Raw genomic sequence first — 461,373 nt, 5'->3', positions numbered from 1 at the left:
CCGTTAAAGCGGCCTGCGACCGGCTCCACGCCGTCCACTTCCAGACCCGCCATGGTGATCTGATCGGAGAGCGCGTCGCTGTCGATCGCCGGATTAACCCATTCGCGTAACCACAGTTCACTGAATTTCATTATGTTGTCCTGCCTTATTTAAACTGTTTGAGGAAACGCAGATCGTTTTCGAAGAATGCACGTAAATCGGTTACGCCATAGCGCAGCATGGTCAGACGCTCCATACCCATGCCGAACGCGAAGCCGGAATAGACTTCCGGATCGATGCCGACGTTGCGCAGCACGTTCGGATGCACCATGCCGCAGCCCAGCACTTCCAGCCATTTGCCGTTTTTACCCATCACATCCACTTCCGCGGACGGTTCGGTGAACGGGAAATAGGACGGACGGAAGCGGATCTGCAGATCTTCTTCAAAGAAGTTACGCAGGAAGTCGTGCAGCGTCCCTTTCAGGTTGGTGAAGCTGATGTTGGTATCAACGATCAGGCCTTCCATCTGATGGAACATTGGGGTGTGCGTCTGGTCGTAATCGTTACGGTAAACGCGACCTGGCGCGATAATACGGATCGGCGGCTGCTGGTTCGCCATGGTGCGGATCTGTACGCCAGAGGTCTGCGTACGCAGCAGGCGGGTGGCATCGAACCAGAAGGTGTCGTGATCGGCGCGCGCCGGATGATGACCCGGAATATTCAGGGCATCAAAGTTATGGTAATCGTCTTCGATTTCCGGGCCGGTGGCCACGGTAAAGCCAAGCTCGCCGAAAAAGCTTTCGATACGATCGATGGTACGGGTTACCGGATGCAGACCACCGTTTTCAGTGCGGCGTCCCGGCAGGGATACATCGATGGTTTCCGCGGCCAGACGGGCGTTCAGCGCGGCGTTTTCCAGATCGGCTTTGCGGGCGTTCAGCGCCTGCTGCACCTGCTCTTTGGCTTCGTTGATCACCGCACCGGCTGCCGGACGTTCTTCAGCTGGCAACTCACGCAGGGTGGTCATCTGAAGGGTCAGTTGCCCTTTTTTACCCAGATATTCAACGCGCACATTATCTAATGCGGCAATATCTGAAGCCTCGTTAATGGCTGCCCTGGCGCTGGCAACCAGCTCTGCGAGATGTGACATGGTTTTCCTCATTATGTCGGTGCAGACACCGTTATGGTGGTCTCTTATTTTTAAAAATCAGGCATAAAAAAAGCCTCCATCAGGAGGCTTTCTGGCGCTGTTTTTCGTTTCTTCTTTCACGCGCTAGCCTCCCGGTTTCAGGTGCTAAAGTAAAAAAAGAAGCGGAAAATAGCAGCATTCATGCTTGCGTTACCTTGTGTGGAAAAACCGATACTGCCTATTGAAAAGGCCGGACGACGAATTGTCAACAAAATGACGGTATTACAAATAAAAAAGAGGGAGCTAAGCCCCCTCTCTTCACTGGCTTATGCCAGAGCTGCTTTCGCTTTTTCGACCAGGGCAGAGAATGCCACTTTGTCGAATACAGCGATGTCAGCCAGAATCTTACGGTCGATTTCAACAGAGGCTTTTTTCAGGCCGTTGATGAATTTGCTGTAAGAAATACCGTTCTGACGTGCTGCTGCGTTAATACGCGCAATCCACAGTTGACGGAACTGACGCTTTTTCTGACGACGGTCACGATAAGCGTACTGACCTGCTTTGATAACAGCCTGGAAGGCAACGCGGTATACGCGTGAACGCGCACCGTAGTAACCTTTAGCTTGTTTCAAAATTTTCTTGTGACGTGCACGTGCAACTACACCACGTTTTACGCGAGCCATGTGTGCTCTCCTGTATCTATTCTTAAAAAGTTAAAAGGTTAACGACTTATGCGTACGGAAGGCACGCGATTACCAGACCCAGATCGCCTTTAGAAACCATGGCTTTCGGGCGCAGGTGACGTTTACGCTTAGTAGCTTTTTTGGTCAGAATATGACGCAGGTTAGCGTGCTTGTGCTTAAAACCACCTTTACCGGTTTTTTTGAAGCGCTTAGCAGCACCGCGTACGGTCTTAATTTTTGGCATTTTAATAACTTCCACTTCGCATTGTTAATAAACGAAACAAAGGCGAATCAGTCCCGTGAGCGTGGCCCACAGGAATGATTACTTGATGGCCTTACTGTTTCTTCTTAGGAGCAAGCACCATGATCATCTGGCGGCCTTCGATCTTCGTAGGGAAGGATTCGACCACTGCCAGTTCACCCAGATCTTCTTTCACGCGATTAAGCACTTCCATACCGATCTGTTGGTGGGCCATCTCACGACCGCGGAAACGCAGTGTGATCTTGGCCTTGTCACCCTCTTCGAGAAAGCGAATCAGGCTGCGGAGTTTTACCTGATAGTCACCTTCATCTGTACCAGGTCGGAATTTGATTTCCTTAACCTGGATAACTTTTTGCTTCTTCTTCTGTTCCTTAGAAGATTTGCTTTTTTCATAGAGGAACTTGCCGTAATCCATTATACGACAAACGGGCGGCTCGGCGTTAGGGCTAATTTCTACTAAATCGACCCCGGCTTCTTCAGCTTTTTCCAGAGCTTCTCTCAAATTCACAATACCAAGCTGCTCGCCTTCCAGACCTGTTAAGCGAACTTCTGTGGCGCGAATCTCGCCATTGATGCGATTCGGTCGCGCCGTTTGAACTCGTTTTCCGCCTTTAATACCTTATTCCTCCAGTTGTTGAAGACTGCGGCTGCGAATCTCTTGTTGCAGCTTCTCGATAACGTCATTTACGTCCAGGCTACCCAGGTCTTTACCACGACGGGTACGCACGGCGACTTTGCCGGCTTCAACCTCTTTATCGCCACAAACCAGCATATAAGGGACACGACGTAAAGTGTGCTCGCGGATTTTAAAGCCAATCTTCTCGTTTCTCAAGTCTGCTTTAACGCGAATGCCGGCATTTTGCAGTTTGCGGGTCAATTCGTTGACATATTCCGCCTGAGAATCAGTAATATTCATCACCACTACCTGCACTGGCGCAAGCCAGGTCGGGAAGAAGCCCGCAAATTCTTCGGTCAGGATGCCGATAAAGCGCTCCAGTGAACCGAGGATCGCGCGGTGAATCATTACCGGAACTTGTCGCTCGTTGTTTTCGCCCACATAAGAGGCGCTCAGACGAGACGGCAAGGAGAAGTCCAGCTGTACCGTACCGCACTGCCATGCACGATCGAGGCAGTCATACAGGGTAAATTCAATTTTCGGACCGTAGAACGCGCCTTCACCCAGCTGATATTCAAACGGGATGTTGTTTTCTTCCAGCGCGACTGCCAGATCCGCCTCAGCACGATCCCACATTTCATCGCTACCGATACGTTTTTCGGGGCGAGTGGAAAGTTTGACGACGATCTTCTCGAAGCCAAAGGTGCTGTACATATCGTAGACCAAACGAATACAGGCGTTCACTTCATCACGCACCTGCTCTTCTGTACAGAAGATATGGGCGTCATCCTGAGTGAAACCACGTACACGCATCAGTCCATGTAACGCGCCTGACGGCTCATTACGGTGACAACTACCAAACTCTGCCATACGCAGCGGCAGGTCACGGTAGGATTTTAGACCCTGATTGAAGATCTGCACGTGACCCGGGCAGTTCATCGGCTTGATGCAGTATTCACGGTTCTCCGAGGAGGTGGTGAACATCGCATCTTTATAGTTGTCCCAGTGGCCGGTTTTTTCCCACAGCACACGGTCCATCATGAACGGGCCTTTCACTTCCTGATACTGGTACTCTTTCAGTTTAGAACGTACAAAAGTTTCCAGTTCACGGAAAATAGTCCAGCCATCGTTATGCCAGAATACCATACCCGGCGCTTCTTCCTGCATATGATACAGGTCGAGCTGTTTACCGATTTTACGGTGATCGCGTTTAGCGGCTTCTTCAAGACGCTGTAAATAGGCGTTCAGCGCTTTTTTATCTGCCCATGCGGTGCCGTAGATACGCTGCAACATTTTATTATTGCTGTCGCCACGCCAGTACGCGCCCGCGGTTTTCATCAGTTTAAAGTGATGGCAGAAACGCATATTCGGCACGTGCGGACCACGGCACATGTCGACGTATTCCTGATGATGATACAAGCCAGGCTTATCATCGTGGGCAATGTTTTCATCAAGGATAGAGACTTTATAGCTCTCGCCGCGGGACGCGAAGGTTTCACGCGCTTCGTGCCAGCTGACTTTTTTCTTGACGACATCGTAATTGGTTTCGGCGAGCTCGTGCATACGTTTTTCGAGCGCGTCGAGATCTTCCTGCGTCAGGGTATGGTCAAGGTCAATATCATAATAGAAGCCATTATCGATAACCGGACCGATAGCCATTTTGGTATTCGGCCACAGTTGCTTAATGGCATGACCCAACAGGTGCGCACAGGAGTGACGAATAATTTCCAGACCATCTTCATCTTTTGCGGTGATGATAGCCAGCTGCGCATCGTTTTCTATTAGATCGGTTGCATCGACCAGCTCGCCATTAACACGTCCGGCGATACACGCTTTCGCGAGACCAGGACCGATATCCAGTGCGACATCTAATGGGCTTACGGCTTTATCGAAGTGACGTTGACTGCCGTCAGGAAGGGTAATAACTGGCATTTTATATCCTTATTTGCAGTGGTGACCCACACGAAAGATCACATACAAAACTATTTTCTAATAATTATCAGCAGTTTAGATAAGGCTTTCCGCTTCACTCTGCGGAATCTGTGCAGGGTTTAACAACCGCACCCTTACCCTCTGCGGATAAGCTCACCCCTGATACTACACGTCTATGCCGTTGGTTTAAAGACTCATCAGGGGAAATACGGGTCAGGCCGTGTTCGATAACGCTTTAATAACCGCCTCCATGGCGACTTTAGTTAATTCAGACCGGACGATACGCTGGTTAGCAAGCGAGGTACGTAATACGCCAGCAATAACGATATGCTTCGGCTCCTGGCCCAGATCGCGCATCTCCAGCACCACTTTACCCACTACGCGGCACATCTCCTGGTATAACTCGTCGTCTTTCGCCTGATTTCCCACATTTACCCCTTTAATTAATCGTGCTGGTCGGCTGTAGCTCAACGAAAAATAGCGATGGCGTCAAGCAAAGCCTTTATATTGCGTGAAGCTACGGGCGACTCATTCACAGCGCTTATGTAAATTCCGGCTTTACATAAAATTCGCTGGCTTCGGCTAAGTGTCTGGTATGTCGAAATTTTAGACTTATTCTTGCCCGGATACCTGTGAAGAACGCCAGCAATACTGAAGATTTGCATTAAAGTCATGGCGTATTTTGCCGATGACCAGGTTATCCGGGGCCAAGAGAATCGTTAAGAAACGCACATGCAAGCTATTAATCATAATGCGATCGCCGGGCTGAATCTGGTTGCGAGGCAAAGCACCACATCGCTCCTTTCGCAAACCATTGCCAGGCTGTCGTCAGGATTACGCATCAATTCAGCCATGGATGACGCGGCCGGGCTTGCTATTACCAACAGAATGCGCTCGAACATTAATGCCGACACGGTGATTTCCCGTGGGCTGGATGACGCGACCAGTCTTGCACAAACCGCAGACGGAAGCCTCGGGTCGGTGGCAAATCTTTTGATCCGCGCTAAAAGTCTTGCCATTCAGTCCGTTAATGACACACTGTCTGAAAGCGACCGGAGCAGCATCCAGAATGAATATGAAAGTATTCTGGCCGGGATCAACGATCTTTCCGAACAAACGGAAATTTTTGGTAAATACCCGCTGGCTACGGCGAACCCGGAACTGCCCCCTGCCCTGATTGGCGACGTGGCGCCGATCAGCAGTAAATTTCCCGTTGCCGGTAGCAATTATACCTTTAGCTCAGGGGTGGTACCGCTGGCTTATTTACCCGCGGGTTCGACCAATATCAATCTGACCATCGACTCCCTCGGTCTGGACGATGACATTCAGCTGTTTACCCGTGATGGCAAGCATCTGGCGGGCACGCCCTTTACCGGGCCGGATCCGGATTATACCTGGGTCAGCCGCGGCATCACCGATGCGGCGAAAGCCGACAGTAAATTGCTGACCGCGGCCAACGGTTTTCAGAGCGGCGCAACGTATGACGACAGCCAGCTTATCGAAGGCGGCGCGGCCTGGAACCTCAACGGCAGCGCGACGCTGAATTATAACGGCATGACCATCACCTACAGTGGCGATGGCGATCGTTATGAAGACCGGGGCATGGGCGCGTACAACGACGGCTCGAATGGCACCAACCGCCTTGAGCGCCTGACCATCGATAACGTCAGTGAAGACCTGATCGTGGTGATCGTTGGCAGCGGTTCCTTTACCAGCAACCTGACCTGGGGAAATCTGCCTGCGCCGACCATCACCCCTGCCACACCGCCGAAAAAGAGTGGTCCGATGGAGGTGATCACCAGCGCCAATTTTGGCGATGATATTCAGGCAATGACCATGACCGCCACGCCAGCCGACACCAAAACGCTGGGCATTCGCGACACCAGCCTGAGTTCGGCGCAGTCAGCCAGTAGCGCCATGGGCGCGCTTGATAACGCGCTGGCAAAGGTAAGCGGCTATCGCGCGCAGTACGGGGCCTGGATGAACCGCTTTGATTCAGCCAAATCGGTATTGTCACAACAGACGCTCTCCACCCAAACGGCTCAGAGTCGTATTATGGATGCAGACTACGCGCTGGAAACCAGTAAGCAAATTAAAGCGCAGATTTTGCAGGAGAGTCAGAACGCGGTGTTGAAGATTGCGAATCAGCTGCCGGAGAATTTGCTGACCTTATTACGTACATAAAAAAACCGGTACGTCGTAATCCGGTTTTTTAATCGTAATAAGCGAAGTTAATAACGAAAGCGGGAAGCGGATTAATACCACTCTCCGGCCACCAGCGTTTTAACATTAAAAGCATCATCGGCGGAACGGCCGGTAGACGGTGCGCCTGGCTGAATGTTAGAACCGGCTTCGATATCTTTCGCCTGGAAAGTAGTCGAGGGTTTGGTGGTGTCACTGGCAGGTGTATACGCGCTGTCAGCAGCGAAAACGCCAAAGGACAGGGCTGAAAGCACCGCTGCTGCTGCGATAGTTTTAAATGTTTTCATAATGATTCTTCTCTTTTTAACTTAATACCGTACGTCTGGTTGGGCATTATTGACCCATGACAGTAAGTTTAGAGCTGGATCACACTTTTGAACAGTCGAATAATTTATCAAATCTTGTCAAATAAATTGAATGTGTGTCCGAAGAGATAAATGAGGAGAAATTATGGAGAAACATAATTTTTAATAAGCTAAAACCGCATATTGATATTTTAAGCGCGTCATTAATTAATCTGAAATATATAAAGCGGGCCGAAAATTTCGGCCCAAAATCAATTACATCTTATAACCTAACGACACGACCGTACGACGATCGGTGTGCTCCGGCGCGGAGGCCGGTGGCTCAGAGTTCCAGGTAACGTTATATGCCACCTTCAGGCCAAAGTGTTCGTTAATAGCCACATTCAGCGCGGTTTCAGAGTTCAGCGTCGTATCATCAGCGCCAAATACCGAAACACCCTGCGTGAACTTAGTGTTATCTGTCATCTGCCAGGCATAAGTTCCTGAGGCATAACCCAGCGGCTGTGTTTTGTTGTCGCCGTCGGTGTACTCGTCATAACGTACGCCCGGACCGAATTCAAAACGCAGGCTGTGCACCGGACCATTCAGGAACTGGCGACCATAACCAGCGGTGAGGATATCACGCTGACGATAACCGTTGTAACGGTCGGTCAACCAGCTGGCCTGGCCAAACAGGTAATCCGCATCGGTCACGTTGAAGCGCGAGCGTCCGCCCACCGCATATTTCTCAGACGAGCGCTCGTCATTCGAAGAGGTGTTGCTGGCGTTGCCCCACAGGGACCAGGCGGTGGTATTGCCGTACCAGGTCAGGGTGGAGTCAGCGGTCAGCGAGGAACTCTTGGTGTTACCTGACTGGGCCAGGTAGCCTGCGTTCAGATTACCTTCAAAGGGTTTCTGTGCAGTGGAGGGGTCATCCATGACAGTAAAAACGGTATCATCTGCGGCAGCATTCAGTGACGCAAGCACGCCTCCCGCAAGCATAACAACTGCGGGTACTGTCTTTAAAAGCTTCATTTATAAAGAGTCCGTACAACAAAAAAAGAGACCATCACGGTCCCGGAAACTTACATCAGGATCAACGCGTAACCGTCCTGAGAAAGGTAACAAATTATAAAAAGGCTCAATTAACATAGCAATGAATTCTTATTTCATTTTTTGAATAAGAGAGCTCTCAAACCGGCATTAAGTGTATATCAACCTGACGCAAATTAAATTCAACTTCACAAGATAAATCATACGTTTATTTACGTTGCTATCTGCCGGAACGGTGCCAGGCTTAAAAGATTCACGCTAAAAGGAGGTAAAGATGACCCGCATCTATACATTAACGCTTGCCCCGTCGCTGGACAGCGCGACCTTAACGCCGCAAATTTATCCCGAAGGTAAACTCCGTTGTACTGCACCGGTATTTGAGCCGGGCGGCGGCGGAATTAACGTTGCCCGCGCCATTACCCATCTGGGCGGCAAAGCCACGGCCATTTTCCCGGCCGGCGGCGCGACCGGCGAACATCTTACCGCTCTGCTGGCAGATGAAAACGTCCCGACACAGAGCGTTGAAACCCAGGACTGGACCCGTCAGAACCTGCATGTGCATGTTGAGGCCAGTGGCGAGCAGTACCGATTTGTGATGCCGGGCGCTGCGCTCAGCGCCGATGAATTCCGCAAACTGGAAGAAAAAGTGCTGGCTATTGAGAGCGGCGCGCTGCTGGTTTTAAGCGGCAGCCTGCCCCCCGGCGTGCAACTGGAGGCCTGGGTGCAGTTGATTAAAGCCGCCCAGCAGCAGGGTATCCGCTGCATTATCGACAGCTCCGGCGATGCCCTGACCGCCGCGCTGGAGATTGGCAACATTGAACTGGTGAAGCCTAACCAGAAAGAGCTGAGCGCGCTGGTAAATCGCCCGCTCACCCAGCCGGATGACGTGCGCAAAGCGGCGCAGGAGCTGGTGAACAGCGGCAAAGTCCGTCGCGTGGTGGTTTCGCTGGGGCCTCAGGGCGCGCTGGGCGTTGATGGCAGCGAGTGCGTGCATGTGGTGCCGCCGCCGATGAAAAGCCAAAGCACCGTGGGCGCCGGTGACAGCATGGTCGGCGCCATGACCCTGAAGCTGGCGGAAGGCGCTTCTTTAACGGAAATGGTGCGTTTTGGCGTGGCGGCAGGCAGCGCGGCGACCATTAATCAGGGTACGCGTCTGTGCGGCCATGAGGACACGCAAAAAATCTACGATTATCTGGTTCGTCATTAATACCCCTTTCCCCTGCCGCCTGGCGGGGGAAATCATCCATTCCTGTGGTCGCCAAATTCCTCACGTCGACTATGCTAAAAAAACTTTCAGGATAACAACGAGGTGAACGATGAGCAGTGGTGACATTACGCGCTATGTGGTTACGATCAAATTTCACGAAGACAATCTGAGTGAAATTAACGAACTGAACAACCATTTCACGCGCGCCGGATTTTTACTGACGCTGACCGACGATGATGGCAAGGTACATGAACTCGGCACCAACACTTTTGGTCTGATCACCGCCATGAGTGAAGAGGAAGTCAAAGCGCAGTCCGCTGCTCTGGCGGAAAGCGCGCTGGATAAACAGCCGGAAATTACCGTTTCCCGCTGGGAAACGTGGCAAACAGAGCAGCAAAAAGCACAATAAGTGCCATTGCACACAGCAGGCGGCTCAGGTGTGCGTTAGTTCTTATTTTGTTCCGCATCAGTGCGCTAACCTTATGATCTGACAGATAACATGGGGAGAGACATCATGTGGCAAGCGATAAGTCGTCTGTTGAGTGAATCCTTTGGCGAGGGTGAAATCGAATTCCGGCACGAACTGCCGGGCGGTGAGATCCACGCCGCCTGGCATATGCGCTACGCAGGACGCGATTTTTTTGTTAAATGCGACAGCCGCGAACTGTTACCCATCTTTACGGCAGAAGCCGATCAGCTTGAACTGCTCTCCCGCAGCCAGACCGTCAGCGTTCCCCCTGTCCGGGCCGTTGGCGCGGATCGCGATTACTGTTTTCTGGTGATGGATTATCTCCCCGCCCGCCCGCTGGATGCGCATAACGCGTTTTTGCTGGGACAACAGCTTGCCCGTCTGCATCAGTGGAGCGATCAGCCGCAGTTCGGTCTGGACTTTGATAATGACCTTTCCACCACGCCGCAGCCCAACGCCTGGCAGCGACGCTGGTCAACGTTTTTTGCCGAACAGCGTATCGGCTGGCAGCTGGAGCTGGCCGCGGAAAAAGGGCTGGAGTTCGGCAATATCGACGCCATCGTTGAGCATGTAAAACAGCGTCTGGCGTCGCACCAGCCGCAGGCCGCGCTGCTGCATGGCGATCTGTGGTCCGGCAACTGCGCGCTTGGTCCGGACGGCCCCTTTATTTACGATCCCGCCTGTTACTGGGGCGATCGTGAGTGCGATCTGGCGATGCTGCCCCTGCATCCGGATCAACCGCCGCAGATCTACGACGGTTATCAGTCCGTATCGCCCCTGCCCGCCGGATTCCTCGACCGCCAGCCGCTCTATCAGCTCTATACGCTGTTTAACCGCGCGATATTATTTGGCGGACCGCATCTGGCGACGGCGCAGAAAGCGCTGGATCGTGTCCTTGCGGCGTAAAAGTGAGTGCCATCGCCGGGTGGCGCTGCGCTTACCCGGCCTATATGACGGCGTAGTTTACGTAGGCCGGGTAAGCGATAGCGCCACCCGGCAATACCCGCAAGCGTCAAAGAAAACCCAGCAGCGAAAAGAACAGATAGCCGAGCACGATAATAATTACCGGCAAAATATAGAGGGTGAAAATCTGGCGGAATATTGAATGATTCGGCACCACGATCCGCGCTTCGATCTGCTCGCGGTACAGACCGTCTGCGCCTTTGGCGTTTTCCAGAATCGTCATATCTTCTACGTTCTCACGCAGAAAACGTGCCTGACGGCTCATGCGCGCGCCTGAGGCCTGTAACGCCAGGCCGATAAAAATCAGCGCATAAATGATCCAGAAGCCAATATTCAGCTGCTGGTGAAAATCCGGCAGCGGCGAGTTGTACCAGAAGAAATTCAGGAACGGCGTGTTAAAACGCATCATCTCGATCATCACATGGGCGAAATCCTGCATCACCGCGCTGATGCCGGGCTGCTTTTCGCTGTGCTCGTACATAAACTTCAGTACGGAGATCAGAGTAGAAATAAAGGCCGGGATGAAAATTACCCATCCCATCACGCGTTTGAGCACGGCAATGCGTCCAGCTTGTTGATACGTCATGTATTCCCCTTGTTAAAGACGTTCCATTTGCGCCTAAGTTTACCCGCTCATATTCATTTTCGCCTGTTCTTTAGAGGCGTTATCATAGGGAGTAGGCCATAATGGCCTGATACCCGCCCCAATAAGGAGAGGTTTTAATGTCTACGCCGCGTCAAATTCTTGCTGCTATTTTCGATATGGACGGATTACTCATCGACTCAGAACCCCTGTGGGATCGTGCTGAACTGGAGGTCATGGCAAGCCTGGGCGTGGATATCACCCGCCGTAATGAACTGCCCGATACGCTCGGTCTGCGCATCGATATGGTGGTGGATCTGTGGTATGCCCAGCAGCCGTGGAACGGCCCGGATCGCGGGGAAGTGACTGAACGGATCATCGCCCGCTCGCTGTCGCTGGTGGAAGAAAAGCGTCCGCTGCTGCCAGGCGTGCGTGAAGCACTGACGCTGTGTAAGGCGCAGGGGTTGAAAATAGGCCTGGCTTCGGCTTCACCGCTGCACATGCTGGAAAAAGTGCTCGCCATGTTTGAGCTGACTGATTACTTCGATGCCCTCGCCTCCGCCGGGACGCTGCCGTACAGTAAACCGCACCCGCAGGTTTATCTTGATTGCGCCGCGAAGCTGGGGGTGGATCCCCTGACCTGTGTGGCGCTGGAAGATTCGGTTAACGGTATGATCGCCTCGAAAGCCGCGCGTATGCGTTCTGTCGTGGTGCCGGAAGAAGCCAACCAGAACGATCCCCGTTACGCCCTTGCCGATGTGAAGCTTCACTCCCTGGCGGAACTGACCGTTTCGCATCTGCGCGGATAAGCTTTTTGCGGGTAACAGGCCCCCTTTTGTTACCCGCGTCAATTAAACTGAAACATCATTTCACTTTAATTTGTTTTTCAAATCCCTTCCTTCTATGCTCAACACCATCAGGCGCGCCTGCCTGCACACATCAGAGCAATCGGGGTGAGTATGATACTGGATGCCTTCAATTTAAGCGGTAAAGTTGCCATCGTCACCGGCTGTGACACGGGGCTGGGACAAGGGATGAGCCTGGGGCTGGCGGAAGCGGGCTGTGACATTGTCGGCATTAACCGCAAATATCCGCATGAAACAGAACAGAAAGTGACCGCGCTGGGACGTCGTTTTACGGCGATCCAGGCCGATCTGAGCCAGCAGGCGTCTTATGATGCGCTGGTGCAGGAAGTGGTAAGCCGGATGGGGCGCCTCGATATTCTGGTCAATAATGCCGGCACGATCCGCCGGGCGGATGCGCTGAACTTCAGCGAGCAGGACTGGGATGACGTCATTAACCTTAACCTGAAAGCCACCTTTTTTCTCTGTCAGGCGGTGGCGCGACAATTTATTGCCCAGGGCGGCGGCGGAAAAATCATTAACATCGCCTCGATGCTCTCTTTCCAGGGCGGTATCCGCGTGCCCTCTTATACCGCCTCGAAAAGCGGCGTGCTCGGCCTGACGCGCCTGCTGGCGAACGAATGGGCGACGCACAACATTAACGTTAATGCCATTGCGCCAGGCTACATGGCGACCAACAATACGCAGCAATTACGGGACGATGCCCGGCGCAGCGAAGAGATCATCAACCGTATTCCTGCCGCGCGCTGGGGCACGCCTGAAGATCTGAAAGGCCCGGCGGTATTTCTGGCATCACGCGCCTCGGATTACATTAATGGCTATACGCTGGCAGTGGACGGCGGCTGGCTGGCGCGTTAGTCATCCACTGAGATAAACAGTTACACCGTCACCTCTTCCGCCTACTGTATAAAAACCCTATACTGTATACTTCGACAGTTTAGCGAGTGCAATCATGACGGCGGAAGGTCACCTCCTTTTTTCGATAGCCTGCGCGGTGTTTGCCAAAAACGCCGAGCTGACCCCTGTGCTCGCGCAGGGGGACTGGTGGCATATTGTTCCGTCAGCTATTCTCACCTGTCTGCTGCCGGATATCGATCACCCGAAATCTTTTTTAGGCCAGCGGCTGAAATGGATCTCAAAACCCATAGCCCGCGCCTTCGGTCACCGGGGCTTTACGCACAGTCTGCTGGCGGTATTTATCGCCCTGACGCTATTTATGCTGAAAGTGCCCGACAGCTGGCTGGTGCCCGCCGATGCCTTACAGGGGCTGGTGCTGGGTTATCTGAGCCATATCCTTGCCGATATGCTGACGCCTGCGGGTGTGCCGCTGTTGTGGCCGTGCCGCTGGCGGTTCCGCGTGCCGATCCTGATGCCCCAGAAAGGCAATCAACTTGAGCGCGTGCTCTGTATGGCGCTGTTCACCTGGGCGGTGTTTATGCCGCAGACGATGACCGAAAACAGTGCAGTGCGCTGGTCATCGCAGATGATCAATACCCTGCAAATGCAGTACAACCGCTTTATTCATGAGCAGATTGGTCAATAAACCCACGAATTTATGCGTTTGAATATAACCCATTCCATTTGGATATAAGCGCCACATCACACTTCTGCTACTCTTCCGCCAACAAGACAGGTGTACTGACGCCTGAAATAAAAACACATCAGGAGATTGGGGATGAATTTTCCATTAATCGCGAACATCGTGGTGTTCGTGGCTTTGCTGTTCCTGCTGGCGCAAACCCGCCACAAACAGTGGAGCCTGGCTAAAAAAGTGCTGGTCGGTCTGGTGATCGGCGTGGTCTTTGGTTTTGCCTTACAGGCCATCTATGGCGCTGATAATCCGGTGCTGAAAGATTCTATTCAGTGGTTCAACATCGTCGGTAATGGCTATGTCCAGTTGCTGCAAATGATCGTGATGCCGCTGGTGTTCGCCTCTATCCTGAGCGCCGTGGCGCGTCTGCATAACGCCTCGCAACTGGGTAAAATCAGCTTCCTGACTATCGGCACCCTGCTGTTTACCACGCTGATTTCAGCGCTGGTGGGCGTGCTGGTGACCAACCTGTTTGGTCTGACGGCTGAAGGCCTGGTGCAGGGCACCGCGGAAAGCGCGCGTCTTGCGGCAATTCAGACAAATTATGCCGGAAAAGTGGCGGATCTGACCGTGCCGCAGCTTCTGCTGTCGTTCGTGCCGAAAAACCCGTTTGCCGATCTGACCGGCGCAAGTCCGACCTCCATCATCAGCGTGGTGATCTTCGCGGCCTTCCTCGGTGTGGCGGCGCTGAAGCTGCTGAAAGATGATGCCCCGAAAGGCCAGCGTGTGCTGACCGCCATCGACACGCTGCAAAGCTGGGTGATGAAGCTGGTACGTCTGGTGATGCAGCTGACCCCGTACGGTGTACTGGCGCTGATGACCAAAGTGGTGGCAGGTTCAAACCTGCAGGACATCATCAAACTGGGCAGCTTTGTGGTGGCGTCCTATCTTGGTCTGGCGATCATGTTTGTGGTGCATGGTATTCTGCTGGGTGCGAACGGCATCAGCCCGATGAAATACTTCCGTAAAGTCTGGCCCGTACTGACCTTCGCCTTCACCAGCCGCTCCAGCGCCGCGTCCATTCCGCTGAACGTGGAAGCGCAGACCCGTCGTCTGGGCGTGCCGGAATCTATCGCCAGCTTTGCCGCCTCTTTTGGCGCGACTATCGGTCAGAACGGCTGTGCAGGTTTGTACCCGGCGATGCTGGCGGTGATGGTTGCGCCGACGGTAGGCATTAACCCGCTGGATCCGGTGTGGATCGCCACCCTGGTCGGTATTGTCACCCTCAGCTCTGCGGGCGTGGCCGGTGTGGGTGGTGGCGCGACTTTCGCCGCGCTGATCGTGCTGCCGGCCATGGGCCTGCCAGTCACGCTGGTGGCGCTGCTGATCTCCGTCGAGCCACTGATCGATATGGGTCGTACGGCACTGAACGTCAGCGGTTCAATGACCGCCGGTACGCTCACCAGCCAGTGGCTGAAGCAGACCGACAAAACCATTCTGAACAGCGAAGAAAACGCCGAACTGGCGCATCGTTAAGCTTTAACCGCCCGGCGACGCAGTCTGCCGGGCGGTATTTTCCCGCCCGACGTATCAATCCTGATCCACTTCCCCTTCCTGCCGCATCTGTTCGGCCCAGCGCTGGGCGGCTTCCGGCCCGCTGAAGACCGGCGAACGACGAAAACGCTCGGCGATTAAAACGAAGGCGACATATTTCCCGCGTAACAGCCACACATCGCGAAAACCTTCGACCTTAGAGGCATGGTCAGGCGGGGCAGGCTCGACACGTGGCACATAGCTGATAATCCGACGGTTTTGTTGACGCAATGATTTCATAAGCCAGGATTCACTAAAAACATATTCCACAAACAGGCAACTCCCATCATAGCTGAAACTCCCCCTCCTCGTCGCGCCCTGCCTGTTTTTCCCCTGCCCCTGCGGGGTTTTTATCTGCGAAGCACCAGGGTAAAAAATCGTGTGCTGTTCTATAGTTAGAAAGAATTTGACGTAAAAACGGCCAGTTTCAATGCCAACACCCCGCAGCAAAAACAGGAGACCTGTTCCATGTCGCATTCTGATAGTCATCCCAAAAATCATCATGCCCCGGTCCACGATGACCGTGCCGCCCGTCCCGGTCTGGACTCACTCGCCCCGGAAGACAACTCCCATCAGGCCGATCCGTTACCGACTCCGCCCGGGGCGCAGCCTACTGCCCCCGGCAGCCTGAAAGCGCCGGATACCTCCAATGAAAAACTCAAGGCGCTGGAAAGCTTCCGTAAGGGCGGCGAAAATTTTCCGCTGACCACCAATCAGGGTGTGCGCATTGCCAATGACCAGAATTCACTGCGCGCGGGTCAGCGCGGGCCAACGCTGCTGGAAGATTTTATTCTGCGGGAAAAGATCACCCATTTTGACCATGAGCGTATTCCCGAGCGCATCGTGCACGCCCGCGGCTCGGCGGCGCATGGCTATTTCCAGCCCTACCGCTCGTTAAGCGACATTACTAAAGCCAGCTTCCTCGCCGACCCGGATAAAATCACGCCGGTGTTTGTGCGTTTTTCCACGGTACAGGGTGGCGCAGGATCGGCTGACACCGTGCGGGATATTCGCGGTTTCGCCACTAAGTTTTATACCGACGAAGGGATTTTCGATCTGGTGGGCAACAACACGCCGGTGTTCTTTATTCAGGATGCGCATAAATTCCCGGACTTTGTGCATGCGGTAAAACCGGAGCCGCACTGGGCGATCCCGCAGGGGCAAAGCGCCCATGATACCTTCTGGGATTATGTCTCGCTGCAACCGGAAACCCTGCATAACGTGATGTGGGCGATGTCCGATCGCGGTATTCCGCGTAGCTATCGCACCATGGAAGGCTTCGGCATTCATACCTTCCGCCTGATTAACGCCGACGGCAAAGCCACCTTTGTCCGTTTCCACTGGAAACCGCTGGCAGGTAAAGCGTCTATGGTATGGGACGAAGCGCAAAAGCTGACCGGCCGCGATCCGGATTTCCATCGCCGTGAGCTGTGGGAAGCCATTGAAGCCGGAGATTTCCCTGAATACGAGCTGGGGCTACAGCTGATTGCCGAAGAGGACGAGTTCAAATTTGATTTCGACCTGCTCGATCCCACCAAACTGATCCCCGAAGAGCTGGTGCCGGTGCAGCGCGTCGGCAAAATGGTGCTTAACCGTAACCCGGACAATTTCTTCAGCGAAAACGAACAGGTAGCTTTCCATCCGGGGCACATCGTGCCGGGGCTGGATTTCACCAACGATCCGCTGTTGCAGGGACGGCTGTTCTCCTATACCGACACGCAGATTAGCCGTCTCGGTGGACCAAACTTCCACGAAATCCCCATCAACCGCCCCACCTGCCCGTATCATAATTTCCAGCGCGACGGCATGCACCGCATGGATATCGACACTAATCCGGCAAACTATGAGCCTAACTCGATTAACGATAACTGGCCGCGGGAAACGCCGCCTGCACCGCAGCGCGGGGGATTTGAGTCATATCAGGAGCGTATCGAAGGTCATAAGATCCGCGAGCGCAGCCCTTCGTTTGGCGAGTATTATGCCCACCCGCGGCTGTTCTGGCAGAGCCAGACGCCTCATGAGCAGCAGCATATTATCGAGGCTTTCAGCTTCGAGCTGGGCAAAGTGGCGCGGGCCTATATCCGCGAGCGGGTGGTGGATCAGCTGGCGCATATCGACATTACCCTGGCGCAGGCGGTGGCGCACAACCTGGGGATCACCCTGACCGACGATCAGCGCAACATCGCGCCGCCGCAGGATGTCAGCGGCCTGAAAAAGGATCCATCGCTGAGTCTGTATGCCATTCCTGACGGCACGCTGAAGGGCCGCGTGGTGGCGGTACTGCTGAATGACACCGTCTCCGCCAGCCAGTTGTATACCCTGTTGCAGGGCTTACAGGCAAAAGGCGTGCACGCTAAACTGCTTTATTCGCGTATGGGCGAAGTGACGGCGGATGATGGCTCGCAGGTGCCGATCGCCGCGACCTTTGCGGGTTCACCGTCGCTGACCGTCGATGGCGTGCTGGTGCCAGGCGGGAATCCTGCCAGCCTGCTGGACAATGGCGACGCTAACTATTATCTGCTGGAAGCCTATAAGCACCTGAAGCCGATCGCGCTGGCCGGCGATGCGCGCGCCTTTAAAGCGGTGCTGAGGGTGGATGCGCAGGGCGAAGAAGGCATCACCGAAGGTGACAGTGTCACGCAGGAGTGGATGGATGATTTCCTGATGCAGCTGGCGGGACACCGCGTCTGGTCGCGGGCGGGCAAAATCAGCAAGATCCCGGCGTAGCGGAAAGAATGTGCCGGGTGGCGCTGACGCTTACCCGGCCTACAGTTCTGGGATACAAAAATGCCGGGTGGCGCTGGCGCTTACCCGGCCTACTTACTGTACCGTAGGCCCGGCAAGCTTTGCGCCGCCGGGCATGAACCTGTTAAGGCAAATCCCGCCAGGATCCCAGCCGATACCCCCTCTCCGCTATCGCATATTTCAGCGATGGCGAGGTCAGCACCTCCAGCTCTTTCAGACGTGGCCAGCAATAGCTGCTGGCGCGCAGCGTGTCGTCGACAAAGGCCGGATGGCTCATTATCTCCAGCGACTGCTCGCCCCGCGCGCCGGAGGCATCCAGCACCTCAAGAAACAGCGCCTCCGATATCGCCTCGCCGTAAAAGCCGCTGGAATAGCCTTCGCTGCTGCACGCCGCGTTCACTGGCAGACCGTGAAGCGCCGCCACCTCGCGGTCAATACGCAGCCCGACGCCTTTATCCGCGGCAAAGGCGGCCACCAGCGGGAAGATCGGCGGCAGCATATGCACATGATGATGGCTGTCGATATGCGTCGGTTTGCGGCCAAAGCAGTCAATAAAGCGCTGATACTGGCACGCCAGCTCACGCTCAATCTCCGCCAGCGGCAGCTCGTCCTGCTCCGCCATCTCCCAGATCCATTTGCCCAGCACGCCGTCCCGCGTCAGCCCCGGCATCGGGCTTAACGATTTGCCGAGGGTCAGCACAAAATGCATGCCGACCGCCAGCTGCGGAAGCGCGCGGCTGAGCGCCGCCGCATGTTCCACCGCCTCTGCATTCATCATCGCCGTGGTCGACGTAACCACGCCGTGCGAGCAGGCCTCCACAATGCCGTAGTTCTGCCCTTTGCACAGACCAAAGTCATCGGCATTGACGATCAGTAACCTTTCCACAGGCTGGCTCCTTAGCGTTTAAAGCCTTCAATGGTTTTTGCAAAGCGCGGCAGCCATTTCTGATGCGCCAGCAGCAGTTCACGCGCGAGGATTTCCGCGTCCTTATCGGAGTGGATCAACGGGCTTAAATTTAACGCCAGCAGCACATCGTTAAACTCACCGCTTAACGCGGCCTGGCTGGCGGCGATTTCAAAGCCTTTGATGGTATGGATCAGCCCCTTCACCTTGTCGTCAAAATGCGTCACGCGCGGGTGCGGCTTCGCGCCATCCCGGCCGAGGATGCAGGTCATCTCCACGGCCCAGTCCGCCGGGATATTATCAATATGCCCGTGGTGCGGCACGTTAACGTAGTGCTCCGCCTGCTTGTCGTTATAAATAGCGTTGATCACCTCGCAGGCCGCGTCGGAATAGTAGGCGCCGCCGCGCTGCTCCAGCTCTTTCGGTTTCACTGCCAGCGCCGGATCCTTGTACAGGTCAAACAGCTGTTTCTCGACTTTCTGCACCACCTGCGCCCGTACGCCGCCTTTGTAGAATTCGCCCATCTCAATGGCCAGCATCTCTTTCTGCTTGAAGTAGTACAGCAGATAAGAGCACGGCAACAGGTTAAGCGAGCGGATCAGTCCTTCGCTGAACGGCAGATCAAAGATGTTTTTCACCGAATTCGCCGTTAATCTGCCGGAGGCCACGCCGTCCAGCAGTTCCGCAAAGCGCGATTCGCCGTTGACCAGCACATCCTTGATAAACACCATGTGGTTGAGGCCGAACAGATCGATACCCAGTTCGTCTTCGTCAGTCAGGCTCAGCACATCGCGGATAAACATCTTCATACCGATGGGAATATTGCACACGCCGATAAAGCGCTTAAAGCCGGTATGACGATAGACCGCTTCCGTCACCATGCCCGCCGGGTTGGTAAAGTTGATCACCCACGCGTCCGGGCAGATCTCTTCCACATCGCGGATGATGTCAAAAATCACCGGAATGGTACGCAGCCCTTTGAACAGACCGCCCGCGCCGTTGGTCTCCTGCCCCAGATAGCCATGGCTTAACGGAATACGTTCATCCAGCTCGCGCGCCTGTAGCTGACCGACGCGCAGCTGGGTGGTGACAAAACTGGCGTCCTGCAATGCCGCACGGCGATCCAGCGTTTTGTGCAGCGTCATCGGCACGCCCGCTTTCTGGATCATGCGCTGGCACAGGTCATAAATAATATTCAGCTTTTCCTGGCCGTCTTCCACGTCCACCAGCCATAATTCGTCTATCGGCAGTTCGTGATAACGTTTAATAAATCCGTCGACCAGTTCAGGGGTGTAGCTGCTTCCGCCACCGATGGTGACGACTTTCAGTTTTTTATTCATAACATCTCTCTTACGCACTGACCGTAAAATAAAGGCGTGCCTTAATCAGTTAATAACGGTGAGGTGTTTCCGGTAACTGCCTGGCGTAAAGGACGTCACTTTCTTGAACGTCTTGATAAATAAACCGGGACTGCTGTAACCGGACTCATAAGCAATATCAGTGACTGAGTAATTGGTGATTTCCAGCTGTTTCTTGGCAAAATTAATGCGGATCTCATTGATGATCTGCATCGGGGTTTTACTGTAATAGCGCTGGGTGGCGCGGGTTAAATACTCCTGCGTCTTACCGGATAATTTCACCATATTTTCCAGCGCGTTTTCGCCAAACTGCATTTTGTCGTGCATCTCTTCCACGGTGGTTTTAAGCCACTGCGGAATGTCGCCCTGCACCACCTCTTCCCGGTGGTGACGAAGCCGGTTGACGATATAAAAAGTCACCACTTCGATAAATTCATTGAACTCGTTATCGCGGAAATTCAGCGAGGCGATCACCGATTCAATCCATGTCAGAAATGCGCTTTTTACGTGATACACCTGCGACGCCACAAAGCAGAACGGCAGCAGATGCAGATAGTGTTGTTCAAAAAACTGTCTGCTGACGCCGACGTTAAGAATGCGCGTGGCGCCAAATTCATAGAAGCTCTGATGATGCGATCCCATCGGGATAAACACAAAATCGCCCCGCTCAAGCAGCACGCGTTTGCCGTTGATCTCCTGATAGTAGCGCCCCGTCAGCACGATGGTGAATTCGTAATAATCGTGCTGGTGCAGCCCGCTTATGCTCTCCACTTTATTGTAGATGAAGACGTGAAAGTTCCGGCCATTGAACAACTGCTGTTCCCGTGCGGTTTTGATTTCCATCGCGTTCACTTGTGGCTGCATCATGCGTTGGCTCCTGTATTAGCGCACTTTTTCGTGCAGCTCAATCAATTCGGCAATCAACTCGCGGGCCAGCATCGAGGTCATCAGATGATCCTGCGCATGCACCAGCACCAGGCTGACCTTCATCCGGCCCTCGCCCTGATCGCCTTCAATGAGCTGCGTCTGCACGCGATGCGCTTCGTTAAGGGCGGTACGGGACTGCGCCATGGTTTCCTTCGCTGCCGCGAAATCGCCCGCTTTCGCCTGCTTCAGGGCAGTATAAGCGAGACTGCGCGCCTGCCCGGAGTTAATGATAAGCCCCATCACCACTTCTTCCAGTTCATCGGTGGCAAGCTCGGTTTCCACAACATCATCCAGATTAAACATCTTATCTTCCTCATGTCAGTCCGGCGCAGGCTAACGGCAGCCTGCGCCGTCAGGCTTAAAATTTCAGGGCGTTGGCAATATCTTCTTCGCTCTCTTCTTCCTCAATGGCCGCCTGCGCTTTATTGGCCACCATTACGAACGGCAGGTAAATCAGCGTTGCGACACCGAGGTTGAACAGCGCCAGCAACAGGGCCGCCACGCTGCCGTTAGTGTTAAAGAAAGCGCCGAGGCCGGTCGGCATTGTCCAGGGTGCGATGTTCGTCACCGGCGGAATAATACCCGTGTAGTAGGCCGCCAGCATGATGCCGGTCAGCACCGGTTGCACCAGCACGAAGGGAATGAACATCACCGGGTTCATGATGATCGGCAGGCCGAACAGGATAGGTTCGTTGATCTGGAAGATGCCGGACGGCAGCGCCAGCTTACCTACCTGACGGTAATCCGCGCGGCGGGAACCGATAAAGATGGCGATGATCAGCCCCAGGGTGGCACCCGAACCGCCCAGCATCACGTAAGAATCGAGCATCGGCTTGGCCCAGACGTGGAAGGTTTTACCCGCCGCCAGCGCCGCGTCAACGGAGCCGTACTGCTGATAAATCGCCATGTTTTCCAGCGCCCAGGGGGTCATGATGCCGCTGTCCAGCGCCGTCAGCGCCAGCGAACCGTGGACGCCGAAGAACCATAACAGCGAGTTGAAAATCACATAGGCCCAACCGACCACGCCGCCCATCGCGGAAAGCGGTTTTGAGACGGAATCGAGAATGACCTGGTGGAAGTTGGTGCCCCAGGCGGTGAGCGCCCAGCCGATAATGCCCATTACCGAGAGGATCAGAAAGCCTGGGATCAGCGCGGAGAATGAGCGGGACACCGACGCCGGGACGCTGTCCGGCAGACGGATCATCCAGTTGCGGCGGATGACAAAGGTAAACATCTCCGCCACCACCAGCCCGATAATAATACCGGAAATGATATTGGCCCCGCCCAGCCAGTTTGCGCCCACGGCATAGGCTTCGCCGACGCTGTAAGGCGTAACCGTCATAAAGGCGGCGACAGCTAATAACCCGGCGGCCAGCGGATCGACTTTTCGCTCCTCGGCCAGCGCCATACCAATAAAAAATGGTGCCATCAGCGACATGATGCCTAAAGTGCCGTTATAAACATTACCGCCGATGGCCTTAAAACCATTCAGCGTTTCAATGGTTGAGGCATCCAGACGAATACCTAAAGAGTAAAAAAACGATCCTTCGCCAAAACTTAAGAATACGTTGTTAATTAATACAAACATCGCCCCTGCAAGGGTTAACGGCATTAAGCGGATAAAGCCGTTTTTAATTGCATTGACGTGGGGTTGTTTTCCTATTCTTACGGCAAAAGGGATCAGCATTTGCTCCAGCGAATCAATTGCTTTGCTCATAGAAAAGTCCTTAAAAGCCGCAATAAACTATTGCGGCGAAAGTAAGTGAAATAACTCTTTGACGGGGAAAAGAAATAAAATTAATTTGCTGCTTTTTTAATGGCGGCGACAGCAGTTTTCAGTACAGCCAGACCATCCACTTTGCCGTAATGGATGGAATCAATCACTTCGACAGGTTTATTGGGTAACAGACGTTGAATTTCAGGCAACATATAGGCGATTTGCGGGCCTAACAGTACGACATCGGCCTCGGGTCCTTTTTCACCGGCCAGGGTTTCAGGAAATGCATCAATGATCACCGGCACCTCATACTTCTCTGCCTGCGCGCGCATTTTGGACACCAGCAGCGAGGTGGACATGCCCGCCGAGCAGAACAGATAGATGTATTTCTTTTCCATCACAACCTTCCTTACGTTTCAACCGCAACAGGTGTGCCTGCATGGGGACCTGTGTGGGTGGCTGGGATAACTCGTGAACCCTTGAGTTACTTTTGTTTCTGGTTGAAGAAAATATACAGCATCCCGCCTGGGGGCGATAATCCGTCGCTAACCCGAATTGTCTCTCATTGACCTGGCAGGATGATAGCCTTCACAATTCGGCAAATAATTCGCGTCAAGAAATAAGATTTTGAGACAAAAAGAAACCGGCGCGGTGGCCGGTTTGTTTATTTGCTCAGGCTTAAAGGGATCAGGACTTCGGTGCCTGCGGATCGGTATCATATTCCGCACAGGTCTGATAACCGGAGTTCATCACGTGGCCGGTTTCGTCCAGGGCAACAAAGTAAGTTTCTGTTTTGCCATTGCGTTGACCCAGAATGTAGGTCTGGCAGGTACCACGAGCGTGGATCATGGTCACTTCGGAAGAAGGCTTACCGGCAACCTGCATTACCTGCGCACGGCTCATGCCTTTTTTAACGTCTTTCACCACCGGCGTGGTCACCTGATCTTTAGTACGATCGTAAGCAGTACAACCTGCCAGCATGGTCATTACGGCCGCGGTACCCAAAATTCCTGCGAGTTTCTTGTTCATATTGATCCTTCCTCTTGTTATCCGCTTGTGTATCAGCGCGTTATCTAAGCCTGGAATATAAAATAACTTTTTTCAACCTCCTGACGACATTGACTTAACTTTAAGAAAAATCTAATAAAACAAAGAGAGACAGACAAAAGGTGGTTATTTGCGCTCCCTGCGCCGTCGCGCCTTGTCGTTTTAGCCACAACGGGTTAATTTGAAAAGATTGCTACTTAACATCTGCCCTCAAGGGCGACAGACGGAGAGTGTTGTCATGACGCTGCAACAAGACATTATTCAGGCGCTGGGCGTTAAGCCGCGCATCGATGCAGAAGAAGAAATTCGCCGTAGCGTGGATTTTTTGAAATCCTATCTTAAAGCGCATCCCTTTCTGAAGTCACTGGTGCTGGGCATCAGCGGCGGTCAGGATTCGACGCTCGCCGGTAAGCTCAGCCAGATGGCTATCAGCGAGCTGCGCCAGGAAACCGGCGACGAAAGCTACGCCTTTATCGCGGTACGCTTGCCCCACGGCGTACAGGCGGATGAAAAGGATTGTCAGGATGCGATCAACTTCATCGGGCCGGATCGCGTGCTGGTGGTGAATATTAAAGCGGCAGTGCTGGCGAGCGAGCAGGCGCTGCGCGACGCGGGCATCGAATTAAGCGATTTCATTCGCGGCAACGAAAAAGCCCGTGAGCGTATGAAAGCGCAGTACAGCATCGCCGGAATGACCAAAGGCGTGGTCGTGGGAACAGACCATGCGGCGGAAGCCGTGACCGGCTTTTACACCAAATATGGCGATGGCGGCACCGATATCAACCCGCTGTTCCGCCTGAACAAACGTCAGGGAAAACAGCTGCTGGCGCAGCTGAACTGCCCGGAGCACCTGTATAAAAAGGCTCCGACCGCCGATCTGGAAGACGATCGCCCTGCCCTGCCGGATGAGGTCGCCCTTGGCGTCACCTATGAGATGATCGACGATTATCTGGAAGGCAAAACCATTGATGAAACCCATGCGCGTACCATCGAAGGCTGGTATCTGAAAACCGAACATAAACGCCGCCTGCCGGTGACGGTTTTTGACGATTTCTGGAAAAAATAGCAACTCCTTGATTTGTAGGCCGGGTAAGCGCAGCGCCACCCGGCAAAAGCTCACAATCAGGGTTTAATCTCACCAGGCGGCTCAAGCCGCCTCTTTTTTCGCCACGATTTGCCTGCTACACTGGATAAGTAAACAGTATCAGGAGTCTATGTGTGGTAAGGCGTCAATCAGCCCCGCGCCTGCATTTTGAAGCGGCGGCCATTTATGAATATCCCGAACATCTGCGCCCGTGGCTGGAGGCATTGCCTAAGCATCCCGGCGTCTATTTCTTTCATGGCGACAGCGACACCATGCCGCTGTATATCGGCAAGAGCATCAATATTCGCAGCCGCGTATTGTCGCATTTGCGCACCCCGGACGAAGCGTCCATGCTGCGCCAGTCGCGGCGTATCACCTGGATCCTTACTGCCGGGGAGATAGGCGCGTTATTGCTGGAGGCCAGGCTGATTAAAGAACAGCAGCCGTTGTTTAATAAACGCCTGCGCCGCAACCGTCAGCTCTGTTCCCTGCGCTTTGACAGCGACAAGCCAGAAGTGATCTACGCCAAAGAGGTGGATTTTTCTTCGCAGCAGGGGCTGTACGGGCTGTTTGCCAATCGACACGCTGCGCTGCAAACCCTGCAATCTATCGCCGATGAGCACAAACTCTGCTACGGCCTGCTCGGGCTGGAATCCCTCAGTCGCGGTCGCGCCTGTTTCCGTTCAGCGCTGAATCGCTGCGCGGGCGCCTGTTGCGGGAAAGAGAGCGTCGAGGCGCACCATCAGCGTCTGCGTGACGCCATGACCCGCATGCAGCTGGTGTGCTGGCCGTGGCGCGGCCCGGTGGCGCTGCGGGAAAGCAGCGGTGAAATGACCCAGTATCATATTATTCACAACTGGTTCTGGTTGGGCTCGGTCAATTCCCTGGACGAGGCGTCGTCACTGCTGAAAACGCCTGCCGGTTTCGATCAGGATGGCTATAAAATTCTCTGCAAGCCGCTGATGGCGGGGATCATGGATATTCACGAGCTGCCCTTTACCGCCCCCTGAACCGGCAGGCGTCTGCCGGTACGCAGGTTTAATGCCCCGGCAGCCAGGTGATTTCGCTGAACAGCAGCTGCCCTTCCGCTTTCAGTAAGCGCAGGGTATGGCTACCTTCCTGCCAGCTGGCCCCCTGATCCGCGGTCAGCAGCTTATCCCCCAGTTGCCACGCGCCGCTGAGTACGAAGACCACCCCGCCGCGCGAGCCGAAGGTGGTGAAGGTGCGATCGGCGATGCGCACTTTCGCCTGGCAGCGATCGCGGCGGGTCATGATATTGAAATCCATCGACATCTGCCCGTCGTTCAGCTGTACCTTGATCGGCTGCTCACCTGAAAAAGAGAAAGGTTGCAGCCGTTTCAGGGTATGGCAAAAGGCATTTCCCCCGTCGAGGGTCACTTCCCCGCCTTCTATCAGCGTGATAACGCGATCCACCCCCTGAAACTGCGGAAACTCGCCGTTAGCGGCAAGAGACGCAATGCTGGCGCGCCAGTGGAAATCCCGCGTGGCTTCCGGAAAACAACAAATCTCCCGTGTTTCGCCCGCCCCGTTGCGCCACAGATTCACCGCCATTTTGCGGATATCAAAATATTCCATCACCACTCCTGAAGGGCGCATCACGCGCGCCTGCGCAGCCGGAAAGCCGCACCACATTGTTATAATCTGTTTACCTTGCCACCAGGTTATCGGCAGCGGACAGGTAATGCCTTAGCAATGACGCTGCATCCTGGAAGAATTTTTTTAACAGCCTGATAAAAAGGTAGTTTCGCGTAATAAGGTATCAGAGCATACCCTGTCGCAGGCGGGGGTCAAAGAGGGAAGAAAAGAAAAAACCGCCGGGCTTGCCCACAGCCTGAAGGCGTTTATGGACAAGTCCGGCGGTCTTAATAAGGGGCGCTGTGTTATTCAGCGGATTCAGGCATTTTACCTTCCGGCGCCGGACGTTCTGTCAGACGCTTCTCAAAATTGGCATTAAACTGCTTTTTCTGTTCCGGGGTTAAGATGTTGTAAATCTTATTCTGGGTTTCCATGTGCGCCAGCATACGGGCTTTGTGCTGCTCTTCCATCTTCGCAATCTGCGCTTCGGCTTTGGCTTTATCGAAGGTATCGCTGGCGATGATGTCGTGCGTGGCGCGGCGTTCTTCCACGGTCGGACGCTTCATCTGGTCGCGCTGACTTTTCATGATGTCACGCACCTGCTGTTTCTGCGCGTCGGTCAGGTTCAGATCTTTAAACATCATGTCATGATGCATACCCGGCTTGCCTTTATGGTGCATCATCGGCTTGCTGTCTGCCGGCGCAGCGGTGGTATCAGCGGCGTGGGCCAGGTTAGCAGCACCCATCGCCAGGGTAGAGGCAACAAACAGAGCGGTCAATTTACGCATAATGTATTCCTTCTTTCAGTTATTCTTGCGGCGTATTGCCGTGTTGACGAGATTCACTTTACGGTCTTTTTCGTCAAATAATCAGAGCAACAGTAAAGCATTGAAAGCGTAAAAAACAAATTATCGCCAATTATGAAGAAAATAAGGATAAAGCGTGGAGAGTTGCAACAGGAATTATACAGGATGATGATTTTAAAGAGATTATGAAGAATGATACCTGAGCGGCGTATAATAATAAAGCAATGATGTCAGATAATTCCGTATCGCCTGACATCATCGGTTTTTATATTTTCCAGAAAAGCGTTAATCGCGATAAAAATAATCGCCAGCGCATCAGGGCAGCCGCTCCAGCATCAGCCCGGCGCGTAGTCCCAGGGCTACCTGTGGATTGGGAAACAGCACGTATTCCGTCGCGGCCTGCGCCAGATAACGCGTTTCGCCGTCTTCCGCCAGCAGCGTTCCGGCGGCAAAAGGCGTGAAGTTAAGCGTCTCGCCGGACATATGCAGCCGGAAAGCAGCGCTGTGGCGGGTGAGTTGCTGAACGACCCGATAGCGCAGCGGCGCGACATCACTGCCCGCGGCCGGTTTATCCGCTGACAACGCTGCGATGGCGTCAAGCGTGACGGCGAACTGCCGCAGATCGTTTTCGCCAAAGGGCAGCGCCTTGCCCAGTTCCAGCGTACAGGCCAGTGCGCCAAAGCGTTCGCAGCTGTAATGGGTAAAGGTGCCGCCCGGCGACTGGTGAAACACCAACGCTTCCAGCCCGGCCTGACCCAGCCAGCGCAGAAAGTCCTCTTCCCAGGGCGTGTCGCGCTGCGGCAGTACGCCAAAGCGCAGATGGTGCGAGCCGCGAATAGCCGTGTGCAGATCCAGATGCCAGCGCAGGTCGCCGGGCTGCGCGGCATAAAAGCGGCTGATTGCCTGCTCCAGCTGTAGCGCCCGTACGGTTTCCACACTGTGGGCAAACTGCTGCCAGCGCCCGCCGAACATGCGATTCAGATCGCTGTGCAGATAGCGTTTTCCGGCCCGCAGCGCGGGCGGGTTGCCGAGGATCACCAGCATCCGCCAGCGCAGCGGCGTGGCGCCCTGTATCAGCCCTGTCAGCAGCTTGTCCAGCATCTCCACCGGCGCGGTTTCGTTGCCGTGAATGCCCGCCGACAGCACCAGCGATTTATCCGTGGGCTGATGCGGGATCAGCTCAAGGATCCCCTCTGCCCGCCAGTGCCAGCGGAGCTGGTCGTTTTGCCCCCACGGGTTTTCGGGCGCACGGCCGCTCAGGGTCAGGGCAAGAAAATTCTCCATCGTCGATCCTTATTGCTGGAAGGGATAGACCGATCCCAGATCCAGTAACTGTGTCAGCCTGTCCAGCGCCTCGCGGCCTTCGCGCAGCAGCTGCGGATCAGCAAGATCGGCCTGGGTGAGACGGTCACGATAGTAGCGATCCACCCAGTCGTTCAGCGCGGCAAACAGCCGGTCATTCATCATAACCGCCGGATTTACCGCCTGCTGTTCGGCCTCATTTAATACCACCCGCAGACGCAGACAGGCCGGACCGCCGCCGTTGGACATGCTTTCGCGCAGATCGAATACCCGCAGCTCGTTCACCGGATTATCCTGCGCCAGCATGTCATTCAGATAACGCCAGACGTTCGCCTGCTCGCGACACTCCTGCGGCACCACCAGCAACATACTGCCGTCGTCGCGGCTCAGTAACTGGCTGTTAAACAGATAACTGCTGACCGCCTCTTTGACCGACACCTGCGCCTGCGGCACTTCGATAACCTGAAAGCCCGGCACCTGTTCCGCCAGGCGGGTCATCAGCCCGCGCTGCTGCACAAAGGCGCGCTCATGGCAGAACAGCAGCGTACCGTTCGACACGGCGATGACATCATTATGGAATACCCCTTCATCGATCACCGTCGGGTTTTGCTGGGCGAAGATGACGCGCGCCGGATCCACCTGATTGAGACGCGCCACCGCCTGGCTGGCTTCCAGCGTTTGCCGCGCCGGATAACGCTCAGGCGCGGCGTGGCCGTTTTCTTCCCGGCCATAAACAAAAAGCTGCACGCCCGGCTCGCCGTACGCCTGGCTGAAGCGGTTATGGTTCGCCGCCCCTTCGTCGCCAAAACGCGCCACCTGCGGCAGTGCGCCATGCACCATGAAACGCCCTTCATCCCGGAAGATGGCGCGCAGCAGCGCTTCGGTGGTGGGCGCTTCGGTACTGCGGTGGAATTTATTGTTCAGGTTCGCCACCGTCAGATGCACTTTGCCATCAAGGGCATCTGACGACGGGCAGACGGTGGCGGCGTTGGCCACCCACATTGGCGACGAGGAACTGGCCGCCGACAGCAGCTCCGGGGTTTGCGCGGCGGCTCTGGCGATCACCTGCTCGTCGCTGCCGGTAAACCCCAGCTGGCGTAACACCGGTATATTCGGGCGTTCGTGGGGCGGGATCACCGCCTGCGGAAAGCCCAGATCCGCCAGCGCTTTCATCTTCAGCAGTCCCTGCTTCGCCGCCAGTTTCGGGTCAGAAGTGCGGAAACGGTGTGCAGTGGAGGCTTCGTTACCAAAGGATAAACCGGCGTAATGGTGCGTCAGCCCCACCAGGCCGTCAAAATTGACTTCGCGCGCTTTCATCGCGTCTCCTCCCGACCAAAATCCAGCCCCGGGCTGAGGCTCTCCGGCAGCGACAGCGCCGGAGATTCAAGGCTGGCCATCGGCCAGGCGCAGTAGTCTGCCGCATACCAGGCGCTCGGGCGATGGTTGCCGGACGCGCCCACACCACCGAAAGGCGCGGTGCTGGCGGCACCGGTCAGCGGTTTATTCCAGTTGACGATCCCGGCGCGCGCCTCCAGCAACAGCCGGTCGAATTTCTCCCGTGACGGGGTGACCAGCCCGCAGGCCAGCCCGTAACGGGTGGCATTAGCAAGCTGAATGGCCTCGTCAAACTCGTCATAGCGCCACACGCCCAGCAGCGGACCGAAGACCTCTTCATCCGGCACGTCAGCCACGCCGGTCAGCTCGATAATGCCCGGCGTCAACAGTGAGGTGCCGGGTTTGATCAGCCGCGGCGCCAGCAGCGTTTTGCCGCCCCGCGCTTCCTGCGCCTGCCAGGCGGTATACACGCCCTCTGCCGCCTGCGGGGAAATCAGCCCGCCGATAAAGGGCTGCGGATCCGCGTCCCAGGCGCCGGGCATAATGCGTCCGGCAACCTCCACCAGCCGGGCGAGAAAGGCATCGCCCTGCGCGCCGCGTTTCACCAGCAGACGGCGCGCGCAGGTGCAGCGCTGCCCGGCGGTAATAAAGGCCGACTGAATGGTGAGGTGCACCGCGGCGTCAACATCATCAATATCTTCCACTATCAGCGGATTATTGCCGCCCATCTCCAGCGCAAGGATCTTCTCCGGCTGACCGCCAAGCTGACGATGCAGATGAAAACCGGTGCTGGCGCTGCCGGTAAACAGCAGACCGTCGAGATCGGCAAGCTGGCTCAGCGCCTGGCCAGTGTCGCGCCCGCCCTGCACCAGATTCAGCACGCCCGGCGGCAGCCCCGCCTCCTGCCACAGTTTCACCACCGCTTCGCCGCTCCAGGGCGTCAGCTCGCTGGGTTTGAAGATCACCGTATTCCCGGCCAGCAACACCGGAACGATATGCCCGTTCGGCAGATGGCCGGGGAAGTTGTAGGGGCCGAATACTGCCAGCACGCCGTGAGGACGGTGGCGCAGCGTGGCGGCGCCGTCCGGCATGGCGGTGTGCTGCTCGCCAGTGCGGGTGTGATACGCCTTCACCGAGATGCCGATTTTATTGATCATGGCGGTAATTTCGGTGGCGGCTTCCCAGCGCGGTTTGCCGGTTTCCCGGGCGATCACCGTCGTCAGGCTGGCTTTGTTCGCATCCAGCAGCGCGGCGAATTTCTCGACAATCTCCTGTCGTGCGCTGAAGGACTGACGCGCCCACGCCGGAAACGCGGCGCGTGCGGCGCGCCCGGCCTCGGCCACCTGCGCGGCGTCGGCATCACGCCCCTGCCAGAGTGTCTCACGGGTGAGCGGATCGGTTTTTTCCCGTTGTTCGCCCTGACCGCTGATCCAGTCGCCATTTATCCAAAGATTCATTGTGTTTTCTCCTCTGCGCACAGGCGGACCAGGCGAACCTTTTCCCCGGCGCGACATTTCAGGGCGTCCATCTGGGCGGCGCTCAGCAGCAGACGTTCGGTATCGGGATCGGCATTCACCAGCATGGCGCGGAATTGCTGGTACTTTTCGTTAGCCACCAGACAGGCGGGCAACTCGCCCGGCGCGGGCTGCCCTTCGGCCACCTCCACCAGACGGCTTTTACGGATTGCCCGCACCCGATCGATGTCGCATTCCAGCGTCGGGCCGCCGTCAAAGATGTCGATATAGTGACGGTAGCGGAAGCCCTCTTTTTCCAGTACCGCGCGGGCGGGGGCGGTGTGAGGATGCACTTCGCCGATCACCGCCTGGGCTTCTTCAGACAGGAAATGGGTATAGATAGGATGCTTGGGCATCAGCTCGGCGATAAAGGCTTTCTGTCCGGTGCCGCACAGGTGATCGGCGCGGCTGAATGGCATGGAGAAAAAGCGTTTGCCGAGGCTTTCCCAGAACGGCGAGTAGCCCGTTTCGTCGATCACCCCGCGCATCTCCGCCACCACTTTTTCGTTAAAGCGATCGCGGAAAGCGGCCATAAACAGAAAGCGCGATTTCGACAGCAGATAGCCGTTGCCCTCTTTACGCCAGTCGGCGTCGAGGAACAGCGTGCAGAGTTCGCTGCTGCCGGTGTGATCGTTACTGAGAAACAGCGTCGGCAACGCGTTGTAGACGTTCAGCTCTTTGGAGGCGTGCACCTGGGTGCCGACGCGGTAGTTGTACCAGGGATCGTTTAGCCCCACTGCCACTTCAATGGCGCAGATCCCGGCGACAGTGCCGCTCTGGATATCTTCCAGCACGAACACGTAACCCTGTTCACCCGGCGGCAGTTCGTCCTGCCAGGTTTTGCGCGCGCGCTCAATGCGCGCGGAGAGCGTGGCTTCGTCCGCCGGCAGCGACGTCAGCCCGCCGCCGGTTTTACCGGCCAGCTGCATCAGGGCCGGGAGATCGCTGCGCTCAATCGGGCGGATCACCATCATAGGCTTTCTCCTGCCAGATAACGTTCACAGGCGCGCGCCAGCCGTTCCAGGCCGTGACGCACTTCCTCTTCGCTGATGTTCAGCGCAGGTGCAAAACGCAGCACGTTAGCACCGGCAATCAGTACCATCACGCCTTCTGCCGCCGCCAGTTGAGAGATGAGTTTGGCTTTCCCGGCATGTTCCGCCGCCAGCTCGCAGCCAATCAGCAGGCCGAGGCCGCGGATCTCCCGAAACAGCGCATGGCGGGTGTTGATCGCCTGCAACTGTTCGACAAACCATTGATGACGCTGTTTCACGCCGTCCAGCGTCGCCGGGGTGTTCACTATATCCAGCACCTCACCTGCCACCGCCGTCGCCAGCGGGTTGCCGCCATAAGTGGTGCCGTGGGTGCCGACCACCATCACAGCCGCAAAAGCGTCGCGGGTCAGCATCGCGCCGATGGGGAAGCCGCCGCCCAGCGCTTTGGCGGTGGTGAGCACGTCCGGCTCCACGCCGTAATGCATATAGGCATACAGCTCGCCGGTACGTCCGACGCCGGTCTGCACTTCATCAAAAATCAGCAGCGCCTGGTGACGATCGCACAACTCGCGCAGGCCTTTCAGGAAGGCTGCATCCGCAGGCACCACGCCGCCCTCGCCCTGCATCGGCTCGACGATCACCGCGCAGGTATCGTCATTAATCAATTCGCGGGCCGATTCCAGATTGTTAAACTCCGCATGGCGGATCTCCGGCGGCAGCGGCGCAAAATCTTTTGAATAGGCTGGCTGCCCGCCTGCGCTGACGGTAAAGAGCGTGCGGCCATGGAAGGCGTTTTTGAACGCCACGATGCCGCTTTTCTGTGGGCCTGCATGGTCGTGAGCATATTTACGCGCCAGCTTCAGCGCCGCTTCGTTGGCTTCCGCGCCGGAGTTACAGAAGAACACGCGGTCAGCAAAGGTGGCGTCGATAAGACGCTTTGCCAGCCGCAGCGCCGGTTCGTTAGTGTAGCCATTGCCGGTGTGCCAGAACTTCGCCGCCTGTTCGCTGAGCGCACGGTACAGCGCCGGGTTCGCATGACCAAGGGCATTCACCGCAATACCCCCGGCAAAGTCGATATACTCTTTCCCTTCCTGATCCCACAGCCGGGAACCCTCGCCGCGAACCGGAATAAAAGACGCCGGGGCGTAAACCGGCAGCATCCAGTGATCAAAGTTTTCACGCGTAATAGAGTGGGACATAGCGACCTCATCCGGTAAATGAAAGGTTGTTGATATGTTAATAATTATGAGTGTTTGCGCTGCTAATGTAGATTGCACGCTTCGTGCCAGCCAGCGATAAAAGTGCATAACGCCGGAGAGGATTTTAAATATCAGTAACTTACAATCTGTCACTATTCACTTTTATTGCATAAAAAGTGAATAATTTTTGCGCTATTAGCGAAGCCGGGCGGATCGGCAGGAAATTTTATGCATTGCTAAAATATAATTCTGGAATTGTGATCTTACGCGGAAGGTGATCGCGCCCCGCGCCCCTTTTCAGGGCGGGATGCACCGCAGCGGGGCATGGTAAGCACCATTGGCGACGCCTGTTGCAGCCATGCGCAGAAAAGCGCAGCGCCGGGGCGTAACGCCGGCCATTTTCTGCTACCATCGCTGCACTCTTTATTGCTAAGTGGCAGCGACTATGAAATTTGTCTCTTTTAATATCAACGGCCTGCGCGCCCGTCCTCATCAACTGCAAGCGATCATTGATAAGCATCAGCCTGACGTGATTGGCTTACAGGAGACAAAGGTCCATGACGATATGTTCCCTCTCGAAGATGTGGCGAAACTGGGCTACAACGTGTTTTATCACGGTCAGAAAGGTCACTACGGGGTGGCGCTGTTAACCCGCGATACACCGGTGTCCGTGCGCCGCGGTTTTCCGGGCGATGACGAAGAAGCGCAGCGTCGCATTATCATGGCGGAATTAGCGTCTCCCCTCGGCAATATTACGGTGATCAACGGCTATTTCCCGCAGGGGGAAAGCCGCGACCATCCGACCAAATTCCCGGCGAAAGCGAAGTTTTATCAGGATCTGCAGGATTATCTGGAAAACGAAATCAGCAAAGACAGCCCGGTGCTGGTGATGGGTGATGTCAACATCAGCCCGACGGATCTGGACATCGGTATCGGCGAAGACAGCCGCAAACGCTGGCTGCGCGCGGGTAAATGCTCGTTCCTGCCGGAAGAGCGCGAGTGGATGGCCCGTTTGCAGGGCTGGGGGCTGGTGGATACCTTCCGCGCCGCCAATCCGGACGCACAGGATCGTTTTTCCTGGTTTGATTACCGTTCAAAAGGTTTTGACGATAACCGCGGGCTGCGTATCGACCTGGTGCTGGCAAGCAGTGCGCTGGCAACCCGCTGCACCGACACCGGGATCGATTACGAGATCCGCGGTATGGAAAAACCGTCCGATCATGCGCCTGTGTGGGCAAGCTTCGATCTGTAAGCCTCAGGGCTTCACACGACGCCATACCAGCGGATTGGTGCTCAGCGTGCGTTCGTCACGCTGGCACTGCAATAAAATGCCGTCAGCTTTGACCACCGCCCCTTCCGAGTAGTTTTCATCCTGATAAACGCAGCACTGATTACAGGGCTGCGGACGTTGCCCGCCGGAGGAGAAGACTTCCGGCGGCACGTTCACATCAACGCCGCCGGTACTGTACCGCACCTCTGCCTGTGCCGTCGCGGTCAGCAGCGCCAGCAGGCTGGCGGTTAATAAAGCGTGTCGGATCATCGTTTTTTTTCCTGATTAGGTGGTGGTAATAACTATAACGGTAAAAGATCGCCGAACCTTTAACGTGCACGGTCATCGTTTTTAATTATGACCTCCTGCCTATTATTAATTTCCCTGCATATTTCTTAATCGCTTGCCTGATGCCGCTTTTCCGGTGTTATAGTCGAAAACGCAAACAATGCGGTAACAACCAACAATAAAATTCAGACCCACTGTCATAAGAGGATGTTATATCGATGGATCAGTCTTGCTCTCTGGAAACCTTCCTTACCCGTATTCAACAACGCGATCCCCATCAGACAGAATTCGCCCAGGCGGTTCGCGAAGTCATGACCACGCTGTGGCCCTTTATTGAAGAGAACCCGCGTTACCGGCAGATGTCGTTACTGGAACGTCTGGTTGAGCCGGAACGCGTGATCCAGTTCCGCGTGGTATGGGTCGACGATCGTAATCAGGTGCAGGTCAACCGCGCATGGCGCGTGCAGTTTAACTCCGCCATCGGCCCTTATAAGGGCGGGATGCGTTTTCACCCGTCGGTGAACTTATCGATCCTGAAATTCCTCGGCTTTGAGCAGTCGTTCAAAAATGCCCTTACCACCCTGCCGATGGGCGGCGGTAAAGGCGGCAGCGATTTCGATCCGAAAGGCAAAAGCGAAGGCGAAGTGATGCGTTTTTGCCAGTCGCTGATGACCGAACTGTACCGCCACCTGGGGCCGGATACCGATGTGCCTGCCGGTGATATTGGCGTCGGCGGTCGTGAAGTGGGCTTTATGGCCGGTATGATGAAAAAGCTCTCCAATAACAGCGCCTGCGTATTTACCGGCAAAGGGCTGTCGTTCGGCGGCAGTTTGATCCGCCCGGAAGCCACCGGCTACGGACTGGTCTATTTCACTGAGGCGATGCTTAAACGTCACGGTCTGGCCTTCGAAGGGCAGCGCGTGGCGGTCTCCGGCTCCGGCAACGTGGCGCAGTACACCATTGAAAAAGTCATGGAACTGGGCGGGCGGGTGATCACCGCCTCTGATTCCGGCGGCACGGTCGTGGACGAAGCGGGCTTTAACGCAGAAAAACTGGCGCGCCTGTGTGAAATCAAAGCCAGCCGCGACGGCCGCGTGGCGGATTATGCCCGCGAGTTCGGGCTGGTATATCTGGAAGGCAAACAGCCATGGTCAGTGCCGGCGGATATTGCCCTGCCGTGCGCCACCCAGAATGAGCTGGATGCCGACGCCGCCCGCACGCTTATCGCCAACGGCGTAAAAGCGGTGGCGGAAGGTGCGAATATGCCGACCACCATCGAAGCCACCGATCTGTTCCTCGAAGCGGGGGTGCTGTTCGCGCCGGGTAAAGCGGCGAATGCGGGCGGTGTGGCGACGTCCGGGCTGGAGATGGCGCAGAACGCCGCGCGCCTGAGCTGGAAGGCGGAAAAAGTGGATGCGCGTCTGCGCCATATTATGCTGGATATTCATCACGCCTGCGTGGAGTACGGCGGAGATGGCAAGCAGACCAACTACGTGCGCGGCGCGAATATCGCCGGATTTGTGAAGATCGCCGACGCCATGCTGGCGCAGGGCGTGGTCTGATTTGCGGTTGTGATGCCCGGCGGCGCTGCGCTTGCCGGGCTTACATGCTGACTGAATCCGGATGCCCGGCGGCGCTGCGCTTGCCGGGCCTGGGGTTACCTTGTAGGCCGGGTAAGGCGCAGCCGCCACCCGGCACATTTCAACCTACCCGGCGACCTGCGCTACGCCGCCGGAGCCGGACTCGCGGGCGGCTTTTTCTTACCCCGCCCTTTAAAACTTTTCTTCTTATCCCCGCCTGGCGCCGCTAACCCTCTGAACTGACGCACCGGCGTGCTGCGGGCCTGGTCAATCAGCTGATACAGCGTCCCCACCAGCGGCTGCATAAAATCCTGATAGCGGCACTGCTTTTCGCTGATTTGCGTCAACACCGATTCCCAGTGGGCGGTCATATCCGGCCGCGCCGCCATTTCCGGCAGCGAGTGGATCAGCGCCCGCCCGGCGTCGCTGGAGTGGATATAACGCCCTTTTTTCACCAGGAAACCGCGCTTGAACAGCAGCTCGATGATCCCCGCGCGGGTGGCTTCGGTGCCCAGCCCGTCAGTGGCGCGCAGGATCTTCTTCAGATCTTTATCCTGCACAAAGCGCGCAATACCGGTCATCGCCGACAGCAGCGTGGCGTCGGTGAAATGCCGTGGCGGCTGAGTCTGCCGCTCGACCACTTCGCCCTTCTCGCACAGCAGTTCATCGTCTTTAGCGACCACCGGCAACGGGGTGCCGTCGTTCTCTTCGTCGCGCTCTTTATTGCCCAGCAAGGCGCGCCAGCCCGCTTCCGCCAGAAAACGCGCTTTGGCGATAAATTTACCGTTGGCGATGTCGAGTTCAATCGTGCATTTGCGGAAGACCGCGTCCGGGCAGAACTGCATCAGGTACTGACGCGCCACCAGGCTGTAGATCTTCTCTTCGTTATCCGTGAGGTTCACCTTACTGCTGCGCGCCGTCGGGATAATGGCGTGATGTGCATCGACTTTTTTATCATCCCAGCAGCGGTTACGGATATCGGTATTGACCGCCGGTTGCGGCAGCAGCGACGGGCTGTGTACGCTGATGGCGTTGATCACCGCCTGACGCCCAGCAAAATGCTCTTCCGGCAGGTAGCGGCTGTCAGAGCGCGGATAGGTGATCAGCTTATGGGTTTCATACAGCTTCTGGCAGATATCCAGCACGTTCTGCGCGCTGAGGCCAAAGCGCTTCGCCGCTTCAATCTGCAGGGTGGAGAGCGAGAACGGCAGCGGCGCAGGCTCGGACTCCCGTTTGTCGTTATAGCTGGTGACCAGCGCGGGCTGGCCGGTAATACGTTTTACGACATGATCGGCCAGGCTGCGGTGCAGCAGCCGCCCTTCTTCATCCTGGTACGGCTCGCAGGCTTCGCTTGGCTGCCAGGTAGCGGTAAAACGCTCTTCCTTAGGCGTGACGATATGCGCCTTCACCTCGAAAAAGTCTTTCGCCACGAAGTTTTCGATCTCTTCGTCACGGCGCACCACCAGCCCGAGCACCGGCGTCTGTACACGTCCCACCGACAGCACGCCCTGATAACCGGCGCTCTGCCCCAGCAGCGTATAGGCGCGGGTCATGTTGATGCCATACAGCCAGTCGGCGCGGGAGCGGGCCAGCGCCGACGAGCTTAAGGGGATAAATTCGCTGTTGGCGCGCAGACGGTTAATGGCCCGTTCCACCGCCTGGGGGTTAAGATCGTTGATCAGGCAGCGCTGCACGTTGCGGCGCTTTTCCGCAGGCAGATCCAGGTAGTTCAGCACCTCATCCACCAGCAGTTGCCCTTCACGATCCGGGTCACCGGCGTGGATCACTTCGCTGGCCTGTGCCAGCAACCGCTTGATGACATTGATTTGTTTTGTCACCGAGGCGCGTGGTTGCAGCTGCCACTTTTCCGGCACTATCGGCAAGTCAGAGAGATTCCAGCGGGCATAACGGCTGTCATAGGCATCCGGCTGCGCCTGCTCCAGCAGGTGACCGATACACCAGGTCACCACCTGACCATTTCCGCACTCAATGTAGCCGTCGCCCTTGCGGTGCGGCTTTGGCAGCACATCCGCAATGGCGCGGCCCAGACTGGGTTTTTCGGCAATAAACAACCGCATTGACTTAACGGATCTCAATCATAGGACGGCCCGCGCGGGCTTCAACCAGCTCGCCGATGGCGGTCAGGGTGATGCCGTATTCGGCGGCGGTCGCCTGTACCTGGCTTTCAGCGTCCGGGGTGACCGCCAGCAGCAAACCGCCGGAGGTTTGCGGATCGCACAGCAGATCGCGCCAGGCCTGCGGCATGTCGCCCATCAGATGCCCGTAGCTGGCGAAATTACGCCCGGTACCGCCCGGCACCGCGCCCTGGGCAATATACTCTTCCACACCCGGCAGCTTCGGCACATCCTGATAGCGGATCTGCGCCTGCACGCCTGCGCCCTGGCACATTTCGCTCAGGTGGCCGAGCAGCCCGAAGCCGGTGACATCGGTCATGGCTTTGACGCCGTCAATGCTGGCAAATCCGGCACCGGCGAGGTTCATGCGGCACATCACTTCCGTCGCCAGCCCGACATGCTCCGGTTTAAGCAGGGATTTTTTCTCGGCGGTGGTCAGCACGCCAATGCCCAGCGGCTTGGTGAGATAGAGTTTGCAGCCCGCCTTCGCGGTGCTGTTTTTCTTCACCCGCTCCGTTGGTACCACGCCGGTGACGGCGAGGCCGAAAATCGGCTCCGGCGCGTCGATGGAGTGACCGCCCGCCAGGGCAATGCCCGCCTGCTGGCAGGCAAAACGCCCGCCCTCAATTACATCACGGGCGATCTCCGGGGCCAGGGTGTTGATCGGCCAGCCTAAAATGGCGATGGCCATAATCGGCTTGCCGCCCATGGCGAAAATGTCGCTGATGGCGTTGGTCGCGGCGATGCGTCCAAAGTCGAACGGGTTGTCGACAATCGGCATAAAGAAGTCGGTAGTGCTGATCACGCTGGTGCCGTTGCCCAGATCGTAAACCGCGGCGTCATCACGGGTTTCGTTGCCGACCAGCAGGTTCGGATCGATAAACTTCGCCCGATCGCTGTGCAGGATGGTTTCCAGCACCTTCGGGGAAATCTTACAGCCGCATCCCGCGCCGTGACTGTACTGCGTTAAACGAATAGCTTGCTCGCTCATGGACATCTCCTGTCATTGCAATGCGGCTATGGTAGCGCTCAATCGGGCAAGCCGCTACTGTGCATCCGCCTTCTGTTATGACATAAACACCGGCACCCTGCGTCAGACTGTCATTCCGGCGGCCAGCACACTTATTTTTAAGACTATTCATGGTCTTATCGCAGGCACTTTTTCACATCCGCTGTCAAATCCCTCGTGACAACTGCTGGCGAACCAGTAGGATGCCCGCGCGGGATCTTTTTTCACAATGCCGCTTTCCCCTTGCGCAAAAAGCATGCCCGTCCAGTATTCGGCGTAGCCGGTACGGGACAATGCCGAACTGCGTTTTAACCAGTACGCTGCCGTTGCATGATCTTCTTTAACGCATATTCCGCCCGCATAAAGTAAACCCAGCCACATTTGCGCATCCACCGCCGCGTCATCGTGCATATTGCCGGCAGCCTGCTCCAGCAGACTCAGCGCCCGCGCGCACGCTTTTTGCTCCGCAGAACGGTGAAGTAAAATCCGCGCAAGGATCACTTTTCCCGCTTCACTGCCCGCGAGGGCGGCTTTTTCGGCGTATCGTTTCGCCTGTAAAAGCGCCTTACCGGAATGCTGTAAGCTGATGTTTGCCAGCAGCGCCCAGGCATCCGGCAGCCCGGCGGCGGCGGCTTTTTCCGCCCAGCGCTGCGCCTGCTTCATATCCCCTGCGCTAAACCAGGTATCCGCAAGAAAATACTGCGCGTATTTATCGCCTTTCTCCGCCATGTCGCGGTATTGACTGCCCGGGGGAATGGGATCCAGCGCGGCGAATACCGCGGGGGTGCTCAAGATCATCAGGCAGGTTAAAAGCATGGCAGAGCGATTCATATTTTCTCCTTTAGCAAAGGAGGCGGAGTATACTGAGCGCCTTTTTAGTTTTGTGCAATTGCGCTGCCACTTAATGAATATCCTTCAATTCGATCTCAATCTTCTTAAAATTCTGCATGTCATGCTGATGACAGGCTCCACCAGCCTGACGGCGCAAAAGCTGGGGATCAGCGCGTCTGCGGTCAGCCATGCCCTCACCAGGCTGCGGGAAGCGCTACAGGATCCGCTGTTTCGCCGTGAAGGCAATCAGCAGGTTCCCACGCCCTTTGCCAGAAATATTCAGGACAGGCTCGCGCCGCTTTTCGTTTCGTTAAATGAAGAACTGTTCGGCAGTGAAACCGGTGAAGATCGTCGGTTTCGCCTGGTGTTGCCGCCAGCGTTAAATGTGTTGCTTACCTCGGAGCTTGCGCACCGGGGGCATCAGGCGAAAGCCGTCATTGAGTGTCATGCGTTTGAGCGCCGTGAGTGGCGTGAGGAGTTAATTGCGAAGAAAATCGATTTACTGATTGCCGTGGGCGATCATCAAAAAGGCTCCAGTGCCCTGCATTACGAACGGATCGGCAGCGCACGGCTGGTGGTCGCCTATGGCGCGCCGCTGCGGCAACAGTTCAGGGATAAAACCAGCGTTGAGTTCAGCGAGCTGGATCAGTTTGAGCACTTCTACTGCCACCCCTGGCCGCAGGCAGCCAATGAGCTGGACAGACAGCTTGCCCGGGCAGGTTTATCCCGTCACCTGTCATTTGTCTGTCAGGATTACAGCCAGCTTGCCCCTGCGTTACGCCGTGCGCCTTTGCTGGCCGTGGTGCCCGCCCCCTGGGTTGCCGCCCTGGTCGACCGTGAAGGCATTTATACCCTGCCGCTCAACGGGTTTCAGGCGGAAGGAAACGTGTTTTTTCAGTACCGCACGTCAACGACGCCCTGGAAGCGACAAATTATTAACGCCTTAAAAAAGGCGTTAGGCGGGTACTATTCTCTCTAGCCAGGCGCTTCTGCGAAGATCAGAAGCGCCCGGGCGAGGTTCAGAAATAACGCACGAAAGGCGTGGTATCAGGCAGGCTGATGGTGGTGGAGGCCTTCAGTTGCGGCGTGCCGAGGTAGAGAAAACCGACGATATGATCCTGTTCACGGCACTCCAGCGCTTCACGCACCACCGGGCTGTCAGTCATCGGGCCGCTGCGCCAGATACCGTTAAAGCCCTGCGCCAGCGCCGCCATCTGCATCGCCATCACCGCACAGCCAGCGGAAACCAGTTGTTCCCAGTGGGGCACTTTAGGATGATCTTCGCATTTGGCGACCACGGCAATAATCATCGGCGCGCGGAACGGCCCGGAGCGGGCTTTTTCAATGCCCTTTTCATCCAGCCCCGCGGCAATGGCGCCTTTCTCCAGCAACTGGCTGAAGCGCTCGCGCCCTTCTCCCTCAATGACAAAGAAGCGCCACGGCTGCAGCGTGCCATGATCCGGGGCGCGCATACCTGCCTGTAAAATACTTTTCAGCTGATCGCCCGCCGGGGCCGGTTCGGTGAGGCGGGAGGCGCTACGACGGTTAACGAGCAGTTCAAGTGCATCCATTAGTTAACTCCTGTCATCAAATTTATGCATAAAATTAACACGACAGGAGATTTTGTTACAGCGACGGCGGCGGATCTTGCTGACAAGTTGCCGCCGGGTAATTAGGATAACCGCACATTCCGCTCAGGGTAGCGGGGGTTGTTAATCAGGACAGGAAGAATACATGCGAACCCTTTGGCGTTTCATTGCTGGTTTTTTTAAATGGACATGGCGATTGCTCAATTTCGTCCGTGAACTGGTGCTCAACCTTTTCTTTATCTTTTTAATCGTGGTGTGCGTCGGCATCTGGATGCAGGTGAAGAGCAGCAATGCCGAGCACAGCAACCGTGGCGCGCTGTTGCTGGATATCGCCGGTGTGGTGGTGGATAAGCCTTCCAGCAGCAGCAAGCTGGGCGTGCTGGGCCGTCAGCTGTTTGGCGCCAGCTCCGATCGCTTACAGGAAAACTCGCTGTTTGATATTGTCGAGACCATTCGCCAGGCGAAAGAGGATCGCAATATCACCGGTATCGTGATGGATCTGAAAAACTTCGCCGGTGCCGATCAGCCGTCGATGCAGTATATCGGTAAAGCGCTGCGCGAATTCCGCGACAGTGGCAAACCGGTCTATGCGGTAGGCGATAACTTCAGCCAGGGTCAGTATTACCTTGCCAGCTTCGCCAATAAAATTTTCCTCTCGCCGCAGGGCGTGGTGGATCTGCATGGCTTTGCCACTAACGGGCTGTACTACAAATCGCTGCTGGAAAAGCTAAAAGTCTCCACGCACGTTTTCCGCGTCGGCACCTATAAATCCGCCGTCGAGCCGTTTATCCGCGACGATATGTCCCCGGCCGCGCGCGAGGCTGACAGCCGCTGGGTCGGCGAGCTGTGGCAGAACTACCTGAACACCATCGCCGCCAACCGTCAGGTACCGGCGCAGCAGATTTTCCCTGGCGCCCAGGCGATGCTGGAAGGGCTGACCAAAGTGGGTGGCGATACGGCGAAGTACGCGCTGGATAACAAACTGGTGGATCAGCTGGCGTCCAGCGCGGAAGTTGAAAAAGCGCTCAGCAAACAGTTTGGCTGGAGCGACGCTGATAAAAACTACAGCGCCATCAGCTACTACGACTACGCCCTGAAAAAACCGAGCGAAAACGGCGACAGCGTGGCGGTGATCTTCGCTAACGGTGCGATCATGGACGGGGAAGAAACCCCGGGTAACGTCGGCGGCGACACCACCGCCTCGCAGATCCGCGATGCGCGTCTCGATCCGAAAGTGAAAGCTATCGTGCTGCGTGTGAACAGCCCTGGCGGCAGCGTCAGCGCCTCCGAGGTGATCCGTGCTGAACTTGCCGCCGCGAAAGCCGCCGGTAAGCCGGTGGTGGTCTCCATGGGCGGCATGGCGGCGTCCGGCGGTTACTGGATCTCAACGCCAGCTAACTACATTGTGGCGAACCCGAGCACCCTCACCGGCTCGATTGGCATCTTCGGGGTGATCAACACCTTTGAAAACAGCCTCGATTACGTGGGCGTGCACACCGATGGCGTGGCGACCTCGCCGCTGGCGGACGTGGCGGCGACCAAAGCCCTGCCGCCGGAAGTGCAGCAGATGATCCAGTTGAGCATTGAGAGCGGCTATAAGCGCTTCCTGTCGATTGTTTCTCAGTCGCGTAACAAGACGCCGGAGCAGATCGACCAGATTGCTCAGGGCCACGTCTGGACCGGTCAGGACGCGAAAGCAAACGGGCTGGTGGACGCGCTGGGCGATTTCGATGATGCGGTGGCGAAAGCGGCTGAACTGGCGAAGCTCAAGCAGTGGCACATTGATTATTATCAGGATGAGCCGACCTTCTTTGATCAGGTGATCACCAGCATGTCCGCCAGCGTCCGCGCGGCGATGCCGTCGGCGTTACAGGCTTATCTGCCCGCGCCGCTGGCTCCGGTCGCCGGTGCAGTGAAAGCGGAAAGCGATAAGCTGGCGGCCTTTAACGATCCGCAAAACCGCTATGCGTTTTGCCTGACCTGCGCTAACGTTCGCTGATAATCCATCCCCTCAGCCATGAGGGGATTTTTTTATGGCTATGAAACAGAACACCATGCAAAAGAAATCGATTTACGTCGCCTATACCGGCGGTACTATCGGCATGCAGCGCTCCGAGCAGGGCTACATTCCGGTTTCCGGGCACCTGCAACGCCAGCTGGCGCTGATGCCGGAGTTTCACCGCCAGGAGATGCCCGACTTCACCATTCATGAATACCATCCGTTGATGGACTCTTCCGACATGACGCCGCAGGACTGGCAGCATATCGCGGAAGATATTAAATCGAATTACGATCGCTACGATGGTTTTGTCATTCTGCACGGCACCGACACCATGGCGTTCACCGCCTCGGCGCTGTCGTTTATGCTGGAAAACCTCGGCAAGCCGGTGATTGTGACAGGGTCACAAATTCCGCTGGCGGAGCTGCGCTCGGACGGGCAGATCAACCTGCTCAATTCCCTGTACATTGCGGCGAACTACCCGATTAACGAGGTGACGCTGTTCTTCAACAATCGTCTGTTCCGCGGCAACCGCACCACCAAGGCGCATGCTGATGGCTTTGATGCCTTCGCCTCCCCTAATCTGCAACCGTTGCTGGAAGCCGGGATCCATATTCGCCGTCTCGGCACGCCCCCTGCGCCCCATGGCGATGGGGAGCTGATTGTGCATCCCATCACCCCACAGCCGATCGGCGTGGTCACTATCTATCCGGGCATTTCTGCCGACGTGGTGCGTAACTTCCTGCGCCAGCCGGTGAAGGCCTTGATCCTGCGCTCTTATGGCGTCGGTAACGCGCCGCAAAACGGCGAGTTTCTGAAAGAGCTACAGGCAGCCAGCGAGCGCGGCATTGTGGTGATCAACCTGACCCAGTGCATGTCCGGCAAAGTGAATATGGGCGGTTACGCTACGGGTAACGCGCTGGCGCACGCGGGCGTGATTGGCGGCGCAGATATGACGGTGGAAGCAACGCTGACTAAACTGCATTATCTGTTAAGTCAGGATCTGGATGTGCAGGCCATCCGCGAGGCGATGGCCGTCAATTTGCGCGGCGAACTGACGCCGGACGAATAAGGAGCAGACTATGGCCCGGGCATTACTGTTAGTGGATATTCAGAACGATTTTTGCGCCGGTGGCGCGCTGGCGGTCGCCGAAGGCGACAGTACGGTAGATATTGCTAACGCCATGATCGACTGGTGCAAAACGCGCGGCGACGCGGTGGTGGCAAGCCAGGACTGGCACCCTGCGGATCATGGCAGTTTTGCAAGCCAGCAGCATGTCGAGCCTTATTCTGAAGGATTACTGGACGGGCTGCCCCAGACCTTCTGGCCGGATCACTGCGTCCAGAACACCGAAGGGGCGGCGCTGCATCCGCTGTTAAACGCAAAGGCCATTGATGCGCTGTTTCATAAAGGCGAAAACCCGGCGATTGACAGCTACAGCGCTTTTTTTGACAACGGCCACCGGCAAAAAACGCAGCTTGATGAATGGCTGCGACATCATGACGTTAACGAGCTGATCGTGCTGGGTCTTGCAACGGATTACTGCGTGAAGTTTACCGTGCTGGACGCGCTGACGCTGGGCTACAGCGTGGATGTCATTACCGATGGCTGCCGTGGCGTGAATCTCCATGCTCAGGACAGCGCGCATGCGTTTATGGAGATGGCGGCAGCGGGCGCGACGCTCTATACGCTGGCGGACTGGGTAGAAACACACGCTTAACGTTCTACACGGGTATTGATCATCAATGCCCGTTCTTTTTGTTCCCCTTCAACGACATAAAGTGAAGTTCTTCGCAGTATCAGCGCAACGACTATGCCAGGCTATGCGGGTTGTTTTTTCGCCAAGCTTTTGCCTGGCTTTATTTTTTTGTCAAAGAGGAACTACCATGAAACTTTTGCCTTTGCTGGCAGCGTTACCCCTGCTCTGCGCCCCGCTCGCCTCAGCCAGTTCTCTGATGTCTGTCGGTTATTTTAACGGCGGTGGAGATGTTACCGCCGGGCCTGGCGGAGATATAAACACCCTGGATGTTCGTCAGATTACTCACCTGAATTACTCATTTGGCCTGATCTATAACGACGAAAAAGGCGAAACTAACGACGCGTTAAAAGATCCCTCTAAGCGGCATCAGATTTGGCTTTCCCCAAAAGTCGCCGCCGATCTGGCGTTGATTCCCACCCTGCGCAAACAAAATCCTGAGCTGAAAGTGCTGCTATCCGTGGGCGGCTGGGGCGCGCGTGGATTTTCCGCTGTCGCCGCGACACCGGAAGCGCGCGCGGTGTTCATCCGTTCGGCTCAGGATATTGTCACCCGCTATGGGCTGGATGGTATCGATCTGGACTGGGAGTACCCGGTAAACGGCGCATGGGGACTGGTCGACAGCCAGCCTGCCGATCGGGATAACTTCACCACCTTACTCAAAGAACTGCGGGAGGCCTTTGGCGATAAAAAGCTGGTGACTATCGCCGTCGGCGCGAACGCCGAAAGTCCGAAAAGCTGGGTGGATATGAAAGCCGTTGCGCCATTGCTGGATTACATCAATCTGATGACCTACGACATGGCCTACGGCACCCAGTATTTCAATGCCAATCTGTATGACTCCACGGCCTGGCCGACCGTTGCCGCCGCGGATAAATACAGCGTTGATTTTGTGGTCAATAACTATCTGGCGGCAGGCGTGAAGGCGCGGCAAATGAATCTGGGCATTGGATTTTATGGACGCGTGCCGAAGCGCGCCGTTGAGCCTGGCATCGACTGGAGCAAACCTGACGCGCAGAAAAATCCCGTTACACAGCCTTACTTTGGCGAACGGGAAGTGGCGCTTTTCAACGCCCTGGGATTCGATCTTAAAAAAGATACCTACGTAAAATACAACGATATTGTAAAAATGCTGCTCAACGATCCGCAGAAGCGTTTTACGGAACACTGGGATGAGGAGGCGAAAGTGCCCTGGCTGTCGGTGAAATCTGCCGATGGAAAAGCGCTCTTTGCGCTGAGTTACGAAAACCCGCGCTCAGTGGCAATCAAGGCGGATTACATCAAGAAAAAAGGACTGGCCGGGGCGATGTTCTGGGAGTATGGCGCGGATGATAATAACCAGTTAGCGAAACAGCTGGCTGAATCGCTGGTCAGTAAACCATAAAACATTGAAAGGCCGGGTAAGCGCGCTTCCCGGCCTGTTACAAAGAGTTGTTAATTCACTTTCAGCGTGGCAATGGATTTTGGCGTAATGCCAAACTCTTCTTTCAGCTGCTGCTTACTTTTCATCACCATCTGACCATTGGTATCGATGGTCATATGCTGGGCGTCGGTGTTATGGCGCGCCTGCCAGAGCATCACCAGTTGCAGGCTGTTCTCTTTTTGCTCCGGGGTCAGCGCCACGCCGTCGGGCCATTTGCCCAGCTCAACCGCCGTGACCAGACGCTGGTACACTTCCGGCGTTAAACTGTTAACAAGCTCATCCACATTCACGATTTCTTGTCTCCGCATGGAATAATTTGCTGAATCGATTCTTTAACCCTTGATTTGCTCGCCGCTGTCGTCATCGGTGAAGCTCAGTGAGGCTGAATTCACGCAAAAACGCTCGCCGGTCGGCTGCGGACCGTCCGGGAAAACATGCCCCAGATGCGCATCGCAATTGCCACAGCGGATCTCGGTGCGCTGCATCCCATGAGAGTAGTCATTCAGGTATTTGATGGCCTCATCGCTGACCGGTTCATAAAAGCTCGGCCAGCCGCAGCCAGAATCGTATTTGCTCTGGGCGTTAAATAGCGGCGCATCGCAGATTAAACAGTGGTATACGCCATCGCGTTTGTTGTGCAGCAGACGACCGGTGAAAGGCGGTTCTGTGCCATGGTTTTGCGTGACATAGAACTGCATTTCAGTGAGGTTTTTTTTCAGGTCGTCCTGAGAGGGATCATTAGCCATATGCTTACTTCTCGCGTTGAGTACATTCACATCTTTTCTTTGATTCTAACAAAACATTAACAGGCAGGCGTCGACTTTTGTTCTAAACTTAGACGTTGCGAAATCGCAGCCAGGTAATTGTGATCTGATTCACATATTTATCTTGCATGGCCTTTAAAATTCCAGCCGGCGGCCCCATGTGGGTAGCAGCCCATTGGAAAAGTGAGGCGACTCAGTCGCGCAAAGGTTGTGCACAGGATTGATTTGTCGCAATGATTGACACGATTCCGCTTGACGCTGCGTAAGGTTTTTGTAATTTTACAGCCAACCTTTTATTCACTAACAAATAGCTGGTGGAATATATGACTATCAAAGTAGGTATCAACGGTTTTGGCCGTATCGGTCGCATTGTTTTCCGTGCTGCGCAGGAACGTTCTGACATCGAAATCGTTGGCATCAACGATCTCCTGGACGCTGAGTACATGGCGTACATGCTGAAATATGACTCAACACACGGTCGTTTCAACGGCACCGTTGAAGTCAAAGACGGCCACCTGGTTGTTAACGGCAAAACCATCCGTGTTACCGCTGAAAAAGACCCGGCTAACCTGAAATGGGGCGAAATCGGCGTTGACGTTGTTGCTGAAGCTACCGGTATCTTCCTGACCGACGAAACTGCTCGTAAGCACATCACCGCTGGCGCGAAAAAAGTGGTTCTGACTGGTCCTTCCAAAGACAACACCCCGATGTTCGTTCGTGGTGCTAACTTTGACAAATACGAAGGCCAGGACATCGTTTCTAACGCATCCTGCACCACCAACTGCCTGGCTCCGCTGGCAAAAGTTATCAACGACAACTTCGGTATCGTTGAAGGTCTGATGACCACCGTTCACGCGACCACCGCTACTCAGAAAACCGTTGACGGCCCGTCTCACAAAGACTGGCGCGGCGGCCGCGGCGCAGCACAGAACATCATCCCGTCCTCTACCGGTGCAGCTAAAGCTGTAGGTAAAGTACTGCCGGAACTGAACGGCAAACTGACTGGTATGGCGTTCCGCGTTCCGACTCCGAACGTATCTGTTGTTGACCTGACCGTTCGTCTGGAAAAAGCAGCCTCTTACGAAGAAATCAAGAAAGCCATCAAAGCCGCTTCTGAAGGCGAAATGAAAGGCGTTCTGGGTTACACCGAAGACGACGTTGTTTCTACCGACTTCAACGGCGAAGTGTGCACTTCCGTGTTCGATGCTAAAGCAGGTATCGCACTGAACGACAACTTCGTGAAACTGGTTTCCTGGTACGACAACGAAACTGGCTACTCCAACAAAGTTCTGGACCTGATCGCTCACATCTCCAAATAAGTTGAGATGAGAATCTGATCCAAAAGAGCGACTTCGGTCGCTCTTTTTTTTGCATTGAAGACAGAGGATTGAGGAATATCATGATGATTACTAAAATTTTTGCTCTTCCGGTCGTTGACCAGTTCACCACCGCCCTTTCCCGCCGCGTGCTGGACGATCTGGACCTCATTGTTGTCGATCACCCGCAGGTGAAAGCCTCCTTTGCCCTGCAGGGCGCGCATCTGCTCTCCTGGAAACCCGCTGGCGCTGAAGAAGTACTGTGGCTGAGCGATACTACGCCGTTCAAAAATGGCGTGGCGCTGCGCGGCGGCGTACCCATCTGCTGGCCGTGGTTTGGCCCGGCGGCGAAGGAAGGCCTGCCGGCACACGGTTTCGCCCGTAACCTGCCGTGGACGCTGAAAGCCCATAACGAAGACGATAACGGCGTGGTGCTGACTTTTGAACTGCAAAGCAGCGATGCCACCCGTCAGTACTGGCCGCATGACTTCACCCTCTATGCCCGCTTTAAGCTCGGCAAAACCTGTGAAATCGAGCTGGAAGCCCATGGCGAATTCGAAACCTTCTCTGCCCTGCACACCTATTTCAACGTTGGCGATATCAGCGCGGTGAAAGTTAGCGGCCTCGGCGATCGCTTTATTGATAAAGTGAACGGCGCGAAAGAAGACGTGCTGACTGACGGCGTGCAAACCTTCCCGGACCGTACCGATCGCGTCTACCTGAATCCGGAAGCGTGCAGCATCATCAACGACGGCGCGCTGAACCGCACCATTGAAGTGATCCACCATCATCACTGTAACGTGGTTGGCTGGAACCCTGGCCCGGCGCTCTCCGCCAGCATGGGCGATATGCCGGACGACGGCTATAAGACTTTTGTATGCGTGGAAACTGCCTGCGCCACTAAAGCCCAGAAAGCCACGGAAGAAAAACCGTCCCGCCTGGCGCAGACCATTCGCGTGGTTAAACGCTAAGACATCTCCCCTCTCCCTGCGAGAGGGGAAAAATTACACCACGTCAAGCGGCGTTTTGCGCCCCGGTGCCGGAAACGCCTTGTCCAGCAGGGCAATGGCTTCGGCGGATAAGTTCAGCGCCAGCGCAGCGGCATTCTCTTTCACATGGTCTGCGCTTGAGGCTTTCGGTATGGCCATCAACCCCTGCTCGCGGATCGCCCACGCCAGTAAAACCTGGGCGGGCGTGGCCTGATACGCATGGGCCACCTCCTGTACGGCGCGACTGTTGAACAGGTCATCACGCAGCCGCCCGGCCTGGGCCAGCGGACAATAGGCCATCACCGGCATCTGCTGTTGCCGACACCAGGGCAGCAGATCAAATTCAATGCCGCGCGATCCCAGGTGATAGAGCACCTGATTAGTGGCGCAGGCCTGACCGCCCGTCACGCTCCACAGTTCCTGCATATCGTCATAATCGAGATTTGAAACGCCCCAGCGACGAATTTTGCCCTCGCGGATCAGCCTTTCCATCGCCTCGACCGTTTCCACAAAGGAATAATTGCCGCGCCAGTGCAGCAGATAGAGATCGAGATAATCGGTTTGCAGACGGCGCAGGCTGGCTTCGCAGGCGGCAATGGCTTTTTGCCCTCCGGCGTTCCATGGATAGACTTTCGAGACCAGAAATACCTGCTCCCGCAAGCCCTGAAGCGCCTCGCCGACCACCTCCTCCGCGCCGCCATCGGCATACATTTCGGCGGTGTCGATAAGCGTCAGGCCAGCGTCAATGCCTGCACGCAATGCGGCGATCTCTTTTTGCCGCTGGCTGGCGTCCTCCCCCATATACCAGGTGCCCTGCCCGATGGCGGGCAGGGCCAGTTCGCGCTCAAACATCACGGTTTTATCGCTCATGCTCGTCTCCTGTGAGTGTTGTTCCACTCCAATGCAAACAGGGCGCAAAAGCGCCCTGTTATTCACTGAATGCACAATGTCATTGCACAATCAGAAGCTGTAGGTAACCCCTGCGGACAATGCGCCCGCCCAGGATTTATCCACCATCGGGCTGTCTTTGACTTCGCTGGACAGATGCGTGTAGCGGCCAACGCCGTAAACGCTCCAGGCATCAGTCAGTTTATAGCTCGCGCTCAGCTCCAGATACGGGCTCCAGTCGCTGTCCGGATCGTAGCGATCGAGACCACTGCGGCGGGATTCCTTACCGGAAACGCCGTAGTAGTATTCGTTCATGTTTTCGCTGCTCCACTCAAGACCGATACCCGGCGTTAACGTCAGGCCGCCGTTGGTATAGCGATAAAGCCAGGCCAGATCCCAGGAGATACCGTTGCTGTTATCCAGAGTATCGCCCGCCAGACTGGTGCGCAGGAAGCCGTACTGGGTGTTGTGCACGTAGGACAAGCCTGCCATCAGCGTCGCTTTACGTTTATCAAGGCGACGCAGCTGCCAGTTGTCGCTGTCTTTAGGTTTGAATTCAAACGGAGAGTAATAGGCGGTGATGGAGAGTTTGTCGCTCTCATCGTTCCACAGGTAATAGCCGCCGCCCAGACCGCGGAACCAGAAGTCATCCCCTTCATAGGTGATAACCGGTACCGGAACCACATCGCGATCGTAGTCCTTATACGGCGTTTCAAGGACACCAACACCGGCACCTACCGAGAAATTATTGTCAGCCAGAGCTGAAGTGGCTGTGATGGCGGTCAGAACGCCCAGCGCCAGAACTTTGAATTTGGTCACAATCCTTTCTTTCCTATCGTCAAATAATGGGGCCAGTGAAGTGTAACTGTCCGCGCCGTGCTTCCCAAATTTTTTTACCCGAATATTACAAAACTCAACACATCATCTTGCGGTCTGATAATGACAGCGCGTTTGCAATGATATGACGCTGCGATGAAGCGCTGGCGCGGCCTATATCACGAAACAGAAAAACATCAGATGAGTTATTGATATGTCATTGAAATTGGTTTGCGGTGGCATGCAAGTTTTGCAAATGCCATCTACGCTTAATTTTAAGAAGGTGTATCGCGAGCACGCGAGCGCCGGGCGTCCTGTCACCTGGCACGCGGGTTGTTGGTACTCATCAGCAACGTTCAACCTACCTCTTCCGGGAGCCTCCACAATTCATATGAACGGCTCTTAACCTGTGCTAAAAAACGAAAGGACGGCATGCCATGAATATATTCGATCACTATCGCCAGCGCTATGAAGCTGCCAAGGACGAAGAGTTCACACTGCAGGAGTTTCTTTCCATATGTCGGCAGGATCGCAGTGCTTATGCCAATGCGGCAGAACGCCTGTTGATGGCCATTGGTGAGCCAGTGATGGTGGATACTGCTCTGGAGCCACGGCTTTCCCGTCTGTTTTCGAACAGGGTAATTGGACGCTACCCCGCTTTTGAAGAGTTCTATGGCATGGAAGAAGCCATTGAACAAATCGTTTCTTATCTCAAACACGCCGCGCAAGGGCTGGAAGAGAAGAAACAGATCCTCTATTTGCTCGGCCCGGTAGGTGGCGGTAAATCGTCGCTGGCCGAGCGCCTGAAATCCTTAATGCAGCGCGTCCCCATTTACGTGCTGAGCGCTAACGGCGAGCGCAGCCCGGTCAACGACCACCCGCTGTGCCTGTTCAATCCGCAGGAAGATGCGCAAATTCTGGAAAAAGAGTACAACGTACCGCGGCGTTATCTCGGCACCATTATGTCGCCATGGGCGGCGAAGCGGCTGCACGAGTTTGGCGGCGACATCACTAAATTCCGCGTCGTGAAAGTCTGGCCGTCGATTCTGGAGCAGATCGCCATTGCCAAAACCGAGCCCGGGGATGAAAACAACCAGGATATTTCGGCGCTGGTCGGCAAGGTGGATATTCGTAAACTGGAAAACCACGCGCAGAACGATCCGGACGCCTACGGCTATTCCGGCGCGCTGTGCCGCGCCAACCAGGGCGTAATGGAATTCGTCGAGATGTTTAAAGCGCCCATCAAGGTGCTGCATCCCCTGCTGACGGCGACACAGGAAGGTAACTATAACGGTACTGAGGGGATTTCCGCCCTGCCGTTTAACGGCATTATTCTTGCGCACTCCAACGAATCCGAATGGGTGACGTTCCGTAACAACAAGAATAACGAAGCTTTCCTTGATCGTGTCTATATCGTCAAGGTGCCGTACTGCCTGCGCATCTCGGAAGAGATGAAGATCTACGAGAAACTGCTCAATCACAGTGAGCTGGCCCATGCGCCCTGCGCACCCGGGACGCTGGAAACACTGTCCCGCTTCTCGATCCTCTCGCGCCTGAAAGAGCCGGAAAACTCCAGCATCTATTCCAAAATGCGCGTCTATGATGGCGAAAGCCTGAAAGATACCGATCCGAAGGCGAAATCTTATCAGGAGTATCGCGATTACGCGGGCGTGGACGAAGGCATGAACGGTCTGTCGACCCGATTTGCGTTCAAAATTTTGTCCCGCGTCTTTAACTTCGATCATACCGAAGTGGCGGCTAACCCGGTGCACCTGTTCTACGTGCTGGAGCAGCAGATCGAGCGCGAGCAGTTCCCGCAGGAACAGGCGGAGCGTTATCTGGAGTTCCTCAAAGGCTATCTGATCCCGAAATATGCCGAATTTATCGGCAAGGAGATCCAGACCGCGTATCTGGAATCCTATTCGGAATACGGACAGAACATTTTTGACCGTTATGTCACCTACGCCGATTTCTGGATCCAGGATCAGGAGTACCGCGATCCGGATACCGGCCAGCTGTTCGATCGTGAATCGTTGAACGCCGAACTGGAGAAAATCGAGAAGCCCGCCGGGATCAGCAACCCGAAAGACTTCCGTAACGAAATCGTCAATTTTGTGCTGCGCGCCAGGGCGAACTTCAGCGGTCGCAACCCGAACTGGACGAGCTATGAAAAACTGCGCACGGTAATCGAGAAGAAAATGTTCTCCAATACCGAAGAGCTGTTACCGGTGATCTCCTTTAACGCCAAAACCTCAACCGACGAGCAGAAGAAACACGACGATTTTGTTGATCGCATGATGGAAAAAGGCTATACCCGCAAGCAGGTTCGTCTGCTGTGCGAATGGTATCTGCGCGTGCGTAAATCGTCCTGACAGCCGCCCGGCGCACGCCGGGCCAACAATAATACTCCGTAGGCCGGGGTTGCCTCCGCGTAGCCCGGCACCTACAGATCCTGCGAACAGTTGGCAGTACGGAGGGCGTATGACCTGGTTTATAGACCGGCGTCTTAACGGCAAAAACAAGAGCACGGTGAACCGCCAGCGCTTCTTGCGCCGTTATAAATCGCAAATCAAGCAGTCGATTTCCGGGGCCATCAACAAGCGCTCGGTCACCGACGTGGACAGCGGCGAGTCCGTTTCCATCCCGTCTGAAGATATTAACGAACCTATGTTTCATCAGGGACGCGGCGGCCTGCGTAACCGCGTTCATCCCGGCAACGATCACTTTGTGCAGAACGACCGCATTGAACGTCCGCAGGGGGGCGGCGGTGGCGGCGGCAGCGGTCAGGGTCAGGCCAGCCAGGACGGTGAAGGCCAGGACGAATTCGTCTTTCAGATCTCCAAAGATGAATACCTCGATCTGCTGTTTGAAGATCTGGCATTGCCGAACCTGAAAAAGAATCAGCATCGCCAGCTTAACGAATACAAAACCCATCGTGCGGGCTATACCGCGAACGGTGTACCGGCAAATATCAGCGTGGTGCGTTCACTGCAAAATTCGCTGGCGCGCCGTACGGCGATGACCGCGGGCAAGCGCCGTCAGCTGCGCGAGCTGGAAGAAAACCTGGAACAGGTGGCGAACAGCGAACCGGCGCAATTACTGGAAGAGGAACAGCTGCGCCGGGAGATCGCCGAACTGCGGGCGAAAATCGAACGTGTACCTTTTATCGACACCTTTGATTTAAGGTACAGGAACTATGAGAAGCGCCCGGAGCCGTCCAGCCAGGCGGTGATGTTCTGTCTGATGGACGTGTCAGGCTCGATGGATCAGGCCACCAAAGACATGGCGAAGCGTTTTTATATCCTGCTTTATCTGTTCCTTTCCAGAACGTATAAGAACGTGGAAGTGGTGTATATTCGCCATCACACCCAGGCCAAAGAAGTGGATGAGCATGAATTCTTCTACTCGCAGGAAACCGGCGGCACCATCGTTTCCAGCGCCCTGAAGCTGATGGATGAGGTGGTGAAGGAGCGTTACGATCCGGCGCAGTGGAACATTTACGCGGCGCAGGCCTCCGACGGCGATAACTGGGCCGATGACTCACCGCTGTGTCATGAGATCCTGGCGAAGAAGATCCTGCCGGTGGTGCGTTACTACAGTTATATCGAGATCACCCGCCGCGCCCATCAGACGCTGTGGCGTGAATATGAGCATTTACAGGCAAGCTTCGATAACTTCGCTATCCAGCATATTCGCGATCAGGATGATATTTACCCGGTGTTCCGCGAGCTGTTCCACAAACAGGCCAGCGACGCCCATAATTGATGTTTTTTGCAAAAAAGCCGGTGAACTTCAGTCCACCGGCTTTTTCATTTCCGCTATCCGCCTAAATGCCCGGCAAAATGCCAGCTATTTCCCGCCTTGTACCCGCGCCTTCTGTGGCAAATTTAACGTCAGGTAAATACCACCAACTCACTACACGAAGGAAACCGCCCTGATGCTCGAAATTTCAGACCTGAAATTATTTTTAGAAGATCCTGAATTACAACGGGTCATTGATGACGTCTGGGATTCGGTTGGCGCAGCCATGGTTGAAGCGCAGGCCGCGCTGCCGCCGGAACTGGCGATGCCGCGCAAAGAGCTTTCTTTCCACACGCATGTGAAATTCCTCGGCTATCTGTGCTGGCTGCTGGAAAATTCTAAAGCCGAAGGCGACATCATTGAGATTGGCGTGTGGAAGGGTAAATCCAGCGCTTTCATGAACGAAATGTGTAAACGTAAACGCAAAATCATCAGCGTCGATCCGATGGAGTTGCCGAATCAGGCTAATGAACTGGGCTTCTATCACGAGCGCCTGTTCCCGGAAGTGAATCTGGTACGCGGTTATTCAGAGCACAGCATTGAGCGCGTTCTGGCATTCAACCCGAAAACCTTGCTGCTGCATATCGACGGCGGTCACCTGGGACGCCATGTGCTGATGGATTTCCTGCTCTATTCGCCAACGGTGATCAGCGGCGGCTACATTGTGTTTGATGACTATCGCGATCATCAGTATTCGCCGGAAGTGGGTCCTGCGGTGGATCTGCTGCGTGCCGGAGGTTACTTCCGGGGCTTTGACGTCATTGGCGTCGTACCGGGTTACGAAAACAGCTACTTATTACAGAAACAATAACTAAGAAACACGTTACCTTTTTGCCGCCCCCGTGGCGGCTTTTTCTTTTCCCGCCCGGCAGCTTCAGCCGGAACGCTCCAGAATCAGTACTGATGCCACCAGCACCATGATAATGGCTAAAAAAGTGGAGGTGATAATCAGCGTTTCCATTAGCATGGGATCGTTCATTGTCACACCTGTCGCTTTTACGGACGATGCGCCATTATCAGCCAGCGCGCATGACAAATTTATGTCGTTTTTCCTGTATTAATATGAATATTATTCCGCTGAAACGATTCCTGCGCTGCGTTATTTCCTGCTTTTAGGATATGGACTAAAAGCACTTAAAATATGGAAATTACCGCCATTATTGTTACCGGTATCACGAAAATGCGTTTCCATAACCCCATTAGTAAATCTCGCAATTGTTAAGCCTGACAACATGCATCAACAATAGTCTCTGAACTATCGACAAAATACCCTTACAGAGACAGGTGAATAAGATGCAGGAAAAGATCACCCGTAAAGAAAAAATAAGTTATGGTCTGGGCGATATGGCCAGCCATGTCGGGCTGGATAATGTCATTATATTTCTCACCTTTTATTACACCGATGTGGTTGGCTTACCGGCGGCCTTTGTCGGCACGATGTTTTTGCTGGCGCGTACCGCCGATGCGATTATCGATCCGGCGATGGGTTATCTTGCGGACCGCACCCGAACCCGCTGGGGCAAGTTCCGCCCGTGGATGCTGTGGCTGGCCCTGCCCTTTGGCGCGAGCTGTCTGCTGACCTACGCGGTGCCGGAATCCCTCACCCTGACGGGGAAAATGATCTTTGCCTCCGTGACCTATACCTTCATGATGCTGATGTACACCGCCATTAATATTCCCTACTGTTCGATGGGCGCGGTGATCACCCCCAATAACGAAGAGCGTATTTCACTCCAGTCTTACCGTTTCTTTTTAGCCACCCTCGGCGGCGCGATGTCGACCTTCTTTATGATGCCGCTGGCAGAATATATTGGCGGCGATGACAAATTACTCGGCTACCGTGCGGCAATGGCGATTATGGCCGCGGCGGCGGTGATCATGTTCTGGATCTGTTTTACCAATACCCGTGAACGTATCAATGCTCCCGCCACGCATAATAATTATCTCGCGGAATTACGCGATTTATTAAAAAACGATCAGTGGCGCATTGTCGCCGTGCTGGTGCTGACCAATATTGGATTTGGGGTGGTACGTCTTGGCGCGATGATGTATTTCGTCACTTATTATCTTGGCAGCGCCAGCTATTTTATGTGGATGCTGGGGGCGCATATTCTCGGCAAAGCGGCGGGCAGCGCGCTGGCGAAACGTCTGACGCGTAATTTCAGCAAAGTGCAGATGTTTGGTTACTGTGCGGTGCTGGCGGGCGTACTGAGTATTGCGCTGTTCTTCGCACCTAAATCCGTACTGGTGCTGGTGCCGCTGACCTTTATCGTCTCCACTCTCTACCAGGCCACCACCACCCTGATGTGGGTGATGATGGCGGACGTCGCTGACTACGGCGAATGGTTGCAGGGCAAACGCATGGATGGCGTGATCTTCTCCACCTTCCTCGCGGTACTGAAACTTGGCATGGCGATCAGCGGCGCTATCGTTGGCTGGACGCTGGGCTTCAGCGGTTATGTCGCTAATGCCCCGACGCAGAACAGCACCGCCATGTACTGCATTGTCGCGCTCTTTACCGTGGTGCCGGGCGTTCTCTCCCTGTGCGCCTTCGCCATGCTGCGCTGGTACAAGCTCGACGACAACACCATGAAATCCATCCATTTAGCTAAGCAAACGGCTGCATAAAAGGACGCATTATTTATGAGCGAACTGATCCAACATCCTGACAGCATCGAATGGCGCTTTGAGCGACAAATCCTGCGCGTGGAACCCTGGGGTGAACACAGCCTGCGCGTGCGCGCCACCTGCGCCCCGGCGTTCACCGATAATCTGCATGCCCTGCTGCCACGAAACGACGCCGGTGCAAGTGAGATCACCGCCAGCGCGGAAACCCTGACGCTGCGCAACGGTAATATCACCGCGGTGCTGAACCTGAAGGGTCAGCTGGCCTTTTACAACCAGCGCGGCGAGCTGCTGCTGGAAGAGATGTGGCGGCAGCGCTCCACCGTCGGCATTGGGGCCAGCGAGAAAAGCCAGGATAAATACGTCAGCGCCCTGAAGCTGGACGGTCGGGAATTCAAACCGCTGCCCGGCGGCAAATATCAGCTCACCGTGCGCTTTGAATCGCGCAATGACGAAAAAATCTACGGCATGGGCCAGTACCAACAGCCGTGGCTGGATCTGAAAGGCTGTGTGCTGGAGCTGGCCCAGCGTAACTCCCAGGCCAGCGTGCCGTTCATGCAGTCGAGCCTCGGCTACGGCCTGCTGTGGAATAATCCGGCCATCGGCGAGGCGAGCTTTGCGAAAAACCACACCGAATGGCAGGCGCGGGTTACTCAGGAGATGGATTACTGGATCACCGCCGGCGACAACATCGTACAACTGACCCGCCAGTACGCGAAAGCCACCGGCACCCCGCCGTCCGCCCCGGCATTCACCAGCGGCCTGTGGCAGTGCAAACTGCGCTACCGCACCCAGCAGGAAGTGCTGGAGGTGGCCCGTGAATATCGTCGTCGCCATCTGCCGCTGTCGGTGATGGTCATCGACTTCTTCCACTGGCCAAATCAGGGCACCTGGTGCTTCGATCCTGTGGACTGGCCCGATCCGGCGGCGATGGTCGCGGAACTGAAATCGCTGGGCATCGAACTGATGGTGTCGGTCTGGCCGACGGTGGAAGCGCGCAGCCCCCTGTTCCCGGTGATGAAAGCCAAAGGCTGGCTGGTGACCAGCGATCGCGGTGTACAGGTGAATCTCGATTTTATGGGCAACACCACCTTCTTTGATGCCACCCACCCACAGGCGCGGGAATTTGTCTGGGAGACGGTGAAGAAAAATTACTACGATCTGGGCATTAAGCTGTTCTGGCTGGACGAAGCCGAGCCGGAATACCGCGCCTATGACTTCGATAACTACCGCTACCACGCCGGGCCGGTACTGGAAGTCGGCAACCAGTATCCGCGCGATTTTGCGCAGGGCTTTTATGATGGGCTGGTAGCTAACGGCGAAACGGAGATTGTGAATCTGGTGCGCTGTTCCTGGGCGGGCAGCCAGCGCTTTGGCGTGCTGGCCTGGTCCGGTGATGTGCACTCGTCCTTCCACGCCTTCCGCAATCAGCTGGCCGCCGGGCTGAATATGGGGCTGGCGGGTATTCCCTGGTGGACCACCGATATCGGCGGTTTCCAGGGCGGCAACGTGAACGATCCGGCGTTCCATGAACTGCTGATCCGCTGGTTCCAATGGGCAGTCTTCTGTCCGGTACTGCGTATGCACGGCTATCGCGAGCCGCAGATCCAGCCGCCGGAAAGCTACCGCAACGGCATTCCGCAGTGTAACAGCGGTTCGCCGAACGAGCTGTGGAGCTATGGCGAGGAGAATTTCGCCATTATGCAGCACTGGCTTTCGGTGCGTGAATCGCTGCGTCCGTATGTCGATGCGCTGTTTGACAACGCCCACCAGCATGGCGATCCGCTGATGCGGCCGCTGTTCTGGCATTATCCTGACGAACCGCAAAGCTGGCAGGTGGAAGATCAGTATCTGTTTGGCGAGGATCTGCTGGTGGCGCCGGTGATGCATGCCGGTCAGCGCCAGCGTGACGTCTGGCTGCCGGGCGTCCACGGCTGGGTGGCGCTTAACGGCGAGCGTTATCAGGGGCAGCAGCAAATCACCGTTGATGCGTCCCTTGAAACCATTCCGGTATTCGTACGGGAAAACAGCCCGCTGGTGGATTTGCTGGTACAAAGTTGAAAATCATCTGAACTAAAAAACGCCTGTTTCTTCACGCGGATGCGCGTAAAGTAAGCAGGCTAACTTTTCTGGTCAGGATGCCGCCATGTTCGATACCACGCTGTTTATTTTACTCGCCCTCGCCGCGCTGGGTTTTGCCAGCCACAACACCACCGTGGCGATCTCCATTCTGGTGCTGATTATCGTGCGGGTGACGCCGCTCAACGCCTTTTTTCCGTGGATCGAAAAACAGGGGCTGACCATCGGCATCATCATCCTGACCATCGGCGTGATGGCCCCCATTGCCAGCGGCAGCCTGCCGCCTTCCACCCTGTTGCACTCCTTCGCCAACTGGAAATCCCTGATCGCTATTGCGGTTGGCGTTTTTGTCTCCTGGCTTGGCGGGCGTGGCGTCACGCTGATGAGCTCGCAGCCGTCGCTGGTGGCCGGATTACTGGTCGGTACGGTGCTCGGCGTGGCGCTGTTCCGTGGGGTGCCCGTCGGCCCGCTGATCGCCGCAGGCCTGGTGTCGCTGTTAATTGGACGGCAGTAAACGTCGCCGCTGCCAGCGTTTCACCGACTGCTCCAGCAGGCTGCACATCAGGTAATAAACCAGGCCGGTAAAGATAAACAGCGCCGCCGGATAGACCTGTACGCGGCTGTTTACCTGGCCTGCGACGGTGGTCAGTTCCGGCACATTGACGATAAACGCCAGCGAGGTATCTTTCAGCAGGGCGATGAGCAGGCCGACATAAGACGGCAGCGCATTGCGCAGCGCCTGCGGCAGCAGCACCCAGCGCAACAGTTGCAGACTGCTGAATCCCCCGGCGACAGCCGCCTCATATTGCCCTTTCGGCAGCGCTCCCAGGGCGGCGAGGGTCGAATACATCACCGAGGCCGAGGTGAACCATGCCAGCGCCAGCGTGACGGTCACCGCCCCCGGCAGATCAGCACCGGTCAACGCGGGCAGTAAAAACCACAGCCAGAAAATGACGAAGATTAGCGGAATGCCGCGGATCAGCTCCGCCCAGAAAAAGAGCGCCCTGCGCGGCCAGCCTTTGAAACGCCAGGCGCAACAGGCAAGCAGTATGCCGCCGGGAAAGGCCAGCGCCGCCGCCCCCAGCGTCATCAGCACCGACAGCAGCACGCCGCCCGGCTCGCCCTGCGCGGTACGTCCGAGCAGCAGATAATCCAGATTGTCGGTAATGACCGTAATACTGGCGATCATTGTGTTTTCTCCTTACGCGCCCGCCACCAGACAGGGGCATTGAGCAGCAGACTCATCACCAGGCCGAGCAGCAAATAGAGCGCGCTGCCGATGGCGAACGCCTCCAGCGCATGGGCGTTGTAGCTTTCAATCTGCCGTGTCTGGTAGGTCAGTTCCGCAAAGCCAATACCGGTCGCCAGCGAGGAGAGTTTCATCAGATTGAGATACTGGCCGACCACCGGCTGCCAGGCATTTTTCAGCCCCTGCGGCAGTAAGATCCAGCGGAACAGCGCCAGCGGACTAAAACCCTGGGCGGTGGCCGCTTCCACCTGGCCGCGCGGCACGGCATGCAGCCCGGACTGGATCTCCTCCACCAGAAAGGCGGCGGTAAACAGCCCCAGCGCCCAGGCTGAGCTGAGAAACTCCGGCGTAAACCACCATACGTCCCCCGGCAGCACCGAGAAGACGTGCTCGTCATTCACATACTGACGAAATGCCAGTGGCAGCAGATTCCAGGCAGCGAAATACCAGAACAGCAGTTGCACCAGCAGCGGCGTATTGCGGAACAGTGACACCCACACCGCCACCACGTCCCGCCCCACGCGCCCGCCGGTCAGACGCAACGCCAGCAACAGCACGGTCAATAAGGTCGCGAGTAGCATACCCGCCAGCGTTACCCACACCGTGGTCAAAAAACCGGAGAGGATCCACTGCGCCGGCTGGCCGGTCAGCACGCCGGCCCAGTCAGGATGAAAGTTCATCAGCCGTCCCTGCTTTCTGCATGTAGCGGGTTAAGCACCTTTTGCAGAAACCGCTGCGCGCGGGGATGCTGCGGCGCGGTGAAAAACTGCGCCGGGGCCGCCTGCTCAAGGATTTCACCGTCATCAATAAAGATCACCCGGTCGGCGATTTCGCGGGCAAACTGCATTTCATGGGTGACGACGATCAGCGTGATGCCGCTGTGCGCCAGCGATTTCATTACCTGTAATACTTCGCCGATCATCTCCGGATCCAGCGCCGAGGTGGGCTCATCAAACAAAATAATATGCGGGCTGGCCGCCAGCGTGCGGGCGATCGCCACCCGCTGTTGCTGCCCGCCGGAGAGCTGCGCCGGGAAATGATGGGCTTTATCCAGCAGACCGACGCGCTCCAGCAGGCTGAGGGCGATCTGCTGCGCATCCACTGCCGATTTACCATGCACGCGGGTCAGCGCCAGGGTGATGTTATCCAGCGCGCTGAGATGGGCGTAAAGATTGAATTGCTGGAACACGAATCCCACCTGGCGGCGGATCTGCCGCAGGGCGCGGCCTTTCAGCCCGCTGGTGGGGTTGCCGTCGATAAGGATCTCGCCGCTGGTCAGAGTTTCCAGCTGGTTGATCAGGCGAATGAGCGTTGATTTTCCCGATCCGGATGGCCCGCAGACGGCAAGCACTTCCCCGGCGCGCACCTGCAAATCAATATTCTTAAGCACCTGATGATCGCCGTAACGCTTGCTCACCTGACGGAATTCGACCGTACCTTTTTGCACGGCAAACGCCTCCGTGGCCGACGCCACGGAGGTGGAAAATAAACCTGCAAACATAATTACTTCGCTTCTATTTTAAAGCTGCGCGGCTGCGGGGTTTTGGTTTGCGGGCCAAACCAGGCGTCGTAGATTTTCGCGGCATCGCCGCTCTGCTCAAGCTTCACCAGTTCGTCATTCACCGCCTTCAGCAGCGCGGTTTCGCCTTTGCTGACGCCAACGCCGATTTCTTCTTTCGACAGTAGATCCGGCAGGATTTTAAACTTCGCTTTGTCCGGCGCTTCCGCCAGCAGACCGGCAAGAATGGTGCTATCCTGGGTGATCGCCTGCACATTGCCGTTACGCAGTGCGGTCAGCGCCAGCGGGATATCGTCATAGGCCAGCACGCGGGATTGCGGGAAACGCTGGTGCAGCGCCTGCTCGCCGGTGGTGCCTTTCACCGCGCCGATACGGGCTTTGCTGTAGGCATCCAGCGAATCTTTGCCGTCAGCGGGGACGAGGAATTGCTGTCCGGTCACAAAATAGGGCGTGGAGAAATCGATCACCTGCGCGCGCTCCGGCGTGATGGTGATGTCAGCGACAATCAGATCCACTTTCCCGGACTGCAACAGCGGAATACGGTTGGCGGGGTTTGTCGCCACCAGCTCCAGCTTCACGCCGAGGCTTTTAGCAAGCGCTTTGGCGAAATCCACGTCGTAGCCCACGATGTCGTGGGTTTTTGCATCGATGGCGCCAAACGGCGGGTTGGCATCAAAAGTGGCGACTTTAACAACGCCCGCGGCTTTGATGTCGGCCAGTTTATCGGCATGCGCCGCAAAGGAGAGCGTGGTCAGCAGCGCCAGCGCAGTCAGCGCGACGGTTTTTTTGGTCTGTGCGAAAGTTGCCATGCTAATGGTGATCCGTTGTTATTGAAATTGCTGCTAAATTCACACAGCTCTCCCCGCACAGACAAATATCAAAAAGTGCATTACATATCGAAAAAAGTTATGAAAAACGCCTGCACGAAAGGATCCTCTTATAATTTCCTTTCCGGCAGCATAAACCCGGAATAACCACACCTTAAGAATGGTCTGACAAGCAGAAAATCATCGGCATGATGCGCTGCCAGATTTGGCGGGTGGACGTTCTGGGATTAGACTGACGCGGCTCAATAAGCCAGAAAACAGAGAATATAATGACTACCGCTATTTCACTTCGCACAAGGCAGGGATTGCTGCTGTTTACCGGGATCCTGTTGATTGCCACCACGTTACGCGTCACTTTCACCGGCGCGGCCCCGTTGCTGGGGGCTATTCGTGACGACTACGGCCTCACCACCGCGCAGACCGGCCTGCTCACGACGCTGCCGCTGCTGGCCTTTGCGCTGGTGTCCCCGCTGGCGGCGGGCATCGCGCGCCGTCTGGGCATGGAGCGCAGTCTGCTGGTGGCGATGGTATTGATTTGCGCCGGTATCGCCGTGCGCTCCCTGCCCTCGGCGGCGCTGCTGTTTACCGGCACGGCGGTGATCGGCTGCGGCATTGCGCTGGGTAACGTGCTGCTGCCGGGGATCATCAAACGTGATTTCGCCGGTCAGGTGGCGAAAATGACCGGCGCCTATTCCCTGACCATGGGCGCGGCGGCGGCGCTCGGCTCGGCGCTGGTGGTGCCCATTGCACTGCACGGTTTCGGCTGGCGCGGCGCACTGCTGGCACTGATGGCGTTTCCGCTGCTCGCCCTTGCCCTGTGGTTGCCGCAGTTGCGCGCCAGCGCGCCTGCCGCACTCAGCAGCACGCCCGGCCTGCACGATCGCGGTATCTGGCGCTCGCGCCTTGCCTGGCAGGTCACGCTGTTCCTCGGCATTAACTCGCTGATTTATTATGTGATTATCGGCTGGCTGCCTGCGATTTTGATCAGCCACGGCTACAGCGAGGCGCAGGCGGGATCGCTGCATGGTCTGTTGCAACTGGCGACCGCCGCGCCGGGTATTCTGATCCCGCTGGTGCTGCATCGTCTGCGCGATCAACGCGGCATCGCCGCTATCGTCTCGCTGCTGTGCGCCTTCAGCGCCGTCGGGCTGTGGCTGTTCCCGGCGCAGGCGGTGCTGTGGACGGTGATCTTTGGGTTCGGATCCGGCGCAACCATGATCCTCGGCCTGACGTTTATCGGCCTTCGCGCCAGTTCAGCGCACCAGGCGGCGGCTTTATCCGGTATGGCGCAATCGGTAGGTTATCTGCTGGCCGCCTGCGGGCCGCCGCTGATGGGGAAAATTCATGATGCCAGCGGCGACTGGCATATTCCGCTGCTCGCCTGTGCGCTGTTAGCGGTGGCGATGGCGGTATTCGGCGCTTTTGCCGGACAGGATCGCGAGATCAACGCTGGCTGACCCCGCGACTATCAGGAAAGTTAGTTGCTGGCCGCGCGCAGCATGGCGTGCACCAGCGGCACCGGGCGTCCGGCCAGCGCGCCGCGTTCATGCTGGAACAGGGTGGCGACGAAGAACGGATGGCTGATCAGCTCCACCGCGCGGATCTCGCCCTCTTCGTCCCAGCCGGTGACGCGAAAATCGCTGCTGCTGAGGGCATCGGCAAATTCGGGTGAGATCCCGAAGCGGCAGTGATAGCCCTCTTCAATACTGTCGCGGCCATAGGCCTTGCCGATCAGCGTGTTCGGGCGCAGTTCAATCACCCCTGTTTCTTCCACCAGTGAACACTGTAAGGCGGATATCACCATCCGGCCTTCGGTGTCGGTTTCCGCGTGCGCGGTATCTCCCCAGCCCAGCACATTACGCGCGTACTCGATCATCGCATGCTGAAAACCGCCGCAGGTGCCGAGGAACGGGATGCTGTTTTCACGGGCGTAGCGAATGGCGATAAATGCGCCTTCAGGATTTTTATAAGGGCTGGCGGGCACCACCCAGATGGCATCGTAGCCAACCAAGTCCTCGGCGCTGGTGATGTCGGTCGTGGCCAGCCAGTCATAATCAGCAGTGATGTTTTGTACGGCGGCGGCATCATCAATCGCCAGCGGAATAGCCCGGTGGGCAATAACGTCCTGATTGTAATCACCGACGAGAGCGATACGCAGGGTTTCTTTGACAGGCAGGTGGTCCATGGGGGTTCCCTATGTTGTGCAATTTATGGGTAACATAAGGAACATCAGAATAATGATCTTTTATCGCTATCACAACACCTTAAAAGTGAGAGGTGCTATGTGCTTAATACATAATCCGGGCGTCGGCTTCCTGAGGCATGGCATCCGGCAGCAGCGGCATCAGGTGTTCGGCGCGCACAAAGGCGAAACCATGCTGGCCGTCAAAGGTAAAGACATCGCCGATCACCAGCCACAGCGCGCGCGGCGCGTTATCTGGCATCTGCGTCATCACCCCATTCACGGGGTTGAGAAAACGCTCACCCGGCTGGCAGAGGCCGAACAGCTCTACCGATTTACCAATATTACGACGACCGACAGGGGTCTGCGCGCCAATGATTAAGGCCTGGCTGCCCGGTTTTAACAAGTACATGCTGCTCTCGTGCTTCGTTAAAGATGTTTAAGATAAATCCGAAAACGAAGTTTACCCTGGCGAAGGCCGTTCTGTCACCCTCCCCTCAGGATGCCACCGGGCCGGGTTTTTCACGCTGGCAATGAAAGTCTCATTTAACGCGGCGCAGTAATCCGTTATCGTATAAGAAAATACTGATTGCCATTATGTACATTGTCCGGCCAGCAGCGCCTTTCGGGAGACTTACGTGAGAAAAACCACCATTATTATGCTGATTATTGCTATCGCCGCCGTTGCCGGATCCCAGTTCGGCTGGTGGTGATCCCCGCCATACGCTAAAAATAACTCTTCCCTGCAAAAATTCTTCCCCAGACTCAGCACCGTTCTGAGCAGGAGCGCCTTATGTTCACCGGCCTGAATAAAAATGAAACCAAACGACTGGCGGCCCTGGCGTTACTTAAGGAACAGGACAGCGCCCGTGATGCTGCGCTGGGCGAATTTGCCTGTCTCGCCAGTGAAATCATGGGCGTTGATGGCTGTTTTGTTACTATTTTTGATGATCAGCATCAGTACATTAAATTTGTGAAAAACAATCCGGCTATTCCGCTGAAAATGCCGATTGTAGATTCGATGTGCCAGCATTCAGTAAAAAGCTGCAATGCCATTATCTGTAACGATACGCGCCTTGACGATCGCTTTCGCGATCATGAACTGTCGCTGAACGGTCACGTTATTTTTTATGCCGCTGCGCCATTACAGACCAAAGAGGGGTTCGTGCTTGGCACGCTGTGCGTCAGCCATCCGACGCCGCTTGAACCTGATGCACAGCAAACGGAAAATTTCCTGCGTATCGCTTCGCTGGCCTGCACCTATCTGGAAGCCTGGTACTCTTTAGGGCGGGTGGATGCGTTAACCGGCCTGCCCAACCGGCAGTTTTTACTGAAAGAGATGGAGCGCATAGGGCTGGAGACCGCTCATCGTCCCTCTACGCTTATCCTGTTTGACTGCATTGATATGCCACAGGCCTACGAGCTTTCACGCTATCTTGGGCTGAGCGCCGTGGAGAAAATGCTGCGCGGCTTCGGGCCACTTTTACGCCTGCGGTTAAAATTACCGGCCACCACGCCGTTATATGCTTTCGCACCGGGACGCTTTGCGCTGTTAATTGACAGCGAATACGCAAAAACATTGATCAAAAAAGCGGAAAACCTGCCGGACATTGAGGCGAAAATTCGCGGCGACATCGACATTCGCCTGAAAATCTTTACCGGCTACGTGAATTTCCGGCCCGGTATTGAGGATCCGAAAGAGATATTACGCCAGGGGATCAGCGCACTGCATGAAGCGATTCGCCAGCATATTCCTGTCCTGCCCTTCGACCGCGCGTTCGATGAGAAGCGCAACAGCGATTTTAAATTGCTTTACGATTTGAGCGAGGCCATCAAAGCGCCGGATCAGTTTTATCTGGTCTATCAGCCGAAAATATCCCTGCACACCGGTTTCACCGAAGGATGCGAGGCGCTGCTGCGCTGGCAGCATCCTGTGCTGGGCAATATTTCCCCCGCCACCATTGTGGCGCTGGCGGAGAAAACCACGTTGATGAACGACATTACCCACTGGGTGATCCGCACCGTGATCGCTCAGCTCAGGCGCTGGAGGGCGGCGGGCATTCTGCTGCCGGTATCCATCAACGTGACGGTCAGCGATTTTTCCTGCCCCGGTTTTGCCGATATGCTGGAGCAGCAGATCCTTGAGGCAGGCCTGGTGGCGCAGGATATTCGCATTGAATGCCTGGAAACAGAAAAAGTGCTGGAGAGCGAGCAGGCGCTCTGTGAACTGGATCGGCTGAAAATGAAGGGCTTTAAGATCCTGCTCGACGACTTTGGCGCGGGTTACAGTAATATCAGCTACTTACGCCGTATTCCCATTGATATTATCAAGCTCGACCGTTCGCTGATTAGCCAGCTGACCACCGATCCCGGCAGCCGCATTATCGCCCGTCACGTGATTATGATGCTCAAGGATCTGAATTATCTGGTGCTGGCTGAGGGTGTGGAAGATAAAGAGACCGCCATGCTGTTGCAGTCCTATGGCTGCGACGAAGCGCAGGGCTACTTTTTCTCGCGCCCGGTGCCGCCAGAGGCAATCCCCGCATGGCTCACCGAAGCCAGTCCTCTTGACGTGGCGTCGCTGCGCAATTTCCTGTAGCGGGTTAAACAGGCGGCTTTTGGCTATTTTGCCGCCTGTCATAAATATGTCATAAAATTATATAGTTATTGCATATCAACCGATTAACGCCACTTTGCTGCTTTTTACCGCACTCCCGCCATTAAAGCCCGTCGCCGCCGGGTCGATACCTGTGTGCTCGTCATTCCGATGGCACCCTTGACCTCAGGAACTACAGATACAATGAAACTTAACCACCTTACTATCGGGCAGCGGCTCGGTTTACTGGCTGCGGTACTGCTGCTGGCGACGCTGTTTATCGGCAGCAGAGGATTAGTGATTAACGCCGACGGGCTGACGCAGAATCAGCACATTATGGCGACGGAAAAACGTGTGACGCAAAGTATCGATACGGCGCGAAATGCACAGGTACAGTTCAAAATTCAGGTGCAGGAGTGGAAAAATACGCTGCTGCGCGGCGGTCAGGGACAGGACAGCTTCGATAAATATAAAAATGCATTTGTCGCCCAGAGCCAGAAAACCCAGGCGCTGCTGACGGAACTTGCTACCCTGCTGCCGCAAATCGGGCTGGATACCGGGCTGGTGGAACGAACCCGCCAGCTGCATAGCGAGCTTGAGGCGCATTATCTCGCTGCGCTGACCCAGTACGATATCCAGGATCCTTCCAGCGCGCAGCGGGTGGATAAGCTGGTGTCCGGCATTGATCGGGAACCGACGCGCATGATCGACGAGACGGTAGCCGCCACGCTCAAACAGGCAGATCGCATCCGCCAGCAGACGCACGATCGCAACATGGCGCTGTATCAGCAAACTAAATATCTGTTGTTGCTGGCGATGGCCCTGACGCTGATAGCCGGTCTGATGATCACCTGGTGGCTGGTACGCAGCATTACTCGTCCGCTGGCGCAGGCCGTATCCGTGGCGCGCCGCGTGGCCGCCGGCGATTTGCAAACCACTATCGCCGTCAGCGGACGCGATGAAACCGCCCTGCTGATGCGCGCCCTGCGGGAGATGAACGATAACCTGACCGGTATCGTCAACGGCGTGCGCAATGGCACCGAGACTATCGCCAGCGCCTCGAAGCAGATCGCCACCGGTAGCCTGGAGCTGTCGGCCCGCAATGAAGCGCAGGCCAGCGCGCTGGAGCAGACCGTGGCGTCGATGGAACAGCTGACTTCGGTGGTGAAAAACAACACCGAGAACTCGCGCATCGCCAGCACCCTGACCCGCGAAGCCTGCGCCACCGCAGGCCAGGGTGGTAACGTGGTGGAGAAAGTGGTGGATACCATGCGCGATATTAACCTGCTCGCCAGCGAGATCAGCAGCATTATCGGCGTGATTGACAGCATCGCCTTCCAGACGAACATTCTGGCGCTCAATGCGGCAGTGGAAGCGGCGCGGGCTGGCAATCAGGGGCGGGGTTTTGCGGTGGTGGCGAGCGAAGTGCGCGCCCTGGCGCAGCGCTCTGCTACTGCCGCCAGAGAGATCGGTGAGCTAATCGAACGCTCGGTAAATCGGATCAGCGACGGCAATAAACTGGTGAATAACGCCGGTAGCGCAATGCAGGAGATCGTGCGCAGCGTCGAGCGCGTGAGCCAACTGGTGGACACCATTTCAATTGCCAGCAATGAGCAGAGCGTGGGGATCGACCAGGTGCATATCGCAATGACGCATATGGACACCGCCACGCAGCAGAACGCCACGCTGTCGCAGGAGTCTTCTGCCGCGGCGCACGCCATGCAGGATCAGGCGCACAGGCTGCTGGAGATGGTGCAGGTGTTTAAGCTGCGTGATAGCGCAGCATAATGTCAGGAACGGGCGCATCGCGCGCCCGTTTTTGCTTAGCGCTTACTCAGCGCCAGCTTAGTGGCAAACAGAATAAACAGCGTGCCTGTGCTGCGATCCATCCAGCGGGAAACCTTTTCGCGCTTCAGGAAGCTCGCCAGCGGACGCGTTGCCAGGATCAGCGTTGTTGACCAGCTCATACCGATCATTACATGGATCGCCACCAGCCCGAAGGTCCAGGCAATGAGCGGCTGTCCGTGGGGAATAAACTGCGGCAGGAACGAGACATAAAACACACCCATCTTCGGATTCAGCACATTCCCCAGCATACCTTTCAGAAACCAGTTATGCGTGGTTTTGCCACTTTCGCTGACGGGTAAACCGCTACCCGGACGCAGCAACATAGAGATCCCCAGCCAGCAAAGATAGGCTGCGCCGCAATACTTAAGGATGTTGTACGCCAGTTCCGACACCGCAATCAGGGCGCCGAGGCCAAAGGCCACCATCGCTCCCCAGATAAAACAACCTACGTTAATACCCATAGCCGCGTTAAACGCCGCTCTTTTTCCCTCGACGGAGGCCGTGCGCAGAATTAGCGCCGTATCCAGACCGGGGGTCAGCGTCAGTAACGTGGCGGCAAGACTGTACGCCAGCAGGGTGTCAAAAATGGTCACGTCTGTTCTCCGTTTTATGTAATTTCAGGCGCCGGTGATGATAACAGATAAGACGAATCTGACGCCTCTGAAGATTGATAGTCATCAAACTTGTCCGAAAATTCTTTTCCGACAAAAAATAAGACTATTTGACGAGGCAAAATCGTCAGTCCTCACTACACTCAGGGAAGTTGTTTTGGCCTTACTGTATTACCAACATCCACGTTGTCACGTGAAGGATGCGAAGATGAATATTTCCAGCAGAACTGCCGTTCTTCTTAATTTGCTTGCCGCTGCCGCACTGGTTATGACGCTATCGTCCAAATACCACTGGTTCTGAGGCGCACACTGATATTTAAAAATAAACGCCCCGGCCCTGAGCCGGGGTGTTTGTTTTGTATTTAATCAGGCCCGGCAAGCCAGCGCCGCCGGGCACGTTGTTATCACCGGAGAAGTTTATGTGCGGAAGATTTGCCCAGGCACAGAGCCGGGAAGAGTACCTCGCCTTTCTGGTGGAGGAAACGGAGCGCGACATTGCCTTCGATCCACAACCTATAGGTCGTTATAACGTCGCGCCGGGAACAAAGGTTTTACTGATGAGCGAGCGCGACGAAAAGCTCTATCTCGATCCTGTGCTGTGGTCGTACGCGCCCGGCTGGTGGAGCAAAGCGCCGCTTATTAATGCCCGTGTCGAAACCGCAGCCACCAGCAGAATGTTTAAACCGCTCTGGCTGCATGGCCGGGCGATCTGCTTTGCGGACGGCTGGTTTGAATGGAAAAAAGAAGGCGATAGAAAACAGCCTTATTTTATTCATCGTGCTAATGGTCAGCCAATCTTTATGGCCGCCATCGGCAGCACGCCCTTTGAGCGCGGCGATGAAGCGGAAGGCTTTTTGATTGTCACCGCAGCGGCGGATAAAGGGCTGGTGGATATTCATGACCGTCGACCGCTGGTGTTAACGCCAGACGCGGCCAGGGAGTGGATGCGCCAGGAGATTAGCGGCAGCGAAGCCAGTGATATTGCCGCTGATGGTGCGATACCGGCGGAAGAATTTATCTGGCATCCGGTTACCCGTGCGGTGGGCAATATCAGAAACCAGGGGACGGAATTAATTGAGCCGGTTAAATAATAAACGGGAACGGTATGTTCCCGTTATTACGGCAATTCCTGTGGCGTCGTTGGCTGCAGCTCACAGCAGCTTTATTTTAACGTCATAACCTTCGAGTCCGGTCATCGTCTCGCGGGGAACAAATTCTATCTCAGAAACCTCTTTCTCGGTTTTCTTCCTGATCTCAGCGATTTTTTTAGCTATCAGCGCGGAAATCTCTTCTTCAGCTTTACGTGTCAGTTCTTCTTGTTTCATCGCTTGCTACTCCTTTAATACTGTTCCGCACACATCAGATGCCAGAACTCTCATCTAACTAAGATTAACCTGTTATAAAGCTTAGGTTATCTTCCCTGATGGCGTCCAGAAATCAGAAAATGACGGGTTTTAAAGCCATTAAAGCGGCGAAAAAAAGGCCCGCATTAGCGGGCCAACGTAAAAACAAGGCTAACAATTACGCTTTGTGTTCGAGCACTTTTTGATTGTTTCCGATGGCGATTTTTTTCGGTTTTTCACTCTCAGGGATTTCCTGATGAATATCTAACGTCAGCACCCCGTCCGCCAGGCTGGCGTTACTGACTTTGGCATGTTCCGGCAGAGAGAAACTCAGCTGGAAATCCTGCCGATAGATGCCGCGATGGATCCAGCTCTCCTGTTCGCTGGAGGACTCTTCTTCACGTTTACCGGAAATTGTCAGGTTTCCACTGACCGTTTCAATTTCCAGTTCGCTCTCCTTCCAGCCGGGCACGCTTACCGAAATAATATAGTGGTTGGCATCCCGTTTTTTCACGTCGTAGGACGGGGCTGCCGCCACCGGCGTATCACCGGTAAGCTGGCTGAACAGCCTGTCGATACGGTTAAAGCGATCGGAAAAGAGGGAATCAGCTAATGTTGGAAATGCTGACAAAGTTCTGAGTGCCATGATTAATCTCCCGAATTCCTGTTCAAAAGTTTAATGTTCAGGCAAGCATTGCTTGTCCGTGATTAAAAATAATATCTGCTGGCGGTTTTTCAAGCGTGCCGACAAATAATTTTTTCAACCTTTGTAATGTTTTTTTATTGCCGCCGCAGACGCAACGCTGCTCAATAGTGATGTTTTATTTGTGGCAAAAAAAAACGGGAGCCTTTCGGCTCCCGTTGTGCATATAACCCGCCTGGCGAATTACATGTGGCTGATAATCGCGTCACCAAACTCTGAACATTTCAGCAGTTTAGCGCCTTCCATCAAACGTTCGAAGTCATAAGTTACGGTTTTGGCAGCAATCGCGCCTTCCATACCTTTGACGATCAGGTCTGCGGCTTCGAACCATTCCATGTGACGCAGCATCATTTCAGCGGACAGGATCACGGAACCTGGGTTCACTTTGTCCTGGCCTGCGTATTTCGGCGCAGTACCGTGGGTCGCTTCGAACAGGGCGCATTCGTCGCCGATGTTCGCGCCCGGCGCGATACCGATACCACCCACCTGGGCTGCCAGCGCATCAGAGATGTAGTCGCCGTTCAGGTTCATACAGGCGATAACGTCGTATTCAGCCGGACGCAGCAGGATCTGTTGCAGGAACGCATCGGCAATCACATCTTTAATGATGATTTCTTTGCCGGTGTTCGGGTTCTTGATTTTCTGCCACGGGCCGCCGTCGATCAGCTCGCCGCCGAATTCTTCTTTCGCCAGCTGGTAGCCCCAGTCTTTGAAAGCGCCTTCGGTGAACTTCATGATGTTGCCTTTGTGAACCAGGGTCACAGAGTCGCGATCGTTGGTGATCGCATACTGGATCGCTGCACGCACCAGACGTTTGGTCCCTTCTTCAGAACACGGTTTCACACCGATACCACAATGTTCCGGGAAGCGGATTTTCTTCACGCCCATTTCGTCGCGCAGGAATTTGATGACTTTTTCAGCTTCGGCGCTGTCTGCTTTCCATTCGATACCGGCATAGATGTCTTCAGCGTTTTCGCGGAAGATAACCATGTCGGTCAGGTCAGGACGTTTAACCGGGCTTGGCACGCCTTCATAATAACGTACCGGACGCAGGCACACGTACAGATCCAGCTCCTGGCGCAGGGCCACGTTCAGGGAGCGAATGCCGCCGCCTACCGGGGTGGTCAGCGGGCCTTTGATCGCCACGCGGTATTCGCGGATCAGATCAAGGGTCTCTTTTGGCAGCCAGACGTCCTGGCCATAAATCTGGGTGGATTTTTCACCGGTGTAAATTTCCATCCAGGAAATCTTACGCTCACCTTTGTAGGCTTTTTCCACAGCGGCATTAACCACCTTCAGCATAGGCGGGGTCACGTCCACACCGATCCCATCGCCTTCGATGAACGGAATAATCGGATTATTGGGAACGTTGAGTTTGCCGTTTTGCAGGGTGATCTTCTGACCTTCCGTCGGAACAACTACTTTGCTTTCCATTCACCTCTCCTTCGAGCGCTTCTGGTTATGACTGATTTTTTGTTAATGAATTGTAATGAGCCTGTCAATACTAACTGATTGTTGGGTTTCATGAAAGGCACTCGTTCTTCGGTTATAATGCGGCAATTGATAACTTCTGAAAATACCATGCTGAAAACTTCTAATAGAAATCACCGGGTTAAGCGATTCAGCTCACGACATACTGCTAAGCGCCCTACAGAAAGCGGGCCGAAACGGGTCATCCTGTTCAATAAACCCTACGATGTGTTGCCCCAGTTCACCGACGAAGCCGGACGCCGCACGCTGAAGGATTTTGTTCCGGTGGCGGGCGTCTATGCCGCCGGTCGTCTCGATCGCGACAGCGAAGGGTTACTGGTGCTGACCAATGATGGCGCGCTTCAGGCGCAGCTGACGCAACCCGGTAAACGCACCGGCAAAATCTATTATGTACAGATTGAAGGCGAACCGAATGACGAGGCGCTGGCCGCGCTGCGCAACGGCGTGACGCTTAACGATGGCCCTACCCTGGCCGCAGGCGTGGAGTTAGTGGCTGAGCCTGAATGGCTGTGGCCGCGTAATCCGCCGATCCGCGAGCGTAAAGCCATTCCCACCAGCTGGCTCAAAATCACTCTCTATGAAGGCCGTAACCGTCAGGTGCGTCGTATGACTGCCCATGTGGGCCACCCCACGCTGCGGCTGATCCGTTATGCGATGGGTGGATACACGCTGGATTCTCTTGCTAATGGCGAGTGGCGCGACGCCACCGAATAAGGACAACACTATGTTTAAACCACATGTTACCGTCGCCTGCGTCGTCCATGCGCAGGGCAAATTTTTAGTGGTGGAAGAAAAAGTCAGGGGCAAGGCCACCTGGAACCAGCCCGCCGGGCATCTGGAAGCCGATGAAACCCTGGTGCAGGCGGCAAAACGCGAACTCTATGAAGAAACCGGCATCGTTGCCGACCCGCAGCACTTTATCCGCATGCATCAGTGGATCGCCCCTGACCGCACGCCTTTCCTGCGTTTTCTTTTCGCCATTGAACTTGACACTCTGTGCGCTACTGAACCCCATGACAGCGATATTGACCGCTGCCTGTGGGTCAGCGCAGAGGAGATCCTCACCGCCGACAACCTGCGCTCCCCGCTGGTTGCGGAAAGTATTCGTAGCTGGCAGACCGGGCAGCGCCACCCGCTGGCGCTGATCGGTGAATTTAACTGGCCGTTTACAGGGGATGCCTGAGTCGCTAACGCGTGATAGAATACGCCGCCTTGAAGTTCAATGTCGTGAGTATTCTATGTCTGATAGCCCAAAAAAAGTGATCGTCGGCATGTCCGGCGGTGTCGACTCTTCCGTCTCTGCTTACCTGTTACAACAACAGGGCTACAAAGTGGAAGGCCTGTTCATGAAGAACTGGGAAGAAGATGACGGCGAGGAATACTGCACTGCCGCCGCCGATCTTGCCGATGCGCAGGCGGTGTGCGACAAACTCGGCATCGAGCTGCATACCGTAAACTTTGCCGCAGAATACTGGGATAACGTGTTCGAGCATTTCCTGGCGGAATATAAAGCCGGGCGCACTCCGAACCCGGATATTCTGTGCAACAAAGAGATCAAATTTAAAGCCTTCCTCGAATTTGCCGCTGAAGACCTGGGCGCGGATTATATCGCCACCGGCCACTACGTGCGTCGCGCGGATGTCGATGGCAAAAGCCGTCTGCTGCGAGGTCTGGATGGCAACAAAGATCAGAGCTATTTCCTCTACACCCTCGGCCACGAACAGATCGCGCAAAGCCTGTTCCCGGTGGGCGAGCTGGAAAAACCGCAGGTGCGTCAGATCGCTGAAGAGCTGGGGCTGATCACCGCGAAGAAAAAAGACTCCACCGGTATCTGCTTTATCGGTGAGCGCAAATTCCGCGAATTCCTTGGCCGTTATCTGCCTGCCCAGCCGGGCAAGATCGTGACCGTCGACGGTGACACCATCGGCGAGCACCAGGGCCTGATGTATCACACGCTGGGTCAGCGTAAAGGTCTGGGCATTGGCGGCACCAAAGAAGGCAGCGAAGATCCGTGGTACGTGGTCGACAAGGACGTTGAAAACAACGTGCTGATTGTCGCTCAGGGCCACGATCATCCGCGTCTGATGTCGGTGGGTCTGATTGCCCAACAGCTGCACTGGGTGGATCGTCAGCCGTTAACCGGCACGCTGCACTGCACCGTTAAAACGCGCTATCGCCAGACGGATATTCCCTGCACGGTGACGGCGCTGGATGAAGACAGGATTGACGTTCGCTTTGACGAACCTGTTGCTGCCGTTACCCCTGGCCAGTCCGCGGTATTTTACCTGGGCGACGTGTGCCTTGGCGGCGGCATCATTGAGCAGCGTCTGCCGCTGCCCGTTTAACGCCTGATTAAAGCGAAAGTAAGGAGACAAGGTGGCAAAAAATTATTATGACATCACGATAGCGCTGGCGGGAATTTGCCAGTCAGCCCGCCTGGTGCAGGAGCTTGCACATCACGGGCATTGCGATGCCGACGCGCTGCATGTGTCGCTCAACAGCGTGATTGATTTAAGCCCGGACTCCACGCTCGGCGTATTTGGCGGCAGCGAAGCCAACCTGCGCCTCGGCCTTGAAACCCTGCTCGGCGTGCTGAATGCCGGCAGCCGTCAGGGACTGAATGCGGAACTGACGCGCTATACCCTGAGCCTGATGGTGCTGGAGCGTAAACTGGCCGCCAGTAAAGGCGCGATGGACACGCTGGGAAGCCGCATCGACGGCTTACAGCGCCAGCTCGATCATTTCGATTTGCAGTCCGACACCCTGCTGAGCAGCATGGCCGCTATCTATGTGGACGTGATCAGTCCCCTCGGCCCGCGCATTCAGGTTACCGGTTCCCCGGCGGTGCTGCAAAGTTCGCAGGTGCAGGCGAAAGTGCGCGCTGCCCTGCTGGCCGGGATCCGTGCCGCGGTGCTGTGGCACCAGGTTGGCGGCGGCCGTCTGCAATTAATGTTTTCCCGTAATCGCCTGTCCACGCAGGCTAAACAAATTCTTGCTCATTGTTAACTCCCGGAGTTGTGACCTATGGAATTATCCTCACTGACCGCTGTATCCCCTGTCGATGGACGCTACGGCGATAAAGTCAGCGCGCTGCGCGGGATTTTCAGCGAATACGGTTTGCTGAAGTTTCGTGTACAGGTAGAAGTTCGCTGGCTGCAAAAGCTGGCCGCGCATGCAGCTGTCAAGGAAGTTCCAGCTTTTGCTGCCGACGCAAACGGTTACCTTGATAAAATCGTCGCTGAATTTAATGAAGCCGATGCCGCGCGCATTAAAACCATCGAACGCACCACCAATCACGACGTAAAAGCGGTGGAATATTTTCTGAAAGAGAAAGTGGCGGATATCCCTGAACTGCATGCCGTGTCTGAGTTCATTCACTTCGCCTGTACCTCGGAAGACATTAATAACCTGTCTCACGCCCTGATGCTGCAAACCGCCCGTGAAGAAGTGGTGCTGCCATACTGGCGTAAACTGATCGACGCGGTGAAAGACCTGGCGGTGCAGTATCGTGATATCCCGTTGCTGTCACGCACCCACGGCCAGCCGGCCACGCCGTCAACCATGGGTAAAGAGATGGCGAACGTCGCCTACCGTATGGAGCGTCAGTACCGCCAGCTCACGCAGGTGGAGATCCTTGGCAAAATCAACGGCGCGGTGGGTAACTACAATGCCCACATTGCCGCCTATCCGGAAGTTGACTGGCACCAGTTCAGCGAAGAGTTCGTGACCTCGCTGGGCATTCAGTGGAACCCGTACACCACGCAGATCGAGCCGCACGACTACATTGCCGAGCTGTTTGACTGTATCGCCCGCTTTAACACCATCCTGATCGATTTCGACCGTGATGTGTGGGGCTACGTGGCGCTGAACCACTTCAAACAGAAAACCATCGCCGGTGAAATCGGTTCCTCCACCATGCCGCATAAAGTGAACCCGATTGACTTCGAAAACTCCGAAGGCAACCTGGGCCTGTCTAACGCGCTGTTGCAGCATCTGGCGAGCAAACTGCCGGTGTCCCGCTGGCAGCGCGATCTGACCGACTCCACCGTACTGCGTAACCTCGGCGTGGGTATCGGCTATGCGTTGATCGCCTATCAGTCGACGCTGAAAGGCGTGAGCAAACTGGAAGTGAACCGCGAGCGCCTGCTGGACGAGCTGGATCATAACTGGGAAGTGCTGGCAGAGCCGATCCAGACGGTGATGCGTCGTTACGGTATCGAGAAGCCGTATGAAAAACTCAAAGAGCTGACCCGCGGCAAACGCGTGGACGCTGAAGGCATGAAGCAGTTTATCGACAGCCTCGAACTGCCGGAAGACGAGAAAACCCGTCTGAAAGCCATGACCCCGGCCAATTACATCGGTCGTGCCGTCACCATGGTTGATGAGCTGAAGTAATTTCCCTGCCCTTCGCCCCCTTCCCGCCCGGAAAGGGGGCTGTTTAGTAAATGTTTATGCCTTGCGTAACATAATCCGCGTTAAACTCATCTTATCAAAGACAAAAGCGAGGCCAGACAATGCGCGTACTCGTTGTGGAAGACAATGCCCTTCTGCGTCACCATCTTAAAGTTCAGCTTCAGGAACTGGGCCATCAGGTTGACGATGCCGAAGATGCAAAAGAAGCGGATTACTATTTAAACGAGCATATTCCCGATATTGCGCTGGTGGACCTCGGCCTGCCGGATGAAGACGGACTGTCGCTGATCCGCCGCTGGCGCAGCAATGAAGTGTCGCTGCCGGTACTGGTGCTGACCGCCCGCGAAGGCTGGCAGGATAAAGTTGAAGTGCTGAGCGCCGGCGCGGATGACTATGTCACCAAGCCGTTTCATATTGAAGAAGTGGCGGCGCGGATGCAGGCGCTGATGCGCCGTAACAGCGGGCTGGCGTCGCAGGTGATCTCCATGCCGCCTTTCCAGGTGGATCTCTCCCGCCGTGAGCTGTCGGTGAATGGCGAAGTGATCAAACTTACCGCCTTTGAATACACCATTATGGAAACGCTGATCCGCAACAGCGGCAAAGTGGTGAGCAAAGATTCGCTGATGTTGCAGCTGTACCCCGATGCGGAGCTGCGCGAAAGCCACACCATCGACGTGCTGATGGGCCGTCTGCGCAAGAAAATTCAGGTGCAGTACCCGGAGGATGTGATCACTACCGTTCGCGGTCAGGGCTACCTGTTCGAACTGCGCGAATGAGAAAACTGCTGCGTCGCCTTTTACCGCTCTCGCTGCGGGTACGTTTTCTGCTGGCTACCGCCGCCGTGGTGATGGTGCTGTCGCTGGCCTACGGCATGGTGGCGCTGGTGGGTTACAGCGTCAGCTTCGATAAAACCACCTTCCGCCTGCTACGCGGCGAAAGCAATCTGTTCTATACCCTCTCCCGCTGGGAAAATAATCAGTTCAGCATTGAGATCCCTGAAAATCTCAATCTGCAAAGCCCGTCCATGGCGCTGATCTACGACCGCCACGGCAAACTGCTGTGGGCTCAGCGCGAGGTGCCCTGGCTTATCAAACGTATTCGTCCGGAATGGTTACAGGCTAACGGCTTTCATGAAATCGAAGCGGATGTGGATGCTTCGCGTCTGCTGCTGAGCAGCGACCACGATGCGCAACAACGTCTCCAGGCGATCCGTGAGGATGACAGCGACAGCGAAATGACGCACTCGGTGGCGATTAACGTCTATCCCGCCACGCCCCGTATGCCGCAGTTAACCATTGTGGTGATCGACACCATTCCCATTGAGCTTAAGCGCTCCTATATGGTGTGGAGCTGGTTTATTTATGTGCTGGCCGCAAACCTGTTGCTGGTGATCCCGCTGCTGTGGATCGCGGCCTGGTGGAGCCTGCGCCCCATCGAAGCGCTGGCGGGCGAGGTACGCGAGCTGGAAGAGCACCATCGGGAACGGCTGAACCCGGAAACCACCCGCGAGCTGACCAGCCTGGTGAGCAATCTCAACCGTCTGCTGAAAAGCGAGCGGGATCGCTATGACAAATACCGCACCACCCTGACCGACCTCACCCACAGCCTGAAAACGCCGCTGGCAGTGCTGCAGAGCACCCTGCGCTCGTTGCGCAGCGAAAAGCTGACGGTCAGCGAAGCGGAACCGGTGATGCTTGAGCAGATCAGCCGCATTTCGCAGCAGATCGGCTATTACCTGCATCGCGCCAGTATGCGCAGCGGCAATATGTTGCTGAGCCGTGAATTACACCCGGTCGCCCCGCTGCTGGATAATCTCACCTCGGCGCTGAATAAGGTTTACCAGCGTAAAGGCGTGGATATCAGCCTCGATATTTCGCCGGAGATCAGCTTTGTCGGCGAGCAGACGGATTTTATGGAAGTCATGGGCAACGTGCTGGATAACGCCTGTAAATATTGTCTGGAGTTCGTGGAGGTTTCGGCGCATCAGCACGATGATCGGCTGCATATCATCGTGGAAGACGACGGTCCCGGCATTCCCGCCAGCAAGCGTGACATGGTATTTGACCGCGGCCAGCGGGCAGATACGCTGCGTCCCGGCCAGGGCGTGGGCCTGTCGGTAGCCCGCGAAATCGTCGAGCAGTATGACGGTAAGATCCTGGCGGGGGAAAGTCTGCTCGGCGGCGCGCGCATGGAAGTGATTTTTGCCCGCCAGCAGCTCATATCCGCTGATAATTAGAGCATCCGCAGAAAATAAGCGCTGCCGCTGCACGCAGCCTGTCATCCTTCCGTTATAATCCGTTTCAGGTACGTAAGCCCTGGAAAATTATATGGACTACCATTTAACGTTAGACTGGCCCGACTTCATCGCACGCTACTGGCAAAAACGCCCTGTGGTGCTGAAGCGGGGTTTTGCAAATTTTGTCGATCCACTTTCGCCGGACGAACTGGCGGGACTGGCTATGGAAAGCGAAGTGGACAGCCGCCTGGTGAGCCATCAGGAGGGGAAATGGCAGGTCAGCCATGGTCCGTTTGAGAGCTACGATCACCTCGGCGAAACCAACTGGTCGCTGCTGGTACAGGCGGTGGATCACTGGCACCAGCCAACCGCGGCGCTGATGCGCCCCTTCCGTACGCTGCCTGACTGGCGTATTGACGATTTGATGATCTCCTTCTCCGTGCCCGGCGGCGGCGTGGGCCCGCATTTCGATCAGTATGACGTGTTTATTATTCAGGGTACCGGCCGCCGCCGCTGGCGGGTGGGCGAGAAAGTGCCGATGAAACAGCACTGCCCGCATCCGGATCTGTTACAGGTCGATCCGTTCGATGCCATCATCGATGAAGAGATGGAGCCGGGCGATATTCTCTATATCCCGCCGGGATTCCCGCACGAAGGCTATTCGCTGGAAAATTCGATGAACTATTCGGTGGGCTTCCGCGCGCCGAGTGGCCGCGAGCTGATCAGCGGCTTTGCCGATTATGTGCTGCAACGGGAACTGGGTGGGCTTCGTTACACCGATCCTGACGTGCCGTCCCGCGAACACCCGGCAGACATTCTGCCGCAGGAGCTGGATCGTGTGCGCGCTACCATGCTCGATCTGATCAATCAGCCGGAGCATTTCCAGCAGTGGTTTGGCGAGTTTATTTCCCAGTCGCGTCACGAGCTGGACGTCGCGCCGCCGGAACCGCCGTATCAGCCGGATGAGATCTACGATGCGCTGCAACAGGGCGATAAACTGGTGCGTCTGGGCGGCTTACGGGTGTTGCGCATTGGGGATGATGTCTTTGCCAATGGCGAGAAGATCGAGTCGCCGCACCGTCCGGCGCTGGCAGCGCTTGCCAGCAAGATGGTGATCACCGCCGACACGCTGGGCGACGCGCTGGAAGATCCCTCTTTCCTCGCGATGCTCGCGGCGCTGGTGAACAGCGGCTACTGGTTCTTTGAAGATTAAGATGTGAATATGATGCCCGGTGGCGCTGCGCTTACCGGGCCTACAACGGTATGGTCGAACGTAGGCCGGGCAAGCGCAGCGCCGCCCGGCGGTACTACTCTTCCCGCCGTTCCCCCGCGGACAAATCCGCTATCTCACCCGCCCAGTCCAGCGGATAAATGCCGTCCCGCACATCACGATGAAAAGTTGAATACGGCCAGTCGCTCACCCGCACCACCCAGCCATGCTTCACCGGGTTAATATTGATGTAATCCCGATGCCGCCGGAAATCCTCCTCGTCCCGCAATGTATGCTCCCAGAATCGCGGTTGCCAGATATCGCGGCTGTTCAGCGAACGGGTAAACATTTTCTTAAGATCCCGCCAGCGGCCGGAAAAATCGCTGTCGTTTTCCGGCAGCGTCCAGATGCAGTGCATGTGCTCGGGCAGGATCACCCAGGCGTCAATATGAAAGGGTTTGTGATGTTTAACAAAGGACGTTGCGCGGCGCAGCAGAGCAATGTGACGAATCAGTAGATCGCTTTGTCGGTTTTTCAGGTTAACGGTAAAAAACCAGCTGCCACCGGGGATGTAATGCCGACGATAATTTGACATGGGGTAATCCTTTACCTGGGGGAATTGTGATGCCCGGTGGCGCTGCGCTTACCGGGCCTACAACGGTATGGTCGTCCCAATCCGGTGTTAATGGCTTTTCGCCGTTAACTCCGCAATACGCACGATCACTTTCACCGCTTTTTCCATGCCTTCCAGCGTCACGAATTCATGCTTGCCGTGGTAGTTATAGCCGCCGGTGAAGATGTTCGGGCAGGGCAATCCCATAAAGGACAACTGTGCACCGTCGGTGCCGCCGCGAATGGGTTTCATGATAGGTTCGATATCGCAATCGCGCATTGCCTGCTGCGCAATGTCGATGATGTGCGGAAACTCGGCGACTTTCTCGCGCATATTGTAATAGCTGTCTTCGATCACCAGTTCAATGTAACAATCCGGGTGCAGCCCTTTGCCGACCTTTTTGGCGATCTCCATCATCTTACGTTTGCGCGCCTCAAAAGCCTGGCGGTCAAAATCGCGGATGATGTAGTGCATCTCGGCGCGATCCACCGTCCCTTTGATGCTGGTCAGGTGATAGAAACCCTCATACCCTTCCGTCTGCTCCGGGCTTTCCGCGGGCGGCACTTCTGCATGAATGCGGCTCGCCAGAGAGAGGGCATTGACCATTACCCCTTTCGCCGTACCGGGATGTACGTTGTTGCCGACGATTTTGATGGTTACCGATGCCGCGTTAAAGTTTTCAAACTCCAGCTCGCCCACGCCGCCGCCGTCAATGGTATAGGCCCAGCGGGCGTCAAAGGCTTCGACGTCGAAGTGCTTCGCGCCTTTACCCACCTCTTCATCCGGCGTGAAGGCCACGCGAATATCACCGTGACGAATGTTTTTATTAATCAGCACCGACAGCGCGGTCATGATCTCCGCCACGCCCGCTTTGTCATCGGCCCCAAGCAGGGTTTTGCCGTCGGTGGTGATGAGCGTCTGGCCCAGCAGCTGATGCAGCACCGGGAACATCACCGGGGATAACACTTCATCGCCCACGCCAAGAGCAATATCGCCGCCGCGATAGTTCTCGACAATCTGCGGATTGACGTTTTTACCGGTGAAATCGGGCGAGGTATCGACATGGGAAATAAAACCAATGGCCGGAATATCGCCCGGCACGTTAGCCGGCAGGGACGCCATCACCGTGCCTTTTTCGCTCAGGGTGACGTTAACAAGCCCCATTTCTTCCAGCTGATCTTTCAGCAGCTGCAACAGCTTCCATTGCCCTTCGGTACTGGGAACCTGTCTGACGCCCGGTTTTGATTGTGTATCCAGCGAAACATAGTGCAAAAAACGCTCTAGTAATTTATCCATGCGGGCCACCCTCACTATTTGAGACAACATTATTGATAAGCGTGAAAACAGAAATATTGCGTCAGGTCACTTTTACCCGTGCAAACGAGAATTTTTTAGCTTTCGCGACCCCAGACCTAAGCATGGTTGAGAAATTCCACCTCTGAAAGGGAATATCTCACAAGGATTGGCGATTTCAGTGGTTTGCCGTAGAATGCCAGGCCTCATTAATGTGTCAAACCCTAAGGTGGTTAATCACAAACCCCGCAATGGTAAGCCATCCATTGCGTCTACACGGGACAGAGTAAAAAATTGAATACACAAACGCGTTCGCTTTCGCCGCTGGTGCACCTGGCGGGGATTCGGAAAAGCTTTGATGGTAAAAATGTCATTTCCGATCTTAATCTCACCATCAATAATGGCGAATTTCTGACACTGCTTGGCCCCTCTGGCTGCGGTAAAACCACAGTGCTGCGCCTGATTGCCGGACTGGAAAATGTCGATGCCGGTCATATCCATCTCGAAGATCAGGACATCACCCAGGTTCCGGCTGAACACCGCCACGTCAATACGGTTTTTCAAAGCTACGCGCTTTTCCCGCATATGACGGTTTTTGAAAACGTCGCCTTTGGCCTGCGAATGCAAAAAACGCCAGCCGATCAAATTACTCCCCGCGTGACCGAAGCCCTGCGCATGGTGCAACTGGACAGCTTCGCCGAACGTAAACCGCATCAGCTATCCGGCGGGCAACAGCAACGTGTCGCCATCGCCCGTGCGGTGGTCAATAAACCGCGCCTGTTGCTGCTCGATGAATCCCTCTCCGCGCTGGATTACAAACTGCGCAAACAGATGCAGAACGAACTGAAAGCCCTGCAACGTAAACTGGGCATCACTTTTGTGTTCGTCACCCACGATCAGGAAGAAGCGCTGACCATGTCCGACCGCATCGTGGTGATGCGCGAGGGTAAGATCGAGCAGGACGGCACACCGCGTGAAATCTACGAAGAGCCAAAAAACCTGTTTGTCGCAAGCTTCATCGGCGAGATCAACCTGTTCAACGCCACGGTGATCGAACGTCTGGACGAACAGCGCGTGCGCGCCAGCGTCGAAGGCCGCGAATGCAATATCCACGTCCATTTCCCGGTAGAAAAAGGCCAGCGCCTGAACGTGATGCTGCGCCCGGAAGATCTGCGCGTGGAGGAGATCAACGACAGCCGCGAGGTGGACGGTCTGATTGGCTTTGTTCGCGAGCGCAATTACAAAGGTATGACGCTGGAGTCGGTGGTGGAGCTGGAAAACGGCAAAATGGTGATGGTCAGCGAATTCTTTAACGAAGACGATCCGGATTTTGACCACTCGCTGGATCAAAAGATGGCCATCAACTGGGTGGAAAGCTGGGAGGTCGTACTGCCTGATGAAGAGCACCAGTAAATTCCAGAATGTGGTGATCGCGACCGTCGTCGGCTGGCTGGTGCTGTTTGTTTTTCTGCCCAACCTGATGATCATCGTCACCAGTTTTTTAACCCGCGATGACGCCTCCTTTGTCAGTCTGGTGTTTACGCTGGACAACTATTCGCGTCTGCTCGATCCGCTCTATTTCGATGTGCTGTTGCACTCGCTGAATATGGCGTTGATCGCCACCCTCGCCTGCCTCGCGCTCGGCTATCCCTTTGCCTGGTTTCTGGCCAAGCTGCCGCAGAAGGTGCGCCCGCTGCTGCTGTTTTTGCTGATCGTGCCTTTCTGGACCAACTCCCTGATCCGCATTTATGGCCTGAAACTGTTTCTCAGCACCAAAGGCTATCTGAATGCGTTTCTGCTGTGGCTGGGCGTCATTGATACGCCGCTGCGTATCATGTTCACGCCGGGCGCGGTGATCATCGGGCTGGTGTATATCCTGCTGCCCTTTATGGTGATGCCGCTGTGGTCGAGCATTGAAAAACTCGACAAACCGCTGCTGGAGGCCGCCCGCGATCTGGGCGCCAGTAAGTTGCAAACCTTTATCCGCATTATTATTCCGCTGACCATGCCGGGCATTATCGCAGGCTGTCTGCTGGTGATGCTTCCGGCGATGGGGCTGTTTTACGTCTCGGATCTGATGGGCGGCGCGAAAAACCTGCTGATTGGTAACGTTATTAAAAGCCAGTTCCTGAACATTCGCGACTGGCCGTTCGGCTCCGCCACCAGCATTACGCTGACGGTGGTGATGGGCCTGATGCTGCTGGTTTACTGGCGGGCGATGCGTTTTCTGAATAAAAAGGTGGAGCTGGAATGATCGGTCGCCTGCTGCGCGGCGGTTTTATGACCGCCATTTACGCTTATCTTTATATTCCGATCATTATTCTGATCGTCAATTCCTTCAACCAGGCGCGCTTCGGCATCAACTGGCAGGGCTTCACCACCGACTGGTACAGCCTGTTGATGAACAATGACAGCCTGTTACAGGCCGCCCGCCACTCGCTGACCATGGCGGTGCTGTCGGCTACCTTTGCCACGCTGATTGGCTCCCTGACGGCGGTGGCGCTCTATCGTTACCGTTTTCGCGGCAAGCCTTTCGTCAGCGGCATGCTGTTTGTGGTAATGATGTCGCCGGACATCGTGATGGCCATTTCGCTGCTGGTGCTCTTTATGCTTATCGGCATTCAGCTGGGCTTCTGGTCGCTGCTGTTTTCCCACATCACTTTCTGCCTGCCGTTTGTGGTGGTCACCGTCTATTCGCGGCTGAAAGGGTTTGATGTGCGGATGCTGGAGGCGGCGAAGGATCTCGGTGCCAGCGAAGTGACCATTCTGCGCAAAATCATTCTGCCGCTGGCAATGCCTGCGGTGGCGGCTGGCTGGGTGCTGAGCTTTACCCTGTCGATGGATGACGTGGTCGTTTCGTCTTTCGTCACCGGGCCTGGCTATGAAATTCTGCCACTGAAGATCTATTCAATGGTGAAAGTCGGCGTGTCACCGGAAGTGAACGCGCTGGCGACTATTCTGTTAGTACTCTCGCTGGTTCTGGTGATCGCCAGCCAGCTTATTGCACGTGATAAAACCAAATCTCAGGGGACGTTAAAATGATCAAATGGTCACGCCACCTGCTCGCTGCGGGCGCTCTGGCAATGGGAATGAGCGCTGCTCACGCGGACAACAATACGCTTTACTTCTACAACTGGACCGAGTACGTGCCGCCAGGCCTGCTGGAACAGTTCACCAAAGAGACGGGGATCAAGGTGATCTATTCGACCTATGAGTCGAATGAAACCATGTATGCCAAGCTCAAAACCTATAAAGACGGCGCGTACGATCTGGTGGTGCCCTCCACCTATTTCGTCGATAAAATGCGCAAAGAGGGCATGATCCAGAAGATCGATAAAACGAAGCTCACCAACTTCCATAATCTCGATCCGGACATGCTGAACAAGCCCTTCGATCCGCAGAACGACTATTCCATTCCCTATATCTGGGGCGCGACCGCCATTGGCGTGAACAGCGAGGCTATCGATCCCGCCACCATCACCGGCTGGGGCGATCTGTGGAAACCGGAATACAAAAGTAGCCTGCTGCTGACCGACGATGCCCGCGAGGTGTTCCAGGTGGCGCTGCGTAAACTGGGACTGTCCGGCAACACCACCGATCCAAAAGAGATCGAAGCGGCCTATCAGGAGCTGAAAAAACTGATGCCAAACGTGGCGGCGTTCAACTCGGATAATCCGGCGAACCCGTACATGGAAGGCGAAGTGAATCTGGGTATGGTCTGGAATGGCTCAGCTTATGTTGCCCGTCAGTCCGGCACACCATTGCAGATCGTCTGGCCGAAAGAAGGCGGGATTTTCTGGATGGACAGCCTGGCGATCCCGGCTAACGCGAAAAACGTCGAGGGCGCGCTGAAGTTAATCAACTTCCTGCTGCGTCCGGACGTGGCGAAGCAGGTGGCGGAAACCATCGGCTACCCGACGCCGAACCTGGCGGCGCGTAAGCTGCTGGCCCCGGACGTGGCGAACGACAAATCGCTGTATCCGGATGCAGATACTATCAGTAAAGGCGAATGGCAGAACGATGTCGGCGCCGCCAGCGCCATTTATGAAGAGTATTACCAGAAGCTGAAAGCCGGGCGATAACCTTCTCCAGCCTCTCCCGCAGGGAGAGGCTGCACCATCTCACAAACCTTTCAATAGCTTGTCCACATACTCCGGCACCACCACGCTTGCCAGCCCGTAATGCTTCTCTTCAAATTCGCTGCCGACCTGGCTTGGCTCCAGATTAAGCTCCACCGTGTGCGCCCCTTGCAAACGCGCCTCATGCACAAATCCCGCCGCAGGGTAGACATGCCCGGAGGTGCCGATGGCGATAAACACGTCGGCCATCGCCAGTGCGCTGTAAATCTCATCCATCCCCAGCGGCATTTCGCCGAACCACACCACGTGCGGGCGTAAGGTGGACGGGAACTGGCAGCAGTGGCATTTGTCTTCCGGCGTGATATCTCCGGTCCACTCCAGCACCTGGCCACTGGTAGTGCAGCGCACTTTCAGCAGTTCGCCGTGCATGTGCAGCACGTTTTTATTGCCGGCGCGCTCATGCAGGTTATCGATATTCTGCGTCACCAGCAGAAAACGATCGCCCAGCGCGGCTTCAAGCTCTGCCAGGGCCAGATGCGCGGCGTTGGGCGCGATCTCCGGCAGCTGCAGCTGCCGACGGCGGGCGTTATAAAACGACTGCACCAGCGCCGGATCGCGGGCAAACCCTTCCGGCGTGGCCACGTCTTCGACATGATGTTCTTCCCACAGGCCATCGGCCGCGCGGAAGGTGCGAATGCCTGACTCGGCGGAGATCCCCGCTCCGGTCAGTACCACCACTCTCGGTTTTTCCATCACTTCGGGCACCACTCTGTCTCTGAAAAAAATTCGCTGGCGTAAACGCTCATGCAGACGACGTTTGTTACGGCGAAAACGGCTTAGACGATGTAACCGGCGCGACTGCATAGCAACCTCTTTAGGCTAGTCGGTGAGGTGAAGGAAGGCCGCTCCGCGCATCCCACCGGCATCGCCATGACGCGCGCGTTCAATACGCGGCAGCCGGGCAACGGGCAGCAGATGCGGCGGTAAGCGGTCGGCGATAAGGGTGGTCAGCGCAGAAAAATTCGATAACCCTCCGCCTATCACCAGCAAATCGGGATCCACAATCGTCAGTATATTGCCAAGGCACACCGCGAGCAGATCCGCGTAGCGCGCCACATGGGCGCGCGCCCTGGCATCCCCCTGCTCATAGAGCGCGATAATTTCCGGGGAGGATAAGGATTGATCGTAGAAGTGTTGGTACAACCATGCAAAGCCGCGACCGGAAAGATAGTTCTCAATACAGCCGAGTTTGCCGCAGCCGCAGCGGGTCAGCGGGAAGTCGAAGCCGACCACATCAAAGGCATCCACCGTCAGACGGATATGCCCGAACTCACCGGCGATATAGCTGCGTCCTGTAATGGATTTGCCGTTCAGCACCAGACCGCCGCCAACGCCGGTGCCGAGGATCAGCCCCATCACCAGCGGGTATTGCTTAAATTCATCGTCCCAGGCTTCCGACAGCGCAAAGCAGTTGGCGTCGTTATCCAGACGGACATCACGCGCCAGCAGCGCCGAGAGATCCGCGCGCAGGGGTTTACCGCTGGCGGCCGGAACGTTGGCGGCGTACAGCGTGCCGTCTGCGGTTTCCGGCATGCCGGGGATGCCGATGCCGACGGAGCCTTTGACGCCATAGCGTTCATCGGCTTCCAGCACCAGCGACGTTACCGCTTTAAGAAAAGCGTCATAACCTTCACGGGGCGTGGCGACACGGGTTTCATGGCATAACCGCCGGTCAGCGTCGAAAACGCCCATCGCAATTTTTGTACCACCAATATCAAATCCGTAATACATCGCCACTCCTTGTTGGTTATTGGCCGCTCAGCACCCTCGCCGGATCGATGTTGCTGGCGCGACGGGCCGGATACCAGCTGGCGAGCAGGCTCAGCACCAGCGCCGTAACCAGCACGTACACCACATCCAGCGCATGCAGCTCTGACGGCAGGAAATCAATAAAATAGATGTCGCCGGAGAGGAACTGATGGCCGATAAGACGTTCGAGGCCATTCATGATCGGCGTGAGATTCAGCGACACCAGTACGCCGATGACCACCCCACACAGGCTGCCGAACAGCCCGGCCAGCAGACCATACCAGACGAAAATGGCGCGGATCAGGCCGTCTTTCGCCCCCAGCGTACGCAGCACCGCGATGTCCCCGCTCTTGTCTTTTACCGCCATCACCAGGGTGGAGACGATATTGAAACAGGCGACGCCGATCACCAGCACCATCGCCAGATACATAATGGCGCGGATCATCTGAATGTCCCGGTACATATAGCCATAGGTGCCGATCCAGCTTTTGATATAAACGTAGCTGTTGGTCACCTCTCCTGCGTCGCGCACCAGTTTTTGCGCGTTAAAGACATCGTTCACTTTCAGGGCGATGCCCGTGACACTGTCACCCATATCCAGATACTGCTGCGCATCCTTCATCGGGATCATGGCAAAGCTGTGGTCGAGCTGACCGCTCAACTGCAAAATACCACTGACGTGCAGACGCACGCGCTTCGGCTGTTGCAGTTTGTGATCGGCGCTGGCGTTCGGGATCATGATCGACACCCAGTCGCCCTGCTTCACCTTCAGCGCGTCGGCGACGCCCTTACCGATGATGATCTGCTGTTCACCGGCTTTAAAGCCAGACCAGGCGTTGTTCTGCACAAAGCGTGGCAACGCGCTGAGCCGCGTTTCCTGCTGCGGATCGACGCCTTTCACCTGGATGGCGCGCAGGTTAGCGCCGCTCTCCACCAGCCCGGTAAAGTTAATATAAGGGGCGGCGGCCACGATGCCAGGCACTTTTTCGACTTTTGTCAGCGCCTCGGTCCAGTTATTCCACGGCTGGTTAACCGCTTCGATTTCACCGTGCGGCACCACCGCCAGAATGCGGTTATTCAGTTCGCGCTCGAAGCCGTTCATGGCGCTGAGGCCGACGATCAGCACCGCCACGCCCAGCGCGATACCGACGGTTGAGATCACCGAAATCAGCGATACCATGCCGCTGCGGCGGCGGCCGCGGCTGAACCGCAGCCCAATCAGAAGGGATAAAGGCGAGGCCATTACTGCGCTCCCATCAGCGTCAGGTCAGCAGTCAGGCGGCCATCGCGCATTTCGAGCTGGCGGGTCATACGACGCGCCAGTTGCAGGTCGTGCGTTACCACCAGAAAGGCCGTGCCCTGCGTCTGATTCAGCTCACCCAACAGGGCAAAAATACTGTCGGCATTGCGCGCATCAAGGTTACCGGTCGGCTCATCCGCCAGCACCAGTCGCGGTCTATTCACCAGCGCACGGGCGATAGCCACACGCTGACGCTCACCGCCGGACAGCTCGGAAGGCCGGTGTTTCGCACGGTGTTCCAGCCCCACGGCGGCCAGCATTTCCCGGGCGCGTCGCTCGATTTCCGCCGGTTTATGTTTGCCAATCAGCAACGGCATCGCCACGTTTTCCTGGGCGGTAAAGTCCGGCAGCAGGTGGTGAAACTGATAGATAAAGCCCAGTTCGCGGTTACGCAGCTCGGCTTTGGCAGTGGACGATAGTTTGCTCATCCGCTGATCGTCAAAAATCACATCGCCGGAGGTGGGGGTGTCCAGGCCGCCCAGCAGATGCAGTAAGGTACTTTTGCCGGAGCCGGAGCTGCCGACAATCGCCATCATTTCGCCCTGCCCCACGCTGAAGCTGACATCGTGCAGCACATCCGTTTGCACGTTCCCTTCCTGATAGCGTTTGCACAGGTTGTCGCATTGCAACAGGATCTTATTCATAACGTAAAGCCTCAGCGGGTTGGGTGGCGGCGGCGCGCCAGGAAGGGTAAAGCGTGGACAGCAGCGCGATGGCCATCGCCACCAGCGCAATAACGATCACCTGTAACGGCTCGATCACCACCGGCAATGCAGCGCCATCCAGCAATGCGCCAATGATCGGCATGAGATTATTGAGCTGGCTGGCAAGCAGCGCGCCCAGTAGCGCGCCGAGCAGCGCGCCGATGATCCCGGCGCTGGCGCCCTGCACCATAAACACCGCCATGATCTGGCGCGGCGTCAGGCCCTGGGTTTGCAGAATGGCGACCTCGCCCTGCTTCTCCATCACCATCAGGCCGAGAGAGGTAATGATGTTAAAGGCCGCGACAGCGACGATCAGGCTCAGCAGCAGCCCCATCATGTTTTTTTCCATGCGCACCGCCTGGAACAGTTCGCCTTTGCGATCGCGCCAGTCGTGCCATGCGGTGCCCTGGGGCAGCGTTTGCTGGCTGAGTTCGTCGACTTTCAGCGGCTCGTTAAGCCACAGACGCCAGCCGGTGATATTTCCCGCCGGATAGCGCATCAGGCGCGAGGCGTCCTGAATGTTCACCAGCATCTGGTAACCATCCACTTCGCTGTTGGCGGCGAAGGTGCCGATCACCGTAAACAGGCGCTGGCTGGGCAGACGCCCCATCGGCGTAAACTGACTGGCGGAAGGGACCATTACGCGCAGCTGATCGCCACGGTTAACGCCCAGTTGCCCGGCCAGCTGTTCGCCGAGAATGATGTTGTACTTGCCCGGCTGCAAATCGTTTTGCTGTACGTTGACAAGGAAGGGCGTAAGCGGATCTTTCTGCGCAGGATCGATGCCAAGCATGACGCCCACCGATACACTGCGCGCGCTTTGCAGCACCACATCGCCGGTGGTCAGCGGCGCGGTGCGGTTGACGCCCGGCAGACGGGCGGCGCTTTCCGGCACTTTTTCAGGATCCAGTGAGCCATGATCGGCACTCAGCACGGCCTGCGGCATCAGCCCCAGAATATTGTTTTGCAGTTCACGTTCGAAGCCGTTCATCACCGATAGCACCGTTACCAGCGCCATCACGCCGAGCGTAATGCCAATGGTGGAAAGCCAGGAGACAAAGCGACCGAAGCGGTCGACTGCACGCCCGCGCATATAGCGAAGGCCTATGAATAGTGCGACAGGTTGATACATGAAATCCGTCTGGTAGCTATGAGCAGACTTGGGAGTATATAAGCGAAACCGGGGATGGTAAATCGCTTAAACGTGAAGAATTGTCGCGAATGCACTTAAAAAGTTCTGAAAAATCAAACCACTATTCCATTAAATGCGCGCAGTGGCTGCAAAGTTACGTTTAATATTGTTCCGAAAATTGCGCCAGCCCGTCCAAATCCAGACCTTTACGCATTACCGCTGTCTCCTCTCATCATCACAATTAACGCCTGAACTTGGATATAACAGGCACGTGGTAAGCATGAAACAAAAAGCAGTATGGATTAACCAGATCAAAGGGTTGTGTATCTGTCTGGTGGTGATTTACCACTCGGTAATTACGTTTTATCCGCACCTGGAAGGGCTGCAACATCCGCTGTCGGAGACCCTGTCCAAGTGCTGGATCTATTTTAATTTGTACCTCGCCCCCTTCCGTATGCCGGTGTTTTTCTTTATCTCCGGCTACCTGATCCGCCGGTATGTGGAAGAGGTGCAGTGGGAAGGCTGCATCGATAAACGGCTGTGGAGTATTTTCTATGTGCTGGCGCTGTGGGGCGTGGTGCAGTGGCTGGCGATTGGCGCGTTAAACGACTGGCTGGCGCCGGAGCGGGATCTCAGCGCCACCGCCAACGCCGCCTATGCCGGATCCTTTACCGGCTTCCTGCACGGTATGCTTACTGCCAGCACCAGCCTGTGGTATCTGTATGCGCTGCTGGTCTATTTCGTGCTCTGCAAGGCGCTGCAACGCTGGAAAGCGCCGGTAATGGGCTTACTGGTTATCCTCTCCGTCGCCATTAATTTCCTGCCGCTGCCCTGGTGGGGGCTGAACAGCGTGGCGCGCAATATGATCTATTACAGCCTGGGCGCGTGGTATGGCGTGGCGGTGATGGACATCATTAAAAACGTGCCGCTGCGCCGCTATGCGCTGTGGCTGGGGATCGCTCTGGTGGCGTCGGTGCTGCTGTGGTTTAAAAACGTGCCGCTGCTGCTGTCACTGTTCTCCATTGTGCTGATCATGAAGCTGTTTTTGCAGCTGGAGCAGCGATTCCCGCCGGGTGAAAACAATCTGCTTAATGTAGTGGGTTCTAATACTATCGCTATTTACACCACTCACCGTATTCTGATTGAAGGCTTCAGCCTGGCGCTGATCCCGCTGCTTAATCAGGCGCGGCTGCCGCCAATGGTGGAACTGGCGCTGCTGCTGGTGTATCCCTTTATCAGTCTGCTGATTTGCACCGCGGCGGGACTGCTGGTGCGCAAACTCTCGACGCGTCTGTTTGGCGATCTGTTCTTCTCACCGCCGGTGGATTTACGTCCGGCAGTAGCCGCCCGGTGACGGTTGCCTTTGCTAAAATGGCATGATCGAGGATAATAAACTGCATTGTGTTTCAGTGGCATGCCCCCATATCGGGGGCGTACCCTTAAGAGATCATGACATCCGCTATGCCTGAACAATTCCGTTATGCCCTGCCCTCCAGAGCGGGCGACCAGCGTCAGCTGGGCGAACTTACTGGCAGCGCCTGTGCCACCGAAGTGGCTGAAATCGTTGAACGTCATACCGGCCCGGTGGTACTGATCGCGCCCGATATGCAAAACGCGCTGCGTCTGCACGATGAAATCAGGCAGTTTACCGATCATCTGGTGATGAATCTGGCCGACTGGGAAACGCTGCCCTACGACAGCTTCTCGCCGCATCAGGAAATCATCTCATCGCGCCTGTCGACGCTGTACCAGCTTCCCGCCATGCAGCGCGGCGTGCTGATCATGCCGGTCAACACCCTGATGCAGCGCGTTTGCCCGCACAGCTTCCTGCACGGTCACGCGCTGGTGATGAACAAAGGCCAGCGGCTGTCACGGGATGCGCTGCGCGCGCAGCTGGATAACGCGGGTTACCGGCATGTCGATCAGGTGATGGCGCACGGTGAATATGCCACCCGCGGCGCGCTGCTGGATCTCTATCCGATGGGCAGCGAGCAGCCTTACCGTATTGATTTCTTTGATGATGAAATCGACAGTCTGCGTCTGTTTGACGCCGACACGCAGCGCACGCTGGAGGAAGTGGAGGCCATCAATCTGCTGCCTGCCCACGAATTCCCCACGGATAAAGCTGCCATCGAGCTGTTCCGCAGCCAGTGGCGCGATAATTTTGACGTGAAGCGCGATGCGGAGCACATCTATCAGCAGGTGAGCAAAGGCACCCTGCCGACCGGTATTGAATACTGGCAGCCGCTGTTCTTCAGCGAGCCGCTGCCGGCGCTGTTCAGCTATTTCCCGGCGAATACGCTGATTGTGAATACCGGCGATCTGGAAAGCAGCGCGGAGCGTTTCCAGAACGACACCCAGGCGCGCTATGAAAACCGCGGCGTCGATCCGATGCGACCGCTGCTGCCGCCGTCCCGCCTGTGGCTGCGCGCTGACGAACTGTTCGGCGCGCTGAAAGGCTGGCCGCGCATTCAGCTGAAAACCGACAAGCTGGCTGACAAAGCCGCCAACACCAATCTGGGCTATCAGACGCTGCCGGATCTGGCGGTGCAGGCGCAGCAGAAATCGCCGCTCGACGCGTTGCGTAAATTTATCGAATCCTTCAGCGGCCCGGTAGTGTTCTCGGTGGAAAGCGAGGGGCGTCGCGAGGCGTTAGGCGAACTGCTGGCACGCATCAAGATCGCGCCGAAGCGCATTCAGCGTCTGGATGAAGCGACCGGTAACGGGCGTTATCTGATCATTGGCGCGGCGGAGCGCGGCTTTATCGACACCCTGCGCAACCGGGCCTTGATCTGTGAAGGCGATCTGCTGGGCGAGCGCGTGTCCCGTCGCCGCCAGGATAATCGCCGCACCATTAACCCGGATACGCTGATCCGTAACCTCGCCGAACTGCATCCCGGCCAGCCGGTTGTCCATCTGGAGCACGGTGTCGGACGCTATGCGGGAATGACCACCCTGGAAGCTGGCGGCATCAAGGGCGAATACCTGATGCTCACCTATGCCGGTGACGCCAAACTCTATGTGCCGGTTTCGTCCCTGCATCTGATTAGCCGCTACGCCGGTGGCGCTGAAGATAATGCCCCGCTGCATAAACTTGGCAGCGATGCCTGGTCACGGGCGCGGCAGAAAGCGGCGGAGAAAGTCCGCGATGTGGCGGCGGAACTGCTGGATATTTACGCCCAGCGCGCGGCGAAAAGCGGTTTCGCGTTCAAACACGATCGTGAACAGTATCAGCTGTTCTGCGAAGGTTTCCCCTTTGAAACCACGCCGGATCAGGCGCAGGCGATCAATGCGGTGCTCAGCGATATGTCTCAGCCGCTGGCGATGGATCGTCTGGTGTGCGGCGACGTGGGCTTTGGCAAAACCGAAGTGGCGATGCGCGCCGCCTTCCTTGCGGTGGAAAACCACAAGCAGGTGGCCGTGCTGGTGCCGACCACCCTGCTGGCGCAACAGCACTATGATAACTTCCGCGACCGCTTCGCCAACTGGCCGGTGCGCATTGAGATGCTCTCCCGCTTCCGCAGCGCCAAAGAGCAGGCGCAGATCCTGGAGCAGGTCGCCGAGGGTAAAATTGATATTCTGGTCGGCACGCACAAGCTGCTGCAAAGCGATGTGAAGATGCGTGACCTGGGACTGCTTATCGTCGATGAAGAGCACCGCTTTGGCGTGCGCCATAAAGAACGCATTAAAGCGATGCGCGCCGACGTCGATATTCTGACGCTGACCGCGACGCCGATCCCGCGCACGCTGAATATGGCGATGAGCGGCATGCGCGATCTGTCGATTATCGCCACCCCGCCCGCCCGTCGTCTGGCGGTGAAAACCTTCGTGCGCGAGTATGACGATCTGGTGGTACGTGAAGCCATGCTGCGTGAGATCCTGCGTGGCGGCCAGGTGTATTATCTTTATAACGATGTGGAAAACATTCAGAAGGCGGCGCAACGTCTGGCAAATCTGGTACCGGAAGCGCGTATCACAATCGGTCACGGACAGATGCGCGAGCGCGAGCTGGAGCGCGTAATGAATGATTTCCATCACCAGCGTTTTAACGTGCTGGTGTGCACCACCATAATCGAAACCGGGATCGACATTCCCACCGCCAACACTATCATCATCGAGCGGGCCGATCATTTTGGCCTGGCGCAGCTGCACCAGCTGCGCGGGCGCGTCGGGCGTTCGCATCATCAGGCCTATGCGTGGCTGCTGACGCCGCATCCGAAAGCCATGACCACCGATGCGCAGAAACGCCTCGAAGCCATTGCCTCGCTGGAAGATCTGGGGGCGGGCTTTGCGCTGGCGACCCACGATCTGGAGATCCGCGGCGCCGGGGAGCTGCTCGGGGAAGATCAGAGCGGTCAGATGGAAACCATCGGCTTCTCGCTGTACATGGAGATGCTGGAAAACGCGGTCGATGCGCTGAAAGCCGGGCGCGAGCCTTCTCTGGAAGATCTCACCAGCCAGCAGACGGAAGTGGAACTGCGTATGCCGGCGCTGATCCCGGATGATTACATTCCTGACGTGAATACGCGCCTGTCGTTCTACAAACGGGTGGCCAGTGCGAAAAGTGAGAACGAGCTGGATGAAATTAAGGTGGAGATGATCGATCGCTTCGGCCTGCTGCCGGATCCGGCGCGTACCCTGCTTGAGGTGGCGTTACTGCGTCAACAGGCGCAGCACCTGGGCATTCGCAAGATCGAAGGTAACGACAAAGGCGGCACTATTGAGTTCGCCGAGAAGAATCATGTGGATCCGGTGTGGCTGATTGGTTTGCTGCAAAAGCAGCCGCAGCATTTCCGCCTCGACGGGCCGACACGACTGAAGTTCTTCCAGGATCTCGGCGAGCGGAAAACCCGTATCGAGTGGGTGCGTCAGTTTATGCAGAAACTGGCAGAAAACGCCGTCGCCTGATCTCACTGGCGCGCCGTCTTCAGGCGGTGCGCCAGCCTTTACAAACTCTTTGCACTTCCCCTGCATTTCCCGACACGCCCACCATCCATAATTAAGGTTTATGTTGAATAACAATAACCTGAATATACCTGTGGGTGATGATACTAATGAAAACCTCGCGTTTTGCCCGTTGGCTGGCTTTTATTGCCGTTGCCTCGACTCTGGCGCTCGCCCTTCCCGCTCAGGCCAATACCTGGCCGCTGCCCGCGGCGGGAAGCCGGGTGGTCGGTGAAAACCGCTTCCATCTCGTGGAAAACGATGGCGGCTCGCTGGAAGCGATTGCCAAAAAATACAATGTCGGATTCCTTGCGCTGTTACAGGCGAACCCCGGCGTCGATCCTTACGTCCCCCGCGCGGGCAGCGTACTGACCATTCCGCTGCAAACCCTGCTGCCGGACGTACCGCGCGAGGGTATTGTTATTAACCTTGCCGAGCTGCGTCTTTACTATTACCCTCCGGGTAAAAGCGAAGTGACGATCTACCCTATCGGCATCGGCCAGCTGGGAGGCGATACCTTAACGCCCACCATGGTGACTACCGTATCGGACAAACGCGCAAATCCGACCTGGACGCCGACCGCGAATATTCGCGCCCGCTATAAAGCGCAGGGTATCGATCTGCCTGCGGTGGTGCCGGCAGGCCCGGATAACCCAATGGGGCATCATGCCATACGTCTGGCGGCCTACGGCGGTGTGTACCTGATCCACGGCACTAACGCAGATTTTGGCATCGGCATGCGCGTCAGCTCCGGCTGTATCCGTCTGCGGGATGGCGATATCGCCACGCTGTTTAAAAAGGTCACGCCGGGCACCAGAGTGAACATCATCAATACGCCGATCAAGGCCTCTGTCGAGCCGGACGGCCGTCGCCTGGTGGAGGTGCATCAGCCGCTGTCTAAATCCATTAACGACGATCCGAAAACCCAGCCAATTGTACTGAGCAGCGCAATGGAATCCTTTAAAGCCGATGCGCAAACGAATACCGCGCTGATGGATGAAGTGATGCAGGTTCGTTCCGGAATGCCGGTAGATGTCACGGAACATCAGGAGGTTGCGCAAAGTTTGTAATGCCTGCCGGTAATTTTTATAATGATCGTTCAACAAACATCATTATTCAGGCGGCGCTATGACCAACGACGTGACCTGCGGTACTAAAAAAAGCCGTGGCCGACCGAAAACCTTCGACCGGGACGCCGCGCTTGATAAAGCCATGACGCTATTCTGGCAGCACGGGTATGAGGCCACCTCGTTAGCGGATCTGGTTGAGGCGACAGGCGCCAAAGCGCCGACGCTGTATGCAGAGTTCACGAACAAAGAGGGGCTGTTCCGCGCCGTGCTCGATCGCTATATCGCTCGCTTCACGGCGCAGCATGACGCGCAACTGTTGTGCGAGGAAAAACCCCTGGAGCAGGCGCTGCGGGACTACTTCACCTCTGTCGCCACCTGCTTTACCAGCAAGGATACCCCGGCGGGCTGCTTTATGATAAACACCTCCGCGACGCTCGCCGCCTCCTCAAACGAAATCGCCCGGACGATCAAATCCCGCCACGCCCTCCAGGAGCAGACGCTGTTGAAGTTTTTACAGCAGCGACAGGCGCGGGGCGAGATCCCGGCCAACCGCGATGTGGTCGCGCTGGCACAGTTTCTGAGCTGTATTCTGCAGGGCATGTCCGTGAGCGCGCGTGAAGGCGCCTGCATGGAAAAACTGCTGCAAATCACCCACACCACCCTGCGACTGTGGCCTGAATTGCTGAAATCCTGACTGTAATCCCCTTCTTTCGTTTGATTGGCCTGACCTTTTGCAGCAATAGGTCAGGCCTTTCTGTTTTCCGCTTCGCTTTGCTATTCTTATTGTGATTATTTTTCTGCTAATGATTAGCAGTATCACAACGGGAGACGCTTGCAGGTCATGAAGACGCGATTTATGGCTGTTCACATGCAGAAGGAAAATGAAATGGTTTTGCTATTACCATTACTCAAAGTGCTAATAGTAATTACATTGTTGTTTAGTCTGTGGTTGTTGTGCGGCAGTTCAGTGCTTTTCGCTTTCGTCTCGGTATTGATTACGGCAGGTCTGCTGGTGAAGCAGAGTCGCGATACTGCGGTATAAGGCAGAAATAAAAAAGGACTCCCCAGCCTGAGCGATTGGGGAGTCAATTAATGCAGAACTTCTTTTTTACGCTTTGTTGTTCAGGATCAGCTGGCCATTGCCATCCAGCGGAATTTGCGTGCCGGGATCGTTATCCATACGAATTTTTCCCTGCTGGTCACCAATTTTGTAGGTGACGTCGTAACCGAGCATTTTTTCCGATTTTTCATACACGGTTTTACAACGCTGCTGCGTGCTGGTGTAGGTGTCATTATCCTGTAGTGACCCCTGGATCTGATTACCGGCATAGCCGCCGCCCAGCGCGCCGACAACAGTTGCCACATCTTTACCGCGACCGCCGCCAAACTGGTGACCAATCACGCCGCCTGCGACAGCGCCCAGCACCGACCCTGTCAGGCGATTTTCATCCTGCACGGGGCGACGATGCGTTACCGTCACGTTACGGCACTCTTTACGCGGCGTTTTAACCGTTTCTTTGATTGGTGTGGCTGAGACGACCTGCGCATATTGTGGGCCGCTTTTGAAGACATCAAGGCCTGCAACCGCTGCCACACCCAGAGCAGCGGCCACACCAATTCCTATACCCGCTAACATTGATTTATTCACAGGATCATCTCCCTTTTTTGCTATTGGTAACAATTTTGCAATCAAAGGCAGCGTACGCCAATCAGAATTCAGGAAGTTTGCGGGGTATTGTGCGGGGAAATGCGGTGATTCAGAGAAGTCTGACCACATAGCCCTGTCGGGCAGAAGGATATGCTGAACGCCCGCCGCGAAGCGGGGCATGGTCTGTCAGTGCAGCTTCAGACGCGGGCGGATCACCCGGTTAATACTGCCGACCACCATCATCAGGCCGGTTTTGAAATAGCCATGCAGCGCCACCTGGTGCATACGGTACAGCGAGATGTATACAAAGCGCGCCATGCGGCCTTCAATCATCATCGAGCCGCGCATCAGGTTACCCATCAGACTGCCGACGGTGGAGAAGTTCGACAGCGACACCAGCGAGCCATGATCTTTATAGACATACTCTTTCAGCGACTTGCCCTTCATCTGCGCCAGAATGTTGTGCAGCGCGCAGGTCGCCATCTGGTGAGCAGCCTGAGCGCGCGGCGGCACAAAGCCCCCTTCCGGACGGGCGCAGGAGGCGCAGTCGCCGATGGCGAAAATGTCCGGGTCGCGGGTGGTTTGCAGGGTCTGCTCAACCACCAGCTGATTAATGCGGTTGGTTTCGAGGCCACCAATCTCTTTCATAAAGTCCGGCGCTTTGATCCCTGCCGCCCACACCATCAGATCAGCTTTGATATGTTCGCCGTCTTTGGTGTGCAGCCCTTCGCTGTCGGCGCTTGTGACCATGGTCTGCGTCAGGACGCGTACGCCCATTTTAGTCAGTTCGTTGTGCGCGGCGCTGGAAATACGCGGCGGCAACGCAGGCAGAATACGCTCGCCCGCTTCCACCAGCGTCACGTTCAGCGCCTCGTTGCTCAGCCCTTTGTAACCGTAGCTGTGCAGCTGTTTCACCGCATTATGCAGCTCTGCTGACAGTTCAACGCCGGTCGCGCCGCCGCCGACAATGGCAATGTTGACCTTGCCGCTGGCACCGAGGTTGGCGGAGTATTTCAGAAACAGGTTAAGCATTTCCTGATGGAAACGACGGGCCTGGTGCGGGTTGTCGAGGAAGATACAGTGCTCTTTTACGCCCGGCGTGTTGAAATCATTGGAGGTGCTGCCCAACGCCATCACCAGGGTGTCGTAAGCGATTTTACGTTCCGGCACCAGCAGATCGCCCTTCTCGTCGCGCAGTTCAGCCAGCGTCAGGGTTTTACTTTCGCGATTGATATCCATCACGGAGCCAAGCTGGAACTGGAAGTGATGGTTACGCGCGTGCGCCAGGTAACTCAGCGCATCCACGCCTTCGTCCAGCGAGCCGGTCGCCACTTCGTGCAGCAGCGGCTTCCACAGGTGGCTGTGGTTACGGTCGATGAGCGTGATTTTCGCTTTTTTACCGCGTCCGAGCTTTTTACCCAGTTGAGTGGCCAGCTCAAGGCCGCCTGCACCGCCGCCCACAATCACGATCTTTTTCAATGGTGTAGTCAAGGTGACCCCCTTAAAATTATTAACCAATTGTTAAGTAAAAGTTATAAAAATAAGTTTTATTTAACAACAAGTTACCAGCAGGAAAACGCCTTACCGGTAACGAGAATAGCATGTTCGGTGCATTGGTCATACCAAAATTGATGTACATCAAGTTTTGCTGCTTAAAAGATAAGCGTGATCCGCAGTAAAGGAAAAAAAAGTCAGCGATTAAGCTGACTTTTAAGAATGTACGCCGGATTAACCGAGGGTTTTAAAGGCTTTGATGCGCTGCAAATGCGGGGAGATATTCTTAAACTTATGCGTCTGCTCTTCATCCCAGACGATTTCGTAAAAAGGTTGCAGCAATGCCGCCGAACGCTGGCTGTCGAGCGCCTCGTCCCGGCGGGACAGGATCGCCAGACAGCGGTCGCGGTTTTTTTCGCGAAAATTAGTCACGCATTTGGTGGCAATATCGGCGTACTCTTCAGGACGGTCGATTTTGCCTTCCATATTCTCCTGCGGCCACAGATTCGGGTTAAACATCACCTGCCGGATATCGCACAGAAAGCCGATACGCTCGGCCCAGAAACCGCCCAGCCCGACGCCGCAGATCAGCGGACGCTCATCGACATTAAGCTGCAACATTTTATCCACTTCTTTCAGCAGGTGCTGCATATCATGCCGCGGATGGCGGGTGCTGTAGCTCAGCAGCCGCACATCCGGATCGATAAACTGAAGCTGCAATACTTTCTCGTGATTACCCGGACTGTTCGAGTCAAAACCGTGTAAATAGATGATCATTGTGCCCTCACCACACTGCAACGCACCGATGGATTAATGCGCCGTTTTATGTTCCTGCCAGCGTTCGTGCAGCTGTTCCAGCGCGGCGCTGACCGTTTTCCACTTCGCGGATGACATCAATTCCTGACGCGTAAATGAACCTTTATGATACAACTCTGTAACACGTTCTGCTTTGATCGGCGACAGGTTATCCAGAACACTGACCGCGCCTTTACGATTATTACAAACCAGGATCATATCGCAGCCGGCATCCAGCGACGCCTGCCCGCGCTCCGCATAGCTGCCCATAATCGCCGCCCCTTCCATCGACAGGTCGTCGGAGAAGATCACGCCGTTAAAGCCCAGCTCGCCGCGCAGCACGGTTTTCAGCCAGTAGGGTGAACCGCTTGCCGGACGCGGATCCGCCTCGCTGTAAATCACATGCGCCGGCATGATGGCGTCAAGCTTGTTATCCGTAATCAGCGAGCGGAAAACGGACATGTCTTTGGCGCGGATCTCCGCTTCATCACGGGGATCGCGCGGCGTCTCTTTGTGGGAATCTGCGCTTACCGCGCCATGTCCCGGAAAATGCTTGCCGGTGGTCTTCATTCCGGCGCTGTGCATACCGTCGATAAAACGGGTCGCCATTGCCAGCGCGGTAGCCGGATCGGCATGGTACGAGCGTTCGCCAATGGCCGCGCTGATATGTCCCACATCCAGCACCGGCGCAAAGCTGATGTCGATGTCCATGGCGATCATCTCGCTTGCCATCAGCCAGCCAGCCTCTTCCGCCAGCCTGCCGCCCTCGGTTGTTCCCAGCAGCGCGGCGAAGGACTGTGCCGCGGGCAGTCGCGTGAAACCCTCTTTAAAGCGCTGCACGCGCCCGCCTTCCTGATCCACCGCCACCACCAGTCGGTGATGTGACGCCTCGCGGATCTGGCGCACCAGCTCGCGCAATTGGGCGGGATCGTGATAATTGCGGGTAAACAGGATCAAACCGCCCACCAGCGGATGCGCCAGAATTTCGCGCTCTTCGGCATCCAGCTCATAGCCTTCAACATCTAACATTACCGGACCCACACTGACCTCTCTTATCCTTTAGTCTGCAACTGGCGCCATATTTCATCGGCCAGCGTTATAAATTGTTGTTCGCCCGTCTGTTGCCAGCGGTACTCGTACCAGCCCGCCATCAGCATCATCACCCAGGGCCGCCAGCGCCGCACCTGCCGCTGTAACATGATGGGATCGATGCTGGCCCGGCGGGCATAATCCGCCACCAGCCCCTGTCGCGCGGCGTCATCCATCCACACTGAGGCCAGCTCAAGGGCGATATCGCCATCTCCCGCGTACTCCCAGTCGATCAGCCGCAGCCCCTGCGCACTGTGCACCAGATTGCCCGCGTGGACATCCATATGCAGCGGCGCCAGCCGCAGCACGCGCGGCTCCCTCTGTTTGCGCAGCCTTTTCAGTTGCCGCAACCAGAACGGCGTGCGTCGCGCGGGCGCGGCCTGTTGCCAGTAGCCTTCAAGCAGCGGCAGCAGCGTAATGCGCCAGCCAAAACAGGGCTGCTGGTGCAGATGATACAACACCTCTGCCAGCGCATCGGTAGCCGGTAGCGCAGTTTTTACCTCACCGCGCAGAAAATCGACGGCCATCCAGCCTTCACCGTAACGCAGCGGCTGTGGCGCAAGCGAAACAGGGAGACGTTTCAGGACATGATACTGACGCAGAAAAGGCGCGGCGGGGGTGGCCGCGTGACGGAAACGGAGCACCAGACGCTGCTGCCCGCGTTCAATAATGATACTCCCGCCGGACAGACCGGACGTTGTCTGATCTGCGGCGGGCGTAAACTGCGGAAAATAGCGTGACAGAATAGCGTCACGCTCAGGTTTATTGTTGTGCAACGCTGCCTTTACCTGACCAGACGATCTCGCCAGTCTGTACCAGCATCAGCTGCATTTGCAGGGTCGGGGCGTTAACGTTGCCGCTGGCGCTGGAATAGAGTACATACTGCGCGCCAACGTTACGGGCGATGCCGATGGCTTTGCTGCGGGTGCCGAGACTGTCCTGCGGGGATAACCCCAATTGCTGTTTGGCGACGCCCAGCTGCTGCGCGGATACCAGCGTGAATTTGCCGTTGTTCGCCAGCGCATTGCGCAGCGCATCGGTGCCTTCGCCGGTATTGAGCGAGCCGTTGGTGCGGTTATTGACGCTGTCCACCAGCAGCACGCTGCCGCCTGCCGCGCCGCTCGCCTGCAGCATTTTGCTGACCATCGGCGAAATCGCGCCGGACCAGTCGTAGTGACGTACGCGCGGCGTCGGCTGCACGGTTTCGTCCTGATGCTCAATCGGCCCTGGCTGTGACGGGATGGTCGGTACTGACGGCACGGTCGGCAGCGGTTGCTGCGGCGTGGTCGGTTGTTCCGGTACCGGCGTCGCCTGGTCGACCGGCGCGGGTTGTTCCTGATTAATCTGACAGCCGGTCAGGATCAATGCCAGTGTGGCAAGCAGGGCGTAACGTCCCATCATTCTCATTCAAATCACCCCTTATAAATAGAGATAGAGCCGCACTTTATGTGCGCCCAGGTAGTTGGCGCTGCCATAAAGCGTCACCGATGCGTGTGCAGGCACAGTGACGGTTCGCGGCGCTTCCAGCGGATGCATTTCAAGGCCTCTGGCGTCATACCAGTAAAAACGATAGTTAACCGTTACCGGCACGTTTCTTTCATTGTAGAGAGTTGAGGACGCAGAAGACTGAATTTCCGAGCGGGATAATTCCGGTTTTTCGGCGGAGATCCCCGCCGCGAGGACGGTTGACTCCATCACCAGCGTTTGCTCATCGCTGACCGGGATCGCCGGTTTTGCGCTGCATCCGGCAAGTAAAATCGCCGCCAGTAATACGGCAGTACGCCCTTTGGTCATCTTAGCGGCCTTTGTGAGACAGCATAGGACCCAGGGCATGGCCCCCGACCAGATGCAGGTGAATATGATAGACCTCCTGGCCGCCATGACGATTGCAGTTCATGATCAGGCGGTAACCGTCCTCGGCAATGCCTTCCTGCTTTGCGATTTTCGCCGCGACGGTCATCATGCGGCCCAGCGCTTGCTCATGGGCTTCGGTGGCGTCGTTGATGGTCGGGATCAGAATATTCGGCACAATCAAAATGTGTACAGGAGCCTGTGGGGAAATGTCGCGGAACGCGGTGACCAGCTCATCCTGCCAGACAATATCCGACGGAATTTCGCGACGAATAATTTTACTGAAAATAGTTTCTTCTGCCATGTCGTCTTCCTTCTTTATGACTGCATAATATTGCCAGAGAGTATGAGTGACAATCTCCTGATGTTTCAACTATAAACCTCATTTTCTTACCCTGCCGAAAGCTTATGTCATCCCCCTGTTCATCGTGCTGAGTAAAACCGGGTTTCATTAATAAATATTACATCTGTTTACAGGGTGAACTGTAATGCGTATATTTCGCATTTGCATTTCCATGCGCGTTTCATAACTGAATAATTAACTATCCTGCACCGCGCCGACAACGTATTGACGGGGTGCTTTATGACCAACACTCAGAAGGGTTAATGATGTCTTTCACCGTTCACGCCAGGGACGGACAACGTCCGCCTGCCACTCATCCGTCACTGCTGGCGGTTTGTATTGCTTTTGCACTGACGCCAGCGGCGGGCTTTGCGGCCACCACGGCAGCGCCGGAAGATACGCTGGTTGTCGATGGTTCGTCCTCAGGCACGACGGCAGCCACAGAAAGTGAAGATTACAGCGTTAAAACCACCGCCTCCGGCACCAAAATGCTGCTGGTTCAGCGCGATATTCCGCAGTCGGTGACGCTGGTCAGCGAACAGCGGATGAAAGATCAGAAGCTGGAGTCGCTGGGCGACGTGCTGAAAAATACCATCGGTATTTCTGAGAGCGTGGCGGATTCCGATCGCAGCACCTTCTATTCCCGCGGTTTTCTGATCGACAACTATATGGTCGATGGCATTCCGACGCTGTTTGAATCCCGCTGGAACCTGGGCGATGCGATGTCGGATACCGCTATGTATGAGCGTATTGAAGTGGTGCGCGGCGCGAATGGTCTGACGACCGGTTCCGGCAACCCTTCTGCGGCGATTAATATGGTGCGTAAGCACGCTGACAGCCGTGAATTCACCACCAACGTCAGCGCAGAGTACGGCAGCTGGAACAAGCAACGTTACGTGGCGGATCTCTCCACCCCGCTTACCGAAAACGGTAACATCCGTGGTCGTATGGTGGCGGGCTATCAGGATAAGGACAGCTGGCTGGATCATTACGGTCAGAAGAAAAAATTCTTCTACGGCGTGCTGGATGCCGATCTCACTGACGCCACGGCGTTCTCCGTGGGTTACGATTATCAGGAAAACAACACTGACCATCAGACCTGGGGCGGCCTGCCGCGCTGGTATACCGACGGCAGCAAAATCAAGGCCGATCGCAGCGACAGTACGGCGCCTGACTGGGCCTACAGCGATACCGAAACGCAGCGTACTTTTGTCACTCTGAAGCAAAAGCTGGGCGATAACTGGCAGCTTACGGTAAACGGTACGCATACCGAAACTGAGCTCGACAGCAAGGCGCTGTATCTGGACGGCCAGGTTGATAAAACCACCGGCCTGATGGTCAGCCCGTATGGCGCGTCCTATCCCTTTGTTGGCGGCACCGGCTACAACACCGGCAAGCGTAAAGTGGATGCCATCGATACCTTTGCTAACGGCAATTACGAACTCTTTGGTCGTCAGCATGAGCTGATGGTGGGCACCAATTACACTAAACAGCACAATATCTATTACAGCTCGTGGGAGAACATCGGCGATACGCAGTTAGGCAACTACAGCGATTATACCGGTAACTTCCCGGAAACCGACTGGTCGCCGTTGAGCCTCGCGCAGGAAGATACGGTGCGTCAGAAATCCGCGTATATGGCGACCCGCATTTCGCTGGCGGATCCGCTGCACCTCATTATGGGCGCGCGCTATACCAATTACACGCTGCATACCCTGACCCAGGATCTGGAGAAGAACAATACTTCGCCGTATGCGGGCGTGGTGTTTGACATCAACGATACCTGGTCCACCTATGCCAGCTATACCTCGATTTTCCAGCCGCAGACGCAACGTGATAGTCAGGGTAAATACCTGTCGCCGATCACCGGTAACAACTACGAAGCGGGTGTGAAAGCTGACTGGATGAACAGCCGCCTGACGACTTCGCTGGCAGTATTCCGCATTGAGCAGGATCATCTGGCGCAGTCCACAGGCGGCGTGGTTCCCGGCAGCAACGGGGAAACCGCATATCGTGAAGCGAATGGTACCGTCAGCCGCGGCGTTGAATTTGAAGTGAACGGCGCACTGACGGACAACTGGCAGATGTCCTTCGGCGCAACGCGTTATGTGGCGGAAGACAGCGAAGGTGTCGCGGTAAACTCAGATCTGCCGCGCACATCGGTGAAAATGTTCACCAGCTATCGCCTGCCGATGCTGCAGGACCTGACGGTCGGCGGTGGCGTGAACTGGCAGAACCACACATGGGCTGATGTACCTGTTGCCAGCGGCACGCTGCGTTCAGAACAAGGCAGCTACGCGCTGGTGGATCTGTTCGCCCGTTATCACGTGACCAAAGCGCTTTCGGTGCAGGCGAATCTGGATAACCTGTTCGATAAAACCTACGAAACCAACGTCAACAGCCGCACCTATGTGTTCGGCGAGCCGCGTAACTTCTCGGTTAGCGCGAACTACAGCTTCTGATACTCCGCGTAAATGACTTGCCCGGCGGCGCAAGCTTGCCGGGCCTACAGTAACCAAACCCCATAAATGTAGGCCGGTCCCGGTATGTAGGCCGGTGTAAGCGAAGCGCCACCCGGCACAGTTCCCGGTATGTAGGCCGGCGTAAGCGAAGCGCCACCCGGCACAATCCCAGTCCCCAGGCCAGCGTCAGCGAAGCGCCACCCGGCTTCACATTCACCAGACGTAAAAAAGGGAGCCATTCGGCTCCCTCAGTCTCCCCAGACTATTTCTTAGTGGTTGCGGATGTATTCATCCATCTCGGTTTTCAGGTTATCGGATTTGGTACCGAAAATTGCCTGAACGCCGGAACCTGCAACCACCACACCTGCCGCGCCCAGTTTCTTCAGGCCAGCCTGATCCACTTTAGCAACGTCAGCCACGCTTACACGCAGACGTGTAATGCAGGCATCCAGGTTAGTGATGTTATCTTTACCGCCGAAAGCCGATACCAGAGCCGGAGCCATTTCGCTGGTGCCGGTCGCTTTTGCGTCTTCGGTTGCGTCTTCACGACCCGGGGTTTTCAGATCCAGCGCTTTAATCAGCACACGGAACACGGTGTAGTACACCGCCGCGTAGCACAGACCCACAACCGGGAACAGCCACAGGTTGCTGCCGTTGCCGCTCAGTACCACGAAGTCGATCAGACCGTGGGAGAAGGACGTACCGTCACGCATACCCAGCAGGATACAGATCGGGAAGGCCAGACCAGCCAGTACCGCATGGATTGCGTACAGCACCGGCGCCACGAACATGAAGGAGAATTCGATTGGCTCGGTGATACCGGTCAGGAACGAGGTCAGCGCAGCGGAGATCATGATACCGCCCACTTTCGCACGGTTCTCAGGTTTCGCTGAGTGCCAGATCGCGATTGCTGCAGCCGGCAGACCGTACATTTTGAACAGGAAGCCGCCGGACAGTTTACCCGCAGTCGGGTCGCCTGCCATGTAGCGCGGAATGTCACCGTGGAATACCTGACCTGCGGCGTTGGTGTATTCACCAATCTGCATCTGGAAAGGAACGTTCCAGATGTGGTGCAGACCGAACGGCACCAGGCAGCGCTCAATGAAGCCGTAGATACCGAACGCCACGACCGGGTTCTGATAAGCAGCCCACTGAGAGAAGGTCTGAATAGCGGTACCGATTGGCGGCCAGATGAAGGACAGCACGATGCCCATTACGATCGCAGCCAGACCAGAGATGATCGGCACGAAGCGCTTGCCCGCAAAGAAGCCCAGATATTCAGGGAGCTTGATACGGTAGAAGCGGTTAAACATGTAGGCCGCTATCGCACCGGAGATGATCCCGCCCAGAACACCGGTATCCGCCAGGTGTTTAGCCGCGATTTCTTCAGCAGGTAAATGCAGCACCAGCGGCGCTACCACCGCCATGGTTTTCACCATGATGCCGTAAGCGACCACAGAGGCCAGCGCAGAAACGCCGTCGTTATTGGTGAAGCCCAGCGCAACACCGATAGCGAAGATCAGCGGCATGTTAGCAAAAACGGAACCGCCCGCTTCAGCCATGACATGGGAAACAACTTCTGGCAGCCAGCTGAAGTTTGCCGAACCGACGCCCAGCAGGATACCTGCGATAGGCAGTACGGATACTGGCAGCATCAGTGATTTACCGACCTTCTGCAGGTTAGCAAATGCATTCTTAAACATAATTGAGAGTGCTCCTGAGTATTTGTGCTTTTTTTTACGTTTTCACGCATTGGCGCGGGGGGAGAACCGCGCCCTGGACGGGACATCTAAGCGCCCTTTATTTATTACGCAGAGTAAAATAAATCAGCGTAACATTGTTTGACGGCTATCACGTTTCAGCCAGGACCGTTCTTAAAACTTGCACTATTTTACAAAAGTCTTGTCTGAATGTGTCAAAAAAGAGTGTCACCGCCCCGTTTGAGGCGGTGAACTTTACTCGCAAAGCCTATTAATTACGAGCTTTAAAAAAACTGTGCGATCAGGAAAATTGCAGGCGGGCAGGGTCGATATGGAAGAGTCTGGCAAAGTTTTGTGTCGTTTGTTGCGCCAGTTCTTCAACCGGAACACCTTTCAGTACCGCCATGTACTCCGCGACATCGCGGGTCATCGCAGGCTGGTTTTCTTTACCACGATGGGGAACCGGGGCCAGATACGGCGAATCCGTTTCCACCAGCAGCCTGTCGAGCGGTATGTAACGCGCGGCATCTCTGAGCTGCTCCGCGTTACGGAAAGTGACAATCCCGGAAAATGAGATATAGAAGCCCATGTCCAACAATTTACCGGCTGTTTCTTTGTCTTCAGTGAAGCAGTGTAGTACACCCCCGCAATCCGTCACCTTTTCTTCGCGCAGAATAGCCAGCGTATCTTCGCGGGCATCGCGCGTATGGACGATCACCGGCTTGTTCAGCTCGCGCCCAATACGGATGTGGTTGCGGAAGGATTCCTGCTGCTGCGTTTTGGTTTCCGGGGTGTAGAAATAGTCGAGACCCGTCTCGCCCATCGCCACCACGCCCTCCTCCGCCGCCCACTGACGCAGGGTTTCCACTTCATAAGCCTCGTCCTGATTCAGCGGATGCACGCCGCAGGAGAAGACCACGTTATCGCGCTCGCCCACCAGATCACGCATGGCACGGTAACCCGGCAGCGTAGTGGCGACCGCCAGACAAAATTTCACGTCGCGCGCGGCGGCTTTCGCCAGCACATCATCAACGTCTTTATGCAGGGATTGATAATCCAGGCCATCAAGATGGCAATGTGAGTCAACTAAAAACATAAGATCTCTTTCAGAAGTGGGATACAGGAAGCACGGTGCCCGGTTGCAGATAGTGCTCCCAGCATAAGAGTAGATCGGTTAACAGCAGTTCGCGATTTATGCCGGTGACGTCCAGCAACTGCCCGCGACACTGAAATACCGCCGTGAGGATCGCCTGCAGGCGCGCCGTCGGCAGATGCTGCGCCAGACGGTGAACTAACGGCTGCGCGTCGACGTTGGTCAGCAGGGTCGCGCCCTGCTGCATTTTCAGCGCGTCCATCAGCAGCGAGGCCAGCCAGTGCAGGCGCTCCGCCACCTGATCGTGATTAAGCACGCCCAGCAGAGAGAGCCAGTCGGCGCTGTCCAGCGCGGTATTTACCGCGGTACAGAGCGTCTGCCGCTGGGCGGCGCTTTCAGTCTGTAACAGTTGCGCTGCCGCACCCGGCGCACCGCCGCATAAACGCAGCGCCGCAAGGCTGGCCTCAGGGCTGGCGGTGGTTTCCCGCGCCAGCCAGGCGCTGGCGTAGCTTTCTGACGGCGGGGATAAATGATGAATACGGCAGCGGCTGCGCAGGGTGGCGAGCAGGCGCGCAGGTTCGCGGCAGGCGAGGAAAAACCAGGTGTTCGCCGGTGGCTCTTCGAGCGTTTTCAGCAGGGCGTTAGCAGCCGCATCGGTGAGCAGCGCCGCGTCGCTGATCCACACCACTTTCGCGCCGCCCAGCCGGGCGTGCTCATAGAGCTTTTCACTGACATCGCGCACCGCATCAATACCCAGCGACGCTTTGCCTTTTTCCGGCGTCAGGGCGTAATAGTCCGGATGGGTGCCCGCCTGCATTAACTGACAGCCGCGACACTGGCCACAGCTTTTGTGCTCCACCGGCTGCTGGCACATCAGATAGCGGGTGATGGCGTAGATCAGCGCATCTTCCCCCATGCCGGGCAGCGCATGGATCAATAACGCATGGTGTCCGCGTCCGGTCTGATAGCTGGCAATCAGTTGCTCAAAGTCCGGGCGTAGCCATGGATACCATTTCATGCGCCCTGCTCCCGCACCCAGCTGGTCACGGTGTGGCGGATATCGCGGATCACATCGTCCAGAGATTGCGTGGCATCGATGGTTTTAATGCTTGCGTCCTGCGCCGCCAGCTCAAGGTAGCGCGCACGGGTACGGTTAAAGAAATCCAGCGACTCCTGCTCGATGCGATCCAGTTCACCGCGGGCGCGGGCGCGTTTCAGGCCCACTTCCGGCGTGACGTCGAGATACAGCGTTAAATCCGGGCGGAAACTCCCCAGCACCGCGTCGCGTAGCGTGGCGAGCATTGCGTTATCAATGCCCCGTCCGCCGCCCTGATAGGCCTGGGTGGAGAGATCGTGACGGTCGCCAATCACCCAGCAGCCGCGATCCAGCGCCGGTTTGATCACCGTTTCCACCAGCTGCACCCTGGCGGCGTAAAACATCAGCACTTCGGCTTTATCGTTAATGATCTCATCGCCGACCGATTTAATATCCAGCACCAGACTGCGCAGTTTTTCGGCCAGCTGGGTGCCGCCCGGCTCGCGGGTGAAGATCATCTCGCCGATGCCAAGTTGCTCCAGGGTTTCCACCACGACGTTGCGCGCCGTGGTTTTCCCTGCACCTTCGAGACCTTCAATAACGATGTATTTACTGCCCATTTTTTTCCTTTAATACTTTCAGATAGTCCTGCACTGAACGGTTATGGCTGGCGAGATTGGTGTTGAAGGTATGCCCTCCCTTACCGTCAGCCACAAAATAGAGATACGGCGTTTTGGCCGGATGCGCGGCGGCCTTCAATGAGGCTTCGCCTGGCGTGGCGATGGGGCCAGGCGGCAATCCGGTGATGGTATAGGTATTGTACGCGGTTGGCGTCTCAAGATCGCTGCGCGACAGTTTACCGTTATATTTTTCACCCATGCCGTAAATCACCGTCGGATCGGTTTGCAGACGCATGCCAATGCGCAGGCGGTTGATAAACACCGAGGCGACGCGGTCCCGCTCGCTGGCGACCGCCGTCTCTTTTTCAATGATGGACGCCATGGTGACCAGCTGATTTTTATCCGCGTAGGGCAGTCCTTCCATCCGCCCTTCCCAGGCGCTGTCCACTGCCGCCACCATTTTCTGATGCGCGCGCTTCAGCAACGCAATATCCGTGGTATTGGCGGTATACATCCAGGTGTCCGGCCAGAACCAGCCTTCCACCCATTCCGGGTTGTCGAACTTGAGCGCAGCGGCGACGGTCTGATAACTGTCGTCCTTCAGCGTGTGCCTGATATAGGGCGCGTTACGCAGCTGGCGAAGATAATCGCTCAGGCGCATGCCTTCCACCAGACGCAGCGGGAACTGCGCTTCTTTGCCGCTTTCCAGCAGCAACAGCATGTCGCGCACGGTCATTTTCGGCGTCAGGCGATAGGTCCCGGCCTTGAAGTGCGACAGATCCGGCTCCACGCGTAATAACCACTGAAAGACGCGCGGGCGATTAATGATCTTCTCAGCATGCAGCTGATCGCCAAGGGCGATGCGGCCCGTGCCAGCTTTCAGAGTGAAAATAGTCTCTTCTTTTACAAGGATCGGGCTGTTCGCCATCTGGCGGACTTTCCACAGACCCGCACCCGCAGCGATAACCAGGATCACCGCGAGGATCAGCACGAACCGAAACAGTTTCTTCATGACGAAATCGAATGCTCACAAAGTGGGGCTAAAAATTGATACAGCGTGCGTGACGTCCACGTCCGTTCGCCATATGCACGAACCGCAATAACCGGCATTAACGCATTACAGATGAGCACTTCGTCGGCATCTGCCAGGGCTTCTTCTGCCGCATGGACTTCCACCACACGAAAGGGTGACGCCGCCAGCTGCGCAATACAGTGCTGGCGCATAATACCGTTCACGCCTGCGTGATCCAGATTCGGGGTAAAGACGTCATTGCCTTTTCGCCAGAACAGATTCGCGGCACAGCATTCCGTAATGAACCCGTCGCTGTCAAGAACCAGCGCTTCGTCGGCGGTCGTCTGCTCAAGATGAGTACGGATCAACACCTGCTCCAGCCGGTTGAGATGTTTGATACCCGCCAGATGAGGATTGCGCCCGAGACGCACCGGGCTTAAGGCGAGCCTGATGCCCTCCTCCCGCCAGCGATCATAGTGTGCAGGCAGGGGGGACACGGACAGCAGGCGCGTCGGCGCATGACAGGCGGCAGCGCTATATCCGCGTCCGCCCGCGCCGCGCGTAAGCATAACCTTCAGTACGCCCTGTTGATGGCCGTGCGCCAGATGGCGCATCTCGGCTTCCAGTACCTGCCAGTCAGTAAATGGCAGCATCAGCCGCTCACAGGCTTCACGCAGACGACGAATATGGGCCGGTAATAGCTGGACTTCAGCCTGGCGGATCCGGGCTGTGGTAAAGCAGCCGTCGCCAAACTGGATAGCGCGGTCGTTCGCGGCAAGCGAGTCTTGTTCACGTCCATTTATCAAGAACATAGCGGCTCCTGTTTGCATGGCACGCCAGTCTGGCAGGATGAAAGAAGAAGGACAAGCGGAGAAAGCTGAAATGGAAATAACAAAGGCCCGCAGAGCGGGCCTTTTCAGGCTACGGGGATCAGACGCGTTTAAAGATCAACGAGCCGTTAGTACCACCAAAGCCGAAGGAGTTACACAGCGTGTACTCAAGACCAGAGACCTGACGCGCAGTGTGTGGCACGTAATCCAGGTCGCAACCTTCATCCGGGTTATCCAGGTTGATGGTTGGCGGGATCGCCTGATCGCGCAGCGCAAGGATGGAGTAGATGGACTCTACTGCCCCTGCGGCACCTAACAGGTGTCCGGTCATCGATTTAGTCGAGCTGACCATCAGGGTACGGGCTGACTCGCCAAAGATCGATTTAACGGCCTGAGTTTCCGCTTTGTCGCCGGCCGGCGTCGAGGTGCCGTGCGCGTTGACGTAACCGATTTTAGCCGGATCGAGCTGCGCGTCACGCAGCGCATTGGCCATCGCCAGTGCCGCGCCTGCGCCGTTTTCCGGCGGTGAGGTCATATGGTAAGCATCGCTGCTCATACCAAAACCCACCAGTTCCGCATAAATTTTCGCGCCGCGTTTTTTCGCGTGCTCGTACTCTTCAAGCACAATAATGCCTGCGCCGTCACCCAGCACAAAACCATCGCGCTCTTTATCCCACGGACGGCTTGCCGCTTGCGGGTTATCGTTACGCGTCGACAGCGCACGTGCTGCACCAAAACCACCCACGCCCAGCGGCGTACTGGCTTTCTCAGCGCCACCTGCCAGCATCACGTCAGCATCGCCATAAGCAATGATACGCGCCGCATGACCGATGTTATGCACGCCAGAGGTACAGGCCGTGGCGATGGAGATGCTCGGACCCTGCAGGCCAAGCATGATGGTCAGATGACCGGCCACCATGTTCACAATCGTTGACGGCACGAAGAACGGGCTGATTTTGCGTGGACCACCATTCACCAGGGAAGTGTGGTTCTCTTCGATTAAGCCAAGACCGCCAATACCGGAGCCAATCGCCGCGCCAATGCGCCCTGCGTTCTCCGGAGTGACTTCCAGGCCAGAATCCTGCATGGCCTGCCAGCCCGCAACAATTCCATATTGAATGAAGGCATCCATCTTGCGCTGTTCTTTGCGCGAGATAATGTCTTCACAGTTAAAGTCCTTTACTAAGCCAGCAAATTTCGTTGCATAGGCGCTAGTATCGAAATGGTCGATCAGGCTGATGCCACTCTGACCGGCAAGGAGAGATTTCCAGGTGGACTCTACGGTATTGCCGACAGGAGACAACATGCCGAGTCCGGTCACAACTACACGACGCTTAGACACGCTTGTCCTCCAGGGAGGGAAAAAAAGATTTTGTGGGACTAAAAGATAAAACTCAGGCGGTCGAATGACCGCCTGGAGATGTTCACTTACGCCTGGTGACCGTTGATGTAATCAATGGCAGCCTGAACAGTAGTGATTTTCTCAGCTTCTTCGTCCGGAATCTCAGTATCAAACTCTTCTTCCAAAGCCATTACCAGCTCAACGGTGTCAAGAGAATCTGCGCCCAGGTCATCAACAAAAGATGCATTGTTGGTCACTTCTTCCTGCTTAACGCCCAGCTGCTCGCCGATAATCTTCTTAACGCGTTCTTCGATAGTGCTCATACTCTTAAATTTCCTATCAAAACTCGCTTTCGCGATGGTTTTCGTAGTGTATAAAATGTTGAAAAATTTGCAACTAAATCCCGGCAGTTCTTACCACGATTTTACGCTATTTTGAGGCCTTTTGGCCTGATAACGCAAATAAAATTATTCCCTAAATGTGTTTTAGGAAATAACGTGGTTAAACCATATACATCCCGCCGTTGACGTGCAAAGTTTCACCCGTGATGTAACTCGCCTCGTCTGAAGCTAAAAATGCAACCGCATTGGCGATTTCCTGAGCGCCACCGAGGCGACCCGCAGGAACCTGCGCCAGAATACCCGCACGCTGTTCGTCAGAGAGCGCACGCGTCATGTCCGTTTCAATAAAGCCCGGAGCAACAACGTTTACCGTAATACCGCGGGACGCGATTTCACGCGCCAGCGATTTACTAAAGCCAATCAGACCCGCTTTCGCCGCAGCGTAGTTGGCCTGACCTGCATTTCCCATGGTACCGACCACAGAACCGATAGTGATAATCCGACCATGACGTTTTTTCATCATAGCGCGCATTACCGCTTTTGACAGACGGAAAACAGATGAAAGGTTGGTTTCGAGAATATCGATCCACTCATCATCTTTCATACGCATTAACAGGTTGTCGCGAGTGATCCCGGCATTATTGACCAGGATGTCCACTTCGCCAAACTCCGCGCGAATATTTTCCAGTACAGATTCAATAGATGCCGGATCGGTCACGTTTAACATCAGACCTTTACCGTTAGCACCTAAATAATCACTGATCGCCTGTGCGCCACTTTCGCTGGTTGCCGTACCGACAACTTTCGCGCCGCGGGCGACCAGCGTTTCAGCGATTGCGCGGCCAATGCCACGGCTTGCACCGGTAACCAGTGCAACTTTTCCTTCAAAACTCATGGTTTTGGTTTTCCTCTGTTATTGCTCAAGCGCCGCTGACATCGCCGCCGGCTCGTTAATGGCCGACGCTGTCAGGGTGTCAACAATACGTTTGGTCAGGCCGGTCAGTACTTTACCAGGACCGACTTCATACAGGTGCTCCACGCCCTGCGCAGCCATGAATTCAACGCTCTTCGTCCATTGTACCGGACTGTACAGCTGGCGAACCAGGGCATCACGGATGGCCGCAGGCGTGGTTTCACATTTCACATCCACGTTGTTCACAACCGGAACTGACGGAGTGTTAAAGGTGATTTTCTCAAGCTCTGCCGCCAGCTTCTCTGCCGCAGGCTTCATCAGCGCGCAGTGTGACGGTACGCTGACCGGCAACGGCAACGCGCGTTTTGCGCCCGCCGCTTTACAGGCTGCGCCTGCACGTTCAACCGCTTCTTTATGACCGGCGATCACCACCTGGCCCGGCGAGTTAAAGTTCACCGGTGAAACCACCTGCCCTTCGGCAGATTCTTCGCAGGCTTTAGCGATGGCCGCATCGTCCAGGCCAATAATAGCGGACATGCCGCCCGTACCCGCAGGCACGGCTTCCTGCATAAATTTACCGCGCAGCTCGACCAGGCGAACCGCATCAGCGAAATCAATAACGCCCGCGCACACCAGCGCAGAGTATTCACCCAGGCTGTGGCCTGCCATCATGGCAGGGGTTTTACCGCCCGCCTGCTGCCATACGCGCCACAGCGCCACGGAAGCCGTCAGCAGCGCAGGCTGCGTCTGCCAGGTTTTATTCAGTTCTTCTGCCGGGCCCTGTTGAGCCAGCGCCCACAGATCATAGCCCAGCACCGCTGTCGCTTCGCGGAAAGTTTCTTCAATCACCGGATAGTCGGCAGCCAGTTCAGCGAGCATGCCAACGGCCTGAGAGCCCTGTCCCGGGAACACAAATGCAAATTGCGTCATGTTTTTATCCTTAAATTTTAGAAACGAACCAGTGCGGAACCCCAGGTGAACCCGCCGCCGAAGGCTTCAAGCAGCACCAGCTGCCCCGGCTTGATGCGTCCGTCCCGGACGGCTTCGTCTAAGGCGCATGGCACCGAAGCCGCAGAGGTATTGCCATGACGATCCAGGGTCACGACAACGTTATCCATCGACATGCCCAGTTTTCTGGCTGTCGCGCTGATAATACGCAGGTTAGCCTGGTGCGGCACCAGCCAGTCGAGTTCACTGCGGTCGAGGTTATTCGCCGCCAGGGTTTCTTCGACGATGTGCGCCAGTTCCGTCACGGCCACTTTAAAGACTTCGTTACCGGCCATCGTCAGATAAGTCGGGTTGTCCGGCGTCACGCGATCAATGTTCGGCAACGTCAGTAATTCACCGTAACTGCCGTCAGCGTGCAGATGGGTGGAGATAATGCCCTGCTCTTCAGACGCGCCGAGCAGCACGGCACCCGCACCATCGCCAAAAATAATAATGGTGCCACGATCCGCCGGATCGCAGGTGCGGGCCAGTACATCGGACCCGATCACCAGCGCATATTTCACGGCGCCGGATTTTACGTACTGATCGGCAATGCTCAGGGCATAGGTGAAACCGGCACAGGCTGCGGCCACGTCGAAGGCCGGACAGCCTTTAATTTCCAGCATGCTCTGCACCTGGCAGGCCGCGCTCGGAAAGGCGTGCGTCGCTGACGTCGTTGCCACGATGATCAGGCCAATTTCATTCTTATCAATACCTGACATTTCCAGCGCGCGTTTTGCTGCCTCGAAACCCATGGTAGACACGGTTTCATCAGGCGCGGCAATGCGGCGTTCGCGGATACCCGTGCGCGTGACAATCCACTCGTCGGAGGTATCCACCATTTTTTCCAGGTCGGCGTTGGTTCGCACTTGTTCAGGCAGATAGCTGCCGGTACCAATAATCTTCGTATGCATGTACGCTCAGTCTTTTTCCGGTAACACAGATTCCAGGCGAGCGGCAATCCGCGAAGGGACTTGTCGCTGCACCGCCTGCACTGCCTGTTCAATCGCGACTGTAAACGCTCGCTGATTGGCTGCACCATGACTCTTAATCACCGTGCCGCGCAATCCTAACAGACACGCGCCATTATACTGGTCGGGGTTGAGGTGACTGAATCGCCTGCTCAGGCTTTTTTGTAACCAACGCTTTAATAAAATCAGCCACCACGACCGTTTTTTCCCCTCGCCCTGCGATTTCAGCAGCGAAAGGAACATTCTGACCACACCTTCCATGGTCTTTAATGTGACGTTTCCCGTAAAACCGTCACATACCAGCACATCCGTTTTGCCGGTGAGTAATTCGTTAGCTTCAAGATAGCCAATATAGTTAATCGACGGGATGGATTTTAACAAGGCTGCGGCATCGCGAATGCTGTCGAGACCTTTGGTCTCTTCTTCGCCGATGTTCAGCAATGCCACGCGGGGATGAGGAATGCCAAGCACTTCTTCCGCCATCACCGAACCCATCAACGCGAACTGCATCAGCATCGTGCTGTCGCAATCCACGTTAGCGCCTAAATCCAGCACCACCGTTTTGCCCTTCTGCTGATGCGGTAATACCGTCATCAGCGCCGGACGCTCAATGCCGTCAATCGGCCTGAGCAGGAGTTTAGCCAGCCCCATCAACGCGCCGGTATTCCCTGCGCTCACGCAGGCCTCGGCGCGCCCTTCTTTTACCAGCTCCAGCGCAATGCGCATCGAACTGCCACGGCTATTGCGTATCACCTGCGAGGCGCGCGCATCACTGGCAATAACTGACTGCGCAGGGATAATCTGCAGACGCGAACGTTGTTCGAAATCAGCTCTGGCAAGTAATGGCGTGATTGCGTCGGGATCGCCGACTAAAAGAAGAGTGAGTTGTGAATTAGAATTCAGTGCCTGCAATGCTGCAGGCACCGTCACGGAAGGGCCAAAATCGCCCCCCATGACATCTAACGCCAGGGTTAGACGTGTCAAGGCGGTATATCCCCGCTTACACGGGGAAATCCTCACTAAGCTTCATCACGCAAAAGCGTGATTACTTAGTGATTACCTTGCGACCACGGTAGAAACCGTCAGCGGTCATGTGGTGACGCAGGTGAGACTCACCAGAAGTTTTGTCTACAGACAGGCTGGTGACTGCGGTCAGCGCGTCATGGGAACGACGCATGCCACGTTTGGAACGGGTTGGTTTATTTTGTTGTACGGCCATGGACCTTACTCCTCAATTACGGTTATCCACGTAAGAACAGGCAGAACCTGTTACTTGCGCTTTAAGCTGGCTAATACGGCAAATGGGTTTGGCTTTTGCGCTTCATCAGGCAATTCACCAAACACCATGTCCGCCTCGGACACTTCACAGTGTTCAGAATCATGCACCGGAACTACCGGCAAGGTGAGGATAATTTCATCTTCCACCAGCGCCAGCAGATCGATTTCACCAAATTCGTTGACCTGAATTGGCTCGTACGCTTCCGGGAGTGCTTCGGCCTGTTCGTCTTTGACGATCGGGCTAAAACAATACTGTGTGTAGACCTGATGGGGAAACGGCTTCCCGCAACGCTGGCATTCGAGCGTTACCGATACCTTCGCATCGCCGGTTAATACCGCCAGACGCTGGTTGTCGATAGCAAACGACATGGAGCATTCCACATCACTGTCCACACTAACTACGGATTCGGCGACACGCTCAGCCTGATCGCGAGTATAGATTCCCTCGTAATCAAGGCGTTTTTGAGCCGTACGGACCGGATCAAGAGTCAGGGGTAATTTTACCTTTTGCATAGGGCGCGCATATTAACTTTGTAATGTCATAGAGTCAAAGAAAAAGGCAGCCTGCGGTTGCCTTTTGCCAATTATTCGCACACATTGCGGCCTGTAGTTTAAAATGCCTGACCTGGTTACGCTATATAAAAGGTGGAAAAAATATGTCAAATCTCGTGCTCGCTTCCACTTCGCCTTATCGTCGCGCGCTGCTGGAAAAAATTGGCGTGCCTTTTGAGTGCGCCGCCCCCGGTGTCGATGAAACGCCCAGGGCGGGCGAAACCCCGCGTCAGCTGGTGCTGCGACTGGCGCAGGCGAAAGCGCAGTCCCTTGCCGAACGTTATCCGGCGCACCTTATTATCGGTTCCGATCAGGTGTGCGTACTGGATGGTGAAATTACCGGTAAACCGCTGACAGAAGAAAATGCATACTGCCAGTTGATGAAGGCGCGGGGCAATATCGTTACTTTTTATACCGGCCTTGCGCTTTATAATTCCGCTACCGGTCATCTGCAAACCGAATGTGAGCCTTTCGATGTGCATTTTCGTCACCTCAGCGAGCAGGAGATCGGCGATTACCTGCGTAAAGAGCGTCCGCTGAACTGTGCAGGCAGCTTCAAAAGCGAGGGCCTTGGCATCACCCTGTTTGAACGCCTTGAGGGGCGCGACCCCAATACGCTGGTGGGTCTGCCGCTGATTGCCCTGTGCCAGATGCTGCGCCGGGAAAACAGTAATCCATTATTATATTAATGCCTTAAGGATCACGGTTTAAGACCGGCATTGCTCTATTATTCATCACCTGACTTTTTAAAACCGCGTTTTAATTTAAAGGTGGGTGATGAAATATTCAGCAAAAGCATTTCTGGCAATGATGTTATTTGTAACCAGCGGCTCGGGTATGGCGGAAAATAAACCGCCGACCGGCATTATCGAAGGTAATCTTCCGGGCAACGTGGCGGCGTTAAAAGCGCAGATGACCTATCCCGACGCCTGGCAGTCCAGCCATTTCTCTGACTTCACCCGCTGGCAGCAGCACGCCCGCCAGCTGTTGCGCAGCGCCCTGCTGACGCCGGATTCACATAAGCCATTTGCGCCGCAGACGCTGATGGAGGAGGATCGTGGCAGTTACCTCGCCCGCAAAATCGCCCTGAACATCACCGACGACAACCGTATTAACGCCCTGATGCTGCTCCCCAAAGCAGCGGGTCCCCATCCGGCGGTGGTGTTATTGCACGATCACGGTTCAAAGTTTGATATTGGCAAAGAGAAAGTCATCCGCCCGTGGGGGAATGCCGAAACGCTCGCCAGCGCGCAGGCGTGGGCCGACAAGTTCTTCAGCGGGCGTTTTCCCGGCGATGAGCTGGCCAGGCGTGGCTATGTGGTAATCGCCATCGACAGCACCGGCTGGGGCGAGCGTGGCCCGCTGGTGTACGAACAGCAACAGGCGCTGGCGAGCAACTATTTTAACCTTGGCCGCTCGCTGGCCGGTGAAATGGCCTATGAAGATATGCGCACCGTGGATTTTCTCACCACGCTTAATAACGTCGACAGCAAACGCATTGGCGTGCTGGGCTTCTCAATGGGCGGTTTCCGCGCCTGGCAGCTGGCCGCCTTGTCGGACAAGGTGGCGGCCACGGCAGTAATTTCCTGGTTTGGCACCTATGACGGTCTGATGCAGCCGGGCAATAACGTGCTGCGCGGGCAGTCCGCCTTTTATATGCTTCATCCCGGTATGCCTGCACATCTCGATATTCCCGATGTCGCCAGCATTGCCGCGCCGAAACCCATGCTGATTTTTAGCGGCGGCAAAGATAAGTTATTTCCGCCACAGGCGGTCGAGGATGCCTTTGCCCGCGCCCGAGAGGTCTGGGCGTCGCAACAGGCGGATGACAGATTAGTGACCAAAAGCTGGCCGGAACTCGGGCATGTTTTTTATCAGCAACAACAGGACGAGGTTTACCCCTGGCTGGATAAATGGCTCAGGCCATAAGCCCTCGTCCTGTCGGGTGTTACTTCGCGTTGCGTAACACCTGCAGGCAGTGTTTGAGCTGATCGTCCAGCGGCGCTTCGATGCGGATCGCTTCACCCGTATTCGGATGCGTAAATTTCAGCGCCGCAGCGTGCAGGAACAGGCGATTCAGACCGGTGCCGGCAAGCTGGCGATCAAAATCGCGATCGCCGTAGCGATCGTCAAAGGCGATAGGATGCCCGGCGTGCTGCGTATGGACGCGGATCTGGTGCGTACGGCCCGTCACCGGGCTACAGCGTACCAGCGTGGCATGTTCATAGCGCTCTTCCACTTTGAAGCGCGTCTCGGACGGCTTACCTTCCTGGCTTACGCGCACAATACGTTCGCCGCTTTGCAGAATATTTTTCAGCAGCGGCGCCTGCACCACTTTCACATGCGACTGCCACTGGCCGCGTACCAGCGCCAGATAATCTTTCTGCATACCCTTTTCGCGCAACTGTTCATGGAGCGAACGCAGCGCCGAGCGCTTTTTAGCGACCAGCAGGACGCCGGAGGTGTCGCGGTCAAGACGATGCACCAGCTCAAGGAAACGGGCTTCCGGACGCAGCGCGCGCAGGCCTTCAATCACGCCAAAGCTCAGGCCGCTGCCGCCATGTACGGCGGTACCGGACGGCTTGTTGAGCACCAGAATATGATCGTCTTCATAAAGAATGACATCGCTCAGCGCCGCCACTTTTTGCAGATGGGGCGACACGGCTTCTTCATCACGTTCGGCAACGCGTACCGGCGGGATACGAATTTCATCGCCATCCATCAGTTTGTATTCCGGTTTGACGCGTTTTTTGTTCACCCGCACTTCGCCTTTACGCAGAATGCGGTAAATCATGCTCTTCGGTACCCCTTTTAACTGGGTACGCAAAAAGTTGTCGATTCGTTGCCCGGCTTCGTCAGCCGAAATAGCAACCATTTTTACGGCTGGAGTCTCTGTTTTCATGGTTGGCGATTCTAAATAGCCACGCCGAATAGCGCCACTCATTTTTCTATGCTTATATTTAGGATTACCCGGTAGGGTTTGCGCATCGTTATGCTTTTTGATGGCTTTTAGAACAATCTCGAAGCAGCGGTGAAAAAACTGTGAGTAACCGGGTGATAAATGGTAAAAGTCATCTTGCTATAACAGGGTTAGCAAGGAATAATGTTTACGCTTTCCGTGTTCAAGCTTGTTATAACAATGAATTTTACGGAATCACCAATTTTGCCCGTTCGTTCATCCACGCAGCAATGGCGTAAGACGTATTGATCGTTCAGGCAGTTAGCGGGCTGCGGGTTGCAGTCCTTACCGGTAGACGGAATCTTCTCTGGAGAGTTTTCCCAGGCTGTTCCCCGAATAATTGCGCTGTTTTTCCGTATGAAATACAGGCAACCGACACTCTGCGCCTCTTAAGCGTACGACAACCGTGAGGTTGGCGACGTGAACAGACACGAGGCCATCGGTTCACACCCGGAAAGGCGATACTCTGCCCGTAGCTTAGTCGTCAATGTAAGAATAATGAGTAAGTTACGATGAAAAGAATGTTAATCAACGCAACTCAGCAGGAAGAGTTGCGTGTCGCCCTCGTTGATGGGCAGCGTCTGTACGACCTGGATATTGAAAGTCCTGGACATGAACAGAAAAAAGCGAACATCTACAAAGGCAAAATCACCCGTATTGAACCGAGCCTGGAAGCCGCATTCGTAGATTACGGTGCCGAGCGCCACGGCTTTTTACCTCTCAAAGAGATTGCCCGCGAATATTTCCCTTCTAATTACAGCTCCCACGGTCGTCCAAACATCAAAGATGTGCTGCGCGAAGGCCAGGAAGTTATTGTACAGATCGACAAAGAAGAGCGTGGCAACAAAGGTGCGGCACTGACCACCTTTATCAGTCTTGCAGGGAGCTACCTGGTCCTGATGCCGAACAACCCGCGCGCGGGTGGCATTTCTCGTCGTATTGAAGGCGACGATCGTACCGAATTAAAAGAAGCGCTGGCCAGTCTTGAACTGCCGGACGGCATGGGTCTGATTGTTCGCACCGCCGGTGTGGGTAAATCAGCCGAAGCGCTGCAATGGGATCTCAGCTTCCGTATGAAGCACTGGGAAGCCATTCAGAAAGCCGCTGAAAGCCGCCCTGCTCCGTTCCTGATCCATCAGGAAAGCAACGTGATTGTGCGTGCCTTCCGTGATTACCTGCGTCAGGATATTGGTGAGATCCTCATCGATAACCCGAAAGTGCTGGAGCTGGCGCGTCAGCACATTTCTGCGCTGGGTCGTCCTGATTTCAGCAGCAAAATCAAACTGTACACCGGTGAAATTCCGCTGTTCAGCCATTACCAGATCGAATCGCAGATTGAATCCGCTTTCCAGCGTGAAGTGCGTCTGCCGTCCGGTGGCTCTATTGTTATCGACTCCACCGAAGCCCTGACCGCCATCGACATCAACTCCGCGCGGGCAACCCGTGGCGGCGACATCGAAGAAACCGCGTTCAACACCAACCTGGAAGCGGCAGACGAGATTGCCCGTCAGCTGCGTCTGCGTGACCTCGGCGGCCTGATCGTTATCGACTTTATCGATATGACCCCGGTGCGCCACCAGCGCGCGGTGGAAAACCGTCTGCGCGAAGCCGTGCGTCAGGATCGCGCGCGTATCCAGATCAGCCATATTTCACGCTTCGGCCTGCTGGAGATGTCCCGTCAGCGCCTGAGCCCGTCGCTGGGCGAGTCCAGCCATCACGTCTGCCCACGCTGTAGCGGTACGGGCACCATTCGTGACAACGAATCCCTGTCCCTCTCCATTCTGCGTCTGATTGAAGAAGAAGCGCTGAAAGAGAATACCCAGGAAGTTCACGCCATCGTGCCGGTGCCGATTGCCTCCTATCTGCTGAACGAAAAACGTGCAGCAGTAAGCGCAATTGAAGCGCGCCAGGGCGGTATCAAATGCGTGATCGTGCCAAACGATCAGATGGAAACGCCGCACTACTCTGTGCTGCGTGTGCGTAAGGGTGAAGAAACCTCAACCCTGAGCTACAAGCTGCCTAAACTGCACGAAGAAGCGATGGCGATGCCGTCGGAAGAAGAGTACGCCGAGCGTAAGCAGCCGGAACAACCTGCGCTGGCTACCTTTGCCATGCCGGAAATTCCGCCAGCTCCTGAAGCCACTGTGGCAGCGCCGGCTGATAAGCCTGCCGCCGCCGCGCCTGCTGAAAAAGCAGCGCCTGGCCTCATCAGCCGTATACTTGGCGCGCTGAAAAAACTCTTTGCCGACGACGAACCTGCCAAACCGGCTGAAGTGAAAGCGGAAGCTGAAGTTAAAGACGTGAAGCCGGAGCGTTCACAGGAGCGTCGTAAGCCGCGCCAGAACAATCGCCGCGACCGCAACGATCGCCGTGATAATTGCGATAACCGTGATAATCGCGATCGCAATGAGGGTAACGACAGCCGCGAAGGACGCGATAATCGTGAAGCCCGCGATAATCGTGAAGGCCGCGAAGATAACCGTCGTAACCGTCGCGAGAAGCAGTCGCAGAACGGTGAAGCGCGTGAAAATCGCCAGCCGGTCGCTGCGGTTGAAGAGGCGGATAAAACCAAATCCCGTGACGAGCAGCAGCAGTCCCGCCGCGAGCGCAACCGTCGTCGTAACGATGATAAGCGTCAGGCGCAGCAGGAAGTTAAAGTGCTGAATGGCGATGAGCCGCAGCCGCAAGCTGAGCAGGATGTGGTTGAGCAGGAAGAGCGTGTGCAGACGCTGCCGCGCCGTAAACAGCGCCAGCTGAGCCAGAAAGTACGCTTCGGCGAAGCAGCCCCTGCGGTGACCGAAGAGGTTACAGACGCGCCGGTTCAGGACGCGCCAGCGGCACATACCGAAATCGCAAAAGTGGATCTGCCTACGGTAACAGAACAGGCTGCCGGGGAAGAGTCGACGGAATCCCGTGACAATGCGGGAATGCCGCGTCGTTCACGCCGTTCTCCTCGTCACCTGCGCGTCAGCGGCCAGCGCCGTCGTCGTTATCGTGACGAGCGTTACCCGACCCAGTCGCCGATGCCGATGACCGTCGCCTGCGCGTCGCCAGAAATGGCGTCCGGCAAGGTATGGATCCGTTATCCGGTCGCCCAGAGCGTGGAACCGGTGCAGGAAGAGGCTATCGTTGACAACGCGCCGGTAGAAGCCATCGCGGAGCAGATCGAACAGACTGTACTGCCGGTTACCGCCGCAGCTGAGCAGGCGGAAGTCGCGCAGGAAACCGTGACCACTGAAGCGCAGGCAGCAGAACCGCAGATGAGTGAGCCGCAGGTGGTTGAGCCGCAGACTCCGGTCAGCGCGCCTGAGCCGGTTGTGGTTGAAACCACCCATCCCGAAGCCATTGCCGCCCCGGTTGCAGCCGAGCCGCAGTTGATTGATGAAGCCGATGAAGCTGTCGCTGAAGAAATCATTGCCGCTGCGGAACCTGCCGCTGAAACGGAAACCGCTAAAGCGGAAGACGTTGCAGCGCCAGCAGCCCTGCCGGTTGAAGCAGATGAGGTGAAAGCGGAGCCGGTTGCGCCGGTGAAAGCAGAAGAAGTGGCAGCGCCTGTTGCCGCTCCTGCCGCAGAGCCGGTGAAAGCGCACAGCGCACAGCCAGCCGCCACCGCGCCTATGACCCGTGCGCCAGCGCCGGAGTATGTTCCGGAAGCGCCGCGTCACAGCGACTGGGTACGCCCGGCTTTTGAGTTCAGCGGTAAAGGCGCGGCCGGTGGTCACAGTGCAACGCATCACGCGTCAGCACCGGCCACCCGCCCGCAGCAGCCTGAGTAATCCTCAGCCTGCGTAAAAAAGCCGACCTTCGGGTCGGCTTTTTTTATATCTCACATCGCAGATTTCTCCAGCTTACCCGCCAGGTACCCGCATTCCCGCAAGTCCGGGCATCACATCACGCATTAACTGTAAAAAAGCCCGTAACCGCGCCGGATAATAACGCGCCCAGGGATAAACCAGATGTACCGGCAGCGGCGCGGGCTGCCAGTGGGGCACCAGCTCCACCAGCCGCCCGGCGCGAATATCCTCTTCCACCGTCCAGCCGGAGACAATGGCCGCGCCCAGCCCGGTGAGTGCGGTATTACGCGTGGCATACAGGCTGTCAGTGAAAAGCCTTGGCGTAATCGGGATATGCTCCACCGCGCCATGCCGGTCGGTCAGCACCACCTCGTGTTGATAGAAGGTGCTGAGCGCCACCCAGGGCAGCGCCGCCAGCTGCTGCGGCCTTTCCACCGGCGGATAATTTGCCAGCAGCGAGGGCGCGGCCACCACGCGACGCGGTACTTCCGCCAGCATTACCGACACCGTGGACGGATCCACTTCAGCGCCCACGCGGATCGCGCAGTCAATATTGTCGCTGAGAAAGTCGACGCTTTTATCATTAAGAAACCACTCCACTGACAGCTTCGGATGCTGCTGCAAAAACGCCGTCAGCGGCGCCAGCAGTTGTTCCTGACCAAAGGCATGGGGCGCGCGCACCCGTAACATGCCCACCGGCTCGTCTCCGGCAAGGCTCAGCTCATCTTCCAGCGTCGTCCAGGCGTCGATAACGTTTTTCGCATGCTGATAGCAGCGCTCGCCGTCATCGGTCAGCTTCATGGCGTGGGTGGTGCGCAGCAGCAATTTTGCGCCGAGCAGGGTTTCCAGCGATTGTAACCGACGGCTGACGGTGGCCTGGGTGGTGACCAGCTGGCGGGCGGCGGCAGAAAGGGAACCGCTTTCCACGATGCGTACAAAAGTCCGCATCAGATCCACCCTGTCTATACGCTCAGTGCGTTTCATAATTCTCACGCCTATACGTTTAACGTATAACCGTTTTACCACTGCGCTGGCTACCGCGCTACCCCGGAACAGGAAAAAATGACCCTACACCTTATAGAGGACACTATTATGAACGGTCATTCCCCCCTTTTTGATGTACCACGCTGGTTGATTTTTATTCTTGCTATCGGCGCGGGTTTCAGCGTCGCGGCGATCTACTATGCGCAACCTTTGCTGCCGTTGATGGGCAGTGACCTGCATCTCACCATCAATGGTATGGGACTGGTGCCGACGCTGACGCAGGCGGGCTATGCGCTGGGAATTTTATTTCTGCTGCCGCTGGGCGACCGCTACGATCGCCGTCTGCTGATCCTGTTGAAAAGCGCGGCGCTGGCGGTGTTTCTGCTGGCCTGTAGCCTGACGTCGGAACTGAACACCCTGCTGGTGGTCAGTCTGCTGGTCGGTATGGCGGCGACCATGGCGCAGGACATCGTGCCCGCCGCCGCGATCCTGGCGCCGGAAGGCAAACAGGGCAAAACCGTTGGCACAGTGATGACCGGCCTGCTGCTGGGGATCCTGCTGTCGCGTACCGTCAGCGGTTTTGTTGGCGCAGCTTTTGGCTGGCGCGTGATGTATCAGCTCGCCGCGGCCAGCATTGCCTTTATTGGCGTGGTGTTGTGGTGCGTACTGCCGCGTTTCGCTGTCCACTCGCAGCTTAGCTACCCGGCGCTGATGAAATCCACGGTGCAGCTGTGGCAGCGTTACCCAGCCCTGCGCCGTGCGGCGCTGGCTCAGGGTTTTCTGTCCGTCTCGTTCAGCGCCTTCTGGTCAACCCTGGCGGTGATGCTGCTGGAGCATTATCACCTTGGCAGCGCGGTGGCCGGTACTTTTGGCATCGCCGGTGCGGCAGGTGCATTAGCCGCGCCGCTGGCCGGTGGGCTGGCAGATAAAGTCGGTGCGGCACGCGTCACTCAGTTAGGCGCCCTGCTGGTCACCATCGCCTTTGCCCTGATGTTTGTCATGCCGCTGCTGTCCACTGAAGCGCAGCTGGTGGTGATTGCCCTGTCGGCCATTGGTTTTGATCTGGGTTTGCAGTCCAGCCTGGTGGCGCATCAGAATCTGGTGTACAGCCTTGAACCTAAAGCACGTGGCCGCCTGAATGCCCTGCTGTTTACCGTGGTGTTTATCGGCATGGCCGCAGGCTCGGCGCTGGGCAGTAAAGTCTACTCAATGGCGGGCTGGCCTGCGGTGGTGGCTCTTGCCACGGTCTGCGGGGTGATTGCGCTGGCTATCCGCCTGCGCGCCGGGGAAACCCGTACGCAGGTACAGACACAGCCGTAAACCGGCATAAAAAAAGCCCGCGCTGTGATGGCGCGGGCTTTCTTACATCAGGATACTTAGCGGTTCATCTGGAATAACGACATACCCTGCATATCGGTAAAGGCTTTATAAGACGCCTGCAACGCAGCCTGTTTCATGGTGTAGGACGAAATCGCCGAACTCCAGTCCACGTCCACCAGCGCGCTCATCTGCGACGATAACCCTAACTGACGGTCAGTGCCCAGGGCGTCGAGCTTATCCAGCTCATCAAGCTGGGTACCCACTTCCGCGCGCACGCTCAACACGTTGTTCAGGGAGTTACGCAGACCACGGTTGGTTTTATCCAGCGCCGCCTGAGAGGTCGCCTTGGCGGCATCGTCGCCGCTGACCGGGGTTTTCAGCGCTGCAATGGCCGTATCCAGCATTTTAAACAGGCTGGTTTCCGGTGCAGAACCATCAGGCTCTTTCACCGCATTGCCGGTCAGGGTGTCAAAGACCTGAGTGCCGGTATGGGCGATAGTCATGGTACGGGCGGCATCAACCTGCTGGGTAATAGCCTGAGCGCCGCCGTTATAGGCACCGGTCGCGGCGTCAAACGGCGGTTTATCCGTCTGGTAGCCTGCGAAAATATAACGACCGTTACCGTCAGTGCTGTTCGCAAGGTTCATCAGCTGATCGCGAATACCCTGCAGATCGGTAGCCAGCGAGGCGCGGTCATCATCGCTCAATGCGTCGTTGCCGGCGTTGATCACTTTGGTCTGGGCCGAGGTGATCGCCGTCGCCACCTGCGACAGCACGTTATCTTCCAGCGAAATCTTTTGCGAGGCGAAGGTACGGGCCAGCGCATACTGGTTGTTCTGCGCCTGCGCCTGGGAAACCACAACCGCCTGCGACGCGGCGATCGGATCGTCTGACGGGCGGTTAACACGCTGCTCGGTAGACATCTGCTCGCCGAACTTCAGCCATTCGCTCTGCGAGTTGGTAATGCCCCGCATGCTCTGGTCATACATCATCTGAGTACTAATACGCATCATTCACCCCTTACTTAGCGTATGCTCAGCAACGCATCAAACAGCGTGCTGGCTGTCTGTAATACCTGAGCGTTGGCGAGATAATATTGCTGGTAGCGTTGCAGGTTGCCGTACTCTTCATCAAGGTTGACGCCGGAGATCGACTGCTGCTGATTGCTTAACTGCGTCACCACGTTGTTCTGGGTGGTGCTGCTGGTTTTCAGCGTCGCGGTGGTGCTGCCGACGGTGCTGACCAGGGAGGCGTAAGCATCGTTAAAGGTTTTGTTGCCGCCGACCACTTTGCTTTTTTGCAGATCCAGCAACGCCTGACCGTTACGGTTATCGCTGTCGCCGCCGGTCGCGGTTTGCGCAAGCGCAATTTTGGATTCGTCGGAGATCGCCAGCTTCATGTTGACGATGGCGTTGCTCACCGGTTTCACGGTGAAGCTTTCGTTGACATTAGGCGTACCTGATACGCCAATTTTCAGGCCATCGAAGTTCAGGGTGCCGTCGGTAGTGTCTGGCGTGACGTTAAAGGCAGTGTTATCCGACAGACGCGTCACCTGCCAGCCGGTGCTGGTGTAGGCCACTTTATAGTCGGTCGCCTGTACTTTGGTGCTGTCGCTGACCGTCGGGTTCAGCGTGGTACCGCTGGTGTTTTTGCTGTTGGTCAGCGCGGTCGGCGTGCCGATGGTGAAGAAATCCTTACCGCCATTGCCATCCGCGTCAAAACCGGCTTTATGCTGGGTGTTAAACGCATCCGCGAAGCTCAGCGCCAGCTGTCCCAGCGTGTTGCGGGTCTGATCCAGGTTAGTGGAACGGAACGTCAGCAGACCGCCCAGCGAACCGCTGGTCAGCAGTTTTTCCGGGATCTCAATGTTGCCTGCCGTCGCATCGACATAAGCCACAGTGGTACGCGCCGGATCGGCGGATGACGGTACGGCGGCCAGTTGACGGGCGTTGCTGCCCTGCACCAGCGTATAACCGTTCGCCATGGTCAGGTTATAGGTGCCGCCATCCTGAATGCTCACTTCCACGCCGACGACTTTGTTCAGTTCGCTGACCAGCTGGTCGCGCTGATCGAGCAGGTCGTTTGGCGATGCACCTGCGCCCACGCCGGTCAGACGGGAAATCTGATCGTTAAGGGTGGCGATTTGCCTGGTGTAGTTATTGATCTGATCGACGCTGGAGGTGATAGACAGGTTAACCTGCTTATCCTGGTCGCGCAGATACTCATCAGTCACTTTAAACTGGTTAACCAGGCCGTCGGCTTTACCGAGCAGCGTCTGACGGGCAGCCGGATCTTCGGCGTTGCTGGTCAGCGTCTGTAAGCTGGTAAAGAAGTCCTGCAGCGTGGCGGACAGCGTATTGGTTTTGCCGGAGAGCATATCGTCGATTTTAGACATCTGCTCGTAACGCGTTGTCAGACCGCTGCTCTGGGTTTGCGCCGCACGCAGCTGGTTGGTGATGAACGAGTCATATTCACGCTGGACGCCCGACACGTATACGCCGTTGCCAGTCCAGCCGCCTGCGCCCAGGGTACTGTTTGCTGCCGCAAGGACCGTCGTCTGACGGGTATAGCCCGCCACGTTATAACTGGAGATGTTATTACTGGCGGTATTCAGTGCAGCCTGAGCTGCGCTAAGCCCGCTCATGGCGCTGTTGATCAAGCTGGACATGGAGGTTCCTTATAAACTGTCAGACATGAATCCTGATAGAGATTATCGGCAACGCCTTTCTGAACTTGAGAGTTTTCAGAACAGATTTTCGATATCGTTGCTGTACGCTTTACTCACCTTCTCACCCATCGCTTTCATCTGCTGGATCATGCCGGTCAGCTTACGCGCATAGTTAGGATCGGTGGCGTAACCGGCGCTCTGCAATGCCTGAGCGCCCTGCTCGGCGGTAGCGGCGGTGGTCACGGCAGCGTAGCGCGGATTGCGGGTCAGCACGCCCACGTAGTCCGACAGCGCTTCCAGATACGAGCTGTAGACACGGAACTTCGCCTTCACTTTCTTCGCTTCGCCGTTTTCAAATTCGGTAGTGGTGATCTCGGTGACCGGCCCTTTCCAGTTTGAGGTGGCTTTGACGCCAAAAATGTTGAAGCTTGGCTCGCCGTTCTCACGGCGGATCTGCCGCTGGCCCCAGCCGGATTCCAGCGCCGCCTGGGCGAGGATCAGGTGATGCGGCACGCCGCTCTGCTGGCTGGCCAGTCGGGCAGGCAGCGAAAGCTGGGCCAGGAAGTCTTTGCTGTCGCCGGTCAGCGGCTCATCATTGACTTCCGGGGCTTTCGGCATCGCCTTGCGCACCATTTGCGTCAGCGCCTGGTTCTGATAGGTGGTGACCGTTTCCAGCGGGAACTTCATCGGCACCTGCTCAGGTTCAGACGCGGCGGCCTGCGCCGCCTGCTCGCCGCCCATCTGTTTGACCATCATATCGGCAAGGCCGAGGCCTTTACCGGCGGTCATCTGCTGGGCGATCTGCTGGTCATACATGCTGGTGTACAGGCGCGTGGAATCACTGCTGAACAGGCCGTCTTTCGGCAAGGCTTCACGCATGCTTTTCAGCATCATCTGCACAAACATCCCTTCCACCTGGCGGGCCACGGGGCGAAGGTTCGCCCCCGGATCCTGCCCGGCTTTCGATTTCAGTTCATTCAGCGATTGCGCATCCCATGCCGCGCTCGCCGCCAGTCGGCTGTCGGTCAACATTAGATGATTTCCAGTTTCGCGCGCAGGCAACCCGCGCTTTCCATTGATTGCAGGATGGACATCAGATCCATCGGCGTGGCACCCAGCGCGTTCAGGGCGCGTACGACGCTGTTCAGGTTGGCGCTGGAGCGCACGCTTTGCAGCGAGCCGCCGCTCTGACGCAGATCGATTTGCGTCTGCGGCGTCACCACCGTCTGACCGCCGCCAAACGGCGTATCGGGCTGACTGACGTTCGCCTGACGGTTCACGGTCACGGAGAGGTTACCCTGCGCCACCGCACAGCTGTCGAGCGTTACTTCGCGGTTCATCACCACCGAGCCGGTACGGGAGTTAATGACAATCTTCGCGTCCTGCGGCGTCATGCCCACTTCCATATTCTGGATATCCGCGAGGAAACGCACCTGCGAACTGTTACCCGCGGGCACGCGGATCTGCACGGTACGCGCATCCAGCGCCGTGGCGCTGCCGTAGCCGCGGGAACGGTTGATAGTGTCGGTGATCTGCTGCGCGAGGGTGAAGTCTTCATTGTTCAGTTGCAGGTTAATGGTGTTGCCTGCGCCGAACTGGCTTGGCAGTTCACGTTCCACTACCGCGCCGCCGGTGATGCGGCCGCCGTTAAGCTGGTTCACCTGCACGCTGCTGCCGCCGGCGGATGCGCCTGCGCCGCCGACCAGCACGTTACCCTGCGCCAGCGCATAGACCTGGCTGTCCACGCCTTTCAGCGGGGTCATTACCAGCGTACCGCCGCGTAAGCTTTTGGCGTTACCGAGGGAGGACACCACCACATCGATGTTCTGACCCTGACGTGCAAAAGGCGGCAGCTGCGCGGTGACCATCACGGCCGCCACGTTTTTCAGCTGCATGTTGGTGCCCGGCGGCACGGTGATCCCCATCTGCGAGAGCATGTTGTTCAGGCTCTGGGTGGTGAACGGCGTCTGGGTCGTCTGGTCACCTGTACCATCCAGACCGACCACCAGGCCGTAGCCAATTAAGGAGTTTTGTCGTACGCCCTGTACGCTGGTGAGATCCCGGATACGCTCGGCCTGGGCAATCGTTGCCACCAGCACCAGCGCTATACCAATCAGAGATTTAAACATGGGATACCTCAGTTACATCGGCGATAAATTAAGGAAGAAACGTTGCAGCCAGCCCATATTCTGCGCTTCGTTTATGTAGCCATTGCCGACATATTCGATACGCGCGTCTGCCACCTGGGTAGACGGAACCGTGTTGCTGCCGCTGATGGTGCGTGGGTTCACGACACCGGAGAAGCGGATGAATTCAGTGCCCTGATTAATGGCGATCTGTTTTTCACCCACAACGTGTAAGTTGCCATTGACCAGAACCTGGTCGACAGTGACGGTCAAGGTGCCGCTAAAGGTATTGCTGGCGTTTGCGCCGCCTTTACCGTTAAAGCTGTTGCTGCCGTCGGCATCCACATCCGCGCGCGCATTACCGAACAGCCCCTGCAGATAGCGTGGAGCGGTATCGACGCCGAAGCTGGTTTTGCCGTCGCGGCTGGCATTCGCCGAGGAGCTTTTACTGGCGCTGACATTTTCCGCCAGCACGATGGTCAGCGTGTCGCCAACGTTACGCGGACGTCTATCTTCAAACAGTGGCTGGTAGCCATAGTTCACAGGCTGCGCAGACTGGTAAATGGAGCCATTGACAATCGGCGCCGGGCCAGGCGTCGGTTGGGCAGTGGTCGCCCCTTGCACCAGCGGTGTCGAAGGGATCAAGGCACATCCGGTAAGGGAGGTTGCCAGCAGAGCCAGAAGCGGATAACGAAACGCGGCGGTTTTGTACATTGCTTTCATCTTCAAAAACAGGGTGCCGGTGCGGGGTTAGCGCACCGGATCACGCCTTAGAGTTGCGTCAGTTTCTGCAGCATCTGATCGGTCGTCGATACCGCTTTACTGTTAATTTCATACGCGCGCTGAACCTGGATCATGTTTACCAGCTCTTCCGCCACGTTGACGTTAGAGGTTTCCACATAACCCTGATACAGCAGACCCGCGCCGTTCAGGCCTGGCGTGGTGTCATTTGGCGCGCCGGAAGACTGGGTTTCGGTGTAGAGGTTCTCACCAATACTTTCCAGACCGGTGTCGTTCATAAAGGTCGTCAGGTTGAGCTGGCCGACCTGCACCGGCGCGGCCTGACCCTGCTGGGTCACGCTCACCACACCGTCACGACCGATAGTGATGCTCAGCGAGTTCGCCGGAATGGTGATCGCAGGCTGCACCTGGAAACCACCGGCCGTCACTAACTGACCATTCTGATCGACCTGGAACGAGCCATCGCGCGTATAGGCAGCGGTACCGTCCGGCAGCATCACCTGGAAGAAACCCTGGCCTTTGATGGCCACGTCTTTACTGTTATTGGTCTGCGACAGGTTACCCTGGCTGTGCAGGCGTTCAGTGGCGACCGGACGAACGCCGGTACCGATCTGTAAGCCTGACGGCAGCGTCGTCTGCTCGGAGGACTGCGCCCCCGGCTGACGGATGGTCTGGTAGAGCAGGTCTTCAAAGACCGCACGCTGACGCTTAAAACCGTTGGTGCTGACGTTCGCCAGGTTGTTGGCGATAACGTCCATATTGGTTTGCTGGGCATCAAGGCCGGTCTTGGCAATCCATAATGAGTTGATCATGGGTGTTCCTGTTTATTAGCTCATTGACAGCAGCGAGTTGGCGCGCTGGTCGTTTTCGTCAACGCTGCTGATCACCTTCATTTGCATCTCAAAACGACGCGCACTGGCAATCATGTCGGTCATCGCGGCTACCGGCTTCACGTTACTGCCTTCCAGCACGCCGGACATCACGCGGATGGTCGGATCGGCCTGTAAGGTCGCGCCACGGGTCGCCTGCGCGGCCTGGCTTAAACGGAACATGCCGTCGTCGCCGCGCACCACTTCGCTGCCTTCCGCTTTGACCAGCTTCAGACGGCCAACAGGCGACACGGTATTCGGCGGATCCCCTGGGGTAAGCGCCGACACGGTACCGTCGGCAGCGATGGTGATCTCCGCGCCTTCCGGCACGGCGATCGGGCCGCCGTCGCCCATTACCGGATTACCCTGAATAGTCAGCTGACCTGCCGGGTTAACCTGGATGTTACCGTTGCGGGTATAAGCTTCGGTGCCATCCGGCGCCTGTACCGCCAGCCAGCCATCCTGCTGCAACGCCACATCCAGCGGACGCGACGTGTAGTCCATTTGACCCTGCGTCATATCCGCGCCGGGCGTGGACGCCGTCACCAGCGTACGCGTCGGCAGTGACAATCCTTCAACGGGTACCGCACGCAGCGCATTCAGCTGGGCGCGAAAACCGGGTGTTGACGCGTTCGCGAGGTTGCTGGCGGTAACAGACTGCTGATTGAGCGTCTGACTTGCCGCGCCCATCGCGGTATATATTGCGTGATCCATGAAGCCATCCCGTCAGACGATTAGCGCAGGTTAACCAGCGTGTTGAGGATCTGATCCTGAGTTTTGATGGTCTGCGCGTTCGACTGGTAGTTACGCTGCGCGACGATCATGTTCACCAGCTCTTTACTCAGATCAACGTTCGACGACTCCAGCGCGCCGTTGGTCAGCGAACCGAAGTTACCGGTACCCGCGGTACCCAGCAGCGCCACACCGGATGCGCCGGAGGCGGACCAGACGTTATCGCCTTCGGATTGCAGACCTTCGTTGTTGGCGAAGTTTGCCAGCACGATCTGACCTAACAGCTGGGTCTGTTCGTTGGAGTAGTTACCCACCACGGTGCCATCATCGTTGATCTGGTAGCTCACCAGGTCGCCCGGCTTGTAACCGTTCTGGCTGGTCGCCACGATGTTGTTAGAACCGGTGTTCTGCTGCATGGAGCCGAGCCAGCTCAGCGAGAAGGTCGCCGGGATCGCGCCGTTCAGTGCGCCCGTGACGATATTGACCTGCGGCTGTGCATTCGGCGTAGCGGCCAGATCCCAGCTTGCAGGGGTGGTGGTGGTGTTCAGCGTGTAGTTACGCACTTCGTCCAGATTACCGTTGGTGTCAAAGGCCATCTGGGCAGATTTCACCGGCGTTGCGCCTGTGACGCTGGAATCCTGGGTCCACACATCCCACTGGTTGTTTGCCGTTTTGACATAGTAAACGTTCATGTCATGGGCGTTACCCTGGGTATCATATACCGTCACCGACCCTTTCTTGTTGTAAGAGTCCGCGTTGGTCGGATCAAAGGTGGCAATGGTCGGCAGTTTGTCAGACGAGTTCAGGTTGATCTGCATCGCCGCAGTGGTGGTGGTTTTCGCCGACATCAGCGTGTTTGGCACGGAGATGGCGGTCGGGTTCGCGCCCTGCTGGATGGTCGGCGGCGTACCTGTTGCCGGATAGCCGGTCAGTTGGAGACCCTGCATGTTAACGATGTTACGGTCGGAATCCAGTTTGAACTGACCGTTACGGCTGTAATAAACAGAACCGTTGTTGTCGACCAGACGGAAGAAACCGTTCTGGCTGATTGCCACGTCCAGGCCACGACCGGTATTGGTGGTGGTGCCGTCGTTAAAGTCCTGAGTGATACCCGCAACTTTTACGCCCAGACCGACTTTAGAACCAGCAAACATGTCAGCGAAGGACGCACTGCCAGATTTAAAGCCGTAAGTGGCGGAGTTGGCGATGTTGTTACCGATGACATCGAGGTTGGTGGCCGCAGCATTCAGGCCGCTGACCGCTTGTGAAAAGGCCATGACTTACTCCTGATAAATGAAGGCTTAGATAATCTGCCGTACTTCGTCGAGGGTGGTGGTACCGTAGGTACCCAAATCTAACAAGTTGCCGTTGCTGCCGCGGGTAACACCCTGCACCAGCGCAAACTGTAGCGGTTGGGCAACCAGCTGAGTGGTGCCGTTGCTGGCGTTAATCGCCACGTTATAGGAACCGTCCGGCGCTGCCGTGCCGTCCGCCAGGGTGCCGTCCCAGTTGAAGCTATGGACGCCCGCTTTCAGCGCGCCAATGTCGATGGTGCGCACCACCACACCGGCTTTATCGGTAATGGTGGCAGTGACTTTATCGGCGGCCTGCTGGAGTTCAACGCCAAACGGCGTGGTGGTTTCTTTACCCGCCAGTATCGTAGTGCCGGGGATCATCACGCCATGCCCAATCAGCGTGCTGGCCTGCAACGAGGCGTTGTTATTAAGCTGACCGGAGATAGAGCCGAGCGTGGTGTTCAGCTTTTCAATGCCGCTCACGGTGCTGATTTGCGCCAGCTGTGTGGTCAGTTCGTTGTTCTGCATCGGATTGGTCGGATCCTGGTTTTTCAGCTGTGCGACCAAGAGCGTTAAAAAGCTGCCCTGTAAATCTTCTGCTTTACTGCCGGTCAGCGAGCTGTTGCCCGTGGCGGCGGAAGTACCGGCGGCGGCGGTAGTGTCATTAACGTTAACGGAAATAGACATGCCTTGTTCCTTTACTGGCCGAGGGTCAGGGTCTTGAGCATCAGGCTCTTGACGGTGTTAAGCACTTCAACGTTTGCCTGGTAGCTGCGGGAGGCGGACATGGAGTTGACCATTTCGCCCACCACATCGACGTTCGGCATACGCACATACCCTTTTGCATCGGCAAGCGGGTTACCCGGTTCGTACACCAGTTTGTCCGGGGCCTGACTTTCGATCACTTCAGAGACCTTCACCCCGCCGGTCGCCGCGCCTGGCGCAGCGTCTACCTGAAATACCACCTGTTTTGCGCGATAAGGCTGGCCATCCGGTCCGGTGACACTGTCGGCGTTGGCCAGGTTACTGGCCGCCACGTTCAGACGCTTGGACTGGGCGGTCATCGCGGAACCGGCGATATCAAAAATGTTCAGTAATGCCATCTGTTAATTCCCCCCCTGCAATACGCTCATCATGCCTTTGATCTGCCCACCCAGTACGGTCAGACCGGTCTGGTATTTCAGGGTGTTATCGGCGAATTGTGTACGTTCGCGATCCATATCGACGGTATTACCATCCATCGAAGGCTGGTCCGGAATGCGGTACAGCAGATCGGCAGACGGCGCGGTCATTGCCTGCGCCGGAATATGACGGGCAGAGGTCAGCTGCAAGGCTACACCGCTATTTTCAGCACGACCGCGCTCCATCACCTTTTTGAGTTCACTGCTGAAATCCATATCGCGTGCCTGATACCCCGGGGTATCGGCGTTGGCAATATTGGCCGCCAGCACTTCCTGGCGCTGCGCGCGCAGATTTAACGCTTCCTGCTGAAAACGTAGCGCGGCATCGAGTTTATCGAGCATGTCTCCCCCGCTGATGACATTACGCTGATGATAAATTGACAGGTGACAGCTTAAATGGCGTTGTCCATGCGTCATCGTCTGAATAAGCGCAAAATGCGTCGCTATTTATTGCGTTGATAGATTTATTGTGCGGGTAGAATCTCGGCATTCTTTAAACAGGCAGGAGTCTGCGATGAACACCCTGAAAGGCGGTTTAGCCGCGACCTTACTGTTTTTTAGCGCGTCGCTGCTGGCGGCGGATCTCAATGCGCAGCTGACGGCGTTTTTTGCCCAGCGGCTGGCAGGCTTCAGCGATGAGGTGGTGGTAAAGGTGCGCAGCGCGCCAAATCTGCTGCCCGCCTGCGAACAACCGGCGCTCAGCGTGGCGGGAAGTGCTAAACTCTGGGGGAATGTGAACGTGCTGGCGCAGTGCGCCAATGAAAAACGTTACGTTCAGGTGCAGGTGCAGGCCACGGGCAATTATGTCGTCGCCGCGCAGCCGATAACCCGTGGCAGTACGCTGCAACCGGGGAGCGTCACCCTCACCCGTGGTCGTCTCGATCAACTGCCGCCGCGTACCATGCTGGATATCAATCAGGCGCAGGATGCGGTAAGTTTACGCGACGTCGCCCCCGGTCAGGCGATCCAGCTGTCGATGCTGCGCCAGGCCTGGCGTATCAAAGCTGGTCAGAAAGTGCAGGTTATCGCACAGGGCGACGGCTTTAGCGTTAACGGCGAAGGCCAGGCGATGAATAACGCTGCCGTGGCGCAAAACGCCCGGGTTCGCATGGCGTCAGGCCAGGTGGTGAGCGGGATGGTCGGTCCTGATGGGAATATTCTTATTAATCTATAATTCTTTAAAGAATTTGCGGCATCTGCCGATAAATAATCAACATATGATGAATGGCAGGCGTCTGCGCCGCAAAACCTCGATGAGGACCACACTATGAGCATTGAACGTACATCGCCCCTGAAGCCGGTCAACACTGTTCAACAGCGCGAAAGCAACGAAACTCAGGCAACCAAAACGCGCCTGGAAAAACCGGTTACTGCTAACAGCACTAACGTTACCATCAGCAATGCCCAGTCCCGTCTGGTCCAGTCCGGTGACGACGATATTAATGTTGAGCGCGTAGAAAGCCTGAAGGCCGCGATCCGCAACGGCGAACTGAAAATGGACACCGGCAAAATCGCCGATGCACTGATTCAGGAAGCACAGAGTTTCTTACAGAGTAAATAAGCGTATGAATCAACTGTCAGAAATACTGGATAAGATGACAGTTATCCTGAACGACCTGAAAGTCGTGATGGATGCTGAGCAACAGCAACTTTCCGCAGGCCACTTCAATGGCAGCGCCCTGCAGCGCATTACGGAAGAAAAGAGCTCGTTGCTCGCTACGCTGGACTATCTGGAGCAACAGCGACGCGCGGAGCAGAACGCCAGACGCGCTTCCAATGATGATGTTGCAGAACGCTGGCAGTCCATTACCGCCAAGACACAGCATTTACGCGATCTTAACCAGCACAACGGCTGGTTGCTTGAAGGCCAGATTATCCGTAACCAGCAAGCGCTTGAGGTGCTGAAACCGCATCAGGAGCCAGGGTTATACGGGGCCAACGGACAGACGTCCTCGACCACGCGCGGCGGCAAGAAAATCTCCATCTGATCGTGACCGTACGCGTTACCAGTTACAGACAGGGAGTCATTTGACTCCCTGTTGCTGTTTTTATACCGTCTTACGCGCAAACTCTTTCACTTTGAATCCCAGCGCCGCCAGGGTGGCGAAATAGGCGATCACGCCCACTACCACCACCGCCATCAGGCGCAGCAGACGCCAGGCCATGGTGCCCTGCGACCACTCCGGCATCACCATCATCATGCCCACCAGCGCGGCGGACATCACCGCAACCGCAACAATCAGACGCAGCAGAAAGCGCGCCCAGCCCGGCTGCGGCGTAAAGATGTTCTGCTTACGCAGCTGCCAGTACAGCAGGGAAGCATTCAGACAGGCACCCAGACCAATCGACAGCGACAGCCCGGCGTGCTTCAGCGGGCCGATGAATATCAGGTTCATCACCTGGGTCATGATCAGCGTGACGATAGCGATTTTCACCGGCGTTTTGATGTCCTGGCGGGAGTAGAAGCCCGGCGCCAAAACTTTCACCACGATAAGCCCGATCAGCCCCACCGAATAGGCCACCAGCGCACGCTGGGTCATCAGCGCATCGAAGGCATTAAATTTACCGTACTGAAATAACGACACGGTGAGGGGTTTCGCCAGAATACCCAGCGCCACCGCGCTCGGCAGCGCCAGCAGGAAACACAGACGCAGCCCCCAGTCCATCAGGCGGCAGTATTCGTCCTGATTGCCGCTGGCAAAACTTCTCGACAGCGACGGCAGCAGAATGGTGCCCAGCGCCACGCCCAGCACGCCGGAGGGAAACTCCATCAGGCGGTCAGCGTAGTACATCCAGGAGACAGAACCGGAAACCAGAAAGGAGGCGAAAATAGTGTTGATGATCAGCGAAATCTGGCTTACCGACACGCCCAGAATAGCCGGGCCCATCTGTTTCACCACCCGCATCGCCCCGGCGTCGCGCAGATTGATGCGCGGCAGCACCAGCATGCCGATTTTCTTCAGGTGCGGCAGCTGATAGACCAGTTGCAGCACGCCGCCCACGGTGACGGCCCACGCCAGCGCCAGCACCGGCGGGTTAAAGTAAGGCGCGGCAAAGAGCGCGAAGCCAATCATGCTGACGTTTAAAAAAGTGGGCGCGAACGCCGGTACCGAAAAACGGTTCCAGGTATTGAGGATCGCCCCCGCCAGCGAGGCCAGCGAGATCAGCAGGATATACGGAAAGGTAATAGTCAGCAGTTTTGATGTCAGGGCGAATTTGTCGGCGGTATCGGCAAAGCCAGGCGCCGTCACCATGATCACCCAGGGCGCGGCCAGCATCCCCAGCACGGTCACCACCGCCAGCGCCAGCGTCAGCAGACCGGACACATAGGAGACAAACACGCGGGTGGCGTCGTCGCCCTGCTTGCTTTTGTATTCCGCGAGGATCGGCACAAAGGCCTGCGAGAACGCCCCTTCGGCGAAAATACGCCGCAGCAGGTTAGGTAATTTGAACGCCACAAAAAAGGCATCGGTGGCCATCCCGGCCCCAAAAACACGCGCCACAATGGCATCCCGCGCAAATCCCAGTACACGGGAAAACATGGTCATCGAGCTGACTGCGGCCAGCGATTTTAATAAATTCATTACGTTGTTCGTCCACAACCTGACGGCAAAACGCCTGCAGAGCAGGCGTCGGGGGGTATGGCGGGTAGTCTACCTGGATTGCGGTGAAATACTACCGGCTTATGTTACGGGCGGTTACTCCGTCATCGCCTCGCGCCAGAGTTTTTCAATCACGCGCTGCGCCAGCACAGCCTGTTCACCGGCGGTTTCGGGAACCGTCTGATTTTGCACGCATTCGATGAAATGACGGGCGCAGCCCACAAATCCGCGCTGCTCAAGCGTGCTCTGCCAGCCGGGCACCGGACGAAGGATCACCCCCTGCCCGCGCTCCTCCCGCCAGTCGCGCATATCGGTGACGTCATACAGGCCGCCGTCGGTCACCGCCTGTACCCACTCGCGCTGACTGCCGGCGCGGCGATGCATGCTGGTGGTGATCTGCAACAGATCGCTGCTGAAGTGATGTTCGGCGTAGCACATCTGCCCTTCGTCATTGGTGTGCAGCACGCCGCCCTGCAACTGCGCCGGGCCGCCTGCCAGCCAGAGGGCGGTGTCCACCACATGCAGATAGTCATCAAGCAGCGTAAAACGCAGATCGTGCGGGCCGACGCTGTCGCTGCGATGCTTATCCATGCGCAGCGACGCCCCTTTTTCGAGCCGGGTTTTCAGATCGCGGTACAGGGGCGCAAAGCGGCGGTTAAAACCGACCATCAGCGTCAGCTTTTTGCGCGCCGCCAGCTCCACCAGCCGCTCGGCATCCGCCAGATTATCCGCCAGCGGCTTATCGACGCAGACGTGCACCCCGGCATTTAACAGCTCGCTGACCACTGCATAATGTGAAGCGGTCGAGGTATGCACAAAGACCGCATCGCACTGGCTGGCAAGATGCGCCAGCGAGTCGGCATAGGGCAGACGCCAGCTTTCACATACCGGCAGCGCTTTTTCCCGCGTCGGCGACCAGGCCGCCTGTAACGTCCAGTCCGTTGCCGCCGCCAGCACCGGCAGCCAGGCTTTTTGCGCGATGCCGCCAAGCCCTACCACACCAATTCGTAATCGGCTCACTTCATTCTCCCGTCTGTGTGAGTAATGGATACGGAGGCTAAAGCGGCCTCGTTGTTCAGCAGATGATGCATAATCGTCAACGCCCTGCGGTCCAGTCGGTGGCCGTTAACGCCGTCAGCACGTGATCGCGCCACTGGCCGTCAATCAGCAGATAGGCTTTGGCGTAGCCTTCCTTTTCAAAACCGAGACGCGCCAGCAAATCGCCGCTGCGTTTATTGTGCGGCATATAATTGGCCATGATGCGGTGCATATGCTGCGTGCGCTGCATATAGCGGATCGCCGCGCTTAAGGCTTCAAACATTAACCCCTGCCCCTGCCATTTCTGACCAATAGAGTAGCCGAGGTAGCAGGCGTGAAAGGATCCGCGTACGACGTTGGAAAAGTTCGCCACGCCGATGATCTCTTTTTCTTCGGGATCGAGCAGCGCAAAGTAAAAAGCGCTGCCCTGTTTATGGAATTCGTTGATCATGCCGAGGCGGGCCTGCCAGCCGGAAGGATAACAATGGCTGTCATCGCGGATCGGCTCCCAGGGTTTCAGAAACTGGCGATTTTCTGCGTAATAATCGGCCAGCCGCCAGGCATCACGCTCATGCACCAGACGCACTACCAGGCGATCGGTGGTCAGGCGTGCTTTAGGTACGTTACTGCGATAGCCAAACATCAATAACCACTCCTTCCGCTCACGTCTTGTTACCCCTTTTCCTTAACTATACCTGCGCAATGCCGGTCTGTGAAAACAGCAACATACCATTTTCTGCGCCGGAATGGAGTTTCGATGAAGGTCATCAATCAAAGCGGTGGTTTGATGAAAAAATATTGTCGCTGCGGCGGGTGGGAAAATGCTGCGCCACCCCGCAGAATAAGCGGGTGATTTTTTGTTCCCCGGAGGGGAGATGTCCCGCGTATCGCAGGCACGGAGCATGGGTAAATATTTCCTGCTAATCGACAATATGCTGGTGGTGCTGGGCTTCTTTGTCGTCTTCCCGCTTATCTCTATTCGTTTTGTCGATCAGCTTGGCTGGGCGGCGCTGATGGTTGGTATTGCCCTCGGCCTGCGTCAGTTTGTCCAGCAGGGGCTGGGGATTTTCGGCGGCGCGGTGGCGGATCGCTTTGGCGCCAAGCCGATGATCGTCACCGGTATGCTGCTGCGCGCCGCCGGATTTGCCGCCATGGCGGTGGCGCATGAACCCTGGCTGCTGTGGTTTTCCTGCATTCTTTCCGGGCTTGGCGGAACGCTGTTCGATCCGCCGCGCTCGGCGCTGGTGGTCAAACTGGTGCGTCCCCGGCAGCGCGGCCGCTTTTTCTCGCTGCTGATGATGCAGGACAGCGCCGGGGCGGTGATTGGCGCGCTGCTGGGAAGCTGGCTGTTGCAGTACGATTTTCGCCTGGTGTGCGCCACCGGCGCGGTGCTGTTTATCCTCTGCGCGGGCTTTAACGCCTGGCTGTTACCGGCGTGGAAGCTGTCGACGGTGAAAACGCCGGTGCGCGAAGGGCTACAGCGGGTGCTGCGCGATAAACGCTTTGTGACCTACGTGCTGACGCTGACCGGTTATTACATGCTGGCGGTCCAGGTGATGCTGATGCTGCCGATTATGGTCAACGATATCGCCGGATCCCCTGCCGCGGTGAAATGGATGTACGCCATTGAAGCCTGCCTGTCGCTGACCCTGCTCTATCCCATCGCCCGCTGGAGCGAGAAGCGTTTTCGCCTTGAGCATCGCCTGATGGCCGGGCTGCTGCTGATGTCGCTCAGCCTGTTGCCGGTAGGTATGGTCGGCTCGCTGCAACAGCTGTTTATGCTGATTTGTCTGTTTTATCTCGGCGCGATTATCGCCGAACCGGCGCGGGAAACCCTGGGGGCGGATCTGGCTGACGCCCGTGCGCGGGGCAGCTATATGGGCTTTAGTCGACTGGGGCTGGCTTTTGGCGGTGCGCTGGGTTACGCGGGCGGCGGCTGGCTGTTTGACGCCGGAAAACTGTCGGCGCAACCGGAGCTGCCCTGGCTGATGCTGGGGCTAATCGGTCTTGCCACCTTTGTTGCCTTGTGGTGGCAGTTCAGCCAGAAAAGCGCCCGCACAGAGGTGCCGGAGCCAGGCATCTGATTTGAAAGCCGCATTTTTCTCTTCCATACTGAAAGTGAGAACCACAATCATCTGGAGGAGAAACGTGAAGCTCTATATCTACGATCACTGTCCGTTCTGTCTTAAAGCCCGCATGATTTTCGGCCTGAAGAATCTCCCCGTCGAACTGAACGTGTTACTCAATGATGACGAAGCCACGCCGGTGCGTATGATTGGTCAGAAGATGGCGCCGATCCTGCAAAAGGACGACAGCCGCTATCTCCCGGAAAGCATGGATATCGTCCACTATGTTGATCAGCTTGACCACCAGCCGCTGCTCACTGGCGCGCAGAATCCGGCCATTGCCGACTGGCTGCGCAAGGTGAATGGCTATGTGAATCGCCTGCTGATCCCGCGCTTTGCCAAATCCCCCTTTGATGAGTTCGCCACGCCGGAAGCGCGCGCGTATTTTGTGGCGAAAAAGGAGGCGGCTATCGGCGATTTTGCGGAGCACCTCGCCCACTCCGCCGGGCTGGTTAAGAACATCAGCGACGACCTGCGGGCGCTGGATAAGCTCATCGTCAAGCCTAACGCCGTTAATGGCGAACTCTCTGAGGATGACATTCATCTCTTCCCGCTGCTGCGTAACCTGACGCTGGTGTCAGGCATCACCTGGCCGACCCGCGTGGCGGATTACCGCGACAATATGGCCAAACAGACGCAGATTAATCTGCTCTCATCCATGGCAATCTGAGCGTAACGGGACGGGTGCGAAAGCGCCCGTCATGCTTTTCGGTGTTTTCTGCTGGCATGTGCCGCACTGGTGCGGGATGCTCCTTTATGTCACGATTGGCATAAAGGTGTCATGTTGAGGAAACCGATGAAGAAGATAGTCTTAGCCGCCACGCTGATTGTGAGTGGTTTACTCGCCGGGTGTAATCCGTTAACCCAGTACACCGTAAGTGAGCAGGAAATTAATCAGGCGCTGCAAAAACGTAACGATTTCTCCCGCGATATTGGCGTGCCGGGCGTGGCGGACGCGCACATTGTGCTGCGTAATCTGAGCAGCGCGATTGGCCGCGAAGAGCCCAATAAAGTCACCCTTACCGGCGATGCGAATCTGGATATGAATTCCCTTTTCGGCAGCCAGAAGGCCACCATTGCGCTGAAGCTGAAAGCGCTGCCGGTTTTCAATAAAGAGAAAGGCGAAATCTACCTGCAGGAGATGGAAGTGGTGGATGCCACCGTCACGCCGCAGAAAATGCAGAGCGTCATTCAGACGCTGATGCCCTATCTTAACCAGTCGCTGCGTAACTACTTTAACCAGCAACCCGCCTATGTGCTGAGGGAAGATAGCAGCCAGGGGGAAGCGCTGGCGAAGAAATTCGCGAAAGGGCTTGAAGTCAAACCCGGCGAAATCGTCATCCCTTTTACTGACTAACCCAGGGGCGCCAGGCGCCCTTTTTTATGCGTCCTGTGCGGAAAAGGGATGCAAACGAAAACGTTTACGCCTATCCTTTGTGCCCGGCATAAAACCAGCCATCACTGACTGATTACCACGCAAGCCGGAGCGCACTCATGACAGCACAACCCCAGGTTTTGAAAATCCGCCGCCCAGACGACTGGCACATTCATCTTCGTGACGGCGATATGCTGAAAACGGTCGTGCCCTACACCAGTGAGCTGTATGGCCGGGCGATCATCATGCCGAACCTGGTGCCGCCCATCACTACCGTTGATGCCGCCATCGCCTATCGCCAGCGCATTCTCGACGCCGTCCCCGCCGGACATGATTTCACGCCATTAATGACCTGCTATCTGACCGATACGCTGGATCCGGACGAAATCGAACGCGGCTTTAACGAAAAGGTGTTTACCGCCGCCAAGCTTTACCCGGCTAACGCCACCACCAACTCCAGCCACGGCGTGACCAGCATTGACGCCATTATGCCGGTGCTGACGCGCATGGAAAAACTGGGCATGCCGCTGCTGGTGCACGGTGAAGTCACGCACGCGGATATTGATATTTTTGATCGGGAAGCGCGCTTTATCGACACCGTGATGGAGCCGCTGCGTCAGCGTCTGCCGGGTCTGAAAGTGGTGTTTGAACACATCACCACCAAAGATGCCGCCGACTATGTGCGCGACGGCAATGAGCTGCTGGCCGCCACCATCACGCCACAGCATTTGATGTTTAACCGCAACCATATGCTGGTGGGCGGCGTGCGCCCGCACCTGTACTGCCTGCCGATCCTAAAGCGTAATATCCACCAGCAGGCGCTGCGTGAACTGGTCGCCAGCGGTTTTACGCGCGCTTTCCTTGGCACCGACTCTGCCCCCCATGCCCGTCATCGTAAAGAAGCAAGCTGTGGCTGTGCGGGCTGCTTTAACGCGCCGACGGCGCTGGCAAGCTATGCCACGGTGTTTGAGGAGATGGGGGCGCTTGCGCACTTCGAAGCCTTCTGCTCGCTGAATGGTCCGCGTTTTTACGGCCTGCCGGTCAATGAGAGTTTTGTGGAGCTGGAGCGTCAGGAGGAGCAGGTGCCGGAAAGCATTGCCCTTACCGACGACACCCTGGTGCCCTTCCTCGCCGGAGAAACCGTGCGCTGGCGCGTGAAGCGTTAAAAATTCGCTGCCCCCTGTTGTAAATGCAGGGTAATGACTGTATAAATAACCAGTAAATTATACAGGGGGCTACTATGCGTATCGAAGTGACTATCGCCAGAACCACCGCCTTACCGCCGGGCGCTATTGATGCGCTGGCTCAGGAACTCTCCCGCCGCGTCTGTGACGACTATCCGCACAGCGAAGGCAAAGTTTCAGTACGTTTCGCCGCCGCCAACAGCCTGACGGTGTTCGGCGCGGCGAAAGAAGATAAAGACCGCGTCAGCGAAATTCTCCAGGAAACCTGGGAAAGCGCCGATGACTGGTTCAGACAGGATTAAACTACAACCTCACTAAGCAGTACCCTCATTGTTCTTCTTGCCGGGTCGCCCCGGCTTTTTTGCATTTTTTTCCGCCATTTCCTTATTGAAATCAGAGGATGGTGAAAAACAGCCCGTATCTCCTGCCCGTTTCTTTCAAAAAAATTTAAATAAAAAGACGGAATTGCCGATAGTTCTAATAATTAACGCATTCACGTTAATTATTGATATACTTAAGCTGCTTCAGAAAAACACGCATTGAACCTCAATAATCGTTGTATTCACGTACGCAAATGGGGGTTGAAATGGTTAAAAATAATGAAGTCATTCAAACTCATCCGCTCGTAGGGTGGGACATCAGCACCGTAGACAGTTACGATGCCATGATGCTGCGTTTGCACTATCAGACCCCAAGCCAGCCCGACCGTGATGACACTGAGGTCGGCCAGACGCTGTGGCTCACCACTGAAGTTGCCCGTCAGTTTATTTCGATTCTGGAAGCAGGGATCGCCAAGATCGAATCCGGTGACTATCAGGCAGATGAGTATCGCAGACACTAGATCGTGAGTATCTTCTGTCCTCCAGGCACCCATTCGGGTGCCTGATTTATTTCTGGCTTGTATATCCCATACAGGTTAATTACTCTCCTGCCTGAAGAATTTGCCAGGAGAGCGTAATGAAATATGACCTGATTATCGTCGGCAGCGGCTCTGTAGGGGCTGCGGCAGGCTACTATGCCACACGCGCCGGGCTGAATGTCCTGATGACCGACGCCTGGCTGCCGCCTCATCAGCACGGCAGCCATCATGGTGACACCCGCCTTATCCGCCACGCCTATGGTGAAGGCGAGAAATATGTTCCGCTGGTGCTGCGCGCCCAGAGCCTGTGGGATGAGCTTGCCGCTGACAGCGGTGAAGCGGTCTTTGAACGCACCGGCGTCATCAACCTGGGTCCTGCGGATTCCGCTTTCCTCGCAAACGTGGCGCAAAGCGCCCGTGAATTTAATCTTGACGTCGAACGCCTCGATGCGGCAGCGCTGATGGCGCGCTGGCCGGAGATCCGCGTCCCTGAAGGGTATATCGGTCTGTTTGAGTCACAGTCCGGCTTTCTGCGCAGCGAACTGGCGGTGAAAACCTGGATCCGCCTCGCCCGTGAAGCGGGCTGCGCCCAGCTGTTTAACTGCCCGGTTACCGCTATCCATCATCATGATGACGGCGTCACCATTGACACCGCCGACGGTCAGTACAGCGGCGCGAAGCTGCTGGTGAGCGCCGGCACCTGGGTCACGCGGCTGCTCCCCTCCCTGCCGGTGCAGCCGGTACGCAAGATTTTCGCCTGGTATCAGGCCGATGGCCGTTACAGCGCCAAAAACAACTTCCCGGCCTTTACCGGCGAGATGCCCTCCGGCGATCAGTTCTACGGTTTTCCGGCTGAGGATGACGCGCTGAAAATCGGCAGGCATAACGGCGGACAGATTATTTCTTCAGAAGAGGAGCGCACGCCCTTTGGCAGCGTGGCTACCGATGGTTCGGAAGCCTTTCCTTTCCTGCGTCAGTTCCTGCCGGGCATTGGCTGCTGTCTGCACGGCGCGGCCTGCACCTATGATAATTCCCCGGACGAGGACTTTATCATCGACACCCTGCCGGGCCATGACAACACGCTGCTGGTCAGCGGACTGAGCGGGCATGGCTTCAAGTTCGCGCCGGTGCTGGGTGAAATTGCCGCCCGTTTTGCCGCCGGGCAGACGCCATCTTTTGATCTGACGCCCTTCGCCCTTAGCCGTTTCGATAAATCCTGATACCGCAGGCCCGCCCGTCGGGCCTGTTTTCATTATCTGAACCCAGGTAACGCGATGCGTCGTATATTTGAATTTTTTATGAATAATATCCGCGAGCATTTTATGCTCTATCTCATTTTCTGGCTGGTGCTGGGCATACTGGATATTATCTATCTCTTTTATATTGATTAATCCCCTGACAAAAATTGACATTTCCTGAAGATCCGCGCTTTTCTGCCCAGTATTTTTGAATGAGGGTTATAACTTATAACCCCCTGTTGTAGCGCCCGCCACCACTCCGGACCGCGATTTATAACGAAATCATTGAATGCCAAAGCCATCAATCCATCAATAAAAATGAATAAGTAAAAATATTGTTTATTTTTGTTATTTATAAGTTGCAATATTATTTTCGCCGCGCCATTTTACTTTCACCTTGTTATTTAAAACGGACATTTATATGCAATGGCGTAATTCTCCCCGCCGTTACGGCGTGCTGTCGATGACACTCCACTGGGTGATGGCGCTGGTGGTGTATGGCATGTTTGCCCTGGGATTATGGATGGTGACGCTCAGCTATTATGACGGCTGGTATCACCAGGCACCTGAACTGCACAAAAGCATCGGCATTCTGCTGATGATGGGGCTGGTGGTGCGTCTGCTGTGGCGCTGGATCTCGCCGCCGCCTGCGGCGCTGAAATCCTGGTCGCGCACCACCCGTCTGGCCGCCGTGGCCGGACATGTCGCCCTCTATGCCCTGCTGTTCGCCATTGTGTTCAGCGGTTACCTGATCTCCACCGCCGACGGAAAACCCATCAGCGTTTTCGGCTGGTTCGAGATCCCCGCCACCTTTGCCGACGCCGGGGTTCAGGCGGATCTGGCAGGTGAAATCCATCTATGGCTGGCCTGGGGCGTGGTGATCTTCTCCGCGCTGCATGCGCTTGCCGCTCTCAAGCACCATTTCATTGATAAAGATGACACCCTCAAGCGCATGCTGGGTAAATCATCCCCTGACTCCGGAGTATGACGATGAAGAAAAGTATTACCGCCCTCGCCCTGAGCGCCCTGCTGTTCACTACCGGCTCTGCCGTGGCAGCAGATTATAAAATTGACAAAGAGGGCCAGCACGCCTTCGTTAACTTCCGTATTCAGCACCTGGGCTACAGCTGGCTGTACGGTACGTTTAAAGATTTTGACGGCACCTTCACCTTCGATGAGAAAAACCCGGCGGCGGATAAAGTGAACGTCACCATCAATACCAAAAGCGTGGACACTAACCATGCCGAGCGTGATAAGCACCTGCGCAGCGCCGAGTTCCTGAACGTGGCGAAATTCCCGCAGGCGACCTTTGCGTCAACCGCAGTGAAGAAAGACGGCGATGCGCTGGATATTACCGGTGATCTGACGCTGAACGGCGTCACCAAACCTGTCACGCTGAAAGCGAAACTGATCGGTCAGGGCGATGATCCCTGGGGCGGCGTACGCGCGGGCTTTGAAGCGGCGGGTAAAATCAAGCTGAAAGATTACAACATCACTACCGATCTCGGTCCGGCGTCTCAGGATGTGGATCTGATTATTTCGGTGGAAGGCGTGCGTAAGAAGTAATGCAGAATGATTGCCGGGTGCGCAGCTGCGTCACCCGGCAACAATTTATTCCGGATCGGGGATCCCAAGCTGGGTATTCAGACGACCACGGGATTTGTTGAAGATTTTATTGCCGTTTTCACGACCAGCCCGACGGCGACGCTGTTCTTCTTCCGGCAGCGCCCGCTCCTCCTGACACAACACACTGCAACAGCCGCTGAACTTCTCGGCACAGGCCGGACACTGAATAAACAGCAGATGACAACCGTCATTCAGACAGTTGGTATGGCTGTCGCACGGCGCGCCGCACTGATGACACTGAGCGATCACATCGTCGGAAATACGCTCGCCCATGCGTTCATCAAAGACAAAGTTTTTACCGATAAAGCGCACCGGCAGTCCCTGCTCGCGGGCGCGACGGGCGTACTCGATAATGCCGCCTTCGATATGCCAGACTTTGTTGAAACCGTTATGCTTCATCCAGGCGCTGGCTTTTTCGCAGCGAATGCCGCCGGTACAGTACATAACAATTTTCTTGTCTTTGTGCTCCTGCATCATCTCAACGGCTTTCGGCAACTGTTCGCGGAACGTGTCCGCCGGAATTTCGAGCGCATCTTCAAAATGCCCCACTTCGTATTCGTAGTGGTTGCGCATATCAATAAATACCGCGTCAGGATCGTCCAGCATGGCGTTTACTTCCGCCGCCTTCAGATAATCCCCAACATTGCTGGCATCAAACGTCTCATCTTCAATGCCATCGGCGACGATACGGTCGCGCACTTTCATGCGCAGCACCCAGAAAGATTTTCCGTCATCATCCAGCGCGACGTTCAGTCGCAGACCATCCAGCGCCGGATCAAAGGCATAGAGGCAGTCACGCAGCGCATCAAACTGACTTTGCGGCACGCTGATTTGCGCATTGATGCCTTCATGTGCTAAATAAATGCGCCCGAAAACATTTAACGCCGTTAATGCCTGATAGAGGGCATCGCGCGTGGCTTTCGGATCGGAGATAGTGAAATACTTATAGAATGAGACCGTGGTGCGCGGCTCGGCTTCCGCCAGCATACGCGCCTTCAGCTCCTCATTCGAAATGCGGTTGTGTAACACTGGCATGGTGTACTTATCCTGCAATAACGAGAGATGGGTGAAAAACGGGCAGCATCATATAGCAAATACTGTTAATTTACATCCATACATTTTGCGCTACATTTCACTCACCAGAAAAAATACCAGGCAACGAGGCTCTGGAAAGAACGATTTCTCCGCCATAAACGTCGGTGAATTTATCTTAGTGCGAAGGCATTAACGCACGGCTTGTCGAATCACAGGAATGACATGACACATCTACCCAAATTTTCCACCGCCTTACTTCATCCGCGCTACTGGTTAACCTGGTTTGGTATTGGTTTGCTGTGGCTGCTGGTTCAGCTCCCTTACCCGGTGATTTATCGGATGGGTACAGGTCTTGGCCATCTGGCGATGCGCCTGATGAAGCGTCGTGTGCATGTCGCTACCCGTAACCTGGAGCTTTGCTTCCCGGAAATGAGTCAGGCGGCGCGCCACGACATGGTGGTGAAGAATTTTGAGTCGGTGGGCATGGGCCTGTTTGAAACCGGCATGGCCTGGTTCTGGTCGGACAAACGTATCGCCCGCTGGGCGGACATCATCAACTTTGAGCCGGTCTATGAACTGCAACGTCAGAAACGCGGCATTCTGCTGATCGGGGTGCATTTTCTGACCCTCGAACTGGGCGCACGTATGTTTGGTATGCAGACGCCGGGGATCGGGGTTTATCGCCCGAATGACAACCCGGTAATCGACCTGCTGCAAACCTGGGGACGCCTGCGCTCCAATAAAACCATGCTCGACCGCAAGGATTTGAAAGGCATGGTGCGGGCGCTGAAAAACGGCGAAGTGGTGTGGTACGCGCCGGATCACGACTATGGCCCGCGCGCCAGCGTGTTCGTGCCCTTTTTCGCCGTAGACCAGGCCGCGACCACTTCCGGCACCTGGATGCTGGCGAGAATGTCCCAGGCGAGCATCGTTCCCTTTGTGCCGCGCCGTAAACCCGGCGGTAAGGGCTACGAACTGGTGATGCTGGATCCGCAAAACGATCCGCCGCTGGATGACGCCGAAACCACCGCCGCCTGGATGAACGGCGTGATCGAAAAATGCATCATGATGGCCCCGGAGCAGTACATGTGGCTGCATCGTCGCTTCAAGACCCGTCCGGAAGGCGTTCCTTCCCGTTATTAGCATTCATCTGTAAGCCGGGGAAGCGGCAGCGCCACCCGGCAACTTCTCTCCCCCCCCCCGCTTTAAGCTTTAAGCGCTCTCCGGTTTGCGGCCCCTTCTCCCCAGGCGTATGATTAGCAGGCTTACTATTTAAACCTGTTAACGCCTGCAACCGGACGGTTATGTCACCCTCAGCGACGCCCCTTAACTGGAAACGGAATCTTGCCATTGCCTGGATCGGCTGCTTTCTCACCGGCGCGGCCTTCAGCCTTGTGATGCCTTTTCTGCCGCTCTACATAGAGCAGCTGGGCGTCAGCGGCCACAGCGCGCTCAATATGTGGTCCGGTCTGGTGTTCAGCATCACCTTTCTTTTCTCAGCTGTCGCTTCCCCGCTGTGGGGCGGTCTGGCGGATCGTAAAGGCCGCAAACTGATGCTGCTGCGCTCGGCCCTCGGCATGGCGGTGGTAATGATGCTGATGGGGCTGGCGCAGAATATCTGGCAACTGCTGGCGCTACGCGCCTGTCTCGGTCTGCTGGGCGGATTTATCCCTAACGCCAATGCGCTGATCGCCACGCAAATGCCGCGCAATAAAAGCGGCTGGGCGCTGGGCACACTATCAACCGGTGGCGTCAGCGGGGCGCTGTTAGGCCCGCTGGCGGGCGGACTGCTGGCGGATAGCTACGGTTTGCGCCCGGTGTTTTTCATCACCGCCGCCGTGCTGTTCATCTGCTTTTTACTGACGCTGTTTTGCATCCGCGAAAACTTCACGCCGGTGGCGAAGAAAGAGATGCTGCACGCGCGTGAAGTCATTGGTTCGCTGAAAAGCCCCAGACTGGTGCTGAGCCTGTTTGTCACCACCATGATTATCCAGGTTGCCACCGGCTCCATTGCGCCCATCCTGACGCTGTACGTGCGCGATCTGGCGGGGGACGTCAGCAACATCGCCTTTATCAGCGGCATGATCGCCTCGGTGCCCGGCGTCGCGGCTCTGCTCAGCGCCCCCCGGCTGGGTAAACTGGGAGATCGCATCGGGCCGGAAAAAATCCTTATCGCCGCGCTGATGGTGTCGATTTTGCTGCTGATCCCGATGTCCTTTGTGCAGACGCCGGTTCAGCTGGGCATATTACGTTTTCTGCTTGGCGCGGCGGACGGTGCGCTGCTGCCAGCCGTACAGACGCTGCTGGTCTATAACTCAACCAATCAGATTGCCGGGCGCATCTTCAGCTATAACCAGTCGTTCCGCGATATCGGTAACGTCACCGGCCCGCTGCTTGGCGCGGCGGTCTCGGCCAGCTATGGCTTCCGCACGGTATTTCTGGTCACCGCCTCGGTGGTGATGTTCAACGTGATCTACTCCTGGCTGAGCCTGCGGCGGCGTCGTCGGGAAGCTACGGCGATGTGATGATGCTTAATTTTGCCTGATCGCCCTTGCACTTTCCGATCTTCAACTATTCTTTCCCTGAACATCACATCCAATTACAGGGAGAAGACAATGACTATGTATGCCACGCTGGAAGAAGCCATTGATGCTGCACGTGAGGAGTTTCTGGCGGCGAATCCGGAACTGGATGAAGAAAACGCCAACATACAGCAGTTTAACATCCAGAAGTATGTGCTTCAGGATGGTGAGATCATGTGGCAGGCAGAGTTTTTAGCTGAAGAGAGCGATGACGGTGAATGTCTGCCGATGCTTACCGGTGAAGCCGCGCAGAGCGTGTTTGACCGTGATTTCGATGAGATCGAGATCCGTCAGGAGTGGCTGGAAGAAAACACCCTGCATGAGTGGGACGAAGGCGAATATCAGCTTGAGCCGCCGCTGGACACCGAGGAAGGCCGCGCGGCAGCCGACGAGTGGGATCAGCGCTGATTATTCATAAGGGCCGTGATGCGCATCCAGCGGCAGCAACAGCGTGTCGAATACCAGCGAGAACGGTAGATCGAGCACCGTAAGGTACCGCCAGCCTGAATCGCGAACGTCCCATTGCACGCCGGGGTAGTACTGGTTACCGTGACCCTGCCCCGGCAGGGTACGACTGATAATGCTGCCGCAACCGCTCAGCAACAGCGCCATAATGGCGACAGCGAAAATTTTCACGCCTCCCTCCTTATTCATTCAGACAAAAAAATACCGGCCTGCGGGCCGGTATTTTCCTTAATGTGCGGCTTACTTACCGTTGAGCGCCTGCGGGTTCAACCGCAGCGCCTCGTAATGGCTGATCCACGACGAGTAACGCTCCGGGGCTGCCCACACGCGGTAATGCATACGTGACAGGGTGACCGGGTCGCTCAGCAACACCAGCCGACGATCGCGCGTCAGTTTATCCGGCGTTTCGTTCAGCGCCTGCTCAACATGACGATCGCGGGCGATTTCCAGCACCTGGCTTGCACGGTGACGGGCAGTGGCCATGGCGGTGGCAAGAGCGTTAAATGACGGGTTAAACACCGCGTGCATAAAGCCGTCGTCCAGCGCGCGGGCGCGGTTGATGGTCAGATATTTGTCGGTATCCACCAGCACCTGCGGCGGGGAATACTCTTCCGGGATAAGGAACAGTTTCCAGCGCTTGGTACGCAGACCGACAGTGGCACGGCTCGAGATCACCGACACGAACGGCGACAGGATCAGCGAGAAAACGATAGGCGCCAGCCAGAACAGGAAGCGCAGATCCAGCCACGCCATACCGGCGGCCCATACCAGGCCCAGCAGCAGCTGCGAGCCATGACGCATAAAGGCTTCACCCCATGGGGTGGAGTCGTCGTCGCGCTGTGGCGAGTTCCACACCACTTCCCAGCCGAGGAAGGCGCTGACCACAAACACCGTGTGGAACAGCATACGCACCGGCGCGAGCAGCACGGAGAACAGCACTTCCAGCAGCAGCGACAGGGTCACGCGCAGGAAACCGCCGTACTCTTTCGGCCCTTTACACCACACCAGAATGATACTTAGCAGCTTCGGCAGGAACAGCAGCACCATGGTGGACGCAAAGAGCGCGATCGCCAGCTCCGGACGCCACTGCGGCCACACCGGGAACAGCTGACGCGGTTGCAGGAAGTATTGCGGTTCGGTCAGCGCATGCACCACCTGTAAAGCGGTTGAGAGCGCAAGGAACATAAACCACAGCGGTGCCGACAGATAGGACATCACGCCGGTCAGGAACACCGCGCGGTGTACCGGATGCATCCCTTTCACCAGGAACAGACGGAAGTTCATCAGGTTGCCGTGGCACCAGCGACGGTCACGCTTGAGTTCATCCAGCAGGTTCGGCGGCAGCTCTTCATAAGAGCCTGGCAGATCGTAGGCTATCCACACCCCCCAGCCCGCACGGCGCATCAGCGCGGCTTCCACAAAGTCGTGAGAAAGAATAGAACCTGCAAAGGAGCCTTCACCCGGCAGCGGCGCCAGCGCACAGTGCTCAATGAACGGCTTCACGCGGATAATGGCGTTGTGCCCCCAGTAGTGGGATTCACCCAGTTGCCAGAAGTGCAGCCCGGCGGTAAACAGTGGACCGTACACGCGGGTGGCGAACTGCTGGCAGCGCGCATAGAGCGTATCCATGCCCGACGCTTTTGGCGAAGACTGGATAATACCGGCGTTAGGATTGGCTTCCATCAGACGCACCAGACCGCTCAGACAGTCACCGGTCATCACGGAGTCGGCGTCCAGCACCACCATATAGCTGTACTGATTACCCCAGCGACGGCAGAAGTCATCGATGTTACCGCTTTTACGTTTCACGCGGCGGCGACGGCGACGATAGAAGATCTGCCCTTCGCCCTGCACTTCCGCGATCAGCTCCATCCAGGCTTTCTGCTCGGCGACGCAAATATCCGGGTTGTAGCTGTCACTCAGGATATAGACGTCAAAATGCGCGGCATTGCCGGTGGCTTTAACCGATTCCCAGGTCGCGCGCAGGCCCGCGTATACGCGATCCACGTCCTCGTTACAGATCGGCATGATCAGCGCGGTACGGTGTTCCGGATTAAGGGGTTCATCCCCGACCGTCGAGTGCGAAATGCTGTATTTATCTTTACCGATGAGCAGCTGTAAGAAGCCCATCAGCGCGGTCCAGAAACCAGCCGATACCCAGCAGAACAGCACGGCAAACAGGATCAGAATGCCGGTTTGCAGTACGTAAGGCAGCAGCTGCATGGCTGACACCAGCAGATCCTGGCCTACCATATCGGTCGGGTTGATCAGCGCCCAGCCCTGATAAGGCAGAATGGTTTTCATGTACCAGGTGGCGACCACCGTCTGGGAGATCGTCAGCAGCAGTAAAATGTAGCGACGGATCGTGCCCATCATTCGCCACTGCTTTTCGCTCTCCTGCTGCTCTTTGGTCAGACGGGAGAGGTAGCGCGGCGGCACATCGCGGCCACGCAGACGATCCCAGAAACGACCAATCGGGTTAGTACGCCACTGTTCAGGGAACATGGAAGAACGCGTGGCTTTCGGCATCGCCTCAAGCTGGGTACGTCCTTCATCGTCTTTGATCAGTTGACCTTCGCCGAGGGACTCGGGCCAGACCTGTTGCAGACGCGTCTGCACCGAGCCGAGCGGGGTGTCATCGTCCCGCTCGAAATGACGGTGCTCAGCATCCAGCGCTTCGTGCACGGCGCGCAGGTCCGTGGTCGGCAGCGCCGCTTTCTCAATATCAGAAAGCGGCAGCGCGTCGATATACTCAGTAGTCTTATTCATTGGCAGGTAGCTGATAGCTCCAGGTTTCACTCAGCGGCTGCTCGCCATTCACCAGCGCAGCACGCATATCGGTCGTCGCTTTAGGATCTTTCACCTTCACGCGCAGGGTTAAACGCCAGCCATGCGTGACCGGGTTATAGCGCACGGCTTGTTCAACGATTTCGCCGTTATCGCCAATGCTGGCCTGCGCCGTCACCGGCGTGTCCTGCGGCAGTTTTTTCATATCCTGGCCGACGAAGTCCACCACGAAAGCGATGGTGCCATCCGGCTGACGAATAAGGTTAGATTGCTTCACGTCACCGGTGGAACGACGGGTTTGCAGCGCCCAGGCGTTATCCGGCGCATGCAGTTTGTCTTCGTCGCGGCTAAAGGTGATGCTGTACCTGAAGTTCATCTCTTTACCCGGCTCCGGAAGCTGATCCGGTGTCCAGTAAGCGACGATGTTATCGTTGGTTTCATCGTTGGTCGGGATTTCAACCAGCTCGATTTTGCCTTTGCCCCAGTCGCCCTGCGGAGTGACCCAGGCGCTTGGACGCAGATCGTAGCGGTCATCCAGATCCTCGAAGCGGGAGAACTGGCGGCCACGCTGCAACAGGCCAAAGCCCTGCGGGTTTTCCATGGCGTAGCTGCTGACGGCCAGATGTTTCGGGTTGTTCAGCGGACGCCAGATCCATTCGCCGTTGCCGGCATGAATCGACAGACCGTTAGAGTCGTGCAGCTCCGGACGGAAGTTGGTGGTCGGCGACGGTTGACCCGGCCCAAACAGGAACATACTGGTCAGCGGGGCAACGCCCAGTTTACCCACTTTGTCGCGCAGATAGACCTTTGACTGCACGTCAACCACGGTATCGCGACCCGGAATGATCACAAAGCGGTAGGCGCCCGCCGCACGTGGGGAGTCCAGCAGCGCATAAATGGTCAGGCGTTTGTCGGTCGGTTTTGGACGCTCGATCCAGAACTCGCGAAAACGCGGGAACTCTTCGCCAGACGGCAGCGCGGTATCGATAGCCAGACCGCGGGCCGAGAGGCCATAAGTCTGACCCGCGCCAATAACGCGGAAATAGCTCGCGCCCAGCATACTGACGATTTCGTCGTTTTTGTCTTTGCTGTTGATAGGATACAGCACTTTAAATCCGGCAAATCCCAGATCCTTGACGGTGTCCTTGTCATGCTGGACGTTGCCGAAATTGAAGTAATCCGGGCTGTATTTAATTTTACGCACGGCGGTCGAGGTCACTTCATTGACGGTGACAGGCGTGTCGAAGTACATACCCTGATGATAGAATTCGAGCTTGAATGGGGTTTTAACGTTATTCCAGTAAGCTTTCTCGTGATTGAACTGGATCTGCTGATAGTCCGCGTATTTCATATCGCGGAAAACAGAAGGCAGGTTGCTTTTAGGGGCTTCATAGCCTTTACCGGCTAATGACTGTGCCTGTTTTGCTACATCATCGAGGGTAAAAGCCCAGCCCGATGAGGAGTACAGGGATAACAGTACCGCTGCGCCTAACCAACGCATTTTCATCACTTGTTGTTTATGTTTCATATAACTAAGCACTTCCCCCTTTGTGTGCTTAAATCGATCCATCCATTTTAATGGAAGTTCTGGCATTCCGACAACTTAATCCCGGCTTTGTTCGCGCGCTGGCTCAGTGTGTAAGCAAATGAAAGTCCACCATTATCAATTACGCGTTTATCCTGGAGACAGATTGTCTGACTTAGTGTAGGGTTGCCACCGAATGTACCCTTTATTTAGCCTATGGAATAAGGCGAAAAGTCTGATACTGCATGGAGTTATATGAGCAAAATCCCTGCACAGCGTGAGTATTTTCTGGATTCCATCCGCGCGTGGTTGATGTTACTGGGAATCCCCTTTCATATCTCACTTATTTACTCCAGCCATGTCTGGCACGTTAACAGCGCCAGCCCGTCCTGGGGCCTGACCCTGTTTAATGATTTTATTCATTCGTTCCGCATGCAGGTCTTTTTTGTCATCTCCGGCTATTTCTCCTACATGCTGTTTCTGCGTTACCCGGTAAAACGCTGGTGGAAAGTGCGCGTCGAACGTGTCGGCATTCCGATGTTAACCGCCATTCCGTTGCTCACCCTGCCGCAGTTTATGATGCTGCAACATGTCAAAGGTAAAACGGAAAGCTGGCATACGCTGTCGGCCTATGACAAATACAACACCCTGATCTGGGAACTGGTTTCTCACCTGTGGTTCCTGCTGGTGCTGGTGGTGCTGACCACCCTTGGCGTCTGGCTGTTTGGCGTGATCCAGCGCCGTCTCAAACCCGGTAAATTTTTCACTGACATCGGCATGGGTAAACTCACGTTGCTGTTTTTGCTGCTCGGCGTGCTCTATGCCGCGCTGCGCCGCACGCTGTTGATCGCCTGGTCGCCGATCCTCAGCGATGGCCTGTTTAATTTCACCGTCATGCAGACGCTGTTTTACGTGCCGTTCTTTCTGCTGGGCGCGCTGACCTTTATAAGTCCACGACTCAAAGATCTGTTTACCACCCCCTCCCCTGCCTGTCTGCTGGGCTCGACGCTGGCGTTTTGCGCCTACCTGCTCAATCAGCGGTATGGCAGCGGCGATGCCTGGATGTATGAAACGGAAAGCGTGATTACGATGGTGATGGGCCTGTGGATGGTTAACGTGGTGTTTTCGCTGGGACATCGTCTGCTGAATTTCCAGTCCTCCCGCGTCACCTATTTCGTGAATGCGTCGCTGTTTATTTATCTGGTGCACCATCCGTTAACGCTGTTTTATGGCGCCTGGATCACCCCGCACATTCACTCCAATCTGCTGGGCTTTTTGACGGGACTGGTGTTTGTGGTGGGCGGCGCGCTGATCCTCTATGAAGTGCATCTGCGCATTCCGCTGTTGCGTTTCCTGTTCTCCGGTAAGCCGCAACAGCAGCCGGTAAAAAGCCAGGCCTGATAACCTATGTGGCTACTCGTCCTCTAGAGTAGCCACTCTACCGGCAGACGGTAGACAAAGCGCACCAGCATACGCTGCCAGAAGCGGGTTTTCGGCTCTTTTTTATGAACGATTTCCTGCCCGTCTTTCTGCTCGATCCAGTTAATGCGCCCCCAGCGGTCAAGACGCAGCTCCCAGGCCACATCCCGCTGGCTTTGCACAAAGCGCTGGTGGATACGTGCCGCCAGCGGTTCGCTGTCGATAACAAAACCCATCTCCGTATTCAGCATCGCCGAGCGCGGGTCGAAATTGAACGAGCCGATAAAGACCTTACGCTCGTCAATGCTGAAGGTTTTGGCATGCAGACTGGAGCCGGAGTTACCGGTCAGGCCGCGGTCATGGGGATGGCGGCCCCCTTCATGGGTGGGTTTCAGTTCATACAGCGCCACGCCGTGACGCAGTAATTTTTTGCGCCAGCGGGCGTAACCGGCATGCACCACAGCGACATCATTGGCGGCCAGCGAATTGGTAAGAATGGCGATTTTGACGCCCTTGCGCACCAGTTGCAGCAATTGCGCCACACCGGAGCGCGTGGGGACAAAATAGGCCGAACAGATGTCGATTTGCTGCTCCGGCATGCCCATCACGTTGACGAGGCGCTGCGGCAACAGCGTATGATTTCGCGCCCGCCCCTGACCTTTACGCGGATCGTCGCTCAGCAGGCGGGTTTTCGCCCACATCATCGGCAGCGAGTTGGTTTCCAGCAGCGTGGCGAAGCGGGTGGATTCCAGTTTGTTCAGGTAACGTTTCGCGGTGACATCGCTGTACCAGGATTCCGGGATGCGGATATGCCGGACGATGTCCTCTTCAGCGATATCCAGCACATCCTGTAGCGTGGAAACCGATTTACAGGTCCAGTAACGCTCAAAATCGTCGGTGACGTCTTTCACCACCGGCCCTATCGCCAGCACATCCAGATCGGTAAACAGCGGTTGCTCCCCCGCGCCGAAATAGGCATCGCCGATATTTCTGCCGCCCACCAGCGTCACCACCCCGTCAACCGTGAAGCTTTTGTTATGCATACGCCGGTTCAGGCGGGCAAAATCAGTGAGATAGCCCAGCGCCCGCAGGGTGCGAAAAGAAAAGGGATTGAATAAGCGCAGCTCGACGTTGGGATGCGCGTCCAGAATGCGCAGCGTGTCATCCATGCCGACGGTATTGTTATCGTCCAGCAACATGCGAACCTTCACGCCGCGACTGGCAGCATCGAGGATGACGGACAGCAGCAACCGTCCTGACATGTCGTCTTCCCAGATGTAATACTGAATGTCGAGAGTCTGTTCGGCCATCTCAACGAGCCGGTAGCGGGCGGCGAAGGCGTCGAGGCTGTCATCCAGCACCAGTAAACCGCACTCCCCTGGATGGGCCGCGCAGACCGGGGCTATTGCCAGCCCCAGTCGTGTATTATTCGCCGCCTCCTTCTCCCTGTTGGGTAAGGAGGCGCTGGTAAAGTCGGGTAGTTTCATCGTCATAACAGACAAAGTATACCTCGCCAAACGAAGGGCGACGGGTGAGAAATTCCGAAACTGTATTGACCGCAATTTCTGCTGCCGCCGCTTTCGGGAAGCCGTATATCCCGGTACTGATAGCCGGAAACGCTATCGAGTGATAACCATTGGCCTCCGCCAGTTTCAGGCTGTTGCGATAGGCATCCTCCAGCAGCCGCGCTTCATGGTGATCGCCGCCATGCCATACGGGCCCGACGGTATGGATCACCGCCTTTGCCGGTAGCGCCCCTGCAAGGGTGATCACCGCATGACCGGGCGGACACTCGCCCTGCTGCTGACGCACCACTTTACAGGCCTCAAGTAAAGCTGGCCCCGCCGCACGATGGATAGCGCCATCCACACCGCCACCGCCCATCAAAGAGGGATTTGCCGCATTGACTATGACATCCACCTGTTGCGTGGTGATGTCACCCTTAATAACCTTTATACGCGAGTGCATGATCGTCTCTCTTAACCGGGTTCACAGGGTAAGTGTACAGCAGTGTTTTACCGCTGACAGGGATATTGTCTTACCAGTCATTGCTGAAAGAGGAGCAGATCAGCTCGTCCCGCCCCACTGCTGCGACAGGCGCAGTGATTGCCCGTCGGTAACGGTGACGGTAATGGAGACGTTATCCTGCGGTGAAAGCGTCATACGTAAACGGGATAACGCAGTGAGCTGATGCGCCGGGATGGTGACGGTATGACGCTGCACCGAGGTGCTTTGTCCGCCGTTGCCGGTGCGGACGGCGCTGATCTGCACCTGGCAGACACAGGACTGGGCGAGCGTCACCTGCGGCGTAATGGTGTAGATGTCACCGTTCTGTACGGTATCAAAGGTTATCTGGCTGGAGAGCGCCGCCAGCAATAATAGTGGATGCATAGGTTTCTCCGGATGAAAAAAAACAGGGCCGGAGCCCTGTTCTTTTCTACTGCTGAAGTCTTAGTACTGGTTAGCGGTAGCGTTGTTACCAAAACCAACCTGGCGAACTTCCACGAAGGAGTTAGAGGCAGTCTGGTTAACCAGCGCGCCGTTCAGCACGCCGTGCTGGTTGACGTTGATTTCAGAATCACGGCTGTTCCACTGGTCGATAGTGGCGTTGTTGCGTGAGCCAGTCTGCGTCAGTTCGATGGTGCTGTCGTCCGAACCCTGACCTACGTCAGCGCCGTTACCAGTACCATTCTGGGTAATGGTCAGGCTGGAATCACGGGCGTCAGTTTGCAGTGCCAGCGCAGCGTTAGTGCTACCGTACTGGAAAATACCCAGTTCTGAATTCGGGCCGCTATTGTGACCGCCGTGACCATACTGCGGAATGGAGCCTGCAAAAGCACTGCCAGAAACAACGATCGCTGCTACAACTGCCACTTTGATAAATTTCATGGTAAACCCCCATCGGATTGATATGTAAGCGTCTCAATGCTTTCAACGTTGGGTAACGCGAATAGCCATTTGCGACTGCCTCTGCACTACGACTGCTGTTTTTTGCGTACCAAATTGCGTAATATTCGCTCTGTTACCCGAGCCTTTCTGGATAATCATCGCGGTATTACCGTAAGCCCCTTGCGTAATAGTCGCGTCATTGGAATTACCCGTCTGATCGACATACGCAAGGTTGTAATTTCCTGACTGCTGAACCTGTGCCCGGTTATTTCCACCGTCCTGTGAAACCACCGCCAGTAATTTCGATCCCTGCTGGCTTAGCTGAGCGCTGTTATTGTTACCCTGCTGACCGATAATGGCTGCTTTGTTATAAGAAGCCCTGCTCAGTTCATTCACCGCAAAGTTATATTCTGAAGATGCCAGATCGTAACCTGCCGCTAAGGTAATTCCAGGCGCACTCAACATTGCCAACACCATAAATAACAGTCTGTTTTTCATGCTGTCACCTGGACCTGATTGTCATTCATAAATAATGTCTGCCGGGGTCATTAACGTATTTCAATATTTGTTAACGCCTCGTAACAATGGAGAGTATGTGCGGAGAAATATCTTAAATATCTCACCTGCGATTCGTATTTTTATCCACATACTCACCTTAAAGCATGAGAAGGAGCGGAGAGCTTTCTGGCATTTATTGCACTTCTGTCACAATTCGCACCAAACACCAATACCTTTACAGTACCAGAAGAATATTTTTGCGCTTTGCATAGAACTTTTGAGCGTTTACAAAGAAGATTTTTACAGAATCTGTCACCACGCGACTTTTTCTTTACGATGTGGTCACATTAAAAAAGTGGAATTGGTAATTTAATATTAGTGCACAATTAAATTTTAACATATTTAATATATCGCATTAATTATCAATAAGTTACATGAAATATTTATGACATTAAATTTGATACACAAGTATTAACTTGTACAACTTAACCATTAAAACCGATGGATAAAAACATGCAAAAAACACATTTAATAATTTAATTTTACATCCTGTTACATGTTTAACACTTGATTTAAGGTTGGTAATGACTAGATTGAAACCAGCAGTATGTTTTTACTTTGTTAATTTTGCCCACTAACGGGCTTATTATTTTATTACACACAGCAGTTCAACATCTGTCAGTACTTCTGGGTCTCCATATTGTCATGGGGATAGGCTGCGGATGTACCTAAAAGCGGAGTTTCATCATGTTTAATGAAGTCCAGAGTTTACATGCTCAGTCAATCTTGCTGATCACTAAACCCTCATTACAGGCTACAGCTTTATTACAACATTTAAAAAACTCCCTGGCAATTACAGGGAAACTCCATAATATTCAACGATCTCTGGATGATATTAATCCTGGCAGCGTGATCCTCTTTGATATGATGGAAGCGGATAAAAAACTTATCCAGTACTGGCAGGAAAATTTAAGCCGTAAAAACAACAATATAAAATTGTTGTTACTGAATACCCCCGACGAGTACCCCTTCCGCGACATTGAAAACTGGCCGCATATCAACGGGGTTTTTTATGTGACCGAGGATGAATCGCATGTGGTGGACGGCCTGCAAAGCGTCCAGCGCGGCGAATGCTACTTCTCACAGAAACTGGCCAGCTACCTCATCACCCACTCGGGTAATTATCGCTATAACAGCGCTGAGTCTGCCTTACTCACGCATCGTGAGAAAGAGATCCTCAATAAGCTGCGCATCGGCGCCTCGAACATCGAGATTGCCCGCGCCCTGTTTATCAGCGAAAACACGGTTAAAACGCATCTGTATAACTTATTTAAAAAGATCTCGGTTAAAAACCGTACGCAGGCGGTCTCCTGGGCTAACGATAACCTCAGGCGTTAGCATCATGAAACCTTACATAGCCTGGCTTGCAGCCGCAGAACTTCTGCTGGCTGCCGGGAACCTGTACGCGGTTGAAGTGGAAGTGCCGGGATTGCTGACTGACCACACGGTGTCATCGGTGGGACACGATTTCTATCGTGCATTTAGCGATAAATGGGAAAGCAGTTATACGGGTAATTTAACCATCAATGAACGCCCAAGTGCGCGCTGGGGCAGCTGGATCACCATTACGGTTAATCAGGATCTGGTTTATCAGACCTTTTTATTTCCGACCAAACGCGATTTCGACAACAACGTAAATATCGCGATAGCGCAAACCGAAGAAGCACTGGATCGCCGGCAAATTGATCAGGCTCTGCTCAGTACCGGCGATCTGGCGAAAGACGAATACTAAAACCTAATAATTTTCCGGAGGCTGTCATGCGTATCGCTTGTGCCGTTGTCACCCTTATGCTTATTTCCCCGCTGTGCTCGGCAGGAAATATGACCTTTCAGTTTCGCAATCCTAATTTTGGAGGGAATCCAAATAACGGCGCGTTTTTATTGAATAGCGCCCAGGCGCAAAACTCTTATAAAGATCCCAGTTATGACGATGATTTTGGTATTGAAACGCCGTCAGCGCTGGATAACTTTACCCAGGCTATTCAGTCGCAGCTGTTGGGCGGCCTGCTGACCAATATAAATACCGGCAAACCAGGCCGGATGGTCACCACCGATTTTATTGTCGATATCGCTAATAACGACGGGCAATTACAGCTAAACGTCACCGACCGTAAAACGGGCAAAACATCGACCATTCAGGTGGCCGGTTTACAAAGCAATTCGACCGATTTTTAACACACAGCTACTACAGGACAATGACTATGCAGCGCTTACTTATTTTACTGGCGGTGTGTTTATTGAGCGGATGCTTGACCGCTCCGCCAAAAGAAGCGGCCAAACCGACCCTGATGCCACGGGCGCAGAGTTTTCGCGACTTAACGCATCTGCCACCCCCTTCCGGCAAAGTCTTTGTGTCGGTGTATAACATTCAGGATGAAACCGGGCAGTTTAAAGCCTATCCGGCGAGTAACTTCTCCACGGCGGTGCCGCAGAGCGCCACGGCGATGCTGGTCACGGCGCTGAAGGATTCCCGCTGGTTTATCCCGCTGGAGCGTCAGGGTCTGCAAAACCTGTTAAACGAGCGCAAGATTATCCGCGCCGCCCAGGAAAACGGCACGGTGGCGATGAATAATCGCGTTCCCCTGCAATCGTTGACGGCGGCAAACGTGATGATCGAAGGCTCGATTATTGGCTATGAAAGCAATGTAAAATCGGGCGGCGTGGGGGCGCGATACTTTGGTATTGGCGGCGATACGCAGTATCAGCTCGATCAGGTGGCGGTAAACCTGCGCGTGGTTAACGTCAGCACCGGCGAGATCCTCTCGTCAGTCAACACCAGCAAAACGATTTTGTCTTATGAAGTCCAGGCGGGCGTGTTCCGCTTTATTGATTATCAACGTCTGCTGGAGGGGGAAATTGGCTATACCGCTAATGAACCAGTAATGCTGTGCCTGATGTCAGCCATTGAAACCGGGGTGATCTTCCTGATCAATGACGGTATCGATCGCGGGCTGTGGGATTTGCAAAGCCCCGGCGAAGTGAAAAACGCCGTGCTACAGAAATACCGCCAGATGGCCGTACCGCCTGAGTCCTGATAATAATAATGTGCGCGGGCGTGGCGGTTTTCGTCACGCCTTTTTTATTCCGCTGCCACCGCGCCAGAACTTTCTTTAGCCCGCCGCCCTGCCAGCCACAGTCCGCCATTTTTCATCGCGAAACCAAACAGCAGCCCGACCAGTAAAGATGGCAGCACCAGCCGCCAGTCCCCCTGCCCTGCAAAGGTTGCGCAGGCGCCGATAAAGGTGCCAGGCACAAAGGACAACAGTACATTTTTGGCCTGCATACACATGAAAAAGGCCACCATGCCGGTGATGGCATAGCCGGCGATCGACAACTGCGGCAGCATGGCGCTGCTGTGGATAATCAGTTGCGCCCAGGCGACACCGCTCAGCAACGTGCACAGCGTAATAAGCAGGCCTTTAAGCCCGCCCTGCGGACAGGCGAAATAGGCCGTCGAGCCAAGAAAACCCGCCCAGCTTAACAGTCCCAGAGTGACAGCCACCCAACCCCAGAGCGCGGACAGAACGCCGGTAGTGAGTGCGATTGCAAAGAGTATGTTCATGGCGCGCATCTTAGCAGATGCGCGCCGGTAAGATGCGATCTGCCGCACGTTATTTGCAATAACGAATTGCTCGTTACATTAAATAAGTGATGGTGATCACGTTATTCAGCGGTATCGTCCTGCAAATCGTCCCACATGGCCGCCAGCGCATCGCGCGTCAGGGATGCCATGGTACGCCAGAAAGGAGTGGTGGCGTGGGCTTCGACCTTACCCAGGAAGGTGCCGCACCAGGGGAGAAGGTAATCGCCAAACAGGATTTCCAGCGCTTCACTCTCATCCTCGCCTGCATTATCTTCCAGCCAGGATGCCGCCAGCAGCAGCAGGCCAAAATGATCGGCAGGCGCATCCGTCAGCGGCATACCGCGTTCGGTCAAAAATGCTCTGACGTCCGCCTTGGTTGTGCCTTCCACCCATGCGCTGCGGTATGGCGACACCTTGCAGTCATCGCCGACGAACAGCGCGTCGTAGTCTGCGGTCAGCGCAGGCAGATCCGCGCTGGCCTGTAAGCGCGCCAGCAGCTCATCCTGCTCCAGCGGCCAGTTCTCTGCCAGCTTGCCCTCGCGGATCAGCGTATACAGCGGGGCCAGCACCGGATCCTGCGGCTGACGATAGTAAAGCGAGCCCAGCATGCGGCAGAGGATTGAAAACTCATTCATTCGTTGATTCCATAACAGACATTAAAATTCAGCAAATTCAGGGATCGGCGGCATACCGCGCGATTCCAGGAAATTCAGCAGACGGCGCGGGGAAACGTTAAGAATACGATCTTCCGGGAAATCGACGTCGTCCAGCACCTTACGGCATTCGGTAAAATCACCCAGCGAGAAGGCGGTGTGGGAATCGGATCCCAGCGCCACCCAGCCTCCCGCGTCACGTACGGCGGCGGCAATCGCCCGGCAGTTGGCTTCGCTGCCTTTACGGGAGTGCAGAAAAGAGGAATTATTGATTTCCAGCGCCACCTGATGGGTGGCGGCGGCTTCGGCAATCGCCTTGATATCCACAGGATACTTCGGGTTCCCCGGATGGCTGATGATGTGCACCTGACCACTGGCCATGGTGGCGATCATCGCTTCAGTGTTAGTCGCCTGATCCTGCGGCGCGAATACCGGCTCATGAAAACCGGCAATGATCAGATCGAGGGCGGTGAGCATTGGCCCGGTGCAGTCGATCTCGCCGTCAGTATTTTTAATATTGGCCTCAATACCCCGCAGGATCCCCACGCCATCCACCACCCGCGGCCAGATACGCATGTTAACAAAGTGCCAGTAGTGCGGCGCATCCGCCATATCGGGGCCATGATCGGTAATGGCAAAAAGCTTGAGGCCTTTGCTTTTCGCGATGGCGATATAGTCATGAAGCGTGCTGTAGGCGTGCGTGCTGGCGACGGTGTGCATATGCAGGTCAACGGGATACATGGCTCTCTCCTCTGGTGATTTCCGCAAGGATAACAAATATCGCCTGCCTTTATAATGAAAACCCGGCGACAGCCGGGCGATCCTCAATAGCCGCGAACCCGATCCACCTGCCCGGTTACCGGTTTGCCGGCTTCCAGTTGCTCAATGGTCCAGGCAACAGAGGCGATGGCTTCCAGCGGGCGCGTTACCGCGGCAATGTGCGGCGTCATGCTTACGCGGGGATGCGCCCACAGCGGGCTGGTTTCCGGTAGCGGCTCCTGGCTGAAAACATCAAGCATCGCAGCTTTCAGCTTGCCGCGCTCAAGCGCCTGCAACAGATCGGCTTCCACCACATGCGCGCCGCGCGCCAGGTTAATGAAGTAGCTGTCATCAGCCAGCTGGTTGAGCAGATTGAGGTTAATAATGCCTTCGGTTTCGGCGGTGCGCGGCAGCAGGTTAATCAGCACCCGCGTACCCCGTAAAAATTCCCCAAGCTCCGCCTCGCCGGCAAAGCTGGTGACGCCCGGCCAGCTCTTGGGACTGCGGCTCCAGCAACGCAGCGGGAATCCCCACTCCAGCAGGCTTTCCGCCACTTTTGATCCCAGCACGCCTGCGCCAAGCACGCCGACGGTAAAGTCTTCCCGCTTATACTCCTCCAGCGGTTGCCATTTCGCCTGCTGTTTCAGTGCCTGATAATCATCAAAGCGGCGGAACCAGTGCAGCACCTGGCTTACGGCATATTCCTGCATTTGCAGGCCCATGCCGGTATCTTCCAGTCGAAACAGCGGCACGGATGGCAGCAGCATGTCCGGATGCGCTTTCAGTTTGCTCAATATCGCATCGACGCCCGCGCCCAGAGAGAAAACGCCTTTCAGTTCCCTGCCCTGTAGCATTTCAACAGGCGGTTGCCAGACCAGCGCATAGTCAGCAGGATCGTTATCGCCGGGTTTCCATTCGCGAATGCGCGCCTGCGGCAGCGCCCGTTTGAGTTCAGTTAGCCAGTATTGGGTATCAAAGGTCGGATGCCAGAAAAGAATGTCCATATCAACTCCAGATGTTGTGGCGCTGTTATTGGTAAGCGCATGATTTTTAGCCAGCCGCGCGGCTATCTTTGAAGGGGATTTATCAGCGTAGCAGCATAACAAATTTCTTCCTGATGCAGGGGCTGTCTGCGTTGCTGATAAAAAAATCAATTCCCGCGCGATTAAGAAGCAGGTTGCTGGAAGTTTGTCTGAACGCGCTAATTTATTGAAAAAGTTGATTGACGCTGAGTGAGGATTTCCCTACATTAGCGCCGTCCCAGCAACAACGGGATGACAATATGGTGAGGTGTCCGAGTGGCTGAAGGAGCACGCCTGGAAAGTGTGTATACGGCAACGTATCGAGGGTTCGAATCCCTCCCTCACCGCCATATTCAGGATGAGAGCCTGTACGTAAGTACGGGCTTTTTTCTTTTGTAGTCCCCGGAGAGGGAGGGATGAGAACCCCCGACTGAGGGTTCGACAAATGCGCCTGCGCATTTGGACAGCTGACGAGCCTGCGAGAAAGCTGCCCGCAGGGCGAGCGCAGCGAGTCAATCCCTCCCTCACCGCCATATTTATAGAAAAGCTCGTACTCACGTACGGGCTTTTTTTGCGTGTATATACGCGCAGGTAATAAAACTGTAGTGATTAACAGCAATCGCTCACTGCTTAACCGAACGCACCGGCAGGCATAAAATTTGCTTGACCGATTTAAGCCGAATCCCTATAGTAGCGCCCCGTTGCCCCCTGCGGGAAGGCAGCAAAACAATATGGTGAGGTGTCCGAGTGGCTGAAGGAGCACGCCTGGAAAGTGTGTATACGGCAACGTATCGAGGGTTCGAATCCCTCCCTCACCGCCATATTTAAAGAAGAGCTCGTACTCACGTACGGGCTTTTTTTTCGTCCTTATTTTGCCCTACAAAAACCAAAGCCCGGTATCCCGGGCTTTGTCATCAAAAAACTGTCTTAATAGTACGCTTTCAGCGTGCGCTGGCAGAGGGCCGAGCGGACGCAGTCATCTGTCGTGAAGCGGACTATGCCTACCATTTCATCTTCCTCAAAACGTGCCAGCGCGTCGCTCAGGCCGGACTTAACGCCCGACGGCAAATCGCACTGCGTCACATCACCGTTAACGATGACGGTCACGTTCTCCCCGAGGCGCGTCAAAAACATTTTCATTTGCGCAGCGGTCACGTTCTGAGCCTCGTCAAGAATGACGACCGCATTTTCAAATGTACGTCCGCGCATATAGGCGAACGGCGCGATTTCTACCTTGCCGATTTCTGGTCGCAGGCAGTATTGCATAAAGGACGCCCCAAGACGTTTCAGCAGCACATCGTAGACGGGCCGGAAATAAGGAGCGAACTTCTCCGAGATGTCGCCGGGTAAGAAGCCAAGATCTTCATCGGCTTGCAGGACCGGCCGGGTGACGATAATCCTCTCCACGTCCTTATGAATGAGGGCCTCCGCCGCTTTCGCTGCGCTAATCCAGGTTTTTCCGCAGCCCGCTTCACCGGTCGCGAAAATAAGGGACTTGCTCTCAATAGCATTCAGGTAGTGCGCCTGAGCTTCATTACGCGCGGCAATTGGCGAACTATCACGGCAGTCCCGGGCCATGCCAATTGATTCTACGCCACTCATCTGCACAAGCGAGGTGACCGATTCTTCTTCACGCTGTTTATGACTGCGCGAATCCCGTCTCAGCACACGTTTTGCTTCACGACGAGCTTTGATCACTGCTTTTTGTCTTCCCATGGATAGCACCTTGAGTTGTTGGTTTACATCACACGCGTCAACAGCGACGCGATTATGCGCACGAACGTCTGAGGTTTGGCTTCCTTGTAAGCCATTGCTTGCTTTTGGACATGACGCCGCAGAACGACCAGATAAGACATCTGCCGCATCGGATACATCAGGGATTTCAGAGGGGATGGAAAATAAAGCGGTGAGGAAGTCATTGCCGGTAGAGGATCTACCGCACCGGGATTTGCGGGATGATTTGCTGTTATGTCCGGTACAGGACCTTACCATTCGCGATCTCCATAGTGAAAGGACTCATCACTGCCGGGAACACTGGCTGCTTTCCTTACCTTTCAATTTAGCACAAGTGCAACATTGAGATTACTTTTTTATAACTTCAACCAGCGCTTCCGTGACTAAGAGCATCTGACATTTATATTACAGAAATATAACAATGAGTTGCTCATAGCAAAAAATGATAGTGCTGCGGCGATCCGTAAGGAAGGAACCCTGCCGTGGCCGGCAGGGTTGGCGGCGTCAGGCTTCCAGCAAGCCTTGCGCCAGATAATGATCGGCGTCAGGCACCCCCGGCAGCGCAAAGAAATAACCGCCGCCGATGGGCTTAATGTACTCCTCCAGCGCTTCGCCATTGAGCCGCTTCTGCACCGTCAGGAATCCTTCTTCCAGATCGTGCTGATAGCAGACGAACAGCAGCCCCATATCCAGTTGGCCAGAATTAGTAACCCCCAGCGAATAGCTGTAGCCCCGGCGCATCATCAGGCTGGACCGGGTTTCCGGCGTGCGCGGATTGGCCAGCCGGATATGGCTGTCGAGGGCGATCACATCGCCATCCGGATCGCGGCTGTAGTCCGGCACATCGTGCTCATGCTGCATACCGAGCGGTGCGCCGCTGTGCTTGTCACGGCCAAAAATCGTCTGCTGCTCTTTCAGCGGCGTGCGATCCCAGAATTCCACATGGAACTGGATGATGCGCACCGCCTGATAGCTGCCGCCAGCGGTCCAGGCAGGTTCATCCTGACTGGCCTGCACCCATACCACCTCTTTCATCAGCGCGTCATTCTTGCTGTCCGGGTTGGCGGTACCATCTTTGAAGCCGAGAAGATTGATCGGCGTCTCCTTGCCTTTACTGCGTGCTGCGTGTGCGGAAATGAAGCCTTCCCGTTTCCAGCGCACGCTGAGCAAGTCCGGCGTGTACTTGATGATGTCGCGCAGGGCGTGGATCACGGTGTCGGCGGTGTTGGCGCAGATTTGCAGCAGCACATCGCCATGGCACAGCGCCGCATCCAGCGAGTCATTCGGAAAGCGTGTCATTTTTTGCAGTTTGCGCGGCGCATGGGCGGCCAGCCCGAAGCGCTCGTCGAACAGCGATTTGCCGAGCGATACCGTGATGGTCAGATTATCCGGTGTGATAAACTCCCCGAGAATACCGGAATCCGTGGGCGGCAGACGCGGGTTCGGCGTGTCCGGCGCCGGGCCGCCGGTGGTCAGAAAGGCGATGCGCTGCGTCAGCAGACGAAACAGCCGCTGCAAATCCGCTTTATCGCTCGCCAGCACGTCAAACGCCACCAGCATCATTGACGCCTGTTGCGGCGTCAGAATGCCCGCCTGATGCGCGCCATAAAACGGCTGGGTTTCCATGCGCGCATCCGGCGATACCGTACCCGGCGCGCTCTGCGGTTTGGCCGCATGCGCCGGGCAGCCGCCGGTCAGTGCCAGCGCGCCGCCAAGCGCGCCCATACTTTTCAGTAAACGGCGGCGCGACGGCTCGCTCACGCCGTAATCTTCGTCGTGGTTCATTTCTGCTTAATCCAGCCCGAGCACACCGCGCAACTGCGCCAGATCTTCCGCCAGCGTGGTGATCGGCCCTTTCAGCGCGTTACGATCGGCATCGGTCAGCTTGTCATAGGTTTCAAAACCATCTTTGGTGCGATATTTCGCGAGGATGGTATCGACCTTTTTAAAGTTCGCATCCACTTTAGCCAGTAGTTCGCTGTTGCCCTTTTGCAGTTGCGGACGCAGCAGATCAACAATCTTTTGCGCGCCATCGACGTTGGCCTGGAAGTCCCACAGGTCGGTATGGCTGTAGCGATCTTCTTCACCGCTGATTTTGCTCGCCGCCACTTCTTCGATCAGGCCCGCCGCGCCGCCCACCACTTTTGACGGCGGGAACGCCAGTTCGCTGATGCGTTTTTGCAGCTCCAGCACGTCGCTGTTGAGTTGATCGGCGTACAGCTCCATGCCTTTTGTGGAGTTATCGCCAAAGAGCGCTTTTTCCAGACGGTGGAAACCGGTGAATTTCGGATCGGCGGCTTTCTGCTCGTAGTCATCTTCACGGGCATCGATGCTGCCATCCAGATCCGAGAACAGCTCGGCAATAGGTTCGATGCGCTCGTAATGCTGGCGCGTCGGCGCGTACAGGGATTTTGCTTTTTCAATGTCACCGGCTTTGACCGCATCGGTAAAGGCTTTGGTGCCGGCAACCAGACCGTCCATCTCTTTGGTGACATAGGTTTTATAGTCGGTAATCGCCCCGCTCAGGCTGAGCAGCACGTTGCCCTGCGCGGCATCGCCGGTGGCCTTACCTTTAACGATCAGCTTGCCTTTCGGGTTGGTCAGCAGGCCACAGGTCATGTCGTATTCGCCAGGCTGTAAGTTGGCGGTCAGTTTCTGGCTGAAGCCTGGGGCGATATTTTCCCGCTCCTCCACCACCATCACGCCTTTGAGGATCTCCCACTCCAGCGCTTTCTGGCTGTGGTTAAGGATCACAAACTGGGTTTTACCGGCGTTTACCGTGAGTGTCATCGGCTCACACTGTTTATCGTTTACCGTGACTTTGACCTGGGGAACATCCGCAGCCTGCGCAGCAAATGCACAGGACAGCAGCGTGGCGATACCCGCCTGCAACGCTGTACGACGAAAATGAAGTGCCATGACCTTTCCCTTAAATAGTATGTTGTAACTAGTTGAGCAAGTTTAAAATAATTACGGCGCCATGCGCGATGGCTGCGTGCCGGTACGGGGTGGCAGCGCAAACAGCACCAGCGCCGGGATCAGATAGATAAACCATACCGCCACTTCGCTGACGCTCGGCGCTTCCTGATAACCAAAAATCCCTTCCAGCAGCGTACCGAACAGCGTATGGGTGCTGAGCGTGTTGCTCATATCGAACGCCACGTCCTGGAAGTGGTTCCACAGCCCGGCCTCATGAAATGCACGGATCGCCCCTGCCGACAGCCCGGCGGCCACCAGCAAAATAAACAGGCTGGTCCATTTGAAAAACGCCGCCATATTCAGGCGAACGCCGCCCCAGTAGAGTAAAAAACCGAGCACCACTGCCGTTGCCAGGCCTGCCAGCGCGCCGATCGGCGGCCAGATCCCCACATCCTGCTGGAATGCCGCCAGCAGAAAAAACACCGATTCCAGCCCTTCACGCGCGACGGCAAAGAACACCATCATCACCAGCGCCCAGCCGTGACGGTTCCCCTTCTGCAATGCGGCATCCACCGCCTGCTCCAGCTGCACCCTGACGTTACGCGACACTTTACGCATCCAGAACACCATCCAGGTGAGGATCACCACGGCGATCACCGCCACAATTCCTTCAAATAGCTCCTGCTCTTTTTGCGGAAACTCGCCGGTGGTTTCGTTGATGATAATGCCCAGCGCCAGACAGAGCGCGGCGGCGAGAAAGACGCCAATCCACATCACACCAAACCAGCGCGCGCGTTGGGTGCGCTTCAGGTAGCTGGCGATCAGGCTGACAATCAGCGCGGCCTCAAGCCCCTCGCGTAACATAATGAGAAACGGGACAAACATGTGGAAAACCCTTAAACGTTATTGACTGTCAACTGATGCAAAGAAAAGTAAAATTTCAATGATAGTGATTATCATTACGGCAAGAGGAAAGACAAGTAAAATCTGATTTGAATAATCACAGAATGTAAATGCTTTGCAGGGTAAGGATCAGGAAGCAGGAAAGCGTGGAAAGGTAACGAAGTAATAGCCCGGCAGCGCAGCGCTGCCGGGTCCCGGGAGGTCACAAATTACAATTAACGGATGCCCTGCGCGGGTGCGCCAGGTTTAGAGTGGTAATGCGCATCCGCTTCCGCGAAGCGTTGCTGCATTGCAGCGGATGGCGCTTTGCCCAGCAGACTGAACACCACAATACCGATACTGCCGAAAATAAAGCCCGGAATAATTTCATACAGGCCGAACAGTTCGAAGTGCTTCCAGACGATCACCGTCACCGCGCCGATCACCATACCCGCCAGCGCGCCGTTACGGGTCATGCGTGACCACAGTACCGAGAACAGCACCACCGGACCGAAGGCCGCGCCGAAGCCCGCCCAGGCATAGCTCACCAGGCCCAGCACACGGTTTTCCGGATTCGCCGCCAGCGCAATGGCCACCAGCGCGACTACCAGCACCATCACGCGCCCAACCCATACCAGTTCAGTCTGGCTGGCGTTTTTACGCAGAAATGCTTTATACAGATCTTCGGTAATGGCGCTGGAGCACACCAGCAGCTGGCAGCTGAGGGTGGACATCACCGCCGCCAGAATAGCCGACAGCAGAATGCCTGCGATCCACGGGTTAAAGAGGATCTGCGCCAGTTCAATAAATACGCGCTCGGCGTTCTGGTTTACCGCGCTCGCCAGCGACGGGTTGTTATTAAAGTAAGCGATCCCGAAGAAGCCAACGGCAACAGCGCCCGCCAGACAGAAGATCATCCACGCCATGCTGATACGGCGGGCATGAACAATGGTGTGATGGGAATCGGCGGCCATAAAACGCGCCAGAATATGCGGCTGCCCGAAATAGCCCAGACCCCAGCCCATCAGCGAGATGATCGCCACCAGGTTCAGCCCTTTCAGCATATCGACGTTTTCAATGCTTTTTTGTTTGATCACTTCCAGCGAATCGCCAAAACCGCCCACGGAGATAATTACAATCACCGGCGTGAGGATCAGCGCGAAAATCATCAGGCTCGCCTGCACGGTATCAGTCCAGCTTACCGCGAGGAATCCACCGATAAAGGTATAGATGATGGTGGCCGCCGCCCCCGCCCAGAGTGCGGTTTCGTAGCTCATGCCGAAAGTGCTTTCAAACAGACGCGCGCCTGCCACAATGCCTGATGCACAATAGATGGTGAAGAACAGCAGGATCACCAGCGCGGAAATAATACGCAGGACGCGGCTTTTATCTTCAAAACGGCCAGTGAAATAATCCGGCAGCGTCAGGGCATTATTGTTGGCTTCGGTGTGCACGCGCAGACGCCCGGCCACCAGCTTCCAGTTGATCCATGCGCCCAGCGTCAGGCCGATGGCGATCCAGCTTTCGGAGATCCCGGAAATAAAAATCGCCCCGGGCAGCCCCATCAGCAGCCAGCCGCTCATGTCGGACGCCCCTGCGGAAAGTGCAGTCACGAAAGGACCAAGACTACGCCCGCCCAGAATATAATCGTCAAAGTTTTTGGTTGAACGCCAGGCGACAAACCCGATCAGGATCATGCCAAAGATATAAATTAAAAACGTCACCATCATTGGTGTGCTAACTGCCATGAAAAGATCTCCAGATTTATTCGTCGGCAAATAAAATGCTTGCCGCGGGCACCTTCTCCGGAACGTGGAAAAAGCGTCATTGTTTTATGGGGCGACCGTATCCTGCCGGAAGCGTTTCTGAACCACAATCGATTTAACACACCATTCACATCAATTTCATCCCTGTTTTATGCCTTTTTATTGCCAGGTTGCACTCGCTCACGCTTTTAAAGGTTGCACCTTGAAAAAGTGTTAAGCGCCGCATGTTTTAAGGCGTGAGACGGCGACGCAAGGTCGTTAAATAGCATTACCCTTCATTAACAATTAAGCCATTTATTAGCTTGCTGGCGAGGTCACAATTAACATGGTTGCACAAAGTTGCAACATAGTGGATATTTCAGGTTAACCAATACGGTATGACATCAGAATAAAGGGAGTCACGCACATGGGCGCCACCACCATGGGGGTTAAGCTGGACGATGCAACGCGCGAAAGAATTAAAACTGCCGCCTCACGTATCGATCGTACCCCGCACTGGCTGATCAAACAGGCCATTTTTAATTACCTTGAAAAGCTGGAAACCGAGGGTACGCCAGCGGAGTTTGCTGCGCCTTTTAACGCGGAAACTGCGGAAGCGGAAGAGATTAGTGAAGCCACGGAAGAACCGCATCAGCCCTTCCTGGAATTTGCCGGAAACATTCTGCCGCAGTCGGTGACCCGCGCCACCATTACGGCTGCGTATCGCCGCCCGGAAACCGATGCCGTACCTATGCTGCTTGAACAGGCGCGCCTGCCTGAGCCGGTCGCGAGCGCCGCCCATTCGCTGGCTTATCAACTGGCGGAAAAACTGCGTAACCAGAAAACCGCCAGCGGCCGCGCCGGTATGGTGCAAAGCCTGTTGCAGGAGTTTTCCCTTTCTTCCCAGGAAGGCGTGGCGCTGATGTGCCTGGCGGAAGCGCTGCTGCGTATTCCGGATAAAGCCACGCGCGATGCGCTGATCCGCGACAAGATCAGCAACGGTAACTGGCAGTCGCACATTGGCCGCAGCCCGTCGCTGTTCGTCAATGCCGCCACGTGGGGCCTGCTGTTTACCGGACGTCTGGTGTCCACCCATAATGAAGCCAGCCTCTCCCGCTCCCTTAACCGCATCATCGGCAAGAGCGGCGAGCCGCTGATCCGTAAAGGCGTGGACATGGCGATGCGCCTGATGGGTGAACAGTTCGTTACCGGGGAAACCATCTCCGAAGCGCTGGCTAATGCCCGCAAGCTGGAAGATAAAGGCTTCCGCTACTCCTACGATATGCTGGGCGAAGCGGCGCTCACCGCGGCTGACGCCCAGGCCTATATGGTTTCTTACCAGCAGGCGATCCACGCCATTGGCAAGGCCTCTAATGGTCGCGGGATCTATGAAGGGCCGGGGATTTCCATCAAGCTGTCGGCGCTGCATCCGCGCTACAGCCGCGCCCAGTACGATCGCGTGATGGAAGAACTGTACCCGCGTCTCAAGTCGCTCACCCTGCTGGCGCGCCAGTACGATATCGGCATTAACATTGATGCTGAAGAAGCCGACCGCCTGGAGATCTCCCTCGACCTGCTGGAAAAACTCTGCTTCGAGCCGGAGCTGGCGGGCTGGAACGGCATCGGCTTTGTGATCCAGGCGTACATGAAGCGCTGCCCGTTTGTGATTGATTATCTGATTAATCTCGCTGGTCGCAGCCGCCGTCGCCTGATGATCCGTCTGGTGAAGGGCGCGTACTGGGACAGCGAAATCAAGCGCGCGCAGATGGAAGGTCTGGAAGGTTATCCGGTATATACCCGTAAGGTGTACACCGATGTGTCTTACCTCGCCTGCGCGAAGAAACTGCTCGGCGTGCCGAACCTGATCTACCCGCAGTTCGCCACCCATAATGCTCACACGCTGGCGGCGATCTATCAGCTTGCCGGTCAGAACTACTATCCGGGTCAGTATGAGTTCCAGTGCCTGCACGGCATGGGCGAACCGCTGTATGAACAGGTGGTGGGTAAAGTGGCCGACGGCAAACTCAATCGCCCCTGCCGTATTTATGCCCCGGTCGGCACCCATGAAACCCTGCTGGCCTATCTGGTGCGTCGTCTGCTGGAAAACGGCGCGAACACCTCCTTTGTTAACCGCATCGCGGATACCACCCTGCCACTGGATGAGCTGGTAGCCGATCCGGTGAAGGCCGTGGAAAAACTCGCCGCCCAGGAAGGCCAGGTGGGACTGCCGCATCCGAAGATCCCGCTGCCGCGCGAGCTGTACGCCAATGGCCGCGTCAACTCTGCCGGGCTGGATCTGGCGAATGAACACCGCCTGGCGTCCCTCTCCTCTGCCCTGCTTAACAGCGCCCAGCAACAATGGCAGGCGCTGCCGGTGCTGGAGCAGCCCTGTGAGACGGGCGAACTGACGCCGGTCATTAACCCTGCCGAGCCGAAAGATATTGTCGGCTATACCCGCGAAGCCACCGCCGCCGAAGTGGAGCGCGCGCTGGCAAGCGCGGTGGATCAGGCGCCAATCTGGTTCGCCACCCCGCCGCAGGAGCGCGCGGCGATCCTCGAACGCGCCGCCATGCTGATGGAAGGCCAGATGCAGCAGCTGATCGGCATTCTGGTGCGTGAAGCGGGCAAAACCTTCAGCAACGCTATCGCCGAGGTGCGCGAGGCGGTGGACTTCCTGCATTACTATGCGGATCAGGTGCGCCACGATTTTGATAACGAAACCCACCGCCCGCTGGGGCCGGTGGTCTGTATCAGCCCGTGGAACTTCCCGCTGGCGATTTTCACCGGCCAGATCGCCGCCGCGCTGGCGGCAGGCAACTGCGTGCTGGCAAAACCGGCTGAGCAGACGCCGCTGATCGCCGCGGCTGGTGTGGCGATTTTACTGGAAGCGGGCGTGCCGCCGGGTGTGGTGCAACTGCTGCCGGGGCGCGGGGAAACCGTAGGCGCGCAGCTGACCGCCGACAGCCGTGTGCGCGGCGTGATGTTTACCGGCTCCACGGAAGTGGCGTCGCTGCTGCAACGCACCATTGCCACCAGACTGGATCCGCAAGGACGCCCAACGCCGCTGATCGCCGAAACGGGCGGCATGAACGCCATGATCGTCGACTCTTCCGCGCTCACCGAACAGGTGGTGGTGGATGTGCTGGCATCCGCCTTTGACAGCGCCGGTCAGCGCTGCTCTGCGCTGCGCGTGCTCTGCTTACAGGACGACATTGCCGATCATACCCTGACCATGCTGCGCGGCGCAATGGCGGAGTGCCGCATGGGCAATCCGGAGCGTCTCTCCACCGACGTTGGTCCGGTTATCGACGCCGAAGCCAAAGCCAGCATCGAAAATCATATTCAGACCATGCGCGCCAAAGGCCGCAAGGTGTTCCAGGCGGTGTATGACAACCGTGAAGACGCGAAAGAGTGGAACACCGGCACCTTTATTCCGCCGACGCTGATTGAGCTGGAGCGCTTTGACGAACTGACAAAAGAGGTGTTTGGCCCGGTGCTGCACGTGGTGCGTTATCGCCGCGAGACGCTGGACGCGCTGATTGGGCAAATTAACGCTTCCGGGTATGGCCTGACGCTGGGCGTGCATACGCGCATCGACGAAACCATTGCCAAAGTCACCGGCAGCGCGCACGTCGGTAACCTGTACGTGAACCGCAATATGGTTGGCGCGGTGGTGGGTGTGCAGCCGTTCGGCGGCGAAGGCTTGTCCGGAACCGGACCGAAAGCCGGTGGCCCGCTGTATCTGTACCGCCTGCTCTCCAGCCGTCCGGAAACCGCCGTGACCACCACACTCACCCGTCATGATGCCGGGCAGGCCGTGGATACGCAGCTGAAAACCCTGCTCGCGCAGCCGCTGGCGGCATTGCAGAGCTGGGCGAAGGACAACCCGGAGTTGCAGACGCTGTGCGCACAGTTTGCTGAACAGGCGCAGAGTGGTACGCAGCGGGTGCTGCCGGGGCCGACCGGTGAGCGTAATACCTGGACCCTGTTACCGCGTGAGCGCGTGCTGTGCCTCGCCGATAACGAACAGGATGCGCTGACGCAGCTGGCGGCGGTGCTGTCGGTGGGTAGTCAGGTGCTGTGGCCGGAAGATGGTCTGCATCGCGATCTGCAAAAACGTCTGCCGCAGGCGGTGACTGCGCGTATTCAGCTTGCCGCGCCGGAAACCCTCGCGGCCCAGGCATTCGATGCGGTGATCTTCCACGGCGATTCCGATCAGCTGCGCGCCTGGTGCGAGCAGGTGGCGGAGCGTGAAGGGGCGATTGTGTCGGTGCAGGGCTTTGCCCGCGGCGAAAGCAATATCCTGCTGGAGCGGCTGTGCGTGGAGCGTTCTCTCAGCGTGAACACCGCAGCGGCAGGCGGCAACGCCAGCCTGATGACCATCGGTTAAGTTGTGATGGGTGCCCGGCGGCGCAGGCTTGCCGGGCCTACGGTATCTACCATTAGATTTGTAGTTTGTAGGTCGGGTAAGGCGAAGCCGCCACCCGACATAACCACCGTTCGATCTGTAGGTCGGGTAAGCGTAGCGCCACCCGACATAAACCCCGTCAGCTCAGGCTTGCCCGGCCATGCCTGACCGTGTAGGCTTTTGTTTTCGCTACTCCGGGAGACATGATGAAACGCACATCCCTCTTTTTTGCTGCTGCGCTGTTAAGCGCCCCGGCGCTCGCGGATGACTGCGCCAGCGCCAGCACGCAGGCCGATCTGAACAGCTGCACCGCCACGCAATATCAGGCGGCGGATAAAAAACTCAACGACACCTACAGCACCGCCATGAAACGCGCCGACGCGCCGCAGCGCGAGCTGCTCAAAAAAGCGCAACAGGCGTGGATCACCATGCGCGACGCCGACTGCGCCTTTATCAGCTCCGCCACTGAAGGCGGCAGCGTGCAGCCGATGATCAACAATCAGTGTCTGCATGATAAAACCGTCGAGCGCGAAGCCTGGCTGGCCTCGCTGTTACAGTGTGAGGAAGGCGATCTCAGCTGTCCGCTGCCGCCGGGGAATTAACGTGCGCGGATCCCTTCGATGATCATCCGCTGGACATTATCCACCGTGCGCTGGAAAAACTCAGCATCCTGTAATGTCGCCCCGGTTACCGCTTCCACCTGGGGCGCAAAATCAGCGTAATGCTGCGTGGCGGCCCAGATCATAAAGATCAGATGATGCGGGTCGACAGGCGCGAGCTTACCGCTCTCCACCCAGCCGGCGATAATGGCCGATTTTGCGTCCACCAGCGCTTTTAAATCCCCGGTCAGCTCCGCTTTCAGCAGCGGCGCGCCCTGCAACATCTCCAGACAGAACAGCCTTGAGGCCTGCGGGTGATCGCGGGAGACTTCCAGCTTCAGGCGGATATACTCTTTGATTGCCACCAGCGGCGCAAAATCTTCCCGGAAGGCTTTCAGCGGCGCCAGCCAGATATCAAGGATCTGTTGCAGTACGGCGACATAAAGCGCTTCCTTCGACGGGTAGTAATAGAGCAGATTGGTTTTGGAGACGCCCGCCTGCTCGGCCACCTGTTCAAGGCGCGTGCCGTGGATGCCCGAGCGGGAAAACAGCGCCAGCGCCGCAGCAAGGATCGCCGCCCTTTTCTCGCTCACCGCCTGCGACCGTTTACCGCTCTTTTTTACTTCGCCCCGGGTCATTCGCTCACGCCCTTTTTCTTGTTGAACTTCAGCTCGCTAACCAGCACGCCCAGTACGATAAAGACGCCGCCCAGCAGGGCCAGCAGCGGCAGCCGTTCACCGGCAATACGCCCGAATATCCCCGCCCATACCGGCTCGCCGGTATAGATCACTGTTGCCCGCGTCGGGGAGACGCTGCGCTGCGCCCAGTTCATTACCACCTGAATAATGGCGCTGAAAATGCCCAGTCCCAGCCCGACACCCAGCAGCGCAGGCGACAACGGCGGCACGGCTTCCCCGGCAGGGATCATGGCGAAAAACGCCACCAGTGAGGCGGTGGCAAGCTGGATAATGGTCACCCGGCGGATGTCCACTTTTCCGGCCCAGGCGCTGATAAGAATAATTTCTGCGGCGATAGCCACAGCGCTTGCCAGGGTAATCAGTTCCCCCTCCCCCGGCACCAGCAGATCGCCCCCTGGCCCGGCCAGCAGGATCAAACCGGTAAAGGCCAGCAGGATCCCGATACAGGACATCAGCCCCGGCATCCTGCCGAGGCACAGCCACTGCAACAGCGGCACCAGCGGAACATACATGGCGGTGATAAACGCCGATTTACTGCTGGAGATGGTCTGTAATCCCCATGTCTGCAAACTATAGCCCAGCGCAATGGATACCCCGATTGCCACACCGGCTTTTACTTCCAGCCAGGTGACGCCGCGCAGCACTTTCAGCGACAGCAAGGCCACCGCCAGCGCGGCAGTGGCAAAACGCAGGCCGACAAAAAAGAATGGACCGCTCATCGTCACCGCATATTGCACGGCGAGGAAGGTGCCGCCCCAGAACATAGTGATAAGGATCAGCAGGGCTTCCTGCGGTTTGACGGAGAAGGAATAGCGGGACAAGAAAGTTTCCATGCGACAACCAGTAATGAAATCAGCGCTGTAGTGTGCGATGGCGGTTTGCGGAGTTCAACACCGGAAGCAAAAAAAACCGCCATGCCCCTCGCGTTCCGGGCATGGCGGACAGTGAGATTAACGCAGGTTTTTGATGACTTTCACCGTATAGCGACCATCCGGCTGGCGATACGCGCCATGAATATCGGTTTCGAAACCAGGATAATGATGCGGATTCATCACCATGGTTGGCAGAGTTTCAAAGGCGTTAAACATCAGCTCGGGCAGACGGTGTTGACGGATCAGGGCATGAATGCCGGTGGCGAGCACCTGAATACGCATATTGCCGTAAAATGCGGGCTACTGATGGTATACCGAAGGCAGCATCTCTTTGACGTGCAGGTTGCGGTCGTAATCGCGTTTGAAATCATTCAGCGCCCGCATCAGACGCAGCGCTTTGGTTTTGTTAATGCCAATACTGAACAGGAACAGCAGATTATAGGGACCGGTTTTCTCGACGATAATCCCCTGCTGATCGAGGTATTTCGCCACAACAGAGGCCGGAATACCCTGCTCCTCCATGTTGCCCAGGCGATCCATACCCGGCGTCAGCAGAGCAGTTTGTGCGTAGACTGGGTTTCGTAGATCACCTTTCCCGGTATCCGGTTACCGCTCATGCCGCAGAGCCCCTGATAAATTGGGCTGAAATTGGTGTAAGGCACCCAGGCAGAATTACGAGCCAGGAGATAATAGACATCGTACCGACTTCGGCGAGTTTAGTGGGAAGCATAATAATACCTGACCCCAGCATATTAACCGCGGTTAATATGGTCAGATGCATGACTCCCATTTTATTTCCGGGATTATTCATCATTCCATCTCTGTATAATAAAAGCTGTGTGTTTATTTAATGATCGTGCCGTAGCGGTTATTATTTTCAGCGCATTGCCCCTCCTTGTTTCAGCGTTAATTGATTAGTGAAGAATCTTCCGCAGACTTGCGGGTGCCATTCAAATAACGACTGGGCCAGATATGTTCCGGCGCAACGCCCAGCGCATCGGCGATAATGCGTTCAGCTTTTGGATAGGCGCGGGATAAGGCATTTTTTAGCGTGTCGGGTTTCAGCCCGGCACGCACAGAGAGTTCACGGATAGAAACGCCCTGCTTGTGCAGCGCGGCGACAATATCTATCCGGTTCCAGTCCCTATGCTCTTCATTTGTAGCCATTATTCGATTAACCTCTTTCTTTTACCCCATGGCATAACCCTATGGGTTGAACTCAATGTAACGAAGCAGACATAGCATTGATCTCTTTTGAGGCGATAAAAAGTCCTGAATCGGATAAATGCGGCACGTCTCGCATATTTTTGGTCGCTTTGCGCATCAACTTGCAGAGTTGTATGAGGCAGGATGGAAGACGATGAAGAATGAACCCCTGACTGGTGATGAAGATACGTCTGTAGAAGGACTGGCCTACCGGCTGCGATTGCTCATTGGTTCACGCAGCACGCGCTCCGTGGCGAAAGCGTGGGATCTCTCTTACTCCACACTTAACAATTACCTCAACCGTGGTACTGAGCCCTCGCTGAGCATGGCGAAAAAAATCGCTGACCGGGAAGGCGTCTCCGTGGAATGGCTGGCCTCTGGCGTACACAAGGAACCACCGGCGTTACTGACCGACAATGGCGCGACTACCGGGGAAAATCGCCCCACGAAGGATCCGCTGGAATTCGCCTGGTCGATGGTATTCAACTCGCTGGATAAAAATGAAGTGGAGGCGTTGCTGAAAGTCATTCACAAGGAGGGAGTGAAAGGGATCCTGCATGATTCACTGTTGCAGAGTGATTTTGAACAGCAGCTTTATAGCCTATCCACCAGCCAGCGCGAGCGTTTCTACGCACAGGCGTCATCACTGATGGACGAAATAAAACACTCTTACGGTACGAAAGACGAGTAACATGTTACGCCAATGGAGATCAAAACGATCTCCATGAAGATCATTTTACTTGCATTCCTCACCCTCCCGGCAGTAAAGTGCCTGTCAGCTACCACTATTAAAGAGGCTGACACAAGTATGGACACGACGGGTCAAACGCAGACGCTGAACGATGAGTTCAGCGCGCGTATGCAAAAACTGGCGCAGTTGCGCCGCAACGGTAACGCCTTTCCGAACGATTTCCGCCGCGATGCCACGGCCGACCGTCTGCATCAGCTTTACGATCCCTTCAGCAAAGAAACGCTGCAAGCGCAAAAGATCGTCGTGCGCGTAGCGGGCCGCCTGATGACGCGCCGGATTATGGGTAGAGCGGCGTTTATTACATTGCAGGATATGGGCGGGCGCATTCAGCTGTATATCAGCGCAAAAGGCATTGGTCTGACGCGCTATGAACAGCATCTGCGAATGTTCGATCAGGGGGATATTATCGGCGCAGCCGGGGTGCTGTTTAAAACGCAAACCGGTGAGTTGACCGTGGAGTGTACTGAATTACGTCTGCTCACCAAAGCGGTCAGGCCGCTGCCGGACAAATTCCACGGGCTAATCGATCAGGAGCGTCGCTATCGCCAGCGCTATCTGGATCTTATCGCTAACGAAAAAACACGCAGCACGTTCCGTATCCGTTCCAAAATGATGGCGGCCATCCGCAGCTTTATGCACGCCCGTCAGTTTATGGAAGTGGAAACGCCGATGATGCAAACGATCCCTGGCGGGGCGTCGGCGCGCCCGTTTATTACGCATCACAATGCCCTCGACCAGCAGATGTTTCTGCGCATTTCTCCCGAACTCTACCTCAAACGCCTGGTGGCAGGCGGCTTTGAACGGGTGTTCGAGATCAATCGCAACTTCCGTAACGAGGGCATTTCCCCGCGTCATAATCCCGAGTTCACCATGATGGAACTTTACATGGCCTATGCGGACTATCAGGATCTGATCGAGCTGACCGAGGCGCTGTTCCGGACGCTGGCGCTGGAGGTGACGGGCGCCACAGAGGTGACCTACGGCGATCACACCTTTGATTTCGGCAAGCCCTTTACCCGTTTGACGATGAAAGAAGCCATCGTCAAATACGGTAGCGGGATCCTGATGGAAGAGCTGGATTCCCCTGCCCTTACCGCCGCCCTGGCTGACAAACTGGGTATTGTCCCGGAAGCCAGTTGGGGACACGGGCGGCTCATCACCGAAATATTTGATGCGGTCGCGGAAAGCCAGCTTATTCAGCCGACCTTTATCACGCAATACCCGGCAGAAGTCTCGCCGCTGGCTCGTCGTAGCGATGATAATCCGCATTTTACCGACCGCTTTGAATTCTTTATTGGCGGACGGGAAATCGGCAACGGTTTTTCTGAGCTTAATGATGCGGAGGATCAGGCGGAGCGTTTCCGGGAGCAGGTGGCATCCCGCGATGCGGGTGATGATGAAGCCATGTTTTATGATGCGGATTATGTGACAGCGCTGGAGTATGGCCTGCCGCCGACCGCAGGATTAGGGATTGGGATCGACAGAATGGTGATGTTGTTTACAGACTCACCGACCATCCGCGACGTGATCCTGTTTCCGGCAATGCGTCCTGTTAACTGAATACAGATTGCGGGCAAAAAAAACCGCCGGATAATCCGGCGGCGGGGACGCTTCACACGCGATAATAAATAACAGGCGTGTTACTCGTCTTAGCTACGCAGCGCTACTCGCTGTTACCGCGGCTGCCGTGACTATTTTTCCCCCCTTTTTTTCCCGCTTCGGATGCGCGTTCAGGGTTATTTTTGAAATTACCCCCACTCTGCTGGCCACCTTTACGACCTGCTTCTGATGCTCGATCACGGTCTTCAGCGAAATTGCCTGATCCACCACGATGGTTTGCCATTTCTGACCTCCAGAATTGTTAAACATTAGACATCATACTGCATTACGTTCACGGAATTACTTCCCATTCACGACACGAACCGGAAAGGTTTATCGCATCGCATGACTAAAGCTTAGCCAGCATCAGCCATCCGGCTACCCGTTGTTAATATTCTGCAACATCATACTGGCCGTTCAGGATTTAATTTATCGTGGACATTGATAAGCCTTTCTTATGACTTGCGAAATCCGAAGCGGCAAAAATGTTTCATTTTGCAACAATGCCTGCCATTTAAATCTGAAGCTCAAACGACTCCCGGCGATCTCCTAAGACCCGTCTGATAGATAAGCGAAAACTCTCCATGTGCTACGCTTATTTTGTGATTTGTTGAGCGAAGGAGAGAGACATGCAAACGACAGATGGCGCGAATGTCCGCGTACTGGTGCTCTATTACTCCATGTATGGGCACATCGAAACAATGGCGCAGGCCATTGCAGAAGGTGTGGAAAAAGTGGCGGGGGCGGAAGTCACCATCAAACGCGTGCCTGAAACCATGCCGCCTGAGCTTTTTGCGAAATCAGGGGGTAAAGCGCAGTCCGCACCAGTAGCGACACCGCAGGAATTAGCGGATTACGACGCCATTATCTTCGGCACGCCCACGCGCTTCGGCAATATGGCGGGCCAGATGCGCACCTTCCTCGACCAGACCGGCGGATTGTGGGCGTCAGGCGCACTGCACGGTAAGATCGCCAGCGTATTCAGTTCTACAGGTACTGGCGGCGGTCAGGAGCACACTATCTCTTCCACATGGACGACGCTTGCGCATCATGGAATGGTGATTGTGCCCATCGGTTATGGGGCGAAAGAACTTTTTGATGTTTCACAGGTGCGCGGCGGAACACCTTATGGTGCAACGACGATTGCCGGTGGCGACGGCTCACGACAGCCCAGCGCCGAAGAACTGGCTATTGCCCGCTATCAGGGCGAATACGTGGCCGGTCTTGCCGTGAAACTGAAACACTAATCTGACAGGAGGACGTAGCATGCCAACTCAAGAAGCCAAAGCCCATCGCGTGGGTGAATTTGCCACCCTGCGCAATACTTCACCAGAAATCGCTGAAGCCATTTTCGAACTCGCCAACTATGACGAAAAGCTCGCAGAGCAAATCTGGGAAGAAGGCAATGACGAAGTGTTGATCCTGGCCTTCAAGAAAACCGACAAAGATTCGTTGTTCTGGGGCGAACAAACCATCGAACGTAAGAACGTCTGATCTGTCTTCCCCCGCCCACTGGCGGGGGAGTTCCCATCTTATTTAGTTACCGCTTTCAGCACCGCATTGAATTTCTGGATATCACAGAAACCCTCCGCATCTACCGGGCATCCATTTAATGCCAGCGTGACCCGCTGCGCCGGTGCGGTGAGAGTCAGCACATCGGCATTACGGATCTGTTTTGCACTTTGATAGACGTATTCAATCTTCATCAGATCGCGGTTGCCCGCGGTATCGTGCCAGCGCTGGAAGACAATTTTTCCGCCAATGGGCGTGCGCTCATACTGATCGTGTAACTGGTAGGGTTTGAAATCCAGCGCCGTCAGCAGCGAAGCAATGTTTGAATCATGCCCGACCATGAGGGTGACTTTTGCCGGCCCGCCTGCGCCATCCACCAGTGCCTTTTCAATATATTTCACCAGCGGCGCCGCGACGTTTCGCGCCACTTCCGGCGACGTAAACAGCGAATCCTGATAGCCATTCTTCAGTTTCGATAGTACCCGCCACTGCTGATCGGTTTTGATTTCGCCCCAGGCTACCTGATCCATCGGGAAACCTTCGTAGTACTGCAACGTAAAGGCATCCACCAGCGAGTTACCCACTTTCAGCGGCCCGGAGACGCCAGGCTCCTTCTCATATTTTGCGCTGAAAGCATCTTTTGCTTCGGCAAGCGAGCACTGCTGTTTTTCTTTACAGGCTGGTGAATCCTGATAATGGGTAATTTTTTCCAGCAGCTGATAGCTCTCTCCGAGCTGGAATTCTTTACGCTTCGTTTCCATCGCCTGCACTGCCTGCTGGTCAAAAGCCGCAGAGGCATCCGTGATCACCGGGTTGAACACGGGATCCATGGTGCCCATTTTTTCCTGATGATGTACCGGAATGTCGCAGCCGGGAAACGCGCCGGTGATAAAAAATTGTGCCGTGGCGACGGTACGTTGCAGGCTGTTCGCGTAGGCATATACGCTTTCTGGCGCCGGACACTCGCCGGACGTCACCAGTTTTTGCTCCGCCAGCCATTCACGCATGTAGTGCCCCATATAAACTTCCAGCACGCCGCCTTTGGTGGTGAGCTGTCCGCCGGGCACGTCCCACTCCGGCCATTTGTTCGGTGTGGATTGTTCCAGCACGCTGCCATTGTTTGCCAGCGGGGCGCGAAGATTGTGCCGGCTCATGATCAGCACTTGCTGCAACTGATAACCCTGCGGGGCGTCCTGCGCCTGCGCAGGCAATATAGTCAGGGTCAGCGCGGCAAGCGTCGCCGCCAGAATTGTTTTTTTCATACCACCGTCCTCTTTTGCGTTGGAAAATAAGTGTGACAGATTTATGACGCTTTTCCTGAAGCGATGCCGCAAAGTTTGGCTTTGCCTGCATTTATCACCGCTGAACATGGGTAAAGTTATGTATACCTTCAATTTATTGTCACATAGCCGCTATATTTTTTAATATCAGGTATCCCTGCACGGCGAGGTATCCGATGAGCATTCTGTTGATCGGCGTAGCATTCATTACTCTGGCTGGCGCGCTGCTTACGCTACCGTTATTCATTTGTGAGGTTTTTTTCGCCGCTGACTGATGCGCTTCCCTGCAGGTACGGCAAATGACCTGACTTTCTCTTTACCTCTGCGAACAACCCTCGTATGATGAGAACTGTATAAATAACCAGTTTCCGGAGGAAGTGTGTTTGTAGAGTTAGTTTATGATAAGCGTAACGTCGCCGGGCTGCCTGGCGCTCGTGAAATCATACTGAACGAACTGACACATCGTGTTCATCGTATTTTTCCCGATGCCGATGTGCGCGTTAAACCGATGCAGGCGAATTCACTCAATAGTGATGCCAGTAAAAGCGATCGTGAAAAACTGAACAGAATGCTGGAAGAGATGTTCGAAGAAGCCGATATGTGGCTGGTCGCTGACTGATTTACCCTCTATTTAACTGGCCGGTTGACGCATCGGGCGTTTACCGGCCAGTACTGCAACAGATGTCTCTTTTCCGCCTGGTTTATCCGCATCCTCTTCCCGCCTTAACGCAGCATATAGCATTCTGGTCCTAATCATTCACCAGCTGTATATATCGCCATCACTCAAACTCACGATATGATTGTGCTCAAGGACGGGGTTTAATTTTAATGCCATAAAAGCGAAAAATAGTCAGGGCATTCAAATAATGAGATTTTTTCTAACCTTCGCTTTCCTGTGGATTTTAACCTCCCCTTCCTTTGCTTTTTCCCTGGAAAATTCTGTTATCAGATTACGTTGCCCTCTGCGCGGGCAAATAGAAGTCATCCTGCATCGCTATGAACATACGCAGGAGGCATGGGGTGAGAATAACTTTGAAACGGGGGGCGGCCATTTACGCAAAGGCTCGCTGTTAATAGTGGAGTTTGCGAATCTGGATAAGATGATTTATGACCAGGCAAGAGAGGCCTTTTACTTCCATTATGAGGAACATCGCAAGCTCGTCCAGTGCCAGCTTTTGAGTATTACCAATACTTTCCCCATTAATACTCCCTATTATCGCGAATAAAAATGGCGTCCCGGCGGTAAGTACATGATGGGCCGGGTATCAGGCGCAGCCTGGCTTTCCTGTCCTGGACAGGAGCATAAGCAAGGAGGATACATTGAAAGGTACGGGGAGAGAAAAGTTATGAGACCAGAAAAACAAAGGGGTTACCAAATGGTAACCCCTTGTTTAATCTGGCGGAAGCGCAGAGATTCGAACTCTGGAACCCTTTCGGGTCGCCGGTTTTCAAGACCGGTGCCTTCAACCGCTCGGCCACACTTCCGGAATGAGGCGCACTATAAACATCCCGGTGCGCCATGTAAAGCACCATTTTTATCGTTTGGCTGAAAAACCATCAAATCCTGTTTAATCGACTGAAATAACAACAAAATGACCATTTATTCAGCATAAAACTCAGTGTTTTTTGATAAAAAGATCTTTCGTCAAAAAGTAGCCGAGGCGATCGGGTGCAAAGCCACCAACCCAGGGTTTCACCAGATGCGTCCTCACATAGTGATAAACCGGTACCGCGGGCACGTCCTGCGCCAGCAAATCTTCAGCCTGTTGATAATATTTTCCGCGCTCTTCAACGTTGGCCGCCTTTGCCGCGTTTTGCATTGCCGTATCAAAAGCCGGATTACTGTACTGGGTCGTGTTTTCGCTGTCGCCGGTGCGGAAAGTGTTCAGGAATGTTGAGGCGTCATCATAATCAGCAATCCATGCATAACGTACCGCGTCGAAATTGCCGGTATGCATGGTATCCAGCATGGTTTTCCATTCCTGATTTTGCAGTTTTGCTTCCACGCCCAGATTCTTTTTCCACATTGAGCTGACGGCGATAGCGATGCGCTGATGGGTTTCCATGGTGTTATAGAGCAGATTAAACGACAGCGGATGGGCGTCATTAAATCCTGCCTCATTAAGCAGCCGTCTGGCTTCCGCCAGCCGCTTCTCTTCAGGCCAGGCGGCGTAATCCGGATTATGCAGGCTCACCCCGCCAATTTCAGGCTGGCTGATGACCCACGCCGGGCGCTGCCCCTGCCCCATCACCTTAGTCGCGATGATGTCTTTATCCAGCCCCATGTTCAGCGCCCGGCGCACCCGCGGATCGTTGAATGGCGCTCTGGTGGTGTTGAACTGATAGTAATAAGTCGCCAGTTGCGGGGAAATGTGTACCTGATCGCCAAGCGTCTTTTTCAGCTGGGCGAACTGATTCACCGGAATGGTATTGGTGATATCAATTTCACCGGCTTTGTAGCGGTTTACATCCGCTGTTTCCGCATTGATGGGCAGATAGGTGACAGTATTAATCACCGTGTGCTGATCATCCCAGTAGCGCGCATTACGCACGGCGACGATTTTTTCGTTAACCACCCATTCGCTGAGCTTATAGGCGCCGCTGGCAACGAAATGTTCAGGCTTGGTCCATTTATCGCCGTAGCGACCGATCAGCACTTTATCTACGGGCACCAGCGAGGGGTGCGCGAGCATAGCCAGAAAGGCGGCTGTCGGCTGCGTCAGAGTCACTTCCAGCGTGGCATCGTCCAGCGCTTTCACGCCTAATGACGAGGCAGGTTTTTTACCCTGTGCAATGTCCGCAGCGTTCAGAATATGCATATTGCCGGGGTAACTGGCATACGGAGAGCCTGTCGCGGGATCAATCAGCCGCTGCCAGCTCCAGACCACATCCTGCGCAGTGATTGCCGTCCCGTCAGACCAGGTAATGCCCGGACGTAAATGGAAGGTCCACACCGTGCTGTCTTTATTTTCCCATTTCTCCGCCAGACGCGGCTCAATAGTGCCATCAGCCTTTACCGCCACCAGCCCCTCGAATAAATCGCTGATAATATTGAATTCGACATTGCTTTCCACTTTATGCGGATCGAGTGAGGCGGGCTCGCTGCCATTGTTTCTGACCAGCGCCTGCGTTGCGGCAAGTTCAGTACCTGGCGGCACCTGAGCGGCAAAGGTTACGGCGCTGGCGCATAAAACCGCGCCAGCGAGCAGAGTCATTCTGAAAATATGCGTATTACCTGATTTCATTGTTTTCGCCTTATCCCTGTATAAGATGACACTCTGACTAATACTCTTAGCGACGGGTGCAAAATAAGGCAATATTTTTCAGTGACCTATAAGAGCTTGATCTGATTATTTTCCCGGAAAACGCACTCCTGCTGCCAGACGCTTTTTATAAAGAATTTAATGCTATCGTCATGGGATTATTGTCAGAGTAAAGATGGGTAAAACCGCTATCTCCTGCCGCCTGGTTTTTTCTATTCTTCACAACTAATTACATCTGTCATAAGAGAGTGACGCATGGATCGTATAGTAAGTTCTTCGCGCGAGCGTACCTCGCTACTCAGCACGCACAAGGTGTTGCGTAATACCTATTTTATGTTGAGCCTGACGCTGGCGTTTTCCGCATTAACCGCCACGCTCAGCACAATGCTCGCCCTGCCGGCGCCGGGATTCCTGCTGACCATTGTCGGCATGTACGGGCTGATGTTCCTGACCTACAGGCTGGCGAATAAGCCGTCCGGCATCCTGGCAGCCTTTGCGTTCACCGGTTTCCTGGGTTATATCCTGGGGCCAATGCTTAATGCTTATCTGTCGGCAGGCATGGGCGATCTGATCGGGCTGGCGCTCGGCGGTACGGCACTGACCTTCTTCTGCTGCTCGGCCTATGTGTTGACCACCCGTAAGGATATGTCCTTCCTGGGCGGTATGCTGATGGCGGGTATCGTGGTGGTGCTGATTGGTATGGTGGCGAACATCTTCCTGCAACTGCCTGCCCTGCACCTGGCGATCAGTGCGGTGTTTATTCTGATTTCAACCGGTGCCATCCTGTATGAAACCAGCAATATCATTCATGGCGGTGAAACCAATTATCTTCGCGCCACCGTGAGCCTGTACGTCTCGCTGTACAATATCTTCGTCAGCCTGCTGAGCATTCTTGGTTTCTCCAGCAGAGACTAACTCGCGGCCTGATACCGAAGCCCTGCTTATGCGGGGCTTTTTTATTTGCTAAACTGACCCCGTTTTTGACTGACTTTGCGATGCACTATGTTGACTTATGAAGGCCGTGAGATTGAAACCGATAGCGAAGGCTATCTGAAAGACACCACCGTGTGGAGCGAGGCGCTGGCTGAACGGATTGCCGAAAAAGAAGGGATCGCGCTGACGCCGGAACACTGGGAAGTGGTGCGTTTTGTTCGCGAATTTTACCTGGAATTTAATACCTCACCGGCGATCCGCATGCTGGTGAAAGCCATGGCGAACAAATTTGGCGAGGAGAAAGGCAACAGCCGCTATCTGTATCGCCTTTTCCCCAAAGGCCCGGCAAAACAGGCCACCAAAATTGCTGGTTTGCCTAAACCGGTAAAATGCATTTAATAGCGAATATCAAAGCGGGTATAGGCTGTGGTGGGTTGATGAGGTTCGGTTAACACCTTCTCAACCCGCGCACTGCGCGGCCCGCCAGCCTTAAGCCAGGCCACCAGCGCCTCAACCTGTCCGGCATCACCACAGGCCACCACTTCCACGCTGCCGTCATCAAGATTACGCGCATAGCCGGTGAGTCCCAGCCGCTGCGCCTCATGCTGCGTGCTGTAACGAAATCCCACGCCCTGCACACTGCCGTGCACCCAGCATTTCACGCCCTGAGAGGTCTGGTTTTCCATTTTTTGCTCCTTTCAACATGATGGTAACGGATAAGTTTAGCGCCCCGCCGCCAGCTTCACAGCAACCAGTCCAGTTTCCCCAGTGGCACGGGGCGATAAAATGATCCCTGCACGCCCCAGATCTCTGCTTCCTGTAATACCGGCAGATAACGCCGATCGGTCACGCCGCGCACCACCACCTTGTCACAATAGCGCCGAAGATTTTTGATTAATACCGGGAAGGTTGGCTTTATCACTTCGTCCTTAAAAAAATGGCTGTCAAGGATCAGCGCTTCAAATTGCTGGCTCATCAGCCCGAGAACGTTTGCTCTGCCGCCGCCCACCTCCCCCAGCCACATAGCGTTGCGGATCCCCTGTAGTTCGTCGCGCACGTCGCTGATATTTTCCGCCAGCGTCAGCCGGACAAACGGCAGTGTGGATAACAGTCCACGCAGTACGGAGTCATAGCTCAATAACACCGCACACTCAGCATCATAGAGCGGCAGCGATACCAGCACATTGCGATCCCGGATCCACGCGCTCTGCTTTGCCACCTGCCCAAGCTGTTCATATAAATACTGGCGTTTTGACTGCGTATCCCAGCCCGCGATGATCAACTCCGGATGCAGCACCTGCTGCCCCTCTTTTTCAAGGCGGGTTTGTAATTCCACACCCAGTAATTTTCCTGCCAGGCTGGTGAACGGTTCGGCGATAAAGGAGTAGCGATACGCTGAAGTTGTCATATTTTATCCAGGATTATGAATGCATTGGCGATTGAGAGGCATTCTATAAAGGGGGGCTGACAGGTCGTGTCATTCCTGGCATAAGAGCTGAACGGAGGGTTTATCTGCCGGTACATTGCAATTCACGGCTGAACTCGGGAAAATGGCGGCCATTTTCTTCAATATGACAAATAAGCTAATTATGAGTGTACGTTTAGTGTTAACCAAAGGGCGCGAAAAATCGTTACTGCGCCGTCATCCCTGGGTCTTCTCCGGTGCGGTTGCGCGCATGGAAGGCAAAGCCAGCCTCGGTGAAACCATTGATATTGTCGATCATCAGGGAAAATGGTTGGCCCGTGGCGCATACTCCCCGGCATCGCAGATCCGCGCCCGTGTGTGGACCTTCGACAAAGATGAAAGCATTGATATTGAATTTTTCACCCGCCGTCTGAAGCAGGCGCAGCAATGGCGTGACTGGCTGGCGACGCGTGATGGTCTGGACAGCTACCGTCTGATCGCCGGTGAATCTGATGGCCTGCCGGGCATCACCATCGATCGTTTCGGCGATTTTCTTGTCCTGCAATTGCTGAGCGCGGGCGCGGAATATCAACGCCCGGCGCTGATTGCAGCCCTTCAGGCCTGCTATCCGTCCTGTTCCATTTACGATCGCAGCGACGTGGCAGTGCGTAAAAAAGAGGGGATGGAGCTGACGCAGGGTCTGGTTGTCGGCGATCTGCCGCCCGCGCTGCTGCCAATCGAAGAGAACGGCATGAAGCTGCTGGTGGATATTCAGACCGGTCATAAAACCGGTTACTACCTCGATCAGCGCGACAGCCGTCTGGCAACCCGCCGCTATGTTGAGGGTAAACGTGTGCTCAACTGCTTCTCCTACACCGGCGGCTTTGCCGTTTCTGCGCTGATGGGCGGCTGTGCACAGGTGGTCAGTGTTGATACGTCGCAGGAAGCGCTGGATGTGGCCCGTCAGAACGTTGAGCTTAACAAACTCGATCTCAGCAAAGCGGAATTTGTTCGCGACGACGTATTCAAACTGCTGCGCAAATACCGCGATCAGGGGGAGAAATTCGACGTGATCGTGATGGATCCGCCGAAATTTGTCGAAAACAAAAGCCAGCTGATGGGCGCATGCCGCGGCTATAAAGACATTAATATGCTGGCGATCCAGCTGCTCAATCCTGGCGGCGTGCTGTTAACCTTCTCCTGCTCTGGCCTGATGACTACCGATTTATTTCAGAAAATCATCGCTGATGCCGCAATAGATGCGGGTCGTGATGTACAATTTATAGAACAGTTCCGACAGGCTGCCGATCACCCGGTGATCGCCCCTTACCCGGAAGGACTGTATCTGAAGGGGTTTGCCTGCCGCGTCATGTAACTTGATTTCTGGATCGTTGCCCACATATTTGGTGTCAGTAACGGTTCCACGGAGGTGAGTATGATTGCCAGCAAATATGGTATCGGCCAGCAAGTGCGCCACACACTGTTAGGCTATTTAGGTGTGGTGGTGGACATTGATCCTGAGTATTCACTTGATAAGCCGTCTGTGGATGAGCTGGCGGTTGATGATGATTTGCGCGATGCGCCCTGGTATCACGTGGTGATGGAAGACGACAACGGTCAGCCGGTGCATACCTATCTGGCGGAAGCGCAGCTTACCAGTGAGATCCAGGACGAGCATCCTGAACAGCCCTCAATGGACGAACTGGCGCAGACCATTCGTAAACAGCTTCAGGCACCGCGCCTGCGCAACTGAAAAAACCCCGCCTGTGCGGGGTTTTTATTTAGCGCGCCAGACCCAGACGGGGAATTTCAATCGCCGGGCAGCGATCCATGACCACATTCAGTCCTGCCTCACCGGCCAGCACCGCCGCCTGCTCATTGATCACGCCCAGCTGCAGCCACAGGGTTTTTGCGCCAACAGCGATAGCGTCCTGCGCCACCCCCCATGCCGCCTCGGAATTGCGGAACACATCCACCATGTCGATTTTTTCCGGTACCTCCGCCAGAGAGCCGTATCCCTGCTGTCCCAGCAGCGTTTTACCGGCCACTTTCGGCGATACCGGGATCACATGATAGCCCTGGTCGAGCAGGTATTTCATCACCCGGTAGCTGGGGCGATCGGGCTTATCGCTCGCGCCAACCAGCGCAATGGTATGGGTCGATTTCAGAATGCCAGCAATATCGGTTTCTTTCATTTTATCCTCCGGGCCAGTCGATCCAGTGTACGCCAAAGCTCTGCAGGCCACCATTTATCCCATACCTCTGCATGAGAGAAAAAAGCTGCGCCTCTCTATATGGTAGTAAACAAAAGCGTGCTGAAAACTTTATAGATTCTCGCGACTCACCCGACAGTGCAGGAGACACCCATGAGAACCGGCCTGACGATGACAATGATCTTTTGCCTGTTGCCGGTTACCGTCGTCGCCACCACCTTACGCCTTTCCACCGATATTGATTTGCTGGTGCTGGACGGCAAGAAAGTGTCGAGTCTGTTGCTGCGCGGCGCGGACAGCATTGAGCTGGATAACGGCCCGCACCAGCTGGTGTTTCGCGTTGAAAAAACCATCCGTGGGGCAAATCATGAAATGCGGCTCTACATTTCCCCGCCGCTGGTCGTGAGTTTCAACACGCGTTCGGTAAAGCTGGTGAACTTCTCTCTACCCTCGCTGGATAGCTGGAAAGCCGCGGAAAAATTCGACAGCGCCCCAGCTATCGTCCTGCTGGATGGTGAAGCCGCGCCGATACCGCTGCTGCTCGATATTTTGCCGCTGCGGGATAAGGGGAAAGTGATTAACTATGAGCGCGAAACCGTACGCTATAACAAAGCGGGGAAAACAGCCTCGTTGCCGCTCTTTGCGCCTGCCATGGCTGATGACAGCGCTTTGCTGTCCGGTCTGTCTGAGCTGGATACGATCCCGTCGCAATCGCAAACCCTTACCGAGCAGCGCCTGAAATTCTGGTTTGAACAGGCGGATCCGCAAACCCGCGACCGCTTTCTGCAATGGGCAAAACAGCAGCCGCCGTCCTGATCCTGGTTCCCCTCACAAAGGTATTCCGTCAGAGGTTTTTTTTGCGTCTTTCTATTGCAGCATCAAACGCTTCCAGTAATCTGTAACGAAATTCATTCGCGGAATATGATTATGGAACTGACCACTCGCACTCTCCCCGCGCGCAAGCATATTGCCCTTGTCGCCCACGATCACTGCAAAAAGATGTTGCTGAACTGGGTGGAACGCCACCAGCCGATCCTGGAACAGCATGAACTCTATGCCACCGGCACCACCGGTAATCTGCTTTCCCGTGCCACGGGGCTTGAGGTGAATGCCATGCTGAGCGGCCCGATGGGCGGCGATCAGCAGGTCGGGGCGATGATTTCGGAAGGTAAAATTGATGTACTGATCTTCTTCTGGGATCCGCTGAACGCCGTGCCGCACGATCCGGATGTCAAAGCGCTGTTGCGCCTCGCCACCGTATGGAACATTCCGGTCGCCACCAATATCTCCACCGCAGATTTTATTATCCAGTCCCCCACTTTCAGCGACAGCGTGGACATTATGATCCCGGATTATCCGCGCTACCTGGCAGAGCGCCTGAAGTAATGGCATTCAGGCGGCCTTACCGCCTGAATAATTTCAGGGCTTACGCGCCACCGGTACGTCCAGCCGCTTTAAAACCTCAACAAATCGTGACGGCTGCGCTTTATTAAACAGCAGCCAGACGCGTTTACGCGCCCGCGTCATCGCCACGTAAAGCAAACGGCGCTCTTCGGCGTCCGGAAAATCTTCTGGCTGCGGCAGCAAGGCCTGCTCCATCACCGATTCCCGCTCCGGCGCGGGGAAGCCCTCCTGACCGTCCTGTAACCCCAGCACAATGACATAGTCCGCCTGCTGGCCTTTACTGGCATGAACGGTCATAAAATCGAGGTTCAGTTCAGGCCAGCGTGTTGCCGCTTTTTGCAGCGCGGCGGGCTTCAGATGATGGTAGCGTGCCAGGATCAGGATGCGGTCATCCGGCAGCGCAAAACCGCTGAGCTTATCCAGCAGCGCATCCAGCTGATCGTCAGAGAGCAGCGAAACCGCATTCTTTTCCCCCGCGGTCAGACTGTTCAGCGGTTTGGACATCTGCGCCGGGTTTTGCTGGATAAAACGGTTAGCGATCTCGCCGATACGCTGGTTAAAGCGGTAAGTCGTATCAAGCGCACAGCAATCGCCTTCGCCAAAATAATCATGAAACGCGGTGGTGAGTTCGAGCTGCGCGCCGCTAAAGCGGTAGATCGCCTGCCAGTCATCGCCCACGGCAAACAGCGAGGTTTGGGAGTTCTGGCGGCGCAGCGCGGCGAGCAGTGCCGCGCGCTGCGGAGAAATATCCTGGAATTCATCCACCAGAATATGTTTCCATGGACTGATAAAGCGCCCTTTTTCCAGTACGTTAATGGCCTGATGAATAAGCCCTGAAAAATCGACGGCGTTTTCTGCTTTCAGCGCCGTTTTCCAGGCTTTTAACAGCGGAGCCATCAGCTTTACGCGCTTCGAAAACCGCTCGCGAATGTCTTCCGGCGCGCTGGCAATCATCTCCGCCTGCGCCCCGCCGTGCATGCGCATCAGACTGACCCAGCGATCGAGACGGCCAGCTAGCCGACGCTGCAATTTTTCGTCGTCCCAGAAATTGCCTTCAGGAACCGTCCAGTTGAGCTCCTCTTCCAGCCATAGCCGCCAGCCTTTGGCCTGGGCTTTTTTCTCGCTGCACTGCTGCTGCCAGGCCTCAATAAACAGTTTCTGCCGCGCATCGGTATCGTTTTCAAGACGGCTGATCACCGGCACTTTTTTACTGCCCTGCTGAATGATATGCAGTGCCAGAGCATGAAAGGTACGCGCGGTGATCTCGTCGGTGTGTAGTCGTTCACGAATGCGCTCATCCATCTCCTGCGCTGCTTTGCGACCAAAGGCCAGCAGCAGGATCTGATCGGCCGCCGCTTCGCCGCGGGCCATAAGCCAGCCTGCGCGCGCCACCAGCACGGAGGTTTTGCCGCTACCGGCGCCTGCCAGCACCAGCAGGGATGATTCACCGTTCACCACCGCCCGCGCCTGCGCCGGGTTTAACGGCGAGCTTTCGATGCCGGCAAAGAAATCAGCATATTTTTTTAGCATGGCATCGGTCCACGCCTGGTTATGCTGCGCCCGGCGGCCTTCCACATCCGCCAGCCACGCCTGGCACTGACGCCACAGCTCACGGCAATTGTCAAAAGACGCCAGCCTGGCGACAGGCAGCGGCAGCGCGTCAAACGCGCCACGGATCTGCTGCTGTAATCCTTCGGTCTGCTGACGGGTTAACCATTTGCCCTGGTCAACATGGCCGTTAATCGCCTCCAGCTGCGCCTGCAATACGCCCGCCGCCACCTCGCTCATCTCTTTGCTCCACTGCTCCCAGCGGCTATGCAGATGTTGCCAGAACAGCTGGGTTTGCGCCCATTCCGTTCCGTGCAGACGCACGACTTTACTGTCCACCAGGACAAACTCCAGCTCGCCCCACACGAGGCCGCGCTTGCATTCGATGCTGAGTAACTGATTGAATGGAATGAGATATTCGTGGCGATCGCCAGACACTTTGACACCAGCGTGTAAAATCGCCACCCGGTCATAGGGGTGCTGCGCCAGCCGTTTTCCTAAAGAAGTTGCTTTCAGTTCCATGACGTGCCGTTCTCAACTCATGTCGTGATGCGCCAGTGTAACCGCCAGAGAATGTGTGCTCCAGCCCAAAAAATCGTTACTATTGATGGGTCTTTTCGTTAACGGCTTTTCCCTGAGGATTTATGCGTACTGTACTGAATATTTTAAATTTTGTGCTGGGTGGTTTTTTCACCACTCTCGCCTGGCTGCTGGCAACGCTGGTCAGTATTGTGCTTATTATTACGCTGCCGCTGACGCGCTCCTGCTGGGAAATTACTAAGCTTTCCCTGCTGCCTTACGGAAATGAGGCGGTACATGTGGATGAACTGTCGCCGGGAGAGTCCAGCGTCATCCTGAACACCGGCGGTACGCTGCTGAACATTTTGTGGTTCGTGCTGTTCGGCTGGTGGCTCTGCCTGATGCACATTGTGTCAGGTATTGCACAATGTCTGACGATTATTGGTATTCCGGTAGGCATTGCGAATTTCAAGATCGCCGGCATTGCCCTGTGGCCGGTCGGACGCCGCGTGGTGTCGGTGGAAACGGCGCGAGCGGCACGTGAAGCTAATGCCCGTCGCCGCTTTCAATAATTAAGGATCTGAACCACGATGCTCAGCCCCCTGCTTCGCCGCTATACATGGAACAGTACCTGGCTTTATAACGCCAGAATTTTCATCGCGCTGTGCGGCACTACCGCCCTGCCGTGGTGGATGGGTGATGTAAAGCTGACCATCCCGCTGACGCTTGGCGTCGTGGCGGCGGCGCTGGCCGATCTGGATGACCGCCTCGCCGGCCGTTTACGTAATCTGCTGATCACGTTGATCTCCTTTTTTATCGCCTCCGCCTCGGTAGAACTGCTGTTCCCGTGGCCGTGGCTGTTTGCGCTGGGGCTGATCATTTCCACCAGCGGATTTATTCTGCTGGGCGGGCTTGGGCAGCGCTACGCGACTATTGCCTTTGGCGGTCTGCTGATCGCCATTTACACCATGCTCGGCATCTCGCTTTACGAGCAATGGTATCAGCAACCCCTTCTGCTGCTGGCGGGGGCTGTCTGGTTTAACCTGTTGACGCTGATTGGTCATCTGGTCTTCCCGATCCGCCCGCTACAGGACAACCTTGCGCGTTGCTATGAACAGCTGGCGCATTTTCTGGAGCTGAAATCCCGCCTGTTCGATCCCGATATCGAAGATGAAAGCCAGGCGCCGCTGTATGACCTGGCGCTGGCGAACGGCCAGCTGGTTTCCACGCTGAACCAGACGAAAAGTTCATTATTAACGCGTCTGCGCGGGGATCGTGGGCAACGCGGCACCCGGCGAACCCTGCACTACTATTTTGTCGCGCAGGATATTCACGAGCGCGCCAGTTCGTCTCATATCCAGTATCAGACGCTGCGGGAACAGTTTCGCTACAGCGACGTGATGTTCCGCTTTCAGCGCCTGCTCTCCATGCAGTCGCAGGCCTGCGCGCATTTATCACGCTGCATTTTATTACGCGAGCCCTATCAGCATGATGGCCGCTTCGAGCGCGCTTTTACCCATCTTGATGCCGCGCTGGAGCGTGCCCGCGGCGACGGCACGTCTGACGAACAGATGAAAGCGCTGGGCTTTCTGCTGCAAAACCTTCGCGCGATTGACGCACAGCTGGCGACGATCGAATCTGAGCAGGCGCAGACCCTGCCGCGCAACGACACCGATAACATGCTGGCGGATGAGGGTCTTAACGGCATGAGCGACATTCGCGCCCGCCTCAGCCGCAATCTGTCGCCGGAATCAGCACTTTTTCGCCACGCCATACGCATGTCTGTGGTGTTGTGTGTCGGTTACGCTTTTATACAGTTTACCGGCCTGGAACACGGTTACTGGATCCTGCTGACCAGCCTCTTTGTCTGCCAGCCCAACTACAACGCCACCCGGCACCGTCTGGCGCTGCGTATTATCGGCACGCTGGTGGGCGTGGCGATTGGCCTGCCGGTGCTCTATTTTGTGCCGTCCATTGAAGGGCAACTGATTTTGATCGTCATTACCGGCGTGCTGTTCTTCGCCTTCCGCAATGTGCAGTACGCCCATGCCACCATGTTTATTACCCTGCTGGTACTGCTGTGCTTTAACCTGCTTGGGGAAGGCTTTGAAGTTGCCATTCCGCGTATTATTGACACCCTTATCGGCTGTGCGATTGCCTGGGCTGCGGTGAGCTTTATCTGGCCGGACTGGCGTTTTCGTAATCTTCCACGCGTGCTGGAACGGGCCATTGATGCGAACTGCCGCTACCTTGACGCTATCCTTGAGCAGTATCACCAGGGACGTGATAACCGCATGGCGTACCGTATTGCAAGGCGCGATGCCCATAACCGCGATGCCGAACTGGCGTCGGTGGTATCCAATATGTCAACAGAGCCAGGCGCGTCAACGGAACTGCGCGATGCCGCATTCCGTCTGTTGTGCCTCAACCACACTTTTACCAGCTACATTTCCGCGCTGGGCGCGCACCGGGAAAAACTGACTTCTGCTGAGATCCTCACTCTGCTGGACGACGCGGTGTGCTACGTTGACGACGCGTTACACCACGCCCCCGCTGATGAAGAACGAGTCCAGAAAACGCTGGCACAGCTGGCCGATCGCATTACGCAGGTGGATTCCCGTCCGGACAGTAAAGAACCACTGGTTTTACAGCAGATCGGCCTGGTGGTAGCGCTGCTTCCTGAAATCAGCCGATTGCAGCGTCAGGTTGTCCGCTGATGTTTCCGATGCTCCGCCTCAAACTCTGTAAACCATGTCGTCAATGCCTGGCGCTGCTGCGCCGGGAGCGCGGCCTGATGCATCCCTTCGATGGCTCCCTCCAGCGCCAGCAATACGTTAACGCCCAGATGTGTATTAAGCGTGCGTAGCCTGACCCAGCACGCTTTAGCGCCCAGTTTTTTCAGCGTGAGGACATCCGTCACGCCCGCTTCCCACAGCAGCATCTCCAGCTGAAAATTCAGGTTCGGTAGATCTTTAAGCCGGGGCTTGCAGAGGCGCTGCATCTTTTCTTTCCACGCGGCGGCAAGCGACCAGGTGGAAAGCTTCATCAGCGTATCCCTGTCCTGCCACAAGCTGTCATCAACGCGGTAATAGTTCAGTACTACTGGCCTGCCCCTTTTCATCATCGTCAGTAACGGAGCCGGATGTTGCGCACGGTATTCAGCACTTTGCTCACAGGCGCGAAGGTAAAGATCCCCCTTTGCCACCATGGCGAACACCGTATCATCAACGGAAAGACTGTAACCGCCGAACAGCGTTCGATGGCGAATAGTACCCAACTCTGAGAGGTATTCACGTGATTCATGGATCCGTTGATAAGACATATCTTTCATGATTATTCCTTTAAAATCATGGCATAAAGGCATCTTCTGGTAGTAACGGATCCGTTAATGAGGAACATAGGGAAGTTGTCCGCGGCGGGCAAGATGATTTTTTAACGGACATCAGTTATCCCGCAAATTTGCGAGGTGCTTTCAGAAATTGAGGTTGATCTTTGTACGTCCAGGAGTTACTGTACATCCATACAGTAACTATCAGGGCTGGATTGATTATGTACACTTCAGGCTACGCTAATCGTGCATCAACACTTAACGCTATGACGGGCAACCGCACACAGGCAAAACCGGCTGGCGACTCGACTGGCCTTATCAGCGAAGTGGTTTATCGTGAAGACCAGCCCGGCATGACGCAGTTGCTGTTACTGCCCCTTCTGCAACAGCTCGGTCAGCAGTCGCGCTGGCAGCTATGGTTAACCCCGCAGCAAAAATTAAGCCGTCAGTGGGTTCAGGCGGCAGGGCTGCCGTTGACCAAACTGATGCAGATCAGCCAGCTTTCCCCGGATGATACCCTGGAATCCATGATCAGAGCGTTACGCACCGGCAATTACAGTGTTGTTATCGGCTGGCATACAGAAGAACTGACGGATGATGAACATCAGCGTCTGGTTCAGGCGGCTGAAGAAGGTAATGCGATGGGCTTTATTATGCGTCCCGTGCGGAGGGATCCTCACGCCACAAGACAGCTTTCCGGGCTAAAAATTCACTCAAATTTGTATCATTAAGCCAGTTTAAGATAATTCCTGGGATTTTTTTTGTGAATTCCTGGGCTGACCGGTTCTTAAGCGAAATCGTGCTGCAATGCCTGTCTGGTGCGGTTTGCGCTGTTTTGCATTGATTATATTCTCGTCATAAATGTTAAATAATGCACGCAGAAAGCTTTTTTTTTCATATGCCTGACGGACTTCACACTTGTAAGTTTCCAACTACGTTGTAGACTTTACATCGCCAGGGGTGCTCGGCATAAACCGAAGATATCGGTAGAGATACTTAGAGCAATACCCCCGGTGAAGGATTTAAACCGTGTTTTCTCTGGCGAGAAATTCATGGCGAATTTTGGATGATAACGAGGCGCAAAAAATGAAAAAGACAGCTATCGCGATTGCAGTGGCACTGGCTGGCTTCGCTACTGTAGCGCAGGCCGCTCCGAAAGATAATACCTGGTATGCCGGTGGTAAACTGGGCTGGTCCCAATTCCACGATACTGGTTTCATTCCTAATGACGGCCCGACCCGTAATGACCAGCTGGGTGCTGGTGCGTTCGGTGGCTATCAGGTTAACCCGTACGTTGGTTTTGAACTGGGTTACGACTGGCTGGGCCGCGAAGCCTATAAAGGCGACACCGTAAACGGTGCGTTCAAAGCTCAAGGCGTTCAGCTGACTACCAAACTGAGCTACCCGGTTGCTGACGATCTGGACGTTTACACCCGTCTGGGTGGTATGGTTTGGCGTGCAGACGCTAAAGCCAACGTTCCTGGCGCTGATTTCCACGCTAAAGACCACGACACCGGTGTTTCCCCGGTATTCGCTGGTGGTGTTGAGTGGGCAGTTACCCGTGACATCGCTACCCGTCTGGAATACCAGTGGGTTAACAACATCGGCGACGCGCAAACTGTTGGTACCCGTCAGGACAACGGTCTGCTGAGCTTAGGTGTTTCTTACCGCTTCGGTCAGCAGGAAGACGTTGCTCCGGTAGTTGCTCCGGCACCGGCTCCGGCTCCGCAGGTATCCACCAAGCACTTCACCCTGAAGTCTGACGTACTGTTCAACTTCAACAAAGCGACTCTGAAACCAGAAGGCCAGCAGGCTCTGGATCAGATGTACTCCCAGCTGAGCAACCTGGATCCGAAAGACGGTTCCGTAGTTGTTCTGGGCTTCACCGACCGCATCGGTTCTGACGCTTACAACCAGGGTCTGTCCGAGAAACGTGCTCAGTCTGTTGTTGACTACCTGATCTCTAAAGGTATCCCGTCCAACAAGATCTCTGCTCGTGGTATGGGCGAATCCAACCCGGTTACCGGCAGCACCTGTGACAACGTGAAAGCGCGCCCTGCGCTGATCGATTGCCTGGCTCCGGATCGTCGCGTTGAGATCGAAGTTAAAGGTATCAAAGACGTTGTAACTCAGCCGCAGGCTTAAGTTTACGTCTTAAAAAAACCCCGCGCTGCGGGGTTTTTTATTGCCTGCGATCCGGCGTGAAAAATATCGCGGGTTTATTCTTTGCCTAACAGCGCCTGCAAATCGTGCTTAAGCGTCGACATTTTACTGGCGTATTTCTCTTTGTGTTCGGCATCTTCAATCAGTTGCACTATGGTTTCTGAGAGCGTTTTTCCACGGCGCTGGGCCAGCCCTGCCAGGCGCTGCCAGACCATAAATTCCAGATCGATGGATTTTTTACGGGTGTGCTGGTGCTCGGCATTAAAGTGACGTTTGCGTCGGGCGCGAATAGTCTGCTTCATGCGATTCATTAATGCCGCATTCATGTGTTGTTCAATCCAGGCATTCACACGAACCGGGTCATTTTCGAGCGTCAACAGCTGATCCACGGCCTCTTTTGCCGCACTGGTTTCTATATAGCGCGTGATTAATTCACCTTCACGGTGCTTTTTCACCAGGTACTTCCATTTCCAGCCGCTTTCAAGATTTTCCAGTTGTTGGTATTTCATCGCGATCTCAGTGTTACCCTGTAACTCAGTTCAGAATATCAGTTTTTTAGCAATCTGCTGAAAAGAAATCATATCCTGTGAACACGCAGACGACTTTGCGGTCAGGAAATCGCGTATTACTGGTGTGATGCTTTGCCGCTTACGGTATAATTCCGCCCTTTACTTCTGACGATAAAACCTCAACTTTGACCATTACTAAACTCGCCTGGCAAGACCTTGTCCCTGATACCGACAGTTATCAGGAGGTATTTACACAATCTTGTGCGCCGTCTGAGGAGGATTTATCCCTCGGCGATACGCAACCCCGCTTACAGTACGCGCTGGAGCAACTGCTTCATCCGCTGGCATCGTCACGCTTTTTGCTGGCAAAAGCGCCGGAGGAAGTGGAGTATCTGGGTATTATTGCTGATGCTGTGGGTCAATTACTGCCGGAAGATCAGCCGTTTACTGGTGGGCAATACCAGATCGCTGGTCGAAGCGTTACCTTTGAAGCCTCAACGGATCCGCTGGCCGACTTCGTCTCCAAAAACCCGGTCGTCATTGCCGACTGGGTAGAAGCAGAGCAGCTTTTTGGCTGCCTGCGTCAGTTTAATAATGAGATTGCCCTGCAACCGGGCCTGGTGCATCAGGCTAACGGCGGCGTGCTGGTGATCTCCCTGCGTACGCTGCTGGCACAGCCGCTGCTGTGGATGCGCCTGAAAACCATGATCACCCGCCAGCGCTTCGACTGGGTCTCCTTTGACGAGTCGCGTCCGTTACCGGTCAGCGTGCCGTCAATGCCGTTACAGCTGAAGGTGATCCTCGTCGGCGAGAGGGATTCACTGGCCGAATTCCAGGAGATGGAACCGGAGCTGGCTGCCCAGTCCATTTACAGCGAGTACGAAGATAATCTTCAGATAACGGATGCGGAAACCATGGCGCAGTGGTGCCAGTGGGTGCTGCACGTGGCCGCCAGCGCCGATCTGCCCGTTCCGGCGAAGGATGCATGGCCGGTGTTGATCCGTGAAGCTGTGCGTTACACCGGCGATCAGGAAACGCTGCCGCTGTGCCCGCTGTGGCTGGCGCGCCAGCTGCGTGAAGTCGCGGCGCTGGGCGCAGAGACCTCGTTTGATGCACAACAGTTGCAGACCATGCTCAGCCAGCGCGAATGGCGTGAAGGATACTTACCTGAACGCATTCAGGATGAGATCCTGCTGGAACAAATTCTGATTGAAACCGAAGGTGAGCGCGTCGGTCAGATCAACGCCCTTTCGGTTGTCGAATTCCCTGGGCACCCGCGCGCCTTTGGCGAGCCGTCGCGCATCAGTTGCGTAGTGCATATCGGTGACGGGGAATTTAATGACATCGAGCGCAAAGCGGAGCTGGGCGGAAATATTCATGCAAAAGGCATGATGATCATGCAGGCCTTCTTAATGGCCGAGCTTCAGCTGGATCAGCAGATCCCCTTCTCTGCCTCGCTGACCTTCGAGCAGTCCTATAGCGAAGTGGACGGCGACAGCGCCTCGATGGCGGAACTGTGCGCCCTGATCAGCGCGCTGGCGGACGTGCCTGTTAATCAGCATCTGGCGATCACCGGTTCGGTGGATCAGTTCGGACGCGCGCAGCCGGTAGGCGGCCTGAATGAAAAGATCGAAGGTTTCTTCAGTATCTGCCAGCAGCGTGGTCTGACCGGTAAGCAGGGGATCATCATTCCTTCTGCTAACGTACGTCATCTGTGTCTGCCGCAGACGCTGCTCGACGCCGTGGAAGCCGGACAATTCTTTATCTGGGCCATCGATGATGTGACAGATGCGCTACCCTTACTGACAAACCTGGCCTGGGATGCTGAAGGGCAAACCACCCTCATTCAGACCATTCAGGAACGCATCGCCCAGGCCTCGCAGCAGGAAGCACGCCATCGCTTTCCGTGGCCGTTACGCTGGTTGAACTGGTTTGTACCGAACTGATCGGACTTGTTCAGCGTACACGTGTTAGCTATCCTGCGTCCCAAACTTACAATAAGGCTTACTCAAAACATGGTAGATAAACGCGAATCCTATACGAAAGAAGACCTTCTTGCCTCTGGTCGTGGTGAGCTGTTTGGCGAAAAAGGCCCGCAGTTACCTGCTCCCAACATGCTGATGATGGACCGTGTCGTCAAAATGACGGAAACCGGTGGTAACTTTGATAAAGGCTATGTTGAAGCCGAGCTGGATATCCATCCGGACATGTGGTTCTTCGGTTGCCACTTCATTGGCGATCCGGTGATGCCTGGCTGCCTGGGTCTGGATGCCATGTGGCAGCTGGTTGGCTTCTATCTCGGCTGGCTCGGCGGCGAAGGCAAAGGCCGTGCGCTGGGCGTGGGTGAAGTGAAATTCACCGGCCAGGTTCTGCCGACGGCGAAAAAAGTCACCTACCGCATTCACTTCAAGCGTGTGGTTAACCGTCGTCTGATTATGGGCCTGGCGGATGGCGAAGTGCTGGTCGATGGTCGCGTGATCTATACGGCAAACGATTTGAAAGTTGGGCTGTTCCAGGATACGTCTGCATTCTGAGTGCCCTGACAGGCGAAACCTCCGCCAGGCGGAGGTTTCTTACTAAAGAGACAGAATCAGGCGATTACTGTCCTGACCTCCATGGCTTCTCGCCAGCCTCCAAGCCAGTATGACCTCTGATTCAGCGTCTGGTAAGGACATAGTTCTTTTGAGCGTCCGGCAATACCAGCCTGATACCCACGTTGATGTGCCCGTTCCAGGCGATCTCGTTTTTGTCTCTTCATGCCTCGTTTCCCTCATATTTTGAGTCTGGTGGAAAAGAAAACAGTGATTACAAAATGCGCAATCACGTCTCTTTTGTAACGCGGATGAACAGCATCGTCAATGCACAAAATTCATACCATTGTCATAAATGTGAGATACACAGAACTTCATTTGTACAAAAAGTGTGAGACGGCACAAGTAAATGCCCGGAAAACCGACATAAAAAAAACCGCCAGTGCGTGAGCAAACCGGCGGTTTTTTAGGATTAATAGCAATCAGGGCAGACGGTTAAGTTCCCGCGCGATGTCGCCCGCTTCACGACTCCACGCCTCGCCCAGCACTTTCACCATTGCATCGTAACCATCCTGCTGCTGCGTCATTTCGATATGGAATGGTCGCTTTATCAGCTGCCCCTGATGGTTGAGCAACCACTCGCCGCTGACAATCACCCGCCCATCATAGCGCCCGTGAAACCCTGTCACCGTCACGTTCAGCGTATCCTGCTCGTTGCCAAGCGGCGTTGAAGCCACTACCCAACCAGGTAATTGCTGACTGAGGTTGGACACCAGCGTTGTGCGCAGCTGCTGATCGAGCGGGCTGGCCCACAGGTTTTGCGTGCCGATAGCGTATTTTACATCGCTGGTCTGGTACACCACACCATTACCCGCCAGATAATCGGGCACTGAAACCTGCTCCACCCACAGCAGACGGTCGGCGCTACCACTCTGGCGCTGCACGGTATTCTGTTGCGGCGTCGGCAACTGATAATAATTCGTCTCTTCCACGTTGCTGCTACAGGCCGCCAGCAGCAGCGTCGCGGCGATGACTACTCCATTTTTCATTATTTTGCCCTCTTAGGCTCAGGATCTTTTTTATCCTTCGCTTCAAATACCAGCGCATTGCTCTTGGTGTTCAGCGTTTTCAGTACCGGTTGCAGTTCACGCAGTACCTGATCCAGCCGCTGCATATCCGCCACCATTTTGTTGTACGCCGCCGATCCTGGCTGGAAGCCCTGCATACTGCGGTTCAGCTCGCGCAGGGTTTTCTGCATATCCGCCGGCAGTTGCTGCGCGGACTGGCTGGCGGTGATCTTATTGAGATTATCCAGCGTGGTTTGCAGGCGGCGCATGGTGCGCTGGGTTTCATTCAGCGAATTCGTGGCCTGCTCAATCATCGGGTTCAGCGGCAGATTGTTGATCTTATCCAGGGTATCCATCAGACGTTGCTGGATCTGCGCCAGCCCGCCGCTCACGGTAGGAATAATTTCATAGCCGCCATAGCGACGTACCCCGGTTACCGGCGGCGCTTTCGGATAGAAATCCATATCGATATAGAGCGCGCCTGTCACCAGATTGCCGGTTTTCAGCGAACCGCGCAGGCCGCTTTTTAGCAGTTCATTGATATGGGATTTCATGTCCGGCATTTCGCCAAGCTGGCTGGCCAGTCGTTCCGGCTCAATACGCACCAGCACCGGAATACGGTAATCGTTGTCCAGGGCCTGTTCCATCCCCGGCATCATCGCCGGAACCTTGCTTACCGTCCCCAGACGAATTCCGCGGAATTCCACCGGCGCGCCCGCCTGCAGGCCACGGATGGAATCTTTGAAGAACATCAGGTAATCGATATGGTCGGTATAGAGCGATTCCTGGATACTGCGCTGATCGTCAAACAGCGTGAATGCGGTCTTTTCCGCTACAGGCGTGCCCAGGTCAATGCCTTCCGGCACATCAAAGCTGACACCGCCGCCAAACAGCGTGGTCAGCGATCCCATCTCAACGCGCATCCCGGCGGACGTCAGATCCACCGCAATACCGCTGTCTTTCCAGAAGCGGACGTTGCTGGTAACCAGACGATCGTTTGGCGCATTAATAAACAGCTGATAGCTGATGGTGCGCTTTTCCGAATCAAAAGTGCTGGTTTCAACCGAGCCCACGCGATAGCCGCGGAACAGCACCGGATCGCCCGGCGACAGCTGCCCCGCTTTTTTACTGTCGAGCAGCACGCGGATGCCCTTCGCATCCGGCGGCGCGAGCGGCGGCGAATCCAGCAATTTATAGCTTTCCGGCTGCGTCCCTTTACTGCCCGGCTGTAACTCAATATAAGCACCGGATAACAGCGTGCCCAGCCCGCTGATCCCCTCCCGGCCAACCTGGGGTTTCACCACCCAGAATACCGAGTCGCCATGCAGCAGTTTGCTCATATCCGCGTTCAACCGCGCCTTGATCTCCACGCGCTTAAGGTCATCCGCCAGGGTGGCGGATTCCACCACGCCGACGTTAATACTGCGGCTTTTGATGGTGGTTTTACCCGCTTCGATGCCTTCGGCATTGTTGGTGATGAGTGTTACCACCGGCCCCTGATGGCTGTAGTGATAAAACAGGATCCATGCGCCGATAAGCGCGGTCACGATGGGAAAGATCCACACCGGCGACCAGCTTTTTACCTTTTGCACCTTCGCATCCCCACTTTTCGTCTCCATGTTTTTACTGCTCCTCATGGCTTGATTCTGGCTCACGATCCCAGGACAGACGGGGATCGAAAGTCATTGCCGCAAACATTGTCATGATGACCACCAGCGCAAACATTAATGCGCCTGTTGCGGGGTATATGTTCATAAGACCGCCGATGCGCACCAGCGCGGACAGCACAGCGATAACAAAAACGTCAATCATCGACCAGCGGCCGACAAATTCCACTACTTCATAAATCAGGTGCATGCGCTCGCCGTCACGCCTGCCGTGCCCTTTTGCGTCCCAGCACAGCCAGCCAAGCGCGATCATTTTGAGCGTCGGCACCATAATACTGGCGATAAAAATGACCAGCGCCACCGGATAGGATCCCTCCCCCCACAGCAAAATGACCCCCGCCAGAATGGTGGAGGGCATTTTATCGCCCAGCAGATCGGTGATCATGATTGGCAGAATATTGGCGGGCAGATAAAGCAGGACAGAGGTGATCAGCAGCGCCATTGTCCATTGCAGACTGTTTTTGCGTCGCACATAACCGCGGGTGTGACAGCGCGGACACTGGCGTAAATCCGCAGGCAAAATCGCGGTGCAGCACGGGCAGGAGCGCAGCCCCTGGCGAAGGCCAGTGACGCCCGTTTTAAGCGGCTGATCCACCGGCGGCATATGCGCGAGATCGTCCCACAGCCAGCGCCGGTCGACGCACTGAAAGGCACGCAGTTGCAGCAGACAGAACAGGCACCAGGGCACAAAACTGCTGCCGATGCCAATATCGCCGTAGGCCATCAGCTTCACAAAACTCACCAGCACGCCGGCGAGGAAAATCTCCGCCATGCCCCAGGATTTTAGCTGAAAGAATATCCGCGCCAGAAAAGCCTGTACGCGCCAGGGCAGCGTGACGCGGTTGACCAGCAACAGGATCGTCACCAGGCAAAACGCCGGTACCAGTTGCACAAACAGCAGGAAAAAGGTGCCGAGGCTGGCGTAATCTTCCGAAAACATCACGCGCGGAATTTCCAGCAGCGTCACCTCGCTGGTGATACCGGCGACCTTCATATTGACGAAGGGAAAGAGATTGGCCAGCAGCAGCATAAAGAGCGCCGCCAGCGAATAGGCGCTGGGACGCTGACGCGGTTCGGCCCATTTTGTGGTCAGGGTATGCCCGCAGCGAGGACAGTCCGCTTTATGACCGTCCTCCAGCGCGGGGAGTGCCACCAGCAAGTCACACTGAGAACACAAAATGTGCCGGGTGGCATGGTGGTGATCGCACATACGTTTATCCTGAATTACGCGCCGTTTTTAAGGGCCTCAAGGTATTCCCAACGCTCAAAAGCTTCTTCCAGCGCCTGTTCAGCCTGCGCCATATCGGCCAGCACTTTTTGCGTATGGTCATGAGGCTGGCTGAAGAATGCACCGTCAGCGACCTGCGCCTGAAGCGCGCTCAGTTCCGCTTCCAGCGTTTCCAGACGCTGCGGCAGCTGCTCAAGTTCGCGTTGCAGGTTATAGCTTAGTTTGTTACCGGCACGTTTAACAGTTTCTGCTTTAGGGGCCGCCGTTTCGGCACTTTTTTTCGACGCTGACTGTTTATGCGCCAGCGAAGCCGCCTGCTGGCCGCGCGCGTCCTGGTAACCGCCGACATACTGACCGATGCGGCCTTCGCCTTCGAAGATCCAGCATTCCGTCACGGTGTTATCGACGAACTGACGATCGTGGCTCACCAGCATGACGGTGCCCTGATAGCCATCGATTAACTCTTCCAGCAGTTCGAGGGTTTCCACATCCAGGTCGTTGGTCGGTTCATCAAGGATCAGCAGGTTGCTGGGCTTGAGGAACAGACGCGCCAGCAGCAGGCGGTTACGCTCTCCGCCCGACAGCGCGCGCACCGGCGTCATGGCGCGTTTTGGATGGAACAGGAAGTCCTGCAGATAACCAAGCACATGGCGCGGTTTCCCGTTCACCAGCACTTCCTGTTTGCCTTCGGAGAGGTTATCCATCACCGTTCTGTCCGGATCGAGTTCCGCGCGGTGCTGGTCAAAATAGGCCACTTCCAGTTTGGTGCCGCAGTGCACGCGGCCGCTGTCAGCCTGTAACTGCCCGAGCATCAGCTTCAGCAAGGTAGTTTTACCGCAGCCGTTAGGCCCGATAAGCGCGATCTTGTCGCCACGCTGAACCTGGGCGGAAAAATCCCGCACCAGCACTTTGCCGTCCACGCCGTAGTTGACGTTTTCCATCTCAAAGACGATCTTGCCAGAGCGGGAGGCCTCTTCGACCTGCATTTTCGCGCTGCCCATCACTTCACGGCGTTCGCCGCGCTCGCGACGCATCGCTTTCAGGGCGCGCACACGTCCTTCATTACGGGTACGACGCGCTTTGATGCCCTGGCGGATCCACACTTCTTCCTGCGCCAGCTTGCGGTCAAATTCCGCATTCTGTAGTTCTTCCACGCGCAGCGCTTCTTCTTTCTCCAGCAAATACTGATCGTAGCTGCCCGGATAGGTCACCAGCTTACCGCGATCCAGATCGACAATGCGCGTCGCCATATTGCGGATAAACGAACGGTCGTGGGAAATAAAGATGATGGTGCCGTTGAAGGTCTTGAGGAAGCCTTCCAGCCAGTCGATAGTTTCGATGTCGAGGTGGTTGGTCGGTTCGTCGAGCAGCAGCACGCGCGGGTTGCTGACCAGCGCACGGCCCAGCGCCGCTTTACGCAGCCAGCCGCCGGACAGCGAGGCCAGCGCCATATCCGCTTCCAGACCAATCTGCTCCAGCACTTCATTGATACGGTTTTCAAGCTGCCACAGGCCGTGGTGGTCCAGCAGATCCTGTAAGCGCGCCATCTCGTTAAGATTTTTTTCGCTCGGATCGGTCATCACCAGATGGGAAATCTCATGATAGGCCTTCAGGTATTCCGCCTGCTCCGAGATACCTTCCGCCACGAAATCGTACACGCTGCCCGCTACATTGCGGGGCGGATCCTGTTGCAGGCGCGCCACCACCAGATCCTGTTCGTAAACAATACGCCCGTCATCCAGACCCAGTTCACGGTTAAGGATTTTCATCAGCGTCGATTTACCCGCGCCGTTACGTCCCACCAGACACACGCGCTCGTTATCTTCGATGTGCAGTTCGGTGTTATCGAGAAGCGGCGCATCGCTGAACGACAGCCAGGCACCGTGCATACTAATTAATGACATTTATTCTTCCTTCAGGCTGAGGTGATCAGCCAGCAATTGTGGATCTGACGGTTACGGGCGAAATCCTGCGACTGTGTTTTTTGCGTGATTTCTTGTGCTTTCAGTCCGAGCTCAGCCAGACCGTCGTGATCCATACGGAAACCGCGTTTGTTGTTCGAGAACATAATGGTGCCGCCTTTGCGCAGCAGACGTTTCAAATCTTTCATCAGGCGCAGGTGATCCCGCTGCACGTCAAAGGCATCTTCCATTCTTTTCGAGTTAGAGAATGTGGGGGGATCGATAAAGATCAGATCAAACTGTTCATCGGTATCGCGCAGCCAGGCCAGACAGTCGGCCTGGATCAGACGGTGCGCGCGGCCGCTGAGATTATTCAGACGCAGGTTGCGCTCGGCCCACTCCAGATAGGTGCGGGACATATCCACCGTCGTGGTGGATTTCGCGCCGCCCAGCCCCGCATGCACGCTGGCGCTGCCGGTATAGGCAAAGAGGTTAAGGAAGTCTTTACCCTTGCTCATCTGGCCCAGCATACGACGGGCGATACGGTGATCGAGGAACAGGCCGGTATCCAGATAATCGGTCAGGTTGACCCACAGGCGCGCGTTATATTCGCTTACCTGCATGAAGTCCCCTTTCTCGTTCATCTTCTGATACTGGTTTTTGCCTTTCTGCCGCTCACGGGTTTTCAGCACCAGCTTGTTCGGGGCGATACCGAGCACCGCGATAGTGGCGGAAATAATATCGAACAGGCGCTGACGGGCTTTCTGCGGATCCACGGTTTTCGGCGGCGCGTACTCCTGCACCACCACGGAATCGCCGTAGCGATCCACCGCCACGTTGTACTCCGGTAAATCGGCGTCATACAGGCGATAGCATTCAATGCCTTCCTGACGCGCCCATTTTTCCAGTTTCTTGACGTTCTTACGCAGGCGGTTAGCGTAATCTTCCGCTATCGACGCGCTGCCGCCGCCCTGCGCATCGGCGCTGGTCACGGCAATAGCATAGTTTTTCTGCACGCAGTCCAGCGGGCCGTTTTTGGCTTTAAACTGGCGATCGGCGCGCAGTTGCAGACAGTTGAGCAGATCCGGCGAAGCGCTGAACAGGGATAAATTCCAGCCGCCGAACTGACTTTTGATAATGCGCCCCAGCATACTGTGCAACGCGATCAGCGCCGGTTCGCTGTCCAGACGTTCGCCATAAGGCGGGTTGCTGAGGATGGTTCCGGTCGGGCCTTCCGGCAGCGGGTTGGTGAGTTTGGCGACGTCTTTTACCTCAAACGCGATCAGATCAGCCACACCGGCGCGACGGGCGTTGCTGCGGGCGCGTTCAATCACGCGGCTGTCGTTGTCGGAACCATAGAAACGCGAACCGTAATCCGCCAGGCCTTTACGGGCGCGTACCTGGGCTTCGGCTTTCACTTCTTTCCAGATGGCGTCGTCGTGCTGCGCCCAGCCGCCGAATCCCCAGTGCCCGCGATGCAGGCCAGGGGCACGGTCGGTGGCGTACATCGCCGCTTCGATCAAAAGCGTACCGGAACCGCACATCGGATCGAGCAACGGCGTACCCGGCTGCCAGCCAGATCGCATCACAATAGCGGCCGCAAGGCTTTCTTTAATGGGCGCAAGGCCGGTGCCGTCACGGTAGCCGCGCTGGTGCAGACCTTCGCCACTCAGATCCAGCGCGATATGCGCAGTATCTTTATTCAGCCAGACATTGATACGCAGATCGGGCTTTTCACGATCGACGTTCGGGCGTTCCAGATTTTTGCGCGTGAAGCTGTCGACGATGGCGTCTTTCACCTTGAGCGCGCCGTACTGGCTGTTACGGATGGTGTCGTTCAGGCCGCTGAAGTGCACGGCAAAGGTCGCGCCGGGGCTGAAAATCTCCGTCCAGTCTATCGCCTGCACCCCGAGATAGAGATCAAGGTCGCTGTACACCTTGCACTCGCTCATCGGCATCATGATGCGCGAAGCCAGACGACTCCACATCAGGCTCTGGTAGACAAGCCGGGTGTCCCCCTCAAAATGGACACCACCCTGAACCACCTGGACGTTTTGCCCGCCCAGGTTTTCCAGTTCAGTTTTTAACAGCTCTTCCAGCCCGCGGGCCGTACTGGCAAACAGAGAAATCATATCGTCACTTATTCACTTAGAAAATTGTTGCGCATTATAGCTAATCTCAACGCTATGTCATAAAGTTGAGCGCTTATTTCCAGATTCAGAAGAGGATGGCGTGGCAACCTTATCGCGGCTTTTTATTCATCCGGTTAAATCGATGCGCGGCACCGGTCTTACCCATGCGCTGGCGGACAGCAGCGGCCTGGCGTTCGATCGTATATTTATGCTCACTGAACCCGACGGCACTTTCATCACCGCCCGTCAGTTTCCCGCGATGGTACGCTTCACGCCCGCCCTGCTACCCGATGGGCTGCACCTCACCGCGCCCGATGGCAGCAGCGCGCTGGTGCGCTTTGCGGATTTTGACCCGCAGCCAGAACCCACTGAAGTCTGGGGCAACCATTTTACGGCCTTTATAGCGCCTGCGGCCATTAACCTGTGGCTGAGCGGTTTTTTCGCCCGCGAGGTGCAACTGCGCTGGGTCGGCCCGCAGCCAACGCGAAGGGTAAAACGCTTTGAAAGCGTGCCGCTCTCCTTTGCCGATGGCTTTCCCTATCTGCTGGTCAACGAGGCCTCGCTACGGGATCTCCAGCAGCGCTGCCCCGCCAGCGTACAAATAGAGCAGTTCCGGCCCAACCTGGTGGTCAGCGGCGCCGCCGCCTGGGAAGAAGACGGCTGGAAAGTGGTGCGCATCGGCGAGGTGATTTTCGATGTGGTTAAACCCTGTAGCCGTTGCGTATTCACCACCGTCAGCCCGGAGCGCGGGCAAAAGCACCCGTCCGGAGAACCGCTTACCACTTTACAGGGATTCCGCACAGCCCAGGACAATGGCGATGTGGATTTCGGCCAGAACCTGATCGCCCGCAACAGCGGCGTGATCCGCGTCGGCGATGAAGTCACGGTGCTGGCCCGCGCGCCAGGAAAAATCTATGGTGCAGGAAACGTTGCTGAAACGCTTAACGTCGATAAAGCGGATCCCTCAGGCGTCAGCATTGATTTTCACGGACAGCAATTTACCGGTAATAATCAACAGGTATTACTGGAACAACTGGAAAGTCAGGGGATCCGCGTACCCTACTCCTGCCGGGCGGGGATCTGCGGCTGCTGCCGGATACGCTTAGTCGAGGGGGAAGTCAGTGCGCTGAAACAGTCGGCGATCGGTGACGATGGCACCATTCTGAGCTGTAGCTGCATCCCCAGAACGGCGCTGAAACTGGAACCTTAAACCGCCTGTTCGAGGCTGAAGCTGGCGGCAATCGGCTGCGGCTTCAGCCGGTCATTCATCACTTTGATGGCATCGCCAAGCTGCATGGTACGCCCGGCAATCACTACACCCGGCTGCGCCAGCAGACAGAGCGCGGCGTTATCGCCCGGTTCGACCACCAGCAGATTCACCTGCTCTGCGGTGTCGCTCAGCCAGACGCTGGCGGCTTCGCCCTGCAGCGGCGTCCAACGGTCGTTATGCGCTAAGAAGTGCCAGCTTTTCGGCATTTGCGGTTTCAGAAAACGGATGGCCACCAGCGCATTCAGCACCAGCTCCGCCTGCTGTTCACGGCTTAAATCCAGATAGCGGCATTTTTCTTCGAAAGAGAAATAGAGCGCGGCATCTTCCACGCAAAAACCGGTCGGCGCGAAAGCATCGGGGGTTAACATGCGACGGGGAAAACGGGACCGAAATAACATGCCATTGGCCAGATCGAGCATCATACGATCGTGCTCTTCATCAAAATACCAGCGCCAGTTATCGTCAGGTTTAATTCGCATCTTCCTCTCCCGTCCGCAAGCGTCCTGTTGCTTTTTTATCCATTTTGCCGCTTCGCTTATTGTGTAAATAATAAAAGACCACAATGTTTAAATAAGCAACAACGACGGAATATAAAACAACCAGGGCAGGAAATAAAGCCCTGGTTGTCATTTAGCGGGATAAACGTCAGATATGGGTGACAATTTCTTTAATCAGCGGCGGGCCTTTGAAAATAAAGCCCGAATAGATTTGTACCAGCGTTGCGCCGGCTGCCATTTTTTCCCTGGCGGCGATCACCGAATCGATTCCGCCGACGCCGATAATTGGCAGACGGCCATTCAGCTCAAGCGCTAAACGCCTGATAATTTCTGTGCTTTTTAATTGCAACGGACGGCCGCTTAACCCGCCCGTTTCATCGCAATGCTTCATGCCCTGCACCAGCGATCGTTCCAGCGTAGTATTGGTGGCAATAACACCATCAATATTATGGCGAACTAAACTATCAGCCACCTGGATCAATTCTTCTTCGCTCAGATCGGGAGCAATCTTGACTGCCACCGGAACATATTTGTGATGGATATTCTGCAATTCGCTTTGCTTATTTTTGATAGCCAGCAGCAAATCATCCAGTGCTTCGCCATATTGCAGTGAACGCAAACCAGGTGTGTTAGGCGAGGAAATATTAATCGCGATATACCCGGCATAAGCATAGACTTTCTCCATGCAAATCAGGTAGTCATCCTTACCCTGCTCCACCGGCGTGTCTTTATTTTTGCCGATATTAATACCCAGCACGCCGTCAAAATGCGCCTTTTTAACGTTCTCCACCAGGTTATCAACGCCCAGGTTATTAAAGCCCATGCGGTTGATTAATCCCTCGGCTTCAACGAGGCGGAAAATACGCGGTTTATCGTTACCCGGCTGTGGACGCGGTGTCACCGTGCCAATTTCAATTGCGCCAAATCCCATCGCGCCGAAGGCATCAATACATTCACCATTCTTATCAAGACCCGCCGCCAGGCCAAGCGGATTCTTGAAGGTCAGCCCCATGCAGGTGACGGGTTTTACCGGCACATTCTGGCGCACCAGTGCTTCAAATGGCGTACCGGACACCCGGCGTAATTGCTGAAAGGTCACTTCATGAGCGCGCTCAGGATCGAGCTGAAAAAGGGCTTTACGAACGAAGGGGTAGTACATGAACTCTCCTGGATTCCCGGTGTGCAAACCGGGGGCGTATTATGTTTCATCCCGCGGCGAAAGGGAATTGACCTGCGGCAAAAAAAACCGCAAAAGCGCAAACGTTTACCTGCCCATCTCTTCTTATGCCGTTTTTTGGCAATTCTTGTTCAGATAAATCATTTAGTGGAATAAAAACACTCTGGCAAATTGTTATCAATGTTAGATAAAAGCAAACATTTGGTTATAAGGAGTCAGTATGCGTGTAGTGACATTAGCGGGAAGCCCGCGTTTCCCCTCGCGCTCCAGCGCCCTGCTGGAATACGCCCGCGAAAGCTTAAGCGACCAGGGGATCGAGGTCTGCCACTGGCATCTGCATAACTTCGAGCCGGAAGATCTGCTCTACGCGCGTTTTGACAGCCCGGCGCTGCTGGCGCTGAACGAACAGTTAACGGATGCTGATGGACTGATTGTCGCCACGCCCATCTATAAAGCCTCGTTTTCCGGCGCGCTAAAAACGCTGCTGGATCTGCTGCCGGAGCGCGCGCTGGCGGGGAAAGTCGTGTTGCCGCTGGCGACCGGCGGCAGCATCGCCCACATGCTGGCGGTGGATTACGCCCTGAAACCGGTACTGAGCGCCCTGCGCGCGCAGGAAATTTTGCAGGGGGTATTCGCTGATGATAGCCAGATCGCCGATTACCAGCATAAAGCCACCTTCAGCCCGCATCTGCAGGTCCGCCTCGATAGCGCGCTGGAAACCTTTACCCAGGCGCTGCACCGCCTTGAGCCGAAAGCCCCGTTGATCAGTGACACGCAAGGAGTCGTCCATGTTTAACCTTTTCAAATCCCGCGCCCAGTGGCTGGCGCTCAGCGGCATGTTAACGCTCTCCGCCTGGTCGCAGGCGGCGGAAACGGCCCCGGACGCGCTGCGTATTGGCTATCAGAAAGGCAGCGTCAGCATGGTGCTGGCGAAAAATCATCAGCTGCTGGAAAAACGTTACCCGGACACCAAAATCTCCTGGGTGGAGTTCCCTGCCGGCCCGCAGATGCTCGAAGCCCTGAATATCGGCAGTATTGATCTGGGCAGCACCGGGGATATTCCGCCTATCTTTGCCCAGGCCGCCGGGGCGGATCTGCTCTATGTCGGCGTTGAGCCGCCGAAGCCGAAAGCGGAAGTGATCCTCGTGCCGGAAAACAGCCCGATCAAAACCGTCGCCGATCTGAAAGGCCATAAGGTGGCGTTCCAGAAAGGTTCCAGTTCTCACAACCTGCTGCTGCGCGCCCTGCAACAGGCAGGACTGAAATTCACCGATATACAGCCAACCTATCTGACGCCTGCCGATGCGCGCGCCGCGTTTTCGCAGGGCAATGTGGACGCCTGGGCCATCTGGGATCCCTATTATTCCGCAGCCCTGTTACAGGGTGGCGTGCGGGTGCTGAAAGACGGCACCGATTTGAAGCAGACAGGTTCGTTTTATCTCGCCTCCCGTCCCTATGCTGAAAAAAATGGCGCTTTTATTCAGGGCGTTCTGGATACCTTCAGCGAAGCAGATGCGTTAACCCTCAGCCAGCGCGAGGCCAGCATCAGCTTACTGGCGAAAACCATGGGGCTGCCTGAGCCGGTGATCGCCACCTATTTTGACCACCGTCCGCCGACGCGCATTTCGCCGGTCAACGACGCCACGGCCGCCCTGCAACAGCAGACCGCCGATCTGTTTTATCAGAACCGCCTTGTCCCGAAACAGGTGGATATCCGCACCCGCATCTGGCATCCGGCCACTACTCAAGGAGCTAAATCATGAGCCTGAATCTGTTCTGGTTTTTACCGACCCACGGCGATGGCCACTATCTTGGCACTGAACATGCCGCCCGCCCGGTCGATCATGGTTATTTGCAGCAGATCGCCCAGGCGGCTGACCGCATCGGTTTTAGCGGCGTGCTGATCCCGACGGGTCGCTCCTGTGAAGATGCGTGGCTGGTGGCCGCATCGCTGATCCCGGTGACACAACGGCTGAAGTTTCTGGTGGCGCTGCGCCCGAGCGTGACCTCCCCTACCGTGGCGGCCCGTCAGGCGGCAACGCTGGATCGTCTCTCCAATGGCCGGGCGCTGTTCAACCTGGTGACCGGCAGCGATCCGCAGGAGCTGGCCGCCGATGGCGTGTTCCTCGATCACACTGAACGCTATGAAGCCTCGGCAGAATTCACCCACGTCTGGCGGCGTCTGCTGGAGGGCGACACCGTGGACTACCACGGCAAGCATATCCACGTGCGTGGCGCAAAGCTCTTCTTCCCGCCGGTACAGCAGCCGCGTCCGCCGCTCTATTTTGGCGGCTCGTCAGATGTGGCACAGGATCTGGCCGCCGAGCAGGTTGATCTTTATCTCACCTGGGGCGAACCGCCGGAACTGGTGAAAGAGAAAATCGAGCAGGTGCGCGCCAAAGCGGCGGTACACGGGCGCAGCGTGCGCTTCGGTATCCGCCTGCATGTGATTGTGCGTGAAACCAACGAAGAAGCGTGGCAGGCGGCAGATCGGCTGATCTCCCATCTGGATGATGAAACCATTGCCATCGCCCAGGCGGCATTTGCCCGTCAGGACTCGGTTGGTCAACAGCGCATGGCGGCGCTGCATAACGGCAGACGCGAAAATCTGGAAATCAGCCCGAACCTGTGGGCGGGCGTGGGTCTGGTACGCGGCGGCGCGGGTACGGCGCTGGTGGGCGATGGCCCGACGGTGGCGGCGCGTATTAATGAATACGCCGCGCTGGGCATCGACAGCTTTATCCTCTCCGGCTATCCGCATCTGGAGGAAGCCTACAAAGTGGGCGAGCTGCTGTTCCCGCATCTGGATGTCGCCATTCCCGCCGTGCCGCAACCGCGCCAGTTACAGGCGCAGGGCGAAGCGGTGGCGAATGATTACATTCCGCGCAACGTTTCACAGAGTTAAGGAGGCGCTATGTCCGACTCGTCCCGGCAGTGGCTGCTGCGCGCCGCGCCCTGGTTTTTACCGGCGGCCGTGGTGGTGATCTGGCAGATCGCCTCGTCAACCGGCTGGCTCTCCACCCGCATTCTTCCCTCGCCGGAGGGCGTGGTGGAGGCGTTCTGGTCGCTCTCCGCCAGCGGCGAGCTGTGGCAGCATCTGGCTATCAGTTCATGGCGGGCGCTGATTGGCTTCTCCATCGGCGGGTCGATCGGCCTGACGCTGGGGTTGATCAGCGGCCTGTCGCGCTGGGGGGAAAGGCTGCTGGATACCTCGGTGCAGATGCTGCGCAACGTGCCGCATCTGGCGCTGATCCCGCTGGTGATCCTCTGGTTTGGTATCGATGAGAGCGCCAAAATTTTCCTCGTCGCCCTCGGTACGCTGTTCCCCATTTATATCAATACCTGGCACGGCATCCGCAATATCGACCGGGGTCTGGTGGAGATGGCCCGCAGTTACGGGCTGTCCGGTTTCGCGCTCTTTGCCCATGTGATCCTGCCCGGCGCTCTGCCGTCGATTCTGGTTGGTGTGCGTTTTGCGCTGGGCCTGATGTGGCTGACGCTGATCGTGGCGGAAACCATTTCGGCGAACGCCGGGATCGGTTATCTGGCGATGAACGCCCGTGAGTTTTTGCAGACCGACGTGGTGGTGGTCGCCATCATTCTTTATGCCGTGCTGGGCAAACTGGCAGATCTGAGCGCGCAACTGCTGGAACGCGTCTGGTTACGCTGGAACCCGGCCTATTCTGCGAAGGAGTGATCTATGAATACTGCGCGCCTTAATCGCGGTACGCCGCTGGTGCTCAACGGCGTCACTAAACGCTACGGCCAGAACACCATTCTCAATGGCCTGGATCTGCACATTCCTGCCGGGCAGTTTGTTGCGGTGGTGGGACGCAGCGGCGGCGGTAAAAGTACGCTGTTACGCCTGCTGGCCGGGCTGGAAAAACCGCAAAGCGGCGAAATCCTCGCCGGATCCACGCCGCTGGCGCAAATTCAGGACGACACGCGAATGATGTTCCAGGATGCGCGTCTGCTGCCGTGGAAATCGGTCATTGATAACGTTGGCCTTGGCCTGAAGGGCGACTGGCGCGACGCGGCCCGTCAGTCGCTGGCGGCGGTTGGCCTTGAAGATCGCGCGACCGAGTGGCCAGCGGCGCTCTCGGGCGGTCAAAAACAGCGCGTGGCGCTGGCGCGGGCGCTGATCCACAAACCGGGTCTGCTGTTACTGGACGAACCGCTGGGCGCGCTGGATGCGCTGACCCGGCTGGAAATGCAGGCGCTGATCGAATCGCTGTGGCAATCCCAGGGCTTTACGGTATTGCTGGTGACTCACGATGTCAGCGAGGCGGTGGCGATGGCGGATCGCGTCCTGCTGATTGAAGACGGAAAAATCGGGCTGGATCTGACGGTGGATATCCCGCGTCCGCGCAGGCTCGGCTCGGTGCGGCTGGCAGAGCTGGAATCAGAAGTGCTGGATCGGGTGATGAAACGCATTGATGCGCCGGTAAGAGCAGTAAAAACAGGGTGAAGGATTACCCCCTCACCCTGATCCTTACCCTCTCTACCCTCTCCTCCCGGAGAGGGTAACAACAGCAGATTACGCCAGCGCTTTCTCAATCTTCTCGAACAGATCGCCCGACAGATTATCCAGCCCTTTCAGTTTTTCCAGCGCGATACGCATTAACGCCTGACGGCTTTCATCATAGCGACGCAGGCGGATCAGCGGCTCAATCAGACGTGAAGCCACCTGCGGGTTACGGCGGTTCAGCTCGGTGAGCATCTCCACCATAAACTGATAGCCGCTGCCATCTTCCGCATGGAACGCCGCCGGGTTGCTGCTGGCGAAAGCGCCGATCAGCGAACGCACGCGGTTCGGGTTGGACAGGGTGAACGAGCGGTGATTAAGCAGACTGCGCACGGTATCCAGCACGTTGGCGGCCGGACTGGTGGCCTGCAGAATAAACCACTTGTCCATTACCAGACCGTCGTGATGCCACTTGTCGTCATAGTCCTGCATCAGCGCATCGCGGCATGGCAGCTGCGCCGCTACAGCGGCAGAGAGCGCGGCCAGCACGTCCGTCATATTATCGGCGTTATGGTACTGCTCACTGACCAGACGGTCCCCCAGCTGCGCATCGCCAAACGCCAGGTAGCGCAGACAGGTGTTACGCAGCGAGCGCTTGCCGATGTCCGCATGTTCCACGCGGTAGGCGTCGAGTTTATTGGCGTTATAAACGGCCAGGCACTCGTCCGCCAGCTCTGTCGCCAGCGTCCGGGTCAGGGCTTCGCGTACCGCAGCGATAGCCACCGGATCGATGATATCGAACAGTTCAGCCACCTCACTGGCGGATGGCAGCGTCAGGATCTCTGCGGCCAGCGCCGGATCGATCTGCTCATCCAGCAGGATCGCACGGAAGGCATCGGCGACATGCAGCGGTAAGGAGAGCGGCTGCCCCTGCTGCTGGCGCGCCACGTTCAGGCGGATATAGGTCGCCAGCAGGCTTTGCGCAGCATCCCAGCGGGAGAAATCGTTACGGGCATGGCGCATCAGGAACGTCAGCTGTTGATCGCTCCATTTGTATTCCAGTTTGACCGGCGCGGAGAATTCACGCAGCAGCGACGGCACCGGCTGGAAATAGACGTTATCAAAGACAAAGGTCTGCTCGGCCTGGGTGACGTTCAGCACGTGATGCACAGCATGACCGTCTTTTTGCAGCGGGATCACATGGCCGTCGTTATCATAAAGTTCGATATCGAACGGAATATGCAGCGGCAGCTTTTCGTCCTGCTCAGCGGTCGGCGGCGTGCGCTGGCTGATGGTCAGGGTGTACTGCTCGGTTTCCGGGTTGTAGTCGTCACGCACGCTGACAATCGGCGTACCGGACTGGCTGTACCAGCGACGGAAGTGCGACAGGTCCACGTTGGACGCGTCTTCCATCGCCTGCACAAAATCATCGCAGGTGGCCGCGCTGCCATCGTGACGCTCAAAGTAAAGCTGCATCCCTTTCTGGAAGTTTTCTTCTCCCAGCAGCGTATGCAGCATACGGATCACTTCCGCCCCTTTTTCATATACCGTCAGGGTGTAGAAGTTGTTCATTTCAATGACTTTGTCCGGGCGGATCGGGTGCGCCATCGGACTTGCGTCTTCCGCAAACTGCAGGCCGCGCATGGTCCGAACATTGCTGATACGGTTCACGGCGCGGGAGCCTAAATCCGAGCTGAACTCCTGATCGCGGAACACCGTCAGGCCTTCTTTCAGACTGAGCTGGAACCAGTCGCGGCAGGTGACGCGGTTACCGGTCCAGTTATGGAAATATTCGTGGCCGATAACGCGCTCAATATCGAGATAGTCTTTATCAGTGGCGGTGTCGGTACGCGCCAGCACATATTTGGAGTTAAAGACGTTCAGGCCTTTATTCTCCATCGCGCCCATGTTGAAGAAGTCCACGGCGACGATCATATAGATGTCGAGGTCGTATTCCAGACCGAAGCGGGTTTCATCCCATTTCATGGAGTTTTGCAGCGAGGTCATCGCCCATGGCGCGCGGTCAAGATTGCCGCGGTCGACGAACAGCTCCAGCGCTACTTCGCGGCCTGAGCGGGTGGTAAAGGTATCGCGCAGCACGTCGAAATCCCCCGCCACCAGCGCAAACAGGTAGCAGGGTTTCGGGAACGGATCCTGCCACTGCACCCAGTGACGCCCGTTTTCCAGATCCCCCTCGCCCACACGGTTACCGTTGGAGAGCAGGTACGGATAGGTGGTTTTATCGGCAATGATTTTGGTGGTAAAACGCGCCAGCACGTCCGGGCGATCCAGATACCAGGTGATATGGCGGAAACCTTCCGCTTCACACTGGGTACAGAGCGCTTCGCCGGACTGGTACAGGCCTTCCAGCGCCGTATTGGTCGCCGGGCTGATCTCGTTAACGATGCGCAGGGTAAAGTGGTCCGGCAGCGCCGAAATCACCAGATAATTCTCTTCGATCTGGTAGTCGGTCCAGGGCGCATCATTAATGTGCAATGAGACCAGGGTTAAATCTTCACCATTAAGACGCAAAGGGGCGTCGGACGCGCCCTGACGAGACACGCGGCTTACGGCGGTCACAACGGTTTTGGCGGCATCCAGGTCAAAGGTCAAGTCAATATCGCTGATCAGGTAGTCCGGCGCACGGTAGTCGTGGCGGTATTTGGCTTGTGGCTGTTGTGTCATAAAAAACCTTTAGCATCTTTTAGTATGGTATCGACTCCAGTCTATTCCTGTTGTGAACAACTCGCCACGCAGAATCTTCATCTTTTCAGACAGAAACGTCCTGTTTGCTACATTTTTATAACAGTGGCACGAATTGCGCTCGTCTGAAAAGCCCGCTTATGTTGTGATCGGGGTTCAATAAATTGCTAAACAGGGTATACTCCAGCGATTCTCCCCTGTTGTTTAATGTACTAAACGCTCCTGTGAGAGGATGCTACGGCACGCCATGACACAATTTGCTTCCCCGATCCTGCATACGCTGCTTGATACCGATGCGTACAAGCTGCACATGCAACAGGCTGTTTTCCACCGCTACGCCGATGTGCAGGTGGTGGCTGAATTCCGCTGCCGTGGTGACGATCTGCTGGGCATCTACGCGGATGCCATCCGCGAGCAGATAAATGCCATGCAACATTTGCGCTTGCAGGATGATGAATTCCAGTGGCTTTCCGGCCTTCCCTTCTTTAAAGCGGATTACCTCAACTGGCTGCGCGATTTCCGTTATGACCCACAACAGGTGGAAGTCATTAACGAGAACGGCAAACTCAATATTCGTCTGAGCGGCCCGTGGCGGGAAGTGATCCTGTGGGAAGTGCCGCTGCTGGCGGTGATTAGCGAGCTGGTGCACAGCTACCGTTCACCGGAAGCAGGGGTGCCGCAGGCGCTGGCGATGCTGGAAGAGAAGCTGGTCGAGTTTGCTGATCTGACCGCCGATCTGGATCTGTCGCGTTTCCGTCTGATGGATTTCGGCACCCGCCGTCGTTTTTCCCGCAGCGTGCAACAGGCCATTGTCGAGCGTCTGACCCGGGAGCCGTGGTTTACCGGCACCAGCAATTACGATCTGGCGCGCCGTCTGTCGTTGACGCCAATGGGCACCCAGGCGCACGAATGGTTCCAGGCGCATCAGCAGATCAGCCCGGACCTGGCGACCAGCCAGCGCGCGGCTCTCGCCGCCTGGCTTGCCGAATACCCGGATCAGCTGGGCATTGCGCTGACCGACTGCATCACCATGGACGCCTTCTTGCGGGATTTCGGTCCGGAATTCGCCACCCGCTACCAGGGCCTGCGTCACGACTCCGGCGATCCGGTGGAATGGGGTGAAAAAGCCATTGCCCACTATCAGAAGCTCGGTATCGATCCGCACAGCAAGGTGCTGGTGTTCTCCGACAATCTGGATCTGAAAAAAGCGATCGATCTTTACCGGCACTTCTCTTCACGCGTGAATTTAGGCTTTGGTATCGGTACGCGCCTGACCTGTAATATTCCGCAGGTGAAGCCGCTGAATATCGTGATCAAACTGGTGGAGTGTAACGGCAAGCCCGTCGCTAAACTCTCGGACAGCCCGGGAAAAACCATCTGTCACGATAAAGCTTTTGTCCGCGCATTGCGTGAAGCCTTCGATTTACCGCTGGTTAAAAAAGCCAGTTAATCGCAAAAGGGAGCCTGAATGGCTCCCTTCTTCTTATTTATTTATTAATTCTTCGCCGGTTGCTGCGAATTCTGCTTGTCTGATGGCGCATGCCAGGTAACATAGGTATCCCCCCATTGGGTGGATAAATGACTATTTTTTCCAGACAATTAACAGAGAGAATATTATGAGCGTTGCGCCTGTAGCCGACGTACTCCAGGGCCGTGTAGCCGTTGACCAGCAGGTCACCGTGCGCGGTTGGGTACGTACCCGCCGAGATTCAAAAGCTGGCATCTCCTTCCTGGCCGTCTATGACGGTTCCTGCTTTGATCCTGTACAGGCCGTTATTAATAATTCTCTGCCCAATTACAATGACGAGGTGCTGCATTTAACCACCGGCTGCTCGGTGATCGTTACCGGTACCGTCGTGGCATCGCCGGGCCAGGGCCAGAGCTTTGAAATCCAGGCCACCAGCGTTGAAGTCACCGGCTGGGTTGAGGATCCGGATACCTATCCGATGGCGGCCAAACGCCACAGCATTGAGTATCTGCGTGAAGTGGCGCATATGCGTCCACGCACCAACCTGATTGGCGCGGTAGCCCGCGTACGTCACACGCTGGCTCAGGCGCTGCACCGTTTCTTCCATGAGCAGGGCTTCTTCTGGGTGTCGACGCCGCTGATCACCGCCTCCGATACCGAAGGCGCCGGTGAAATGTTCCGCGTGTCGACGCTGGATCTGGAAAACCTGCCGCGCAACGACCAGGGCAAAATCGATTTTGATAAAGACTTCTTCGGTAAAGAAGCCTTCCTGACCGTTTCCGGCCAGCTTAACGCGGAAACTTACGCCTGCGCCCTGTCGAAGGTCTATACCTTCGGCCCGACATTCCGCGCGGAAAACTCCAACACCAGCCGCCATCTGGCTGAGTTCTGGATGCTGGAGCCGGAAGTGGCGTTTAACGATCTGGAAGATAACGCCGCCCTTGCAGAAGCCATGCTGAAGTATGTCTTTAAAGCCGTGCTGGACGAGCGTATGGACGATCTGAAATTCTTCGCCGAGCGCGTGGATAAAGACGCCATTGAACGTCTGGAGCGTTTCATCTCTGCGGACTTCGCCCAGGTGGATTACACCGATGCGGTGCGCATTCTGGAAACCTGCGGTGAGAAATTCGAAAACCCGGTTTACTGGGGCGTGGATCTCTCCTCCGAACACGAGCGTTATCTTGCCGAGAAACATTTCAAAGCGCCGGTGGTGGTGAAGAACTACCCGAAAGACATCAAGGCCTTCTATATGCGTCTTAACGATGACGGCAAGACCGTTGCCGCGATGGACGTGCTGGCGCCGGGGATTGGTGAAATCATCGGTGGTTCCCAGCGTGAAGAGCGTCTGGATGTCCTGGATGCGCGTATGGCTGAAATGGGTCTTAATAAAGAAGACTACGGCTGGTATCGCGATCTGCGTCGCTACGGCACCGTTCCTCATGCCGGTTTCGGTCTGGGATTTGAACGTCTGATTGCCTATGTGACCGGCGTGCAGAACGTGCGTGACGTGATTCCGTTCCCGCGTACCCCGCGTAACGCCAGTTTCTGAATATCAGGGCCAGCTAATCTGGCCCTTATTTTTAAGGCTCATTGTCAACTTTTGTTAACATTCAGTCTGTATTCTCAACACTCCTCTCTCTTCTTTTCACTTTTGTAACCATCCCTGTCGTCTTTACATTTCTGAACAAAAAATAAGCCCTTCACTTCTTGCGGATTAGGTTTTTCTGAAGCATTAGCACATGTGGATAAAAATCGCCCGGCAATCCGGACGGCTAAATGCAATTATAAGAAAAAGAGAGATAAGAATGATTCTTAAATAAGAATTGCCATTAGCACTATTAAATATAAGCAATTCATATATATAGGAATGGATTCGCTGAATTTATCAGCGGAGAGTCCGGAAATTAGAGATGGTTCACAAAGTTCCGAAAAATTCACACAATGTTACACATTATTTCTTTTCGTTACCGCTTTAAGACATTTGTAGCACTTTGGCGCTAGCGAAACGATTACATGAATGGAAAGATGCCTCTCAGACACAGAGAGACACCAAACTCTCATCAATAGTTCCGTAAATATTTATTGACGGAATCTATTGGCGGCAGTGGCAGGTGTTCATAAAACCTAATGAGGGTAATAAATAATGATGAAGCGCAATATTCTGGCAGTGGTTATCCCTGCTCTGCTGGTAGCCGGTGCAGCTAACGCTGCAGAAGTTTATAACAAAAACGGCAACAAACTGGATCTGTACGGCAAAGTTGTTGGCGAGCACGCCTTCACCACTTCTGGCGACAACACCACTAACAAAGATAACTCTTACGGCCAGATCGGCTTCAAAGGCGAAACTCAGGTTAACGATCAAGTTACCGGTTACGGCCAGTGGGAATATCGTGCTAAAGCAAGCAAAGCTGAAGGCAGCCAGGACAACGTAACCCGTCTGGCTTTCGCTGGTATCAAAATTGCTGACGCTGGCTCTCTGGACTACGGCCGTAACTACGGCATCGTTTACGATGTAGAATCCTACACCGATATGGCTCCGTCCTTCTCTGGCGAAACCTGGGGTGGCGCATACACTGACAACTTCATGACCATGCGTTCCACTGGTCTGCTGACCTACCGTAACAGCAACTTCTTCGGTCTGGTTGATGGTCTGAGCTTTGGCCTGCAATATCAGGGCAAAAACGACCGTGACAACCTGCGTGAAGCAAACGGCGACGGCGTGGGCGCGTCCCTGGGCTACGAGTTCGGTGAAGGCTTCGGCGTGATCGGTTCTTACAGCACCGCTAACCGTACTGTTGCGCAGAAAGAAGATGGCAACGGCGACCGTGCTGAAGCATGGGCTGTTGGCGCGAAATACGACGCAAACAACGTTTACCTCGCTGCGGTATATGCTGAAACCCGTAACACCACTAACCTGGGTAACAGCGGTGATTCCTTAACCGTTCCGAACTCAGACGGTAACTTCTACACTGTTGCGAACAAAACTCAGAACGTTGAGATGATTGCTCAGTACCAGTTCGATTTCGGTCTGCGTCCGTCCGTATCTTACGTGCAGTCCAAAGCTAAAGATCTGCCGGGCATCGGCGACCGCGATCTGGCGCAATACGTGACCGTTGGCGCAACTTACTACTTCAACAAGAACTTCAACGTATACGGCGACTACCGTATCAACCTGCTGGATGACGAAGATGCTGATACCGGCTTCGTCGGTTCTGCTGACCAGGCTGTTGTTGGCGTAACTTACCAGTTCTAAGTCGTAACACACCTCGTTATATGCTTATTAAACAGGGCTCCGGCCCTGTTTTTTTATGTTTAAAATCCTGTTATTCCCTTCACCCCGCACTTCCTTTTTCTTTTTGTCGCAAACGGTTGGCATTTGCTCCATCAGCCGTTAACCTGATAGCGGCTTTCCCTTTTTGACACCACAATGGAACCTCGTCATGTTTGAGAAAATCACTGCTGCCCCTGCCGACCCAATCCTGGGCCTGGCCGATCTGTTTCGTGCCGATACTCGCCCCACTAAAATTAATCTGGGCATCGGCGTCTATAAAGATGAAACCGGCAAGACCCCGGTGCTGACCAGCGTGAAAAAAGCTGAGCAGTATCTGCTGGAAAATGAAACGACTAAAAATTACCTCGGCATTGACGGTATTCCGGAGTTTGGCCGTTGCACGCAGGAGCTGCTGTTTGGCAAAGGCAATGCCCTCATCAACGACAAACGCGCCCGCACGGCACAAACCCCCGGCGGTACAGGCGCGCTTCGCGTGGCGGCGGATTTTCTGGCGAAAAATACGGACGTAAAACGCGTCTGGGTAAGCAACCCAAGCTGGCCGAACCATAAAAGCGTCTTTAACTCCGCGGGTCTGGAAGTGCGTGAATATGCGTACTATGACGCTACCAGCCACACCCTGGACTTCGACGGCCTGCTGGCCAGCCTGAACGAAGCCCAGGCCGGTGACGTGGTGCTGTTCCATGGCTGCTGCCATAACCCGACGGGTATCGATCCAACGCTGGATCAGTGGCAACAGCTGGCTGAGCTGTCCGCGCAAAAAGGCTGGCTGCCGCTGTTCGACTTCGCTTATCAGGGCTTCGCCCGTGGACTGGAAGAAGACGCTGAAGGTCTGCGTGCCTTTGCTGCGCTGCATCACGAACTGATCGTTGCCAGCTCCTACTCCAAAAACTTCGGCCTGTACAATGAGCGCGTGGGTGCCTGTACGCTGGTGTGTGCGGATGCAGAAACGGTGGATCGTGCGTTCAGCCAGATGAAGTCGGTGATCCGCGCCAACTACTCTAACCCGCCGGCGCACGGTGCCTCGGTGGTGGCGACTATTCTCAGCAATGACGCGCTGCGCGCCATCTGGGAGCAGGAGCTGACGGATATGCGTCAGCGTATCCAGCGTATGCGTCTGCTGTTTGTGAATACCTTACAGGAGAAAGGCGCGCAGGGAGACTTCAGCTTCATCATCAAACAGAACGGCATGTTCTCCTTCAGCGGCCTGACCAAAGAGCAGGTGCTGCGTCTGCGTGAGGAATTCGGCGTGTATGCGGTGGCATCAGGCCGTGTCAACGTGGCGGGTATGACGCCGGACAATATGGCGCCGCTGTGCGAAGCCATTGTCGCCGTGCTGTAAGTTTCTGAGCATTAAAAAAGGTCGCCACGGCGACCTTTTTTTATTACCAGACCGGCATTTCATCCTGTAAGAAAGGATTGTGCAGGCGCTCTTCGCCGAGCGTCGACAGCGGGCCATGCCCCGGCAGGAAGGTCACGTCGTCACCTAACGGCAACAGCTTACGCTTGATCGAATCGATAAGCGTCGCATGGTCGCCGCGCGGGAAATCACTGCGCCCCACGCCGCCTTTAAAAATCACATCGCCGGAAATTAACAGACGGGCGCGTTCATCAAAGAACACGATGTGTCCCGGCGTATGTCCAGGGCAGTGCAGTACCTGAAGCGTGATATTGCCCAGGCTGACGCTTTCCCCTTCATTCAGCCAGCGATCCGGCGTCAGAGGCTGACACTCTTCCAGGCCAAACATCCGGCTCTGGGCGGGCAGGCCCGTCAGCCAGAACTCATCTTCTTTTTCCGGGCCGATCACCGGCACAGCATAATGTTGCGCCAGTTCTGCGGCGGCACCGACATGATCAAGATGACCGTGGGTCAATAAAATCTGCGTCAGCGTCATGCCGCTGGCGTCCACAACCTGTCTGATTTTATCTGCGTCGCCACCGGGATCAACCACGGCTGCCTGCCGTGTTTCTTCGCACCAGATCAAAGAACAGTTCTGGGCAAAAGCGGTAACCGGAATAATACGATAGTTCATACTGCTCCTGTTTATTGAAGGCTTAGATTACCAGTGCCGGACCGGCCCGGTATCAATATGCACAAAGTTGCTGCTGGGGTAATATCCTACACCACCTGCGCGCAGAGATAACGCCGCTTTGCGAATATTGCTTAATGCAATGCCTTCAACATGGAAATCCATCGCCTGTCCTTTGGTGTGATAGCTTTTCTTCGCCACACCGCTGCTGTGGGCACGCAGCTCATTATTGGTATCCAGCGAGCGATAGCCAGAAATAAGCTGCACCGGTTTACGGGTGCCCAGCAGGCCCTGCAAACGATAAAGCTGATCGAACAGTTTTGGATCGATGGATTTCACTTTATTCGCGCGATAATCGCGGAAAAAATGGTTAAGTTTTGCTAATTCATCCTGAATATAGCCCCGGCCATCAAAGAACTCCGCCTTAATTGATTCGCCGGTATGCAGGTTATTCAGCGTCAATATACGTGGGCGTGGGGTGGAAAGGGTTGCAAATGCAGGTGTCGGTAAGATGGCAGCACTCAGTGCAACGCCACCTAACGCCAGCAATTTGCGGCGATTAGCGTCAAATTTATCCATGATAATCAGGTCTACAGGTCAAGAGTTGCGTAATTTATGCACTTCTGGCGCACGAGAGGCACCTTACCGGGCAACAAAGTCTGCGTCAAGCCAGGTCAATGGCCCGAATAAACGGGCATTTCTGCCCGTTTGCGCGTAAGTGCCGGAAATTACGACTCCAGATTTTTCTGAACTGCTTCATTTACCTGATTAATTGTTCCGCTTTTGGCAGGATTTGTGCGCTTGATCGCGCGGTGAGATCATAATTGTAAATATCTGTACGATACTGCGTACGGCCATCAGCGTCGACAAAGGCGGTGAGGTAGTAAAGGTTCACCGGAATGCTCTGACGAATATTCACATAGCGCGTGTCGCCCTGGCGCAGGGCATCGGAGATGCGCGTATCGTTCCAGCCCGCATCCTGCAACAGCATGTTAGCCAGCTCTGAGGCCTTATTGACCCTGACGCACCCGGAGCTCAGCGCACGGGCGTTTTTCTGGAACAGGTTATGGTTCGGCGTGTCGTGCAGATAGATGGCGTCTGAGCTGGGCATATTGAATTTATAGCGGCCCAGCGAGTTGTGCGCGCCCGGCGCCTGCTGGAAACGGAATGGCAGATTGGACGGCGTGATCGTGCCCCAGTCTACCTGCCATGGATCGATGGTCTCTTTACTGTTCCAGCCGCGCAGCACGACATAATTGTGGCGCTCCAGATACCCCGGATCGTTCCACACCTTCGGCAGAATATCATTACGCGCCAGCGTCGGCGGCACGTTCCACGGCGGGTTAACCACCACGTTATTCAGTGCGCTGCTCATCATCGGCGTTTTACGATCCGGACGGCCCACAATGACCCGCGACGACAGCACCTGGTTGCCCTGCTGATAGTACACCAGCGAATAGGCCGGAATATTCACCATAATGCCGGTGGAGAGCTTCTCCGGCAGCAGCCGCAGTCGCTGGATATTAAGCGCCAGCACACCCGCCCGCTGCGCAGGGGAGATGTTCAGCGCGTCGCGGGTTGATGGCCCTATCACGCCGTCCGCCCCAAGCCCCTGAGAAGCCTGAAAGCGCTTCACCCCTTCCACCAGATCTTTACTGTAGGCACTGCGTACCGCAGCCACCCGCTTATTTTTCTTATCCGGTACCGGCGTCGGCTGGGCTGCGTTTTCGTCCACGTTTGCCGCCGACGGACTGACCACCGCCCCGCTGTCGCTGCTGTCGCCCGGCAGCGCAATCTTAGGACCGTCATCAAGCATACCGGAGCGGCTGAGAATTTCCCGCAGCGCCGGCACGTCATTACTCCACTGACCCGGGTTGAGCTTGCCCGCGGAGGTCAGTTGCGGCCAGGGCTGGGAATCCGCCACCAGCGCCAGCAACGCGGTGTGCATGGCGGCATACTGTTCGTGTTGCGGCGCAAGCTGCGCAATGAATGAGGGCAGCTCGCCTTTATCCAGCGCCAGCTGCCACTGGTTTATGACGGACAGCGGCGGGGTCGCCAGCGCATAGGGTTTAGCGCTGTACAACCAGCTGTTGCCCTTAACCGGGATGGCGGCAATAAACTGCAGATAGCCCATCATCGCGTCAGACAGCACCAGGTCGCGGGCCATTCCGCTCACGCCCGGATCGGTGAGTAATTCCACCCAGGCGGTAAACTGCGGCTGGAAACCGGCGATCGCCACTTCCGCCAGCTGCTGCTGGAAGGCTTTCACCGCCTCGCGATTCTCCCACATCGGCTTCTGCTCGCGCGCCGCGTACAGCGCCGCCAGCTGATTCATATAGACCGGTTTATAGCCCGCCGGTAATGCCGCCTCAAGCGCGCTGCGCGTACTGGCGACCGCGTCGTCCGGCAGCGTCACAAGGCCTGCCATCACCGCCGTGGCGCGTGACTGTTCCAGCGGCTGTAACAGCGCCGTTGGCTGTTGGCCGGTAGTTGCCGAGCTGTCGGTGGGGATCGCCTCCGGCTCATCGGCCATGGCGTTAAACAGCGGAGCAAATGCGAATGCCAGGCACAAACCCAGTGCGGACATCCGACGACCCTTCATTTTATTCAGCAACATCCCTTGCCCCCTGTTTTTATAAATTGTTGCGACGAGGTTAACGCGTCACGCTTATATTGAGTATATAAAGCTAAAAATACATTTGCCCGGCCTAATGTAAAGAAGTTTAAAGAAAACCTGGCGTTCAGAAAAGAAAAGGGTGGCAAAAGCCACCCTCTGTTTTGAAAAATCAGGATGCGTTGGCATCCGCCGTTCCGGGTAAGGGCTCCGGCAACTGCGGCGCAAAGCCGCGCAGCCCCACCACGTGTACGTGCTCCTGGTTGTTGAAGACCTTACGCACCAGTTTGTAGGTGGTGCCTTTTTCCGGACTGATATTTTCCGGCGCCGCGATGATCAGCTGCATCTCCAGGCGTTCACAAAGTTCAAACAGCGTGGCAATGGAACGGGCATCCAGACGGGCCGCTTCATCAAGGAACAGCAGACGGCATGGCGAGATATCTTTTCCGCGCAGGCGGCGGGCTTCGTCTTCCCAGCTTTGTACCACCATCACCAGGATGGACATACCGGTACCGATCGCCTCCCCGGTGGAGAGCGCGCCGGATTCCGCACGCAGCCAGCCGTCGGAGCCACGGTTCACTTCCACTTCCATCTCCAGATAGTTGCGGTAGTCCAGCAGCTCTTCACCGATGGTCTGCGGCGTGCGCTGGCCCATGTCGATCTGCGGATTCAGGCGCTGATACAGCTTCGCCAGCGCTTCCGAGAAGGTCAGGCGATTGCTGTTGAACAGATCCTGATGCTGCTCGTGCTGCTCCGAGAGGACGTCCAGCAGCGTGGCGTGGGTTTCCCGCACGTTGACATTAAGCCGCACGCTGTTTACCTGGCCGAAGGAGACGCTTTGCAGGCCCTGGTTCAGCTGACGAATACGGTTCTGCTCGCGCTGAATGGTTTTACGGATGATATTCGCCGCGCTGCGGGAGCTGATAGCCAGCTTCTGCTCGCGGGAGGTCAGCTCTTCCGTCAGACGGCTCAGTTCGATTTCCATCTGTTCGATGGCCTCGACCGGATCGTCGGTGCGGATAATATCCTGACGGATACGCTCGCGCAGATGCTGATACACCGCCACGAAGAACTGAATTTTACGCTCCGGACGTTTGGGATCTTCCGACAGGCGCAGCACGTCACGCAGGTGTTCGTTGTCGGCCACCGCCAGACGCAGCGCGCCCAGCGCTTTATCCGACATGGAACGCAGCTCATCGGCGCTGAGATATGCCAGCTCGCGGCGGTGCAGACGGCGTTCAACGCCATTGTCTTTCACCATGCGCATTACCGCGCACCAGCCCGCTTTCGACATCACGACCTGCTCGCGCATCTCATGATAATCGCGCTCAAGGCGTTTGAGGCTGCGCGTCAGGGTATCCATTTCTGCCTGACACAGGGTCAGGGCTTTTTCCAGCTGGTTGCGGCGTGAGCGGTTGCCGGACAGACGGGCATGCAGTTCATCGCGACGAATACGCGCGCGCTCCTCGGCACCGCTGTCGGCGCGCACGCCGATATCCTGCAACTCTTTAAGCAGATCGTTGAGCAGCTCTTTTTTGGTGTCGTAAGAGCTTTTCAGCGATGCCTGCACCTGACTGTACTGGCTCAGCTGCGCGGCGTGGCTGCGCATCGCTTCACGGGCGCGAGTACGTTCGGCTTCGGCCTGTTCCAGACGTTTACGCAGCTTCTCATTGAGATCGCTGTTGCCGTCGAGCATCTGCGCTGAATCGCTGTAGCTGAAGTGCGCGCGGCGCTGTACCACTTCGATCAGCGCAAACGCCTGCTGACGCGCATCGCGCTGTACCTGCTGGGAGTACGCGTAATCTTCTTTCAGCTGTTCGTACTGTTCCGGATCGCTTTGCAGCACCGATACCATTGGCTCCAGCTTCGCCAGCTGATTGCCGAACTGCTGAATAAAGCGCGCCGCTTCTTCGGCCTCGTCGAGACGTTCGCGGATCTCGTCCACGCGGTCGGCAAGGGTGTCATCTTCCAGCAGACTGATGCGCGGCAGCAAGCGGTTAAGGGCGGCGACGCCCTCTTTCGCCTGCTCAAACTGCATGCGGCTTTGCTGGTTGTCATTTTCATGCGCGCTGATGGCGCGTTCCAGTTCGCCACGGCGACTGGTCAGCTGGCGGATCTCGGCTTCGGGATCGTTTTCGAACGCCACGCCGATATGACCGCCGATAAAGCGGCTGAACGCCTGATGCAGACGCTGGGTTTTCTGCACGTCAAAGGACAGGGTCGCGAAACGTTCAGAGAGGGTTTCGCGCTCGGCATGCAGGCTTTCGATACGGTTTTCACGCGCCGCGCGGCCAAACAGCGGCAGCGACGGGAACCGGGAGTAACGCCACTGGCGGTCGGCGACTTTCACAATCACCGCTTTTTCCAGCTCATCGACGCCGAACACGCTGTCGTCAAAGGACTGCGGATCCCCTTCGATCAGATAGAGATCTTCCGGACAATCGTCCAGCCCCTCTAACTGTTCGGTGATCAGTGACAGATCCGGCACCACGATCGCGTGGCGCGACGGGCCGTAAAGCGCCGAATAATAGGGAGCGTCTTCAAGGCTGACATCGTCATAGATTTCCGACAGCAGAACGCCGCCAAAACGCTCCGCCAGCGCATTAAGACGCGGATCTTCGGAGCCGCCCGGCTGACTTAAGCGCTCGATTTCGTCGTCAACCGCCTGTTTGCGCGCGCCCACTTCATCGCGCTCGACGATGGCTTCGCGCTCGCGCTCCAGCAGCTGTTGCAGGTATTCCGTGACTTCCTGGCTGCTTTCGAACTCCTCGCCCGTCTGCTCACACAGTTGCGCCAGGCTGTTCTGCGCCGCCAGCCAGATTGGGGCGCGCTTCATCAGCACCTGAATACGCGACTGAAGCTGTTCCAGCTCCTGACGCAGCGCCATACGCTGTTCACCGGCATTCGCCACCGTTTCAGACAGCGAGGCGATTTGCGCTTCCAGCTGCTGATGCAGGGCTTCGAGGCCGTCGGCATCGATATTTTTGCCGTGGCGTTTGCAGAATTCCGCCAGCAAACGCTCGGCGTCCTGCTGTTCGCGCAGACGCTGCTCCAGCTCGTTCAGACGCATGCGCAGCGGCTGCACCTGCTCCGCCAGATGGCGCTGGTTCACGCCGTCGCGCAGTAATTCGCGCGCCACGCTCCAGGCCTCGTTACGGGACAGCGGGCCGTTGATCGCCGCCACCAGCTGGTAAGCCTGTTCAAACTGGCTGTGCGCGGTTTGCGCGACGCTCATTTTCTGATCGAGGGACAACAGTTTTTCGGTGGCTTCCTGCTCTTTGGCCTGGAAAGTTTCCAGCCATTCGTCGGCGCTTTCGGCGGTCAGATCCGGCAGATGGCAAAGCTCGCGGGCGCGTTGCAGGGCCTGCAACGCCTGGTTGTACTGAATGGCGCGCGTTTGCTGCACGTCCAGCGCCTGCTGATAGTTCGCCAGCTGGCTTTTCAGCTCATCCACTTCCAGCTCGGCGGCTTCAGCGCGGGCTTCGTTTTCTTCCTGCTGATCGGCGGCTTCCGCCACCACTTCGTTCTGTTCTTCGAGGCGGATTTGCAGTTCTTCAAGATCCGCTTCGTAGCGTTCGATCTTTTCCTGCTGACGCAGCGCGGTTTGCACCAGGTTCAGGTGATCGCTGGCGGCCTGATATTCGGCTTCCAGATCGCCCTCGGCACCGGTGTGCTCCTGCAGTTCGCGCGCCATATCCACGTGCTTGTACTGCTCCGCCGACAGCTGCTGGCGGGAGGTAAAGAGTTCGCGACGATAGGCCAGCGCCTGGTCGAGATGCACGCGGCGCTCGTTGGCGTGGCGCATATAGTCCGACGCCACATAGTTGGTGGCTTCCGAGATCAGGTGTTTAAACAGATCCCTGTCCGACTGGGTGACGCGGATCGCTTCCAGCGTCATGCGGTTTTCACGCAGCGCGGCTTCCATATCCTGGAACGCTTTACGCACGCCGCCGTTTTCCGGCAGCAGGTAGTCGCGCAGTGAACGGGTAATGGCGCTGGAGATCCCGCCATACAGCGAGGCCTCGATCAGACGGTAGAATTTGCTACGGTCGGAGGCTGAGCGCAGACGACGGGCGACAATGCCCAGATCGAACATCAGCGAATGATAGTCGGTGATGGAGTTAAACTGCTTGAACTGCACCCCTTCCAGGGTGTCGAGCTTGTCTTTCAGCTCGGCCAGCGACAGCACGCGCGCCTGGCGCTCGTTCAGCGTTTCGGTCAGCAGCTGCGTCGGCAGAATATCGGCAGGCAGCCCCTGAATAGCAAAGGGTTTGATGTCCACTTTGCGATCGCGTCCGGCGACCTGTTGCAGGCGCACGCCCACCACCACGCGCTGGTGACGCGAGTTGATGACGTCGAGTACCGAATAACAGACGCCCGCTTTCAGTTTGCCGTGCAGACCTTTATCGCGCGAGCCGCTGGTGGCCCCCGCTTCGGTGGTGTTACGGAAGTGCAGTAGCGTCAGATCCGGGATCAGCGCCGTGACGAACGCCGCCATGGTGGTGGACTTACCGGCACCGTTACCGCCTGACAGCGTGGTGACCAGTTCATCCAGATCAAAGGTGCGGGCAAAAAAGCCGTTCCAGTTAATCAGCGTGAGTGAGCGAAATTTTCCGCGGTCGATCATTATTCTTCCTCCCCACCGTCCGGCAGAGTTTCTTCCTGCTCGTCATTGAGCTGCAGGTTATTTTCAATCTGCATGGCTTCGCCATCACGAATTAAGCGACGCTGCGCTTCACGCGGATCGTCGCCGCTGCGCACGTCCGCGCCGAAGCGGAATACCGATTCGTTAATGCGGAATTTGCTGTTGTCGTTGCCCATAAACCAGATCATGCCGAGACGGCGCAGACGATTTAACGAGGAGCGCACTTTTTCCTGCAGTTTCTGGCGGTCAAGGTCAGAGCCGGTAGAACGGTTGTTCACCAGTTTTAAGAGCTTCATTTCATCCGCCAGCGACAGCAGCTCATCATAAAGCTCCTGCTGGCTGAAAATGCCTTCGTTCGCCAGACGCTCCGGGCTGAGGTAGAGGTAGCAGAGAATTTTGCCAACCATCATGTCCAGCTCTGACAGCACCGAGCGGGGAATAAGCGTGGTGGAGCGCGGGCGCAGATAGAAGAAACCTTCCGGCGCGCGGATCAGCTCCACGTTATAACGAGCGTAAAACTCTTCCAGATACTCCTGGAAATCCATCAAAAAGGCGTGATTATCCAGCTCATCCAGGCCGATGTGACGACCGGCGCGCAGTGCGCTGTCCAGCGCCGGAAACAACGGATTCGCCAACGCCTGCGCCAGTTTCACTGGCATCACTTGTTCAATATTTGTCAATGACATGCGCCTGTACCCTGGCTCCGTAATCGTTAATCGGCTGCCATTCGGGTGGCAGTCCGGTGAAATCGCCCTGCGCTACGCCGAGGCGCACCGCCTGATCAACCACAATCCGCGCCACGTCGAAGTGACGCGCGCGCGGGTATTGCGACAGATACTCGCGCACCACGAGGCCCAGATCGAGCGGCACTTGTCTGGTTTTGTACACCGCCAGCTGTGCTTCGATCATCGCGGCGAGCTGCTCGCGGATTTCATTAAATTCTTCAAACTCCAGATCCGGCGGCAGTTCGCCGGTGACCTCTTCATCGCGCAGCGTCATCTCTTCGTCGCGCATATCCAGCAGTCGGTCTGCGCTGGCGTAGGTCAGTGCCCAGGGGGCATCGAAATAGGTTTGTACCGACTGGCGCAGACGCTGGGCGAAGACGCGGTTTTTATCCATGTCGATAGCGGTACGGATAAATTTGTGCACGTGGCGGTCATAGCCGATCCACAGGTCAATAGCCTGCTGGCCCCAGCTTATGATGCGGTCAAGCTTGCTTTGCAGATCGAAGACCAGACGGTCAACAAACTCCAGATCGTTGCGTCCGACGGTGGCATCCTGGATCTGCAATAGATTGGCCTGCAGCTTATCCCCCGCCGCCTCCAGCGTATCCTGCAGTTCGCGCAGTGTACCTGAGGTTTCTGACAACAGAAGTTCACAGCTGGAAATGGCCGCGCGCCAGTCTTTGTTCAGCAGCTGGGCGATGTCGTCTTTCACCAGCTGCTGCTGCTCGTCCATCACGCGCTGGGTCAGATCGATGCTGTCGAAAATCTCCGCCACCGAGTATTTCAGCGGCGCGAAAACGTTACGGTGCCAGTGGAACTCGTCCCCGCCTGCATCGGCGGCATCGGCGGCCCGTTTCAGCTCTGCCGCCACGATGGACAGCTGCATGGAAAGGCGCAGCGTCGAGAATTCGCGCTGGCGAATATAGTAATCGGTAATGCCCATGCCCAGCGGCGTCAGGCGGTAAATGGCATTGCCTTCGGCCTGTTCGCTGGTAAAGCGGTTCAGCAGACGTTGACGCACCATGTCGTTGATGGCGTTGTTCGCGCGCACATTGATGGTTTCGCTGGTTTGCTCAAACGCATCACTGACGTGGCGGAACGCGTCTACCAGTTCCCCTTCGCTCATCTCTCCGTCGAGGCGTTCGCCATTCAGCGTGGCGACGGCCAGCAGAAATGAAAGCCTGTCCACCGGCAGCGAAATGGAAAAATCATTTTTCCTCGCCCAGGCGACCAGTTCGGGGACTGTCTGAGAAAATTCACTCATCGTTTATCCTTGCACCTGCGGCTTTAGCGCGGTCACGTGTATATAGCGGCCAAGATTGATATAAGGCTCCTGACGGCAATAGCGTGTTTCTAATTCGACTAGCGCTGGAAAACAGTCGCGTTGCATCTGTTTTACACGCAGATAATCATGGAACACCCGCACGCCCGTTTTGCCGGTGATCTGCCAGCCAATCTGTTCCAGCCAGCGATACACCTCGGCGGGATCGCGCGGATAATCGGGCGACAACGTGCGCTTTTTCTTCTTCGGCATCCCGAGCTGTACGTAATCAAAATTCCCGACCACCATGTTGTGCATCAGCAGGCCATGGACGTTAAAGAACATCAGGGACAACGCCCCGCCTTCGCGCAATACCGACCATAAGGTCTGGAGCGCGGCGACCGGTTCCGCCACCCATTCCAGCACAGCGTGAAACAATATCAGATCAAGCGGGCTTTCCAAATGCTGGCTGATGTCCTGCACCGCGCATTGTACAAAATGCATGTTGCCGCTCACACCCTGCGCGTCGGCGGCCGCTTTTGCGCGGACGATCATCTCAGCCGACACATCGCACAGCGTCACGTGATGACCGCGCTGCGCCATTTTAATTGCCGTTTGTCCTTCACCGCCGCCAGCATCGAGAATGCGCAGCGGCTGCGTGCCAAAGGTCGCCAGCAGACCGTCAAGATCCTGCCATAAGATCGCCTGACGCAACTGGCCCTTGGTCGTGCCATAGATGTTGCGGGAGAACTTTTCCGCGATGTCGTCGAAATTGCGATCCTTCATGGCTGTGCGATCCTGGCAAAACCGCTATTTTGTCACAGCCGCGCCCAGAAGGAACCTATCTGGTGTAATATCGCCGGAATTCACCTGCTGTATGGTTAAAAAGGAGACGGATGCGGTGTTTTTTACGCTCAAAAAATATATAGGCGGTTTTATTCTCCCCCTGCCGCTGCTGCTTTTGCTGATGGCGCTCGGGATCGCTCTGCTGTGGTTTTCCCGTTACCAGCGCACGGGCAAAACCCTCGTCAGCGTCAGCTGGCTGGTGCTGTTACTGCTGAGCCTGCAACCCGTCGCCGATGGCCTGTTAAAACCGATCGAAGATAAATACCCTACCTGGCGCGGTACGCAGCAGGTGAGTTATATCGTGGTGCTGGGGGGCGGTTATACCTGGAACCCTGAGTGGGCGCCCAGCTCGAATTTAATCAATAACAGTCTGCCGCGTCTTAATGAGGCGGTGCGTTTGTGGCGCATGAACCCGGGCGCGAAGATGATCTTCACCGGCGCGGCGGCGCCAGGCAATCCGGTGACCACCGCTGAAGCGGGCGCGCGGGTGGCGGAAACCCTCGGCATTCCGCGCAGCGACATTATTACGCTGGGGACGCCGAAAGATACGGAAGAAGAAGCGGCGGCGGTAAAAGCGGCGATTGGCGATGCGCCTTTCCTGCTGGTGACGTCGGCGTCCCATCTGCCGCGGGCGATGATATTTTTCCAGCAGGCCGGGTTACATCCGCTGCCTGCACCGGCGAATCAGTTGGCGATCGCCTCGCCGCTTAACACCTGGGAACGTATTATTCCCTCCCCGGTCTGGCTGATGCACAGCGACCGGGTGGGCTATGAAACCCTGGGACGCATCTGGCAGTGGTTAAAAGGCACTTCCGGCGAGCCAGGGAAGGAGTGATTTGGAGGCCAGCTCAAAGCGGCTGCGGTTAAACTGCCCGGTATTGACCAGCCGGGCCACTTCATCCCACAGCGTATACAACCAGCGCCGCCAGATAAAGGACTCCGCAACGGGCGCGCGCTGGAGGTAATGCCACAGCAGGCTTTCGGCGTAGTCGCTTTCGCACAGCCGGAAGAGTTCATACTCCCTGGGCGCCCAGAGCATCGGGCCGGGCGTAACCGCCGCGAGCAACTGATCGCTGCGCGCATCTTTCAGCATACTGCGCAGCGTGAAATTGCCGTGCACCAGAACACAGTTGTCATTAAAGCCGTCAAAGAGCGCGGGCAGACATTCACGGGTGCGAAACAAAATGCGTTTGTTCTGCATGGAAAGGCCGGTATTTTTGAACTGACCGAGGGTGGTCCACAGCACTTCGACGCGCTGGCGATACCAGGACGGCCAGATGTTTTCCTGGGTGCTGTCCACCACGCCCACGCAGCCGTGGCTGTCGTGTCTGTGCCAGCTCAGCAGGCCTTCGACAATCTGATCTTTGAGCTGTTGCCAGCGCTCCGGCGAACGGGCCGGGGCTTCCACCGATACCCCGCGCAGCCGCTCAATCAGTAAGACGTCGGGGCCGGGGTGCTCTTCATGGGTCATGACACCGTACACCACCGGTAAACGTACCGTGCCGCTGCGCGCCAGCATCGACATTTTCCACGCCAACTGGCGGGCAACCCCGGGCGTGGTAAAGCTTCTTGCCAGTAATGGCAGCGGATTACCGTTGCTGTCGTACAGTGACCACAGTGCGGTATCCGCTTTTTCGCTTACGCATTCCAGGCGGCTTAGCCTTTCGCCCAGTAGATGACTCAATTCAGCGCGCAATCGTTCCATATCCGTTTACCCCTATGAAAACTACTGTTTTCATAATGAGCGTCTGTCACGATCTTGTCACCCGCATGAGATCAAAAGAGCAGGAGATAGTCCAAAGATAAGGCTGTACCGCGTTTTAGCTTATCTCTGGACAAAGTACGGAGGGATTAGCTGCGGGCCATTTCGACGCGAACACGCTCCAGATCTTCCGGCGTGTCCACACCGGTACCCGGCACCGTCTGCGCGACGGCCACGTGAATTTTCTCGCCGTACCAGAGCACACGCAGTTGCTCCAGCATTTCGATCTGCTCAAGCTGGCTTGGCTGCCAGGTGACATAGCGGCGGATAAAGCCAGCGCGATAGCCATAAATCCCGATATGGCGCAGGAAAGTATGGCCGATGGCGTCACGGCTTTGCGCAAAACGATCGCGATCCCAGGGAATGGTGGCGCGGGAGAAATAGAGCGCATAGCCCTGCGCATCGGTCACCACTTTTACCGCGTTCGGATTGAAGGCTTCTTCTGCGCTGTGGATCGGCACCGCCAGGGTCGCCATACCCACGTCGCGCTGCGCCAGATTTTCCGCCACCTGACGCACAATCGCCGGGGGGATCATCGGCTCATCGCCCTGAATATTGACGATGATGGTGTCGTCGCTAAGACCGCATTTTTCCACCACTTCCGCCAGACGTTCGGTGCCGGACTGATGATCGACGCGGGTCATGCACACTTCGCCACCCACCGCTTCCACCGCACGGGCCACCTCTTCATGATCCGTGGCGACAATAATGCGTTCCGCGCCAGATTCGCGGGCACGCTCCAGCACGTGCACCACCATCGGCTTGCCGTTGATGTCCACCAGCGGTTTGCCCGGCAGACGGGTTGAGGCATAGCGCGCCGGAATTATGACGACGAAACTCATGGACGGTTCTCTTCAGCAGTGAGGGCGCGGGCTTCGTTTTCCAGCAGCACCGGAATGCCTTCACGCACCGGGAACGCCAGATTGTCGATTTTGCAGACCAGCTCCTGTTTCTCCTGGCTGTAATAGAGTTTGCCGGTGCAAACCGGGCAGGCGATGATTTCAAGCAGACGGTGATCCATGGTTCCTCCAGATGGAACGGATAAGGTTTCGCAAAAGTTTACCATATACATTTTTCAGGCCGGGTCAATTTCCCAGCCTGTGGGACAGGCAGGGAATAATTCCGGCGGACAGCGCGTTATGCTCACGCGGGTCGCTCCCTGCCAGGCGGCAAATTCGGTAATGGCCTGAAGAAGTCCCTTTTCCAGCGTGCGGCCAGGCGTGATGCCCGCCTCCGGGTAGAGCGCAATGATTTCCAGCACGCCCGTTTTGCGGTGCATTTTGGCATCCATACGCCCGACCAGCTGACCGGCGTGCAGCAGCGGCAGAACAAAATAGCCGTACTGCCGTTTGGGCGCAGGGGTGTAGCATTCCAGACGGTAGCTGAAGTTAAACAGCTGTTCGGCACGCTTGCGATCCCAGACCAAAGGATCAAAGGGCGACAGCACGGCGCTGTGGGTGGCGGTCAGTTTGCCCGCTGCGGCCAGCGCCAGCTCTTCCGTCAGCGAGGCGTGCACCCATGCCGGGCCAAGCTCCTCAACGGTGACCGGAATAATTTTTTGTTCTTCCTGCCAGCGCGCGAGTAAGGCTGGCAGCGCAGGCTGACGCAGACGGTAGTAATCCGCCAGCCATTGAGGACGAAACAGCCCAAGGCTGCGGGCGCTGTTTTCCAGCATAATGGCTTCGGCCTGCGTCTGGCTGAGCAGATCGCGTTCGTCGTCCCACTCCGGCATCACGCGGCTGGTGAGATCGTAAACGCGCTGGAAGTTTCGCCGTTCAACCACCATCACCTTGCCGGCAGTGTACAGCCCCTCCAGATGCTTTTTATGCGGTTTCCAGTCCCACCAGCCGCTGGTACCGGTGCGCGGATGGGCAAAGTCCGCCGAGCGTACCGGGCCGTTTTCATGGATTTGCAGCAAAAGCTGTTCGATCTCTGGCGCATGCTCCTCCATCCAGGCGGCACGGTATTTCCAGCCCATATTTTGCGGGTTCAGCATGCGATGGCGCACCAGCGCAAAATCGCTGCGCGGCAGGAAACAGGCTTCATGGGCCCAGTATTCCATGAGGTCACCGGCGCGTAAGGCGTCATCAAGCCAGTGCTGCGGATAAGCGCCGAGACGGCTGAACAGCACCAGATAAGGGCTGCGCGCCACGATATTAATGGTGTCGATTTGCAGCAGGGACATGCGGCGGATCGCGGCGAGAATATCGGCGGGACGGGCACGGCGACGCGGTTTTTTTAGTAGCCCCTGTGCGGCGAGATGCAGACAGCGGGCGGCGGATAGAGAAAGATGCGCAACTGACATAGGGATCCCTGTGATAAGCAGCGCCTCAGGCCGGATGGTTACCCTGCTGCGCCAGCGTAAGCAGTTCCCGGAGAAGTTGTTCGGGTTTGTCTCCCGTAAGCTGTGCATCCACCGGCAGATACCACCAGTGATCTTCAGCAAACGCACGGCACTTCACCGCGTCTTTTTCGGTCATGACCAGCGTCTGACCGGATCCGGTAAAGGCGCTGACCTGAGCATGATCCAGCGCCTGGTGATCGGCAAGCGCAATAGCTTTTTCAGGCTGCACGCCGCAGTCGGCCAGGGTGGCAAAGAAGCGCGGCGGATGACCAATGCCCGCCATCGCAACGACATGCGCCAGTTCGCGCACGTCCCGACGCTCGCCGCTTTTCAGATTAATCGCCAGACCAGGGTGCAGACGCATCGGGATCTCACCCTGCCGCGCTTCGCCGCCGTTGACGATCACCGCATCCACGCTTTGCAGTCTGGAAGCCCGCTCGCGCATCGGGCCTGCGGGCAGCCACCAGCCATTGCCGAAGCGACGTACGCCGTCGATCACCACAATTTCTTTATCTCTGGCGAGACGGTAGTGCTGCAAACCGTCGTCAGTGACGATGATTTGCACCGGGTAGCGGGCAAGGATCGCCTGCACCGCGTCGGATCGCACGGGCGACACCGCCACAGGCGCGCCGGTGCGCTGGAAAATCAACACCGGCTCATCACCGGCTTCATCGGTAGACGTTTGCGGATTGAGCAGCAGCGGGTAACGGGCAGCCTTGCCGCCGTAACCGCGCGAGACGATGCCCACGCGCACGCCACGCTGTTGCAGTTGCTCCACCAGCCAGATCACCACCGGCGTTTTGCCGTTGCCGCCCGCGGTGAGATTCCCCACCACCACCACCGGCACGGGCGCGCGCCAGGATTTATTCAGTCCGATACGGTAGCTCAGGCGGATCGCGCCGCTCACCAGACCATACAGCCAGGAGAGCGGCAGCAGCAGTCGCCACAGCGGCGACTCCCCTGACCAGATGCGGGCTATCATTCGCCGAACTGCATCTTATGCAGCTGAGCGTACACGCCCTGACGGGCAATCAAATCGGCGTGGCTACCGCGTTCGACGATACGTCCGTCTTCCACCACCACAATTTCATCGGCCTGTTCGATGGTCGACAGGCGATGGGCGATGACCATGGAAGTCCGATTCTTTTGCAGTTCATCCAGCGCCGCCTGAATGGCGCGTTCTGATTCGGTGTCCAGCGCCGAGGTGGCTTCATCAAGGATGAGGATCGGGCTGTCACGCAGCAGCGCGCGGGCAATGGCGATACGCTGACGCTGACCGCCGGAAAGCAGGACGCCGTTTTCACCAATGATGGTATCGAGACCGTTATCCATCTTATTGATAAAGTCCAGCGCATAGGCCATGCGGGCGGCATTCTCTACCTGCTCGCGGCTGTACTCTTCAGTGCGGGCATAGGCAATGTTGTTAGCCACGGTATCATTGAAGAGATGGACATTCTGCGAAACCAGCGCCACCTGATTACGCAGCGACGCCAGGGTGTATTCGCGCAGATCGTGTCCGTCGAGCAGAATTTCCCCTTCGTCGATGTCGTAAAAACGGGTCAGCAGGCTTGCCATGGTCGATTTACCCGACCCGGAGCGCCCGACCAGCGCCACGGTTTTACCCGCCGGAATGGTCAGGTTGATATTACGCAGCGCAGGCGTATCACGGCCCGGATAGGTAAAGGTGACGTTACGGAATTCGATGTCGCCTTTCGCGCGCTCAAGCTGGCGGGTGCCTTCGTCTTTTTCCTGCTCGCTGTCGAGAATGGAGAACAGCGTCTGACAGGCCGCCATACCGCGCTGGAACTGGGCGTTGACGTTGGTGAGCGATTTCAGCGGACGCATCAGGGCGATCATGGAGGAGAACACCACGGTGATGGTACCGGCCGTGAGGGTTTCCATTACGCTCGGGAAGCTGGCGGCATAGAGTACAAATGCCAGCGCCAGCGAGGCGATCAGCTGAATAATAGGATCGGAAATCGACGATGCGGAGACCATTTTCATGCCCTGCAAACGCATCTTATTGCTGACCTTATCGAAGCGTTTGGCTTCGACGCCCTGACCACCGAAAATCAGCACTTCTTTGTGGCCTTTCAGCATCTGCTCGGCGCTGGTGGTCACCTGCCCCATGGTGTTCTGCATATTCTTACTGATGCTGCGAAAACGCTTCGACACTACGCGAATAGCGATGGACACAATGGGCGCCAGGACAATAAGAATGAGGGAGAGCTGCCAGCTGTAGTAAAACATCAGTACAAACAGCCCGATAATCGAGGCCCCTTCGCGTACGACGGTGATCAGCGCACCGGAAGAGGAGGAAGCCACCTGCTCGGAGTCGTAAGTGATACGGGACAGCAGCGTCCCGGTAGATTGCTTGTCGAAGAAAGCAACCGGCATCCCCATCATATGACCAAACAGGCGACGACGCATGGTCATCACCACTTTGCCCGACACCCAGGAGATACAGTAACTCGACACATAACTGGTGAGTCCGCGCAGGATCATCAGTCCAATGACCACCAGCGGCATCCACAGCAGCACCGATCGGTCTGTTTTACCAAAGCCTTCGTCCAGTAAAGGTTTGAGGAGCGATAGCATGAAGGTATCGCTGGCTGCGTTGAGGATTAACGCTACACCCGCCACGAGCAGACCCGTTTTGAAAGGTGCAATCATTGGCCAGAGACGGCGGAATGTTTGCCACGTGGAGAGATCTTTGTCGTTATGCATTCAAAAAACCAGCACTTGTTGAAATAGCCGCATATTCTACCTGTTATATCCTGGGACGCCAAACCACTGATGATACCAACGCGGGAAAAGTTGATCCCGTAAGCCTAAGATTTCCCATCCTTCTGCGGAAAAATGGAGGCTGATTTGCCCCTGGTGCGGGGTATCGAACCACTTATATCCCTGCTGCTGATAACGGCGAACAATCTTTTCTGATGGCAATCGCCAGGCGTTAAAGCGTGACGCTGAGGCCAGTGCCGCCTGGCCTCCTGCCCGTTGCAGCAAGGGCAGCGACGACGATGTGCTGCTGCCATGATGCGGCACCTGAACGACAGTTGCCCGTAAATGCTGCCAGTAATGGCTAAGCATAGATTGCTCTGCGGAAGCTTCAATGTCGCCGGTAAGCAAAATGCTGTTTTTACCGTCGTCCACTTTTACCACGCAGGAGCGGTTGTTTCCCTGAAGGGCAGTACCCGGCAACGGCCAGTGAACGCTGAACGTCAGCCCCTGCCACTGCCAGCGCTGGCCGCGAAAGCACGGCAAATGCCCGGCCTCGTCCAGCGGACTGCGGATCCAGGCCGCTGGCCACGTCTGACGCAGGGTTTCCAGCCCGCCCCGGTGATCGAGATGGTCATGACTGAGGATGATGCCTTCCGGCTGCAGGTGATGCCAGCGCAGCCAGGGTACAATCAATTGCTGTGCACTGTCGCCGCCCGGCCATGCCAGCCCGGTATCATAGAGAATGGCCTTGCCCTGCCGGGCAACCACCATCGCCAGCCCCTGCCCGACATCCAGCATATAGACAGACCAGCGGTCTTTGGGCGTGCTTTTCCATAACGGCTGCGCCATCAGCAGCACCGCTGCGGCACAGACAAAGGGCGACGTTTTCCAGATACGCAGACGCCAGATAACTATCATCAGCCAGGGCGCAAATGCCAGCCATTGCCAGCGCCTGTCGATGCTGTACCAGCCATCGGGTAAAGCATTCAGAAAGCCGAACAGCGCCGTCAGCGTGTCATCGGCTCGCGTCCAGATCCAGGCTTCCAGTCCGTTAAATGCCGTCAGATGCAGCAACATCCCTGCCAGGATCAGCGGCACACATACGAAGGTGACAAGCGGCACCGCCAGCAAATTAGCCACCAGGGATGTCAGGCTGATGCCGTGAAACAGCGCCACCTGTAACGGCAGCAGTAATAGCATCATGCCAGTTTGCAGGTGGATCAGGCTTATCATGCTGCGCAGTAATCGTCCGCCGCGAAACGCGGGCAGCGGTAGCCACTGATACCAGAAGATTAACGCCGCTACCGCGAACGCCGACAGCCACAGGCTTTCTGACAATACCGCAAGCGGATCGATAAACAGGATCGCCGCGAGACAGCAGAGCCAGACGTGCCACGCCGACCATTGCCGTCCTGAAAGCCGCAGCGCCGCCAGCACCGCAAGCGACACGACTGTGCGCAGGGCGGGCGGTTGCAGCCCGGTCAGCCAGGCATAACCTGTCGCGCATAGCAGTCCTGTTAATAAGGGCGCGCGCCAGTCGATCCAGCGGCCCGGCAGTAAGAACTGTATTCCGCGAGCTAACAGCCAGCCGAGCGTGGCCGCAAGAGCAATATGCAGTCCGGATATGGCCATCAGATGTGCAGTGCCGGTCTGACGCATAATCGCTTTCACCGGGGCATCCAGTGCTCTTCGCTCCCCCATTCCTAATGCCAGCAGCACCGCTCGCCAGCGTGCTTTTTCAAGCGTTGCGTCAAGGGAAGCCAGATACTGCGCCCGCAGGCTACAGCGGGCATCAAGCACGTTCGCCCGGGTGAAGCGGCCGGTCACGGGCTTGTGTGTGGCCAGGGCGTAGCGCTGAGTATCAAATCCCCCGTCGTTAAGCTGACCGTGAACCGGGCGCACCCTGAGGGTCATCTTCCATAATTGTCCGGCACAGGCAGGCTGCGGCAGGTATTCGCCATAAAGCATGATCCCCGGCGCAGGATACAGAGCTTTCCCGTTCAGCCTTTCTATCACGCCGCGGTGCGTAGTGACGTTATCGGTACCGGTAAGACGCACTTCCGCCTGCCGGACGCGTCCGGGCAGGTGCTCTGTCGGCCAGAGGGCTTCTTTAGCGGCAAGCATCCCCCACGCCATAAACAGCAGCCATAGCCCGATATAACCTGAGCGGCGATCGCGGCAAACGCCTGCCAAACAACCGATAAAGATCATAATGAAGATGCTGTTAAGATCCGGCAGTTTTGGCAACCACAGCAGTGGCGTTATCGCGGTCAGCAGACACAGGGCAATTCCTGGCAAATGCATCCCCACCTCCTTGTTGCAGGTAGTGTGCATAAACCAGCGTGAGATGTCGGGCAGGCGTTTGCGGATTTACGGCGAAGGCCGGGAAGATTTTATCGGTTTGCAGCAACGGCGCTTTAAAAATGCGGCGCGGGTTGCGGAGAGATGTACCAGCCATGAAAAAAGCACCTCATTGGGTGCTTTTTTCAGGTCATTAAGTTTTCGCTTATCAGCAGTAAAACTTAATTTTCATAAATGTTGGCGCGGTCACGTAATTCTTTACCCGGCTTAAAGTGTGGGACATATTTGCCTTCCAGATCCACTTTGTCGCCTGTCTTGGGGTTACGTCCGGTGCGGGGTGCACGATAGTGCAGAGAGAAACTGCCGAAACCGCGGATCTCAATGCGCTCGCCCTGTGCAAGAGTCGAGGCCATATGCTCCAGCATCTCTTTCACCGCATCTTCAACAGCCTTTGCCGGGATATGCGATTGCTGGGTGGCAAGTCTTTCGATCAATTCTGACTTGGTCATGATTCCTCCGGTTTCCTTAGTAAGGAAAATTAGCTAACAGCTTATTAAACAAGGGCGGCCGTAGCCGCCCTTTGTTATTGATTACAGGACGAATCCTGCAATCTGTCAAGCTACTCGTCATCCTTCATGCGTTAGCACAAAAGATAGAGAGTATCTGATTACTCGCCTTTAGCTGCTTTGAACGCTTCAGCCATCGCGTTGGAGAAGTTGCTTTCTTCCTGTTTGTTGTTAACAGTAGCGATTGCATCTTTCTCGTCAGCTTCGTCTTTCGCACGAACAGACAGGCTAACTACGCGGTTTTTACGGTCAACACCGGTGAATTTAGCTTCAACGTCGTCGCCTACGTTCAGAACCAGAGTTGCATCTTCAACGCGGTCACGGGACGCTTCAGAAGCGCGCAGGTAACCTTCAACGCCGTCAGCCAGTTCTACGGTTGCGCCTTTAGCGTCAACTGCAGTCACTTTACCGTTTACGATTGCGCCTTTCTTGTTCAGAGCAACGTAGTTGTTGAACGGATCTTCTGCGAGCTGTTTAACGCCCAGGGAGATACGCTCACGCTCTGCGTCAACCTGCAGAACAACGGCTGCGATTTCGTCGCCTTTTTTGTATTCACGAACTGCTTCTTCGCCTGTAACGTTCCAGGAGATGTCAGACAGGTGAACCAGGCCGTCGATGCCGCCGTCCAGGCCGATGAAGATACCGAAGTCAGTGATAGACTTGATTTTACCTTCAACACGGTCGCCTTTGTTGTGCGTCTCAGCAAACAGCTGCCATGGGTTAGATTTGCACTGCTTCAGACCCAGGGAGATACGACGACGTTCTTCGTCGATATCCAGAACCATAACTTCCACTACATCGCCAACGTTAACAACTTTGGACGGGTGGATGTTTTTGTTGGTCCAATCCATTTCGGAAACGTGAACCAGGCCTTCAACGCCTTCTTCGATTTCAACGAAGCAGCCGTAGTCGGTCAGGTTGGTCACGCGACCAGTCAGTTTGGTACCTTCCGGATAACGCTTAGCGATAGCTACCCACGGATCTTCGCCCAGCTGTTTCAGGCCCAGAGATACACGAGTACGCTCGCGGTCGAACTTCAGCACTTTAACAGTGATTTCGTCGCCAACGTTTACGATTTCGCTCGGATGCTTAACGCGTTTCCATGCCATGTCTGTGATGTGCAGCAGGCCGTCAACGCCACCCAGATCAACGAATGCACCGTAGTCAGTGAGGTTCTTAACGATACCTTTAACTTCCATGCCTTCTTGCAGGTTTTCAAGCAGCTGATCGCGCTCAGCGCTGTTCTCAGACTCGATAACCGCACGACGGGAAACAACCACGTTGTTGCGTTTCTGATCAAGCTTGATAACTTTGAACTCGAGCTCTTTGCCTTCGAGGTGCAGAGTATCGCGAACCGGACGCACGTCTACCAGGGAACCCGGCAGGAACGCACGAATACCGTTCAGCTCAACAGTGAAGCCACCTTTAACTTTGCCGTTGATAACACCAACAACAGTTTCAGCGTCTTCGTATGCTTTTTCCAGCGTGATCCAAGCTTCATGACGTTTAGCTTTCTCACGGGACAGCAGAGTTTCACCGAAGCCGTCTTCGACTGCGTCCAGCGCAACGTCAACTTCGTCACCAACCTGAATTTCCAGTTCGCCCTGGGCGTTCTTGAACTGCTCAGCCGGGATGGCGGACTCAGATTTCAGACCGGCATCAACCAGTACGATATCTTTATCGATAGCAACAACAACACCACGAACGATGGAACCCGGACGGGTTTCGATTGTTTTTAAGGATTCTTCAAATAGTTGAGCAAAAGATTCTGTCATATTGATAATCTTCAGGATTCTTCAATTTAACGTCCATCTGGCTTCATGCCGGATGGGGTTGTTTCACATGCCTGCTCACACTCCATTGCAGCAGGTACTTCGGAATTTGGTCGCTAATTAAGCGAGCGCCAGCTTTTCGCGGGCGTATTGTAGCGCTTTTTCAATCACTTGCTCAATGCTTAAACTGGTAGAATCCAGAACTAATGCATCAGCAGCCGGCACTAGCGGCGCCACTGGCCGGTTACGGTCGCGATCGTCGCGTTCCTTTATCTCGGCCAAAAGGCGTTCAAAGTTAACACTAAAGCCATTCTCCTGCAACTGTAGCATGCGGCGATGCGCACGTTCTTCCGAGGAGGCGTCGAGGAAAATCTTCACCGGCGCGTCGGGGAAAACCACCGTGCCCATGTCGCGGCCATCGGCGATAAGCCCCGGGGCATCGCGGAAGGCGCGCTGACGACGAAGCAAGGCTTCACGTACACGTGGGAACGCCGCGATTTGCGAGGCGGCGCTGGCCACTTCCTGGGTGCGGATCTCGCCGCTCACGTCTTCCCCTTCGAGGATCACTTCCAGATTGCCATTGGTAGAGACAAAGCGGACATCCAGGTGGGCTGCCAGCGGAACCAGGACATCTTCCGAGGTCACATCAACGTGGTGATGTAATGCCGCCAATGCCAGCACGCGATAAATTGCGCCTGAATCCAGCAGATGCCATTGCAATGTTTCCGCCATCGCTTTGCACAGCGTACCTTTACCTGCGCCGCTTGGCCCATCAATGGTGATTACCGGGGCAATTGCCGTCATCTTTTTCTCCTTAATAAAGGCATACCGTTAACGTGAACGCCGCGCATTATACGCTGCAACGCGAATGACCGTTACTGTCGCGTGAAAATAACCAAAAGCGTAATAACGGTGGGGAGAAGAATGGCGCAAGTATAGAGGGCTGACAGGAAGTCAGCCCGGAAAGAGACAATTTGTTACTTTTTATCCAGCGCGTCTGGATTGTCGCCCTTTACGCCAGCGTGCTGATGCGCGCTAACTGTTCGAAATAATCCGGGAAGGTTTTCGCCGTACATTTCGGATCGAGAATGGTAACCGGCGTATCGGACAGCGCCACCAGCGAGAAGCACATCGCCATGCGGTGATCGTTATAGGTGCCGATCTCGGCCAGGGTTAACGAGGCCGGAGGGGTGATGCGGATATAATCTTCGCCCTCCTCCACCTCTGCGCCTACCTTGCGCAGTTCGGTCGCCATCGCAAACAGACGGTCGGTCTCTTTTACGCGCCAGTTGTAGATGTTGCGCAGCGTCGTGGTGCCGCGGGCAAACAGCGCTGCCGTGGCGATGGTCATTGCCGCATCCGGGATATGATTCATATCCATATCCACTGCATTCAGCTCACCACGGGTGCAGGCAATGTAATCATCGCCCCATTCCACGGTCGCGCCCATTTTTTCCAGCACGTCCGCAAAACGGATATCGCCCTGCACGCTGTTGCGGCCAATGCCGGTGACTTTTACCGTCCCGCCTTTGATGGCACCCGCCGCAAGGAAATAAGAGGCAGAAGAGGCATCGCCTTCTACCAGATAATGTCCTGGCGACTGGTAGTGCTGCGCGCCGCGTACCACAAAGCGCTGATAATTCTGGTTATCCACCGTCACACCGAAGGTTTTCATCAGATGCAGGGTGATGTCGATGTACGGCTTAGATACCAGATCGCCTTTAATGGTAATAAAGGTATCCTGCGCCGCCAGCGGCGCGGTCATCAGCAGTGCGGTTAAAAACTGACTGGAGACGCTGCCGTCAACCTCAATCTCGCCGCCAGCGAAACCACCGCGTAAACGCAGCGGCGGGTAATTTTCCTGCTCCAGATAGTCGATCTGCGCGCCGCCCTGACGCAGGGCGTCCACCAGATGCCCGATAGGACGCTCTTTCATACGCGGCTCGCCGGTCAGCACCAGATCGTTGTTTCCCAGACAAAGCGCCGCCGCCAGCGGACGCATCGCCGTACCGGCGTTACCTAAAAATAACTCCAGCTTTTCAGCGGAAACTAACGGGCCGCCCGCGCCTGTCACTTCACAGCGGGTACGATCGTCGGACAGCCTGTACTGCACCCCCAACGCGCTCAGGGCATTGAGCATATGGCGAACGTCATCACTGTCCAGCAGGTTGGTCAGAACAGTGGTGCCGTGCGCCAGCGCGGCCAGCAGCAACGCGCGGTTGGAAACGCTTTTTGAACCTGGCAGATTGATGGTGCCATTAACACGCGCGATGGGTTGTAACGTCAGGGATTCCATGAAGCTTAACTCTCAAAAAAACGGAATAAAAACCCCGCAGTCAGGCTGCGGGGGTAGCGATGGGATGCGGGATTAACCGTGGCGGCGTTCGAAATCCGTCATGAAGTCGGTCAGCGCCTGAACACCTTCCAGCGGCATGGCGTTATAAATTGAGGCGCGCATACCGCCCACGACGCGGTGGCCTTTCAGCGCATGTAAACCGGCGGCGAAGGACTCTTCAAGGAACAGCTTATCAAGCTGGCTGTCGGCCAGCTGGAAAGGCACGTTCATGCGCGAGCGGTTAGCGACGGCCACATCGTTGCGGTAGAAGTCGCTGTTATCGATGACGCCGTACAGCAGGCTGGCTTTTTGCTGATTGATGTGGTCCATGGCCGTGACGCCGCCATTCTTTTTCAACCATTTGAACACCAGCCCTGACAGATACCAGGCAAAGGTCGGCGGAGTGTTAAACATGGAGTCGTTATCGTTTAACACGGTGTAATCGAGGATCGAGGGACAGGCGGGATGCGCTTTGCCGAGCAGATCTTCACGTACGATCACCAGCGTCAGTCCGGCCGGGCCGATATTTTTCTGCGCGCCGGCGTAAATTACGCCGAAGCGGCTGACATCCAGCGGCGAGGACAGAATGGTCGAGGATAAATCCGCCGTTACCACGACGTCGCGCCCGAAATCCGGAGTCTCATGAATGGCGATACCGTCGATGGTTTCGTTCGGGCAATAATGCATATAGGCGGCGTTATCACTGAGCTGCCATTCACGCATCGGCTTCACAGCACGCAGACCGTCAACGGTAGTTTTAGCGTCAATGACGTTTGGGGTGCAGTATTTTTTCGCCTCTTTTACCGCGCTTGCCGCCCAGTAACCGGCATCAACATAATCGGCAGTGGTTTTATCGCCGAGGATATTCAGCGGGATACCGGCGAACTGACCGCGACCGCCGCCGTGACAGAATAAAACTTTATAGTTTGAGGGGATGTCCAGCAGATCGCGAAAATCCTGTTCTGCTTCTTCTGCCACCTGAATAAATTCTTTTCCACGGTGGCTGATTTCCATTACCGATGTGCCAAGACCGTTCCAGTCGCACAACTCCTGTTGCGCCTGTTTAAGCACCTCTGCCGGTAAAACCGCCGGACCTGAACTGAAATTAAACACCTGAGCCATTTCCCCTCACCATGCTGATAGCAATAAGTTATTCCTGTGACATCGGTTTTACCATTCAGTGACGGGTGTCGCAACGGGTAATGGCGCACAGCCCGGAATTGTGGGCGTTATCACATAGCACAATGTCCGGACTTGCTGATTTCTTATGGAGAAAAACGCTGTCAGGTAATGCGTAGCGCGCGGCTCGCTTTTGACCATTCGGGATGGGCGCAGCGCGGGCAGAGCATCCGCTGACCCGCCTTCATTCTTATGACCTCACTGCACCTTATGCAGGCGTAATCATCTTCTTCAGGAATAGTCGTGAAACGCGGGCTCCATTCCGGCGGCAATATACTCAGACCCGGACGGACTTCATTATCAGGATAATAATAGAGGCTGATCTGGCCATTGGTTTCCATGATCGCCAGTTTGACCTGCCCCAGCTGTTCGACGCCGTTAACCCGCAGCTCCATAAAAAATTCAAATTCGGTGAGGTTTTCTTTTTGCAGTTTTTCCCACGCCAGCTCGCCTTCTTCGATGACGATCACCGCCTTACCTTCAAAAAGATCTTCCAGTTTTTCACTGTGAGCCATCAACCACATCACCAGCCGGTAAAGCACCGCCAGGGTAAGAAATACGATGAATACGGGCAGCATAGGGACATCGTCGTAAAACGCCACATCCCCCGCAGCCGATCCCAATGTCAGAATTATCAGCACTTCAAACAGCGACATCTGCCGTACGCCACGGCGACCTGCCAGCTTAAGAAATATAAAAACCAGCACAAAAGTATAAAGACTACGCAGCGCGACTTCGCCCAAAAACTCCAGCGGCACTTTATCCAGCATCATACGTTGCAGATCAAACGCTTTCATTTTATTCATCCTGAACAGTATGTTAGTGAGTATAAGCATAGTGGGAAGTTTTATTTTTGCCGCCCGGCTTACTTCGATAGCGCCTGTCACGCAAAACCCGTATCATTGCGCGCTTTCCGTACGAATAAAGTGAAGACAATGACGCAAACATTTATCCCCGGCAAAGATGCCGCTCTGGAAGATTCCATCGCCCGCTTCCAGCAAAAACTGCTCGATCTCGGCTTCGATATAGAAGAAGCCTCCTGGCTGAATCCGGTTCCGAACGTCTGGTCTGTGCACATCCGGGATAAAGCCTGCTCACTGTGCTTTACCAACGGCAAAGGCGCGACCAAAAAGGCGGCGCTGGCTTCCGCGCTGGGCGAATATTTCGAACGCCTCTCCACCAACTATTTCTTTGCCGATTTCTGGCTGGGCGATGCCATCGCCAATGGCCCGTTCGTTCATTACCCTAACGAAAAATGGTTCCCGCTGCCGGAAGACGACGAACTGCCGAAAGGCATTCTTGATGAGCGTCTGCGCGCGTTCTACGATCCGGAAAACGAACTGACCGCCAGCATGCTGATTGATTTGCAGTCCGGCAATGAAGAGCGTGGGATCTGCGGCCTGCCTTTCACCCGTCAGTCCGATCAGCAGACGGTTTATATTCCCATGAACATCGTTGGCAACCTGTACGTTTCTAACGGTATGTCTGCCGGTAATACCGCCAACGAAGCCCGCGTTCAGGGTCTGTCTGAGGTGTTTGAGCGCCATATCAAAAACCGCATCATCGCCGAAAGCATCAGCCTGCCGGTAATCCCGGCTGACGTTCTGGCGCGCTATCCGGGCGTGGTGGCATCTATTGAAACGCTGGAAGCCGAAGGTTTCCCGATTTTCGCGTATGACGCCTCGCTGGGCGGTAAATATCCGGTGATCTGCGTCGTGCTGTTTAACCCGGCTAACGGCACCTGCTTCGCCTCTTTCGGCGCGCACCCGGACTTTGGCGTGGCCCTTGAGCGTACTGTGACCGAGCTGTTGCAGGGACGCGGACTGAAAGATCTCGACGTCTTTACGCCGCCAACCTTTGATGATGAAGAAGTGGCTGAACATGCGAATCTCGAAACGCACTTTATCGATTCCAGCGGTCTGATCTCCTGGGACATGTTCAAACAGGATGCGGATTATCCGTTCGTGGACTGGAGCTTTGCCGGCACCACCGAAGAAGAGTTTGCCACCCTGATGGCCATCTTTAAGGCGGAAGATAAAGAAGTCTATATCGCCGACTACGAGCACCTGAGCGTGTACGCCTGCCGCATCATCGTGCCGGGAATGTCTGATATTTATCCGGCGGAAGATCTGTGGCTGGCGAATAACAGCATGGGCGCGCACCTGCGTGAGACTCTGCTGGCGCTGCCGGGCAGCGCGTGGGAAAAAGAAGATTATCTCAATCTGATCGCGCAGCTGGATGAAGAAGGCCATGACGATTTCACCCGCGTGCGTGAACTGCTGGGTATCGCCACGGGTAAAGATAATGGCTGGTACACGCTGCGCATCGGCGAACTGAAAGCGATGCTGGCGCTGGCGGGTGGCGACACCGAGCAGGCGCTCATCTGGACGGAATGGACGATGGAATTCAACGCCTCGATCTTTACGCCGGAACGCGCCAACTATTACCGCTGCCTGCAAACGCTGTTGCTGCTGACGCAGGAAGAGGATCGCGAGCCGCTGCAATATCTGCACGCTTTTGTGCGTATGTACGGCGCAGAGGCCGTGGAAGCGGCCAGCGCGGCGCTGAGCGGTGAAGCGCCCTTCTATGGCCTGCAGGCCGCCGACGGCACATTGACCGCCTTCCCGGCGCATCAGTCTCTGTTACAGGCATATGAGAAGTTGCAGCGCGCGAAAGCGGCCTACTGGACAAAATAAGCAGAAATAACATTACAACCTGTAGGCGTAAGCGCAGGTTCAGGCTATATTACGGGGCGATTAAATCGCCCCTTTTTTTATTATTTTGTAATGAACCGCAAATGTAATAATTAAGTTAATTATGGGTGAATATTATTATCGACACCCAGGCAGAATTGTTACTTTTTTAAGTCATTACTCCATATTAATTAACTGTCAGCCGGGAGAGCATATAATTTTTTTCAACACTTTTAATAAACTTTAAAATTTATTTTTATTTGGATAATCAACACGTTACTCCGTATTTGCCGGAAAACCATGCGCTTTACGGGCCTATAAGCCAGGCGAGATATGATCCACATCAATTTCTCTTCTATAATGCTTTGTTAGTATCTCGTCGCCGACTTAATAAAGAGAGAGTTAGTGTGAAAGCTGACAACCCTTTTGATCTATTGCTACCAGCTGCTATGGCGAAAGTTGCCGAGGAAGCCGGTGTCTATAAAGCAACGAAACATCCGCTGACCACCTTTTATCTGGCGATCACCGCGGGCGTATTCATCTCCATCGCTTTCGTGTTCTACATCACTGCCACGACCGGCACCGCGACTATGCCGTTCGGTATCGCCAAACTGATTGGCGGCATATGTTTTTCTCTGGGGCTGATCCTGTGCGTTATCTGCGGCGCCGACCTGTTTACTTCAACGGTACTGATTGTCGTCGCGAAAGCCAGCGGACGCATCACTTGGGGCCAGCTCGCCCGGAACTGGGTTAACGTTTATGTCGGCAACCTGATTGGTGCGCTATTATTCGTACTGTTGATGTGGTTATCTGGTGAATATATGGTCGCTAACGGTGGCTGGGGACTCAACCTCCTGCAAACCGCCGATCATAAAATGCATCACACTTTTGTCGAAGCCGTGGCTCTCGGGATCCTGGCAAACCTGATGGTCTGTCTGGCGGTATGGATGAGTTACTCCGGCCGCAGCCTGATGGATAAAGCCCTCATCATGGTTCTGCCCGTCGGTATGTTTGTCGCCAGCGGCTTCGAACACAGTATTGCAAACATGTTCTTGATCCCACTGGGTATCGTAATTCGTCATTTTGCAGCGCCGGAGTTCTGGACCGCGATCGGTTCGACTCCAGAAAGTTTTTCTCATCTGACAGTGATGAACTTCATAACAGATAACCTGATCCCGGTAACCATCGGGAACATTATCGGCGGGGGTTTACTTGTTGGGTTGACATACTGGGTCATTTACCTGCGTGGCGACGACCATCATTAATGGTTGCCTCAGGCAGTAAATAAAAAATCCACTTAAGAAGGTAGGTATCATATGTCCGAGCTTAATGAAAAGTTAGCCACAGCCTGGGAAGGTTTTGCGAAAGGTGACTGGCAGAACGAAGTCAACGTACGCGACTTTATCCAGAAAAACTACACGCCTTACGAGGGTGACGAATCCTTCCTGGCCGGCGCCACTGAAGCTACCACCTCGCTTTGGGACAAAGTGATGGAAGGCGTGAAGCTGGAAAACCGCACTCACGCACCTGTTGATTTCGACACCTCAATTGCCTCCACCATTACTTCTCATGATGCTGGCTACATCAACAAAAACCTTGAGAAAATCGTTGGTCTGCAAACTGAAGCGCCTCTGAAACGTGCGATCATCCCGTTCGGCGGCATTAAAATGGTTGAAGGTTCCTGCAAAGCGTATAACCGCGAGCTGGACCCGATGCTGAAAAAAATCTTCACCGAATACCGTAAAACCCATAACCAGGGCGTGTTCGATGTTTACACCAAAGACATCCTGAACTGCCGTAAATCCGGTGTGCTGACCGGTCTGCCGGACGCCTATGGCCGTGGCCGTATCATCGGTGACTATCGTCGCGTTGCGCTGTACGGCATCGACTTCCTGATGAAAGACAAATACGCCCAGTTCCTGTCCCTGCAGGACAAACTGGAAAACGGCGTTGATCTGGAAGCGACTATCCGTCTGCGCGAAGAAATCGCCGAACAGCACCGTGCTCTGGGCCAGATCAAAGAGATGGCTGCTAAATACGGCTGCGATATTTCTGCTCCGGCAAAAAATGCGCAAGAAGCGGTACAGTGGACTTACTTCGGCTACCTGGCCGCTGTGAAATCCCAGAACGGCGCAGCAATGTCCTTCGGTCGTGTTTCCACCTTCCTCGACGTGTACTTTGAGCGCGACCTGAAAGCGGGCAAAATCACCGAACAAGAAGCTCAGGAACTGATTGACCACCTGGTCATGAAACTGCGTATGGTTCGCTTCCTGCGTACCCCTGAGTATGATGAACTGTTCTCCGGCGACCCGATTTGGGCAACTGAATCTATCGGTGGTATGGGCGTTGATGGCCGTACTCTGGTTACCAAAAACAGCTTCCGTTTCCTGAACACCCTGTACACCATGGGTCCGTCTCCGGAACCAAACATCACCGTGCTGTGGTCAGAAAAACTGCCGATGGCCTTCAAAAAATACGCAGCGAAAGTGTCTATCGATACTTCCTCCCTGCAGTATGAAAATGATGACCTGATGCGTCCTGACTTCAACAACGACGACTACGCGATCGCTTGCTGCGTAAGCCCGATGGTTGTTGGTAAGCAAATGCAGTTCTTCGGCGCTCGCGCTAACCTCGCGAAAACCATGCTGTACGCTATCAACGGCGGCGTTGATGAAAAAATGAAAATCCAGGTGGGTCCGAAGTCTGAACCTATCAAAGGCGATGTCCTGAACTTCGATGAAGTGCTGGATCGCATGGATCACTTCATGGACTGGCTGGCTAAACAGTACGTTACCGCACTGAACATCATCCATTACATGCACGACAAGTACAGCTACGAAGCCTCTCTGATGGCGCTGCACGACCGTGACGTTATCCGCACCATGGCGTGTGGTATCGCAGGTCTGTCCGTTGCGGCTGACTCCCTGTCTGCAATCAAATATGCGAAAGTCACCCCGGTGCGTGACGAAGACGGTCTGGCTATCGACTTCAAAATCGAAGGTGAATACCCGCAGTTTGGTAACAACGATGCTCGCGTAGATGACCTGGCGGTTGACCTGGTTGAACGTTTCATGAAGAAAATTCAGAAACTGACTACCTACCGTAACGCTATCCCGACGCAGTCTGTTCTGACCATCACCTCTAACGTTGTGTATGGTAAGAAAACGGGTAACACCCCGGATGGTCGTCGTGCTGGCGCGCCGTTTGGACCAGGTGCTAACCCGATGCACGGCCGTGACCAGAAAGGCGCCGTTGCCTCTCTGACTTCCGTTGCAAAACTGCCGTTCGCTTACGCTAAAGATGGTATCTCTTACACCTTCTCTATCGTACCGAATGCGCTGGGTAAAGATGACGAAGTGCGTAAAACCAACCTGGCAGGCCTGATGGATGGTTACTTCCATCATGAGTCTACCATCGAAGGCGGTCAGCACCTGAACGTCAACGTCATGAACCGTGAAATGCTGCTCGACGCGATGGAAAACCCGGAAAAATATCCGCAGCTGACCATCCGTGTATCCGGCTACGCGGTACGTTTTAACTCCCTGACGAAAGAACAGCAGCAGGACGTTATTACCCGTACCTTCACCCAGACCATGTAATTTCATGTCCGGCTGAAAAAGCGTACAATAAAGGCTCCACTTATGTGGGGCCTTTTTAACAGTTCCCCCTCTTCATCAAGCCTGCTTTGCCAAGTGTCTTTTCAGGCCATTGCCAAAACAGACTTAACACAGCCGGTTTGAGCTGTGCAATACAAGCCCGGGACGGGCTACACCTGGAGATACATCGCAATGTCAGTGATCGGTCGCATTCACTCCTTTGAATCCTGTGGCACCGTAGATGGCCCGGGCATTCGCTTTATCACCTTCTTTCAGGGCTGCCTGATGCGCTGCCTGTACTGCCATAACCGTGACACCTGGGACACGCACGGCGGTAAAGAAATTACCGTCGAGGAGCTGATGAAAGAAGTGGTGACCTACCGCCACTTTATGAACGCGTCAGGCGGCGGCGTGACCGCATCCGGCGGCGAGGCCATTCTCCAGGCTGAATTTGTACGTGACTGGTTCCGCGCCTGTCACAAGGAAGGTATTCATACCTGCCTCGATACCAATGGCTTTGTGCGTCGTTACGATCCGGTCATTGATGAACTGCTGGAAGTCACCGACCTGGTGATGCTCGATCTGAAACAGATGAACGATGAGATCCACCAGAATCTGGTGGGCGTCTCCAATCACCGTACGCTGGAATTTGCTCAGTATCTGTCGAAGAAAAACATTAAGGTCTGGATCCGCTATGTGGTGGTGCCCGGCTGGTCGGACGATGATGATTCTGCCCACCGCTTAGGTGAATTCACGCGCGACATGGGTAACGTAGAAAAAATCGAACTGCTCCCCTATCATGAGCTGGGTAAACATAAGTGGGTGGCGATGGGCGAAGAGTACAAGCTCGATGGCGTGCATCCGCCGAAAAAAGAGACCATGGAGCGCGTGAAAGGCATCCTTGAACAGTATGGTCACAAGGTCATGTACTAAGCTTAAGAAAAACAAAAAGCCCGGCGCCGCATAGCGACCGGGCTTTTTTATTTATTCAAACACGCCGTTGATGACTGCCGTCACAATGGCCGTGCTCAGCGCAATCAATACCAGATCGTCACCGGCGATACGCCATTCATAACCGGGGTAAGAAGGCAGTTGCCCCAGCATAGAAGACGGCACCATTTTTTTGGCAATGCCCGGGGGCAGAGGCTTACCGCGCGCCAGGTTTTTGGCGATGCCGGGCGGCAGCGAACGGTAACCCGTCAGGCCATGATTCACCGCCAGCGAACGGGCGCGATCGTAGCTCAGCCGGACAGAGACATCATCGCTGACGTTTTTCTTTTCCGCCCCGCCCCGGTTGCCATGGTCATTTTTCTGTTTATTCCCATGATCCGCGTTACCGTGATTTCCGTTACCATTCCCGTTACCAGGGTTAGCCATGCCCGGTGCGGAAACAAAGGACAGGGATAAAACGACTGCCAGCGCGAGGGTATTAAAACGACGAGTGTGCATAATTGCCGCCTTAGTCAGAGTGTACTCATGGCAATTATCGTCCGTTCCGCTTTACAAAAACAGGAAAGAAATCCTGGAAAGCAGCCGTAAAAAAGCCTGTCATGGACAGGCTTTTTTATTTATCAGGCGTGAGCCACTGGCGTTGGATGCTGACCTGCTTTACGCAGCAGCATCAGCAGATAGATAAAGGAGACGCTGGCGATCATGATAAACAACAAATTATCGGAATAACTTTGCATCAGCATGGCGGTGAAGGTCGGGCCGAAAAGACTGCCGACGGTGTAACTGAGCAGAAGCGCCTGATTCATCGCCACCAACTGATGATGTTCGACCTTTTCGCAGGCCCAGGCCATCGCCACCGGATAGAGCGTGAACCCCGCCGCGCCGAGGACAAACAGCGCCGGCGCCATCGCCGCATTGCTGAGCATGGCCAGACATCCCATGATCACCACAAAAACCTGCACCCGTAACACCAGCAGACGTCCAAAGCGATCCGCCAGTCGGCCAATCGGCCACTGTCCGAGAATACCGGCGCTGACCATCACGGCCATCCAGAAGCCAATACCGGCATCGCTCACGCCACGGTGGTTCAGCCAGAGCGGCATCAGGCCATACAACGAACCCAGCACAATGCCGGAAATAATGCAGCCGTTAACCCCAAGCCGCGCCTGACGCAGACGCAGCATCGGCCAGACGCTGGTGGCTTCCTGATGTTCGCTGTTCTGATCGACAATGCGGGTAAACAGCAGCGGCAGAATAGCCGCCAGCACGATACCGGTCACCCACGGCAGGACATGCATCAGCTCGGTGGACAGTTTGCTGACCATCAGTTGTCCCAGCACCGTACCGATGTAATAGACCATCATATAGGCGGCCAGCAGGCGACCACGATTTCGCGACGTGCCGCTGCACATCAGCGCGCTTTCCACCACCACCCAGATCATGGCGCAGCCAATACCGGCGATGAAGCGCCACAGCATCCAGTTCCAGAAGCCGACCATCAGACCGAGGCCGACGCAGCCGGTGGCGAACACCAGCGACGCGATGTAATAGCTGCGGTTAAACCCCATGCGTTTAATCAGACGCCCGGTCAGCAGGGTACCGACAAGGTTGCCGGTAAAAAAGGCAGAGCCGACCATACCAACCTGCCACACCGGAAGGTTTTCATGGGCGAGCCAGAGCGGGACGAGCGTGTTCAGCGTTGCGATCGCCAGCGTCAGCAGTAACAGGCCGCAGAGCAGTAACAGCACCGGCCGGGTATAAGTAAACATGGATGAAAAACCGTGAGGATGATCAGAATTCGAGCGCATCATGCCACCGGCAAAAACTTTGTCAATCTACGGAAAATGGCGCTGCGGGCGTTTTAGAGGACGTCGATTGAATTTACTCATCTAACGGAGCGGGTAAGGCCAGAGCAAAGTGAATAGCGTGATGTTTTATATGGGTTATTTCCGGGATATACCGTTACATTCAGTTGAAATATTTCATGGTGAAAAAACGGTAAAACCGGCGGTTGGCCCCCCGGTTTTACCCTGATGACGTCAGCCAGCCACCGCCATGCCGACCGTCATGTGTAAACCATAAAAAATGCCGCGCGCGATCATCTCGCCTGCCAGCACCAGCACGAATGCCAGCGACAGCAGCGGCACGGCAGGCTGGCGGTTTTTAAGCTGTGGGACGATCCACACTGCCAGCGCCACCAGCAGCAGCACGACGCGCCAGGCCATCAGGGTGCCGTATTCCGGCACCAGCGCCGCAGCCTGCTGCACAGAGCTGGAAATCGCTGCCAGTTCATGGCCCTGCATCAGGCCAGCCACAAGGCTGATCATGACCGCCAGCAGCGTCACCGCTGGCAGCGCGCGCATGCCGCATGCCCGAAACCCGGCAACCCGCAGCAGCAGATAGCCCAGCAGCGGGCCGCCAGTAAGCACAGTGAGGAAAAACCCCAGCGAGGTCCAGAGACTGTACCAGGTAGGGATGGTGTCGATGCTGTCATACACCCTGGCCATCATCCAGACAAATACCAGCCCCAGCAGCGCGGTGATCACCAGCCAGACGCGTAACAGCGCGGGCGGCATCTTTTTCATCATTGCCAGCAGCCAGCCGCATCCGCCCACGGCAAAGAACAGCGCACCGCTGGCAATTTCGTTACTCAGCGCTGAATGCCCAATGCGATTGAGCGCATTAAAGGCGCGCAGGGGCGATCCCAGATGCAGGGTCGAGGCCACAAAGGCCAGCCCCATTAACACCCACAGGCCGGTCATGGCGGTGAAGATGCGTTGCCGTTGCAACGATGTCGTCTCAAAACGCAGCAGCGCGACGGCGAGGACGATAAATCCACCGACCACGCACTGACCAAACACGGTAAAAATCATCAGCGGCCATTCATGCCATCCGTTGCCCATCTCACACCTCCTGCGGGTTAGCCAGAAAGCCGGTTTTATCCCCGGTGGGGCGGCTGTTGGCGTTGGGTTTGATCACGATATTCGGCTTTGTAAAATGCCCGGACGGCAGCGGGGCGACGGCATCAAGGCTGCCGTATTTTTCACGCAGCTCGTCAACGGGCGCAAAGTCCAGCGCGCGCAGCGGGCAGGACTCGACGCAGATCGGCTTTTTGCCCTCCGTCACCCGCGAATGGCAGCCGTCGCACTTGGTCATATGACCTTTAGCGGCGTTGTACTGCGGCGCGCCGTACGGGCAGGCCATATGGCAGTAACGACAGCCGATGCACACCTCTTCATTCACCACCACAAAACCGTCGTCGCGCTTGTGCATCGCGCCGCTGGGGCAGACTTTGGTGCAGGCCGGATCGGCGCAGTGGTTGCAGGCAATCGACAGATAATAGGCAAACACGTTCTGCTGCCAGACGCCGTTGTCTTCCTGCCAGTCTCCGCCCGCGTATTCATAGATGCGACGGAAACTGACTTCCGGAGTCAGGTCTTTGTAATCTTTGCAGGCCAGCTCGCAGGTTTTGCACCCGGTGCAGCGGCTGGAATCAATATAAAAGCCGTACTGAGTTGTCATGGGTTACTCCTTAAACCTTTTCGACCTGGACAAGGTTGCTGTGCGACGGGTTACCTTTCGCCAGCGGTGACGGGCGCTGCGTGGTCAGCACGTTTATACAGCCGCCCTGATCGATGCCTTTCGCGTCCGGGTCGTACCAGGCGCCCTCCCCTAATGCCACCACGCCGGGCAAAATACGCGGCGTGACCTTCGCCCCGACATGTACTTCGCCGCGACCATTGAAAATACGCACTTTGTCGCCGCTGGCGATGCCACGTTGTTTCGCGTCGAGGGGGTTAATCCACATCTCCTGGCGACACGCGGCCTTCAGCACATTGACGTTGCCATAAGTGGAATGGGTGCGGGCTTTATAATGGAAGCCGGTGAGCTGCAACGGCCATTTTTCGCGCTGTGGATCCTCGTGATGCTCGAAGCCCGGGCTGTAGATCGGCAACGGGTGGATCACATCGCCATCCACAAGCTCCCAGGTGGCGGCGATCTCTGCCAGTTGCGTGGAGTAAATCTCGATTTTGCCCGACGGCGTGGTCAGCGGGTTCGCCTGCGGATCCTGACGGAACGCCTGATAGGCCACATGGTGCCCGTCGGGATCGCGCTGTTTAAAAATGCCCTGTGCCCGGAACTCCTCAAAGGAGGGCAACGCCGGGATCGCTGCGCGGGACTGCTCATAAAGATGGCGCAGCCAGCCTTCCTGAGTACGGCCTTCGGTAAACTGCGCTTCCACGCCCATGCGTTTCGCCAGTTCCGTCGTCATCTCATAAATGGTTTTGCACTCAAACAGCGGAGCGATGGCCTGGTCGGCGAAGATCACGTAATCCATGTTGCCGCAGGAGGCGTCCAGCGCGAAATCCATCTGTTCTGACGCGGTGCAGTCCGGCAGGATAATATCGGCATACTTCGCCGATGCGGTCATGTGGCAGTCCACCACCACAATCAGCTCGCATTTTTTATCATCCTGTAAGATGTCATGGGTGCGATTGATTTCTGAATGCTGGTTGATCAGGCAGTTACCTGCATAGTTCCAGATCATCTTGATCGGCACATCCAGCTTATCTTTGCCGCGCACGCCGTCGCGGGTGGCGGTCATTTCCGGGCCGCGCTCAATGGCGTCTGTCCACATAAACATGGAAATGCTGGTCTGCACCGGGTTTTCCAGCGTCGGCATGCGCTCAAACGGCATCGCATAAGCGCCTTCGCGCGCGCCGCTGTTGCCGCCGTTGATGCCCACATTGCCGGTCAGCAATGGCAGCATGGCAATGGCGCGGGAGACCAGTTCGCCGTTCGAATGACGCTGCGGGCCCCAGCCCTGGGAGATAAACGCCGGTTTTGCCATGGAGATTTCCCGCGCCAGCTTCACGATACGGGCCGCCGGGATACCGGTAATAGCCGCCGCCCATTCAGGCGTTTTGGCGATGCCGTCATCGCCGTCGCCCAGAATATACGCCTTGTAATGCCCGTTGGCGGGCGCGCCTTCCGGCAATGTGGTTTCGTCGTAACCCACGCAGTATTTATCGAGGAAAGGCTTATCCACGAGATTTTCGTCGATCATCACCCATGCCAGCGCCGACACCAGCGCCGCATCGGTACCGGGGCGAATAGGGATCCATTCATCTTCGCGCCCTGCGCCGGTATCGGTATAGCGCGGATCGATAATAATCATGCGCGCCTTCGATTTTTCCCGCGCCTGCTCAACGTAGTAGGTCACCCCGCCGCCGCTCATGCGCGTTTCGCCTGGGTTATTGCCGAACAACACCACTAGCTGGCTGTTTTCGATGTCGGACGGGCTGTTGCCGTCGGCCCATCCGCCATAGGTGTAATTCAGTCCGGCAGCGATTTGCGCCGTGGAATAGTCGCCATAGTGATTCAGATAGCCGCCGCAGCAGTTCATCAGGCGGGCAATCAGCGTTTTACCCGGCGGCCAGGAGCGGGTCATGGTGCCGCCGAGCGTGCCTGTGCCGTAATTCAGGTAGATAGATTCATTGCCGTACTCTTTGATCAGCCGCTGCATAGTGCCCGCGATAGTGTCAAAGGCTTCATCCCAGCTGATGGGAACAAACTTCCCTTCCCCGCGTTTGCCCACGCGTTTCATTGGTTGTTTCAGGCGATCGGGATTGTAGACGCGACGACGCATGGAGCGCCCGCGAAGACAGGCGCGCACCTGATGCTGTCCGTCATAGTTGTCATCGCCTGTGTTATCGGTTTCGACATACTTAATTTTGCCGTCCACCACATGCATGCGTAACGGGCAGCGGCTGCCGCAGTTCACGGTGCAGGCGCTCCAGACGACTTTTTCAGTGGATGAGCCCGGCGCAATGGCCTCGGCGGCGCGGGCGATGCGGGAAAAGGGTAAAGTCAGGGCGCTGCTGGCGGCAGCGAGGCCGCCTATGGCTGAGGTTTTCATCAGGCTGCGACGACTCACCCCGGCGGTGAGTAACACCTCCGGAACAGATATTTTCATAAAAACTCACTTTGCTTGCTCACGAAAAAACACTCGCTATATAGTTTTCCCTATAGCGAAATAACATTTTTTAAGTTTTTTATGCTGCGCTAATACAAAGTGAGTATTACCCTTTTAATAAAAGGGGTTATTGTTCGGTGTCAATGAGGCAATAAAAAAGCGCCCGCAGGCGCTTTAAATGTGATGGGTGACGCGGTGATCAGCCGATGTACTCGAGGCCGTTCATATACGGACGCAACACTTCAGGCACTTCGATGCGACCATCAGCCTGCTGGTAGTTTTCCAGCACCGCCACCAGCGTACGACCAACCGCCAGACCCGAACCGTTCAGGGTGTGCACCAGACGGGTTTTCTTGTCGGTTTTGCTGCGGCAGCGTGCCTGCATACGACGTGCCTGGAAATCGCCAATGTTGGAGCAGGAGGAGATCTCACGATAGGTGTTCTGCGCCGGAACCCAGACTTCAAGATCGTAGGTTTTGCAGGCGCCAAAGCCCATATCGCCGGTACAGAGGATGATCTTCCGATATGGCAGACCTAACAGCTGCAACACTTTTTCCGCGTGGCCAGTCATCTCTTCCAGCGCGTCCATGGAGTCTTCCGGACGAACGATCTGCACCATCTCGACTTTATCGAACTGGTGCATGCGGATCAGACCGCGGGTATCGCGACCGTAAGATCCGGCTTCAGAGCGGAAGCACGGCGTATGCGCGGTCATTTTGATCGGCAGCGCGTCTTCATCGATGATCTCATCACGTACCAGGTTAGTCAGCGGCACTTCGGCAGTCGGGATCAGCGCATAGTTGCTGCTGTCGGCTTCCTCGTCCAGCGGACGGGTATGGAACAGATCGCCGGCAAATTTCGGCAGCTGCCCGGTACCGTACAGGGTGTCATGGTTCACCAGGTAAGGCACATAGTTTTCGCTGTAACCGTGCTGTTCGGTATGCAGATCCAGCATGAACTGGGCGAGCGCACGGTGCATACGCGCGATCTGGCCTTTCATAACCACAAAGCGTGAACCGGTCAGTTTAACCGCCGCGGCAAAATCCAGCCCGCTGTGCATTTCGCCCAGCGTCACGTGATCCCGTACTTCGAAATCGAAAGTACGCGGGGTGCCCCAGCGGCTGACTTCGACGTTATCATTCTCGTCGCGGCCAACAGGCGCGTCATCGTGAGGGATGTTCGGGATCGCCAGCGCAATATCACGGATTTCTGCCAGCAGGGTTTCCAGTTCGGCTTTCGCCGCATCCAGTTCTTCACCCAGCTTGTTCACTTCCAGGCGTAATGGCTCGATATCTTCCCCGCGCGCTTTCGCCTGGCCAATGGATTTCGATCGCGAGTTACGCTCCGCCTGCAGATTTTCCGTATTGACCTGCAGAACTTTACGACGCTCTTCAAGAGCGCGCAGTTTATCAACATCCAGCTTAAAGCCCCGGCGTGCCAGTTTTTCAGCGACTGCGTCTGGCTCGGTACGCAGCAGATTGGGATCGAGCATGCTTATCCTGTGCTTATCGAATTGAAAATGAGAGAAAGTGGTCACAGCCTGCAACCACCAGAATCATCGATAACCTTACCGCAACGCCACAGTTAGCGATAGCGTTTTGTGGGGCTTTTATGATCCTGTTCAGCCAGCCAGGCGAGCTTTTCGCCAATCTTGCCTTCAAGACCTCTGTTTGTCGGGTGATAATAGCGCGTTTGTGCTATTTCCGGCGGGAAATAGACCTCGCCTGCCGCGTAGGCATTGGCTTCATCATGGGCATAACGATACTGCTGACCGTAGCCTAACTCTTTCATCAGTTTGGTCGGCGCATTGCGCAGATGGTCGGGCACGTCGTAATCAGGGCGCTCGCGCGCATCCGCCATTGCCGCTTTAAAGGCGGTATAGACGGCATTACTTTTTGGCGCGCAGGCCAGATAAACAATGGCCTGGGCGATTGCGCGTTCGCCTTCGGCAGGCCCGACGCGGGTGAAGCAGTCCCAGGCAGAGAGCGCCACCTGCATGGCACGCGGATCGGCGTTGCCCACATCTTCAGACGCAATCGCCAGGCAGCGGCGCGCAACATAAAGGGGATCGCCACCGGCGGTGATGATACGGGCATACCAGTACAGCGCCGCATCCGGCGCGCTGCCGCGCACCGACTTGTGCAGCGCGGAAATCAGATCGTAAAAACGGTCGCCCTTGTTATCAAAGCGCGCGCTGCGCTCACCGGCGATTTCCGTCAGCAGCGCCTCTTTTAAGACACGCTTGCCGCTGTCATCCGCTTCGGCCATGTCCGCCATCATTTCCAGCGTGTTGAGCGCCCGGCGGGCATCGCCGTTAACCAGTTCAGCAATCGCTTTACGGGTTTCGTCCGGCAACACGATATTTTGCCCGCCATAACCCCGCTCTTTATCCGTCATCGCCTGGTTTAGGACTTCTTCGATGTCTTCAACGGTCAGGGATTTGAGCAGATAAACGCGCGCACGGGAAAGCAGTGCTGAGTTAAGTTCGAAGGAGGGATTTTCAGTGGTGGCGCCGATAAAGGTGATGGTGCCGTCTTCAATATGCGGCAGAAAGGCGTCCTGCTGGCTTTTATTGAAACGGTGCACTTCGTCAACAAACAGGATAGTGCGACGCCCGGCATTACGGCTCTGCCGCGCCCGCTCGATCGCTTCACGAATTTCTTTTACGCCGGAGGTGACGGCAGATATACGCTCAACGTCGGCGTCCGCATAGCGGCCTATCACTTCCGCCAGCGTCGTCTTACCGGTACCCGGCGGGCCCCACAGGATCATGGAGTGCAGATGCCCGGCTTCAATCGCGCGCGGTAAGGGTTTACCGGCCGCCAGCAGATGCTGCTGACCGATATACTGCGCTAAATTTTCTGGCCGCATACGGGCGGCCAGAGGTTGAAACGTATTATCGGAAAAATCGAGCGTCAGATTTCCCACTCATGCCTCTACTTACGTTGGTCATCCACCGTCACGCCCTGCGGCGGGGTAAAGGTGAATTTCGACGGATCGACGGCCCCGTTCTGCTGGGATTTCAGTTGATAGCTGCTGCGCTGATCGTCCTGCTCCACTGCGCTGAACTGATTAATGGTGCCGTTCTGGCTGACGTTAATGGTGAACTGTTTCAGGTTGCCGTTATTGCCTTTCGGCACCAGCACGAAGTCGTCACCATTCTGTTTAATGTTGTACTGCTGCCAGTCGCTTGCCTGGTTACGGGCAATCAGCATAAAGGGCGTATTGCCGGTGGCTGAGCTGAGATTAGTGGCCGTTGCCTGCTCAACAAACGGGTTGTAGAACCACAATGTTTTACCGTCTGATACCAGGATGCTTTCATCCGGCTGCGTCATGTGCCAGTTAAACAGGTTCGGGCGTTTTACCCATAAATCCCCCTGTCCTTCCTGCACCGCCGCCCCACTGCCATCGGTCACTTTCTGGGTGAAACTGGCGTGGAAGCTGCTGACTTTGTCCAGACGGCTTTTCAGATCGCCCGCGGCGTCAGCCCAGACGCTGCTGGCCGCGAATGAAGTCAGTAATGCACAGGTAATGGCAATTTTTTTCATTGTTATTCCTTAAGTACGTCACTCCCCATCCGGGAGACTCTTCTGTCACTCACTGTAGGCCTGACGAGACGGCGGCGACAGAGGAAAAGACTGATTTTTCGTTCGTTTACCCAACTTTGCAATCAGAAGGTTAATCAAACGGCGGCGGCGCCAGCACTTCGCGGTTACCGTTATGGCCCTGCTCGCTGACGATGCCCTGCGCTTCCATTTGCTCAATAATACGTGCCGCGCGGTTGTAACCGATACGGAACTGACGCTGTACCCCGGAGATCGACGCTTTGCGTTTTTCGGTGACAAAGTTCACCGCCTGATCGAACAGCGGATCCAGCTCTTCACCGCCATCGAAACCACCGCCGCCGCCTTCGCTTTCCGCATCGGAGGTGATGCCTTCAATGTATTTTGGTCGTCCGCGCGCTTTCCAGTCCTGCACGACGGCGTGCACTTCCTCATCGCGCACAAAGGCACCATGCACACGCACGGGCGCTGAGGAGGAATTCGGCCCGGAGTAGAGCATGTCACCCATGCCTAACAGAGATTCCGCACCCGCCTGATCCAGAATAGTACGGGAGTCGATTTTACTGGAAACGGTAAAGGCGATACGCGTCGGAATGTTGGCCTTAATCAGGCCGGTGATCACATCCACGGAAGGACGCTGGGTGGCCAGCACAAGGTGAATACCTGCCGCACGCGCTTTTTGCGCCAGACGGGCGATCAGCTCTTCCACTTTTTTACCCACGGTCATCATCAGGTCGGCGAATTCATCCACCAGCACAACGATATACGGCAGTTTTTCCAGCACCGGATGAGTGGCGTCCATGCTGTCGCCCGGTTTCCAGTACGGATCCGGGATCGGACGACCCATACGCGCGGCCTCGGCGATCTTCTCGTTATAACCGGCAAGGTTACGCACGCCCAGCGCCGACATCAGCTTGTAGCGTTTTTCCATCTCATTGACGCTCCAGCGCAGCGCGTTGGCAGCGTCCTTCATGTCCGTGACCACTTCGGTCAGCAGATGCGGAATGCCTTCATATACCGACAGCTCCAGCATCTTCGGATCGATCATGATGAATTTGACGTCTTCCGGCTGCGCTTTATAGAGCATGCTGAGGATCATGGCGTTGACCCCCACCGACTTACCGGAACCGGTGGTACCGGCCACCAGCAGGTGCGGCATTTTCGCCAGGTCGGCAATCACCGGCTCGCCGGAAATGTCTTTACCCAGCACCACCGTCAGCGGCGAGGCGTTGTCGCGGAATTTATCGCAGTCCAGCACTTCTCGCAGGTAAACGGTCTGACGTTTTTTATTCGGTAACTCCAGACCCACATAAGGCTTGCCGGGGATCACTTCCACCACGCGCACGGCCACGGTGGAGAGGGAACGCGCCAGATCGCGGGAGAGATTGGAGATACGCGCGGCTTTCACCCCAGGCGCAAGATTGAGCTCAAAGCGGGTGATTACAGGACCTGGCGAGTAGTTCACCACATCGGCTTTGATGCGGAAATCATTCAGGCGCGCTTCAACGAGGCGGGCCATCTGCTCCAGCGCAAAGGTATCAACCGGCTCCGTCTCGCTCGGCGGCGGCGTCAGCAGATCCAGCGACGGCAGGCTGGTGGTCGGTTTCGGTACCGGACGGCTGTCCCCGTTACGCATCAGTAACGGGTGGATCAGGCTGTCCTGCGGAGCAGGCTGCCGGGGCTGCTGATACTGCGGCGTCGCAACAGGCTGTTGCTGAGGCTGCTGGTACTGCGGCGGCGCGACGGGCTGCTGCTGAGGCTGCTGGTACTGCGGCGCAGCAGGTTGCTGATAGGGTTGCGGCGCAGGCGTGGCAGGCTGCGATTCTGGCATTACGCCAGGTGTGAACAGCGGTTCAGTCGGGCCGTCATCCACCAGCGCCTTCATCGGAGAGAAGTCAAAATCAGCCGGAGAGAAAGGCGTTGCCCCGGCGGGCTGCTCACCCGAATAACGCTGTTGCTGAGCGGCAGCAAACTGGCGCGCCAGTTCCGCTTCCGCAACCTCATCTTCATTTATTTCAGTGCCGGTCTGATCGTGCTGGTACTCATCGCCATAACGACTTTGCTGCGTGGAAGCAAACTGACGGGCCAGTTCGTCCTGCTGCATGGCGTCCGCTTCATCCTCAGAAGCGTAATCCATTTCACGGGCGCGCTCTTCCGCCATCCGCTGGGACGGCAGTTTAATACCATAGGACGCCAGTTCACGACGCGTCGGCACCCGTACCCGATTCGGGCGCGGCAACTGCGGACCAATGCCCTCTTTCACCTGCGGACGTGGCGCGCCGCTACCGGCAAGACTGAATACCGGCCCGGCGGCGGCAGCACCTGCAGCAGCGGCGGTTGAGGCTTCTTTAAGCGCGGCGGCTGGAACAACGGGCGCAGGCTCGACGGCTGGCGCAGACGGTGCCGGGGCAGGTTTTGGCGCAGGTTCCGGCTGGACTGGTTCAGGTATAGGCTGATACCAGGCGGCTAGCTGCTCCCGCTCACGGGCGCGCTTCTCTTCTACTTCTTCGAAATAGTAAAGCGGCGGACGGGTATGTTTAATTTCTTCCGGTTCAGGCGCAGGTTCTGGCTCTACTGCCGGCGGTTCCGGCTGCTGCCATTGCTGCTGAACGTGCGGCTCCGGTTCCGGCGTGACCGCGGCATAGGTTTCTGGCTCGGAGTAGACCGGCGCCTGTGCCGCGTAATTTTCATGTTCATGCACTGGCGGCTGAGGCGGCTGATAGTATGAAGGCTCTTCCGGCGCGGCATACTGCGCCACAGGAGGCTGCTGGACAGGTGGCGCCACATAAGGCGGCTCGGCCACTGGCTGAGCCGGTGCCTGCATGACAGGTTCTACCGGAGCGCTCCATGCCTGCGCCGCCGTGGTCGCCACGGCTGCTGCCGCAAGGGGTTCGCTGACGCTATGCCCGCTCAGCAGCGGATCGTATTCATCCCACTGCGGCGCGCCTGTCGCTTTAGTGCTGGAGAACAGCACGTCATCGGCATCCGCGGCCACGCCGCGGGCGCTGTATTGAATCTCTTCTTCATCGTCCATCCTGCGACCGGAGAACAGCGCCTCGTCGGTTTTACGACCCAATGGATTAGCAAATTTTTCGGCGACGCGTTTACGGCGCGCCAGGGCGCCGCGCATGATCCGCGCCCGGCGTGATTCGCGCTGTACGGGGGCGTCTTCTTCGTACTCGTCGTCTTCGTAGTCGTCTTCATCGACCCAGGTGTCGTCGCGACGGGTGCGGTTACTGGCGAAGGTCAGGATATTAAGGATAACGCTGCCAATCTTTTCCGCGATGCTGACCCAGGACCAGCCGGTAAAGAGCGTAAGCCCCGCTCCCCAGATAAAGAGCAGCGCGAGGGTTCCGCCACTGCTGTGCAGCAGCGGCATCATGGCTGTACTTAACAGGCTGCCGATCACGCCGCCGGAGGCAAAGTACCAGATATCGTCGGCATTGATGGCCGCAAGGCCGCAGGAGGTGAGCACCAGCGCCAGCACGCCGATCAGACGCAGCGAGACCGCGAAATAGTCAATGTAATCTTCCGTTGCGCGATGACGATACGTAAACCAGCAGGCGCCGATGATGATTACCGGAATGGTGTAAGCCATCACCCCAAAGATAAAGAACAGGGTATCAGCCAGCCATGCGCCCGGCACGCCACCCAGATTATGGATAGGTTCATGCCATGCGGTCTGTGACCAGCTGGGATCGGAAGGGTTAAAGCTGAGTAGCGCCGCCATCAACCAGACAGCAAACAGGGCAACCAGAATCAGCAGTGCTTCGAGTAGACGACGCCCGCTACTTAATCTGGTCAGTGTGACTTCTTTGTCTTCAGTATATTCCTGGCTCAAGTAAGGCTCTCCAGGTCCTTGATGCTAAAACGGAGAACAGCGCCAGGTTGCCCCGGCACTGTTGCTGTATGGATTAACAGGAGTGTAATCAAACTACACCGATTTTGCACCTGTTCCGTGTTAGCGCGTCTTAATAACCAGACGATTGCTTTGTTTAACTTCTTCCATAACAACATAGGTACGGGTGTCGTTCACGCCCGGCAGACGCAGCAGGGTTTCCCCTAACAGTTTGCGATAGGCCGACATATCCGGCACGCGTGTTTTCAACAGGTAGTCGAAATCACCGGATACTAAATGACACTCTTGAATTTCTTCAAGTTTTTGTACTGCGGCATTGAACTGCTCAAACACATCCGGCGCGCCACGATTCAGAGTAATCTCAACAAAAACCAGAAGTGATGCATCCAGATAGTGCGGGTTTAACAGTGCTGTGTAGCCCTGAATAAAACCCTGTCTTTCAAGCCGGCGCACGCGCTCAAGGCACGGCGTTGGAGAAAGTCCTACTCGCTTTGAAAGCTCGACGTTGGAAATACGCCCATCCTTTTGCAGCTCGTTAAGAATGTTACGATCGATACGGTCGAGATCTTTCCCAGGGCGCTTCTTGCTATCTACCATTATTATTGTCTCTCTGTATTCCTTCCCTACTCCTGCCTTGACCCTGTGCACTTCACTGTTGAGAGTCTTTGCCCGTCGGTTTATGCATCGCTGGTTATTGTTAGTTGCGCTACATATTCCAGGGGTCTGTATTGAGAAGACCGTTGCCAGCGGCAGCTATTAATATCGCGCATGGCGTCTGTCCACGCCGTGCGTCGATTTCAATAACCCGGTAAAATGGCATTTGCATGCATGAATTTGCGTCATGCGCGAAACACTGCTTTTTTTCTTCCTCGAATGTTTTCGCAAATGCGCAGGGGATTGTCAAAGCAAAACATCTTTTTTTAGTACAACATGCCAGATATTCATCAACACCTCCTGGCAAACCTCATTTTATCGCCTTATAACAGGCCAAATTTCAGTAGAATTTATTATGGATCTCCCCGCCGGGGTAGATTCATCGGCTACACAAATCATTAACATAGTCGCTGCACCCTTTTTTTACGCCCGTAAATTCCCTACAATCCTGCGCATTGTCCGCTAACTATAATGAGGATCTCATGGGCACGGCTAAACACAGTAAGCTGCTTATCCTTGGTTCAGGCCCCGCTGGTTACACCGCTGCGGTCTATGCTGCACGCGCTAACCTGCACCCGGTACTGATCACCGGTATGGAAAAAGGCGGCCAGCTCACGACCACCACTGAAGTGGAAAACTGGCCTGGCGATCCGCATGATTTGACCGGACCGCTGTTGATGGAGCGTATGCATGAACACGCTGCGAAATTCGAAACGGAAATTCTTTTCGATCACATCAGTAAAGTGGATCTGCAAAACCGCCCGTTCCGTCTGACCGGCGACAGCGGCGAGTACACTTGTGATGCGCTGATCATCGCCACCGGCGCCTCCGCCCGCTATCTCGGCCTGCCGTCAGAAGAAGCTTACAAAGGACGCGGCGTATCCGCCTGCGCTACCTGCGACGGCTTTTTCTACCGCAACCAGAAAGTAGCGGTGATTGGCGGCGGCAATACAGCGGTTGAAGAAGCGCTTTATCTGGCGAACATCGCCTCGGAAGTGCACCTGATCCACCGCCGCGACACCTTCCGCGCGGAAAAAATTCTGATCAAACGTCTGATGGATAAAGTGGCGAGCGGCAATATCGTGCTGCACACTCACCGTACGCTGGAAGAAGTGACCGGCGACCAGATGGGCGTGAGCGGCCTGCGCCTACGCGATACGCAGAACAGCGATAACGTGGAATCTTTAGAAGTTGCCGGTCTGTTCGTCGCCATTGGCCACAGCCCGAACACCGCTATTTTTGACGGTCAGCTGGAGCTGGAAAACGGCTACATCAAAGTGCAGTCGGGGATCCACGGCAACGCGACCCAGACCAGCATTCCGGGCGTGTTTGCGGCGGGCGATGTAATGGATCATATCTACCGTCAGGCGATCACCTCTGCCGGAACCGGTTGTATGGCCGCGCTGGATGCTGAACGTTATCTCGACGGTCTGGCTGAAAACAGTAAATAATTTCAGCGAGTAAGGCACTTAAAGACAAAGTAAAGAAGGCGACTATCAGTCGCCTTTATTTTTTCGCCGTTGTAACATTGCCGTGCATAAATTTATGGTCACTTTACCTGCTAAGCGCGCAATGAATAAAACCCGTCAACAAGAACTAACCCGCTGGCTCAAACAGCAAAGCGTAATTTCCCGTCGCTGGCTGATGACCTCCCGCATTCTGGGGCTTGTCAGCAGCATATTGATCGTGGCTCAGGCCTGGCTGCTGGCCACCATCCTTAATCATATGATTATGGAAAATATTCCCCGCGAGGCGCTGTTGCTGCCCTTTGTGCTGCTGGTGCTGGTGTTTATTCTCCGCGCCTGGGTAGTGTGGCTGCGCGAACGCGTCGGCTTCCATGCCGGTCTGCACATCCGCTATGAGATCCGCCGTCTGGTGCTGGACCGTCTGCAACAGGCAGGCCCGGCGTGGATCCAGGGAAAACCGGCGGGCAGCTGGGCGACGCTCATCCTTGAGCAGATCGACGACATGCACGATTACTATGCGCGCTATTTGCCGCAGATGGCGCTGGCTGCCAGCGTACCGCTGTTGATTGTGCTGACGATTTTCCCGACCAACTGGGCCGCCGCGCTGATTTTGCTCGGCACCGCGCCCTTGATCCCGATGTTTATGGCGATGGTCGGCATGGGCGCCGCAGATGCGAACCGCCGCAATTTTAAAGCGCTGGCCAGATTAAGCGGGCATTTTCTGGACCGCCTGCGCGGTATGGAAACGCTGCGCATTTTTGGTCGGGGTGAAGCGGAAACCGAGAATATTCGCCAGGCATCCCAGGATTTCCGCAGCCGCACGATGGAAGTGCTGCGCATGGCGTTTTTATCTTCCGGCGTGCTGGAATTCTTTACCTCCCTTTCTATTGCGCTGGTCGCGGTGTATTTCGGCTTCTCTTATCTGGGCGAGTTGAATTTTGGTCACTATGGCGCAGGCGTCACGCTGTTTGCGGGCTTCCTGACGCTGATCCTCGCGCCGGAGTTCTTCCAGCCACTGCGCGATCTGGGCACCTTCTATCATGCAAAAGCGCAGGCCGTTGGCGCGGCTGACAGCCTGAAAACCTTCCTCGAAACGCCGCTGGCATGGCCGGAACGCGGCGAACGCACGCTGAATACCGATGAGCCGGTCAGCGTGATGGCCCGCGGCGCGGTGATTAAATCACCGGAAGGCGCGATCCTTGCTGGGCCGCTCGATTTTACCCTTCCTGCCGGGCAGCGCGTGGTGCTGGTCGGGCAAAGCGGTTCCGGGAAAAGCTCGTTGATTAACGCCCTCTCCGGTTTTCTCAGCTATGAAGGATCGCTGCAAATCAACGGCGTCGAGCTGCGCGATCTCGATCCGCTGGCGTGGCGCAGGCAGCTAAGCTGGGTCGGGCAGAATCCACAGCTTCCGGCGACCACGCTGCGCGATAACGTGCTGCTGGCCCGGCCGGACGCCAGCGAAGCAGAGCTTAAAGCCGTGCTGGACGCCGCCTGGGTGAGCGAATTTTTGCCGCAGTTGCCACAGGGGATCGATACGCCAGTGGGCGATCAGGCGGCGCGTCTGTCCGTCGGGCAGGCCCAGCGCGTGGCCGTTGCGCGTGCGCTGCTGAATGCCAGCCAGCTGATGCTGCTGGATGAGCCGTCCGCCAGTCTGGATGCGCACAGCGAACAGCGTGTCATGCAGGCGCTGAATACCGCCTCGCTGCGTCAGACCACCCTGATGGTGACCCACCAACTGGAAGGACTGACGAACTGGGACAGTATCTGGGTGATGCAAAACGGCAGGCTGGTTGAACAAGGCGATTATACCGCTCTCGCCGCCGCAGGCGGGCCTTTCGCCGCCCTGCTCGCCCATCGCCAGGAGGAAATTTAAATGCGCGCGCTCCTTCCCTATCTCGCATTATATAAACGCCATAAATGGCTGCTGACGCTGGGCGTGGTGCTCGCCATTGTGACGCTGCTGGCCAGTATCGGTCTGCTGACCCTCTCCGGCTGGTTCCTCTCCGCCTCGGCGGTGGTTGGCGTGGCGGGTATTTACAGTTTTAACTATATGCTTCCCGCCGCCGGGGTGCGTGGCGCGGCCATTACGCGCACCGCTGGCCGCTATTTTGAGCGGCTGGTCAGCCACGATGCCACCTTCCGCGTTCTTTCTCATCTGCGCGTTTCCACCTTCAGCAAGCTGCTGCCGCTTTCTCCTGCCGGGCTGGCGCGTTTCCGTCAGGGCGATCTGCTAAACCGCGTGGTGGCGGATGTGGATACGCTGGATCATCTCTATCTGCGGGTGATTTCGCCGCTGGTCGGCGCGCTGGTCGTCATCCTTGTGGTGACGCTGGGTCTTGGCGTGCTGGATGTCACGCTGGCGCTGACGCTCGGCGGCATTATGCTGCTGACCTTACTCCTGCTGCCGCCGCTGTTTTACCGCTTGGGTAAATCCACCGGTGAAAAACTGACCGCGCTGCGCGGTCAGTATCGCCAGCACCTGACCAGCTGGTTGCAGGGCCAGGCTGAGCTGACCATTTTTGGCGCCAGCCAACGCTACCGTGAGCAGATGGAGAATACCGAATTAAGCTGGCATGACGCCCAGCGTCGTCAGTCTGAACTGACGGCGCTTGCCCAGGCGCTGATGCTGCTGATTAGCGGCTTTGCGGTGATTGCCATGCTGTGGCTGGCGGCGGGCGGCGTGGGCGGCAATACCCAGCCCGGTCCGCTGATTGCGCTCTTTGTTTTCTGCGCGCTGGCCGCCTTCGAAGCGCTGGCACCAGTGACAGGCGCGTTCCAGCATTTAGGCCAGGTGATCGCCTCTGCGCGTCGTATCACCGAGATCACCGATTGCCCGCCGGAAGTGACTTTCTCTGCCGGGGAAACGGCCATGCCTGCGCAGGTCGATCTGCGGCTTGACGCCGTGTCCTTCACCTATCCGCAACAGGTACAGCCAGCGCTGAAAGGCGTATCGCTGGAAGTGACCGCCGGGCAGCGTGTGGCCATTCTGGGACGCACCGGCTGCGGTAAATCAACGCTGCTGCAACTGCTGACGCGGGCATGGGATCCGCAGCAGGGCGAGATCCTGCTGAACGGTCAGCCGCTGACAAGTCTCAGCGAAGCCGCCCTGCGCGCCACCATCAGCGTGGTGCCGCAACGGGTGCATCTGTTCAGCGCCACCCTGCGTGATAACCTGCTGTTAGCCTCCCCTGCCGCTTCCGATGAGGCGCTGGCGACAGTGCTGACTCAGGTCGGGCTGGAAAAGTTGCTTGATGACGGCGGGCTGAACAGCTGGCTGGGCGAAGGCGGCAGGCAGCTCTCCGGCGGCGAACTGCGCCGTCTGGCGATCGCCCGTGCTTTGCTGCATGATGCGCCGCTGTTTTTACTGGACGAACCGACCGAAGGGCTGGACGCCACCACTGAAAGTCAAATCCTTGATTTGCTTGCTGAAGTGACGAAAGGCAAAACGGTGCTGATGGTTACCCACCGTTTGCGTGGTTTGTCGCAATGCGATCAAATAATAGTGATGGACAACGGTGAAATAATTGAGCAAGGTAATCACGCAGCGTTAATGGCAAAACAGGGTCGCTACTACCGGTTTAAGCAACGGCTGTAAATTTGAATCATTCCTTGTTGCGTTGTGGAGCGTTGTGGTCATGCGCCTGGTTCAGTTATCTCGTCATTCTGTTGCTTTTCCCTCGCCCGAAGGGGCGTTGCGTGAACCTAACGGGCTGCTGGCGCTGGGCGGCGATCTCAGCCCTGCCCGCCTGCTGATGGCTTATCAGCGCGGCATCTTTCCCTGGTTTTCTCCGGGCGACCCTATCCTGTGGTGGTCGCCGGATCCACGCGCCGTCCTGTGGCCGGAACAGTTTCACCTCAGCCGCAGCATGGCCCGCTTTCACAAGCGTTCCCCTTACCGCGTCACCCTCAATCATGATTTTGGACGGGTGATCGCAGGCTGCGCCCATGATCGTGATGAAGGTACCTGGATCACGCCGGATGTGGTGCTGGCGTATCATCGTCTGCATGAGCTGGGCTACGCCCATTCCATCGAAGTCTGGGAAGGGGATGAGCTGGTTGGCGGCATGTACGGCGTGTCGCAGGGCGCGTTGTTTTGCGGCGAGTCAATGTTCAGCCGCCGGGTGAACGCCTCGAAAACGGCGCTGCTGGTATTGTGCGAGGATTTCCTGCGTCAGGGCGGCCAGTTGATCGACTGCCAGGTATTAAATGAACATACCGCCTCTCTCGGCGCGACAGATATTCCGCGGCGGGAATATCTGCAACACCTGAATGCGATGCGTCTGCAAAAGATGCCGCCACATTTTTGGGTGCCGCGGACGTTATTTACGCCCACGCGGTGAATGTTTTCGGCACATTTCTTGTCAGAGTGTTATAATGGACGCGCAGAGTAGCTTCTGCCTGTTGCCCCGCCACCGTTTGGGACTAGCTCGAATCAGGTAACGCCCTTCGTTTATCTTGTCGCTCCCCTTTACGTTCGCGCTTTTACGCGTCGGTTTATAATGTGGGCAATACGCCAAGGTTACTTTGCTGCGTAATTATCCGCGCAAATCTTTACTTAACTGATGAATTTCGGCATTATCTTGCCGGTTCAAAAAAATTTTGGTAGTGATACCCCCGAGGACTAGATGGCCAAAGAAGACAATATTGAAATGCAGGGTACCGTACTGGATACGTTACCTAATACCATGTTCCGCGTTGAGCTGGAAAACGGTCACGTGGTAACTGCGCATATCTCCGGTAAAATGCGTAAAAACTATATCCGCATTCTGACGGGCGACAAAGTGACTGTTGAGCTGACCCCGTACGACCTGAGCAAAGGCCGCATTGTCTTCCGTAGTCGCTAATAGCAATCGCTGCTACGCCTTCACTGGCGTATAGAAAGACTAAAGGTCGGGCAATCCCGGCCTTTTTTATTTGCCGCGAAAAAGTACAGCCATAAAAAAACCGGGTTTTCACCCGGTTTTGTTTTATTTAAAAGAGATTAATGCGCGGCTTCGGCTTTGTGCTTCTGGGCACTCTGAAAACCGTAGGTCAGTTCATTTTTCTCTTTATCCAGCGCCACTGTCACCTGGCCGCCGTCCACCAGCGAACCAAACAGCAGTTCGTTGGCGAGCGGTTTTTTCAGGTTATCCTGAATGATACGTCCCATCGGACGCGCACCCATGGCACGGTCATAGCCTTTCTCTGCCAGCCAGTCGCGCGCTTCCTGGCTGACTTCCAGCGACACGCCTTTCTGATCCAGCTGCACCTGGAGTTCGACAATAAATTTGTCGACCACCTGATGGATAACCTCGGTAGAGAGGTGATCGAACCAGATAATATTGTCGAGACGGTTACGGAATTCCGGCGTAAAGATCTTCTTAATCTCGCCCATCGCATCGGTGCTGTTATCCTGGTGGATCAGGCCGATGGATTTACGCTCGGTTTCACGTACCCCGGCGTTGGTAGTCATCACCAGCACCACGTTACGGAAGTCTGCTTTACGCCCGTTGTTATCGGTCAGCGTGCCGTTGTCCATCACCTGCAACAGCAGGTTAAAGACATCCGGGTGCGCTTTCTCGATCTCATCCAGCAGCAGTACCGCATGCGGATGCTTGATCACCGCATCCGTTAACAGTCCGCCCTGATCGAAGCCGACGTATCCCGGAGGCGCGCCGATCAGACGACTGACCGTATGGCGTTCCATATACTCGGACATATCAAAACGCAGCAGCTCAATGCCCAGCGCTTTCGACAGCTGCACGGTCACCTCGGTTTTCCCGACCCCGGTCGGCCCGGCGAACAGGAAAGAGCCAACAGGTTTATGATCCTGGCCAAGACCGGCACGGCTCATCTTAATCGCTTCGGTTAACGCCTCAATCGCATTATCCTGCCCGAAGACCAGCATTTTCAGGCGGTCGCCGAGGTTTTTCAGCGTATCGCGATCGCTCTGCGAGACGCTTTTCTCAGGAATACGTGCGATGCGGGCCACCACGGATTCGATGTCCGCCACGTTGACGGTTTTCTTACGTTTGCTGACCGGCATCAGACGCGCACGCGCGCCCGCTTCGTCGATCACGTCAATCGCCTTATCCGGCAGGTGACGGTCATTGATATATTTCACCGCCAGCTCCACCGCCGCACGTACCGCTTTCGCGGTGTAACGCACGTCGTGGTGCGCTTCGTACTTCGGCTTCAGCCCGTTCAGGATCTGCACGGTTTCTTCTACAGACGGCTCGGTGACGTCGATTTTCTGGAAACGACGCGCCAGCGCACGATCTTTCTCGAAGATGTTGCTGAACTCCTGATACGTGGTGGAACCCATCACGCGGATCTTACCGCTGGAGAGCAGCGGTTTGATAAGGTTAGCGGCATCCACCTGGCCACCCGACGCAGCGCCCGCACCGATAATGGTGTGGATTTCGTCGATGAACAGAATACTGTTGGTATCCTGCTCCAGCTGCTTTAACAGCGCCTTAAAGCGTTTTTCGAAATCGCCACGGTATTTAGTGCCCGCCAGCAGCGAACCAATATCCAGCGAATAAACCGTACAATCGGCCATGATTTCCGGCACGTCGCCCTGCACAATACGCCAGGCGAGGCCTTCAGCAATGGCGGTTTTACCCACGCCGGACTCACCCACCAGCAGCGGGTTGTTTTTGCGACGACGGCACAGAACCTGAATGGTGCGCTCCAGCTCCTTATCGCGGCCGATCAGCGGGTCAATTCCGCCGACACGAGCAAGCTGATTAAGATTGGTGGTGAAGTTTTCCATACGTTCCTCCCCGCCTGCCTGCTCTTCAGTATTAGGTTGGTTGCCGGGTTCGGACGACTGGCCTGGCTCATCTTTACGCGTACCATGTGAAATGAAATTCACGATATCAAGACGGCTAACTTCATGTTTGCGCAGCAGATAGGCTGCCTGCGACTCTTGTTCGCTGAAAATGGCGACAAGCACGTTCGCACCGGTCACTTCATTGCGGCCGGATGACTGAACGTGGAAGACCGCGCGCTGCAACACACGCTGGAAGCTGAGCGTAGGTTGGGTATCCCGCTCCTCTTCGCTGAGCGGCAGCACGGGTGTGGTTTGTTCGATGAAGGCTTCAAGTTCCTGACGCAGCGCGACCAGGTCCACGGAGCACGCTTCGAGTGCTTCGCGAGCTGATGGGTTACTGAGCAACGCCAGTAACAAGTGCTCTACGGTCATAAACTCATGTCGGTGCTCGCGCGCTCTGGCGAAAGCCATGTTTAAACTGAGTTCCAGTTCCTGGTTGAGCATTGGGCACCCCCCTCAATAGTTTGCCTTGATCAGGCTTTTTCTAACGTACACAACAATGGATGTTCGTTCTCCCGGGCATACTCATTCACCATCGCCACCTTGGTCTCCGCAACTTCGGCGGTAAACACACCACAGATAGCTTTCCCGTGATAGTGAACGGTGAGCATCAATTGCGTTGCGCGTTCTACATCATAAGAAAAGAACTTTTGTAGCACGTCAATAACAAATTCCATCGGCGTGTAATCATCGTTCATTAACATTACTTTATACATGGATGGCGGTTTTAGCGCTTCGCGCTGTTTATCTGCCGCCAGCTGGTCGAAATCCAGCCAGGTATTGGTCTTGCCCATCGCTCGTATTCATCTTCGGTTGAAGTTGCCAACAGCGTGCACACTGTCAGTAACTTGAGTCTAGATGCATTTTGAATCTACATCATAAGTGAGATAACTATCATCTATCATTGCCATCCGCGATGGCTGTCACAAACTACCGCAATTGCGTTAACTGCTTCAAAATTTTGACTCAATCATGCTTCGCTGCACACCCTAACGCTTGACCCAAAGCCCGAAATATCTAAATTGTACAGGTCGGGAGTTGGCGACGTTTTGAACAACTGCCCTCTCTGCCACCGGTTCATTCCATCTTACTTAAATAAGATTTACGAAGGATGTCGAAGCATGGAAACGGGTACTGTTAAGTGGTTCAACAACGCCAAAGGGTTCGGCTTTATCTGCCCTGAAGGCGGCGGCGAAGACATTTTCGCTCATTATTCCACCATCCAGATGGATGGTTACAGAACGCTCAAAGCCGGGCAGATGGTCCGGTTTGATGTACATCAGGGACCGAAAGGCAATCATGCCAGCCTCATTGTTCCCCTTGAAACGGAAGCCGTTGCGATTGCCGAGGCCGTCGCGTAGTCCTGCTTCGTTTCATTGTGTACAGCCTGCCAGTAAAATGCCAGCCCGCGGGCTGGCATTTTTATTTACTCACGCGCCAGCGCATCCACCGGATCCAGCCGCGCCGCATTGCGGGCGGGTAGCCAGCCAAAGAGCACGCCGGTGAAGGTTGAACAAATAAACGCCGTCAACAGCGCCACCGGTGAAAAACCAATTTCCCAGCCGGGCAGGAAAATTTGCAGCGTAAAGGCAATCAGCATGGATAAACTCACGCCTAGCGCCCCGCCCACCAGACACACCAGCACCGCTTCAATAAGAAACTGTGACAGCACGTCGCTGGCCCGCGCGCCGACCGCCATCCTGATGCCGATCTCACGCGTACGCTCCGTCACCGACACCAGCATGATATTCATCACGCCAATACCACCGACCAACAGCGAGATCACCGCCACCAGCGTCAGAAACAGCTGTAATGTACGTGTGGTCTTTTCCGCCGTTTTCAAGATGCCGTCCATATTCCAGGTGAAGAAATCTTTTTTACCGTGGCGCAGGGAGAGCAGCCGCGTCAGCTGCTGATCCGCCTGTTCGCTGCTGTAGCCCTCTTTCACCCGCACGGTGATCGAGTTAAGCCAGGACTGCCCCATGATGCGCCCGGACATGGTGGTATACGGCAACCAGACGCGCAAAATTTTGCTGCTGCCGAACATCGACTGCTTCTCTTCCGCCACGCCTATTACCGTCGCGGGCATATTGCCAACGAGGATCACCTCGCCCACCACTTTCGCTTTATTAGGGAAAAGCTGCCGCCGGGTATTGGCGTCCAGCACCACCACCTGCGCGCGCCCTTTCAGCTGTTCGTCGTTAAAGGTCGCCCCTTCGCTGAAGGTCATGCCGTAAACGTTAAAATACTGCCCGCTGACGCCGTTGGCGCTGGAGGCGACGTCAATGCCGCCGTAACGTAAACGCAGGCTTTGCGATACCGCAGGCGTGGCGGAGCTGACCCACGGCTGCTTCTGAATGGCCACCAGATCGTCATATTTCAGCGACTGCTGATACTGCGGATCGTCATCGCCAAAATCTTTGCCGGGATAGACATCAATGGTATTGGTGCCGATGGCGCGTATATCCGCCAGCACCAGCTGTTTCGCCGCATCCCCCACCACAACAATCGAGACCACCGAGGCGATGCCGATAATGATCCCCAGCATGGTCAGCAAAGTACGCATTTTGTTGGCGGCCATCGCCCGCCAGGCCATGGTCAGCGCTTCGCGAAATCCGCTGCTGAACTGTCGCCAGCCGCTTTCCGGCCGGGTATTCACATGGCGATCCGCGCTGGCGGCAGCGCGGGATCGCGGCGGCGGATTACTGATGATTTCCCCGTCGCGGATCTCAATGATGCGTTCGGCCTGCGCCGCCACCAGCGGATCGTGGGTGACGATGATCACTGTGTGACCGTTGTCGCGCAGCTGATGCAGGATCGCCATCACTTCTTCGCCCGAACGCGAGTCCAGCGCCCCGGTAGGCTCATCGGCGAGGATCACCTGGCCGCCGTTCATCAGCGCGCGGGCAATACTGACGCGCTGTTGCTGGCCGCCGGACAGCTGCGACGGCTGATAACCTTCCCGCTCCCCCAGCCCCAGCCGTTGCAGTAATTCATGCGCCCGCTGTAAACGAGCTTTACGCTCGGTACCGGCGTAGACCGCGGGCACTTCGACGTTCTGCGCCGCCGTCAGGTGCGACAGCAGATGGTAGCGCTGAAAGATAAAGCCAAAATGCTCGCGGCGCAGGCGGGCCAGCGCGTCTTTATCCAGCAGGGCGACATCGCTGCCCGCCACGCGATAGGTGCCGCTGGAGGGCTTATCCAGGCAGCCCAGAATATTCATCAGCGTTGATTTGCCGGAGCCGGACGCGCCGACAATCGCCACCATTTCACCCGCTTCAATACTAAGGGTGATCCCCTTCAGCACTTCCACCTGGCCTTCGCCGGAGGGATAGCTGCGGCGAATGTCATGCAGTTCGAGCAGCGCCGTCATGGCGTCACTCCGGGCGTTGTGGTGCCCGTCACCACTTCATCGCCCGCTTCCAGACCTTTGGTCACTTCCACATCGGTGTCATTACGCGCGCCGATAGTCACTTCGCGCTCGCGGGTTTCGCCATTGCGCAGCAGCGTGACCTTGTAACGGTTATCGCCAATGGGATCGCCCAACGCCGACAGCGGCACGGTAAGCACATTTTTCACTCCTGAAAGCTGAATATGCACCTGCGCGGTCATCTCCAGACGCAGCACGCCTTTCGGGTTCGGCACTTCAAAACGGGCATGATAAAAAATCGCGTCGTTCACTTTTTCCGGCGTGGGCAGAATATCTTTCAGCACGCCTTCATAGCGGGTGAGGGGATCGCCCAGCACGGTAAACCAGGCTTTCTGGCCGGGTTTGAGATGAATGACGTCCGCCTCAGAGACCTGGGCTTTCACCAGCATGGTGCTCATATCCGCCAGCGTCAGAATGTTCGGCGCCTGTTGCGCGGCGATCACCGTCTGGCCCTGCAGGGTGGTGATTTGCGTCACTTCCCCGGCCATAGGCGCGACGATGCGCGTGTATTCGAGGTTCGTTTTAGCCGTATCCAGCGTTGCCTGATTACGTTTAATTTGCGCGTCGATGGTACCGATTTGCGCCTCTTTTACCGCCAGCTCAGTGATGGCAGTATCCAGATCCTGGCGCGACACCGCCTGGGTTTTCGCCAGTTGCTGCTGACGGCCCAGCGTCACCTGCGCCAGACGTCTTTCCGCATCCGCCTGGCGGCGCTGCGCGCGCAGCTCCATTAATGTGGCTTCCACCTCTTTGATCTGGTTCTGCGCCTGCTCCGGATCGATAACGCCCAGCAGCTGATCTTTCTTCACTTTATCGCCAATATTCACCGACAGCGTTTTCAACTGACCGCTCACCTGCGCACCCACGTCAACTTTGCGCAGCGCATCCAGTTTGCCGGTGGCCAGCACGCTTTGCTGCAAATCACCCGGCCGGACGATCAGCGTCTGGTACTGCGGCAGCGGCGCATTGAGCTGCCGCCACAGCCAGAATCCGGCAATCAGCGCCAGCACGGTCAGCAACAATACGACCTTCCTGCGTTTTCCCTTTAGCTTCATATAAATTCCAGTAATTGAGCTGACTTCAGTAATGATGAATTCTACCTAAACGGAGGGTCAACGAAACCCCACCTTTATTTTATCCCGCAAACCCATTGAGGTGGCGTTGAGAGTGTCCTTGCTGAAATGAATGCCTGGTTATTACGCGCAGGTTTATCATGTCTACATTCGTTGCCACTCCACACTCCGCATTGCCGCAACCTGAAACAGGCTGGCAGCTTTTCCGCCATTTAGCCAGCGGAATGCTGATCCCCGGGCTGGCCTGGCAAAACCCGGCCTACCGCCGGAAATTTGTGCTTCGCTCGCTGGCGACGCCCTTCGCTACCGCAAAGTGGATGTCCATTCTGGTCAGACAGCCGTGCCTGCTGCAACTTCTCAATGCGCAGCCGGGCCTGCCGTGCCGTCTGCATCGTCCCTGGCTGTCGGTGAACATCTCGCGGCAGACGGCGATTGACGCCCTGCGCTGGCATTACCAGAGCCTGATGCAGCAACTGCCTGCCGGCGTACTCAATGGCTACCTTTCCCGTCACGGCGTGGAACTGGCGACCCTTAACGGCAAAAACGATCGGCCCTACAGCCTGCGTCTGCGCGCGGATGCGATGCTGGACAAAGAAGGGGAAGCGACGCTGGTGTTTTGCGATGCTGAGCAGACGGTGCTGGCGGAGCTGACTTTTACCCTCTGCCCGGTGGAGGGCAAAAACACGCTTTATGTCGGCGGTTTACAGGGCGCGAAAGCCCATGTCGATCATCAACTGATCCAGAGCGCCACCAAAGCCTGCCACGGCCTGTTCCCTAAACGCCTGCTGGTGGAAGCGGCCATGGCAATGGGTGAAAAGCTTGGGGTGGCGCAGATCCTCGCGGTCAGTAACCATACGCATATTTATCGCAACTGGCGCTACCGCCAGAAAAAGCAGGACAAACTGCACGCCGATTACGATGGCTTCTGGCTGTCGCTGGGCGGCGAGCCGACGGCCAGGGGCGATTATCAGATGCCGCTGGCGATGCCGCGCAAGCCCATGGAGGAGATCGCCAGCAAAAAACGCGCGGAGTATCGCCGCCGTTATGAACTGCTCGACAGCCTGCTGACGCAGGTGCAGCGCGCGATGGGCTAATCTGCCCGCCCGCGTGCCAGCCACAGCACGCGGGAAAACATCTTGCGCAGCAGCAGCGGCACGGCATCCACGCCGCGTCGCCCCGCTTCCATCGCCACTTCTATCGCCAGATCCGGTTTCGATGAGCGGTGAATGGCTTTGATGATCACCCGCCGCATATTCATTGGCACATTTTCCGGCAGTTGCGCCACCCGGTGATAAACGTCGGCGAAGCCTTCGCGATACATAAAATGTTCCATGTCCATCGCCGGTAAGGCCGTCAGGTGATCGCGTTCATGATCGCGATTGCCGTCCAGCATACTGCGGGCGGTGGCGGCGTATTTTTTCCCGGCCTCGTCGCCATCCACCAGCACATGCCATTCAATCCCCATGCGACGGGCGAATTTCACCAGCGGTTTCAGGCCGGACTGGGCGAACTCGATCACTTTGATCCCTTCGGCGTCAAAATGATGACCGCACTGGCGCGCCAGTTCGCTGATCACCCAGGTTTCCGTTTCCCCTTCCACCAGCAGCCAGCAGCGGGCAAACAGCGACGAAGGGCGGTTAGCGCGGATATGAAACGCGATGCGGCGGCTGTCTTCGGCGTTCATGCCGCCCGGTCCCAGTCGCCAGGCGGCGATGCGGGAGGAGCCGCGTACCAGCCGACAGACATGCTCCACCGGCGTCAGCGACAGCAGCTCGCCGGAGTTAGTGGTGGTGATGCGCTGCAACGGCAGCAGGTTCAGCAACTGCCAGGCCACCGACAGCATGATTGGGTGCAGGCGGGTTTCCGGATCTTCAATCAGCAACAGCGGCCTCGCGTCTTTATCGAGCCGTATTGTGCCTTTCGCCTGTAACAGGGTGGAAAACAGCCCCAGCAAAATGACCCTGTGGCTGCGGCCGCCGGGTTTGTCGATCATCCGGTTGATAATATCGAGATAGCGCCAGCTGCGCTGCTCATCGTGGGCGTGGCGACGCAGCAGACGATGCCGCGCCTGGGTGGTGCCCTGTTCGGCAAAATAGTGCTCCAGCAGCTGTACCATCGCCGTCAGCCCGTGACGTATCTGCCCGTCGCTAAGGTTTTGCGGACGCGATACCAGTTCGCGGGCGAGAAAATCAAGCTGCCGGGCGGTGACGTCCACATCCGGCGCTTCCGGCACCGTACCGTTGCGAATGCGGCGCATAAAACGGGCATCCCGCAGGCGCAATATCGGCATCAGACGCACCAGATGCCGCGCCTGTTCATCGATGTTTGTCAGCGGCAGCAGTTGCCCTCCGGCATCCAGAAAACCGCGCAGGGTCATCACGCTGCCGTCTTCTCCCAGCTCGCCCTCCAGCCGGTAAAATATCCGGTGATAGCCATCGTCTCCGGCCACCCAGCAATCGGTCAGCGGCCGGTAACGTCGGGCATGGCGGTGCCCCGGCTCGGTTTCACGAAAGGTCAGAATGATATGCAGATGGTGTTCGCGCCCCATAACATCGCCCGGGGGAAACCAGAAATCATCGCGCGTGAAATGATAAAGCGTGGATTCAGGTGATAATAACAGCGTCAGCGCATCCAGCAGGCTGGATTTACCCCACGCGTTTTCGCCGATCAGAACATTATTTTCTTCCAGCAGCAGAGATAATCGGTTAATACCGCGAAATCCGGCAATGTCCACGCGTTCCAGCAGCATAACTCCTCCGGCAATAATGGCGCTCCATTGAGTACAACAGTATAGCGGGCCGGAAAAAAGTAAAATATATCAAGACCTGAGAGAATATACGGACATCACATCTGCATAATTTTTCTTTATTTCTGCTTCTTTACTCACTTAAGCGGATTGAGTAGTGTGTTACGGCGCTATTTCATTTTTAAGCAAAGGATCCAGGCTGTTCATGTTATCAGGACTACTCATCATACTTATCCCGCTTATCGTGGGTTATCTCATTCCCCTGCACCATACCGCCGCCCTTAAGCTGATTAACCGCTTATTAAGCTGGATCGTGTACGTCATTCTTTTTTTTATGGGGATAAGCCTGGCCTTTCTCGATAATCTGGCGACCAATCTGCTGGCCATACTGCATTATTCCGCGGTCAGCATCGTCATTATTATGCTGTGTAATATTGCCGCCCTGTTATGGCTTGAACGCGCCCTGCCCTGGCATCATCAGCACCAGCAGGAAAAATTACCGTCGCGGGTGGCCATGGCGCTGGAATCCCTTAAGCTGTGCGGCGTGGTGGTGCTCGGTTTTATAATTGGCCTCAGCGGGCTGACATTCCTGCAGCACGCCACCGAAGCCAGCGAATATACGCTGATTTTCCTCCTGTTCCTGATTGGCATTCAGCTGCGTAATAACGGCATGACCTTAAAGCAGATCGTGCTGAACCGCCGCGGGATGATTGTCGCCGTGGTGGTACTGTTAAGCTCGCTGGCGGGCGGCATAATTAACGCGCTGATCCTTGATCTGCCGCTGAAAACCGGTTTAGCTATGGCGTCCGGTTTTGGCTGGTATTCCCTCTCCGGTATCCTGCTGACCGAATCCTTTGGCCCGGTCATTGGCAGCGCCGCCTTCTTTAACGATCTGGGCCGTGAACTGATCGCCATTATGCTGATCCCGGCGCTGGTGCGCCGTAGCCGTTCTACCGCGCTGGGATTATGCGGCGCCACCTCCATGGACTTCACGCTGCCGGTACTGCAACGCAGCGGGGGGCTGGAGATGGTTCCCGCCGCCATTGTGCACGGTTTTGTGTTAAGTCTGCTGGTACCGCTGTTAATGGCCTTTTTCTCCGCCTGATACCCCTCCGGCGGTAGGTCACTACCGCCTGAAATTGCGTTAAATCAATCTCCCTGCAAGTAGTCATACAAATCACTTTAAACCCCTGCGTCAGCGGCATAAGCTTAAACATGCATTTTAAATATAACTTATACAGGTGTGATCATGTTTTGTGTGCAATGTGAGCAAACTATCCGTACTCCGGCTGGCAACGGCTGTTCTTACGCGCAGGGGATGTGCGGTAAAACCGCAGAAACTTCTGATTTGCAGGATCTGCTGATTGCGGCGCTGCAGGGGTTATCCGCCTGGGCGGTAAAAGCCCGCGACTATGATCTCATCGACCATGAGATCGACAACTTTGCGCCGCGCGCCTTCTTCTCCACCTTAACTAACGTAAACTTCGATTCGCCGCGTATCGTGGGTTATGCCCGTGACGCCATTGCGAAACGTGAAGCCCTGAAAGCGCTGTGCCAGAGCATCGATCCGGCGGCCAGCGTGGATCATCCGCTGGCGGATCTGCAACTGGTGAGCGACGATCTGGGCGAGTTGCAGCGTCAGGCAGAAGCCTTCACGCCGAACAAAGACAAAGCCGACATCGGCGACAATATTCTCGGCCTGCGCCTGCTGTGCCTGTACGGCCTGAAAGGGGCGGCGGCCTATATGGAACACGCTCACGTGCTGGGCCAGTACGATAACGCCATCTACGCCCAGTATCACAAAATTATGGCGTGGCTTGGCACCTGGCCTGCGGATATGAATGCGCTGCTGGAATGTTCGATGGAAATCGGCCAGATGAACTTCAAAGTGATGAGCATCCTCGACGCCGGTGAAACCGAAACCTACGGCCATCCGACCCCGACCCAGGTGAACGTCAAAGCCACTGCCGGTAAATGTATTTTGATCTCCGGTCATGATCTGAAAGATCTCTACAACCTGCTGCAACAGACCGAAGGCACCGGCGTGAACGTTTATACCCACGGCGAAATGCTGCCGGCGCACGGCTACCCCGAACTGCGTAAGTTTAAACATCTGGTGGGTAACTACGGCAGCGGCTGGCAGAATCAGCAGGTGGAATTCGCCCGCTTCCCTGGCCCCATTGTGATGACCTCGAACTGCATTATCGACCCGACGGTCGGCGCGTATGACGATCGTATCTGGACGCGCAGCATCGTCGGCTGGCCGGGCGTAAGCCACCTGGAAGGTGACAATTTCGCGCCGGTGATCGCCCAGGCACAGCAGATGGCGGGCTTCCCGTTCAGCGAAATTGAACATCTGATCACCGTGGGCTTTGGCCGTCAGACGCTGCTCGGCGCGGCAGATACGCTGATCGATCTGGTAAGCCGTGAAAAACTGCGTCACATCTTCCTCGTCGGCGGCTGCGACGGGGCACGCGGCGAGCGTAACTACTTTACCGATTTTGCCACCAGCGTGCCGGATGACTGCCTGATCCTCACCCTCGCCTGCGGGAAATACCGCTTTAACAAGCTGGACTTCGGCAACATCGAAGGACTGCCGCGTCTGGTGGATGCCGGTCAGTGTAATGATGCTTATTCGGCGATTATTCTGGCGGTCACCCTGGCGGAAAAACTGGGCTGCGGCGTGAACGATCTGCCGCTGTCGCTGGTGCTCTCCTGGTTTGAACAAAAAGCGATTGTTATTCTGCTGACGCTGCTGTCGCTCGGCGTCACCAATATTGTTACCGGCCCGACCGCGCCAGGCTTCCTGACGCCGGATCTGCTGGCGGTACTGAATGAGAAGTTTGGTCTGCGTTCCGTGACCACCGTGGAACAGGACATTCAGCAACTGCTGAGCGCGTAAGGAGGACGTTATGACGATGCCCGTAGCCCAATGTCCATGGCGTATGCAGGTTCACCACATCACACAGGAAACGCCTGATGTGTGGACGCTGTCGCTGTTATGCCATGACTACTACCCGTACCGTGCGGGCCAGTATGCGCTGGTCAGCATTCGTAATTCCGCCGATACGCTGCGCGCCTATACGCTCTCCTCAACGCCTGGGGTCAGCGAATACATCACGCTGACCATCCGTCGTCTGGACGGCGGCGCAGGCTCGGAATGGCTGACCCGCGACGTGAAGCGCGGCGACTATCTGTGGCTTTCCGATGCGCAGGGGGAATTCACCTGTGATAACGAACCTAACGATCGGCTGCTGTTGCTGGCGGCGGGCTGTGGCGTGACGCCGATTATGTCAATGCGCCGCTGGCTGGCGAAGTATCGCCCTGACGCCGATGTGCAGGTGATTTTCAACGTCCGCTCGCCGGAAGATGTCATTTTTGCCGATGAGTGGCGTCGTTATCCGGTGACGCTGGTGGCGGAAAACAATGCCACTCACGGTTTTGTCTCCGGACGCCTGACCACGGAGTTGCTGAAATCCGTGCCGGATCTGGCCTCGCGTACCGTCATGACTTGCGGCCCGGCACCGTACATGGATCTGGTGGAAAAAGAGGTGAAAGCGCTGGGCGTGACCCGCTTCTTTAAAGAGCAGTTCTTTGTACCCGCCGCTGCCGCGGCAACAGGCGGGCTGAAAATCAGCAAGCTACAACCGGCGCGGGATTTTTATGCGCCGGTTGGCAGCACGTTACTGGAAGCGATGGAAAGCAATAAGGTGCCGGTTAATGCCGCCTGTCGTGCGGGCGTGTGCGGCAGCTGTAAAACGCGGGTGCTTTCCGGGGATTACAGCGTAACCAGCAGCATGACGCTGAGCGATGCGGAGGTGGCAGAGGGCTATGTGCTGGCCTGCTCCTGCCATCCGCAGAGTGATTTAGTGTTGGCGTAATAAATAGCGCCGGGTGGCGGCTTACGCCTTACCCGGCCTGGACAACTGAAAAATGCCGGGTGGCGGCTTACGCCTTACCCGGCCTACACAACTGCACACCTGTAGGCCCGGCAAGCTTGCGCCGCCGGGCAAGGCTATTAACGCCATTCTGCCGAGGGCGCAAAGGAATACCGTCCCGCGCCTAGCAACGCCACCGCGATCGACGCCACAAAGAAATAGACCAGGCTTTCAATCGCCCAGGCGCCGGTCACATCCAGCGCGCCGGTTTTATTAATGCCGACCATCAGCCACGCCACCACCATCGTGAACGCAATGCCCAGCGCCGCCGGACGCGTCAGCACGCCCAGGATCACCAGCAGCGGACACAACACTTCCCCCAGCAGCACGCCGTAGGCGATAAAACCCGGCAACCCTTTTGCCACCAGCATGCCGCTGATGCCGTCAATCCCGTCAAAGAGCTTATGCAGTCCATGAAATAACATCAGCCCGCCCACCGTCAGACGCAGTAAAAACTTGCCCGCATCTTCATGCGCAAACATTCTGTTAACTGCATTTAACATTGATTTAACCATTTGAAATGATTCCTGTTTTCATTATGTGGCTTGCAGATTATTCCGAATGCTGGCGGAAATAAACCCCTGTTAGCTGTAGGGCTGATAAAAGTGTGACGGCCATTTTCATCTACGCTTGTTAACGAGACTTTTAACAAGGACACCAGACATTATGAAACAGACCGTAGCCGCATTTGTCGCCAAAACACTCGAACAGGCTGGCGTAAAACGCATCTGGGGCGTCACCGGCGATTCTCTGAATGGCCTAAGCGATAGCCTCAACCGTATGGGCACCATTGAATGGATGCCGACCCGCCATGAAGAGGTCGCCGCCTTTGCCGCCGGTGCAGAAGCGCAGTTGACCGGCGAACTGGCGGTCTGTGCCGGTTCATGCGGACCGGGTAACCTGCATCTGATCAACGGCCTGTTTGACTGTCACCGCAACCGCGTGCCGGTGCTGGCGATTGCCGCGCATATCCCGTCCAGCGAAATCGGCAGCGGCTATTTCCAGGAGACCCACCCGCAAGAGTTGTTCCGTGAGTGCAGCCACTATTGCGAGCTGGTTTCCAGCCCCGAGCAGATCCCGCAGGTACTGGCCATCGCCATGCGCAAAGCCATTCTCAACCGCGGCGTGTCGGTGGTGGTACTGCCAGGCGACGTCGCGCTTCAGGCCGCGCCTGAAACCGCCAGCGCCCACTGGTATCACGCGCCGCAGCCGGTGATCACGCCGACGCATGAGGAGCTGAAAAAACTGGCGCAGCTGTTGCGCTACTCCAGCAATATCGCGCTGATGTGCGGCAGCGGTTGTGCCGGGGCGCACCAGCCGCTGATCGAGTTTGCCGCTAAACTGAAAGCGCCGATTATCCACGCCCTGCGCGGCAAAGAGCACGTGGAGTACGACAACCCGTATGACGTTGGCATGACAGGGCTGATCGGTTTCTCCTCCGGCTATCACGCGATGATGAATGCCGATACGCTGATCCTGCTCGGCACCCAGTTCCCGTACCGCGCGTTTTACCCGACCGACGCCAAAATCATCCAGATCGATATCAACCCCGCGAGCATTGGCGCGCACAGCAAAGTGGATATGGCGCTGATCGGCGACATCAACGCCACCCTCACCGCCCTGCTGCCGTTGCTGGAGGAGAAAACCGACCGCCGCTTCCTTGATAAAGCGCTGGAAGATTACCGTGATGCGCGTAAAGGCCTCGACGATCTGGCGAAGCCAAGCGAAAAAGCCGTGCATCCGCAATACCTGGCGCAGCAGATCAGCCATTACGCCGATGACGATGCGATTTTCACCTGCGACGTCGGCACGCCCACCGTCTGGGCGGCGCGTTATCTGAAGATGAACGGCAAACGCCGTCTGCTCGGCTCTTTTAACCACGGCTCAATGGCGAACGCCATGCCGCAGGCGCTGGGCGCAAAAGCCACCGCGCCGGACCGCCAGGTGGTGGCAATGTGTGGCGACGGCGGCTTCAGTATGCTGATGGGGGATTTCCTTTCCGTGGTACAGATGAAGCTGCCGGTGAAAATCATCGTCTTTAACAACAGCGTGCTGGGCTTTGTGGCGATGGAGATGAAAGCCGGGGGCTATCTGACTGACGGCACCGATTTACAGGATACCAACTTCGCGCGTATCGCCGAAGCCTGCGGTATCACCGGTATTCGCGTCGAGAAATCCTCCGAAGTGGACGACGCCCTGCAGCGCGCTTTCGCCATCGACGGCCCGGTGCTGATCGATGTGGTGGTCGCCAAAGAAGAACTGGCGATGCCGCCGCAGATCAAACTGGAGCAGGCCAAAGGCTTCAGCCTGTATATGCTGCGCGCAATCATCAACGGGCGCGGTGATGAGGTCATGGAACTGGCGAAAACCAACTGGCTCAGGTAAAACAGAAGGACAATTCTGAGTCAAAATAAGGAAATGCCGTGATCGACTTACGCAGTGATACCGTCACCCGCCCCGGGCGCAATATGCGTCGCTATATGATGGCCGCCCCGGTCGGGGATGACGTGTACGGAGATGATCCGACCGTGAACGAACTTCAGCGTTACGCGGCGGAACTCAGCGGCAAGGAAGCCGCGCTGTTTTTACCCACCGGCACCCAGGCGAATCTGGTGGCGCTGTTAAGCCACTGCGAGCGCGGCGAGGAGTACATCGTCGGCCAGGGCGCGCATAACTATCTGTATGAAGCCGGTGGTGCCGCGGTGCTGGGCAGTATTCAGCCGCAGCCCATCGACGCCAGCCCGGACGGCACCCTGCCGCTGGACAAAGTGGCGGCCAAAATCAAAGCCGACGATATTCACTTCGCCCGCACCCGCTTACTGAGCCTGGAGAACACCCATAACGGCAAAGTGCTGCCGCGCGACTATTTACAGCAGGCGTGGGACTTTACCCGTGAGAAAGGCCTGGCGCTGCACGTGGACGGCGCGCGTATCTTTAACGCCGTGGTGGAATACGGCTGCGAGCTTAAAGAGATCACGCAGTATTGCGACTCCTTCACCATTTGCCTGTCGAAAGGCCTGGGCGCGCCGGTTGGCTCGCTGCTGGTGGGCAACCATGACTACATCAAACGCGCGCTGCGCTGGCGGAAAATGACCGGCGGCGGAATGCGCCAGGCGGGATTTCTGGCGGCAGCCGGTCTGTACGCCCTGAAAAATAACGTCCAGCGTCTGAAAGAGGATCACGACAACGCCGCCTGGCTGGCAGCGCAGCTGCGTGATATCGGGGCGGACGTCAGCCGTCAGGAAACCAATATGCTGTTTGTGCGCGTGGGCGAAGAAGATGCCGCGGCGCTGGGCGAATTTATGCAGGCGCGCGGCGTGCTGCTGAACGCCTCGCCGGTGACGCGTCTGGTAACGCATCTTGACGTCAGCCGCGAACAGCTGACGGAACTGGTGGCGCACTGGCAGGCCTTTTTACAACGCTAAGGCGCGGAAGGCCACATCACGCGCCCGACAGAACAAAATAGAGAGAAAGTCTGAATGGAAGCGGTAATCTTTCACCTTTCCCATTGCAACCAGCCGTTTTTCACGGAAGAATGCGCACGAAATTCTTTTCAACACAGTGGATTGCTATGAAGGTTCTGGTCACGGGCGCAACCAGCGGTTTAGGCCGAAACGCGGTCGAGTTTCTGCGGCAGAAAGGCGTCAGCGTCAGGGCGACAGGTCGCAATGAAGCGATGGGCAAGCTGCTGCAAAAAATGGGCGCTGAATTTGTACAGGCCGATCTGACGGAGCTGGTCTCTTCCCAGGCAAAAGTGATGCTGGCAGGCGTGGATACGCTGTGGCACTGCTCCAGCTTTACCTCGCCCTGGGGCACCCAGGAAGCCTTCGATCTGGCTAACGTGCGCGCTACCCGTCGTCTGGGTGAGTGGGCGGTGGCCTGGGGCGTGCGTAACTTTATTCACGTCTCCTCGCCGTCCGTCTATTTTGATTATCACCATCACCGGAACATTCAGGAAGATTTCCGTCCGTTGCGCTACGCCAACGAATTCGCCCGCAGTAAAGCGGCGGCGGAGGACGTGGTGCATATGCTGGCGCAGGCGAACCCCAACACCCGCTTCACCGTGCTGCGTCCGCAGAGCCTGTTCGGACCGCACGATAAAGTGTTTATCCCGCGTCTTGCCCAGATGATGCACCACTACCGCAGCGTGCTGTTGCCGCGCGGCGGTGATGCGTTAGTGGATATGACCTATTTCGAGAATGCCGTGCACGCGATGTGGCTGGCAAGTCAGGAGGTGTGCGATGCGCTGCCGTCGGGCCGGGCGTACAACATCACCAACGGCGAACCGGTGAAGCTGCGGACTATCGTGCAGCGATTAATTGACGAACTGGGTATCGATTGCCGTATCCGCTCCGTGCCGTGGCCGATGCTGGATATGATCGCCCGCAGTCTGGAGCGTTTTGGCGATAAAAAAGCGAAAGAGCCCGCCCTGACCCACTACGGCGTGGCGAAGCTGAACTTTGATTTCACGCTGGATACGTCACGCGCGCAGACGGAGCTGGGCTATCAGCCGCAGGTTACGCTTGATGAAGGCATTCGCCGCACGGCGCTGTGGCTGAAAGATCACGGTAAGTTACACCGCTGAGGCCTGTTCAGCCCTGCCCGTACTTTTCCAGCAGCGCTTCGGCAATCGCCAGGCTCTGCGCATCTGCCACACCGTCCCAGCGCGCCGGACGGAAATGCATCTGGAATGCCACGATCACCCGCTTTTTCTGCGCGGGTGTCATCTCCGGTTTCACCTCATAGCCATAACGCGACAGCAAATCCAGCAGCTGCGCCTGATCGACCGGTGTCGCGGGATCGCGGCCGTTCAGGTAAAACGCTACGCGGTCATCGTCCGGCCATGCGCCTATCCCCTGCTGCGCCAGCGCCTGCCAGGGGAATAACGGACCGGGGTCGTCCTTGCGTTGTGGCGCAATGTCCGAGTGGGCCACAATGTTCTGCGGAAGTATGTTGTAACTATCGATGATGTTTTTCGCCAGCGGCACCAGCGCGGCAATTTGCTGCGGCTCAAAGGGCGTAAAGCGCTTGCTGCCGGCAACCTTTTGCCAGCCGCGGTTTTCCAGTTCAATGCCGATGGAAGTATCGTTAATGCGCGTTGCGCCGCGCCAGAAGCTGACGCCCGCATGCCAGGCCAGATCCTGCTCGGGCACCAGTTGCCAGATCCGCGGCTTGCCCTGATGCAGCGGTGGCCGTGCCGGGATCAGGTAGTGCGAACTGACATGTTTGTCGGTCAGCGTCGCCAGGGAGGCGTCAAAATCGTCGGCGGTGTAGTGGATCACCAGCACCTTAATACGCGGATAGGCCGCCTGCGCCTGATGGCGCGTATCCAGCTGATAGCCAGCTTTATCCACCACGCCTTTTTCGCTGGCGCAACCGGTGAGCAGCAGCGCCAGCGCAATCAGCCCAAACCAGCTTTTCATCAGCGGGTTTTCACTGCCGTACCGCTGATGCTCACCATCAGCATACTGCTGTCCTTACCGACGGTTTCGTAGTCGATATCAATACCGACTACCGCGTCTGCGCCAAGCGCTTTCGCCTGTTCTTCCAGCTCGCGAAAGGCGATTTCCCGCGCTTTACGCAGCTCTTTTTCATAAGCGCCTGAGCGACCGCCGACAATGTCGCGGATCCCGGCAAAAAAATCGCGGAAGATATTCGCGCCCAGAATCGCCTCCCCGGTGACCACGCCGCAATATTTTACAATCGGCTGGCCTTCAAGCGTTGGGGTGGTTGAAAATTGCATGGTGCTTCTCCTTTTAACGTTCAGTGCCTAACGCGCGCATAATCAAACCGATACGCTATCATTGAACAGACAGTAGGTTAATAAGGAAATCATTATGCGCTACTCATTTTTATCCGTCATTGTACCCTGCGCGCTGGCGTTGAGCGCCTGTACAACGGTAACCCCCGCGTTCAAGGATATTGGCACACGCAGCGGCCCCTGTGTCGAAGGCGGTCCTGACAGTGTGGCACAAAAGTTCTACGATTTTCGTATTCAGAACCGCAGCACTGATGCTACCGCGCTGCGTCCGTACCTGAGCGACGATCTGGCGAAGCTGCTGGCCGACGCCAGCCGTGATACCAAAAACACCGCCTTCCTGCGCAGCGATCCGTTCTCCAGCCGCACCACCCAGCCGGAAACCGCCAGCGTCAGCAGCGCCTCAACCATCCCTAACACCGATGCCCGCAATATTCCGCTGCGCGTCACCCTCACCCAGGGCAGCCAGACGTGGCAGGACGAAGTGCTGATGATCCGTGAAGGTCAGTGCTGGGCGGTTGATGATGTGCGTTATCTGGGCGGCAACGCTCACGCGCCTGCCGGATCGCTGCGTCAGTCTGTCGAGCATCGCTGATAAATTATGCATCATTAACGGGTTAAATCTGTTAACCCCCGTAAAATGTCTGGCATTCCGCGGTGAATGCCGACATTTCTACCTGCATCACACCACGTCCAGGGTTTTGTGCTAACTTTATTACTGGATGCGCTTTATATTTACCTTTTCACGCAGAAATATTGCATAACTATTCTGTCAACGTTACTATTTGCGGCCTCAATAGCTATTAGATTGCCTCGATGAGTATTCAATTAAACGGCATTAACTGTTTCTACGGCGCACATCAGGCGCTGTTCGATATCAACCTGGATTGCCCTGAGGGCGAAACGCTGGTGCTGCTTGGCCCAAGCGGTGCAGGCAAAAGCTCCCTGCTGCGCGTACTCAATCTGCTGGAGATGCCGCGCTCCGGCACGCTCACTATTGCCGGCAATCAGTTCGATTTCTCAAAGGCCCCGTCTGACAAAGCGATCCGCAGCCTGCGGCAGAACGTCGGCATGGTGTTCCAGCAATACAATTTATGGCCGCACCTGACCGTGCTGCAAAACCTGATCGAAGCCCCCTGCCGCGTGCTGGGTCTGAGCAAAGATCAGGCGCTGGCGCGCGCTGAAAAGCTGCTTGAGCGTTTGCGTCTCAAACCCTACAGCGATCGTTTCCCGCTGCACCTCTCCGGCGGTCAGCAGCAGCGCGTGGCTATTGCCCGTGCGCTGATGATGGAGCCGCAGGTGCTGTTGTTTGATGAGCCTACCGCCGCGCTCGACCCGGAAATCACCGCGCAGATCGTGAGCATCATCCGCGAACTGGCGGAAACCAATATCACCCAGGTGATCGTGACCCACGAAGTGGAAGTGGCGCGCAAGACCGCCAGCCGCGTGGTGTACATGGAAAATGGTCATATTATCGAGCAGGGGGATGCCAGCCGCTTTGCCGCGCCGCAGACCGATGCTTTTAAACACTACTTATCTCACTGATCTTTTCGGGACTATGACAATGAAAAAAGTACTGATTGCCGCCCTGCTCGCCAGCGTCAGCCTCTCCGCCGGTGCTGCCCAGACTATTCGTTTCGCCACCGAAGCAAGCTACCCTCCGTTTGAATCCACGGATGCCAGTAACAAGATTGTCGGCTTTGACGTCGATCTGGCCAACGCGCTGTGCAAAGAGATCGATGCGACCTGTACCTTCACCAACCAGGCTTTTGACAGCCTGATCCCGAGCCTGAAATTCCGTCGTTTCGACGCGGTGATGGCCGGTATGGACATCACGCCGGAGCGTGAAAAGCAGGTGCTGTTCACTAAGCCTTACTACGACAACTCCGCGCTGTTCATTGGTCAGAAAGGTAAATTCGCCAGCATTGACGCGCTGAAAGGCAAAAAAGTCGGCGTGCAGAACGGTACCACGCACCAGAAATTCATCACCGATAAGCACCCGGAAATCACCACCGTGCCTTACGACAGCTATCAGAACGCGAAGCTGGATCTGCAGAATGGTCGTATTGATGCGGTATTCGGTGACACCGCGGTGGTGACCGAGTGGCTGAAAGCCAGTGACAAGCTGGCCGCCGTGGGCGACAAAGTGACCGATAAAGATTACTTCGGTACCGGCCTCGGCATTGCTGTTCGTCAGGGCAACACTGAACTTCAGCAGAAATTCAACGCTGCGCTGGATAAAGTGAAGAAAGATGGCACCTACGAGAACATCTATAACAAATGGTTCCAGAAGTAATCCTTGATGAATGACATGTTCCCTTTAGCAAGCGCCGCCGGGATGACCGTCGGCCTTGCCGTTTGTGCGCTGATCATTGGCCTCGCGCTGGCGATGCTGTTTGCGGTATGGGAATCCGTCAAATGGCGTCCCGTCGCATGGGCGGGATCGGCGCTGGTCACTATTTTGCGCGGCCTGCCGGAAATTCTGGTGGTGCTGTTTGTCTATTTTGGCTCCTCACAGCTGCTGTTAATGTTATCTGACGGCTTCACGCTCAATCTGGGCGTGGTGCAAATTCCGCTGCAAATGCAGATTGAAAACTTTGATGTCAGCCCGTTCCTGTGCGGCGTCATTGCGCTGTCGCTGCTCTACGCGGCCTACGCCTCCCAGACGCTGCGCGGGGCACTGAAAGCCGTTCCGCTGGGGCAATGGGAATCCGGCCAGGCGCTGGGCCTGTCGAAAAGCGCGATTTTTTTCCGTCTGGTGATGCCGCAGATGTGGCGTCATGCGCTGCCGGGGCTGGGCAATCAGTGGCTGGTGCTGCTGAAAGACACGGCGCTGGTATCCTTGATCAGCGTGAACGATTTGATGTTGCAGACCCGCAGTATCGCCACCCGTACTCAGGAGCCTTTTACCTGGTATATCGTGGCGGCGGCCATTTACCTGGTCATTACCCTGCTCAGTCAGTACATCCTCAAACGCATTGACCTGCGCGCGACACGTTTTGAGCGGAGAGCCGACTGATGCTTGAGTATTTACCTGAACTGATGAAAGGGCTGCACACCAGCCTGACGCTCACCGTGGCGTCCATTCTGGTGGCGCTGGTGCTGGCACTACTATTTACCATTGTGCTGACGCTGAAAACGCCGGTGCTGGTGTGGATTGTGCGCGGTTACATTACGCTGTTCACCGGTACGCCGTTGCTGGTGCAGATCTTCCTGATTTACTACGGTCCGGGACAGTTCCCGACGCTACAGGAATATCCGGTACTGTGGCATCTGCTCTCCGAACCCTGGCTGTGCGCGCTGCTGGCCCTGTCGCTGAACAGCGCCGCCTATACCACGCAGCTGTTTTACGGGGCCATTCGCGCCATTCCGGAGGGCCAGTGGCAGTCCTGCTCAGCCCTGGGGATGAGTAAAAAAGATACGCTGGCGATTCTGCTGCCGTACGCTTTTAAACGCGCCCTCTCGTCCTACTCCAACGAAGTGGTATTAGTATTCAAAAGCACGTCGCTGGCATATACCATCACACTGATGGAAGTCATGGGCCACGGACAGCTGCTGTATGGCCGGACGTATGATGTGATGGTGTTTGGCGCAGCCGGACTTATCTATCTGATTGTAAATGGTTTACTGACGTTAATGATGCGTCTTATCGAGCGTCGGGCGCTGGCTTTTGAACGGCGAAACTAATGCTTAAAAACAGGCGGGGCAACCCGCCTTTTTTACGCCCGCAGAAATATAATTAATCAATTATATTGCATATAAATTCATTAAGTGGCATGGTTAACCCATGCCGCAGATACGGTAAAAACAATAAGACTGACAGACAGGAGTTCCACCATGAAAAAGTTAGTTCTGGCCGCTATTCTTGCCACCTTCGCAGCCGGTGCCAGCGCCGCCGACAAAATCAGCTTCGGCGTTTCCGCCACTTATCCGCCGTTTGAATCCCTGGATGCCAGCAATCAGATTGTCGGTTTTGATATCGATCTGGCGAAAGCGCTGTGCAAACAGATGCAGGCAGAGTGCACCTTCACTAACCACGCCTTTGACAGCCTGATCCCGGCGCTGAAGTTTAAAAAATATGACGCGGTGATCTCCGGCATGGACATTACCCCGGATCGCAGCAAGCAGGTGGCCTTTACCGAGCCGTACTACGCCAACTCAGCGGTGGTGATTGCCAAAAAAGGCGCGTTTAAATCTTTTGAAGAGCTGAAAGGTAAACGCATCGGCATGGAAAACGGCACCACGCATCAGAAATACCTCCAGGATCAGCATCCGGAAGTGAAAACCGTGGCCTATGACAGCTACCAGAACGCGATTATCGATCTGAAAAATGGTCGTATCGACGGCGTGTTTGGTGATACCGCGGTGGTGAACGAATGGCTGAAAACCAACCCGCAGCTGGGCACCGCCACGCCGAAAGTGACCGATCCGCAGTATTTCGGCACCGGCCTCGGTATTGCCGTGCGCCCGGATAATAAAGCCCTGCTGGAAAAACTGAACGCCGCCCTGAAAGCCATTAAAACCGATGGCACTTATCAGAAAATCAGCGACCAGTGGTTCCCGCAGTAAGATGCCCTTTCCCCCCGGCGGCGCTCCGCTTGCCGGGCCAGGGAAAACATCATTAAGTAGGCCGGGTAAGCGCCAGCGCCACCCGGCATTACTCCCGTACCAATAACGTCAACACTTCGTAATGCGCGGTATGCGGGAACATATCAAACAGCTGCACACGCTCGATGCGGTAACCCGGTAGTTCGCGCAAATCCTTCGCCATTGTCTGCGCATTACAGCTGGAATAGATAATAAATTGCGGGGCCATACGGCTCAGGTAATCACACAGCGCTTTGCCGATACCACGACGCGGCGGGTTGACCAGCACCAGTTCCGGCACTTCCCCCTGCGCGGTGGCGAAACGCGTCGAATCCAGCGCCTGAAACTGTATGTTTTGCAGCCCCAGCGCCCGGGCTGACTCTCTGGCGCAGGCGATGGCTTCCGGGGCGATCTCAATACCGGTCAGCTTCATTTCCGGCGTGGCGCAGTGCAGACCGAAACCGCCAACGCCGCAAAACAGATCCCACATATGCGTCACCGGCAGCGCCCGCACCCAGTCCCGCGCCGTAGCGTAAAGGCTTGCCGCCACCTGCGGGTTGGTCTGGAAGAAACTCTGCGGGCGGATCCACAGCGGCACGCCGTTAAAGTTCTCGGCCAGCGCCTGTTGCCCGGTGAGAAAAATCTCCTGCTCCCCTTCCATGATCGCCATATGCACCGGCTGAATATTCGCGGTGATGACTTTCAGCTGCGGCAGCTGCGCCTGCAATTCCGGCAGCGCTGCGCGCAACTGGGCCAGTTTGGCGTCGGAGCGCAGCACAAAACGCAGCATCATGCCGCCGTCCTGCTGGCTTTCGGTGAGTAACAGATATTTGAGTTCGCCGCGTTTACGCGCCACGTTGTAGGGCGTGAGGCCCGCGCGGGCGATAAAAGGCTTTAACGCCGCAAAGACCGGGTAAAACGAGGCCGGATAGAGCGGGCAGCCGGTAAGATCTTCCGGCGTGCCGTCACGGTGCAGCATACCGAGCAGCGGTTTTTCCACGCTGCCGCTGACCACCATTTTCGCTTTATTACGAAAGCCCTGCTCCGGGCCGCTTACCGGTGCGCACCACCCGGCTACGGGCATACCTTCCAGCAATGTGCGGAGGTCGTCCATTTTGGCATCGAGTTGTCGGGCGACGGGCTGTTCGATCCACTGACAGGATCGGCAACGCCCGGCGTCATAGAGTGCGCACTGCATGATGAAAACCTTAAAATTTGCGGGGCCGGGATTGTACCACCGTTAACGCAGATGGAAAAAGCGTCGGCTTGGCGAGGGCACAAACAGCAGAAAAAGGATCAGCAGATCGGGCAGTTTTTGCATAAACAGCGAGTGCAGGATCTCGCGCTTCGATTCGCCGGCGATGCTGAACAGTTCCGGATAGCCATAGCCGAGGGATGCCGCCCACAGATAACCGGTCGCCACAATCTGCGAGCAGAGATAGAGCCAGCGCGCCCAGTTACGCCCTTTGCCCATGGAAAACGCACAGTAAAATTCGACAAACAGCAGCACCAGACTGCCGAGAAAAATCAGCGTCAGATCCCAGGTCTGCGCGCTGCGACGGACAAAGTCCACCACGCCGCGCACGCCCAGCAGGTCGAAGAGCATGATCAGGTCAACGCAGCGCGTGGTGATGATGGCGATAGCCGCCACCTGTACCAGCGCCGGGACGTTGAGCCGGGCATGCATCCCTGGTCTTTTGCTCATTAAATCCAATGCGTTATCTTCCCTGCGAAAAAAATGCCGCGACAGGCGCGGCATTGCGTTCTTAACGAGATTTTAGTGCCATCAGCCGCGTCTTGCACGCTGGATGTCACGCACTCGCTGCTTTTCTGCCCGCGCCATAATATACCAGGCGATAAAACCAACAATTCCCACCACGCCAAGGATGATCGACGCCAGGGCGTTGATTTCCGGATTGACCCCCATACGCACGCTGGAGAACACCAGCATCGGTAAGGTGGTCGCGCCCGGCCCGGAGACAAAGCTGGCGATCACCAGATCGTCCAGGGAGAGCGTAAAGGCCAGCAGCCAGCCAGAAATAATCGCCGGCATGATCATCGGCAGCGTAATGATAAAGAACACTTTCAGCGGCGTTGCGCCCAGATCCATCGCCGCTTCTTCGATGGACTTGTCCAGCTCCCGTAATCGCGCCGAGATCACCACCGCCACATAAGCCGTACAGAAGGTGACGTGCGCCAGCCAGATGGTCAGCATCCCGCGATCCGCAGGCCAGCCGATGGCATGGGCCAGCGCTACAAACAGCAGCAGCAGTGACAGACCGGTGATGACATCGGGCATCACCAGCGGCGCGGTGATCATAAAGGCAAAGCCGTTCGAGCCGCGAAAACGCCCGAAACGCACCATCACCACCGCCGCGATAGTGCCGAGGAACACCGCCATGGTCGCCGCGCAGGCGGCAATCGTCAGGCTTAATCCCACGGCGCTCATCATGGCGTCATCACGGAACAGCTCGCCGTACCAGCGGGTCGACCACCCTGCCCATACCGTCACCAGTTTTGAGCTGTTGAACGAGTAAACCACCAGCATCAGCATAGGCGCGTACAGGAAGGTGAAGCTTAGCACGAGGATCAAAATACGCCACGGCGAGCGCACTACCGGTAAGTTGTTCATGCGTGGTCTCCCGTGCCTTTACTCTGATACTTGTGGAACCACATGATCGGCACAATCAGCAGCAACAGCATGATGATCGCCACCGCCGAGGCCACCGGCCAGTCGCGGTTATTGAAGAACTCCTGCCACAGTACGCGGCCAATCATAATGCTGTCCGGGCCGCCCAGCAGTTCCGGGATGACAAACTCACCCACCGCCGGAATAAACACCAGCATGGATCCGGCAATAATCCCGCCTTTGGTCAGCGGCACAATGACGCTGAAAAAGGTTTTCAGCGGACGCGCGCCGAGATCGAGCGAGGCTTCCACCAACGAATAATCAATGCGCGTTAAGGCGGTGTAGATCGGCAGCACCATAAACGGCAGATAGGCATACACGATACCGATATAGACCGCGAGATTAGTGTGCAGAATGGTCAGCGGCTGATCGATAACCCCGAGCCACAGCAGGAAGTTATTCAGCACGCCGTTGTTTTTCAGGATCCCCATCCAGGCGTAAACGCGGATCAGGAACGAGGTCCAGGACGGCAAAATCACCAGCAGCAGCAGGATGTTACGCGTCGAGGGTTTGCTGTGCGCCACCGCCCACGCCAGCGGATAACCAATCGCCAGACAGCAGAGCGTGGAAACCGCCGCCACCTGTAACGACTGCAGATAGGCTTCAAAATAGAGCGGATCGTCGGTCAGCTGCAGGAAGTTATTAATGTTCAGCGTCAGGCTGAGCTGCCCGTCTTCCCATGCCATCAGATCGGTATAAGGCGGGATCGCGCGCGCCATTTCCGCAAGGCTGATTTTGAATACGATCAAAAACGGCAGCAGAAACAGCAGGCACAGCCAGATGTATGGCAGGGCAATCACCAGCTTGCGCCCGTGCCTCATCTGCATCCGCGCCAGCCACAGCGTAAAACCGCCCGGCTTGCCAGCACGAGCCGGTGCTTCAGGTATACTCATCGCCGCTCCTTAAACCGTCAGTACCACACAACTGTCGGCATCCCAGCACAGGCGTACTTCATCGCCCCATGTCGGTAAGCCTTTGCGGTAGCGGTGCGCGTTCTGTAACTGCGCGCTGATCATCTGCCCGCTGTGCAGGCGCACGTGATAAATCGACAGATCGCCAAGATAGGCAATGTGCACCACTTCCCCTAAAGCGAAGTTGTAGCCATCGGCAGGGGGATCTTCGCAGAGCATGATTTTTTCCGGGCGCAGCGCCACGTAGACCGGCACGTTGTCCACCACTGAGGCGTCGGGATCGACCTTCAGCGGATGCACCAGCCCCGGCGAGTCGATCACCAGGCCGTCTTCCTGACGCTCTTTCAGCAGCCCTTCAAAGACATTCACGGAACCGATAAATTCGGCGCTGTAGCGGGTGGTCGGATGCTCGTAAATCTCTTCCGGCTCGCCGATTTGCACGAACTTACCGCGGTTCATGATGGCGATACGTCCGGCCATGGTCATGGCTTCTTCCTGGTCGTGGGTCACCATCACGCAGGTGACGCCGACGCGCTCCAGAATATCCACCACTTCCAGCTGCATACGGTCGCGCAGTTTTTTATCCAGCGCGCCCATCGGCTCATCCAGCAGCAGCAGCTTCGGGCGTTTCGCCAGGCTGCGCGCCAGCGCCACACGCTGACGCTGGCCGCCGGAAAGTTGATGCGGTTTACGCTTCGCAAATTCCGACATGTGTACCAGGCTGAGCATTTCGGCGACGCGGCTGGCGATTTCCGCTTTCGGCAGCTTGTCCTGCTTCAGGCCAAAGGCGATATTCTGCTCCACCGTCATATGCGGAAAGAGCGCATAGGACTGGAACATCATATTGATCGGGCGCAGGTACGGCGGCACATGGGCGAGATCGACGCCGTCGAGCATAATCTGCCCGGTGGTGGGCTGCTCAAAACCGGCCAGCATACGCAGCAGCGTGGATTTACCGCAGCCGGACGCCCCCAGCAGGGCAAAGATCTCGCCTTTATAAATAGTGAGGCTGACATCATCGACAGCGTGCTGACCATCAAAGGATTTGGTCAGATTTCGGATCTCCAGCAGCGGCGTCAACGCCTTGCGGGACTTCGCCTGTGGGCGGGGGGTAGCCTCATTCACGGGGTGCTCTCCGGCATAGAACAAATATGAGTGCAAACGCACCGGCATGGTGCGTATCGCCGGGCGGCGCTTTGCTTGCCCGGCCTACGGTCCTGCGATCTTGTAGGCCCGGTAAGCGAAGCGCCACCGGGCAACTGTTTCAAATGACGTTATTTACCGCTTTTCACTTTGGTCCACGCACGGGTTCTGACGCGGTCGATTTTCGGATCCTGCACTTTCAGGGTGTAAAGCTTGGCGAACACGTCCGCTGGCGGATAGATTGCCGGATTGTCACGCACTTCCGCGCTCACCAGCGGCGTGGAGGCTTTGTTGCCGTTGGCATAGAACACGTGATCGCTGACGTGGGCAATCACATCCGGACGCATCAGATAGTTGAGGAACTGATACGCTTCGTCTTTATTTTTCGCATCCGTTGGCATCGCAAAGACGTCGAAGAACGCCAGCGCGCCCTCTTTCGGAATGATGTAAGAGACGTTCACGCCGTTTTTCGCTTCTTTAGCGCGGTTAGCGGCCTGCCAGACATCCCCTGCCCAGCCGATGGCCACGCAGATGTCGCCGTTCGCCAGATCATTAATATACTGGGACGAGTGGAAGTAACGGATATTCGGACGCAGTTTCAGCAGCAGATCGGTGGCCGCCCCGCTGTAGTCAGAGGCAGTCGAGCTGTTCGGATCTTTGCCGAGATAGTTCAGCACGGTGGCAAAAATCTCTTCCGGGGCATCCAGGAAAGCCACGCCGCAGCTTTTGAGTTTTTCCAGGTTCTCCGGCTTCATCACCAGATCCCAGCTGTCGATCGGCACGTCTTTGCCCAGCGCCGCTTTCACTTTATCGACGTTAAAACCGATGCCGGTGGTCGCCCACAGGTACGGCATCGCATATTTGTTTTCCGGATCGTGCTTCGCCACCAGCTTCAGCACTTCAGGATCCATGTTCTTCCAGTTCGGCAGTTTGCTCTTGTCGAGGGGCTGGAACACGCCAGCGGTCAGCTGACGCTCAAGGAAGCTGGCGGACGGCACCACCAGGTCAAAACCGGTGCTGCCGGCCATTAATTTGCCTTCCAGCACTTCGTTGGAATCGAACACGTCGTAGACGACTTTAATGCCCGTCTCTTTTTCGAAATTCGCTACCGTGTCCGGCGCAATATAGTCAGACCAGTTATAGACATGCAGCGTTTTTTGTTCAGCGGCGAAGGTGCCGGCAGTGACCGCCATCAGTGCACCCGCAACCAGACCAGACAGCCATTTTTTATTCAGGGTGGTCATATCTCATTCCTTCTGGAAAGTTCGTTAACATTCGAACTAAATCGTCGCCTTTACGCTATGCAAGAATCGTGCATAGTTTGTCACTCACCGCTGCAACGGATAATTTGAATTATCCGGCAGACGCTGCATGCTATTGAAGCCCCGCAAGAATAACTGTAGCCAGGGTTCGAGGCTATAGGTCAGATTAAAAAACGCCTTTTACTAATTTTTTATGCACGATCAGTCTATGTGATAAGCCGAAACGGCCTGAAGTGGGGTGAAATATTCTTTAAAGAATAGTTAAAAGCAGAATAAAACGAGGAATTATGCAGCCGCCATGGCAGCGACTGCGTTTAAATCAGGGGCGCTTAGTGAAGAAAATTGTGCGGCGCGGCGTCGGCGTTCGGATCCTCTTCTTCGCTGGTAAACAGCATCTGATGCGCGCTGGCCTCAAGGATCACCATGGAAATCTGTTCTTCGCTCTGGCGCATAAACCAGGAGAACTGTTTAAAAGTAATGCCAGGCGCGGCGAATAAAGACTGGCAAACCACCAGCTTTGGCAGATTATCATCCTGTATATCCAGGAAGGCTTTCACCGTCAGTGAACTGGCGTTAATGGCCGACAGATCTGACGCCAGCGGCAGCAGCGCCGAGGGCTTCACTTCCGCCATCGCCGAGAAGAGAATAATGTCGTCAACCAGATCGACTTTGGCATCGTAAATACCGTCGAAATTCTGCATATGCGGCAGATGCAATGCCTGGCAGGTATCACACTCATAAAAACTGATGCCCAGCTCGTCAAGCCACTGACGTAACGTGTCCAGACCGGGAACGACGAGTGAATCCATAGAATGTGCTACCTCTTAAAAAATTATGCGGCCATTAGCTTACGCAAAAATGCCGATCCATACCATTGCCGAAGTCGATAAACCGCTCAGCCGCCGGTTTTCAGACAGAAATCCGGCGTGGCCTGGCGCTCGATCCAGGCGATCATGCGGTCGGCGATATCCACGCCGGTGGTTTTTTCAATGCCTTCCAGCCCCGGCGAGGCGTTAACCTCCATCACCAGCGGCCCACGGTTCGCCCGCAGAATATCCACGCCCGCCACGTCGAGGCCGAGGGTTTTCGCCGCCAGAATGGCAATTTCCCGCTCGCGCAGCGTAATGTTCGCCACCGTAGCCGCCCCGCCGCGATGCAGGTTAGAGCGGAAATCCCCCGGCTTGGCCCGCCTTTCAATAGCCGCGACCACTTCATCGCCCACCACCAGGCAGCGAATATCCGTTCCCTTCGCTTCCTCAATATACTCCTGCACCAGGATATGCGCGTTCAGCCCGCGAAAGGCGTCGATGACGCTTTCCGCCGCCTGCCGCGTTTCCGCCAGCACCACGCCGATCCCCTGCGTCCCTTCCACCAGCTTCACCACCAGCGGCGCGCCGCCCACCATGTCGATCAGATCGCTGGTGTCATCCGGCGAGTGGGCGATACCGGTCACCGGCAGGTCAATGCCCTGGCGCGCCAGCAGTTGCAGCGAGCGCAGCTTGTCCCGGGCGCGGGTGATGGCAACGGATTCATTCAGCGGAAAGCTGCCAAGGATTTCAAACTGGCGCAGCGCGGCGGTGCCGTAAAAGGTGATGGCCGAGCCAATGCGCGGGATCACGGCGTCAAAAAAGGGCAGCTGACGGCCTTTATAATGAATGGACGACGCCGCCGGACTGATATTCATATAACAGGACAGCGGATCGAGGATCTCGACGAGATGACCGCGACGTATCGCGGCTTCGCGCAGGCGTTTGCACGACCAGAGCGTTCCATCCCGGGACAATATGGCAATTTTCACCCTGCACCTCTCTGACAAGACCTGGAAAAGCCTGCGTATAATACACGCAGGCGCGCGCAGGATGAACGTGATTTATCGCGTTGCCCAGCCCTGCTGATGCAAATAATCGAGAATAAAGGGGCGGTTTTCTTTAATGATGGTGCGGCGAATATGATCGCTCCAGGTATCGCGGCGATTATTGCTGCCGCGGGTCAGATAATACTCCGCCAGTTCATCGTCATAGGCCGCAAGTAAAGCATCATCCACCGGCTGGTAGCGATTCTCATGCACCACCATGGCCGCAGGCAGGCGCGGCTTCACGTCCGGGTTATCCGCGGGCCAGCCAAGACACAGGCCGAACAGCGGCAGCACATGTTTCGGCAGCGCCAGTAATTCCGTGACCTCCACAATGCTGTTACGGATACCGCCGATGTAAACGCCGCCAAGACCCAGGGATTCCGCCGCCGTCATGGCGTTTTGTCCCATCAGCGCGGTATCCACCACGCCAAGCAGCAGCTGTTCCGCCAGGCCTAACTGCGCGTCCGGGCAGATCTGCAGGTGGCGATTGAAATCAGCGCAGAACACCCAGAACTCCGCCGCCTGCGCCACATGCTGCTGTCCGCCGGTCAGGGTGACAAACTTTTCACGCAGCGCCGGATCGGTTAAGCGAACAATGGAAGAACACTGTAAAAAGCTGGAGCTGGACGCCGCCTGTGCGCTGGCAATAATGGCATCGCGCTGCACCCGGGTAATGGGCTCACCGGTAAAATGGCGAATGGAACGATGAGCAAGCAGCAGGTCAATAGTCGGGGTCATTACATCTCTCCGGGTAAAAAAGGATGAGATTATAGATGAAATTATCTGACAGCTTTTGGCGAAACATAGCCTTACGGTATCAGACCAACAGGTAAAACCTGCTTTCCCTGCCTGACCATAGTCGTCATGATGGTTTCATTCGCCGTCAGGCCTCAAGCATTAAGGAGAGTGTATGTTCGCTGTAATTTTTGGTCGCCCGGGATGCCCGTATTGTGTACGCGCTAAAGAACTGGCAGAAAAATTAACTGCTGAGCGCGATGATTTTAACTATCGCTACGTGGATATTCACGCGGAAGGTATTACTAAAGCCGATCTGGAAAAAACCGTCGGTAAGCCGGTAGAAACCGTGCCGCAGATTTTCCTCGATCAGAAACACATTGGCGGCTGCACTGATTTTGAAGCGTACGCCAGAGCCAATCTTGGCCTGTTCGCTTAACAGTAATAAAAAAGGGGCGTTAACTCCGCCCCTTTTTACTCATCATGCTACTGACAAACAGATAGCACAGCGCCCCCAGCGCGCACCAGAAAACCGCACTGAATAACCACGCCAGCTCCTGCCAGAATTCACGCTCCTGCGCGATAACCATGCGCATCAGCACAAAGCACAGCGGCGCGGCCAGCATCGCTCCCATCAGCGGCAACAGTACCTGACGCTTACGGGATACAAAGCTTGCGACGGCACCGGGTATAACAAAAAACAACAGGCCCAGCTCCGGATGACCAGACGCGCGAAACGCCCCTTTCATCTTCAGCGCCAGTGACAGACACACCACAATAAACAGCAGAAAGCAGCAAAACGCGCTTGCCCAACCACGTTTAGATTTCAAACAATCCTCCTGACACTGCCTCTATCAAGCGCCTCGTGCGTTCCTTCGGAACGCCCGGTCAGATAAAGCTATGCAGCAATCCTTGCCAAATTACCCACCCACTTACATGCACGATTCTGACTAGCCGTGGTTTCTTAATAAGACTAAACTACGGCCTGATTATGTTTGCAGGCTATTTTTGGTCAGTGAATTTGTTTTAATTAACGTCTGGCCTTAAGCAAAACATTAGCGCAATTTATTATTTCTTTCAACAGCTTACAAGTAAACAAGAAGTTAGACTCCGTGAATATAAACGTCGCAGATTTGTTAAATGGGAATTACATACTGTTATTATTCGTGGTACTGGCTCTCGGGCTTTGCCTCGGAAAATTGCGCCTCGGCTCCATTCAACTGGGTAATTCCATTGGCGTTTTAGTCGTTTCTTTATTACTGGGCCAGCAGCATTTTGCGATTAACACCGACGCGCTCAATTTAGGCTTTATGCTGTTTATTTTTTGTGTCGGTGTGGAAGCAGGACCCAACTTTTTTTCAATTTTCTTTCGCGACGGCAAAAACTATCTGATGCTGGCGCTGGTGATGGTCGGCAGCGCGCTGCTTATCGCTCTTGGTCTGGGTAAATTATTCGGCTGGGATATTGGCCTGACGGCCGGCATGCTCGCCGGATCCATGACCTCCACGCCGGTGCTGGTGGGTGCCGGCGACACGCTGCGCCACTCGGGTATGGACAGCGGGCAACTTTCCTCCGCGCTCGATCATTTAAGCCTCGGCTACGCATTAACTTACCTGATTGGACTGGTCAGCCTGATTGTCGGCGCGCGTTATCTGCCTAAACTGCAACATCAGGATTTACAGACCAGCGCCCAGCAAATCGCCCGCGAGCGCGGCCTGGATACCGACGCCAGCCGCAAAGTCTATCTGCCGGTGATCCGCGCCTATCGCGTGGGGCCGGAGCTGGTGGCCTGGGCCGATGGTAAAAACCTGCGCGAGCTGGGCATTTATCGCCAGACGGGCTGCTACATCGAGCGCATCCGCCGCAATGGCATCCTGGCCGCGCCGGATGGCGATGCGGTATTGCAGATGGGCGATGAGATCGCGCTGGTCGGCTACCCGGATGCCCATGCGCGTCTCGATCCGAGCTTCCGTAATGGTAAAGAGGTGTTTGACCGCGACCTGCTGGACATGCGCATCGTCACCGAAGAGATCGTGGTGAAAAACCACAACGTTGTGGGTCGCCGCCTGGCGCAGTTAAAGCTGACCGATCACGGCTGTTTCCTTAACCGCGTGATCCGCAGCCAGATTGAGATGCCCATTGACGACAACATTCTGCTCAACAAGGGCGACGTGTTGCAGGTGAGCGGCGACGCGCGACGGGTGAAAACTATCGCCGACCGCATCGGCTTTATCTCCATTCACAGCCAGGTCACGGATCTGCTGGCCTTCTGCGCCTTCTTTATCGTCGGGCTGATGATCGGCATGATCACCTTCCAGTTCAGCAATTTCAGCTTCGGCATCGGGAACGCCGCCGGTCTGCTGTTCGCCGGGATCATGCTCGGCTTCCTGCGTGCTAACCATCCGACTTTTGGTTACATCCCCCAGGGCGCGCTGAATATGGTGAAAGAGTTCGGCCTGATGGTATTTATGGCAGGCGTCGGGCTGAGCGCGGGGAGCGGCATCGGTCACGGGCTTGGCGCTGTCGGCGGCCAGATGCTGGCGGCAGGTTTGCTGGTCAGCCTGGTGCCGGTGGTGATCTGTTTTCTGTTTGGCGCTTATGTGCTGCGCATGAACCGCGCCCTGCTGTTCGGCGCCATTATGGGCGCACGCACCTGCGCCCCGGCGATGGAAATCATCAGCGACACCGCGCGCAGTAACATCCCCGCGCTGGGCTACGCCGGGACCTACGCCATCGCCAACGTGCTGCTGACCCTTGCCGGTACGCTGATCATCATTATCTGGCCGGGGCTAGGATAAGTCTCAACCTGACCGGAGTGGCAAATTATTTATGCTTTCGCGAGAACTTTTCCGCAAAGCGCCAGTCATAACTATTGCCACTGCTTTTCTTTGATGTCCCCATTTTGTGGAGCCCATCAACCCCGCCATCTTTGGTTCAAGGTTGATGGGTTTTTTATTGCCTGAAATTTGTGACAAGATAACCTGAACCTCAGGCGCGTCCCCCCTCTTCCGGACACCTTCATTACCAGGCAAGGAGGCACTATGAAGAGTTTTGATTCTGTCGCAGATATTATCACCAACGAATTTATTACCTCTCCGGTGGGTACACTTACCGGCATCTTCAGCTTAATTGGTGGTATTTACGCTGCATTCCTTCTGATAAGAAAGTTTCTTACGGCTCCCATTAAAGGCAAATCGGAATTTCTTTTGCAGGCAGGTATTCCGGCATGGCCGCTACGGCTCTTTTATGTCAGCCTTCCCTTAAAGACGATCCCGAAAAATACCCGAACCGATCTATTCTTTGGTTTTCTGCTTATCATCTTTGGCGCGGGTTCGGCGTCATATCTCTCCGCTATGCACATTAAAACCCTGCTTACACCGCAGAACTGGACTTTGCTGGTGTATAAGCCCACCAATGAATTCTTTTATTTAACCCATGACAGTGCAAAATCGGCATCACTATTTTCCGGTCATTCCTTAGCCGTAACGACTGAGCAATGTGACCAGACACCGGTTAACACCCTGTCGCAGCGAAGCAGACTGTCTGCGGATCTGACGGGTTTCATTTGCGACATGTTCAGGAAAAAGGAACATACCCGGTACATTTCGAAAGAGATTACAAATTTTGAGAAGAGCAAAACCGTGCTCTACGCCGCACTGAGTACGTTTGAAACAGGTTTATTTTGGCTGGCAATCAGCGCGATACTGACGCTGTATTATCGGAAAGTAGTTCGGAAACATATTATTGAGCAACACAAAAAAGCTGAAAGCTATCTCACATAATTATAAAGAAACGCTAATGATGCCATGTTCTTCATCACTCTCCTGCCGTAAATCCCATTACCGTCTAAGGTTATTAGACCCTGAACAGTCTTACGGAGCTGACATGAAATTCCCCCTGTACATCCTTACCGCCCTGGTTCTTTCCGGCTGCGGCGGCAGCAGTTCACCATCAAAAGTCACCGCGCCTGGCGCTGAAACCTCCGGTAAATTGCAGCTGCTGGAATCCGGTGCCAGCGTGATGCAGTCCAGGCCGCCGATCGACGCCATCAATACTTATCTCGACGGATTTCATTTTTATAATGGCGATCAGAACGGACAGATGGAAGCGCACCATTATGTCACCGTGTTAAACGAAGACGTGATGCAGGCAGTGATTTACGACGGTAATACCCGCGATGCCAAACTCATGGGCGTGGAATACATTATCAGCGAGCGGCTGTTCAATACCCTTCCGCCTGAAGAGAAAAAGCTCTGGCACAGCCACCGGCATGAAGTGATGTCCGGCAGCCTGATTGGTCCTGGCCTGCCTGCGCCTGCGGAAAAAGCGCTGATGGGCAAAATCGTTAATACCTACGGTAAAACCTGGCACACCTGGCACACTGATCGCGACAAAACCCTGCCGCTGGGCATTCCGGCGCTGATGATGGGCTTTACCGCTGACGGCCAGCTTGATCCCGCCCTGCTTGCCGAACGCGATCGCCTTTTTGACGTGAATACGAAAGAAATCCGCGAATCGCGCCGCGATCTGGATGCGCACCCGGTCGCCCCCGGTGCCGATGCCTGGCAGCGTGGCGAAGTGATACAGCTTAAGCGTGGACAGGGCGGCGGCGAGCATGCGCACGGTAAAACCCGCTTTGCGCCTGCGGAAAAACGCCCGGCAACGGTTCAATAATAATTAACATTGCGGGTTTACCCTCTTTTGCAGAATGCCGTACACTTTTGCTTCACAACGGAGATTTTGCATGAACGCACTGACGCACTCGCCCCGCAAGGCACTGCAACGCCGCACCTGGGCGTTATTTATGTTTTTCTTTATACCCGGCCTGTTAATGGCTTCCTGGGCCACGCGTACCCCCGCGATACGCGACACCCTGTCTGTTTCTACAGCCGGGATGGGCGTGGTGCTGTTCGGTTTGTCCGTCGGCTCGATGAGCGGCGTCCTCTCCTCCGGCTGGCTGGTTAAGCGCTTCGGCACCCGCAGCGTTATCCGCACCGCCATGTCCTTCAGCGTGGTCGGTATGATTATCTTAAGCGTGGCGCTGTGGTTCGCGTCGCCGCTGCTGTTCGCCTGCGGGCTGGCAGTATTTGGCGCGAGCCTCGGCTCTGCCGAAGTGGCGATCAACGTCGAAGGCGCGGCAGTGGAGCAGGCGCTGGATAAAACCGTGCTGCCGATGATGCACGGCTTCTACAGCCTCGGTACCCTGGCGGGCGCAGGCGTCGGCATGGGGCTGACGGCGCTCGGCGTGAGCGCTAATCTGCATATTCTGCTGGCGGCGCTGGCCACCATTATGCCGATTATTATCGCCATCACTGCCATACCGGACGGCACCGGCAAGGGCTCCGCTGAGGAGAACGGTCAGGGCGGGAAAGGCGTGCCTTTTTATCGCGATGTCCAGCTGATGCTGATCGGCGTGGTGGTGCTGGCGATGGCCTTTGCGGAGGGTTCCGCCAATGACTGGCTGCCGCTGCTGATGGTGGACGGGCACGGGTTCAGCCCGACCTCCGGCTCGCTCATCTATACAGGCTTTACGCTGGGTATGACCGTGGGACGCTTTACCGGCGGCTGGTTTATCGACCGCTACAGCCGCGTCGCGGTGGTGCGCGCCAGTGCGTTGATGGGCGCACTGGGCATCGCGTTGATCATCTTTGTGGACAGCGCCTGGGTGGCGGGCGTGTCGGTGATTTTGTGGGGACTGGGGGCATCACTCGGCTTCCCGCTGACCATTTCCGCCGCCAGCGATACCGGCCCGGATGCGCCGACGCGCGTCAGCGTGGTCGCCACCACCGGCTATCTGGCGTTTCTGGTGGGACCGCCGCTGCTTGGCTTCCTCGGCGAGCACTATGGTCTGCGCAGCGCGATGATGGTGGTGCTGGGGCTGGTGATCATTGCCGCGCTGGTTGCCCGCGCGGTGGCGAAACCTGAGCCACAAAATCAGCCGTGTGAGAATTAGTCCTGATTTGCCCGGCGGCGCAAGCTTGCCGGGCTTACAGTTTTAACAGCCTATGACAACGCGTTACCGACGGATTTATCCTTCAGGAACACCACCATCAGCACCAGCCAGATCAAGCCGTTCGCCAGATTAAACAGGCTGAACAGACCGTTACCCCCTGCCAGAAATGCGTGTTTGCTGACCTCAATGCCGACGGTGAAAATCGCCATTTGTAGCATGCCCATGGCAGCAGACACCGTGCCTTTACTCATGTCGCTGGCGAACAGCGTCAGGCGCACCAGTCCGGCATTGGCAAGGCCAATCCCAAAGGCATAAATACTCAGCCCGGCGGTCATCCACAAATAAGCATGGGATGACGCCACGGTTGCCACCGCCGCCAGCAGCAGACCACCCACAATCGGCCCGCCGCCCATGATAATCAGCGAGCGCACGGTACGGCGCGAGGTGAGGCGCGCCAGCACCAGGTTACCAATAATCAGCGCGCCAAAAATCGGCACCTGCAACAGGCCGTACTCGTAGCTCGACATGCCTTCGGCGCTGATGATGATGATCGGCGACTGGGCGATCCACGCCAGCAGCGGCAGGCTGACGAAACCCGTCGCCAGCGCACCCGCCACGAAGCGGCCATTTTTCATTACCGCTTTATAATCCCGCCCCAGCGCGTTAAGGGATAACGGCTCCCCCAGCCGCGTGGCGGTCTCCGGCATCGCGCGATGCAGACCGAAAAAGGCAATAGCCGCCAGCACCGCGAACAGCACAAACATCCCCTCCCAGGGCGCAGCATGCACCCAGGCGGCGCCCACCAGCGGGCCAAGCAGCGGCGCAATCAGCGCCACGTTCGCCATCAGCGCGGTGATCTTGATACAGGTCGCCTCGTCAAAGGATTCCTGAATGGCGGCATAGCCCACGGCACCGATAAAGCACAGGCTCACACCCTGTAAAAAGCGCAGGATAGTGAACTGTTCAATGTCCTGCGCCAGCAGGGTTGCCAGACAGGTGACGATAAACCACACCACGCCGGTTAACATCACCGGGCGGCGGCCAATACGATCCGACAGCGGCCCCAGCAGCCACTGTAAAAACATTCCCCCCGCCAGATAAGCGGTCATGGAGGTCGGCACCCACTCAATGCCGGCGTTGTACTGCTCAACCACCGCCAGCATGCCCGGCTGGATCATGTCGTTCGCGATATAAGTTGAGAATTCGTACAGGACCAGACAGAGCGGAAACAACAACGCCTGGCGTCCTAAACGGCGGCCAGGTAAAGCATGGTTTGGCATGAAATTTTTTATCCTGAAAAATCGCGCAAAGTGTAATGAATGCGCCGTCCCTGTAACAGCGAATTTTGCGACCTGCACAAAGTTTCGCACATTTTACGGCATTAACCGCCGTTTTCCCGTGGGCTATTTTGCCACGGTTTAAGCGGGCTCCGGCATGCTCTTATCGCAGAGTGTTCATTCCGGTTGCTCACAAGCGCCGGACAACTAAGACAAAACTGGTTTACCGGCGAAGGCGGTGATCCTAAGGTGATCCCTTTTTCAACGCGCCACTACAGGTAGCCTGCGGCAAAAGAGTGACAATACGATGCTGGAAGATCTGAATTATACCCTGTTCGCCTGGATGAATGCGACGCCGGACTCCCCCGCCTGGCTGATCCAGGCAGCCATTCTCATTGCCCGCGATCTGATCCACATCGTGCCGCTGCTGGCCGTGGTGCTTTGGCTGTGGGGGCCTGCCCAGCGGCAGTTAGTGGTTAAAATGGCGCTGGCGATCGTCGTCAGCCTTGTGGTGTCCTGGGTAATGGGGCACGTTTTCCCCCACGATCGTCCGTTTGTCGAGGGCGTGGGCTATAACTTCCTGCATCACGCGCCGGATGATTCCTATCCGAGCGATCACGGCACCGTCGCCTTTACCTTTGCGCTGGCGTTTTTGTTCTGGCACCGCATCTGGTCCGGCGTGGCGATGATGGGCGTGGCGCTGCTGATCGCCTGGTCGCGCGTCTATCTCGGCGTGCACTGGCCGCTGGATATGCTGGGCGGTTTGCTGGTGGGCATCAGCGGCTGTCTGACGGCGCAGATGCTGTGGCAGGCGTTCGGCGAGTCGTTATACGCCGCCCTGCAACGGGCTTACCGCGTCTGTTTTGCTCTGCCGATCCGCAAAGGCTGGGTGCGTGACTAAGCCTGCCGGCACAGGTAAGATTGAGCACCCCGCAGCGAGCGGGGTTTTCATCATGCCAGGGGATTTATGGAAACGAAACGTGACGAGCGTTTAGGCCTGTTGTTACAGGCGCTGAAGCGTACCGACAAGCTGCACCTGAAAGAGGCGGCGGCGTTATTAGGCGTTTCAGAAATGACCATTCGTCGCGATCTCGGCGCCCGCAATGCGCCTGTGGTCCTGCTTGGCGGTTATATCGTGCTGGAGCCGCGTACCGCCAGCCACTATCTGTTAAGCGATCAGAAAACCCGCCTGGTGGATGAAAAGCGTCTGGCCGCGCAATATGCCGCTAAGCTGGTGCAGGCGCACCAACTGGTATTTTTTGACTGCGGTACCACCACGCCCTGGATCATTGACGCCATTCCTCAGGATCTGCCCTTTACCGCCATTTGCTACTCGCTGAATACTTTTATGGCGTTGCAGGAAAAGCCCTTGTGTCGGGCCATCCTCTGCGGCGGCGAGTTCCACGCCAGCAATGCGATTTTTAAACCGCTGAACTTTAACGAGACGCTGAATAACCTGTGCCCGGATCTGGCATTTTATTCAGCGGCGGGCGTGCACCCGGTCCAGGGAGCGACCTGTTTCAATCTGGAAGAGTTACCGGTGAAGCACTGGGCGATGGCCCATGCGCAGTATCATGTGCTGGTGGTGGATCACAGTAAGTTTGATAAAGTGCGCCCGGCGCGTATGGGCGATCTGGACGCTTTTGACGCCATCGTCAGCGACCGCCGCCCGGACGAGGCGTTATGCGCGCTGGCGAAAGCGAAACAGATCACGTTGATGTATTCAGACGCATAGTGCGGGTTGAGTTGCCCGGCGGCGCAGGCTTGCCGGGCCTACACATGTTCCGTAGGCCGGGTAAGCGTGACCACCACCCGGCAACAAAAAAACCGGTCCGGTTACGAGAACCAGCTGCCAAACCACTCGTGGAATTTCATCAGCACAAAGTCCCACATCCGGCTGACGAAACCGCCCTCTTCCACCGCTTCCATTACCAGCAATGGCCGTTTTTCAATCACTTTGCCGTTAAGCTGGAAATCGATCGTGCCCACCACCTGGCCCTTTTTCAGCGGCGCGGTCAGCTGCGGCTCGGTCAGCGTCCAGGTCGCTTTCAGGTTCTTTAACTGACCTTTCGGAATGGTAATAGACCCGGCTTCGCCTGCCCCCAGCTTCACCTCTTTGCTGTCGCCAAACCACACGCGGGTGCTGACAAAAGTCGCATCCGGCTTAATTGGCGTGACGGTCTCAAAGAAGCGGAAGCCCCAGGTCAGCAGCTTTTCAGATTCATTAAAGCGGATGCGATCCGTTTTACTGCCCAGCACCACTGAAATCAGGCGCATGTCGCCCTGGGTCGCGGAGGCCACCAGGTTATAGCCCGCCCCTTCCGTGGTGCCGGTTTTCATGCCGTCGACATTCAGGTTGGTGCTCCACAGCAGACGGTTACGGTTCGGCTGGCGAATATTATTGAAGGTAAACTCTTTCTCTTTATGGATGGCGTACTCTTCCGGCACATCGTGGATCAGCGCTTTGCCGAGCAGCGCCATATCCCGGGCGGTACTGAACTGCCCTGGCGCATCCAGACCGTGCACGGTTTTAAAGGTGGTATTAGTCAGCCCCAGCCGTTTTGCATAGTTGTTCATCAGGCTGACGAAGGAATCCTGGCTGCCCGCCACGTAGTCGGCGATGGCGATGCTGGCATCGTTGCCGGACTGGATGATCACGCCTTTATTCAGTTCGGAAACCGGCACCTGATCGCCAGGCTTGAGGAACATCAGCGACGAGCCGCGCAGCGCCGGGTTGCCCGTTGCCCAGGCGTCTTTGCCTACCGTCACCATATCGTTAAGATGAATTTTTCCCGCCTTCAGCGCCTGTCCGACCACATAGCTGGTCATCAGCTTGGTGAGGCTGGCCGGATCGAGCTTCTCGTCGGCGTTGCCTTCCGCCAGCACTTTACCGCTGGCATAGTCCATCAGTATCCAGGCGCGGGCATCCACTGCCGGTGCCGCCGGAACCTGTTCAACCGCATACAGCGAAGGGGAGAAAAGAAATAATAGCGCAGAGCCCGCCGCCAGGCCGCGCAGGGATAAAGCGAAATGCGTCATAAATGCCACCCGTGTATCCATTCAAAACAAATCGCGTCACGTCACCGCTTCGCAATAAACGGTGAGTAATAACGTACTCAGGCATGGAAACCAATCATTAACCGGTAAAGTTTTTTAAAGTTTATGCAAATTACGGGATCGACGCCGCAAGTGGAGGATTTTTTTTGTAAGTCGTTGCCTGAATGTTAAATTTATTTCAACATAGAGGATCAGACGTGCCTGGCGCGCGTTCCCGCTGTCCACCGAGAAGGAATTTATATGATTACCCTGTGGGGCCGAAATAATTCCACCAACGTCAAAAAAGTCCGCCTGACGCTGGAAGAGCTTGAACTTCCTTACACGCAAATTCTGGCCGGTTTACAGTACGGTCTGAATCATGATGCGGAATACCTGGCGATGAACCCGAACGGTCTGGTGCCGTTGCTGCGCGATGACGAAACTGACAGCGTGCTGTGGGAATCCAATACCATCGTGCGTTTTCTGGCCGCGCAGTATGGTCAGGGACGCTTATGGATCGACGCCCCGGCTGCCCGTGCGCAGGCGGAAAAGTGGATGGACTGGTCAGCGACTACGCTGGCGCCCCGCCACAGCGTGATCCTTAAAGGACTGGTGAGAACCCCGCCGGAGCAGCGCGATCGGGCAGCCATTGACGAGGCGATTGCCGATTGTGATGGCCTGCTCGGCATCCTCGACGAGGCGCTGGCCAGCACGCCGTGGTTCTCCGGCAAGGAGTTTGGTCTGGGGGATATTGCCCTCGCGCCCTTTGTTTACAGCCTGCTGAATGTGCACACCGCCTGGACGCCGCGCCCGAACCTGACGCGCTGGTATCAGCAGCTGTGCGAGCGCCCGACGGTGCAGAGCGTGGTGATGATCCCGATCACCTGATGCGCTGACTGCTGGCGCGAACCTGCAATTTTCCCACCAGCTTAATGTGCGCCGCGGCATCTTCCCCGGCGCACAGATACTCCACCGCCATTCTGCCCAGTTCGTTATAGGCCAGCTGTATACTGGTGAGCATCGGCGTCAGCTGATGCGAAATGCGCTGATCGTCGTAGCCGCATACCAGCACATCTTCCGGAATACGTTTCCCCAGCGTGGCGAGCGCCTGATAGCAGCCGAGCGTCATCCAGTCGCTGGCGCAGAAGATCGCCTGCGGCGGCTGCGGCAACTGCATCAGTTCCAGCGTGGCGGCAAAAGTCGCGTTCAGCGACCAGTCGGTTTTATGCACCAGCGCCGCATCCGGTTCGATCCCGGCGTGGCGCAGCGTCTGCTCATAGCCTTCGAGACGTTCCTTGCTGGCATCCATCCATTCATCACCGGAAATATGGGCGATACGGGTGACCCCCTGATCCAGCAGATGCTGTGTTATCTGGCAGGCGTTGGCGCGATCGTCGGGTAAAAAGGTGGGCAGCAGTGGGCGCTGTTCGTCGTACTGATTAAGCAGCACGACCGGAAAATCGCACACGCCCTCGAACGGCGAGAAATCAAAGGGGCGCGTCACGGGGCTTGCAAAAATCACCCCGGCGCAACGGCGGCTGGCCAGCTGACGCAGGATATGCCGCGCCAGCTCGCTGTCCTCGCCGTAATCGTACACTGACAACAGCGTATCGTGCTGCCAGGCACAGGCGCTGGCTTCACTGAGCGCATCGCCAAAGGGATCGTAGCCGGGCATACCGCTCACCAGCAGCGCCACTTCCTCCTGCCCTTCCGGGCGGTGCTGCACCGCCAGCTTCTGATAACCCAGCGTTTTCGCGGCATCAAACACGCGCTCTCTTGTGGCGTCGCTTAACCGGATGGTGCGGCTGTTATTCAGCACCAGCGATACCGTCGCCTGGGAAACGCCCGCCAGGCGGGCAATATCGCCCATGGTAATTTTATTTTTCTTCTGCATTTTTCGTCCTCAAGCCCCGCCTGACTATACCACATCAGGCTCCTTCTTCCGGATCGCTGTTTTGTGAATGGAATAACAGTATCGGGACGTAAAAACGCTCACTATCTGCGCGCACTAATAAATATTAGCTAATAATATTCAACCAGGGAGGACGTCATGAGAACACGCTGGAGTAGTGAGCAGGCAAAAGGCTGGTATAAGGAACACGGCTGGGCCTGCGGCTTTAATTATCTGCCGCGCACGGCGGTAAACTGGACGGAGATGTGGCAGGCGGACACCTTCGATCCGATCACCATTGATGAGGAGCTGGGCTGGGCGGAGCGCTACGGCTATAACAGTCTGCGCACCAATCTGCCGTTTATCGTCTGGGAAAGTGACCGCGATGGCCTGTTGTCGCGTATTGATACCTTTCTCAGCCTGGCCGCCCGCCACGGTCTGAAAGTCATGCTGACGCTGATGGATGACTGCGCTTTTTCAGGCGATGAGCCGTTCACCGGGCCGCAAAAGCCCCCCAGACCGGCGGTGCATAACAGCCAGGCGGCGGCCAGCCCCGGACGCAAAATCGTCATGGATCCAGGCCAGTGGCCGCGCGTCGAAGCCTACGTGCGCGACCTGATCGGCAGCTTTGGCGACGATGATCGCATCACTATCTGGGATCTCTATAACGAACCCGGCAACCGCGGGCTGTTCGTCTCGCCGGTCGAATATGCCGAATATGACGAGGCGCTGGAGGGCTTTGCGCTGGAGCTGGTCTATCGCGCGTTTGACTGGGCGCGGGATGTGGATCCCGTTCAGCCGCTCACCATTGGCGCATGGCATGCGGACGTGGCGGCAAACAAAGCCTTTCTGCACCCCATTGATATCGCGGCGCTGGAGCAGTCGGACATCATCACTTATCACGCCTACGCGCCGACCATGATGCAGCTGGAGATCCTGCATTCGCTGGCGCAGTACGACCGGCCCGTGCTGTGCACCGAGTGGCTTTCACGTCATACCGGCTGCGTGTTCAGCGAGCAGTTGCCGCTGTTCAGCCTCTATCAGACCGGCTGTTATCACTGGGGGCTGGTGCAGGGCAAAACCCAGACCTGGCTGCCGTGGCCGGGGGTGAATAAAACCCATCCGGATCCGCAGTCGCTGTGGTTTCACGATGTGCTGACGCCGGAAGGCGAACCCTGGCGCGAGCAGGAGATGCACCTTGTCAAACGCCTGACCGCCCGCCAGCAGCAGATCCAGCAGTACGCCTTCGGTAATGAGGAGTGAATCATGAAAAGACTCTTACCTCTCCTTATTGCCTGTTGCTGCGCCAGCGCGGTGGCCCCCGCGTTCAGCGCCGATGCGGTGACGCTGCGCTTCTCCTGGTGGGGCGGCAAAGATCGCCATCAGGCGACGCTCGCCGCCCTGCAGGCTTTCGAAGCGAAGTACCCGGATATTAAGGTGAAAGCGGAATATACCGGCTGGGAAGGCTACTTCTCACGGCTGACCACGCAGATCAACAGCGGAACGGAAGCCGATCTGATCCAGACCAACTGGAACTGGCTGACGCTAATGTCCAGAAAAGGCGATGGCTTTTACGATCTGAATCAGCTTGCGGGTACGCTCGATCTAAACCAGTTTTCCCCTGCCGCGCTGGCCACCACCACGGTCAACGGCAAGCTCAACGCCCTGCCGTTGTCCACCAACGTAATGGGCTTCTATTACAATCAGGCCAGCTGGCAGAAGGCCGGGCTGCCGCTGCCGAAAAGCTGGGATGAACTGCTGGCGGCAGGGACGGTATTTAAGGAAAAGCTCGGCGATAACGCCTATCCGATCTACGTCGGCGAGCAGGACTGTATGTTGCTGGTGTTTTCGTGGATGTATCAGCAGGATCAAAAGCCGATGATCGACGTAAACAGAAAACGTCTGGCCTGGGATCGGGCCGATCTTACCAGGGCATTCGGTTTCTATAAAAAGCTGGTGGATAACCATGTACTGCCCGATACCAAAGTGCTGGCCTCCTACGGCGCGAAAAGCACGCCGATTTATGAGCTGAAACCCTGGATGGAGGGCGAATGGGCGGGCAGCTATAACTGGAACGTGCTCTACCCGTCGCAGAGCGTGACGCTGAAAAATCCCGCCGATCTGGTGCCAGGCCCCTATCCACTGTTGCCAGGGGCGAAAGATGCCGGACAGTTCCGGAAAACGGCGATCATGTACTCGATAGGCCGTACCACGAAGCACCCAAAAGAGGCGGCGCTGCTGCTGAACTTTCTGGTGAACGAGCCGGAAGGCGTGATCCCGGTGGGGCTGGAGCGCGGCGCGCCTTTGAGTCAGGCGGCGGATAAACTGCTGCGGGAAAAAGGCATTTTGCTGGACAGCGATCCGGTGATCGCCGGGCTGTTGCAGTCCTACGCCCTGCCGAATAACTTTGTCGCCACCCCCTATATGGAAGATATGCAGTTTGGCGCGCTCTTTACCGCCGTACGTGAAAAGCTCGACTACGGCAAAATGAGCGTCGAGGAGGCGGCCAGCGATTTTGAACAGCAGGCCAACCGCATCCTGAAACGCGTGATGCGTTAACCTTCCCTGCGCGCCGGTACTGCTGGCGCGCAAATCAGGTCTGCGGGCTGACTTTCAGCAGCTCGCCATCAGACTCATCGGTCAGCACATAGAGATACCCGTCCGGCCCGACGCGCACATCGCGGATACGCTGATTGCGATCGCCGAGAATGCGCCCGTCTTCGCTGACTTTATTACCGTTCACGCTCATGACGATCACGTCCTTGTCCTTCAGCGCGCCGATAAAGAGTTTGTTCTGCCACTGCGGGAAAGTCGGACTGTTATAAAACGCCATACCGCTTACCGCCGGGGACTGCTTCCAGTAAAAGATCGGCGGCTCGGTGCCTTCCACGATCTCGCCCTTCGCTTCCGGGATCTTCAGCCCGCTGTAGTTAATGCCGTGGGTCGCCAGCGGCCAGCCGTAGTTTTTGCCGCGTTCGGGAATATTGATCTCATCGCCGCCGCGCGGGCCGTGCTCGTTAAGCCACAGGGCATCGCTCCAGGGATTCATCGCCATGCCCTGCGGATTACGAATGCCATACGACCAGATTTCCGGCCGCGCACCGGCTTTACCGGCCCACGGATTATCTTCCGGCACCTGACCATCCTCGGTTAAGCGCACCAGTTTGCCCTGGTGTTTGTCCAGATCCTGCGCCGTGGGTCGCTGGTTATTTTCCCCCAGCGCGATAAACAGATGCCCTTTACCATCAAACACCAGCCGTCCACCGAAATGGTTGCCGGTGGAGAGTTTTGGCGTCTGGCGGAACACCGTCTGGAAATTCTCCAGCCGCTTAAGATCGTCGCTCAGTTTGCCGTAGCCTACCGCTGTACCGGCATTGCCGTCGCTGTCGGCTTCGGCGTAGCTCAGCCAGACGCGGCGGGAACTGGCAAAATCCGGCGCCAGCGCCACATCCAGTAATCCGCCCTGGCCGTTCGCCCAGACGCGGGGTACGCCGCTTATCGGATCTGACAGGCCGCCGTTTTCCTGCCAGTGGCGTAACTGGCCGCCGCGCAGGGTAATGAGCATGCCTTTGTTATCCGGCAAAAACGCCAGTGACCAGGGGTGATCAAGTTTGGTTTGCAGGGCATCAACCTTGACCGGCGCAGGGGCGGCAAATATTGATGTGCTCAATAACAGGGCAGGAATGACCAGCAGGGGGGAACGGCGCATATTGCTCTCCTTTAATCGCACTGGATAAAGATTAGCCAGTCAGGACGGCTGCGCTTTGACTTTTACAAAAGCTTTAACTTCAGCAAACTGAAGGGGGAGTCGCCTCCCCCCGGGGATCAGGCCTCTTCGAGGGAAGTATGCTCGTCCAGCCCATCAATGCAGGTGTTCAGGGCATTCAGGCAGCGGTCAAGTTTATCGGCATTAACCGCGATAAAGGTCGGGCTGTCGTGATGGCCGCTCATCAGGCAAACCGCCGCAGAGGACAATGCGCCCTCCGCAAGTCGCAACGCTTCCCACTCATGACGGGTCCAGGGGGCAGATGGCTGCTCCGCCAGATCGCGTATTTCAGTGGCAAGCTTAAAGAAGTTGTCACGTAATTGATTACTTTCGCTGACCGACATATAGCCTTTCGCCTTAAGAAGCTGGACGTAAGCAGCCAGTTCGAGTCTGGCGTGGGTCAGTTTCTCCATCAGATGGAGCTGAAGCCTGTCAACGTTCATCGCCTTCCTCCTCTCACTTATCAAACAGGGTGTAAATTTATCTTAAGTTCACTTTTTAGCCAGATACATGCACCAGATCAATAATTGTAGTCTTGTTAACATTTTTTTACCGTGCATTAACCCGTTAAAACCTTCGCCCTCCCGAATCAGAAGTAGAGCGCCGCCCAAAACCCGTGTAAAATCGCCCGGTTTTTATTTTCCTGTTTACTTTGTGAGCGTATGAGCATGCAACAACCCCGTATTGGCTTCGTCTCCCTCGGCTGCCCGAAAAACCTGGTGGATTCTGAACGCATCCTGACAGAGTTGCGCACTGAAGGTTACGATGTGGTGCCTAATTACGACGACGCCGATATGGTGATCGTGAACACCTGCGGTTTTATCGACAGCGCGGTCCAGGAGTCGCTGGAAGCCATCGGCGAAGCCCTGACTGAAAACGGCAAGGTGATCGTCACCGGCTGCCTCGGCGCGAAAGTGGATCAGATCCGCGAAGTGCACCCGAAGGTGCTGGAAATCACCGGCCCGCACAGCTATGAGCAGGTGCTGGAACACGTGCACCACTATGTGCCGAAGCCGAAGCATAACCCGTTCTTAAGCCTGGTGCCGGAACAGGGCGTGAAGCTGACGCCGCGCCATTACGCTTACCTGAAAATTTCCGAAGGCTGTAACCACCGTTGCACCTTCTGCATTATTCCGTCGATGCGCGGCGATCTGGACAGCCGTCCGATTGGCGACGTGCTGGCGGAAGCGAAACGTCTGGTGGACGCGGGCGTGAAAGAGCTGCTGGTGATCTCCCAGGACACCTCCGCCTACGGCGTTGACGTGAAGCACCGCACCGGTTTCTATAACGGCGAGCCGGTGAAGACCAGCATGGTCAGCCTGTGCGAACAGCTGTCGAAGCTGGGCGTCTGGACACGTCTGCACTATGTGTATCCTTACCCGCACGTGGACGATGTGATCCCGCTGATGGCGGAAGGCAAGATCCTGCCGTACCTGGATATTCCGTTGCAGCACGCCAGCCCGCGTATTCTGAAGCTGATGAAGCGTCCTGGCTCCGTTGACCGCCAGCTGGCGCGTATCAAACAGTGGCGTGAAATCTGCCCGGAACTGACCCTGCGCTCGACCTTTATCGTCGGCTTCCCGGGCGAAACGGAAGAAGATTTCCAGATGCTGCTGGATTTCCTGACCGAAGCGCGTCTGGATCGCGTGGGCTGCTTCAAATACAGCCCGGTTGAAGGCGCAACCGCTAACGAGCTGCCGGACCAGGTGCCGGAAGAGATCAAAGAAGAGCGCTGGAACCGCTTTATGCAGCTGCAACAGCAGATCTCTGCTGAACGTCTGCAGGAGAAAGTGGGCCGCGAAATCATGGTGATCATCGACGAAGTGGATGAAGAAGGCGCGATTGGCCGCAGCATGGCTGACGCCCCGGAAATCGACGGCGCGGTGTACCTGAACGGCGAAACTAACGTGAAGCCGGGCGATGTGATCCGCGTGAAAGTGGAAAACGCCGACGAGTACGATCTGTGGGGTACGCGGGTTTAACTCCCCTCACCCTAACCCTCTCCCACAGGGAGAGGGGATCGTCCAGTGCTGAATTCACCCTCTCCCTGTGGGAGAGGGCCGGGGTGAGGGGTAACTACCCTTTTATCTTCGGATCCAGCGCATCCCGCAGACCATCGCCTAACAGATTAAACGCCAGCACCGTCAGGAAAATCGCCAGGCTCGGGAAGAGCGCCACGTGCGGCGCGATCACCATATCCGCCCGCGCTTCGTTGAGCATTGCGCCCCACTCCGGCGTTGGCGGCTGCGCGCCGAGGCCCAGAAACGACAGGCTCGCCGCCGAGATAATCGACGTGCCGATGCGCATAGTGAAATAGACCACAATCGACGAAATAGTGCCGGGCAGAATGTGGCTGAACAGAATGGTGGCATCGCTGGCCCCGATACTGCGCGCCGATTCGATAAAGGTCTGCTGCTTCAACACCAGCGTATTGCCGCGCACCAGACGGGCAAAGGCCGGAATGGAAAACACCGCCACGGCGATGATCACATTCGCCATCCCGCTACCCATCACCGCCACCACCGCGATGGCCAGCAAAATCCCCGGAAAGGCGAACAGCACATCGCACAGGCGCATGATCAGCCGATCCCACCAGCCCTCGTAATAGCCCGCCAGCAGCCCCAGCACGGTGCCGATCGCCGCGCCGATCAGCACCGCGAAGACGCCCGCCGCCAGCGAGATCTGCGCTCCGGTCAGCACGCGGCTGAAAATATCGCGCCCCAGCGAATCGACGCCGAACCAGTGCAGCATGGAAGGCCCGTCGTTTAAGCGGTCATAGTCGAAATAGTTTTCCGCATCGAAAGGCGCGATCCAGGGGGCAATCGCCGCCACCACAATCAGTAATACCACAAACAGCCCCGCCGCCATGGCGACCGGCTGCTGACGAAATCGCCGCCAGAACTCATGCCACGGCGTACGCACATGGTCCGGTTTCAGACCGGGCATGGCCTTTAATATCGCCTGACGACGCCAGTTTAAAAGTCGCATCCTTACTTGTACCTGATAGCCGGGTTAATGGCGGCGTAAAGCATATCCACCACTAAGTTGATAAGAATAAATTCCAGTGAGAAGAGCAGCACTTCTGCCTGGATCACCGGGTAATCGCGCATTTCCACCGAGTCCACCAGCAAACGCCCCAGCCCCGGCCAGTTGAAGACTTTCTCCACCACAATCGAGCCGCCGAGCAGAAAGCCGAATTGTAAGCCCATCATGGTGACCACCGGGATCATGGCATTACGCAGACCATGCTTGAGGATGATCCACTTCTCGCTCACCCCTTTAGCGCGGGCAGTACGCATGTAATCTTCGTTCAGCACATCGACAAAAGAGGCGCGGGTAAAGCGCGCCATTACTGCCGCCACCGCCGCGCCCAGCGTGATGGACGGTAAAATATAGTGCCGCCAGCTGTCAGCGCCCACCGTTGGCAACCAGCCGAGTTCGACGGAAAAGACCTGCATCAGCAGCATACCGAGGGCAAACGCCGGAAAGGAGATCCCGGTGACGGCGAGCGCCATGCCGAGACGATCCGGCCAGCGGTTACGCCAGACGGCGGCGGAGATCCCCGCCGCCAGGCCAAACAGCATCGCCCAGCTCATGCTGGCCAGCGTCAGCCACAGCGTCGGCATAAAGCGGCTGGCGATCTCATCGGCCACCGGACGGCGTGACACCATTGAGTTGCCGAAATCCCCCCGTAATACGTCCGTAATGTAATGCCAGAACTGCACATACAGCGGCTGGTCAAGGCCGAGCTGCTGGCGCACCATCGCCACCACCTGCGCGTCGGCCTCCGGCCCCGCCACCAGCCGCGCCGGATCGCCTGGCAGCAGATGGACAAATAAAAACACCAGCACCGCCACAATCAGCAGTGTCGGGATAAGACCCAGCAGGCGTTTGAGAAAATAGTTAAGCATGTTCTACCCTGAATCCGATGCCCCTTTTCCCTGCCTTCTTTGCAAACAAAAGGGGCATTCTCACTATTTCAAATCCGCATCGTCAAAACTGAAGCCTGTATCCGGCATGATGTAGAACCCGGTCAGATCTTTGTTATGCGCTGACACCAGCTTTTCCACCACCAGCGGTACCCAGGGAGCGTCTTTCCAGATCGTATCCTGCGCTGCTTTATACAGGCGGGCTTTCTCTTCCGGATTGGTGGTCTTCAGTGCCGCAACCAGATCCTGATCCACCTGCGGATTGCTGTAGAAGGCGGTATTAAACTGCGTTGGCGGCCAGTTTTGCGTGGTGAACAGCGGCGACAGCGCCCAGTCAGCCTCGCCGGTAGACGCCGTCCAGCCGGTGTAGAACATCCTCACCCCGCTCTCTTTCTGCCCCTTGCCTTCCACTTCCGACGCACGCTGTCCGGCATCCATCGCCGTGACCTGCGCCTTGATGCCGACCTGCGCCAGCTGCTGCTGAGTAAACTGCAAGACTTTTTGCGCAGTGCTGTGATTGTGCGACGACCAGAGCGTGGTGCTGAAACCCTTCGGATAGCCTGCTTCTTTCAGCAGTTCACGGGCTTTCGCCGGATCGTAAGGCCACGGCTGATAGGTTTGCGCATTTGCCAGCGTCGGCGGGATCACGCCGGTCGCCGGCGTGGCGTATCCTGCAAAGGCCACTTTTACCAGCGCCTGCCGGTTAATGGCGTAATTGATCGCTTCACGCACTTTCGGGTTGTCGAACGGTTTTTGCGTCACGTTCATGCTGATGTAGCGCTGCATAATGGAGGGGCTTGCCACCAGCTCCAGCTTGCTGTTTTTTTGCAGCACGGCGGCCTGCTCGTAGGGGATCGGGAAGGCGAACTGCGCCTCGCCGGTTTGCAGCATGGCCGCGCGGGTATTGTTATCCACTACCGGACGCCAGGTGATGGTATCGAGCTTCGGCAGCCCTTTTTGCCAGTAATCAGCAAATTTTTTCACCTTCACAAAATCGGTCTGGTTCCAGGTATCAAGGGTATAAGGACCGGTGCCCACCGGGTGGAAGCCAATCTCTTTACCGTATTTAGAGAGCGCTGCCGGGGAAATCATCGCCGTCGCCGGGTGCGCCAGAATATTGATAAAGGCGGAGAACGGCTGTTTCAGGGTAATTTTTACCGTCGACGGATCCACGGCTTCGGTCTGCGCGATATTTTTATACAGGTTATAGCGCTTCAGGCTGCTGGCCGGATCGCTGGCACGGTCGAGGTTCACCTTTACCGCTGCCGCGTTAAAATCGGTGCCGTCCTGGAACTTCACGCCCTGACGTAGTTTGATGGTATAGACCAGGCCGTCGTCCGACACGGTATAACTTTCCGCAAGAACGTTTTTCAGCTTCATCTCTTTATCCAGCCCGAACAGCCCCTGATAGAAGGATTTCGCCACCGCCTGTGAGAGGGTGTCGTTGGCGTCATAAGGATCGAGGGTGGTGAAATTAGAGGCCACCGCCACCACCACGTCTTTCGCGGCCAGCACCGGTGCGGCAGCAAGAACAGAGGCGACGCCGAGCGCAACCTGCCATTTCCGCGCAACAAATTGTGTCATGTTAATCTCCTGAGTTTCCCTGTCTGTCCGGGAATATTATTGTCATTAAAATGCAGATGAAGTGCTGCCTGGTGTTGTGCGTGCGACCAGGTGATCCGGCGCAACCTGTTGCAGCTGCACGCGGCGCGGCGGATCGCCCAGTTTGCGGATGTTGCTCGGCATCTCGTCCGAGAGCAGCACCCGCTGCGGCCGCTGGTGACCCGGATCGGCCACCGGCACCGCCGCCATTAACTTACGCGTATAGGGATGCTGCGGGTTTTCGAACACCGCGCGCCGCGGGCCAATTTCCACAATCTGCCCCATATACATCACCGCCACGCGATGACTGATGCGCTCCACCACCGCCATGTCGTGGGAGATAAACAGATAAGCGATACCCATTTCCCGCTGCAAATCGAGCAGCAAATTGATGATTTGCGCGCGGATAGACACATCCAGCGCCGAGACGGACTCATCGGCGATAACCACTTTTGGATTGAGCGCCAGCGCGCGGGCAATGCAGATGCGCTGCCGCTGGCCGCCGGAAAACTCATGGGGATAGCGCCAGGCGTGCTCCGGCTTTAAGCCGACGCGCTCCAGCAGCCAGGCCAGACGGCGCTCGGAGGCCTGCGTATCCAGCAGATCGTGTACCCGCAGCGGCTCCATAATCGAGTAGCCGATGGTTTTACGCGGATCGAGGGAGGCAAAGGGATCCTGGAAAATACACTGAATATCCCGGCGCAGCGGCTGAAGCTGGCTGTCGGGCAGCGTGTCGATGCGCTGACCGTTAAAGGTGATGGTGCCGCCCTGGGAGGCCACCAGCCGCAGCAGCGCGCGCCCGGTGGTGGATTTTCCGCAGCCGGACTCCCCCACCAGCGACAGCGTCTCCCCCGGCCAGAGATCAAAGCTGACGCCTTCCACCGCGTGTACTTCGCGGGTCACGCGATTGAGAATGCCGCTGCGTATCGGGTAACGCGACACCAGATCCCGCACCTGCAAAATGGGCTCTCCCGCCACCACCGTGTCCTGACCGTTTCCGGTGTCGGGCAATACTGCGGCGCTGCGGGACGGCAGCGGGAAACGGCGCGGCAGATCGCTGCCGCGCATGGCACCGAGGCGCGGCACTGCCGCCAGCAGGGATTTCGTATAGGGATGCTGCGGCGCGTTGAAGATCTGCTCCACGCTGCCGGTTTCCACGGCTTCGCCCTGGTACATCACCAGCACCCGGTCAGCAATATCCGCCACCACGCCCATATCATGGGTGATAAAAATCACCCCCATCGCCATCTCTTTTTGCAGCACGCTGATCAGTTGCAGGATCTGCGCCTGGATAGTCACGTCCAGCGCGGTGGTGGGCTCATCGGCGATCAGCACCGCCGGGCGACAGGAGAGCGCCATGGCGATCATCACCCGCTGACGCATCCCGCCTGAGAGCTGGTGCGGGAAGCGGGACAAAATGGCGTCCGCCTCAGGAATACGCACCTGCTCCAGCATGCGCCGGGCTTCTTTCAGCGCGGCATCGCGCCCCAGCCCCTGATGCAGGCGGATCGACTCGGCGATCTGCTCGCCGACGGTAAACACCGGATTGAGCGAGGTCATCGGCTCCTGAAAGATCATCGCCATATCCGCTCCGCGCACGCTGCGCATCTGAGCATGACTTAACCCATTCAGATCCACCACCTGACGGCTTCGGCGTTGCAGACGAAGCTCATCGCTGCTGACCATGCCGCCGGACTGCGCCAGCAGACGCATCAGCGCCAGCGCCGTAACGGATTTACCAGAGCCGGATTCGCCGACAATCGCCAGGGTTTCCCCCCGTTTCAGGGAAAAGGAGAGATCCCGCACGACGTGCGACGTGCCGCCTTCGTCCGGAAAACGAATATTCAGTTTACTGACCCGCAGCACTTCACTGGCGTCTGACTCAAGCACGTGCGACCATCCTCTGACCTCTTACTGATTGAGTGCCTGAAAACAGGCATGAATTTTGACTATAGAAAGTCAAATCAACGAAGTAAAGCAACCTGACCGGTAAGGCACATATTGATTACATTCAGCCGAACCGGGTTTTCTGCCATAATAGGCGTTTTGAATGCACGTTCAGATTGCCAGTCAGGAGCACACATGGAGTTTTCCGCAGGCCTTTTGCCGCTGGAGACAGCGCTGTCTCAGATGCTGTCCGTTATTACCCCGATCACCGCGTACGATACGCTGCCGCTGCTGGCCTGTTTCGGGCGCGTCACGGCGCATGACGTGGTTTCGCCGCTGAATGTCCCCGGCTTTGATAACTCCGCGATGGACGGCTACGCCGTGCGGCTGACGGATCTGGCGGCGGGCGCGCCCCTGCCGGTGGCGGGAAAGGCCTTTGCCGGGCAGCCGTTTAACGATGTGTGGCCTGTCGGCACCTGCGTGCGCATTATGACCGGCGCGCCCGTTCCTGCGGGCTGCGATGCGGTGGTGATGCAGGAAGAAACCGAACAGAGCGACGCAGGCGTGCGTTTTACCCGCGAGGTGCGCGCCGGGCAGAATATCCGTCGCCTCGGGGAAGACATCCGCGCCGGTGAGGTGGTGTTTAAGGCCGGGCAGACGCTGACGGTGGCCGAACTGCCAGTGCTGGCGTCGCTGGGTATCGCCAGCGTCGACGTGGTGCGTAAAGTGCGCGTGGCGCTGTTTTCCACCGGCGATGAACTGCAACTGCCGGGACAGCCGCTGGGCGACGGACAAATCTACGATACTAACCGGCTGGCGGTGCATTTAATGCTGGAGCAGCTTGGCTGCACGGTGATCAACCTCGGCATTATTCCTGACGATCCCGCCCGGTTACGGGAAGCCTTTATTGCCGCGGACAGCCAGGCAGACCTGGTGATCACCTCCGGCGGCGTATCTGTGGGTGAAGCGGACTACACCAAAACGCTGCTTGAAGAGCTGGGTGAAATCGGCTTCTGGAAGCTGGCGATCAAGCCCGGTAAACCTTTCGCCTTCGGCAAGCTGAGCCAGAGCTGGTTCTGCGGGCTGCCGGGCAATCCGGTATCAGCGGCAGTGACTTTCTATCAGCTGGTGATCCCGCTACTGGCGAAACTGGGCGGTAAAAATGACAGCGCGCTGCCGACGCGTCTGCGCGTGCGCACCGCCACCCGCCTGAAAAAATCACCGGGCCGCCTCGATTTTCAGCGCGGCCTGTTAACCCGCAATGAACAGGGCGAATTAACCGTCAGCACCACCGGGCATCAGGGCTCGCATATCTTCAGCTCCTTCAGCCAGGGCAACTGTTTTATCGTGCTGGAAGCGGAGCGACAGAACGTCGAAGCGGGAGAATGGGTTGAGGTGGAGCCGTTTAATCATCTGTTCGGAGGGCTGTAATGTCCATTGAACTGAGCGATGGCGAGATGATGCGCTACAACCGGCAGATCGTGCTGCGCGGCTTTGACTTTGACGGTCAGGAGCGGCTGAAAGGCGCACGGGTGCTGGTGGTGGGGCTTGGCGGGCTGGGCTGCGCAGCGGCGCAGTACCTGGCGGCGGCGGGCGTCGGCCATCTGACGCTGCTGGATTTTGATACTGTCTCCCTCTCGAATCTGCAACGGCAGACGCTGCACAGCGACGCCACGCTTGGCGAGCCCAAAGTAGAGTCGGCCCGCGCGGCGCTGGCGCGTATCAATCCGCACGTCTCCTTTACCCTGCTCAACGCGCAGCTGGACGACGACGCCCTGAACGCGCAGATCGCCGCCCACGATCTGGTGCTGGACTGCACCGACAACGTTGCGGTCCGTAATCAGCTTAATGCCGGATGTTTTCAGGCGAAAGTGCCGCTGGTTTCCGGCGCGGCGATCCGCATGGAAGGCCAGATCAGCGTCTTCACCTGGCAGCCGGGCGAGCCGTGCTACCGCTGCCTGAGCCGTCTGTTCGGCGAGAATGCGCTGACCTGCGTGGAAGCGGGCGTGATGGCCCCGCTGGTGGGGGTGATTGGTTCGTTACAGGCGATGGAAGCCATCAAGCTGCTGGCGCATTATGGCACGCCCGCCGCCGGGAAAATCGTGATGTACGACGCCATGACCTGCCAGTTCCGCGAGATGAAATTAATGCGCCATGCCGGATGCGAGGTGTGCGGGCAATCTTAGCCGCTATGCCCGGCGGCGCTGCGCTTGCCGGGCCTACATAAATTCGTCGCATTCGTCCCCGTAGGCCGGGTCAGGCGCAGCCGCCACCCGGCGATTCAGGTTTGGTAGGCCGGGTAAGCGCCAGCGCCACCCGGCAATTTACAGCCCCAGCCGCCCAAACGCTCCCTGCCAGTCCTGTTCAAACTTCGCGATAGCCGCCTCCACCGCCGGAGCGGCGATAAACTGCTGCGCCACGTCCAGCGGCAGCGTAATAGATTCACAGCCCGCCAGCAGGCAGTCCAGCGCCTGACGCGGAGTTTTAAAGCTGGCAGCCAGCACTTTTGCGCCTGGCGCATGCAGGGTTAACAACCGCTGCAAATCGCCCACCGTCTGAATACCGTTTCCGCCCTGCGCATCCACGCGATTCACATAGGGCGCGACATATTCCGCCCCCGCCAGCGCGCTTAATAGCCCCTGCCCTGCACCGTACACCGCCGTACCGAGCGTGGGGATGCCTTCCGCCTTAAGCAACTTTATAGCCGCCAGCCCTTCAGCGCTGACCGGCACCTTCACCACGATATCCGCGATAATGCTGCGCAGTTTACGGGCATCCACCACCATGCCTTCCGCGGTGGTCGCCATGACCTGCGCGAATAACCGGCCCTTGCCGCCCAGCGCGTCATGCAGGGCGGGCAGTAGCTCCTCCAGTGGCGTTTTACCCGCGGCGACAATGCTCGGGTTAGTGGTCACGCCTGCCAGCGGGAAAATGCGCGCCAGTTGTCTGACTGCCGCGACGTCGGAGGTATCGAGATAGAGTTCCATGATATGACCTTCAAAATGTGAGATGTAGCATGCGCTGAAATTTACCTCAGGCTACCTGAATGATACTTGATCGGCGTCAAAATAACTTTCATTCGAAAGTCATTTAATCTTCGTACGCAAGATGAGGCACAATCATGATATTCAATATTCAGCGCTACTCCACCCACGATGGCCCCGGTATCCGTACCGTAGTGTTCCTTAAAGGCTGCTCGCTCGGCTGCCGCTGGTGCCAGAACCCGGAAAGCCGTTCGCTGAAACGCGATCTGCTCTACGACGACCGGCTGTGTCTCGACGGCTGCGAACTGTGCCAGCAGGCGGCCCCCACGGTGATTGAATGCGCGCTGAACGGTCTGCTGATCCATCGCCAGCATCTTAATGACGCGCACCTGGACGCGCTGACGGCATGCTGCCCGACCCAGGCGCTGACCGTCTGCGGCGAAACAAAACCAGTAGATGAGATCATGACCACCGTCCTGCGCGATAAACCCTTTTACGATCGCAGCGGCGGCGGCATCACCCTCTCCGGCGGCGAACCCTTTATGCAGCCTGCGCTGGCCGCCGCGCTGTTTAAGGCCAGCCATGAAGCGGGAATTCATACCGCCGTGGAAACCTGTCTGCATGTGCCGTGGCACTACGTTGAGCCCTCTTTAGATAATGTCGATCTGTTCCTTGCGGACCTGAAACATGTCGACGGCGAGAAATTCAAAGCCTGGACCGATGGCTCGGCAAAACGGGTGATGGAGAACCTCAAACGCCTCGCCCGCAAGGGCAAGCTGTTGACCATCCGCGTGCCGCTGATCCCCGGTTTTAACGCCGATGAGACGTCGATCCGCGCCATTACCCGTTTTGCCGCCGACGAACTCAACGTCCGCGATATTCATTTTCTGCCGTACCACACGCTGGGCATGAACAAGTATCACCTGCTCGGCCAGACCTACACCGCGCCAGACAAACCGCTCGACGCCCCGGATCTGCTGGCTTTTGCAGAAGACTACGCGCGCGAATGCGGGCTGACCGCCACGTTACGAGGATAACCTTATGACCACTTTACGTCTCGATACCCTGACTGACCGCATCAAGGCGCATAAAAATGCGCTGATCACCATCACCAAACCGCCGGTCTGCACCGAGCGCGCGCTGCACTATACCCAGGCTTATCAGCAGCATATGGATAAGCCGATCCCGGTGCGCCGCGCCCTTGCCCTCGCCCATCATCTGGCGGAACGCACCATCTGGATCAAGCATGATGAGTTGATTGTCGGCAACCAGGCGAGTATGGTCCGCGCCGCGCCGATCTTCCCGGAATATACGGTGACCTGGATAGAAAACGAGATCGACGATCTTGCCGATCGTCCGGGCGCAGGGTTTGCCGTCAGCGAAGAGAACAAGCGCGTGCTGCATGAAATCTGCCCGTGGTGGCGCGGCCAGACGGTACAGGATCGCTGCTACGGTATGTTTACCGACGAGCAAAAATCACTGCTGGAGACCGGCATCATTAAAGCCGAAGGCAATATGACCTCCGGCGATGCGCACCTGGCGGTGAACTTCCCGCTGGTGCTGGAGCTGGGTATGGACGGGCTGCGCCAGAAAGTCGCCGAGCGTCGTTCGCGCATCAATCTGACGGTGCTGGAAGATCTGCACGGCGAGCAGTTCCTCAAAGCCATTGATATTGTGCTGGAAGCCGTCAGCCAGCATATCGCACGCTTTGCGGATCTGGCGCGTAACATGGCGCAGGCAGAAACCCGCGAAAGCCGCCGCGACGAACTGCTGGCGATCGCGGAAAACTGCGATGTCATTGCCCATCAGCCGCCGAAAACGTACTGGCAGGCCCTGCAGCTGTGCTATTTCATCCAGTTGATTTTGCAGATCGAATCTAACGGTCACTCGGTGTCCTTTGGCCGCATGGATCAGTATCTGTATCCGTATTACCGCCGTGACGTGGAGCTGGACCAGAGCCTGGCGCGGGAAGACGCCATCGAACTGCTGCATGCCTGCTGGCTGAAGCTGCTGGAAGTGAACAAAATCCGTTCCGGCTCGCACTCCAAAGCCTCGGCCGGTAGCCCGCTGTATCAGAACGTCACCATCGGCGGTCAGAAACTGGTCAACGGTAAGCCGCTGGATGCAGTGAACCCGCTCTCTTATGCGATCCTCGAATCCTGCGGCCGCCTGCGCTCCACCCAGCCGAACCTCAGCGTGCGTTACCACGCGGGGATGAGCAACGATTTCCTCGACGCCTGCGTGCAGGTGATCCGCTGCGGCTTCGGCATGCCGGCGTTCAATAACGATGAGATCGTTATCCCGGAATTTATCAAGCTCGGGATCGAACCGGCAGACGCTTACGATTATGCGGCGATTGGCTGCATCGAAACCGCCGTCGGCGGCAAGTGGGGCTATCGCTGCACCGGCATGAGCTTTATTAACTTCGCCCGCGTGATGCTGGCGGCGCTGGAAGGCGGACGGGACGCCACCAGCGGCAAAGTATTCCTGCCGCAGGAACTGGCGCTGTCGAAAGGCAATTTCAGCGACTTTTCGCAGGTGATGGACGCCTGGGACACGCAGATCCGCTACTACACGCGCAAATCCATTGAGATCGAGTATGTGGTGGACACCATGCTGGAGGAGAACGTGCACGATATTCTCTGCTCGGCGCTGGTGGACGACTGCATCGAACGCGCGAAAAGCATCAAACAGGGCGGCGCGAAATATGACTGGGTTTCCGGTTTGCAGGTGGGGATCGCCAACCTCGGCAACAGCCTGGCGGCGGTGAAAAAGCTGGTGTTCGATCAGGGGGCGATAGGTCAGCAGGAACTGGCAAAAGCGTTGGCGGAAGATTACGAAGGGCTGACCCACGAGCAGCTGCGTCAGCGTCTGATCAACAGCGCGCCGAAATACGGTAATGATGACGACAGCGTGGATCTGCTGCTGGCGCGCGCCTATCAGACCTACATTGAGGAGCTGAAGCAGTATCACAATCCGCGCTATGGCCGGGGTCCGATCGGCGGTAATTACTACGCCGGTACCTCGTCCATTTCCGCCAACGTGCCTTTTGGCGCCGCAACCATGGCGACCCCGGATGGCCGTAAAGCCCATACCCCGCTGGCGGAAGGCGCAAGCCCGGCTTCCGGTACCGACCATTTAGGGCCGACGGCGGTAATAGGCTCGGTGGGTAAACTGCCGACGGAGGCGATCCTGGGCGGCGTGTTGCTGAACCAGAAGCTGAATCCGGCGACGCTGGAAAACGACAGCGACCGCCAAAAGCTGATGATGCTGCTGCGCACCTTCTTTGAAGTGTATAAAGGCTGGCATATTCAGTACAACATTGTGTCGCGCGAGACGTTAATCGCCGCGAAGCAGCATCCGGATCAGTATCGTGACCTGGTGGTGCGCGTGGCGGGGTATTCGGCGTTCTTCACCGCCCTGTCGCCGGATGCGCAGGACGATATTATCGCCCGTACCGAACATACGTTGTAATCCCCCTTGCCCGGTGGCGCTTCGCTTACCGGGCCTACCCGTTTGATAACGACGGGCAAACTTTCGAATGAAATAAAATTGTGCTTCTGCTCATATTGTTATTAGAATGTTTCTGGTCGCAGTTACATTCAGGAGCGCAATGCATGACCGTTAAAGTTATCGTCACCGATATGGACGGAACTTTCCTTGATGATGCCAAAACCTACGATCGCGATCGTTTTCTGGCACAGTTTGAGCAACTACAGCGCCGCGGTATTGAATTCGTGGTCGCCAGCGGCAACCAGTATTATCAGCTCATCTCCTTCTTCCCGGAAATTCAGGATCGTATTTCATTCGTCTCCGAAAATGGCGCGCTGGTCTATGAACACGGCCAGCAACTTTTCCACGGCGAGCTGACCCGCCATGAATATCAGATCGTGCTCGGCGAGCTGCTGAAGGACAAAGGGCTGAACTTTGTCGCCTGCGGGCTGGAGAGCGCTTATGTGAGCGATCGCGCCCCGGACGCCTTTGTCGAACTGATGTCGCACCATTATCACCGTCTGAAACCGGTGCGCGATTATCACGACATCGACGATAAAATGTTTAAGTTCTCCCTCAACCTGCCGGATAGCGACATTCCGCAACTTATTGACGCGCTGCATGTCTCTCTCGACGGCATCATGAAGCCCGTCACCAGCGGCTTTGGCTTTGTCGATCTGATCATTCCCGGTCTGCACAAAGCTAACGGCATTACCCGCCTGCTGAAACGCTGGGGCATATCGCCGGGGGAATGCGTGACCATCGGCGACAGCGGCAACGATGCCGAAATGCTGCGTATGACGGATTACTCCTTTGCCATGGGCAATGCCGGCGACGCCATTAAAGCCATTGCCCGCCATCGCACGGATGATAACAATCACCAGGGCGCGCTGAACGTTATTCAGGCGGTGCTCGACGGTACTGGCCCCTTCACGGCCTGACCCTTCTGATGCCGGTGCGTCCTGCGCTGGCATCGCACTTTTCCCGCTTTGTGCACCTCATCAAGTTTTTAAACTTGCATTAACTTTTTTTTAACTTAAATTAGCATGTGTAAGTTATTTTACTTTCGAATGAAAGAAAAGTGAGGTCATTATGGCTGTAACCTTTGCCAGCGAAACGCTGCCTGCCGATCACAAAGCGGCGATCCGTCAACTCAAGCAGGCGCTGCGCGCGCAAATCGGCGACGTGCAGGCGGTATTTAACCAGTTAAGCGAGCGTATTGCCGCCCGCGTCGCGGAAATCAACGCCCTGAAAGCCCGCGGCGAACCGGTGTGGCCGGTGATCCCTTTTGCCGATATTAAAAACGGCACCCTCAGCGAGGCGCAGCGCGAGGAGGTAAAACGCCGCGGCTGCGCAGTGATCAAAGGCCACTTCCCACGTGAACAGGCGCTGGGCTGGGACCGTTCGATGCTGGAATATCTCGATCGCAACCATTTTGACGAGGTGTACAAAGGACCGGGCGACAGCTTCTTCGGCACGCTGGAGGCCTCCCGCCCGGAGATCTACCCGATTTATTGGTCGCAGGCGCAGATGCAGGCGCGGCAGAGCAGTGAAATGGCGCAGGTGCAGTCTTTTTTAAACCGCCTGTGGACCTTTGAGAGCGAAGGCAAACAGTGGTTTGATCCGGATGTCAGCGTGATTTACCCGGACCGCATCCGCCGCCGTCCGCCGGGCACCACCTCGAAAGGGCTGGGGGCGCACACGGATTCCGGCGCGCTCGAGCGCTGGCTGCTGCCTGCCTATCAGCAGGTGTTCGCCGCCGTATTTAACGGCAAACCGGAGCAGTACGATCCGTGGAATGCCGCGCACCGTACCGAAGTAGAAGAATACACCGTCGATAACACCACCAAATGCTCGGTGTTCCGTACCTTCCAGGGCTGGACGGCGCTGTCGGATATGCTGCCCGGCCAGGGCTTGCTGCATGTGGTGCCAATCCCGGAAGCGATGGCGTATGTGCTGCTGCGTCCGCTGCTTGACGACGTGCCGGACGACGAGCTGTGCGGCGTGGCGCCAGGTCGCGTGCTGCCGATTTCCGCCCAGTGGCATCCGCTGCTCATTGAGGCGCTGACCAGCATTCCGGCGCTGGAGGCCGGGGATTCGGTCTGGTGGCACTGCGATGTGATCCACTCGGTCGCGCCGGTCACCGATCAGCAGGGCTGGGGCAACGTGATGTACATTCCTGCCGCGCCGCTGTGCGAGAAAAACCTCGCCTATGCGAAACGCGTTAAAGCGGCGCTGGAAAAAGGCGCATCGCCGGGCGACTTCCCGCGCGAAGACTATGAAACCAACTGGGCGGATCGCTTTACGCTGGACGATCTGAACGAGCACGGCAAGCGCGCGCTGGGCATGCCGGTTTAATCATCATACAGCCCTTCCCTTTCCACGGCGGTGCGCCTTTTGTCCGGGCGTATCCGCCGCACTGACTCCCGCACCGCCAGCCTGCCGTTAAGTAACAGCGTACCGGTTGGCCCGTCAGGGCGGATCAGCCGCTGCTGCAACAAATGCACCGCCTCTTCTCCCAACTCGTCGCGCGGAACGTGTACCGCAGTGAGCGGCACCTCCTGGATCGCCGCCAGGTTAAAGCCGTCGATACTCATCACCGACACGTCCTGCGGCACCCGCAGACCACGCTTTTGCAGCGCTTTCACGGCGCCCGCCGCCAGAAAATCGCCGCCCATCAGAAAGGCCGTCGGCAGCGTTTTCGCGGGCTGGGCGTCGAGCCATTCCCCTACCCGATCTTCCGCTTCGCGGGCGCTGAAACTCTGCACCAGCAGCACGTCGCGGTTATCGCTGAAGCGGAGGTTCTGCGCGCGCCAGGCGTCACGAATGCCCGCCAGCCGCAGCTCCATAGTGTAGCGCCGCAGGCAGAGCACGTTCATCACGTGGCGATGGCCCATTTCGAACAGGTAACGGGCGGCAAATTCGCCGATCAGCCGGTGATCCGGGGCGATGGCGGGCAGGCGCATTTTCCGGTCCCGGCTGTTGATCAGCACGCAGGGCTTTGCCAGATCGGCGGCCAGATCGTGAATATGTTCGTCGTCGATGCCGAGCAGGATCGCCGCCTGGGTGTCACTGTCATTCATTTTTGCCAGAAACAGGTTGGCATCGCTGTCGTTCTCCTCCAGCGCGCAGTAACGCAGGTGTACCTCGTGCGGCGCCAGCGCTTTGCTGATGCTCTGGATGACGCGGTAATAGAAGATGTCCGAGCGCTCATCAAAGGCCCGCTGCGGCGCGAACACCAGCAGACTGTTGAGCAGCAGCCGTCCGGCGGCCATACCGTCCATCACGCCCAGTTCACGGGCGCAGGCCAGCACCGCTGCCCGCGCTTTTTCGCTGGTATTGGCTTTTCCCGCCAGCACCCGCGATACCGTACTGGCCGACAGCCGGGTACGGGCAGCGATTTCGGCGATTCTGAGCTTTTTGTCCATTTTGTGATCTGCGCCCGTTCGTTAAATGAAAGAATTTTCATAAGCGTGCTTTCACGCTATCTCTGTGCTGGATGTGATTTTCGCCGGATGTAAGGCAAATTACTGAGAAAACTTGCACAAAATCCGCTATTACCCGGCAATGAATTTTCATAATCTCAACAGGACGCACAACTTCCATACTAGTTGTGTAATAACTCTGTAATTAAAACCATAAGTATCAAACAGATACCCCTACAAACCGTCCTTCGGAGAGTGTTATGAGTCAGGACATTAATAACGACATCGCGGTCGGCAAGCCGCGACGCATCATCAAGAATCTTCGCTGGTGGGTGCTGGTGCTGTTTTTGCTCGGCGTCACCGTCAACTACATCACCCGTAACTCGCTGGGTATTCTGGCTCCGGAGTTAAAAGACAGCCTCGGCATTACCACAGAACAGTATTCGTACATTGTTGGCGCGTTCCAGCTCGCCTACACCCTTTTTCAGCCGCTCTGTGGCTGGCTGATTGATGTCATCGGCCTGAAGCTGGGCTTTATGATCTGCGCTGCCCTCTGGGCGCTGGCCTGTATTTTACATGCCGGGGCCGGAAGCTGGCTGCAGCTGGCGATCCTGCGCTTCTTTATGGGGGGTGCGGAAGCGGCGGCGACACCGGCCAACGCCAAAACCCTCGGGGAGTGGTTCCCGAAATCAGAACGTCCGGTGGCGGCAGGCTGGGCGGGGGTTGGCTTTTCAATTGGCGCGATGCTGGCCCCGCCGATTATCTATTTTGCCCATGCCTCTTTCGGCTGGCAGGGCGCCTTTATGTTTACCGGTGGTCTGGCATTACTGTGGGTGGTGCTGTGGTGGGCGTTCTACCACAACCCGGATAAACACCCCAATCTGAGCAAAGAGGAGCTGGCGCATATTCAGCAGGATAATGAGCCGCTTACCGAAAAACTGCCCTTCTTTACCGCGCTGAAAACCGTCTCCAAAAATAAACGGTTTTACGGCATCGCCATTCCGGCCTTTATGGCGGAACCGGCCTGGGCGGTGATGAGCTTCTGGGTGCCGCTGTATCTGGCGAAAGAGCACGGCATGGATCTGAAACAGATCGCCATGTTCGCCTGGCTGCCGTTCCTCGCCGCCGATCTGGGCAGTATCGCCAGCGGCTATCTCACCAAACTTTATACCCGCTGGTTTGGCTGCGCGCGCATCAATTCTATTGTTGCCAGTTCGGTGACAGGCGCGTTTCTGATGATCTCGCTGGCTGTCGTCACCCTCACCCGCGATCCGATCATTATCATCGCGCTGATCTCCATTGGCGGTTTTGGCCATCAGATCATCTCCTGCATGCTGAGCGCGCTGGTGGTGGAGTCCTTCGACAAGGGGCAGATGGCGACGGTCAACGGCATGCGCGGTTCCTGCGCGTGGATCGCCAGCTTCCTGTTCTCCCTGCTGATTGGCGTCACCGCCGACAAGATCGGCTTCAACCCGCTGTTTGTCGCCATGGGATTCTTTGACCTGATCGGCGCTTTTTTCCTGGTGGCATTTATTGCTGAACGTCGCGCTAAACGCGCCTGATAGTGGATGTAAATCGATATGAAAACGTTGAAAAACTGGACGCTGCACACGCAGTCTGACCACCACCTTGAATTGCTGGTCGACGGGCAGCACAAGCTGTGCCTGTACGTGCTGGAAGAGACGCTGTTTCGCGTACTGGTGAAACGCAAAGGCGAACTGGCGCTGGACAGAACCTGGAGCATCGCCCCGGCGCAGGACGTCCCCTGGGAAGGCCGCGCCCGGGACGATCTGAGCGGTTTTAGCTGCCCGGCCTGGACGCTCTCCCGCACTGATGACAGCCTGACGGTCGAGAGCGCCGCCATGCGCGTCACCGTCCACCAGCCGCTGTGGCTGGAGTGGCATTATCGCGATGACGCAGGCGCGTGGCAGTGGCTGGCGGGGGATCGTCCCACCAGCGCTTATCTGCTCAATGCCCACGGCGACGGCGTGGCGCACTATCTGCGTCGTGAGAAAACTGAACGCTTTTATGGCCTGGGCGAAAAAGCCGGGGATTTACAGCGCAACGGCAGGCGTTTTGAGATGCGCAATCTGGATGCGATGGGCTATAACGCCGTCAGCACCGATCCGCTGTACAAGCATATCCCCTTTACCATTACCCGCCGGGATGACGTCAGCTACGGCCTGTTTTATGACAACCTCAGCAGCTGCTGGCTCGATCTGGGTAATGAGATCGACAACTATCACACCGCCTATCGCCGCTGGCAGGCGGAAGCGGGCGATATTGATTACTACGTCTTTACCGGTAAACGGGTGCTGGACGTCACCAAAGCCTTTGTGCGTCTGACCGGCAAAACGCTGTTCGGCCCCAAATGGAGCCTCGGCTACAGCGGTTCGACCATGCACTACACCGACGCGCCGGATGCCCAGCATCAGCTGATGAATTTTATCCGCCTGTGCGCAGAGCACGCCATTCCCTGCGATTCTTTCCAGCTGTCGTCCGGCTATACCTCCATCAATAACAAGCGCTACGTCTTTAACTGGAACTACGACAAAGTGCCGCAGCCGAAGGTGATGTCCGGCGCATTTCATGAGGCGGGCATTAAGCTGGCGGCCAACATCAAACCCTGTCTGTTGCAGGATCACCCGCGCTATGAGGAAGTGGCGCAGCAGGGGCTGTTTATCCGCGATTCCGAAAGCGACGCGCCGGAGCGCTCCAGCTTCTGGGATGACGAAGGATCGCATCTTGATTTTACCCATCCAAAGACCATCGCCTGGTGGCAGAACGGCGTTACCACGCAACTGTTGGAGATGGGTATTGATTCCACCTGGAACGATAACAACGAGTATGAAGTCTGGGACGGCGAAGCGCGCTGTCACGGCTTCGGGCGCGAAATCGCCATTAAGCATATCCGCCCGGTGATGCCGCTGTTAATGATGCGCGCCTCAATGGAAGCCCAGCAGCGGTTCGCGCCGCACAAGCGCCCGTATCTGATCTCCCGCTCCGGCTGCGCCGGGATGCAGCGCTACGTGCAGACCTGGAGCGGCGACAACCGCACCAACTGGGATACGCTGCGCTATAACACGCGCATGGGCGTGGGCATGAGCCTGTCGGGACTGTTTAACGTCGGCCATGATGTCGGTGGGTTTTCCGGCGATAAACCGGATGCCGAGCTGTTTGTCCGCTGGGTGCAGAACGGCGTGATGCATCCGCGTTTCACCATCCACTCATGGAATGACGATCGCACGGTGAATGAGCCGTGGATGTACCCGGCGGTGACGCCAGCGATACGCAGCGCCATCGAACTGCGCTATCGCCTGCTGCCCTATCTCTACACCCTGTTGTGGCAGGCCCATGCCGATGACGAGCCCATGCTGCGTCCGACCTTTCTCGATCATGAGCATGACGCGCAGACCTTCGCCGAGTGCGACGATTTTATGCTCGGCCGCGATCTGCTGGTGGCTAGCGTCGTGGAACCGGGTCAGCGCCAGCGCCGCCTGTGGCTGCCGGATAACCACAGCGGCTGGTACGATTTTTACAGCGGCGACTGGTACAGCGGCGGTCAGTGGGTGACGCTCGACGCGCCGCTGGAAAAACTGCCGCTGCTGGTACGCGCCGGGGCGGGACTGCCGCTGAGCGAGCGCATCACTCACGTTGACGCCTGCGCGGATACCAGCCGCGAGCTGAAACTGTACCCGCTGAAAGGCGTCGGTAAAACTTCCGGGCTGCTGTTTGAGGATGACGGTGAATCCTGGGGTTACCAGGAGGGTAATGCGCTGTGGCTGACGTGGGAAATGAGCTGCGATGCCGGATCCATATCACTGAATATCACCCGGCGCGGGGATTATAATCCCGCCTGGCAAGCGTTGCAGGTGTCGTTACCGGCAGGTGAAAAACGGCAGCTGTGGGTGAACGGCGTGGCGACCAGTGAGTGGCGCATTGGCTGATTCGCCCCACTCCTGACAGCGCACAACGGATGTCGCAACTTATCAATCAGGGAGGAAATGATGGCCTTACCGGCAGACTATTATCAGCGCCTGTACGCGGGCGTGCTGGGGAAATTAATCGGCGTCTACTTAGGACGCCCGTTTGAAGGCTGGCGCTATCAGGAGATCGTCGACCGGCTTGGCCACGTCGATTACTACGTGCATGATAAATTCGACCGCCCGCTGGTGGTGGCGGATGACGACGTGGCCGGTACCTTTACCTTTATCCGCGCCCTGGAAGACTATGGGCTTGCGGATACGCTCACCGCAGAACAGATCGGCCAGTGCTGGCTGAATTACATTATCGATAAGCGCACCATTTTATGGTGGGGCGGCAACGGGAATTCCACCGAGCAGACGGCCTGGCTTAACCTCAAAAAAGGCATTCCCGCGCCGTTAAGCGGTGCGGCCTCTACCAATGGCAAAACCATTGCCGAACAGATTGGCTCACAGATATTTATTGATGGCTGGGCGCTGGTCGCGCCCGGTCAGCCCGCCCTTGCCGCCTCCTTAGCGCAAAAAGCCGCCAGCGTCAGTCACGATGGCGAAGCGGTATGGGCGGCGATGCTGTGGGCAGCCATGGAAGCCCAGGCTTTTATCTGTAGTGATATTCAGCAGCTGCTGGAGGTGGGCCTGTCGTTTATTCCTGCCGACTGTGAAATCGCCCGTATGATCGCCGACGTTCGCCGCTGGCACCGGGAGGACGGCGACTGGCACCTCACCCGCGAGAAGATCGACGCGCAGTACGGTTACGACAACTACCCCGGCAACTGCCCGATGGTACCTAATCACGCCCTGATGATCATGGCGATGCTCTATGCCCCTGATAATTTTCAGCAGGCGCAGTGCATTATCAATACCTCCGGCCGGGACACCGACTGCAACGCCGGTAATGTCGGCTGTCTGTCGGGGATCATGACCGGACTGGCGGGCATTGACGCCGGGCCGGACTGGCGCGGGCCGCTGGCGGATCGTTTGCTCATCTCCTCGGCGGACGGCGGTTTTTCCATTAATAACGCCGTGCGCATTACCGATGATCTGTACGATCTTGGTCACCAGCTCGCCGGGCTGCCGCGCCCGGCGCCCCGTAAAGATGGCGCACAGTTTCACTTCTCGCTGCCCGGCAGCGTGCAGGGTTTCCGTTCCCTGACACCGTCGGTACAGGTGGGCAATGCGGCGTATCAGGGCCGGAATATGCTGTGCCTTGATTACCCCGCCCTGCCGCCGGACGCGCCCGCCTGCGTCACCACCCTCACCTTTTCGCCGCCGGAAGTGGCCGATATGCTGAGCTACGCCAGTTACGATCTGCTGGCGACGCCGCTGGTTTATCCGGGTCAGCAATTGCGCGCCACGCTGTTTGCGCCGCCGGATAACCGGCAAACCGTCATGGTGCGGCTCTGCTACCGGGTGTATGACGAAAACAGTGAACGGCAACTTTACTACGGCGAACCGCAGCCGTTGCCGCCAGGCGGCGGGATCACGCTCGCCATGACGCTGCCGGACTGCCAGGGTCAGCCGATTGCCGAGGTGGGCATTGCGCTGACGGCCCCCTCTGCCGGACGGGTGCTGATGGATACCCTGCGCTGGGACGGAACGCCGCAGCTCACCCTGCGTAAACCGGCAGGCAAAAGCGATTTCTGGTGGCGATCCTGGGTGAACGGCGCGGATTTACTTTCCCGGCACTATCCGGATCGTATCCGTATCTCCAGCGAACGGGACGAAGGGGTGTTGATCCACGGCACCCGCGAGTGGCGCGACTACCGCATCCAGTGCGATCTCACCCTGCACCTGGGCGACTACGGCGGGCTGGCGTTCCGCTTCCAGGGGATGCGCCGTTATTATGCCGTGCGCCTCACCGCTGATGAAAAGCTCCAGCTGATACGGGTGCGCGACGATAAGGTTAAGGTTCTGGCCGAAGCGCCGCGTACCTTCGTTTTTGAGCGCGAGATCGCTTTTGATATTCGCCTGCAGGGCAGGCTGATTGAAGCCACGGTGGATCATCTCCGGCTTAGCGTGATTGATGACGACGACAACGCTTTCACCGACGGCGGCTGCGGGCTGTTGGTGTTTGCCGGTGCCATCTCCACCGCCGCGATGCATATTTCTCCGGTTCATTAATCTGCCCCTTACCCGGCGGAGAGGATATTCCGCCGGGTAATCATTCACTGAGAGTAAGGCTGACCGTACAGTGATGCATTTCATCAATTAACCACTTAATGTTTGTCTTGCCCGCCTTATCTCCCGTAAGATGGACGATGTAACTCTATTAATGGAACTTGTAAGGTTATGTCCCCTACCATTTATGATATTGCGCGCGTGGCGGGTGTTTCAAAATCTACCGTCTCGCGGGTACTCAATAAAAAAACCAATATTTCGCCGCAGGCGAGGGATAAAGTTCTTAAAGCGATGAGCGAGCTAAATTATCATCCCAATAAAGCCGCCCGTGCGCTGACCTCATCCGGCTTTGACGCCATTATGGTTATTTATACCCGGCCGACAAAAACCACTGCCGGTAATCCTTATTTCTCTGAAGCCTTACATGCCATTACCGAAAAAGCGGAAGATGCAGGTTTTGACGTTATATTACAGACGTCGTTAAGCCCCGCCGATGAACTGCAAAAATGCGAAAGCAAAATCATGCAGAAGATGATCAAGGGCATTATTATGCTGAGCTCTCCGGCGAATGAGTTATTTCTGGCGCAGCTTGATAAGCACGGTATTCCGGTGGTGGTGATCGGCAAAGTGGAAGGCCAGTTTGAAAACGTCTATTCGGTGGATACCGATAACTATCACGACAGTATCGCCATTACCGATGCGTTAATTAAAGGCGGTCATAAAAATATCGCCTGTATTCACGCCCCGCTGAGCTATCACGTTTCCATCGATCGGGTTAACGGCTTTAAGGCCAGTTTGCGGGCCAGCCAGTTGCCGCTGCGTGATGAGTGGATCATCGACGGCGGCTACAGGCAGGAGAGCGCGCTGGACGCCGCCCGTGCCTTACTGAGCCTGCCCACACGCCCCGACGCGATCTTCGCCACCGACAGCCTGAAGCTGATGAGCGTCTATCGCGCGGCGGCAGAGCAAAACATCCGTATCCCGCAGCAGTTGACGGTGGTGGGCTACCTTAACGAAACCCTTTCTTTTATTCTCAACCCGCCGCCCGGCGGTATTGACGTGCCGTCCCAGGAACTAGGCGCGCAGAGCTTTGATCTGATCTTTAAGCTGATTTCCGGCAAGCCCTGCCCGCGAAATGTGATTGTGGCAACGACCATTATTTGAGGGCACCTGATGAAAAGAGTGGCACAGGCGTGCCACTCTGACGATCAATCTCAGAACGCGTAGTTGAAGCCGACTCCGACGTAGTGGAACTTGTCGTCGCTGCCTTCGTCATGCCCCTGCCATTCAAACGCATAGTCCAGCGTCATGGACAGGCCGTTCTGGAAATCGTACGCGTACAGCATACCCAGACGGTTCATGTCATGATCTTCGCGGGTAATATCATCCTGCCAGTCCCAGTTTGACCAGCGGTCGAGGTCAAGGCGGGTGTAAGGCGTTAAGGTGGTATTACCTAACGAAATCGGTAAATAGGCACGGATTTGCTGGGTGGAGAACTCGCCGTTATTGCGCCCGCTGTCCATGTTAAAACCACGCTCCAGATAGTAGTTGGTTACTACCGAGAAGGTATCGTTGATTTTATATGTAAAGCCGGTTTCCGTTTCCACGCGGCTGTCTGCATAGCCGGTGGCGTTGAGATCGTTGGCAAACTGGTACAGCGCCAGCCAGCCGCCAAAACTCCAGGCGTCGTTAAGCTTCAGGTTCCAGTCCGGGGCGATTTTCCAGCGCTGCATATTCGCCGTACCGGCATCTTCATTATGTTCATCCTTGAAGTGATAACCATAATTACGGAAGCCGCCGGTCAGACCGAGGGAGAAATCTTCCCGGTCAATAAACTGGTAGTGAATTTCCAGTTCCGGACGATCAAACCAGGTGCCACGCGTACCGCCGCTGTAATCCACCGGGCCTTCCTGATAATAAGCCACCGCCACGCGCCAGGGGCCTTTAGAGGCATTGAACCAGACCGACGGTTCATACAGCCCGTCCATGTCCTCCCCCTGACCTTCGACGTTTTCACTTTCGTACATGGCGCCAATATTAAACTGCCAGTCGTTGTTTTCAGTTGCCTGCGCGCAGAATGTTCCGGCGCACAGGATCAAGGCGGCACGGCTCAGTAAGATTTTCATTTTCATTCCTTAGAAAAATAAAAATGTCATGCCGGATGAATCTATCCGGCGATATATTTATATAGTTAAGCGGCCAGTTAAATAGCCTGTTCAGTTTCCGCGTCAAAGAAATGACATTTATTCATATCGAAGTGAATGTTGATATTATCTCCAGCATGATAATCATTAACTGCTCCGGCACGTACCACTAACTCATGCCCCCCGACGGTGCTGTACAGCATAAATTCCGCACCAGTTAATTCCGCCACGCTGATACGCGCGGCAACACAATTTTCTTCATGATGCTGCGGATGTATATCTTCCGGACGGATCCCCATTACCACCGCTTTATGCTGACAACCGCTGGCCTGTAAAGCGCTTAATTTATCCTGCGGAATAGTTAACTTAAGGGTTTCGGTAATAAACTGGTTACCGTCGATGGTGCCGCGAATAAAATTCATGGCCGGTGAGCCAATAAATCCTGCGACAAACATATTGGCCGGATGGTTATAAACCGTCTTCGGCGCGCCCACCTGCTGAATAATACCGTCCTTCATGATCACAATACGCGTCGCCATGGTCATGGCTTCGGTCTGATCGTGGGTGACGTAAATCATGGTGGTGTTCAGCTTCTGGTGCAGCTTGCTGATTTCCGCGCGCATCTGCACGCGCAGTTTGGCGTCCAGGTTAGAGAGCGGTTCGTCCATCAGGAACACCCCGGCTTCACGCACGATGGCGCGCCCGAGGGCGACACGCTGACGCTGGCCGCCGGAGAGCGCGCCCGGCTTGCGCTTTAAGTAATCGCGCAGGCCAAGGATCTGCGCCGCCCAGTTGACGCGCTCGTCGATAATCGCCTTATCGATCTTCTGCATTTTCAGGCCGAACGCCATGTTGTCGTAGACGCTCATGTGCGGATACAGGGCGTAGTTCTGAAACACCATGGCGATGTTACGCGCTTTGGCGGGCACGTCGTTAACGCGCTTGCCGTCGATCATCAGATCGCCGTCGCTGATCTCCTCGAGCCCGGCGATCATGCGCAGGGTCGTGGATTTACCGCAGCCTGACGGCCCCACAAAAACAATAAATTCTTTATCCTCGATCTCCAGGTTGAAGTCTTTTACCACGTGGACCTGGTTGTCATAAATCTTCTGGATATGTCGCAACGAGAGTTGTGCCATTTTGTGTCCTTACTTTCTGTGTTGCCAGAATGCTGATAAACGCGGCCACGTCAGTTCTTCCGTAGAGGAAAGACGCAAGGTTGCGTGCTTCAGGGTGTCGCCAATACCGATGGACGCCATGCCGCAGGCATTGATGGCGTCAATACCGGCCTGCGCATCTTCCACGCCGATACAGGCTTGCGGGTCGACGCCCAGCCCGGCGCAGGCGTTAAGAAAGATCTCCGGATCCGGTTTCGAGCGGCTGATGCGCGACGCATCGGCGCAAAAGCCAAACAGATCCGTCATCTCCAGCGCCTGAAGAATGGCCGGGGCGTTAAGGGAGACGGACGCGAGGCCAGCGGGAATGCCGCGGCTGCGCAGTTCGGTCAGCAGCGCCCTGATCCCCGGCAGCACGGCGTGCGGAGTAAGCTGGCGCAGTGAATCGACATAAATGCCGTTTTTACGCGCCGCCAGTGCCGCGCACTCCGCCGGATTAAAATCCTGCTCCCGCCCGCCGTGCGCCAGAATGCGCCGCAGCGATTCCATGCGGCTGATGCCTTTCAGGGTGGCGTTAAAGGTTTCGTCGATGTCGATGTCCACCTCTTTCGCCACCTGTCGCCAGGCGTGAAAATGCAGTTCAGCGGTATCGGTGATCACGCCGTCAAGATCGAAAATGACGGCCTGTAGTTGCTGTGCCATGGCTTAGCGCCCCTCCGTGGTAGCGGTCCCGGTCGTGGGTAAATAAAAATCGCGCAGCGCACAGGTCAGCTCGCCGTCCACCGTCAGCGGCTGCTGATGGAGATACAGCCTGACCGGGGCAGTGCTGCGAATGCGGATCTGCTGCGCGTCGAGAGTGATGTGCAGCGACGCGCCCTGCCAGCGCAGCGGGAAGTCGAGCTGCTGCCAGCCCCGGGGTAAACGCGGTGACAGATGCAGTTCGCCATGACGCACCGACAGCCCGGCAAAGCCCTGGATCGCGCCGAGCCAGATCGCTCCGGTGGCGGCGGCATGAATACCGTCGTCGCAGGCGTGGGGATCGTCCCCCAGGTCGATGTCCGCCCCTTCGCGCCAGAAACGGTAGGCGGTGTCGGTGTCGCCGCAGCCCGCCGCCACGATGCCGTGGATCGCCTTGCTGAGGGACGAGTCGTGAATGGTGCGCGGTTCGTAAAAGTTCAGGTTCGCCAGACATTGCGCCGGGGTGAACAGCTCAGGCAGCATATAGGTCAGCATCACCACGTCCGCCTGCTTGAGGATCTGCATCTCGTTAACTTCTGCACGCGAGTAATCGAGCAGAATGGTCTGTTTGCCCGCTTTCGCTTTATAGGCGCTGAGATCGATAACCGGTTTTTGCAGGAAGCTGTCATCCTGCGGCAGCACGCCGTCCGCCTGCGGTTGCGGCAGCCACAAACGCTGCAGAAAACGTTCCGCCTGGCTCACAAAGGCCTCGTCGCCACAGGCGAACTGACGCGCAAAATGTAACGCCTGCGCCACGTTGTAATGCGCCAGGTAGCTGGTGTAGGCGTTGTTGTTGACGTGCTCGGTGTACTCGTCGGGGCCGATGACGTCGTGGATCTCCAGCCGGTTATTCACCTCCACCGCGCGGCTGATCCAGAACTTCGCCGTGTCGATGAGCAGTTCAAGCCCTTCGTGCGCCATAAAGCAGTGGTCGCGGGCGGCGTGCCAGTAGGCCACCACCGCCCAGGCGATATCCGCCACCAGGTGATGCTCCGCCAGGGCAGACGCCACTTTTTGCCGCACGCCGGTGCGGATATTGATTGCCGCGAATTCCGGCGTTTCTTCGTCGCCGCTACGGGCGCTCTCCCACGGAAAAAGCGCGCCCTGCCAGCCGTTTTGCCGCGCTTTTTTGCGCGCCCCCGGCAGATTGTGCCAGCGGTAGCGCAGTAAACGACGGGCGATGTCCGGCTGGCTGAACAGGTGGAACGGCAGCAGGAAGACTTCGGTATCCCAGAAAATATGGCCTTTGTAACCCTCTCCGGTCAGTCCTTTCGCCGCAATACTGCTGCGCTCGTCGTGGCCCGGCGTCATGATATGCAGATGATACAGGGCGTAATCCAGCGCCTGCTGATCCCGCGGATCCTGACTCATTACCTGCACGCGGCTGCGCGCCCAGAAGCTTTGCCAGGCGGTGTCCGATGCGTGGCGCAGCGCGTCATAACCCTGTGCAACGCAGCGCTCAAGCTCGGCCCGCCCCTGCTGGCTCAGCGATTCCGGCAACCGGGCGCGGTCATCACTCCAGGCGATCCAGCTCAGTTTTTCCAGCGTGATGCTCTCGCCCGCCGCGACATTCGCCACGTTGTGTTGCAGAAGCTGGCGGTTTTTTGCGGTAAAGCAGGTGCTCGCCGCCCCGCTCACCCGGCACCAGCTGGTAATGGCGACATCCGCCGCGCCGTCCTGGGTGGCGTAGATGCCCTGCAACCAGTGTTCGCCAAAAACGCGCAGCTGTACTTCATCCAGATGCTGACGCCCGCAGTTAGTCTGGGTGGCGTCAATGCCGGTGACCAGCGACACGCGGGCGTCGCGGTTTAACGGCGTGATGGTGAGCGTCATGGCGAACAGCGGCAGCTGCGCGGCAGAGGCAAAACGGCGGCTGCTGATGCGGTAGTGCGCGCCGTTGGGCGAGCGCCAGATCAGCGAACGCGTCAGCTCGCCGGTGGCGAAATCCAGTTCGCGCTGCCAGTCGCCGATCTCGCCGCCTGCGGTGGTAAAAATCTCGCCGTTGAGTTCGATCTGCACGCCAACCAGATCCGGCAGGTTCACCAGTTCGCTGGTTTCCCCTTTACCCGCGCAGTGGTACAGCCCGGCAAGATACATGCCGCGGGTTTGCAGCGGGCAGGTTTCCTCATGGCTGGCGCGGACGCCCATATAACCGTTGCCGGTGGTCATCAGCGAGGCGTATTTGTTCAGGCTATGCAGACTGCATTCCGTATGCCTGAGCGTCGAAAGCTTGATCATAATTCCACACTTGTCCCTGTTTCGGCGGCCTGATAGAGCGCGGCCACCAGCTGCTGCACGATGCGTCCCTGTTCGGCGTCGGCGATGGGCACCGCTTCGCCCTGCACGTGGCGTACAAAGGCGTCCATGCTGCGTAAATGGCGGTTGTCATCGGCCTGTTCACGGGCAAACAGCGTTTTCAGCTCGCCGCCCTCGTCGGTGTACACCTGGGCCGGGAACAGCGTCGCCCCGGCCTTATCGCCGCAGAAGGTCACATTCATGATCGACTGTGCGGTCATGTTGAGCGCAAACGAGGTTTCCAGCCGCAGGATGCCGCCGTTATGAAATTCAATGGTGCCGAACAGCGCGTCTTCCACGCTGTAGCTCGCCGGATCCCACTCGCCAAACTGACCGCTGTTTTTACGATTGCCGATCTTCTGAAAGCTGTGGGCGCTGACGCGTTTGACCGCCGGGAACCCCAGCACGTAGAGCGCCGCGTCCAGCATATGAATGCCGATGTCGATCAGCGGGCCGCCGCCGGACAGGGCTTTATTGGTGAAGACGCCCCAGCCCGGCACGCCGCAGCGGCGCAGCGCGGTGGCGGTAGTGACGTACACCTCGCCCAGCGCGCCGTCGATCACCTGCTGGCGCAGCAGTTGCGCATCCAGCGCGAAACGGTGGTGAAAGTCGTAAGCCAGCACTTTTCCGGCGCGGCGGGCGGCGCTGCACATGGCTTCCGCCTGCTCCGGCGTCATGGCCGGCGGCTTTTCGCACATCACATGACAACCGGCAGCCAGCGCCATCATCACGTGATCATAATGAAAACGGTTGGGGGAGCAGACGCTGACAATGTCGGGTTTCACCGCGTCGAGCATGGCCCGGGGATCTTCCCAGACCTCTATATGCGCGCCGTACTTCTCTGCCATCGCCTGCGCCTGAGACAGGCGGCTGTCACAGACAGCCACCAGTTTCACAGCGTCATGGGTGCAGTAGTAGGAAGCATGTACTTTATCCGCCACCTGTCCGGCGCCGATAATGGCGACGCGCAGCGGTAAAGTCGTGGTTGCACTCATCACAGAGAACCTCTTAGCAGGTGCGCAAAAAGGCCAGTGACTGACGGTAAGCCGCACACGGATCTTCTGCCCGCACGCGCCCTTCGTATACCACGTATCCCTGATAGTTATCGGCGCGCAGCTGATCGAACAGGGCGCGGAAGTTCAGCGTGCCGCTGCCCGGCTGATAGCGATGGTTGTCAGCAATATGCACATGTCCCAGCAGATCGCGGTTGTCGTGCAGCGCTTTCGCCAGATCGTCTTCTTCGATGTTCATATGGTAGAAATCGCCGATGATCTGCACGTGTTTCAGATCGTTTTCCACGATATAGCGACGGGCGTCGGCCAGGGTGTTGATCATATGATCCTGGTAACGGTTAAGCGGCTCCAGGTAAACCGTGGTGCCGGTGCGCGCCGCAACCTTATCCAGATAAATAAGCGAGTCGCTGACCGCTTTGCGATCGCCCGCCAGGCTGCGCGGCGAGGTCATCGGCGGCAGGCGGAAGGTAAACATGCCCCAGGCCGCCGGGACGATGATCCCCTGCCCGCCCACTTCCGCCAGCGCTTCCAGAATGCGTTCGATCTGTTTAAGGCCATTAAGACGGCGCTCTTCGATAAAGTCGCCGATCCAGCCGTCGTAGCCGCCGCAGGCGGTGGTCACCGGCAGACCGGTTTCTTTGATGGCCGCTTTTACCGCGTCAACATTATTGACCAGCAGCCTGCCGTCGATTTCAAAGCCATCGAAGCCCATTTCTTTGATAAAGCGAAATTTTTCCAGAATGTTTTCCGGGAAGAAGGCCTGGTTCTGTGTTCCGATTTTCATGTTCAGTAATCCTTTACCTTAAAAGGTGACGCCCATTTTGATACTCTGTTCCGGGTGACGGTCGACGAACTGCATGTAGCTTTCCGCGCTGCTGGCGAAGGTCACTACCGGATCGATCAGCTCTTCGCAGTCGAGATAGCCGTTCATCAGCAGTTCCCAGCAGGTCTCTTCGATGCGCTTACGGCTCCAGCGCGGGTAGTCCGGGTTCGGCTCGCTACAGGCGCGGGAGAAGACAATTTTCGCGTTGTTGAAATGCGCTTCGCGGCCGAGGTTGAAGCCTTCGGCAAACGGCTTGGCGAAGGCGACATAAGAGATAGTGCCGCCGTAGGCCAGCCCGCGCAGCGCTGACTGCAACGCATCGGCGTAGCCGCTGGTTTCGATGATCACGTCCGCGCCCTGTTTGCCGGTAAGCTTTTTGATCTCCAGACCCACGTCGGTGCCGATTGGGTTGAGGCAGAAATCCGCCCCGTGACGGCGGGCGATATCACAGCGGTGTGCAATAGGATCGACGCCAATTACCACCGAGGCCCCGGCTTTTTTCGCCAGCTGGACCGCGATCTGGCCGATTGCGCCTAAGCCGACAATCACCACGAAATCCCCGACGCGGACGTTGGCATCACGCACGCCGCTCATGGCGAACTGCGCCGGATCGTAACAGACGGCGTTTTTCCACGAGCTGCCCTGCGGCATTTTGCGCAGTTTGTAGTTATTTACCGCGTTGATGATGACGGTTTCCGATAACGGGCCGTAGCCGCATACCCGATCGCCAATGGCGTAGTCGGTGACCTGCGCGCCGCGTTCGATAACCTCGCCCACCACCATGTTGCCGAGCTGGAATTTGCCAAATTCAATACCGCGCGGCGCGTCTGCCGGGCGCGGGGTAAACATCTGCCATTCAGCGTTGAATTCCTCGTCGATAAACGGGCTGGCGGCGCGAAAATCCACCACTTCCGTCCCGTGTTTTGGCGCACCGAACATGACGCGGATTTTGACTTCGTTCTCCGCCACGGCGCGATCTTCATACTCCACCAGCGCCGCAACACGCGGTTCGGTCGCCACTAACTTCTTCATACCAGTCTCCTGTTAAAATCAGGCCGCCTTAGCCCTTAACGCCACCGGCGGTCAGTCCACTTTTAATAAAACGTTCAGAAAGCGCGTACATGATCACCACCGGCAGCGCGGTCACCAGCGAGGCCGCCATCATGCGTCCCCAGATATAGTCCGGCGTGCTGAACAAGGTGTTCAGGCCGACCGGCAGGGTGAAGTTGCTGGCACTGGAGAGGAAAATCGAGGCGAACAGATAGTCGTTCCAGGCCACCATAAAGCAGTAGACGAAGACCGACACCAGCCCGGATATCGCCAGCGGCACGGTGATGCGAAAGATAATTTGCAGGCGGTTAAGGCCGTCCATCATCGCGGCTTCTTCGATCTCATCAGGGATGGTGTCGAAGTAGCTTTTCAGCATGAACACGGCGGTAGGCAGCGTCTGCGTCACCATGGTGATGATCAGCGCCATTTCGGTATCGTAGATGCCAAGGGCGGTGATGATCTTGAACAGCGGCACCACCAGCAAAATGCCGGAGAACATGTACACCGTGTAAAAGCTGGCGTTGATGGTCATGCGGCCCTTAAAGCGCAGGCGGGAGAGCGCATAGGCTCCCAGGGTACCGAGAAACACCGCCACCGTGGACGACACCACCGACACCACCATGCTGTTACGGAAGTAATCGACGAACGGGAAAATCAGCGGATTAAAAATGTCGATATAGTGTTCCAGCGTCCACTGCTGCGGCAGCAACGTCGGCGTAAGGGAAATCGCCTCTTTCGCGCCTTTGAACGAGGTCATCAGCATCACGAAAAACGGAAACAGCGTGATGATGAGAAAGGCAGCCAGCCCGACGTAAAACCCGATGCGGCTGAGGGTACGTTTACTTGTTGCCATTGAGATTCACCCGTTTTCTGGTCAGCAAAATTACCGCGAAAATAATGACGAACAGCACGATAGAAATGGCCGCTGCTTTTCCTAAGTCATTAAATGCGAAAGCCGTTTTGTAGAGATAGACGCCGAGGATATCGACCTTGGTGGTCAGCAGATAAACGTCGGCGAACATGTAGAACATCCAGATGGTGCGCAGCGTCACCACTGTCGCCAGCACCGGCATGATCGCGGGCAGCGTGACGATGCGAAAACGCTGCCAGGCGTTCGCGCCGTCCATTTCGGCGGCTTCGTACAGCGATTTATCGATGGTCTGCAAAATCGCCAGAAAGGAGATAAAGGCATAGGGGAAGTAGCGCCATATGGCGAACAGCACCACCAGCACAAAGCTGCTGCCCGGATTATCGAACCACAGCGGCGCCCGATCGTAGAGATGCAGCAGATCGACGCCCAGATAGTTCACGATGCCGTAGCCATTGTTGAACATGTACTTCCAGGCAAAGACCAGCGAAATCGACGGCGTGACGTAGGACAAAATCACCAGCGAACGCGCGGTTTTGCGCAGGCGAAATTCGCGGTTAAAGAAAATCGCCACCGCCAGACCGAGCACGGTACTGCCCGCCACCACCAGCACGGTGTACCAGACCGTCATCCACAATGAATGCCAGAAACCCGGATCGCTTAAGATACGGATATAGTTTTCCAGCCCGACAAAAGTCGCGTCGATGCGCGGGTTTAGCGGCAGGCGTAAGAAACTGATTTCAATATTAGATACCATCGGCCAGGCTACGAGGCCCCCCAGCAAAATTAAGCTGGGGGCCAGTAGCAGCATGGCGAAAGGCATATCAGAACGACCTGAAAACAACCTTTTCATAACTGCAATTCACATCCTTTGATTAACGTTGTTTTACAAGTTCTTCCAGCTTCGCCTGCCCTTCAGAAAGGGTCTGGCTGAGATCTTTTTTACCTACCGTGACGTTATGCACCGCCCGGTTGATCGCCCCGGATCCGGTGACATCGCCCATGCGGGTAAAGTTTTTATCGCCGACGGAGCCGAAGACTTTCATATTCGGATACTGGGCGATCAGGTCATACGGCAGCTGACCAAAGGCCTTGATCACCTCGTTGTCTTTCCACAGCGCGGTGTCGGTGACGCCTTTGTTGGCCGGGAAAGCCGCGCCGGGCGACATCATTACCCACTCCGCTTCGTTTTCAGCTTTATGCATAAAGGTGACGAATTTCTCTGCGGCGGCGGTTTCGTCAGCCGACTGGCCGTTACTGATGGTCAGCGAGGTGATGGTGCCGAACACCGCGGCAGATTTTTCAGTGGGCACCATAAAGCCGAGGTTGGCCGGATCCCCCTCTTTAAACACTGCGGGAAGGATGTAGGTGGAATAGATCGCCATCGGTGCGGCACCGTTCATAAAGGCGTCTTTAATTTCCATGACGTTGTTGGAGCCAGGCATGGTGGTTTCCGCCAGCTGACGGTACATTCCCAGTGCCTGTTCCATTTCCGGCGTGTTGAACGTGATGCTGCCGCTGGCGTCAAAGACGTTGGCGTCGTTGGAGAGCGCAAACTGGGAGAACGCCTGCTCGGTCATCACGCTTTCTGCCGTCGGCAGTGCGATACCGTATTTTTTCTGCGCCGGATCGCTGAGCTTCTGCGCCGCCTCCAGCAGTTGCTGCCAGTTCTGCGGCTCGCTCAGACCGGCATTTGCCAGCACATCTTTTTTGTACCAGACGCCCTGTAGCCAGGCGCTGATCGGCACGCCGTTCCAGGCCGTTCCGTCTTCGGTACGCACGATGCGCAGCACGCCGTCATAGAAATTCTGCTCGCCCACGGCGGCGATCACTTCGCCGATGGCCTTACGATCCACCAGCTGTTCTTTGTCCATCACTTTGGCGTAGTCGTGGCTGGTTTCGATCACTTCCGGCAGCGCGCCGGTACGCGCCAGGGTAATGATTTTGGTGTTAAAGGCGTCTTCTTCCACCGGCACCTGTTTTACGGTGATGTCCGGGTTTTCTTTCTGGAACCGCTCGATCAGGCGGGAAATAACCGCCTGGCGCTCCTGTTCAACGGAGGAGTGCATAAATTCAATGGCGACCGTCTTTTTTTCTTCCTTACAGCCGGAAATAAGGGCGCACGACACCAGTGCTGATAACAGCACGACTTTTGCTTTAAACATAAGATGTTCCTTTATTGTTTTTTGATCCACATGACCTGCCACGGACGCAGGGTCAATTCCGCATGAGGGACAGGACATTCACTTATTAAATCAAAGCCTGTACTGTGGACTTTTATTTTTTGTTCGGCGTTACTGATATTAAATAATGCCTCCAGCGTCTCGCCATTTTTAGCGGTACGGGTAATTTGCATTACCTGCGGCGTGAGACTATTGATAGTGAACGCGCTGTCCGGATGGAAAACACTGCTCTGGCGGCGGAGCACAATCATTCTGGATAAAGCGTGATAAACACGATGCCGCAGGGAGCCGCTGGCCTGTAGCTGACTTTCAATATCATCCTGATGGTATTTCTGGCGATTAATAGCGCGGTTATAACCTAAACGTTCAACGCCGTCATAATCGTTACGCGATCCCATAATGCTCTGAATATAGATCGCCGGCACGCCAGGGAAACTCAGCAGAATGGCATGGGCAAGCAGGAAACGGGCCAGACGTTCATCATCGGTGCTGTCCCGCGCGCTTAACGCGTCCATATAGGTGACGTTCACCTCGTACGGGCTACGGGTGCCGTCCGGGTTATTTTTCCAGTTAACTAACGCGCCTTCCTGACGCAGCTGTTCCACTAAGTGCAGAATTTCTTCTTCCGGCAAAATGCCGCGTAACGGGTTAAGACCAATACCATCGTGGGAAGCGAGGAAGTTAAACCAGGTGGTGTCGCGACCTGGCAGCTTCAGCCCCTGCGCCCACTGGCACAGCGCGGTGACATCCTGACGGTGAACGGCATGCAGCACCAGCGGCGGCAGCGAGAACTGATACACCATGTGCGCTTCATCGCGCCCGTTGCCCAGATAAGAGATATTGTCTTTATGGGGAACGTTGGTTTCAGTGATGATCGCCGTACCCGGTGCGACCTCGTCTGTTATGGCGCGGAACAGTTTGATCAGCTGATGGGTTTTCTCCAGGTGAATGCAGCTGGTGCCCGGCGTTTTCCACATGAAGCCAACCGCATCCAGGCGCACGTAATCCGCCCCCTGCGCCAGATAGTGCAGCAGCACCTCGATCATCGCCAGCAGCACGTCCGGCTCGTTATAGTTAAGGTCAATCTGATCGTCGCTGAAGGTGGTCCACAGGTGGCGCTGCGAGCCATCATGCAGCGTGAAAGGCGTTAATAACGGCAGCGCGCGCGGGCGGGTCACCGCCGATAAATCGGTGGACGGATCCATGGCGAGAAAGAAATTCTCAAAGCCTGGCTTCTGTTGCAGATAATTGTTGAACCATTCGCTATTTGCCGACATATGATTGCAGACAAAATCGAACATCAGCCGCGCCTGTTTGTTTAATTCGGCAATATCGCTCCACTCCCCTGCTTCCGGAGCGACGCGGTGATAATCCATTACCGAAAAGCCGTCGTCAGACGACCATGGATAAAATGGTAATAAATGGACATGCGAGAAAACAGATTTAAACCATTTATAATAGAAATCGTTAAATACCGCTAAGGGCTTAGCCTTTTCATGATGAAATTGATCGGCGTAGGTAATTAACACCACATCGCTTTCATCCCATTTCTGTTTACGGCTTTGAGTAATAAGCGGCCGGTATTTCTCAATACAGGCCGTTAATTTTTCATAATGTGAGTCGGTGAAACGCCCGGCATAAACTTCCCGAAGCAGTGTGTTAATGTTTCCGTTCATTTGACTTTCCGTGGTATCGGTCCCATGACGCGGAAAATTACTCCTCCTGAAATGGGGTGTCAACGTAGCGGGGCCGTGATAAAGCGGGTTATGACGAAATTAAATGCATATTTGTGAGCTGTCGCAAATTTAAAGAAAAAGAGATTTTCTTTTATTTCACGGCTTCAGGGAAATATATATTCAGGGGGCGAATAATAAGAAGTGAGTTATTTATAATATAAATATGAAGCACTGCTCCCCATCAGTTCGGGGAGCAGAGTGAGGGGCAAAATCAGTCGATACCTTTGCTGCGCAGGTAATCTTCATAGTTGCCGCTGAAGTCGATCACACGCTCAGGGGTGATTTCAATCACGCGGGTCGCCAGGGAGCTGACGAATTCGCGGTCATGGGAAACGAAGATCAGCGTGCCCTGGTACATTTCCAGCGCCATGTTCAGCGATTCGATAGATTCCATATCCAGGTGGTTGGTGGGTTCATCCATCACCAGGATATTCGGGCGCTGCATCATCAGCTTACCAAACAGCATACGGCCTTTTTCACCACCGGAGAGGACTTTCACCTGTTTCTTGATGTCGTCCTGACTGAACAGCAGACGGCCCAGAATGCCGCGCACCACCTGCTCGTCGTCGCCTTCCTGTTTCCACTGGCTCATCCAGTCGAAGACGGTCATGCCGTTTTCAAACTCGTATTCGTGATCCTGGGCGTAATAGCCAATTTTCACGTTTTCCGACCACTTCACAGTGCCGGTGTCCGGCGTTAAATCGCCGACCAGGGTTTTCAGCAGGGTGGATTTACCCACGCCGTTGGTGCCGAGGATCGCCAGCTTCTCGCCCACTTCCAGCAGCAGATTGACGTTTTTGAACAGCGGGCCGTTATCGAAGCCTTTGCTGAGCTGCTCCACTTCCAGCGCATTACGGAACAGTTTTTTATCCTGCTCAAAGCGAATGAACGGGTTCTGACGGCTTGAGGCTTTGACTTCGTCCAGCTTGATTTTGTCGATCTGACGGGCGCGGGAGGTCGCCTGACGGGATTTGGAGGCGTTGGCGCTAAAGCGGCTGACGAAGGCCTGCAAATCGGCGATCTGGGCCTTCTTCTTGGCGTTGTCCGCCAGCAGACGCTCACGCGCCTGAGTCGCAGCGGTCATGTATTCGTCGTAGTTGCCTGCATACACGCGCAGCTCGCCGTAATCCAGATCCGCCATGTGCGTACACACCATGTTCAGGAAGTGACGGTCGTGCGAGATGATGATCATGGTGCTGTTACGTTCGTTCAGCACCTGCTCCAGCCAGCGAATGGTGTCGATGTCGAGGTTGTTCGTCGGTTCATCGAGCAGCAGAATGTCAGGGTTGGCGAACAGCGCCTGGGCCAGCAGCACACGCAGTTTCCAGCCTGGCGCGACTTCGCTCATCAGGCCGTAGTGCTGTTCCAGCGGAATGCCCACGCCGAGCAGCAGCTCACCGGCGCGGGATTCGGCAGAGTAGCCGTCCATTTCGCCATACTGTACTTCCAGATCGGCCACTTTGTAGCCGTCTTCTTCGCTCATTTCCGGCAGGCTGTAGATGCGGTCACGCTCCTGCTTCACTTCCCACAGCTCGGTATGCCCCATGATCACCGTGTCGAGCACGCTGTACTCTTCGAAAGCGAACTGATCCTGACGCAGCTTACCGATGCGCTCGTTGGGATCGAGGGAGACGTTGCCCAGCGTCGGCTCTAAATCGCCGCCGAGGATCTTCATAAAGGTGGATTTTCCGCTACCGTTGGCGCCAATCAGGCCGTAACGGTTGCCGCCGCCAAATTTGACGGAAATGTTTTCAAACAGCGGCTTAGTGCCGAACTGCATGGTGACGTTGCTGGTAACTAACACGGCGTTATCCTAAAAATGTGTGACAAACCGTGCATTATGCCACAATTCCGAATTGAAATCGCGCACCGTGATAAGCAGCTACACTGTAGCTTTCAGAAAAAAATGTGATTTCGTACACATCTGAATTCCATGCGCGGGGGAATGCACATATAATGCGCTCCCATCTCCATTAAGACTTTAACTCAACGGCCGGATGGCCAGTGGCAAAGATACCTCGCACAACATGAAAATTAAATTAACAACGATTTTAGCGGCGGCTTTCGCGGTAGTAGGGTTTTGCAAATCTGCCTCTGCAGTAACTTATCCACTGCCAACCGACGGCAGCCGTCTGGTTGGCCAGAACCAGGTCATCACCATTCCGGAAGGGAACCAGCAGCCGCTGGAGTACTTTGCGGCGCAATACCAGATGGGCCTGTCTAACCTGCTGGAAGCGAACCCGGGCGTGGACACTTACCTGCCGAAAGGCGGTAGCGTACTGAATATCCCGCAGCAGCTGATCCTGCCGGACACCGTTCATGAAGGCATTGTGATCAACAGCGCCGAAATGCGCCTCTACTACTACCCGAAAGGCACCAACACGGTGATCGTGCTGCCGATTGGTATCGGTCAGTTAGGCAAAGATACGCCGATCAACTGGACTACTAAAGTTGAGCGTAAAAAAGCCGGCCCGACCTGGACGCCGACCGCCAAAATGCATGCGGAATATATTGCCGCCGGCAACCCGCTGCCCGCAGTAGTTCCGGCTGGCCCGGATAACCCGATGGGTCTGTACGCGCTCTACATTGGCCGTCTGTATGCCATTCACGGCACCAACGCCAACTTTGGTATCGGCCTGCGCGTAAGCCACGGCTGCGTGCGTCTGCGTAACGAAGACATTAAGTTCCTGTTCCAGAACGTGCCGGTCGGCACCCGCGTTCAGTTTATCGATGAGCCGGTGAAAGCCACCACCGAGCCGGATGGCAGCCGTTATGTGGAAGTGCACAATCCGCTGTCCACCACCGAAGCGCAGTTTGAAGGCGGCGAAATCGTACCGATCACCCTCACCAAAAGCGTGCAGAGCGTGACCAGCCAGGCTGACGTTGACCAGGCCGTTGTTGAGCAGGCGATTGAAAACCGCTCCGGTATGCCGGTTCGTCTGAACTGATCCTGCCCCGGCAGTAAACAAAAAAAGCGATGGGAAACCATCGCTTTTTTTTATCCGTGATTGACCATGATAATGCCGCCATGATCGTAGCGATAATGGCAGTGGGCATACTCCAGCGGCGTGCCATCTTCCAGATAAACCACCTGCTCCACTTCCAGCACCGGATCGGTGTCGTCGCAGCTCAGGTAACGTTTATCCTCGGCGTTCGGCTTCAGGGCGCGCACCACGCGGTACGAACCCATAAGTTTCAGCGCCAGGGTGTCCTGCACATAGCGAAACACTGAACTTTGCAGATGGCCGCGGTTAAGGCCGGGCACCAGCGCCACCGGCATCAGCGTAAACTCCAGCGAGACCGGTTCGCCGTCAAGCAGCCGCAGGCGCACGAAGTCATAGACCGGCGCATCGGCGTCGATCAGCAGCGAGGCCTGCTCTTTTTCATCGGCAAAGCGTAAATCGAAGCGGATGATCTCGCTGGTGACGGTGCCGACGTTTTCCCAGGTTTTGGTCGCGCCGAAATAGTCGCTGCCGGGCAGATCCCATTGCGAGAGCTGAAGGAAATTCTTGCGGATAAAGGTGCCCTGCCCCTGACGGGTATACACCAGCCCTTCGACGATCAGCTGGCGTATCGCCTGCTGGATAGTCATGCGGCTGGTGCTGAACTCCGCCGCCAGAGCGAACTGATCGGGCAGCGGCTCGCTGGCAGAATACTGTCCGCTCATGATGCGCTGCTTAATTTCCCGCGCGATAGAAACGTATTTCGCCGACATTGCCCGTTCCTTTTATTATTCGACTATCCCACTGTTTTTTAAGGCCACTCGCTCGGCTATCTTGAGGAAAGGCAGGTAGAAGAATACACCAAAGACGATGATTATCAACTGAACGACCACCGCCCGCCAGTCCCCCGCCGTCGCCAGCCAGGCGCTTAAAACCGGCGGCGTGGTCCAGGGGATCATCACCACGCAGCGCGACATCAACCCGAGGGTGGTGCAGATCCAGGCAAAGAAAATCCCGATAGCAGGCAAGAGCACAAAGGGGATCATCAGCGGAATGTTAAACACAATCGGCAGACCGAAAATCACCGGCTCGTTGATGTTAAACAGTCCCGGCGAAATGGACAGACGCGCCACCTGTTTCGCCGCCTTCTGGCGCGAGAACAGAAAGATGGCGATAAGCAGCGACAACGTGCTGCCGGTGCCGCCAATCATGCCGAACGTCGGCACAAAAATATTGTTGATGATATGCGGGATCGGCTGCCCGTTGGCAAAGGCGATCATATTTTCGTTGGTATTGATCAGCAGGAACGGCTCCAGCACCACGGCGTTAACCACCGACTGATGGATCCCCAGCGTAAAGAGAAAGTTGCCGAAGCTGTAGATAAAAAGCGTGCCCGGCAGACTGGTGTTGATCAGACGCAGCGGCTGCTGGATGAGCGTGGTGATCAGATGGATCAGATCGGTATGCAGCACGTTCGCCAGCAGCGCGGCGATGATGGCGAAAGTGGAGAGCGTAAAAATGGTCGGCAGCAGCGCGGAAAAGGATTTACTCACCGCCGGCGGCACGTTTTCGCCCAGGGAAATATCGAGCTTTTTGATCCCGGCAATGCGGATAAACAGCTCGGTGGACAGCAGGCCGATGATCACCCCGGCGAAAATCCCGGTGGTGCCAATGTTGGCGAACGACAGCATCTGGCCGACGGTTACCGTCGTCTTGCCGCCCACCGGCACCACGTCGAGCTGGATCGGCATCATAATGATAAAGCTGGATAAGGCGATCACCACTGCCGAGACCGGGTTGTCGAAATTTTTGTTGCGCGCCAGCGACCAGGCGATCATCGGCGCGATCAACAGCGCCGCAATGTTCAGCGTGCCGTTGATAATGACATCGCCCCACACTTTAAAGCGCGTGAGCAGCTCCCCGTCCATCACCCAGGGAAACACCACGTTATTCACCAGTACCGCCAGCCCGGCAAGAATGAAAATGGGCATCACCGCCGCAAAGGCATCGCGCAGCGAGCGCAGATGCACCTGGTTGGCGATACGGGCGGAGAACTCAACAAATCGATCAACAAACGACTGCATATTCGGTTTCATGTTTGCATCAGACATCGCAGATACCTTCCCTTCAATCAGTCACAAAACGGTCCGGCAGGCGGGATCACATCTCGTCGCCGTTACTGTGGATCACACGTTTTAGCCAGGCGTAGCTCTTTTTCGGTACCCGTTTCAGATCTTTCAGATCGTGGTTTTCCCGGTTCACATACACCACGCCGTAGCGCTTACGCATGTCCCCCTGCGAACTGAGAATGTCAATCAGCCCCCAGCCGAGATAGCCAATCACCTGCGCGCCGTCCTCAAAAATGGCGTCTTTCATCGCCTGCAAATGCTCACGGTGATAGTCGATGCGGTACTGGTCGTCGATGGGGTTTACGCCGTCCCAGGATTCGATCACGCCGATGCCGTTTTCAATGGGGAATACCGGCAGCCGCCAGTCGTTATAATAACGGGTGATAATGGTGCGAAAGCCGAGCGGATCGATCTGCCAGTTCCATTCGGTGGCCTTCAGGAACGGGTTATTTTTATCGCCGTGCAACAGGTAATAGTTCACCGGCGTCCCGTCAGGGATGGCATCGCTGTCCAGCGTTTTACTGGCGTAGTAGCTGAACGCCATATAGTCGTTTTTCACCCGGGCGATCTCTTCCAGATCCTCGTCGAGGAAAATATCCCCGAAGCCTTCGCGCTCCACCACCGCCATCACCGCCGGGCTGTAGCCCTGACCGGCAAAGACGCGCAGCAGGTTCTGGTTGAGGAATTCGTCATACTGCTGGGCGCAGAAAATATCCTGCGGCTTACAGGTGGCGGGATAGATCAGCTGATGCGCCAGCATGCCGCCCATCAGCTGCCCCGGTTTGGTGTCATGCAGATAGTGTGTGAGGCGGACGTGGGCCATCATCACGTGATGCGAAATCTGGTACAGCTCGCGCAGCGTTTTTTCGCCTTCGAGATAACCGCCAACCTTAAAGGCCTCCGGCATATGGTAGATATTCTGCTCGTTGAAGGTCAGCCAGTACTTCACGCGGTCGCCAAAGCAGTCGATCATCTTTTTGCCGTAGCGAACGAACGCCTCCATGACGTGGCGATCGGTAAAACCATTGTACGTCTGCGCCAGCGCCAGCGGCATATCGAAGTGATACAGGCAGATCATCGGCTCGATGCCGCGCGCCAGCAGGTCGTTGATAAAACGATCGTAAAAGGCGATGCCCTCGTCGTTGAACTCTCCGTCGCCCTGCGGGCAGACGCGGCTCCAGGCGATCTGGAAGCGGTAGCAGTTCATGCCGAGATCCTGCATCAGGTCGAAATCTTCGGCATAACGATGGTAGGAGTCGGTTGCCACTTTCCAGTCGGAGGCAAATTCGCTGGCTTCGCGAATATCGTAAACCGACGGCCCTTTTCCTCCTTCGTTCCACGCCCCCTCCGTCTGCATACTGGATACCGAGTTACCCCACAAAAAACCCGCCGGTAAGGATTTAGTCATCATCTGATCTCCGCTGGTGATTATGTAAAGTCATTTAATTTATATGACTAGTCATATAGCGGATGCGGATAAGGCAGGCAAAGAGAGGGTGCTGGTTTTGTGACCAGCGCCGTAAAGATCGCGTAATGATCTCTTGCATGCGGCAGGTTGCGCTTTTATTGATGATGGTAGGTTGCGCTCTTATTAATATTGCGGAACAACGGAACACCGGATGGCGAGAGCGCGCAAGGGGCGGCCAGTCGCCGCCGCCCCCTGCACCCCCGGGCTCCCCCCACACTTCATGATTTCTAAATAAATTAACTCAGCAGTTCCTGTAAGTTCAGACAAACACAAAGCCACTCAGTCGCTTTATAAAAAACAGAGATATTAACGCGAGGGGTTGAGTCCCCGCTGAAACCGGCGAGCCGGAGGCCGGATGACAAGGGCTGGACGCCATGGATGGCGGCCAGAGGCGAAATGAGGCAGGAGGCCGAATAGAGCCGACCGCGGGCAGACGGTCGGGAGGTGAGCGCAGTGCGCAGCACCGGTTTCTTTGCGGGGCCGCGGGGATTGCTAAGGGGGCCGCGGTGGCCCCCTTAGCACGTTCACCGTCAGCGGTGTTACGCCTGACACGGAACGCAAAGTGAACGGAACATTCCACTAAACCGAACATTCCATTGAACGGAACATTCCACTAAAAGCCACCCTTATTAACCCGCCTCCCGCATCTCAAACATCCCATACGGATGGATCTCCAGGAAATAATTCTCCCCCACGTCCGGCTGCAATCGCGTCGCATTCACCTGCAACAAAATCTCCTGCCCATGCCACGCAACAATCACCTCATACTGCGGTCCCATATAGGCCACATGACGGATCACACAGCGCTGGCTTTCGCTGCCGTGCTGCCCGAGGGTGATCGCCTCCGGACGCACGCCCACCTGCCCGCTTCCCACGGTGGCGAACTGCGCCGGGCGCGGTAGCCGGTAACCGTAAATATCAACATGATCTGCGGAGAATGCTGCCGGGAACAGGTTGGCATCGCCCATAAAGCTGGCCATAAAGCGCGAGGCAGGCTGACGATAGAGATCCTGTGGCGAGCCCATCTGCATGATGTGGCCTTTGTTCATCACCAGCACGGTATCGGATACCGCAAAGGCTTCGCTCTGATCGTGGGTGACATAGAGCGACGTGATATTAAACTGCTTTTGCAGCTCGCGAATTTTATCGCGCATACTGCGCCGCAGGTTGGCGTCGAGGTTACTGAGCGGCTCATCAAACAGCAGCACTTTGGGCTTTAAAATCAGCGCGCGCGCCAGCGCCACACGCTGCTGCTGACCGCCGGAAATCTGATCCACATAGCGATCTTCAAACCCGTCCAGATCCACCATCGCCAGCGCCTCTTTGACGCGGGTTTTGATCTCCGCGCGCGACACGCCGAGCATCTTCAGGCCATAGCCGACGTTCTCGCCCAGCGACATGTGCGGGAACAGCGCGTAGGACTGGAACACCATACAAATATCACGCTGCTGGATCGAACTGTCGGTCACGTCTTCACCGTCGATAAAAATCTGCCCGGAAGTCGGCTTTTCCAGCCCCGCCACCAGCCGCAGCACCGTGGTTTTACCGCAGCCGGACGGGCCGAGCAGCGTCACCATCTCCCCCTGCGGGATCGCCAGATTGATATTTTCAATCACCACATTGCTGCCAAAGGTTTTACCAACGTTGCGCAGCTCAACAAAATGTTTCTGAGTCATAAATTTACGCCTGGTTTTTAGCTTTTGAACGGGAGATACGCGCCTCACCGATCAGCCAGTCAAAGAGGAAGATGATCGCCAGCATCACCACAATCAGGATCGAGCCGTAGGCAATGGCCACGCCGTACTCGCCGTCCTCAACACGGTTTAAGATGTAGGCCGTAGCCACACGGGTGTCCGGGGTGACGAGGAACACAATGGCGCTCACCGTGGTAATGGCGCGCACAAAGCTGTAGATCAGCGCCGAGAGGATCGCCGGGCGCAGCAGTGGCAGCAGAATGTGCGTAATGGTACGTAGTGATCCGGCGCGCAGGCTGAGGGAAGCTTCATCCAGCGATTTGTCGATCTGCCCCAGCCCCGCGATCCCGGCGCGAATACCCACCGGCACGTTGCGCATCACCATCGAGATAATGACAATGGCCGCGGTGCCGGTCAGGTAAACCGGTGCGCTGTTAAAGGCGAGAATATAAGAAACGCCCGCCACGGTGCCCGGTACGGCAAAGCACAGCATGGTGGTGAACTCGATAGTCTTTTTGCCGCGGAACTGCTGGCGCACCACCACCCAGGCGATCAGCAGGCCAAAAATAGCGGTAATAGGTGCGGCAATACCGGCGTACAGCAGCGTATCGAGCAGTGACGGCCATGCGCCATCGCTCATCCCCTGACCGAACAGCTTGATAAAGTTATCCAGCGTCAGGGTGTAATCCACGCCCCAGTTGACGGTAAAGCTGCCGTAGAAAATGCTGCCGTACAGCAGCGCATTGAACGCCACCCACACCGCCAGCAGCGCCATCACGCCCCACACCAGCGTCACCGGCAGCGGCTGCACGTCGCCCCGGTAGGATTTCCCGGAGACGGTGACGTAGGAGCGTTTACCGATCCACATATACTGGATGCAGAACACCAGCAGCGAGAACAGCAGCAGGAACGCGCCCAGCGTACTGGCGGCCTGATAATCCAGCTGCGAGCCGGTGATATAGAAATAGATCTGCGTCGCCAGCACGTCGAAGTTGCCGCCCAGCACCAGCGGGTTACTGAAGTCTGCCAGCGACTGCACGATGACAACTAAAAAGGCGTTCGCCAGCGCCGGTTTCAAGAGCGGCACAAAGACGCCGTTAAAGGTCTGCCAGCGGCTGGCGCGCAGGGTATAAGAGGCTTCTTCCAGCGACGGATGAATGGTTTTGATGGCGCCATCGAGGATCATAAAGGCCATCGGCGTAAAGGCCAGCACCTGCGCGATCCAGATACCGGTAAAACCGTACAGCCAGTTAGTGTTGGTCAGGCCGAACCAGTCGACCATCAGCTCGGTGACATAACCGGAGCGGCCCATCATCAGCGTCACCCCCAGCCCGACCACAAAGGGCGGCGTAACGATCGGCAGAATAGAGAAAATACGGCCAATAATGGCGCTGCGCCGGGCGATGCGCGTGGTGTAGATCGCCAGCACCAGCCCGAAGAAGGTACAGCCCACGCCCACCGCCATCGACAGCAGGATCGAGTTGACGATCACCTGCACGATATGCGCCTGCGACAGCACCGTCATAAAGGCCAGCGGCGCGAATTCCCCGCTGTCGGTGGTGAACATCGGAATAAAGATGGCGATACTCGGCCAGACGATAAAGATGCCGATCAGCGCGATAATGGCGATCAGCGAGCCAATCACAAAGCGGTCGCCGCTCAGCCATTCAAGGCGGGTCAACGCCAGCGTCATGATCGCGCCAAGGGAGATGAACAGCACGATGGTGGCATAGCCCAGCCCACGCCCGGCGAGCGTCGCGCTGATAACGATAAACGCCATACAGGCCAGCGCCCAGCCGGCGTCAAACCAGTGGCGACGGCGTTGATCGCGGCTGGCCGCGCTGAACGGGCGCAGCAGCAACAGGCTGGGGAACAGGTACCACAGCAGGCTGACGTTAAGATGCGACCAGGCGTACGCATCAAGAATTTCGTCCGCCGTGGATTCAAACAGGCCATAATCCAGGCTCCAGCTCGGCAGCAGCGCGAACGCCAGCCAGCCTAAAAACAGCCAAAGGAAGACCGCATCCCGCTTTTTCGCGGGATGGAGTGCAAGAGTGTGTGACATAAGTGTTCCGGTGTTGGGAAAGTTGTAGGCCGGGTAAGGCGTTAACGCTGCCACCCGGCAGTGACCGTCGTGGGGTTATTTCCCCATCTTCACATCGCTGACCCATTTATTGATCAGCGCCTTACGCACATCCGTTGAGCCGTATTTGTCCATGTCGTAGCTGATAAGCTTCAGATCGTCGAGCTTGAGCGAGTTCGGCGAAGTTTCCGCCGTGGTGTTGGTCAGGATCTGATAGGACTTGCCCTTCTTCCACGCCAGCTCCTGCGCCTCTTTCGACAGCACCCAGTCAACGAACAGCTTCGCGTTGTCGGCATTGCGCGCGCCTTTCAGAATACTGACGCCGCCGATTTCATAGCCGGTGCCTTCGCACGGCGAGATCAGCTCCAGCGGCGCGCCCTGCTCCTTTTCCAGCGAATAGTCATGCAGGAAGCCGATGCCGATAGCCGTTTCGCCACGGGCGGCGTTACGCGCCGGGGCGATCCCGGATTTGGTGTACTGAGAGATATTGGTATTAAGCTGCTTCAGGTAATCGAACGCCTGATCTTCGCCCCACAGTTGTACGAAGGTGGCGAGCGCGGTGTAGGCGGTGCCGGAACTTTGCGGATCGGCAATCTGGATCTCGCCTTTGTATTCCGGTTTGGTCAGATCTTTCCAGCATTTCGGGATCGGCAGGTTTTTCTCTTTCAGCTTCTCGGTATTAACCCCGAAGCCAAGAATGCCGACATACACCGCCGACGACAGGTTGCCTTTCACTTTGGCGGGATCGCGGAACTGCGTCATGATCTGCTCAAGGTTTGGCGATTTATACGGCTGCAACAGCCCCATTTCACCGGCCTGCGACTGCGGATCTAAGGTGCCGCCGTACCAGACGTCCGCCTGCGGGTTTTTCTTCTCGGCATCAACTTTCGCCAGCGTACTGCCGGAGCCGTTGCGGATAAACGAGGTTTTCACATCATACTTGTCGCCGAAGGCTTTGGTTTCGGTTTCACACATTTCATTGGTGGCGCTGCAATAGACTACCAGACGGCCTTTCGCCTGTGCGCCGCCGCTTAACGTGGCAAGCGCGATACCGGTGGCAACCAGTGTAGAGAGCAGGGTAACTTTCATGTTTTTATCCTTTGCGTGTTAGAAGCCGTAATGCCCGCCATTAATAGCGGCATCAGCAATAAACCCATCAGCACCGCCGCGACGGACAGCAGGGTGAACATCCCCGACCAGCCGTAGCGTTCGATCACCTGTGACAGCGGCCAGCCCGCCAGCGCCGCTCCCAGATAGGCGAACAGCCCGAGAAAACCGGTAATGGAACCCGCCGCCCCTTTGTGACCGCACTCCACCGCCGCCAGACCAATCAACATCTGCGGGCCGAAAACAAAAAAGCCCACGGTAAAAAAGCACATCGCCAGCAGCGCGTAATGGTGCACCGGCGCCAGCCACAGCGCGGCGACGGAGACCATCAGGCCGAGCGTGAACAGCAAAATCATCGGCGCGCGCTGCCCGCTGAACATCACATCCGATCCCCATCCGGCAAACAGCGCCCCCAGCAGCCCGCCCACTTCAAACAGCATCACAGTGGCATTGGCGCTGAGCAGATTGACGCCGTGATTCTCCGCCAGCCAGATATTCCCCCAGTCGTTGAGCGCGATGCGGATGAGGTACACCAGCACATAAGAGACGCCCAGCAACCAGATCATCGGGTTTTGCAGCATGGTGGTGCGTAACATCTGCCACAGCCCCATCGGCGGGCTTTGCTGCTCCTGACGTAATTCCAGCGGATCCTGCCGCCACTCCCCGACGGAAGGTAACCCCTCTTCCTGCGGTGTGCCCCGCAGTTGCATGGTTAACCACACGCCGAGCGCCATGCTGATGATCCCCGGTGTCAGCATCGCGGCCTGCCAGCCCCACCAGTGGGCGGCAAAGGCGCAAATCAGCGGGATAATCGCCCCGCCAATATTGATGGAGGTGTTCCAGCAGCCCCACCAGAAGCCGCGCTCGTTGCGCGAATACCAGTGGGTCAGCAGGCGCGCGCATGGCGGCCAGCCCCAGCCCTGGAAAAAGCCGTTCAGCGTCCAGATGAACAGCAGCGTCGGCAGCGAATCGCCAAACGCAAAGAGCACGTTTAACAGCCCGGTGGCAAACAGCCCGATGCCCATAAATACCCGGCTGCCGTGGCTGTCGTGCCAGAGGCCGGCGGCAAACTTCGACAGGCCGTAGCTGAGATAAAACAGCGAACCCAGCAGGCCGATATCACTCTTGCTTAAGCTGAGATCCAGTTGCAGCGCGGGCAGCACGTAATTGACGCTTTTGCGCGTCAGGTAAAAGGCCGCGTAACCCACCACCATCGACAGCAATAAACGCGGGCGTAGACGGCGGTAGCGCTGGCTAATGGCAGTGGCTGACAGTTCCTGCATAAGGCCTCCGGTGGCACTGACTATATGAAAGCGAACGAAAAAGGGGATGAGAGAAAGTCCGCACTGACTAAGACTTTTTCCTGGTTAGCGGGGGGTTTGTGGCAAAAGTGTGGGCAGGTTAACAGTTACGCGTGTTCCCTGAGCGGACTCCAGCACCAGATCGCCCCCCAGCGCATGCACCCGCTCGCGCATCCCCTGAATGCCGAAGCCAGGGGACTGCCCGGCCGGTAGGCCGATACCGTTATCCGCGACCGTCAGCCAGATCTGCCCGTCGCGCGGCTCAAGGACAATGCTCACCCGGCTGGCCTGCGCATGCTTGCAGACGTTGTTCAGCAGCTCCTGCAACAGGCGGTAAAGGGTAAAAATCAGGGTTTCGTTTTCCGGCGGCGCGCTGAGCCGGTAATCAAAGCGGCAGATGATGCCGCGCTCGGCAAAGGCGAACTCATTCACCAGATGGTGCAGCGCCTCGCGAAAGGAGAGTTCATCCAGCACCGGCGGACGCAGCTGGCGCAACAGCTGGCGGGTGGAGGTGTGAATACGCCGGGCCAGATCGTTAATCTGGCTGGCGGCGTCCAGCGCCTGGCTGCTGCCCGCGCTGCGTTTTACCAGCTGCGACTGGATCTGAATGGCGGTAATGTTCTGGCCGATCTCATCGTGCAGCTCCCTGGCAAGGCTTTTACGGGTGTCCTCTTCGCTGTGGATCAGCTTCTCCGCCAGCGCGCGGCGCGCCTGTAACTCCACCTCCAGCCGCTGGCGATAGCGATCAAGGTTTTGCGCCAGATGTTGCTGGCGGCTGATGGCGATCCCAAGCCCGATGCCGAGCAGCGCCTGGGTGGCGAGGAAAATCTCCAGCTCCAGCAGATCGCCAAAACCGATACCCACCTGACGGGCGATGGTGATCATCATGCTGCCAAGCAGCCCCGCCAGCACCCCGCCCTGCCAGCCGAATTTCCACGCCATGATGACGTTAGGCAGAAACACCACGATCAGCAGCAGCCGTTCGATTTCCGGCGACAGCACCATCTGCGTGCCAATACCGATAATAAAAAACAGGCTGCACCAGATAATCAGCGAGGTGCGCAGCGGCGGATTACTGGTGTCCAGCCCAAGCAAATGATAGCGATGCTGCTGGCGCAGAAATTCAAAAATCAGGTAGACGAACGGCGTCAGCAGCACGCCGCCGGTGAAGCTGGCAAGACCGATTAGCGTCGCCTTACTTTCCAGAAAGGGGGCCAGCAGCAGGGTTTGCAGCAGGGCGCAGGCGGTGACCGCCGTCAGCAGCAGCGTCAGGCGATGCCAGTAGAGGGGAAAACGGTGCCAGTAATAGTGCGCCACACGCGCCACCGGTAGCGCGATTAAGGGGGCGGCCAGCATGGTGTAACCAGTGAGCAACTGTTCGCTGTGCAGCCAGAAAATCATCGCCAGCAACGGCAGTAACAGCGCCGGCCAGAAGCGGCGCGACAGCAAAATCAGCAGCGCCAGAAACACGCCCTGCGGCAGAAACAGCACCGCCTGCTGGCCGTTATGGGTGAGGTAAAAACTCAGCGTCCACAGCATCAGCCAGCCCGGTCCCCAGGCCAGGACGATAAACAGCGACAGCACCATAAAACGCCGGGACGCTGACGACATCAGTGCCCCGTCAGCAACTGGTGGTCGAGGGCAAAATGCACCAGTTCAATGGTGCTGCTGCACTGTAATTTGCCCAGCACATTGGCGCGGTGAACATGCACGGTTTTGTGGCTCAGTTCGAGCTTAAAGGCGATCTCTTTCACGCTGTCGCCCTTGACCAGCAGATCGAATACTTCCCGCTCGCGGGGGGTGAGAATATTCAGCACTTTACCGGAGGGTTCGCCGCCGCGCAGGGCGCGCAGGGCATCGGCGCACAGATAGTGGCCGCCCATGCCGACGGATCGCACCGCCTGCACCAGCTCTTCCGGGCCGCAGCGCTTGGTGAGATAGCCGCTGGCTCCGGCGTCGAGCGCGCTCTGCACAAAGGCCGGGGTATCATAAATGCTGAGAATAATGGCGCGAAAGCCAGGCCGCTGTTGCCGCAGGCGTTTTAGCAGGCTGAGGCCGTTTTCATCGGGCATGGCGACATCGAGCACCGCCACGTCAACATCATTCTGAAGCAGTGCGGGCCAGGCCTCAGCAGCCGTGCTGAACTGCCCGGTCACGCACACGTCCTCTTCCAGGCCAAGGAGCTGGGCAAACCCCGACCGTACCACAACATGATCATCCACCAGCACGACACGGACCATTAGCATCACTCCCCTCTCTTTCGCGACATGATGCCGGGTCAGACGGCGCTGGCAATGCTCTTATGGATGATATGTTATGGATGTAACAAAATTGCAATAAATTACTGCGCAGCCAGCTGCTTGCGGCGGTATTCGCCCTGACGTTCCAGCATCCAGCCCGGATATTCCCGCGGCAGCGCGCTGACCGCATCCAGCTGTTGCAGCTCGTCGTCGCTCAGGCGAATGCCGGTGGCGGCGATATTATCCAGCAACTGTTCTTCGCGCTTCGCGCCGATGATCACGCTGCTGACCACCGGCTGATGCAGCAGCCAGGCCAGGGCGATCTGCGCCACGCTCGCGCCCTTCGCGTCGGCAATGGTGCGCATCACGTCCACACAGTCAAACGCGCGATCTTTATTCACCGGCGGGAAGTCGAATTCCTGGCGACGGCTGCCCGCTTCCGCCTGCCCGTCGCGGCTGTATTTTCCGCTTAACAGGCCGCCTGCCAGCGGGCTCCAGACCATCAGGCCGACGCCTTCACTCTGCATCATCGGCACCAGCTCGCGCTCCAGTTCCCGTCCGGCGAGGGTGTAATAGGCCTGCAGCGAGGCAAAGCGCGTAAGACCTAAACGTTCGGAAATGCCCAGCGCTTTGGCGATCTGCCAGGCTGCCCAGTTGGAGACGCCGATATAACGCACATGGCCGTGCTGCACCAGATTATCCAGCGCGTACAGCGTCTCTTCGATGGGCGTCGCCGGATCAAAGCCGTGCAGCTGATAGAGATCGATATGATCCAGTTGCAGGCGCTGTAAGCTCTGCTTCACGCCTGTGATAATGTGGTGACGGGAACTGCCACGCGAGTTCACTCCTGCCGTGCCGGTTTCACCGAACACTTTGGTGGCGACAATGACGTTCTCGCGCGGCACCTTCAGGTTTTTCAGCGCCTGCCCGGTGATGATTTCCGAGCGGCCCCCGGAGTACACATCGGCGGTATCAATGAAATTGATCCCCGCATCCAGCGCGCTACCGACCAGGCGATCCGCGTCGCTCTGACTGAGCTTGCCGATTTTGCCCCACATGTCGTCTTCGCCGCCAAAGGTCATGGTGCCAAGGCACAGTTCCGACACAAACAGACCGGTATTGCCAAGTTTCTGGTATCGCATAGAACCTTCCTCATAAAGATGCTGCCGTGAATGTTCTGTAGTTATACCCGCCCTGCCGGTTATGCGAATGTGGCGATCCTGCGCGTTTCTTGCCCAATCCTCTGAAAGTTATCCGCGCGGCGCGTCGCCAAACACGGCGTAGTCAGGCATCTGCACGTTCTGGTATGGCTCCCAGCCGCCGCCGAGGGCTTTATAGAGCGCCACCAGATCGAGGCTGGTCTGCACCCGCGCCTGCGCCCGCTGCTGTTCCGCCTGGGCTAACTGGCGCTGGGCATCCAGCACATCGATAAAGGTGGCGATCCCCTGCCGGTAGCTGTCGCTCGCCAGATCGAAGGCGTTTTGCAGCGCGGTGATAGTTTTGCTCAGACCGGCTTCACGCTGCTGATCGGTGCGGTAACTGACCAGCGCGTTCTCCACATCCCCGAGCGCGCTCAGCACCGTCTGGCGATAGTTGAGCACCGCCGCCCCTTGCTGCGCCCGCGCCAGTTTGACGCTGGAAACCAGCCGTCCGCCCTGGAAAATCGGGATCGAAACCTGCGGGCCAAAGCTGTAGAAATGGCTGCTCCAGTCGGTGAGCCAGTTGGTTTCGCTGTTGCGCAGGCCAAACTGGCCGGTCAGCGACAGGCTGGGGAACAGCTGCGCCACCGACACGCCGATCTGCGCGGTGGCGGCATGTAAATTCGCTTCCGCTTCGCGCACGTCCGGACGACGCCGCGCCAGGGTGGACGGAATGCCGGTCGCCACCAGATCCGGCAGTTTCGGCAGCGGCTGTGGGTTGCGCAGTTCCGCGTCCAGCGCGCCCGGCGGCTTGCCGAGCAGGATCGCCAGCGCGTTCATCGCCTGCCGCTCCTGCGCCTGATATTGCGGCAGTTGCGCTTCAAGGTTGCCAAGCTGGGCGCGGGCGTTTTCCACATCCAGCTGCGGCGAGAGGCCCCCGCGCTGACGGTTTTCCGTCAGCGTGAAGGTTTCCTGGGCGGTGGCGATCTGCGTGTTCATGGTGGCGATAATGCTCTGCGCGCCGCGCAGTTGCAGCCAGGCGCGGGCGACTTCCGCTTCCAGCGACACCAGCGCGTCGTTGCGCTGTTCAATGGCCGCCTGCTGCTGCGCCTGCGCCGCTTCCACCTGGCGGCGCACTTTGCCCCACAGATCGATCTCCCACTGGGCATCAAAGCTGCCCTGATAGAGGTTCACCGGCTGCGTCAGGGTGCCAAGCGCCCCCTGCAATTCGGGATCGACGTCATTCAGCTGGCCATAAACGTCATGGGATTTCAGCTCCCCTTCCAGCCCGAGCTGCTGACGGGTGGCCTTCAGACTGCCGTTTACCGCGGGCAGCAATGCCCCGCCCGCCTGGTTGATCTGCTCCCGCGCCCCGGCGATACGCAGCACGGTCTGCTGCAACGACAGGTTATCGGCGATCGCCCGCTCGATCAGGCTGTTGAGCTGCGGGGAGTTGAAGGTCGTCCACCAGCGGGGATTGACCGCCTGGGACGCCGTCTGCGACTTCACGTTGCGGTCGCCCTGATCGTTCCAGTGGCTGACCGCCGGGGCGGCGGGCTGCTGATAATCCGGCCCGACGGCGCAGCCTGCCAGCAACAGCGCCAGCAGGGTGAAAGTGGGATGAGTTTTCCTGTGCATCTTAATGTGCTCCTGCGCTGCCTTCGCTTTTCACCGGCGAAAGCAGTAAACAAAATGGGATCAACAGAACGGCCACCAGACTGAGCAATGTGAAGACATCCACGTAGGCGAGAAAGCGCGACTGCTCGATTAAGGTCTGGTACATCTGCCCGCTGGCAATGGCGGTGGGATCGCCCACCTGCGAGGTGAAATTGCGTATCGCCTCTGCTGAGCTGCGGATCGCCTGCTGGAACTGCTCGTCAAAAGGCGAGGCATGTTCGCTGAGATAGGCGCTGTGCACCTGGGATCGTTCGGTAATGGCGGCGGTGGAGAGCGAAATGCCCATCGACCCCGCGACGTTACGGAACATGGTGAACAGCGCCGCGGCGTCGGCGTTCAGCTGCCGGGGTATGGTGATAAAGGCGATGGTGGTCAGCGGCACAAACAGGAAGCCAAGACCAATCGACTGGGCGCTGCGGAACAGCACCAGGGTTTCAAAATCGATGTCCGGCGTCAGGGTGCGCGACCAGAAAAACGACAGCGCGAGGCAGGCAAAGCCAAAGGCGATGATCCAGCGCGTCTGCACCACCGGCATCAGCTTCAGCACCAGCGGAATGGTCAGCACGATCAGTATCGCCCCCGGCGACAGCACCAGCCCGGACCATGTGGCGGTATAGCCCAGATCCTGCTGCGCCAGCTGCGGGATCACCACCGAGCTGCCGTAGAGGATCATCGCCATACCCGCCATCAGCAGGCTCGACACCGCAAAGTTTTTATCCTTCATACACTGCAGGTTGACCACCGGTTTTTTGGCATAAATCAGCCAGTAGATAGCGCCGATAATGCCCACCAGCGTCAGCACCGCAAAGGTGCGGATAAAGCCGGAAGCAAACCAGTCGTCATCTTCGCCGCGATCCAGCATCACCTGTAAACAGCCCAGACCCAGCGCGATCAGGCCAATGCCCGTCCAGTCGATGGAGAGTTTTTCTTCCGATTTACGCTCCCACGGCGGATCTTCCAGCAGCTGATAGATCGCCAGCACCGTGATGATGCCCACCGGGATATTGATAAAGAATACCCAGCGCCAGGAGTAGTTGTCGGTGATCCAGCCGCCGAGCGTCGGGCCAAGCACAGGCGCGACGATAATGGCGATGGATGACAGGCCGAACGCCTTGCCGCGATCTTCCGGCTTAAAGTAATCCAGCAGCACCGACTGCTGCGTCGGCTGCAAACCGCCGCCAAAGAAGCCCTGCAAGATACGGAACAGGATGATTTCCCACAGTTCAGTGGCGATACCGCACAAAAACGAGCAGACGGTAAACATCACGATGCAGATCAGGAAGAAGCGTTTACGGCCAAAAACCCGGCTTAAAAACGCTGAGATGGGCAGCACAATACCGTTCGCCACCAGATAACTGGTCAGCACCCAGGTCGATTCGCTGTAGCTGGAGGAGAGCGATCCGGCGACGTGCGGCAGCGCCACGTTAACGATAGTGGTGTCGAGGATCTCCATAAAAACCGCCAGGGTGACGACAATCGCCACCGCCCACGGATTGCTGGCGGGTTTCCAGCTTTCATGGTTGTGATCGGTCATTCCAGCGTAACCTTCGGCTCAACGGACAGACCCAGCGGCATCGGCTTGTTGGGATCCAGCCCTTTGTCGATGACGATTTTCACCGGCACGCGCTGGACGATCTTCACAAAGTTACCGGTGGCGTTTTCTGCCGGGAACGCGGAGAAACGCGATCCGCTGCCCTGCTGAATACTGTCGATATGCCCTTCCAGCTCCATATCCGGCCAGGCGTCGATGCTGATGGTGACTTTATTGCCGGGGCGCATACGCTCCAGCTGCGACTCTTTAAAGTTAGCGACCACCCAGATGTCCGGCGACACCAGCGAGAACAACGCGCTGCCCGCCTGCACCAGGGTGCCAGTCTGCACGTTACGTTTGGTGACGTAACCGTCGAAAGGCGCGCGCACTTCGGTATAGGAGAGATTCAGCTCGGCGTTTTCCAGCTGCGCCCGCGCCTGATCGACCTGACGCTGGCGCGCTTCGACGTTAGTTTCCTGCTGGCGAATTTGCAGCTGCACCTGCTCGGCCACTTCCGCCTGCGCCTTAGCGCTGGCCAGCTGGGCCTGCGCGCTGCGCAGTTGCGCGTTGGCGGTATCAATATTTTGTTGCGTGGTGGCGCGGGGATCGACGCCGCGCTGACGGCGGTACGCGGCCTCGGCATTGGCCAGATCTGCCTGCGCTTTCAGCACCTGGGCGCGCGCTTCATCCCGCTGGGCGGGATACTGCACTTTCGAGAGCGCCAGCTGCGCCTGCGCCTGATGCAGTTGCGCCGTCGCCAGACCCAGCTGGGCCTGCGCCTGATCGCGCTGGGCGCGGGTATCGCGCGGATCGATGGTCACCAGCAGATCGCCCTTCTTCACCCGCTGGTTATCTTTCACACGCAGCTCGGTCACGTAGCCCGCGACCTTGGGCGCAATAGTCACCACATCGCCATCGGTGAAGGCGTCGTCGGTGGTTTCTTCATTGCGGGTCAGCAGCCACCACACCAGCGCGCCGACCACCATGACGATCACCACGATGCCAAGAATAATAATCGGCTTTTTGCCGGGGCGTTTGCGTTCGGCTTTTTCGTTATTATTGTCGGTTTTATTGTCGTCTTTTTGCGTCTCGTCAGACGCGTTCATGTTCTCAGCCATAGCGTTACAACGTTCCTGTCAGTTAACGGCGCGGCAGGTGCGCCGTTAACTAAAGTTAGGAGGTTGCTATACATTTGCCAGGAAAAACTGACAATTGAGCACTAACTGAGAATAAAAAGACCGTAGCCGACCAGCGCCGCCCAGACGAGCAGCGGTAGCGACCAGAGGTGAAAACGCCACCAGATACGGCGATCCTGCGCCATGCGCAGCGCGATGAGATTCGCCAGCGAGCCGGGCAGCAGCCCGAAACCGCCGACGTTAACCGCCCAGGCGAGCAGCTTATCCGGCGGTACATAGTTAAGCAGTAAAATGGTGGCCGGAACGTTGCTGATAAACTGCGACAGGCCAATGGCGGTGAGCCACAGGCCGGGCGCGGATAAGTTGCCGACGTCGTTCAGCGCCCCCTGCAATACCGGCAGCTGGATCAGCAGGTGCACGTCGATAAACATCGCCATAAACACCAGCAGCAGCGTCCAGTCGACGCTCAGCACCACGCGGCGTGCGAGGATCAGAAAACCGACAGCGATGGCCGCCAGCCCCCACAGCTCCTGTTTCAGCTCCAGTGAAATAAGAAACACGATATAGAGCGCCAGACAGCTCCACACCAGCCGCGGCTGCCAGTCGGCGCTCTGGCTGCCGCTATGGTAATTGAGGGCTTTTTTCGGGAAGGCAAACCAGCACAGCGCCAGTAATGTCAGCATCATCGCCAGCGCCAGCGGCGCCATCTGCGCGCAGAAGGCGGCAAACGACAGGCCGGAGCGTCCCCATAGCAGGATATTTTGCGGGTTGCCGATGGGCGTAAGCAGCGAGCCGGCATTTACCGCCAGCGCTTCGAAGATGATCAGCCGGTTGACCGGGATCTCACAAAGTTTTTTCAGCGTGATGGTCAGCGGCACCACAATGAACAGCGCCACATCGTTGGTCAGAAAGGTCGACAGCAGCGCCGCCGCCAGCACCATAAAGATCGCCAGACGGCGTTCGGTGGCGAAGCGGCGCACCATGCGGCGTCCCACCACATCGAAATAGCCCGACAGCTCGACGCCTTTGGTCAGCAGCATCAGCCCGCTGAGGGTAATAATGGTGTGCCAGTCGATGGCTTTACCCCAGCCCGCCGGGGCAAAGGGGACGAAAAAGCTGAGGAGCACGCCCACCAGCAGTAACAGATGAAAGAATCGGTCGCGGGCCAGCGCACGCACGAAAGGCAGCGTCATTCTGCGTTCTGCCCCTGTTGCAGGGTAAACAGACGGAAACGCTCAAGAGTTTCTTCACTGACGTGATGTTCCATCCCTTCCGCATCACGGCGGGCGGTATCCGGGCTGACGCCGAGCACCAGCAGGAAACTTTCTACAATCTGATGACGCTCACGGCTTTGCTGCGCCAGGGTCTCCCCTTCCGGCGTCAGGAACACGCCGCGCCAGGGGATCTGTTCGATCAATCCTACGCTGGCAAGTCGTTTTAACATTTTGGCTACCGTCGGCTGCGAAACGCCCAGCCGCGCCGCCATGTCCACCTGACGCGCTTCGCCCACTTCGCGGATCAGATCGGAAATCAACTCAACATAATCATCGATTAACTCGCGGCGATGCGCCTCGCGAACCTGGCGAAATCCTTCGACATGTTCTTCAACATTAACCAGTTGCGTCACTTTTTTTATTGTTGGCGTACCTGCGCGACGACTCATAGTGCTTCCTCATTGACGTGACGCGAATACCGCATCCTCTAAGCGAGCGGCCATTGTAAACCATCGCCTGAGGAGTACAAAAAATTAACGCATTAGCCATAGCTATAAAATATAGCCTATGCTATATCTGTATGTAATGCAGTCACCCTTCACGGACGGAATGGTTTTTATCTGGACAGGAGGTAACTAATGAACGAATTCAGGAGATGTATGGCCGTGTTCAGTCACTCCCCTTTTAAAGTGCGTTTACTGCTGGTTAATCTGTTGTGTGACATGTTCCACAGCAAACCGCAGCCGGACGATAAACCTTCACGCTAACGCGGCGTCGCGGTACGCCGCTTCATTTTTCTGTCACATCTCCCCGTCATACTGATCGTTTCTATAGAATTTTCTTATTATTTGTCGGTTTTGTAACCATTATCGCAAAACATAGCCCTGACGCCTGTTGACCTTCATGGCGGCTCGCTCTATCTTCTCGCAGCCCTGCACAAATGCGGCTTGCGGATGACGGCCCCCTCCTCATTCTTCACGCATTGTCCCGCAGGTTTTGACCCTCGACGCCAGGGTGAGCACATGGCGTTTTCGCGATAGTGTCATATGAATTTAATCATAAAAGAAACCCTCGCTGCGCGCGGGCTGAACATCAGCCCGTGGACAGGTTTTTATTTTTTGCAGTCTTTACTTATTAACTACGCCCTTGGCTATCCTTTCAGCCTGCTGTATGCCGTGGCCTTTGCACTGGTGTTACAGCTACTATGGCGTCACGCCCCGCGGGTACAGAAAGTGCTGATCGGCCTTTGTACCCTGGTGGCGGCGTCCTACTATCCATTCGGCCAGGCTTATGGCGCGCCAAACTTTAATACCCTGCTGGCGCTGCACTCCACCAATATGGAAGAGTCCACGGAGATCCTGACAATTTTCCCGTGGTACAACTACGTGATAGGCCTGTTTATTTTTGGCCTTGGCGTGATCGCCGTGCGCCGCAAAGCGGCGGAACGTCCGGCCTGGGGTAAATGGGATCATCTGGGGGTCGCCTTCTGTCTCGCGGTAGTGTTCGTGCAGCCGGTAAGCAACCTCTACTACGGCTGGGGCTTCCATCTGAAAGACACCGGTTATCCGGTAGTGCGCTTCGTGAAAGATGTGGTGGTGAATAACCGCGAAGTGCGGGAAGAACAGACCCGCATGGCGGAGCTGTCCGGCATGAAAGATACCTGGACAGTGCTGGGCGTGAAGCCGAAATATCATACCTATGTGGTGGTGATCGGCGAAAGCGTGCGACGCGACGCGATGGGCGCCTTTGGTGGCTACTGGAATAACACGCCCTTCGCCAGCCAGGTTAACGGCACCTTCTTTACCGACTACGTGGCCGCCAGCGGCTCGACGCAAAAATCCCTCGGCCTGACCCTGAACCGCGTGGTGGACGATAAACCGCAATACCAGGATAACTTCGTCACCCTGGCGAACCGCGCCGGATTCCAGACCTGGTGGTTCTCCAATCAGGGACAAATTGGCGAATACGATACCGCCATCGCCAGCATCGCGAAACGCGCCGATGAAGTGCAGTTCCTGAAGAACGGCGATTTCGAAGCGGATAAAAACGTCAAGGATGAGGCGCTGCTGAAAATGACGGCCCAGGTGTTGTCCACGCCGCGCAGCCAGCCGCAGCTGATCGTCCTGCACCTGATGGGTTCTCACCCTCAGGCCTGCGATCGCACCGAAGGTAAATATAAGGTGTTTGTGCAGTCGAAAGAGACCTCCTGCTACCTCTATTCCATCACCCAGACCGATGAATTGCTCGGCAAACTCTATGCGCAGTTGCAGGGCGCGGGGGACAGTTTCTCGATGGTCTATTTCTCGGATCATGGCCTTGCCATTAAAGAGCGCGGCAAAGATGTGCAGTATCTGGCCCATGGCGACACCTTCCAGCAGAACTTCCAGGTGCCCTTTATGGTGCTTTCCAGCGATGACAAGACCCATCGCGTGATCAAAGCCCGTCGCTCGGCCAATGATTTCCTGAACTTTTTCTCACAGTGGACCGGCATCAGCGCAAAAGAGATCACCAATAAATACCGTTTTATGTCCTCGCAAAAAAGCGGCACTACCTGGGTGACGAATTTCAAACTGCAGAAAGTGGATTACACCCATCTGGGCACGGATATTTTTGAGACCAAAACGCGGTAAACGCTGTGACCGTAGCCATTCGTTTCCATAGAGCAAAAAAAAATCCGCCCGTGGGCGGATTTTTTATCATCACAGAAGTGATTAGAAGCGGTAGCCAACGCCTGCGATCCAGGTGCCAACGTCAACGCTACGGATACGGCTCTGCTCGTAGGACACGTCCAGAGCAACGTTTTCCATCGGGTTGAACTGCATACCTGCACCGTAAGAGAAGCCATAATCGCTGGTGTCAGCGGTTTTGAAGCCATCTTCGCGCTGCTGGAATTTACCGTAACCAACACCCACTACGCCATAGATGCTGGCCCAGTCGTTGATACGGAAAGCAGGACCACCGGTCACGCCGTAGTACTGTGCTTTGTTATAAGCGCCGTCTTCGGTACGATCTTTTTCGGTGTAAGTGAAGGAACCGATGTAGCCCAGCGGAGTATCATTTTCGTAACGGTATTTCAGGTTGAAACCGTTTGTTTTGTTCGCTACGCCCTGCGCATCGCTCTGAGCGTAACCGCCAGAAACGGTGGATGCAGCTACTGCGGAACCTGCGGTAACGGCCAGAATCGCGGCCAGCGCTGAAAGACATGCAATTTTTTTCATAACCACCTCAAATGTGCTTCAAGTAAATCCTAAGTTTTAAATATATCAAAAATAGTCAGGAAACTCCTGGAGGTTTACGTTGTCTAAGGGCTCTTTTCCTGTAACAGAACGTTTCCAGCACTGACTATCTCTTTCAAAATGCAGCGGTTTTCCCACACAGGACGCTATTTTTACGCGAGAAACGCAACATATTCATCCAGATTAATCCTAATCAAACGGCGATTAATCCATCAACTATGGCCTATTGTACGGATTTACGGCGACTTTTTTTCAACGAAGGTTCAACCGTGGGCAGGTATTTCCATTACACTGCCTTCTTTTACTTCGTTTGACATAAATTGACAGGAGAAAGGATGCCTGGATTGTCCCGTAAAACGCCGGTATGGATGCCCGTACTGGTGATCCTCATTGCCATGCTCTCTATACAGAGCGGGGCTTCGCTGGCGAAATCGCTTTTTCCGTTAATTGGCGCGCCCGGCGTCACCGCCCTGCGTCTGGCCCTCGGCACCCTGATCCTTGTGGTTATCTTCAAGCCGTGGCGCTTACGTTTTACTAAAGCGCAGCGCAAGCCGCTGCTGCTTTATGGATTATCCCTCGGGGCGATGAACTATCTCTTTTACTTATCTATCCAGACGGTGCCGCTGGGCATCGCGGTGGCGCTGGAGTTCACCGGACCGCTGGCGGTGGCGCTCTTCGCGTCCCGGCGCGCGGTGGATTTTATCTGGGTGGCGCTGGCGGTGCTCGGACTGTGGTTTCTGCTGCCCCTCGGCCAGGATGTCTCACATGTTGATCTGACCGGTGCGGCGCTGGCCCTTGGCGCGGGAGCCTGCTGGGCTATCTATATACTAAGCGGCCAGCGTGCCGGGGAAGAACACGGTCCGGCAACGGTGGCCATTGGTTCGCTGATCGCCGCGCTGGTGTTTGTGCCGGTCGGTGTCTGGCAGGCGGGCGATGCTCTGTGGCACTGGTCGGTCTTACCGCTGGGGCTGGGCGTGGCGATCCTCTCCACGGCGCTGCCCTACTCGCTGGAGATGGTGGCGCTAACCCGTCTGCCGACCCGCACCTTCGGTACGCTGATGAGTATGGAACCCGGACTGGCGGCGCTGTCGGGCATGGTTTTCCTCGGGGAAACCCTGACGCTGACCCAGTGGCTGGCGCTGCTCGCTATCATTACGGCGTCCATGGGATCGACCCTGACGCTGCGCCGTGAAGCGAAAATTGAGAAAGTGGATATCAGTTAAATTATATTTCCGGGCGCCAGGCGAAGCGCCCGGAATAATTCCTGCGCTGTTTCGCTTTATTTTCAGTAATATTTATTCACACTCTTCCGTCCCGGTCAGAATTAAGAATCATTCCTAAAAAAACCATCAAAACACTGAAATTTAATAGGATTTAATTTTTCCTATCGTTGTCGCTATTAAACCGATAGGCAGAGACGAAAAGCAAAGCCAGGATCCGCTGCTATACTTAGTTCCAGTAATTACCCGGGACATAAACATCAAGAGGATATGAGATTATGAGTACCGCTAAACTGGTAAAAACGAAAGCTTCCGATCTGCTTTATACCCGCAATGATGTCTCTGATAACGATAAGAAAGCGACTATCGAGTTGCTGAATCGTCAGGTGGCCCAGTTCATTGACCTGTCTCTGATCACCAAGCAGGCGCACTGGAACATGCGCGGCGCAAACTTTATCGCTGTTCACGAAATGCTGGATGGCTTCCGTACAGGCCTGGTGGATCATCTGGATACCATGGCAGAACGTGCTGTACAGCTGGGCGGTGTTGCGCTGGGTACCACTCAGGTTATCAACAGCAAAACCCCGCTGAAAAGCTACCCGCTGGACATTCATTCCGTTCAGGAACACCTGAAAGAGCTGGCCGACCGCTACGCGGTAGTGGCAAACGATGTGCGTAAAGCCATCAGCGAAGCGCAGGATGAAGACACCGCTGACATTCTGACCGCCGCATCACGCGACCTGGATCAGTATCTGTGGTTCATTGAATCCAATATCGAATAAGTATTGTGATTTGCTATGACCCCTCGCCCCGGCGGGGGGTTTTGCACATTTATGGTGCATCCTTTCTTCCACTCCTGCCGTCAATCGTGAAAAAGATGTAATAATCACTTCACACAATCGTTAATAAAAGATTGTTTCCTGCCCATTTCCTGCGTTAAAAATAGACGTCTCCCGGTGCCCGGCGTAACTGCACTAAAATAGCGCCCCATCATGGTGCATTCCGTTGCCGTTGCGCTGCTTTTAGTGCACCCTGGCGATGACACGTCTTTACAAAACAACAGGTTGTAAACCTGGCACGATTTTTTCATACTGCACAGGTTCTCTCAGGGGATCGCCCCGTGGATATAAAAGGAAATGCTATGAAGTCTGTATTAAAAGTTTCCCTGGCTGCTCTGACCCTGGCATTTGCGGTTTCGTCTCACGCCGCCGATAAACTGGTTGTGGCAACAGATACTGCTTTCGTTCCGTTCGAATTCAAACAAGGCGATAAATACGTTGGTTTCGATGTGGATCTGTGGGCTGCCGTGGCGAAAGAGCTGAAGCTGGATTACCAGCTGAAACCTATGGATTTCAGCGGCATTATCCCGGCTCTGCAAACCAAAAACGTCGACGTGGCGCTGGCGGGTATCACCATTACTGAAGAACGTAAAAAAGCGATCGACTTCTCTGATGGCTACTACAAGAGCGGTCTGCTGGTGATGGTGAAAGCCGACAACAACGACGTGAAGAGCGTAAAAGATCTGGACGGTAAAGTCGTTGCCGTGAAAGGCGGTACCGGCTCTGTTGACTACGCAAAAGCGAACATCAAAACCAAAGATCTGCGTCAGTTCCCGAACATCGACAATGCCTATATGGAACTGGGCACCAACCGTGCCGACGCGGTGCTGCATGACACGCCGAACATTCTCTACTTCATCAAAACCGCCGGTAACGGTAAGTTCAAAGCGGTAGGCGATTCTCTGGAAGCGCAGCAGTACGGTATCGCGTTCCCGAAAGGCAGCGACGATCTGCGTAACAAAGTTAACGGCGCGCTGAAAACCCTGAAAGAGAACGGCACCTACAACGAAATCTACAAAAAATGGTTCGGCACCGAGCCTAAATAATAATCATAAGTTTTAACAAGTTAGTTCAGGGGCGACCATTCGCCCCTGCTGTTTTTAAACCACGGTTTACAGGAATTCATCATGCAGTTTGACTGGAGTGCCATCTGGCCTGCCATTCCGCTTCTCTTAGAAGGCGCCAAAATGACGCTGTGGATCTCGGTCCTCGGTCTCGCTGGCGGCCTGCTTATCGGTCTTGCCGCCGGTTTCGCCCGCAGTTTCGGCGGCTGGCTGGCTAACCACATCGCGCTGGTCTTTATCGAAGTGATCCGCGGCACGCCTATCGTCGTACAGGTGATGTTCATCTATTTTGCGCTGCCCATGGCGTTTAACGACCTGCGTATCGATCCGTTCAGCGCCGCCGTCGTGACCATTATGATCAACTCCGGCGCATACATTGCCGAGATCACCCGCGGCGCCGTGCTGTCTATCCATAAAGGCTTCCGTGAAGCGGGTCTGGCGCTGGGGCTGTCGCGCCGCGAAACCATTCGCCACGTGATCCTGCCGCTGGCGCTGCGCCGTATGCTGCCGCCGCTGGGCAACCAGTGGATCATCAGCATTAAAGATACCTCCCTGTTTATTGTTATCGGCGTCGCCGAACTGACACGTCAGGGCCAGGAGATCATCGCCGGCAACTTCCGCGCGCTGGAAATCTGGAGCGCCGTTGCGGTCTTCTATCTGATCATCACCCTGGTGCTGAGCTTTATTCTGCGTCGTCTTGAAAGAAGGATGAAAATCCTGTGATTGAATTTAAAAATGTTTCCAAGCACTTTGGCCCGACCCAGGTGCTGCACAATATCGATTTGAACATCAAACAGGGTGAAGTGGTGGTGATTATCGGGCCGTCCGGCTCCGGTAAATCGACGCTCTTACGCTGCATTAACAAGCTGGAAGAGATCACCAGCGGCGATCTGATTGTTGACGGTCTGAAAGTGAACGATCCGAAGGTGGATGAGCGGCTGATCCGTCAGGAAGCCGGTATGGTGTTCCAGCAGTTTTATCTGTTCCCGCACCTGACCGCGCTGGAAAACGTGATGTTTGGCCCGCTGCGCGTGCGTGGCGCGAACAAAAAAGACGCCGAAGTGCAGGCCAAAGCGCTGCTGGCGAAAGTCGGCCTTGCTGAACGTGCGCATCACTACCCGTCGGAGCTGTCCGGTGGGCAGCAGCAGCGTGTTGCTATCGCCCGCGCCCTGGCGGTGAAGCCGAAAATGATGCTGTTTGATGAGCCAACCTCAGCGCTGGATCCGGAGCTGCGCCATGAAGTGCTGAAGGTGATGCAGGATCTGGCGGAAGAAGGCATGACGATGGTGATCGTGACCCATGAAATCGGCTTTGCTGAAAAAGTGGCCTCACGCCTGATCTTCATTGATAAAGGCCGCATTGCCGAAGACGGCAATCCGCAGGCGCTGATTGAAAATCCGCCAAGCCCGCGTCTGCAGGAATTCTTACAGCACGTGTCGTAACTGCCCGGCCCTCTCTTCCGGAGAGGGCTGTTTTCCACCCCGCCTGGATTTCTCCCATTTCCCGTCGCCGCCCTGCAATCCTCTATACTTATCCTTTTGTTGTGCTTTTCTCAGGAGGAGTCCGTGAAGTGGATCTTGTTGCTGCTTAGCCTGTTCTTCATGCCGCTGCACGCGGCGACAATTCCTGGCGTCACGTCAGGCGCTACTGCCACCCCGGCCGAAACCACCCCCGCTGAGCCAGATGCCGAGCAAAAAAAAGCCGCCTATGGCGCGCTGGCGGATGTGCTGGAAAACAGCGCCTCGCGGGAGGAGTTGATCGGTCAGTTACGTAATGCGGCCGCCGCGCCAGCCACAGGGCAAGCGCCGACTATCACGCCGCCGGTAGTGGTCGAAGAAACTACCGTGCTGGAGAACGTCACCGCCGTCACCCGCCATTACGGCGATGAACTGGCCTCCCGTTTCGCGCAGTTGTACCGCAACATTACCGGTTCGCCGCATAAAGCGTTTAATCCCCAGACCTTTTACAACGCCGCCTCGCATTTTCTGATGCTGGCGGTGAGCGTGTTCGTCTTCTTCTGGGTGGTGCGTTTTAGCGTCTCGCCGCTGTACCGCAAAATGGGCACCTGGGCGCGGCGTAAAAACCGCGAGCACGCCAACTGGTTGCAGCTACCGGCGATGATCATAGGCGCGTTTATTATCGACATCATGCTGCTGGCCCTGACGCTGTTTGTCGGCCAGCTGTTGAGCGATAACCTCAACGGCGGCAACCGCACTATCGCCTTCCAGCAGGGGCTGTTCCTGAACGCTTTCGCGCTGATTGAGTTTTTCAAAGCCATACTGCGGCTGATTTTCTGCCCGCGCTTTCCCGATCTGCGCCCGTTCCCGGTAAAGGATGAGGCGGCAAAATACTGGCATCTGCGCCTGAGCGCCTTAAGCAGCCTGATCGGCTATGGCCTGCTGGTGGCGGTGCCCATCATTTCCAATCAGGTGAATGTGCAGGTGGGCGCGGTGGCGAACGTCATTATCATGCTCTGCATCACCAGCTGGGCGCTGTATTTGATCTTTCATAACAGGATCACCGTCCAGCAAAATCTCATCCATCTGGCGGAGCGCTCGCTGTCGTTTTTCAGCCTCTTTATCCGCGCCTTTGCGCTGGTGTGGCACTGGCTGGCCAGCGCTTACTTCGTGGTGCTGTTCTTCTTCTCGCTGTTCGATCCCGGCAACAGCCTGAAGTTTATGATGAGCGCGTCGCTGCACAGTCTGGCTATCATCAGCGTCGCCGCCTTTGCTTCGGGAATTTTGTCGCGCTGGCTCACCAAGACCATCACCCTGTCGCCCCATGTGCAACGTAACTATCCGGAGCTGCAAAAGCGCGTTAATGGCTGGATCTCCGCCTCGCTGAAAGTGGCGCGTATTCTGGTGGTCTGCGTGGCGATCATGCTGCTGCTCAATGCCTGGGGTCTGTTTGATTTCTGGAACTGGCTGCATAACGGCGCAGGCGAGAAAACCGTGGATATTCTGATCCGCATCGCGCTGATCCTGTTCTTCTCCGCCGTCGGCTGGACGGTGCTGGCCAGTCTTATCGAAAACCGCCTGTCTTCCGATATTCACGGCCGCCCGCTGCCGAGCGCCCGTACCCGTACCCTGCTGACGCTGTTCCGTAATGCGCTGGCGGTGGTGATCAGCACCATCACGGTGATGATTGTGCTGTCGGAGATTGGCGTGAACATCGCGCCGCTGCTGGCGGGTGCCGGGGCGCTGGGTCTGGCGATCTCTTTTGGTTCGCAGACGCTGGTGAAAGATATTATTACCGGGGTGTTTATTCAGTTTGAAAACGGGATGAACACCGGCGATCTGGTGACCATCGGGCCACTAACCGGCACGGTGGAGCGCATGTCGATCCGTTCGGTGGGGGTGCGCCAGGATACCGGCGCGTACCACATCATCCCCTGGTCATCTATCACCACCTTCGCCAACTTTGTGCGCGGCATTGGCTCGATTGTGGCTAACTACGATGTCGATCGCCATGAAGATGCGGATAACGCGAATCAGGCGCTCAAGGATGCGGTGGGGGAACTGATGGCGCGGGAGGATATTCGCGGGCTGATCATCGGCGAACCGACTTTTGTCGGCATCGTCGGCCTGACCAACACCGCCTTTACCCTGCGCGTGACCTTCACCACGCAGCCGCTCAAGCAGTGGACGGTGCGCTTTGCGCTCGACAGCATGGTGAAGAAATACTTCGATCTGGCAGGGGTACGCCCGCCGGTGCAGACTTATCAGGTGCTGGCGCAGCCTGCCACGCCGCCATCTGCCGCGCCGCAGGAACTGCCGCCGCCCGCTGCCCCTACGCTTTAAAGCGGGTATTTGCCCAGCGGCGACGCTGGGCGTCATCCATAAAGGTCCAGGCGATAAAGCGACTCTGCTTTTGCCCCTGGGCCATCTCTTTTTTCACCACTTTCACCGCCCCGGCTTCGGTCAGCGCGCGGTACAGCGGCGGCAGGTTTTCCCCGCGTGACACCAGCGAGCTGAACCACAGCACCTGACGACCAAAGGCCTGGCTTTCGGCGATCATCTGCGTGATAAAGGCCACTTCCCCGCCTTCGCACCACAGCTCCTGCTGCTGACCGCCAAAGTTCAGCGCCTCGCTGCTCTGACCAAGGTTACGGCGCTTGCGCTCGTTGCCGGCGCGGGCGGCGGCGGCCGAGTCGTGGAAGGGCGGGTTACAGAGCGTAGCGTCATACTGTTCGTTTTTGTGGATGATCCCGTTGAGGATAGACGCAGGATCTTTCTGGCGACGCAGACGCACAGCGCGGGTCAGCCCCGGATTGCCGTTAATAATCGCCTGGGCGCTGGCAAAGGCCTCGTTGTTGACTTCCGTGCCGGTAAAGCGCCAGCCGTATTCGTGATAGCCGATCAGCGGATAGATGCAGTTCGCGCCCACGCCCACGTCCAGCACGCTCGCCTGACGCGGCACAGCGCCGTCGGCGCTTTCCGCCAGCAGATCCGCCAGATGATGAATATAATCCGCGCGGCCCGGCACCGGCGGACAGAGAAACCCTTGCGGAATATCCCAGTGGGCGACGCCATAGAAATGCGCCAGCAGCGCTTTATTCAGGGCTTTCACGGCGAGGGGATCGGCAAAGTTCACCGTCGCCTCACCCGTTGGCGTGGCAATAATATAGCCACGCAGCTCCGGGCAGTCCTGACAAAGGGCATCAAGATCGTAGCGGCTGTGATGGCGGTTTCGCGGGTGTAATCCCGGCTTCTGGGCAGTCATGGCATTCTCCTTTCAACAGCGGCGTAAGATACCCGTTGACGGCGGCGCGGTAAATAAGTGACGCTCGCTATTCTGATTTAATCGTAAAAACGGGTGAACTATGTATTTTTATCAGCCAGCACTGGGGCACGGCCTGCCGCACGATCCACTGAATGCCATTATCGGCCCGCGTCCCATCGGCTGGATCGCGTCGCAGAATAGCCAGGGGCAGCGTAATCTCGCGCCCTACAGTTTTTTTAACTGCTTTAACTATCGCCCGCCGATCATTGGCTTCTCCAGCACCGGCTGGAAAGACAGCGTACGAAACATCACTGAAACTAAAGAGTTCGTCTGGAACCTGACAACTTATGATCTGGCGGTGCGGATGAATGAAAGCTCCGCGTCCCTGCCCCACGACGAGGACGAATTTGTGCGTGCCGGTCTGACGCCGGTGGCAAGCCAGGTAGTGAGCGTGCCGCGCGTCGCCGAAAGCCCGGTCAATTTCGAATGCCGCCTGTCCCAGTGTATTCAACTGACCGCCGCCGACGGTACGCCGATTGACAGCTGGCTGGTGCTGGGCGAAGTGGTTGGTATTCATATTGATGAATCCCTGCTGGAAAACGGGATTTATCAGACGGCTAAAGCCCGTCCGGTACTGCGTGCGGGCGGCCCGTCGGCTTACTACACCATCGACGAATCCCAGCGCTTCGACCTGGTTCGCCCCGACGCCCGCTAAGCCTGTCGTCCTGGCTTGTCTGTACATGGTCTAAACTTAAGGTATGTACAGAGAGAAGGAGAAGGCGATGGCATCCGGTTGGGCAAATGATGGCGCAGTGCAGGATCAAATCGACAGCACTGTTGAAGACGCCGTGGCACGTGCACGGCGCGATCTGCCGAAGGGCGAAAGCCTGAAGGAGTGCGAAGAGTGCGGCGAACCTATTCCGGACGCGCGTCGTAAGGCGATCCCCGGCGTGCGTCTGTGCGTAAATTGCCAGCAGAAGAAAGATTTAAAAAATCAGGCTAACTCAGGATATAATCGCAGAGGTTCCAAGGACAGCCAGTTACGTTGACCTTTCCTGACGTAATATGACAGCGCAAGCGGTTGCGGGGGAGACCATAAAAAATCGCTCAGAAAGTAGCAAATCGTGCCGCTAACGCCGCTGTCGCGTCGTCCTGCCCGGCTTTATACCCATTCATCTGAAAAATATATTGCTAATCAATTAATTAACGATCGTTCAATTTTTTAGAACAAGGTCGTCAATTCTCTTCGATTTTATCTTTCGCAAAATACTGTGATACTTATCACATCGACGGAACATCGTCCCCTTAACAGAATTATCTGCGAGAGATTACCAATGAAAACCATTAAATATGCTGTTGCCGCCATCGCCCTTTCCACCCTGTCATTCGGCGCGTTTGCCGCCCAGGCAGTGACTGCTGAACAGGCGCAGAATATGAGCAAAATCGGCGTCGTGGCAGCCGACGGCGCGACCACGCTGGACGGTCTGGAAGCACAGCTGGCACAGAAAGCGGCTGAAGCTGGCGCGACCGGTTACAGCATTACTTCCGCTAACACCAGTAACAAAATGAGCGGCACCGCGGTTATCTATAAATAATCGACTGAATGCTTTACACCTGCGGGCTACCCGCCCGCCGGTGCGTTTTACCCTCATCATATGTTGTATTTTGCAATACCAGAGTGTTATTACCCTTGTTGCCCGTCCGGCCCTGGACGGGCTTTTTTTTGCCTTAAAAACGGGCGTTGACCTGCGTCAGCCCCGCCTCAATGGAATCGGCCTGACCTGCGGCATACAGGCAGCAGGCCATTTGCATTTTCAGTGATTGCGGCACCGCTTCGCTGCCTACAATGCAGCGCTCGATCCAGCGCGCGGTGGTGTGTGGATCTTTGGCGTCTGGCAGCGAGACGCCGGTTTGCTCTTCAGACTGGCGCTCAAGGATGACGCGCGCGCCCTGGCTGTCTATTAATGTCATCTGCGGACAGCGCTGCGGGTTGGCATACACTTCACCTTCAGTGCCGTGCATCAGCAGGCCGCGTCCACCAATATCACTGAAGAATTTCGCCACGCGTGGCACATACTCCGGATGGGAAACGCTGGAGAGGCGCAGGGCGGCGTCTTCGGGGAACGGCGTCGCCAGCTTCGCCAGCGTGTGGGCGCTGTTACGCACCCCCATTCGCCAGCGCATCGCCAGCTGGTTTTCCAGCGGCGGACAGAGGGCGCTGACGGGAATATAAACTGGCTGATGACCGTCCAGCTTCGCCTGCGCCTGACCTGCCAGATGCGTGGCCTCAATACCGAGCAGCGCGAAAATCGTTTCCGTCACCACACGGGTGGGATCTTCGCTGACGCCGTGCACCACCACCGGAAAACCGAGCTTATGCAGCAGGATCGCCAGCAATGGCGTCAGGTTGGCCTGTTTACGCGCGCCGTTATAGCTCGGAATAACAATCGGCATCGGCTTTGCCACTGGCGGCGTCAGGCGCATGGTCTGCTGCTGCATGGCGTCATAGAAGCCGAGCATTTCCGCTTCGCCCTCGCCTTTGATGCGCAGCGCGATCAGAATGCCGCCCATTTCCAGCTCCGGCACCTCGCCGTTCAGCATGTGCGTGTACAGCGCGCGTGCGGTATCAAAATCCAGATCGCGGGCGTGATTTTTGCCGCGCCCGACCTCTTTGATGATCTTGCGATAGTCCATGAAATCTCCTTCCTGTGCCCGGATTAGCGTCGTCGGCGACGGCTCTGTTTTGCTTCTGCTTTTGGTTTACTTTTCACTATAACGTCCGGGACGGCCGGTTGTGAAATAGGAAATACCGGTAGCGCGTTAAGCAGACGCTTGCCATAGCTTTTGGTGAGCAGACGTTTATCGTAGATCACCACTTCGCCGTGACAGCTATGGCTTCTGATCAGTCGCCCCACCTGCTGGATCAGGTTAAAGGAAGCGCTCGGCAGACTCTGTACTTCAAAAGGGTAGCGGTTGAGGCTTTTCAGCCATTCGCCTTCGGTGATCACCACCGGGCTGTCGATAGGCGGGAAGGCGATTTTATGGATATGCACCTGCGTCAGGTAATCGCCTTTCAGATCCAGCCCTTCGGCAAAGGATTGCAGGCCGACCAGCACGCTGCGCTCGCCGCCGTCGATGCGTTTACGGTGCAGCTCCACCAGCCGGTAACGTGGCTGATCCCCCTGCACCAGCAGCAACAGCCGCAGGTCGGTGACAAAAGTCAGAAACAGCTGCATGGCGCGTCCGCTGGCAAACAGCACCAGCATGCCTTTATGGACTTTGCTCTCCAGCTGTTCCCGAAAATAGGTCGCCATCTCCGCGATGTGCCGCTCTTCATGCTCCATCAGCGGTTCGTACTTCATCTGCGGGATAACGATTTTTCCCTGCTCGACATGATTAAAGGGCGAATCCAGCGCCACAAAACGGTCCCCCGCTTTCTCTTTCAGGCCGCTCATCTCCTGAAGCCGGGTGAAGCTGTTCAGCGAGCGCAGCGTGGCGGAGGTGACGATAATGTGCGGCACGCTGCGCCACAGCAGCTTTTCCAGCTGATCGCTGACGCGAATGCCGACACAGTGGAAGAACAGATGCAGCTGGCCGTCGCGCAGCTCGCGCGTCGCCCATTTCGATACCGGCGCGCCGGACGCCTGCGCCATAGACGCCAGCCGCCACAGCTTGCTCTGGCCTTCAAACATGCCGAGGGCGCGGTTCATTTGCAGGATCACCCGGTGCAGACGCACGATGTCGTGCTGGCCGGTCTTCTCGCTCAGATCGCTTAAGAAGAGATCTGCCAGCCCGCGCAGCATGTCGGTGAGCTTTGCCAGCCGCTGGCAGATCTCCATGATTTCATCCGGCAGCTCGCCCATCGCAAAACGATGCTCAGCCGCCTGGCCTGCGGGCATGTACAGATTCAGAATATTGTTCAGCGAGGCGATCAGTTCATACAGCTCCTCGCAGTGGGCATTCAGCCGCTCCGGCGTCGCCAGCGGCGGCGTGGTTTTCGGGCGGAACTGCTCCATGCAGGTGGACACCAGTTTGGTGAACAGATCCAGCTGCAGGCGGTACCAGGGCGCGCTGATCTCCGCGCTCATCTCCAGCGCATCCCGCGCCACATCCGGCAGATGATGGCCTTCATCCAGTACCAGCAGCAGGTTTTTCGGCTCCGGCAGCACGGCTTCAGATTCCATCGCCGCCATCACCAGCGCGTGGTTTGCCACCACAACTTCCGCTTCCTGCACTTCCCGGCGCGCGACGAAGAACGGGCATTCCTTGTAGTAGTGGCAGTTACGGTTCAGACAGCTGGCTTTATCGGTTGAGAGCCGCGCCCAGAGCGCGTCTTCAATGTTCTGATCGGTGTGATCGCGCAGGCCGTCCCATTTGTAGCTGTCGAGATCGGCTTTAAGCTTTGCACAGCGCTGCTGCTCTTCTTTGCTGCCCGGCGTCAGCTCGTCGTCCATAAAGGCCAGCAGATCCTGTTGCATGGCGTCGCTGCTGGCAAGGGCCGCAAGATTACGCGGACAGACATAGCGCCCGCGCCCGAAGGCGGCAGTAAAGCGCAGATCGGGGATGATTTTCTTCAGCAACGGCAGGTCTTTACTGAAGATCTGGTCCTGCAACGCCACGTTAGCGGTGCTGACCACCAGCGTTTTTTGCTCCTCGCGGGCGATAGCGATGCCGGGGATCAAATAGGAGAGGGTTTTACCGACGCCGGTGGGCGCTTCGATCGCCAGATGCCGCCCCTCTTCACCGGCGAGGGTTTTCGCCACATCGGCAATCATCTGCCGTTGCGGTGCGCGGGGAATAAAATCCGGGATCTGTTGTTGTAGCGCCTTGTACCAGGCGGCAATCTGCGTTTTTAGCGCGGCGGATAAGCCCATCGGGAAACCTGAAACACTGTATAAACAGCCACTATTGTGGCATTTTTAGCGTTCAGGCAGTACCTTTTTTTGCCGCCTCTGGAAGGCGGCTCGTAAAAACGGGAGAAGTTACCTTCTCCCGCTCCGCTTAGCGCAGTTCAGGCCAGTACTCTTTGTTGGCCTCGATCAGCGCATCCAGCACTTTGCGGGCTTTTTTCGCATCCACAATGGTGCGGTTGAGGGTCAGCGCCTGCAACGCTTTGGTGTAAGAGCCTTCAAACCAGGCCTCCACCGTCAGTCGCTCATAGGCAAACTGCTGCTCGATAAGCCCTTTGTAGAAGGTGGGGATTTTGCCGACGCCATACGGACGCGCGCCGTTAACGCCGATTTCCGCCACCACTTCCACCATCACGTCGTCGTCAAGGTTCTCCACCAGACCGTTGTTTTCCAGCATGACGATGAATTTCTTCTTCAGATTGAAGGCGATGGCTTCCGCCAGCTCAACAATCATGTCGCCATGCGCGTCGTTATGCACGACTTTAACGTTTTGGGTGGTGCCTTCCGCCACCGCCGTGCGGCACTCCTCAAACACGCGTTTTTCGCGACCGTTCATCACTTCGTTGGCGCGGGTAAAATTCGGATCCAGTTTGGAGAATTTGTATTCCGGATAGAGGTAGTACTGCAAATAGGTATTCGGCAGATAGTCCGGGAAATCGCGCAGCATATCGGCGACGGCGGCGTAGGTGTCCAGCCAGGACTGATCGCGCTGCTCGGCATCCGCCGGTTTAAAGCCGTTGTCGGAAATAATGGCTTTCAGTTCCGGCACCAGATCGACACCGTTTTCATCGTACAGGTGGGTGAACCAGCCGAAGTGGTTAAGACCAAAATAGACCGGCTCGAAGTTTTCCGGATTGCGTCCCAGCAGGCGACCGTAAGAGCGCAGCAGGTTCACCGGCTGGTCGCAGATATTCATGATGCGATCGTCGTCCGGGAAACGCTGGTTCAGCGCGTCGGCGACAATGGCCGCCGGGTTGGTATAGTTGAGGATCCACGCCTTCGGTGAGCGGGCGCGCACATCTTCCACCAGCTGGATCATGTCGCGGATCGAGCGCATACCGTAGGCGAAGCCGCCTGCGCCACATGTTTCCTGACCGATCACGCCGAGGCTCAGCGGAATTTTTTCATCTTTTTCGCGCATCGCGTAGCCGCCGGTGCGCATCTGGCAGAAGATGAAATCCATATCGGTGAAGGCCACGTCTTTATCCGTGGTGTAGGTAAATTCCAGTTCCGGGTATTCTTCCCGGAACAGCACTTTCGCATACTCGCCAATGACCGCCTGGCGCTCTTCATTAACGTCAAACATCACCAGTTTCTTCAGCGGCAGACGCGCCTTGAGTTTGCATAATGCTTTTAATAAACCCGGCGTCCAGGTGGAACCACCGCCAACTAATACGATATTAAAAGTGTTTTTCATCATCAGTTCTCTTATTGCGTCTGTTGAATTAAATTTTGTTTTACGGCGCTGGCGATGCTTTCCACCTGCGGTCCGTAAATAACCTGAAGATCGTTCTCCGTCGTACGAATAAACCCACTGGCTCCGCTCTGTTTCAGCGCGGCTTCGTCCACTTTCGCCATATCGCGCAGTTTCACGCGCAGACGGGTAAAGCAGCAGTCAACGTGCTGAATATTCTCGCTGCCGCCCAGACCTTTCACGATCAGTGCGGTTTCACCGGACGGCTCCCCTGCCCCTGCCAGTACGCTGCGCACGCTCTCTTCATCTTCACGACCCGGCGTTCTAGCATTGGTGCGCAAAATGACCCATTTGAAAACGAAGTAGTACGCCGGCGCCCAGATAGCGCCCTGTAGCAGACTGAACCACCAGTGGGTTTTCGTGCCGCCCAGTACGCCGAACACCATAAAGTCGATAAAGCCGCCCTGAATATTGCCGATCATCACCTCCAGCAACTGCGCGCCGGCAAAAGAGAGCCCGGACATGATGGCGTGGAATATGAACAGGATGGGTGAGACAAAGATGAAGCTGAATTCCAGCGGCTCGGTGATACCGGTGGTAAAGGAGGCCAGCGCGCCCGCCATCATCAGCGCTTTAACCCGCTGTTTATGCTCAGGTCGGGCACAGCGATAAATAGCCAGCGCGGCAGCGGGTAAACCGAACATCATCACCGGGATTTTGCCCTGCGCCAGGAAACGCGTGGCTTCGCGGGTAATGTCATCTGCCAGCGCGCCAGGATGCGCCAGCGCATAGTTGAAGATAGAGAGCGCGCCGATCACGCTTTCGTTATCGACATGCACCATGCCGCCGACCGGGGTGAAACGCACGGTTTCATTAAGAATATGGTGCAGGCCGGTCGGGATCAGAATGCGTTCGGTAAAGGCATAAACAAAGGTGCCGAACGGCCCGGACTCGCCAATAAATTCGCCGATATGAATAATCGCCGTGGCAATAACCGGCCAGATTAACGACATTAAGACGCCGACCAGCGGCAGGACCACCACGGTAATAATAGGGACAAAGCGGCGGCCACCAAAATAGGCGATGGCCGCCGGGAGTTTAATCATATAAAAACGGTTATGCAGTAATACCGTGACCATACCGGCAATCACCCCGCCGAGTACGCTCATCTGATAGGAAAATATCCCCAGCGTGCTGGCGAATTCCGCGGAATACATCACCGCTTCGGTCTGGCTATAACCTTTTTCAACAAAGGCGGCCACGGAGGTGGTGGTGGGCGTTAAGCCCTGCACCAGCAGGCTGAAATTGACGCCGACGTGAAAGGTAATAAAGCCGATCACCGCTGCCAGCGCCGCCGTGGGTTTTTCATCCCGCGCCAGCCCAATGGCGGCGGCAATGGCAAAGAGCAACGGTAAATTGGCAAACAGCGATCCGGCCACCTTACGAATAAAACCGATGATGTGCTGCATCATCTGCGCATTCATCATGTCAGCACTGACAATCGCCGGATTCTGCAATGCCGCTGCAAGGCCAAGAAATATCCCGGCGGCGGCAATCACCGAAATCGGCATCATTAATGCCTTTCCTAAATCTTGTAAAAACTCGCCAGCGCGACTCATAGCGTGATCCTTATTGAAGTAAGTGATTTACGGATCGAAGACCTGCCATGAGTATAGCCAGTTAACATGTATAGTTGTCTAGCCCACTTATTTTATAACCAGAGATGGATCACAAATTCGCCGTTATTTACGGCCGTTCAGCGGTAAGCGTGAAGCGGTAATGCTGTTGGTTGTAATAGATTTCAGAAACTTCGAAGGGAATGCCTTCCGCAAGCCAGGCGACGGAAGTGGCATGTAGTACGGGTTCGTCACGATTAATACCGAGCATATCCCGCACGTCCTGGGACGGCAGCTCGGCGCGGATCTCTTTCTCTGAGCGGGCGACGGTATGTCCCTTGCGGCTGATGTAAGCGTATTTCGAAGCGTTGAGATCGGCTTCGCTCAGATCGGAAAACGGGGCGAGTAACATCCACGACTGCTCAAACACGAAGGGGATGTCATCCAGCAGGCGCAGGCGTTTCATAAACCAGACCTCTTCCCCGGCCTGCAATTGCAGTTTGTCGGCAATATCACCGGGCGCAGGCTGGCGGGACAGGCAGATCAGGCGGTTTATCACCGGATCATCAAGACCGAGGGTGGCTTCGCTGGAGGAGAGATGACGATCGAGAGGTAACGGAATGCGGAGGATTTTTTTTGGATGGGCGACAAAGGTGCCCTGACCGCGACGGCGCTCCACTTTTCCCTGACGCACCAGATAATCCACGGCTTTGCGCGCGGTCATGCGCGACACCGAAAACTGCTGGCAGAGTTCATTTTCCGATGGAATGACGTCGCCCGGACGTAAATCACCGGCGCAGATACGGCGGGTCAGATACTGTTCAAGCTGTAAATATACCGGGACGGCAGAATGTTTATCGATCATCAGAGCGCTCCGCACAGAGTGAAGCGTATGTTAGCGATCCGCTGACAAAGTGACAACGCGGATTTTCCCTCTCCCGCAGGAGAGGGCGTTCCGGTTACTGGGCCGCCGGTTTGCGCGGACGCGGACGACGCGGTTTTTCACCGGCTGGTTTTGACTCGCTGCTACGGCGTGCCCCAGGCGCTGCGCTGTCGTTACGGCGTGGCTGCTGGCTGCGGCCATTGCCGCCCTGCCCGCGTCCACCGCCGCCGCCACGCTGCTGGCGACCGTTCTGAATAGGTTCCGCCTTGATGGACGGATCCGGCTCATAGCCCGGTACGGCGATACGCGGGATCTCTTTTTTCAGCAGACGTTCAATATCGCGCAGCAGTTTGTGCTCATCGACGCACACCAGCGATAAAGCCTCGCCGGTGGCGGCAGCACGGCCTGTACGGCCAATACGGTGCACATAGTCTTCCGGCACGTTAGGCAGTTCATAGTTCACCACGTGCGGCAGCTCTTCGATGTCCAGTCCACGGGCGGCGATATCCGTCGCCACCAGTACGCGCAGATCGCCGGATTTGAAATCAGCCAGCGCCCGGGTACGTGCGCCCTGACTTTTATTGCCGTGGATCGCCGCGCTGCGGATGCCGTCTTTGTTAAGCTGCTCCGCCAGATGGTTCGCGCCGTGCTTGGTACGGGTAAACACCAGCACCTGCCGCCAGTCGCCCTGGCCGATCAGCTGTGACAGCAGTTCCCGTTTGCGTTTTTTATCCACAAAGTGAACGTGCTGGGTGATCTGCTCAGAGGCGGTGTTACGACGCGCCACTTCGATTTCCAGCGGGTTATGCAGCAGCTTTTCCGCAAGTCCCTTGATCTCATCCGAGAAGGTGGCGGAGAACAGCAGGTTCTGACGCTTTTTCGGCAGCTTCGCCAGCACACGACGGATGTCGTGAATGAAACCCATGTCGAGCATGCGATCTGCTTCGTCCAGCACGAGGATCTCCACGCTGTCGAGCTTCACGGCGTTCTGGTGTTCCAGATCCAGTAAACGTCCCGGTGTCGCCACCAGTACGTCCACGCCGCCGCGCAGTTTTAGCATCTGCGGGTTAATGCTCACGCCGCCGAAAACCACCAGCGAGCGGATATTCAGGTATTTGCTGTATTCACGGACGTTTTCGCCCACCTGGGCCGCCAGCTCACGGGTTGGCGTCAGGATCAGCGCGCGCACCGGACGGCGGGCTTTGCTGTGCGGCTCGTTGTTCACCAGGTGCTGCAGTAACGGCAGCGTGAAGCCTGCGGTTTTGCCGGTACCGGTTTGAGCGCTGGCCATCAGGTCGCGCCCCTGCAACACGGCCGGAATGGCCTGCTGCTGAATAGGAGTAGGTTCGCGGTAGCCCTGCTCGGCAACGGCGCGCAGGATCTCAGGGTTTAAACCCAGTTCATCAAAAGACATAACAACTCCGAACCGCCCCGACCGTTACCGGTGTAGTTTTCAGGGAGATCAGTAACGTGACGGATGACAAAAACCACAATGTCATGAAGAGGCGGAGTGTAGCAGCTTTTGTGACATACCGCATAAATTATCCCGAAGGCGGTTGTCAGCAAAATAATTCACTGTACTGGACAAGGTCAAAAAACAGGCATAATGTTAATCAATCGATTGATTAATTTTTAATGACGCCATGAATGCATCCCTGAAAACCAGCAAAGGCGAACAGGCAAAAGGCCTGCTGATCAAAGCAGCGCTGGCGCAGTTCGGTGAGTATGGCCTGAATGCCACCACCCGCGAGATCGCCGCGCAGGCCGGGCAAAACATTGCCGCCATCCCCTACTATTTTGGTTCGAAAGAGGATCTTTACCTCGCCTGCGCCCAGTCGATTGCCGACTTTATCGGCGAGAATTTCCGTGCCCATGCCGAGGCCGCCGAGCGTCTGCTGGCGCAGCCCGCACCGGACAAAGCCGCCATCCGCGAGCTGATCCTGCGCGCCTGCAACAATATGATCCAGCTGCTGACCGAAGATGAAACCCTGCCGCTGAGCAAATTTATCTCCCGCGAGCAGCTCTCCCCTACCCGCGCCTATCACCTGATCCATGAGCAGGTGATCGATCCCTTACATAGCCATTTAACGCGCCTGATCGCCGCCTTTACCGGGCGCGACGCCGGGGATACGCGCACGATTCTGCACACTCACGCCCTGCTCGGCGAGATCCTCGCCTTCCGTCTCGGACGGGAAACCATTTTACTGCGCGCAGGCTGGCAGGCGTTTGATGCCGGAAAATGCGCGCAAATCTATGAAGTCATCTGCTGCCATCTCGATCTTATCCTCGAAGGATTAACGTTAAGGAGTCAGGAGTCATGAAAAAACCGGTGATTATCGCGCTGGCGATGGTGGCGGTGCTCGCTGTTATCGGCGCGGGCACGCTGTGGTATCAGAGCCGTCAGGATCAGCCGCTGACGCTGTACGGCAACGTGGATATTCGCACGGTGAATCTCAGCTTTCGCGTCGGCGGCCGTTTACAGACGCTGAACGTCGATGAAGGGGACCGGCTGAAAGCGGGCCAGACGCTGGGCGTGCTGGATCGCGCCCCTTATGAGAACGCGCTGTTGCAGGCGAAGGCCAATGTCTCCACCGCGCAGGCGAAATACGATCTGACCATTGCGGGCTACCGTGATGAGGAGATCGCCCAGGCGGTGGCGGCGGTCAATCAGGCGCGCGCGGCCTATGACTATGCGCAAAACTTTTATCAGCGCCAGCAGGGGCTGTGGAAAAGCCGGGTGATCTCCGCCAACGATCTGGAAAATGCCCGTTCGTCACGGGATCAGGCGCAGGCCAGCCTGAAATCGGCGCAGGATAAGCTCAGCCAGTTCCGCGCCGGGAACCGGCCGCAGGAAATCGCCCAGGCAAAAGCGGGCCTTGAACAGGCACAGGCGCAGCTGGCCCAGGCGGAGCTGGATCTGCATGACACCACGCTGGTCGCGCCGTCCGACGGTACGGTGTTGACCCGCGCCGTGGAGCCGGGCAGTATGCTGAATGCGGGTAGCACGGTGTTAACCCTGTCCCTCACCCGCCCGGTGTGGGTGCGCGCCTATATCAATGAACAGAGCCTCGGCGAGGCGCGCCCAGGCCGCGAAATCCTGCTCTATACCGATAGCCGCCCGGATAAGCCCTATCACGGCAAAATCGGCTTTGTTTCGCCAACGGCGGAGTTCACGCCGAAAACTGTCGAGACGCCGGATCTGCGCACCGACCTGGTGTATCGCCTGCGCATTATCGTCACCGATGCCGACGATAACCTGCGCCAGGGGATGCCGATCACCGCCACCTTCCAGGATGCCGCGGCGCATGAGTAATGACGGCATCCAGTTAAGCGGCCTGGTTAAACGCTTTGCCGGGATGGACAAGCCCGCCGTGGCGCGGCTGGACTGCGGGATCGCCTCCGGCTACGTCACCGGCCTGGTCGGGCCGGACGGCGCGGGCAAAACCACGCTGATGCGGATGCTGGCCGGGCTGATGAAGCCTGATGAGGGGGAAGCGCGGGTGCTGGGCTTCGATCCTGTCCAGGACGACCGCGCTCTGCATGCGGTGCTGGGCTATATGCCGCAAAAATTCGGCCTGTACGAAGATTTAACGGTGATGGAAAACCTCAATCTGTATGCCGATCTGCGCAGCGTCACCGGCGAAGCGCGAAAACAAACTTTTGCCCGGCTGCTGGAATTTACGGCCCTTGGCCCCTTCACCGGGCGGCTGGCGGGAAAACTTTCCGGCGGTATGAAGCAGAAGCTGGGGCTGGCCTGCACGCTGGTGGGCGAGCCGAAAGTGCTGCTGCTGGACGAGCCGGGGGTCGGCGTCGATCCCATCTCCCGCCGGGAGCTGTGGCAGATGGTGCATGAGCTGGCCGGGGACGGCATGCTGATTTTGTGGAGCACCTCCTATCTGGACGAGGCGGAACAGTGCCGCGATGTGCTGCTGATGAACGAAGGCGAGCTGCTGTATCAGGGCGAGCCAAAAGCGCTGACGCAAACCATCGCCGGACGCAGTTTTCTGCTGCACAGCCCGCAGGAAAATAACCGTCGTCTGTTGCAGCGCGCGCTGAAGCTGCCGCAGGTGAGCGACGGCATGATCCAGGGCAAATCGGTACGCCTGATCCTCAAAAAAGAGGCCACCGCCGACGATATTCGCCAGGCGCCCGGTATGCCGGACATTGAGATCGCTGAAACCGCGCCGCGCTTTGAGGATGCCTTTATCGATCTGCTCGGCGGCGCGGGGGCGTCAGAATCCCCGCTCGGCGCTATTCTGCACACCGTTACTGGCAGCGTGGACGAAACGGTGATCGAAGCGCAGTCCCTGACCAAAAAATTCGGCGATTTCGCCGCCACCGATCACGTGGATTTCAGCGTCAAACGCGGGGAGATCTTCGGCCTGCTCGGGCCGAACGGCGCGGGGAAATCCACCACCTTTAAAATGATGTGCGGCCTGCTGGTGCCGACGTCCGGTAAAGCGCTGGTGTTAGGGATGGATCTGAAAGTCAGCTCCGGCAAAGCGCGGCAGCATCTCGGCTATATGGCGCAAAAATTCTCGCTGTACGGCAACCTGAGCGTTGAACAGAACCTGCGCTTTTTCTCCGGCGTCTATGGCCTGCGTGGGCGGGCGCAGGAGGAGAAAATCAACCGTATGAGCGAGGCGTTCGGCCTGAAAACGCTGGCCGGACAGGCGACGGACTCTCTGCCGCTCGGCTTTAAGCAGCGGCTGGCGCTGGCCTGCTCGCTGATGCACGAGCCGGATATTCTGTTTCTGGATGAGCCGACCTCCGGCGTCGATCCCCTCACCCGCCGTGAATTCTGGCTGCACATTAACAGCATGGTGGAAAAAGGCGTCACCGTGATGGTGACCACGCACTTTATGGACGAAGCGGAGTACTGCGATCGTATTGGCCTGGTGTATCGCGGCAAGCTGATCGCCAGCGGTACGCCGGACGATCTTAAAGCGCAGGCCGCCGACGATGCGCAGCCGGATCCGACCATGGAGCAGGCCTTTATCCGCCTGATCAACGACTGGGACGAGGAGCATGCCAATGAGTAGTTCCGCTATAAGCTGGCGGCGGGTGCGCGCGCTGTGCGTGAAAGAGACGCGGCAGATCGTGCGCGACCCCAGCAGCTGGCTGATCGCCTTTGTCATTCCGCTGCTGTTGCTGTTTATCTTCGGCTACGGCATTAACCTTGATTCCAGCAAGCTGCGCGTCGGCGTTTTGCTTGAGCAGCGCAGCGAGGAGGCGCTGGATTTCACCCATGCAATGACCGGCTCCCCCTATATTGACGCCACCATCAGCAACAGCCGTCCACAGCTGATTGAAATGATGCAGGCGGGACGCATTCGCGGTCTGGTGGTGATCCCGGTGGATTTCGCCGAAAAAATGGCGCGCCCCGGCGATGATGCGCCGGTGCAGGTGATCACCGACGGCAGCGAGCCGAATACCGCCAACTTTGTGCAGGGCTATGTGCAGGGCATCTGGCAGCTGTGGCAGACCCAGCGCGCCAGCGATCGTGGGGAAACCTTTGAACCGCTGATCGACGTGCAGATGCGCTACTGGTTTAACCCGGCGGCCATCAGCCAACATTTTATTATTCCCGGCGCGGTGACCATCATTATGACGGTGATCGGCGCAATTCTTACCTCGCTGGTGGTGGCGCGGGAGTGGGAGCGCGGCACTATGGAGGCGCTGCTCTCCACCGAGGTGACGCGCGGCGAGCTGCTATTGTGCAAGCTGATCCCCTACTATTTTCTCGGCATGCTGGCGATGCTGCTGTGCATGCTGGTGTCGGTGTTCGTGCTGGGCGTGCCCTACCGCGGCTCGCTGTTGATACTGTTTTTGATCACCAGTCTGTTTTTACTGAGCACGCTCGGCATGGGGCTGTTGATTTCGACCATTACCCGCAACCAGTTTAATGCCGCGCAGGTGGCGCTGAACGCCGCGTTTCTGCCTTCGGTAATGCTGTCCGGCTTTATCTTTCAGATCGACAGTATGCCCGCCGCCATCCGCATGGTGACCTACATTATTCCGGCGCGTTATTTCGCCAGTACCCTGCAAAGCCTGTTTCTGGCGGGAAACATCCCGACGGTGCTGGTGATCAATACGCTGTTTCTGGTGGCCTCGGCGGTGATGTTTATCGGCCTGACGTGGATGAAAACCAAACGGCGGCTGGATTGATTATGCCCGGTGGCGCTGCGCTTACCGGGCCAACAAGGTCGTCAGGATCGTTTTAAGGAGCAAACATGTTTCACCGACTCTGGACGTTAATCCGCAAAGAGCTGCAATCGCTGCTGCGTGAGCCGCAAACCCGCGCCATTCTCGTGCTGCCGGTGCTCATCCAGGTGCTGCTGTTTCCCTTTGCCGCCACCCTGGAAGTGACCAACGCCACCATAGCCATCTATAACGAAGACAACGGCAAACATGCCATCGAGCTGACCCAGCGTTTTGCGCGGGCGAAAGCCTTTACGCACGTCCTCATGCTCAACAGTCCGCAGGAGATCAAGCCGACCATCGACCAGCAAAAAGCCCTGCTGCTGGTCCGCTTCCCGGCGGATTTCTCGCGCAATCTGGATAGCTTCCAGCCTGCGCCGATGCAGCTGATCCTCGACGGGCGCAACTCCAACAGCGCACAGATCGCCGCCAACTATTTACAGCAAATCGTCAAAGACTATCAGCAGGAGTTGCTGGGGGATCGGCCAAAACCGAATAACAGCGAACTGGTGGTGCGCAACTGGTATAACCCGAATCTGGACTATAAATGGTTTGTCGTGCCGTCGCTGATTGCGATGATCACCACCATTGGCGTGATGATTGTCACCTCGCTGTCGGTGGCGCGCGAGCGGGAACAGGGCACCCTGGATCAGCTGCTGGTGTCGCCGCTGGCGACCTGGCAGATCTTCGTCGGCAAGGCGGTACCGGCGTTAATCGTCGCCACCTTCCAGGCCACCATCGTGCTGGCCATCGGTATTTTTGCCTATCAGATCCCCTTTGCCGGATCGCTGCTGCTGTTTTATTTCACCATGGTGATTTACGGACTGTCGCTGGTGGGCTTCGGGCTGTTGATTTCGTCGCTCTGCGCCACCCAGCAGCAGGCGTTTATCGGCGTATTCGTGTTTATGATGCCGGCGATTTTGCTCTCCGGCTATGTGTCGCCGGTGGAAAACATGCCTGTCTGGTTGCAGAATCTGACGTGGGTGAATCCGATCCGCCATTTCACCGACATTACCAAGCAAATTTATCTCAAGGATGCGAGTCTGGGGATCGTATGGGGAAGTTTATGGCCGTTACTGGTGATAACGGCCACGACAGGTTCAGCGGCGTACGCGATGTTTCGTCGTAAAGTGGCCTGAGGTTTTATCTTTCATCAGCAGCGAAATGATTGCCGGACCGGCGAGGATCACCACGCCCGCCAGCGCCAGCAGCAGGTTATTTTGCAGCACGCGGGAGAGCAGCCACAGCACGATCATCGCCGCGCCAAAATACCAGGTGGTGGTCAGCTCTTCGAGGAAATCCCCCAGTTCGCGCCATTTCGCCTCATGGTGACGTTGCAGCGCCAGCATCAGCAGCACGGTGACGCCATAGACCACGCACAGCCCCAGGCCGACATGCACCAGCGCCTTGCTCATCCAGCCCATTATCAGCACTGCGACGACCATTAAATGCAACACAATCTGCCAGCAACTTAAGCCTGTTGCGACACGAATACGCTGTTGCCATCTCATGGCTTATCTCCTTAACGGATATCTAACTGTATTGAGAGTACCGGACTTTACGGAAAAATCCGTAAGGCCGCATCTTTTTGTGACAAGGACTACACTTTATTTTCATCAGGATAGTGACGCGGGAAGGATAAAAATGACGCAACAAACCCGACAGTTTTCTTTGAAAGTGCTCACCATTAATACGCACAAGGGCTTCACAGCATTTAATAAACGCTTCATTTTGCCTGAGTTGCGCGATGCGGTGCGCACCGTCAGCGCGGATATCGTCTGCCTCCAGGAGGTCATGGGCGCGCATGAAGTGCACCCGCTGCACGTCGAGAACTGGCCGGATACCACGCATTATGAATTCCTCGCCGATACCATGTGGAGCGACTTTGCCTATGGCCGCAATGCGGTCTACCCTGAAGGGCACCACGGCAATGCCGTGCTGTCGCGCTACCCGATAGAACACTATGAAAACCGTGATGTGTCGGTGGAGGGCAGCGAAAATCGCGGTCTGCTCTACTGCCGCATTGTGCCGCCGCAATATGACCGGCCAATCCACGTGATTTGCGTCCATCTGGGCCTGCGCGAGGCGCATCGGCAGGCGCAGCTGGATATGCTGGCTGAGTGGGTAAATGCCTTCCCGGAAGGTGAGCCGGTGCTGGTGGCGGGTGATTTTAACGACTGGCTGCAAAAGGCAAATCGTCCCCTGCAAACGAAGGCCGGACTGGAAGAGATTTTTACGCGGGCGCATGGCCGTCCGGCGCGTACTTTTCCGGTTAGTTTCCCGGTGCTACGTCTTGATCGTATTTATGTGAAAAATGCCAGTGCCAGCGCGCCCACGGCGCTTCCGCTGCGCAACTGGCGTCATTTGTCCGATCATGCGCCGCTGAGCGCGGAGATCCATTTATGAAATGTGGCTGGCGAGAAGGGAACCGTATCCAGCTTCTGGAAAACGGTGACGAATATTATCCCGCGGTGTTTGATGCAATCGATCATGCACAGCGCAAAGTGATCCTCGAAACCTTTATCTGGTTTGAGGATGAGGTCGGCAAACAGCTGCACGCGGTGATCCTGCGCGCGGCGCAGCGCGGCGTGGATGTGGAAGTACTCCTGGACGGCTACGGCTCACCGGATTTGAGCGACGAATTTGTCAGTCAACTGACGTCTGCGGGCGTGGTGTTCCGCTATTACGATCCGCGCCCTCCGCTGATGGGCATGCGCACCAACGTGTTCCGCCGAATGCACCGCAAGATCGTGGTGATCGACAATACCATCGCCTTTGTCGGCGGCATTAACTACTCTGCCGAACATATGTCCGATTACGGACCAGAAGCCAAACAGGATTACGCAGTACGGGTGGAAGGCCCGGTGGTGCAGGATATTCTGCAATTTGAACTGGAAAACCTGCCGCAGAACGCGCAAACCCGCCGCTGGTGGCAGCAGCGTCGTCGTCATCTGGCGGAGGAAAACCGCACCCCAGGCGAGGCGCAGGCGCTGTTCGTCTGGCGCGACAACGACGATCACCGGGACGACATTGAGCGTCACTACCTGAAAATGCTCGCCAATGCCAAACGCGAGGTGATCATCGCCAACGCCTATTTCTTCCCCGGCTATCGTCTGCTGCATGCCATGCGCAATGCGGCGCGGCGCGGCGTGCGGGTGAAGTTGATTGTACAGGGCGAACCCGACATGCCGATTGTGAAAGTGGGCGCGGAACTGCTGTACAACTATCTGCTGAAAGGCGGTGTGCAGGTGTATGAATACCGGCGTCGCCCGCTGCACGGCAAAGTGGCGCTGATGGACGATCACTGGGCGACCGTCGGCTCCAGCAACCTCGATCCGCTCAGCCTGTCGCTCAATCTGGAAGCCAACCTGATCATTCATGACCGCGAGTTTAACCAGACGCTACGCGAGAATCTCAACGCGATTATCGCTAATGACTGTAAGCGCGTGGATGAAACCATGGCGCCGAAGCGCACCTGGTGGAACCTGGCCATCAACGTGGTGGTGTTCCACTTCCTGCGTAAATTCCCGGCGCTGGTGGGATGGTTGCCAGCCCATACGCCGCGGCTGGCGCAGGTGCCCGCGCCGGTACAGCCTGAAATCGAAACCCAGGATCGTGTCACTCCCGAAAACTCTGAGGTAAAACCCTGATGGCAAAATCGCATCCGAAGTGGCGTCTTGCCAAAAAAATCCTGACATGGGTGTTTTTTATCGCCATGGCAGTTCTGCTGGTGGTGTATGCGCGCACGGTGAACTGGGAAGATGTCTGGGAGGTGATCCGCAACTATAACCGCACGACGCTGCTGATTGCGCTGGGTCTGGTGGTGGTGAGCTATCTGCTCTACGGCTGTTACGATCTGCTGGCGCGCACCTACTGCGGGCATAAGCTGGCGGCGCGGCAGGTGATGCTGGTGTCCTTTGTCTGCTATGCCTTTAACCTGACGTTAAGCACCTGGGTTGGCGGTATCGGCATGCGCTACCGGCTCTATTCCCGCCTGGGGCTGCCGGGCAGCACCATCACGCGTATTTTCTCCCTGAGTATCACCACGAACTGGCTGGGCTATATTCTGCTTGGCGGCATTATCTTCACCTTTGGCGTGGTGGAACTGCCCGCCCACTGGTATATCGACGAAGGTACGCTGCGTATTGCGGGCGTGGTGCTGCTGGCGTTTATCGCCGCCTATATGTGGTTCTGCGCCTTTGCCAAACGTCGCCATGCCACCATCAAAGGCCAGAAGCTGGTGCTGCCGTCGTGGAAGTTTGCGCTGGCGCAGATGGCGATCTCCAGCGCCAACTGGATGGCGATGGGGGCTATTATCTGGCTGCTGCTGGGCCAGGAAGTGAACTATTTCTTCGTGCTGGGCGTCCTGCTGGTGAGCAGTATCGCAGGGGTGATCATTCATATCCCGGCGGGTATCGGCGTGCTGGAAGCGGTGTTTATTGCGCTGCTGGCGGGGGAACATACGTCTAAAGGGGCAATTATCGCCGCCCTGCTCGCTTACCGTATGCTGTATTACTTTATCCCGCTGCTGCTGGCGCTGGTGTGTTACCTGCTGCTGGAAAGCCGGGCGAAGAAGCTACGGGCGAAGAACGAGAAGGCGATGGCGAAGTAAGATTAGTATCGCCCGGTGGCGCGCAGCGATCCGGGCCTACGCGTTCTGTAGATAACGTAGGCCGGGCAAACAACGTGCCGCCCGGCTCTGTTATTATCAGCGGCGGTTACCGAAAATCCGCAGCAGCATCAGGAACAGGTTAATAAAGTCCAGATACAGCGTCAGCGCGCCGAGGATCGAATAACGACGCAGGTTAGTGCTGTCGCGGGTATCGATATTCTCGCCAATGTTTTTCAGCTTCTGCGTGTCATAGGCCGTCAGCCCCACAAACACAATCACCCCGATATAGGTCACCGCCCACATCAGCGCTTCGCTTTTCAGCCAGAAGTTAACCAGCGAAGCCAGCACGATACCGATCAGCGCCATAAACAGCATGTTGCCGAAGCCGCTCAAATCACGCTTAGTGGTGTAACCGTAGAGGCTCATCGCGCCAAACATCCCGCCGGCCACCACAAAGGTGCTGGCAATAGAGGAGTAGGTGTAGACGATAAAAATACTGGAAATCGTCAGCCCGGTGAGCGCGGAATAGAGCATAAACAGCGTGGTGGCCATACCCGCGCTCAGGCGATGCACCATGCCGGAAAGCACGAACACCAGCGCCAGCTGCGCAATCACCAGCCCGAAAAAGGTAATTTTGCTGGAGAAGACGAACATCATTACCGCCGGGGTATTCGCAGAATACCAGGCAATAAAGGCGGTCAACAGCAGACCGCAGGTCATCCAGCCATACACCTGCGCCATATAGGTTTGCAGCCCGCTGCGCGCCTCGACAATCGAACCGCTTCCTGGGTATCTGTCCATGATTAACTCCTGATTAAGTGAAGAGACTATAAGGTTAACACATCCCTGCGAAAGCGGGTCACCAGCGTTCGGCGGCCTGCTTATCGCTGTCACGCGCGTCCACCCAGCGGCTGCCTTCCGGCGTGGCTTCACGCTTCCAGAACGGCGCGCGGGTTTTCAGATAATCCATAATAAACTGCGCGGCTTCAAAGGCGGAACTGCGGTGCGCGCCGGTGACGCCGACAAACACGATTTCATCGCCCGGCCATAATTCCCCGATGCGGTGAATAACGGATACCCGTTGCAGCGGCCAGCGCGCGCGGGCGTCGCTGACGATCTCAGCCAGCGCTTTCTCGGTCATACCGGGATAGTGTTCAAGGGTCAGCGCGCTGACGCTGTCGCCCAGATTATGATTACGCACTTTGCCGGTAAAGGTGACCACCGCTCCGTCTTCATCGCAGGCGGCCAGCCACTGATATTCGTCGCCGACGCTGAAATTTTCATGACCCACGCGGATACGGGTATTTTCCATCAGCTTAACCTCCGGTTACCGGCGGGAAGAAGGCCACTTCGTCGCCTTCGCGCAGCGGGTGGTTAAAATCCACCAGCGTCTGATTGACCGCCGCCAGCAGCTTGCCGGACTCCAGCGCCAGCGCCCAGCGATCGCTTTTCGCCGCCAGCGCCGCACGCAGCTGTTCTACGCTTGCATATTCGGCCTTAACGTCCAGCCCGTCGCAGGCCACCAGTTCGCGCACCTGCGCAAAAAACAGCACCTTAATCATCGCTATCCACCCTGAAATCGCCGGATTTTCCGCCGCTTTTCGCCAGCAGGCGCAGCGGGCCAATGACCATGTCCTTCTGTACGGCTTTGCACATGTCGTAAATAGTCAGCGCCGCCACGGAGGCGGCGGTCAGCGCTTCCATTTCGACGCCGGTTTTTCCGGTCAGCCGGCAGAGGGACTCAATGCGCACACGGTGATGTTCGGGTTCGGCGCGAAGATTGACTTCCACTTTGCTGAGCATCAGCGGATGGCACAGCGGGATCAGATCCCAGGTGCGCTTGGCGGCCTGAATGCCCGCAATGCGCGCGGTGGCAAACACATCGCCTTTGTGGTGACTGCCGTCAATGATCATCTGTAACGTTTCCGGGCGCATGGTGACAAAGGCTTCGGCGCGCGCTTCACGCACGGTTTCAGCCTTGCCGGACACATCCACCATATGCGCTTCGCCTGCGGCGTTAATGTGGGTCAACTGAGACATGGTTTATTTCTTTAAATGAGGATGAAAATTGCACGGACGGGTGCGTGCGTCGAGCTGCGGGGCGATGATATTTTCCCAGGCGGTGCGGCAGGCTTTCGTCGAGCCGGGCATGGCAAAAATCAGCGTATTATTGGCGATGCCCGCAATAGCGCGGGATTGCAGCGTCGAGGTGCCAATCTCTTCGAACGACAGCATACGGAACACTTCCCCGAAACCTTCCACTTCGCGGTCAAACAGCGGCAGCAGCGCTTCCGGGGCCTGATCGCCGGCGGTGAATCCGGTGCCGCCGGTGATTAATACCACCTGTACGTCGTCCGAGGCGATCCACGCGGAAACCTGCGCACGAATGGCGTAGCGGTTCTCTTTAACAATCGCTTTGTCGACGATGTGATGCCCGACTTCCTGCGCGGCGTCGCGCAGATAGTGGCCGGAAGTATCGTCCTCTTCGGTGCGACGGCTGGTGACGGTTAAAATGGCGATACGGGTCGGGATAAAATCTGCACTGACCTGACTCATAAAGGATCTCCTTATTCGGTGTTACCCGCCGATATACGACAGATTTTGCGTAATACCGGTATTGCCCTGATGCAGGAAATGGGTCTGCTTTTTATGCGTCAGCGCCTCTGAAATTCGCGCTTCCAGCGCAGCCTGCTGGCTGTCATCGGCAAGCAGATCGCGCAGGCTGACGCCGCCGTCGCCGAACAGGCACAGGTGCAGCTTGCCGACGGACGAGACGCGCAGACGGTTGCAGGTGGCGCAGAAGTCTTTCTCATACGGCATGATGAGGCCGATTTCGCCTTCATAGTCCGGGTGGCAGAACACCTGCGCCGGGCCGTCGCTGCGCTGACGGAGCTTCTGGATCCAGCCACGGCGCAGCAGTTCATCGCGCAGCACCATGCCGGAGAGATGATGTTTGCGGAACAGCTCGCTGCCCTCGCCGGTTTCCATCAGTTCGATAAAGCGCAGCTGGATGGGACGCGACTGGATCCACGCCAGGAACGTATCCAGCTGATGATGGTTAACATCGCGCATCAGCACGGTATTCACTTTGACTTTCTCAAAGCCCGCGGTAAAGGCGGCGTCGATGCCGTCCATCACCTGGCGGAATTTATCCTGGCCGGTAATGGCGTGAAACTGGCGGGCATCAAGGCTGTCGACGCTGACGTTAATCGCCGTCAGCCCGGCATCGCGCCAGCTCTGCACGTCGCGCGCCATGCGATAACCGTTGGTGGTCACCGCAATCTGGCGGATAGCGGCGTTTTCGCGTACCGCGGCGATAATGTCGGTGAAATCGCGGCGCAACGAGGGTTCCCCGCCGGTCAGACGCACTTTTTCCGTGCCGAGCGCGGCAAAGGTACGGGTGACGCGACGAATTTCGTCGAGGCTGAGAAAGCTTTTGTTCGTCACGCCACCCGGCTTGTAGCCATCGGGCAGACAATAGGTGCAACGAAAATTGCACACGTCGGTAATAGACAAACGCAGGTAATAAAACTTACGCGCGAATGCATCGGTAAGTTGTGAGGCCATGTACACCTTTCCAGATACGGGAGGTGCAGTCATTTCTTCCTGCACCCTGGTGGCGGTTCGCCACGGCCAAAGCACCCTATCATTAAGACGTAGGCGCAGAGGCTAGAGTGTGTTTAGTTAGCAAGCTCAGGCGATAATATCGCGATACGACCTGTTCCGCCATCCTTGCATAGCGCTATATAATTAACTACATAGCGACATAATCGTGCATTTTCATTACAGACTACGCGATAATCCCGGCCTTGCATTGATATGTGTCATCTTCCCCCCGACGTGACATCGTCATAAAGGGGTATTTCGGGTAACGTAACGTGATTTTTTCGACATAAGGACTGGCTATGCGCAATCGCACTCTTGCGGATCTCGACAGGGTTGTCGCCCTCGGCGGCGGGCACGGGCTGGGACGGGTGATGTCTTCCCTCTCCTCGCTCGGCTCCCGTTTAACCGGCATCGTGACCACCACCGATAATGGCGGCTCGACCGGACGCATTCGTCGTTCTGAAGGCGGCATCGCCTGGGGCGATATGCGTAACTGTCTTAACCAGCTTATCACCGAGCCAAGCGTCGCCTCGGCGATGTTCGAGTACCGCTTCACCGGCAACGGCGAGCTGGCGGGGCATAACCTGGGCAACCTGATGCTGAAAGCGCTGGATCATCTCAGCGTCCGGCCGCTGGAGGCCATTAACCTGATCCGTAATCTGCTGAAGGTGGACGCCTTTCTGATCCCGATGTCGGAGCAGCCGCTGGATCTGATGGCGCTCGACAGCGAAGGCCATGCGGTATATGGCGAAGTGAATATCGATCAGCTGACGCAGCCGGTGCAGGAGCTGATGCTGTTCCCCAGCGCCCAGGCCACCCGCGAGGCGGTGCAGGCCATTGCCGAAGCGGATTTGATTTTAATCGGGCCGGGGAGTTTTTACACCAGCCTGCTGCCGCTGCTGCTGCTCGACAATCTGGCGCAGGCGCTGCGCCGCACTCCGGCTCCGGTGGTCTATATCGGTAATCTTGGCAAAGAACTCAGCGTCGCCGCCGCCAGCCTCAGCCTGAACGACAAGCTGGCGCTGATGGAGCAGTACGTCGGCAAACGCATTATTGACGCGGTGGTGGTTGGCCCGACGGTGGACGTTTCGTCGGTGACAGACCGCATCGTGATCCAGGACGTGCTGGAAGCCAGCGACGTGCCCTACCGCCATGACCGCCGCCTGCTGCGCGCGGCGCTGGAGCGTGCGGTGCAAAGCCTTGGCTGACAGCATTCCCCTCGCCTGTTACGAGGGGAAACACTTTACTCAGCGCTTTCTTAAGTTCTTAAGGTTGGCTTAACCCTTGTCTGTGAACATGCCTGGTATATTCTCACAGGACCTTCACTATGCGCCGTATTCCGCTTCGCCGCCCTGCAATGAGTCGCCTGACTTTTTTGCTGCTGTTTTCTGTTTATATTGCTGTTTTCCTCAACCTCATTTATTACCGTCAGGCCTGGGCCCTGTTACCCGTTAACTCGGCTTACAATCTGGCGGTGTTTCTGTCGATGCCGCTGGTGGCGTTCAGCGTGATTAATATCATCGCAACGCTGGCTTCTTTTCTGTGGCTGGATCGGCTGGTGATCGCGGTGTTTATTTTGCTCAGCGCCGCCACGCAGTATTTCATCTGGACCTACGGCATCATTATTGACCGCTCGATGATTGCCAATATGCTGGATACCACGCCAGCGGAATCCTTCGCCCTGATGACGCCGCAGTTAATTTTGACCATAGGCCTTTCCGGTATTGCCATGGCGATCCTCGCCTTTGTGGTGAAATTCAAAAAAAGCCGTACGCGTGTACATAGCGCCGCTATGCGCTGTGTGAATATTCTCGCGTCTGTGGCGATAATATTGCTTATCGCCGCCTGCTTTTATAAAGATTACGCCTCGCTGTTTCGCAATAATAAAGAGCTGGTGAAATCCCTTGGCCCGTCGAACAGCATCAGCGCCCTCCTGTCTTATGATGTTCATCACCGTATGGATAATCTGCCGCTGGTCCGGCTGGGCGAGGACGCAACACTTACCCCCGCGATGCACAAGCCGCAGACCAAACACCTGACTATTCTGATCGTTGGCGAAACTTCCCGAGCGGATAACTTCGCGCTGTCAGGCTATCCACGAGATACTAATCCGCTGCTGTCGAAAGACAATGTGGTCTATTTCCCGAAAACCACCTCCTGCGGGACGGCGACGGCAATTTCGGTGCCCTGCATGTTTTCCGGCATGCCGCGCAAAAATTACAATGAACAACTCGCGCATCATCGTGAAGGTTTGCTGGATATTGTGCAGCGCGCGGGAATATCAGTGCAGTGGAATGAAAATGACGGCGGCTGTAAAGGTGCCTGCGACCGTGTGCCGCACCAGGATATGACGAAACTGAATCTGGCAGATTATTGCATTGCGGGCGAATGCCAGGATGAAATTCTGTTTCACGATCTGCAAAAATCTATCGACAGTTTTCCCGGTGACGGGCTGATCGTATTACATACTATTGGCAGCCATGGGCCGACCTACTATAACCGCTATCCGCCGCAGTTCCGCAAATTCACCCCAACCTGCGACACCAATGAAATCCAGACCTGTTCCCGCGAGCAGCTGGTTAACACCTATGATAATACGGTGCTGTACGTGGATTATATTGTCGATAAGGCGATTAAATTATTGCAGGCGCAGCCGGACAACGTCACCACCAGCCTGATGTATCTTTCCGATCACGGCGAATCCTTAGGTGAAAATGGCGTTTATTTGCACGGTCTGCCCTATTCCATCGCGCCGGATTCACAAAAACATATTCCGATGGTGATCTGGCTTTCCGACCAGTATCAGAAAGGTCACGCTGTGAATTACAGCTGCCTGAAAAAACGCGCCAGCGCGGAAGCATTTTCCCAGGATAATCTGTTCTCAACGATGTTAGGGTTAGTGGGCGTACAAACCAGCGAGTATCATGCGGCAGATGATATTCTCGCGCCGTGCAGGGGGTAATGCTGATGAAAATCTTAGTGGTGGAAGACGATACCCTGTTATTGCAGGGCCTGCTGCTGGCGATGCAGTCCGAAGGTTACGCCTGCGATGGCGTCTCTACGGCGCGGGAGGCCTCGCAGAGCCTGGCGATGGGGCATTACAGCCTGATCGTACTGGATCTGGGACTGCCCGATGAAGACGGCGTGCATTTTTTGCAGCGACTCCGCCGCGAAAAATGCGCCCTGCCGGTGCTGGTGCTCACGGCGCGCGATACCGTTGAGGATCGCGTATCGGGACTGGATGCGGGCGCGGATGACTATCTGATGAAGCCCTTCGCGCTGGAGGAGCTCAACGCCCGCATCCGCGCCCTGCTGCGCCGTCAGCATAATCAGGGCGACAGCGAACTGACTGTGGGCGATCTGCAACTGAATGTGAATAACCGTCAGGTGAAGCTGGCGGGCAGGCCGCTGGAGCTGACGCCGAAAGAGTACGCCCTGCTTTCGCGCCTGATGTTAAAAGCAGGCAACGCGGTGCACCGGGAAATTCTATACAACGATATTTACAGCTGGGATAACGAACCGGCCACCAACACCCTGGAAGTGCATATTCATAATCTGCGCGACAAAGTGGGTAAAGATCGCATCCGTACGGTGCGGGGCTTCGGCTATCTGCTGGTAAAAACGCCGGGAGAGCAGTAAAGCATGAATTTCCGACACTGGACGCTGCGGCGTCGCTTGCTGCTGACCATTGGCACCATTCTGGTGGTCTGCCAGCTGGTGAGCGTGTTCTGGCTGTGGCATGAAAGCAAAGAGCAGATCCAGCTGATTGTGGAAAGCGAGATCTACAAAGCCAACAATCACAGCAATATTAAACATGAAGTGCACGAAGCGGTCGCCAGCCTGCTCATCCCAAGCCTGGTCATCATCGGCCTTGCGCTGGTGCTGTGCTTACAGGCGATAAAACGCATCACCCGCCCATTAAAAGATTTGCAGCATGAACTGGAGATCCGCACGCCGGACAATCTGCAACCCATCGCGCTGGAAAAACCCGTGCCGGAAGTCGAAGCGGTCACCACGGCGATCAACCAGCTGGTGGGCCGCCTGACGGTGACTCTCGATCGGGAGCGCCTGTTCACCGCGGACGTGGCTCACGAGCTGCGCACACCGCTCGCCGGGCTGCGGCTGCATCTGGAATTGTTGTCGAAAAGCCATGCGATTGACGTCAGCCATCTCATTTTGCGCATTGAGCAGATGACGGAAAACGTCTCGCAGTTGCTGCAACTGGCACGGGTGGCGCAGTCGTTCTCGGCGGGAAGCTATCAGCAGGTGATGCTGATCCGCGATGTGATCCTGCCCTTGCAGGACGAACTGCTCACCATGGTGAGCACACGCCAGCAGAAATTAGTGTGGCCGGAAAACGCCGGGGATATTGCGGTGAGCGGCGATGCGCCGCAACTGCGCGTTCTGCTGAGAAATCTGGTGGAAAACGCGCACCGTTACAGCCCGGAGCTGGCCACCATTACCCTCACCGTCAGCGATGACGACGCCCCTGTACTGGCCGTTGAAGATGAAGGCCCCGGCATTGATGAAGCCTCCAGCCACGAGCTGAGCAAAGCCTTTGTGCGTATGGACAGCCGTTACGGCGGCATGGGGCTGGGTCTGAGTATCGTCAGCCGTATCGCCCAGTTACATGACGGGGAGTTATTTTTACATAATCGCCACCCAGGACCTGGGCTGCGTGCAGGGGTACGGTTTCCGGATGCCCGCGCTCAGGCGGCGCTCAGACGGTAAACCAGGTATGCAGGAAGCTGGCGACGATCATCAGCGTGGCAGCAAGGGCGAGTAATTGTACGGAAGTTATTTTTTGCATGGCACTGTCCTCATTAAGCTGAGGACAGTGTCGCTGCGCAAGATTAAGGTTAGATTAAGCCGTATGAATAAATGCGTTACGATGTGATGCCCCTCTCATTCTCCGTTTCGTAACGCGTTCCGAAAGCGGACCAGCGCGCCAGCACCGCGTACAGTACCGCCATCACGAAGCAGCTCAGATTAAACAGCACCCAGGGCGCATACTCCAGCGTCGCCACGCCGAGGGTTTTCGCCATAAACATCCCTGAAATGGTCCAGGGGAACAGCCCTTCCAGCAGCGTCGCGCCGGACTCCATGGCGCGGGACATGTTTACCATATGCAGCTTTTTGGTTTTAAAGCAGGGATCGTACATGTTTTTGACGAGGAAAAAGCTGATCACCGCATTGCCGGTACAGGCCACCAGCAGCGAGCTGGTCAGCATGGTTGCCAGCACGGTGCTGGTCACCGAAGTGAGCTTTTTCACCAGCCGCTGCAAAATAACGTTAAGCCCGCCGGACACGTCCAGCGCCGAGGCAAACAGAAAAGCGCACAGCATCACCACAATCGGGCTGACCATAGAGTACATCCCGCCCCGGTTAAGCAGCGTGTTGATATTTTTACTGGTCGCCTCGTTCATCGGCACCGAACTGAAATCCGGGATCATGCTGGTGTGAAAGCCATTAATCGCCGCCTTAACCAGATCCGCCAGCGCGAACGGCTGCGCAAAAGCGGCAAGACCGAGCGCCATAAACGACGAGGCGACCAGCACAATCACGGTATCCCATTTGCGCATGGCGCCGACAAATACCAGCAGCGCCGGGACCATCAGCAGTGGGTTCAGCCAGAATAGCTGCTCAAGGGCATTTTTCATGACCGGAATGGTGTCCAGTTGCAGCGCCTCTGTCGCCTGCAAATCCGAACCGGCAATCCAGAAGCCGAGACAGGCGAACAGAAACGCCGGGACCGAGGTGTACATCATGTGGCGAATGCTCTGGTATAGCTCCGCCCCTGCCGCCAACGCCGCCATGTTGGTGGTGTCGGACAGCGGTGAGAGCTTATCGCCAAAGTAAGCGCCGGAGATCACCGCTCCGGCGGTCACCGGCAACGAAACGTTCATGGCGGCCGCCACCGCCACCAGCGCCACGCCAATGGTGCCCGCCGATCCCCATGAAGTACCGGTAAAGGTTGAGATGCACACCGTCACCAGAAAGGCCGTCAGGTAAAGATAGGCCGGATTGATAATTTCCAGGCCGTAAAACACCATCAGCGGAATGGTGCCGCTGACCATCCAGCAGCCAATTAACATGCCGATGGTAAGCAGGATCAGCATTGCCGGCACGGCATCTTTTATTTTGCCGATAAACGTCTGCATGATCTCCTGCCAGCCTGCCCCGTAATAGCGGGCAAAAAAGCCGGAAACAATAGTGATGACAATAAGAATGAATTCTACCGGATAATTTAACATACCGATGCCGGTAAAAAATACGATAAAGACTACCGCTAATAACAGCATCGCAGCGGTAAAGCCCGGTTCCCTGTTAGCGTTCATCATCTTTCCTGTATATTTAGCAGTTTTTAATGGCGCTAAAAGCGCGATGCAAATCGGCGATCAATAATTGCGGACTTTCCTGGCCGACAGAAATACGGATTAATCCTGCCGCCATACCGTCGCGGGCAATATCTTCCTCGTTATAACCGCGATTGGGGGAAATAATTAGGCTTTCATAACCGCCCCAGCTGCATCCGGGTTTGAAGATTTTACAACTATCAATAAAGGTTTTTACTTTCTGAAAGCTGCCGTCACGTAATTCAAAACTGAATAAACCGGAGAGCCCGTACATTTGCGCGGCAATTAATTCCCGGCTGCGTGTATCCGCCACCGCCGGGTGACAGAGTTTTTCCACTTCTTCGCAGTCCGACAGCCAGGCCAGTACCGCCAGCGTATTTTCCTGATGCTGCTTCATGCGCAGCGGCAGCGTGCGCAGACCGCGGATCACCAGCCAGGCGCTGTCCGGTGCCAGCACCGCGCCAAGCAGCTGATGGGAAAAATCGCGGATCGCGTCAATATGCTCGCGGCGGCCCACCACCGCCCCGGCGGTTAAGTCACTGTGGCCGCCAATGTATTTGGTGCAGGAGTGCAGCGTCAGATCGAAGCCGAGCGTCAGCGGCTTCTGGAACAGCGGCGTAGCCCAGGTGTTGTCAATAACGGTGATAATGCCGTGCGCTTTTGCCAGCCGGGCGATGGCGCGCAGATCCACCACCCGCATGGTCATGGTGCCGGGGGATTCGGTATAGATAATCCGCGTGCCGGGGCGGATTTTTGCCGCGATGTCCGCCGCTTCGCCGCTCAGTACCACGTCAAAGGTAATGTTAAACCGCGCCTGCATTTGCTTAACCAGTGCCAGCGTCGGACCATAGACGTTATTAGCGAGGATAATGTGATCCCCGCTGCGCAACAGCGCGAACAGCGTGGCGGCAATCGCCCCCATACCGGAGGCAAAGGCTTTGCAGGCTTCGCCCCGCTCAAGGGCGGCGAGTTTATTTTCCAGCAGTTCCGTGGTGGGATTCAGCCCGCGGGAATAAATATAACGCTCCGCCTCGTGCTGCATGTCGTCACAATAGCGCTGATAATCCTGCTGCACGAATAAACTGGTTTTCACCAGCGGTGGGCTGACCGCGCCATAATTTTTATGATGTTCTTCGTTAATACCTGAACAGGTAAGAACATCATCCATGGCATATTCATTTTCTCTTAACAGACATTTTACCGATTCCATTCTCTTTTCCTGGTTTTTACGGGAGGGATAATAAAAACCAGCTTAATAAAAAAGCGCAGAAAAGATCCTGCGTATTTTGCCATCAATTAATGCAGGGAGGCATTTATGCAAAGCTCAGCGTTATTCAGATCACAGCAATTAAAAATAGGGATTGGGGTTAATTAATGGGATTAATAAGAGCGGTAAATAATATTATGTAGCATTATTATTCCGCCCAGTCTTCAAGGATCAAACCCGGTATCCGCGCAAATTCACGTATATTATTAGTCACCAGAATAACATTGGCGGCGATAGCATGTCCGGCGATAGCGGCATCGTTGGCACCAACAGGCGTACCCGCCGCCGCCAGCGCAACCTTGATCCTGGTGGTGGCATCAACGGCAGCGCGATCCCAGGGCAGTATGGCATCGAGGCGGGCGCAGAACGCCTGCACCAGCTGCCCGTGCCGCGGTGAGGCTTTTTTACCGATAGCGCCAAACTGCATTTCTGCGTAGGTAATAGCGGATACCACAATACGGTTGCGGCGCATTACAGCCTGCTCCAGCCGTGTTAATACCGACGCTGGCTGCTCACGCATAATAAATGAGCAAATATTGGTATCCAGCATGTAGGTCATGCTCATAATTTAAAACGTCCCTCGTCGCTGACGATATCTTCACGCTCCTGCATGAAATCCTTGTCGGCTTTTTCTTCCTGCGAAAATGAACCCCAGGAGGGTTTAACTGGTCGCAGGATGATGGTGTCGCCTTCCCTTATGATTTCCAGTTCGTTCACGCCGTCAAAATCCAGATCACGGGGCAAACGTATTGCACGGTTATTGCCATTTTTGAATATCGATACCGTTCTCATCTTTTACTCCTCCCGGGCAGGGACAACTGCATTCAGAGAAGTATATGCCTGGCATATGCTGAGGCGCAATAAACAAACCGCGCTATACCATAGCGGCATAGCGCGGCCGGGATCAGGACGCCGCGATAAACAATTCCCGCAGCTGGTGCAGCTGGTCGCGCACGGCAGCGGCTTCTTCGAACTCCAGATTTTGCGCGTGCTGCATCATCTGCGCTTCCAGTTCGTGGATCTTCTGCTGCATCGCTTTTGGCGTCAGCAGGCGTTCCAGGCTCTCTTCCACCACCGGCGAGCGGGACTTACCGCGGCCTTTCGCTTTGGTTTTCGCGATGTTCTCGCCCAGCGCCAGAATATCCACCACTTTCTTGTTCAGACCCTGCGGCGTAATGCCGTGCTCGACGTTGTACTGGTGCTGTTTCTCGCGACGACGTTCGGTTTCGCTGATGGCTTTCGCCATCGACGCGGTGATGCGATCGCCGTAGAGAATGGCTTTACCGTTAACGTTACGCGCCGCGCGACCGATGGTCTGGATCAGCGAGCGTTCAGAACGCAGGAAGCCTTCTTTGTCGGCATCGAGGATCGCCACCAGCGACACCTCCGGCATATCCAGCCCCTCACGCAAGAGGTTAATGCCCACCAGCACGTCAAATTCGCCAAGACGCAGGTCGCGGATGATCTCCATACGCTCCACGGTATCGATATCTGAGTGCAGATAGCGCACCTTTTCGCCATGCTCTTCGAGGTACTCGGTCAAATCCTCGGCCATACGTTTGGTGAGCGTGGTGACCAGCACACGCTCGTTGATGGCGACGCGCTTGCGGATCTCGGAAAGCAGATCGTCCACCTGGGTCGCCACCGGGCGCACTTCGATAATCGGATCCAGCAGGCCGGTCGGACGCACCACCTGGTCGACAATATCTTCCCCTGATTTTTCCAGCTCGTAAGGACCCGGCGTCGCCGACACGTAGATGGTCTGCGGCGCCAGGGCTTCGAACTCTTCAAATTTCATCGGACGGTTATCCAGCGCCGACGGCAGACGGAAGCCATATTCCACCAGCGTCTCTTTTCGCGCGCGGTCGCCACGGTACATGCCGCCGATCTGCGGGATGGTGACGTGGGATTCGTCCACCACCAGCAGGCCATCCGCAGGCAGATAGTCAAACAGCGTTGGCGGCGCTTCCCCCGGCCCGCGACCGGAAAGGTAGCGGGAGTAGTTTTCCACCCCGGAGCAATAGCCCAGTTCGTTCATCATTTCGAGGTCAAACTGGGTGCGCTGCGTCAGGCGCTGCTCTTCCAGCAGTTTATTATTAGCAAGCAGGGTCTGACGGCGGTCGGCGAGATCGACTTTGATCTCTTCCATCGCCTGCACGATACGTTCGCGCGGCGTTACATAGTGCGTTTTCGGATACACGGTAAAGCGCTGGATAGACGATTCCACATGCCCGGTAAGCGGATCAAACAGCGACAGGCGCTCCACCTCTTCGTCGAACAGTTCGACGCGCAGCGCCATATCGTCGGATTCCGCCGGGAAAATATCGATCACTTCGCCGCGCACGCGGAATGTGCCGCGCTGGAACGCCTGATCGTTACGGGTGTATTGCAACTCCGCCAGGCGGCGCACGATGGCGCGCTGATCGATGATCATACCGGTGGTCAGGTGCAGCATCATTTTCAGGTACAGATCAGGATCGCCCAGACCGTAAATGGCCGATACGGAAGCCACCACCACCACGTCACGACGCTCCAGCAGGGCTTTGGTCGCCGACAGACGCATCTGTTCGATATGCTCGTTCACCGACGAATCTTTTTCGATAAAGGTGTCAGAGCTCGGCACATAGGCTTCCGGCTGGTAGTAATCGTAGTAGGAGACGAAATATTCCACGGCGTTATCCGGGAAGAACTCTTTCATCTCGCCATAGAGCTGCGCGGCCAGGGTTTTGTTAGGCGCCAGCACCATGGTCGGACGCTGAAGGTCGGCGATCACATTAGCGATGGTGAACGTTTTCCCTGAACCGGTTACCCCCAGCAAGGTTTGGTGCGCCAGTCCGTCTTCCAGCCCTTCTTTCAGGCGACGGATGGCCTCTGGCTGATCGCCAGAAGGTTTAAACGCAGAATTCAGTTTGAACGGTTTACTCATGAACGGCTACCTGGTGGAGGAATGAGCGGGCAGGTGATTAATTTTACTCGCGACGGCGATTTTTGCCAATAAAAAATACTGGATGAAAAACCAGTATCAGGCTAGTTTATGAAAGTGGAGGCGTAAACCTGCGCGCGCAACGGGCGGGACTTTATCCTGCCTGCGGCATAAAACGCTGCGCTAAAAAGGTTATCCCCAAAAAGTTTTCCTATTTAACATTTGTCAAGTGATGTCATGAAAGTTTTGTGGCAGTCAGTGACACTTTTTTTACAGGCATTGCTTTTATACAAGTTATTGATATTAAATAAATATACTGAAAAGCCGCGTTTCGCATCAATTCATGTCCAGGCCGCATGAACTCTCGCTTCTCACGTGTTTTCTAACTCTAATGCACATGGTTATCCACAGGAATAGTGGATAACTCCCGCCAGGCCATATCCCCTGCCGCTCAGCAAATTCCCGGTTTCAGGCGAGACGGCAATAACAAAAAATTTTTATCACTAAATTTTGCGTGGAACAAAGTGTGCCGTCGGGTAAAAGCCTGGCGATTCGGTGACCAAACCGTTTCGCTGATGCACCCTTTTCGCCTGCCACGCACCCACAGCGTGCAGGATTTTCTGCGGTAATCTCAGCGTGCGGTAAATTCCCGTCTTTTTGGTCATCCTGCTCCGAAAAATACGACTTTTGTCGGAGGTGGCAAGTCTTTTGCAACATCTCGTTTACAGAGTCAGCGCCAGTAGCCACCAGCAACAGGAGAAGCCCGATGTTACGTCTACGCGCAGTAAATCAGTATTACGGCGATCAGCATACGCTGTGGAACGTGGATTTAGATTTAGTGCCCGGCACCTGTACCACGGTGATGGGCTTACAGGGGATGGGGAAAACCACGCTGGTAAACTGTATCACCGGCAATCTGCCCATAGAGAGCGGCAGCATTATCTGGCAGGAAGCCAGCGCCCCGCCGCTGGATCTGTTACAGGTGACGGCGGCGCACCGCACGGCGATGGGGATTGGTTATGTGCCGCAGGATCGGCGGATCTTTTCCCAGCTGACGGTCGAGGAAAATCTGCATATTGCGATGCTGGCGGCAGGCGAGCCGGGCTGTGCGGTGACACCGGCGATCTACGATCTCTTTCCGGAACTGTACGCGCTGCGCCAGGTAAAGGGCGCGGGCTTGTCCGAAGACGACCAGTATCAGCTGGCGCTGGCCCGCGCACTGGTCACCCAACCGCGTTTGCTGATCCTTGATGAACCGACGCGGGGCGCGGGCCAGGCCTTTATCCATAAGCTCGGCAATTTACTGGTGCGGCTGAATCAGGATCTCGGCATGACCATCCTGCTGGCGGAGCAGCATTTGTCGTTTATCCGCCGCGTTGCCGACCGCTTCTGCCTGCTGCATCGCGGGCGCAACGTGGCGCAGGGGCATGTGCATCAGTTAGATGACCAGCTTATTTCCCACTGGATGACGCAGGATCAAGACCGCTGAGATCAAGATAATGACCGTTTTGCCGTTCCAGCGGCGCGTCTGCAAGCCAGGGGATCTCCCCCAGAAAAGGGGCGGGCAGCACGCGTCGCAGCGTTTCCAGATACTCCGCATGACGTTTGCCCGGCGGCTGCACGTCGTTGGCGATCCAGCCTGCCAGCCGTAACCCCGCCTGACGTACCGCCAGCGCGGTAAGCATCGCATGATTAATACAGCCGAGCTTCACGCCGACCACAAGTATTACCGGCAGCGCTTCCTGTCTCACCCAGTCCGCATAACTCTGGCGTTCTGTCAGCGGGGTGAACCAGCCGCCAGCGCCTTCCACCAGCACCCAGTCCGCCTGTGTTTCCAGCGCGCGTAAGCCTGCTGACATCACGCCAAAATCAATGGGGATCCCCTGATCGGCGCTGACGATATGCGGCGAGGTCGGCTCGGCAAAGATATAGGGATTTACCGCCTCATAGTCCAGCGTCAGGCTGGCGTGGCATTGCAGGGCCAGCGCGTCGCTGTTGCGCAGCCCGTCCAGGGTCATCTCGCTGCCGGAGGCCACAGGTTTATAACCCGCAGTGCGTTTTCCCCGCGCGGTTGCCGCCTGCAACAGCGCGCAGCTGGCGACGGTTTTCCCCACTTCGGTGTCCGTACCGGTGACAAAATAGCGTTCAGTCACGTTCAATTACTCCCCAGAATAGTGAATATGTCAGCGGATAGCGTCCCGCGCGTTGCGGCCACGCCAGCTGCAGGCGTTGCAGTTGTCCGCGGGTCAGCGCCTGGGCCTGACGCCCTTCATGCAGATGCGTGGCGCCGATGCCCTTCAGCGAACGCATGGCGCTGAGCGCATCGTCAAAATCCAGCGTGATATGCGCGAGCCCGCTGCGGCCGCGCCAGCCACTCACCGTGTCAGTCAGCTGCTGCGCCGGTAAAAAACGGTTGGCGTGCGGGTGATGATCCACCGCCTGCCAGGCCTGATTCAGCTCCGGCAGGGAGCCTGCCGCCAGCGTGGTAAAGGCCACCGCGCCACCGGGACGCACCACGCGGTTCAGCTCGCTTAACGCCTGATGCAGATCGTCACACCACTGCACCGCCAGATTGCTCCACGCCAGGTCAAACTGCGCGTGGTCAAAGGGCATCGCTTCAATATCTGCCAGCACATAGTGATGCGCGGCCTGCTGGCGGCGGGCTTCGTCGAGCATGGGCGCGGAGAGATCAAGCGCAGTCACCTGCGCGCCCTGCTCACGCCAGTAACGGCTGAGGGTTCCCGGACCGCAACCGGCGTCGAGCACCCGTTCAACGGATCGTTCACCGGTCATCGCCAGCAGCAGTTCGGCGCTTTGCGTCTGCAATTGCGCATGATGGGCATAGCCCTGCGCGGCGCGGCCAAAGGCGGCGGCGACCGCAGATTTATTCACCGGCGTCATGCAGCGCCTCCAGCAAACGATCAATGTCCTGCGGTTCATGATCTGCCGTCAGGGTCAGCCGCAGACGCGCGGTGCCCGGCGGCACGGTGGGCGGGCGGATCGCCGTCACCCAGCAGCCCGCCTGCCGCAGCCGCGCGGCCAGATCCAGCGCCCGTCCGTTATCGCCGACGATCAGCGGCTGAATGGCGCTCTGTGACGCGGTCATGCTGACATCCAGCGCCTGCGCGCCTGCGCGAAAACGGTCAATCAGCGCGCCGAGTTTTTCCCGCCGGGCAGCGCCGTCGGCCTGGCGGATCACCGCCAGCGAGGCGCTGATGGCCATCGCCTGGGCGGGCGGCATGGCGGTGCTGTAAATCAGATGGCGGGCAAACTGCACCAGGTAATCTGCCAGCGCCTCGCTGCACAATACGGCCGCGCCGCTGACGCCAAAACCTTTGCCGAAAGTGACGATCAGCAGTTCCGGGCGGATGCCTGCGGCGTGACAGCTGCCGCGTCCTTCCGGCCCGGTGACGCCGGTGCCGTGGGCATCATCCACCAGCAGCCAGGCGGACGCGCTTTGCGCGGCGGCGGCAATTTCCGCCAGCGGCGCGCTGTCGCCGTCCATGCTGAACACCCCTTCGGTGATCACCAGCTGTTGTCCGGCGCAGGGCTTATCCAGCAGCCCTGTCAGGCTTTGCACGTCATTGTGCGCATAGCGCCGTAGCTGCGCCGGGCTGAAGGCCGCTGCTTCCAGCAGCGAGGCGTGGCTGAGCTTGTCGGCGACAAGCCGGTCATCCTCACCCGCCAGCGCGGCGATCACCGCCTGGTTGGCGGCGAAACCGGAGATAAACAGCAGCGCGCGCGGGTAGCCCAGCCAGTCCGCCAGCTCCGCTTCCAGCGCCTGATGCGCCCCGGTGTAGCCGCTGACGTGCCCGGAGCCGCCGCTGCCTACGCCATAGCGTTCCGCGCCCTGCTGCCAGGCGCGGATCACCTGCGGATGCTGGCTGAGGCCCAGATAGTCATTGGAGGAAAAGTTACAAAAGCGCTCGCCGTCGTGTGTCAGCCAGCGCCCGGCACCCTGCTCCATCACGCGCCGGGTGCGCAGCGCCTGCGCCGCGCGACGTTTGTCGAGCGCCGTATCGATGCGCGTCTGCCAGCTCATACCGCCGCCGCGTTGTAATACTGGTCGGTGTCGGCGTTACGCAGTTGTTGTTCAAGCTGATACTGCTGCTCGTTATCACCATTGACGACGTCGGTTTGCTGCGGATTAAGACCCAGCTTGCGGAACAGCTGCACGTCTTTATCCTCTTCCGGGTTTGGCGTGGTCAGCAGTTTGCAGCCGTAGAAAATGGAGTTCGCGCCGGCCATAAAGCACATCGCCTGCGTCTGCTCATTCATCTGCTCGCGCCCGGCGGAAAGACGTACAAAGGAGGTCGGCATCATGATGCGCGCCACGGCGATGGTGCGGATAAAATCGAAAGCGTCCACGTCGTCGTTATCCGCCAGCGGCGTGCCTTTCACCTTCACCAGCATATTGATCGGCACGCTTTCCGGCGGCGTCGGCAGGTTCGCCAGTTGCAGCAGCAGACCGGCGCGATCGGTGACGGTTTCACCTAAGCCCACGATACCGCCGGAGCAGACTTTGATCCCCGCATCGCGCACTTTATCCAGGGTGTCGAGACGCTCCTGATAGGTGCGGGTGGTGATGATGTTGCCGTAAAATTCCGGCGAGGTGTCGAGGTTGTGGTTGTAGTAATCCAGCCCGGCGGCGGCAAGGCGCTGCGCCTGACTGTCTTCGAGGGTGCCGAGCGTCATGCAGGCTTCCAGCCCCATCGCCTTCACGCCCTGCACCATCTGCTCCAGATAGGGCATATCGCGCTCGTGCGGGTTTTTCCACGCCGCGCCCATGCAGAAGCGCGTCGAACCGGCCGCTTTGGCTTTACGGGCTGAATCCAGCACCTGCTCCACCTCCATCAGCCGCTCGGTGGCCAGCCCGGTTTTATAGCGCGAGCTTTGCGGGCAGTATTTGCAGTCTTCCGGACAGGCGCCGGTTTTGATCGACAGCAGCGTACTGACCTGCACCTGACGCGGGTCGAAATGCTGACGGTGTACGGTTTGCGCCTCGAACAGCAGATCGAGCAGCGGTTTATTAAAGAGTTCGGTGACTTGCGACAAAGTCCAGCGGTGAGCCATGGGGCGTCTCCAAAGGTGTGTTACGTTTTGATTTGGTGTAGACTCGTAAACCTAAATGTTTTTAATTTGGTTTACAAGTCGATTATGACACCGAACGATCTCGCCTTTGATAAGCGCCATATCTGGCATCCTTACACCTCCATGACCACCCCGCTGCCGGTCTACCCGGTGCAGTCTGCCCAAGGCTGTGAGCTGCATCTGGCGACAGGCGAACGACTGGTGGACGGCATGTCGTCCTGGTGGGCGGCGATCCACGGCTATAACCATCCGCAGCTCAATGCGGCGATGAAAGCGCAGATTGATGAGATGTCCCACGTGATGTTTGGCGGCATCACTCATCAGCCCGCGGTGGATTTATGCCGCAGGCTGGTGGCGATGACGCCGGAGCCGCTGGAGTGCGTGTTTCTGGCGGATTCCGGCTCGGTGGCGGTTGAAGTGTCGATGAAGATGGCGTTGCAGTACTGGCAGGCGAAAGGCGAGCCGCGCCAGCGTTTCCTCACCTTCCGCAATGGCTATCACGGCGATACCTTTGGCGCGATGTCGGTATGCGATCCGGATAACTCCATGCACAGCCTGTGGCAGGGTTACCTGCCGGATAACCTCTTTGCCCCTGCGCCGCAAAGCCGTTTTGACGGCGAATGGGATGAGCTTGATATGGTGCCGTTTGCCCGGCTGATGGCGGCACACCGTCATGAGATCGCCGCGGTGATCCTCGAACCCATCGTGCAGGGCGCGGGCGGAATGCGGATGTATCACCCGGAGTGGTTAAGACGTATTCGTAAGATGTGCGACCGCGAAGGCATTCTGCTGATCGCCGATGAGATCGCCACCGGCTTCGGGCGCACCGGCAAGCTGTTCGCCTGCGAGCACGCTGGCATTGCGCCGGATATTCTCTGCCTCGGAAAAGCCCTGACTGGCGGCACCATGACGCTCTCCGCCACCCTGACCACCCGCGCAGTGGCAGAAACCATCAGCAACGGCGAGGCGGGCTGTTTTATGCACGGCCCAACCTTTATGGGTAATCCGCTGGCCTGCGCGGTGGCGAATGCCAGCCTACAACTGCTGGAGAGCGGCGACTGGCGCGAACAGGTGGCGGCTATCGAAACCCAGTTAATCCGTGAACTGGCAGAGATCCGTGAGGCGGATGCGGTGGCGGACGTGCGGGTACTGGGCGCGATCGGCGTTGTCGAAACCCGCCAGCCGGTCAATATGGCGGCCTTGCAGCGCTTCTTTGTGTCACGCGGCGTATGGGTGCGGCCATTCGGTCGGCTGATCTATTTGATGCCGCCTTATATCATCACCCCGCAACAACTCTCTGCACTGACGCGGGCGGTATGCGATGCGGTTCGGGAGCCGGAACATTTCCTGCCATAACGGGCGGCGTGCAAAATTGGGTAAATATTTCGGGATATTGCAGCCGATTTAAACAATCGGCTTCCCGTTTCGCTCAACTTAGTATAAAAAAGCAGGCTTCTAAGGAATTCATTTTAACCTGATAGCCTGGAGCATCCCTTGAACACATTTTCGGTTTCCCGTCTGACGCTGGCACTGGCTTTTGGCGTGACACTGACTGCATGCAGCTCAACGCCACCGGACCAACAACCTTCCACGCAAGCCGCGCCGGGGACTGCCTCCCGTCCGGTATTGTCTGCGAATGAAGCACAGAATTTTGTCCCGGCGCGCTATTTCGCGTCTATGGATCCGAACGCCGCGCCATGGAGCCCGTCCGGCATTCGTCTGCCGCAGCAGGCGAACTTTGTCGTCGGCCCGGCTGGCACTGCCGGTGTCACGCATACCACCATCCAGGCCGCCGTGGATGCGGCTATCAATAAACACACCAGCGATCGCCAGTACATTGCGATTCTGCCGGGCGAATATGAAGGCACCGTGTATATTCCGGCAGCGCCTGGCAGCCTGACGCTGTACGGCACCGGCGAAAAACCGCTGGACGTGAAAATCGGCCTCGCGGTGGATTCCGAAATGGACACCAACACCTGGCGTCGCCTGGTGAATCCGGCAGGGAAATATATGCCGGGTAAACCTGCCTGGTATATGTTTGATGCCTGCCAGAGCAAACGTAACGCCACCGTGGGCGTGATGTGTTCGGCGGTCGTCTGGTCACAGAACAATGGCCTGCAACTGCAAAACCTGACCATCCAGAACAGCCTGGGCGACAGCGTCGATGCGGGTAACCACCAGGCGGTGGCTCTGCGCAGCGATGGCGATAAAGTGCAGATCAACAAGGTGAACATTCTGGGTCGCCAGAACACCTTCTTCGTCACCAACAGCAGCGTGGATAATACCCTGCGTACCGATCGCCAGACCCGTACGCTGGTGAAAGACAGCTACGTTGAGGGCGATGTGGATCTGGTTGCCGGTCGCGGCGCGGTGGTCTTTGACAACACCGATTTCCGCGTGGTGAATTCGCGCACCCAGCAGGAAGGTTATGTCTTCGCGCCGGCTACTCAGGCGAACATCTTCTACGGTTTCCTGGCAGTGAACAGCCGCTTCAGCGCCGCCGGTGAAGGCGTGGCGCAGCTGGGCCGCTCGCTGGATATTGACTCCGCGACCAACGGTCAGGTAGTGATCCGCGACAGCGTGATCAACGAAGGCTTTAACGTGGCGAAACCCTGGGCCGCGGCCGCAGGTACACAGCGCGCCTTTGCGGGTAACACCGGCAGCGTGGATGACAAAGGCAACGTGACGCGCGATCTGAACGATGCGCAGTTCAACCGCATGTGGGAGTTCAACAACCGCGGCGTGGGCAGTCAGGTTGTGGCAGAGCCGAAGCAGTAACCTATGAGTAATAAAAAAGCCCGCCAGATGGCGGGCTTTTTTTTCGTCCGGTTTAGTACGCGTTAACCACCACCCACATCGGGCCCTGGCCGACCGCATAACGGCCCTTCTCTTCCAGTAAGCCCTGCGCGCCGCTGATTTCATACAGCGCGATATGGTGCGACTTCTGCCCGGCAGCAATCAGGAATTTACCGCTGTGATCGATGTTAAAGCCGCGCGGCTGGGTCTCCGTCGGCTGATAGCCTTCGATCGCCAGCACGCTGCCGTCTTCCGAGATGCTGAACACGGTGATAATGCTCGCGGTACGGTCACAGGCATACAAATGACGTCCGTCCGGGGTGATATGAATATCCGCCGCCCAGCGGGTATCGGCAAAATCGGCCGGCATCATATCCAGCGTCTGCACGCATTCGATCTCGCCGTGCGGGTTCTTCAGTTGCCAGACATCGACGCTGCTGTTCAGCTCGTTCACGCAGTAAGCGAACTGCTGGTTCGGGTGAAACGCCATATGGCGCGGACCGGCCCCTTCCACGGTTTTCACTTCGCCCGGTTCCTGTGCCGACAGCGAGCCGTCCTCGCCCAGCGTGAACAGACAGATGCGATCCTGTTTCAGCGCCGGTACCCACAGTGTGCGGTTGTCCGGGGAGATATTCGCGGAGTGGCAGCCTTCCAGCCCTTCGGCAACCGTCACGGTTTCACCCGGAATACCGTCATCGAGACGCGTCACGCTGACGCAGCCCGCGTTATAGGAGCCGCTGAACAGGAAGCGACCGCTGTGATCGGTGGAGATATGCGTCGGGCTGCCCGGCAGCGGCGCTTCGGCGGTGTAGGTCAGCGCGCCGTCTTCCGCTGAGATGCGGTACGCCAGCACGCGAAATTCCGGGCGCACACCGACGTACAAAAAGCGTTTATCCGGGCTTACGACCATCGGTTGTACCTGCCCCGGCACATCAACAACCTGGACCAGCGTCAGCGCGCCTTCCGGATTAAGACGCCAGACGTGGATCTGCTGGCTTTCCGGGCTGGCGGTATAAACGGTTTGTTTCATGAATTCTCCTTGATCACAAAGCAGTGAAGTAGATTACCAGGATAGTCTTTTTTAACGGTGAATGCTGGATTTCTGCGCGTGCATTTTGTCCGACCCCGTATCGGGTGTACCATTCCGGCAGCTGATTTCTCATCATTCATATGGAATACGACATGACCTCGCGCGTTATCGCTCTTGATTTAGACGGCACCTTACTGTCCCCCGGCAAAACCCTGCTTCCCGCCACGCTTGAGGCCATGAACCGTGCGAAAGCTGCCGGGTATCAGTTAATTATCGTGACCGGTCGCCATCATGTTGCCATCCATCCTTTTTATCAGGCACTGGCTCTTGATACACCTGCAATTTGTTGTAATGGCACTTATTTGTATGATTATCATGCAAAAACGGTGCTGGAGTCCGATCCGCTGCCGGTCGATCAGGCGCTGCAACTGATAGATATGCTGAATGATCATGAGGTGCACGCCCTGATGTATGTTGACGATGCGATGGTGTATGAAAAGCCCACCGGCCATGTGATCCGCACCCGCAACTGGGCGCTGAACCTACCGGAAGCCCAGCGCCCGACCTTCACGCAGGTGGCCTCCCTGAAACAGACGGCGCAGGAGGTGGAGGCCATCTGGAAATTCGCCCTGACCGATGAAAACAGCGATAAGTTAAATGCCTTCGCCCTGCATGTGGAGCAGACGCTGGGACTGGAGTGCGAACGTTCATGGCACGATCAGGTGGATATCGCCCGGCGCGGCAACAGCAAAGGCAAACGCCTTGCCCAGTGGGTGGCGGCGCAGGGGCTGTCAATGCAGGACGTGATCGCCTTTGGCGATAACTATAATGACATCAGTATGCTGGAAGCGGCGGGCACCGGCGTCGCTATGGGCAATGCCGATGATGAGGTCAAAGCGCGGGCGGATGTGGTGATCGGCGATAACAGCACTGAGACTATCGCCGAATACCTCTACAAACATCTGTTGTGATCAGGCGGTTATCGACACGCTTTTGATTTGCGCGTACAGCCAGAGGCCGGGTTTGATCGCCAGTTCATCCCTGGCCCACGGGCTGATGCGCGCCCAGATCGTCCGGCTGCCCACCTCCAGTTGCACTTCAACCTGCCCCTGATCGTCCAGACACTGCAACACCTTCGCGCGCAGGATATTACGAATGCTGCTGTTTAGCGGCGGCTGCAGCACCAGCGAAACATCCGTCGCCTGAATACGTATGCGCAGCGTGGACTGCAATGGGCGATCCAGCCTGTTGACCCATAAATGCTGATCGCCCAACGCCAGCGCGGTCATCGCATAGTGCGGGTGATGCTCCAGCACGCTGACCTTCAGCACGCTGCTTTGCTGATCCGGCGGCAGCCAGGGGTTCATCACCCGACTGCCCCAGACCTCCTCCAGCGAGCCAAACGCTTTCACCGCCCCGCCCTCCAGCACCATCACTTTATCCGCCAGATGCAGGATCTCATCCAGCGAGTGGCTGACGTAGAGCATCGGAATGTGAATTTCCCGCGCCAGCCGTTGCAGGTAGGGCAGCAGCTCACGCTTGCGCGGCATATCCAGCGAGGCCAGCGGCTCGTCGAGTAGAAGCAGCTCCGGCTCGGTGAGTAGCGCGCGGCCAATCGCCACCCGCTGTTTTTCACCGCCGGAGAGCGTGCCCGGCAGCCGATCGAGCAGCGGCGCAATGCCGAGCAGTTCCACCAGCTTGTCGAACTGTCCGGCCATGCTTTTCGCCATGCCGTAGCGCAGATTACCGCGCACCTTATAGTGCGGAAACAGACGCGCATCCTGAAAAACATAACCCACGCGGCGTTTTTCCGGGGCGAGGAAAATGCCCTTTTCGGCGTCGTTGAGCACGCGATTTTTCAGCACAATGCGCCCCTGCTGCGGACGCGTCAGGCCGCTGATGGCGTTAATCAGCGAGGTTTTGCCGGCCCCGGAAACGCCAAAAATGGCGGTAATACCGCTGGCGGGCAGGGTTTCGTTAATCTGTAAACGGTGCGTGCCCAGCGTCTGGGTAAAGTGAAGTTCCAGCATGATCAGCGCCCCGTCCGTTCGCGGCTGACCCGCGCCAGCCATTCAGAAATCAACAGTGAAATTAACGCCAGCACAATGGAGATCACGCACAGCCGCGCGGCGGCGCTTTCCCCGCCCGGCGTCTGGATCAGCGTGTACATGGCGGAAGGGATAGTGCGCGTTTCGCCGGGAATGTTGGAGACGAAAGTGATAGTCGCGCCAAACTCCCCCAGCGAACGGGCAAAGGCCAGCACGGTGCCGACGATTATGCCGGGCAGCGTCAGCGGTAAGGTGATGGTGAAAAAGACGCGCCAGCGCCCGGCACCCAGCGTACGGGCGGCCTGCTCCAGCTTGATATCCACCCCTTCCAGCGCGAGGCGAATGGCGCGCACCATCAGCGGAAAGGACATCACGGCCGCCGCCAGCACCGCCCCGCGCCAGCTGAACGCCAGGGTGATACCGAACCAGTCATGCAGCCAGCCGCCGATCACCCCGCGCCGCCCCATGCTGATGAGCAGCAGATAGCCCACCACCACCGGCGGCAGGACAAGAGGGAGATGCAGCAGGCTGTCGAGCAGCGCTTTGCCCGGAAAGGTGCAGCGCACCAGTAGCCAGGCAAAGAAGATCCCAAAGGGCAGACTAAAGAGTACGGCCAGGGATGAGACTTTCAGGCTCAGCAAAACCGCCTGCCATTCGGGATCGGTCAGTATCATTGGTGCGTTGTAAATCCATAACGTTTAAAGATTTCAGAAGCCTGCGGGCCTTTGAGATAGTCGTAAAACGCGCTCACCCTTGCGTTTTTATGACCTTCGACAATCGCCAGCGGGTATTCCACTTTTTTGTGTGAATCTTCCGGGAAAGTCCCCACCACTTTCACGCCTTTACTGGCCACCGCATCAGAGCCGTAAACGATGCCGAGCGGCGCTTCGTTACGCTCCACCAGCGCCAGCGCGCCGCGGACATCTTCCGCCGGGGCAAGTTTGGGCGACAGCGTATCCCAGGCACCCAGTTTTTGTAACGCCTCTTTGGCGTAAATGCCTGCCGGAACGTGCTCCGGATCGCCCACCGCAAGACGGCCGCCGTTCAGCAGGGTTGTCCACTGTGTTTGCGCGTTAATGGCGATTGGCCCCTGGACGCTGGCTTTCGATGCCACCACCACCAGGCTGTTACCCAGCAGCGTTTCGCGGCTGTCGGTTTCAATCGCTTTTTTTTCCACCGCATAATCCATCCATTTCTGATCGGCAGAAATAAACAGATCGGCGGGCGCGCCGGCTTCGATTTGCCGCGCCAGCGTGGACGATGAGGCAAAGGACGACACCACCTCAACGTTTTTCTCTTTTTTGTACTGCGTGGCAATATCCTGCATCGCGTTGGTCAGCGAGGCGGCAGCAAATACGGTGATTTTACTTTCATCGGCCAGCGCAGCGCCCGCCAGTGAGAGGGAGAGCGTGGCGCCTGCCAGCAGACGTAAACCGGTACGGATCATTTTTTAACTCCTGTGCATTTCGTTATATACTTTATAATATAACGATAGCCATACAAATTTACAGGACTAATTGGTACTACTCTGGTGTTAACGGGGCGGCAGAGAAATTATCGGCAGGCTGGGGCAAATCCTGAATAGCAAAACGCCCGCTGAGCGGGCGCTTTTTTTGAAATCAATGTGATTGTCTGGATTTATCTTTGTGGCCAATGCCGGAAAAGATATTGAAGACTTCACCGAGGCCGTAGATGAGGCCAAGAATGATCGCCATTACCACCGGTACCATGATGACCGCAAATACCAGACTTTTTAATAATTCTAACATGGTCGACTCCACAGTGAGTTAAGCATTTATTCTAACCCGATCCGCGAAAATTACACGTCCCTTTTGTGCGGTGCCCGTTGCGCCAGGGGCGAATTCCGTCACAATACCCTATTTGCCAGGACATTGTTATGCAGGCCGAAATTCTCCTCACTCTCAAACTTCAGCAACGGCTTTTTGCCGATCCGCGCCGCATTTCCCTGCTCAAACAGATCGCCGAAACCGGCTCCATCAGCCAGGGCGCGAAGAACGCCGGCATCAGCTATAAAAGCGCCTGGGATGCCATCAACGAGATGAACCAGCTGAGCGAACAGACGCTGGTGGAACGCGCCACCGGCGGTAAGGGCGGCGGCGGCGCGCTGCTTACCCGTTACGGACAGCGGCTGATCGCGCTTTATGATCTGCTGGCGCAGATCCAGCAAAAAGCCTTTGATGTGTTGAGCGACGACGATGCCCTGCCGCTGGACAGCCTGCTGGCGGCCATCTCACGTTTTTCCCTGCAAACCAGCGCCCGCAATCAGTGGTTCGGCACCGTGGTCGCCCGCGAATCCCACCAGGTGCAGCACGCCATTGAGGTATTGCTGGCGGATGGCAGCACGCGTCTGAAAGTAGCGATCACCGCGCAAAGCAGCGCCCGGCTCGGGCTGGTGGAAGGTAAAGAGGTGCTGGTATTGCTGAAAGCGCCCTGGGTGAAGCTGACACAGGATCCGGCGGTGGCGGCGGGCATGGATAACCAGCTACCCGCGATTGTCAGCCATATCGAACGCGGGGAAACCCAGTGCGAAGTGCTGATGACACTCCCGGACGGGCAGACGCTGTGCGCCACCCTGCCGCAGGCGCAGGCGAAGGATCTGGCTGAAAACAGCGAGGTCATCGCCTGTTTTGCCGCCGACCAGGTGATTGTCGCGACATTGTGCTGAGTGCATTGACAAAGCGTCCGCTGCCACGTATTTCTGTATTTTCTGCTGCAAAAAACGGGATACACAATGTCTTTATTGCATATTTCGCAAGGCACGTTTCGCATTAGCGACACCCGCACCTTACAGATCGCCGATTTGTACCTGCACACCGGGGAAAGCTGGGCCTTTGTCGGCAGCAACGGCAGCGGCAAATCCGCCCTTGCCCGCGCGCTGGCAGGGGAACTGCCGCTGCTGAAAGGCGAGCGCCAGTGCGACTACGCCCGCGTCACCCGTCTCTCCTTTGAACAGCTGCAAAAACTGGTCAGCGACGAGTGGCAGCGCAATAACACCGACATGCAAAGTCCCGATGAGACCGATACCGGGCGCACCACCGCGGACATCATCCAGGACGAGATCAAAGACAGCGAACGCTGCGCAGCGCTGGCGGCGCAGTTTGGCATCAGCGGCCTGCTCGATCGCCGTTTCAAATACCTTTCCACCGGCGAGACGCGAAAAACCCTGCTCTGCCAGGCGCTGATGGCCTCCCCTGAACTGCTGATCCTGGATGAGCCTTTTGACGGGCTGGATGTGGCATCCCGCGCACAGCTGGCGGAACACCTCGCCCTGCTGAACGGCCAGGGCATTACGCTGGTGCTGGTGCTTAACCGCTTTGATGAGATCCCCGAATTTGTGCAGCATGCCGGGGTGGTGGTGGACTGCGCGCTGGCGGAAACCGGCGAAAAGGCGACGCTGTTGCAGCAGGCGCTGATCGCCCAGCTCGCGCACAGTGAACGGCTACAGGGCATCGCCCTGCCGCCGCCGGATGCCCCCTCCGCCCGCCATGCCCTGCCGCCGGACGCGCCGCGCATCGTGCTCAGGGACGGCGTGGTCTCTTATGATGACAGGCCGATCATTAATCATCTGAGCTGGACGGTAAAACCGGGCGAGCACTGGCAGATCACCGGGCCTAACGGCGCGGGGAAATCGACGCTGCTGAATCTGATCACCGGCGATCATCCGCAGGGTTACAGCAACGATCTGACGCTGTTCGGCGTGCGTCGCGGCAGCGGCGAAACCATCTGGGATATTAAAAAGCATATCGGCTATGTCAGCAGCAGCCTGCATCTGGATTACCGCGTCAGCACCAACGTGCGCAATGTGATTTTGTCCGGCTATTTTGATTCCATCGGCATCTATCAGGCGGTATCGGACAAGCAGCATAAGCTGGCGCAGGCGTGGCTGGATATTCTGGGCTTTGACGCCCGCACCGCCGACGCGCCCTTTCATAGCCTGTCGTGGGGGCAGCAGCGGCTGGCGCTGATCGTGCGTGCGCTGGTGAAACATCCGACCTTACTGATTCTGGATGAGCCGCTTCAGGGCCTCGACCCGCTTAACCGCCAGCTGGTGCGCCGTTTTGTGGATGTGCTGATTAGCGAAGGGGAAACGCAGTTGCTGTTTGTCTCCCACCACGCCGCGGATGCCCCGGCCTGTATTACGCACCGGCTGGAATTTTTGCCGGACGGCGAGGGATACCGTTACCATCTCGCCGCCGTGCGCTGACCCTTTCACGCCTGCCGCCCGGCAGGCGCTCACTTTCAGACAAATTACAGCGCCACCCTACTATCTTATTGATTTATAGTAGCCTTTGACGCCCCAGCGATCCTGAAATGCGTTAGTGTAAACGATTCCACTATTTTCGGTCATGTCACACTTTTTCCCGCTCTGTTATGCTATGTTTATTACATAACATACGCCTGATGGAGTGTCATATGCGAGTTCTGGTTACTGGTGGTAGCGGTTACATTGGGAGTCACACCTGTGTGCAACTGCTGCAAAACGGCCACGAGGTCATTATTCTCGACAACTTATGTAACAGTAAGCGCAGCGTGCTGCCGGTGATCGAGCGGCTGGCGGGCAAATCCGTTACCTTCGTTGAAGGAGATATTCGTAACGAAGCCCTGATGACCGAGATCCTGCACGATCACGCCGTGGATACGGTGATCCACTTTGCCGGTCTGAAAGCCGTGGGCGAATCCGTTGCCAAACCGCTGGAATATTATGACAACAACGTCAACGGCACCCTGCGCCTGATTAGCGCCATGCGCGCGGCCAATGTCAAAAACTTCATTTTCAGCTCGTCGGCCACCGTCTACGGCGACCAGCCTAAAATCCCTTATGTTGAAAGCTTCCCCACCGGCACGCCGCAAAGTCCGTACGGCAAGAGCAAGCTGATGGTTGAGCAGATCCTTACCGACCTGCAAAAAGCGCAGCCGGAATGGAGCATCGCGCTGCTGCGCTACTTCAACCCGGTCGGCGCGCATCCGTCGGGCGATATGGGGGAAGATCCGCAGGGTATTCCGAACAACCTGATGCCGTTCATCGCCCAGGTGGCGGTAGGCCGTCGCGAGTCGCTGGCGATTTTCGGTAACGACTACCCGACGGAAGACGGTACCGGCGTGCGCGATTACATTCACGTCATGGATCTGGCAGACGGTCATGTGGCAGCCATGCAGCAGCTGGCAGGTAAATCCGGCGTGCATATTTACAACCTCGGCGCGGGCGTCGGCAGCAGCGTGCTGGACGTGGTCAACGCTTTCAGCAAAGCCTGCGGTAAACCCATTAACTACCACTTTGCCCCGCGTCGCGATGGCGATCTGCCCGCTTACTGGGCCGATGCCAGCCGTGCTGATAAAGAACTGAACTGGCGAGTCACCCGCACACTGGACGAAATGGCTGAAGATACCTGGCGCTGGCAGTCACGCCATCCGCAGGGATATGCAGATTAAGGAATAGTGATGACGCAATTTAACCCGGTCGATCACCCGCATCGACGTTATAACCCGCTTACCGGGCAATGGATTTTAGTTTCACCGCATCGTGCCAAACGTCCGTGGCAGGGCGCACAGGAGACGCCGTCGCAGGAAACCCTGCCGTCCCACGATCCTGACTGCTTCCTCTGTCCGGGCAACACGCGCGTGACGGGGGATAAAAACCCGCAGTACACCGGCACCTTCGTGTTTACCAACGATTTTGCCGCGCTGATGAGCGATACCCCGGAAGCGCCGGAGAGTACAGATCCGCTGATGCGCACCCAGAGCGCGCGCGGCGTCAGCCGGGTGATCTGCTTCTCGCCGGATCACAGCAAAACGCTGCCGGAGTTAAGCCTGCCTGCACTGGAAGAAGTGGTCAAAACCTGGCAGGCGCAGACCGCCGATCTGGGGAAAACCTACCCGTGGGTGCAGGTGTTTGAAAATAAAGGCGCGGCCATGGGCTGCTCTAACCCGCATCCGCACGGCCAGGTGTGGGCGAACAGCTTCCTGCCGAACGAAGTGGAGCGGGAAGATCGCCTGCAGAAAGCCTATTTCGATGAGCATCAGTCGCCGATGCTGCTGGATTATGTTCAGCGCGAACAGGCTGACGGTAGCCGCACCGTGGTGGAAACCGAGCACTGGCTGGCCGTGGTGCCCTACTGGGCGGCATGGCCGTTCGAGACGCTGCTGCTGCCAAAAGCGCACGTCCTGCGCATTACCGATCTGACGGACGCCCAGCGCAGCGATCTGGCGCTGTGCCTGAAGAAATTAACCAGCCGTTACGACAACCTGTTCCAGTGCTCTTTCCCCTACTCCATGGGCTGGCACGGCGCGCCTTTCAACGGTGAAGAAAACCAACACTGGCAGCTGCATGCGCACTTCTATCCGCCGCTGCTGCGCTCCGCGACGGTGCGTAAGTTTATGGTCGGCTATGAAATGCTGGCGGAAACCCAGCGTGACCTGACGGCTGAACAGGCCGCCGAACGTCTGCGCGCGGTCAGTGATATCCATTTTCGTGCATCCGGAGAATAACAATGCCTCTGAAAGATAAAACACAATCCCTGTTTGCTGAAAAATTCGGCTACCCTGCAACTCATACCATTCAGGCGCCGGGCCGCGTGAATCTGATCGGGGAGCACACCGACTATAACGATGGCTTCGTGCTGCCGTGCGCCATTGATTACCAGACGGTGATCAGCTGCGCGCCGCGTCAGGATCGTACCGTGCGGGTAATTGCCGCCGATTACGACAATCAGTCAGATGAATTTTCCCTGGATGCGCCCATTGTGGCCCACGACAGCCAGCAGTGGTCTAACTATGTGCGCGGCGTAGTGAAGCATCTGCAACAGCGTGACAACAGCTTCGGTGGCGCGGATCTGGTGATCAGCGGCAACGTGCCCCAGGGCGCGGGCCTGAGTTCATCGGCCTCGCTGGAAGTGGCGGTCGGCACCGTATTCCAGCAGCTGTATCACCTGCCCCTCGACGGCGCGCAAATCGCGCTCAACGGTCAGGAGGCGGAAAACCAGTTTGTTGGCTGTAATTGCGGCATCATGGATCAGCTGATCTCTGCCCTGGGTAAAGAAGGCAGCGCGCTGCTGATCGACTGCCGTTCGCTGGGCACCAAAGCCGTCTCCATGCCGGAAGGCGTGGCGGTGGTCATCATCAACAGTAATTTCAAACGTACGCTGGTGGGCAGCGAGTACAACACCCGCCGCGAGCAGTGTGAAATCGGCGCGCGTTTCTTCCAGCAGCCGAAACTGCGTGATGTGTCGCTGGATCAGTTTAACGCCGTGGCTCATGAACTGGATCCGCTGGTGGCGAAACGCGTTCGCCATGTGCTGACTGAAAA

General features: G+C 56.5%; 427 protein-coding genes, 3 tRNA genes, 1 other RNA gene, 2 pseudogenes, 1 riboswitch and 1 other annotated feature (2 of these 435 only partly in view). Of the genes and pseudogenes, 184 read left to right on the top strand and 249 right to left on the bottom strand.

What is annotated here, in order from left to right:
* The 8 genes from pheT to fumD all read right to left on the bottom strand — a co-directional run.
* On the bottom strand, positions 1–131 hold the 5' portion of the coding sequence (pheT, locus tag BMF08_RS14570) for a phenylalanine--tRNA ligase subunit beta (protein WP_072568270.1). It extends 2,257 nt beyond the left edge of the window; 131 of the gene's 2,388 nt are visible here — the first part of the coding sequence; it begins with the start codon at positions 129–131; its stop codon lies beyond the left edge, outside the window.
* Positions 132–145: 14 nt separating this feature from the next.
* Entirely contained in the window at positions 146–1,129 is a 984-nt protein-coding gene (gene pheS / locus BMF08_RS14565) for a phenylalanine--tRNA ligase subunit alpha (RefSeq protein WP_072568269.1), read from the bottom strand.
* 63 nt (positions 1,130–1,192) lie between these two features.
* Positions 1,193–1,316: a sequence feature (Phe leader region), on the bottom strand.
* On the bottom strand, positions 1,267–1,311 hold the full coding sequence (pheM, locus tag BMF08_RS21245) for a pheST operon leader peptide PheM (protein WP_001386830.1): 45 nt from the start codon (positions 1,309–1,311) through the stop codon (positions 1,267–1,269). It overlaps the preceding feature by 45 nt.
* A 118-nt stretch (positions 1,317–1,434) precedes the next feature.
* A complete protein-coding gene (gene rplT / locus BMF08_RS14555) occupies positions 1,435–1,791 on the bottom strand; it encodes a 50S ribosomal protein L20 (protein ID WP_045442118.1) in 357 nt (118 codons plus the stop codon).
* Between the two features lie 46 nt (positions 1,792–1,837).
* Positions 1,838–2,035: a 50S ribosomal protein L35 gene (gene rpmI, locus BMF08_RS14550; protein WP_001124225.1), complete on the bottom strand. Its 198-nt coding sequence runs from the start codon at positions 2,033–2,035 to the stop codon at positions 1,838–1,840.
* A 91-nt stretch (positions 2,036–2,126) separates the two neighbouring features.
* The gene (infC, locus tag BMF08_RS14545; protein WP_072568267.1) at positions 2,127–2,669 is read right to left on the bottom strand and encodes a translation initiation factor IF-3; all 543 of its coding nucleotides are present in this window, start codon (positions 2,667–2,669) and stop codon (positions 2,127–2,129) included.
* Between the two features lie 3 nt (positions 2,670–2,672).
* Positions 2,673–4,601 (bottom strand): threonine--tRNA ligase, encoded by a 1,929-nt coding sequence (thrS, locus tag BMF08_RS14540; RefSeq protein WP_072568266.1) that lies wholly within the window; start codon positions 4,599–4,601, stop codon positions 2,673–2,675.
* A gap of 213 nt (positions 4,602–4,814) precedes the next feature.
* A complete protein-coding gene (fumD, locus tag BMF08_RS14535; protein ID WP_072568265.1) occupies positions 4,815–5,030 on the bottom strand; it encodes a fumarate hydratase FumD in 216 nt (71 codons plus the stop codon).
* 303 nt (positions 5,031–5,333) lie between these two features.
* Here fumD and BMF08_RS14530 point away from each other — a divergent pair, with 303 nt between their 5' ends.
* Positions 5,334–6,785 carry a flagellin N-terminal helical domain-containing protein gene (locus tag BMF08_RS14530; protein ID WP_072568264.1) on the top strand — a complete coding sequence of 484 codons (1,452 nt, stop codon included), beginning with the start codon at positions 5,334–5,336 and terminating at the stop codon, positions 6,783–6,785.
* Between the two features lie 71 nt (positions 6,786–6,856).
* Here the strand turns inward: BMF08_RS14530 and BMF08_RS14525 are convergent, their stop codons facing one another.
* Together BMF08_RS14525 and BMF08_RS14520 are read right to left on the bottom strand one after the other, a co-directional pair.
* Positions 6,857–7,090 carry a hypothetical protein gene (locus tag BMF08_RS14525; RefSeq protein ID WP_072568263.1) on the bottom strand — a complete coding sequence of 78 codons (234 nt, stop codon included), beginning with the start codon at positions 7,088–7,090 and terminating at the stop codon, positions 6,857–6,859.
* A 273-nt stretch (positions 7,091–7,363) separates the two neighbouring features.
* On the bottom strand, positions 7,364–8,122 hold the full coding sequence (locus BMF08_RS14520; RefSeq protein ID WP_072568262.1) for a DUF481 domain-containing protein: 759 nt from the start codon (positions 8,120–8,122) through the stop codon (positions 7,364–7,366).
* Between the two features lie 292 nt (positions 8,123–8,414).
* Between BMF08_RS14520 and pfkB the strand changes: the two genes are divergently transcribed.
* The 3 genes from pfkB to BMF08_RS14505 all read left to right on the top strand — a co-directional run bounded on the left by pfkB (position 8,415) and on the right by BMF08_RS14505 (position 10,722).
* Positions 8,415–9,347, top strand: coding sequence for a 6-phosphofructokinase II (gene pfkB, locus BMF08_RS14515; protein WP_072568261.1), 933 nt, complete (start codon positions 8,415–8,417; stop codon positions 9,345–9,347).
* Positions 9,348–9,456: 109 nt separating this feature from the next.
* Positions 9,457–9,756, top strand: coding sequence for a type V toxin-antitoxin system endoribonuclease antitoxin GhoS (gene ghoS / locus BMF08_RS14510; RefSeq protein WP_072568260.1), 300 nt, complete (start codon positions 9,457–9,459; stop codon positions 9,754–9,756).
* Between the two features lie 105 nt (positions 9,757–9,861).
* Positions 9,862–10,722 carry a fructosamine kinase family protein gene (locus tag BMF08_RS14505; protein ID WP_072568259.1) on the top strand — a complete coding sequence of 287 codons (861 nt, stop codon included), beginning with the start codon at positions 9,862–9,864 and terminating at the stop codon, positions 10,720–10,722.
* A gap of 106 nt (positions 10,723–10,828) precedes the next feature.
* On the opposite strand, the gene BMF08_RS14500 is transcribed toward BMF08_RS14505, so the two are convergent.
* The gene (locus tag BMF08_RS14500) at positions 10,829–11,365 is read right to left on the bottom strand and encodes a YniB family protein (protein ID WP_072568258.1); all 537 of its coding nucleotides are present in this window, start codon (positions 11,363–11,365) and stop codon (positions 10,829–10,831) included.
* A 137-nt stretch (positions 11,366–11,502) separates the two neighbouring features.
* Between BMF08_RS14500 and hxpB the strand changes: the two genes are divergently transcribed.
* The 4 genes from hxpB to BMF08_RS14480 all read left to right on the top strand — a co-directional run bounded on the left by hxpB (position 11,503) and on the right by BMF08_RS14480 (position 15,292).
* Positions 11,503–12,171 (top strand): hexitol phosphatase HxpB, encoded by a 669-nt coding sequence (hxpB, locus tag BMF08_RS14495; RefSeq protein WP_072568257.1) that lies wholly within the window; start codon positions 11,503–11,505, stop codon positions 12,169–12,171.
* Between the two features lie 150 nt (positions 12,172–12,321).
* Complete coding sequence (kduD, locus tag BMF08_RS14490; protein WP_072568256.1) at positions 12,322–13,083, top strand: 2-dehydro-3-deoxy-D-gluconate 5-dehydrogenase KduD; 762 nt, start codon at positions 12,322–12,324, stop codon at positions 13,081–13,083.
* A gap of 94 nt (positions 13,084–13,177) precedes the next feature.
* Positions 13,178–13,768, top strand: a complete 591-nt coding sequence (locus BMF08_RS14485; protein WP_072568255.1) for a metal-dependent hydrolase — start codon at positions 13,178–13,180, stop codon at positions 13,766–13,768.
* 132 nt (positions 13,769–13,900) lie between these two features.
* The gene (locus BMF08_RS14480) at positions 13,901–15,292 is read left to right on the top strand and encodes an L-cystine transporter (protein WP_072568254.1); all 1,392 of its coding nucleotides are present in this window, start codon (positions 13,901–13,903) and stop codon (positions 15,290–15,292) included.
* A gap of 54 nt (positions 15,293–15,346) precedes the next feature.
* Here BMF08_RS14480 and cedA read toward each other — a convergent pair whose 3' ends face one another.
* Positions 15,347–15,589: a cell division activator CedA gene (gene cedA, locus BMF08_RS14475; protein ID WP_072568253.1), complete on the bottom strand. Its 243-nt coding sequence runs from the start codon at positions 15,587–15,589 to the stop codon at positions 15,347–15,349.
* 228 nt (positions 15,590–15,817) lie between these two features.
* Between cedA and katE the strand changes: the two genes are divergently transcribed.
* Positions 15,818–18,076, top strand: coding sequence for a catalase HPII (gene katE / locus BMF08_RS14470; RefSeq protein ID WP_072568252.1), 2,259 nt, complete (start codon positions 15,818–15,820; stop codon positions 18,074–18,076).
* 142 nt (positions 18,077–18,218) lie between these two features.
* Here katE and chbG read toward each other — a convergent pair whose 3' ends face one another.
* From chbG to osmE, 7 genes are all read right to left on the bottom strand, one after another.
* Complete coding sequence (gene chbG, locus BMF08_RS14465) at positions 18,219–18,980, bottom strand: chitin disaccharide deacetylase (protein ID WP_072568251.1); 762 nt, start codon at positions 18,978–18,980, stop codon at positions 18,219–18,221.
* 11 nt (positions 18,981–18,991) lie between these two features.
* Positions 18,992–20,338 (bottom strand): 6-phospho-beta-glucosidase, encoded by a 1,347-nt coding sequence (locus tag BMF08_RS14460; protein WP_072568250.1) that lies wholly within the window; start codon positions 20,336–20,338, stop codon positions 18,992–18,994.
* 45 nt (positions 20,339–20,383) lie between these two features.
* Positions 20,384–21,223 (bottom strand): transcriptional regulator ChbR, encoded by an 840-nt coding sequence (gene chbR, locus BMF08_RS14455; RefSeq protein WP_099458763.1) that lies wholly within the window; start codon positions 21,221–21,223, stop codon positions 20,384–20,386.
* A 15-nt stretch (positions 21,224–21,238) separates the two neighbouring features.
* Positions 21,239–21,586, bottom strand: coding sequence for a PTS N,N'-diacetylchitobiose transporter subunit IIA (chbA, locus tag BMF08_RS14450; RefSeq protein ID WP_072568249.1), 348 nt, complete (start codon positions 21,584–21,586; stop codon positions 21,239–21,241).
* 55 nt (positions 21,587–21,641) lie between these two features.
* Entirely contained in the window at positions 21,642–23,000 is a 1,359-nt protein-coding gene (gene chbC / locus BMF08_RS14445; protein WP_072568248.1) for a PTS N,N'-diacetylchitobiose transporter subunit IIC, read from the bottom strand.
* 80 nt (positions 23,001–23,080) lie between these two features.
* Positions 23,081–23,398, bottom strand: coding sequence for a PTS sugar transporter subunit IIB (locus BMF08_RS14440; RefSeq protein WP_072568247.1), 318 nt, complete (start codon positions 23,396–23,398; stop codon positions 23,081–23,083).
* A gap of 289 nt (positions 23,399–23,687) precedes the next feature.
* Positions 23,688–24,029, bottom strand: a complete 342-nt coding sequence (osmE, locus tag BMF08_RS14435; RefSeq protein WP_072568246.1) for an osmotically-inducible lipoprotein OsmE — start codon at positions 24,027–24,029, stop codon at positions 23,688–23,690.
* A 256-nt stretch (positions 24,030–24,285) separates the two neighbouring features.
* Between osmE and nadE the strand changes: the two genes are divergently transcribed.
* Both nadE and cho read left to right on the top strand, forming a co-directional pair.
* Complete coding sequence (nadE, locus tag BMF08_RS14430) at positions 24,286–25,113, top strand: ammonia-dependent NAD(+) synthetase (protein ID WP_072568245.1); 828 nt, start codon at positions 24,286–24,288, stop codon at positions 25,111–25,113.
* A gap of 152 nt (positions 25,114–25,265) precedes the next feature.
* The gene (gene cho / locus BMF08_RS14425) at positions 25,266–26,141 is read left to right on the top strand and encodes an excinuclease Cho (protein WP_072568244.1); all 876 of its coding nucleotides are present in this window, start codon (positions 25,266–25,268) and stop codon (positions 26,139–26,141) included.
* Positions 26,142–26,169: 28 nt separating this feature from the next.
* On the opposite strand, the gene ves is transcribed toward cho, so the two are convergent.
* The 7 genes from ves to BMF08_RS14390 all read right to left on the bottom strand — a co-directional run bounded on the left by ves (position 26,170) and on the right by BMF08_RS14390 (position 33,875).
* Entirely contained in the window at positions 26,170–26,727 is a 558-nt protein-coding gene (gene ves, locus BMF08_RS14420; RefSeq protein WP_072568243.1) for an environmental stress-induced protein Ves, read from the bottom strand.
* Positions 26,728–27,032: 305 nt separating this feature from the next.
* Positions 27,033–27,515, bottom strand: a complete 483-nt coding sequence (gene spy / locus BMF08_RS14415; protein ID WP_072568242.1) for an ATP-independent periplasmic protein-refolding chaperone Spy — start codon at positions 27,513–27,515, stop codon at positions 27,033–27,035.
* 333 nt (positions 27,516–27,848) lie between these two features.
* Entirely contained in the window at positions 27,849–28,817 is a 969-nt protein-coding gene (gene astE, locus BMF08_RS14410) for a succinylglutamate desuccinylase (protein ID WP_072568241.1), read from the bottom strand.
* A 9-nt stretch (positions 28,818–28,826) separates the two neighbouring features.
* Positions 28,827–30,152, bottom strand: coding sequence for an N-succinylarginine dihydrolase (gene astB / locus BMF08_RS14405; protein WP_072568240.1), 1,326 nt, complete (start codon positions 30,150–30,152; stop codon positions 28,827–28,829).
* Positions 30,149–31,627: a succinylglutamate-semialdehyde dehydrogenase gene (astD, locus tag BMF08_RS14400; RefSeq protein ID WP_072568239.1), complete on the bottom strand. Its 1,479-nt coding sequence runs from the start codon at positions 31,625–31,627 to the stop codon at positions 30,149–30,151. Before astD ends, astB begins: the two co-directional genes overlap by 4 nt.
* Complete coding sequence (gene astA, locus BMF08_RS14395; protein ID WP_072568238.1) at positions 31,624–32,658, bottom strand: arginine N-succinyltransferase; 1,035 nt, start codon at positions 32,656–32,658, stop codon at positions 31,624–31,626. The genes astD and astA overlap by 4 nt, the downstream gene beginning before the upstream one ends.
* Complete coding sequence (locus BMF08_RS14390; protein ID WP_072568237.1) at positions 32,655–33,875, bottom strand: aspartate aminotransferase family protein; 1,221 nt, start codon at positions 33,873–33,875, stop codon at positions 32,655–32,657. The genes astA and BMF08_RS14390 overlap by 4 nt, the downstream gene beginning before the upstream one ends.
* A gap of 445 nt (positions 33,876–34,320) precedes the next feature.
* Between BMF08_RS14390 and xthA the strand changes: the two genes are divergently transcribed.
* Positions 34,321–35,127: an exodeoxyribonuclease III gene (gene xthA, locus BMF08_RS14385; RefSeq protein ID WP_072568236.1), complete on the top strand. Its 807-nt coding sequence runs from the start codon at positions 34,321–34,323 to the stop codon at positions 35,125–35,127.
* A gap of 3 nt (positions 35,128–35,130) precedes the next feature.
* Here xthA and BMF08_RS14380 read toward each other — a convergent pair whose 3' ends face one another.
* Positions 35,131–35,415 (bottom strand): DUF1496 domain-containing protein, encoded by a 285-nt coding sequence (locus BMF08_RS14380; protein ID WP_072568235.1) that lies wholly within the window; start codon positions 35,413–35,415, stop codon positions 35,131–35,133.
* Between the two features lie 236 nt (positions 35,416–35,651).
* Here BMF08_RS14380 and gdhA point away from each other — a divergent pair, with 236 nt between their 5' ends.
* Complete coding sequence (gene gdhA, locus BMF08_RS14375; RefSeq protein ID WP_072568234.1) at positions 35,652–36,995, top strand: NADP-specific glutamate dehydrogenase; 1,344 nt, start codon at positions 35,652–35,654, stop codon at positions 36,993–36,995.
* 161 nt (positions 36,996–37,156) lie between these two features.
* Here the strand turns inward: gdhA and BMF08_RS14370 are convergent, their stop codons facing one another.
* The 3 genes from BMF08_RS14370 to BMF08_RS14360 form a co-directional block, all read right to left on the bottom strand.
* The gene (locus BMF08_RS14370; RefSeq protein ID WP_072568233.1) at positions 37,157–39,091 is read right to left on the bottom strand and encodes a DNA topoisomerase III; all 1,935 of its coding nucleotides are present in this window, start codon (positions 39,089–39,091) and stop codon (positions 37,157–37,159) included.
* Between the two features lie 4 nt (positions 39,092–39,095).
* On the bottom strand, positions 39,096–40,139 hold the full coding sequence (selD, locus tag BMF08_RS14365) for a selenide, water dikinase SelD (RefSeq protein ID WP_072568232.1): 1,044 nt from the start codon (positions 40,137–40,139) through the stop codon (positions 39,096–39,098).
* 147 nt (positions 40,140–40,286) lie between these two features.
* Positions 40,287–40,988, bottom strand: coding sequence for a tetratricopeptide repeat protein (locus BMF08_RS14360; protein WP_325005120.1), 702 nt, complete (start codon positions 40,986–40,988; stop codon positions 40,287–40,289).
* A 73-nt stretch (positions 40,989–41,061) separates the two neighbouring features.
* Here BMF08_RS14360 and BMF08_RS14355 point away from each other — a divergent pair, with 73 nt between their 5' ends.
* Complete coding sequence (locus BMF08_RS14355) at positions 41,062–41,967, top strand: LysR family transcriptional regulator (protein ID WP_072568231.1); 906 nt, start codon at positions 41,062–41,064, stop codon at positions 41,965–41,967.
* 40 nt (positions 41,968–42,007) lie between these two features.
* Here BMF08_RS14355 and BMF08_RS14350 read toward each other — a convergent pair whose 3' ends face one another.
* On the bottom strand, positions 42,008–42,559 hold the full coding sequence (locus tag BMF08_RS14350) for an NAD(P)H nitroreductase (protein ID WP_072568230.1): 552 nt from the start codon (positions 42,557–42,559) through the stop codon (positions 42,008–42,010).
* 163 nt (positions 42,560–42,722) lie between these two features.
* Between BMF08_RS14350 and sppA the strand changes: the two genes are divergently transcribed.
* The 4 genes from sppA (at position 42,723) to BMF08_RS14330 (ending at position 47,717) form a co-directional block, all read left to right on the top strand.
* A complete protein-coding gene (gene sppA / locus BMF08_RS14345) occupies positions 42,723–44,576 on the top strand; it encodes a signal peptide peptidase SppA (protein WP_072568229.1) in 1,854 nt (617 codons plus the stop codon).
* Between the two features lie 55 nt (positions 44,577–44,631).
* On the top strand, positions 44,632–45,648 hold the full coding sequence (gene ansA / locus BMF08_RS14340; protein ID WP_072569435.1) for an asparaginase: 1,017 nt from the start codon (positions 44,632–44,634) through the stop codon (positions 45,646–45,648).
* Positions 45,649–45,658: 10 nt separating this feature from the next.
* The gene (pncA, locus tag BMF08_RS14335; RefSeq protein ID WP_072568228.1) at positions 45,659–46,297 is read left to right on the top strand and encodes a bifunctional nicotinamidase/pyrazinamidase; all 639 of its coding nucleotides are present in this window, start codon (positions 45,659–45,661) and stop codon (positions 46,295–46,297) included.
* 166 nt (positions 46,298–46,463) lie between these two features.
* The gene (locus tag BMF08_RS14330; protein ID WP_072568227.1) at positions 46,464–47,717 is read left to right on the top strand and encodes a glycoside hydrolase family 18 protein; all 1,254 of its coding nucleotides are present in this window, start codon (positions 46,464–46,466) and stop codon (positions 47,715–47,717) included.
* A 50-nt stretch (positions 47,718–47,767) separates the two neighbouring features.
* Here the strand turns inward: BMF08_RS14330 and BMF08_RS14325 are convergent, their stop codons facing one another.
* Together BMF08_RS14325 and msrB are read right to left on the bottom strand one after the other, a co-directional pair.
* Entirely contained in the window at positions 47,768–48,046 is a 279-nt protein-coding gene (locus tag BMF08_RS14325) for a YeaC family protein (RefSeq protein ID WP_072569434.1), read from the bottom strand.
* Positions 48,047–48,088: 42 nt separating this feature from the next.
* Positions 48,089–48,502 (bottom strand): peptide-methionine (R)-S-oxide reductase MsrB, encoded by a 414-nt coding sequence (gene msrB / locus BMF08_RS14320; protein WP_072568226.1) that lies wholly within the window; start codon positions 48,500–48,502, stop codon positions 48,089–48,091.
* Positions 48,503–48,843: 341 nt separating this feature from the next.
* On the opposite strand from msrB, the gene gapA reads away from it, so the two are divergent.
* The gene (gene gapA / locus BMF08_RS14315) at positions 48,844–49,839 is read left to right on the top strand and encodes a glyceraldehyde-3-phosphate dehydrogenase (protein ID WP_072568225.1); all 996 of its coding nucleotides are present in this window, start codon (positions 48,844–48,846) and stop codon (positions 49,837–49,839) included.
* An 83-nt stretch (positions 49,840–49,922) separates the two neighbouring features.
* A complete protein-coding gene (locus BMF08_RS14310) occupies positions 49,923–50,807 on the top strand; it encodes a D-hexose-6-phosphate mutarotase (protein ID WP_072569433.1) in 885 nt (294 codons plus the stop codon).
* Positions 50,808–50,840: 33 nt separating this feature from the next.
* Here the strand turns inward: BMF08_RS14310 and BMF08_RS14305 are convergent, their stop codons facing one another.
* Both BMF08_RS14305 and BMF08_RS14300 read right to left on the bottom strand, forming a co-directional pair.
* Entirely contained in the window at positions 50,841–51,695 is an 855-nt protein-coding gene (locus tag BMF08_RS14305; RefSeq protein WP_072568224.1) for an aldo/keto reductase, read from the bottom strand.
* Between the two features lie 90 nt (positions 51,696–51,785).
* Positions 51,786–52,532 (bottom strand): MipA/OmpV family protein, encoded by a 747-nt coding sequence (locus tag BMF08_RS14300; protein ID WP_072568223.1) that lies wholly within the window; start codon positions 52,530–52,532, stop codon positions 51,786–51,788.
* 434 nt (positions 52,533–52,966) lie between these two features.
* Between BMF08_RS14300 and yeaG the strand changes: the two genes are divergently transcribed.
* From yeaG to BMF08_RS14285, 3 genes are all read left to right on the top strand, one after another.
* On the top strand, positions 52,967–54,901 hold the full coding sequence (gene yeaG / locus BMF08_RS14295; RefSeq protein ID WP_072568222.1) for a protein kinase YeaG: 1,935 nt from the start codon (positions 52,967–52,969) through the stop codon (positions 54,899–54,901).
* Between the two features lie 109 nt (positions 54,902–55,010).
* Positions 55,011–56,294 (top strand): YeaH/YhbH family protein, encoded by a 1,284-nt coding sequence (locus tag BMF08_RS14290; protein ID WP_072568221.1) that lies wholly within the window; start codon positions 55,011–55,013, stop codon positions 56,292–56,294.
* 172 nt (positions 56,295–56,466) lie between these two features.
* A complete protein-coding gene (locus BMF08_RS14285) occupies positions 56,467–57,141 on the top strand; it encodes a class I SAM-dependent methyltransferase (protein WP_072568220.1) in 675 nt (224 codons plus the stop codon).
* Between the two features lie 63 nt (positions 57,142–57,204).
* Here the strand turns inward: BMF08_RS14285 and yoaI are convergent, their stop codons facing one another.
* Positions 57,205–57,309 carry a small membrane protein YoaI gene (gene yoaI, locus BMF08_RS21355; RefSeq protein WP_099458762.1) on the bottom strand — a complete coding sequence of 35 codons (105 nt, stop codon included), beginning with the start codon at positions 57,307–57,309 and terminating at the stop codon, positions 57,205–57,207.
* A gap of 314 nt (positions 57,310–57,623) precedes the next feature.
* On the opposite strand from yoaI, the gene BMF08_RS14280 reads away from it, so the two are divergent.
* The 3 genes from BMF08_RS14280 (at position 57,624) to BMF08_RS14270 (ending at position 61,548) form a co-directional block, all read left to right on the top strand.
* Positions 57,624–58,958 carry a glycoside-pentoside-hexuronide (GPH):cation symporter gene (locus BMF08_RS14280; protein ID WP_072568219.1) on the top strand — a complete coding sequence of 445 codons (1,335 nt, stop codon included), beginning with the start codon at positions 57,624–57,626 and terminating at the stop codon, positions 58,956–58,958.
* 15 nt (positions 58,959–58,973) lie between these two features.
* Entirely contained in the window at positions 58,974–61,016 is a 2,043-nt protein-coding gene (locus tag BMF08_RS14275; protein ID WP_072568218.1) for a glycoside hydrolase family 31 protein, read from the top strand.
* 85 nt (positions 61,017–61,101) lie between these two features.
* Positions 61,102–61,548 carry a DUF441 domain-containing protein gene (locus BMF08_RS14270; protein ID WP_072568217.1) on the top strand — a complete coding sequence of 149 codons (447 nt, stop codon included), beginning with the start codon at positions 61,102–61,104 and terminating at the stop codon, positions 61,546–61,548.
* Here the strand turns inward: BMF08_RS14270 and BMF08_RS14265 are convergent.
* The 4 genes from BMF08_RS14265 to BMF08_RS14250 are packed head-to-tail and all read right to left on the bottom strand — an operon-like array spanning position 61,531 to position 64,611.
* Entirely contained in the window at positions 61,531–62,223 is a 693-nt protein-coding gene (locus BMF08_RS14265) for an amino acid ABC transporter permease (protein WP_072568216.1), read from the bottom strand. The two genes, BMF08_RS14270 and BMF08_RS14265, sit on opposite strands and share 18 nt — an antisense overlap.
* Positions 62,220–62,963, bottom strand: a complete 744-nt coding sequence (locus BMF08_RS14260; RefSeq protein ID WP_072568215.1) for an amino acid ABC transporter permease — start codon at positions 62,961–62,963, stop codon at positions 62,220–62,222. Before BMF08_RS14260 ends, BMF08_RS14265 begins: the two co-directional genes overlap by 4 nt.
* Positions 62,963–63,784 (bottom strand): amino acid ABC transporter ATP-binding protein, encoded by an 822-nt coding sequence (locus BMF08_RS14255; RefSeq protein WP_072568214.1) that lies wholly within the window; start codon positions 63,782–63,784, stop codon positions 62,963–62,965. The genes BMF08_RS14260 and BMF08_RS14255 overlap by 1 nt, the downstream gene beginning before the upstream one ends.
* Positions 63,785–63,786: 2 nt before the next feature.
* Positions 63,787–64,611, bottom strand: a complete 825-nt coding sequence (locus BMF08_RS14250; protein WP_072568213.1) for an ABC transporter substrate-binding protein — start codon at positions 64,609–64,611, stop codon at positions 63,787–63,789.
* Between the two features lie 287 nt (positions 64,612–64,898).
* Here BMF08_RS14250 and BMF08_RS14245 point away from each other — a divergent pair, with 287 nt between their 5' ends.
* Entirely contained in the window at positions 64,899–66,086 is a 1,188-nt protein-coding gene (locus BMF08_RS14245) for a CynX/NimT family MFS transporter (RefSeq protein WP_072568212.1), read from the top strand.
* A gap of 20 nt (positions 66,087–66,106) precedes the next feature.
* On the opposite strand, the gene BMF08_RS14240 is transcribed toward BMF08_RS14245, so the two are convergent.
* Positions 66,107–66,814, bottom strand: a complete 708-nt coding sequence (locus BMF08_RS14240) for a CTP synthase C-terminal region-related (seleno)protein (protein ID WP_072568211.1) — start codon at positions 66,812–66,814, stop codon at positions 66,107–66,109.
* A gap of 103 nt (positions 66,815–66,917) precedes the next feature.
* Positions 66,918–67,223, bottom strand: coding sequence for a hypothetical protein (locus BMF08_RS14235; protein ID WP_072568210.1), 306 nt, complete (start codon positions 67,221–67,223; stop codon positions 66,918–66,920).
* Positions 67,224–67,604: 381 nt separating this feature from the next.
* Between BMF08_RS14235 and BMF08_RS14230 the strand changes: the two genes are divergently transcribed.
* Both BMF08_RS14230 and BMF08_RS14225 read left to right on the top strand, forming a co-directional pair.
* The gene (locus BMF08_RS14230) at positions 67,605–69,410 is read left to right on the top strand and encodes a bifunctional diguanylate cyclase/phosphodiesterase (protein WP_072568209.1); all 1,806 of its coding nucleotides are present in this window, start codon (positions 67,605–67,607) and stop codon (positions 69,408–69,410) included.
* Positions 69,411–69,611: 201 nt separating this feature from the next.
* Positions 69,612–71,195 carry a methyl-accepting chemotaxis protein gene (locus BMF08_RS14225; RefSeq protein ID WP_072568208.1) on the top strand — a complete coding sequence of 528 codons (1,584 nt, stop codon included), beginning with the start codon at positions 69,612–69,614 and terminating at the stop codon, positions 71,193–71,195.
* A 35-nt stretch (positions 71,196–71,230) separates the two neighbouring features.
* Here the strand turns inward: BMF08_RS14225 and BMF08_RS14220 are convergent, their stop codons facing one another.
* Positions 71,231–71,848, bottom strand: coding sequence for a LysE family translocator (locus tag BMF08_RS14220; RefSeq protein WP_072568207.1), 618 nt, complete (start codon positions 71,846–71,848; stop codon positions 71,231–71,233).
* Positions 71,849–71,885: 37 nt separating this feature from the next.
* On the opposite strand from BMF08_RS14220, the gene yncL reads away from it, so the two are divergent.
* On the top strand, positions 71,886–72,167 hold the full coding sequence (gene yncL, locus BMF08_RS21475; RefSeq protein WP_072568206.1) for a stress response membrane protein YncL: 282 nt from the start codon (positions 71,886–71,888) through the stop codon (positions 72,165–72,167).
* A gap of 118 nt (positions 72,168–72,285) precedes the next feature.
* Entirely contained in the window at positions 72,286–72,957 is a 672-nt protein-coding gene (locus BMF08_RS14210; RefSeq protein WP_072568205.1) for an SOS response-associated peptidase, read from the top strand.
* A 60-nt stretch (positions 72,958–73,017) separates the two neighbouring features.
* Here the strand turns inward: BMF08_RS14210 and BMF08_RS14205 are convergent, their stop codons facing one another.
* The 3 genes from BMF08_RS14205 to icd form a co-directional block, all read right to left on the bottom strand.
* On the bottom strand, positions 73,018–73,191 hold the full coding sequence (locus tag BMF08_RS14205; protein ID WP_072568204.1) for a GnsA/GnsB family addiction module toxin: 174 nt from the start codon (positions 73,189–73,191) through the stop codon (positions 73,018–73,020).
* A 196-nt stretch (positions 73,192–73,387) separates the two neighbouring features.
* Entirely contained in the window at positions 73,388–73,855 is a 468-nt protein-coding gene (locus tag BMF08_RS14200; RefSeq protein WP_072568203.1) for an Hsp20 family protein, read from the bottom strand.
* A gap of 240 nt (positions 73,856–74,095) precedes the next feature.
* Positions 74,096–75,346 carry an NADP-dependent isocitrate dehydrogenase gene (gene icd, locus BMF08_RS14195; RefSeq protein ID WP_072568202.1) on the bottom strand — a complete coding sequence of 417 codons (1,251 nt, stop codon included), beginning with the start codon at positions 75,344–75,346 and terminating at the stop codon, positions 74,096–74,098.
* A gap of 117 nt (positions 75,347–75,463) precedes the next feature.
* Between icd and rluE the strand changes: the two genes are divergently transcribed.
* The 8 genes from rluE (at position 75,464) to BMF08_RS14155 (ending at position 83,265) form a co-directional block, all read left to right on the top strand.
* Positions 75,464–76,117 carry a 23S rRNA pseudouridine(2457) synthase RluE gene (gene rluE, locus BMF08_RS14190; protein WP_072568201.1) on the top strand — a complete coding sequence of 218 codons (654 nt, stop codon included), beginning with the start codon at positions 75,464–75,466 and terminating at the stop codon, positions 76,115–76,117.
* A gap of 10 nt (positions 76,118–76,127) precedes the next feature.
* A complete protein-coding gene (locus tag BMF08_RS14185) occupies positions 76,128–76,586 on the top strand; it encodes an NUDIX hydrolase (protein WP_072568200.1) in 459 nt (152 codons plus the stop codon).
* A 55-nt stretch (positions 76,587–76,641) separates the two neighbouring features.
* A complete protein-coding gene (gene mnmA, locus BMF08_RS14180; protein ID WP_158684890.1) occupies positions 76,642–77,748 on the top strand; it encodes a tRNA 2-thiouridine(34) synthase MnmA in 1,107 nt (368 codons plus the stop codon).
* A gap of 31 nt (positions 77,749–77,779) precedes the next feature.
* The gene (gene hflD, locus BMF08_RS14175; protein ID WP_072568198.1) at positions 77,780–78,409 is read left to right on the top strand and encodes a high frequency lysogenization protein HflD; all 630 of its coding nucleotides are present in this window, start codon (positions 77,780–77,782) and stop codon (positions 78,407–78,409) included.
* 18 nt (positions 78,410–78,427) lie between these two features.
* Complete coding sequence (purB, locus tag BMF08_RS14170; protein ID WP_072568197.1) at positions 78,428–79,798, top strand: adenylosuccinate lyase; 1,371 nt, start codon at positions 78,428–78,430, stop codon at positions 79,796–79,798.
* Positions 79,799–79,917: 119 nt separating this feature from the next.
* Positions 79,918–80,592 (top strand): two-component system response regulator PhoP, encoded by a 675-nt coding sequence (gene phoP / locus BMF08_RS14165; protein ID WP_072568196.1) that lies wholly within the window; start codon positions 79,918–79,920, stop codon positions 80,590–80,592.
* A complete protein-coding gene (gene phoQ, locus BMF08_RS14160; protein WP_072568195.1) occupies positions 80,589–82,052 on the top strand; it encodes a two-component system sensor histidine kinase PhoQ in 1,464 nt (487 codons plus the stop codon). Before phoP ends, phoQ begins: the two co-directional genes overlap by 4 nt.
* Positions 82,053–82,143: 91 nt before the next feature.
* Positions 82,144–83,265, top strand: coding sequence for a ribosomal protein uL16 3-hydroxylase (locus BMF08_RS14155; protein WP_072568194.1), 1,122 nt, complete (start codon positions 82,144–82,146; stop codon positions 83,263–83,265).
* Positions 83,266–83,359: 94 nt separating this feature from the next.
* On the opposite strand, the gene BMF08_RS14150 is transcribed toward BMF08_RS14155, so the two are convergent.
* On the bottom strand, positions 83,360–83,857 hold the full coding sequence (locus tag BMF08_RS14150; RefSeq protein ID WP_072568193.1) for an REP-associated tyrosine transposase: 498 nt from the start codon (positions 83,855–83,857) through the stop codon (positions 83,360–83,362).
* Positions 83,858–83,944: 87 nt separating this feature from the next.
* Positions 83,945–85,171, bottom strand: a complete 1,227-nt coding sequence (gene pepT, locus BMF08_RS14145; RefSeq protein WP_072568192.1) for a peptidase T — start codon at positions 85,169–85,171, stop codon at positions 83,945–83,947.
* A gap of 258 nt (positions 85,172–85,429) precedes the next feature.
* Between pepT and potA the strand changes: the two genes are divergently transcribed.
* Genes potA through potD form a run of 4 tightly spaced genes read left to right on the top strand, consistent with a single transcriptional unit; the run spans position 85,430 to position 89,250 of the window.
* Positions 85,430–86,581, top strand: a complete 1,152-nt coding sequence (potA, locus tag BMF08_RS14135; protein ID WP_199775958.1) for a spermidine/putrescine ABC transporter ATP-binding protein PotA — start codon at positions 85,430–85,432, stop codon at positions 86,579–86,581.
* Positions 86,565–87,422, top strand: coding sequence for a spermidine/putrescine ABC transporter permease PotB (potB, locus tag BMF08_RS14130; RefSeq protein WP_072568190.1), 858 nt, complete (start codon positions 86,565–86,567; stop codon positions 87,420–87,422). The genes potA and potB overlap by 17 nt, the downstream gene beginning before the upstream one ends.
* Positions 87,419–88,210: a spermidine/putrescine ABC transporter permease PotC gene (gene potC, locus BMF08_RS14125; RefSeq protein ID WP_072568189.1), complete on the top strand. Its 792-nt coding sequence runs from the start codon at positions 87,419–87,421 to the stop codon at positions 88,208–88,210. Before potB ends, potC begins: the two co-directional genes overlap by 4 nt.
* Positions 88,207–89,250 carry a spermidine/putrescine ABC transporter substrate-binding protein PotD gene (gene potD, locus BMF08_RS14120; protein WP_072568188.1) on the top strand — a complete coding sequence of 348 codons (1,044 nt, stop codon included), beginning with the start codon at positions 88,207–88,209 and terminating at the stop codon, positions 89,248–89,250. Before potC ends, potD begins: the two co-directional genes overlap by 4 nt.
* 39 nt (positions 89,251–89,289) lie before the next feature.
* Here potD and cobB read toward each other — a convergent pair whose 3' ends face one another.
* The 5 genes from cobB to lolC are packed head-to-tail and all read right to left on the bottom strand — an operon-like array spanning position 89,290 to position 94,192.
* Complete coding sequence (gene cobB / locus BMF08_RS14115; RefSeq protein ID WP_072568187.1) at positions 89,290–90,111, bottom strand: Sir2 family NAD+-dependent deacetylase; 822 nt, start codon at positions 90,109–90,111, stop codon at positions 89,290–89,292.
* 15 nt (positions 90,112–90,126) lie between these two features.
* On the bottom strand, positions 90,127–91,038 hold the full coding sequence (gene nagK, locus BMF08_RS14110) for an N-acetylglucosamine kinase (RefSeq protein WP_072568186.1): 912 nt from the start codon (positions 91,036–91,038) through the stop codon (positions 90,127–90,129).
* Positions 91,039–91,054: 16 nt separating this feature from the next.
* Positions 91,055–92,299 (bottom strand): lipoprotein-releasing ABC transporter permease subunit LolE, encoded by a 1,245-nt coding sequence (gene lolE, locus BMF08_RS14105; RefSeq protein WP_072568185.1) that lies wholly within the window; start codon positions 92,297–92,299, stop codon positions 91,055–91,057.
* Positions 92,299–93,000, bottom strand: coding sequence for a lipoprotein-releasing ABC transporter ATP-binding protein LolD (lolD, locus tag BMF08_RS14100; RefSeq protein ID WP_072568184.1), 702 nt, complete (start codon positions 92,998–93,000; stop codon positions 92,299–92,301). Before lolD ends, lolE begins: the two co-directional genes overlap by 1 nt.
* Complete coding sequence (gene lolC, locus BMF08_RS14095) at positions 92,993–94,192, bottom strand: lipoprotein-releasing ABC transporter permease subunit LolC (protein WP_072568183.1); 1,200 nt, start codon at positions 94,190–94,192, stop codon at positions 92,993–92,995. The genes lolD and lolC overlap by 8 nt, the downstream gene beginning before the upstream one ends.
* 280 nt (positions 94,193–94,472) lie before the next feature.
* Between lolC and BMF08_RS14090 the strand changes: the two genes are divergently transcribed.
* The 4 genes from BMF08_RS14090 (at position 94,473) to BMF08_RS14075 (ending at position 100,900) form a co-directional block, all read left to right on the top strand.
* Positions 94,473–95,546: an acyltransferase family protein gene (locus BMF08_RS14090; protein WP_072568182.1), complete on the top strand. Its 1,074-nt coding sequence runs from the start codon at positions 94,473–94,475 to the stop codon at positions 95,544–95,546.
* Between the two features lie 107 nt (positions 95,547–95,653).
* Positions 95,654–99,100: a transcription-repair coupling factor gene (gene mfd / locus BMF08_RS14085; RefSeq protein WP_072568181.1), complete on the top strand. Its 3,447-nt coding sequence runs from the start codon at positions 95,654–95,656 to the stop codon at positions 99,098–99,100.
* A gap of 137 nt (positions 99,101–99,237) precedes the next feature.
* Positions 99,238–100,206 carry a L,D-transpeptidase LdtC gene (gene ldtC, locus BMF08_RS14080; protein WP_072568180.1) on the top strand — a complete coding sequence of 323 codons (969 nt, stop codon included), beginning with the start codon at positions 99,238–99,240 and terminating at the stop codon, positions 100,204–100,206.
* Between the two features lie 58 nt (positions 100,207–100,264).
* Positions 100,265–100,900 carry a TetR/AcrR family transcriptional regulator gene (locus tag BMF08_RS14075; protein ID WP_072568179.1) on the top strand — a complete coding sequence of 212 codons (636 nt, stop codon included), beginning with the start codon at positions 100,265–100,267 and terminating at the stop codon, positions 100,898–100,900.
* A 414-nt stretch (positions 100,901–101,314) separates the two neighbouring features.
* On the opposite strand, the gene BMF08_RS14065 is transcribed toward BMF08_RS14075, so the two are convergent.
* From BMF08_RS14065 to hinT, 8 genes are all read right to left on the bottom strand, one after another.
* Positions 101,315–101,854 carry a glycine zipper 2TM domain-containing protein gene (locus BMF08_RS14065; RefSeq protein ID WP_072568177.1) on the bottom strand — a complete coding sequence of 180 codons (540 nt, stop codon included), beginning with the start codon at positions 101,852–101,854 and terminating at the stop codon, positions 101,315–101,317.
* A 186-nt stretch (positions 101,855–102,040) separates the two neighbouring features.
* Positions 102,041–103,345, bottom strand: a complete 1,305-nt coding sequence (locus BMF08_RS14060; RefSeq protein WP_072568176.1) for an NAD(P)/FAD-dependent oxidoreductase — start codon at positions 103,343–103,345, stop codon at positions 102,041–102,043.
* Positions 103,346–103,582: 237 nt separating this feature from the next.
* Positions 103,583–104,125 (bottom strand): alpha/beta hydrolase YcfP, encoded by a 543-nt coding sequence (gene ycfP, locus BMF08_RS14055; RefSeq protein ID WP_072568175.1) that lies wholly within the window; start codon positions 104,123–104,125, stop codon positions 103,583–103,585.
* Between the two features lie 33 nt (positions 104,126–104,158).
* Positions 104,159–105,184 carry a beta-N-acetylhexosaminidase gene (gene nagZ, locus BMF08_RS14050; RefSeq protein WP_072568174.1) on the bottom strand — a complete coding sequence of 342 codons (1,026 nt, stop codon included), beginning with the start codon at positions 105,182–105,184 and terminating at the stop codon, positions 104,159–104,161.
* Between the two features lie 11 nt (positions 105,185–105,195).
* On the bottom strand, positions 105,196–106,008 hold the full coding sequence (gene thiK, locus BMF08_RS14045) for a thiamine kinase (protein ID WP_072568173.1): 813 nt from the start codon (positions 106,006–106,008) through the stop codon (positions 105,196–105,198).
* Positions 105,995–106,639: a penicillin-binding protein activator LpoB gene (gene lpoB / locus BMF08_RS14040; RefSeq protein ID WP_072568172.1), complete on the bottom strand. Its 645-nt coding sequence runs from the start codon at positions 106,637–106,639 to the stop codon at positions 105,995–105,997. Before lpoB ends, thiK begins: the two co-directional genes overlap by 14 nt.
* Before the next feature lie 12 nt (positions 106,640–106,651).
* On the bottom strand, positions 106,652–107,026 hold the full coding sequence (locus tag BMF08_RS14035; RefSeq protein WP_072568171.1) for a YcfL family protein: 375 nt from the start codon (positions 107,024–107,026) through the stop codon (positions 106,652–106,654).
* Position 107,027: 1 nt separating this feature from the next.
* Positions 107,028–107,387: a purine nucleoside phosphoramidase gene (gene hinT / locus BMF08_RS14030; protein ID WP_072568170.1), complete on the bottom strand. Its 360-nt coding sequence runs from the start codon at positions 107,385–107,387 to the stop codon at positions 107,028–107,030.
* A 305-nt stretch (positions 107,388–107,692) separates the two neighbouring features.
* Between hinT and fhuE the strand changes: the two genes are divergently transcribed.
* Positions 107,693–109,888 carry a ferric-rhodotorulic acid/ferric-coprogen receptor FhuE gene (gene fhuE, locus BMF08_RS14025; RefSeq protein WP_072569432.1) on the top strand — a complete coding sequence of 732 codons (2,196 nt, stop codon included), beginning with the start codon at positions 107,693–107,695 and terminating at the stop codon, positions 109,886–109,888.
* A 269-nt stretch (positions 109,889–110,157) separates the two neighbouring features.
* On the opposite strand, the gene ptsG is transcribed toward fhuE, so the two are convergent.
* The 14 genes from ptsG to yceD form a co-directional block, all read right to left on the bottom strand.
* Positions 110,158–111,591: a PTS glucose transporter subunit IIBC gene (gene ptsG, locus BMF08_RS14020; protein WP_072568169.1), complete on the bottom strand. Its 1,434-nt coding sequence runs from the start codon at positions 111,589–111,591 to the stop codon at positions 110,158–110,160.
* A gap of 298 nt (positions 111,592–111,889) precedes the next feature.
* Positions 111,890–112,684 carry a metal-dependent hydrolase gene (locus BMF08_RS14015; protein ID WP_072568168.1) on the bottom strand — a complete coding sequence of 265 codons (795 nt, stop codon included), beginning with the start codon at positions 112,682–112,684 and terminating at the stop codon, positions 111,890–111,892.
* Positions 112,685–112,694: 10 nt separating this feature from the next.
* Positions 112,695–113,699 carry a DNA polymerase III subunit delta' gene (holB, locus tag BMF08_RS14010; protein WP_072568167.1) on the bottom strand — a complete coding sequence of 335 codons (1,005 nt, stop codon included), beginning with the start codon at positions 113,697–113,699 and terminating at the stop codon, positions 112,695–112,697.
* Positions 113,696–114,337, bottom strand: coding sequence for a dTMP kinase (gene tmk / locus BMF08_RS14005; protein ID WP_072568166.1), 642 nt, complete (start codon positions 114,335–114,337; stop codon positions 113,696–113,698). Before tmk ends, holB begins: the two co-directional genes overlap by 4 nt.
* Positions 114,327–115,349, bottom strand: coding sequence for a cell division protein YceG (yceG, locus tag BMF08_RS14000; RefSeq protein WP_072568165.1), 1,023 nt, complete (start codon positions 115,347–115,349; stop codon positions 114,327–114,329). The genes tmk and yceG overlap by 11 nt, the downstream gene beginning before the upstream one ends.
* Complete coding sequence (gene pabC / locus BMF08_RS13995; RefSeq protein WP_072568164.1) at positions 115,346–116,161, bottom strand: aminodeoxychorismate lyase; 816 nt, start codon at positions 116,159–116,161, stop codon at positions 115,346–115,348. The genes yceG and pabC overlap by 4 nt, the downstream gene beginning before the upstream one ends.
* Before the next feature lie 118 nt (positions 116,162–116,279).
* Entirely contained in the window at positions 116,280–117,521 is a 1,242-nt protein-coding gene (gene fabF / locus BMF08_RS13990) for a beta-ketoacyl-ACP synthase II (RefSeq protein WP_072568163.1), read from the bottom strand.
* A gap of 86 nt (positions 117,522–117,607) precedes the next feature.
* Positions 117,608–117,844 (bottom strand): acyl carrier protein, encoded by a 237-nt coding sequence (gene acpP, locus BMF08_RS13985; protein WP_072568162.1) that lies wholly within the window; start codon positions 117,842–117,844, stop codon positions 117,608–117,610.
* Positions 117,845–118,022: 178 nt separating this feature from the next.
* Positions 118,023–118,757 (bottom strand): 3-oxoacyl-ACP reductase FabG, encoded by a 735-nt coding sequence (gene fabG, locus BMF08_RS13980; RefSeq protein WP_072568161.1) that lies wholly within the window; start codon positions 118,755–118,757, stop codon positions 118,023–118,025.
* An 18-nt stretch (positions 118,758–118,775) separates the two neighbouring features.
* Complete coding sequence (gene fabD / locus BMF08_RS13975; protein ID WP_072568160.1) at positions 118,776–119,705, bottom strand: ACP S-malonyltransferase; 930 nt, start codon at positions 119,703–119,705, stop codon at positions 118,776–118,778.
* A 17-nt stretch (positions 119,706–119,722) separates the two neighbouring features.
* The gene (locus BMF08_RS13970; RefSeq protein ID WP_072568159.1) at positions 119,723–120,676 is read right to left on the bottom strand and encodes a beta-ketoacyl-ACP synthase III; all 954 of its coding nucleotides are present in this window, start codon (positions 120,674–120,676) and stop codon (positions 119,723–119,725) included.
* Between the two features lie 6 nt (positions 120,677–120,682).
* A complete protein-coding gene (plsX, locus tag BMF08_RS13965) occupies positions 120,683–121,717 on the bottom strand; it encodes a phosphate acyltransferase PlsX (RefSeq protein WP_072568158.1) in 1,035 nt (344 codons plus the stop codon).
* A gap of 61 nt (positions 121,718–121,778) precedes the next feature.
* Positions 121,779–121,952, bottom strand: coding sequence for a 50S ribosomal protein L32 (gene rpmF, locus BMF08_RS13960; RefSeq protein WP_042392755.1), 174 nt, complete (start codon positions 121,950–121,952; stop codon positions 121,779–121,781).
* A 50-nt stretch (positions 121,953–122,002) separates the two neighbouring features.
* The gene (gene yceD, locus BMF08_RS13955) at positions 122,003–122,524 is read right to left on the bottom strand and encodes a 23S rRNA accumulation protein YceD (protein ID WP_072568157.1); all 522 of its coding nucleotides are present in this window, start codon (positions 122,522–122,524) and stop codon (positions 122,003–122,005) included.
* A gap of 143 nt (positions 122,525–122,667) precedes the next feature.
* On the opposite strand from yceD, the gene BMF08_RS13950 reads away from it, so the two are divergent.
* Together BMF08_RS13950 and BMF08_RS13945 are read left to right on the top strand one after the other, a co-directional pair.
* Positions 122,668–123,252, top strand: coding sequence for a Maf family protein (locus tag BMF08_RS13950; RefSeq protein WP_072568156.1), 585 nt, complete (start codon positions 122,668–122,670; stop codon positions 123,250–123,252).
* A 118-nt stretch (positions 123,253–123,370) separates the two neighbouring features.
* The gene (locus BMF08_RS13945) at positions 123,371–124,492 is read left to right on the top strand and encodes a dienelactone hydrolase family protein (RefSeq protein WP_099458786.1); all 1,122 of its coding nucleotides are present in this window, start codon (positions 123,371–123,373) and stop codon (positions 124,490–124,492) included.
* Between the two features lie 19 nt (positions 124,493–124,511).
* Here the strand turns inward: BMF08_RS13945 and rluC are convergent, their stop codons facing one another.
* Positions 124,512–125,465: a 23S rRNA pseudouridine(955/2504/2580) synthase RluC gene (rluC, locus tag BMF08_RS13940; protein WP_099458760.1), complete on the bottom strand. Its 954-nt coding sequence runs from the start codon at positions 125,463–125,465 to the stop codon at positions 124,512–124,514.
* Between the two features lie 569 nt (positions 125,466–126,034).
* On the opposite strand from rluC, the gene rne reads away from it, so the two are divergent.
* Positions 126,035–129,298 carry a ribonuclease E gene (gene rne / locus BMF08_RS13930; protein WP_072568153.1) on the top strand — a complete coding sequence of 1,088 codons (3,264 nt, stop codon included), beginning with the start codon at positions 126,035–126,037 and terminating at the stop codon, positions 129,296–129,298.
* 72 nt (positions 129,299–129,370) lie between these two features.
* On the opposite strand, the gene BMF08_RS13925 is transcribed toward rne, so the two are convergent.
* Positions 129,371–130,300 (bottom strand): LysR family transcriptional regulator, encoded by a 930-nt coding sequence (locus BMF08_RS13925; protein WP_083580912.1) that lies wholly within the window; start codon positions 130,298–130,300, stop codon positions 129,371–129,373.
* Positions 130,301–130,408: 108 nt separating this feature from the next.
* Between BMF08_RS13925 and BMF08_RS13920 the strand changes: the two genes are divergently transcribed.
* Positions 130,409–131,620, top strand: a complete 1,212-nt coding sequence (locus BMF08_RS13920) for an MFS transporter (RefSeq protein WP_072568151.1) — start codon at positions 130,409–130,411, stop codon at positions 131,618–131,620.
* A 56-nt stretch (positions 131,621–131,676) separates the two neighbouring features.
* Here the strand turns inward: BMF08_RS13920 and flgL are convergent, their stop codons facing one another.
* From flgL to flgB, 11 genes are all read right to left on the bottom strand, one after another.
* Positions 131,677–132,630 (bottom strand): flagellar hook-associated protein FlgL, encoded by a 954-nt coding sequence (gene flgL, locus BMF08_RS13915; protein ID WP_072568150.1) that lies wholly within the window; start codon positions 132,628–132,630, stop codon positions 131,677–131,679.
* 14 nt (positions 132,631–132,644) lie between these two features.
* Positions 132,645–134,288 carry a flagellar hook-associated protein FlgK gene (flgK, locus tag BMF08_RS13910; protein WP_072568149.1) on the bottom strand — a complete coding sequence of 548 codons (1,644 nt, stop codon included), beginning with the start codon at positions 134,286–134,288 and terminating at the stop codon, positions 132,645–132,647.
* A gap of 75 nt (positions 134,289–134,363) precedes the next feature.
* Positions 134,364–135,320 carry a flagellar assembly peptidoglycan hydrolase FlgJ gene (flgJ, locus tag BMF08_RS13905; protein ID WP_072568148.1) on the bottom strand — a complete coding sequence of 319 codons (957 nt, stop codon included), beginning with the start codon at positions 135,318–135,320 and terminating at the stop codon, positions 134,364–134,366.
* Positions 135,320–136,417 carry a flagellar basal body P-ring protein FlgI gene (locus tag BMF08_RS13900; RefSeq protein ID WP_072568147.1) on the bottom strand — a complete coding sequence of 366 codons (1,098 nt, stop codon included), beginning with the start codon at positions 136,415–136,417 and terminating at the stop codon, positions 135,320–135,322. The genes flgJ and BMF08_RS13900 overlap by 1 nt, the downstream gene beginning before the upstream one ends.
* 12 nt (positions 136,418–136,429) lie before the next feature.
* Positions 136,430–137,128, bottom strand: coding sequence for a flagellar basal body L-ring protein FlgH (locus tag BMF08_RS13895; RefSeq protein ID WP_099458759.1), 699 nt, complete (start codon positions 137,126–137,128; stop codon positions 136,430–136,432).
* A 56-nt stretch (positions 137,129–137,184) separates the two neighbouring features.
* The gene (gene flgG / locus BMF08_RS13890) at positions 137,185–137,967 is read right to left on the bottom strand and encodes a flagellar basal-body rod protein FlgG (RefSeq protein ID WP_072568145.1); all 783 of its coding nucleotides are present in this window, start codon (positions 137,965–137,967) and stop codon (positions 137,185–137,187) included.
* A gap of 15 nt (positions 137,968–137,982) precedes the next feature.
* Positions 137,983–138,738 carry a flagellar basal body rod protein FlgF gene (locus tag BMF08_RS13885; RefSeq protein ID WP_072568144.1) on the bottom strand — a complete coding sequence of 252 codons (756 nt, stop codon included), beginning with the start codon at positions 138,736–138,738 and terminating at the stop codon, positions 137,983–137,985.
* A 20-nt stretch (positions 138,739–138,758) separates the two neighbouring features.
* Positions 138,759–140,033, bottom strand: coding sequence for a flagellar hook protein FlgE (gene flgE / locus BMF08_RS13880; RefSeq protein ID WP_072568143.1), 1,275 nt, complete (start codon positions 140,031–140,033; stop codon positions 138,759–138,761).
* A gap of 24 nt (positions 140,034–140,057) precedes the next feature.
* Positions 140,058–140,738, bottom strand: a complete 681-nt coding sequence (gene flgD, locus BMF08_RS13875) for a flagellar hook assembly protein FlgD (protein ID WP_072568142.1) — start codon at positions 140,736–140,738, stop codon at positions 140,058–140,060.
* An 11-nt stretch (positions 140,739–140,749) separates the two neighbouring features.
* A complete protein-coding gene (gene flgC, locus BMF08_RS13870; RefSeq protein WP_072568141.1) occupies positions 140,750–141,154 on the bottom strand; it encodes a flagellar basal body rod protein FlgC in 405 nt (134 codons plus the stop codon).
* A gap of 3 nt (positions 141,155–141,157) precedes the next feature.
* On the bottom strand, positions 141,158–141,574 hold the full coding sequence (gene flgB / locus BMF08_RS13865) for a flagellar basal body rod protein FlgB (RefSeq protein ID WP_072568140.1): 417 nt from the start codon (positions 141,572–141,574) through the stop codon (positions 141,158–141,160).
* Between the two features lie 172 nt (positions 141,575–141,746).
* Here flgB and flgA point away from each other — a divergent pair, with 172 nt between their 5' ends.
* From flgA to flgN, 3 genes are all read left to right on the top strand, one after another.
* A complete protein-coding gene (flgA, locus tag BMF08_RS13860; RefSeq protein ID WP_072568139.1) occupies positions 141,747–142,406 on the top strand; it encodes a flagellar basal body P-ring formation chaperone FlgA in 660 nt (219 codons plus the stop codon).
* 93 nt (positions 142,407–142,499) lie between these two features.
* Positions 142,500–142,793 carry a flagellar biosynthesis anti-sigma factor FlgM gene (flgM, locus tag BMF08_RS13855; protein ID WP_072568138.1) on the top strand — a complete coding sequence of 98 codons (294 nt, stop codon included), beginning with the start codon at positions 142,500–142,502 and terminating at the stop codon, positions 142,791–142,793.
* A gap of 4 nt (positions 142,794–142,797) precedes the next feature.
* Complete coding sequence (flgN, locus tag BMF08_RS13850) at positions 142,798–143,220, top strand: flagella biosynthesis chaperone FlgN (RefSeq protein ID WP_072568137.1); 423 nt, start codon at positions 142,798–142,800, stop codon at positions 143,218–143,220.
* Between the two features lie 60 nt (positions 143,221–143,280).
* Here the strand turns inward: flgN and murJ are convergent, their stop codons facing one another.
* From murJ to rimJ, 3 genes are all read right to left on the bottom strand, one after another.
* Positions 143,281–144,816, bottom strand: coding sequence for a murein biosynthesis integral membrane protein MurJ (murJ, locus tag BMF08_RS13845; protein WP_072568136.1), 1,536 nt, complete (start codon positions 144,814–144,816; stop codon positions 143,281–143,283).
* A 114-nt stretch (positions 144,817–144,930) separates the two neighbouring features.
* Positions 144,931–145,854, bottom strand: a complete 924-nt coding sequence (locus BMF08_RS13840) for a Gfo/Idh/MocA family protein (protein ID WP_072568135.1) — start codon at positions 145,852–145,854, stop codon at positions 144,931–144,933.
* A gap of 76 nt (positions 145,855–145,930) precedes the next feature.
* On the bottom strand, positions 145,931–146,515 hold the full coding sequence (gene rimJ / locus BMF08_RS13835; protein ID WP_072568134.1) for a ribosomal protein S5-alanine N-acetyltransferase: 585 nt from the start codon (positions 146,513–146,515) through the stop codon (positions 145,931–145,933).
* Between the two features lie 232 nt (positions 146,516–146,747).
* Between rimJ and mdtH the strand changes: the two genes are divergently transcribed.
* The 10 genes from mdtH to BMF08_RS13780 all read left to right on the top strand — a co-directional run bounded on the left by mdtH (position 146,748) and on the right by BMF08_RS13780 (position 154,220).
* A complete protein-coding gene (mdtH, locus tag BMF08_RS13830) occupies positions 146,748–147,956 on the top strand; it encodes a multidrug efflux MFS transporter MdtH (protein WP_072568133.1) in 1,209 nt (402 codons plus the stop codon).
* Positions 147,957–148,020: 64 nt separating this feature from the next.
* A complete protein-coding gene (grxB, locus tag BMF08_RS13825) occupies positions 148,021–148,668 on the top strand; it encodes a glutaredoxin 2 (protein ID WP_072568132.1) in 648 nt (215 codons plus the stop codon).
* Positions 148,669–148,794: 126 nt separating this feature from the next.
* Positions 148,795–149,355 carry a lipoprotein gene (locus BMF08_RS13820; RefSeq protein ID WP_072568131.1) on the top strand — a complete coding sequence of 187 codons (561 nt, stop codon included), beginning with the start codon at positions 148,795–148,797 and terminating at the stop codon, positions 149,353–149,355.
* 137 nt (positions 149,356–149,492) lie between these two features.
* Positions 149,493–150,539, top strand: coding sequence for a dihydroorotase (gene pyrC / locus BMF08_RS13815; RefSeq protein ID WP_072568130.1), 1,047 nt, complete (start codon positions 149,493–149,495; stop codon positions 150,537–150,539).
* Positions 150,540–150,613: 74 nt separating this feature from the next.
* The gene (gene dinI, locus BMF08_RS13810; RefSeq protein ID WP_072568129.1) at positions 150,614–150,859 is read left to right on the top strand and encodes a DNA damage-inducible protein I; all 246 of its coding nucleotides are present in this window, start codon (positions 150,614–150,616) and stop codon (positions 150,857–150,859) included.
* 284 nt (positions 150,860–151,143) lie between these two features.
* Positions 151,144–151,398: a biofilm formation regulator BssS gene (gene bssS, locus BMF08_RS13800; RefSeq protein WP_072568127.1), complete on the top strand. Its 255-nt coding sequence runs from the start codon at positions 151,144–151,146 to the stop codon at positions 151,396–151,398.
* A gap of 116 nt (positions 151,399–151,514) precedes the next feature.
* Positions 151,515–152,636, top strand: coding sequence for an N-methyl-L-tryptophan oxidase (solA, locus tag BMF08_RS13795; protein WP_072568126.1), 1,122 nt, complete (start codon positions 151,515–151,517; stop codon positions 152,634–152,636).
* Between the two features lie 54 nt (positions 152,637–152,690).
* Complete coding sequence (locus BMF08_RS13790; protein ID WP_072568125.1) at positions 152,691–152,807, top strand: YceO family protein; 117 nt, start codon at positions 152,691–152,693, stop codon at positions 152,805–152,807.
* 268 nt (positions 152,808–153,075) lie between these two features.
* A complete protein-coding gene (locus tag BMF08_RS13785) occupies positions 153,076–153,642 on the top strand; it encodes a cytochrome b (protein ID WP_072568124.1) in 567 nt (188 codons plus the stop codon).
* Positions 153,643–153,644: 2 nt separating this feature from the next.
* On the top strand, positions 153,645–154,220 hold the full coding sequence (locus tag BMF08_RS13780) for a YceI family protein (RefSeq protein ID WP_072568123.1): 576 nt from the start codon (positions 153,645–153,647) through the stop codon (positions 154,218–154,220).
* Positions 154,221–154,265: 45 nt separating this feature from the next.
* On the opposite strand, the gene trhO is transcribed toward BMF08_RS13780, so the two are convergent.
* Positions 154,266–155,315 carry an oxygen-dependent tRNA uridine(34) hydroxylase TrhO gene (gene trhO, locus BMF08_RS13775; RefSeq protein ID WP_072568122.1) on the bottom strand — a complete coding sequence of 350 codons (1,050 nt, stop codon included), beginning with the start codon at positions 155,313–155,315 and terminating at the stop codon, positions 154,266–154,268.
* A 222-nt stretch (positions 155,316–155,537) separates the two neighbouring features.
* On the opposite strand from trhO, the gene BMF08_RS13770 reads away from it, so the two are divergent.
* The 3 genes from BMF08_RS13770 to BMF08_RS13760 all read left to right on the top strand — a co-directional run bounded on the left by BMF08_RS13770 (position 155,538) and on the right by BMF08_RS13760 (position 158,305).
* On the top strand, positions 155,538–156,458 hold the full coding sequence (locus tag BMF08_RS13770) for a Kdo(2)-lipid IV(A) acyltransferase (protein ID WP_072568121.1): 921 nt from the start codon (positions 155,538–155,540) through the stop codon (positions 156,456–156,458).
* A 161-nt stretch (positions 156,459–156,619) separates the two neighbouring features.
* The gene (mdtG, locus tag BMF08_RS13765; protein WP_072568120.1) at positions 156,620–157,840 is read left to right on the top strand and encodes a multidrug efflux MFS transporter MdtG; all 1,221 of its coding nucleotides are present in this window, start codon (positions 156,620–156,622) and stop codon (positions 157,838–157,840) included.
* A 90-nt stretch (positions 157,841–157,930) separates the two neighbouring features.
* Entirely contained in the window at positions 157,931–158,305 is a 375-nt protein-coding gene (locus BMF08_RS13760; protein ID WP_072568119.1) for a MysB family protein, read from the top strand.
* Here the strand turns inward: BMF08_RS13760 and BMF08_RS13755 are convergent, their stop codons facing one another.
* The 3 genes from BMF08_RS13755 to mdoG are packed head-to-tail and all read right to left on the bottom strand — an operon-like array spanning position 158,306 to position 162,659.
* The gene (locus BMF08_RS13755; RefSeq protein ID WP_412176332.1) at positions 158,306–158,551 is read right to left on the bottom strand and encodes a YceK/YidQ family lipoprotein; all 246 of its coding nucleotides are present in this window, start codon (positions 158,549–158,551) and stop codon (positions 158,306–158,308) included. It abuts the gene before it with no gap.
* A 51-nt stretch (positions 158,552–158,602) separates the two neighbouring features.
* Positions 158,603–161,131 (bottom strand): glucans biosynthesis glucosyltransferase MdoH, encoded by a 2,529-nt coding sequence (mdoH, locus tag BMF08_RS13750; RefSeq protein ID WP_072568117.1) that lies wholly within the window; start codon positions 161,129–161,131, stop codon positions 158,603–158,605.
* The gene (gene mdoG, locus BMF08_RS13745) at positions 161,124–162,659 is read right to left on the bottom strand and encodes a glucans biosynthesis protein MdoG (RefSeq protein ID WP_158684913.1); all 1,536 of its coding nucleotides are present in this window, start codon (positions 162,657–162,659) and stop codon (positions 161,124–161,126) included. Before mdoG ends, mdoH begins: the two co-directional genes overlap by 8 nt.
* A gap of 270 nt (positions 162,660–162,929) precedes the next feature.
* Here mdoG and mdoC point away from each other — a divergent pair, with 270 nt between their 5' ends.
* Entirely contained in the window at positions 162,930–164,075 is a 1,146-nt protein-coding gene (mdoC, locus tag BMF08_RS13740; protein WP_072568115.1) for a glucans biosynthesis protein MdoC, read from the top strand.
* A gap of 23 nt (positions 164,076–164,098) precedes the next feature.
* On the opposite strand, the gene BMF08_RS13735 is transcribed toward mdoC, so the two are convergent.
* The 5 genes from BMF08_RS13735 to csgB all read right to left on the bottom strand — a co-directional run bounded on the left by BMF08_RS13735 (position 164,099) and on the right by csgB (position 167,480).
* Complete coding sequence (locus tag BMF08_RS13735; protein WP_072568114.1) at positions 164,099–165,586, bottom strand: phospholipase D family protein; 1,488 nt, start codon at positions 165,584–165,586, stop codon at positions 164,099–164,101.
* Positions 165,519–166,061, bottom strand: coding sequence for an O-acetyl-ADP-ribose deacetylase (ymdB, locus tag BMF08_RS13730; RefSeq protein ID WP_072568113.1), 543 nt, complete (start codon positions 166,059–166,061; stop codon positions 165,519–165,521). Before ymdB ends, BMF08_RS13735 begins: the two co-directional genes overlap by 68 nt.
* A gap of 99 nt (positions 166,062–166,160) precedes the next feature.
* Entirely contained in the window at positions 166,161–166,484 is a 324-nt protein-coding gene (csgC, locus tag BMF08_RS13725) for a curli assembly chaperone CsgC (RefSeq protein ID WP_072568112.1), read from the bottom strand.
* Positions 166,485–166,544: 60 nt separating this feature from the next.
* Positions 166,545–166,982: a curli major subunit CsgA gene (gene csgA / locus BMF08_RS13720; RefSeq protein WP_072568111.1), complete on the bottom strand. Its 438-nt coding sequence runs from the start codon at positions 166,980–166,982 to the stop codon at positions 166,545–166,547.
* Between the two features lie 42 nt (positions 166,983–167,024).
* Positions 167,025–167,480, bottom strand: coding sequence for a curli minor subunit CsgB (gene csgB / locus BMF08_RS13715; protein WP_072568110.1), 456 nt, complete (start codon positions 167,478–167,480; stop codon positions 167,025–167,027).
* Between the two features lie 747 nt (positions 167,481–168,227).
* Between csgB and csgD the strand changes: the two genes are divergently transcribed.
* The 4 genes from csgD to csgG are packed head-to-tail and all read left to right on the top strand — an operon-like array spanning position 168,228 to position 170,575.
* Entirely contained in the window at positions 168,228–168,878 is a 651-nt protein-coding gene (gene csgD, locus BMF08_RS13705) for a biofilm master transcriptional regulator CsgD (protein WP_072568109.1), read from the top strand.
* A 4-nt stretch (positions 168,879–168,882) separates the two neighbouring features.
* Positions 168,883–169,272: a curli production assembly/transport protein CsgE gene (gene csgE, locus BMF08_RS13700; RefSeq protein ID WP_072568108.1), complete on the top strand. Its 390-nt coding sequence runs from the start codon at positions 168,883–168,885 to the stop codon at positions 169,270–169,272.
* 26 nt (positions 169,273–169,298) lie between these two features.
* Positions 169,299–169,715, top strand: a complete 417-nt coding sequence (gene csgF, locus BMF08_RS13695) for a curli production assembly/transport protein CsgF (RefSeq protein ID WP_072568107.1) — start codon at positions 169,299–169,301, stop codon at positions 169,713–169,715.
* Between the two features lie 26 nt (positions 169,716–169,741).
* Positions 169,742–170,575: a curli production assembly/transport protein CsgG gene (csgG, locus tag BMF08_RS13690; protein WP_072568106.1), complete on the top strand. Its 834-nt coding sequence runs from the start codon at positions 169,742–169,744 to the stop codon at positions 170,573–170,575.
* Between the two features lie 44 nt (positions 170,576–170,619).
* Here csgG and BMF08_RS13685 read toward each other — a convergent pair whose 3' ends face one another.
* The 4 genes from BMF08_RS13685 to ghrA all read right to left on the bottom strand — a co-directional run bounded on the left by BMF08_RS13685 (position 170,620) and on the right by ghrA (position 173,539).
* Positions 170,620–171,102, bottom strand: coding sequence for a DUF1097 domain-containing protein (locus BMF08_RS13685; protein ID WP_158684889.1), 483 nt, complete (start codon positions 171,100–171,102; stop codon positions 170,620–170,622).
* Between the two features lie 101 nt (positions 171,103–171,203).
* Positions 171,204–171,758 (bottom strand): TorD/DmsD family molecular chaperone, encoded by a 555-nt coding sequence (locus BMF08_RS13680; protein WP_072568104.1) that lies wholly within the window; start codon positions 171,756–171,758, stop codon positions 171,204–171,206.
* 21 nt (positions 171,759–171,779) lie between these two features.
* On the bottom strand, positions 171,780–172,517 hold the full coding sequence (locus BMF08_RS13675) for a phosphatase (RefSeq protein WP_072568103.1): 738 nt from the start codon (positions 172,515–172,517) through the stop codon (positions 171,780–171,782).
* An 83-nt stretch (positions 172,518–172,600) separates the two neighbouring features.
* Positions 172,601–173,539: a glyoxylate/hydroxypyruvate reductase GhrA gene (ghrA, locus tag BMF08_RS13670; protein ID WP_072568102.1), complete on the bottom strand. Its 939-nt coding sequence runs from the start codon at positions 173,537–173,539 to the stop codon at positions 172,601–172,603.
* A 280-nt stretch (positions 173,540–173,819) separates the two neighbouring features.
* Between ghrA and BMF08_RS13665 the strand changes: the two genes are divergently transcribed.
* From BMF08_RS13665 to BMF08_RS13655, 3 genes are all read left to right on the top strand, one after another.
* Positions 173,820–173,907, top strand: a tRNA-Ser gene (locus BMF08_RS13665).
* A 45-nt stretch (positions 173,908–173,952) separates the two neighbouring features.
* Positions 173,953–174,090: non-coding RNA, RtT sRNA (locus tag BMF08_RS13660), on the top strand.
* A gap of 200 nt (positions 174,091–174,290) precedes the next feature.
* Positions 174,291–174,378, top strand: a tRNA-Ser gene (locus tag BMF08_RS13655).
* A 106-nt stretch (positions 174,379–174,484) separates the two neighbouring features.
* Here the strand turns inward: BMF08_RS13655 and phoH are convergent.
* The 5 genes from phoH to putP form a co-directional block, all read right to left on the bottom strand.
* Complete coding sequence (gene phoH / locus BMF08_RS13650; protein ID WP_199775923.1) at positions 174,485–175,273, bottom strand: phosphate starvation-inducible protein PhoH; 789 nt, start codon at positions 175,271–175,273, stop codon at positions 174,485–174,487.
* Between the two features lie 522 nt (positions 175,274–175,795).
* Positions 175,796–177,076, bottom strand: a complete 1,281-nt coding sequence (efeB, locus tag BMF08_RS13645) for an iron uptake transporter deferrochelatase/peroxidase subunit (protein WP_072568100.1) — start codon at positions 177,074–177,076, stop codon at positions 175,796–175,798.
* 6 nt (positions 177,077–177,082) lie between these two features.
* Entirely contained in the window at positions 177,083–178,210 is a 1,128-nt protein-coding gene (gene efeO / locus BMF08_RS13640; protein ID WP_072568099.1) for an iron uptake system protein EfeO, read from the bottom strand.
* 51 nt (positions 178,211–178,261) lie between these two features.
* On the bottom strand, positions 178,262–179,095 hold the full coding sequence (efeU, locus tag BMF08_RS13635) for an iron uptake transporter permease EfeU (RefSeq protein WP_072568098.1): 834 nt from the start codon (positions 179,093–179,095) through the stop codon (positions 178,262–178,264).
* A 233-nt stretch (positions 179,096–179,328) separates the two neighbouring features.
* Positions 179,329–180,840: a sodium/proline symporter PutP gene (putP, locus tag BMF08_RS13630; protein WP_072568097.1), complete on the bottom strand. Its 1,512-nt coding sequence runs from the start codon at positions 180,838–180,840 to the stop codon at positions 179,329–179,331.
* A gap of 424 nt (positions 180,841–181,264) precedes the next feature.
* On the opposite strand from putP, the gene putA reads away from it, so the two are divergent.
* Entirely contained in the window at positions 181,265–185,227 is a 3,963-nt protein-coding gene (gene putA, locus BMF08_RS13625) for a trifunctional transcriptional regulator/proline dehydrogenase/L-glutamate gamma-semialdehyde dehydrogenase (protein ID WP_072568096.1), read from the top strand.
* A gap of 224 nt (positions 185,228–185,451) precedes the next feature.
* On the top strand, positions 185,452–185,847 hold the full coding sequence (locus BMF08_RS13620; RefSeq protein WP_072568095.1) for a lysozyme inhibitor LprI family protein: 396 nt from the start codon (positions 185,452–185,454) through the stop codon (positions 185,845–185,847).
* Here the strand turns inward: BMF08_RS13620 and rutR are convergent.
* From rutR to BMF08_RS13595, 6 genes and pseudogenes are all read right to left on the bottom strand, one after another.
* Complete coding sequence (gene rutR, locus BMF08_RS13615) at positions 185,844–186,482, bottom strand: HTH-type transcriptional regulator RutR (RefSeq protein WP_072568094.1); 639 nt, start codon at positions 186,480–186,482, stop codon at positions 185,844–185,846. The two genes, BMF08_RS13620 and rutR, sit on opposite strands and share 4 nt — an antisense overlap.
* Positions 186,479–187,375 (bottom strand): DMT family transporter, encoded by an 897-nt coding sequence (locus BMF08_RS13610; protein WP_072568093.1) that lies wholly within the window; start codon positions 187,373–187,375, stop codon positions 186,479–186,481. Before BMF08_RS13610 ends, rutR begins: the two co-directional genes overlap by 4 nt.
* A 117-nt stretch (positions 187,376–187,492) precedes the next feature.
* A pseudogene (locus tag BMF08_RS13605) lies at positions 187,493–187,978 on the bottom strand (hypothetical protein); the annotation flags it as partial.
* Positions 187,963–188,076 (bottom strand): hypothetical protein, encoded by a 114-nt coding sequence (locus BMF08_RS21470; RefSeq protein WP_442778361.1) that lies wholly within the window; start codon positions 188,074–188,076, stop codon positions 187,963–187,965. The pseudogene BMF08_RS13605 and the gene BMF08_RS21470, both read right to left, overlap by 16 nt.
* Positions 188,070–188,225 (bottom strand): annotated as a pseudogene (potE, locus tag BMF08_RS13600) (putrescine-ornithine antiporter); the annotation flags it as partial. The pseudogene potE and the gene BMF08_RS21470, both read right to left, overlap by 7 nt.
* Before the next feature lie 95 nt (positions 188,226–188,320).
* A complete protein-coding gene (locus BMF08_RS13595; protein WP_072568090.1) occupies positions 188,321–188,581 on the bottom strand; it encodes a helix-turn-helix domain-containing protein in 261 nt (86 codons plus the stop codon).
* Positions 188,582–188,774: 193 nt separating this feature from the next.
* Here BMF08_RS13595 and BMF08_RS13590 point away from each other — a divergent pair, with 193 nt between their 5' ends.
* Both BMF08_RS13590 and lysS read left to right on the top strand, forming a co-directional pair.
* The gene (locus BMF08_RS13590) at positions 188,775–189,311 is read left to right on the top strand and encodes a helix-turn-helix domain-containing protein (protein WP_072568089.1); all 537 of its coding nucleotides are present in this window, start codon (positions 188,775–188,777) and stop codon (positions 189,309–189,311) included.
* A 117-nt stretch (positions 189,312–189,428) separates the two neighbouring features.
* On the top strand, positions 189,429–190,931 hold the full coding sequence (lysS, locus tag BMF08_RS13585; protein ID WP_072568088.1) for a lysine--tRNA ligase: 1,503 nt from the start codon (positions 189,429–189,431) through the stop codon (positions 190,929–190,931).
* Positions 190,932–191,034: 103 nt separating this feature from the next.
* Here lysS and BMF08_RS13580 read toward each other — a convergent pair whose 3' ends face one another.
* A complete protein-coding gene (locus tag BMF08_RS13580) occupies positions 191,035–191,214 on the bottom strand; it encodes a general stress protein (protein WP_072568087.1) in 180 nt (59 codons plus the stop codon).
* 385 nt (positions 191,215–191,599) lie between these two features.
* Between BMF08_RS13580 and wrbA the strand changes: the two genes are divergently transcribed.
* Both wrbA and BMF08_RS13570 read left to right on the top strand, forming a co-directional pair.
* A complete protein-coding gene (wrbA, locus tag BMF08_RS13575; RefSeq protein ID WP_072568086.1) occupies positions 191,600–192,217 on the top strand; it encodes an NAD(P)H:quinone oxidoreductase in 618 nt (205 codons plus the stop codon).
* Positions 192,218–192,236: 19 nt separating this feature from the next.
* Positions 192,237–192,464: a YccJ family protein gene (locus BMF08_RS13570; protein ID WP_072568085.1), complete on the top strand. Its 228-nt coding sequence runs from the start codon at positions 192,237–192,239 to the stop codon at positions 192,462–192,464.
* Positions 192,465–192,502: 38 nt separating this feature from the next.
* On the opposite strand, the gene agp is transcribed toward BMF08_RS13570, so the two are convergent.
* Positions 192,503–193,744: a bifunctional glucose-1-phosphatase/inositol phosphatase gene (gene agp / locus BMF08_RS13565; RefSeq protein WP_072568084.1), complete on the bottom strand. Its 1,242-nt coding sequence runs from the start codon at positions 193,742–193,744 to the stop codon at positions 192,503–192,505.
* A gap of 397 nt (positions 193,745–194,141) precedes the next feature.
* Between agp and BMF08_RS13560 the strand changes: the two genes are divergently transcribed.
* Together BMF08_RS13560 and BMF08_RS13555 are read left to right on the top strand one after the other, a co-directional pair.
* On the top strand, positions 194,142–194,381 hold the full coding sequence (locus tag BMF08_RS13560; RefSeq protein WP_072568083.1) for a DinI family protein: 240 nt from the start codon (positions 194,142–194,144) through the stop codon (positions 194,379–194,381).
* A 244-nt stretch (positions 194,382–194,625) separates the two neighbouring features.
* On the top strand, positions 194,626–194,988 hold the full coding sequence (locus BMF08_RS13555; protein ID WP_415877741.1) for a hypothetical protein: 363 nt from the start codon (positions 194,626–194,628) through the stop codon (positions 194,986–194,988).
* Between the two features lie 171 nt (positions 194,989–195,159).
* Here BMF08_RS13555 and BMF08_RS13550 read toward each other — a convergent pair.
* A tRNA-Ser gene (locus BMF08_RS13550) sits at positions 195,160–195,247 on the bottom strand.
* Between the two features lie 131 nt (positions 195,248–195,378).
* Entirely contained in the window at positions 195,379–197,007 is a 1,629-nt protein-coding gene (locus BMF08_RS13545; protein WP_072568081.1) for an ABC transporter substrate-binding protein, read from the bottom strand.
* Between the two features lie 273 nt (positions 197,008–197,280).
* On the opposite strand from BMF08_RS13545, the gene yccA reads away from it, so the two are divergent.
* Both yccA and tusE read left to right on the top strand, forming a co-directional pair.
* Positions 197,281–197,940 carry an FtsH protease modulator YccA gene (gene yccA, locus BMF08_RS13540; RefSeq protein WP_072568080.1) on the top strand — a complete coding sequence of 220 codons (660 nt, stop codon included), beginning with the start codon at positions 197,281–197,283 and terminating at the stop codon, positions 197,938–197,940.
* A gap of 87 nt (positions 197,941–198,027) precedes the next feature.
* A complete protein-coding gene (tusE, locus tag BMF08_RS13535) occupies positions 198,028–198,357 on the top strand; it encodes a sulfurtransferase TusE (RefSeq protein WP_072568079.1) in 330 nt (109 codons plus the stop codon).
* Here tusE and yccX read toward each other — a convergent pair.
* Positions 198,354–198,644, bottom strand: coding sequence for an acylphosphatase (gene yccX, locus BMF08_RS13530; protein WP_072568078.1), 291 nt, complete (start codon positions 198,642–198,644; stop codon positions 198,354–198,356). The genes tusE and yccX overlap by 4 nt on opposite strands.
* Before the next feature lie 56 nt (positions 198,645–198,700).
* A complete protein-coding gene (locus BMF08_RS13525) occupies positions 198,701–199,366 on the bottom strand; it encodes an EAL domain-containing protein (protein ID WP_072568077.1) in 666 nt (221 codons plus the stop codon).
* Positions 199,367–199,547: 181 nt separating this feature from the next.
* On the opposite strand from BMF08_RS13525, the gene rlmI reads away from it, so the two are divergent.
* Entirely contained in the window at positions 199,548–200,738 is a 1,191-nt protein-coding gene (rlmI, locus tag BMF08_RS13520; RefSeq protein WP_072569431.1) for a 23S rRNA (cytosine(1962)-C(5))-methyltransferase RlmI, read from the top strand.
* A gap of 60 nt (positions 200,739–200,798) precedes the next feature.
* Entirely contained in the window at positions 200,799–201,116 is a 318-nt protein-coding gene (gene hspQ / locus BMF08_RS13515) for a heat shock protein HspQ (RefSeq protein ID WP_072568076.1), read from the top strand.
* Positions 201,117–201,144: 28 nt separating this feature from the next.
* On the opposite strand, the gene BMF08_RS13510 is transcribed toward hspQ, so the two are convergent.
* Complete coding sequence (locus BMF08_RS13510) at positions 201,145–201,558, bottom strand: CoA-binding protein (RefSeq protein WP_072568075.1); 414 nt, start codon at positions 201,556–201,558, stop codon at positions 201,145–201,147.
* Between the two features lie 171 nt (positions 201,559–201,729).
* Here BMF08_RS13510 and csgI point away from each other — a divergent pair, with 171 nt between their 5' ends.
* Complete coding sequence (csgI, locus tag BMF08_RS13505; RefSeq protein ID WP_072568074.1) at positions 201,730–202,392, top strand: curli synthesis inhibitor; 663 nt, start codon at positions 201,730–201,732, stop codon at positions 202,390–202,392.
* A 111-nt stretch (positions 202,393–202,503) separates the two neighbouring features.
* Positions 202,504–202,962, top strand: a complete 459-nt coding sequence (gene mgsA, locus BMF08_RS13500; protein WP_072568073.1) for a methylglyoxal synthase — start codon at positions 202,504–202,506, stop codon at positions 202,960–202,962.
* A gap of 33 nt (positions 202,963–202,995) precedes the next feature.
* On the opposite strand, the gene helD is transcribed toward mgsA, so the two are convergent.
* On the bottom strand, positions 202,996–205,050 hold the full coding sequence (gene helD / locus BMF08_RS13495; protein ID WP_072568072.1) for a DNA helicase IV: 2,055 nt from the start codon (positions 205,048–205,050) through the stop codon (positions 202,996–202,998).
* Between the two features lie 122 nt (positions 205,051–205,172).
* Between helD and BMF08_RS13490 the strand changes: the two genes are divergently transcribed.
* Together BMF08_RS13490 and yccS are read left to right on the top strand one after the other, a co-directional pair.
* On the top strand, positions 205,173–205,619 hold the full coding sequence (locus BMF08_RS13490) for a YccF domain-containing protein (protein WP_072568071.1): 447 nt from the start codon (positions 205,173–205,175) through the stop codon (positions 205,617–205,619).
* Positions 205,620–205,637: 18 nt separating this feature from the next.
* The gene (gene yccS, locus BMF08_RS13485) at positions 205,638–207,764 is read left to right on the top strand and encodes a YccS family putative transporter (RefSeq protein WP_072568070.1); all 2,127 of its coding nucleotides are present in this window, start codon (positions 205,638–205,640) and stop codon (positions 207,762–207,764) included.
* Here the strand turns inward: yccS and BMF08_RS13480 are convergent.
* Positions 207,749–208,378 (bottom strand): TfoX/Sxy family DNA transformation protein, encoded by a 630-nt coding sequence (locus BMF08_RS13480; RefSeq protein ID WP_072568069.1) that lies wholly within the window; start codon positions 208,376–208,378, stop codon positions 207,749–207,751. The two genes, yccS and BMF08_RS13480, sit on opposite strands and share 16 nt — an antisense overlap.
* Before the next feature lie 218 nt (positions 208,379–208,596).
* Between BMF08_RS13480 and sulA the strand changes: the two genes are divergently transcribed.
* Entirely contained in the window at positions 208,597–209,106 is a 510-nt protein-coding gene (gene sulA, locus BMF08_RS13475) for an SOS-induced cell division inhibitor SulA (RefSeq protein ID WP_072568068.1), read from the top strand.
* A gap of 355 nt (positions 209,107–209,461) precedes the next feature.
* Positions 209,462–210,520, top strand: a complete 1,059-nt coding sequence (ompA, locus tag BMF08_RS13465; protein WP_072569430.1) for a porin OmpA — start codon at positions 209,462–209,464, stop codon at positions 210,518–210,520.
* 74 nt (positions 210,521–210,594) lie between these two features.
* On the opposite strand, the gene matP is transcribed toward ompA, so the two are convergent.
* The gene (gene matP / locus BMF08_RS13460) at positions 210,595–211,047 is read right to left on the bottom strand and encodes a macrodomain Ter protein MatP (protein ID WP_072568067.1); all 453 of its coding nucleotides are present in this window, start codon (positions 211,045–211,047) and stop codon (positions 210,595–210,597) included.
* Between the two features lie 185 nt (positions 211,048–211,232).
* On the opposite strand from matP, the gene BMF08_RS13455 reads away from it, so the two are divergent.
* Positions 211,233–212,993 carry an AAA family ATPase gene (locus BMF08_RS13455; protein WP_072568066.1) on the top strand — a complete coding sequence of 587 codons (1,761 nt, stop codon included), beginning with the start codon at positions 211,233–211,235 and terminating at the stop codon, positions 212,991–212,993.
* 69 nt (positions 212,994–213,062) lie between these two features.
* Positions 213,063–213,581: a bifunctional 3-hydroxydecanoyl-ACP dehydratase/trans-2-decenoyl-ACP isomerase gene (gene fabA / locus BMF08_RS13450; RefSeq protein ID WP_072568065.1), complete on the top strand. Its 519-nt coding sequence runs from the start codon at positions 213,063–213,065 to the stop codon at positions 213,579–213,581.
* Between the two features lie 56 nt (positions 213,582–213,637).
* On the opposite strand, the gene rmf is transcribed toward fabA, so the two are convergent.
* The 6 genes from rmf to rlmKL all read right to left on the bottom strand — a co-directional run bounded on the left by rmf (position 213,638) and on the right by rlmKL (position 221,573).
* Positions 213,638–213,805 (bottom strand): ribosome modulation factor, encoded by a 168-nt coding sequence (gene rmf / locus BMF08_RS13445; RefSeq protein WP_072568064.1) that lies wholly within the window; start codon positions 213,803–213,805, stop codon positions 213,638–213,640.
* Positions 213,806–214,060: 255 nt separating this feature from the next.
* Entirely contained in the window at positions 214,061–214,627 is a 567-nt protein-coding gene (gene pqiC, locus BMF08_RS13440) for a membrane integrity-associated transporter subunit PqiC (protein ID WP_072568063.1), read from the bottom strand.
* Entirely contained in the window at positions 214,627–216,264 is a 1,638-nt protein-coding gene (pqiB, locus tag BMF08_RS13435) for an intermembrane transport protein PqiB (RefSeq protein WP_072568062.1), read from the bottom strand. Before pqiB ends, pqiC begins: the two co-directional genes overlap by 1 nt.
* 4 nt (positions 216,265–216,268) lie before the next feature.
* Entirely contained in the window at positions 216,269–217,522 is a 1,254-nt protein-coding gene (gene pqiA, locus BMF08_RS13430) for a membrane integrity-associated transporter subunit PqiA (RefSeq protein WP_072568061.1), read from the bottom strand.
* 14 nt (positions 217,523–217,536) lie between these two features.
* The gene (locus tag BMF08_RS13425) at positions 217,537–219,444 is read right to left on the bottom strand and encodes an ABC transporter ATP-binding protein (RefSeq protein ID WP_072568060.1); all 1,908 of its coding nucleotides are present in this window, start codon (positions 219,442–219,444) and stop codon (positions 217,537–217,539) included.
* An 11-nt stretch (positions 219,445–219,455) separates the two neighbouring features.
* Positions 219,456–221,573, bottom strand: coding sequence for a bifunctional 23S rRNA (guanine(2069)-N(7))-methyltransferase RlmK/23S rRNA (guanine(2445)-N(2))-methyltransferase RlmL (gene rlmKL / locus BMF08_RS13420; RefSeq protein ID WP_072568059.1), 2,118 nt, complete (start codon positions 221,571–221,573; stop codon positions 219,456–219,458).
* Between the two features lie 100 nt (positions 221,574–221,673).
* Here rlmKL and BMF08_RS13415 point away from each other — a divergent pair, with 100 nt between their 5' ends.
* Complete coding sequence (locus BMF08_RS13415; RefSeq protein WP_072568058.1) at positions 221,674–222,783, top strand: YcbX family protein; 1,110 nt, start codon at positions 221,674–221,676, stop codon at positions 222,781–222,783.
* Here BMF08_RS13415 and zapC read toward each other — a convergent pair.
* Together zapC and pyrD are read right to left on the bottom strand one after the other, a co-directional pair.
* The gene (zapC, locus tag BMF08_RS13410; RefSeq protein ID WP_072568057.1) at positions 222,780–223,322 is read right to left on the bottom strand and encodes a cell division protein ZapC; all 543 of its coding nucleotides are present in this window, start codon (positions 223,320–223,322) and stop codon (positions 222,780–222,782) included. The two genes, BMF08_RS13415 and zapC, sit on opposite strands and share 4 nt — an antisense overlap.
* A 166-nt stretch (positions 223,323–223,488) precedes the next feature.
* On the bottom strand, positions 223,489–224,499 hold the full coding sequence (gene pyrD, locus BMF08_RS13405; RefSeq protein WP_072568056.1) for a quinone-dependent dihydroorotate dehydrogenase: 1,011 nt from the start codon (positions 224,497–224,499) through the stop codon (positions 223,489–223,491).
* A 238-nt stretch (positions 224,500–224,737) separates the two neighbouring features.
* Here pyrD and ssuE point away from each other — a divergent pair, with 238 nt between their 5' ends.
* Genes ssuE through ssuB form a run of 5 tightly spaced genes read left to right on the top strand, consistent with a single transcriptional unit; the run spans position 224,738 to position 228,985 of the window.
* Complete coding sequence (ssuE, locus tag BMF08_RS13400; RefSeq protein ID WP_072568055.1) at positions 224,738–225,313, top strand: NADPH-dependent FMN reductase; 576 nt, start codon at positions 224,738–224,740, stop codon at positions 225,311–225,313.
* Positions 225,306–226,280, top strand: a complete 975-nt coding sequence (locus BMF08_RS13395) for a sulfonate ABC transporter substrate-binding protein (protein WP_072568054.1) — start codon at positions 225,306–225,308, stop codon at positions 226,278–226,280. The genes ssuE and BMF08_RS13395 overlap by 8 nt, the downstream gene beginning before the upstream one ends.
* Positions 226,277–227,422: an FMNH2-dependent alkanesulfonate monooxygenase gene (gene ssuD / locus BMF08_RS13390; protein WP_072568053.1), complete on the top strand. Its 1,146-nt coding sequence runs from the start codon at positions 226,277–226,279 to the stop codon at positions 227,420–227,422. The genes BMF08_RS13395 and ssuD overlap by 4 nt, the downstream gene beginning before the upstream one ends.
* Positions 227,423–227,431: 9 nt before the next feature.
* Positions 227,432–228,214, top strand: a complete 783-nt coding sequence (gene ssuC / locus BMF08_RS13385) for an aliphatic sulfonate ABC transporter permease SsuC (RefSeq protein WP_072568052.1) — start codon at positions 227,432–227,434, stop codon at positions 228,212–228,214.
* Positions 228,215–228,217: 3 nt separating this feature from the next.
* Positions 228,218–228,985: an aliphatic sulfonates ABC transporter ATP-binding protein gene (gene ssuB / locus BMF08_RS13380; protein ID WP_072568051.1), complete on the top strand. Its 768-nt coding sequence runs from the start codon at positions 228,218–228,220 to the stop codon at positions 228,983–228,985.
* A gap of 69 nt (positions 228,986–229,054) precedes the next feature.
* On the opposite strand, the gene pepN is transcribed toward ssuB, so the two are convergent.
* Positions 229,055–231,667, bottom strand: a complete 2,613-nt coding sequence (gene pepN, locus BMF08_RS13375) for an aminopeptidase N (protein ID WP_072568050.1) — start codon at positions 231,665–231,667, stop codon at positions 229,055–229,057.
* 265 nt (positions 231,668–231,932) lie between these two features.
* Here pepN and pncB point away from each other — a divergent pair, with 265 nt between their 5' ends.
* From pncB to BMF08_RS13355, 4 genes are all read left to right on the top strand, one after another.
* On the top strand, positions 231,933–233,135 hold the full coding sequence (gene pncB, locus BMF08_RS13370) for a nicotinate phosphoribosyltransferase (protein ID WP_072568049.1): 1,203 nt from the start codon (positions 231,933–231,935) through the stop codon (positions 233,133–233,135).
* 166 nt (positions 233,136–233,301) lie between these two features.
* A complete protein-coding gene (gene asnS / locus BMF08_RS13365) occupies positions 233,302–234,702 on the top strand; it encodes an asparagine--tRNA ligase (protein ID WP_072568048.1) in 1,401 nt (466 codons plus the stop codon).
* A gap of 594 nt (positions 234,703–235,296) precedes the next feature.
* Positions 235,297–236,406 (top strand): porin, encoded by a 1,110-nt coding sequence (locus BMF08_RS13360; RefSeq protein WP_072568047.1) that lies wholly within the window; start codon positions 235,297–235,299, stop codon positions 236,404–236,406.
* Between the two features lie 187 nt (positions 236,407–236,593).
* Positions 236,594–237,784: an amino acid aminotransferase gene (locus BMF08_RS13355; protein WP_072568046.1), complete on the top strand. Its 1,191-nt coding sequence runs from the start codon at positions 236,594–236,596 to the stop codon at positions 237,782–237,784.
* Positions 237,785–237,827: 43 nt separating this feature from the next.
* Here BMF08_RS13355 and BMF08_RS13350 read toward each other — a convergent pair whose 3' ends face one another.
* From BMF08_RS13350 to cmoM, 7 genes are all read right to left on the bottom strand, one after another.
* A complete protein-coding gene (locus tag BMF08_RS13350; RefSeq protein WP_072568045.1) occupies positions 237,828–238,475 on the bottom strand; it encodes an MBL fold metallo-hydrolase in 648 nt (215 codons plus the stop codon).
* A 27-nt stretch (positions 238,476–238,502) separates the two neighbouring features.
* Entirely contained in the window at positions 238,503–239,051 is a 549-nt protein-coding gene (locus tag BMF08_RS13345; protein WP_072568044.1) for a YcbK family protein, read from the bottom strand.
* 181 nt (positions 239,052–239,232) lie between these two features.
* A complete protein-coding gene (gene ldtD / locus BMF08_RS13335) occupies positions 239,233–241,089 on the bottom strand; it encodes a L,D-transpeptidase (protein ID WP_072568043.1) in 1,857 nt (618 codons plus the stop codon).
* 169 nt (positions 241,090–241,258) lie between these two features.
* Complete coding sequence (gene mukB, locus BMF08_RS13330) at positions 241,259–245,713, bottom strand: chromosome partition protein MukB (RefSeq protein ID WP_072568042.1); 4,455 nt, start codon at positions 245,711–245,713, stop codon at positions 241,259–241,261.
* Complete coding sequence (gene mukE, locus BMF08_RS13325; RefSeq protein WP_072568041.1) at positions 245,713–246,417, bottom strand: chromosome partition protein MukE; 705 nt, start codon at positions 246,415–246,417, stop codon at positions 245,713–245,715. Before mukE ends, mukB begins: the two co-directional genes overlap by 1 nt.
* Entirely contained in the window at positions 246,398–247,720 is a 1,323-nt protein-coding gene (mukF, locus tag BMF08_RS13320; protein WP_072568040.1) for a chromosome partition protein MukF, read from the bottom strand. Before mukF ends, mukE begins: the two co-directional genes overlap by 20 nt.
* 3 nt (positions 247,721–247,723) lie before the next feature.
* Positions 247,724–248,503 carry a tRNA uridine 5-oxyacetic acid(34) methyltransferase CmoM gene (gene cmoM / locus BMF08_RS13315; protein WP_072568039.1) on the bottom strand — a complete coding sequence of 260 codons (780 nt, stop codon included), beginning with the start codon at positions 248,501–248,503 and terminating at the stop codon, positions 247,724–247,726.
* A gap of 115 nt (positions 248,504–248,618) precedes the next feature.
* Here cmoM and elyC point away from each other — a divergent pair, with 115 nt between their 5' ends.
* A complete protein-coding gene (elyC, locus tag BMF08_RS13310) occupies positions 248,619–249,398 on the top strand; it encodes an envelope biogenesis factor ElyC (RefSeq protein ID WP_072569429.1) in 780 nt (259 codons plus the stop codon).
* Here elyC and BMF08_RS13305 read toward each other — a convergent pair.
* The 13 genes from BMF08_RS13305 to BMF08_RS13245 form a co-directional block, all read right to left on the bottom strand.
* Positions 249,363–250,268: a YcbJ family phosphotransferase gene (locus tag BMF08_RS13305; RefSeq protein WP_072568038.1), complete on the bottom strand. Its 906-nt coding sequence runs from the start codon at positions 250,266–250,268 to the stop codon at positions 249,363–249,365. The two genes, elyC and BMF08_RS13305, sit on opposite strands and share 36 nt — an antisense overlap.
* 146 nt (positions 250,269–250,414) lie before the next feature.
* A complete protein-coding gene (kdsB, locus tag BMF08_RS13300) occupies positions 250,415–251,167 on the bottom strand; it encodes a 3-deoxy-manno-octulosonate cytidylyltransferase (RefSeq protein ID WP_072568037.1) in 753 nt (250 codons plus the stop codon).
* On the bottom strand, positions 251,164–251,346 hold the full coding sequence (gene ycaR / locus BMF08_RS13295; protein WP_072568036.1) for a protein YcaR: 183 nt from the start codon (positions 251,344–251,346) through the stop codon (positions 251,164–251,166). Before ycaR ends, kdsB begins: the two co-directional genes overlap by 4 nt.
* A 54-nt stretch (positions 251,347–251,400) precedes the next feature.
* Positions 251,401–252,630 carry a winged helix-turn-helix domain-containing protein gene (locus BMF08_RS13290; RefSeq protein ID WP_072568035.1) on the bottom strand — a complete coding sequence of 410 codons (1,230 nt, stop codon included), beginning with the start codon at positions 252,628–252,630 and terminating at the stop codon, positions 251,401–251,403.
* A gap of 25 nt (positions 252,631–252,655) precedes the next feature.
* Positions 252,656–253,651 carry a tetraacyldisaccharide 4'-kinase gene (gene lpxK, locus BMF08_RS13285; protein WP_072568034.1) on the bottom strand — a complete coding sequence of 332 codons (996 nt, stop codon included), beginning with the start codon at positions 253,649–253,651 and terminating at the stop codon, positions 252,656–252,658.
* The gene (msbA, locus tag BMF08_RS13280) at positions 253,648–255,396 is read right to left on the bottom strand and encodes a lipid A ABC transporter ATP-binding protein/permease MsbA (RefSeq protein WP_072568033.1); all 1,749 of its coding nucleotides are present in this window, start codon (positions 255,394–255,396) and stop codon (positions 253,648–253,650) included. The genes lpxK and msbA overlap by 4 nt, the downstream gene beginning before the upstream one ends.
* Positions 255,397–255,432: 36 nt before the next feature.
* Positions 255,433–257,697 (bottom strand): ComEC family protein, encoded by a 2,265-nt coding sequence (locus BMF08_RS13275; protein ID WP_072568032.1) that lies wholly within the window; start codon positions 257,695–257,697, stop codon positions 255,433–255,435.
* 218 nt (positions 257,698–257,915) lie between these two features.
* Positions 257,916–258,203: an integration host factor subunit beta gene (gene ihfB, locus BMF08_RS13270; RefSeq protein WP_072568031.1), complete on the bottom strand. Its 288-nt coding sequence runs from the start codon at positions 258,201–258,203 to the stop codon at positions 257,916–257,918.
* 158 nt (positions 258,204–258,361) lie between these two features.
* Entirely contained in the window at positions 258,362–260,035 is a 1,674-nt protein-coding gene (gene rpsA, locus BMF08_RS13265; RefSeq protein ID WP_072568030.1) for a 30S ribosomal protein S1, read from the bottom strand.
* 117 nt (positions 260,036–260,152) lie between these two features.
* Positions 260,153–260,836 carry a (d)CMP kinase gene (gene cmk, locus BMF08_RS13260; RefSeq protein ID WP_072568029.1) on the bottom strand — a complete coding sequence of 228 codons (684 nt, stop codon included), beginning with the start codon at positions 260,834–260,836 and terminating at the stop codon, positions 260,153–260,155.
* A gap of 208 nt (positions 260,837–261,044) precedes the next feature.
* Positions 261,045–262,328, bottom strand: coding sequence for a 3-phosphoshikimate 1-carboxyvinyltransferase (gene aroA / locus BMF08_RS13255; RefSeq protein ID WP_072568028.1), 1,284 nt, complete (start codon positions 262,326–262,328; stop codon positions 261,045–261,047).
* 72 nt (positions 262,329–262,400) lie between these two features.
* Positions 262,401–263,489 carry a 3-phosphoserine/phosphohydroxythreonine transaminase gene (gene serC, locus BMF08_RS13250; protein WP_072568027.1) on the bottom strand — a complete coding sequence of 363 codons (1,089 nt, stop codon included), beginning with the start codon at positions 263,487–263,489 and terminating at the stop codon, positions 262,401–262,403.
* 161 nt (positions 263,490–263,650) lie between these two features.
* Positions 263,651–264,343 (bottom strand): DUF421 domain-containing protein, encoded by a 693-nt coding sequence (locus BMF08_RS13245; RefSeq protein ID WP_072568026.1) that lies wholly within the window; start codon positions 264,341–264,343, stop codon positions 263,651–263,653.
* 138 nt (positions 264,344–264,481) lie between these two features.
* On the opposite strand from BMF08_RS13245, the gene ycaO reads away from it, so the two are divergent.
* The 4 genes from ycaO to pflA all read left to right on the top strand — a co-directional run bounded on the left by ycaO (position 264,482) and on the right by pflA (position 270,768).
* A complete protein-coding gene (gene ycaO, locus BMF08_RS13240) occupies positions 264,482–266,242 on the top strand; it encodes a 30S ribosomal protein S12 methylthiotransferase accessory factor YcaO (RefSeq protein ID WP_199775922.1) in 1,761 nt (586 codons plus the stop codon).
* A 404-nt stretch (positions 266,243–266,646) separates the two neighbouring features.
* Positions 266,647–267,504 carry a formate transporter FocA gene (gene focA, locus BMF08_RS13235; protein WP_158684888.1) on the top strand — a complete coding sequence of 286 codons (858 nt, stop codon included), beginning with the start codon at positions 266,647–266,649 and terminating at the stop codon, positions 267,502–267,504.
* A gap of 51 nt (positions 267,505–267,555) precedes the next feature.
* Positions 267,556–269,838 carry a formate C-acetyltransferase gene (gene pflB / locus BMF08_RS13230; RefSeq protein ID WP_099458756.1) on the top strand — a complete coding sequence of 761 codons (2,283 nt, stop codon included), beginning with the start codon at positions 267,556–267,558 and terminating at the stop codon, positions 269,836–269,838.
* Positions 269,839–270,027: 189 nt separating this feature from the next.
* A complete protein-coding gene (pflA, locus tag BMF08_RS13225; protein ID WP_072568024.1) occupies positions 270,028–270,768 on the top strand; it encodes a pyruvate formate lyase 1-activating protein in 741 nt (246 codons plus the stop codon).
* Positions 270,769–270,819: 51 nt separating this feature from the next.
* Here pflA and BMF08_RS13220 read toward each other — a convergent pair whose 3' ends face one another.
* The 10 genes from BMF08_RS13220 to lrp all read right to left on the bottom strand — a co-directional run bounded on the left by BMF08_RS13220 (position 270,820) and on the right by lrp (position 284,782).
* Positions 270,820–271,284 (bottom strand): anti-virulence regulator CigR family protein, encoded by a 465-nt coding sequence (locus tag BMF08_RS13220; protein WP_072568023.1) that lies wholly within the window; start codon positions 271,282–271,284, stop codon positions 270,820–270,822.
* 122 nt (positions 271,285–271,406) lie between these two features.
* Entirely contained in the window at positions 271,407–272,555 is a 1,149-nt protein-coding gene (locus tag BMF08_RS13215) for an MFS transporter (protein WP_072569428.1), read from the bottom strand.
* A 270-nt stretch (positions 272,556–272,825) separates the two neighbouring features.
* Positions 272,826–273,689 (bottom strand): DmsC/YnfH family molybdoenzyme membrane anchor subunit, encoded by an 864-nt coding sequence (locus BMF08_RS13210; protein ID WP_072568022.1) that lies wholly within the window; start codon positions 273,687–273,689, stop codon positions 272,826–272,828.
* Between the two features lies 1 nt (position 273,690).
* Positions 273,691–274,308, bottom strand: coding sequence for a DMSO/selenate family reductase complex B subunit (locus BMF08_RS13205; RefSeq protein WP_072568021.1), 618 nt, complete (start codon positions 274,306–274,308; stop codon positions 273,691–273,693).
* A gap of 10 nt (positions 274,309–274,318) precedes the next feature.
* Entirely contained in the window at positions 274,319–276,763 is a 2,445-nt protein-coding gene (gene dmsA, locus BMF08_RS13200) for a dimethylsulfoxide reductase subunit A (protein WP_072568020.1), read from the bottom strand.
* 199 nt (positions 276,764–276,962) lie between these two features.
* On the bottom strand, positions 276,963–278,255 hold the full coding sequence (serS, locus tag BMF08_RS13195) for a serine--tRNA ligase (RefSeq protein WP_072568019.1): 1,293 nt from the start codon (positions 278,253–278,255) through the stop codon (positions 276,963–276,965).
* A 92-nt stretch (positions 278,256–278,347) separates the two neighbouring features.
* Complete coding sequence (gene rarA / locus BMF08_RS13190; RefSeq protein WP_072568018.1) at positions 278,348–279,691, bottom strand: replication-associated recombination protein RarA; 1,344 nt, start codon at positions 279,689–279,691, stop codon at positions 278,348–278,350.
* Positions 279,692–279,699: 8 nt separating this feature from the next.
* The gene (gene lolA / locus BMF08_RS13185) at positions 279,700–280,311 is read right to left on the bottom strand and encodes an outer membrane lipoprotein chaperone LolA (RefSeq protein WP_072568017.1); all 612 of its coding nucleotides are present in this window, start codon (positions 280,309–280,311) and stop codon (positions 279,700–279,702) included.
* 130 nt (positions 280,312–280,441) lie between these two features.
* Entirely contained in the window at positions 280,442–284,167 is a 3,726-nt protein-coding gene (locus BMF08_RS13180; protein ID WP_072568016.1) for a DNA translocase FtsK 4TM domain-containing protein, read from the bottom strand.
* Between the two features lie 120 nt (positions 284,168–284,287).
* Positions 284,288–284,782 carry a leucine-responsive transcriptional regulator Lrp gene (gene lrp / locus BMF08_RS13175; protein ID WP_000228469.1) on the bottom strand — a complete coding sequence of 165 codons (495 nt, stop codon included), beginning with the start codon at positions 284,780–284,782 and terminating at the stop codon, positions 284,288–284,290.
* A 539-nt stretch (positions 284,783–285,321) separates the two neighbouring features.
* Between lrp and trxB the strand changes: the two genes are divergently transcribed.
* The 5 genes from trxB (at position 285,322) to infA (ending at position 291,149) form a co-directional block, all read left to right on the top strand.
* On the top strand, positions 285,322–286,290 hold the full coding sequence (gene trxB, locus BMF08_RS13165) for a thioredoxin-disulfide reductase (RefSeq protein WP_199775921.1): 969 nt from the start codon (positions 285,322–285,324) through the stop codon (positions 286,288–286,290).
* 121 nt (positions 286,291–286,411) lie between these two features.
* Entirely contained in the window at positions 286,412–288,178 is a 1,767-nt protein-coding gene (cydD, locus tag BMF08_RS13160) for a heme ABC transporter permease/ATP-binding protein CydD (protein ID WP_072568014.1), read from the top strand.
* Positions 288,179–289,900: a heme ABC transporter ATP-binding protein/permease CydC gene (gene cydC, locus BMF08_RS13155; RefSeq protein WP_072568013.1), complete on the top strand. Its 1,722-nt coding sequence runs from the start codon at positions 288,179–288,181 to the stop codon at positions 289,898–289,900.
* A 40-nt stretch (positions 289,901–289,940) separates the two neighbouring features.
* A complete protein-coding gene (aat, locus tag BMF08_RS13150; RefSeq protein WP_072568012.1) occupies positions 289,941–290,645 on the top strand; it encodes a leucyl/phenylalanyl-tRNA--protein transferase in 705 nt (234 codons plus the stop codon).
* Between the two features lie 285 nt (positions 290,646–290,930).
* The gene (gene infA, locus BMF08_RS13140) at positions 290,931–291,149 is read left to right on the top strand and encodes a translation initiation factor IF-1 (RefSeq protein ID WP_002211347.1); all 219 of its coding nucleotides are present in this window, start codon (positions 290,931–290,933) and stop codon (positions 291,147–291,149) included.
* 137 nt (positions 291,150–291,286) lie between these two features.
* On the opposite strand, the gene clpA is transcribed toward infA, so the two are convergent.
* Both clpA and clpS read right to left on the bottom strand, forming a co-directional pair.
* Positions 291,287–293,563 carry an ATP-dependent Clp protease ATP-binding subunit ClpA gene (gene clpA / locus BMF08_RS13135; RefSeq protein WP_072568011.1) on the bottom strand — a complete coding sequence of 759 codons (2,277 nt, stop codon included), beginning with the start codon at positions 293,561–293,563 and terminating at the stop codon, positions 291,287–291,289.
* 29 nt (positions 293,564–293,592) lie between these two features.
* A complete protein-coding gene (gene clpS / locus BMF08_RS13130; protein WP_072568010.1) occupies positions 293,593–293,913 on the bottom strand; it encodes an ATP-dependent Clp protease adapter ClpS in 321 nt (106 codons plus the stop codon).
* Between the two features lie 327 nt (positions 293,914–294,240).
* Here clpS and cspD point away from each other — a divergent pair, with 327 nt between their 5' ends.
* Positions 294,241–294,480, top strand: a complete 240-nt coding sequence (cspD, locus tag BMF08_RS13125; protein ID WP_072568009.1) for a cold shock-like protein CspD — start codon at positions 294,241–294,243, stop codon at positions 294,478–294,480.
* A 65-nt stretch (positions 294,481–294,545) separates the two neighbouring features.
* Here cspD and macB read toward each other — a convergent pair whose 3' ends face one another.
* Entirely contained in the window at positions 294,546–296,492 is a 1,947-nt protein-coding gene (gene macB / locus BMF08_RS13120; protein ID WP_072568008.1) for a macrolide ABC transporter ATP-binding protein/permease MacB, read from the bottom strand.
* Positions 296,489–297,604: a macrolide transporter subunit MacA gene (macA, locus tag BMF08_RS13115; protein WP_072568007.1), complete on the bottom strand. Its 1,116-nt coding sequence runs from the start codon at positions 297,602–297,604 to the stop codon at positions 296,489–296,491. Before macA ends, macB begins: the two co-directional genes overlap by 4 nt.
* Positions 297,605–297,762: 158 nt before the next feature.
* Here macA and BMF08_RS13110 point away from each other — a divergent pair, with 158 nt between their 5' ends.
* Positions 297,763–298,716 (top strand): VirK/YbjX family protein, encoded by a 954-nt coding sequence (locus tag BMF08_RS13110; protein WP_072568006.1) that lies wholly within the window; start codon positions 297,763–297,765, stop codon positions 298,714–298,716.
* Here BMF08_RS13110 and BMF08_RS13105 read toward each other — a convergent pair.
* Positions 298,713–300,371 carry an ATP-dependent endonuclease gene (locus tag BMF08_RS13105; protein WP_072568005.1) on the bottom strand — a complete coding sequence of 553 codons (1,659 nt, stop codon included), beginning with the start codon at positions 300,369–300,371 and terminating at the stop codon, positions 298,713–298,715. The two genes, BMF08_RS13110 and BMF08_RS13105, sit on opposite strands and share 4 nt — an antisense overlap.
* 202 nt (positions 300,372–300,573) lie before the next feature.
* Between BMF08_RS13105 and BMF08_RS13100 the strand changes: the two genes are divergently transcribed.
* The 3 genes from BMF08_RS13100 to hcr all read left to right on the top strand — a co-directional run bounded on the left by BMF08_RS13100 (position 300,574) and on the right by hcr (position 304,249).
* Entirely contained in the window at positions 300,574–301,473 is a 900-nt protein-coding gene (locus BMF08_RS13100; RefSeq protein WP_072568004.1) for a lysine exporter LysO family protein, read from the top strand.
* Between the two features lie 144 nt (positions 301,474–301,617).
* Positions 301,618–303,270: a hydroxylamine reductase gene (hcp, locus tag BMF08_RS13095; RefSeq protein ID WP_072568003.1), complete on the top strand. Its 1,653-nt coding sequence runs from the start codon at positions 301,618–301,620 to the stop codon at positions 303,268–303,270.
* Positions 303,271–303,280: 10 nt separating this feature from the next.
* Positions 303,281–304,249 carry an NADH oxidoreductase gene (hcr, locus tag BMF08_RS13090; RefSeq protein WP_072568002.1) on the top strand — a complete coding sequence of 323 codons (969 nt, stop codon included), beginning with the start codon at positions 303,281–303,283 and terminating at the stop codon, positions 304,247–304,249.
* Between the two features lie 137 nt (positions 304,250–304,386).
* Here hcr and BMF08_RS13085 read toward each other — a convergent pair whose 3' ends face one another.
* Entirely contained in the window at positions 304,387–304,821 is a 435-nt protein-coding gene (locus tag BMF08_RS13085) for a DoxX family protein (protein WP_072568001.1), read from the bottom strand.
* 151 nt (positions 304,822–304,972) lie between these two features.
* On the opposite strand from BMF08_RS13085, the gene poxB reads away from it, so the two are divergent.
* The 3 genes from poxB to BMF08_RS13070 all read left to right on the top strand — a co-directional run bounded on the left by poxB (position 304,973) and on the right by BMF08_RS13070 (position 308,891).
* A complete protein-coding gene (gene poxB, locus BMF08_RS13080; RefSeq protein WP_072568000.1) occupies positions 304,973–306,691 on the top strand; it encodes a ubiquinone-dependent pyruvate dehydrogenase in 1,719 nt (572 codons plus the stop codon).
* Positions 306,692–306,729: 38 nt separating this feature from the next.
* Positions 306,730–307,731, top strand: coding sequence for a low-specificity L-threonine aldolase (gene ltaE / locus BMF08_RS13075; RefSeq protein WP_072567999.1), 1,002 nt, complete (start codon positions 306,730–306,732; stop codon positions 307,729–307,731).
* A 146-nt stretch (positions 307,732–307,877) separates the two neighbouring features.
* Complete coding sequence (locus BMF08_RS13070; protein WP_072569427.1) at positions 307,878–308,891, top strand: NAD-dependent epimerase/dehydratase family protein; 1,014 nt, start codon at positions 307,878–307,880, stop codon at positions 308,889–308,891.
* 7 nt (positions 308,892–308,898) lie between these two features.
* Here BMF08_RS13070 and BMF08_RS13065 read toward each other — a convergent pair whose 3' ends face one another.
* Together BMF08_RS13065 and BMF08_RS13060 are read right to left on the bottom strand one after the other, a co-directional pair.
* Entirely contained in the window at positions 308,899–309,729 is an 831-nt protein-coding gene (locus tag BMF08_RS13065) for an N-acetylmuramoyl-L-alanine amidase (RefSeq protein ID WP_072567998.1), read from the bottom strand.
* Positions 309,729–310,049, bottom strand: a complete 321-nt coding sequence (locus tag BMF08_RS13060) for a heavy metal-binding domain-containing protein (RefSeq protein WP_072567997.1) — start codon at positions 310,047–310,049, stop codon at positions 309,729–309,731. The genes BMF08_RS13065 and BMF08_RS13060 overlap by 1 nt, the downstream gene beginning before the upstream one ends.
* A gap of 94 nt (positions 310,050–310,143) precedes the next feature.
* Between BMF08_RS13060 and BMF08_RS13055 the strand changes: the two genes are divergently transcribed.
* From BMF08_RS13055 to artJ, 6 genes are all read left to right on the top strand, one after another.
* Complete coding sequence (locus BMF08_RS13055) at positions 310,144–310,659, top strand: lipoprotein (RefSeq protein WP_072567996.1); 516 nt, start codon at positions 310,144–310,146, stop codon at positions 310,657–310,659.
* 221 nt (positions 310,660–310,880) lie between these two features.
* The gene (gene artP, locus BMF08_RS13050) at positions 310,881–311,609 is read left to right on the top strand and encodes an arginine ABC transporter ATP-binding protein ArtP (protein WP_072567995.1); all 729 of its coding nucleotides are present in this window, start codon (positions 310,881–310,883) and stop codon (positions 311,607–311,609) included.
* A gap of 19 nt (positions 311,610–311,628) precedes the next feature.
* Positions 311,629–312,360 (top strand): arginine ABC transporter substrate-binding protein ArtI, encoded by a 732-nt coding sequence (artI, locus tag BMF08_RS13045; RefSeq protein ID WP_072567994.1) that lies wholly within the window; start codon positions 311,629–311,631, stop codon positions 312,358–312,360.
* A gap of 6 nt (positions 312,361–312,366) precedes the next feature.
* The gene (artQ, locus tag BMF08_RS13040) at positions 312,367–313,083 is read left to right on the top strand and encodes an arginine ABC transporter permease ArtQ (protein ID WP_072567993.1); all 717 of its coding nucleotides are present in this window, start codon (positions 312,367–312,369) and stop codon (positions 313,081–313,083) included.
* Positions 313,083–313,751, top strand: a complete 669-nt coding sequence (gene artM / locus BMF08_RS13035) for an arginine ABC transporter permease ArtM (protein ID WP_072567992.1) — start codon at positions 313,083–313,085, stop codon at positions 313,749–313,751. The genes artQ and artM overlap by 1 nt, the downstream gene beginning before the upstream one ends.
* A 150-nt stretch (positions 313,752–313,901) precedes the next feature.
* Positions 313,902–314,633, top strand: a complete 732-nt coding sequence (gene artJ / locus BMF08_RS13030; protein ID WP_072567991.1) for an arginine ABC transporter substrate-binding protein ArtJ — start codon at positions 313,902–313,904, stop codon at positions 314,631–314,633.
* Between the two features lie 88 nt (positions 314,634–314,721).
* Here the strand turns inward: artJ and rlmC are convergent, their stop codons facing one another.
* From rlmC to nfsA, 9 genes are all read right to left on the bottom strand, one after another.
* Positions 314,722–315,849 (bottom strand): 23S rRNA (uracil(747)-C(5))-methyltransferase RlmC, encoded by a 1,128-nt coding sequence (rlmC, locus tag BMF08_RS13025; RefSeq protein ID WP_072567990.1) that lies wholly within the window; start codon positions 315,847–315,849, stop codon positions 314,722–314,724.
* 42 nt (positions 315,850–315,891) lie between these two features.
* The gene (locus BMF08_RS13020; protein WP_072569426.1) at positions 315,892–316,356 is read right to left on the bottom strand and encodes a YbjO family protein; all 465 of its coding nucleotides are present in this window, start codon (positions 316,354–316,356) and stop codon (positions 315,892–315,894) included.
* Between the two features lie 81 nt (positions 316,357–316,437).
* Positions 316,438–317,283: a putrescine ABC transporter permease PotI gene (potI, locus tag BMF08_RS13015; RefSeq protein ID WP_072567989.1), complete on the bottom strand. Its 846-nt coding sequence runs from the start codon at positions 317,281–317,283 to the stop codon at positions 316,438–316,440.
* On the bottom strand, positions 317,280–318,233 hold the full coding sequence (potH, locus tag BMF08_RS13010) for a putrescine ABC transporter permease PotH (RefSeq protein WP_072567988.1): 954 nt from the start codon (positions 318,231–318,233) through the stop codon (positions 317,280–317,282). Before potH ends, potI begins: the two co-directional genes overlap by 4 nt.
* Positions 318,234–318,242: 9 nt before the next feature.
* Positions 318,243–319,376 carry a putrescine ABC transporter ATP-binding subunit PotG gene (potG, locus tag BMF08_RS13005; RefSeq protein ID WP_099458754.1) on the bottom strand — a complete coding sequence of 378 codons (1,134 nt, stop codon included), beginning with the start codon at positions 319,374–319,376 and terminating at the stop codon, positions 318,243–318,245.
* Between the two features lie 149 nt (positions 319,377–319,525).
* A complete protein-coding gene (gene potF, locus BMF08_RS13000) occupies positions 319,526–320,638 on the bottom strand; it encodes a spermidine/putrescine ABC transporter substrate-binding protein PotF (protein WP_072567986.1) in 1,113 nt (370 codons plus the stop codon).
* A gap of 347 nt (positions 320,639–320,985) precedes the next feature.
* On the bottom strand, positions 320,986–321,465 hold the full coding sequence (locus BMF08_RS12995) for a YbjN domain-containing protein (protein WP_072567985.1): 480 nt from the start codon (positions 321,463–321,465) through the stop codon (positions 320,986–320,988).
* Between the two features lie 86 nt (positions 321,466–321,551).
* A complete protein-coding gene (gene rimK, locus BMF08_RS12990; protein WP_072567984.1) occupies positions 321,552–322,454 on the bottom strand; it encodes a 30S ribosomal protein S6--L-glutamate ligase in 903 nt (300 codons plus the stop codon).
* Between the two features lie 72 nt (positions 322,455–322,526).
* Positions 322,527–323,249, bottom strand: coding sequence for an oxygen-insensitive NADPH nitroreductase (nfsA, locus tag BMF08_RS12985; protein WP_072567983.1), 723 nt, complete (start codon positions 323,247–323,249; stop codon positions 322,527–322,529).
* 172 nt (positions 323,250–323,421) lie between these two features.
* Here nfsA and BMF08_RS12980 point away from each other — a divergent pair, with 172 nt between their 5' ends.
* Positions 323,422–323,685, top strand: a complete 264-nt coding sequence (locus BMF08_RS12980) for a GrxA family glutaredoxin (RefSeq protein ID WP_072567982.1) — start codon at positions 323,422–323,424, stop codon at positions 323,683–323,685.
* A gap of 19 nt (positions 323,686–323,704) precedes the next feature.
* Here BMF08_RS12980 and BMF08_RS12975 read toward each other — a convergent pair whose 3' ends face one another.
* Positions 323,705–324,076 (bottom strand): inner membrane protein YbjM, encoded by a 372-nt coding sequence (locus BMF08_RS12975; protein ID WP_072567981.1) that lies wholly within the window; start codon positions 324,074–324,076, stop codon positions 323,705–323,707.
* A gap of 282 nt (positions 324,077–324,358) precedes the next feature.
* On the opposite strand from BMF08_RS12975, the gene BMF08_RS12970 reads away from it, so the two are divergent.
* From BMF08_RS12970 to BMF08_RS12955, 4 genes are all read left to right on the top strand, one after another.
* A complete protein-coding gene (locus BMF08_RS12970; RefSeq protein WP_072567980.1) occupies positions 324,359–326,044 on the top strand; it encodes an aspartate:alanine antiporter in 1,686 nt (561 codons plus the stop codon).
* A 243-nt stretch (positions 326,045–326,287) separates the two neighbouring features.
* Positions 326,288–327,028: a DUF6216 family protein gene (locus BMF08_RS12965; protein ID WP_072567978.1), complete on the top strand. Its 741-nt coding sequence runs from the start codon at positions 326,288–326,290 to the stop codon at positions 327,026–327,028.
* 103 nt (positions 327,029–327,131) lie between these two features.
* The gene (locus BMF08_RS12960) at positions 327,132–327,920 is read left to right on the top strand and encodes an OBAP family protein (RefSeq protein ID WP_072567977.1); all 789 of its coding nucleotides are present in this window, start codon (positions 327,132–327,134) and stop codon (positions 327,918–327,920) included.
* Between the two features lie 70 nt (positions 327,921–327,990).
* Positions 327,991–329,199: an MFS transporter gene (locus BMF08_RS12955; protein WP_072567976.1), complete on the top strand. Its 1,209-nt coding sequence runs from the start codon at positions 327,991–327,993 to the stop codon at positions 329,197–329,199.
* Positions 329,200–329,249: 50 nt separating this feature from the next.
* Here the strand turns inward: BMF08_RS12955 and BMF08_RS12950 are convergent, their stop codons facing one another.
* The gene (locus tag BMF08_RS12950) at positions 329,250–330,479 is read right to left on the bottom strand and encodes an MFS transporter (protein ID WP_072567975.1); all 1,230 of its coding nucleotides are present in this window, start codon (positions 330,477–330,479) and stop codon (positions 329,250–329,252) included.
* Positions 330,480–330,783: 304 nt separating this feature from the next.
* Between BMF08_RS12950 and ybjG the strand changes: the two genes are divergently transcribed.
* Complete coding sequence (gene ybjG, locus BMF08_RS12945; protein WP_072567974.1) at positions 330,784–331,377, top strand: undecaprenyl-diphosphate phosphatase; 594 nt, start codon at positions 330,784–330,786, stop codon at positions 331,375–331,377.
* 66 nt (positions 331,378–331,443) lie between these two features.
* Positions 331,444–332,211: a DNA-binding transcriptional repressor DeoR gene (deoR, locus tag BMF08_RS12940; protein WP_072567973.1), complete on the top strand. Its 768-nt coding sequence runs from the start codon at positions 331,444–331,446 to the stop codon at positions 332,209–332,211.
* Positions 332,212–332,312: 101 nt separating this feature from the next.
* On the opposite strand, the gene dacC is transcribed toward deoR, so the two are convergent.
* A complete protein-coding gene (gene dacC / locus BMF08_RS12935; protein WP_072569425.1) occupies positions 332,313–333,515 on the bottom strand; it encodes a serine-type D-Ala-D-Ala carboxypeptidase in 1,203 nt (400 codons plus the stop codon).
* 258 nt (positions 333,516–333,773) lie between these two features.
* Here dacC and BMF08_RS12930 point away from each other — a divergent pair, with 258 nt between their 5' ends.
* A complete protein-coding gene (locus BMF08_RS12930; protein WP_072567972.1) occupies positions 333,774–334,400 on the top strand; it encodes a glutathione S-transferase family protein in 627 nt (208 codons plus the stop codon).
* On the opposite strand, the gene BMF08_RS12925 is transcribed toward BMF08_RS12930, so the two are convergent.
* Complete coding sequence (locus tag BMF08_RS12925) at positions 334,393–335,406, bottom strand: LacI family DNA-binding transcriptional regulator (RefSeq protein ID WP_072567971.1); 1,014 nt, start codon at positions 335,404–335,406, stop codon at positions 334,393–334,395. The two genes, BMF08_RS12930 and BMF08_RS12925, sit on opposite strands and share 8 nt — an antisense overlap.
* 156 nt (positions 335,407–335,562) lie before the next feature.
* On the opposite strand from BMF08_RS12925, the gene BMF08_RS12920 reads away from it, so the two are divergent.
* Positions 335,563–336,666: a cellulase family glycosylhydrolase gene (locus BMF08_RS12920; RefSeq protein ID WP_072567970.1), complete on the top strand. Its 1,104-nt coding sequence runs from the start codon at positions 335,563–335,565 to the stop codon at positions 336,664–336,666.
* Positions 336,667–337,962, top strand: a complete 1,296-nt coding sequence (locus BMF08_RS12915; RefSeq protein WP_072567969.1) for an ABC transporter substrate-binding protein — start codon at positions 336,667–336,669, stop codon at positions 337,960–337,962. It begins immediately after the preceding gene.
* 34 nt (positions 337,963–337,996) lie between these two features.
* Here the strand turns inward: BMF08_RS12915 and BMF08_RS12910 are convergent, their stop codons facing one another.
* Both BMF08_RS12910 and BMF08_RS12905 read right to left on the bottom strand, forming a co-directional pair.
* A complete protein-coding gene (locus BMF08_RS12910) occupies positions 337,997–339,112 on the bottom strand; it encodes a PQQ-dependent sugar dehydrogenase (protein ID WP_072567968.1) in 1,116 nt (371 codons plus the stop codon).
* 116 nt (positions 339,113–339,228) lie between these two features.
* Entirely contained in the window at positions 339,229–339,612 is a 384-nt protein-coding gene (locus BMF08_RS12905; protein WP_072567967.1) for a biofilm formation regulator BssR, read from the bottom strand.
* Between the two features lie 225 nt (positions 339,613–339,837).
* On the opposite strand from BMF08_RS12905, the gene rimO reads away from it, so the two are divergent.
* A complete protein-coding gene (gene rimO / locus BMF08_RS12900) occupies positions 339,838–341,151 on the top strand; it encodes a 30S ribosomal protein S12 methylthiotransferase RimO (protein WP_412175879.1) in 1,314 nt (437 codons plus the stop codon).
* A gap of 94 nt (positions 341,152–341,245) precedes the next feature.
* Here the strand turns inward: rimO and gsiD are convergent, their stop codons facing one another.
* The 4 genes from gsiD to gsiA form a co-directional block, all read right to left on the bottom strand.
* Entirely contained in the window at positions 341,246–342,157 is a 912-nt protein-coding gene (gsiD, locus tag BMF08_RS12895; RefSeq protein WP_072567965.1) for a glutathione ABC transporter permease GsiD, read from the bottom strand.
* 2 nt (positions 342,158–342,159) lie between these two features.
* Complete coding sequence (gene gsiC, locus BMF08_RS12890) at positions 342,160–343,080, bottom strand: glutathione ABC transporter permease GsiC (RefSeq protein ID WP_072567964.1); 921 nt, start codon at positions 343,078–343,080, stop codon at positions 342,160–342,162.
* 63 nt (positions 343,081–343,143) lie between these two features.
* Positions 343,144–344,682, bottom strand: a complete 1,539-nt coding sequence (gene gsiB, locus BMF08_RS12885; protein WP_072567963.1) for a glutathione ABC transporter substrate-binding protein GsiB — start codon at positions 344,680–344,682, stop codon at positions 343,144–343,146.
* 45 nt (positions 344,683–344,727) lie between these two features.
* Positions 344,728–346,590, bottom strand: coding sequence for a glutathione ABC transporter ATP-binding protein GsiA (gsiA, locus tag BMF08_RS12880; RefSeq protein WP_072567962.1), 1,863 nt, complete (start codon positions 346,588–346,590; stop codon positions 344,728–344,730).
* Positions 346,591–346,782: 192 nt separating this feature from the next.
* On the opposite strand from gsiA, the gene moeA reads away from it, so the two are divergent.
* Complete coding sequence (gene moeA / locus BMF08_RS12875; RefSeq protein WP_072567961.1) at positions 346,783–348,018, top strand: molybdopterin molybdotransferase MoeA; 1,236 nt, start codon at positions 346,783–346,785, stop codon at positions 348,016–348,018.
* Positions 348,018–348,773: a molybdopterin-synthase adenylyltransferase MoeB gene (gene moeB / locus BMF08_RS12870; RefSeq protein ID WP_072567960.1), complete on the top strand. Its 756-nt coding sequence runs from the start codon at positions 348,018–348,020 to the stop codon at positions 348,771–348,773. The genes moeA and moeB overlap by 1 nt, the downstream gene beginning before the upstream one ends.
* Before the next feature lie 138 nt (positions 348,774–348,911).
* On the opposite strand, the gene fsa is transcribed toward moeB, so the two are convergent.
* A complete protein-coding gene (fsa, locus tag BMF08_RS12865) occupies positions 348,912–349,574 on the bottom strand; it encodes a fructose-6-phosphate aldolase (protein WP_072567959.1) in 663 nt (220 codons plus the stop codon).
* Between the two features lie 134 nt (positions 349,575–349,708).
* Between fsa and BMF08_RS12860 the strand changes: the two genes are divergently transcribed.
* From BMF08_RS12860 to BMF08_RS12845, 4 genes are all read left to right on the top strand, one after another.
* Entirely contained in the window at positions 349,709–350,608 is a 900-nt protein-coding gene (locus BMF08_RS12860; RefSeq protein ID WP_072567958.1) for a glycyl-radical enzyme activating protein, read from the top strand.
* 4 nt (positions 350,609–350,612) lie between these two features.
* Complete coding sequence (locus BMF08_RS12855) at positions 350,613–353,045, top strand: formate C-acetyltransferase/glycerol dehydratase family glycyl radical enzyme (RefSeq protein WP_072567957.1); 2,433 nt, start codon at positions 350,613–350,615, stop codon at positions 353,043–353,045.
* 143 nt (positions 353,046–353,188) lie between these two features.
* A complete protein-coding gene (locus tag BMF08_RS12850) occupies positions 353,189–354,004 on the top strand; it encodes a Cof-type HAD-IIB family hydrolase (protein WP_072567956.1) in 816 nt (271 codons plus the stop codon).
* A 151-nt stretch (positions 354,005–354,155) separates the two neighbouring features.
* Positions 354,156–355,421 (top strand): DUF1479 domain-containing protein, encoded by a 1,266-nt coding sequence (locus BMF08_RS12845; protein ID WP_072567955.1) that lies wholly within the window; start codon positions 354,156–354,158, stop codon positions 355,419–355,421.
* Here BMF08_RS12845 and BMF08_RS12840 read toward each other — a convergent pair.
* Positions 355,418–356,491: a LacI family DNA-binding transcriptional regulator gene (locus BMF08_RS12840; RefSeq protein WP_072567954.1), complete on the bottom strand. Its 1,074-nt coding sequence runs from the start codon at positions 356,489–356,491 to the stop codon at positions 355,418–355,420. The two genes, BMF08_RS12845 and BMF08_RS12840, sit on opposite strands and share 4 nt — an antisense overlap.
* A gap of 257 nt (positions 356,492–356,748) precedes the next feature.
* Between BMF08_RS12840 and BMF08_RS12835 the strand changes: the two genes are divergently transcribed.
* From BMF08_RS12835 to BMF08_RS12820, 4 genes are all read left to right on the top strand, one after another.
* Positions 356,749–358,050, top strand: a complete 1,302-nt coding sequence (locus BMF08_RS12835) for an MFS transporter (RefSeq protein ID WP_072567953.1) — start codon at positions 356,749–356,751, stop codon at positions 358,048–358,050.
* An 18-nt stretch (positions 358,051–358,068) separates the two neighbouring features.
* Entirely contained in the window at positions 358,069–360,435 is a 2,367-nt protein-coding gene (locus BMF08_RS12830) for a glycoside hydrolase family 31 protein (RefSeq protein ID WP_072567952.1), read from the top strand.
* Positions 360,436–360,492: 57 nt separating this feature from the next.
* A complete protein-coding gene (locus tag BMF08_RS12825; RefSeq protein ID WP_234007182.1) occupies positions 360,493–362,592 on the top strand; it encodes an ADP-ribosylglycohydrolase family protein in 2,100 nt (699 codons plus the stop codon).
* Between the two features lie 168 nt (positions 362,593–362,760).
* Positions 362,761–363,753 carry a LacI family DNA-binding transcriptional regulator gene (locus tag BMF08_RS12820; RefSeq protein WP_072567950.1) on the top strand — a complete coding sequence of 331 codons (993 nt, stop codon included), beginning with the start codon at positions 362,761–362,763 and terminating at the stop codon, positions 363,751–363,753.
* Between the two features lie 50 nt (positions 363,754–363,803).
* Here the strand turns inward: BMF08_RS12820 and BMF08_RS12815 are convergent, their stop codons facing one another.
* From BMF08_RS12815 to BMF08_RS12760, 12 genes are all read right to left on the bottom strand, one after another.
* A complete protein-coding gene (locus BMF08_RS12815; protein WP_072567949.1) occupies positions 363,804–364,715 on the bottom strand; it encodes an OmpG family monomeric porin in 912 nt (303 codons plus the stop codon).
* 77 nt (positions 364,716–364,792) lie between these two features.
* Positions 364,793–365,872, bottom strand: coding sequence for an ABC transporter ATP-binding protein (locus BMF08_RS12810; protein WP_072567948.1), 1,080 nt, complete (start codon positions 365,870–365,872; stop codon positions 364,793–364,795).
* 9 nt (positions 365,873–365,881) lie between these two features.
* Positions 365,882–366,550, bottom strand: coding sequence for a beta-phosphoglucomutase (pgmB, locus tag BMF08_RS12805; RefSeq protein WP_072567947.1), 669 nt, complete (start codon positions 366,548–366,550; stop codon positions 365,882–365,884).
* Positions 366,551–366,553: 3 nt separating this feature from the next.
* The gene (locus tag BMF08_RS12800; protein WP_072567946.1) at positions 366,554–368,824 is read right to left on the bottom strand and encodes a glycoside hydrolase family 65 protein; all 2,271 of its coding nucleotides are present in this window, start codon (positions 368,822–368,824) and stop codon (positions 366,554–366,556) included.
* Positions 368,821–369,879, bottom strand: coding sequence for a Gfo/Idh/MocA family protein (locus BMF08_RS12795; RefSeq protein ID WP_072567945.1), 1,059 nt, complete (start codon positions 369,877–369,879; stop codon positions 368,821–368,823). The genes BMF08_RS12800 and BMF08_RS12795 overlap by 4 nt, the downstream gene beginning before the upstream one ends.
* A 10-nt stretch (positions 369,880–369,889) precedes the next feature.
* Positions 369,890–370,678 carry a sugar phosphate isomerase/epimerase family protein gene (locus BMF08_RS12790; protein WP_072567944.1) on the bottom strand — a complete coding sequence of 263 codons (789 nt, stop codon included), beginning with the start codon at positions 370,676–370,678 and terminating at the stop codon, positions 369,890–369,892.
* An 18-nt stretch (positions 370,679–370,696) separates the two neighbouring features.
* The gene (locus BMF08_RS12785) at positions 370,697–371,749 is read right to left on the bottom strand and encodes a zinc-dependent alcohol dehydrogenase (protein WP_072567943.1); all 1,053 of its coding nucleotides are present in this window, start codon (positions 371,747–371,749) and stop codon (positions 370,697–370,699) included.
* A gap of 28 nt (positions 371,750–371,777) precedes the next feature.
* Positions 371,778–372,620, bottom strand: a complete 843-nt coding sequence (locus BMF08_RS12780) for a carbohydrate ABC transporter permease (RefSeq protein WP_072567942.1) — start codon at positions 372,618–372,620, stop codon at positions 371,778–371,780.
* Positions 372,607–373,488, bottom strand: coding sequence for a carbohydrate ABC transporter permease (locus BMF08_RS12775; protein WP_072567941.1), 882 nt, complete (start codon positions 373,486–373,488; stop codon positions 372,607–372,609). The genes BMF08_RS12780 and BMF08_RS12775 overlap by 14 nt, the downstream gene beginning before the upstream one ends.
* 22 nt (positions 373,489–373,510) lie before the next feature.
* Positions 373,511–374,800, bottom strand: coding sequence for an ABC transporter substrate-binding protein (locus tag BMF08_RS12770; RefSeq protein ID WP_072567940.1), 1,290 nt, complete (start codon positions 374,798–374,800; stop codon positions 373,511–373,513).
* A gap of 11 nt (positions 374,801–374,811) precedes the next feature.
* A complete protein-coding gene (locus tag BMF08_RS12765; RefSeq protein WP_072567939.1) occupies positions 374,812–376,494 on the bottom strand; it encodes a sugar phosphorylase in 1,683 nt (560 codons plus the stop codon).
* A 271-nt stretch (positions 376,495–376,765) separates the two neighbouring features.
* On the bottom strand, positions 376,766–378,358 hold the full coding sequence (locus BMF08_RS12760) for an ABC-F family ATPase (protein WP_072567938.1): 1,593 nt from the start codon (positions 378,356–378,358) through the stop codon (positions 376,766–376,768).
* 223 nt (positions 378,359–378,581) lie between these two features.
* On the opposite strand from BMF08_RS12760, the gene ldtB reads away from it, so the two are divergent.
* Positions 378,582–379,502, top strand: a complete 921-nt coding sequence (gene ldtB / locus BMF08_RS12755) for a L,D-transpeptidase (protein ID WP_072569424.1) — start codon at positions 378,582–378,584, stop codon at positions 379,500–379,502.
* 50 nt (positions 379,503–379,552) lie between these two features.
* Here the strand turns inward: ldtB and BMF08_RS12750 are convergent, their stop codons facing one another.
* The 15 genes from BMF08_RS12750 to mntR all read right to left on the bottom strand — a co-directional run bounded on the left by BMF08_RS12750 (position 379,553) and on the right by mntR (position 398,664).
* Positions 379,553–380,269: a GntR family transcriptional regulator gene (locus tag BMF08_RS12750; RefSeq protein WP_072567937.1), complete on the bottom strand. Its 717-nt coding sequence runs from the start codon at positions 380,267–380,269 to the stop codon at positions 379,553–379,555.
* A 15-nt stretch (positions 380,270–380,284) separates the two neighbouring features.
* Complete coding sequence (locus tag BMF08_RS12745) at positions 380,285–381,607, bottom strand: PTS sugar transporter subunit IIC (protein ID WP_072567936.1); 1,323 nt, start codon at positions 381,605–381,607, stop codon at positions 380,285–380,287.
* Positions 381,608–381,656: 49 nt separating this feature from the next.
* Positions 381,657–383,033: a glycoside hydrolase family 1 protein gene (locus BMF08_RS12740; RefSeq protein WP_072569423.1), complete on the bottom strand. Its 1,377-nt coding sequence runs from the start codon at positions 383,031–383,033 to the stop codon at positions 381,657–381,659.
* A gap of 689 nt (positions 383,034–383,722) precedes the next feature.
* Positions 383,723–384,769 (bottom strand): ferric ABC transporter ATP-binding protein, encoded by a 1,047-nt coding sequence (gene fbpC, locus BMF08_RS12735; RefSeq protein WP_072567935.1) that lies wholly within the window; start codon positions 384,767–384,769, stop codon positions 383,723–383,725.
* Between the two features lie 4 nt (positions 384,770–384,773).
* The gene (locus BMF08_RS12730) at positions 384,774–386,852 is read right to left on the bottom strand and encodes an ABC transporter permease (RefSeq protein WP_072567934.1); all 2,079 of its coding nucleotides are present in this window, start codon (positions 386,850–386,852) and stop codon (positions 384,774–384,776) included.
* Positions 386,853–386,927: 75 nt separating this feature from the next.
* On the bottom strand, positions 386,928–387,959 hold the full coding sequence (locus BMF08_RS12725) for an ABC transporter substrate-binding protein (protein ID WP_072567933.1): 1,032 nt from the start codon (positions 387,957–387,959) through the stop codon (positions 386,928–386,930).
* Entirely contained in the window at positions 387,956–389,260 is a 1,305-nt protein-coding gene (gene uhpC / locus BMF08_RS12720) for an MFS transporter family glucose-6-phosphate receptor UhpC (RefSeq protein ID WP_072567932.1), read from the bottom strand. Before uhpC ends, BMF08_RS12725 begins: the two co-directional genes overlap by 4 nt.
* Before the next feature lie 84 nt (positions 389,261–389,344).
* A complete protein-coding gene (locus tag BMF08_RS12715; protein ID WP_072567931.1) occupies positions 389,345–390,889 on the bottom strand; it encodes an MASE1 domain-containing sensor histidine kinase in 1,545 nt (514 codons plus the stop codon).
* Positions 390,889–391,518 carry a response regulator transcription factor gene (locus BMF08_RS12710; protein WP_072567930.1) on the bottom strand — a complete coding sequence of 210 codons (630 nt, stop codon included), beginning with the start codon at positions 391,516–391,518 and terminating at the stop codon, positions 390,889–390,891. The genes BMF08_RS12715 and BMF08_RS12710 overlap by 1 nt, the downstream gene beginning before the upstream one ends.
* Positions 391,519–391,619: 101 nt before the next feature.
* Positions 391,620–392,660 carry an aldo/keto reductase gene (locus BMF08_RS12705; protein WP_072567929.1) on the bottom strand — a complete coding sequence of 347 codons (1,041 nt, stop codon included), beginning with the start codon at positions 392,658–392,660 and terminating at the stop codon, positions 391,620–391,622.
* 108 nt (positions 392,661–392,768) lie between these two features.
* On the bottom strand, positions 392,769–394,295 hold the full coding sequence (locus BMF08_RS12700; RefSeq protein ID WP_072567928.1) for an efflux transporter outer membrane subunit: 1,527 nt from the start codon (positions 394,293–394,295) through the stop codon (positions 392,769–392,771).
* Position 394,296: 1 nt separating this feature from the next.
* Positions 394,297–395,868 (bottom strand): DHA2 family efflux MFS transporter permease subunit, encoded by a 1,572-nt coding sequence (locus BMF08_RS12695; RefSeq protein ID WP_072567927.1) that lies wholly within the window; start codon positions 395,866–395,868, stop codon positions 394,297–394,299.
* A complete protein-coding gene (locus BMF08_RS12690; protein WP_072567926.1) occupies positions 395,865–396,983 on the bottom strand; it encodes an HlyD family secretion protein in 1,119 nt (372 codons plus the stop codon). Before BMF08_RS12690 ends, BMF08_RS12695 begins: the two co-directional genes overlap by 4 nt.
* Before the next feature lie 101 nt (positions 396,984–397,084).
* Complete coding sequence (locus tag BMF08_RS12685; RefSeq protein WP_072567925.1) at positions 397,085–398,194, bottom strand: SLC13 family permease; 1,110 nt, start codon at positions 398,192–398,194, stop codon at positions 397,085–397,087.
* Positions 398,191–398,664, bottom strand: a complete 474-nt coding sequence (gene mntR / locus BMF08_RS12680) for a manganese-binding transcriptional regulator MntR (protein WP_072567924.1) — start codon at positions 398,662–398,664, stop codon at positions 398,191–398,193. Before mntR ends, BMF08_RS12685 begins: the two co-directional genes overlap by 4 nt.
* A 189-nt stretch (positions 398,665–398,853) precedes the next feature.
* Between mntR and mntS the strand changes: the two genes are divergently transcribed.
* Entirely contained in the window at positions 398,854–398,982 is a 129-nt protein-coding gene (mntS, locus tag BMF08_RS12675) for a manganase accumulation protein MntS (RefSeq protein ID WP_072567923.1), read from the top strand.
* A gap of 279 nt (positions 398,983–399,261) precedes the next feature.
* Positions 399,262–400,845, top strand: a complete 1,584-nt coding sequence (locus BMF08_RS12670; protein ID WP_072567922.1) for a phosphoethanolamine transferase — start codon at positions 399,262–399,264, stop codon at positions 400,843–400,845.
* Positions 400,846–400,926: 81 nt separating this feature from the next.
* Here BMF08_RS12670 and ompX read toward each other — a convergent pair whose 3' ends face one another.
* On the bottom strand, positions 400,927–401,433 hold the full coding sequence (gene ompX / locus BMF08_RS12665; protein WP_072567921.1) for an outer membrane protein OmpX: 507 nt from the start codon (positions 401,431–401,433) through the stop codon (positions 400,927–400,929).
* Between the two features lie 353 nt (positions 401,434–401,786).
* On the opposite strand from ompX, the gene rhtA reads away from it, so the two are divergent.
* The 6 genes from rhtA (at position 401,787) to ybiO (ending at position 408,374) form a co-directional block, all read left to right on the top strand.
* Entirely contained in the window at positions 401,787–402,674 is an 888-nt protein-coding gene (gene rhtA, locus BMF08_RS12660) for a threonine/homoserine exporter RhtA (protein WP_072567920.1), read from the top strand.
* A 275-nt stretch (positions 402,675–402,949) separates the two neighbouring features.
* The gene (dps, locus tag BMF08_RS12655) at positions 402,950–403,453 is read left to right on the top strand and encodes a DNA starvation/stationary phase protection protein Dps (protein ID WP_072567919.1); all 504 of its coding nucleotides are present in this window, start codon (positions 402,950–402,952) and stop codon (positions 403,451–403,453) included.
* 359 nt (positions 403,454–403,812) lie between these two features.
* Positions 403,813–404,556: a glutamine ABC transporter substrate-binding protein GlnH gene (gene glnH, locus BMF08_RS12645; protein ID WP_072567918.1), complete on the top strand. Its 744-nt coding sequence runs from the start codon at positions 403,813–403,815 to the stop codon at positions 404,554–404,556.
* A gap of 81 nt (positions 404,557–404,637) precedes the next feature.
* The gene (glnP, locus tag BMF08_RS12640; RefSeq protein ID WP_072567917.1) at positions 404,638–405,297 is read left to right on the top strand and encodes a glutamine ABC transporter permease GlnP; all 660 of its coding nucleotides are present in this window, start codon (positions 404,638–404,640) and stop codon (positions 405,295–405,297) included.
* Positions 405,294–406,016, top strand: coding sequence for a glutamine ABC transporter ATP-binding protein GlnQ (gene glnQ / locus BMF08_RS12635; RefSeq protein ID WP_072567916.1), 723 nt, complete (start codon positions 405,294–405,296; stop codon positions 406,014–406,016). The genes glnP and glnQ overlap by 4 nt, the downstream gene beginning before the upstream one ends.
* 123 nt (positions 406,017–406,139) lie before the next feature.
* Positions 406,140–408,374, top strand: coding sequence for a mechanosensitive channel protein (gene ybiO, locus BMF08_RS12630; protein ID WP_072567915.1), 2,235 nt, complete (start codon positions 406,140–406,142; stop codon positions 408,372–408,374).
* Here the strand turns inward: ybiO and rlmF are convergent.
* Positions 408,364–409,296 (bottom strand): 23S rRNA (adenine(1618)-N(6))-methyltransferase RlmF, encoded by a 933-nt coding sequence (gene rlmF / locus BMF08_RS12625; protein ID WP_072567914.1) that lies wholly within the window; start codon positions 409,294–409,296, stop codon positions 408,364–408,366. The genes ybiO and rlmF overlap by 11 nt on opposite strands.
* A gap of 100 nt (positions 409,297–409,396) precedes the next feature.
* Between rlmF and BMF08_RS12620 the strand changes: the two genes are divergently transcribed.
* The 3 genes from BMF08_RS12620 to ybiJ all read left to right on the top strand — a co-directional run bounded on the left by BMF08_RS12620 (position 409,397) and on the right by ybiJ (position 410,891).
* Positions 409,397–410,011, top strand: coding sequence for a flavin reductase family protein (locus tag BMF08_RS12620; RefSeq protein WP_072567913.1), 615 nt, complete (start codon positions 409,397–409,399; stop codon positions 410,009–410,011).
* Between the two features lie 67 nt (positions 410,012–410,078).
* A complete protein-coding gene (locus tag BMF08_RS12615) occupies positions 410,079–410,345 on the top strand; it encodes a DksA/TraR family C4-type zinc finger protein (RefSeq protein ID WP_072567912.1) in 267 nt (88 codons plus the stop codon).
* Positions 410,346–410,630: 285 nt separating this feature from the next.
* Complete coding sequence (ybiJ, locus tag BMF08_RS12610) at positions 410,631–410,891, top strand: DUF1471 family protein YbiJ (protein WP_072567911.1); 261 nt, start codon at positions 410,631–410,633, stop codon at positions 410,889–410,891.
* A 133-nt stretch (positions 410,892–411,024) separates the two neighbouring features.
* Here the strand turns inward: ybiJ and ybiB are convergent, their stop codons facing one another.
* From ybiB to rhlE, 6 genes are all read right to left on the bottom strand, one after another.
* Positions 411,025–411,990 carry a DNA-binding protein YbiB gene (ybiB, locus tag BMF08_RS12605; protein WP_072567910.1) on the bottom strand — a complete coding sequence of 322 codons (966 nt, stop codon included), beginning with the start codon at positions 411,988–411,990 and terminating at the stop codon, positions 411,025–411,027.
* A gap of 23 nt (positions 411,991–412,013) precedes the next feature.
* Complete coding sequence (gene dinG / locus BMF08_RS12600) at positions 412,014–414,170, bottom strand: ATP-dependent DNA helicase DinG (RefSeq protein WP_072567909.1); 2,157 nt, start codon at positions 414,168–414,170, stop codon at positions 412,014–412,016.
* Positions 414,171–414,297: 127 nt separating this feature from the next.
* A complete protein-coding gene (locus BMF08_RS12595; protein ID WP_234007181.1) occupies positions 414,298–415,626 on the bottom strand; it encodes a 6-phospho-alpha-glucosidase in 1,329 nt (442 codons plus the stop codon).
* An 8-nt stretch (positions 415,627–415,634) separates the two neighbouring features.
* Positions 415,635–417,239, bottom strand: a complete 1,605-nt coding sequence (locus tag BMF08_RS12590; protein ID WP_072567908.1) for a PTS transporter subunit EIIC — start codon at positions 417,237–417,239, stop codon at positions 415,635–415,637.
* 127 nt (positions 417,240–417,366) lie between these two features.
* Positions 417,367–418,101, bottom strand: coding sequence for a GntR family transcriptional regulator (locus BMF08_RS12585; RefSeq protein WP_234007180.1), 735 nt, complete (start codon positions 418,099–418,101; stop codon positions 417,367–417,369).
* 94 nt (positions 418,102–418,195) lie between these two features.
* Positions 418,196–419,533, bottom strand: coding sequence for an ATP-dependent RNA helicase RhlE (rhlE, locus tag BMF08_RS12580; protein WP_072567907.1), 1,338 nt, complete (start codon positions 419,531–419,533; stop codon positions 418,196–418,198).
* Positions 419,534–419,762: 229 nt separating this feature from the next.
* On the opposite strand from rhlE, the gene cecR reads away from it, so the two are divergent.
* The 5 genes from cecR (at position 419,763) to BMF08_RS12555 (ending at position 425,459) form a co-directional block, all read left to right on the top strand.
* Positions 419,763–420,440 carry a transcriptional regulator CecR gene (gene cecR, locus BMF08_RS12575; protein ID WP_072567906.1) on the top strand — a complete coding sequence of 226 codons (678 nt, stop codon included), beginning with the start codon at positions 419,763–419,765 and terminating at the stop codon, positions 420,438–420,440.
* Positions 420,437–421,432, top strand: a complete 996-nt coding sequence (gene hlyD / locus BMF08_RS12570; RefSeq protein ID WP_072567905.1) for a secretion protein HlyD — start codon at positions 420,437–420,439, stop codon at positions 421,430–421,432. Before cecR ends, hlyD begins: the two co-directional genes overlap by 4 nt.
* Positions 421,425–423,161 carry an ATP-binding cassette domain-containing protein gene (locus tag BMF08_RS12565; protein ID WP_072567904.1) on the top strand — a complete coding sequence of 579 codons (1,737 nt, stop codon included), beginning with the start codon at positions 421,425–421,427 and terminating at the stop codon, positions 423,159–423,161. The genes hlyD and BMF08_RS12565 overlap by 8 nt, the downstream gene beginning before the upstream one ends.
* Entirely contained in the window at positions 423,154–424,287 is a 1,134-nt protein-coding gene (locus BMF08_RS12560; RefSeq protein WP_072567903.1) for an ABC transporter permease, read from the top strand. Before BMF08_RS12565 ends, BMF08_RS12560 begins: the two co-directional genes overlap by 8 nt.
* A gap of 65 nt (positions 424,288–424,352) precedes the next feature.
* A complete protein-coding gene (locus BMF08_RS12555) occupies positions 424,353–425,459 on the top strand; it encodes an ABC transporter permease (protein ID WP_072567902.1) in 1,107 nt (368 codons plus the stop codon).
* Here BMF08_RS12555 and BMF08_RS12550 read toward each other — a convergent pair.
* The gene (locus BMF08_RS12550) at positions 425,421–425,831 is read right to left on the bottom strand and encodes a YbhQ family protein (protein WP_072567901.1); all 411 of its coding nucleotides are present in this window, start codon (positions 425,829–425,831) and stop codon (positions 425,421–425,423) included. The two genes, BMF08_RS12555 and BMF08_RS12550, sit on opposite strands and share 39 nt — an antisense overlap.
* A 133-nt stretch (positions 425,832–425,964) precedes the next feature.
* Here BMF08_RS12550 and BMF08_RS12545 point away from each other — a divergent pair, with 133 nt between their 5' ends.
* Genes BMF08_RS12545 through BMF08_RS12535 form a run of 3 tightly spaced genes read left to right on the top strand, consistent with a single transcriptional unit; the run spans position 425,965 to position 428,932 of the window.
* Complete coding sequence (locus tag BMF08_RS12545; RefSeq protein ID WP_072567900.1) at positions 425,965–426,726, top strand: endonuclease/exonuclease/phosphatase family protein; 762 nt, start codon at positions 425,965–425,967, stop codon at positions 426,724–426,726.
* A complete protein-coding gene (gene clsB, locus BMF08_RS12540; protein WP_072567899.1) occupies positions 426,723–427,970 on the top strand; it encodes a cardiolipin synthase ClsB in 1,248 nt (415 codons plus the stop codon). The genes BMF08_RS12545 and clsB overlap by 4 nt, the downstream gene beginning before the upstream one ends.
* Positions 427,970–428,932 carry a lysylphosphatidylglycerol synthase domain-containing protein gene (locus BMF08_RS12535; protein ID WP_072567898.1) on the top strand — a complete coding sequence of 321 codons (963 nt, stop codon included), beginning with the start codon at positions 427,970–427,972 and terminating at the stop codon, positions 428,930–428,932. Before clsB ends, BMF08_RS12535 begins: the two co-directional genes overlap by 1 nt.
* Before the next feature lie 96 nt (positions 428,933–429,028).
* On the opposite strand, the gene BMF08_RS12530 is transcribed toward BMF08_RS12535, so the two are convergent.
* From BMF08_RS12530 to moaA, 6 genes are all read right to left on the bottom strand, one after another.
* A complete protein-coding gene (locus tag BMF08_RS12530; RefSeq protein ID WP_072567897.1) occupies positions 429,029–429,733 on the bottom strand; it encodes a Bax inhibitor-1/YccA family protein in 705 nt (234 codons plus the stop codon).
* Between the two features lie 58 nt (positions 429,734–429,791).
* Complete coding sequence (gene moaE / locus BMF08_RS12525) at positions 429,792–430,244, bottom strand: molybdopterin synthase catalytic subunit MoaE (RefSeq protein ID WP_072567896.1); 453 nt, start codon at positions 430,242–430,244, stop codon at positions 429,792–429,794.
* A 4-nt stretch (positions 430,245–430,248) separates the two neighbouring features.
* The gene (moaD, locus tag BMF08_RS12520; protein ID WP_072567895.1) at positions 430,249–430,494 is read right to left on the bottom strand and encodes a molybdopterin synthase sulfur carrier subunit; all 246 of its coding nucleotides are present in this window, start codon (positions 430,492–430,494) and stop codon (positions 430,249–430,251) included.
* Positions 430,487–430,972 (bottom strand): cyclic pyranopterin monophosphate synthase MoaC, encoded by a 486-nt coding sequence (moaC, locus tag BMF08_RS12515; protein ID WP_072567894.1) that lies wholly within the window; start codon positions 430,970–430,972, stop codon positions 430,487–430,489. Before moaC ends, moaD begins: the two co-directional genes overlap by 8 nt.
* Before the next feature lie 3 nt (positions 430,973–430,975).
* The gene (gene moaB / locus BMF08_RS12510; RefSeq protein WP_072567893.1) at positions 430,976–431,488 is read right to left on the bottom strand and encodes a molybdenum cofactor biosynthesis protein B; all 513 of its coding nucleotides are present in this window, start codon (positions 431,486–431,488) and stop codon (positions 430,976–430,978) included.
* Between the two features lie 21 nt (positions 431,489–431,509).
* Positions 431,510–432,499, bottom strand: a complete 990-nt coding sequence (gene moaA, locus BMF08_RS12505) for a GTP 3',8-cyclase MoaA (RefSeq protein ID WP_099458753.1) — start codon at positions 432,497–432,499, stop codon at positions 431,510–431,512.
* Positions 432,487–432,621: riboswitch (molybdenum cofactor riboswitch) on the bottom strand. Its footprint overlaps the gene before it by 13 nt.
* Positions 432,622–432,837: 216 nt before the next feature.
* On the opposite strand from moaA, the gene yvcK reads away from it, so the two are divergent.
* From yvcK to pmrB, 4 genes are all read left to right on the top strand, one after another.
* Positions 432,838–433,746 (top strand): uridine diphosphate-N-acetylglucosamine-binding protein YvcK, encoded by a 909-nt coding sequence (gene yvcK, locus BMF08_RS12500; protein ID WP_072567892.1) that lies wholly within the window; start codon positions 432,838–432,840, stop codon positions 433,744–433,746.
* A 119-nt stretch (positions 433,747–433,865) separates the two neighbouring features.
* The gene (eptA, locus tag BMF08_RS12495) at positions 433,866–435,500 is read left to right on the top strand and encodes a phosphoethanolamine transferase EptA (RefSeq protein ID WP_072567891.1); all 1,635 of its coding nucleotides are present in this window, start codon (positions 433,866–433,868) and stop codon (positions 435,498–435,500) included.
* Positions 435,501–435,505: 5 nt separating this feature from the next.
* Positions 435,506–436,177 (top strand): two-component system response regulator PmrA, encoded by a 672-nt coding sequence (pmrA, locus tag BMF08_RS12490; RefSeq protein WP_072569420.1) that lies wholly within the window; start codon positions 435,506–435,508, stop codon positions 436,175–436,177.
* A gap of 3 nt (positions 436,178–436,180) precedes the next feature.
* Positions 436,181–437,269: a two-component system sensor histidine kinase PmrB gene (gene pmrB, locus BMF08_RS12485; RefSeq protein WP_072567890.1), complete on the top strand. Its 1,089-nt coding sequence runs from the start codon at positions 436,181–436,183 to the stop codon at positions 437,267–437,269.
* Positions 437,270–437,424: 155 nt separating this feature from the next.
* On the opposite strand, the gene nhaC is transcribed toward pmrB, so the two are convergent.
* The 5 genes from nhaC to uvrB all read right to left on the bottom strand — a co-directional run bounded on the left by nhaC (position 437,425) and on the right by uvrB (position 443,087).
* On the bottom strand, positions 437,425–438,879 hold the full coding sequence (gene nhaC, locus BMF08_RS12480; protein WP_072567889.1) for a Na+/H+ antiporter NhaC: 1,455 nt from the start codon (positions 438,877–438,879) through the stop codon (positions 437,425–437,427).
* Between the two features lie 13 nt (positions 438,880–438,892).
* Positions 438,893–440,104, bottom strand: a complete 1,212-nt coding sequence (locus tag BMF08_RS12475; RefSeq protein ID WP_083580906.1) for a trans-sulfuration enzyme family protein — start codon at positions 440,102–440,104, stop codon at positions 438,893–438,895.
* A 205-nt stretch (positions 440,105–440,309) separates the two neighbouring features.
* On the bottom strand, positions 440,310–440,726 hold the full coding sequence (locus BMF08_RS12470) for a type II toxin-antitoxin system VapC family toxin (protein ID WP_072567888.1): 417 nt from the start codon (positions 440,724–440,726) through the stop codon (positions 440,310–440,312).
* Positions 440,723–440,953, bottom strand: coding sequence for a type II toxin-antitoxin system VapB family antitoxin (gene vapB / locus BMF08_RS12465; protein ID WP_072567887.1), 231 nt, complete (start codon positions 440,951–440,953; stop codon positions 440,723–440,725). Before vapB ends, BMF08_RS12470 begins: the two co-directional genes overlap by 4 nt.
* Before the next feature lie 112 nt (positions 440,954–441,065).
* Complete coding sequence (gene uvrB, locus BMF08_RS12460) at positions 441,066–443,087, bottom strand: excinuclease ABC subunit UvrB (RefSeq protein WP_072567886.1); 2,022 nt, start codon at positions 443,085–443,087, stop codon at positions 441,066–441,068.
* 763 nt (positions 443,088–443,850) lie between these two features.
* On the opposite strand from uvrB, the gene BMF08_RS12455 reads away from it, so the two are divergent.
* Positions 443,851–444,573 (top strand): ABC transporter ATP-binding protein, encoded by a 723-nt coding sequence (locus tag BMF08_RS12455; protein WP_072567885.1) that lies wholly within the window; start codon positions 443,851–443,853, stop codon positions 444,571–444,573.
* Here the strand turns inward: BMF08_RS12455 and bioD are convergent.
* Genes bioD through bioB form a run of 4 tightly spaced genes read right to left on the bottom strand, consistent with a single transcriptional unit; the run spans position 444,536 to position 448,157 of the window.
* Positions 444,536–445,237 carry a dethiobiotin synthase gene (gene bioD, locus BMF08_RS12450; RefSeq protein WP_072569418.1) on the bottom strand — a complete coding sequence of 234 codons (702 nt, stop codon included), beginning with the start codon at positions 445,235–445,237 and terminating at the stop codon, positions 444,536–444,538. The genes BMF08_RS12455 and bioD overlap by 38 nt on opposite strands.
* Positions 445,230–445,985 carry a malonyl-ACP O-methyltransferase BioC gene (bioC, locus tag BMF08_RS12445; RefSeq protein ID WP_072567884.1) on the bottom strand — a complete coding sequence of 252 codons (756 nt, stop codon included), beginning with the start codon at positions 445,983–445,985 and terminating at the stop codon, positions 445,230–445,232. Before bioC ends, bioD begins: the two co-directional genes overlap by 8 nt.
* A complete protein-coding gene (bioF, locus tag BMF08_RS12440) occupies positions 445,969–447,126 on the bottom strand; it encodes an 8-amino-7-oxononanoate synthase (RefSeq protein ID WP_072567883.1) in 1,158 nt (385 codons plus the stop codon). The genes bioC and bioF overlap by 17 nt, the downstream gene beginning before the upstream one ends.
* A complete protein-coding gene (gene bioB, locus BMF08_RS12435) occupies positions 447,123–448,157 on the bottom strand; it encodes a biotin synthase BioB (RefSeq protein ID WP_072567882.1) in 1,035 nt (344 codons plus the stop codon). The genes bioF and bioB overlap by 4 nt, the downstream gene beginning before the upstream one ends.
* Before the next feature lie 84 nt (positions 448,158–448,241).
* Between bioB and bioA the strand changes: the two genes are divergently transcribed.
* Together bioA and BMF08_RS12425 are read left to right on the top strand one after the other, a co-directional pair.
* The gene (bioA, locus tag BMF08_RS12430) at positions 448,242–449,531 is read left to right on the top strand and encodes an adenosylmethionine--8-amino-7-oxononanoate transaminase (RefSeq protein ID WP_442778360.1); all 1,290 of its coding nucleotides are present in this window, start codon (positions 448,242–448,244) and stop codon (positions 449,529–449,531) included.
* A gap of 138 nt (positions 449,532–449,669) precedes the next feature.
* Positions 449,670–450,953: a putative acyl-CoA thioester hydrolase gene (locus BMF08_RS12425; RefSeq protein ID WP_072567880.1), complete on the top strand. Its 1,284-nt coding sequence runs from the start codon at positions 449,670–449,672 to the stop codon at positions 450,951–450,953.
* Positions 450,954–451,005: 52 nt separating this feature from the next.
* On the opposite strand, the gene pgl is transcribed toward BMF08_RS12425, so the two are convergent.
* On the bottom strand, positions 451,006–452,001 hold the full coding sequence (gene pgl / locus BMF08_RS12420) for a 6-phosphogluconolactonase (protein WP_072567879.1): 996 nt from the start codon (positions 451,999–452,001) through the stop codon (positions 451,006–451,008).
* 152 nt (positions 452,002–452,153) lie between these two features.
* Between pgl and BMF08_RS12415 the strand changes: the two genes are divergently transcribed.
* The gene (locus BMF08_RS12415; protein WP_072567878.1) at positions 452,154–452,972 is read left to right on the top strand and encodes a pyridoxal phosphatase; all 819 of its coding nucleotides are present in this window, start codon (positions 452,154–452,156) and stop codon (positions 452,970–452,972) included.
* On the opposite strand, the gene modC is transcribed toward BMF08_RS12415, so the two are convergent.
* The 4 genes from modC to BMF08_RS12395 all read right to left on the bottom strand — a co-directional run bounded on the left by modC (position 452,973) and on the right by BMF08_RS12395 (position 455,818).
* Positions 452,973–454,031, bottom strand: coding sequence for a molybdenum ABC transporter ATP-binding protein ModC (gene modC / locus BMF08_RS12410; RefSeq protein ID WP_072569417.1), 1,059 nt, complete (start codon positions 454,029–454,031; stop codon positions 452,973–452,975).
* A gap of 2 nt (positions 454,032–454,033) precedes the next feature.
* On the bottom strand, positions 454,034–454,723 hold the full coding sequence (gene modB, locus BMF08_RS12405) for a molybdate ABC transporter permease subunit (protein WP_072567877.1): 690 nt from the start codon (positions 454,721–454,723) through the stop codon (positions 454,034–454,036).
* Positions 454,720–455,496 (bottom strand): molybdate ABC transporter substrate-binding protein, encoded by a 777-nt coding sequence (gene modA, locus BMF08_RS12400; RefSeq protein WP_072567876.1) that lies wholly within the window; start codon positions 455,494–455,496, stop codon positions 454,720–454,722. Before modA ends, modB begins: the two co-directional genes overlap by 4 nt.
* A 172-nt stretch (positions 455,497–455,668) precedes the next feature.
* Positions 455,669–455,818: an AcrZ family multidrug efflux pump-associated protein gene (locus BMF08_RS12395; protein WP_072567875.1), complete on the bottom strand. Its 150-nt coding sequence runs from the start codon at positions 455,816–455,818 to the stop codon at positions 455,669–455,671.
* A 128-nt stretch (positions 455,819–455,946) separates the two neighbouring features.
* Here BMF08_RS12395 and modE point away from each other — a divergent pair, with 128 nt between their 5' ends.
* The 5 genes from modE to galK form a co-directional block, all read left to right on the top strand.
* Positions 455,947–456,735: a molybdenum-dependent transcriptional regulator gene (gene modE / locus BMF08_RS12390; protein ID WP_072567874.1), complete on the top strand. Its 789-nt coding sequence runs from the start codon at positions 455,947–455,949 to the stop codon at positions 456,733–456,735.
* 66 nt (positions 456,736–456,801) lie between these two features.
* Positions 456,802–458,274 (top strand): molybdate ABC transporter ATP-binding protein ModF, encoded by a 1,473-nt coding sequence (gene modF, locus BMF08_RS12385; RefSeq protein ID WP_072567873.1) that lies wholly within the window; start codon positions 456,802–456,804, stop codon positions 458,272–458,274.
* 209 nt (positions 458,275–458,483) lie between these two features.
* A complete protein-coding gene (galE, locus tag BMF08_RS12380; RefSeq protein ID WP_072567872.1) occupies positions 458,484–459,500 on the top strand; it encodes a UDP-glucose 4-epimerase GalE in 1,017 nt (338 codons plus the stop codon).
* A 9-nt stretch (positions 459,501–459,509) separates the two neighbouring features.
* A complete protein-coding gene (gene galT / locus BMF08_RS12375) occupies positions 459,510–460,556 on the top strand; it encodes a galactose-1-phosphate uridylyltransferase (RefSeq protein WP_072567871.1) in 1,047 nt (348 codons plus the stop codon).
* A gap of 2 nt (positions 460,557–460,558) precedes the next feature.
* A protein-coding gene (gene galK / locus BMF08_RS12370) for a galactokinase (RefSeq protein WP_072567870.1) crosses the window boundary here: on the top strand, positions 460,559–461,373 show its 5' portion. Its footprint extends 334 nt past the window's final position; the window shows 815 of its 1,149 coding nt (coding positions 1–815); the start codon lies at positions 460,559–460,561; its stop codon lies beyond the right edge, outside the window.

Origin of the sequence: Enterobacter sp. SA187, from assembly GCF_001888805.2 — a bacterium.
In the GTDB taxonomy this organism is placed as follows: domain Bacteria; phylum Pseudomonadota; class Gammaproteobacteria; order Enterobacterales; family Enterobacteriaceae; genus Enterobacter_D.
Note: the sequence above shows the minus strand (reverse complement) of the source record. Positions and strands in the feature narration are given on the sequence as shown.

Coding starts and splice junctions, on each gene's coding strand:
- pheS (WP_072568269.1), bottom strand. CDS start 1,129: ATGTCACATCTCGCAGAGCTGGTTGCCAGCGCCAGGGCAGCCATTAAC.
- rplT (WP_045442118.1), bottom strand. CDS start 1,791: ATGGCTCGCGTAAAACGTGGTGTAGTTGCACGTGCACGTCACAAGAAA.
- rpmI (WP_001124225.1), bottom strand. CDS start 2,035: ATGCCAAAAATTAAGACCGTACGCGGTGCTGCTAAGCGCTTCAAAAAA.
- thrS (WP_072568266.1), bottom strand. CDS start 4,601: ATGCCAGTTATTACCCTTCCTGACGGCAGTCAACGTCACTTCGATAAA.
- BMF08_RS14530 (WP_072568264.1), top strand. CDS start 5,334: ATGCAAGCTATTAATCATAATGCGATCGCCGGGCTGAATCTGGTTGCG.
- BMF08_RS14525 (WP_072568263.1), bottom strand. CDS start 7,090: ATGAAAACATTTAAAACTATCGCAGCAGCAGCGGTGCTTTCAGCCCTG.
- BMF08_RS14520 (WP_072568262.1), bottom strand. CDS start 8,122: ATGAAGCTTTTAAAGACAGTACCCGCAGTTGTTATGCTTGCGGGAGGC.
- pfkB (WP_072568261.1), top strand. CDS start 8,415: ATGACCCGCATCTATACATTAACGCTTGCCCCGTCGCTGGACAGCGCG.
- ghoS (WP_072568260.1), top strand. CDS start 9,457: ATGAGCAGTGGTGACATTACGCGCTATGTGGTTACGATCAAATTTCAC.
- BMF08_RS14505 (WP_072568259.1), top strand. CDS start 9,862: ATGTGGCAAGCGATAAGTCGTCTGTTGAGTGAATCCTTTGGCGAGGGT.
- BMF08_RS14500 (WP_072568258.1), bottom strand. CDS start 11,365: ATGACGTATCAACAAGCTGGACGCATTGCCGTGCTCAAACGCGTGATG.
- hxpB (WP_072568257.1), top strand. CDS start 11,503: ATGTCTACGCCGCGTCAAATTCTTGCTGCTATTTTCGATATGGACGGA.
- kduD (WP_072568256.1), top strand. CDS start 12,322: ATGATACTGGATGCCTTCAATTTAAGCGGTAAAGTTGCCATCGTCACC.
- BMF08_RS14485 (WP_072568255.1), top strand. CDS start 13,178: ATGACGGCGGAAGGTCACCTCCTTTTTTCGATAGCCTGCGCGGTGTTT.
- BMF08_RS14480 (WP_072568254.1), top strand. CDS start 13,901: ATGAATTTTCCATTAATCGCGAACATCGTGGTGTTCGTGGCTTTGCTG.
- cedA (WP_072568253.1), bottom strand. CDS start 15,589: ATGAAATCATTGCGTCAACAAAACCGTCGGATTATCAGCTATGTGCCA.
- katE (WP_072568252.1), top strand. CDS start 15,818: ATGTCGCATTCTGATAGTCATCCCAAAAATCATCATGCCCCGGTCCAC.
- BMF08_RS14460 (WP_072568250.1), bottom strand. CDS start 20,338: ATGAATAAAAAACTGAAAGTCGTCACCATCGGTGGCGGAAGCAGCTAC.
- chbR (WP_099458763.1), bottom strand. CDS start 21,223: ATGATGCAGCCACAAGTGAACGCGATGGAAATCAAAACCGCACGGGAA.
- chbA (WP_072568249.1), bottom strand. CDS start 21,586: ATGTTTAATCTGGATGATGTTGTGGAAACCGAGCTTGCCACCGATGAA.
- chbC (WP_072568248.1), bottom strand. CDS start 23,000: ATGAGCAAAGCAATTGATTCGCTGGAGCAAATGCTGATCCCTTTTGCC.
- BMF08_RS14440 (WP_072568247.1), bottom strand. CDS start 23,398: ATGGAAAAGAAATACATCTATCTGTTCTGCTCGGCGGGCATGTCCACC.
- osmE (WP_072568246.1), bottom strand. CDS start 24,029: ATGAACAAGAAACTCGCAGGAATTTTGGGTACCGCGGCCGTAATGACC.
- nadE (WP_072568245.1), top strand. CDS start 24,286: ATGACGCTGCAACAAGACATTATTCAGGCGCTGGGCGTTAAGCCGCGC.
- ves (WP_072568243.1), bottom strand. CDS start 26,727: ATGGAATATTTTGATATCCGCAAAATGGCGGTGAATCTGTGGCGCAAC.
- spy (WP_072568242.1), bottom strand. CDS start 27,515: ATGCGTAAATTGACCGCTCTGTTTGTTGCCTCTACCCTGGCGATGGGT.
- astE (WP_072568241.1), bottom strand. CDS start 28,817: ATGGAGAATTTTCTTGCCCTGACCCTGAGCGGCCGTGCGCCCGAAAAC.
- astB (WP_072568240.1), bottom strand. CDS start 30,152: ATGAAAGCGCGCGAAGTCAATTTTGACGGCCTGGTGGGGCTGACGCAC.
- astD (WP_072568239.1), bottom strand. CDS start 31,627: ATGAATCTTTGGATAAATGGCGACTGGATCAGCGGTCAGGGCGAACAA.
- astA (WP_072568238.1), bottom strand. CDS start 32,658: ATGATGGTGATCCGCCCGATTGAGCGCAGCGATCTCCCGGCCCTGATG.
- BMF08_RS14390 (WP_072568237.1), bottom strand. CDS start 33,875: ATGTCCCACTCTATTACGCGTGAAAACTTTGATCACTGGATGCTGCCG.
- xthA (WP_072568236.1), top strand. CDS start 34,321: ATGAAATTTGTCTCTTTTAATATCAACGGCCTGCGCGCCCGTCCTCAT.
- BMF08_RS14380 (WP_072568235.1), bottom strand. CDS start 35,415: ATGATCCGACACGCTTTATTAACCGCCAGCCTGCTGGCGCTGCTGACC.
- gdhA (WP_072568234.1), top strand. CDS start 35,652: ATGGATCAGTCTTGCTCTCTGGAAACCTTCCTTACCCGTATTCAACAA.
- BMF08_RS14370 (WP_072568233.1), bottom strand. CDS start 39,091: ATGCGGTTGTTTATTGCCGAAAAACCCAGTCTGGGCCGCGCCATTGCG.
- selD (WP_072568232.1), bottom strand. CDS start 40,139: ATGAGCGAGCAAGCTATTCGTTTAACGCAGTACAGTCACGGCGCGGGA.
- BMF08_RS14360 (WP_325005120.1), bottom strand. CDS start 40,988: ATGAATCGCTCTGCCATGCTTTTAACCTGCCTGATGATCTTGAGCACC.
- BMF08_RS14355 (WP_072568231.1), top strand. CDS start 41,062: ATGAATATCCTTCAATTCGATCTCAATCTTCTTAAAATTCTGCATGTC.
- BMF08_RS14350 (WP_072568230.1), bottom strand. CDS start 42,559: ATGGATGCACTTGAACTGCTCGTTAACCGTCGTAGCGCCTCCCGCCTC.
- sppA (WP_072568229.1), top strand. CDS start 42,723: ATGCGAACCCTTTGGCGTTTCATTGCTGGTTTTTTTAAATGGACATGG.
- ansA (WP_072569435.1), top strand. CDS start 44,632: ATGCAAAAGAAATCGATTTACGTCGCCTATACCGGCGGTACTATCGGC.
- pncA (WP_072568228.1), top strand. CDS start 45,659: ATGGCCCGGGCATTACTGTTAGTGGATATTCAGAACGATTTTTGCGCC.
- BMF08_RS14330 (WP_072568227.1), top strand. CDS start 46,464: ATGAAACTTTTGCCTTTGCTGGCAGCGTTACCCCTGCTCTGCGCCCCG.
- msrB (WP_072568226.1), bottom strand. CDS start 48,502: ATGGCTAATGATCCCTCTCAGGACGACCTGAAAAAAAACCTCACTGAA.
- gapA (WP_072568225.1), top strand. CDS start 48,844: ATGACTATCAAAGTAGGTATCAACGGTTTTGGCCGTATCGGTCGCATT.
- BMF08_RS14310 (WP_072569433.1), top strand. CDS start 49,923: ATGATTACTAAAATTTTTGCTCTTCCGGTCGTTGACCAGTTCACCACC.
- BMF08_RS14305 (WP_072568224.1), bottom strand. CDS start 51,695: ATGAGCGATAAAACCGTGATGTTTGAGCGCGAACTGGCCCTGCCCGCC.
- yeaG (WP_072568222.1), top strand. CDS start 52,967: ATGAATATATTCGATCACTATCGCCAGCGCTATGAAGCTGCCAAGGAC.
- BMF08_RS14290 (WP_072568221.1), top strand. CDS start 55,011: ATGACCTGGTTTATAGACCGGCGTCTTAACGGCAAAAACAAGAGCACG.
- BMF08_RS14285 (WP_072568220.1), top strand. CDS start 56,467: ATGCTCGAAATTTCAGACCTGAAATTATTTTTAGAAGATCCTGAATTA.
- yoaI (WP_099458762.1), bottom strand. CDS start 57,309: ATGAACGATCCCATGCTAATGGAAACGCTGATTATCACCTCCACTTTT.
- BMF08_RS14280 (WP_072568219.1), top strand. CDS start 57,624: ATGCAGGAAAAGATCACCCGTAAAGAAAAAATAAGTTATGGTCTGGGC.
- BMF08_RS14275 (WP_072568218.1), top strand. CDS start 58,974: ATGAGCGAACTGATCCAACATCCTGACAGCATCGAATGGCGCTTTGAG.
- BMF08_RS14270 (WP_072568217.1), top strand. CDS start 61,102: ATGTTCGATACCACGCTGTTTATTTTACTCGCCCTCGCCGCGCTGGGT.
- BMF08_RS14265 (WP_072568216.1), bottom strand. CDS start 62,223: ATGATCGCCAGTATTACGGTCATTACCGACAATCTGGATTATCTGCTG.
- BMF08_RS14260 (WP_072568215.1), bottom strand. CDS start 62,963: ATGAACTTTCATCCTGACTGGGCCGGCGTGCTGACCGGCCAGCCGGCG.
- BMF08_RS14255 (WP_072568214.1), bottom strand. CDS start 63,784: ATGTTTGCAGGTTTATTTTCCACCTCCGTGGCGTCGGCCACGGAGGCG.
- BMF08_RS14250 (WP_072568213.1), bottom strand. CDS start 64,611: ATGGCAACTTTCGCACAGACCAAAAAAACCGTCGCGCTGACTGCGCTG.
- BMF08_RS14245 (WP_072568212.1), top strand. CDS start 64,899: ATGACTACCGCTATTTCACTTCGCACAAGGCAGGGATTGCTGCTGTTT.
- BMF08_RS14240 (WP_072568211.1), bottom strand. CDS start 66,814: ATGGACCACCTGCCTGTCAAAGAAACCCTGCGTATCGCTCTCGTCGGT.
- BMF08_RS14235 (WP_072568210.1), bottom strand. CDS start 67,223: ATGTACTTGTTAAAACCGGGCAGCCAGGCCTTAATCATTGGCGCGCAG.
- BMF08_RS14230 (WP_072568209.1), top strand. CDS start 67,605: ATGTTCACCGGCCTGAATAAAAATGAAACCAAACGACTGGCGGCCCTG.
- BMF08_RS14225 (WP_072568208.1), top strand. CDS start 69,612: ATGAAACTTAACCACCTTACTATCGGGCAGCGGCTCGGTTTACTGGCT.
- yncL (WP_072568206.1), top strand. CDS start 71,886: ATGATAACAGATAAGACGAATCTGACGCCTCTGAAGATTGATAGTCAT.
- BMF08_RS14210 (WP_072568205.1), top strand. CDS start 72,286: ATGTGCGGAAGATTTGCCCAGGCACAGAGCCGGGAAGAGTACCTCGCC.
- BMF08_RS14205 (WP_072568204.1), bottom strand. CDS start 73,191: ATGAAACAAGAAGAACTGACACGTAAAGCTGAAGAAGAGATTTCCGCG.
- BMF08_RS14200 (WP_072568203.1), bottom strand. CDS start 73,855: ATGGCACTCAGAACTTTGTCAGCATTTCCAACATTAGCTGATTCCCTC.
- icd (WP_072568202.1), bottom strand. CDS start 75,346: ATGGAAAGCAAAGTAGTTGTTCCGACGGAAGGTCAGAAGATCACCCTG.
- rluE (WP_072568201.1), top strand. CDS start 75,464: ATGCGGCAATTGATAACTTCTGAAAATACCATGCTGAAAACTTCTAAT.
- BMF08_RS14185 (WP_072568200.1), top strand. CDS start 76,128: ATGTTTAAACCACATGTTACCGTCGCCTGCGTCGTCCATGCGCAGGGC.
- mnmA (WP_158684890.1), top strand. CDS start 76,642: ATGTCTGATAGCCCAAAAAAAGTGATCGTCGGCATGTCCGGCGGTGTC.
- purB (WP_072568197.1), top strand. CDS start 78,428: ATGGAATTATCCTCACTGACCGCTGTATCCCCTGTCGATGGACGCTAC.
- phoP (WP_072568196.1), top strand. CDS start 79,918: ATGCGCGTACTCGTTGTGGAAGACAATGCCCTTCTGCGTCACCATCTT.
- phoQ (WP_072568195.1), top strand. CDS start 80,589: ATGAGAAAACTGCTGCGTCGCCTTTTACCGCTCTCGCTGCGGGTACGT.
- BMF08_RS14155 (WP_072568194.1), top strand. CDS start 82,144: ATGGACTACCATTTAACGTTAGACTGGCCCGACTTCATCGCACGCTAC.
- BMF08_RS14150 (WP_072568193.1), bottom strand. CDS start 83,857: ATGTCAAATTATCGTCGGCATTACATCCCCGGTGGCAGCTGGTTTTTT.
- pepT (WP_072568192.1), bottom strand. CDS start 85,171: ATGGATAAATTACTAGAGCGTTTTTTGCACTATGTTTCGCTGGATACA.
- potB (WP_072568190.1), top strand. CDS start 86,565: ATGAAGAGCACCAGTAAATTCCAGAATGTGGTGATCGCGACCGTCGTC.
- potC (WP_072568189.1), top strand. CDS start 87,419: ATGATCGGTCGCCTGCTGCGCGGCGGTTTTATGACCGCCATTTACGCT.
- potD (WP_072568188.1), top strand. CDS start 88,207: ATGATCAAATGGTCACGCCACCTGCTCGCTGCGGGCGCTCTGGCAATG.
- cobB (WP_072568187.1), bottom strand. CDS start 90,111: ATGCAGTCGCGCCGGTTACATCGTCTAAGCCGTTTTCGCCGTAACAAA.
- nagK (WP_072568186.1), bottom strand. CDS start 91,038: ATGTATTACGGATTTGATATTGGTGGTACAAAAATTGCGATGGGCGTT.
- lolE (WP_072568185.1), bottom strand. CDS start 92,299: ATGGCCTCGCCTTTATCCCTTCTGATTGGGCTGCGGTTCAGCCGCGGC.
- lolD (WP_072568184.1), bottom strand. CDS start 93,000: ATGAATAAGATCCTGTTGCAATGCGACAACCTGTGCAAACGCTATCAG.
- lolC (WP_072568183.1), bottom strand. CDS start 94,192: ATGTATCAACCTGTCGCACTATTCATAGGCCTTCGCTATATGCGCGGG.
- BMF08_RS14090 (WP_072568182.1), top strand. CDS start 94,473: ATGAAACAAAAAGCAGTATGGATTAACCAGATCAAAGGGTTGTGTATC.
- mfd (WP_072568181.1), top strand. CDS start 95,654: ATGCCTGAACAATTCCGTTATGCCCTGCCCTCCAGAGCGGGCGACCAG.
- ldtC (WP_072568180.1), top strand. CDS start 99,238: ATGATACTAATGAAAACCTCGCGTTTTGCCCGTTGGCTGGCTTTTATT.
- BMF08_RS14075 (WP_072568179.1), top strand. CDS start 100,265: ATGACCAACGACGTGACCTGCGGTACTAAAAAAAGCCGTGGCCGACCG.
- ycfP (WP_072568175.1), bottom strand. CDS start 104,125: ATGATCATCTATTTACACGGTTTTGACTCGAACAGTCCGGGTAATCAC.
- lpoB (WP_072568172.1), bottom strand. CDS start 106,639: ATGAGAATGATGGGACGTTACGCCCTGCTTGCCACACTGGCATTGATC.
- BMF08_RS14035 (WP_072568171.1), bottom strand. CDS start 107,026: ATGACCAAAGGGCGTACTGCCGTATTACTGGCGGCGATTTTACTTGCC.
- hinT (WP_072568170.1), bottom strand. CDS start 107,387: ATGGCAGAAGAAACTATTTTCAGTAAAATTATTCGTCGCGAAATTCCG.
- fhuE (WP_072569432.1), top strand. CDS start 107,693: ATGTCTTTCACCGTTCACGCCAGGGACGGACAACGTCCGCCTGCCACT.
- ptsG (WP_072568169.1), bottom strand. CDS start 111,591: ATGTTTAAGAATGCATTTGCTAACCTGCAGAAGGTCGGTAAATCACTG.
- BMF08_RS14015 (WP_072568168.1), bottom strand. CDS start 112,684: ATGTTTTTAGTTGACTCACATTGCCATCTTGATGGCCTGGATTATCAA.
- holB (WP_072568167.1), bottom strand. CDS start 113,699: ATGAAATGGTATCCATGGCTACGCCCGGACTTTGAGCAACTGATTGCC.
- tmk (WP_072568166.1), bottom strand. CDS start 114,337: ATGGGCAGTAAATACATCGTTATTGAAGGTCTCGAAGGTGCAGGGAAA.
- yceG (WP_072568165.1), bottom strand. CDS start 115,349: ATGAAGAAACTGTTTCGGTTCGTGCTGATCCTCGCGGTGATCCTGGTT.
- pabC (WP_072568164.1), bottom strand. CDS start 116,161: ATGTTCTTGATAAATGGACGTGAACAAGACTCGCTTGCCGCGAACGAC.
- acpP (WP_072568162.1), bottom strand. CDS start 117,844: ATGAGCACTATCGAAGAACGCGTTAAGAAGATTATCGGCGAGCAGCTG.
- fabG (WP_072568161.1), bottom strand. CDS start 118,757: ATGAGTTTTGAAGGAAAAGTTGCACTGGTTACCGGTGCAAGCCGTGGC.
- fabD (WP_072568160.1), bottom strand. CDS start 119,705: ATGACGCAATTTGCATTTGTGTTCCCGGGACAGGGCTCTCAGGCCGTT.
- BMF08_RS13970 (WP_072568159.1), bottom strand. CDS start 120,676: ATGCATACGAAGATTATTGGTACCGGCAGCTATCTGCCTGAACAAGTG.
- rpmF (WP_042392755.1), bottom strand. CDS start 121,952: ATGGCCGTACAACAAAATAAACCAACCCGTTCCAAACGTGGCATGCGT.
- yceD (WP_072568157.1), bottom strand. CDS start 122,524: ATGCAAAAGGTAAAATTACCCCTGACTCTTGATCCGGTCCGTACGGCT.
- BMF08_RS13950 (WP_072568156.1), top strand. CDS start 122,668: ATGTCAAATCTCGTGCTCGCTTCCACTTCGCCTTATCGTCGCGCGCTG.
- BMF08_RS13945 (WP_099458786.1), top strand. CDS start 123,371: ATGATGTTATTTGTAACCAGCGGCTCGGGTATGGCGGAAAATAAACCG.
- rluC (WP_099458760.1), bottom strand. CDS start 125,465: ATGAAAACAGAGACTCCAGCCGTAAAAATGGTTGCTATTTCGGCTGAC.
- rne (WP_072568153.1), top strand. CDS start 126,035: ATGAAAAGAATGTTAATCAACGCAACTCAGCAGGAAGAGTTGCGTGTC.
- BMF08_RS13925 (WP_083580912.1), bottom strand. CDS start 130,300: ATGAAACGCACTGAGCGTATAGACAGGGTGGATCTGATGCGGACTTTT.
- BMF08_RS13920 (WP_072568151.1), top strand. CDS start 130,409: ATGAACGGTCATTCCCCCCTTTTTGATGTACCACGCTGGTTGATTTTT.
- flgL (WP_072568150.1), bottom strand. CDS start 132,630: ATGCGTATTAGTACTCAGATGATGTATGACCAGAGCATGCGGGGCATT.
- flgK (WP_072568149.1), bottom strand. CDS start 134,288: ATGTCCAGCTTGATCAACAGCGCCATGAGCGGGCTTAGCGCAGCTCAG.
- flgJ (WP_072568148.1), bottom strand. CDS start 135,320: ATGTTGACCGACAGCCGACTGGCGGCGAGCGCGGCATGGGATGCGCAA.
- BMF08_RS13900 (WP_072568147.1), bottom strand. CDS start 136,417: ATGTTTAAATCTCTGATTGGTATAGCGCTGGTGCTGGTGGCAACGATT.
- BMF08_RS13895 (WP_099458759.1), bottom strand. CDS start 137,128: ATGTACAAAACCGCCGCGTTTCGTTATCCGCTTCTGGCTCTGCTGGCA.
- flgG (WP_072568145.1), bottom strand. CDS start 137,967: ATGATCAACTCATTATGGATTGCCAAGACCGGCCTTGATGCCCAGCAA.
- BMF08_RS13885 (WP_072568144.1), bottom strand. CDS start 138,738: ATGGATCACGCAATATATACCGCGATGGGCGCGGCAAGTCAGACGCTC.
- flgE (WP_072568143.1), bottom strand. CDS start 140,033: ATGGCCTTTTCACAAGCGGTCAGCGGCCTGAATGCTGCGGCCACCAAC.
- flgD (WP_072568142.1), bottom strand. CDS start 140,738: ATGTCTATTTCCGTTAACGTTAATGACACTACCGCCGCCGCCGGTACT.
- flgC (WP_072568141.1), bottom strand. CDS start 141,154: ATGGCATTACTGAACATTTTTGATATCGCCGGTTCCGCGATGACCGCC.
- flgB (WP_072568140.1), bottom strand. CDS start 141,574: ATGCTCGATAAACTCGATGCCGCGCTACGTTTTCAGCAGGAAGCGTTA.
- flgA (WP_072568139.1), top strand. CDS start 141,747: ATGAACACCCTGAAAGGCGGTTTAGCCGCGACCTTACTGTTTTTTAGC.
- flgM (WP_072568138.1), top strand. CDS start 142,500: ATGAGCATTGAACGTACATCGCCCCTGAAGCCGGTCAACACTGTTCAA.
- flgN (WP_072568137.1), top strand. CDS start 142,798: ATGAATCAACTGTCAGAAATACTGGATAAGATGACAGTTATCCTGAAC.
- murJ (WP_072568136.1), bottom strand. CDS start 144,816: ATGAATTTATTAAAATCGCTGGCCGCAGTCAGCTCGATGACCATGTTT.
- rimJ (WP_072568134.1), bottom strand. CDS start 146,515: ATGTTTGGCTATCGCAGTAACGTACCTAAAGCACGCCTGACCACCGAT.
- mdtH (WP_072568133.1), top strand. CDS start 146,748: ATGTCCCGCGTATCGCAGGCACGGAGCATGGGTAAATATTTCCTGCTA.
- BMF08_RS13820 (WP_072568131.1), top strand. CDS start 148,795: ATGAAGAAGATAGTCTTAGCCGCCACGCTGATTGTGAGTGGTTTACTC.
- pyrC (WP_072568130.1), top strand. CDS start 149,493: ATGACAGCACAACCCCAGGTTTTGAAAATCCGCCGCCCAGACGACTGG.
- dinI (WP_072568129.1), top strand. CDS start 150,614: ATGCGTATCGAAGTGACTATCGCCAGAACCACCGCCTTACCGCCGGGC.
- bssS (WP_072568127.1), top strand. CDS start 151,144: ATGGTTAAAAATAATGAAGTCATTCAAACTCATCCGCTCGTAGGGTGG.
- solA (WP_072568126.1), top strand. CDS start 151,515: ATGAAATATGACCTGATTATCGTCGGCAGCGGCTCTGTAGGGGCTGCG.
- BMF08_RS13790 (WP_072568125.1), top strand. CDS start 152,691: ATGCGTCGTATATTTGAATTTTTTATGAATAATATCCGCGAGCATTTT.
- BMF08_RS13785 (WP_072568124.1), top strand. CDS start 153,076: ATGCAATGGCGTAATTCTCCCCGCCGTTACGGCGTGCTGTCGATGACA.
- BMF08_RS13780 (WP_072568123.1), top strand. CDS start 153,645: ATGAAGAAAAGTATTACCGCCCTCGCCCTGAGCGCCCTGCTGTTCACT.
- trhO (WP_072568122.1), bottom strand. CDS start 155,315: ATGCCAGTGTTACACAACCGCATTTCGAATGAGGAGCTGAAGGCGCGT.
- BMF08_RS13770 (WP_072568121.1), top strand. CDS start 155,538: ATGACACATCTACCCAAATTTTCCACCGCCTTACTTCATCCGCGCTAC.
- mdtG (WP_072568120.1), top strand. CDS start 156,620: ATGTCACCCTCAGCGACGCCCCTTAACTGGAAACGGAATCTTGCCATT.
- BMF08_RS13760 (WP_072568119.1), top strand. CDS start 157,931: ATGACTATGTATGCCACGCTGGAAGAAGCCATTGATGCTGCACGTGAG.
- BMF08_RS13755 (WP_412176332.1), bottom strand. CDS start 158,551: ATGAATAAGGAGGGAGGCGTGAAAATTTTCGCTGTCGCCATTATGGCG.
- mdoH (WP_072568117.1), bottom strand. CDS start 161,131: ATGAATAAGACTACTGAGTATATCGACGCGCTGCCGCTTTCTGATATT.
- mdoC (WP_072568115.1), top strand. CDS start 162,930: ATGAGCAAAATCCCTGCACAGCGTGAGTATTTTCTGGATTCCATCCGC.
- BMF08_RS13735 (WP_072568114.1), bottom strand. CDS start 165,586: ATGACGATGAAACTACCCGACTTTACCAGCGCCTCCTTACCCAACAGG.
- ymdB (WP_072568113.1), bottom strand. CDS start 166,061: ATGCACTCGCGTATAAAGGTTATTAAGGGTGACATCACCACGCAACAG.
- csgC (WP_072568112.1), bottom strand. CDS start 166,484: ATGCATCCACTATTATTGCTGGCGGCGCTCTCCAGCCAGATAACCTTT.
- csgA (WP_072568111.1), bottom strand. CDS start 166,982: ATGAAATTTATCAAAGTGGCAGTTGTAGCAGCGATCGTTGTTTCTGGC.
- csgB (WP_072568110.1), bottom strand. CDS start 167,480: ATGAAAAACAGACTGTTATTTATGGTGTTGGCAATGTTGAGTGCGCCT.
- csgD (WP_072568109.1), top strand. CDS start 168,228: ATGTTTAATGAAGTCCAGAGTTTACATGCTCAGTCAATCTTGCTGATC.
- csgE (WP_072568108.1), top strand. CDS start 168,883: ATGAAACCTTACATAGCCTGGCTTGCAGCCGCAGAACTTCTGCTGGCT.
- csgF (WP_072568107.1), top strand. CDS start 169,299: ATGCGTATCGCTTGTGCCGTTGTCACCCTTATGCTTATTTCCCCGCTG.
- csgG (WP_072568106.1), top strand. CDS start 169,742: ATGCAGCGCTTACTTATTTTACTGGCGGTGTGTTTATTGAGCGGATGC.
- BMF08_RS13685 (WP_158684889.1), bottom strand. CDS start 171,102: ATGAACATACTCTTTGCAATCGCACTCACTACCGGCGTTCTGTCCGCG.
- BMF08_RS13680 (WP_072568104.1), bottom strand. CDS start 171,758: ATGAATGAGTTTTCAATCCTCTGCCGCATGCTGGGCTCGCTTTACTAT.
- BMF08_RS13675 (WP_072568103.1), bottom strand. CDS start 172,517: ATGTATCCCGTTGACCTGCATATGCACACCGTCGCCAGCACGCACGCC.
- ghrA (WP_072568102.1), bottom strand. CDS start 173,539: ATGGACATTCTTTTCTGGCATCCGACCTTTGATACCCAATACTGGCTA.
- phoH (WP_199775923.1), bottom strand. CDS start 175,273: ATGGGAAGACAAAAAGCAGTGATCAAAGCTCGTCGTGAAGCAAAACGT.
- efeB (WP_072568100.1), bottom strand. CDS start 177,076: ATGAACCACGACGAAGATTACGGCGTGAGCGAGCCGTCGCGCCGCCGT.
- efeO (WP_072568099.1), bottom strand. CDS start 178,210: ATGGCACTTCATTTTCGTCGTACAGCGTTGCAGGCGGGTATCGCCACG.
- efeU (WP_072568098.1), bottom strand. CDS start 179,095: ATGTTTGTCCCGTTTCTCATTATGTTACGCGAGGGGCTTGAGGCCGCG.
- putP (WP_072568097.1), bottom strand. CDS start 180,840: ATGGCAGTTAGCACACCAATGATGGTGACGTTTTTAATTTATATCTTT.
- putA (WP_072568096.1), top strand. CDS start 181,265: ATGGGCGCCACCACCATGGGGGTTAAGCTGGACGATGCAACGCGCGAA.
- BMF08_RS13620 (WP_072568095.1), top strand. CDS start 185,452: ATGAAACGCACATCCCTCTTTTTTGCTGCTGCGCTGTTAAGCGCCCCG.
- rutR (WP_072568094.1), bottom strand. CDS start 186,482: ATGACCCGGGGCGAAGTAAAAAAGAGCGGTAAACGGTCGCAGGCGGTG.
- BMF08_RS13610 (WP_072568093.1), bottom strand. CDS start 187,375: ATGGAAACTTTCTTGTCCCGCTATTCCTTCTCCGTCAAACCGCAGGAA.
- BMF08_RS13595 (WP_072568090.1), bottom strand. CDS start 188,581: ATGGCTACAAATGAAGAGCATAGGGACTGGAACCGGATAGATATTGTC.
- BMF08_RS13590 (WP_072568089.1), top strand. CDS start 188,775: ATGAAGAATGAACCCCTGACTGGTGATGAAGATACGTCTGTAGAAGGA.
- lysS (WP_072568088.1), top strand. CDS start 189,429: ATGGACACGACGGGTCAAACGCAGACGCTGAACGATGAGTTCAGCGCG.
- BMF08_RS13580 (WP_072568087.1), bottom strand. CDS start 191,214: ATGGCAAACCATCGTGGTGGATCAGGCAATTTCGCTGAAGACCGTGAT.
- wrbA (WP_072568086.1), top strand. CDS start 191,600: ATGCAAACGACAGATGGCGCGAATGTCCGCGTACTGGTGCTCTATTAC.
- BMF08_RS13570 (WP_072568085.1), top strand. CDS start 192,237: ATGCCAACTCAAGAAGCCAAAGCCCATCGCGTGGGTGAATTTGCCACC.
- agp (WP_072568084.1), bottom strand. CDS start 193,744: ATGAAAAAAACAATTCTGGCGGCGACGCTTGCCGCGCTGACCCTGACT.
- BMF08_RS13545 (WP_072568081.1), bottom strand. CDS start 197,007: ATGAAATCAGGTAATACGCATATTTTCAGAATGACTCTGCTCGCTGGC.
- yccA (WP_072568080.1), top strand. CDS start 197,281: ATGGATCGTATAGTAAGTTCTTCGCGCGAGCGTACCTCGCTACTCAGC.
- tusE (WP_072568079.1), top strand. CDS start 198,028: ATGTTGACTTATGAAGGCCGTGAGATTGAAACCGATAGCGAAGGCTAT.
- yccX (WP_072568078.1), bottom strand. CDS start 198,644: ATGGAAAACCAGACCTCTCAGGGCGTGAAATGCTGGGTGCACGGCAGT.
- BMF08_RS13525 (WP_072568077.1), bottom strand. CDS start 199,366: ATGACAACTTCAGCGTATCGCTACTCCTTTATCGCCGAACCGTTCACC.
- rlmI (WP_072569431.1), top strand. CDS start 199,548: ATGAGTGTACGTTTAGTGTTAACCAAAGGGCGCGAAAAATCGTTACTG.
- hspQ (WP_072568076.1), top strand. CDS start 200,799: ATGATTGCCAGCAAATATGGTATCGGCCAGCAAGTGCGCCACACACTG.
- BMF08_RS13510 (WP_072568075.1), bottom strand. CDS start 201,558: ATGAAAGAAACCGATATTGCTGGCATTCTGAAATCGACCCATACCATT.
- csgI (WP_072568074.1), top strand. CDS start 201,730: ATGAGAACCGGCCTGACGATGACAATGATCTTTTGCCTGTTGCCGGTT.
- mgsA (WP_072568073.1), top strand. CDS start 202,504: ATGGAACTGACCACTCGCACTCTCCCCGCGCGCAAGCATATTGCCCTT.
- helD (WP_072568072.1), bottom strand. CDS start 205,050: ATGGAACTGAAAGCAACTTCTTTAGGAAAACGGCTGGCGCAGCACCCC.
- BMF08_RS13490 (WP_072568071.1), top strand. CDS start 205,173: ATGCGTACTGTACTGAATATTTTAAATTTTGTGCTGGGTGGTTTTTTC.
- yccS (WP_072568070.1), top strand. CDS start 205,638: ATGCTCAGCCCCCTGCTTCGCCGCTATACATGGAACAGTACCTGGCTT.
- BMF08_RS13480 (WP_072568069.1), bottom strand. CDS start 208,378: ATGAAAGATATGTCTTATCAACGGATCCATGAATCACGTGAATACCTC.
- sulA (WP_072568068.1), top strand. CDS start 208,597: ATGTACACTTCAGGCTACGCTAATCGTGCATCAACACTTAACGCTATG.
- ompA (WP_072569430.1), top strand. CDS start 209,462: ATGAAAAAGACAGCTATCGCGATTGCAGTGGCACTGGCTGGCTTCGCT.
- matP (WP_072568067.1), bottom strand. CDS start 211,047: ATGAAATACCAACAACTGGAAAATCTTGAAAGCGGCTGGAAATGGAAG.
- fabA (WP_072568065.1), top strand. CDS start 213,063: ATGGTAGATAAACGCGAATCCTATACGAAAGAAGACCTTCTTGCCTCT.
- rmf (WP_072568064.1), bottom strand. CDS start 213,805: ATGAAGAGACAAAAACGAGATCGCCTGGAACGGGCACATCAACGTGGG.
- pqiC (WP_072568063.1), bottom strand. CDS start 214,627: ATGAAAAATGGAGTAGTCATCGCCGCGACGCTGCTGCTGGCGGCCTGT.
- pqiB (WP_072568062.1), bottom strand. CDS start 216,264: ATGGAGACGAAAAGTGGGGATGCGAAGGTGCAAAAGGTAAAAAGCTGG.
- pqiA (WP_072568061.1), bottom strand. CDS start 217,522: ATGTGCGATCACCACCATGCCACCCGGCACATTTTGTGTTCTCAGTGT.
- BMF08_RS13425 (WP_072568060.1), bottom strand. CDS start 219,444: ATGTCATTAATTAGTATGCACGGTGCCTGGCTGTCGTTCAGCGATGCG.
- rlmKL (WP_072568059.1), bottom strand. CDS start 221,573: ATGATTTCTCTGTTTGCCAGTACGGCCCGCGGGCTGGAAGAGCTGTTA.
- zapC (WP_072568057.1), bottom strand. CDS start 223,322: ATGCGAATTAAACCTGACGATAACTGGCGCTGGTATTTTGATGAAGAG.
- pyrD (WP_072568056.1), bottom strand. CDS start 224,499: ATGTACTACCCCTTCGTTCGTAAAGCCCTTTTTCAGCTCGATCCTGAG.
- ssuE (WP_072568055.1), top strand. CDS start 224,738: ATGCGTGTAGTGACATTAGCGGGAAGCCCGCGTTTCCCCTCGCGCTCC.
- BMF08_RS13395 (WP_072568054.1), top strand. CDS start 225,306: ATGTTTAACCTTTTCAAATCCCGCGCCCAGTGGCTGGCGCTCAGCGGC.
- ssuD (WP_072568053.1), top strand. CDS start 226,277: ATGAGCCTGAATCTGTTCTGGTTTTTACCGACCCACGGCGATGGCCAC.
- ssuC (WP_072568052.1), top strand. CDS start 227,432: ATGTCCGACTCGTCCCGGCAGTGGCTGCTGCGCGCCGCGCCCTGGTTT.
- ssuB (WP_072568051.1), top strand. CDS start 228,218: ATGAATACTGCGCGCCTTAATCGCGGTACGCCGCTGGTGCTCAACGGC.
- pepN (WP_072568050.1), bottom strand. CDS start 231,667: ATGACACAACAGCCACAAGCCAAATACCGCCACGACTACCGTGCGCCG.
- pncB (WP_072568049.1), top strand. CDS start 231,933: ATGACACAATTTGCTTCCCCGATCCTGCATACGCTGCTTGATACCGAT.
- asnS (WP_072568048.1), top strand. CDS start 233,302: ATGAGCGTTGCGCCTGTAGCCGACGTACTCCAGGGCCGTGTAGCCGTT.
- BMF08_RS13360 (WP_072568047.1), top strand. CDS start 235,297: ATGATGAAGCGCAATATTCTGGCAGTGGTTATCCCTGCTCTGCTGGTA.
- BMF08_RS13355 (WP_072568046.1), top strand. CDS start 236,594: ATGTTTGAGAAAATCACTGCTGCCCCTGCCGACCCAATCCTGGGCCTG.
- BMF08_RS13350 (WP_072568045.1), bottom strand. CDS start 238,475: ATGAACTATCGTATTATTCCGGTTACCGCTTTTGCCCAGAACTGTTCT.
- BMF08_RS13345 (WP_072568044.1), bottom strand. CDS start 239,051: ATGGATAAATTTGACGCTAATCGCCGCAAATTGCTGGCGTTAGGTGGC.
- ldtD (WP_072568043.1), bottom strand. CDS start 241,089: ATGTTGCTGAATAAAATGAAGGGTCGTCGGATGTCCGCACTGGGTTTG.
- mukB (WP_072568042.1), bottom strand. CDS start 245,713: ATGATCGACCGCGGAAAATTTCGCTCACTCACGCTGATTAACTGGAAC.
- mukE (WP_072568041.1), bottom strand. CDS start 246,417: ATGTCATTGACAAATATTGAACAAGTGATGCCAGTGAAACTGGCGCAG.
- mukF (WP_072568040.1), bottom strand. CDS start 247,720: ATGAGTGAATTTTCTCAGACAGTCCCCGAACTGGTCGCCTGGGCGAGG.
- cmoM (WP_072568039.1), bottom strand. CDS start 248,503: ATGAAGGATCGCAATTTCGACGACATCGCGGAAAAGTTCTCCCGCAAC.
- BMF08_RS13305 (WP_072568038.1), bottom strand. CDS start 250,268: ATGGAACGATTGCGCGCTGAATTGAGTCATCTACTGGGCGAAAGGCTA.
- kdsB (WP_072568037.1), bottom strand. CDS start 251,167: ATGAGTTTCGTCGTCATAATTCCGGCGCGCTATGCCTCAACCCGTCTG.
- ycaR (WP_072568036.1), bottom strand. CDS start 251,346: ATGGATCACCGTCTGCTTGAAATCATCGCCTGCCCGGTTTGCACCGGC.
- BMF08_RS13290 (WP_072568035.1), bottom strand. CDS start 252,630: ATGTCAGTTGCGCATCTTTCTCTATCCGCCGCCCGCTGTCTGCATCTC.
- lpxK (WP_072568034.1), bottom strand. CDS start 253,651: ATGATAGCCCGCATCTGGTCAGGGGAGTCGCCGCTGTGGCGACTGCTG.
- msbA (WP_072568033.1), bottom strand. CDS start 255,396: ATGCATAACGACAAAGATCTCTCCACGTGGCAAACATTCCGCCGTCTC.
- BMF08_RS13275 (WP_072568032.1), bottom strand. CDS start 257,697: ATGCATTTGCCAGGAATTGCCCTGTGTCTGCTGACCGCGATAACGCCA.
- ihfB (WP_072568031.1), bottom strand. CDS start 258,203: ATGACCAAGTCAGAATTGATCGAAAGACTTGCCACCCAGCAATCGCAT.
- rpsA (WP_072568030.1), bottom strand. CDS start 260,035: ATGACAGAATCTTTTGCTCAACTATTTGAAGAATCCTTAAAAACAATC.
- cmk (WP_072568029.1), bottom strand. CDS start 260,836: ATGACGGCAATTGCCCCGGTAATCACCATTGATGGGCCAAGCGGCGCA.
- aroA (WP_072568028.1), bottom strand. CDS start 262,328: ATGGAATCCCTGACGTTACAACCCATCGCGCGTGTTAATGGCACCATC.
- serC (WP_072568027.1), bottom strand. CDS start 263,489: ATGGCTCAGGTGTTTAATTTCAGTTCAGGTCCGGCGGTTTTACCGGCA.
- BMF08_RS13245 (WP_072568026.1), bottom strand. CDS start 264,343: ATGAAAGCGTTTGATCTGCAACGTATGATGCTGGATAAAGTGCCGCTG.
- ycaO (WP_199775922.1), top strand. CDS start 264,482: ATGACGCAAACATTTATCCCCGGCAAAGATGCCGCTCTGGAAGATTCC.
- pflB (WP_099458756.1), top strand. CDS start 267,556: ATGTCCGAGCTTAATGAAAAGTTAGCCACAGCCTGGGAAGGTTTTGCG.
- pflA (WP_072568024.1), top strand. CDS start 270,028: ATGTCAGTGATCGGTCGCATTCACTCCTTTGAATCCTGTGGCACCGTA.
- BMF08_RS13220 (WP_072568023.1), bottom strand. CDS start 271,284: ATGCACACTCGTCGTTTTAATACCCTCGCGCTGGCAGTCGTTTTATCC.
- BMF08_RS13215 (WP_072569428.1), bottom strand. CDS start 272,555: ATGTTTACTTATACCCGGCCGGTGCTGTTACTGCTCTGCGGCCTGTTA.
- BMF08_RS13210 (WP_072568022.1), bottom strand. CDS start 273,689: ATGGGCAACGGATGGCATGAATGGCCGCTGATGATTTTTACCGTGTTT.
- BMF08_RS13205 (WP_072568021.1), bottom strand. CDS start 274,308: ATGACAACTCAGTACGGCTTTTATATTGATTCCAGCCGCTGCACCGGG.
- dmsA (WP_072568020.1), bottom strand. CDS start 276,763: ATGAAAATATCTGTTCCGGAGGTGTTACTCACCGCCGGGGTGAGTCGT.
- serS (WP_072568019.1), bottom strand. CDS start 278,255: ATGCTCGATCCCAATCTGCTGCGTACCGAGCCAGACGCAGTCGCTGAA.
- lolA (WP_072568017.1), bottom strand. CDS start 280,311: ATGAAAAAAATTGCCATTACCTGTGCATTACTGACTTCATTCGCGGCC.
- lrp (WP_000228469.1), bottom strand. CDS start 284,782: ATGGTAGATAGCAAGAAGCGCCCTGGGAAAGATCTCGACCGTATCGAT.
- trxB (WP_199775921.1), top strand. CDS start 285,322: ATGGGCACGGCTAAACACAGTAAGCTGCTTATCCTTGGTTCAGGCCCC.
- cydD (WP_072568014.1), top strand. CDS start 286,412: ATGAATAAAACCCGTCAACAAGAACTAACCCGCTGGCTCAAACAGCAA.
- cydC (WP_072568013.1), top strand. CDS start 288,179: ATGCGCGCGCTCCTTCCCTATCTCGCATTATATAAACGCCATAAATGG.
- aat (WP_072568012.1), top strand. CDS start 289,941: ATGCGCCTGGTTCAGTTATCTCGTCATTCTGTTGCTTTTCCCTCGCCC.
- infA (WP_002211347.1), top strand. CDS start 290,931: ATGGCCAAAGAAGACAATATTGAAATGCAGGGTACCGTACTGGATACG.
- clpA (WP_072568011.1), bottom strand. CDS start 293,563: ATGCTCAACCAGGAACTGGAACTCAGTTTAAACATGGCTTTCGCCAGA.
- clpS (WP_072568010.1), bottom strand. CDS start 293,913: ATGGGCAAGACCAATACCTGGCTGGATTTCGACCAGCTGGCGGCAGAT.
- cspD (WP_072568009.1), top strand. CDS start 294,241: ATGGAAACGGGTACTGTTAAGTGGTTCAACAACGCCAAAGGGTTCGGC.
- macB (WP_072568008.1), bottom strand. CDS start 296,492: ATGACGGCGCTGCTCGAACTGCATGACATTCGCCGCAGCTATCCCTCC.
- macA (WP_072568007.1), bottom strand. CDS start 297,604: ATGAAGCTAAAGGGAAAACGCAGGAAGGTCGTATTGTTGCTGACCGTG.
- BMF08_RS13110 (WP_072568006.1), top strand. CDS start 297,763: ATGTCTACATTCGTTGCCACTCCACACTCCGCATTGCCGCAACCTGAA.
- BMF08_RS13105 (WP_072568005.1), bottom strand. CDS start 300,371: ATGCTGCTGGAACGCGTGGACATTGCCGGATTTCGCGGTATTAACCGA.
- BMF08_RS13100 (WP_072568004.1), top strand. CDS start 300,574: ATGTTATCAGGACTACTCATCATACTTATCCCGCTTATCGTGGGTTAT.
- hcp (WP_072568003.1), top strand. CDS start 301,618: ATGTTTTGTGTGCAATGTGAGCAAACTATCCGTACTCCGGCTGGCAAC.
- hcr (WP_072568002.1), top strand. CDS start 303,281: ATGACGATGCCCGTAGCCCAATGTCCATGGCGTATGCAGGTTCACCAC.
- BMF08_RS13085 (WP_072568001.1), bottom strand. CDS start 304,821: ATGGTTAAATCAATGTTAAATGCAGTTAACAGAATGTTTGCGCATGAA.
- poxB (WP_072568000.1), top strand. CDS start 304,973: ATGAAACAGACCGTAGCCGCATTTGTCGCCAAAACACTCGAACAGGCT.
- BMF08_RS13070 (WP_072569427.1), top strand. CDS start 307,878: ATGAAGGTTCTGGTCACGGGCGCAACCAGCGGTTTAGGCCGAAACGCG.
- BMF08_RS13065 (WP_072567998.1), bottom strand. CDS start 309,729: ATGAAAAGCTGGTTTGGGCTGATTGCGCTGGCGCTGCTGCTCACCGGT.
- BMF08_RS13060 (WP_072567997.1), bottom strand. CDS start 310,049: ATGCAATTTTCAACCACCCCAACGCTTGAAGGCCAGCCGATTGTAAAA.
- BMF08_RS13055 (WP_072567996.1), top strand. CDS start 310,144: ATGCGCTACTCATTTTTATCCGTCATTGTACCCTGCGCGCTGGCGTTG.
- artP (WP_072567995.1), top strand. CDS start 310,881: ATGAGTATTCAATTAAACGGCATTAACTGTTTCTACGGCGCACATCAG.
- artI (WP_072567994.1), top strand. CDS start 311,629: ATGAAAAAAGTACTGATTGCCGCCCTGCTCGCCAGCGTCAGCCTCTCC.
- artQ (WP_072567993.1), top strand. CDS start 312,367: ATGAATGACATGTTCCCTTTAGCAAGCGCCGCCGGGATGACCGTCGGC.
- artM (WP_072567992.1), top strand. CDS start 313,083: ATGCTTGAGTATTTACCTGAACTGATGAAAGGGCTGCACACCAGCCTG.
- artJ (WP_072567991.1), top strand. CDS start 313,902: ATGAAAAAGTTAGTTCTGGCCGCTATTCTTGCCACCTTCGCAGCCGGT.
- rlmC (WP_072567990.1), bottom strand. CDS start 315,849: ATGCAGTGCGCACTCTATGACGCCGGGCGTTGCCGATCCTGTCAGTGG.
- BMF08_RS13020 (WP_072569426.1), bottom strand. CDS start 316,356: ATGAGCAAAAGACCAGGGATGCATGCCCGGCTCAACGTCCCGGCGCTG.
- potI (WP_072567989.1), bottom strand. CDS start 317,283: ATGAACAACTTACCGGTAGTGCGCTCGCCGTGGCGTATTTTGATCCTC.
- potH (WP_072567988.1), bottom strand. CDS start 318,233: ATGAGTATACCTGAAGCACCGGCTCGTGCTGGCAAGCCGGGCGGTTTT.
- potF (WP_072567986.1), bottom strand. CDS start 320,638: ATGACCACCCTGAATAAAAAATGGCTGTCTGGTCTGGTTGCGGGTGCA.
- BMF08_RS12995 (WP_072567985.1), bottom strand. CDS start 321,465: ATGGATTCACTCGTCGTTCCCGGTCTGGACACGTTACGTCAGTGGCTT.
- nfsA (WP_072567983.1), bottom strand. CDS start 323,249: ATGACCCCGACTATTGACCTGCTGCTTGCTCATCGTTCCATTCGCCAT.
- BMF08_RS12980 (WP_072567982.1), top strand. CDS start 323,422: ATGTTCGCTGTAATTTTTGGTCGCCCGGGATGCCCGTATTGTGTACGC.
- BMF08_RS12965 (WP_072567978.1), top strand. CDS start 326,288: ATGAAGAGTTTTGATTCTGTCGCAGATATTATCACCAACGAATTTATT.
- BMF08_RS12960 (WP_072567977.1), top strand. CDS start 327,132: ATGAAATTCCCCCTGTACATCCTTACCGCCCTGGTTCTTTCCGGCTGC.
- BMF08_RS12955 (WP_072567976.1), top strand. CDS start 327,991: ATGAACGCACTGACGCACTCGCCCCGCAAGGCACTGCAACGCCGCACC.
- BMF08_RS12950 (WP_072567975.1), bottom strand. CDS start 330,479: ATGCCAAACCATGCTTTACCTGGCCGCCGTTTAGGACGCCAGGCGTTG.
- ybjG (WP_072567974.1), top strand. CDS start 330,784: ATGCTGGAAGATCTGAATTATACCCTGTTCGCCTGGATGAATGCGACG.
- deoR (WP_072567973.1), top strand. CDS start 331,444: ATGGAAACGAAACGTGACGAGCGTTTAGGCCTGTTGTTACAGGCGCTG.
- dacC (WP_072569425.1), bottom strand. CDS start 333,515: ATGACGCATTTCGCTTTATCCCTGCGCGGCCTGGCGGCGGGCTCTGCG.
- BMF08_RS12930 (WP_072567972.1), top strand. CDS start 333,774: ATGATTACCCTGTGGGGCCGAAATAATTCCACCAACGTCAAAAAAGTC.
- BMF08_RS12925 (WP_072567971.1), bottom strand. CDS start 335,406: ATGCAGAAGAAAAATAAAATTACCATGGGCGATATTGCCCGCCTGGCG.
- BMF08_RS12920 (WP_072567970.1), top strand. CDS start 335,563: ATGAGAACACGCTGGAGTAGTGAGCAGGCAAAAGGCTGGTATAAGGAA.
- BMF08_RS12910 (WP_072567968.1), bottom strand. CDS start 339,112: ATGCGCCGTTCCCCCCTGCTGGTCATTCCTGCCCTGTTATTGAGCACA.
- BMF08_RS12905 (WP_072567967.1), bottom strand. CDS start 339,612: ATGAACGTTGACAGGCTTCAGCTCCATCTGATGGAGAAACTGACCCAC.
- rimO (WP_412175879.1), top strand. CDS start 339,838: ATGCAACAACCCCGTATTGGCTTCGTCTCCCTCGGCTGCCCGAAAAAC.
- gsiD (WP_072567965.1), bottom strand. CDS start 342,157: ATGCGACTTTTAAACTGGCGTCGTCAGGCGATATTAAAGGCCATGCCC.
- gsiC (WP_072567964.1), bottom strand. CDS start 343,080: ATGCTTAACTATTTTCTCAAACGCCTGCTGGGTCTTATCCCGACACTG.
- gsiB (WP_072567963.1), bottom strand. CDS start 344,682: ATGACACAATTTGTTGCGCGGAAATGGCAGGTTGCGCTCGGCGTCGCC.
- moeA (WP_072567961.1), top strand. CDS start 346,783: ATGGAGTTTTCCGCAGGCCTTTTGCCGCTGGAGACAGCGCTGTCTCAG.
- moeB (WP_072567960.1), top strand. CDS start 348,018: ATGTCCATTGAACTGAGCGATGGCGAGATGATGCGCTACAACCGGCAG.
- fsa (WP_072567959.1), bottom strand. CDS start 349,574: ATGGAACTCTATCTCGATACCTCCGACGTCGCGGCAGTCAGACAACTG.
- BMF08_RS12860 (WP_072567958.1), top strand. CDS start 349,709: ATGATATTCAATATTCAGCGCTACTCCACCCACGATGGCCCCGGTATC.
- BMF08_RS12855 (WP_072567957.1), top strand. CDS start 350,613: ATGACCACTTTACGTCTCGATACCCTGACTGACCGCATCAAGGCGCAT.
- BMF08_RS12850 (WP_072567956.1), top strand. CDS start 353,189: ATGACCGTTAAAGTTATCGTCACCGATATGGACGGAACTTTCCTTGAT.
- BMF08_RS12845 (WP_072567955.1), top strand. CDS start 354,156: ATGGCTGTAACCTTTGCCAGCGAAACGCTGCCTGCCGATCACAAAGCG.
- BMF08_RS12840 (WP_072567954.1), bottom strand. CDS start 356,491: ATGGACAAAAAGCTCAGAATCGCCGAAATCGCTGCCCGTACCCGGCTG.
- BMF08_RS12835 (WP_072567953.1), top strand. CDS start 356,749: ATGAGTCAGGACATTAATAACGACATCGCGGTCGGCAAGCCGCGACGC.
- BMF08_RS12830 (WP_072567952.1), top strand. CDS start 358,069: ATGAAAACGTTGAAAAACTGGACGCTGCACACGCAGTCTGACCACCAC.
- BMF08_RS12825 (WP_234007182.1), top strand. CDS start 360,493: ATGATGGCCTTACCGGCAGACTATTATCAGCGCCTGTACGCGGGCGTG.
- BMF08_RS12820 (WP_072567950.1), top strand. CDS start 362,761: ATGTCCCCTACCATTTATGATATTGCGCGCGTGGCGGGTGTTTCAAAA.
- BMF08_RS12815 (WP_072567949.1), bottom strand. CDS start 364,715: ATGAAAATCTTACTGAGCCGTGCCGCCTTGATCCTGTGCGCCGGAACA.
- BMF08_RS12810 (WP_072567948.1), bottom strand. CDS start 365,872: ATGGCACAACTCTCGTTGCGACATATCCAGAAGATTTATGACAACCAG.
- pgmB (WP_072567947.1), bottom strand. CDS start 366,550: ATGGCACAGCAACTACAGGCCGTCATTTTCGATCTTGACGGCGTGATC.
- BMF08_RS12800 (WP_072567946.1), bottom strand. CDS start 368,824: ATGATCAAGCTTTCGACGCTCAGGCATACGGAATGCAGTCTGCATAGC.
- BMF08_RS12790 (WP_072567944.1), bottom strand. CDS start 370,678: ATGAAAATCGGAACACAGAACCAGGCCTTCTTCCCGGAAAACATTCTG.
- BMF08_RS12785 (WP_072567943.1), bottom strand. CDS start 371,749: ATGAAGAAGTTAGTGGCGACCGAACCGCGTGTTGCGGCGCTGGTGGAG.
- BMF08_RS12780 (WP_072567942.1), bottom strand. CDS start 372,620: ATGGCAACAAGTAAACGTACCCTCAGCCGCATCGGGTTTTACGTCGGG.
- BMF08_RS12775 (WP_072567941.1), bottom strand. CDS start 373,488: ATGAAAAGGTTGTTTTCAGGTCGTTCTGATATGCCTTTCGCCATGCTG.
- BMF08_RS12770 (WP_072567940.1), bottom strand. CDS start 374,800: ATGTTTAAAGCAAAAGTCGTGCTGTTATCAGCACTGGTGTCGTGCGCC.
- BMF08_RS12765 (WP_072567939.1), bottom strand. CDS start 376,494: ATGAACGGAAACATTAACACACTGCTTCGGGAAGTTTATGCCGGGCGT.
- ldtB (WP_072569424.1), top strand. CDS start 378,582: ATGAAAATTAAATTAACAACGATTTTAGCGGCGGCTTTCGCGGTAGTA.
- BMF08_RS12750 (WP_072567937.1), bottom strand. CDS start 380,269: ATGTCGGCGAAATACGTTTCTATCGCGCGGGAAATTAAGCAGCGCATC.
- BMF08_RS12745 (WP_072567936.1), bottom strand. CDS start 381,607: ATGTCTGATGCAAACATGAAACCGAATATGCAGTCGTTTGTTGATCGA.
- BMF08_RS12740 (WP_072569423.1), bottom strand. CDS start 383,033: ATGACTAAATCCTTACCGGCGGGTTTTTTGTGGGGTAACTCGGTATCC.
- fbpC (WP_072567935.1), bottom strand. CDS start 384,769: ATGACTCAGAAACATTTTGTTGAGCTGCGCAACGTTGGTAAAACCTTT.
- BMF08_RS12730 (WP_072567934.1), bottom strand. CDS start 386,852: ATGTCACACACTCTTGCACTCCATCCCGCGAAAAAGCGGGATGCGGTC.
- BMF08_RS12725 (WP_072567933.1), bottom strand. CDS start 387,959: ATGAAAGTTACCCTGCTCTCTACACTGGTTGCCACCGGTATCGCGCTT.
- uhpC (WP_072567932.1), bottom strand. CDS start 389,260: ATGCAGGAACTGTCAGCCACTGCCATTAGCCAGCGCTACCGCCGTCTA.
- BMF08_RS12715 (WP_072567931.1), bottom strand. CDS start 390,889: ATGTCGTCAGCGTCCCGGCGTTTTATGGTGCTGTCGCTGTTTATCGTC.
- BMF08_RS12710 (WP_072567930.1), bottom strand. CDS start 391,518: ATGGTCCGTGTCGTGCTGGTGGATGATCATGTTGTGGTACGGTCGGGG.
- BMF08_RS12705 (WP_072567929.1), bottom strand. CDS start 392,660: ATGCGATACCAGAAACTTGGCAATACCGGTCTGTTTGTGTCGGAACTG.
- BMF08_RS12700 (WP_072567928.1), bottom strand. CDS start 394,295: ATGCACAGGAAAACTCATCCCACTTTCACCCTGCTGGCGCTGTTGCTG.
- BMF08_RS12695 (WP_072567927.1), bottom strand. CDS start 395,868: ATGACCGATCACAACCATGAAAGCTGGAAACCCGCCAGCAATCCGTGG.
- BMF08_RS12690 (WP_072567926.1), bottom strand. CDS start 396,983: ATGGCTGAGAACATGAACGCGTCTGACGAGACGCAAAAAGACGACAAT.
- BMF08_RS12685 (WP_072567925.1), bottom strand. CDS start 398,194: ATGACGCTGCCTTTCGTGCGTGCGCTGGCCCGCGACCGATTCTTTCAT.
- mntR (WP_072567924.1), bottom strand. CDS start 398,664: ATGAGTCGTCGCGCAGGTACGCCAACAATAAAAAAAGTGACGCAACTG.
- mntS (WP_072567923.1), top strand. CDS start 398,854: ATGAACGAATTCAGGAGATGTATGGCCGTGTTCAGTCACTCCCCTTTT.
- BMF08_RS12670 (WP_072567922.1), top strand. CDS start 399,262: ATGAATTTAATCATAAAAGAAACCCTCGCTGCGCGCGGGCTGAACATC.
- ompX (WP_072567921.1), bottom strand. CDS start 401,433: ATGAAAAAAATTGCATGTCTTTCAGCGCTGGCCGCGATTCTGGCCGTT.
- rhtA (WP_072567920.1), top strand. CDS start 401,787: ATGCCTGGATTGTCCCGTAAAACGCCGGTATGGATGCCCGTACTGGTG.
- dps (WP_072567919.1), top strand. CDS start 402,950: ATGAGTACCGCTAAACTGGTAAAAACGAAAGCTTCCGATCTGCTTTAT.
- glnH (WP_072567918.1), top strand. CDS start 403,813: ATGAAGTCTGTATTAAAAGTTTCCCTGGCTGCTCTGACCCTGGCATTT.
- glnP (WP_072567917.1), top strand. CDS start 404,638: ATGCAGTTTGACTGGAGTGCCATCTGGCCTGCCATTCCGCTTCTCTTA.
- rlmF (WP_072567914.1), bottom strand. CDS start 409,296: ATGACTGCCCAGAAGCCGGGATTACACCCGCGAAACCGCCATCACAGC.
- BMF08_RS12620 (WP_072567913.1), top strand. CDS start 409,397: ATGTATTTTTATCAGCCAGCACTGGGGCACGGCCTGCCGCACGATCCA.
- BMF08_RS12615 (WP_072567912.1), top strand. CDS start 410,079: ATGGCATCCGGTTGGGCAAATGATGGCGCAGTGCAGGATCAAATCGAC.
- ybiJ (WP_072567911.1), top strand. CDS start 410,631: ATGAAAACCATTAAATATGCTGTTGCCGCCATCGCCCTTTCCACCCTG.
- ybiB (WP_072567910.1), bottom strand. CDS start 411,990: ATGGACTATCGCAAGATCATCAAAGAGGTCGGGCGCGGCAAAAATCAC.
- dinG (WP_072567909.1), bottom strand. CDS start 414,170: ATGGGCTTATCCGCCGCGCTAAAAACGCAGATTGCCGCCTGGTACAAG.
- BMF08_RS12595 (WP_234007181.1), bottom strand. CDS start 415,626: ATGATGAAAAACACTTTTAATATCGTATTAGTTGGCGGTGGTTCCACC.
- BMF08_RS12590 (WP_072567908.1), bottom strand. CDS start 417,239: ATGAGTCGCGCTGGCGAGTTTTTACAAGATTTAGGAAAGGCATTAATG.
- BMF08_RS12585 (WP_234007180.1), bottom strand. CDS start 418,101: ATGATCGATAAACATTCTGCCGTCCCGGTATATTTACAGCTTGAACAG.
- rhlE (WP_072567907.1), bottom strand. CDS start 419,533: ATGTCTTTTGATGAACTGGGTTTAAACCCTGAGATCCTGCGCGCCGTT.
- cecR (WP_072567906.1), top strand. CDS start 419,763: ATGAATGCATCCCTGAAAACCAGCAAAGGCGAACAGGCAAAAGGCCTG.
- hlyD (WP_072567905.1), top strand. CDS start 420,437: ATGAAAAAACCGGTGATTATCGCGCTGGCGATGGTGGCGGTGCTCGCT.
- BMF08_RS12565 (WP_072567904.1), top strand. CDS start 421,425: ATGAGTAATGACGGCATCCAGTTAAGCGGCCTGGTTAAACGCTTTGCC.
- BMF08_RS12560 (WP_072567903.1), top strand. CDS start 423,154: ATGAGTAGTTCCGCTATAAGCTGGCGGCGGGTGCGCGCGCTGTGCGTG.
- BMF08_RS12555 (WP_072567902.1), top strand. CDS start 424,353: ATGTTTCACCGACTCTGGACGTTAATCCGCAAAGAGCTGCAATCGCTG.
- BMF08_RS12550 (WP_072567901.1), bottom strand. CDS start 425,831: ATGAGATGGCAACAGCGTATTCGTGTCGCAACAGGCTTAAGTTGCTGG.
- BMF08_RS12545 (WP_072567900.1), top strand. CDS start 425,965: ATGACGCAACAAACCCGACAGTTTTCTTTGAAAGTGCTCACCATTAAT.
- clsB (WP_072567899.1), top strand. CDS start 426,723: ATGAAATGTGGCTGGCGAGAAGGGAACCGTATCCAGCTTCTGGAAAAC.
- BMF08_RS12535 (WP_072567898.1), top strand. CDS start 427,970: ATGGCAAAATCGCATCCGAAGTGGCGTCTTGCCAAAAAAATCCTGACA.
- BMF08_RS12530 (WP_072567897.1), bottom strand. CDS start 429,733: ATGGACAGATACCCAGGAAGCGGTTCGATTGTCGAGGCGCGCAGCGGG.
- moaE (WP_072567896.1), bottom strand. CDS start 430,244: ATGGAAAATACCCGTATCCGCGTGGGTCATGAAAATTTCAGCGTCGGC.
- moaD (WP_072567895.1), bottom strand. CDS start 430,494: ATGATTAAGGTGCTGTTTTTTGCGCAGGTGCGCGAACTGGTGGCCTGC.
- moaC (WP_072567894.1), bottom strand. CDS start 430,972: ATGTCTCAGTTGACCCACATTAACGCCGCAGGCGAAGCGCATATGGTG.
- moaB (WP_072567893.1), bottom strand. CDS start 431,488: ATGAGTCAGGTCAGTGCAGATTTTATCCCGACCCGTATCGCCATTTTA.
- moaA (WP_099458753.1), bottom strand. CDS start 432,499: ATGGCCTCACAACTTACCGATGCATTCGCGCGTAAGTTTTATTACCTG.
- yvcK (WP_072567892.1), top strand. CDS start 432,838: ATGCGCAATCGCACTCTTGCGGATCTCGACAGGGTTGTCGCCCTCGGC.
- eptA (WP_072567891.1), top strand. CDS start 433,866: ATGCGCCGTATTCCGCTTCGCCGCCCTGCAATGAGTCGCCTGACTTTT.
- pmrA (WP_072569420.1), top strand. CDS start 435,506: ATGAAAATCTTAGTGGTGGAAGACGATACCCTGTTATTGCAGGGCCTG.
- pmrB (WP_072567890.1), top strand. CDS start 436,181: ATGAATTTCCGACACTGGACGCTGCGGCGTCGCTTGCTGCTGACCATT.
- nhaC (WP_072567889.1), bottom strand. CDS start 438,879: ATGATGAACGCTAACAGGGAACCGGGCTTTACCGCTGCGATGCTGTTA.
- BMF08_RS12475 (WP_083580906.1), bottom strand. CDS start 440,104: ATGGAATCGGTAAAATGTCTGTTAAGAGAAAATGAATATGCCATGGAT.
- BMF08_RS12470 (WP_072567888.1), bottom strand. CDS start 440,726: ATGAGCATGACCTACATGCTGGATACCAATATTTGCTCATTTATTATG.
- vapB (WP_072567887.1), bottom strand. CDS start 440,953: ATGAGAACGGTATCGATATTCAAAAATGGCAATAACCGTGCAATACGT.
- uvrB (WP_072567886.1), bottom strand. CDS start 443,087: ATGAGTAAACCGTTCAAACTGAATTCTGCGTTTAAACCTTCTGGCGAT.
- BMF08_RS12455 (WP_072567885.1), top strand. CDS start 443,851: ATGTTACGTCTACGCGCAGTAAATCAGTATTACGGCGATCAGCATACG.
- bioC (WP_072567884.1), bottom strand. CDS start 445,985: ATGACGCCGGTGAATAAATCTGCGGTCGCCGCCGCCTTTGGCCGCGCC.
- bioF (WP_072567883.1), bottom strand. CDS start 447,126: ATGAGCTGGCAGACGCGCATCGATACGGCGCTCGACAAACGTCGCGCG.
- bioB (WP_072567882.1), bottom strand. CDS start 448,157: ATGGCTCACCGCTGGACTTTGTCGCAAGTCACCGAACTCTTTAATAAA.
- bioA (WP_442778360.1), top strand. CDS start 448,242: ATGACACCGAACGATCTCGCCTTTGATAAGCGCCATATCTGGCATCCT.
- pgl (WP_072567879.1), bottom strand. CDS start 452,001: ATGAAACAAACCGTTTATACCGCCAGCCCGGAAAGCCAGCAGATCCAC.
- BMF08_RS12415 (WP_072567878.1), top strand. CDS start 452,154: ATGACCTCGCGCGTTATCGCTCTTGATTTAGACGGCACCTTACTGTCC.
- modC (WP_072569417.1), bottom strand. CDS start 454,031: ATGCTGGAACTTCACTTTACCCAGACGCTGGGCACGCACCGTTTACAG.
- modB (WP_072567877.1), bottom strand. CDS start 454,723: ATGATACTGACCGATCCCGAATGGCAGGCGGTTTTGCTGAGCCTGAAA.
- modA (WP_072567876.1), bottom strand. CDS start 455,496: ATGATCCGTACCGGTTTACGTCTGCTGGCAGGCGCCACGCTCTCCCTC.
- BMF08_RS12395 (WP_072567875.1), bottom strand. CDS start 455,818: ATGTTAGAATTATTAAAAAGTCTGGTATTTGCGGTCATCATGGTACCG.
- modE (WP_072567874.1), top strand. CDS start 455,947: ATGCAGGCCGAAATTCTCCTCACTCTCAAACTTCAGCAACGGCTTTTT.
- modF (WP_072567873.1), top strand. CDS start 456,802: ATGTCTTTATTGCATATTTCGCAAGGCACGTTTCGCATTAGCGACACC.
- galE (WP_072567872.1), top strand. CDS start 458,484: ATGCGAGTTCTGGTTACTGGTGGTAGCGGTTACATTGGGAGTCACACC.
- galT (WP_072567871.1), top strand. CDS start 459,510: ATGACGCAATTTAACCCGGTCGATCACCCGCATCGACGTTATAACCCG.